273 protein-coding genes, 3 tRNA genes and 2 pseudogenes (2 of these 278 only partly in view) are annotated in these 461,373 nt (G+C 53.6%); 129 read left to right on the top strand and 149 right to left on the bottom strand.

Annotated features, from left to right (window positions below):
• From SH573x_RS16660 to SH573x_RS16645, 4 genes are all read left to right on the top strand, one after another.
• Positions 1-273 carry the final stretch of a PVC-type heme-binding CxxCH protein gene (locus SH573x_RS16660; protein ID WP_479348752.1) on the top strand. Its footprint begins 3,279 nt before the window's first position, so the window shows 273 of its 3,552 coding nt (coding positions 3,280-3,552); its start codon lies off the left edge, out of view; the stop codon is at positions 271-273.
• Positions 274-373: 100 nt separating this feature from the next.
• Positions 374-3,298, top strand: coding sequence for a PVC-type heme-binding CxxCH protein (locus SH573x_RS16655; protein ID WP_479348750.1), 2,925 nt, complete (start codon positions 374-376; stop codon positions 3,296-3,298).
• A gap of 69 nt (positions 3,299-3,367) precedes the next feature.
• On the top strand, positions 3,368-4,870 hold the full coding sequence (pepD, locus tag SH573x_RS16650; RefSeq protein ID WP_479348748.1) for a beta-Ala-His dipeptidase: 1,503 nt from the start codon (positions 3,368-3,370) through the stop codon (positions 4,868-4,870).
• Positions 4,871-5,137: 267 nt separating this feature from the next.
• Entirely contained in the window at positions 5,138-6,511 is a 1,374-nt protein-coding gene (locus SH573x_RS16645; protein WP_479348747.1) for a transposase, read from the top strand.
• A gap of 150 nt (positions 6,512-6,661) precedes the next feature.
• Here SH573x_RS16645 and SH573x_RS16640 read toward each other — a convergent pair whose 3' ends face one another.
• The 7 genes from SH573x_RS16640 to SH573x_RS16610 form a co-directional block, all read right to left on the bottom strand.
• Positions 6,662-7,822 carry a DegT/DnrJ/EryC1/StrS family aminotransferase gene (locus tag SH573x_RS16640; protein ID WP_479348746.1) on the bottom strand — a complete coding sequence of 387 codons (1,161 nt, stop codon included), beginning with the start codon at positions 7,820-7,822 and terminating at the stop codon, positions 6,662-6,664.
• Positions 7,823-8,056: 234 nt separating this feature from the next.
• A complete protein-coding gene (pyrF, locus tag SH573x_RS16635; RefSeq protein WP_479348745.1) occupies positions 8,057-8,959 on the bottom strand; it encodes an orotidine-5'-phosphate decarboxylase in 903 nt (300 codons plus the stop codon).
• A 48-nt stretch (positions 8,960-9,007) separates the two neighbouring features.
• The gene (locus SH573x_RS16630; RefSeq protein ID WP_479348744.1) at positions 9,008-9,205 is read right to left on the bottom strand and encodes a hypothetical protein; all 198 of its coding nucleotides are present in this window, start codon (positions 9,203-9,205) and stop codon (positions 9,008-9,010) included.
• A 39-nt stretch (positions 9,206-9,244) separates the two neighbouring features.
• Complete coding sequence (locus SH573x_RS16625) at positions 9,245-9,865, bottom strand: thioredoxin family protein (RefSeq protein ID WP_479348743.1); 621 nt, start codon at positions 9,863-9,865, stop codon at positions 9,245-9,247.
• Positions 9,866-10,174: 309 nt separating this feature from the next.
• Positions 10,175-11,374, bottom strand: a complete 1,200-nt coding sequence (locus SH573x_RS16620) for an FtsX-like permease family protein (RefSeq protein ID WP_479348742.1) — start codon at positions 11,372-11,374, stop codon at positions 10,175-10,177.
• Positions 11,374-12,024 carry an ABC transporter ATP-binding protein gene (locus SH573x_RS16615; protein WP_479348741.1) on the bottom strand — a complete coding sequence of 217 codons (651 nt, stop codon included), beginning with the start codon at positions 12,022-12,024 and terminating at the stop codon, positions 11,374-11,376. The genes SH573x_RS16620 and SH573x_RS16615 overlap by 1 nt, the downstream gene beginning before the upstream one ends.
• Positions 12,008-13,597: a hypothetical protein gene (locus SH573x_RS16610; RefSeq protein WP_479348739.1), complete on the bottom strand. Its 1,590-nt coding sequence runs from the start codon at positions 13,595-13,597 to the stop codon at positions 12,008-12,010. Before SH573x_RS16610 ends, SH573x_RS16615 begins: the two co-directional genes overlap by 17 nt.
• Positions 13,598-14,556: 959 nt before the next feature.
• On the opposite strand from SH573x_RS16610, the gene SH573x_RS16605 reads away from it, so the two are divergent.
• Both SH573x_RS16605 and SH573x_RS16600 read left to right on the top strand, forming a co-directional pair.
• The gene (locus tag SH573x_RS16605; protein ID WP_479348738.1) at positions 14,557-15,918 is read left to right on the top strand and encodes a DUF1501 domain-containing protein; all 1,362 of its coding nucleotides are present in this window, start codon (positions 14,557-14,559) and stop codon (positions 15,916-15,918) included.
• A gap of 137 nt (positions 15,919-16,055) precedes the next feature.
• The gene (locus SH573x_RS16600) at positions 16,056-17,012 is read left to right on the top strand and encodes a mannonate dehydratase (protein ID WP_479348737.1); all 957 of its coding nucleotides are present in this window, start codon (positions 16,056-16,058) and stop codon (positions 17,010-17,012) included.
• A gap of 143 nt (positions 17,013-17,155) precedes the next feature.
• On the opposite strand, the gene SH573x_RS16595 is transcribed toward SH573x_RS16600, so the two are convergent.
• Positions 17,156-17,683, bottom strand: a complete 528-nt coding sequence (locus tag SH573x_RS16595; protein WP_479348736.1) for a MarR family winged helix-turn-helix transcriptional regulator — start codon at positions 17,681-17,683, stop codon at positions 17,156-17,158.
• 213 nt (positions 17,684-17,896) lie between these two features.
• A complete protein-coding gene (locus SH573x_RS16590) occupies positions 17,897-19,255 on the bottom strand; it encodes a serine hydrolase domain-containing protein (protein ID WP_479348735.1) in 1,359 nt (452 codons plus the stop codon).
• A 156-nt stretch (positions 19,256-19,411) separates the two neighbouring features.
• Here SH573x_RS16590 and SH573x_RS16585 point away from each other — a divergent pair, with 156 nt between their 5' ends.
• From SH573x_RS16585 to SH573x_RS16570, 4 genes are all read left to right on the top strand, one after another.
• Positions 19,412-20,974: a transposase gene (locus SH573x_RS16585; RefSeq protein ID WP_479348734.1), complete on the top strand. Its 1,563-nt coding sequence runs from the start codon at positions 19,412-19,414 to the stop codon at positions 20,972-20,974.
• A gap of 724 nt (positions 20,975-21,698) precedes the next feature.
• Positions 21,699-21,772 (top strand) — tRNA-Arg (locus SH573x_RS16580).
• Between the two features lie 480 nt (positions 21,773-22,252).
• On the top strand, positions 22,253-22,504 hold the full coding sequence (locus SH573x_RS16575) for a hypothetical protein (RefSeq protein ID WP_479348733.1): 252 nt from the start codon (positions 22,253-22,255) through the stop codon (positions 22,502-22,504).
• A gap of 6 nt (positions 22,505-22,510) precedes the next feature.
• Positions 22,511-22,927, top strand: a complete 417-nt coding sequence (locus tag SH573x_RS16570) for an HNH endonuclease (RefSeq protein WP_479348731.1) — start codon at positions 22,511-22,513, stop codon at positions 22,925-22,927.
• On the opposite strand, the gene SH573x_RS16565 is transcribed toward SH573x_RS16570, so the two are convergent.
• The 3 genes from SH573x_RS16565 to SH573x_RS16555 all read right to left on the bottom strand — a co-directional run bounded on the left by SH573x_RS16565 (position 22,856) and on the right by SH573x_RS16555 (position 24,136).
• Positions 22,856-23,287, bottom strand: coding sequence for a hypothetical protein (locus tag SH573x_RS16565; RefSeq protein ID WP_479356864.1), 432 nt, complete (start codon positions 23,285-23,287; stop codon positions 22,856-22,858). The two genes, SH573x_RS16570 and SH573x_RS16565, sit on opposite strands and share 72 nt — an antisense overlap.
• A 175-nt stretch (positions 23,288-23,462) precedes the next feature.
• Complete coding sequence (locus tag SH573x_RS16560) at positions 23,463-23,717, bottom strand: DUF3565 domain-containing protein (RefSeq protein ID WP_479348730.1); 255 nt, start codon at positions 23,715-23,717, stop codon at positions 23,463-23,465.
• Positions 23,714-24,136 (bottom strand): RrF2 family transcriptional regulator, encoded by a 423-nt coding sequence (locus SH573x_RS16555; RefSeq protein ID WP_479348729.1) that lies wholly within the window; start codon positions 24,134-24,136, stop codon positions 23,714-23,716. The genes SH573x_RS16560 and SH573x_RS16555 overlap by 4 nt, the downstream gene beginning before the upstream one ends.
• Before the next feature lie 160 nt (positions 24,137-24,296).
• On the opposite strand from SH573x_RS16555, the gene SH573x_RS16550 reads away from it, so the two are divergent.
• Positions 24,297-26,519, top strand: a complete 2,223-nt coding sequence (locus SH573x_RS16550; RefSeq protein ID WP_479348727.1) for a nitric-oxide reductase large subunit — start codon at positions 24,297-24,299, stop codon at positions 26,517-26,519.
• 128 nt (positions 26,520-26,647) lie between these two features.
• Here the strand turns inward: SH573x_RS16550 and SH573x_RS16545 are convergent, their stop codons facing one another.
• A complete protein-coding gene (locus tag SH573x_RS16545; RefSeq protein ID WP_479348725.1) occupies positions 26,648-27,001 on the bottom strand; it encodes a winged helix-turn-helix transcriptional regulator in 354 nt (117 codons plus the stop codon).
• Positions 27,002-27,166: 165 nt separating this feature from the next.
• Between SH573x_RS16545 and SH573x_RS16540 the strand changes: the two genes are divergently transcribed.
• A complete protein-coding gene (locus SH573x_RS16540) occupies positions 27,167-27,406 on the top strand; it encodes a thioredoxin family protein (protein WP_479348724.1) in 240 nt (79 codons plus the stop codon).
• 124 nt (positions 27,407-27,530) lie between these two features.
• Here SH573x_RS16540 and SH573x_RS16535 read toward each other — a convergent pair whose 3' ends face one another.
• Both SH573x_RS16535 and ric read right to left on the bottom strand, forming a co-directional pair.
• The gene (locus SH573x_RS16535; RefSeq protein ID WP_479356749.1) at positions 27,531-28,274 is read right to left on the bottom strand and encodes a YwiC-like family protein; all 744 of its coding nucleotides are present in this window, start codon (positions 28,272-28,274) and stop codon (positions 27,531-27,533) included.
• Positions 28,275-28,346: 72 nt separating this feature from the next.
• Positions 28,347-29,087 (bottom strand): iron-sulfur cluster repair di-iron protein, encoded by a 741-nt coding sequence (gene ric, locus SH573x_RS16530; RefSeq protein WP_479348723.1) that lies wholly within the window; start codon positions 29,085-29,087, stop codon positions 28,347-28,349.
• Positions 29,088-29,830: 743 nt separating this feature from the next.
• Between ric and SH573x_RS16525 the strand changes: the two genes are divergently transcribed.
• The 4 genes from SH573x_RS16525 to SH573x_RS16510 all read left to right on the top strand — a co-directional run bounded on the left by SH573x_RS16525 (position 29,831) and on the right by SH573x_RS16510 (position 37,742).
• Entirely contained in the window at positions 29,831-31,138 is a 1,308-nt protein-coding gene (locus SH573x_RS16525; RefSeq protein ID WP_479348721.1) for a hypothetical protein, read from the top strand.
• A gap of 486 nt (positions 31,139-31,624) precedes the next feature.
• On the top strand, positions 31,625-32,644 hold the full coding sequence (locus SH573x_RS16520) for an ornithine cyclodeaminase family protein (RefSeq protein WP_479348720.1): 1,020 nt from the start codon (positions 31,625-31,627) through the stop codon (positions 32,642-32,644).
• A gap of 228 nt (positions 32,645-32,872) precedes the next feature.
• Positions 32,873-33,133, top strand: a complete 261-nt coding sequence (locus SH573x_RS16515) for a CBS domain-containing protein (protein ID WP_479348718.1) — start codon at positions 32,873-32,875, stop codon at positions 33,131-33,133.
• A 319-nt stretch (positions 33,134-33,452) separates the two neighbouring features.
• Positions 33,453-37,742: an ELWxxDGT repeat protein gene (locus SH573x_RS16510; RefSeq protein ID WP_479348717.1), complete on the top strand. Its 4,290-nt coding sequence runs from the start codon at positions 33,453-33,455 to the stop codon at positions 37,740-37,742.
• A 454-nt stretch (positions 37,743-38,196) separates the two neighbouring features.
• On the opposite strand, the gene SH573x_RS16505 is transcribed toward SH573x_RS16510, so the two are convergent.
• A complete protein-coding gene (locus SH573x_RS16505) occupies positions 38,197-39,396 on the bottom strand; it encodes a ligand-binding sensor domain-containing protein (protein ID WP_479348716.1) in 1,200 nt (399 codons plus the stop codon).
• Between the two features lie 248 nt (positions 39,397-39,644).
• Positions 39,645-40,775 (bottom strand): ligand-binding sensor domain-containing protein, encoded by a 1,131-nt coding sequence (locus tag SH573x_RS16500; protein WP_479348715.1) that lies wholly within the window; start codon positions 40,773-40,775, stop codon positions 39,645-39,647.
• 228 nt (positions 40,776-41,003) lie between these two features.
• Here SH573x_RS16500 and SH573x_RS16495 point away from each other — a divergent pair, with 228 nt between their 5' ends.
• The 9 genes from SH573x_RS16495 to SH573x_RS16455 all read left to right on the top strand — a co-directional run bounded on the left by SH573x_RS16495 (position 41,004) and on the right by SH573x_RS16455 (position 54,686).
• The gene (locus tag SH573x_RS16495) at positions 41,004-42,992 is read left to right on the top strand and encodes a protein kinase domain-containing protein (protein WP_479348714.1); all 1,989 of its coding nucleotides are present in this window, start codon (positions 41,004-41,006) and stop codon (positions 42,990-42,992) included.
• Positions 42,993-42,995: 3 nt separating this feature from the next.
• Positions 42,996-43,724, top strand: coding sequence for an RNA polymerase sigma factor (locus tag SH573x_RS16490; protein WP_479348712.1), 729 nt, complete (start codon positions 42,996-42,998; stop codon positions 43,722-43,724).
• 259 nt (positions 43,725-43,983) lie between these two features.
• Positions 43,984-45,849, top strand: a complete 1,866-nt coding sequence (locus tag SH573x_RS16485) for a sialate O-acetylesterase (protein ID WP_479348711.1) — start codon at positions 43,984-43,986, stop codon at positions 45,847-45,849.
• Between the two features lie 50 nt (positions 45,850-45,899).
• Positions 45,900-46,367: a GNAT family N-acetyltransferase gene (locus SH573x_RS16480; protein WP_479348710.1), complete on the top strand. Its 468-nt coding sequence runs from the start codon at positions 45,900-45,902 to the stop codon at positions 46,365-46,367.
• Between the two features lie 233 nt (positions 46,368-46,600).
• A complete protein-coding gene (locus SH573x_RS16475; protein WP_479348709.1) occupies positions 46,601-46,804 on the top strand; it encodes an ATP-binding protein in 204 nt (67 codons plus the stop codon).
• A 387-nt stretch (positions 46,805-47,191) separates the two neighbouring features.
• Complete coding sequence (locus tag SH573x_RS16470) at positions 47,192-49,525, top strand: hypothetical protein (protein ID WP_479348708.1); 2,334 nt, start codon at positions 47,192-47,194, stop codon at positions 49,523-49,525.
• Between the two features lie 368 nt (positions 49,526-49,893).
• Positions 49,894-50,886 carry a homocysteine S-methyltransferase gene (mmuM, locus tag SH573x_RS16465; protein WP_479348706.1) on the top strand — a complete coding sequence of 331 codons (993 nt, stop codon included), beginning with the start codon at positions 49,894-49,896 and terminating at the stop codon, positions 50,884-50,886.
• A gap of 104 nt (positions 50,887-50,990) precedes the next feature.
• A complete protein-coding gene (locus tag SH573x_RS16460; RefSeq protein WP_479348705.1) occupies positions 50,991-52,037 on the top strand; it encodes a hypothetical protein in 1,047 nt (348 codons plus the stop codon).
• A 126-nt stretch (positions 52,038-52,163) separates the two neighbouring features.
• Positions 52,164-54,686, top strand: a complete 2,523-nt coding sequence (locus tag SH573x_RS16455; RefSeq protein ID WP_479348704.1) for an alpha/beta hydrolase fold domain-containing protein — start codon at positions 52,164-52,166, stop codon at positions 54,684-54,686.
• A 99-nt stretch (positions 54,687-54,785) separates the two neighbouring features.
• Here the strand turns inward: SH573x_RS16455 and SH573x_RS16450 are convergent, their stop codons facing one another.
• The 7 genes from SH573x_RS16450 to SH573x_RS16420 all read right to left on the bottom strand — a co-directional run bounded on the left by SH573x_RS16450 (position 54,786) and on the right by SH573x_RS16420 (position 73,133).
• A complete protein-coding gene (locus SH573x_RS16450; protein ID WP_479348702.1) occupies positions 54,786-58,730 on the bottom strand; it encodes a DUF6797 domain-containing protein in 3,945 nt (1,314 codons plus the stop codon).
• A gap of 119 nt (positions 58,731-58,849) precedes the next feature.
• Entirely contained in the window at positions 58,850-60,103 is a 1,254-nt protein-coding gene (locus tag SH573x_RS16445) for a hypothetical protein (RefSeq protein WP_479348700.1), read from the bottom strand.
• Positions 60,104-60,356: 253 nt separating this feature from the next.
• Positions 60,357-61,265: a tetratricopeptide repeat protein gene (locus SH573x_RS16440; RefSeq protein ID WP_479348699.1), complete on the bottom strand. Its 909-nt coding sequence runs from the start codon at positions 61,263-61,265 to the stop codon at positions 60,357-60,359.
• Between the two features lie 368 nt (positions 61,266-61,633).
• On the bottom strand, positions 61,634-65,200 hold the full coding sequence (locus SH573x_RS16435) for a protein kinase domain-containing protein (protein WP_479348698.1): 3,567 nt from the start codon (positions 65,198-65,200) through the stop codon (positions 61,634-61,636).
• Between the two features lie 78 nt (positions 65,201-65,278).
• Positions 65,279-66,730 carry a DUF1501 domain-containing protein gene (locus SH573x_RS16430; protein WP_479348697.1) on the bottom strand — a complete coding sequence of 484 codons (1,452 nt, stop codon included), beginning with the start codon at positions 66,728-66,730 and terminating at the stop codon, positions 65,279-65,281.
• The gene (locus tag SH573x_RS16425; RefSeq protein WP_479348696.1) at positions 66,727-69,804 is read right to left on the bottom strand and encodes a DUF1553 domain-containing protein; all 3,078 of its coding nucleotides are present in this window, start codon (positions 69,802-69,804) and stop codon (positions 66,727-66,729) included. The genes SH573x_RS16430 and SH573x_RS16425 overlap by 4 nt, the downstream gene beginning before the upstream one ends.
• Before the next feature lie 167 nt (positions 69,805-69,971).
• Positions 69,972-73,133, bottom strand: coding sequence for a sialate O-acetylesterase (locus SH573x_RS16420; RefSeq protein WP_479348695.1), 3,162 nt, complete (start codon positions 73,131-73,133; stop codon positions 69,972-69,974).
• A gap of 886 nt (positions 73,134-74,019) precedes the next feature.
• Here SH573x_RS16420 and SH573x_RS16415 point away from each other — a divergent pair.
• From SH573x_RS16415 to SH573x_RS16400, 4 genes are all read left to right on the top strand, one after another.
• Positions 74,020-76,680, top strand: coding sequence for a DUF6288 domain-containing protein (locus tag SH573x_RS16415; RefSeq protein WP_479348694.1), 2,661 nt, complete (start codon positions 74,020-74,022; stop codon positions 76,678-76,680).
• A gap of 101 nt (positions 76,681-76,781) precedes the next feature.
• Complete coding sequence (locus SH573x_RS16410) at positions 76,782-77,186, top strand: hypothetical protein (protein WP_479348693.1); 405 nt, start codon at positions 76,782-76,784, stop codon at positions 77,184-77,186.
• Between the two features lie 25 nt (positions 77,187-77,211).
• On the top strand, positions 77,212-79,491 hold the full coding sequence (locus SH573x_RS16405; protein WP_479348691.1) for a S9 family peptidase: 2,280 nt from the start codon (positions 77,212-77,214) through the stop codon (positions 79,489-79,491).
• Complete coding sequence (locus SH573x_RS16400) at positions 79,488-81,713, top strand: outer membrane protein assembly factor BamB family protein (protein ID WP_479348690.1); 2,226 nt, start codon at positions 79,488-79,490, stop codon at positions 81,711-81,713. The genes SH573x_RS16405 and SH573x_RS16400 overlap by 4 nt, the downstream gene beginning before the upstream one ends.
• A 704-nt stretch (positions 81,714-82,417) precedes the next feature.
• Here SH573x_RS16400 and SH573x_RS16395 read toward each other — a convergent pair.
• The 6 genes from SH573x_RS16395 to SH573x_RS16370 form a co-directional block, all read right to left on the bottom strand.
• Complete coding sequence (locus SH573x_RS16395; RefSeq protein ID WP_479348689.1) at positions 82,418-82,789, bottom strand: hypothetical protein; 372 nt, start codon at positions 82,787-82,789, stop codon at positions 82,418-82,420.
• Positions 82,790-82,946: 157 nt separating this feature from the next.
• Complete coding sequence (locus SH573x_RS16390; RefSeq protein WP_479348688.1) at positions 82,947-83,972, bottom strand: tetratricopeptide repeat protein; 1,026 nt, start codon at positions 83,970-83,972, stop codon at positions 82,947-82,949.
• Positions 83,973-84,312: 340 nt separating this feature from the next.
• Positions 84,313-84,834 carry a thioredoxin family protein gene (locus tag SH573x_RS16385; protein WP_479348686.1) on the bottom strand — a complete coding sequence of 174 codons (522 nt, stop codon included), beginning with the start codon at positions 84,832-84,834 and terminating at the stop codon, positions 84,313-84,315.
• Between the two features lie 163 nt (positions 84,835-84,997).
• Positions 84,998-86,182 carry a LolA family protein gene (locus SH573x_RS16380; protein WP_479348684.1) on the bottom strand — a complete coding sequence of 395 codons (1,185 nt, stop codon included), beginning with the start codon at positions 86,180-86,182 and terminating at the stop codon, positions 84,998-85,000.
• Position 86,183: 1 nt separating this feature from the next.
• The gene (locus SH573x_RS16375; protein ID WP_479348683.1) at positions 86,184-86,687 is read right to left on the bottom strand and encodes an RNA polymerase sigma factor; all 504 of its coding nucleotides are present in this window, start codon (positions 86,685-86,687) and stop codon (positions 86,184-86,186) included.
• A 299-nt stretch (positions 86,688-86,986) separates the two neighbouring features.
• Positions 86,987-88,162 carry a hypothetical protein gene (locus tag SH573x_RS16370; protein WP_479348681.1) on the bottom strand — a complete coding sequence of 392 codons (1,176 nt, stop codon included), beginning with the start codon at positions 88,160-88,162 and terminating at the stop codon, positions 86,987-86,989.
• Positions 88,163-88,412: 250 nt separating this feature from the next.
• On the opposite strand from SH573x_RS16370, the gene SH573x_RS16365 reads away from it, so the two are divergent.
• The 4 genes from SH573x_RS16365 to SH573x_RS16350 all read left to right on the top strand — a co-directional run bounded on the left by SH573x_RS16365 (position 88,413) and on the right by SH573x_RS16350 (position 92,989).
• Positions 88,413-89,285 carry an alpha/beta hydrolase gene (locus SH573x_RS16365; protein ID WP_479348680.1) on the top strand — a complete coding sequence of 291 codons (873 nt, stop codon included), beginning with the start codon at positions 88,413-88,415 and terminating at the stop codon, positions 89,283-89,285.
• Positions 89,286-89,497: 212 nt separating this feature from the next.
• Positions 89,498-90,361: an alpha/beta hydrolase gene (locus tag SH573x_RS16360; RefSeq protein ID WP_479348679.1), complete on the top strand. Its 864-nt coding sequence runs from the start codon at positions 89,498-89,500 to the stop codon at positions 90,359-90,361.
• Positions 90,362-90,423: 62 nt separating this feature from the next.
• Positions 90,424-91,788, top strand: coding sequence for a flavin monoamine oxidase family protein (locus SH573x_RS16355; RefSeq protein WP_479348678.1), 1,365 nt, complete (start codon positions 90,424-90,426; stop codon positions 91,786-91,788).
• Positions 91,789-91,918: 130 nt separating this feature from the next.
• Complete coding sequence (locus tag SH573x_RS16350; protein ID WP_479348677.1) at positions 91,919-92,989, top strand: AI-2E family transporter; 1,071 nt, start codon at positions 91,919-91,921, stop codon at positions 92,987-92,989.
• A 5-nt stretch (positions 92,990-92,994) separates the two neighbouring features.
• On the opposite strand, the gene SH573x_RS16345 is transcribed toward SH573x_RS16350, so the two are convergent.
• Together SH573x_RS16345 and SH573x_RS16340 are read right to left on the bottom strand one after the other, a co-directional pair.
• Positions 92,995-94,410 (bottom strand): mechanosensitive ion channel domain-containing protein, encoded by a 1,416-nt coding sequence (locus tag SH573x_RS16345; protein WP_479348676.1) that lies wholly within the window; start codon positions 94,408-94,410, stop codon positions 92,995-92,997.
• Between the two features lie 297 nt (positions 94,411-94,707).
• Positions 94,708-94,929: a hypothetical protein gene (locus SH573x_RS16340; RefSeq protein ID WP_479348675.1), complete on the bottom strand. Its 222-nt coding sequence runs from the start codon at positions 94,927-94,929 to the stop codon at positions 94,708-94,710.
• Between the two features lie 604 nt (positions 94,930-95,533).
• Here SH573x_RS16340 and SH573x_RS16335 point away from each other — a divergent pair.
• The 5 genes from SH573x_RS16335 (at position 95,534) to SH573x_RS16315 (ending at position 102,464) form a co-directional block, all read left to right on the top strand.
• Positions 95,534-96,820 (top strand): hypothetical protein, encoded by a 1,287-nt coding sequence (locus SH573x_RS16335; RefSeq protein ID WP_479348673.1) that lies wholly within the window; start codon positions 95,534-95,536, stop codon positions 96,818-96,820.
• A gap of 773 nt (positions 96,821-97,593) precedes the next feature.
• Positions 97,594-97,965 (top strand): hypothetical protein, encoded by a 372-nt coding sequence (locus SH573x_RS16330; RefSeq protein WP_479348671.1) that lies wholly within the window; start codon positions 97,594-97,596, stop codon positions 97,963-97,965.
• 306 nt (positions 97,966-98,271) lie between these two features.
• A complete protein-coding gene (locus SH573x_RS16325) occupies positions 98,272-99,621 on the top strand; it encodes a cytochrome P450 (RefSeq protein WP_479348670.1) in 1,350 nt (449 codons plus the stop codon).
• 571 nt (positions 99,622-100,192) lie between these two features.
• Complete coding sequence (locus tag SH573x_RS16320) at positions 100,193-101,866, top strand: tyrosinase family protein (RefSeq protein ID WP_479348669.1); 1,674 nt, start codon at positions 100,193-100,195, stop codon at positions 101,864-101,866.
• Positions 101,867-101,948: 82 nt separating this feature from the next.
• Positions 101,949-102,464, top strand: a complete 516-nt coding sequence (locus SH573x_RS16315; protein WP_479348668.1) for a hypothetical protein — start codon at positions 101,949-101,951, stop codon at positions 102,462-102,464.
• Between the two features lie 697 nt (positions 102,465-103,161).
• Here the strand turns inward: SH573x_RS16315 and SH573x_RS16310 are convergent.
• Together SH573x_RS16310 and SH573x_RS16305 are read right to left on the bottom strand one after the other, a co-directional pair.
• Positions 103,162-103,869: an SGNH/GDSL hydrolase family protein gene (locus tag SH573x_RS16310; RefSeq protein WP_479348667.1), complete on the bottom strand. Its 708-nt coding sequence runs from the start codon at positions 103,867-103,869 to the stop codon at positions 103,162-103,164.
• Between the two features lie 318 nt (positions 103,870-104,187).
• On the bottom strand, positions 104,188-104,649 hold the full coding sequence (locus SH573x_RS16305; RefSeq protein ID WP_479356748.1) for a response regulator: 462 nt from the start codon (positions 104,647-104,649) through the stop codon (positions 104,188-104,190).
• A gap of 520 nt (positions 104,650-105,169) precedes the next feature.
• Here SH573x_RS16305 and SH573x_RS16300 point away from each other — a divergent pair.
• From SH573x_RS16300 to SH573x_RS16290, 3 genes are all read left to right on the top strand, one after another.
• On the top strand, positions 105,170-106,513 hold the full coding sequence (locus SH573x_RS16300; protein WP_479348665.1) for an SWIM zinc finger family protein: 1,344 nt from the start codon (positions 105,170-105,172) through the stop codon (positions 106,511-106,513).
• Positions 106,514-106,567: 54 nt separating this feature from the next.
• Positions 106,568-110,104 (top strand): WGR domain-containing protein, encoded by a 3,537-nt coding sequence (locus SH573x_RS16295; RefSeq protein ID WP_479348663.1) that lies wholly within the window; start codon positions 106,568-106,570, stop codon positions 110,102-110,104.
• Between the two features lie 521 nt (positions 110,105-110,625).
• Positions 110,626-110,973, top strand: a complete 348-nt coding sequence (locus SH573x_RS16290) for a hypothetical protein (protein WP_479348662.1) — start codon at positions 110,626-110,628, stop codon at positions 110,971-110,973.
• 270 nt (positions 110,974-111,243) lie between these two features.
• Here SH573x_RS16290 and SH573x_RS16285 read toward each other — a convergent pair whose 3' ends face one another.
• The 3 genes from SH573x_RS16285 to SH573x_RS16275 all read right to left on the bottom strand — a co-directional run bounded on the left by SH573x_RS16285 (position 111,244) and on the right by SH573x_RS16275 (position 114,251).
• Complete coding sequence (locus tag SH573x_RS16285) at positions 111,244-112,944, bottom strand: C2 family cysteine protease (RefSeq protein WP_479348660.1); 1,701 nt, start codon at positions 112,942-112,944, stop codon at positions 111,244-111,246.
• Between the two features lie 166 nt (positions 112,945-113,110).
• On the bottom strand, positions 113,111-113,452 hold the full coding sequence (locus tag SH573x_RS16280) for a helix-turn-helix domain-containing protein (protein ID WP_479348658.1): 342 nt from the start codon (positions 113,450-113,452) through the stop codon (positions 113,111-113,113).
• A gap of 187 nt (positions 113,453-113,639) precedes the next feature.
• Positions 113,640-114,251, bottom strand: a complete 612-nt coding sequence (locus SH573x_RS16275; protein WP_479348657.1) for an ECF-type sigma factor — start codon at positions 114,249-114,251, stop codon at positions 113,640-113,642.
• 658 nt (positions 114,252-114,909) lie between these two features.
• Here SH573x_RS16275 and SH573x_RS16270 point away from each other — a divergent pair.
• Both SH573x_RS16270 and SH573x_RS16265 read left to right on the top strand, forming a co-directional pair.
• Complete coding sequence (locus SH573x_RS16270) at positions 114,910-115,161, top strand: hypothetical protein (RefSeq protein WP_479348655.1); 252 nt, start codon at positions 114,910-114,912, stop codon at positions 115,159-115,161.
• A 12-nt stretch (positions 115,162-115,173) separates the two neighbouring features.
• Complete coding sequence (locus tag SH573x_RS16265; RefSeq protein ID WP_479348653.1) at positions 115,174-115,884, top strand: histidine phosphatase family protein; 711 nt, start codon at positions 115,174-115,176, stop codon at positions 115,882-115,884.
• 123 nt (positions 115,885-116,007) lie between these two features.
• On the opposite strand, the gene SH573x_RS16260 is transcribed toward SH573x_RS16265, so the two are convergent.
• From SH573x_RS16260 to SH573x_RS16235, 6 genes are all read right to left on the bottom strand, one after another.
• Positions 116,008-118,392 carry a phosphoketolase family protein gene (locus tag SH573x_RS16260; RefSeq protein WP_479348652.1) on the bottom strand — a complete coding sequence of 795 codons (2,385 nt, stop codon included), beginning with the start codon at positions 118,390-118,392 and terminating at the stop codon, positions 116,008-116,010.
• 151 nt (positions 118,393-118,543) lie between these two features.
• A complete protein-coding gene (locus tag SH573x_RS16255) occupies positions 118,544-120,448 on the bottom strand; it encodes a heavy metal translocating P-type ATPase (protein WP_479348651.1) in 1,905 nt (634 codons plus the stop codon).
• Positions 120,441-121,667 carry an acetate/propionate family kinase gene (locus SH573x_RS16250; protein ID WP_479348650.1) on the bottom strand — a complete coding sequence of 409 codons (1,227 nt, stop codon included), beginning with the start codon at positions 121,665-121,667 and terminating at the stop codon, positions 120,441-120,443. Before SH573x_RS16250 ends, SH573x_RS16255 begins: the two co-directional genes overlap by 8 nt.
• 38 nt (positions 121,668-121,705) lie before the next feature.
• Positions 121,706-121,969, bottom strand: a complete 264-nt coding sequence (locus SH573x_RS16245; protein WP_479348649.1) for a hypothetical protein — start codon at positions 121,967-121,969, stop codon at positions 121,706-121,708.
• A 65-nt stretch (positions 121,970-122,034) separates the two neighbouring features.
• Positions 122,035-122,382, bottom strand: a complete 348-nt coding sequence (locus SH573x_RS16240) for a hypothetical protein (RefSeq protein ID WP_479348648.1) — start codon at positions 122,380-122,382, stop codon at positions 122,035-122,037.
• A gap of 101 nt (positions 122,383-122,483) precedes the next feature.
• On the bottom strand, positions 122,484-122,984 hold the full coding sequence (locus tag SH573x_RS16235) for a DUF1648 domain-containing protein (protein WP_479348647.1): 501 nt from the start codon (positions 122,982-122,984) through the stop codon (positions 122,484-122,486).
• Positions 122,985-123,149: 165 nt separating this feature from the next.
• Between SH573x_RS16235 and SH573x_RS16230 the strand changes: the two genes are divergently transcribed.
• Entirely contained in the window at positions 123,150-123,620 is a 471-nt protein-coding gene (locus tag SH573x_RS16230; RefSeq protein ID WP_479348646.1) for a hypothetical protein, read from the top strand.
• A 38-nt stretch (positions 123,621-123,658) separates the two neighbouring features.
• Here the strand turns inward: SH573x_RS16230 and SH573x_RS16225 are convergent, their stop codons facing one another.
• Together SH573x_RS16225 and SH573x_RS16220 are read right to left on the bottom strand one after the other, a co-directional pair.
• A complete protein-coding gene (locus tag SH573x_RS16225) occupies positions 123,659-124,630 on the bottom strand; it encodes an IS3 family transposase (protein WP_479348645.1) in 972 nt (323 codons plus the stop codon).
• Positions 124,631-124,686: 56 nt separating this feature from the next.
• On the bottom strand, positions 124,687-124,983 hold the full coding sequence (locus tag SH573x_RS16220) for a transposase (protein ID WP_479348644.1): 297 nt from the start codon (positions 124,981-124,983) through the stop codon (positions 124,687-124,689).
• Between the two features lie 44 nt (positions 124,984-125,027).
• On the opposite strand from SH573x_RS16220, the gene SH573x_RS16215 reads away from it, so the two are divergent.
• Positions 125,028-125,870, top strand: a complete 843-nt coding sequence (locus SH573x_RS16215; RefSeq protein ID WP_479348643.1) for a hypothetical protein — start codon at positions 125,028-125,030, stop codon at positions 125,868-125,870.
• Positions 125,871-125,995: 125 nt separating this feature from the next.
• Here the strand turns inward: SH573x_RS16215 and lepA are convergent, their stop codons facing one another.
• Both lepA and SH573x_RS16205 read right to left on the bottom strand, forming a co-directional pair.
• A complete protein-coding gene (gene lepA / locus SH573x_RS16210; protein WP_479348642.1) occupies positions 125,996-127,792 on the bottom strand; it encodes a translation elongation factor 4 in 1,797 nt (598 codons plus the stop codon).
• Positions 127,793-128,065: 273 nt separating this feature from the next.
• The gene (locus SH573x_RS16205) at positions 128,066-129,460 is read right to left on the bottom strand and encodes a DUF4832 domain-containing protein (protein ID WP_479348640.1); all 1,395 of its coding nucleotides are present in this window, start codon (positions 129,458-129,460) and stop codon (positions 128,066-128,068) included.
• Between the two features lie 190 nt (positions 129,461-129,650).
• Between SH573x_RS16205 and SH573x_RS16200 the strand changes: the two genes are divergently transcribed.
• Both SH573x_RS16200 and SH573x_RS16195 read left to right on the top strand, forming a co-directional pair.
• Positions 129,651-130,991, top strand: a complete 1,341-nt coding sequence (locus SH573x_RS16200; RefSeq protein WP_479348638.1) for an outer membrane protein assembly factor BamB family protein — start codon at positions 129,651-129,653, stop codon at positions 130,989-130,991.
• A gap of 221 nt (positions 130,992-131,212) precedes the next feature.
• On the top strand, positions 131,213-131,701 hold the full coding sequence (locus tag SH573x_RS16195; protein WP_479348637.1) for a hypothetical protein: 489 nt from the start codon (positions 131,213-131,215) through the stop codon (positions 131,699-131,701).
• 106 nt (positions 131,702-131,807) lie between these two features.
• Here the strand turns inward: SH573x_RS16195 and SH573x_RS16190 are convergent, their stop codons facing one another.
• The 3 genes from SH573x_RS16190 to SH573x_RS16180 all read right to left on the bottom strand — a co-directional run bounded on the left by SH573x_RS16190 (position 131,808) and on the right by SH573x_RS16180 (position 137,887).
• Positions 131,808-134,138 carry an ankyrin repeat domain-containing protein gene (locus tag SH573x_RS16190; RefSeq protein ID WP_479348636.1) on the bottom strand — a complete coding sequence of 777 codons (2,331 nt, stop codon included), beginning with the start codon at positions 134,136-134,138 and terminating at the stop codon, positions 131,808-131,810.
• 69 nt (positions 134,139-134,207) lie between these two features.
• On the bottom strand, positions 134,208-135,554 hold the full coding sequence (locus SH573x_RS16185) for a DUF1552 domain-containing protein (protein ID WP_479348634.1): 1,347 nt from the start codon (positions 135,552-135,554) through the stop codon (positions 134,208-134,210).
• The gene (locus SH573x_RS16180; protein WP_479348633.1) at positions 135,551-137,887 is read right to left on the bottom strand and encodes a DUF1592 domain-containing protein; all 2,337 of its coding nucleotides are present in this window, start codon (positions 137,885-137,887) and stop codon (positions 135,551-135,553) included. Before SH573x_RS16180 ends, SH573x_RS16185 begins: the two co-directional genes overlap by 4 nt.
• Before the next feature lie 420 nt (positions 137,888-138,307).
• Between SH573x_RS16180 and SH573x_RS16175 the strand changes: the two genes are divergently transcribed.
• Positions 138,308-138,886 carry a transposase gene (locus tag SH573x_RS16175; RefSeq protein WP_479348632.1) on the top strand — a complete coding sequence of 193 codons (579 nt, stop codon included), beginning with the start codon at positions 138,308-138,310 and terminating at the stop codon, positions 138,884-138,886.
• Between the two features lie 160 nt (positions 138,887-139,046).
• Here SH573x_RS16175 and SH573x_RS16170 read toward each other — a convergent pair whose 3' ends face one another.
• The 4 genes from SH573x_RS16170 to SH573x_RS16155 form a co-directional block, all read right to left on the bottom strand.
• The gene (locus SH573x_RS16170; RefSeq protein ID WP_479356862.1) at positions 139,047-139,421 is read right to left on the bottom strand and encodes an ankyrin repeat domain-containing protein; all 375 of its coding nucleotides are present in this window, start codon (positions 139,419-139,421) and stop codon (positions 139,047-139,049) included.
• Positions 139,351-139,854, bottom strand: coding sequence for an ankyrin repeat domain-containing protein (locus tag SH573x_RS16165; RefSeq protein ID WP_479348631.1), 504 nt, complete (start codon positions 139,852-139,854; stop codon positions 139,351-139,353). Before SH573x_RS16165 ends, SH573x_RS16170 begins: the two co-directional genes overlap by 71 nt.
• Before the next feature lie 790 nt (positions 139,855-140,644).
• A complete protein-coding gene (locus SH573x_RS16160; protein WP_479348630.1) occupies positions 140,645-143,101 on the bottom strand; it encodes a DUF1559 family PulG-like putative transporter in 2,457 nt (818 codons plus the stop codon).
• Positions 143,102-143,221: 120 nt separating this feature from the next.
• A complete protein-coding gene (locus SH573x_RS16155; protein ID WP_479348629.1) occupies positions 143,222-146,698 on the bottom strand; it encodes a hypothetical protein in 3,477 nt (1,158 codons plus the stop codon).
• Between the two features lie 425 nt (positions 146,699-147,123).
• On the opposite strand from SH573x_RS16155, the gene msrA reads away from it, so the two are divergent.
• From msrA to SH573x_RS16135, 4 genes are all read left to right on the top strand, one after another.
• Positions 147,124-147,792 (top strand): peptide-methionine (S)-S-oxide reductase MsrA, encoded by a 669-nt coding sequence (gene msrA / locus SH573x_RS16150; protein WP_479348628.1) that lies wholly within the window; start codon positions 147,124-147,126, stop codon positions 147,790-147,792.
• Positions 147,793-147,794: 2 nt separating this feature from the next.
• Positions 147,795-148,385: a Uma2 family endonuclease gene (locus SH573x_RS16145; RefSeq protein ID WP_479348627.1), complete on the top strand. Its 591-nt coding sequence runs from the start codon at positions 147,795-147,797 to the stop codon at positions 148,383-148,385.
• A gap of 323 nt (positions 148,386-148,708) precedes the next feature.
• Positions 148,709-150,250, top strand: a complete 1,542-nt coding sequence (locus tag SH573x_RS16140; protein WP_479348626.1) for a family 43 glycosylhydrolase — start codon at positions 148,709-148,711, stop codon at positions 150,248-150,250.
• Between the two features lie 55 nt (positions 150,251-150,305).
• Positions 150,306-151,388, top strand: coding sequence for a formylglycine-generating enzyme family protein (locus SH573x_RS16135; RefSeq protein ID WP_479348625.1), 1,083 nt, complete (start codon positions 150,306-150,308; stop codon positions 151,386-151,388).
• Positions 151,389-151,469: 81 nt separating this feature from the next.
• On the opposite strand, the gene SH573x_RS16130 is transcribed toward SH573x_RS16135, so the two are convergent.
• Together SH573x_RS16130 and SH573x_RS16125 are read right to left on the bottom strand one after the other, a co-directional pair.
• Positions 151,470-172,361 carry a cadherin-like domain-containing protein gene (locus SH573x_RS16130; RefSeq protein WP_479348624.1) on the bottom strand — a complete coding sequence of 6,964 codons (20,892 nt, stop codon included), beginning with the start codon at positions 172,359-172,361 and terminating at the stop codon, positions 151,470-151,472.
• Positions 172,362-173,294: 933 nt separating this feature from the next.
• Positions 173,295-174,293 carry an IS110 family RNA-guided transposase gene (locus tag SH573x_RS16125; RefSeq protein ID WP_479348623.1) on the bottom strand — a complete coding sequence of 333 codons (999 nt, stop codon included), beginning with the start codon at positions 174,291-174,293 and terminating at the stop codon, positions 173,295-173,297.
• A gap of 494 nt (positions 174,294-174,787) precedes the next feature.
• On the opposite strand from SH573x_RS16125, the gene SH573x_RS16120 reads away from it, so the two are divergent.
• The 3 genes from SH573x_RS16120 to SH573x_RS16110 all read left to right on the top strand — a co-directional run bounded on the left by SH573x_RS16120 (position 174,788) and on the right by SH573x_RS16110 (position 181,534).
• A complete protein-coding gene (locus tag SH573x_RS16120; RefSeq protein WP_479348622.1) occupies positions 174,788-176,764 on the top strand; it encodes an acyltransferase family protein in 1,977 nt (658 codons plus the stop codon).
• Between the two features lie 273 nt (positions 176,765-177,037).
• On the top strand, positions 177,038-180,061 hold the full coding sequence (locus SH573x_RS16115) for an alpha-amylase family glycosyl hydrolase (protein ID WP_479348621.1): 3,024 nt from the start codon (positions 177,038-177,040) through the stop codon (positions 180,059-180,061).
• A gap of 174 nt (positions 180,062-180,235) precedes the next feature.
• The gene (locus SH573x_RS16110; protein WP_479348620.1) at positions 180,236-181,534 is read left to right on the top strand and encodes a cation:proton antiporter domain-containing protein; all 1,299 of its coding nucleotides are present in this window, start codon (positions 180,236-180,238) and stop codon (positions 181,532-181,534) included.
• A 61-nt stretch (positions 181,535-181,595) separates the two neighbouring features.
• Here SH573x_RS16110 and SH573x_RS16105 read toward each other — a convergent pair whose 3' ends face one another.
• Both SH573x_RS16105 and SH573x_RS16100 read right to left on the bottom strand, forming a co-directional pair.
• Complete coding sequence (locus tag SH573x_RS16105) at positions 181,596-182,162, bottom strand: type 1 glutamine amidotransferase domain-containing protein (RefSeq protein WP_479348618.1); 567 nt, start codon at positions 182,160-182,162, stop codon at positions 181,596-181,598.
• A gap of 124 nt (positions 182,163-182,286) precedes the next feature.
• The gene (locus SH573x_RS16100) at positions 182,287-183,198 is read right to left on the bottom strand and encodes an acyl-CoA desaturase (protein ID WP_479348617.1); all 912 of its coding nucleotides are present in this window, start codon (positions 183,196-183,198) and stop codon (positions 182,287-182,289) included.
• A gap of 168 nt (positions 183,199-183,366) precedes the next feature.
• Between SH573x_RS16100 and SH573x_RS16095 the strand changes: the two genes are divergently transcribed.
• From SH573x_RS16095 to SH573x_RS16070, 6 genes are all read left to right on the top strand, one after another.
• Positions 183,367-183,723 (top strand): hypothetical protein, encoded by a 357-nt coding sequence (locus tag SH573x_RS16095; RefSeq protein ID WP_479348615.1) that lies wholly within the window; start codon positions 183,367-183,369, stop codon positions 183,721-183,723.
• A gap of 62 nt (positions 183,724-183,785) precedes the next feature.
• The gene (locus SH573x_RS16090; protein WP_479348614.1) at positions 183,786-184,949 is read left to right on the top strand and encodes a Gfo/Idh/MocA family protein; all 1,164 of its coding nucleotides are present in this window, start codon (positions 183,786-183,788) and stop codon (positions 184,947-184,949) included.
• Between the two features lie 248 nt (positions 184,950-185,197).
• Positions 185,198-186,280, top strand: a complete 1,083-nt coding sequence (locus tag SH573x_RS16085) for an SMP-30/gluconolactonase/LRE family protein (RefSeq protein ID WP_479348613.1) — start codon at positions 185,198-185,200, stop codon at positions 186,278-186,280.
• Positions 186,277-187,587: an MFS transporter gene (locus tag SH573x_RS16080; RefSeq protein ID WP_479348612.1), complete on the top strand. Its 1,311-nt coding sequence runs from the start codon at positions 186,277-186,279 to the stop codon at positions 187,585-187,587. Before SH573x_RS16085 ends, SH573x_RS16080 begins: the two co-directional genes overlap by 4 nt.
• 109 nt (positions 187,588-187,696) lie before the next feature.
• On the top strand, positions 187,697-188,719 hold the full coding sequence (locus tag SH573x_RS16075; RefSeq protein WP_479348611.1) for a peptidyl-alpha-hydroxyglycine alpha-amidating lyase family protein: 1,023 nt from the start codon (positions 187,697-187,699) through the stop codon (positions 188,717-188,719).
• A 72-nt stretch (positions 188,720-188,791) separates the two neighbouring features.
• Positions 188,792-189,898, top strand: a complete 1,107-nt coding sequence (locus SH573x_RS16070; RefSeq protein ID WP_479348610.1) for a zinc-dependent alcohol dehydrogenase — start codon at positions 188,792-188,794, stop codon at positions 189,896-189,898.
• A 107-nt stretch (positions 189,899-190,005) separates the two neighbouring features.
• Here the strand turns inward: SH573x_RS16070 and SH573x_RS16065 are convergent, their stop codons facing one another.
• From SH573x_RS16065 to SH573x_RS16020, 10 genes are all read right to left on the bottom strand, one after another.
• Positions 190,006-191,964: a right-handed parallel beta-helix repeat-containing protein gene (locus SH573x_RS16065; RefSeq protein ID WP_479348609.1), complete on the bottom strand. Its 1,959-nt coding sequence runs from the start codon at positions 191,962-191,964 to the stop codon at positions 190,006-190,008.
• Between the two features lie 173 nt (positions 191,965-192,137).
• Positions 192,138-192,446 carry a ubiquitin family protein gene (locus SH573x_RS16060; RefSeq protein WP_479348608.1) on the bottom strand — a complete coding sequence of 103 codons (309 nt, stop codon included), beginning with the start codon at positions 192,444-192,446 and terminating at the stop codon, positions 192,138-192,140.
• The gene (locus SH573x_RS16055; protein WP_479348607.1) at positions 192,443-193,600 is read right to left on the bottom strand and encodes a WD40/YVTN/BNR-like repeat-containing protein; all 1,158 of its coding nucleotides are present in this window, start codon (positions 193,598-193,600) and stop codon (positions 192,443-192,445) included. Before SH573x_RS16055 ends, SH573x_RS16060 begins: the two co-directional genes overlap by 4 nt.
• 849 nt (positions 193,601-194,449) lie before the next feature.
• On the bottom strand, positions 194,450-196,483 hold the full coding sequence (locus SH573x_RS16050; RefSeq protein WP_479348606.1) for a tetratricopeptide repeat protein: 2,034 nt from the start codon (positions 196,481-196,483) through the stop codon (positions 194,450-194,452).
• A 176-nt stretch (positions 196,484-196,659) separates the two neighbouring features.
• On the bottom strand, positions 196,660-197,916 hold the full coding sequence (locus SH573x_RS16045; protein WP_479348605.1) for a Gfo/Idh/MocA family protein: 1,257 nt from the start codon (positions 197,914-197,916) through the stop codon (positions 196,660-196,662).
• Between the two features lie 758 nt (positions 197,917-198,674).
• A tRNA-Arg gene (locus SH573x_RS16040) sits at positions 198,675-198,748 on the bottom strand.
• 109 nt (positions 198,749-198,857) lie between these two features.
• The gene (locus tag SH573x_RS16035) at positions 198,858-200,624 is read right to left on the bottom strand and encodes a cytochrome c peroxidase (protein WP_479348604.1); all 1,767 of its coding nucleotides are present in this window, start codon (positions 200,622-200,624) and stop codon (positions 198,858-198,860) included.
• Entirely contained in the window at positions 200,621-201,811 is a 1,191-nt protein-coding gene (locus tag SH573x_RS16030) for a S41 family peptidase (protein WP_479348603.1), read from the bottom strand. Before SH573x_RS16030 ends, SH573x_RS16035 begins: the two co-directional genes overlap by 4 nt.
• Before the next feature lie 215 nt (positions 201,812-202,026).
• The gene (locus SH573x_RS16025; protein ID WP_479348602.1) at positions 202,027-203,340 is read right to left on the bottom strand and encodes a hypothetical protein; all 1,314 of its coding nucleotides are present in this window, start codon (positions 203,338-203,340) and stop codon (positions 202,027-202,029) included.
• Between the two features lie 278 nt (positions 203,341-203,618).
• Entirely contained in the window at positions 203,619-205,331 is a 1,713-nt protein-coding gene (locus SH573x_RS16020) for a TolC family protein (RefSeq protein ID WP_479348601.1), read from the bottom strand.
• Between the two features lie 551 nt (positions 205,332-205,882).
• Between SH573x_RS16020 and SH573x_RS16015 the strand changes: the two genes are divergently transcribed.
• The 6 genes from SH573x_RS16015 (at position 205,883) to SH573x_RS15990 (ending at position 217,262) form a co-directional block, all read left to right on the top strand.
• A complete protein-coding gene (locus SH573x_RS16015; RefSeq protein ID WP_479348600.1) occupies positions 205,883-207,034 on the top strand; it encodes a helix-turn-helix domain-containing protein in 1,152 nt (383 codons plus the stop codon).
• Positions 207,035-208,237: 1,203 nt separating this feature from the next.
• Complete coding sequence (locus SH573x_RS16010) at positions 208,238-210,136, top strand: hypothetical protein (RefSeq protein WP_479348598.1); 1,899 nt, start codon at positions 208,238-208,240, stop codon at positions 210,134-210,136.
• A gap of 216 nt (positions 210,137-210,352) precedes the next feature.
• A complete protein-coding gene (locus SH573x_RS16005) occupies positions 210,353-211,417 on the top strand; it encodes a ComEC/Rec2 family competence protein (protein WP_479348597.1) in 1,065 nt (354 codons plus the stop codon).
• Positions 211,418-211,501: 84 nt separating this feature from the next.
• Complete coding sequence (locus SH573x_RS16000) at positions 211,502-214,336, top strand: DUF1553 domain-containing protein (protein WP_479348596.1); 2,835 nt, start codon at positions 211,502-211,504, stop codon at positions 214,334-214,336.
• 4 nt (positions 214,337-214,340) lie between these two features.
• Positions 214,341-215,801: a DUF1501 domain-containing protein gene (locus tag SH573x_RS15995; protein ID WP_479348595.1), complete on the top strand. Its 1,461-nt coding sequence runs from the start codon at positions 214,341-214,343 to the stop codon at positions 215,799-215,801.
• 285 nt (positions 215,802-216,086) lie between these two features.
• Positions 216,087-217,262, top strand: coding sequence for an HD-GYP domain-containing protein (locus SH573x_RS15990; RefSeq protein ID WP_479348594.1), 1,176 nt, complete (start codon positions 216,087-216,089; stop codon positions 217,260-217,262).
• A gap of 457 nt (positions 217,263-217,719) precedes the next feature.
• Here SH573x_RS15990 and SH573x_RS15985 read toward each other — a convergent pair whose 3' ends face one another.
• The gene (locus tag SH573x_RS15985) at positions 217,720-218,679 is read right to left on the bottom strand and encodes an SRPBCC domain-containing protein (protein ID WP_479348593.1); all 960 of its coding nucleotides are present in this window, start codon (positions 218,677-218,679) and stop codon (positions 217,720-217,722) included.
• On the bottom strand, positions 218,663-219,034 hold the full coding sequence (locus tag SH573x_RS15980; RefSeq protein WP_479348592.1) for an ArsR/SmtB family transcription factor: 372 nt from the start codon (positions 219,032-219,034) through the stop codon (positions 218,663-218,665). The genes SH573x_RS15985 and SH573x_RS15980 overlap by 17 nt, the downstream gene beginning before the upstream one ends.
• Positions 219,035-219,288: 254 nt before the next feature.
• Here SH573x_RS15980 and SH573x_RS15975 point away from each other — a divergent pair, with 254 nt between their 5' ends.
• On the top strand, positions 219,289-219,936 hold the full coding sequence (locus SH573x_RS15975; protein ID WP_479348591.1) for a PEP-CTERM sorting domain-containing protein: 648 nt from the start codon (positions 219,289-219,291) through the stop codon (positions 219,934-219,936).
• A gap of 32 nt (positions 219,937-219,968) precedes the next feature.
• Positions 219,969-251,438, top strand: a complete 31,470-nt coding sequence (locus SH573x_RS15970) for a right-handed parallel beta-helix repeat-containing protein (RefSeq protein ID WP_479356636.1) — start codon at positions 219,969-219,971, stop codon at positions 251,436-251,438.
• 464 nt (positions 251,439-251,902) lie between these two features.
• On the opposite strand, the gene SH573x_RS15965 is transcribed toward SH573x_RS15970, so the two are convergent.
• Positions 251,903-252,526, bottom strand: coding sequence for an RNA polymerase sigma factor (locus tag SH573x_RS15965; RefSeq protein WP_479356634.1), 624 nt, complete (start codon positions 252,524-252,526; stop codon positions 251,903-251,905).
• Positions 252,527-252,692: 166 nt separating this feature from the next.
• Here SH573x_RS15965 and SH573x_RS15960 point away from each other — a divergent pair, with 166 nt between their 5' ends.
• Positions 252,693-257,036, top strand: coding sequence for a protein kinase domain-containing protein (locus tag SH573x_RS15960; RefSeq protein WP_479356632.1), 4,344 nt, complete (start codon positions 252,693-252,695; stop codon positions 257,034-257,036).
• 836 nt (positions 257,037-257,872) lie between these two features.
• Here SH573x_RS15960 and SH573x_RS15955 read toward each other — a convergent pair.
• The 3 genes from SH573x_RS15955 to SH573x_RS15945 all read right to left on the bottom strand — a co-directional run bounded on the left by SH573x_RS15955 (position 257,873) and on the right by SH573x_RS15945 (position 260,526).
• On the bottom strand, positions 257,873-258,271 hold the full coding sequence (locus SH573x_RS15955) for a DUF6768 family protein (RefSeq protein ID WP_479356630.1): 399 nt from the start codon (positions 258,269-258,271) through the stop codon (positions 257,873-257,875).
• Positions 258,207-258,827, bottom strand: coding sequence for an RNA polymerase sigma factor (locus SH573x_RS15950; RefSeq protein WP_479356628.1), 621 nt, complete (start codon positions 258,825-258,827; stop codon positions 258,207-258,209). The genes SH573x_RS15955 and SH573x_RS15950 overlap by 65 nt, the downstream gene beginning before the upstream one ends.
• 169 nt (positions 258,828-258,996) lie before the next feature.
• Complete coding sequence (locus SH573x_RS15945) at positions 258,997-260,526, bottom strand: OprO/OprP family phosphate-selective porin (protein WP_479356627.1); 1,530 nt, start codon at positions 260,524-260,526, stop codon at positions 258,997-258,999.
• Between the two features lie 413 nt (positions 260,527-260,939).
• On the opposite strand from SH573x_RS15945, the gene SH573x_RS15940 reads away from it, so the two are divergent.
• The 3 genes from SH573x_RS15940 (at position 260,940) to SH573x_RS15930 (ending at position 266,490) form a co-directional block, all read left to right on the top strand.
• The gene (locus SH573x_RS15940; RefSeq protein ID WP_479356625.1) at positions 260,940-262,535 is read left to right on the top strand and encodes an efflux RND transporter periplasmic adaptor subunit; all 1,596 of its coding nucleotides are present in this window, start codon (positions 260,940-260,942) and stop codon (positions 262,533-262,535) included.
• Complete coding sequence (locus tag SH573x_RS15935; RefSeq protein WP_479356623.1) at positions 262,532-265,846, top strand: efflux RND transporter permease subunit; 3,315 nt, start codon at positions 262,532-262,534, stop codon at positions 265,844-265,846. Before SH573x_RS15940 ends, SH573x_RS15935 begins: the two co-directional genes overlap by 4 nt.
• Before the next feature lie 143 nt (positions 265,847-265,989).
• The gene (locus tag SH573x_RS15930) at positions 265,990-266,490 is read left to right on the top strand and encodes a DUF1648 domain-containing protein (RefSeq protein WP_479356621.1); all 501 of its coding nucleotides are present in this window, start codon (positions 265,990-265,992) and stop codon (positions 266,488-266,490) included.
• A gap of 215 nt (positions 266,491-266,705) precedes the next feature.
• Here SH573x_RS15930 and SH573x_RS15925 read toward each other — a convergent pair whose 3' ends face one another.
• From SH573x_RS15925 to SH573x_RS15840, 18 genes are all read right to left on the bottom strand, one after another.
• Positions 266,706-267,380 (bottom strand): PEP-CTERM sorting domain-containing protein, encoded by a 675-nt coding sequence (locus SH573x_RS15925; RefSeq protein ID WP_479356620.1) that lies wholly within the window; start codon positions 267,378-267,380, stop codon positions 266,706-266,708.
• Between the two features lie 92 nt (positions 267,381-267,472).
• Positions 267,473-273,373 (bottom strand): choice-of-anchor M domain-containing protein, encoded by a 5,901-nt coding sequence (locus SH573x_RS15920; RefSeq protein ID WP_479356618.1) that lies wholly within the window; start codon positions 273,371-273,373, stop codon positions 267,473-267,475.
• An 810-nt stretch (positions 273,374-274,183) separates the two neighbouring features.
• A complete protein-coding gene (locus tag SH573x_RS15915) occupies positions 274,184-275,389 on the bottom strand; it encodes a GTP-binding protein (protein ID WP_479356616.1) in 1,206 nt (401 codons plus the stop codon).
• Positions 275,390-275,448: 59 nt separating this feature from the next.
• Complete coding sequence (locus SH573x_RS15910) at positions 275,449-275,952, bottom strand: hypothetical protein (RefSeq protein WP_479356614.1); 504 nt, start codon at positions 275,950-275,952, stop codon at positions 275,449-275,451.
• 77 nt (positions 275,953-276,029) lie between these two features.
• Positions 276,030-277,328 (bottom strand): GTP-binding protein, encoded by a 1,299-nt coding sequence (locus tag SH573x_RS15905; protein ID WP_479356612.1) that lies wholly within the window; start codon positions 277,326-277,328, stop codon positions 276,030-276,032.
• A gap of 159 nt (positions 277,329-277,487) precedes the next feature.
• Complete coding sequence (locus tag SH573x_RS15900; RefSeq protein WP_479356610.1) at positions 277,488-279,308, bottom strand: prepilin peptidase; 1,821 nt, start codon at positions 279,306-279,308, stop codon at positions 277,488-277,490.
• Positions 279,309-279,334: 26 nt separating this feature from the next.
• Positions 279,335-279,745: a hypothetical protein gene (locus SH573x_RS15895; RefSeq protein ID WP_479356608.1), complete on the bottom strand. Its 411-nt coding sequence runs from the start codon at positions 279,743-279,745 to the stop codon at positions 279,335-279,337.
• A gap of 133 nt (positions 279,746-279,878) precedes the next feature.
• Positions 279,879-282,362, bottom strand: a complete 2,484-nt coding sequence (locus SH573x_RS15890; protein ID WP_479356606.1) for a transglutaminase-like domain-containing protein — start codon at positions 282,360-282,362, stop codon at positions 279,879-279,881.
• Positions 282,355-283,623 carry a DUF58 domain-containing protein gene (locus SH573x_RS15885; protein ID WP_479356604.1) on the bottom strand — a complete coding sequence of 423 codons (1,269 nt, stop codon included), beginning with the start codon at positions 283,621-283,623 and terminating at the stop codon, positions 282,355-282,357. The genes SH573x_RS15890 and SH573x_RS15885 overlap by 8 nt, the downstream gene beginning before the upstream one ends.
• Before the next feature lie 391 nt (positions 283,624-284,014).
• Entirely contained in the window at positions 284,015-284,680 is a 666-nt protein-coding gene (locus SH573x_RS15880; RefSeq protein WP_479356602.1) for a MerC domain-containing protein, read from the bottom strand.
• Positions 284,681-284,872: 192 nt separating this feature from the next.
• Positions 284,873-285,718: an urease accessory protein UreH domain-containing protein gene (locus SH573x_RS15875; RefSeq protein ID WP_479356600.1), complete on the bottom strand. Its 846-nt coding sequence runs from the start codon at positions 285,716-285,718 to the stop codon at positions 284,873-284,875.
• 66 nt (positions 285,719-285,784) lie between these two features.
• Positions 285,785-290,359 carry a cobaltochelatase subunit CobN gene (locus SH573x_RS15870; RefSeq protein ID WP_479356598.1) on the bottom strand — a complete coding sequence of 1,525 codons (4,575 nt, stop codon included), beginning with the start codon at positions 290,357-290,359 and terminating at the stop codon, positions 285,785-285,787.
• Positions 290,360-290,406: 47 nt separating this feature from the next.
• The gene (locus tag SH573x_RS15865; RefSeq protein WP_479356596.1) at positions 290,407-290,817 is read right to left on the bottom strand and encodes a DUF2149 domain-containing protein; all 411 of its coding nucleotides are present in this window, start codon (positions 290,815-290,817) and stop codon (positions 290,407-290,409) included.
• Positions 290,810-291,499, bottom strand: a complete 690-nt coding sequence (locus SH573x_RS15860; protein ID WP_479356594.1) for a MotA/TolQ/ExbB proton channel family protein — start codon at positions 291,497-291,499, stop codon at positions 290,810-290,812. The genes SH573x_RS15865 and SH573x_RS15860 overlap by 8 nt, the downstream gene beginning before the upstream one ends.
• A 47-nt stretch (positions 291,500-291,546) precedes the next feature.
• Entirely contained in the window at positions 291,547-292,305 is a 759-nt protein-coding gene (locus SH573x_RS15855) for a hypothetical protein (RefSeq protein ID WP_479356593.1), read from the bottom strand.
• 116 nt (positions 292,306-292,421) lie between these two features.
• Complete coding sequence (locus SH573x_RS15850; protein ID WP_479356591.1) at positions 292,422-293,492, bottom strand: DUF1559 family PulG-like putative transporter; 1,071 nt, start codon at positions 293,490-293,492, stop codon at positions 292,422-292,424.
• Between the two features lie 417 nt (positions 293,493-293,909).
• Positions 293,910-294,305: a Fur family transcriptional regulator gene (locus tag SH573x_RS15845; protein ID WP_479356589.1), complete on the bottom strand. Its 396-nt coding sequence runs from the start codon at positions 294,303-294,305 to the stop codon at positions 293,910-293,912.
• 62 nt (positions 294,306-294,367) lie between these two features.
• Complete coding sequence (locus SH573x_RS15840; protein WP_479356587.1) at positions 294,368-294,724, bottom strand: ArsR/SmtB family transcription factor; 357 nt, start codon at positions 294,722-294,724, stop codon at positions 294,368-294,370.
• Between the two features lie 1,007 nt (positions 294,725-295,731).
• Between SH573x_RS15840 and SH573x_RS15835 the strand changes: the two genes are divergently transcribed.
• On the top strand, positions 295,732-296,187 hold the full coding sequence (locus tag SH573x_RS15835; RefSeq protein ID WP_479356585.1) for a ferritin-like domain-containing protein: 456 nt from the start codon (positions 295,732-295,734) through the stop codon (positions 296,185-296,187).
• Positions 296,188-296,209: 22 nt separating this feature from the next.
• Here the strand turns inward: SH573x_RS15835 and SH573x_RS15830 are convergent, their stop codons facing one another.
• Positions 296,210-296,482, bottom strand: a complete 273-nt coding sequence (locus SH573x_RS15830; protein ID WP_479356583.1) for a hypothetical protein — start codon at positions 296,480-296,482, stop codon at positions 296,210-296,212.
• Positions 296,483-296,809: 327 nt separating this feature from the next.
• Between SH573x_RS15830 and SH573x_RS15825 the strand changes: the two genes are divergently transcribed.
• On the top strand, positions 296,810-297,847 hold the full coding sequence (locus SH573x_RS15825) for a DUF1559 family PulG-like putative transporter (RefSeq protein ID WP_479356581.1): 1,038 nt from the start codon (positions 296,810-296,812) through the stop codon (positions 297,845-297,847).
• A gap of 239 nt (positions 297,848-298,086) precedes the next feature.
• On the opposite strand, the gene SH573x_RS15820 is transcribed toward SH573x_RS15825, so the two are convergent.
• Entirely contained in the window at positions 298,087-299,544 is a 1,458-nt protein-coding gene (locus SH573x_RS15820; RefSeq protein WP_479356579.1) for a right-handed parallel beta-helix repeat-containing protein, read from the bottom strand.
• A 157-nt stretch (positions 299,545-299,701) separates the two neighbouring features.
• Between SH573x_RS15820 and SH573x_RS15815 the strand changes: the two genes are divergently transcribed.
• A complete protein-coding gene (locus SH573x_RS15815; RefSeq protein ID WP_479356578.1) occupies positions 299,702-300,172 on the top strand; it encodes a DUF1572 family protein in 471 nt (156 codons plus the stop codon).
• Between the two features lie 11 nt (positions 300,173-300,183).
• On the opposite strand, the gene SH573x_RS15810 is transcribed toward SH573x_RS15815, so the two are convergent.
• The 9 genes from SH573x_RS15810 to SH573x_RS15770 all read right to left on the bottom strand — a co-directional run bounded on the left by SH573x_RS15810 (position 300,184) and on the right by SH573x_RS15770 (position 310,480).
• The gene (locus SH573x_RS15810; RefSeq protein ID WP_479356576.1) at positions 300,184-300,570 is read right to left on the bottom strand and encodes a hypothetical protein; all 387 of its coding nucleotides are present in this window, start codon (positions 300,568-300,570) and stop codon (positions 300,184-300,186) included.
• 193 nt (positions 300,571-300,763) lie between these two features.
• Complete coding sequence (locus tag SH573x_RS15805; protein WP_479356574.1) at positions 300,764-301,630, bottom strand: zinc-binding metallopeptidase; 867 nt, start codon at positions 301,628-301,630, stop codon at positions 300,764-300,766.
• A 1-nt stretch (position 301,631) separates the two neighbouring features.
• The gene (locus SH573x_RS15800) at positions 301,632-302,699 is read right to left on the bottom strand and encodes an alpha/beta hydrolase family protein (protein ID WP_479356572.1); all 1,068 of its coding nucleotides are present in this window, start codon (positions 302,697-302,699) and stop codon (positions 301,632-301,634) included.
• Between the two features lie 343 nt (positions 302,700-303,042).
• Complete coding sequence (locus tag SH573x_RS15795) at positions 303,043-303,894, bottom strand: peptidoglycan-binding protein (RefSeq protein WP_479356570.1); 852 nt, start codon at positions 303,892-303,894, stop codon at positions 303,043-303,045.
• A gap of 184 nt (positions 303,895-304,078) precedes the next feature.
• Positions 304,079-304,945, bottom strand: a complete 867-nt coding sequence (locus tag SH573x_RS15790) for a class I SAM-dependent methyltransferase (protein WP_479356569.1) — start codon at positions 304,943-304,945, stop codon at positions 304,079-304,081.
• A 343-nt stretch (positions 304,946-305,288) separates the two neighbouring features.
• Entirely contained in the window at positions 305,289-306,251 is a 963-nt protein-coding gene (locus tag SH573x_RS15785; protein ID WP_479356567.1) for a hypothetical protein, read from the bottom strand.
• Between the two features lie 75 nt (positions 306,252-306,326).
• Positions 306,327-307,451: a hypothetical protein gene (locus SH573x_RS15780; RefSeq protein WP_479356565.1), complete on the bottom strand. Its 1,125-nt coding sequence runs from the start codon at positions 307,449-307,451 to the stop codon at positions 306,327-306,329.
• An 8-nt stretch (positions 307,452-307,459) separates the two neighbouring features.
• Positions 307,460-308,875, bottom strand: a complete 1,416-nt coding sequence (locus SH573x_RS15775) for a hypothetical protein (RefSeq protein ID WP_479356563.1) — start codon at positions 308,873-308,875, stop codon at positions 307,460-307,462.
• Positions 308,876-308,962: 87 nt separating this feature from the next.
• Complete coding sequence (locus SH573x_RS15770) at positions 308,963-310,480, bottom strand: carboxypeptidase M32 (RefSeq protein ID WP_479356561.1); 1,518 nt, start codon at positions 310,478-310,480, stop codon at positions 308,963-308,965.
• Positions 310,481-310,720: 240 nt separating this feature from the next.
• On the opposite strand from SH573x_RS15770, the gene SH573x_RS15765 reads away from it, so the two are divergent.
• The 3 genes from SH573x_RS15765 (at position 310,721) to SH573x_RS15755 (ending at position 315,496) form a co-directional block, all read left to right on the top strand.
• Positions 310,721-311,794: a hypothetical protein gene (locus SH573x_RS15765; protein ID WP_479356559.1), complete on the top strand. Its 1,074-nt coding sequence runs from the start codon at positions 310,721-310,723 to the stop codon at positions 311,792-311,794.
• A 108-nt stretch (positions 311,795-311,902) separates the two neighbouring features.
• Positions 311,903-314,041, top strand: a complete 2,139-nt coding sequence (locus SH573x_RS15760) for a Tex family protein (RefSeq protein ID WP_479356746.1) — start codon at positions 311,903-311,905, stop codon at positions 314,039-314,041.
• A gap of 54 nt (positions 314,042-314,095) precedes the next feature.
• Positions 314,096-315,496: an ATP-binding protein gene (locus SH573x_RS15755; protein ID WP_479356557.1), complete on the top strand. Its 1,401-nt coding sequence runs from the start codon at positions 314,096-314,098 to the stop codon at positions 315,494-315,496.
• Between the two features lie 112 nt (positions 315,497-315,608).
• Here the strand turns inward: SH573x_RS15755 and SH573x_RS15750 are convergent, their stop codons facing one another.
• Entirely contained in the window at positions 315,609-317,609 is a 2,001-nt protein-coding gene (locus SH573x_RS15750; protein ID WP_479356555.1) for a glycoside hydrolase family 127 protein, read from the bottom strand.
• On the opposite strand from SH573x_RS15750, the gene SH573x_RS15745 reads away from it, so the two are divergent.
• The gene (locus SH573x_RS15745; protein ID WP_479356553.1) at positions 317,608-317,778 is read left to right on the top strand and encodes a hypothetical protein; all 171 of its coding nucleotides are present in this window, start codon (positions 317,608-317,610) and stop codon (positions 317,776-317,778) included. The two genes, SH573x_RS15750 and SH573x_RS15745, sit on opposite strands and share 2 nt — an antisense overlap.
• Here SH573x_RS15745 and SH573x_RS15740 read toward each other — a convergent pair.
• On the bottom strand, positions 317,771-319,507 hold the full coding sequence (locus tag SH573x_RS15740; protein ID WP_479356551.1) for a cation:proton antiporter: 1,737 nt from the start codon (positions 319,505-319,507) through the stop codon (positions 317,771-317,773). The two genes, SH573x_RS15745 and SH573x_RS15740, sit on opposite strands and share 8 nt — an antisense overlap.
• 93 nt (positions 319,508-319,600) lie before the next feature.
• Here SH573x_RS15740 and SH573x_RS15735 point away from each other — a divergent pair, with 93 nt between their 5' ends.
• Positions 319,601-320,038: a RidA family protein gene (locus SH573x_RS15735; RefSeq protein ID WP_479356549.1), complete on the top strand. Its 438-nt coding sequence runs from the start codon at positions 319,601-319,603 to the stop codon at positions 320,036-320,038.
• Between the two features lie 179 nt (positions 320,039-320,217).
• On the opposite strand, the gene SH573x_RS15730 is transcribed toward SH573x_RS15735, so the two are convergent.
• Positions 320,218-321,204 carry an aminotransferase class IV gene (locus tag SH573x_RS15730; protein ID WP_479356548.1) on the bottom strand — a complete coding sequence of 329 codons (987 nt, stop codon included), beginning with the start codon at positions 321,202-321,204 and terminating at the stop codon, positions 320,218-320,220.
• A gap of 36 nt (positions 321,205-321,240) precedes the next feature.
• A complete protein-coding gene (locus SH573x_RS15725; protein ID WP_479356546.1) occupies positions 321,241-322,287 on the bottom strand; it encodes an alpha/beta hydrolase family protein in 1,047 nt (348 codons plus the stop codon).
• A gap of 215 nt (positions 322,288-322,502) precedes the next feature.
• On the opposite strand from SH573x_RS15725, the gene SH573x_RS15720 reads away from it, so the two are divergent.
• The 13 genes from SH573x_RS15720 to SH573x_RS15660 all read left to right on the top strand — a co-directional run bounded on the left by SH573x_RS15720 (position 322,503) and on the right by SH573x_RS15660 (position 356,772).
• On the top strand, positions 322,503-322,811 hold the full coding sequence (locus SH573x_RS15720) for a hypothetical protein (RefSeq protein ID WP_479356544.1): 309 nt from the start codon (positions 322,503-322,505) through the stop codon (positions 322,809-322,811).
• A 121-nt stretch (positions 322,812-322,932) separates the two neighbouring features.
• On the top strand, positions 322,933-324,993 hold the full coding sequence (locus SH573x_RS15715) for an EF-hand domain-containing protein (protein WP_479356542.1): 2,061 nt from the start codon (positions 322,933-322,935) through the stop codon (positions 324,991-324,993).
• Between the two features lie 313 nt (positions 324,994-325,306).
• The gene (locus tag SH573x_RS15710) at positions 325,307-325,939 is read left to right on the top strand and encodes a response regulator (protein WP_479356540.1); all 633 of its coding nucleotides are present in this window, start codon (positions 325,307-325,309) and stop codon (positions 325,937-325,939) included.
• A 244-nt stretch (positions 325,940-326,183) separates the two neighbouring features.
• A complete protein-coding gene (locus tag SH573x_RS15705; RefSeq protein WP_479356538.1) occupies positions 326,184-327,545 on the top strand; it encodes an enolase C-terminal domain-like protein in 1,362 nt (453 codons plus the stop codon).
• Between the two features lie 42 nt (positions 327,546-327,587).
• Positions 327,588-328,805 carry an MFS transporter gene (locus SH573x_RS15700; RefSeq protein WP_479356536.1) on the top strand — a complete coding sequence of 406 codons (1,218 nt, stop codon included), beginning with the start codon at positions 327,588-327,590 and terminating at the stop codon, positions 328,803-328,805.
• A gap of 172 nt (positions 328,806-328,977) precedes the next feature.
• On the top strand, positions 328,978-329,937 hold the full coding sequence (locus tag SH573x_RS15695) for a glycosylasparaginase (protein ID WP_479356535.1): 960 nt from the start codon (positions 328,978-328,980) through the stop codon (positions 329,935-329,937).
• 507 nt (positions 329,938-330,444) lie between these two features.
• On the top strand, positions 330,445-352,629 hold the full coding sequence (locus SH573x_RS15690) for a cadherin domain-containing protein (protein ID WP_479356533.1): 22,185 nt from the start codon (positions 330,445-330,447) through the stop codon (positions 352,627-352,629).
• 161 nt (positions 352,630-352,790) lie between these two features.
• Complete coding sequence (locus tag SH573x_RS15685; protein ID WP_479356531.1) at positions 352,791-353,390, top strand: hypothetical protein; 600 nt, start codon at positions 352,791-352,793, stop codon at positions 353,388-353,390.
• A 57-nt stretch (positions 353,391-353,447) separates the two neighbouring features.
• Positions 353,448-353,756, top strand: coding sequence for a hypothetical protein (locus SH573x_RS15680; protein ID WP_479356530.1), 309 nt, complete (start codon positions 353,448-353,450; stop codon positions 353,754-353,756).
• A 70-nt stretch (positions 353,757-353,826) separates the two neighbouring features.
• A complete protein-coding gene (locus tag SH573x_RS15675; RefSeq protein WP_479356528.1) occupies positions 353,827-354,429 on the top strand; it encodes a DUF1559 family PulG-like putative transporter in 603 nt (200 codons plus the stop codon).
• A gap of 5 nt (positions 354,430-354,434) precedes the next feature.
• Positions 354,435-354,971 (top strand): hypothetical protein, encoded by a 537-nt coding sequence (locus tag SH573x_RS15670; protein ID WP_479356526.1) that lies wholly within the window; start codon positions 354,435-354,437, stop codon positions 354,969-354,971.
• A 27-nt stretch (positions 354,972-354,998) separates the two neighbouring features.
• Complete coding sequence (locus tag SH573x_RS15665; RefSeq protein ID WP_479356524.1) at positions 354,999-355,493, top strand: GNAT family N-acetyltransferase; 495 nt, start codon at positions 354,999-355,001, stop codon at positions 355,491-355,493.
• Positions 355,494-355,686: 193 nt separating this feature from the next.
• Positions 355,687-356,772: a DUF6688 family protein gene (locus SH573x_RS15660; RefSeq protein WP_479356522.1), complete on the top strand. Its 1,086-nt coding sequence runs from the start codon at positions 355,687-355,689 to the stop codon at positions 356,770-356,772.
• Between the two features lie 525 nt (positions 356,773-357,297).
• Here SH573x_RS15660 and SH573x_RS15655 read toward each other — a convergent pair.
• Together SH573x_RS15655 and SH573x_RS15650 are read right to left on the bottom strand one after the other, a co-directional pair.
• Entirely contained in the window at positions 357,298-358,494 is a 1,197-nt protein-coding gene (locus SH573x_RS15655; protein ID WP_479356521.1) for a serine hydrolase domain-containing protein, read from the bottom strand.
• Between the two features lie 509 nt (positions 358,495-359,003).
• Positions 359,004-359,483: an SRPBCC domain-containing protein gene (locus SH573x_RS15650; protein WP_479356519.1), complete on the bottom strand. Its 480-nt coding sequence runs from the start codon at positions 359,481-359,483 to the stop codon at positions 359,004-359,006.
• 375 nt (positions 359,484-359,858) lie between these two features.
• Here SH573x_RS15650 and SH573x_RS15645 point away from each other — a divergent pair, with 375 nt between their 5' ends.
• The 9 genes from SH573x_RS15645 (at position 359,859) to SH573x_RS15605 (ending at position 375,145) form a co-directional block, all read left to right on the top strand.
• A complete protein-coding gene (locus SH573x_RS15645) occupies positions 359,859-360,881 on the top strand; it encodes an AAA family ATPase (protein ID WP_479356518.1) in 1,023 nt (340 codons plus the stop codon).
• Positions 360,874-361,785 carry a DUF58 domain-containing protein gene (locus tag SH573x_RS15640; protein ID WP_479356517.1) on the top strand — a complete coding sequence of 304 codons (912 nt, stop codon included), beginning with the start codon at positions 360,874-360,876 and terminating at the stop codon, positions 361,783-361,785. Before SH573x_RS15645 ends, SH573x_RS15640 begins: the two co-directional genes overlap by 8 nt.
• Positions 361,782-364,007, top strand: coding sequence for a BatA domain-containing protein (locus tag SH573x_RS15635; RefSeq protein WP_479356516.1), 2,226 nt, complete (start codon positions 361,782-361,784; stop codon positions 364,005-364,007). The genes SH573x_RS15640 and SH573x_RS15635 overlap by 4 nt, the downstream gene beginning before the upstream one ends.
• Before the next feature lie 34 nt (positions 364,008-364,041).
• A complete protein-coding gene (locus SH573x_RS15630) occupies positions 364,042-366,225 on the top strand; it encodes a hypothetical protein (protein WP_479356514.1) in 2,184 nt (727 codons plus the stop codon).
• Positions 366,226-366,319: 94 nt separating this feature from the next.
• Positions 366,320-369,613, top strand: coding sequence for a hypothetical protein (locus SH573x_RS15625; protein WP_479356512.1), 3,294 nt, complete (start codon positions 366,320-366,322; stop codon positions 369,611-369,613).
• Positions 369,614-369,642: 29 nt separating this feature from the next.
• Complete coding sequence (locus SH573x_RS15620) at positions 369,643-370,377, top strand: hypothetical protein (RefSeq protein WP_479356510.1); 735 nt, start codon at positions 369,643-369,645, stop codon at positions 370,375-370,377.
• A complete protein-coding gene (locus SH573x_RS15615; RefSeq protein ID WP_479356508.1) occupies positions 370,367-371,158 on the top strand; it encodes a hypothetical protein in 792 nt (263 codons plus the stop codon). The genes SH573x_RS15620 and SH573x_RS15615 overlap by 11 nt, the downstream gene beginning before the upstream one ends.
• Positions 371,155-372,231, top strand: a complete 1,077-nt coding sequence (locus tag SH573x_RS15610) for a prenyltransferase/squalene oxidase repeat-containing protein (RefSeq protein ID WP_479356506.1) — start codon at positions 371,155-371,157, stop codon at positions 372,229-372,231. The genes SH573x_RS15615 and SH573x_RS15610 overlap by 4 nt, the downstream gene beginning before the upstream one ends.
• A gap of 4 nt (positions 372,232-372,235) precedes the next feature.
• Positions 372,236-375,145, top strand: a complete 2,910-nt coding sequence (locus tag SH573x_RS15605; protein ID WP_479356505.1) for a TlpA family protein disulfide reductase — start codon at positions 372,236-372,238, stop codon at positions 375,143-375,145.
• Between the two features lie 558 nt (positions 375,146-375,703).
• Here SH573x_RS15605 and SH573x_RS15600 read toward each other — a convergent pair.
• Genes SH573x_RS15600 through SH573x_RS15585 form a run of 4 tightly spaced genes read right to left on the bottom strand, consistent with a single transcriptional unit; the run spans position 375,704 to position 383,347 of the window.
• Positions 375,704-376,339 carry a DNA-3-methyladenine glycosylase gene (locus SH573x_RS15600; RefSeq protein WP_479356503.1) on the bottom strand — a complete coding sequence of 212 codons (636 nt, stop codon included), beginning with the start codon at positions 376,337-376,339 and terminating at the stop codon, positions 375,704-375,706.
• Positions 376,339-377,634 (bottom strand): MFS transporter, encoded by a 1,296-nt coding sequence (locus tag SH573x_RS15595; protein ID WP_479356502.1) that lies wholly within the window; start codon positions 377,632-377,634, stop codon positions 376,339-376,341. Before SH573x_RS15595 ends, SH573x_RS15600 begins: the two co-directional genes overlap by 1 nt.
• A gap of 49 nt (positions 377,635-377,683) precedes the next feature.
• Complete coding sequence (locus tag SH573x_RS15590; protein WP_479356500.1) at positions 377,684-379,120, bottom strand: DUF1501 domain-containing protein; 1,437 nt, start codon at positions 379,118-379,120, stop codon at positions 377,684-377,686.
• A 24-nt stretch (positions 379,121-379,144) separates the two neighbouring features.
• Entirely contained in the window at positions 379,145-383,347 is a 4,203-nt protein-coding gene (locus SH573x_RS15585) for a DUF1553 domain-containing protein (protein WP_479356498.1), read from the bottom strand.
• A gap of 124 nt (positions 383,348-383,471) precedes the next feature.
• Between SH573x_RS15585 and SH573x_RS15580 the strand changes: the two genes are divergently transcribed.
• Both SH573x_RS15580 and SH573x_RS15575 read left to right on the top strand, forming a co-directional pair.
• Entirely contained in the window at positions 383,472-385,988 is a 2,517-nt protein-coding gene (locus SH573x_RS15580) for an alpha/beta fold hydrolase (protein WP_479356497.1), read from the top strand.
• A gap of 98 nt (positions 385,989-386,086) precedes the next feature.
• Positions 386,087-386,665, top strand: coding sequence for an ECF-type sigma factor (locus SH573x_RS15575; RefSeq protein WP_479356496.1), 579 nt, complete (start codon positions 386,087-386,089; stop codon positions 386,663-386,665).
• A 158-nt stretch (positions 386,666-386,823) separates the two neighbouring features.
• Here the strand turns inward: SH573x_RS15575 and SH573x_RS15570 are convergent, their stop codons facing one another.
• On the bottom strand, positions 386,824-388,539 hold the full coding sequence (locus SH573x_RS15570; RefSeq protein WP_479356495.1) for a CocE/NonD family hydrolase: 1,716 nt from the start codon (positions 388,537-388,539) through the stop codon (positions 386,824-386,826).
• Positions 388,540-388,749: 210 nt separating this feature from the next.
• Between SH573x_RS15570 and SH573x_RS15565 the strand changes: the two genes are divergently transcribed.
• The 4 genes from SH573x_RS15565 (at position 388,750) to SH573x_RS15550 (ending at position 391,716) form a co-directional block, all read left to right on the top strand.
• On the top strand, positions 388,750-388,971 hold the full coding sequence (locus SH573x_RS15565; protein WP_479356493.1) for a hypothetical protein: 222 nt from the start codon (positions 388,750-388,752) through the stop codon (positions 388,969-388,971).
• A 53-nt stretch (positions 388,972-389,024) separates the two neighbouring features.
• Positions 389,025-390,593 (top strand): hypothetical protein, encoded by a 1,569-nt coding sequence (locus SH573x_RS15560; RefSeq protein WP_479356491.1) that lies wholly within the window; start codon positions 389,025-389,027, stop codon positions 390,591-390,593.
• A gap of 299 nt (positions 390,594-390,892) precedes the next feature.
• A tRNA-Asn gene (locus SH573x_RS15555) sits at positions 390,893-390,965 on the top strand.
• A gap of 217 nt (positions 390,966-391,182) precedes the next feature.
• The gene (locus SH573x_RS15550) at positions 391,183-391,716 is read left to right on the top strand and encodes a hypothetical protein (protein WP_479356490.1); all 534 of its coding nucleotides are present in this window, start codon (positions 391,183-391,185) and stop codon (positions 391,714-391,716) included.
• On the opposite strand, the pseudogene SH573x_RS15545 reads toward SH573x_RS15550, so the two are convergent.
• From SH573x_RS15545 to SH573x_RS15490, 12 genes and pseudogenes are all read right to left on the bottom strand, one after another.
• A pseudogene (locus tag SH573x_RS15545) lies at positions 391,645-392,682 on the bottom strand (recombinase family protein); the annotation flags it as partial. The gene SH573x_RS15550 and the pseudogene SH573x_RS15545 overlap by 72 nt on opposite strands.
• Positions 392,683-393,362: 680 nt before the next feature.
• Positions 393,363-393,860, bottom strand: coding sequence for an MT-A70 family methyltransferase (locus tag SH573x_RS15540; RefSeq protein ID WP_479356488.1), 498 nt, complete (start codon positions 393,858-393,860; stop codon positions 393,363-393,365).
• A gap of 483 nt (positions 393,861-394,343) precedes the next feature.
• Positions 394,344-394,751 carry a hypothetical protein gene (locus tag SH573x_RS15535; protein WP_479356486.1) on the bottom strand — a complete coding sequence of 136 codons (408 nt, stop codon included), beginning with the start codon at positions 394,749-394,751 and terminating at the stop codon, positions 394,344-394,346.
• 27 nt (positions 394,752-394,778) lie between these two features.
• Positions 394,779-395,051 carry a type I restriction endonuclease subunit M gene (locus SH573x_RS15530; RefSeq protein ID WP_479356484.1) on the bottom strand — a complete coding sequence of 91 codons (273 nt, stop codon included), beginning with the start codon at positions 395,049-395,051 and terminating at the stop codon, positions 394,779-394,781.
• Positions 395,052-395,127: 76 nt separating this feature from the next.
• Positions 395,128-395,379: a hypothetical protein gene (locus SH573x_RS15525; protein WP_479356483.1), complete on the bottom strand. Its 252-nt coding sequence runs from the start codon at positions 395,377-395,379 to the stop codon at positions 395,128-395,130.
• 127 nt (positions 395,380-395,506) lie between these two features.
• Positions 395,507-395,881: a hypothetical protein gene (locus tag SH573x_RS15520; RefSeq protein ID WP_479356481.1), complete on the bottom strand. Its 375-nt coding sequence runs from the start codon at positions 395,879-395,881 to the stop codon at positions 395,507-395,509.
• 245 nt (positions 395,882-396,126) lie between these two features.
• On the bottom strand, positions 396,127-398,511 hold the full coding sequence (locus SH573x_RS15515) for a helicase HerA-like domain-containing protein (RefSeq protein WP_479356480.1): 2,385 nt from the start codon (positions 398,509-398,511) through the stop codon (positions 396,127-396,129).
• A 13-nt stretch (positions 398,512-398,524) separates the two neighbouring features.
• Positions 398,525-399,211, bottom strand: a complete 687-nt coding sequence (locus SH573x_RS15510) for a hypothetical protein (RefSeq protein ID WP_479356478.1) — start codon at positions 399,209-399,211, stop codon at positions 398,525-398,527.
• A gap of 3 nt (positions 399,212-399,214) precedes the next feature.
• The gene (locus SH573x_RS15505) at positions 399,215-399,748 is read right to left on the bottom strand and encodes a hypothetical protein (protein ID WP_479356476.1); all 534 of its coding nucleotides are present in this window, start codon (positions 399,746-399,748) and stop codon (positions 399,215-399,217) included.
• Between the two features lie 76 nt (positions 399,749-399,824).
• Complete coding sequence (locus SH573x_RS15500) at positions 399,825-400,499, bottom strand: hypothetical protein (protein WP_479356474.1); 675 nt, start codon at positions 400,497-400,499, stop codon at positions 399,825-399,827.
• A 15-nt stretch (positions 400,500-400,514) separates the two neighbouring features.
• Entirely contained in the window at positions 400,515-402,629 is a 2,115-nt protein-coding gene (locus tag SH573x_RS15495) for an Hsp70 family protein (protein WP_479356472.1), read from the bottom strand.
• 92 nt (positions 402,630-402,721) lie between these two features.
• Positions 402,722-403,090, bottom strand: a complete 369-nt coding sequence (locus SH573x_RS15490; protein ID WP_479356470.1) for a hypothetical protein — start codon at positions 403,088-403,090, stop codon at positions 402,722-402,724.
• Between the two features lie 856 nt (positions 403,091-403,946).
• On the opposite strand from SH573x_RS15490, the gene SH573x_RS15485 reads away from it, so the two are divergent.
• Complete coding sequence (locus SH573x_RS15485; protein ID WP_479356469.1) at positions 403,947-404,963, top strand: tyrosine-type recombinase/integrase; 1,017 nt, start codon at positions 403,947-403,949, stop codon at positions 404,961-404,963.
• Between the two features lie 603 nt (positions 404,964-405,566).
• Here the strand turns inward: SH573x_RS15485 and SH573x_RS15480 are convergent.
• A complete protein-coding gene (locus SH573x_RS15480; RefSeq protein ID WP_479356467.1) occupies positions 405,567-405,899 on the bottom strand; it encodes a helix-turn-helix domain-containing protein in 333 nt (110 codons plus the stop codon).
• 140 nt (positions 405,900-406,039) lie between these two features.
• On the opposite strand from SH573x_RS15480, the pseudogene SH573x_RS15475 reads away from it, so the two are divergent.
• The 4 genes and pseudogenes from SH573x_RS15475 to SH573x_RS15460 form a co-directional block, all read left to right on the top strand.
• Positions 406,040-406,312: pseudogene (locus SH573x_RS15475) on the top strand (S16 family serine protease); the annotation flags it as partial.
• 65 nt (positions 406,313-406,377) lie between these two features.
• Entirely contained in the window at positions 406,378-408,252 is a 1,875-nt protein-coding gene (locus SH573x_RS15470; protein WP_479356466.1) for an AAA family ATPase, read from the top strand.
• A complete protein-coding gene (locus tag SH573x_RS15465; RefSeq protein WP_479356464.1) occupies positions 408,239-409,255 on the top strand; it encodes an ATP-binding protein in 1,017 nt (338 codons plus the stop codon). The genes SH573x_RS15470 and SH573x_RS15465 overlap by 14 nt, the downstream gene beginning before the upstream one ends.
• Positions 409,252-410,820, top strand: coding sequence for a hypothetical protein (locus SH573x_RS15460; protein WP_479356463.1), 1,569 nt, complete (start codon positions 409,252-409,254; stop codon positions 410,818-410,820). The genes SH573x_RS15465 and SH573x_RS15460 overlap by 4 nt, the downstream gene beginning before the upstream one ends.
• Before the next feature lie 77 nt (positions 410,821-410,897).
• On the opposite strand, the gene SH573x_RS15455 is transcribed toward SH573x_RS15460, so the two are convergent.
• Entirely contained in the window at positions 410,898-411,569 is a 672-nt protein-coding gene (locus tag SH573x_RS15455) for a hypothetical protein (RefSeq protein ID WP_479356461.1), read from the bottom strand.
• 1,852 nt (positions 411,570-413,421) lie between these two features.
• Here SH573x_RS15455 and SH573x_RS15450 point away from each other — a divergent pair.
• Complete coding sequence (locus SH573x_RS15450) at positions 413,422-414,048, top strand: 3'-5' exonuclease (protein WP_479356459.1); 627 nt, start codon at positions 413,422-413,424, stop codon at positions 414,046-414,048.
• Between the two features lie 8 nt (positions 414,049-414,056).
• Here SH573x_RS15450 and SH573x_RS15445 read toward each other — a convergent pair whose 3' ends face one another.
• Positions 414,057-415,166, bottom strand: coding sequence for a replication initiation protein (locus SH573x_RS15445; RefSeq protein WP_479356457.1), 1,110 nt, complete (start codon positions 415,164-415,166; stop codon positions 414,057-414,059).
• Positions 415,167-415,653: 487 nt separating this feature from the next.
• On the opposite strand from SH573x_RS15445, the gene SH573x_RS15440 reads away from it, so the two are divergent.
• The 8 genes from SH573x_RS15440 (at position 415,654) to SH573x_RS15405 (ending at position 424,281) form a co-directional block, all read left to right on the top strand.
• Complete coding sequence (locus tag SH573x_RS15440; RefSeq protein WP_479356455.1) at positions 415,654-416,463, top strand: ParA family protein; 810 nt, start codon at positions 415,654-415,656, stop codon at positions 416,461-416,463.
• A gap of 2 nt (positions 416,464-416,465) precedes the next feature.
• The gene (locus SH573x_RS15435) at positions 416,466-417,380 is read left to right on the top strand and encodes a ParB/RepB/Spo0J family partition protein (protein ID WP_479356453.1); all 915 of its coding nucleotides are present in this window, start codon (positions 416,466-416,468) and stop codon (positions 417,378-417,380) included.
• 384 nt (positions 417,381-417,764) lie between these two features.
• Complete coding sequence (locus tag SH573x_RS15430; protein WP_479356451.1) at positions 417,765-418,649, top strand: hypothetical protein; 885 nt, start codon at positions 417,765-417,767, stop codon at positions 418,647-418,649.
• Positions 418,650-418,742: 93 nt separating this feature from the next.
• Positions 418,743-419,894: an aminotransferase class V-fold PLP-dependent enzyme gene (locus tag SH573x_RS15425; protein WP_479356744.1), complete on the top strand. Its 1,152-nt coding sequence runs from the start codon at positions 418,743-418,745 to the stop codon at positions 419,892-419,894.
• A 333-nt stretch (positions 419,895-420,227) separates the two neighbouring features.
• Positions 420,228-421,022 (top strand): ArdC-like ssDNA-binding domain-containing protein, encoded by a 795-nt coding sequence (locus SH573x_RS15420; protein WP_479356450.1) that lies wholly within the window; start codon positions 420,228-420,230, stop codon positions 421,020-421,022.
• A gap of 1,919 nt (positions 421,023-422,941) precedes the next feature.
• Positions 422,942-423,499 carry a hypothetical protein gene (locus tag SH573x_RS15415; protein WP_479356449.1) on the top strand — a complete coding sequence of 186 codons (558 nt, stop codon included), beginning with the start codon at positions 422,942-422,944 and terminating at the stop codon, positions 423,497-423,499.
• A gap of 111 nt (positions 423,500-423,610) precedes the next feature.
• The gene (locus SH573x_RS15410) at positions 423,611-423,910 is read left to right on the top strand and encodes a type II toxin-antitoxin system ParD family antitoxin (protein WP_479356448.1); all 300 of its coding nucleotides are present in this window, start codon (positions 423,611-423,613) and stop codon (positions 423,908-423,910) included.
• Positions 423,911-423,915: 5 nt separating this feature from the next.
• Complete coding sequence (locus SH573x_RS15405; RefSeq protein WP_479356447.1) at positions 423,916-424,281, top strand: type II toxin-antitoxin system RelE/ParE family toxin; 366 nt, start codon at positions 423,916-423,918, stop codon at positions 424,279-424,281.
• A 498-nt stretch (positions 424,282-424,779) separates the two neighbouring features.
• Here SH573x_RS15405 and SH573x_RS15400 read toward each other — a convergent pair whose 3' ends face one another.
• The 3 genes from SH573x_RS15400 to SH573x_RS15390 are packed head-to-tail and all read right to left on the bottom strand — an operon-like array spanning position 424,780 to position 426,524.
• Positions 424,780-425,049, bottom strand: coding sequence for a hypothetical protein (locus SH573x_RS15400; RefSeq protein WP_479356446.1), 270 nt, complete (start codon positions 425,047-425,049; stop codon positions 424,780-424,782).
• A 51-nt stretch (positions 425,050-425,100) separates the two neighbouring features.
• Positions 425,101-425,502, bottom strand: a complete 402-nt coding sequence (locus SH573x_RS15395; protein ID WP_479356445.1) for a hypothetical protein — start codon at positions 425,500-425,502, stop codon at positions 425,101-425,103.
• Between the two features lie 2 nt (positions 425,503-425,504).
• Positions 425,505-426,524: a DUF932 domain-containing protein gene (locus SH573x_RS15390; protein WP_479356443.1), complete on the bottom strand. Its 1,020-nt coding sequence runs from the start codon at positions 426,522-426,524 to the stop codon at positions 425,505-425,507.
• A 370-nt stretch (positions 426,525-426,894) separates the two neighbouring features.
• Here SH573x_RS15390 and SH573x_RS15385 point away from each other — a divergent pair, with 370 nt between their 5' ends.
• Genes SH573x_RS15385 through SH573x_RS15375 form a run of 3 tightly spaced genes read left to right on the top strand, consistent with a single transcriptional unit; the run spans position 426,895 to position 429,345 of the window.
• Entirely contained in the window at positions 426,895-427,281 is a 387-nt protein-coding gene (locus SH573x_RS15385; protein WP_479356441.1) for a hypothetical protein, read from the top strand.
• 1 nt (position 427,282) lies between these two features.
• Positions 427,283-428,011, top strand: coding sequence for a DUF5131 family protein (locus SH573x_RS15380; protein WP_479356440.1), 729 nt, complete (start codon positions 427,283-427,285; stop codon positions 428,009-428,011).
• A complete protein-coding gene (locus tag SH573x_RS15375) occupies positions 428,008-429,345 on the top strand; it encodes a three-Cys-motif partner protein TcmP (protein WP_479356438.1) in 1,338 nt (445 codons plus the stop codon). The genes SH573x_RS15380 and SH573x_RS15375 overlap by 4 nt, the downstream gene beginning before the upstream one ends.
• 719 nt (positions 429,346-430,064) lie before the next feature.
• On the opposite strand, the gene SH573x_RS15370 is transcribed toward SH573x_RS15375, so the two are convergent.
• The 13 genes from SH573x_RS15370 to SH573x_RS15310 all read right to left on the bottom strand — a co-directional run bounded on the left by SH573x_RS15370 (position 430,065) and on the right by SH573x_RS15310 (position 447,914).
• Positions 430,065-430,589: a hypothetical protein gene (locus SH573x_RS15370; protein WP_479356437.1), complete on the bottom strand. Its 525-nt coding sequence runs from the start codon at positions 430,587-430,589 to the stop codon at positions 430,065-430,067.
• Positions 430,590-430,623: 34 nt separating this feature from the next.
• A complete protein-coding gene (locus SH573x_RS15365; RefSeq protein WP_479356435.1) occupies positions 430,624-431,319 on the bottom strand; it encodes a hypothetical protein in 696 nt (231 codons plus the stop codon).
• A gap of 55 nt (positions 431,320-431,374) precedes the next feature.
• Positions 431,375-434,605: an efflux RND transporter permease subunit gene (locus SH573x_RS15360; RefSeq protein WP_479356434.1), complete on the bottom strand. Its 3,231-nt coding sequence runs from the start codon at positions 434,603-434,605 to the stop codon at positions 431,375-431,377.
• A 14-nt stretch (positions 434,606-434,619) separates the two neighbouring features.
• Positions 434,620-436,125, bottom strand: coding sequence for an efflux RND transporter periplasmic adaptor subunit (locus SH573x_RS15355; RefSeq protein ID WP_479356432.1), 1,506 nt, complete (start codon positions 436,123-436,125; stop codon positions 434,620-434,622).
• 883 nt (positions 436,126-437,008) lie between these two features.
• Positions 437,009-437,362, bottom strand: coding sequence for a hypothetical protein (locus SH573x_RS15350; protein ID WP_479356431.1), 354 nt, complete (start codon positions 437,360-437,362; stop codon positions 437,009-437,011).
• Between the two features lie 259 nt (positions 437,363-437,621).
• Positions 437,622-439,130 carry a TolC family protein gene (locus tag SH573x_RS15345; protein WP_479356429.1) on the bottom strand — a complete coding sequence of 503 codons (1,509 nt, stop codon included), beginning with the start codon at positions 439,128-439,130 and terminating at the stop codon, positions 437,622-437,624.
• 69 nt (positions 439,131-439,199) lie between these two features.
• A complete protein-coding gene (locus tag SH573x_RS15340; RefSeq protein ID WP_479356428.1) occupies positions 439,200-439,613 on the bottom strand; it encodes a hypothetical protein in 414 nt (137 codons plus the stop codon).
• 248 nt (positions 439,614-439,861) lie between these two features.
• Entirely contained in the window at positions 439,862-441,982 is a 2,121-nt protein-coding gene (locus SH573x_RS15335) for a heavy metal translocating P-type ATPase (protein WP_479356426.1), read from the bottom strand.
• Between the two features lie 39 nt (positions 441,983-442,021).
• A complete protein-coding gene (locus tag SH573x_RS15330; RefSeq protein ID WP_479356425.1) occupies positions 442,022-442,519 on the bottom strand; it encodes a thioredoxin family protein in 498 nt (165 codons plus the stop codon).
• An 83-nt stretch (positions 442,520-442,602) separates the two neighbouring features.
• Positions 442,603-442,944, bottom strand: coding sequence for a heavy-metal-associated domain-containing protein (locus SH573x_RS15325; protein WP_479356423.1), 342 nt, complete (start codon positions 442,942-442,944; stop codon positions 442,603-442,605).
• A gap of 115 nt (positions 442,945-443,059) precedes the next feature.
• On the bottom strand, positions 443,060-443,437 hold the full coding sequence (locus SH573x_RS15320; protein WP_479356421.1) for an RND transporter: 378 nt from the start codon (positions 443,435-443,437) through the stop codon (positions 443,060-443,062).
• A 21-nt stretch (positions 443,438-443,458) separates the two neighbouring features.
• A complete protein-coding gene (locus SH573x_RS15315; protein ID WP_479356420.1) occupies positions 443,459-446,695 on the bottom strand; it encodes an efflux RND transporter permease subunit in 3,237 nt (1,078 codons plus the stop codon).
• Positions 446,696-446,708: 13 nt separating this feature from the next.
• On the bottom strand, positions 446,709-447,914 hold the full coding sequence (locus SH573x_RS15310) for an efflux RND transporter periplasmic adaptor subunit (protein WP_479356418.1): 1,206 nt from the start codon (positions 447,912-447,914) through the stop codon (positions 446,709-446,711).
• 1,186 nt (positions 447,915-449,100) lie between these two features.
• On the opposite strand from SH573x_RS15310, the gene SH573x_RS15305 reads away from it, so the two are divergent.
• The gene (locus SH573x_RS15305) at positions 449,101-449,463 is read left to right on the top strand and encodes a hypothetical protein (RefSeq protein WP_479356416.1); all 363 of its coding nucleotides are present in this window, start codon (positions 449,101-449,103) and stop codon (positions 449,461-449,463) included.
• 227 nt (positions 449,464-449,690) lie between these two features.
• Here the strand turns inward: SH573x_RS15305 and SH573x_RS15300 are convergent, their stop codons facing one another.
• The 4 genes from SH573x_RS15300 to SH573x_RS15285 all read right to left on the bottom strand — a co-directional run bounded on the left by SH573x_RS15300 (position 449,691) and on the right by SH573x_RS15285 (position 459,253).
• Positions 449,691-451,286: a TolC family protein gene (locus SH573x_RS15300; RefSeq protein WP_479356415.1), complete on the bottom strand. Its 1,596-nt coding sequence runs from the start codon at positions 451,284-451,286 to the stop codon at positions 449,691-449,693.
• A gap of 158 nt (positions 451,287-451,444) precedes the next feature.
• Positions 451,445-454,984 carry an efflux RND transporter permease subunit gene (locus SH573x_RS15295; RefSeq protein ID WP_479356414.1) on the bottom strand — a complete coding sequence of 1,180 codons (3,540 nt, stop codon included), beginning with the start codon at positions 454,982-454,984 and terminating at the stop codon, positions 451,445-451,447.
• Between the two features lie 19 nt (positions 454,985-455,003).
• A complete protein-coding gene (locus SH573x_RS15290; protein ID WP_479356412.1) occupies positions 455,004-456,557 on the bottom strand; it encodes a heavy metal-binding domain-containing protein in 1,554 nt (517 codons plus the stop codon).
• On the bottom strand, positions 456,554-459,253 hold the full coding sequence (locus tag SH573x_RS15285) for a calcium-translocating P-type ATPase, SERCA-type (RefSeq protein ID WP_479356410.1): 2,700 nt from the start codon (positions 459,251-459,253) through the stop codon (positions 456,554-456,556). Before SH573x_RS15285 ends, SH573x_RS15290 begins: the two co-directional genes overlap by 4 nt.
• Positions 459,254-460,164: 911 nt before the next feature.
• Between SH573x_RS15285 and SH573x_RS15280 the strand changes: the two genes are divergently transcribed.
• Positions 460,165-460,350, top strand: coding sequence for a DUF2934 domain-containing protein (locus tag SH573x_RS15280; RefSeq protein ID WP_479356408.1), 186 nt, complete (start codon positions 460,165-460,167; stop codon positions 460,348-460,350).
• A 49-nt stretch (positions 460,351-460,399) separates the two neighbouring features.
• Positions 460,400-461,373 carry the start of a glycogen debranching protein gene (locus SH573x_RS15275; protein WP_479356406.1) on the top strand. It continues 1,360 nt past the right edge of the window, so only the first 974 of its 2,334 coding nucleotides appear in the window; it begins with the start codon at positions 460,400-460,402; its stop codon lies off the right edge, out of view.

Raw genomic sequence — 461,373 nt, 5'->3', positions numbered from 1 at the left:
GAGGACATTCTGTTGCCCAATCGCAACGTTGACAAAGCCTTCCGCATGACCTCGCTGCTCATGGACGACGATCGCGTGGTGGTGGGACTGGTGCGCGAAACCGCCACTGGCGAAATGCAACTGGTAGGAACCGATGGCAAAACGCAGAACATCGACAAAGATCAAATCGCCACGCGCAAAGACACCACGCGCTCGTTAATGCCGGACAACTTTGCCGAGTTGATCAACGATCAAGATCTGAGCCACCTGTTGCAATTCATTACGCAACACTAGGCGGAAGATTTACGATTTTCGATTTTACGATTTACGATTGAAGATTGAAGATTGAAGATTGAAGTTTGAAGTTTGAAGTTTGAAACTGAAGTGTGAAAATATGTGTCTTCGCCTGGCCGCTCTTCTTCTCATGTGTTCGTCCGTTTGCGCAGCTGACGATTTCCCCAAAGTTTTCAATACCGAAGCGGCGGGGCAGCATCCACCGACACCCGAAGAGATGGTCAAGCTGATTGACCTGCCCGAAGGTTTTCAAGCAACGCTTTTCGCCGGCGAGCCCGATGTTCAGCAGCCGATCTGCATGGACTTTGACGATCGCGGCCGTTTGTGGATTGCGGAAAACTACACCTACAGCGGTGGTCCGTATGAAACCAAACTTCGTGATCGCATCATCATCCTGGAAGACTCCGATGGTGATGGGCGACACGACTCACGCAAAGTGTTTTGGGATCGCGGCTTTATGTTGACCAGCCTCACTTGGGGTTTCGGTGGGCTGTGGATTCTACATGACGGTACGTTGTCGTTCATTGCCGATCGCAATGGCGATGATGTACCCGATGGCGAACCCGAGATTGTGCTGGACGGCTGGAGCAAAGATTGTGGTCACAACTTCGTCAGCGGGCTAACGTGGGGACCCGATGGCTGGCTGTATGGTCGGCATGGAATTGTGGATACCTCTTATCCGGGTGTACCGGGCACGCCGCTCGAAGCTCGCGTCAAGATGAACTGTGGCATTTGGCGGTATCATCCTACGCGCAAACTTGTCGAAGTTGTGTGCAATGGTACGACCAACCCATGGGGACTGGACTACAACGCAGCGGGCCAGTTCTTTATGACCAACAATGTGCAAGGGCATCTCTGGCACGTGATCCCTGGTGCGCATTATCAACGCATGTACGGTCAAGACTTCAATCCACACGCGTATGAGTTGATGGATATGACGGCCGACCATTATCACTGGGACACCAAGACGAAGTGGATGGAGAGTCGCGATGGCGTAGCCAACGACTTAGGTGGCGGTCACTCGCACGTCGGTGGCATGATCTACCAAGGCGATAACTTTCCCGCCAAGTACCATGATCAGATCTTCATGTGCAATACACACGGTCGCCGGGTTAACATCAACCGGCTCGATCGCGAGGGCAGTGGCTACGTTGGTCGCCGCGAACCGGATTTCCTGATCGTCAAGAACAATTGGTTTCGCGGCGTCGATATTAAACTCGGTCCCGAAGGGGCCATGTATATCTCGGATTGGTCTGATAACGGTGAGTGCCACGATCACGATGGCATCCATCGCACTAGCGGCCGCATCTATCGCATTGCCTACGGTCAACCCAAAAAGACCTCAGATTTTGCCGCGCGAATGAAGAGCACGGATACGTCGAAGTTTGATTGGTGGGGTCGGCACGCTCGACGCTTGCAACAAGAAGCGGTGGCTGCAGGCAGTCCAGCCAATGTGGCCTCAGTAGGTACCGACGGCTCACTAAAGTCCTTGTTATTGCGCGAGACCCTGGGGCTGAACACGCCTGAGTTGATTACGGCCGCGCTCAGTGGATCGGAGTCGATGGCGGTGGCTTATGCCGTGCAATTGGCCACGGCGGACCAAGCCGGTCGAGAACATCACCTGGCAACACTGAAGCTCTTGGCGACGAAGCCACAACCAGCCAACGTGTTGCTGTCGATGGTGTCGTCCTTACAAAAATACGAGGCCGCTGGTCGGTGGCAATTGACGGCTGCGATCTTCAGTTGTCGGGAGAATGCCACTGCAATCGCGAAAGAGAATCAGCTAACGTTGATGACCTGGTACGGCATTGAACCCGTGGTTATCGAGTCCGCGGCCCTCGATACCGTGGCTGGTAATCCGAAGCTACTTCAGTTTGTCGTGCGTCGCCGCGCGCATGAAGTGGATTCGCGACCTGAACTGATTGCCGCCACGCTAGCTTGGATCGCCGAGCGGGCCACCCAGACCAAGAACAGCAGCGAAGCCATCGGCCTGGTCGAATCGTTTAAGTGGGGCCTGGCGGGTCGTGCACAGGTCAAAGCACCAGCTCAATGGTCGTCGATCGAAAAGCAACTCAAGGCACTGAACGATCCGCAGCTGACCAATGCCGTCGGAGGACTGGCCGTGCTCTTCGGCGATGGTGCAGCTATGAAGGACCTGCGCAAGTTGGCAGCTGCTGGCGATGCTGATCCGGTGGCGCGCGAGAACGCCGTCCGCGCCTTGGCCCAGGCCAAGGATATGGATTCAGTGCCCATGCTCTTCAACCTGCTGGGTGATCGCGCGATCGTTGATGCGGCCATCGATGCCCTGCGCGCCTTTGATCACCCGGCTACTGCCAAGGAACTGATCAATCGCTTCAGCGGTTTCAGAGATGGCAACAAGCAGCGGGCGTTAGATACTTTGGCCAGCCGCACAACGTATGCCACGGAACTGGTCGGCGCGATCGAAGCCGGAGACATTGATGCCCACGAACTGAGCGCCACTCAAGTTCGACAACTGCTGGCCCTGGGCGATGCGCATATTAAGAGTGTGCTCGATGCCAAGTGGGGCATCGTGCAAGATACTCCGCAAGCGCGTTTGGATGCGATCGAAAAATGGAAGAAACAATTGACGGCTGACTACGTCCAGCAAGGCGACAAGGCTGCCGGTGCCGAACTATTCAAGAAGAACTGCGCCAACTGCCACAAGCTGTACGGCGAAGGCAAGACGGTTGGCCCGGATTTGACCGGCTCCAATCGCAGCAGCTTAGAATATTTGCTCATCAATATGGTTGATCCCAGTGCTGTCGTACCCAAGCAGTTTACGACTTCGGTGATCTTGCTGGATGATAACCGAGTCATTACGGGGGTCGTTGTCTCGCAGACCGATCAAACAATCGCGGTCCAAACTGATAAGGAATTAGTCACCCTGGCCAAAGCGGATGTTCAAACCGTGAAAGATACCGGCAAGTCGCTGATGCCCGAAGGAATTCTTGATACACTCAAGCCGCAAGAAGTCCGTGACCTGATGCGCTTCATCATGCCATAGGAGCTGTGAAAGCATCTGCGTTATATTGCCCACGTATGAGTCTCTTAACTACCTGATGCCGAACCAACGATGAAACCCACCTATCCATTGCCGGAGCCCAAGCTAGTCTGGACGCGATTCTTTGAACTGGTCTGCGTACCGCGACCATCAAAAGAAGAGACGCCGGCCATAGAGTGGTTAAACAAATGGGCCGATGGGTTGGGCTTTACTGCCCAGCGCGATGCGACAGGTAATCTCGTGGTGCATGTCCCGGCCACGGGGCAGTCGGCCAAGCAGCCAGTCATCTTGCAATGCCATGTCGATATCGTTTCGGTGACGGCCAGCGGTGACAATGATGGCGCCGATGCAGCACGCGGGTTGATTCCCACAGTGCGTGGTGATCTCGATCCCAGCCACAGCAAGCGGCTCAAGCCAAACGACGCCGGTGATTGGATCATCGCTCCCTACTCAACACTGGGCGCCGACAATGGATTGGGCGTAGCCATGATGATGGCGCTAGCCGAATCGTCAGATCGTCCCGTGCCCATGCAGTTGCTTTTCACCATCGACGAAGAAGCTGGCATGACAGGCGCGATTGGGCTCGACCCAGTCGCGCTAGGGCTGACCGGCAAACAGCTGATCAATATTGATACCGAAGATGACGACGAGATCACCATCGGCGCAGCCGGTGGACGCGATGCGGTACTGACCTGGCAGGGCCAGTGGGAATCAACCGGAGCCGATGAGTGTTTCAAGATCTCGATCGATGGACTCAAAGGTGGTCACTCGGGCGTCGAGATCAATCAAGGTCGCGCTAACGCCAATCGATTGATGGCTCGCACGCTGCGCGCCATCGTGGCTGACACTGGAGCTCGGCTGGTCGCCCTGCATGGCGGCTCGCGGCGCAATGCGATTCCGGATACTTGCCAAGCGACCATCGCTCTACCCTCCGGTCAAGTCGACAAGCTTGCCAAGTTACTCAGCGCCGCAGCTGCGCAATTCGATCAGTTGTATGATGCTCGCGATAACAAAGTCGCGATTGAGTGTGCTAAAGCCGATTCGTCATCCAGCTGTTTCAACGCTCAGAGCACTAGTGACTTTGTTGGCTTGCTGATGGCCATACCGACTGGCATCTGCGAGATGACTCCGGAAATACCGGTACTGGTCGAATCTTCTTGCAACATGGCTATCATCTCGCTCGACAATCAAGCCAATGCGGAAATCATCTGCAGCGTGCGTGGCACCACTAAAGACGCGCTGGAAGATGTCTCCGATTCATTGCGTGGCATCGTGCAGTTGAGCGGCGCTGAAGTCAAGTTTGCTGATGGCTATCCCGGCTGGAAGCCGCATCTCGATTCTCAGTTGCTGAAGATCGCCATCGAAGAGTATCGACGTTTGTTCCAGAGCGAACCCAAAGTGCATGCCGTTCACGCTGGACTGGAATGTGGTCTGCTAATCGAAAAGCTGCCGGGCCTCAGCGCAATCTCGATTGGTCCCACCATCAAAGGCAACCACGCCGTCGGCGAACGAGTCCAAATCAGCTCCGCCGCCAAATCGTACCAATACCTGCAAGCAATCTTGCATTCTTTGTAGCGCTCGTTTAACCCGTAGCCGCAGGTTAGGCAAACGAAGGAGTTCACGTGCCGTGGCGAATCTCTGTCTTAAGCACGCAGACGCTCAGGTAAACGCAGCGTTGGGTTAGAGGGTGCACCTCGCCTGGCGGCAAATCGTTTAACCCGTAGCCGCAGGTTTTGAAGTTGCGCCTTTTTCATGCTAGCAAAAAAACTGCTATTGCAAAAAAAGCGGGTCCATTCCATGAAAAGTTTGTTGAATATCACCAAACATGGAGGAGGACCCGCAATGATTATCGTCGCCGAATCTGCCAAGTCGCTCAAGGGGTATTTGGCTCAATGTAATCTCAAAGAACGCGCATTGATGATGTTCATGCGAATGGTGCTCGCCTTTATTCTGCATCGCGGCCGAATGAGTTGCTCGGCTGCTGCTGGTAGTATTTGCTCCGAGGCAGTTCATCGCGGGGAGGTAACTCGTTTCTTGGCGCAGGCACGTTGGCGGAAATTCGATTTCAATAAAGGTCTGGCCAAGGCACTGCTCGCGAAAGAGTCGAAGCGCGGCAAATTCTTTTTCATTGTGGATGCAACGCAGAAGACGCAGTCTGGTAAGACATCTCAAAACACATACATATGTAGCGCTGGCAATCGCCAACGCAAGAAGAACGGGAATAGTAAAAACAGGAAGCGCGTGAAGACGGATGCTAAATCGATCCACAGCTTCACGTGCGGTGTGCTGATCACTCCCAGTGGCATCCGTGTGCCAAGGCAAATGCCCCACTACACGGAAGAATACAGCGAGCATCGAAAAGTTCCGATGCTGACAACGGCAGAGTGTGCTGCGGAAATGATCCGCACGCTCCCATTGCCAGATGATGCGGAAGTAGTGGTGATAGGCGATACGGCCTATGAATCTCAGGTTGTACGCGAAGCTTGTGAGGAAAAAGGATACACATGGATCTTTCCGGCTAATTCGGAAAGAGTTTATCAAGGCACCAAGGGCAACCGCCCCAAATTGCGGTCTCGTTTAAAGGATTGGACGAGTTTGTCGCTCAAGCGAACCAGGCTTCACGCGAGTACGGGCAAGTACGCCTCTTACCGGCGGCTTTCCAAGTATCGTATTGGGCCGAAAACGAAACATCGCGATTACTATACGCACAAGGAAAAAGCAGAGGTACGGAACGTCGGTTCAGTGCTACTGATTTTTTCGACAACGAAATCCAATCTAGTGAAGGCGACTTCCGACGACGTCAAAATCCTGATGACGAATGCTGTTGATTTGAGTGTGCTTGAAGTGATCGAGATGTACTCGCTCCGCTGGCAAATCGAACTATTCTTCAAAGAACTAAAGTCTACGCTCGGTTTCGATCAGTACTCGTTCAAAGACTTCCGAGCTGTGGAGACTTGGACTGAGTTGGCGATTACTACGGTATTGTTCTTGGAAGATATGCGTATCACAAGAATGAATGACCGTAGGCTCGACGAGGAGAGGCGACGATGGTGGGCCATGCAGCGACTGCATGGACTGTGCTTAGCCTACCGCCAAGAAAGTATGGGCCAAGAACTAAAGTACATCAACGACCGCCTAAAAACTTCTGGAGGCATCAACAAACTCAAACGATTGATGGCTGCAGCACTTCCAACAGAATACAGGATAGCCGTATGATTTAAGCAAAAAAGGCGCAACTTCAAAAGCCGCAGGCGAGGCGCACCCAGTGTAGTGACTCCGGCTACGCAGGGCAGAGTTTGGTTAGAGGGTTCGCCTCGCCTGCGGCTACGGGTTAAACGATTTACCGCAGGCTGGGTGAAGCGATGATTAAGCAGCGCGGCGCGAGTAGGCCTGCTGATAATAAGTCTTAATCGTGTCAACCACGCGCAGTTGTTCTTCGATCTGCAACTCGGGATAAACTGGCAAGTGCAGGATCTCGCGCGAGGCGGACTCGGTGTTTGGCAAGCTGCCTTCGGGATAACCACGTCCGCTGAAACACTTTTGCTGGTGCAGCGGTACAGGATAATAGACTTCGCAGCCAATGCCGTTCTGCTGCAAGTAACTCTTTAGCTGGTCGCGGCCACCATCCAGGACGCGGACGCCGTATTGATTCCAGACGTGATACGCAGCCGGATCGTGATAGGGCAAGCTGAGGCGATCCATTAGTCCAGCGTCGCTGACCAACTCGGTGTAACGCGCGGCGTTTGCCTGGCGTGCGCGAGTATAGCTGTCCAGTTTCTTCAACTTCACACCCAGCACAGCTGCTTGAATTGTGTCCAACCGACTGTTGATACCGACGACCTGATGATAATAGCGCGGCCGCATACCGTGAGCTGCGAACAGACGCAGGCGATCAGCCATGCTCTCGGTGCGAGCTGTCAGCATGCCGCCGTCACCATAGCCCCCCAAATTCTTGGTGGGATAGAAGCTCAAACATCCAATACTTCCCCAGCTACATGCCGGTCGTCCATGATAAGCCGCGCCGATTGCTTGGGCCGCATCTTCGATGATCGGAATATCGTGACGATCAGCTATGCGACACAGCTCATCCATGGCCGCGCATTGCCCAAACAAGTGAACAGGAATGATCGCTCGAGTGCGGCTGGTGATCGCTGCCTCGACTGCTTCGGGCAACATGTTGTATGTCAATGGATCGATATCAACGAAGACCAACTTGCAACCCAGTCGATCAGCGCAACTGGCTGTCGCGAAAAAGGTGAAGCTCGGCACGATCACTTCGTCGCTGGAAGTCAGCTCCAGGGCCATCAAGGCCAGTAGCAAAGCGTCGCTACCTGAGGCGCAGCCAATCGCATGCGGCACGGCACATAGTTTGGCCATGTCTTGCTCGAGTGCGGTAACTTCGGGGCCATGCAAGAATCGGCCGCTATCGACGACCGCTGTGATGGCCGACAGAATCTCATCGCGCAGCTCGCGATTGCCACGATTCACATCCAATAAAGGCACAGGCGCGGGATTGCCTTGGTTCATTTCGATCGTCCTTGATCGGCAAATGTTTCAATCTATGAATTTTCACCCAGTTCGTAGCGGAAGCCGTCAAGGCTTTCGTCCAAGCTTCGTAGCGGAAGCCGTCAAGGCTTTCGTGCTAGCTTGGCAACGCAAGCCATCCAGGCTTTCGCCCTAGCAACCAAAACTGGGCAAATTCTCAATAACTAACTGGCTGGGTACAATAATTAATGCGAGCAATGAACGTCAAGAGAAGTCTCATGCTGGAAATTGCAGGTCATTCCGCATGGTCTCCGCGGCCGCGCGGACGGCTGCTTGCCAATTCAGGCCCGCATTCTCTGGTTTACCATATGCGAATATGATGCCGCGTGAGCTATTGACGATCGCTCCAAGCCCTCGCTGATCAAATCCACCGCGAACTTCCGCCGCACCTCCGCCCTGAGCACCATATCCGGGAATCAGCAACCAAGAGGCTGGCATTTTAGACCGCAGATCGCTCAACTCTTGGGGGTACGTCGCCCCGGTAACTGCCCCAACTATGCCGTAGCCAGATTGACCACTGGTCTCCAACGACAATGACTGGACTACATTAGCCACTCGATCGTAAACGCGACCCTCAACGCACGGCAGATCCTGCAAGAAGCTGCTGCCGGGGTTGGATGTTTTTACTAGTACGAAAATGCCAGTGCCCGTTGATCGCGCTCGTTCAAAGAACGGCTGCAGCGTGTCATCGCCCAAATAGGGATTGACGGTCAGTGCATCACATTGCCAAGGACTGTCCGGCCCCAGCCAGGCTTCGGCATAGCCTTCCGCTGTCGAACCGATGTCGCCGCGCTTGGCATCCATTAAGACCAGCAACCCGAGTTGTCGAGCTTTGGCGATCACTTCTGCCAGGCAATGCATGCCGTGCGGACCAAGCTGTTCGAAGAAAGCCACTTGCGGCTTGACGACTGGTGCCAAGTCAGCAATCGCATCCAGGACTTCGCAGCAGTAGACCTTGGTTTGCTCCGCTACCGCTGGCCAATCGTTGGCGGCTATCGAGCCGCGGAGGACCATTGGTAAACTCTGCCAACGTGGGTCCAGCCCCACGCAGACCGCTGATCGCTTCCGGGTAACGGCTTCGGCCAATCGATCGCCGAAGCATGAAGATGTTGAACTCATAGATGCGCGTTTAATCCATTCACGTGATCAGTGGCTTGCCAGAGCCCATCAGGCGACGCTGGCTTTCTTTTTGAAATTCATAGCCACCACGATGATCGCTACCAGCACGACTGCACCAATGGTAACGATGCCCCACATCGGAAACGAGGATTGCACTGGCGCCGGTGGCGGCTCCTGAGCTGCTGTTGACGCCATGCCGATGCCGACGAATTTACCTGGAGGAAGTTGTTGCGATTGCTCGTTCATAACAAATGCTTTCTAAGGCCCAAAATAATAAAAAAACAACTACTGTCTTTTGCGTTCTTTGACGTATCGAATACCACAACCCACCGGCGGAGTTTCTGTAACTTCGATCGCCGCGCCTTGCAGCGTGGCATCGATGGCCGCTTGCAGGTAACGCTGTTGGACTTGATCTTCTTTGGTGTTATCGTCCATCGCGCCCATGTACACCACGCGTCGCTCCTTGTTCAGCACGAAGAACTCGGGCGTGCGAACCGCGCCGAATGCTTTGGCGATCTGCTGAGTCTCGTCGTACAAATAAGGAAAAGCGAATTTGCGATCTTCCGCGCGCTTCTTCATGGCTGGCATCAGGTCGGCTTCGACTTTGTTTACATTAATTGCCACCACCGCAACTTGCGAATCAGGGCCCGCATACTTCTGAGCTAATTGATTGATGCGGTTTTCGTAGTCAACGGCATAAGGACAACTGTTGCAAGTAAACACGACGACCACGACCGCATACTTATCCAAGTCGCTCAGCGAATGCGGTTTATCGTCGACACCTGGCAACTGACGCCATGGCGGCATCTGATCGCCGATGTTAACGGTGGGATTATATTTGCCAGCAATGGCCCAGCCACTCAGCAGGCAACTAACCAAGGCGATTGTAAGTAGCCACTTCGTCATGTTTCTCTCTGGACTCGTTTAACCCGTAGCCGCGCAGGCGAGGCGCACCCAGTGTAGATATTTTCGATTTATGATTTTCGATTTCCGATTTCCGATTTGATGTGACCAGCGCTCGTTTAACCCGTAGCCGCAGGCGAGGCGCACCCAGTGTAGCGACTCTACATCCCCGTAGCCGAAGTCGCCAGACTTTGGACGCACTACCATCAACGCCATCCCCGTAGCCGAAGTCGCCAGACTTTGGACGCACTCCGATCAACGCCTCCAAACTCTGGCGAGTTCGGCTACGGTTCCAATCTCTGGCGAGATCGGCTACGTGATGAACCAGTACACGATCCAACTGGAACTATAAGCGATGCTGCCGGCCAGCAACAGGGCCAGAATCCCGCTGGCTACCGACACAAAGGCGATTTCCAGGCAAACCACGGACATCACCTTGCCTCGGCTGGCTCCCAGCAAAACCAGCGTATCAATCTCCTTCTGACGGAGCTTAAGCGAGAGCCACAACACCAGCACCACCAGTAGCCCTGTGGCTAACGACAAGATCACCGCCAGTACTTCGATCAAACGGCGAACTTGAGCGACCATCTGCAGGATTTCCGCGATGATATCGATCGGTCGCAGCGCCTGAAGCTGTTGGTTGGGGTCTAGAAATTTACCCAGTAACAACGTGCCAGCGCGCTCATTGGCGGGCACCGCGATGATTTCGGTCAACGGAAAATTTGCTTCTGAGCCATGGAAATGAAAACTGCTGACATTTTCGTCGGTGACTTCGGAGTATTGTGGCAAGTTCTCACGACTGGCGGCGTGAAGATGAACTGCGTCATTCGATTCGGTCTGCTCCTGTTCACCACCTGTGGGACTAGTGGGTTGACGTACAACATCATGTCCATGTCCGAGTCCGGCAGTGATCCAACACGTTTGGATGTGGCAATGAATCACATCATCATCCGCAGTACCGGTGCGCTGCAAGACGCCGCGAATACGCAGGCTCAATGGTGCTGGTCCTGACAAGTCGAACATGTTTGCCGGTTCGGTAACGATGCGCTGATCAACGCCCAGCCCCAACTCCTGGGCAACGTTTGCCCCGAGCAAGCAATCGCCCAAACGCTGCATCGCTTGCCCGCTGGCCAGGTTCAATTGACGCAGCCGCAAATAGTCATCATTGCTACCTACCACCGCATAACCTTGCGCCTTGTAGCCCGCGTGAATCGGAATTGCGAGTAGGTCAGCGACTGACCGCAGTTGTGTTAACTCAGCTTGTGGGATAACTTCGGGCGCGTCACCGCGAAAATAAAGCGCGTGCATCACCAAGCCAAACGGGCTGCCCTTGGCACCAATGACGATCGGCGTAGCGGCCGCGCGAGCATTGGCATCTTGCTCGAAACTTTCGACAATCCAGCGCGTCGCCAGCGGTAGACTCAGACTGAGCGTCAGAGCGGCCATCAAGATGCAGGTCCGCGCCCAATAAAACGTGATGTAACGAATGGCCAGAATCCAACAACCGAGCATCACGCCTCCAATGACATAGGCAGTTGAAGTGTGCGGTCGAAGCGATCGAGCAGACTACGATCGTGCGTGACTACCACCAAGATACTGCCCAGCCGGTTAACCTGCTCGACCAGCAGTTGCATAGCCGTTTGAGCCGCCAGCGGATCTAGACTGCCGGTCGGTTCATCAGCCAGCACGATAGTAGGACGCGCGAATAGCGCGCGGCACAAGGCGACGCGTTGACGTTCGCCGTGCGACAGCTGAGCTGGTCGCCTGTTCAGTTTATTATCGATGCCCAGCGATGCTGCCAGGCTGAGCATGTGCAGTTTCGGGTCAGCAACTTTGGTCAGTCCCAAGGTGTTCGGCAGCAAGATATTTTCGGCAGCCGTCAGGTATTCGAGCAGTTCAAACTCTTGAAACACAAAACCGATCTCGGTGGCTCGCCGCTTGCGCAATTCGGCAGGCGACATGCCTTGTAATGGTTTACCGTCCGATTCAATTGAGCCGTGATCCGGCTGTAGCACACCGGCGATTAGCTTGAGCAACGTCGACTTGCCCGATCCACTTGGGCCGACGATGGCCACTTTCTCTCGCGGTTGTATATCCAGCTGATCGATGCGCAGCTCAAAACCGCTGGCATAACTCAGCCTCAAATCACGGATTCGAATCATAGCCGCGGATGCTCGTTTCAAACTTGACCCGCTTCTCATCTAGCAACTGGAACTTGGCCAGCTTCCAATTCCCCTCGACCTGAGAAAGCGATAATCGACCGCGGTATTGGCTGGTTCGCGTGTGCACATGTCCCCAATGTTCAGTCACCCCTGTGGCCTGCCAGGTCACTTCAAACGCGTGGGCATCACTGCCGCTGGCCGGTTTCAGTTCGTCGACCACGACCGCTTGCACGTGTGCGATCGAACCACCTTGTTCAGCGACAATCAAGCTGCGTTTGATGCGCAAGTAGACATCACGCAAAAGTGGACCATCAACCGACTGTGCTAACGCATCGTAGACTTGTTCGTCTTGGCGGAGATCAAAGGCTCGGTAGATATTGGTGAGCAGTTGTTCAAGGTCTTGCTTGCCTTGAGCATCATTGCTCAGCTGACCAATGACCGGCACCGGTTTGAACGTTACGTCAACTAAGTTGCCAGACCACTGGTAAGTGTTATCGAGTGATTGAAAGGCGTGATGGGCGGGTGGCTGGTCGCCAATGAACACCACCGAGTTGAACAACGTCGCATTTTCACTGTAAGCACTCCATTTCACGGTGGCCTCTCTTGGAGTCGCAGGGGCCGGAAATGATACGATGACTCCTACTCGAGCTTGAACTACGTTCACTCGACGCGGCTCGGCGTTTAGAGCAAAGTCATTGATATCGAGTCCAAAAAAGCTCACGCGCACCAGTTTGGGCTGAATAACGTCGCCGTTGATGGTGACTTGTTGTTTCTGCGCGAGAAACTTTTCGATCGCGCTGGCTGCCGCCGTTTGTTCTTCAACTTCGATAAAGTCTTTATCGCGGCGTTCAATCGGGAGCCATTGATCGAGCGTAAGGAGCGGGATCAGGATCTCGTGGCGAACTTCAAATCGATTGATATACAAGAATGAAAACAGTCCACTGTAACTGGCGATGCCCAATCGCTCTTGCAGTTGGGCTTTGCGTTGTTGACGGAGTTCCGCCAGCGACAGTCGTTTGCCGGTCGCTTTCTCACTCCAGTCAAGTTGAACAGTATGCGGACGCCCGTGGGGCATTTGTGTCCCGGGTTCACCAAAGCTACCATCGCGCAAGATATGCAGATCCATCACCGCTGGTAGCACCGCTTTCGGTCCGCCAAAGGTTTGCATGAAAGTCAAGAACTTGGGCTTGTTTGCCAGCGGATAGACCAATTTGAAGTTGATAGTGCGTCGCATCAACTCGGTTTGCCCTATCGATGGAGCATCAATCTGTTCGGTGGAAACCGAAGCCACACTGCCTGCCAGTGGTTGCCCATCGCCGTCGAGAATCGAAAAGTAATCCAGCAAGAATTTGCGATGCTTCTCGACCGCCGCTTTCAGATCGGCCGCCGCATACTTGTTGTCGGCATCGGCCGAGAGTCCATGGTAGAGCACCAGGTCTTCCAGCATAACCTCGATGTCCACATCGATGCGGTCTGATCGGACATCAACGATCGTCGAAGTGATCGACACCGGATGCGCAGCGGCCGGCAACGAAAACGCCAGCGTCACAACTAATAGCAATATCCATTTCATAGTCAGCCATTATAGCTCAATCACCATCCCAGGTGAGCACAGACTTAATCGTTTAACCCGTAGCCGCCAGGCGAGGCGCACGTAGTGTAGCGACTGTGCCTAACCACCGTAGCCGAAGTCGCCAGACTTTGGATGAACCACGTTTGACACATCCAATCTCTGGCGAGATCGGCTACGTGTGGCAGCGTTGGGTTAGAGGGTGCGCCTCGCCTTCGGCTACGGGTTAAACGATTGAGCCGCCAGGCGAGGCGCACGTAGTGTAGCGACTTTTGATTTTTGATTTTCGATTTCCGATTTGATGTGACCAGCGCTCGTTTAACCCGTAGCCGCCAGGCGAGGCGCACCCGGTGTAGCGACTGTGCCTAACCACCGTAGCCGAAGTCGCCAGACTTTGGATGAACCACGTTTGACACATCCAATCTCTGGCGAGATCGGCTACGTGGGGCAGCGTTGGGTTAGAGGGTGCGCCTCGCCTTCGGCTACGGGTTAAACGATTGAGCCGCCAGGCGAGGCGCACCCGGTGTAGCGACTGTGCCTAACCACTGTAGCCGAAGTCGCCAGACTTTGGATGAACCACGTTTGACACATCCAATCTCTGGCGAGATCGGCTACGTGGGGCAGCGTTGGGTTAGAGGGTGCGCCTCGCCTTCGGCTACGGGTTAAACGATTGAGCCGCCAGGCGAGGCGCACCCGGTGTAGCGACTGTGCCTAACCACCGTAGCCGAAGTCGCCAGACTTTGGATGAACCACGTTTGACACATCCAATCTCTGGCGAGATCGGCTACGTGGGGCAGCGTTGGGTTAGAGGGTGCGCCTCGCCTGGCGGCTACGGGTTAAACGATTGACCCGCCAGGAGAGGCGCACGTAGCCGAAGTTGCCGCTTCTACTTTAAGCCTCTAACCACGGGGCTGGCGATCGATTACAATACCACCCCACACGCACTAAAACAGGAGCCGCGTATGTTTCGAATCGAAGCAGGTGGGACAAACAAATATTGCGACGGGATGTCGCGTCGTAGCTTTGTGCAATTGGGTGTGGCCGGAATGTCATCGGTGGCACTAGCCGATGTACTGCGAGCCAAAGAGGGTTCCAGTAAGGATACCTCGGTCATCTTAATCTGGCTCGACGGTGGTCCAGGTCATATGGATATGTATGACATGAAGCCGGAGGCTCCGGTTGAATATCGCGGGCTGTGGCGTCCGATTCGCACCAACGTCCCGGGCATCGAGATCACCGAACTCTTTCCCAAGCAGGCCAAGGTCGCCGACAAGTTCTCGATCATTCGTTCGCTACATCATGACTCAGGCGATCACTTCACCGCCGGTCATTACATGCTGACCAGTCGTGGTGGAGCCAGCGGTGCTGAGACCTCGGGCAAGTATCCATCGCTAGGCTCAATCGCATCCAAACTGTGCGGCTCGCGCCGAGCTGGAATGCCAGCTCATGTAGCGGTGCCTTATGCAAGCAGCATTGGACTTCGACCTGGTTACTTCGGCGCCAACTACTTGGGCTTGGAGCATAACCCGTTTGAAACCGATGGCGATCCCAATGCAGCCAACTTTCAAGTCAACAATCTCAACCTGGCAACTGGCTTGACTGTCGATCGACTGGAAGATCGCCGCCATCTGCTGAACTCCTTTGATACCATGCGTCGAGTCGTTGACAATTCTCGCGGAGTTGAAGCGCTGGATCGTTTTCATCAGCGAGCATTTGATCTAGTGGTGGGCACCGAAGGTCGCAAGGCGTTCGATATTGCGCAAGAGCCTGCAGAGCTGCGCGATCGTTATGGACGCCATACTTGGGGACAGAGCGTTTTGCTGGCGCGAAGGTTGGTCGAAGCGGGTTCGACGTTTGTGACTGTCCACTTCGGCGGCTGGGATCATCATTGGGATTTGAAGACCGGCTACGAGAACTACTTGCCGATCGTCGACTCGGCCGTGGCAACGTTGTTCGAAGACCTTCATCAGCGCGGACTGGACAAACGTGTATTAGTCGTTTTGTGTGGCGAATTTAGTCGCACACCTAAGATGAACGATGGCGGTAATGGTGGAGCACCGATGAGCATGGGGACGCCCGGTCGCGATCACTGGGGCCAAGCCATGTTCTGCTTGATGGGTGGCGGCGGTATCCAAGGTGGAAGAATCGTGGGCTCGACCACTGCCAAAGGCGAAACGCCCAAGGACCGTCCGGTTACTCCCAGTGACATTCACTCTACCATCTACCATGTGTTGGGCGTCGACCAAACCGTTCAGTTCCTCAACCACACCGGACGCCCAGTCGCCGCCCTAGACCACGGCCAGGTCATCCAAGAACTGTTGTAGAGCGGCTGTCCTCAGCCGCTCAGCACCCTCAAATCAAAGCCTCTTCAAACCATCCGCTCCGAACCCTCTAACCCAATCTTCTTCAAACCATCCGTCGAGCGATCGTCTTCACTCAAACAGCTCAGTTTAGCTTACAAATGAAACTCGCTTCAGTGCTCACACCACCTTCGGTAACCAATCTGCGACTAGCAGCGCAGTGTGGTGTTGAGGGTATTGTGATTCGCTATCCGGGCCGCGATCTGGAGACCTTGCGTTCACTAAAGAAACAGATCGAAGATCACGGCATGCGTGTCTGTGCGATCGAAGGATATTTGCCAATCGACCGCATCAAGCTTGGCCGAGCCGATGCTGATTTGGATATGCTCGAGTTGCGAGAGCTGCTGCGGAATATGCGTCAGCTGGAGCTTGATGTGCTCTGTTACAACTTTATGGCCGGGACCGATTGGGTGCGAACTCAAGTTGATGCACCGGAACGCGGTGGGGCCAAGGTCACCGCATTCCGCTTAGCCGATGCCGAGCGGGCAGTCTCGCTCAATCATCAAGCGACCGATTTGCAATCGACCATTGACCAGGCCGCTCTGTGGCAGAACCTCACTCGCTTTCTCGAAGAGATCTTGCCGCTGGCCGAAGAGTGCGGGGTAAGCATGTGCATGCATCCCGACGATCCACCACTACCCAGCTTCATGGGCAAGTCGCGCATCATGAACTGTGTTGATAATTTTGAGAGACTGGTTCAGCTTGTCGATAGCCCGCGCAACCAGATTTGTTTTTGTTTAGGAACATTCGCGACTATGGGTGTCGATATCCCGCACACGATTCGGCGACTCGGGCCGCACATCGGTTACGTTCACTTTCGCGACGTTCGCGGCCATTGCGAAGACTTCGCCGAGACCTTTCACGACAACGGTCCGACCGATATGGCCGAAGCCCTTCGCGCCTTAAGAGATGTGGGCTTCACCGGCTACATGCGTCCCGACCACGTCCCGCAACTAGAGGGCGAAGACGATGGCGAGCCAGGCTATACGATGCTCGGCAGATTGTTCGCCTTCGGATACATGCGCGGACTAATGCACGGCACCTCCCCAAGGCTTTGAGATCGAACAGTGATTAACTGTTGAACTGCCAAAGGTTTACTCCTACTCCTACTCCTACTCCTACTCCTACTCCTACTCCTACTCCTACTCGCCGATTTTTCGAGTACGAGTAGGAACAAACATGCACCGCTAACGCCAACGGCCTACATGGCTTGTCGAATGACTTTTAGCAATTGCTCCAACTGTGTCATTTGTTTACCGTTCAGGCAACGAAAATGTTTGCGATGAAGATCGCGCACCGGCCGATGCAGGTCGTTCAGAATGCCAGCGCCTTTGGTGGTAATCTTTACCAAACGACAGCGAGCGTCTTGGCGACTGGTTGTGCGCGTCACATAAGCCAGCGCCTCCAAGCGATCGACTAGGCGCGTCGTATCGGGTTGCCGACACACCATGCGTTTGGCAATAGTTCCTACAGTCACTCCGTCGGGCGAGAACTTCTGTTCACCGCCCACGATGCGCAGGGCGTTATAGAGTGGACCAGATAGTGAATAGTTTTCAAAAAGCTCACGCAGTTGTGTGGACATCATGTCGGTCGCGCGTAGCAAACTTACATACAGCTCTTCTTCGATTAAATCAAACGGCTGACGTTTACCTAGCTCTTCAGCTAGTTCAGTGATCGGTCGCTGTTTGAGTTCGCGCTGTCCCGCATCATGGTTAGGCTTCGTGACCATTGGTCCCTAGCTTGGCAGATAATACTAAAACAAACTGTTTTGTGACCAGACCGCAACTGGTCAACTTCAGTTAGGCGTTGCCCAGCATTATCAACATGCATCAGCACTTGTCGACCACCTCTCAGATATGGTTCACGTAGCTACCGCTGCCAAGCGGTGGCTACATACCAATCGCGGAGAACTTGACCAAAAGTTGCTCAAAAAATGAAATGGCTATTTGCGTTCAAACAAAATATGGCCAAGCTGAATCCGACCAATCAACTTAGAATCATCAGCTGGCTTCGCAACGAGTTCTGTGTTTTCCCTCGGTTCATAGATGACCAGATTGCCCGCCACGTTTTGGCCGAGTGTTGCCTGGGTACCCGGCCCGTTGGGAGGCGCCCATTGAATTTCGATGCGCGTCGCCGGACCATCGATTCGCACTGTGCATATTCGTCCATCCGAAGTTTCATAACGACCAGCTAAAGCCTTGGCCAATGCCGCATCTAGCGCTGCCGGCGGCCGCGTGCGAACGGGTGGTTTATCATTCAAGAGTGCATCCACGTCTGCGGCCATCGCATAAACATCGGCGGCATCCTGATTGCAAAAGATCGCGATGAACGACTTGGTTTCGGGGTAGCGCATCACCAACGCTGAAAAGCCTTGCACAACGCCGGTATGCATTTGCAGTTGTCGGCCTTGACGATCCTTCAGTACATACCAGCCGAGCGCATAGTCACCCAGTTCCGGCGTCAATAGCGTTTCGCGCGATGTCGCATTTAGTAGCGTCCCGCTATCGAGGGCTTCGTTCAGCCGCCACCAATCCCATACGTTACTGACTGCCCCGCCCATACCGCGGTAGCGCATATCGTAAGCTCCGTAGGGATGTTCTAGCGCCGACCGCGGCTCGTCGAATAGCGAACGACCAACCGCCACGCTCGACACTTCCGGTGCGCGATCGCCAGTGAAGCAACTACCTTTCATCGCGGCTGGTTCGAATACCAGTTCGCGACATAGTTCGGTATACGGCTTACCACCTGCGCGAGCCAAGACTTCGCTGGCTAGTGCATAACCTTGGTTCCAGTATTCAAACTTCGAACCGGGTGGATTGCTGGGGCCATTCAGCAAATAAGCGGCAATGGACTTTTCAACATCTTCACCACCGCCTTCTACGTTATCAGCCGAAACTCCCAAGGTATGTTGCAGCAAGTGCCTGACGGTGATTGCCTGGCAGTTCTCAGGTACCGCTGGCAGATACTCAGCGATCGAGCTATCCAGCGATAGCTTGCCTTGTTCGACCAGTCGCAAAGCAGCGATGGCCGTCAATGACTTGGTTACTGAAGCGACTTCAAACAAAGTAGCTGGTGTGTTAGGAACTTGGTGTTGCAGATCGGCCGAGCCGGCCCCGACGGCCGCCACCACGTGTCCATCTTTAGCCACCAGCACGCTGCCGGTAAACCCATGCGGCTCAAAGCTCTTGACCCAAGCCACAATTGTTTCCCCGCGCTGCCCTGCCGAAAAATCCTTGCTTTCGTCCGGCGCAGGAGGTGCTTGGCACAAACTGATCATCAACATCAGAAACACAATCATCATGCACCGCGTAACCAGAGTAACAAACTCGATTCGCCATTCATTCTACTGCGCCTCCGTCACCTCTCCCAGCTTCGGAGAGTGCTGATTTAATTCCAATTTGCTCTGGCATGGGTATTATGGTTGAAGAGGCCGACGTTCCAACTCGGTGCAATCATTATGCTAACGAACCATCGCGATTTTTTGTTTGAGATTCGTGCGTCGGATCTGGCGATCTATAAGCGTGTGCTGCCGCTCAAGTCGCCCCTTTTAGATGCGTTGGAGATAGTCCCCTGGGAAAGTTTCCGGCCTGAGCTGGAGAAGTATTATTGTCGTGAGGGAGGTAGGCCCACCCTGCCAGTAATCCTCCTCCTGAAGGTGTTGTACCTGCAATATCTCTATCATCTATCAGACAGCAAAGTCCTAGAAAGAGCCAGTTCGGATTTATTGTTCCGCTGGTTTCTGCAAGTGCCGATTACTTGTAAGTTGCCGGACGGAAGTACTTTGAGTCGCTTTCGGGGTCGCATCGGAGAAGAGGGGATGCAGAAAGTTTTCGACCGACTGATCAGCTTCGCGCGCAGCAAGGGCCTTGTCAGCGATCGGTTGCGACTTAAAGATGCCACACACGTCTATGCCAATATTGCTGTGCCCACCACGTTGAAACTGCTGGCGCAGCTGCGAGAAAAGATGCTCGCTGCTATCGAGCCCATTGATGCTGAGGTCGCTCAAGGATTCCGTATCCGAGCCGATCGAAGCCGCGTCGAAACCGAGAAAGAATCCGAGGAGATTCGCCTTGATGCTCGTCTGGATTTAGTCGGCGACATCCTGACGTGGATGCTCGAGCAGCCCGATCCATCCCAAGAGAGTGATTGCCAAGAGTCTTGGAAACGATTCATCGAAGTACGTGCGCTCGCTCAAAAGATCGTGAGCGATTGCTTGAACCCAGGTCAGGGTGATCGCACGCTGAGCGTGGTTGATAGCGATGCCCGCCGCGGAATGCATGGCGAGTTTTACGACGGCTATTTGGTCGATGTGTTGATGGACGCCGATAGCCAGCTGATCACTCAACTTGAGGTGCTTCCGGCAAACGGTGCTGAGGCCCAAGACGCGGTTCATCTGATTGAACGCGAACAGCAAGCTCATGGCAACAAGATCGAACAGCTATCCCTTGACGGCGCGGGATTTAACGGGCCAATGCTGCGCGCGTTGGAAGGCCCTGGCGGGATGGAAGTTGATGTGATCACACCGCCGCGTGACTTCGGCAACGATGAAGGCTTTGCTTCGACGGCGTTTGCATTGACCTCAGACGGCGAGCATGTGACATGTCCAGCTGGCCACACATCCAATAAAGGATTTCAAGATGCCACGAAGCCTAACCGCACGACGTTCGACTTTCCGGCTAAGAAATGTTGGGGCTGTCCGTTGCTCGCGCAGTGCAACCCCAAGATGAAAGAGACCAGCCGTCGAGGTCGACGAGTGAATAAGAATGAGTATGAAGAAGAATACAAACGTGCTCGTCAGAAGTCCAAGACAGAGCAATACCAACAAGTCCGGCGTGAGCATCCGGCCATCGAACGGAAGTTAGGGGAAGTGGCTCGGCACGGGCGCGGTCGTTGTGCAAGATACTGCGGTCTGGCAAAAGTGAAGATCCAACAACTGATGACATGCTTCACAGTGAACGTCAAACGACTGGCAAAACTGCTTGCCGTGGAGCGCTGCGCACCGACTGTCGCAATCGGGTGAAAAAAGCCGTTCAAATCGCCGCTTTGGGCAGTCTGGGCTAAATTTCGCCTCGAGACGAACCAGGATTCGTAAATAACAACCTCCCCAGCGCGTTGAGTCAGCAAAAAAACAACCGCCCCACATCAATAAGAGACTACGCTTTGCTATTATCGCATCGCTCTCCTTCGCTGGGGGAGGTCGCAGACGAGGCGTTAAGCCGAAGTCTGCGGGAGGGGGCCCTTCACGTAGCAGCGGCTGTCCCCAGCCGCTGAGCACCCTCTAACTCAATCTTCGACCGACCAATCGTCCGGGAGGGCGAATGCTCCTGCTGAGCCCAACACCGCCCTGAAGCACGGACATAGTACCCGGGACGAGAGATGATGGCAGTATCAGCGGTCACCTCCCCCAGCGCAGAGAGATCGTACATCTGTTAGCCATGAAAATGCAAAGGTCTTAGGGTGGCACTGGCTATGCGCAGCATTGCCAGTGCCACTCAGAACGAACAACTTAAAAGCAGTACGATCTCCAGAGAGCTGAGAGAGCTGCGGGAGGGGGCACAGCGCAAAGCAAGACTGCTGCGCTACGGCTCGATTCGACCTCCCAAGTCAAAAGCCTTGGAGAGGTGATCGTCACCTCGTAAGCGCCTGCAGGGCGAGGTTGGAGTCAAGACGCTTGAACCGAAGACGCGGCGTTCCTTGCGACCTCCTTGCAACCTCCTTAAAAAACTCTAAAATGCGACCACTACGCGTCCGTGGCGCAACTGGATAGCGCATCGGTCTTCGGAACCGAGGGTTGAAGGTTCGAATCCTTCCGGGCGTACTCGTCTTATCCTGCGAACTTTAGGCAACACGCCAGTTCGCAGAGTGAGAGGTTTTCTTACGCGACGCATCGATCGCTCAAATCCGCAGTGTTTTTGATTTTCTGGCCCTCGTTTGCCGCGCTCTCGCCGTTCTTACCGCGAGCAGATGTTCCGAATGTTGCGTCCGTCTGAACGGTGTTTTCTCTCGGGAACTTTGGCGCTCTCGAGTTGATAAGGGTTGCTTGTCACAACGCCGATTGCCCCCGACCGACCGACTCGGACCTCAAACTAGCCGACCGCCGGGTTAACAGGGGGGCCAGCATCGGAGCCCAACGTCCAGTCTGGAAACGACCCCTCTGGTTGAGCTCGAATCATTTAGCCACGGCTGGTACAATGAAACGGTTTAACGCCAGCAAACGGGGACAACGGGGCTGCCAATCGAGCTGGTTGCCGTACTGCCACGTAGTTAACGTCCGAAGACTCTCAATTGAAGGTCGAGCATGTCGACAACACAAGCCGCATCGAAGGTCTTCGAAGAGATCGCTCAACTGTTTGGTTCAGGCCCGACCGACGAACAGATTTTGAATTTTCGGCCGTCTGCCGACGTCGTCCAACGAGCCTCGCAGCTTCTTTCGCTGAACCGAACCGGCCAATTGGATGACGACCTTAAGCACGAACTAGATCAATACGAGCAAGCCGAGCTTTTGATGCGCATGGTGAAAGCCCAGATACGTGCGCGACAAGGAAGCTAGGAGCGAATGAGCGAATATGTGCCAGCAGAACTTCGCCGGCTGATTCGTGAACGCGCCGGTCACAGATGTGAATATTGCCTTCTTCATGAAGACGATGCCTTCTTGCCACATGAGCCAGACCACATCATCGCCGTAAAGCATCGCGGCGAAACGACGGAAGGAAATTTGGCTTGGACCTGCTTCGTTTGCAATCGCGGTAAAGGGAGCGACCTTGCTTCGGTCGACGAGACAACGGGAGAGATCGTAAGACTCTTTCATCCCAGGACCGATTTATGGGACGAGCACTTGGAGTTGATGAAAGATGGATCCCTTTTGGCCAAGACGGCCATCGGACGAGTTACAATCTCACTACTAAAGTTGAACCGTCCTGAGCTGCTTACATTCAGAGCCTTGCTTGCAAAATCGATTCGGAAACCGCGTTAGTGCGGCTTCGGCCACATCAATTGAAGTCATGCCATCTATAATTAATGCGATGCGAGAAGAGTCAATGACGCCTTGACGCAGCCTATTCCACATTAGTCGTTGTTTGTTCCAGTCGAGTGTCTTGGCGATGGGACGAATGTCGGCTTCTTTGATCGTGTCGCGGCCTTTGTTGGTTTTGGGCAGAAAGAGGATCTCTTCTTGGATGTCGGGGGCGAGGTTGTCGAGCCACATGATCTGCGTCATCCGTGTCGTCGAGATCTGGCCGAAGTGGGCGAGTTCTGATTGGTTGATGATTGCGCCGGTTCTAACCAGTTGAAAGCAGTGGTGAGCCAGGGCGAGCAAACGGCTGATGCGGGGCACGCGGCTAGCAGGGATAACGGGCTTCGCTCCACTTTCAATCTGCCTGGTTCCACTGCGCTTGGTGGCGACGTGGAACGGGGGGTTGATGGTTAGGCGTTCGGGTATTTTGCGTGCTGTTTAACTGCTCGTTGCGTGCCTGCTAGGACTGCTGGAATACGAGATGAACTGCAAAAGGCTAGGAATTGGGTCGGTCGTCGCTCGGGGCACCTTCTTCGCATTTTTTACAATAAAGCCGATAGCCAATCATGGCATCGCGTCCAGTTATCGTTGTCACCCATTGACGAATCATCCAAGGTGGATCATGCCGAACATGCTGGTTGTGGCCGCATGCGAGCTGTGCAACCCAATGTCCATGTTCATCCGAATGGTAGCCGACAATGGCTTGTGCAAAATCACCGTCGATTTTGCTTGATGGCAAGTTCGAATTCATTCTCCTGATCGCAATGGTATGATCGGATCAGCGGATTCCAGCAACTGTTGAACTGTAACTCCGGCAAACGCTGCTTCCGCAGCTGCGTAGACTCGGTCGAGCTCTGCATGCAAAGGGCATAACTTCTTATGCGATTTAATTCCAAGCGGACAGGATCGGATTCTTTCCATCGGTGAGACTGTATCGACTATATCCAGTATGGCAATTTCACTTGGTTCCTTAGCCACTTCGTAACCGCCACCAGGACCACTCCGCGAGCGGACGAGCCCAGCCGCAGCAAGGTCTTGCAGTACTCGATGCAAATAGCGCCTAGGAACTTGGGTTGCAGCAGCTAGTTCTTCAGCCGATGTAGGCTCTCCCATACGACTGGCCATGCAGGTGACCGCGCGTAAAGCATACTCGGCAGTTTTCGAAAGCATGAATTGGAACTTTCCGTTCAAATTTCTTGTGCGAACTTGGTCAGTCTATTCTACACGTTGACGTGCACAATGCAATTCTATACCATAGGGTGCACAATGTGACCGTATTTCTTCCGCACGATTCTATCAAGCCTCTTGCATCCTTGAAGACGAGAAAAACATGTCGCGACTCTGGTTGGCTTTCGGCGGCGTAATGGTGGTTTCATTCCTAGTATTGGGTTGGGTCGGCACACGAATCTACCAGGAAATGCCCCCCATTCCTGACAAGTTTGTAACTACGGATGGCGTGACGTTGATTGAAAGCGGCGAGGTCATGGCGGGCCAAAATGTATGGCAGGCCCTTGGTGGGATGCAAGTTGGATCGGTGTGGGGACACGGTAGCTACGTAGCCCCCGACTGGACGGCAGATTGGCTGCACCGCGAAGCGGTTTTCATTGTCAATGCCTGGGCGGCAAGGGAATTCAATTCAACGTTTGACGACCTGGACGCTGAGCGCAAGGGGCAACTGACAGCGCGGCTGAGTCAGCAGCTGCGCGAGAATTCGTACGACAGTTTGTCAGGTGTTGTCACGATTTCACCCTTGAGAGCGGAAGCCTTCGCAGCAAATCTCGAGCACTATCGATCCGTTTTTATCGCTGGCAATGCCGATTATGCGATTCCGCCGAACACAGTTTCCAGCGAAGATCGCTTGCGCAAACTGGCCGCGTTCTATTTTTGGAGCTCGTGGGCGGCCGTTACAACGCGCCCCGGAGATATTGCCAGCTACACCAACAATTGGCCGCACGAGCCGCTAGTTGGCAATCGTCCAACCGGGGACAACATTGTGTGGACTGGCGTGAGCATCATCGTCTTGTTGGCAGGCATTTCCGCGATGGCATGGTGGCATGCTACGCGGAAGGAGGAAGAGGAAGATAGTGACCCGCAAACATCGGATCCATTGGCTAGATGGGAAGCGACACCATCGCAACGGGCAACGATCAAATATTTTTGGGTCGTGGCAGCCCTTATCCTGGTTCAAATGGGATTGGGAGTTGTCACAGCACATTATGGTGTCGAAGGGGATGGCTTCTATGGTATTCCGCTGGCAGAGTACTTGCCCTACAGCGTGGCCAGAACTTGGCACGTTCAAATTGGTCTGTTTTGGATCGCGACGGCATGGTTGGCTGCTGGATTGTTCATTGGCCCTTTAGTCAGTGATCGGGAACCGAAGTACCAACGACTGGGAGTGAATGTACTATTCGCAGCCTTGTTGCTGGTGGTCGTGGGTTCATTGGCCGGAGAATGGTTGAGCATCAAGAACCACATGACCGATACGGTCTCGTTTTACTTTGGTCATCAAGGATACGAATATGTCGATTTGGGACGGTTCTGGCAAATCTTGTTAATGGTCGGCCTGTTACTGTGGCTAGCCTTAATGATTCGAGTACTGCTACCCGCACTCAGGCAAACAGGGCATCAACGGCAACTCGTCACTTTGCTCACAGTCGCCACCGCAGCGATCGCTCTGTTTTATGGTGCCGGTTTAACGTGGGGGCATCATTCGCATTTAACCATGGTCGAATATTGGCGCTGGTGGGTTGTGCATCTCTGGGTCGAAGGCTTCTTCGAGGTCTTTGCCACCACGGTGATCGCATTTGTTTTCATGAGATTGAATCTTGTGAAACCAGGTGCAGCTGCAGCAGCGGCACTATTGTCGGCCACGGTATTTTTGTCGGGTGGCATCATTGGCACGCTGCATCATCTGTATTTTAGTGGAACGCCCACGGTAGCTTTAGTTTGGGGCTCGGTATTCAGCGCGCTGGAAGTAGTTCCGCTGACTCTGATAAGTTTTGATGCATTGGAGGACCTGCGTCGATCCAGAAAGTCTCCCTGGGTTCAAAGATACAAGTGGCCCATCTACTACTTCGTCGCCGTTGCATTTTGGAATATGATAGGTGCCGGTCTATTCGGCTTTATGATCAACCCACCCATCGCTCTGTATTACATGCAAGGGTTGAATACGACCCCGCTACACGGCCACGCGGCATTGTTTGGCGTTTACGGGATGCTAGGCATCGGACTGATGTTAATGTGCTTGCGAGTCTTGATTCCAGCTCGCGAGTGGAAGGACGGATTGCTGCGGATGGGTTTCTGGGGATTGAATGTTGGACTGTTTGCCATGTGCATGCTCTCCCTATTACCAGTTGGACTTCTGCAAACCAAAGCTTCCGTCGAACATGGCTATTGGTATGCCCGCAGCAGCGAATTCATGCAAACTGATCTGATGCAAACATTGCGTTGGATGCGAGTTCCCGGGGATACGATTTTCTTCTTCGGAGCGTTGGCCTTGGTCCTATTCGTTGCGGGTTTGAAGACAGGAAGTTCCTTTAAGAAGACTGCCTGAACCGGCGTCAAGCGAGTAGCTTGAAAATAAGAGATTGGTTGGATAGAAATTTGCTGGAGTGATTTAATGAAACTGATGTGTAGAATTTGGATCGCCACTCTTTCTTTTGATGTTTCGCGTCTCACCGACTAGGAGCCGCTATCACCGTGCACCTCGTCCAAATCTCGGATGCTCTCGATGATTGCACAAAGCTTTGCGCCGGTTTCCGTTAGAGAATATTCCGTGTGTGGGACATTACCTTCGATATCCGTTCGAGTAATCAATCGATAGTCGACCAATTTCCGCAGTCTTTCATTCAAAACTTTGGTCGAGATACCAGGAATAAAGCGTTGCAACTGGCCGGGGCGAGTGACTCCTCTGCCGATGGCGGCCAACACTGCCGCTGACCATTTGCAGCCTACAACATCCTCCAGGCGTCGATACGCAGAGCGTTCGCTGGTTGTCAGTGATTCTTTTCGCGTAGGTCGTTTGGATGGGGACATACTTTAATATTAGCTCTTCAAGGCGTCATTACTACCGGGCACCAAAAAGTGACTGGGCACCGAATGGTGCTTTCTTGCTCAATTCATTGTCCAGGTAATGATAGTTGTGAAGATGTAACGATCGCAGTTCGCGGTCAATTCAAAACTTTTAACGGAGACCTTTCTATGAAAGCCAAAGCTACTTTCTACCACGCAGGCTGTCCAGTTTGCGTCGCAGCAGAAAAAAATGTTGCCCTGGCTCTAGATCCAGCCAAGTACCACGTCGATATTGTCCATCTCGGTACCGAACGTGGCCGAGTTAGCGAAGCCGAATCGATTGGCATTAATTCCGTACCAGCACTCGTGATCGATGGTCAGGTGTTTCACATCAATCACGGTGCAGATCTAACCGCCCTGAAAGGCTAAAGCAGATACGTCAGGGCAACGGTGCGCGGACGTATCGACCGGATTTATTGAATGACGGGGAACGTTCGCGCATCGAATAGCTCTTAATTCAGGATCACAAACGTCGCGTACTAACCGAAAATGCTTAGCTTCGCGTAACAGCGAGTACTTGCAGAATCGCAGTAAACAACGTAACGCCCACAAGCGTCCAGCCAACGCGTCGGATTTGTCGAACAGGTGGCGGGCAGAAGTGCAGGTACCAACCAGCAAGCACCATTGGAAGGCACGACAAAGGCGAGAGTTTAAGCGGTAGCTGCAACAAGATAGCAGCCGTCGTCAGTACCACCATTGCAGCAAGATACGCAAATCGTGGTTTCTGTTTCTGAGCTGCAATGACACTACGTACTCCCGATGTCGTAGCCGCAAAACCCAGCAACCAAGTGCACCACGTTGAAACGCTTGTCTCCCAAGCTGCACCAGCAAGTAGGCTTATAGCCAGACTCGGTGCGGAAAGCGATGCAACTCCCAGCAATTGGCCAGCATAGGTTCTGTGTTTTCCTCGTACGGCAATGACAAAGCCGACCACCGCCAACAACAGACATGCCACCAATCCCATCCTTGCAGGGCCATTTGCTTGGACCAAGGCGTACGATCCTAGTAAGAGGGCGACGACTACTAGCAAGGAACAGCGTTCCCAGGCACTTGGTGCATTTCGTTTCGCTCGGGCGCCTCGATTGCCGATCATGACGAGCAGCGGTTCGTGAGCCATAAAACCAGCGAATGCAGCCAACGCCACACAGACTCCCGATGTCGTAATACCCCAGCTTAGGAAGCTAGTCACCATGGGTATTAATAGGATCGCATAAGCACCATGCTCCTTAGGCTTCATGCTGGCCGCTGGGGCTGAGTTTTGCTCCTGGTGATTGGCGGACTGAATAAGTGACGTTCGCACGGTTCACCACTACAAATTTGTAACCGGCGATGATATCGGCAAAGTCGACTCCAACTCGGAAGCCTTGACAAACAACACGTTGTTTTCTTTGTGAACGTGCTGGTGCATATTTCCTTCTAGCTCCTTGAGACCATCGAGCATCGCTCGGTAAGTGTTGCAAGCCCAGTCTGGAGGTACGAAATCATTTGTTAGTTCACGAATACGCTTCAAGGCATCGCCGGCATGTTCGTGTTCATGTTCCATTTGGTGAATTGGGTTATTCACCGAACCACAATGGAACGCAGGTCGAATAGAACTCACTTCTAACTGACGAATGATTGGAAACAAAACATGTTCCTCTTTCATCAGGTGCGGCATCAATTCCGCTTGGAATTCGAGGAATAACGCTCGAATCTCCCGCAACTTGGGCTCCTTGTCACCGTGAACTCGGGCTACCTTCTCAGTCATCTGGTCAAGACGCGGCAACTCCTGTCGTAAATATGCGTGGTGCGTTCCTTCAATGTGGTCACACAACTCGCTCAGTGACATCTTGTCAACGTTAATCTGAGTGCCTGCTACTACTCGCAAATCGTCCATATCGATCGCCGCAACCATTTGGTCTAACGGCACGCCACGATTATCGCACGCTTGCTCTAGCGACACTTTCCCTCCACAACAGAAGTCAATTCCGTAACTATCAAACACCCGCGAACGACTCGGCTTTTCGCGAACTAAGGCCCCTACGGATTGGTTGGTGTCAATGCGAGTCATGAGAAACTCCCTTTACTTCAGACCTCTCTGCAAGCCCGCCATTGAAACGGACAAATTCGATGCGATCCTTGCGATTCTACATAGGAAGGTATAGAATGGCAAGCGGCGTTTCAGAGTGAAGACGTAGTGGCATAGCATGTGTACTCACGTGCACTTAGGTTTGTTGAGAAGGTCTCGCAATGTATAGTTTCAAAAGAGCGATAGGCTTGGTCGCGGTTCTTATCACGCTTCACACGCTCTCCATTTCATTGGCGACGAGAATTGGCCAAGCTTTCGGAACAATGGAACGAGCCTCGTTAGGACGAGGAGCGTTCCACTGAAATGGTCTCCGCAGGATGGCATAGCATGGACTGCCACCGTCCCAGGCTATGGTCAATCATCTCCTGTAGTATGGCAAGATCGAGTATTCGTCATATCCAGCGACGAGCCGTTTCAAGACGATGGATTCGTCCATGCGATGGATCTGAACTCGGGGAAACTAATGTGGAGCACCAAAGTTCCAGCAACTACAAAAGTTGCGGTTCTACAGCGGACCCTGGAAAAATTGCGGGGTCGAATCGCCGAATTCAACTTTTGCACAAGGAGGGCAAGCCAAGTTATGAAGTTCTGTGGGGTGCGGAGCACGCCAATTCGTACTACTCGTCACCACTAGCGTTTGCTGGCTATGTTTACTACGTGAACGTCGATGGGCGCATCTTGATCCGAACAGGCCAACATCTCTACTGCATTACGGGAAGCGCACAATGAATCGAGAATTATGGCTGCGACACACATTTCGGATTGGACTCCTACTTTGGCTCTTGTTTTTGAGCAGCCAAGTGCGAGGCCAGTTTCAAGTTGACCTCGATAAATCCCCATTCAATTATTTGGAAACTGAAGCCGACAATCGAGTCAGCCGCCTCGTTGCGAAACTCGAATCGAAAGAGCTAGAACTGCGTTACACGCGAGAGCATGGGTATTTACGATCGCTGCTTGCAGCACTTGATATCTCTGAGTCATCGCAGACGTTGGTTTTCTCTAAGACTAGTATGCAAGTACAACACATTTCTCGTAAAAATCCGCGTGCGATCTACTTCAATGACGACACGTATGTAGGTTGGATTAACGGCAGCCCTCTCATCGAGGTCTCAACCGCGGACCCGAAACTCGGCACAGCGTTCTACACCTTCGAGATGTCACCGCGCAAACCAGCGATCAAAAGAGCGGGTTACGACTGTTTGGGGTGTCATGCTACTTCGCTCACCCAGGGCGTTCCGGGGCATGTTGTTCGCAGCATCTTTCCAACGTATGACGGAAACATTAGCGTGCAAAAGGAGGCGTTCGTTACCGGTCACACCAGTCCGTTTGCTAAGCGCTGGGGTGGCTGGTTCGTAACGGGGCAGCATGGCGAAATGCAACATATGGGTAACTCATATGTTCGCGGCGAACAACTGGACACCCTCAAGAACGGCAATCGGTCGGACCTCAACCTTGAGTTTAATACGAATCATTACCTGTCACCCTACAGCGATATCGTAGCGCTAATGGTTCTCGAACATCAGACGCAAATGCATAACACGCTTACGCGTACAGAGTTTTCCATACGGCACCTGATGCATGAGCGATCGAAACAGGAAGCAACCGCTGAAGAAGATAGGGAATTACAAGTTCATGTTCGAAGACTCGCAAAATCGGTCGTTGATTGCCTGCTGTTTTCGAACGAGTTCCAACTGACCAGCGACGTGAGCGGCATCGAAGATTTCGTAGTACAGTTTGAAAACCGTGGGCCAAAGGACTCTCAAGGTCGCTCATTGCGAGATTTCGACTTGAAGACACGTATGTTCAAGTATCCCTGTAGCTACCTGATTTACTCGGATGCATTTGATACGCTCGAACCGTTACTCCGTAGCGAAATTTACCGGCAGTTGCTTCTAGTGTTGTCGAGTGAAAATCGGTCGGATGACTACAAGCATTTGGATGAATCCACTCGAAAAAACATCTTGGCGATATTGGTCGAAACGAAGTCGGGATTGCCGGAAGAATGGAAGCACGTTCAGGCAACTCGAAATTAGGTTGTCATTCATTTCTTGGTTCGTCGGGATTTTGAAACTGGTTAGCATAAGAGTAGGCTGCAATGGACGTAAGCAACTTTGATGTCCGGCATCTGTGATAACTCAGCCAGTTCCGCCGGGAGATGACTTTCATGCAGGCCGTCCCGATGGTGGATTCCACCAGAACGCAATGGTTCGCAGTGTCGATTTCTATTTGCTTCTCGAAATCCGATAATCGTTGCGAGCTAGTGAGCGCATGCTCGTGGTCGCGGCGGCTCAGTCAAACAAGTGCCCGATTGTCTAAACGATTGGAAGGAAGTAAAGGTTCTTCGCACCAGCGATTGTAGCATCTTAAGGGTGAAGCCAGACGATTTTGAATCTCCCGTCCATCCTGCCACACGGTCATTACACCCCAATCCCAATGGCAAGGGCAATGAGTGACGCATTTCAGAATCGGAAGTAGCAATTAAAGATCAGTCGTACATTTTTACAAAAAAGGAAAGACTTTTGAAACCAATAAATGTGCTTTTGCTCTCGCGAGCCGACATCGTCGGACTCGAGTTAGCGCCTCATCAGGTTGTTGACGTGATTAAGCAAGCGTTGGTAGAACACGCCGCTGGTACAGTGGAAATGCATCCCAAAATCGGTGTCCATCCAACAGAAACGGATCCTGCGAATTTCATTCATGCCATGCCGGCCTATTTGCATGGCCTCGGTGCCTGTGGGCTCAAATGGGTCGGCGGATTTGTCAAGAACCGGCAATTCGATCTTCCCAATGTCACCGGAGTTCAAATCGTCAATGATACGAAGACGGGTATTCCACTGGCAATCATGGATTGTAGCTATTTGACGGGACTCAGGACGGCTGCGGTGAGCGCCATTGCTGCCCAATACTGCAGTCGAGCCGACGTTGAATCGTTAGCGTTGGTCGGTTGCGGCTTCGAGGGAACGATGCATTTGAGATTTCTTACGAACTTGGTCCCAACTATTCGAGAGGTCAGATTATACGACATCTTCCAACCCGCTAGTGTTGCCCTTCGTGAAGCAGCTAGTCAGTATTTCACTGGCAGTATTCGTGTTTGCAACGATCCACAATCTTGTCTGAAGGGAGCAGATGTAATCTCTACTTGTACCAACGGAGATGTTCATATCATTCAGCCCGAGTGGTTCCATGAAGGGAGCTTTGGCGTAGGGATTGAGGGTGGCTGTGCCTATACCGCAGAAGCGCTGCATCTCGCGGATAAATTTTTGGTCGACGACATTCCGTTGGCTAAATACTTCGATGATATCGGTAGAGATAGATTGACGGAGGACGGACAGCCTGATCCCGAGTTTCCGGGCGGGATGCCTCATGTCTACGCTACCATTGGAGAGGTCGTGGCTGGAAAGAAGAAAGGGAGGGAGAGTGACCGAGAGAGAATCGTAGCGGTTCCCATTGGGATGTCGATCTGTGATATTGCCTTAGCTCAATTGACCTTTCGTACCGCTCAAGAGCGAGGAGTCGGACAAGAATTTCGATTGGCGTAAGACCCTCGCTTGCTCCAATTCCGAGTTCGCGAAACAAGATCGTGGAGGAAATGCGATCAGCAATCCTGGAAAGTCACGCTATTGCGATCGTTTGCTGGAGCGGTTCGGAATCATGCGAGCACCCGTCACTAGCAATGATCAGGTCGTGGGCATTGTTAGCTTTCAGGACTTGGTGCTTCAGGGACTCACTTTGTTCGAAACGATTCTGACCAAACGATTGGCCAGTTGATGCGGCCGACTTTGTTTGTACCGGAGAGTTGGGGCGGCCATCAACTGTTGGATCGCTTGATGGCCGAACGGCAGCATCTCGCGGTCGTCCATGACGCGAATCGGTATGTTGTCGGCGTAGTAACCCTCGAAGACGTCATAGAGTATTTACTTGGTAAGCCAATCGTCGGCGAACATGATGCGCATCCCGAAATGCAACGAATGGCCCGCGAGCGATCGCGATTTCGTGCTCCAACATCCGAAAGATCCCCGAAAGAATAGAAGGCCACGGTCGTTCCGGAGGTGAGTTGGCTAACTGCTGCGGTGGAGACTTGGCGAACTAGCTGATGTCAAAGCGGAATACGCAAGTGAGTGGGTTCAGGAATTGGATAAGTTCCTAATAGGTTTTGATTTAGCGGATGTTTGTTGATCGTCTTCGGTAGCAACCTTGAGAATTGGGGGCAGGTCTAGATCTGCCCCAGATCTGCCCCCATTTTTCAAAGTTCATGTAACAAAGTTGTGCCGATCGGGCATCAGTAAAACGGAAAAGGTACCAGAGTCTTCTCAATCCATACGAAGTCCTAATTGGCATTGCACCAAAATGAAAATGCGCTGGCCACACTATGCTTGCCCCAAAGTCACGAACAATGGTCGCAGGCGAAAGCTGGGGTTTGAAACTTGTGAATCACGCAGGTTATTGGCGATCGACTTCGACCTGGTCGAAGACATCAACGCAATGCCCACTCTTTTGACGGCTAATCCCAGTCGCGTGACCATGGTGGGGTCGACTGGTTATTTTGTGGCTGACAACGGCCAGCATGGCGATGAACTATGGAAAACGGATGGCACGCCGGCCGGTACGACCATGGTCAAAGACATTCGCTTTGGTACCGCCTCATCGAACATTAGCCAGCTGACTAACGTCGCTGGAACTTTGTTTTTCAGTGCCAATGACGGTACCTACGGCAACGAGCTCTGGAGGAGCGATGGTACGGCCGCAGGCACGATCATGGTTCGCGATATTCAGGCCGTATCACTCTATACCGGGGGTAACTATATCAGTTCGGCTCCGACCAATTTGACCAACGTCAACGGAACCCTGTTTTTTGCTGCCACTAAGGACGGCAGTGGTGGCGGGCGCGAGCTTTGGAAAAGCGATGGGACGACGGCCGGTACGGTGCTCGTGCGCGATATTTACACTGGGGTCACCAGCTCGAATCCAGAGTATCTGACCAATCTTAATGGCACGCTCATTTTTGCTGCCACCAATGGCACATGGAGTCGTGAGATATGGAGGAGCAATGGCACGGCCGCAGGTACTGTTCTACTCAGAAACATTCACGCCACGGGCAGTTCCGACCCGAGCGATTTGACACGTCTTGGTTCCAATGTCTTCTTTGGAGCAGTGACCAGCACACAAGGTCGCGAGCTGTGGAAAACAGACGGCACGACTGCCGGTACAGTGCTGGTGAAAGAGATTCGCCCCGGTGCCAACCCTTCCAGTCCGTTTAATCTTACGGCCGGACAGTCTGTACTGTACTTCACAGCCAACGATGGCACGAACGGCTTTGAACTTTGGAAGAGCAATGGTACGGCGGCAGGAACCGTTATGGTCCGTAACATTCGCGCTGGTGGGTTGGACTCGATGCCCAGTCATTTGGCGACGATCGGCAATGCGGTTTACTTTGCGGCCAACGATGGTACAAACGGCGTCGAACTCTGGCGGAGCTTGGGGACCTCTGCCTCAACCACTCTGCACGCCGACATCAGGGGCGGTGCGGTCGGCTCGAATCCGGCTGAGCTGATCTTCGTGAACTCAACCCTGTTTCTCACGGCAACCAGTACTAATAGTGGAGCCGAGGTGTGGGTCGTTAATCCTATTGGAGGTGCGAACGTTGTGCGCGAGATCGCGCCGCGAGGTAACGGTTCCAATCCGCGCAACCTGGCGGACTTCAATGGTACGTTAATGTTTACTGCCAATGATATGGTCCATGGCGCCGAACTGTGGAAGAGCACTGGTTTGCCGGAGACCACGACACGTGTTAAGCCCACGATCGCCAACAGCTCATCACCGTTGCAGCTGACCAATGTTAGTGGCACCTTGTTCTTTACCGCCAACGATGGTTCCAGCGGTATCGAACTATGGAAGAGCGATGGATCGGCAGCAGGCACGAGCCGGGTTCTAGATCTTGTACCGGGCATCACCAGCAGCAACATCTCCGGCCTGACCAATGTGAATGGTACCCTGTATTTCGCCGCCAGCACAATTTTAGGCGGCATTGAATTATGGAAGTCAGATGGCACTAGCGCTGGTACTCAAGTGGCAGCAGGCATCGCACCGGGCAGTGCCAGTTCGTCACCCGGCAACTTGATCAATGTCAACGGGACTTTGTTCTTCACGGCTGACGATGGCTCGCGCGGTCGTGAGCTGTGGAAACTGGTTGGCAACACCGCACAGATTGTCCGCGACATCCGTACAGGGGCCGCCAGCTCTAACCCCAGTAACTTGACCGTAGTCGACGGTCGGTTGTACTTCACAGCCAATGATGGCACCAATGGTGTCGAACTCTGGACGAGCAATGGTACGCTCGCAGGTACCTTTATGGTTATGAATATTCGCTCCGGTGGTGATTCGACTCCAGTAAACTTGACGAACGTCAATGGCGATTTGTATTTCACGGCTGATGATGGACTGAGCGGACGCGAACTATGGACCAGCCAAGGCTTGATAGTGAGTCGAGTACTCGACATTGCGCCGGGAATTGCCGGTTCGAATCCTAGCAATTTAACCAACGTCAACGGTGCGTTGTTTTTTTCAGCCAACGACGGAGTCAATGGAACGGAACTGTGGCGTGCTTCCGCGGCGATGGCATCGCGCATCGCTGACATTAACCCCGGTGCAGGCTCATCCTCTCCGAGCGCGTTCGCCGAGCTGAATGGGGTCACCTATTTTCAAGCCAACGATGGAACGAACGGATTCGAGTTGTGGCGTACAGATGGTACGGCAGCCGGCACCAATATGCTGAGGGACATACGCGCAGGGGCTATTGGTTCGTTACCTTCATCCATAATCAATGTCGCTGGTCGGCTCTACTTCCGCGCTAACAATGGTACCAACGGAAATGAGCTCTGGACGAGTGATGGAACGTCGGCAGGAACTGTCCTCACGGAAGACTTCTTCCTCGGCACCGGCAGCGGCAATCCGGGGCAGTTGACCATGGTGGGTCATAAGCTTTTCGTGGTGGCGACAACCGATTTTGAAGGAACCGAACTGTTCTTCCACGATCTGTTGGCCGGCACCACCGGCAATGACGAGTTTGTACTGCGTTACTCCACCGCCATCGAAGGCAAGGTCACGGTAACACGGGCATCCGGTGTCGCAGCCGCCGAGACTCTGGGCGTTTTTCCGTATTCGTTGCCTTTAAAAATCGATGGACTGAGTGGCACTGATACGCTGCGTATCGAAACCAGTGCGGCCGCGGACGTGATTGAAATCTCTAGCTTGAGCAAGCGGATTAATGGTGCAAACTTGCAGCACCAGAACTTGGAAGTCCAAACGATCGCCGGTGGAGCCGGTGACGACGTTTACTCCTTCATGGAGAACTTCGGCGGTGTGCTTACGCTAGAAGAACATCATGACACAGCCGTGGGTGGTACCGACTGGATTAGCTTTGCAGGAAACACGAACCCTGTGTCGTTGAACCTGGCCAGCGAGACCCTTCAGTTAGTGATAACACAAGACCTGGCATTCGTTAAGCTCAACACTGCTACCAGCTTCGAGAACGCCGAAGGTGGAGACAACAATGATACCTTGCAAGGCAACGCGCTGAGCAACCGTCTCGATGGTGGTCCGGGAGATGACAACTTATTGGGTCAAGATGGTAACGATACGCTGTTGGGATTCTCAGGTGATGACAGCCTGACTGGCGGCGCTGGCAATGATGTTCTCAATGGTGGGCAAGACGATGATCGCTACATTTTCGCATCCACGACCAGCGCCGATTTCGATTCGCTATTGGAAAGCAGTGACGAGGGATTCGATACGTTGGACTTCTCGTCGATCGTACAAAATCTGACAGTCGATTTGGGCACAAGTCTTGTTCAGAATGTGCATTCCGACCGCACCATCATGCTCAGTTCTTCTGATAGCTTCGAGGGACTAATTGGCGGAATGGGAAATGATTTGTTGACCGGGAACAGTCAACATAATCTACTCAATGGTCGATCAGGTAGCGACACGTTGGCTGGGCTGACGGGCAATGACGCCTATGTTTTCGACCAGCCCATCGCCGCAGAAAACGATGTGATCAATGAGATCGGCGGACAGGGAGTGGATACCTTGGACTTCGGATCGATCACCAGCGACTTGACTCTGAACTTGGGTCTGGCCACCGTTCAAAACGTCCAGGTAAATCGGACGCTGCGGCTAAGCTCTGGTGGGGCCATCGAGAATGCAATCGGTGGCAGTGGCAGCGATACACTCACCGGCAATGCGGGCCACAACGTGCTTGCGGGTAACGACGGCAATGACACCCTGTTGGGCTTAACCGGCTTTGACACACTGCTGGGGGGCAATGGCTTGGATACGCTCAGTGGTGGTGATGGTGATGATCTATTGGTCGCAGGGCGCACTGACCACGACAAAGCAGTAGACAGCTTGATTGCAATCCGCGGAAAATGGAGTGCGGCATCTCCGTTTTCGACGCGCGTGACTAACCTGCGCACTGGTACGGGTCCCAGTTCGATATCACTAGTAGCCAATTCGAATGTTCTGGATGACGGCGGTTCGCTCGACACTTTGACCGGCGACGCTGGAGTGGACTGGTACTTCCGTGCGCTGAGCGATGTAGTTACCGATTTAGGTGGCGAGCTAGTGGATCTGCTCACGTAAGACCTACGCGAAAAGTGGGGTCAGGTCTCTAAAGTGTTACCTATGTCCTGAACCCGTAGCAATTACTTTATATGTAAAGTAAAGCGACTGAAGAAATGCGGTAAAGAGTGGGGTGAGGTCTGGGGCACCTGTATGACAGAATGTCAAATGGGTGCCAAAATGAACGACGGGAACTTGGGCACGAAATGAGCAGCGTGTGGTTTTCGTGCCTGCACTACCTGGAAGTTTGCGGGCACGAAATCAACATGAGAACCGTAAAATTCACAAGTCAATTCCAAGGGCAGACCTGACCCCACCTATCACTCTTCGTGTCAGGGCGTACTAAGCCTTGTTGGTTATGGTGTGTGCCTACCGCTATCCTCGATTCCTGTTTGTGCCCTAATCCCGAATTGGACGTGTCCACGTGCTTATTTGCACATCATCGATTCGCTCTTCGCGACGAAAGTCATTCTGGTCATGGTTGGTTGCGGTCCTGTGAAGCTTTCGCGTTTCGGAGACTGTCCTCGGTGACGTTAGTAAACGATTTGCCATTGAAGCGAAAGAGCCCGCCTGAGAAGCCGCACCAAAGTGTTCCGTGGCGGTCTTCCAGCATTGCCTGAAGTCCAAAGTAGCGGGTCCAGTGCGGCCGGTCGGTCTCATCGAATAGAGTGAATTCTTCTCCGTCAAGGCGATACGCTCCAACGTGCGTCGCGCCAATCCAAAGTTCACCAGCCCTGGTTTCATAAATTGTGTAGATATCGTTTTGGCTCAGTCCTTTGATGTCCGCAAATGAGGTGAATTTGTTTCCATCGAAACGGCAGATGCCACCGTCTCCAGTCATGTTGGGCTGGTACGATTGCATACAGGCGAACCAAATATTCCCCTGCCGGTCTTGCAGGATTCCGTTAACAGTGTTGCTGCACAGGCCATCTTCCTTGCCGAAATGTGTAAAGGTCTTTCCATCAAATTTGAAAGCACCGTAGCCGTCGGTGCCAAACCACAGGTTGCCATCCCGGTCGTGAAGTTTCATCGCCGGCCTACCGTTGAAGATGGCATAAGACGCCGTTTCCTTTTTGACAAACGGGACTTTGAATTCAACAAACTTGTTGCCGTCGAGACGATAAACGCCATGATTCATGTTGGCCCAGATGTTTCCGTCCCTGTCTGCCCGAACTCCGCCACCGCCAGCAGGCAAGGCGCTGCGTTCACCGGGTTCAACTGCTGGCAAACCCTCGGCGCTTCCCAATCGAGTAATCGTCTGGCCATCGAATTTGCAGATCCCTTCGTGCGTGCCCATCCACAGATTTCCGTCCTTGTCTTCCGCAAAACTCGTGACGACGGTACTGGGCAATCCATCTTTGGTCGAAAACCAGGTTAGCATTTTTCCATCGAAACGAACGGCTCCCTTTGCAATCGTACCAAACCAAAGGTTTCCTTTTTTGTCCTCGTGCGCTGCGACTACGTACTGAGCGATTCGGTCGGTATCGGTCTTTTTCAGATCAAGAGTTTTCCTGATCCATTCCGTCATCCTTGTTCGTTCCGATTGAGATGGTTGTTCGTCGTTTGCTGGTGGCATCATGCGAGTTTCTAACTGCTCGACAACGGCGGCGTAAACGCCCCGAAGTTTCGCCAGATCCGATTCGCTGTTGGCCTCAAGGAAATCGAGCCCTTCCATCGCTTTGGGCGCGTGACACTCAGCGCAGTACTTCACCAGCAGCGGCCGAATCGACTTCGCAAACTCGCCTGCAAATTCGCTACGTGGAAAAGCATTTAGACGCAACGGTTCTTGCGCGCCCAGCCACACAGTGGTTGCGGCAACAAGAATGGTGGAAACAACGATAGATCTGTACACAAGTAATCCTTCTGGAGTGTATGGAAGTGCAAAGCCCTAGTGAACCTCAATGGAGCCGTAGAATTCACGAATCAATTCCACGGGCCTTTCTTAGTCACTGGGAAAATCGATTTCCCGTCGTATCGAAAGAGTCCGAACACTCCGCCAATCCAGAAACGACCTTGCCGGTCTTCCATAAAACACTGAATCGCACCGCTGTTGAGTCCGTCCTTCCGATTGAAATTGGTGAAGGACTTGCCGTCATAGCGATATATTCCAGAGTGCTCAATTGGAAACCAGACGTTGCCTGATCGATCCAAGTGCAGTTTCCACGCCTCTGTGCCGATGACGCCATCAGCCTCGGTGAAGTGCTTGAATGATTTGCCATCCCAGCGGCAAACGCCATTATGATGAGTCGCAAACCAAAAATTGCCGTTCTTGTCTTCCAGGATATCGTTCAAGGAATTGTGACAGAGGCCGTCTTTCTCGGAGATGTTAGACAGGGACTCCCCATCGTAAATGTATGCACCGCCATTGGTTGCAAACCACATTTTGCCGCGGCTGTCTTGTAAGATGGCGTGAACAATCTTCGCACTGGTGACGCCTCGTGAGGGATCTGGTTCGGAAGCGGGAAGTTCAAATGGCTTAAACGATGTTCCATCGAATCGGCTGACTCCGTCCAACGTTCCAATCCAAACTAAGCCCTTGTTGTCGACTGTGATGCTCCACACATCGCTACCGACAAGGCCATCTTTTTCGGTGTAGTTCGTAAATGCTTTTCCGTTATATCTGGTGACCCCTTGTTCGGTTCCGAATAGCAGGTCGCCGTTCTGATCTTCAACGATCCCTCTAACCGCAACGCCCCCAAAGCCCTGTTTGATCGAAAAGTACTCCAGCGACTTTCCATCGTACCGACACACTCCGTCGCCATTGGTACCGAACCATAGATGCCCATTTTTATCCTGGAAGATCCTGCGGATGTAATCGCTGATCCGTTGCGGATCAGGTTGTTGAGATGGATCGCCTTCATTCAGTGGTGTTCGTTGCGAGCTTATGTTGCCTGGCGCCGACAATGTTGGCGCTTCTTGCGCCTGGCAATCCAGCAACATTACACACGAAAACGATACAAATAGGACTTGGATTTGAAGCAGACGGATCGGATGGAACATAGCGGGAGTATTCAGTAACACCCCTCGCTTCTCGGGTTTTTTCGGGATTCGCATGTGTTTCTCTAACTTAAGTGGCATTACCGGCAAACATTGATCAACGTTTCGCCGTAGGTACGATTGCTGGACAATCATCCTAACGATGCTGCGTTACAGTTAGCTGGAAATTCGTGGCTTGGGCAGCAACTCGAGGGGAATGCCAGCCTGTAACGGGGCTGCGTTAGTATGTTTGGCACTGCGCCGTTACCAACAATGGTCTGAGCAGACACTTGGAATTCGAATAAGATGCCGAATCAAGAAACGTCCTGTCCCGAAGTGGCCGAATTGACCGCGTTCGCCAATGGCGACCTCACCGATGCGAGACTAGAGCACTTGGCAAAACACATTGACCAATGCGAGTCGTGCGGAATGATCGTCGACGCGACTACGAAACTGGACGATTCCGAGCTGGTTGCCGAGCTTCGCGCTTTGAAGGTTCAGGCTTCTGACTTGAACACGACGAATGAACGTCACTCCAACTTGGTTCCCATACAGTTATTGAAAGCTGCTCGCCAGGCCATTGATCCTCTATCGCTTCCAGTCTCCTTGGATGCGGGTAGACGACTTGCAAATAGATTGAAGAGCGGCCCAGTTCGACTCGGACGTTTTGAATTGCTCTCCGAACTCGGCGTCGGTTCGTTTGGGTATGTCTTCAAGGCACATGATACGCAGCTCGATAGGTTCGTCGCCCTAAAAATACAGCGCGCAGGCACGTTTGCGACAAATGAGGAAGTCGAGCGGTTTGTTCGCGAAGCCCAAAGCATCGCTCGACTCAAGCATCCAGGAATCGTGACTGTTTACGATACGATACGTTCTGAAGAAGATATCTGTTATCTCGTGACCGAATACGTCGACGGGGAGTCTCTTGAAGAAAGACTGAAGTCCAAAGAATGGAGTTTTGAAGAAAGTGCCCACTTGATTGCTGCGATTGGTGATTCGCTGCAATACGCTCACGAAAACGGAATCGTCCATCGTGACGTCAAACCTTCCAACGTTTTAGTTGACCAACTTGGTACGCCGCATTTGATGGATTTTGGTTTGGCGAAAAGCGATCTCGACTTTGACGAGACTATGACATCCCTAGGTCGAATCATGGGAACGCCGGCCTACATGTCACCCGAACAAGCCTCCGGGGACTCTCGCAATGTCGATGCTCGAAGCGATGTTTATAGTTTGGGCGTGATGCTTTACCAAATGCTAACTGGTGAACTTCCTTTTCAGGGCAATCACCGCATGTTGTTACTTCAAGTGATGGAAGACGAGCCGCGATCGCCGCGAAAACTCAAAGCCGCCATTCCGCTCGATTTGGAAACAATTTGTCTTAAATCACTTTCGAAATCTATAACGCAGCGTTACCAATCAGCTGCGGAAATGTCGGAAGACTTGAGAAGGTTTACTCATCGCCAGCCGATCAAGGCGCGGCCATTGGGTAGGTCTGAGAAGCTCTGGCGCTGGTGTCGCGCCTTTCCATTGGCCGCAAGTCTGTTGGTTGCGGCTCCACTGGTTTCAATCGGTGGATTTGCATACCTGTCTTGGCTAACGACTCATTTCGTTCAAAGTACGGCTTTGGAAAGTACTCGCATGGAGGCCAATATGCTGGAGGATATCAACGACTACTACAGTGAAAGTGTGATTGGCCGAATCGATCAGAATCATATCCCTGTTACTCACAAGTACGCCTCGACACAAAATGCGCTACCGCTTCCTTTCACCTTCATGATTGACGCCGGGCGGCGTATCACGGAAAACGAATCGGGCATGCAAGTCAAAATTTACAGCGATTATCCATGGCGAAATGACTGCGGGCCTCAAAACGATTTTGAAGCTACAGCGATTCAAGCTCTAGGTCTCGGCTGTCGAACAGAGATCTCCAAAAGAAGCGATGTAGTGACAAGTCAAGTGATCGAGGAAAATCTTGATGGTCGTTCTTACTATGAATTTGGCGAAGTCGATGGCAAGCCAATGCTACGATACGCCCGAGCTCAAATCATGAAGCAGAGCTGTGTCGAATGCCATAACAGGGAACCGACCAGCCCCAAACGCGACTGGGTTGAAGGAGACGTAGCAGGTGTGCTTTCGATAACCAGGCCGTTAGCGCGAGACATCGAATCCACGCGATTGGGACTCCGGAGTGCGTTCAATCTGATTGCTGGCATCGCAGTGATGTTGACGGGTTTGACGCTGGTTGTTTTCTGGACGGCAAAACGCCGTTCGAACGACACGCTGGGAGCGTAGATAATGACAACGACTAGCGACAACGAACAACGCAATGCTACGACGAGCCTAACGCGCAATTACGTAAACTCACCTATGACCACATCAGGTCACAACGAAAATCGCGATGCCATAGACCCGAATCGAACTTCGCTTAGCCTGATCTCGCAAGCCACCAGACAAGACCCTGCAGCTTGGGAGCGATTGGTGAGCATCTACTCACCATTGGTCTACTTTTGGTGTCAGGAGTCTGGCCTGTCCCGCGCGGATTTGCAGGATGTGTTTCAAGAGGTATTTCATGCCCTGGCTCGCAATCTCAATAAATTCCGCCCGATTGAAAACGGTACCTTTCGCGGCTGGCTAAGGACTTTAACAAGAAACAAAGTGAACGACCATTTTCGCCATGCTGGGCTCGAACCTAAACCTATAGGTGGAACGGACGCTTTGAATTTCCTGAAGACAATTCCAGCCGCAACTCAGCGACGGTCAGCTTCGAATCACTCTTCCGCCATACACGTCGCAGACCCGTCAAACGAACGGGCCATCGTTGATTCAACACTCTGCCATGCGCTTTCCAATGTCCGCGTAAACTTCTCAGAACAGTCGTGGAAGGCATTTTGGATGGTAGTGGTAGATGGGCGTGAAACGGCTGATGTCGCGAATGATCTCGGAATGCTGCCCGGAGCCGTTCGAGTTGCTAAGTCTCGTGTTCTCAAACGCCTTCGTCTGGAACTCGGCGATTCCATTGACTAGTGCGAGCAGTGGTCAGAATCTTCTTTCAGCCATTCCTAGCGTTTACTGATTGCTCAAGTACATGATCGGTTTCGGCGACGTCAACAGCGTCGCTGAATAGTCGATGGCACGATTGGCAGCTACAGCTACAATTGGTAGCTGTCTGTTATGCCCCCGACCCGCACAAAGCCGACGGTGGGCTCAACTTCATGGCTCATCACCGTTGCAATCTGATGGACGGAAGGAGGAGGCAACGCAGCACCAAACTCCTTCGGTCATTATGTCAAACTACAAATTCAACGAAGACTATTTCATGAGAACAATGATTGGTACGGTTTTATTGCTGGTGATTGCCTGGACGATGAAAACGAAACCAAAGTTCTTCCTCGCCGCGGCGCTGTGCTTCCATTCGCCGAACTGCTTCGCCCAGCCACTGAAGGTATTTATCCTCGCTGGCCAATCGAACATGGAGGGACATGCGGAGATCCGCACCTTTGACTACATCGGCAAAGATCCGGCCACCGCACACTTGCTCAAGGAGATGCGCAATCCCGATGGAACGCTTCGCGTATGTGACAAGGTCTGGATGTCCTATTTGACCGGGCCTTATGATGGTAGTTCGAATGGCGAAGGCTTGGGGAAATTGACCGCAGGCTTTGGCGCACGCGGCGACCAACCCACCAAGGATGGTGGAAAGATTGGGCCTGAGTTCACCTTCGGTATCACTATGGAGAAAGAGCTGAAGGAACCCATCTTGATCATCAAGACCGCTTGGGGCGGCAGGTCGCTCAACACCGAATTTCGTCCCCCGAGTGCCGGGCGATATAAGCTGCCCAAGCAGACTCAAGATCAGTGGGACAAACATCCGCAGGGTGCCCACGGCATTCCCAAACTTGTGGATCGAAAGAAATGGCAAGAAGATAAGGACGCCGCCTCAGGTGTGTTTTACCGCATGATGGTTGAGCACGTGAAAAAAGTGCTGGCAGATCCCGCTCGGGTCTGCCCCGCTTATGATCCCAAAGTCGGCTACGAAATTGCCGGTTTTGTGTGGCTCCAGGGTTTCAACGATCTCGTTGATGGCCAGACCTATCCCAATGGCGAGTATGGTGAATACTCGCGCCTCTTGGCGCACTTCATCCGCGACGTGCGCAAAGACCTTTCCGCCCCGAAGATGCCATTCGTTATCGGCGTGCTCGGTGTTGATGGCGAGAGAAACATCAACTTCCGCACAGCCATGGCCGCTCCGGCTGCCATGCCCGAGTTCAAGGGCAATGTGGTGGCTGTAGACACCGCGCCTTTTTGGGATCGTGTCATCGAAGCCGCAGAACCTAAGCAGGGCGAGTATAACGACATCGTCGGCACGGCTCGCACATTAAAAGCAGATGGCACGCTCGATACGGAGCGGAAGTGGGATAAGTTCTGGAAGCCAATTGGCAAGCCTCTACCAGAGGAGCGAAATTGGCATTTTTTCACGGTCGATGCCACCGAAACGCAGGACAAACTGGACGAATTCACCGACAGGCGATTCCGTGACATCACACTGCCCGCCGGAATGGAGAATTGGTATAAGCCTGACTTCGACGACAGCCAATGGACAGCAGGCAAAGCACCTATCGGCAAGGGCGTATGGAACCACAGCGGAATCACGTTGGACAATTATTTATCCATATGGGGCAAAGAAGAATTCCTGCTCATGCGTTCCAGTTTCGAAGTAGATAACCTCGACTACGCTGCCTACCGCATCGCGATTTTGGCGCGACAAGGGTTTCATGTTTATTTGAATGGCCACAAAATTCACACCTACATTTGGTGGCAGGATAAACCGCAATACAGATCCATCGTCCTCGATAAAGAACAGACTCAATATTTGAAGAAAGGGAAGAACGTCTTGGCGGTTTATGCCAATGACCAATACTCCCCCGACTCCCCAGAACATTATGCCGCGCTCGATGCATGGATTGAGGGAATCACCAAAGCGGATCAGGAAAAGCTCGACCTCGCATTGGAGGAAGTCCTGTCACCCAAAGACAGGGAGGCACTTCAAGGCGCATCCAATGGCGGCTACCACTACTTCGGCAGCGCCAAAATCTTTGCGCAGATGGGCAAAGCGTTTGCCGAAGCGAACCTAAAACTCATCAAACAATAAGCAAGCAGAAGTAGAAGTTTCAGGTGCAAGTATGCGTTGGGAAATGAACCATGATTGAGATCAGACAGGCCGTTTGCTCCGACGTGGAAATCATCACCCACTTCAACATCGCGCTCTGCCGTGAAACTGAAGGACGGGAACTCGACCTGGTGACGGTTACCAACGGAGTCAGACGCTTCGTTTCCGAACCCAGCAGGGGACGGTATTTCGTGGCTGAGACCGACGGTGAAGTCGTAGGGCAAACCGCGCACACTTTCGAATGGAGCGATTGGAGAAACGGCGAGATCTGGTGGATTCAGAGTGTCTATGTGCATCCCCATTTTCGCAGCCAGGGCGTGTTCCGCGCTCTCTTCATGCACATTAAAGAACTCGGTGAAGCGGATGTAGATTGCTGCGGCATCCGCCTCTACATGGAGCGGGAAAACGATACCGCTCGAGAAAGCTACGGGCGCCTCGGTTTTAGCGAAACGGGGTATGTGGTTTTCGAGCGTTTGTTTTCCCGAATAGATGAAACCTGAACGGCTTGCCGTTGTGTTCGCGCTTTGGCAAAAAAATGTGAGGGCAGAAAGATGAAATCCAAAATAGGAATCAAGACTGAATCGAGTGTTTCCAAACCTAAGGTATCTTTCTGCCCATGCATCTTTTTGTCCTTACCGTCCAATTCGTTGCAGGCGCACACTTCCTGAGTTGATGTTTACCCACAATATGCTCAACTTGAAACTGTCGACGCTGATCAGGCGTCTCATGACAATTGACAAAGCGATGTTCAACACGTTCGGCCCCAAAGTTGATTAGCTTTCCGTGCGACAGGCCAGCTTCCACTGCCATCCTCGATCGCTTTCTGCACCGAGCTGAAATCATTCAGATCAACGGCAAAAGCTTCCGCTTAGAAAACTCGCAAAAAGCTTCAAAGGGTACCAAAGCGCCCACCGGCTCGACTGCCGATAAAGAATAGACCAAAGGATACCACGTTACCGGGATGTTCGATCTGTGAACCAAATTGGTACCCTTTGAGGCGCCTTTCGCTGGTACCCTTTGAGGCGCCCACTGACAACGGAACCGCAGTTGTCCTGATTGTGCCCTAATCTTGAATTGGACGTGTCCACGTGCTTAGCTCGGGCATAATACCCGTAGATCTGGGGCCAAGGGGTTGTAATTGCCTGACATGAAAAATCGAGCAATGGAACTCGGCATTGAGATAGAGTATCCTGGTTCATACACCGGCTTCGCAAAGAGCTTCGAAAAGCTCAGGAAGAACTGAAACGCCTTCGATCGGATCGCGACCAGTAGTAATGGCTTCATGACGAAAGCTTCCAATTCGCTTCATCCGAGAGTTTCATCAATGCCATACTTGGGTCGGGCTTGGTTCCGTTGCATTGTCTATTTCGCGTGGGTGTTGGTCGGTCAAGGTCTTCTCAGAGCCGAAACGATTGGCTATTGGGAGTTCAGTCAAGGAATGAATAGCTGGACCGCGAACGCACACATTCGCAACCTGCAGCATGGTGCAAATGGCGTGTCGATGGAGTTGCAAGCCCCAGATCCGTTCCTGACGAGTCCACAGATGGCTTGCCCAGCAGGAAAGGTGGTTTGCGTTTCTGTTCGAATGCTTTCAAAGGCCGGCTCTGTAGGGCAAATCTATTTTCGCCAACCCTTTTCGGAAGAACGCAGTCGCACGTTTGTGATTCAGAACGATGGTCAGTGGCATGAGTATCGCATTTGGCTTTCCACACTCGCTCCTGGTGCGCGAATCCGACTCGACCCCAGCTTCGATGAGGGCTTGATCGAGTTGGCCTGGATTCGCATCGAAGCGTTTGACGCAATGCCAGGTGAACTTTGGGCACAGCCACGCGAACTGCGAAGCAAAAAGTGCATCGGTGGAGGACTCTATACGGTCAATGGCGCAGAGACAGCAATTACTCCGCGATTCATCGCCGAGCATCCTGAGTTCAACGCGCACTATCCTTTCGATGGAATTGTTCTTCCAGCCGAATTGTCGCACGAGTGGGTCGATTCACTCGGCCTGACGAAACTGGGAATGCCACTGCGACCCGCCTTCCTTCACGAGTTGTTATGGAATAGCGTCAAAATTCCCGACGAGGCGGTCGCACAAACTCTGGCCGATCTGCAGAGGATGCGTCGCGGCAATCTAACCGACAACTTCCTGATCTTTGGAATGGTGGATGGTGCGCGTGGACTGCATACACCCAACCTGACGGATGATCACGATTGGGAAGCAATTCAGCACAATGCCGTTCTAGCAGCGCGTCTCTGTCGGCTTGGCAAGTTGAAAGGTCTTTGGCTGGATACCGAGCAGTACGGTCAGTATCGCTGGAGAACACAATCCGGAACACCTGAGTTCGAACCGGACCAGCCACAGGGGCTTCCTTTTCCTCTGGGGAAAGATTCACCCGAGGTGCTGCGCCGCCGTGGCCAGCAGTGGATTCAGGCAATCCAAGCGGAGTTTCCCGAAGTCAAAATCATGACGACATTTGCTTGGTCTCCCGATTCCAACAGCTACGGACCACTGAGCGGAGTCATTCCTTTCCTCGATGGTGTTCTAGAAGGCATTCAAGCACCCGCGGAGATCATTCATGGACATGAAAACACGTTCTATTTCGGTCATGCCCCTGGAACGACGCACACGTATGCAACGAAAGACGGCTTTCCGGGCGATCGAAACCGATACTCGACTGCGCGAGCTGAAATTCGAAACTGGCGCTCGCTGAGCAATAACCCAGCCAAGTATGACGCGTTTGTCAAAGTAGGAATGGCTGCATGGGTCGAAGACCACCCATGGAATACGCCTCCGGGCTGGCCCAACGGAACCAAGGCATCCCTGTGGTCCAACTTGCCGTTAGCGCTTGTTGCCAGCGACGAGTATGTTTGGGTGTGGAGCGAACATACCAAATATGGCCAACCTGATAGGAACGAAGTGAATCCATTTCTCGCTTCGCTAAATAACCAAACTCGAAACATACCGATGTCGCCGGTATCGACGTTTGACGAGCAATTCGATTCTGATCCGCTGGCGCGCGCTTGGTACTTCGACTTTGACATGTTAAGCATCGGCCGCAAGGCAACTCCCGTGGATGAAGCAGCCGTCATGGATCCATCGACTGTTCCCTACGGCTGGGACAAGCGGACGAAGTGCCTGAAGATTGCGGGCGAAAGCTCAAAGAAGCTGGTCCATCAACGCCGTCGTTACGTACGAACCGTCGATCCAGCGGACATTTGCAAAGCCTTCACCTTCGCAGTGGACTTCCGCATCCAATCCTTCGGCGACAACCAGCGAAACCCAATGATCATCGGTTTTTCCCAAAGTGAATTACTATTAGACGAACACTCGTTGACTCTTCGAATCTCAAGTCCAGAGAAGGTAGAGTTGGTGCTGGCTGCGCAAGGAAAAATCCTCAGATTACCTGTCGTGCAGCATGACTCCCTACGCCCCGACACTCCCTATCGATTTGAATTAACTTGCAACCCAGTGAAGAAGCAAATTCAAGCCGATCTAAGGACCCAGTCCTCACCTCAACAGCGGTTTGCAATCGAAAGTTCCGTCACGGAAGCGATGCTCCCATGGACGCTCGATGAATTGGGGATTGCCATCGACGAACATGGAGAGACTTCCGAGCATTTCTATCGTTTCCAAGTCGATGCCATGCAATTCAATTTTTAACTGATGGCTTTTCATATGGGTGATCTCATCGAGTTCATGCCCAGCCACAACACTTCAAAGCCGCTGCTTCGCAGTCAAGAGCATTGAGATTGGAAGCGGCGACTCGAATTCACCAGCTTCAGTCAAGTCATTAGTCAACGGGAAAAAATTTAAGATTACAGAAACTTGTGACGAATCGGACCTCAAACTATCCGACCTCCGCGTTAATTTGAACATGGGCCTTGGATGGCTCGAGAAACTGTCTTAGTACTTCCTCGTCTGACTTGTTCGGTTTAAATGGCTAGTTCAAGTGTGTAGCTTCCAGAGCTCAATGACGATGTGTCGATGGCAAAGGTACCCAGTATGAAAAGCGGCGCTGTGGAGCTAAAGTGCAGTTACGCAAGAAGATCGCAAATTTTCCCGAGGCCGCTTTGTTAACATTGTCACATCTCCATTCGCTCTTCGAGAGGATCAGCTCTGTCGTTCTGGACGGTGGATTGGCAACCGAACTTGAGCGGCAAGGCCATGATCTCAATCACGCGCTTTGGTCGGCTCGATTACTACTTACCGATCCGGGTGCCATCCGTAATGCTCACCGCGCTTATTTGGAAGCGGGCGCGATGTGCATCACAACTGCCAGTTACCAGGCCAGTATTCCTGGACTGGCTGCCGCCGGAATACCAGAAGCGCAGGCCAGGAAACTGCTAAGGGATTCCGTGTCTATCGCGCAGCAAGCGGTCGCTGACTTCCTTGGCAGCCCATCGAGACGTGGTGAAATCGATCGACCGCTCGTGGCCGCGAGTATCGGCCCCTACGGCGCGTTCCTGGCAGATGGATCCGAGTACCGAGGAAACTATGGAATCTCCGTTGATGAACTAAGCAACTTTCATGCGGAACGACTCGACGTGATTTGCCAGATGCAACCGGATCTGTTGGCGTGCGAAACGATCCCCTGTGCGCAAGAAGCCGAGGTACTGCGCGACTTGCTAACGGAATCGAGCGACACGATGGCTTGGATCAGCTTTTCATGCGTCGATGGTGAACGCATTTGCGATGGTACTCCTATACAAGAATGTGCGGCCCTATTCGAGAATTGCCCACAAGTATTTGCGATCGGTTTGAACTGCACTGCCCCGCAGTATGTCCGTTCGCTGATTGAAAAGATCCGAATTGCCGCCCCGAGCAAACGCGTGGTTGTCTATCCAAATTCGGGACAGGTTTACAATCCGCTTGGCCGAGTATGGACGGGTACGACGAGCGCAGCAGATTTTGGTGAACTGGCCAAACAATGGCTCGATGCAGGAGCAACTCTTATCGGCGGATGTTGCCAAACGGGGCCAGAGCACATTCGCGCGATTCGGGAAGCGATACATCCCGCTTAAAACCCTTCATAGCCGCAACATCGCGCATTCGAATCCAAATTAGGTTATGATCTTCTCGCAAGTCACGAGGCGGAGAGTTTTGGCAAGAAAATGGGGGCAAGAAAATGAAGACTCAACAACATCTTCTTGCCCCTATCTTCATGCCAATTGTTAGACGTCGCGAGCTATGGGTTTCTGTAAGCGGTTGTGAAGGTGGCGGTGCGCTTGTCAAATTGACGGAAACGATCAATACCGCTTCACAAGCCGGAGAGTTTTGGCAAGAAAATGGGGGCAAGAAAATGAAGACTCAACAACATCTTCTCGCCCCTATCTTCTTGCCAATTGTCAGACGTCGCGAGCTATCGGTTTCTGTATGCAGTTTTGAAGGTGGCGGTGCGCTTGTCAAATCGACGGAAACGATCAATACCGGTTCAGAAGTCGGAGAGTTTTGGCAAGAAAATGGGGGCAAGAAAATGAAGACTCAACTACATCTTCTTGCCCCTATCTTCTTGCCAATTGTCAGACGTCGCGAGCTATCGGTTTCTGTATGCAGTTTTGAAGGTGGCGGTGCGCTTGTCAAATCGACGGAAACGATCAATACCGGTTCACAAGCCGGAGAGTTTTGGCAAGAAAATGGGGGCAAGAAAATGAAGACTCAACAACATCTTCTTGCCCCTATCTTCTTGCCAATTGTTAGACGTCGCGAGCTATGGGTTTCTGTAAGCGGTTGTGAAGGTGGCGGTGCGCTTGTCAAATTGACGGAAACGATCAATACCGCTTCACAAGCCGGAGAGTTTTGGCAAGAAAATGGGGGCAAGAAAATGAAGACTCAACAACATCTTCTTGCCCCTATCTTCATGCCAATTGTTAGACGTCGCGAGCTATGGGTTTCTGTAAGCGGTTGTGAAGGTGGCGGTGCGCTTGTCAAATTGACGGAAACGAACAATACCGGTTCACAAGCCGGAGAGTTTTGGCAAGAAAATGGGGGCAAGAAAATGAAGACTAGACAACATCTTCTTGCCCCTATCTTCTTGCCAATTGTCAGACGTCGCGAGCTATCGGTTTCTGTAAGCGGTTGTGAAGGTGGCGGTGCGCTTGTCAAATTGACGGAAACGACCAATACCGCTTCAGAAGGCGGAGAGTTTTGGCAAGAAAATGGGGCAGGAAAATGAAGACTCAACTACATCTTCTTGCCAATCCAAATTAAGCCGTAACATCGCGCGCTCGAATCCAGATTAGGTTATGATCTTCTCGCAAGTCAGAAACCTGGCTGTTTGGACTTTGTGGGGAAACATCTGATGAAGCCTGCATTCCGTATGTTAGTGCTCTTAGCGTGTTCATTGGCTTGGATCGAATGTCCGCAAGTTGGACTCGCCCAAGAGCAGAAACCAGGCTTGGTAGCCAAGCTGGTATGTCCAGTGAATCCTATCTTGATTCGCAACCAACATGGCCCATTGTTGTCGGCCATCATCGACGTTCCCTCTGGCAAAGCCACGCGTTTAATTTCCATGGTATTCTCCTTCGACGGAACTGATGAGCTCGAGGACATCCAGGCTGTACAACTTTTTGGGACCGGTGATGAACTGGCATTTTCGCCGACATCACCTATCGGAGATTCGGTTGCCCCTGCCCGCACGTTGAAGATCGCCGTTGATCGTCCATTGACTGAGGGGCGAAACGTGTACTGGCTGTCGTGCCGCTTGAACGACTCGGCCAGACTTGGACAGCGCGTGGCGGCGACTTGCACTTCAATAACAACCTCCGCAGGCGGCATCCTTCCCCAGTCAGACGTTGCTAATGCGTATCAACAGATCGGAGTCGCCTTACGCAAGCATCAAGAAGATGGTGTCCACACGTATCGGATACCGGCTCTTACCCGATCCAAAACGGGGACGCTGCTGGCAGTCTTCGACATGCGCCGTCGCGCCGGTCGCGACTTGCAGGAGGACATTGATATTGGGCTCAGCCGAAGCACCGATGGCGGACAGACCTGGGAATCGCCGCGCGTCATCATGGATATGGGCACTTATGGGGGACTGCCACAGTCGCAGAATGGTTGTAGCGATCCTGGCATCATTGTCGACCAACAAACAGGCGAGATATTCTGTTTCGCAGTGTGGATGAACGGCAAACCGGGGCATCACCAAAGGACTGAAGATGGATCGGAACCTGGTTTCGAAATTGGTAAATCCGCGCAGTTTATGATGGTCCGTTCCACCGACGACGGCCTCACATGGTCGCAACCGGAGAACTTGACGCGACAACTGAAACAGGAATCGTGGTGGTTGCTCGCACCCTCGCCACAAGCTGGCATTTGCCTGCCTGATGGCACGCTCGTCATGCCCGTTGAAGGCCGAACAGGTCGTGACACCTTGGCCACGTTCGCGACGATTATGATCAGTCGCGATCATGGTCGGAGTTGGACAGTCGGCACGCCCGCCTACAGCGGCGGAAATGAATGCCAGGCGGCGCTGCTGGGCGATGGTTCGATCATGCTGAATATCCGCAATGATCGCGAGCGCTTTCGGGCGGTGGCGGTGACAACAGACCTCGGCCAAACTTGGCAACCGCATGTCACGTCGCGTAACACGCTGATCGAACCGAATTGCAACGGTAGTCTGTTGCGGGTCGACTATGAGCGTGACGGCCAGCACCAACACCTACTTCTGTTTGCCAATCCACATTCACAACAAGGCCGCACGCATCAAACTGTGCAAGTCAGCTTCGACGACGGACTGACATGGCCGGATTCGCATCACGTTTTGATGGATGAAGGGCAAGGTGCTGGCTATCCGAGTCTGACAAGTATTGATCGTGATCATGTGGGTATCGTGTATGAAGGCAGCCAAGCGCATCTCGTGTTTCAAAAGCTGGCCATCGTCGATCTCGTTGAACCGGCTCGCCGTCATGCTTCTCGAGATGTTTGGCAACGGAAGGTGTCGAAAGAAGGAGCAGAACTTCTAGAACAGCGCAGAAAATCACCGCCGTTCGGCGATCAAGGCTTTGATCTTGAGCAACTGCGAGCGGGCATGAATGCTAGACAACAACCAACTGTTCCGGGATTGGTACTGACCAAGGTCAACGTGGGCGCAATACCCTGTGAATGGGTCGTAACGCCAGGCGCGGATCCCGACCTCCGACTGTTGTACCTTCATGGCGGAGGATGGGTCTCGGGCTCCGGTGGCAACTATCTGCCGCTGGCTGCGGAAATCTCACTCGCCGCCAAGTGCGTCGTTCTGCTGCCCGACTATCGACTGGCACCGGAGCATCCTTTTCCTGCAGGGCTCGATGACTGCGTCGCAGCTCACGAGTGGTTGACGGCGAACGGTCCTGCGGGTCCCAGTGTCGCCACGGCAACTTTTATCGCAGGCGACTCAGCTGGCGGCAATTTGACATTGGCCACGTTGCTGGCTCTCAAACAACGGCAGAAGAAGATTCCAGCTGGTGCTATTTCCATTTCACCCGCCACGGATTTTACTTTGGCGAGCCAATCGTTGAAATCGGTTTATGATCCAATCATCAGCTCAAGGACGATGCCCGAATTTCGCGACCGCTATTTGCTAAAGTCGGACCGCCGCGATCCACTCGCATCGCCGCTGTTTGGCGACTATCGCGGGCTGCCACCGATCCTGATTCAGACCGGTGAGCACGAAATGTTGAGAGATGACAGTATTCGCGTGGCCAAGAAGGCTCGAGGCGACGGCACTCCAGTTTCTCTAGAAATCTGGCCAGGCATGATGCACGTCTTTCAGATCCGAGGGCTTCCTGAATCATCTGCAGCGATAAAAAGAATTGGTGAGTTCATCATTAGCCTTAAATGAGCAAATCAAAGGGGGGCAAAAAAGCGCCTGAGTTCTACTCTTGTCGGAGAATAGGAGCTCATCAATTTTAGATCGGTATTGCGTGAGGTTGCGTGAAGCCTACTTCAATTCGTGAATCGTATTGTGAATCGTGGCCTGTGTGGGCACTCCTGCTTGCGTTCTCAGCGAGTACTGTATTTCCATGCACCAGGTTGGGCGCAAACCCGCAATATCCAGTACAAGTGTTTTTCCGTCGGGCGATAACTTGGCGTCACGCACCGTTAGCGACTGTTCATCATAGTGCTTTGAACCGTAATTCGCGGTACGTTTTAGCGACCAGGTTCGAATGCTAAACTGTTTTGCATCCACAGAGCTTGGATCGAGGGTTTCGGTAAATGTCAATTGCAAGCCAGACTTCATGGCTTTCAATTCGACCGGCAAACACACCGGCTTGCCAGTAGCTCGCACGCGATACAGGCCGCCGGGTTGCGTTGCATTGCCTGCCCAAGCAAACATGCCGCACACATACAGTTGACCATCCGTGGGATGGAAGCGGCCGCGCATGACGCCGGTTGGAAAGGCTGGTACGGGCAACTCAACCATGCCACCTTGCATTTTTGCCCCCACCTTCTCATGCGGCACCAAAAATACTTTGCCATACCCATAAGACAGATTCAGCAGGGAGCCATTGAGAGATCCCCAGCGCTGGCTGTCTACCCACAGTAACTCTGCTGGTGAACGATCAAATTCATTCGTAATCCAGCATAGCGGTGGCTCCATCGCCGCATCCGATGGATCAGTTACGTCATGATAGCCCAGCATGTTGCCATAGAATTTTGGCTGGCCGCTTTCGGCAAGTGTGACCCAGTTGATGCGGTTCTTAGGATTCCAAAAGCCTTCTTGATCTGTCACAAAGAAAGAGCCGTCCGGGTTCAGACATACTCCATTGGCCGCACGGAACCCGTTGGCCAGTATCTCGGTTTTCGATCCATCAGGCGAAACCTTCAACAGGGTACCATGATGCGGCACAACGGCCGCTTTGCCATGGCAGCCTGACTTGGCGTAATAAAAATTGCCTGCATTATCGGTTTGCAGCCCCATCGCGAATTCATGGAAGTGTTCGGTGACTTGATGGTCATTGTTCAGACACTCATAAAAATCAGTTTCACCATCGCCGTTGAGATCATGTAATACGGTCAACTGATCGCGACAGGTCACGTGTATCTTGCCGTTAACAATCTTTAGTCCTAGCGGCTGAAAAAGACCGGAAGCAATGCGCTGCCATTTGAGTTCGGTGTTGGCTGAGGCGGTTCCATTGGCTGGCGTCGCTGATGGAGATACGATCCAGACATCTCCGTCCCAACTGCAAACGGCCAGGCGACCATCGGCAAAGAAATCCAGCCCTGCGAAGCGAACTTGGGCAAGCCATGGATTGGACTCGGGAGCCGTCAAGATGTCGACGGCGAATGGACCCGTGTCCGCGCCTAGAACGAGATTGGTAGTAAGAACCTGCGGCCAACGCGCCGGTCCACCTGCAATCAGCGAGCTCAAATCCAAATCAGGATCTTTGATCACTGGATTGCTGCCCAACTCGTGCATAGCTATTTGGCCGACAGCTGTTTGGTTATGGACATCTAGGGCAGTCGGATGCCAAATCGAAAAACGCAGCGGTTCATCTCCAGCAGGCAGATGCAGCCTCAGTTTCCCTTGTTCATAAGTCCACCTGGCGCGTAGATCTGTGGGCGCGAAGCCAGCCAGCATCGGGCCCATTACCTCAGCAGATGCCCGGTGGACCCTTGCGTCATGGTTGTGCTTCGACGTGTCGCTGACGCTATCGTCCGCGGCGCTATCCAATTGCCAACGACCGACCAAAAATTCATCGTCGAGTTTAATTTGTTCCATGCTCTCCAAACCCACTGTCAGCTGTTGCTGGTAGAACCGCAATTCCGACATCTCGCCCTTGAAGTGTGATTGGCTTGGGAAATCCGGTGCGGTGAAGCCAATGCGTAGGATGCTCTTGGGCAAACGCTTCTTAGCCTTTAGCGCACTCTCGCCGTCCAGTTTGCCGTCGACAATCAGTCGCGCCTGGCCAGTGGACTGCTGCCAGGTGAGCGCCACCGTATGCCACTTTTCATCGGTCACGCGCGACTTTCCTGATACCGCACCCACCCAACCTATGTCGAAGCAGAGTCGACCATCGCGAATGAAGAACGCCTGGCCGTTGGGAGTCCAATTCTTCGCGCCTTCGCTCTTTGACCAGATCGTTCCGTCTTCACGCGTCTTGATTCGCGCTACGACGGTGAAGTCCCGATCATTGGTCTCGAAGTCAGCGGCTTCGGCTATCTCCAGATAGGTTTCACCATCGAAAGAGACTCTGCGTTGATGCGTTTGACCTGAAAGCGGTTGCTGTGGACTAACGATAACTTGTGACCTGAGTGGCCCATGCATGAACGCTGCAGAACTGTCCGGATGTTCGGCCACCTGCAGAACAAGTTCCTGCTCGCGTGGTCCAACGTGGAACGTGCGAAGCATGAGCGGCAGGTAGTTGGCATCGCGTGCCTGCCAACGAGGGCTTTCGAGAATATCCGTGTTTCCAATAGTGTAGGCAAAGATCGCCTGTTGTCCGTGATGGTACAAGCCCTTGTACTTTCCCCACTCGCGCGGCAGTGGACCATAGCGTTTGCCATCTCGACCGATCACGCGTTGATCGTCTGTGAACTGGCTGTTGCCGGGATTGGCCCAGCCTGGGCCAGGTGTATTGCTGAACGCAGTTTGTCCAACAATGCGTGGGTGGATGCCGTGCTGGCCGTTGAATTGAATGCCTTTCCAGTCGATAAAATTATCGGCCGACCCGGCGCTCCAACCGGCTGCGGTACGCAACGTATCGGTATCAAAAACCGTCCAGACTGCGCCCCGTGCAACTCCGCCGGCGCCAGGATCTAGCCGCACGGCAATGCCTTTGTAGGCAAAATTCTCTTTCTGTCCGGGAATCTCGTAGGTGTGCGCCAAAGTTGGTCCGTAGTCCATCGCCGACCAGGCTTCGATACTGCTCGGCGCCGGTCCTCGGTTGTCACCTATTGGAAGCCTGGCCAGATACGCCCCATCAAGAGTGACGTATTGGGAGGGATTCCGCGACTTGAGATAGGCCTCGCGAATGTAATGAATAACGTCGTACTTTTGAGAAGGCACCATCCATGACTGCGGAGCCATCAATCCAAAGCCATAGGTCAACGTGCGATACATCGAGAGCGGATCGCTGCCGTTCTTGAATTTGCCCTCAGCAAACCGCAGAGAGTTCGGCAAAGAACCTGGCTGGTCATGGTTGCCGTGACAGTTGGCACACACTCGTTTGTAGATCGTCTCGCCACGTGCGAACGCATCATCGTCCCAATCCTTGATCAACCCAGTGTGATCGAGGTGACTTTCGTATTCAGGTACCTTAAAAGCCAACAGGGCCGCCGACGGCTGTAACTCCTGGGCACGCTTTTGACCACCATCGCGAATCTCAAATAAATAGCGCATCAAGTCGAGGAACTGTTGTCGACTGTTGAGCTGATTGATTTGGCCAGCGGGCATGATCGACAGTTCATTGACCTTCATCTGTTCGATATCCGACTTGGCAATTGTCAGCGGCTCGCCACCTTTGGTAATATCCCGAACGACCACTTTGTCGTCGGTTTGCTCGACCAGAAGTCCTGTCAGCGTGTTGCCATCTGCCTGCTCAAGCGTGACGGATACAAAGCCTTTGCGAATGACCTTTGAGGGCCACAACACCGACTCAATCAGCGACTGGTCGCTAGTTTGCTTGTCCAACTGGGATAAGTCGGGTCCCAGTTGACCGTCAGCTTTAGCGCCTGCGAGGTGACATCTTGAACAAGCCATGCTCGGTTGATGAAAGACGACTGCCCCGCGCACGGCGTCACCCGACTGACGTACATCACGGACCAATTGCTGTACCGCAATTTGTTGTAACTCTGCCTCGAGCGTTTGAGCCATGACCGACTCGGGTAAGCCACAAAGCATTGACAACAACACCGGTAGCACCAAAGCATAGAACTGTTTCACAAATTCACTTTCTCTCAGGTAGTACTAGGCTTTGACTCCAAGGACGTATCCACGTAGCAGCGTTTCTCCGAAACGCTGACGATTTGCGTCTCGGAGAGACGCAACTACGTGTCTCCTTGTCAACGACGGCGCGCAGATTCGGAGATCATCTTGCTGACTTCGTGCAGGCGGCGAGGAAATTCAAACTTAGGGGCTTTGCTAGGATCGTAGCCCTGCAGATGTCCCGTCAATCGAGTGGCAGGTTTGGTATAGCGGAACTCGGTGTCACCGAAAACTTCCCGGCACAGGTCTGCCAACTTCGAATCGTACTCGGACAATTCCGTCCGAGTATTGACATGATTGTGGTCGTGGTCATTTTCGCGATTGTCATCGAACCAGGATTGGACGCCTTCGGCAAAATACTCATGATGATTGACGGATGCGTATTTGCCTTTCCACAGTCCCCGGGACATAGCCGAGTTGTACGTAGCTTTGACACGCGCATCGAAGGTCGGATCGACGTTGTTCATGCCACGCAAGTGAATATTGTGGGCAAGTTCGTGAATGAGGATGTTCTCAGTGCTATAGGGATCACCTGGATAGGCCAACAGATTTTCTTCGGCGCACGAACAGTAAGGATCAGTTTCGCTACCGCCCATCCCACGGGCTCGTGCATCTCGAAAGTCGCGCGGGGAAATGCCAGGGAATTCCGCAACAGGTTCTCGAGCCAACCACTCCCATTCGGGCAGATCGCATGTAAATTCGTTGTAGGCCATGATGCACAGCCGCGCTCCGCTTTTGATCATCGCATTACGTACATCCGGACGTTTGGCCAACATCAAGTCGACGATGTGCACCGCCTCACGCACAGCGTAGGGACTAACATTGGCGGAGGCCACGACAGGAAAACCCTGCGCACTGTCGCGTTGCGTATAAATTTCAGGCACACCACCGAATCGATATGCCTGTATCGGCACTTCGCTACTAATGATCGCTTCGATTGCTTGGGTACGATCGACAATTGCAAACTGATGCCCGATGGTGGTGGTTATTACCAGGTCCTTGCCTGGCTCGACAGTTCCATTAGCTACACGATCCTGGGCTGATTTCAACCAATACACATCAATAGGGTTCGGCGAGCCATTGATGATCTGCAGTTTAGGGCGCCGAGTTGGAGCGGAACTCACCAGAGTTTTTGCAATCGGCGGAAACTGTGCGTATGCAAGTGAACTCTGACTAGTGGCTGGCGTTGACACCAAAATCAGCCAACTGCTAAGCGTGCCTACCGCAATGGCGAGCAACATGGAAAATCCCCAGCGATCGACCGGCGGCACGAAGCGGAATCTGCCCAAGCTGCCCCCAAGATCTGTTGACGTCGAAGTGTAGTCGTTCACTAGCCGGGTCCTTGTTGCCAGATTACCGAAGCTGATCCATGATAGTCAATCTAATTAGAGCCTAAGACAACTTGGAAGTATACGTCGAGCGTAAGTCTCGCAGTTTCACCGTCTGGATGGTGCGGTTACCGCTTGATAGTACTCGTTCGTGGCCAGAGTTACCTCAAGCCCGCGTCGGTGTAATTCGGGCGCCAAGTCAAGCATCGGAAACACGTCACCTGAGGCTGCTCCACGCATGCCGGCTATTGCCGCATTATGGTTGCTCTTCTGTTGGCGGAAACTTGTAGGGTTTCTTTTGCTTGTAACGCTCTAGTTGAAGTACCATTAAAAAGTGACGGCCACCTGTGGTTAGATCGACAACCTTGGATTGGGTCTTGACGGCGTCGGCAAAGCGACCGGCTTCAGCGTACGCTGCGGCTAGCACTTCCAGGTCCTCCCAATCTTCGTAGTTCGACATCTCGCTAGCTCTTTGAGCGTCTTGAATGGCGAGTTTGCCATCGCGACAGGTCGCATCAGGGCACGTGGCTCGAATTCGCGCGCGTCGTACCAAAGCCACATCATCATGTGGATCCAAGCTGAGCGACTTGTCAAAGTCGGCAAGGGCGTCTTTCCACTTTTCGTTGCGATCGCAGAGTGCGCCGCGCGCTGTGTATGCAAGGCTATACTCGGGACAAATCTTTAGCACTGCGTTGTAATCAGCCGTCGCGCCTTCTTCATCGTCTGATTCTGCCTTGTAAAGTCCCCGCAAATAGTAAGCGAGAGCATAGTCAGGCTGAATCCGAATAGCCTCGTCAAGTTTCTTGATCGCTAGTTCATATTCTTCGTCGCCGCTGCAGAGCATCCCGTGTGCCGTCAAGGCGGCCACATTCTTGGCGTCCAGTTGAAGCGCTTTATCGAGATACGGTCGCGCCTTTTCATTGTCGTCTTCACTAGTGTAATACCAACCCAACATCGCCATGGCCCACGAGTTTTTCGGGTTAGCTTTCAATAGAGCTTGGTAATAGGCCGCGGCCTGTTCAGCGGGCACCACGTCCTTCTTGAGTACCTTGCCACCCAAAACATACAGCCACTCACCATCCTCGGCCATTACGTCCAGCGACAGCGGCGGCAACTGAGTCGTTTCACGCCCACCCATCCAACACTTAGTGTTTTCGCGCGGCATAGCGCATTTTCCAACCCACGCGCTAGCGGTTTTACCCGCTTGCTCACTCGCGAGGCCCACAGTGGAAAGGGAAACACCCACAATAAACGTCAACCAAACACGCATCATTTCGCAGAAACCTCTACCCCAATGTTGAATGCAATGAAGGCAAGCATGCTCTTTCCTCCTGCAACCATTTCACTAATACCATTCGGGCGTGGAAACGAAACAATCTTTTAGAAAAATGCTGTATGCAGAAAGTATGAGTTTATCGCAGGCGTCCCCCTTCTCTCCATTGACCTCAAAGGGGAGAACCTTCGGGCCGTGTCATAGGAGCTGACTTCGGGAGCTCGCGGGAAAAACAGAACTGAGAAAAGGAGAACCTTGGGTTAGATCCTCGCATCCGACGTCAGCGATTCTTTGAGCGGGTTGGAATCACGGGTTAGATTCAGTAGGGCGTACCGGTCGTGTGGCACCGAGCTGATCTGCATCGCATGTGTGTCGCACCATTGGTTGAAGTCGATGGAGCTGAGCGTTTGGGCGGTGGAGAGGATGCAGTTTGGCTGGCATAAGTCGAGCAGCGCGAGCGATTCATGGACAACTTTGCCGAAGTAGTCCAGGCGGTCGTCCAAGGTCGCTACGACCGCTGGTCCTGAATGCACGACCGCGCCCATTCGCAGCTCGTCTTCAGCTGGTGCCACACATAACTGGTGAGCCGACTTGAGGGCTGCGCTCAAGGAAGGCAATGTGGCTACGACTGTCTCGCCAATGACTTTGATCACTGCGCCTTGCTCATGTTTGACCGACTCCGTGATCGTGGAGAGTAGTCGGCGAATGCGTGAGAAGGCCGGCGCATCACCTTGAGATTCATAAAGCTGTCCAGTGCCAAAAAGCCGGATCAACAAGTAGGTGACATGGGCGATACTGATTAGTTGTCCACCCGCTAATACCTGGTCGCCGTACAATTCGCGAAACAGCGCCGAAGACGATGCGGCGGCGGCTGTGACTGCGTCGTGACGGGCGGCCATGCGCTCGATGCGTATCTGCAAGTCGCGCGATGAATCATTCCATAGCCAAATGGTTTGCTGACCGGCGCGCAGGTGCATTGGTTCACCCTCCGGCGGCGCATGGCTCAGCGGCGCCTCCCAGCGCGATTGCGTGCCGATCTGACTGACTCGGAACGGAACCGAGAAGGGCAACTGCGGGCCACGAATTGTGTAACTGCCCGGTTGCAATTCAACTTCACACACAAATCGTTCGCCGCGGGCCAAGCGTACTTGAGCGACCACGTGTCGCGACCAGCCAGGACCGCCAACGCAATAGGTCCGAGTTTCCGCTTGTCTTATCTCCGGGTGCACGCGAAAAATCATTTCGATGGAACGACTAAAGTCAAGCTCAAACTCAATGTTGCAAGCCTCACAGTGCCCATGACTGGTAAGGGCTGATAAGGTCTCGACGACATCGCTCGGGATGCGGCACGAAGGACATAGAATATCCCACAAGAGAATCAGCAAGCCTTCGCGGGCGGCGCGGAGACAAGTCTCCATGAATTCGGTTCTGTTCAAATCAAAGCGATCAGCCACTTCGTACGGGCGGATGCGCGCGATCTCCAGTTCCGAACCGTGCTCGATCAACTCACCCAATATTATAGTGCTGGGGGAGAGACCAAGACTGTTCATTCGAGTGGTCAACCGCGTGCGCTCTGCGGTCGTCAACTGAGGCCGAACACCCCACGGATCCGTGGCGACGCGCTGGCGGGTCGAGGCAGCCGCTTCAGCTTGAACAAATCTATCGATATCGGTGTAAACTCGGCCGAACGACTTGCGGCTCTTGTTACCAAGCTGCATTTTCGCGAGCAGCTTACCTAACCAATTGCGAGGTTTCACTCGCAAAGTCTGACGTACAGTCGATCCACCTTCGCGGCGACCTTGTAGCTCGACGATGTTGACGAACCACTCAAAGGGACCTGCGGTAAACTCGCGCAGGACGCTCAGTCGTTTGCCTTCAATCCATTCATAAGGATGTTCACGCCATTGTAAACGTTGACCAAACACAGTCGTGCTGGCGATGCGTGATACGCCCATCACCGGATCGGATTGAATAACGTAATCCACCGACGTCAATCCCATCGCGTGATTTACCCGATCGGTGTGCGATGTATAGGGCCAAAGTTTTTCGGGTGGAGACTGCAACTCCCAAGAATGTTCAAAGGTCAATGCAAGCTCGACATCTTGATCAATCATGGTTGGATGCAAGCCGATGGCGGTCGGTTGACCTCTCAGCAGATTTTCCAAGTCGATCAATAGTTCGCGGGCGTGGCTGTAGCGCGCGTTGGGATTCTTCGCCAGGCATTTGTCGATGACTTGTACAATGGCCTCGGGGACGTCAGGTGCAAACTGCCGCATCGCAGGTGGCGCGTCGTTGGCGTGCATGCTCATCAGTTGAAGATTCGATTCTGCCTGGAACGGTACACGACCGGCTAACAAACGATAAAGCGTGATGCCCAGCGAATACACATCAGCTCGGGGATCGACTTGCGAGCCCATGCATTGTTCAGGCGCCATATACTGCGGTGTCCCGAGCAACGAATGTTCCGCTGTCATCGCCAATGACTCGGTCTGATGCTCTGTTCGAGCGATACCAAAATCAGCCAGCTTGGCTATGACCGTAGTAGCCGGCGGAAGAGCGCTGGTCGCCGAGCGATGACTGCGCCAGTTGTCGAGCAGTTCCCGTCCGCTGCCGGTTAGCAGAATATTGTCAGGCTTGATATCTCGATGCACGATGCCTCGATCGTGCGCTAGCGATAAGCCTCGCGCCGCATCGCTCAGCAGGGCTAGCGACAGATCAACTGGTAACGGCTGGTCTGGCTGCAGCCAATCGCCCAGACTTCCGCCTTCGACGCACTCGGATACGAAGTAACACGTTTCACCATCCAAGTGCGCTTCGACAAGGTTAGCCACGTAAGGACTGCGGGCCAGCGCGAGCAGACGAGCTTCCTTGGCGAAACGACGCAGAGCGCGAGGGTTCTTGGCCAGCGTCTCGCTGAGCACCTTCACTGCGACAAGCTGACCACCCGCCAAGTCACGTGCTTGATAAACCGCGCCCATGCCGCCCTGCCCCAATTTCCTCTCAATGAGAAACCGACCGAGCCTGGATGCGACTGCCAGCTGCTGGACGGGTTCAACATCGAATGCCATGGTTCCACCACTAGCATCCATTGAATAGTCCGATCCAGGCTCGATGGCCCGCGTCGCGCCTGTGGCGGCTTCTACTTGGTGGAATTCCGCAAAGCAATTCAGCAGATCCTGCAGCGAGGCGCGCTGCGCGGCATCGTCCAAACAAAGTTGATCAACGACTCCTCCAAGTTCGTTGGGTAGCTGTGCGTTGGCAGATGCTTTTGACTCCAAGACCATTTTCAAAAACAGGCCCCAAGAGCAAACATCACTGATCAAATCGACACAGCCAGCCTCGACCGATTCGGGCGCGGCAAACTGAAACTGTGCCCAATTTCCTTCGGGACCAATACTCAAATGCGTCAGCAGGCCGGTTGCATCGAGTTGGCACTGACCATCAGCATTCAAATTGAATACTTGCCAACTGAATGGCCCAACACAAAGTCCAAGGTCATGAGCAGCTTGAATAGCCAAGGTGGCTTCAAGTAGAAATCGACGCAGTTGGAATTGGGGCTGACGAAGCGGCTGAAGAAGAGCGGCATTGAGAACTACATACGGAGTTTCGTCGTCAAGCTGGTAGGACAGCAGCTTTTGAACCAAAGGCGACGAGCCCCAGCCCAAACGTCGCCACTGATTCTCGGCAGCCTGGCGCGCGCTGTTTATCTCCGCCGTCAGCATTCTGACTTCGACGGTTGCATTAGAAACAGCATGCGTCGCTTGGTAACGCGTGAAGAGGCGATGACTGCTCAGCACCTCCTGCAACTTGTACTCACCGACTTGCATGCGCGACTCCAATGCCAGTCCTAAAAGAGCGACAAACCGTCATCGTCACTATGCATGAGCCGCTTGTCAATGCAAGCACTATTTGACAATCTCCCGAACAACGTGACCATGCACGTCGGTCAGACGATGTTGGCGCCCTTGGAACTTGAATGTCAGCTTGGTGTGATCGATCCCCAAGCAATGCAGCAGCGTAGCGTGCAAGTCATGTACGTGGACCGGATTGCGAACGATGTTGTAGCCGTAGTCGTCCGTCTCGCCGAAGGTCATGCCAGGACGAATTCCTCCGCCTGCCAACCACATACTGAAACAGCGGGGATGATGGTCGCGGCCATAGTCTTCGGCAGTGAGATGCCCTTGGCAATAGACGGTTCGTCCGAACTCTCCACCCCAGATCACTAATGTGTCTTTGAGCAAATCACGTTGTTTCAAGTCTTGGATCAACCCCGCGCTGGGTTGGTCTGTGTCACGACACTGTCCTGCGATTTGCGCAGGAAGTTTGGCATGCTGATCCCAGCCGCGATGAAACAACTGTATGAACCGCACCCCGCGCTCGGCCAAGCGTCTAGCCAGCAAGCAATTCGCTGCAAACGTTCCGGGGGTGCGTGCTTCGGGACCGTACAGATCGACAGTGCTGTTTGATTCCTTTGAAATGTCCATCAGCTCCGGGACACTGGTCTGCATGCGATAGGCCAGTTCGTACTGACTGATGCGCGTGTTAATCTCCGGATCGCCCTGCTCGGCTAGCTGGATCTCATTCAGCTTGGCCAGATCGTTGAGCATGCGGCGACGGTCGGAGGCGTCGACTCCTGCAGGATTTGATAAGAACAGTACCGGGTCGCCTCCAGAACGGAACTTGATGCCTTGATGGTTGGTCGGCAGGAACCCGCTCCCCCATAGGCGATCATATAATGGCTGATCCATGGGATTGCCACTGCCATTGGAGAGCAAAGCGACAAAGGCTGGCAGATCCTGATTCTCGCTTCCCAATCCGTAGCTCAACCACGAGCCGATGCTCGGTCGTCCAGCCAACTGCGCCCCGGTCTGAAAAAACGTAATGGCTGGATCATGATTGATCGCCTCCGTATGCATGGACTTGATGAAACACAAGTCGTCCGCCACTCGCGCAGTATGTGGCAGCAACTCGCTCAGCCATGCCCCGCTCTGACCATGCTGCGCAAACTTGAAGCGCGTAGGAGCGATGGGGAATCGATCTTGCGTGGCCGTCATGCCAGTGAGTCGCTGACCCTGTCGAATCGAATCCGGTAGATCATCTCCGAAGCTGGCCGCAAGTTGAGGCTTGTAGTCGAATAGGTCGTGTTGGGATGGAGCTCCAGACTGGAACAAATAGATCACACGTTTCGCACTCGCGGCGAAATGCGGTAGTCCCGGTAGTCCAACCGGTGACGTAGCGAGCGGAGTGGCCGCTGGCGATGCGGTTGATAAGGCAGACAGTGCCGCCGCGCCGAGGCCCAGGCGACCGAAAAAGTACCGACGGTTGATCAGTAGACGTCGAAGGAGCAAAGGGTTCATGGTTTGGTAATTGCCTCGTCGAGGTTCAAGATCAGACCAGCGATGGCCGTGTAGGCAGCCAGCTCTGTGTCAATGATACGTTTGTCCCGTGGAGATTCTCCCTGACTAATCAATGCCTTCGCCGCATCAGGATCGCTGCGGTACCGGGCCAGGTTGGCATTGAGGTTGTCGAGCAACAATGTCAGCTCTTGCGGGCGCGGGGGACGGGCAAGTACGGTGCGAAAAGCGAGCGAGACTCTGCCCGACGAGCTTTCGCCACCTTCGCTGATCACGCGCTGGGCCAAACAACGAGCAGCTTCCACGAAGGTAACATCGTTCATCAGGGCCAGTGCTTGCAGCGGCGTGCTGGTGCGAGCAGGACGCACGCGACACATCTCACGACCTGATGCATCAAACGACATCATCGTCGGCTGCGGACTTGTGCGCTTCCAAAACGTGTACAAGCTGCGACGCCACAGGTTGTCTCCATGCTCAGGCTCATAGTCGGTACCAGAGAGATCCTTCCAGAGCCCCTGGGGTTGATAGGGTTTTACCGAAGGCCCTCCGACTTGATCGACCAGGAGACCGCCAACAGCCAGCGCCTGGTCGCGGATCATCTCCGCCGAAAGCCGTACGCGTGAGGCCCGCGCGAGCCAACGGTTCTCCGGGTCTCGCTCCAAAAGATCCGGCGTAACGCGTGATGCTTGCCGATAGGTGGCGCTAGTGACAAATGTCTTTAGCAGGGCTTTGATGTCCCAACCGCTTAGCATAAACTCGCAGGCCAACCAGTCCAGCAATTCCGGATGACTGGGCGGTTCCCCTTGAGATCCAAAGTCCTCGGCCGTCTTCACCAGCCCCGTACCAAAGATCAACTGCCATTGATAGTTCACCGCGACTCGGGCAGTCAGCGGATTCGCGGGGCTCACCAACCACTTGGCAAAGTCCAGTCGATTGGGCCGCGCTCCAGCGGAAAAAGGCGCGATACTAGCTGGCGCACCAGGGCTTACTTGTTCACCCAGGCGATCATAAGCGCCTCGAATCAAAACAAAGGTCTCGCGAGGGACTGGCAGTTCTTCCATGACCATTACTGTGGGCATCGCGCCCAGCAGTGCCGTGCGTTCATCTTGCAAACGCTGGACATTCGCTTTGGCTTCACGCAACGGCAATTCTGCGTGCTCGGCCAGGAAGCACTCGCGAAGCTTGCGCGCCTGAAATGGTGTACGCTCAGTTGCGGCAATAGCGGCCAACTTCCCGAGACTTTCTTCAGTGGCCACGATACCGATTTCTTCGCTGGCCAGAGCCCGGCCATAGACTCTGACGTCACTGATGAATCCTTGGAAACGGTCTTGCGGTCCGCCTCCTGCGCCAAGGCGCAGTGGTTGCTTAGTCTGAAACGACTGATTGAGTTGATCGAGTAGGACGCGCAACTTCTGCGGCTGGCCATTGATATAGATCTTCACGCCAGACGCCAATCGTGAGCCATCGTAGACCACTGCCACATGATGCCATTGTTCAGCGGGGAACGGTGCGTCGGTTTCCACACGCAGCGCATCATCCAGCCAACGCTTCGTCAAATGCAACTGCACGCGTCCCGCTTTCCAATAAACGCGATACCCTTCAGAGTCAGAGGCAAACCCAGATTCTGCCGATTGATCGACCATCCGTGACAAAATGGCACCATCGTGACTTGCCGGTTTGATCCAAGCCGCCAAAGTAAACTTGTCATAAAACCCGAAGTCTCCGACATCACCTGCGTTTACGTAGCGTGCGCCATTGAGCGCAGCCACTTGCGTGTTTCGATCGGTTACATAAGTTGGATCGCCGTTTTCAAACGTCAGCGAAGTGCCGGTTGGCTCGCCTGCCAAGTTGAATCGGGCCAGGAGTGTGCGCGTGATCGACCAATCCGCTGATGAAGTGGGATTTAAAGTCCGCTCCCATGCTGCTTGACCGGCTTGCAAGCTGGGTTCGAGTTCGAGCATGCGTGATTCAGCGGCTTTCAATTGTCTTTCGATTTCTTCTAGCTGGCTTTTCTGACTGTCCGTTGGTGCGATCATCACTGGAGGCGAATTGCCGAACTTAAACGCTCGGCCACTCTCCGGCACATTGTTGAAGAACGCGAACATCCGATAAAAATCCTGCTGGGTCAACGGATCGTATTTGTGATCATGACACCGCGCGCAGCCGATCGTCAGTCCCATCCAGACCGTGGCAGTGGTATCAACTCGATCGACCACATATTCCACCGCGTACTCTTCAGGCACGATCCCGCCTTCGCCGTTGCCTCGGTGGTTTCGGTTGAAACCCGTTGCCAGTCGTTGCTGCTGTGTGGCTTCTGGCAGTAGGTCGCCAGCGAGTTGCTCGATCGTGAATTGATCAAACGGCAGGTTGCGATTGTAGGCATCAATCACCCAATCGCGCCAGCGCCACATGGAACGTTCGCCGTCGTTCTGATAGCCGTTTGTGTCGGCATAACGTGCCGCATCCAGCCAGGGTTGCGCCATCCTCTCGCCATAATGCTTTGAGTTCAGCAAGCGATCGACGACTTTCTCGTAGGCATCGCTAGATTGATCGGCCAGGAATGCATCTACCTCCTGCACCGTTGGAGGCAGTCCGGTGAGGTCCAGTGAAAGTCTGCGAATCAAGGTGATGCGGTCAGCTTCGGGAGCAGGTGCCAGGTTGAGTGACTCCAGTTTGGCGAGGACAAAACTATCCACTGGATTCCGTACCCATTCCGACTGCTGGACTTTCGGTTCAGGCGGAAGGACGGGCACGACGAACGACCAGTGCGATTGATACTCTGCGCCCGCTTGAATCCAGCGTGCCAACAGCTGCACCTGTTCAGGAGTCAGTTGTCGGTTGGAATGCGGCGGCGGCATCCGCTGATCGGGATCATCCGAACGAATCCTGGCCAGCAGCGAGCTTTCCGTTGGAGCCTCAAGGTTAATTGCCCCAGTAGTCACCGCGCTTGGCCGCAGATCCAAACGCAGATCAGACTTTCGCGATTGAGAATCCTGTCCATGACAAGGAAAACAGTTCTCCGACAAGATGGGACGTATGTCGCGATTGAATTGCGGCAGTGTATCATCTGCCGACACGTTAGTACCGAGCAGACAGAGGAGGACGAAACAGCAACCCAAGCATCGCATGCTGTGTTTACTCCGGTCTGACTTGCGTGATAATCTCGTCGATCGCTCGTCCATGTTTCCCAAGAGATCCGACCAAAAAGTGGGTAACGATAAATGAATTCGTTCAGCGAGAACTCCTAAAAGTTCTTGACCTCAATCGTCCACCTAGCGTCCTGTTTTAACAAACTGTCATCGCCAAGGAACATCTTTGAGGCTTCTGGCGTGCCTTTTAGTTGCCAGTTGAGCCACGCGAGCGCTACGGGCGTGTACTCGCCGCCGTGGGGACGGCGGTAGGTTCCACCATGTCCGACATCCAAGTTGGTCATGACAACCGGGACGTGTTCCAGGCGTGAAAAGTCATCCATTGCATTTTTGTAGGCAATATCCGATGGGCCACCCATAATATACAGCACTGGTCCATGCAGCTTTTTGAGATCATCTTTCGTGAGGCTGGGCATGGCCGGCATGGGCGAGCGATTGGGAAGTACGCCGCTGTTGCATACAACGGTCGTCGTTATTCTGGGGTCTGGGGAGATTTCGATGGCTTGCAGACCACCACACGACATGCCCATCGCGGCAACTTTATTGGTATCGATCTTGCCTGCATATTCGCTCTCTTGCTTGGCATTCTCTGCGATGATCCAGTCCAGGGCCGATATCAATTGAGACGATTTCGTTCGTTCGCGCGACGCATCGCTACGCTTTTCAATTTCGTCCAACAATCCGATTCCCAAAACGATATAGCCGTGGGAGGCAATCTCGTTGAGAAAGTTCTTGTGCTCTTCGGTGGTATTGGCGCAAGCGCCATTGCCCCACAGCAGGACAGGTAGCTTTCGCTCGCTGCCAAACGGCGTGAGGTCCAGCGGTCGGTAGATGGTCATGCGTGAGAGCGTCGGTGACTCAGTCGCGATCGCAGGATAAGGGCCCTGGCCACCGTCTTCTACTTTGATTTGCTTGGGTGACTCTGAAACAGGAGCAGATGCCGACTGTGGCTGTAGCCAGGTAAGCATGGATGCAGCGTAGCGTTTCCCGAACTCACGAGATCCCGCAGAGTTGAAATGGAGTTTGTCGTCGGTCGCGCAGCCTGCTGACGAGATAATGTGAGCAGTCGGGATTGTCTGCGGTAACGTGGCGATGATCTCGTTGTGGCTGGCACAGCGGCCGCCTTGGTCAGCATTGACCATCTCGCCGACCAACAGTGGAACACGCTGCGCATCCAGCCCGAGATCTCGAATCATATCGTCGTAAACCGATTTAACCTTAGCAGGCCAATCTTTGTCTCCAGTATTCGATTCGCCCTGGTGCAGAAGGATGCCTTTGATGACGCCATGCTTCTGAGCCTCTTTAGCCATAGTGATCAGGTATTGGTACGGATTGCCTTCGTATCCGCGTACGATGTTCTTCATCCAATCGCGCTGACCATCGATGTATGCCTGAAATGATTCTTTCTGAAAGAGTTCGATCTTACAGCCAGGCACACAGACTTTGACGATGCCAATACGCGCCTCGTCGGGCAACGAATTCGCCATCGTCTTGGCAAATGCGTCCACCATGCAAATGCCTCGACCGCGGGCAGCAAGTGGAGGGACGGCATGGTACCAACTCTGCTTATTCCAGCCTCGGTCGGCATTATCAAAATCGGCCATCACCAAGACTCGCTCGGGGACATCGCGGTCGGCATCCTCCATTCGGCCGCCGCTCTCCATGTTGGATTGCCCAAAGCACAGGTAAATGTGAAAGTTGGGATCGACAGCATCGCTCATGACGATGGCCTGTTGTCGACTGTTGCCGGAAGCGCCGAGCGATGCTTGCTGCGCGTTCTCGGTCATCAATTCGTTTACCGAGTTCGCGCGTATGGCCGTGGCTTGTTCGTTGGCAACATCGCCGACTTTGCGTGAAAAGCGGATGGTGTCTCCATCCAGTTGCCCTGCGTATTCGATCCGAATTTCGTTGCCTCCGAAGTTCAACAGTTCAACGAATGAAACTACATCCCCTTCGGTCTTCAACTCCTTGAACTCAACTTTCCTCGAACGCCCGTTGAGCACTGCGCTGGCAGTTGCCTGGAGAATGCCGTCAGCGCGCTGGAACGTCATCACGTAGTTCTGAACGCCGATCTGCGTATCAAAGTCGACTTTCCAGTTGCCCGAGAGCTTGTCCTTGTCTTGGAACAACAGCGGCGCAAATTCCTTCAGACTGCGACGCCATGTCTGCCACTCATGCGCAGTTTCAGGCGAGAGGTAATAGTGCGCATTAATACCGAGTTCCTTGAGTTGCTTCACAGAGTCAGCAGGATTGCCGCCTTGGCGCGGTCTGCCTTCGCCAACTTCCTTGCTCCCATAGCTGACAAATACGAGCTTGACCTTTTCTTTAAATCCGTCGGTCTTCTCGACGTCCTCTTGAGTAATGGTGGCTCCGCTGAACAGTCCGATGTGCGAGAACTTATCAAGATGGCGGAGGGTGATCAACTTAGTTTCCATACTCCCCATCGACAAACCGGCCATGGCGCGGTTCGGCTGATCCGTCAGCGTGCGGAAGTTCGTATCTATGAACGGTACCAATTCGTTAACCAACACTTTTTCGAAGTGACTGATATCAAAGTTGCGTCGTCCACCCATGCGCGTGTCGTTGGTCATGCCATAGGTCATCACAATAATCGACGGCTTGGCCTTGCCCTCTGCGATCAGGTTGTCCATGATCCGACCGGCATGACCTTGGACGCTCCAGCCGTATTCGTTTTCACCCCAACCGTGCTGCAGGTATAAAACTGGGTAGCGAACACTTTGGTCGCCGTCGTACCCAGGCGGTGTGTAGACGAACGCACGACGTTCCGAACTGGTACTATCCGAATGGAAGTAGATTTCGCGCACCTGTCCGTGTGGTACATGCTTCAGCGCGTAGAAGTCGGCATCGGGAGCGGGGATCTCAATCCCACTGCCCCAGCGCATTGCCCCAAAGTAGAAGGTGCTATTTGGATCAGGCACATGCGCGCCGTCGATCACGAGCTCGTAGTAGTGGAAGCCCACATCCAGTGGCCGCGAATACCCAGTCCAGACGCCATCATCGCCCTTGACGAACTCTGTGCTGTCCCTAAAAGTCGTTGACACGCTCTTGGCCTCGGGTGCAGCCACGCGGAACTTGATTCGGCCTTGCGAATTTACTTGGGGATATTCTTTCCCTGCTTGATTGGTAATAGCCGGCTTGAAGTCGTCGTTGATCCCTGCGGGGATACCCGACTCCTGTGCCCACACCACCGCGAATTGCCACATGCACAGAGTGCAAAGGAGTAGAAGTACTCTCATGAAAAGATTCTCGACATAGAAGAGTGGGGGAGATAGCGGGCGATGCAGCTAGCGACAGCGGGTGCAATCGAGTTGGGGTTCATATCGCACACGATGCTCCAACTCGCTAAATATCAGACTTCAGAGGTAGAAAAGCAATATGGCCTGGAGGCCGTATGGTACTAGATTACATATAAAGCACTTGTACGTGGGAAGATAAGGAAACGCAAAGTCCGCAGAGGACCGCAGAGAAAACACTGAAGATGAGTTGACCCGGCCATTGGTCTTCTCTGCGATCCTCCGCGTCTCTGCGTTTTTAAACGGGATGTTTGCCAATTCCGGGCGGGGGAAGACATGATCCTAAAGCCTTGGATTATCAACACTTAAAAGCTGGACGATCTCAGGACATTGAAGGAAAAGGGGAGACGCGGTGGCGTCGATGTAGTTTACATGTAAAGTAATCGCAAAGTGAAGGGATCGATATTGCTTTATGCATAAAGTAAATGCTTACCGCACTATTCCTCCGTCTCCCCAAATGAGTAGAGATCGTACAGCATTGAACTCGTTGCAGCGAAACAATTTGTGTGGTGCATTCTACTGCAAACACTTAAACTTCGGTAACGAGTCACCTCCCGGAGCCTAGCTTAACGCTGGCTCCGACCTCCACCAAGCAAAGCTTGGGAGAGGTGACATTAAGCCCTCCGTACAACTGACTTAAAAGCTGTACGATCTCAGTACATTGGGGGGAAAGGGGAGACGCGTCTGGAGTCGCGCTAGGCTAACATATAGCGGAACCAAAACATTGGTCAGCTACCTCTCGTCAAAACTTATGGCCGATACGATCATGATCAACCCTCTGGTGCGAATTTCAACGCTTCTAGTGATCGCGGCATTGACGCGTACCACAATGTCCATCGCGCAAGACCCGGTCGTCGTTCCAGACTTCACCCAGGGTGCAAGAATCCCAAAGGACTCGAAACACGATTGGAACCTCGGCCCGACCGGCCTTCGCGGTTGGATCTTTTGCGACAAGCTGGTGACGACAGATGCGCGCCAGATTTTGATTACGAAAGTCGACCAGGGTTCGCCGGCCGCGGCCACCTTCCAAGTTGGTGATGTGATCCTGGGTGTCGGGGGCATGCCCTTCGCCTTCGACCCGCGCACGGAACTCGGCATGGCAATCACGAGGGCCGAATCGAAAGCAGGCGGTGGCAAACTTGCCCTCACTCGCTGGCGAGCCGGTAAGGCAGACGAGGTTGTGCTCAAGTTGCGCGTGCTCGGTAGCTACGCCGCGACAGCCCCCTTCGACTGTGACAAGTCGAAACTCTTGCTCGAACAAGGTTGCAAGGCGCTAGCCGCGCGGATGTCCGATCCGGATTACGCGCACATGGACGCCATCCCTCGGTCGCTGAATGCACTTGCCTTGTTGGCCAGTGGGAATCCCGAGTACATGCCGCTGGTGAAGAGCGAAGCCCAGTGGGCCGCCGGTTATTCCGACAAGTCCATGCAGACCTGGTACTACGGCTACTGCATGTTGTTCCTCTCTGAGTATGCACTGGCAACCGGCGATCAGTCGGTGCTGCCGGGCCTCAAGCGTCTCGCGCTCGAAGCGGGCAAGGGGCAAAGCCGGGTTGGCTCTTGGGGCCATGGCTTCGCTATCCCTGACGGACGACTTGGCGGTTACGGCATGATGAACTCACCCGGAGTGGTGTTGACGATTGGCTTGGTGCTGGCACGAGAGGCGGGAGTGAAGGATGTTGTGGTAGATGAAGCGATCGAACGCAGCGCCAAGCTGCTGCGGTTCTATATCGGCAAGGGCTCTATCCCGTATGGCGATCACGCTCCTTGGATGGAGGGCCACGAAGATAACGGCAAGTGTGGCATGGCGGCGGTCCTTTTCAACGCGCTGGGTGAAGCGAAGGGAGCCGAGTTCTTCTCGCGGATGAGTGTGGCCGCGCACGGGCCAGAGCGAGACTGCGGGCACTGTGGCAACTATTTCAACATGCTCTGGGCCATGCCGAGCGTTGCACTGTCGGGCTCGAAAGCCACCGGTGCGTGGATGAAGGAGTTCGGTACGTGGTACTTCGACCTGGCACGTCACTGGGACGGCAGCTACCCACATCAAGGCCCTCCGGAAAACGAGGAAGACAGCTTCGCGGGTTTTGATGCCACGGGCACTTACCTTTTGGCCTACGCCATGCCGCTGAAGAAGATTCGACTGACCGGCTCCGGCAAATCCGTCGTCCAGAGCCTGGACACGATGGCTGCGGAATCACTGATCGCCGATGGCCGCGGGTGGGATAACAAAGATCGCTACAGCGCGTATGACAAACTCAGTCAAGATCAACTCGTCGAACGCCTCGGCAGTTGGTCACCGATTGTCCGAGAGCGGTCCGCAATGTCGCTCAGCCGTCGCCAAGATGCGCCGATTCCAACGCTAGTCAAACTGCTCGACGCTTCCAGCCTCGACGCTCGCTACGGTGCCTGCCAGGCGCTAAGCGCACTTGGCCAACAGGCCGAGCCCGCGGTGCAAGCGTTGCAGAATTGCCTTAACGACCAAGACCTCTGGCTACGCGTTAGGGCTGCAGATGCGCTGGCCAAGATTGGACCAGCCGCCAAATCCGCAGTCCCGAAGTTGTTGGAATTGCTGGCCGAAGTAGACAAGGTCAATGATCCCCGCGGCATGCAACAGCGTTATCTCACCTTCGCCCTGTTCGATGGCGACGGCATGCTGGGCGGGTCTCTTGAGGGCGTCGACCGCGAGGCGCTATACAAAGCGGTGCGATCCGGCTTACAGAACGATGACGGCCGTGCTCGAGGAAGTCTCAGTTCGGTCTACCAGAACCTTTCCGCCACAGAGATCAAGCCGCTGTTGCCCGCCATTTATCAGGCAATCACCGAACCGGCCCCGAGCGGTGAGATGTTTGCCGACGGAATTCGAATGGAAGGTCTTCGCCTCTTTGCCAACCATCGCATCGCAGAAGGTATTCAGGCATGCGTCCGTTATGCGCGAGAGCAGAACCCATGGGAGAGCCAGCTGCGAACGCCAGAACTGATGAAGATCCTGCTTAGCTATGGCACCCATGCCAAGGCGGTTGTGCCGGAACTGAAGCAACTCGCCAACTACTTCGAGAACGACGAGCCCGACTTCCCCGAGGAACTGATGAAGCAGAAAGCCAAGTCCGTTCGGGATACGATTCGAGCTATCGAGGTGACAACAGAGACACCAGAACTCATCCGGCTCAACCAAGAGCCGCAAGCAAAGAGACCCGGCGATCATTCCGCGATTGCGCCGTTGAAAGTATTTATCCTGGCTGGCCAGTCGAATATGCAGGGGCACGCCAGTATCTCGACTTTTGATTCGCTGGCTGACGACCCAAAGACGGCTCCGCTCTTGCAAGAAATGCGGGGACGCGATGGTGAACCTCGCGTGTGTGAGAAAGTGTGGATTTCGTCGATCGGTTCCTTGGGTGATGCCTACTCCGATTTGACTGAAGCCAAGGGAAAGTTAACAACTGGATTCGGTGCTCCAGAGACAAGATTGGACCAGAGTTCACTTTTGGCCTGACGATAGAAAAGATTCTCAATGAGCCGATCCTCATCATCAAGACCTCCTGGGGTGGTCGAAGTCTGCACACCGATTTCCGCCCGCCGAGCGGTGGAGCATTTGTGTTCAGTGAGACCGAACTGGCTGAGAAGAAAAAGCAGGGTGAGGACATCGAGAAAATCAAAGCTGAAAAAGTGGCGGCGTTATTCGATGAGTTCAAGGGGAACGTGTTTGTAGTAGAGACGGCACTTTTCTGGGACGACGATCTCGAGAAGCTCTCGGAGCGTATGGAGAGTTATTGGCCAAAGGTGGACGCAGAGGTCGAGGAGCAGAAAAAGAAGAATCCACAGGCAGATTCGTGGGAGAACAAAATGAAGCTCATGGCGGAGAATTTTACACCTGCGGAATGGAAACGTCTCTCGGGCGCGTCCAACGGTGGCTACCATTACCTGGGAGCAGCCAAGATCATCGCTCCCATCGGAAAAGCCTTCGCCGAGGCGCTCGTCGGAAGCCAAGCGGTAAAATAGCCTGACACCTCCTGGACTGAAACGCATGAACCTGTTGCCAATTAGATTTGTGGCCCTGATTGTCGTCGTGGCTGTTGCGCACATGGTGTCCTTGGGGGATGTGACGCGGGGCCAGGAAAGTCGTCTTCGTCACGGCTCGAGCCTCACGGTTGACTCCATATTCGGCAGCCAGGACTTCCACGGCGAGACGTTCGTGGGGCAATGGCAGAGCGACAGCCAAGGCTTTGAACGCGTCAAGCGAGTCGCCGAAAAGGGCAATTCATCGATCATTCGAATTGACCTTAACGACCCTGCGGTTGAACATGTGCTGGTATCTACCCAGATGTTGACGCCGGCCGGTGCCGATAAGCCTCTGAGCATCGATGCGTATCAATGGTCGCATGATAAAACCAAGCTGCTTGTCTTTACTGACACCGAGCGCGTGTGGCGCTATAACACTCGCGGCAGTTATTGGGTGCTTGATATCCGGTCCCAATCCTTGATGCAGATTGGTGGTGACGCAGCTGCATCGTCCCTCATGTTTGCCAAGTTTTCTCCGGATGCCCAGGAGGTTGCTTACGTATATCAGAACGATCTGTACATTCAGAAGTTGAGTGATCGTTCAATCACTCGACTGACCGATACAGGCTCGGCAACTAAGATCAATGGTACCTTTGACTGGGCCTATGAAGAAGAGTTCTCGATTCGGGACGGCTTTCGTTTTAGCCCCGACGGCAAGCGCATTGCATATTGGGAGATCGATGCATCTGGGATTGAATCATTTCCACTGGTCAACAACACCGCCACGCTCTATCCCAAGATTCAGTCCATTCCCTATCCCAAAGTTGGAACCATCAACCCCGCTGCGCGCATCGGAGTGATTGACCTTGCTAGTTGCAAAACCAGCTGGATGCCGATTCCCGGCGACCAACGCGATAACTACTTGCCGCGCATGGAGTGGGTCGACGACACACGTTTGGTGATCCAGCAGCTCAATCGGCTGCAAAACCGACTGGTCGTTTATGTGGCTGACGCCATCAGTGCACAAGCCGAGGTTGTACTGACGGAACGGGATGATGCTTGGATCGATGTTCATGACACGCTTCACTGGCTGGCCAATCGGTCGCAATTCGCTTGGTTGAGCGAGCGAGATGGTTGGCAGCATATCTATCTAGCATCAGTCGATGGCAAATCGATCAAGCAGGTGACCTCCGGTAAGTTTGATGTAATGGAAATCCTTGGCATTGATGACGTCGCTCAGTGGATCTATTTCTACGCCTCGCCATCCAACGCCACCCAGTTGTATCTGTATCGCGTGCACTTCGACGGCAGCGACTTGCAACGTGTGACACCCGAGAGCAAAACCGGCACGCATCGATATGTCCTATCGCCTGATCGCAAGATGGCACTGGTTACATCGTCCAGTTTCACCTCACCACCCACGACAGAGGTGGTTCACCTGAGCGATCACGCCACGCAGTTTGTCGCCGAAGCCAATACAAAACTTCACGCTCAAATCAAGACGGCGCAGCTACCTCCCAGCGAATTCTTTCGCGTCGATATTGGCGAAGGCGTTGAGCTTGATGCTTGGTGCATTCTGCCGCCCGATCATGATCCCCTGAAGAAGTATCCGCTGGTCGTTTATGTCTACGGCGAGCCCGCGGGGCAAACCGTGGTGGATAAGTGGGGCGGAGATCAGATGTTGTGGCACAGCATGCTGGCGCATAAAGGATATGTGGTGATGAGCTTTGACAACCGAGGCACACCCGCACCGCGCGGTCGTCAATGGCGAAAAAGCGTTTATCGACAGATTGGAATTCTCGCATCGGCCGACCAGGCTGCCGCAGTAAAGTCAGTACTCAAGGAGCGTACTTATCTAGATCCAGAGCGAGTTGGTGTGTGGGGTTGGAGCGGCGGCGGATCGATGACGCTTAACGCCTTGTTCCGTTACCCTGAAATCTATACTGCCGGGGTTTCGGTTGCCCCGGTCCCGAATCAACTCTACTATGACACCATCTATCAAGAGCGATACATGGGCTTGCCCGGCGACAACGAAGAAGGCTATCGCTTGGGTTCGCCGATCACATTTGCCAGCCAGCTCCAGGGTGACCTTCTGTTGATCCACGGTACTGGCGATGACAATTGCCACTACCAGACAACGGAGTTGTTGATCAACGAGTTGATCAAGCACAACAAGCCCTTCTCCATGTTTGCCTATCCGAATCGCACTCATGCGATCCGCGAGGGCGACAATACAACGCGCCACCTCTTTCAGATGATCACCAACCATTTCCTTCGCACACTTCCCGCGGGGCCAAAGCAGTGAGTATTCGAGAGCACACGGCAATTGCCAGGGCATTCGTGGTGGCCTGTACGCTGGCTTGGGCACCTGTTTTTGTGCAGGCGCAACCGGTAGACAACCCAGCGACTATTTCCCGCATTGAAAACTGGATACAGTGGCGAGGCCCCACGGCTGATGGTCGGGCGGGTGACAAGGCCAAACCTCCAATTCAATGGGACAAGGCAACGAATATCGCCTGGTCGGTCGATTTGCCGGGCGAAGGCTCGGCAACACCGATTGTATTTGGCAAGCAGATCTTCTTGTTATCGGCTGTTAAGACTGAACGAAAGAGCCCGCAGCCGGTGGTCGGTGACGAGCGAGCTAAAACGACTCCGGATGAGTTCTTCTATCAGTTTATTGTGTCGAGCTACGATCGAGATTCAGGCAAGAATTTATGGCAGCAAGTTGTTGTCGAGGAGGTCCCGCACGAAGGCAGGCATGACACGAACACCTATGCGGCTGGATCTCCGGTAACTGACGGTGAGCGACTTTACTTCTCGTTCGGCTCGCGCGGTGTCTTTTGCTACTCGATGGAAGGATCGCCGATTTGGAAGATCGACCTAGGCGATATGCGCACTCGTAGTGGTTGGGGCGAATCGGTGAATCCTGCGCTGACCGATGATGCCGTAATCATCAATTGGGATCAAGAGGAAGGTTCGTTCCTAGTGGCTATCGACAAACAGTCTGGACAGATACGTTGGAAGAAAGATCGCGCTGGCGAAGTTACCTCATGGAATACTCCGTTTGTGACACGCTTTGAAGGCAACCAACAAATCGTGGTCAATGGAACGGGATCAGCTAAAGGTTACGATGCAAAAGACGGGTCCGTACTTTGGGAATGCGCGGGCCAAACCGTCAACGCGATTCCCTCGCCAATCCGCTTTCGTGACTCGGTGATCTGCATGAGCGGCTATCGCGGTTCGTTGGCTTGTTCCATACCATTGGACTCGCGAGGCAATATCACCAACAGTTCCGCAGTCGATTGGAAGATTACTCAGGGGACGCCCTACGTTCCATCGCCGATACTCAGTGGAACTCGTTTGCTGTTCACCGCAGGCAATACTAATGCACTAAGTTGCGTGGATGCCAACACGGGAAAGCCACTGCTGGAAAAAATGCGCTTGAGTGCAATTCGCAGCATGTACGCCTCTCCGATACTGGCAGGCGGGCATTTTTACTTTACAAGCCGCGAAGGAACAACGGTGGTAGTAAAGGATAATGAGAAGTTGGAGGTAGTCGCCGTCAATGATTTAGATGATGTTATCGATGCCTCACCGGTAGCTGTCGACGATCAACTGTTCTTGCGCAGTTGGAAGAAACTCTACTGTATTCGGAATGCTCGAGCCGCCAACCCAAATGCGACGAGTCAGATGAGCCAGCCGCAGACGAGCAGTCCGTTTTCAATGAAGCAAGTCAATCTCGAAGAGACCGGCGAAACATCGGCCAATGCAAGTGTGGGTGACTTAGATGGCGATGATTTCTATGACATCGTACAGGCTCGCAGTGACGCGCCCAATGCGGTATTTTTCTGCGCGGAGACCAAATCGGAACGGGTGGTCCGAGAGACTCGTGGCATTGCGGGTTGGCAAGTTCACATCGCCAAAAAGCTCCTGGAGACCGAGGCTGACGATACGGCTAAAGCGCTGGACGGTTTGAAGAAGATGTTGGATGAGATTGTGCGCGATGTACCAGCGACCGCCGTGGGGGAAATGAAGAAAGTTCCGCTCTACTTTTCGCCGTCTTATCAGCCGGGTCAAAGCGGCGCCGAGTTCCATCCTGGGGCCGGCTGGCTGCGAGAAAACGGTCGCGACCCGGCGATGGCGCAAGGAGTGGAGTTTTCTGGAGTTCATGATTTCGAAGCCGAGATGCGAAGAATGCCTAACTTTGCTCTTCACGAACTGGCGCATGCCTATCATTTTCGTGCGCTACCAGACGGCTTTGACAATGCCGAAATCCAAGCCGCCTATCAGCGAGCCAAGCAAAGTGGCTTATACAATCGCGTCGAGCGCACGTTTGGCAATGGTAAGCCGAATACAAGCGAAGAAGCTTATGCCATGACCAACGCCATGGAGTACTTCGCCGAGACTTCCGAAGCCTACTTCTTTCGCAATGATTTCTTCCCTTTTACCCGCGAGGAACTTCTTAGGCATGATCCTGAGATGCATGCCTTGTTAGAAAAACTCTGGGGCGTGCCGGGGGCAAAATGAGAGAGAGTGTGTGAATCAAATCTAAGGGCTTCATGTCACCTCTCCCAAGCTTTGCTTGGGGGAGGTCGGAGCCAGCGTTAAGCTAGGCTCCGGGAGGGGGCTCGTTACCGAAGTGGAAGTGCTTGCAGCGGAATGCACCTCACAAATTGTTTCGCTGCAACGAGTTAAAAGCTGTACGATCTCTACTCATTGAGGGAGAAGGGGGGCACCTGCGGTTTGCGATTGCTTTATGTGTAAAGTAAGTGGACTTAAAACCAGGAACGAACCACTCATGGATACGCCTCACTTGACGTTGGCACTGATCGCGAACAAAAATGTAAGTGCCGAGTCTAATTCCTATCTGCTTTGCAAGTCTCGACCTTGGAGCCTCAGGAGTGTCGATTATTCACTGTGACCTGTGCCGAAGAGAGCAGCCACTAACTTTTCATCACTTGATCCCGCGCGCAGTGCATCGCACGAAGCGTTTTGTAGCGCGCTACGGAAAGGAAGAAATGCGCACACGTGGGCTGTACCTCTGCAAACTATGCCATCATGGTATCCACGATTTGATTCCCAACGAAAAAGACCTGGCCGAGAAGTTCAATACGAAAGATTCGCTGTTGCAACACCCAGGAATTGTAAAACACGTCAGTTGGGTTAAGAGACAAAAATGACAAAGAATTGCCAGTGCCACCCAAAACTTTAAACACAATGCAAGTGCTCGACTAAAAAGCTGGACGATGTGTGCCACCTTGTTTCACCTCCAGCCAGTACTGCTCTGTCGACATTGTCGAGCACCGGCCCGGGTGAATTTGAATTAGCCGTCGCCACTTGGAGACTTCCTGGTCGTCGAGCATTACATCAGGCTTGGGAAGAAAAGCCACGAAACACTCATCGAGTCCCAGTTCAATTGCGACTTCGCGGGCATACTCAGCTCCGCCAGAACTCCAGCAGTACAGCAAAGCACCCTCAGCATGTAATCGACGCACATGATCCGCGACTCCGCTTACCGGAATGCGTTTACTGCCGGCACTGCGTATGAGCGTATCGTCGACGTCTACGTAAATCACGAGTTGCCTGGCATCCTGTGGGCTCACGGTTGGTCTCTGATAGGAATAGGTGTGTTGCATTCAATCGCCGTCCTTCTTGATTACAAGCCAGTATATCAACTGCATCTGCTGAGCACGTCGACACGTCCATCTACAGCACAACAGAGTAAAAATTCTGTGAGCCGTCGAAAACGATATATCCCGCTTACCGTGCGCCGGGCTTCATTGGGATCAACAGTAGGCTATTGCTCGCTAAGCTCGCTTTCACTTTCAAGTCGGTCGTTGTTTCATACACTTGCTCGATCCAACCTGGGTTTCGGAGACCAACAACGGCTCCGAACAAGGGTGCTGCCACACTTGTTGCGCTCGGGACTTTCAGAAGATCCTCCAGAATCTTCCTAAGTTCTTCCTCTGGAAAACACACCGCCACAATCTTGGCATCCGAATCCGGTCCCGTGCCAAAGAGGAGCTGGTTAAAGTCGAATGGATTAACATCCGTATCCTGAACGTAGTTTCGCAACACGACTTCGTACAATTGCCTCGAATCATCCTTCCGTCCGGCTTTGTACATCAGGCGACCGAGCAGTAGTAAAGCTCCGTCATTGGTTGGCGAAGTTTCTGCTAGCTTTCGTGCAGCTTGCGATTCTTGGTCGAATAGATCATTGTCTTTGACTTCCAGGGCTACAACAGCCTGATAGTAGTGGTTCAGAAACTCCAACTCGGAATCTGACGCGCCTCCAAATGGCCGAGTGCGGGCTGCCTCAAGCTCGTACTCGACATAGCCCGTGCCCGTAATCAATGGCCGTTTCTTTTTTCTTTCGATCTCTTCAGTGACTTTGGTGAGCGTTTCATGGTCGGAGATTTGCGTCGATAGCCGTTTCGCGGCGTCGTAATTTCTTGCTTCTATATACTCACTGCAGATCTGCTTAGCCGCTCGGTCGCGATACCGCGGAGTGTCAATGCGACCCAGCAGTGCTTCGGATGTTTCAAAATCGCCGCGTTGCGACGGCCGTATTGCAACCATACTGAAAGCAGTACCGCGCATGTACTCATTGTCAATGGCGTTAACAATCTTCAGCGCATCATCTATGTGACCTCCAGAAGACAAACCATCAGCCAGAGCCAGCAAACCTTGCTGACGATACTTCGACTTTTCCTCGAGCCCGGATTTTGCGAACAGTTCCAAGGCCTCATTCATGCGTCCCTGTTGTCCCAGGGCAAGGCTTGCCATTCCTATACTGAACGACTTGTCATATTCTGGGACGTTCGGATCGAGCATTAGCGTGCAAGTCGTCTCAACAGTACGGCGAGTCCATAGGCTAACTTGTTCCTCGTGACCCTGCGCTCTCAAATCACCAAGTACTCCGAAAACGACCAAGAGGCTGGCGCGTAAAATAAAGTTCTGTGAAGGCATACGCTACTCGAAGTTACGAATTGATTGTAGCAATGGGAATCCAGGGCCTACTGCGAGTCGAAGATTACATGGAGTTTGAAATCTCGCTGGAGCGACTAGTCGCCACTTCGCATTTCTCCAAGTTCCGACGACCCCAGCAACGAATCCCCGCTTGCCCCTATAAGTCCATGGTAGCAGATGGATTCGACACGTTGAGCAATTTAAGAAACTCCGACTTGCCAATTCCCCCAACTCGCCATCGCAATGCATTTCCTCGTGGGTCGGTGATGATCGTGACGGGCGGCCCCTGGACTTGGTAGCGGGCCAAGATCGCAGCGTTGGCGGGGTCATCCACATCAATTGCCACAGGGATGAAATGCGTGTTGACTAAGGTCTTCACCTCATCGTTTGCCCAAACTTGACGCTTCATCACTCTGCAAGGCGAACACCACTGGCCGGTAAAGTAGAGGATAATCGGTTTGCCCGAATCGGCGGCTTGTTGCTGAGCCGAGTTGAAATTCTCAGCCCAAGCGATGTTATTGGTCGGGACATAGAAGCAGTACCACGCGTACCAGAGTGAGACAACCAGGAATGTCAGCCAGAAGCATCGCCAGAAATGGAATACCTTCTTTGGTGCCGGCGGTGCGTCGGAGTTGCCAGACGATGGCATTTCGGATGGTGATTCGTTAATTGTGGCCATGCACGCATTGTAGCATCAGCGTTTGTCTCACGTAGCAGCGTCTCTCCGAGACGCTGGTGAGTGCGAGTCTCGGAGAGACTCGGCTACGTGGTTTCACGTAGCAGCGCCTGTCCGAAACGCTGAGTGGATCGAGTCTCGGAGAGACTCGGCTACGTGGGAGTCGCTATTTCTTAGGCAAGTCAGTTTCCGCAATTGTGGCTACTGTGAAATCGCTGTAGACGGCTCGGAGTTGCTTTTCAGGATTTCGGTACCAGAAGACGATCGATCGCTTTTCAGCGACTGTCTTTCCAGCACCTATGTAGTCGTAATCATCTTCCGACATACCTGTAAGATAGGGAGTCAACGCGCCTAGCCGTGCGGCCAGTGTGGTCCTGGGAATACCGTCTTTAGAAAGTAGGATCACCCATTCGGCCCAATCCGTAATGCTCTTGGGGAACTTGCCATCACTCAGTTCGGTATAGCCCTTGAGTGCTTCGACCAAGCTCTCTTCCAGCGGCAAGAGCTCTGGCAAGTTCGCGGCATTTGAAGATTGATAGCCTTGAGGAGCATCGAAGCTAAACAACATCGGATCGAGAGTGACGTTGAACTCAAAATCCTTCATCACTGACTTGGTAACAGATGATCCTTTAGGCATCCCCATAAATTCAACTTGAACCAAATCGCTGGTTTTTGCGTCAATCCAAACTACGTAGTTGGCCGACGGAACAGGTTTTATTTCGAAACCCAGGCAGTCACGGCCGTCGATTTTCATCGAACCAAGTTCCTTGTCGGGCTTCTTGCCGTAGGATTTAAGCTGTTCCAACCACTTGATCTGTCGGTCCGGCTCAGCGAGCAGGCCTTCCATTGGCGGATGTACTGTTGCCGACTTTGTTTCTTCGTACATTGACAATCGCAGCTGCCCAGTCGAATCATGTATCGCGATCCTTCCAAACATTGATCTCCGCTCACGACCATCCTCTGAGACTGATACTTGGACTTCTACTGGTGTGTTCTGCGTTGTCACATACACCATTTCTTTGTACCGGAACGCTCCGGCCTTGTTCAGTTTTTCGATCGCTTGCGCGAAGGCACTGGAGGACGAAGGTAACATCATCGTTGCCCCGAGCACCAAGAAAATACAAGCGGCCAATGAAGCAACTTGCATCCAAGGACTACGACTCCAAGACACGGTGCGAGACGAAGGAAGATGTTTTGGATCTGGTCTTCCTTCCAATGTCAGAGCGTTCGATTTGACGCGTCGGATGGCGTCGGCTGGCAGTGGTTCGCTCAGTACTGCCCAGACGGCCGATTCAAGCTGCGGTTCCAGGTCATCGTGGTTTTCGGTGAAGGTTGAATTTGTATCGTTCATATTATCGGACTCCGTTGAAGGATTTGAGTTGTTCTTGCAGTCGCCCGCGCGCCTTGTAGAGGGCTGTCGAAACCGATTCGACTGAGATCGTTAAGATGGCGGCCACTTCGTTTCGATCGAGTTGTTCAAAGTGACTCAACGAGAAGACAGCAGCCTGCTGTTCGGGCAGTTTTGCCACTGCGCTGCGCAACCAAGTGGCAAGTTCGGCACCGACCACGTGATGATGTGGCTGCAGGTTCGAAACGTGTTGATTCTCGTCAATCTCAATGCTCTGGCGTCGTCGACGCAGCAAATCGATGGCTCGAGTCGTCGCCAAACGTGCGAAGAGCCCCGACCAACTTTGGATCGGTCCTGCTTCCTGAACACGCTTGGCATCGATAAAGACCAATTGCGAAACATCTTCGGCGTCATGAACCGAGCCGAGGATGCGGTAAGCGATACGGAAAACACGTTCCGCATGACGCTCGACAATCTTAGGCCAATCAGGTGGATGTTCTTCGGCCATGGTGGCTCCTTGGGAGTGGATGAGTGTCGGACTATAAAGAAGTCGCACCAACTCGCCCGCCATGACTGCATAATTCGAGATTTAATCAAAAAAGCCCACGTAGCCGAGTCTCTCCGAGACTCGCCTCTGCGTTACTCGGATTAGCGCCTCGGAGAGACGCGGCTACGTGGGGCGCGATAAAGGGGTCAGGTCTGGGTCAGGTCTTTTTCTCGGAATATAAACGTACCCTTTTGCGGAGACCACCAGATAAAGAGACCTGACCCAGACCTGACCCCTTTTCCTTGCTCAACCTAACGAACTCAGGGTACGGGCCGAAGGGTGGTTTGAACGATCAGCAATTCGCTGAACTCTGCCGGCGCTTGCCAGACAAAGACTGTGGCGTATTTCGTGCCCGCGGGGACTGTAAAGCGACGAGTATCTTGGGCCGCGGAGTAGCCGTTGAATTCAACCTTGACGATCCCATCTAGCGGTTCAGATACTTTTCCAACTGGCTTCCAGTTCGCGTCATAAAAGTCGATGCCTGCAACGGCCACACTCGTGTTATTGTAAGCGATCGTCAGATCATAAGTGCGATTGGGCTCGAGATCAACCAACTGCCAGTATGCGGCCTCTTGGTACAGCAATCCGCCACGGACATCACCCGAACCTTCCCAGTGAAATTCGGCGTTACTATAGATGGTTCGGCCGGGTTCATCGAATTCGTCGTTCACATCGTTATCATCAAAAGAGATGAGGCTGTTGAAGTAGTTGTTGACGATCACACTTGTCTCGGCAGGATTCTGTCTGAGTCGCGATCCGTGGGGCTGGGCGCGATCTTCTAACGGTACGCCGATGAATTCATTTAACAGTATCAGGTCGTCAGCCCAGAGCTCGGTATTGGCTCCATCGTTGGCCAACCACAGAATAGAGTGCTGAGCGTTGGGCGGAATTGAAGTGGCCACTGAGTTCTGCGAGAAACTCTCCGGCAGATCAAATAGATCGAGCTTGAATTCAAAGATCTGTTGTTCAATGCGGGCAACTTCCTGCCAGGCCGCATCAAAGTAGACAACTCCGAATCCTGCCCAGCCCATGGCGCCGCTTTGGCCGGGTATCAATCGCTTACGAGCGTTACAGCAAGCGACTTGAAAGCGAGCAGCTGCGGTGACCGGCGCGTACTGCCAAATGCCCTGGCGACCGGAGATCTTCACCACCTGACCACGACGACCATCATCAGGACTGGTGAGAAGCTTGCGATTGATAGATGAAATGTTGAGCACATCATCTGGCATGCTCTCCCAATCCTCGATCGTAATGCCTTGGCTAGAAGCATTCTTGGATTGCCAGTTGGCTAAGCCCTGTTCGAATCCCTCATTGAAGGTCTGTCTCTCGTAGTAGTCTTGCAAAAACGGAGTGCTGGTTAACTGTTGTGCACGGCCAATCGTCGCGCTGCTAGTCAGGATTGCTAGAGCAGCCGACACAAGTGTGAAGATGCGCATGGTACCTTTCCTCGGGCAATTTCGGTATACATTCGTCAATCTCTGCTTGTCACGGCGCTCGTTGGCCGCGACCAAGCCGTCATAGTATAATCTTTCGCCATGAGTTGCTTCAGGACCCAAGGACCGTCAGTCCGTATTCTTTTGTAACCTATTGTTCGTTGACGAATGGTACTGTACGCCGTTAACCTTATCCGCTGACTGTCTGCTAACCGAAGCGACCCCACAGATTGAAAGCGAACGGAAATACTTTATGCGAAACCTATCCATATTCATCAGCCAGCTTGTTGCCGCAATCAAGTTTAGTTCGGCTGGTTTAGCTGTGGGGCTGATTGCCCTCTTGGGAGGCGCGAAGTTGGCTCAGGCGCAGGAAGCGGCGATAGAGATTCCATTGTATGCAGGCGCAGCGCCAGGGTCGGAGTCATGGGATTGGCAGGAGAAGTCGATCACGACCTCGAGTGGACTGCCGATTGTTACCGATGTCGTGCGGCCCGTTTTGTTGCATTACCCCGCTGCGCGTGACCAAGCCGTGGGTACGGCCATGATCGTGTTGCCGGGCGGCGGGTTCCGCGCATTGATGATGAGCTACGAAGGGGTGGATATTGCCAAGGCTCTTAATGCGGTAGGTGTGGATGCCTTCGTGCTCAAGTATCGCCTGGTGCATGAGAGTCCCCAAGCTCCGCCTCAGCCCGAAGTTGTGAGAATGGCCGGTGAAGATGGCAGGCGCGCTATGCAACTGGTTCGCCAGCGCGCCTCTGACTTCGGATACAAACCGACGCGGATCGGCATGATTGGCTTTTCCGCTGGTGGCGTCGTCGCAGCCGATGCGCTCTTTGGAACAGCCGAGACGCGGCCGGATTTCTGCGCGATCATTTATGGAGCGCGTGAGATCAAAGAAATACCCCGCCCCACACCCCCACTGTTCCTGGCAGTCGCAGCCGATGACGCAGGTTCAGTGGACCGCACGCTCGAACTCTTTAAAGCTTACCGTCAAGCAGAAGGACCAGCGGAACTCCACATCTTCCAGACCGGTGCCCATGGTTTCGTCAAGAAAGGTGGAGGCGCCGATCACTTTATGGATCGACTGGCCGAATGGCTTGCGGTCAATAACTTGCTGATGAAGTAAAATCAGCTTTTGACCCATTGAAACAATTTGTGTGGTGCATTCTGCTGCAGACACTTCCACTTCGGCAACGAGCCCCCTCCCGGAGCCTAGCTTAACGCTGGCTCCGACCTCCCCCAAGCAAAGCTTGGGAGAGGTGACATAAAGCCCTCCGTACAACAAACTCGAAAGCTGTACGATCTCTCTTAGAGAAAAGAGACCTGACACCTTTGCCTATGTTACGCTTACTGGTCTTTGCCTTGGTCGGTCTTATCGCCGCCTGCGTAAATGCTCAAGAGGATAACCTCAACCAACTGCCTAATCGGATCACCGTACCGGCAGTTGTCGATGGTCAGCCGGCTGCGGGAATTCGCGTTTGGCAGAAGCTCGACGGTGCCGACCATGAGGAGCTGGCGCACGCCCTTTACTTGCCTGAAGATTGGGAGCCAGGTAAGACATACCCAGTAATTTTTGAATACCCCGGCAACGGTGGCTTCAAGAACGCGCTCGGCGACACTAGCGATGGCACGGTCGAAGGTTGTCGTATGGGCTTCGGCCTTACCGAAGGTCGGCAGGCTATTTGGGTTTGTTTGCCTTTTGTCGATAAACAACCGCGTAGACATGCGCTCACCTGGTGGGGCGATGCAGATGAAACGGTCAAGTATTGCAAGCAAACGGTTGCGCTAATCTGCGAGAAGTGGGGGGGCGATCGTCGGAGACTGGTCCTGTGCGGTTTTTCACGCGGAGCGATGGCGACCAGCTATATCGGCTTAAGAGATGACGAGATCGCGCAACTGTGGCTAGGCATTGTAGCGCATAGTCACTATGACGGTGCTCGCCGCTGGCCTTATGCTGACAGCGATCGCGATTCAGCAGTGCGGCGCATACAGCGGTTCGCTGGCAAGCCCCAATGGATCTCGCACGAAGCTAGCGTAGGTGATACGGCTGAGTTCTTGCGGAATGCGGGTTTGATACATGGTCGACTGCAGTTGGTCAGCCTGCCCTATCCCAATCATTCAGCCGACTGGTTGCTGAAAGATCTCGAAGTAGCCCGCCAGGCTCGCCAGTGGTGGCAACATTTGATCGCGGGAGCGCACTGACGCCGCAACATCCACTGGTCGCCTCCCGCCTGGATGAAACCATTACACTCATGAACCTGCCAATGAATCGAAGATCGGTGGTTGCTCTGCTCGCGGTTGTGCTGGCCCAGCGGGCGAGAGCCCAAGTGCAAGCAACCGAATGGGCCAGTGGTTTGAAGCGGCCACGAGTTATTGTGGTTGGAGCGGGATTGGCTGGATTGGCTGCGGCTCGTGCGCTGCAAGATGAGGGTATCGAAGTCGTAGTGCTGGAGGCCAGAGATAGATCCGGCGGACGACTTTGGACTAGTCGTAAGTGGGCAGATATGCCTTTAGATCTGGGAGCGACCTGGATTCACGGCATCCAGGCGAATCCTCTCACCGAACTGGCCGATCAAGCCCATGCAGCTAGACTCGAAACCAGTTACGATCGGAGCATGATCTACGACAGCGATGGCAGAGAACTTGGGGAAGCCCAAGAAAGACGACTTGAACTTTTGAGGTCAGGTCTTCGAAAAGCGTTACGTGCCGCTCAGCAGAGTGACGAAGACATGAGTATTCGCAGCTTTGTTACATCGTGGGCAGTTAAGACTGCTGCCGATAAAGAAACGATTCGGCTGATAGACTTCATCGTCAGCAGCGAGATCGAACAAGAGTATGCAGGTAGCGCCGAGCGGCTCTCGACGCACTGGTACGATAGCGCCCAAGAGTATGACGGGGCAGATACATTGTTTACACAGGGCTTTCAAGTTATCGCTGACTATCTTGCGAAGGACTTGAACATCCAACACAACCAAGTGGTTAAGCGTATCACATGGGGCGACGGCTCTGTAGAAGTTCTCACCAACCAAGGAACGCATGCATCGGAAAAGGTATTAGTCACGTTGCCTTTGGGTGTTTTGAAGGCTGGAAACGTCGAGTTCGTGCCTGCACTGCCAAAATCTACGAGCGACGCGATTGCTCAATTGGAAATGGGAGTGCTCAACAAGTGCTACCTGCGTTTCACTAGGGTTTTCTGGCCAGAGGACGTGGATTGGCTGGAGTCTATTCCTGACATACACGGCGAGTGGACCGAGTGGGTGAGCTTTGCGCGTGTGGCTGGCAAACCAATTCTGCTGGGGTTCAATGCTGGTGCTCGCGGTCGCGAAATCGAAGCCTGGAGCGATATGCAGATAGTTGCAGACGCAATGAAAACGCTTCGACGGATTTTTGGGGCCAGTATTCCAGAACCTGTCGACTACCAGATAACGCATTGGGGTTCTGATCCCTATGCGTTAGGAGCTTATTCATTTAATCCCGTGGGCGTGCATCCCAAGTTGCGTCGACAGTTGGCGACTCCGCTGGCTGACACGCTGTACTTCGCCGGGGAAGCGACGGAACAAAATTATTTTGGAACAGCTCATGGAGCGTATCTATCGGGAATCCGAGCCGCTGACGAGATCCGTAGTTGATTGTGCCCTAATCCCGAATTGGACGTGTCCACGTGCTCAGCACGACTTGTCACTGTTCCGGTGCGCATTTTGCACCTGGGCTGCTCGAACTCAATCAATTGTATGTATCACCTGAGTGAACGCAGAGCGAATGGAACAGCCCACTAACCCACAGAATAACCCACTGGCCAGGTTACTGACTGTTCGATGTGACCTAAGGACCATTGCTTTAATTGCGTTGCTGGTTGTTTTGGGTATTGTGGTGTGGCTAACGGTTGACGTGCTGTTGCTTATCTTTATGGGGATCCTGGTCTCAATTCTGCTTAGCTCCATAAGTAACTTTGCCCGCACGCACACTCCGCTCAATTATGGCTGGTCGCTGGCGGCGGTCTTGGTGGTACTGCTCGTTTTAGTCGGGGCGATTCTCGGCCTGGCAGGAGCACGCATTTCGGCAGAGACCGATAACCTAAGAAGCAACTTGCAAGATACGTGGGCACAGTTAAAGCAGGGGGCCGGAGAATACGAGTGGGGGAAGCAACTCGTATCGCAAGCTGAAGAGTTTTCACTGTCGAAAATTCCAGATGGATGGCTTGGGCAGATTGCTGGCGTTTTTGGTTCGACACTCGGTGTACTCAGTAGTTGTCTGCTTGTCGTTTTCGTGGCGATCTTTGTGGCTGCTGATCCCAAGTTATATCGTCGTGGCTTAGTCTTGCTGGTACCTTTGGACTATCGAGAGCGGGCTGACAAGATTTTACTTGAGCTCAATGAGAAACTCTGCTGGTGGTTCATTGGCCAGATATTCTCAATGACCATAGTGGGTACGTCGACGGCCGTTGGATTGTGGCTGCTCGGCATCCCGTTTTATGTGACCCTGGGTTTTCTGGCCAGTGTACTCACCTTCATCCCGAACTTTGGCCCTATCATCTCTGCCGTTCCGGCCGTACTGTTGGGTTTGGGTAGTGGCCCATTGAACGCGCTATACGTAGTATCGCTCTACATGGGCGTGCAGGCAGTCGAGAGCAACTTTTTGACTCCGTTGATTCAGCAGCGCAATGTTCGATTGCCACCTGTTCTGGGCGTGGGTATGCAGGTGCTCTTGGGAGTACTGGCCGGCCTTCCTGGCCTGATAGCCGCAGCGCCTTTAGCCGTAGTCTTCAAAGTTTTGGTACGACGAGTTTACATCGAAGACACTTTGGGTGATCGACTTGATGAACCCGATTAATCGTTCTACTCTCTCAACAAGTCTTGACCTTGTTCTGGCAGTCGGGATTCTTGAGCTTGGCTTTCTATAGTCTTAGCCTCGGTTGATAAACCTCCTTCGGCCGATGTTGATGGGTCGGGTCGCTCGTATCCTCGTACATGTCCATTATGCTTGTCCGACGGATCATTCTGACTTTGTCGGACTCGGGAGATCTGGACCGGTAATCCTCGTGGAAAGACAACTTCACGCGCCTCGTCGGGCATGGAGATACCGCCATCTTGAAACGCGCGTTTGATCAAGCGAATTGCTGAGGAGCGCGTCTTGAGCCAACTGTGTTCGGCTCCGTTGAGCCAGAAGTAAATTTTCAAATTCACTGTCGAGCTGCCCAGGCTGTCAACCAGCACCCATGGCTCTGGCTTGTTAAGCACCGCAGGATGCGAACGAAGTATTTGCAGGGCCAACTCCTGTGCTTCGGGGATCACATCGTCGTAGCCAATGCCAACCGTGAAAGTTTCGCGTCGATTGGGATTGCTAGTGAAATTCTGTATCGAACTCTTATAAATGGTGGTGTTAGGAATTTGCACATGATTCCCATCGAGCGTCATCAGGATTGTCGTTCGCGTCGTCAAGCGTTGCACGTAACCCAAGATACCGTTGATCTCGATCAGATCGCCTGGCTCGAAGGGGCGCTGCATACTCAGAAAAATGCTTGCCAGAAAGTTCTCGGTAATGTCCCGAAAGGCAATACCGATGACCAAACCAATCAGCCCAGTGCCTCCCAAAACGGTAACCGCCAGGCGCGTCAATCCCGACACTCGTAGCACAAGATACAAACCGAGTAGAAAAACCAGGAAACCAACAACGCGTGACAGTACCTCCCTCAACAGGGGCGCACTGAGCCGTCGCGCCGTTACCCGGCGGCTAACGCGAGTAACCAGCTTGGCGATCCACCAGGCGACAGCCAGCACCAGCAAGCTAAACACGATGTTCGGAAGAGCAAGAATAAGACCGCGCCAGAGATCATCGATCTCGAGCCAAACGGGTCCCAAATTCCAAATCGAACTGCGGCGGATATCAATCTTGTTGACGACAGCTGCCACATCTTGAGTCCTGCGCGCCAAGTCACCAGCCCACGTTTTATACTGCTCACTTGACGTGCTGCCATGCAAAAACACAACACCATCCCGAACCTCGGCGGTGGGCGACGTGAACCACTCGGTTGCGGACAGAATGCGTTCAAGTCGCTGCGCAATTTGCGAGTCACGCGCCAGCGGCTGAACATCTACCTTGGCCGTCGGCTGCAATTCACCTTTGTCTTCACCGGCCATACCGGCTTGAGTGGTATTCGCTTCTGACGGATCTTGTGACCATCCACAGTTGGCTGTGTATACGGACGGGAGCAGGCACAGCGAGAGAGCTAGGAGTCGTGTAATGAGTCTCACTGTATTCGTCCTTCCATTAAGACTCTGTCGGAGTACTGAAGCGAATGGAATCCATTCCCAAAAGCGAGCATGGGATATCGATATGAAATGGCAAGTCGACGTAGCGAATTCTGTACCGAAGTGCCGATTCAAAACGTAGCCACCATGCTTGGCTCGCTTGCTCTGAAAGAAGATGTGCGATCAGCTGGACCGCTGGGCGCAAGGTAGCTAGTACGTTGTCGCGGCGAGGTTCGTAGGTTTTACTGAAATGGACGAAATACCAAAACTAATCCGCCTGGATCGAGCGTGTGGCTCGGCTCAATGGCGGGCAGAGTTGCGTTTCGCAGCCATCTGGCCTACTTTCATACCTGTTAACATACAAACACCCATGTAAGCAGTCAGCAGGACAAGGCCACCGACAAACCCGACGCCTCGAAACTGAAGTGACAAAATCTGCCAAACAGTTATACCAATCGTTCCACCCACTGCCGCTCCGACAATGCCTAGACTTGCAGATGAGTCTTCTGCTGGCTGGTTCATAGAGCTGTATCCTCGAAAGTTGTGAAACCGGTAACCCACCCAACACTGGTTCATACACCACAGTTGATGTGTCGGCAACCAGCGGAATCGGAACTTGAGCTGGCGAGCCGAAATACTTCGAGAAGAAAGAATCGCAGGCTCGGACTCCTGCGACTAGCCATCGTTAGCTCATCCTCGGGGAAAATGAGCTGCAGGCGTAACGGCCTCCCGCGTACCGATCAACGACGACTATAGAATCTTGAGGTAATTTGTCCATCGACGCAACGCCTGTGGGACAAAAAAGGCGCCGCTAGCGATCCTGTTCAATTACGCATCATGTGGCTAATTGACATGAAGTTCCTTATGGTGCCGAAACTACTTGAACGCGTCGGGGCACGAAAGCGCACGTATGTCATTATAGCGCCCGTTCTTCGCAACCTTTCTCGGGCAAAGTATCAAAATGAACTCAGTTCCCACGCGATGTACGAGTACGTGCGGCATGAGGCTCCAAAAAGCCTTTTGAGCACCTCAGCCTATCGCTGCGAAAGGCTATAATCGGCGGTGCAGCACGAATTGGTACACAGGCTAATGTTGCTTGAATAAGTCTTAGATCGGAGCTTGAAATTTGCACACTCGAAGACGCTTTCTGACAAAGATGGGCACCTTGACGACCATGGGCAGTGTAATGGCTTGGCCGTTAACCTTGCCAGCGGATTTTCAGGCTACGGAGCGTAAGCGTTTGGCGGTCGTTACTACCGAATGGAGAGCCATGTCGCACGCCTGGCATATGGCCGAGCGATTTCTGCATGGCTATCCGATCAATGGGCAATGGCATCGTCCTCCTGTGGATGTAGTGGCAGCCTATGTTGATCAGAAGCCTGAGAACGATCTGAGTGTGAAGCGGTCTGAAGAATTTGGCTTCGCCATTTATCCATCGATCGCCGAGACATTGCGGTGCGGCGGTGACACGCTGGCCGTGGATGGCGTATTGATCATCGGTGAGCACGGCAACTATCCCAAAAGCGAATACGAGCAGACGAAGTATCCGCGCTACGAATTCTTCAAGCAGGTCACTGACGTTTTCCGTAGCGACCATCGCACCGTGCCTGTCTTTAATGACAAACATCTATCCTGGAAATGGGAATGGGCCAAAGAGATGGTCGACATCTCGCGAGAATTGAATTTTGCCTTTACGGCCGGTTCATCTCTGCCAGTAACCTGGCGGATGCCGGCGATCGATATGCCTTACGGCGCCGAGGTCGAAGAACTCCTGGCTGTTTCGATCGGGAGCATCGATAGCTACGACTTTCACGCTCTGGAAGTAATCCAATGCATGGCCGAGCGGCGCCGCGGCGGTGAGACTGGCGTGGTGGCGATGCAAGCGCTGCGCGGAGAGGCGGTATGGAAAGCCATGGAGGCAGGCGGCTGGTCCGATGGTGGATGGGATGCAAAGCTGTTCGAAGCTTGCTTGTCGCGCAGTCAGACTTTGGCTCAACCCGAGTCGTTCAGTCATCGCTATCCGAGCGCTGCCCAAATGCGCCAGTGGGTAAAAGATCCTGTGGCTTACCGCTACGAATATGCCGACGGTGTGAAAGCGACGATGCTGATGATGAATGGCCTGGTCGGTGATTTCACCTTCGCCGCGCGGCTGAAGGGACAAGCCGAGCCGCTCTCTACGCTCTTCTACTTGCCGCCAACACCCAACGTAACTTACTCGGCATCCTTGATGTCGAAAGCCGAAGAGACGTTCCTGACTGGCAAGTCGCCCTATCCAATCGAACGAACATTATTGACCACGGGTCTTGTCGAAGCTGGAGTCCGTTCGTTAGCCACTGGTCAGAAGCGACTGGAAACTCCACATCTGTCGATCCGCTACCAATCAGCTCGCGAATCGACATTCGCTCGGTCTTGATTGCCCAACGCCATCTTCCTCGGCGAGAGATCGTACAGCTTTTAACTGTCGAGGTATAAAGGCGTTTGGGTGGCACTGGCTATGCGCAGCACTGCCAGTGCCGACCTAAGGCCCTTCGCCGGTGAGGTGTGCCGCAGGACTCCTGCGAATTGCCAGCGTAGAATCTTGAGGTTATTTGCCTATCGACGCAACGAATTATACAAAAACGCGCCGCCAACGATCATTCCCAGTTACGCCCGAGTTACTGAAAACAACCGTGGCGGCGCGAGAATAGTATTTTGCAAAAAAGCAACAATTGCAATCCCTCTAAGGCGGGGATCGCAGTGCTCGGCAGCTGGCAGCAGACCATATAGAGTGCTTTTTGTAGTCGATTTGCTGTACTTCAACGCAGCGGGGCCTGAGCTTGGCGGAACATTTTAACGGTAAAACGCGATCGCTTCATACCACGGCAGCCTTCGCTTTGGAGTTTTATGAGCTCCTTTGAGAGTCTGTCGAATTGGACCTGCCCGCGATATCACTCCGCTGTCCGGAGTCTGAGGACTGGTCCATCTTGAGCATTCATCGTCTAAGGCTCAGACTCACGGATGCTCGTAAACGCGATGATTGAAATTCGGTGACAACGCGGGGGCAAACGAGTCGTTGCGCGAAGGAGCGAGCGAAGACGATTGGATGGTCACAGAATTTGGGCAACGGTGAAGTGGATGGGAATAATCCCAAGCGAAATAAGATTCCGTGCTTGCTACGATTGAGGTGTGCAGTCGAAGGGAGGGCTCATGCCCATAGTATACCAGCTCGACCAGGCGCTGAACTTGTTGGAGGTTCGGGCGACTGGTTACGTTACAGTTGCTGATCGAGATCAATTCGTTACCATGGCTTCGGCCGACGGTAATCTACCAAATGAAACACCAATACTCATCGATGTCTCCGGCGTACTCAATGCGCCGGCGATTAACGACGTACCTCGACTGGCTCGACTTGTCGAGCGTTTAGCGAGCCGATTCAAGTTGCGTGTTGCATACTACGTCACGCAAGTGGGCATCGTAACGCCGTACATGCTTGCTTCGACCCAAGTTGACGTGAGCCTTGCACAATCGCGAGCCTTCACCGACCGTCGACAAGCGATCGAGTGGTTGCACGGAGATTGAATAAGTCCTGCGTTTCTCGATTACTTTATACGTAAAGTAAGTCTGCTCAATGCGTACGCTGGCGTTCTCCCCTTCTTCAATCGCCGACGCGCGGACTTGGGAAATTGAACTCAGACCCAATCAACCTGGGCTCGACGGCTCGACCCCGATTCCGATTTTCACCTGCGCGGTGTACACTTGCTGCCACAGGAATCAGTGCTGGAGTCATACTAGCTAGCAGGAAGCTGAGAGGGTGTCAGAACTGCTTGTTCGTCTGCAGTTGCACGCTGAGCGGTCTGTAAAGTGAGTTCTACCAGAGACCTATACATGAACGCCAATGATGATGCCCTCCGAGCAAAGACATCCAACAATCTGCCCCCGGGGCCACGCGGTTCGCTGCTTCCCACCTTGCAGCTCATTCGCGACCCTCGCAAGGCTCTGGAGGGTTGGGCTCGAAAGTATGGCGACCCATTTTTGTTGCGTGCGCTGAACGGGCCGGTGGTTGTCACAGGGCGTGAAGATTTGATTCGAGTGATTCATGGACAGGATCCCAACATCTATGCACCGTTTGCGACGGCTACGATTGACCCACTGATGGGAATTGGGTCCATGCTCACGCTGGAAGGTGAGGCTCACCGTCGCGAGCGCCGCCTGATTATGCCGATGTTTCATGGCGACAGGATGAAGGCGTATGGCGCAAACATGCAACAATGCGCGTTGGACCGGTTCGAGGCATGCCGTGGACGCCAAGAGCTACTCACATTGAATTTGATGACCGACATTTCACTGGAGATCATTGTTCGGACCATTTTCGGCGGTAGCGATCCAGAAGCAGTAAATCATTTAATGCTCGCCAGCCAGAGGATCGTAGCTAGCGCTTCGCCGTTACTGTTCTTTTCGCGCAAAGCTCACTTTTCACTGCTGGGACTTTCACCTTGGGATCGCTGGAACAAGGCCAGGCACGAACTGCAGCACTATCTCGATCAGGTTATCGATCGACAACAAGGTGGCGGCAACACTGGAGAAGACATCCTGGCTTTGCTCTGCTCGGCCACCTATGAGGATGGACAGCCGATCACACGCGAGCACATCCATTCCGAACTTCTTACCTTTCTGTTTGCTGGTCATGAGACAACTGCTCTGACGCTCACTTGGGCCATGTACCACCTTCACAGCCATCCTGCTGCCTATGCTTCGTTAATACATGAACTGGATTCCCTCGAGGACAACTCCCCTGAGAGACTGGCTGCGGCTCCCTACTTAAAGGCAACTGTACAGGAGACGCTTCGCATCCATCCAATCGTTACTGAGACGTTGCGTAAATTGAAAGCGCCCTTGGACCTAGGCGAGTATAGATTGCCTGTGGGTATGGCAGTGGCTCCAGCTACCGTGCTGGCTCACTACAACCCTGAGACATACGAGGAGCCAGAACAGTTTCGTCCGGAGCGGTTTTTGAATCGCAGCTACTCGCCATTCCAGTACATGCCTTTTGGTGGCGGTCACCGAAGATGCATTGGTGCGGCTTTCGCTTCTTTTGAGACAGCGATTGTACTCGGATCCTTGCTGAAGCGATTTCGATTTGAGCTCATCGACAAAGCGCCGGTCGTACCCAAACGCAGGAATGTAACCATCGGCCCCTCAACGGCTGTCCCACTCCGTATGCTTGGTCCGCGTTAGGAACCGCAATATGTCTCATCGGGAAGCAGAGGGCTGCGCATAGCCAGTGCCACCCTAACGCCTTGGTATTGCGTTAGTTTACAAGCTGGACAATCTCTTGAGTACAAGTGGAGAGGGTCACCCTTCGGCTGGCGATTACTTTATATGTAAAGTAAAGCGGCATAACAGGCGCGTTGGTTCTTTCCTTCTCTTCTGTATAGAGATCGTACAGCTTTTAAGTCGACGACCCGAAACGATTTGTGTGGTGCAGTCCACTGCGAAGGACTTTCGCTTCGGTAACGAGCCCCCTCCCGCAGACATCGGCTGAACGCCTCGTCTGCGACCTCCCTCAGCTTCGCCCGGGGAGTTGACTTAAAGCCCTTCACACAACTTACTTAAAAGCTGTTCGATCTCTATATTCATAGGGGTGAAGAGGGCGCAGCAGTCGGTCTGAACGCTCAATCCGGACTTTTTTTGGCAATTTGCGTCGACTAACATCCATTTCAACGTCTTTATCAATAAGCGACTCGCATCGCATCAACTGGTGCTTATCGATTTGTAGCTCAGATCAATTCACAGAATGGGACCGGACATGACACGTGCATTCGATCCAGTTACCCGGCGTAGATTCCTCCAGCACTCAACCTCCGCGGCGACGGCGGTGGCGTTGGCCGTCGCCATAAACGCCTCCGCCAGCGGCAGTGCGGCGATTGCTGTCCGCAAGCGTAAGAGTATCACAGCTCTGAATGCGGCTGAAGTCAACGCCTGGCGCGCGGGGGTGAAAGTGATGAAGCAACGCAGCGCGGCGGATGCGAACAATCCGCGAGGCTGGACGTTTCAAGCCGGCATGCATGGTTCAAATATTTCCAAACCCATGTTCAACCTTTGTCAACACGGTCATTGGTGGTTCCTGGCCTGGCATCGCATGTACATTTTTTATTTCGAACAAATTCTATTGCAGGCGATCGGCGAATCGGGGGTGGCGATGCCAGCTGATTTCGGACTTCCCTACTGGGATTACACGATGCCTGCGAGCGGTGGATCGTCGTCGCCGCCGGCCATGGCCAAACGGACCATTCCGCAGGCCTTGCGAGATCGTATGTATGTGCCCACCGTGGGGATGCCGCCGGTTGCCAATCCGCTTTTCAATACCAATCGCATCAACTCACGAAACCGTGAGACCAATGCCACGCCTCTGGATGCTTCGGCCGTTACACTCACAACTGCATTCAGTTACAACAATTTCATCAATAGCTCGTCGGCGGTCGTGAGTGGCTTTGGTGGACGCAATCGCACTTCACCAGCCTATTCCGATCCGAATGGTGCGGGCGCGTTCGAGCAGACACCTCATGGAGCTGTCCACAACGGCGTGGGCGGCGATATGGCCAGCTTCCGCACGGCCGCGCTGGATCCAATTTTTTGGACGCATCACTGCAATTTAGATCGCTTATGGAACTTATGGCTGGCGCGGCCCGTGACCGAGAATCCGCCATCGACCGGCCCGTGGGCCACACAGAACTTCAAGTTCATCGATACAGCTGGGAACGAGATTCAGCAGCCCGTCGCTTTATTTTTGAATAACGTTCAAGGCAATTTGATCGACTACATCTACGATGATGGTAGCGCACCGTTGGTTGGGCCCATGGTAGCGTTCAGTTTCAAGTCTTCTAGCGAAAGCGAGCCAGGCGCAGAGGACCACCTTCAGGAGGAAACGATGGTAGAGGCAAATGAATTGGCAACCTTCCCGCCTCGAATGGCGCTGGACGCGAACTCCAAAAGCCTCAAGATGCAGTTGGCTGATTCAGCCGGACGTCGAGTCTCGGCCATGCTAAACAATACCGCAGCACCCAGTGGCTTGCTGTTGGAACTTTCAGGCGTGCGCGTAGATGGGCCTCTGGATGGGCACTACGAAGTGTACCTCAATCTTCCGGAAGGAACACCGCCGGATTTTGAGGGTCCATACTACGTTGGCAATCTCGTACCGTTTGCTGTAACTGCCCACGTGCATCCTGAGGCCACAGCTGCGGATCACGATCATGCTCATGATGCTGCCGCGAACAGTGGCCCATCGCCCGAAGTCAGTGTCCGTTGGGATATCACTAAAGTGGCTCAGCAGCTCCAGGCCAAGGAACTCTGGCAAGCAACCGGACCTACCATCACGTTCGTTCCCAAAGGCGTCGAAGATGTAGAGCAAAAGAGCGCGCCTCGCATCACATTCACCGGCCTCCGCTTACTGGACTATGCCACCCAAGCCGAAAAGCACTGATGCCTGGTTTGGTATCGAATTCTAAGCAAGTGTCCTGCGAGTTCCTTTCGTTTTAGTTCTTGCCCGCGTTGAAAGCAACCAAATGGTTACTGCCAAAATTTTCATTCGAGATGAAAGTGAATTTGCTGGTTACTGTCTCTCGAACCAATTCGATATTGCTGAACCCCTAGATTCAAGTGTCCAACGGTTTCGTAGCTTGAAGTTTACACCTCCGGACGGGCCAGCGACCCTCTGGCAGTTCGCTGAGCTGGGCGCATCCAATGCGTTTCGCATCCATGATCAAACGTCGTCGATCATGTACACTCACAGCCCACGAACGCCCGTGAGGTTAGCACCCGGAACGGACCAGAGCGACATCCATAGTCAATGGATCATAGCCAGCGTTCAACACGATGCTTGGCTGATTACGCAACTTGAGCGATCTACGATGCCGTTTCCTGCTCGCACGTCATCTTGGTGTGCTCTAAAGTGTCAAAACGGGCTGTTCTTGTTTCTGACCAACCTAACCTTTGACTCGCGTTTTGAACCCTCTCGATTTGCTTTTGAAGTGGCTGATGAGGCGTTGCGCAAAGAACATCGGCAGCTAGAAGAATTCTGAGGCCGGTCGCAGAAAGTCAATGTTGATAAGGTGGTTAGCTGTCCACTACGAGTCGATCACTTGGCGAAATTGGCAAGCTGGGCCGTGCTTGCCAAACGCTTGTTTGATGGCGATTACGCCTAACACGAGCACGAGTATGAAGACTAAGCAGCCAGAACACGAGCGCGGAGTTTGCCTATACAACGATTTTCTCTCTTAACGGAAGTGCATCGGCCACTGGTCCGGAATTGATCGCAGTTCGAATTCAAACTGCGTCGCAACAAGCTCAATCTTACGACTCTGTGCGTGTCTGAGAAATGAAAAATTGTTCATCATCCCTTGGTGATACTGCGGAGGTATCTCCATGCAAGCTCAGTCACGTGGCTCGACGCCGGCGCAGCTCAGTCGGTCGCTCCTCGAACTGACACGACCTATGTCTGAGAGCTCTTTTAGACTGGCCATCGTCTTACTGTTGGGACTGTTCGTATGCTCATTCAGCGTAATTGCTTGGAGCATGGCGAAAAGCACGCGGTAACGCCAATTCGATCTTCAGAAGTCGAGCGCGCCTGATGGCTTCCGGTATAAAGAGCCACCAGGTTACATCTTCGATTCGTGGACGGGCAAGCGAATTCCGATGATCGACGACTTGCCGTGAGAGGCTTTAAGACCTGGGAAACGTTGTGATAGCGCAGGGGATGTTAATCGGCGTCGACATCGATCACAGACGCGACTTAGACCGCGTTTCAATGGCGGCCCACAGGGCATCTGCCAGGGCTTGCATGCCTTTATTGCCGGGGTGACCGGCTACGCCCTCGTGTTCGATCTTCTGTTCGGACCTGGCGTAATTGGCCTCTGTGGCCCCAAGGGGGCTGATGTCGACAAAGATACCTTTGGCTTCTTCGCAGCTGTTCTTCATCAACGGATCTTTTTCGGCGTCTTGCCAAAACTGACTGCGGACGAAGATCACTGGTTTCCCATGGGCATTCAGCTCCGCCAGGAGATTTTTGAACGCCGATTTGAACTGCGCTTTGGCTTCGTCGGTCTTAGGGGATGCAGCGTTCTCACCTATCGCCAGTATGACGATGTCCGCTTCGAAGGCGAGTGCAGCTTTTAGTTCTTCTTGGATGTTGTAACTGGTAAGCTTCCGTTCGAAATCAGCGATGTTCTTGACCATAAACTCCGGTTGGTCGCCGCAGGCTCGGGCAAGTTGATTCAACAACAGGTGGACGTAGTCCTTGTCCTGCGAAGTAGCCGCCATGCCCCAGTTTCCGTTCCAGCCGATCTCGGGCGCCGGGCCGTGCAGCGTGATGCTGTTGCCGAGAAACAGTATCTTTCCAGCTCGCAAACTGCCTATGCGCAGATCATTGCTCATGGCAGGCGTGGACAGAGCCCAGAGTAATGCGCAACCATGCATTAGTTGTCTCATAGCGGTCATCCCTATTGTCTCCTTTTGCTCCGCAAAAGGGAACTGCCTTTCGCGGAGCGCTATTGTCTCCTATTGCTCCGCAAAAGGAAACTGCCTTTCGCGGAGCGCTATTGTCTCCTATTGCTCTGCAAAAGGAAACTGCCTTTCGCGGAGCGCTATTGTCTCCTATTGCTCCGCAAAAGGAAACTGCCTTTCGCGGAGCGAAAGGAGACGATACTCGTTCAAGAGGAACGGTAAAAGCAAAAGCTCCGGCACGCTGGCTCATCCGGTGGAGAGCGGCAGCGTGCCGGTGGCGCGAGGGGCGCTACTCATTAAAACTCAACCAAACTCGCGATGGCCTAATAGAATTCTCGGGTCGTTCATCAGGCGCTCAAGCGATTCCATGTTAAATGGCTTGGCCAAATGTGCATCGAAGCCAACGGCTAGCGAAGTTTCTTCGCTGGCGCTAGCGCCATTGGCAGTCATGGCCACCACGAATCGCAGCCGAGTGTCTGGGCGACGTCGCAGTTGCTGTACCAATTCATAGCCATTCATTTCTGGCATGGAGATGTCGGATATGATCACGTCGGCAGGGTAATCATTCAGACAATGAAGCGCCTGAGCTCCTGATTCCACGGACCGGACCTGGTGTCCCATTCTCTCTAACAGCAGCGAGAGGAGAAGCCGAATCGTCGAAACGTCGTCGACTATCAGCACTTGATGGCTTATGTTACCGCAGATCAATCGAGTACCAATTCTTCCTGTCCTCGCGACTGGTTTCTGGTGCGGCCCTGCAGACATTAACATCGCATTTGATTGACGGAGCTGCATCGCGAGAAGTACTAATCACGACTGGCGGATTCCACCAGGGCGGCCTCGACTCTCGCTTCCGATTTGCAATCGGCTTGCGCAGTTGTCGGGGGCCAGGTTCTACCTCCCAGGGGTGGCCCTTCCCCAGTCTTCAAGGCTGGTTGAAAGTCCAGTCCACCTGACGATAGTATCTTCCAAGCACCGTTCAACATTGAATCCGGCTCGCCTTGGATTGGCTAAACTTGCACCCAGTCGCGCGCTTCTGATAAAGTTTGAGGCTATTGGATTCCAAGTTATTCCCTAGTCTCGAATTGGGCGGGCTGGAAGTGCTTGGAATCAATTACAGTACGCTTGAGAGTAACAACTGCAGGTCTTCCAAACAGCGACAATATCCCGCTCAACGTGTTAGGTTTGCAGAAACATTGGTTAGTAGGTTCAAGCGGCTGAGGACAGCCGCTCTACAATCGAGCAACTGTCGTCATTAAGCGTGTTCAGTTCAAAAGCGAATCAAATGTCCACCGGCCAATCGGGAACCGTTCAAGAGTACGATTTCTTATATGAATCGTTCGTTGATGATCATGGACTCACCTGCGCTAGCTCGACCAAACCGCAATCAGGGAATCACTTTTTCCAAGCCAAACTTTGGCAGCCCAGGCTGATTGGCCAGCTGCTTATGGGACTTCAGCGCGTGGTGCAGTCGCAGTTCCATCAACATCGACCACCAATGCGTGACCCGGTGGTTACCAGCCAGTGCAATCTCTTGCGCTGGGAAGCCTTCAGTGGCTGTGGTGGCGTTTATTGCCGAGTGGACTTGGACGAACGAGCCTTTCACGAGTTGTCTCAATCGCCAGGAACAACTAATGTCGATTTCAATGCCGAGATGATTGGACAGCTGGCGAGGCTTGGTCAGCAAGAGGATGCGCAGCTAAGTGTTTCGCGCGAAGGAATCGAACTGGCTACTTCGCAAGGCAAGTTCATCGAGCGCAAAGTTACGTTGCCTGATCGATGGATACGTGGCTTTGGAGAGGTGCAAATCTATCAGGCGCGCATGCAGCATCTGTGGACGATGGCACCGATCGTGCTCACCAAGCTCTTTCAATCGATCAGCAAGACTGGCTATGGAAAGCAACATTTCGAGTTCGCTGCCAATACTCTCCGCCCGATATTTAAACCCAGTCGCAATTCGATTGCGATTTCCGGTATCGAACGCTTGAAGTTGCTCGGCCCCCTACTGTTGCTGGCTGAAAAGGTTGATGTGTGGCGCGATGAAGAAGAGAGCGACGTGACTGCCTGGCAGGTGACTACCAAAGCCGGATCGTTTTGGCTGGTGCTCAGTCCTGAACTGCAACGCGGCTTTTCCGGTGAAGGGCAGGCATCGGAGCTTTTGTCAGCTACCGATTGGCGGAGCGATTTTGATCGCGTGCGCGCTTGGATCGCGACCAGGGAGAACTTGGATCCGCGAGAAGCGGCATCGCAGTTAGGACTGAGAGTCAGCGATGTTACATCGGTCTTTGCGGCACTGGCTGCAGTTGGATTGGCGGGTTTCGATGCGGCCAGCGGCTATTACTTCCAGCGGACGTTGCCCTTTGTGGCTGGCCAAATCGAGAAGTTTCAGCCGCGATTTAAGAACGCGCAGCGATTGCTCGACAACCAGCGCGTCCAACTCATCAAGCCGCCTTCTCCGGAAGACAAAATCATCGAAGCCAAAGTAATTGGAGACCATTGCGAGTACTATGTAAAGCTGCACCCCGATGGCGATACGTGCACCTGCCCTTGGTACAGTCGATACCAGGGTAATCGTGGTACCTGCAAGCATGTTTTGGCGGTCCGCATCTTCTCGCGCCGGAGCTGCTGATGCGAATGAAAGCTCGCCATAAGTCGATACCCAATCTTCTCTGGAATAGATCGAATGACGCCCGCGAATTCCAATCGCACCCTGCGACTAGTCTTTACAGATGGGAGTTCGAATAAGTTTTGGGAAATCTCGCTCAGTGATTGCGAAGTGAACGTCCGCTTCGGCAGGATCGGAACTCAAGGGCAACTTCAAACCAAGACATTCGACTCACCGGTCGCAGCTCTGTCGCATCAAAACAAACTGATCGCCGAGAAGCGGAAGAAAGGTTACGTCGATGACGGATCCAGCAGCAGCGCGATATGCGATCAACAGCCACCTGCCCCAGTACGACCTGCCCCAGTACGACCTGCCCCAGTGCCAATTAACACGGCTGCGGAAGCTTGTACCACGCAGCCAGTCGTCAATCCGACAAATGGGCTGCTTGGATCTAGTGTAACTGAGAACGAAATTCCATTACCCATTACTTCCGAGCAGAGTAGCGATGCCTCGGAGGCTAAGGCACTCTTTGACCAGTGGTTGAGCATGTCGACCTCTGGAAATTCTCAAAACATATCAGTAGATGATACGGCTGCGGCTGCGGAGCCTGAGGCGACAGTTGATCGACCTTTGACTCTTGAGAACCTGGTGGCAGCCTCGCAGAAGGGCTGGGCAAGTACACTTGCGTCCATGTTTACCGGAGTATCGGAACCAAAACGGTCCACGATGCGCAAGCAGTTTTTGCTGGAGCATCAACTTTACGGCACCGTCTACACTTCCGACACGGCACGCCATTGGAAGAACGCATCTCAGGCGACCAAGCTTATCGATATTGCCCTAGGTAACAAACAAGAACTCCTGTACGCCCTCACGCCTGCCGTACGCGACTTTCCCAAAGAAGCCATAAAGATTCTCCAGGAACGATCGGCTGATTGGATTCCCAGCGCGGTTGAGCGCCATTTGCTTGCCAATTCATTTGACTCATTTGTTACTTGGGCCGAGTTGGTAGGCGCCGGGATCTTAACTACCCAGTGGGATGATCGTACGATTTGCCTGATCGGTGACTCGAACTTCAGAGGAAGCGTTTCATCGCATCTGGAAAAGTACGGCGTTCGATTACCCGAATTACCCAACCAGTTGCATCGGCTGCTGGTTGTCGACAGTTGGGGCACATCGGATCCGAGCGTGATGCTTGAAATCATCAAGTTCTTGCGCGACAGAGGATTGCTCAATCGAATACTTTGGATTCGAACAGCGCTCCATGGTCACTATCAAGTGAACAATCAAAATCATGTGCGATGCTGCATGGCAATTCTGGAACACTTAGATCCAAGCGCGGAAGAACTAGAACAATGCCAGGGAGAGCTGGCGGCGGTGCTCGATCAAGCCAAACCCTTGGTGTTTGAATCTGTGATCCGCCTGTTGAATCGTCTGTCGCAGGCCAACCAGCTCAACTGGAGCACGATCGGACCGTCTTTATCTGGCATCTTTTCACGAGCCGGCATTGCGCAGTCAAAGCTCGCTATTCAGCTCTGCGCAGCAGGAGCCCAGGCTGCGACCAGAGTCTATCCATTGCAGGCTCTCTGCGCTGCTTTGCTGCATAGCAAACGGGAGATAGCCGAACTGGCCTGGAATAAGCTCGCACAATTACTAACCTCCAGCGACGCAGCCACGCTGCAACATCTTGAAACGATTCTGCCCCATGTCAGCGAGAGCGTTCGTAGGCAGATCGAACGGAGCGCAATATTTGCAGCGCCAGGTTCTTCCTCAGCCAATTCAGCCGGTCATGAGACTTCGCACAACGCGCGCAGTCCGTTGGCAGCACCACCATCGCTTGACCTGCCTGCCTTGGAAACGTTTCCGACTGAGGTGGTCGAATCGCTACAGCTTCGAGATGCGATCTCGGCGCTAGAGACGCAAAAGTACCTTCCGTGTGCTGCCTGGCCAATCATGCAAGCTCCAGTACTGGACGTGCAAAGCAGATTGGTGCCGATCGAATCGTTGGATGAGTTGATCTTGCGGTTGGGAGCGGCGTTGGCCAAAGGGGCCACTGTGGACGAACGAGAACTGCTGCTGGATGGTCTCTGTCGTTTTTCTCGCCTCAACGATGATTCGTTTGCAATCAAGGTGGCGGCCACCAGGAAGGCAATGGATGCCGATGACGGTTTCAGTAACGCGCGGTGGAATGCCGACTTTGCCATGCTAATCCGCGCTTGGCTGGGCTGGGATCGTCCGGAAAGGCCGGAGGGCGGAGTTCGATTCTGCATGGCCGAAATCGCCCAACATCGGAGTGTGGCAGTTGAAGAGGCGGTGCGGAGAGGCGAAGCGATCCACTTGGTTTCGATCTCAACTCACATTGGTGGTTGGATTGATCCGCACATTTTTCTTGATCGCATTGAACAAGCGGAGCAGTGGAGCAAGCCGCTGTATCTGCCAGACCTCGAACTCGGCATCTTGCGTCTAGCCCCCGACGGACGAACGACGCCTCGGCGTCATGCAGGTTTGGTCGAACGAGCCAAGCGTTTGAAGGGCCCCTATGCGCTGATGATTCGTTATGCGATGGGAGAAGATGTCGCCGAGGGGCAAATGACAGGTTCCCAGCGCCTGTGGGTCGCAGCCATTAAGTCGCGCGATCCGGACCGGACCATTTCCGATCAACTGCCCTTCAGCGAAGTTCGCATGGAAAGCGGTGAACTATGTAAGTTGCCTCTGACGGCCGTTCGTGAACCTCCCAGATGGCACTACGCCTATGCCACGGAAAGTAAACGCCTCGAAGGTGGCCGAGGATACGCTGTGAATCTGGTGGAAGGTGATCTCAATCGTGAATCGGTTTACAAGCCGAATATAGTTTCAATCGGCGATGGCGTGCCGCCAGCGGCTGACAACTACTTCATGACGCGATTCTTGGTCGCGCGGATTTCTGAAGGACGATTCTTTCAATATTTTCGACGATCGTACTGGCCAGCGCAGCTTGATTGGTACTGGTACTGCTTGACCGCTGCCTACGTGGCTCACGCCTCGAACAAAACCGACTTCGATGTATTCGACGATATTGAACCGATGCTAGAGGCGGAGCGTCCTTTGACCAAAGGTGCCGCGCGTATCCTCTGGATCTCTTCGATGACACGCGCGGAGAAACACCGGCTGTGGACCACGGAGGCCTGGGCACAGTTGGTAGAAGACGATCGACTTAACATTCCATTACTACTGGAGGTCCTCATTGAATTCAAGAATCAAATGTGGATCGTGCCCAAACGCTGGTCGGAGGTTCTGACGCCTGTTGTCGGTCGATCTCCGTTGCACGCGTGGGACATGGCAAATCTTGTCGTGGGCATGTTACAGACTTTTCCATTTGATGCCAAAGACGTAGCACCTTTACTTGAGATCGTGCTCGAGGCCTACACTTGGTTAGGATTGTCCGCCGGTCCCACGGAAACCGAGGCCATGCGGCGATTCGCGACAGGCAAGAGCAAGAAGGTCTTCGAGGCCATCACCAAACTTGCCTATGTCGAAAGTGGCGAGGCAGCCATAGCCCGTCAAGTCGCGATTCAAGCTCGCGCCGCCAAACGATTCGAGCGAGCCCACCGCTTCTCATTTCCCCAACTTCCCCCATAGTCTCCTTTCGCTCCGCGAAAGGCACGCGCGCCACCATCTCACCACCATCTCACCACCATCTCACCACCATCTCACCACCATCTCACCACCATCTCACCACCATCTCACCACCATCTCGCCACTATCTCGCCACTATCTCGCCACCATCTCGCCACCATCTCGCCGCCCACGAACCCCCGAACCTTTTGCCTTGACGCGTGTCGCTGATAGCAACACGTTTTCGTTGGCGGTATGGCTGGCGTGTCCTCTGAAGCAAGCTTCGATGACTCAAAGTTCGAATTGCGATTTGGGTCAACTGCCGTTTAGGAGTCCATCTAAATTGAAGCAGTCGGGTATGTGGATTCGTGCCGGCCCCTGCCTCCCGTAGCGGAGGCTTCATCTGACCAAACGCGCTCGGGAGTTAAAATCATGCGTGCTTACCTTCGATCCAAGATGAGTATTACTTGCGGCATCCAGTAGTGGATCGCCGCATCGACCTGTCTTACTAACGAAAGAATACTCATGATTTAGAAGGTGAACTCATGGAATCCACAGCTCAAGGAACGTATCAAACCACGGTTGTTACTCGCATTGCCGGTGAGGACATAGAACCTGGCGATTTCATCACGTTGACATCAGAAGTAATTGAACTGCCATCTTATCTCTGGTGCAGCGACTTTGCGGCCGCCAAAGATGAACTGGTCCGTTTACGATACTTGCCTCGCGAAGCCGGCGAGCCGTTCAAGGTGATCACGGTGTGCTTGCCCTTTGTTTACGCCGGGCGCGCCAGCGGCAAGCTGGCAACGTTTGACACGCGCCGACACCAGCTAGTCAAACTCGACCAAGCTTGCGGCAAGAAGATCTGGAAGAGAATGCAAGCCAACAAATGATTTCGACCAAAGGGGTCGCAGAGTTCGACATCATTTCCGGTGCTGCGTCTGCGTCTTTCGGATAGAAACAACTGTAGTATCCACTTGGGATCTTTGGTTTGGATTGAGAGCAATTAAGTAGCAGTAAACGGCTGGCGTATGCCACCTGTCGTAAGATGCGGCGAGGTCGACCCAGTGGCGCTCGCCGCTTTCATACCAACGCAGAATACTCAGCCGATGCAATTGAATTGACCCATGAGACTGAAGACCAACCCGGCGTGTTCGTACTCCTTACAATCGCCCGTAAGCAATTGTCGCGGTAAATTGCAGTAGTTGGGCAGGTGTCAATATGACCAGGCCGTCTTGGCTGTTTCCATCAAACTGATCACCTCCGTCGTGGGCCCAGGGATTGCGGAGTTCGATGCCGGTAATAGCTCCGTTTGAGTTTTTGAGCACGCGCGTCACCGTGTAAGCATGGTTGCGCACGAGAGGACTGGCGATTGGCCTGGTTCGTGTGTCGCCGGAAAAGACGTCTAGCGTTCCGATCATCACATGATTTCCGGCGCGCAGTAGGGCATCAACCCGATTGGCGAGCCTGGTGGCGTTGTTTCCAAACGAGCTAACCCATTGCTCACCTACTCCGGCAAATTTCAAGTCATTGAGCACCTCTGTCAGTGACAGGTTTGCAATTCCCGCATAGGAGTTCAGGCCGTTATTGGCGATGGCGTAGGCTTTTTCAAAGATCGCCACCCAGATCGAATCACTGACGCCCAGCTGGGCATAGGCTAGTAATTCGGTACCGCGAAACACGGGCAAGTCATTATCCACGCGGATGTAATCGCTACCAATCAGCACACCGTAGGTTCCATCGCGAAAATCAACCATGCGTTCGATGATCTCGCGAGGTGAACGCAGCGCGATCGATGCTAGTGTCGACAGCAGCGAGCAATCACCCAAAGTTGCCTGGTCGACGTCCGCAGCCAGTGGACCGGCAGCACTGAAGAGGGGACTGCCGTCAATCCGCTGGTAGCTGATTCGATTGACAGGGACCGCTGGATCGGCAATGCGGTCGCTGTTAATCGTGCGATCGGCTCCATTGGCAAAGCTGCTAACTCGATGCAGACGATCCACAGATTCAAGCCCGGCGACGTCATCGCGGCGCGAAGTGCTTATGTAATCGGTCCACAGCGTGTCGGCACCTGTGCCGCCGTTGAGATCATCGCTGTAAGCCGCGTCGAGGCTGACAAGAACATCATTGCCCGCTTCGCCATACAGAAAGTCAGGATCGTATTGGCCATCCAGGTGATCATTGCCCTCGCCTCCGTAGAGACGATCAGTACCATATCCACCCACCAAGACATCGGCGCCGATTTCACCGTAGAGGTAGTCCGCACCGTCTTGACCGTTGAGCCAATCGTCACCACCACCGCCATAGAGCTTGTCGTTACCCAAGCCACCAACCAACTTATCGTTCGCGACTCCACCTTTTAAAGTATCATTCCCGTTGTCGCCATAGATATAGTCATTGCCTCCGTTTCCCTCTAGCCAATCGTCTCCATTACCACCGTGAAGCGTATCGTTTCCTCCCCACCCGTAAAGTTTATCTTGGCCATCGCCGCCGAAGATCGTGTCACGCAGGCCCGAGCCATGAAGAACATCGTCGCCCTCGTTACCGTAGGCGATGACTTCCTGAAGCGTTGGAATGAACGCACGAAAGTAGTCGTTGCTTCTGCCACCTACGAACTGGACTCGGGACAGCCCGGGAGCCGGAATTTCGCGCACGATTGGCCCTTCGGCAATTCGCACCATCGAACCGACCTGTGAGAGCTCGACATGCGTGGGAGCATTGTTGGATCGCAAGATCAGCAAGCCGTCTCCATAGATGATCGTATCGACCGCCATCAACTGGCGATTCTCTAGCGATTCAGCCAGCAGGCGTCTTGACTGGCGAATGTTGTTGGTCTTCGTTGGCTTTTGAATGCGGCTGGTCATGACTTGACTCCCCTGTTCTTCTTTGGTCTGAACGCACTGGGCAGTCGAATGGACGGCCCGACATTCAGGTAAATGGAAAATCGGGGTCGCCAGGGATAGTCATTTCCCGAAGTATTCTTCAAAAATTTTGCTGGCTGGGAAAAGTCTGGTGAGTGCGCGCGTGTGCTTAGTGTCCAGGAGCATCCTGCGCGACGGGCTCCCACTCAAACCGGCCACTCGGAGGCGCGTCGATCCACAATGCCATCAGTTGAGCGCGAGTGGTAGTGCCAAAGTGCCGATAGACGTCATGCACGTATTTGTGAACTGTCCCCAGTGCCACGCCCAGGGACTGGCTGATTTCGCTTTCGCTATGTCCGCGCAGCATCTGCGCCAAAACTTGCCGCTGACGAACCGTCAGCCCATCAACTTTGGGGGGCATACGATACCTTACGCACGCGTGACTGAGCGTTAACGAAGATGGCTTGCAGACGGGCAGCATGTTGACGCGACGCTCTACAGTTAATGTCACGTAAAGTCTGGTCGACCCGAAGAAATTTTTTCGCAGAAGTTGGCACTGCCGGGCTACTGTTCTTTGCGAACCTCGGCAGCTCGGTGTTTTCGAAAGTGGTACCCTCTGACCGCTGGCAGTCAAGGCTGCAGCGTACCTATAGGTCCACACTATTGGAGAAGATGTCCAAGCAGAGCGCGTGATTGACTCAGGGCTCTTCCAGCTGGCCCCAGATTTCGCGAATTCTTTGGAGCCGTTGTTTGGTACGGGCTACTGAACACTGCAACTCATCAGAAATTTCCTGATTGCTATAACCTTCCATACGCATAACCGCCGTGCGGCGGTGTTTGTCGTCAGGCAACCGTCGTAACAGGTCTTCGCAGGTTGACATGATCTGTTCTGAACATTCGGGCAGCAGGTGGTGGTCGGCGACTCCGGCTATGCCCATCTGGCCCGAACTTTGATTCTCGTTCTGAAATGCGGATTCACCTGCAACTTTTCCATCGGGTTTCGATGGAGCCGCTCGTTGGCGATACACCGCGATGACTTTGCGTGTCGTTATGCGGGCCAGCAATCGCCAGAGTTCATCTCGACCATCAACGTGGGCTAGACGCCCTTGTTCTCGTGCGCGGAAGTAGCTCTTCATAGCACTGAGAGCCACGTCTTCTTCATCATAGACTCGCTTGGGCAAGCTACCCAATTTAGCTCGGGCCAGTCCGATGAGTCTTGGAAAGAATTCATGCCAAATGCGTTCCGCATTCTCACGGCTGGTGTCGAAGAGTTTTGAAAGCACGATTGATTCATCGTTCGGAAGATTCATCGGCGCTGACCAGGGCTAGAGTAGGAGCATGCAACAAGCGACCGGGGTTGGCTCCGGACGGATGTGGCAGCGGGATTGGCTACGGTGATAGAATTTGGCAGAGTATAGTTTGTTTAGTACTCCGAGGAGCCTGGAAATTCATGTCGGACCTGAGAAGCATACCTGATCAGCACTTCTTAGGCCTCGTTCAGGGCTTAATTCGCCCTGACACGAAGAGTGCGCTAATCGCGAATTGGACTGTCGCGGAACTTCTACGTTGACACGGGGCGAAACGGTAGCGGAAGCCGTCAAGGCTTTCGAACCGTACAGTGCGATGGTCTCTAGGAACCTATCACACCTGCCACTAAAGGCAGCTTGAGGTCTTTCATCAATCGAGAGACAAGCCATCCTGTGAATGGCGACTTCGACCAGCGATGCCCTTTCACGTGCCATCGTCTTTTTTGGCTCCGCCAATGGATCTTGCCCGTCCTTAGTCCGAAGTCGGACGCGTCGACGTGCGTATGGCCATTTCCGCCATCCCGTTTTCCTGTTTGGCTTGATGTTCCTGATTGCAATCCTGACTAACAATGTGAATTGATTACCTGGCATTCAAGTTTCGAACGCTTTTAAAGAGGATCATGATGACCAATTCAGAATCAAACACCCAGTTGCTGGACCAATGGTCGCCTCAATCATAGGAGTTCTCGAAAGTGCAGTTGTAGTCGGCGGCGTAAGTGCGCTAAGGGCCGCTCTGGCTAGCGTGGGGATACCCAATAACAGCGTGCTGCAGTACGAAACAGAAATCAAGAACGGCAAACTGTCACTCGTTGTTCATGGTTCAGCCGACGAAATAGAGCGCGCCAAAGGCGTTCTGCAGTCAGCAAATGTGTCCACTACAGTTCATGTAGAACCGGCCCTGGCCGCTTTTTAGTCGGAGTATTCCATGAGCGTTCGTTTATACCTTATGCGACATGGTGAAACGGAATGGTCGAAGTCGGGCCATTACTCTGGCCAGGTCGATATCCCGTTGACCAAACCTGGGGACGCACAAGCTCGACACTTGGGTAAACGCCTGCGAACAATTGAATTTACTCAAGTGTTTTGCAGCCCACTGCTGCGCGCGCAAAGAACTTGCGATTTGGCTGGCCTGGGGAAAGACGCGGTGATCGACCATGACCTGACGGAATGGGACAATGGTGACTATGCAGGTAAGACCCATGCTGAAGTTTTGGCCATGAGACCCAATTGGAATCTCTTCCGCGACGGTTGTCCCAACGGAGAAATGCCGGCAGACATGGCAGCGCGGGCCGATCGACTGGTGGCCAGTTTTTGCCTTCTGGATGGCAACGTGGCGGTGTTTGCCCACAGCCACCTCGGGCGCGTACTCGCAGCGCGTTGGCTGGGACTGGCTGTCGGACATGCAGAGTGCTTCTTGCTAGATACGGCTTCTGTGAGCATCCTTAGTTTGGATAGAGGCGTGCGAAAACCTCGATCGCTCTTGTTATGGAATTCGACGCCTCAGAACTCGCTTTTCCAACCGTCGTGGCGAGACAGGCATCCGGCGGAATCAACTAAGCAGGGTGCACTGGAGCGCTGGGAAAACGAAGGTGGTGAAATCGTAGCCCCTTGGCTGCCAAGCTCGCTGGACGCTTAATCGCCTCAGTTTCTCTGTGTGTACTGAGGCGATCGTTGTTCAGATGCGGTAAAGCAAATGGACAACGTTGCTGTGGGCTTGAGCAGATATTGAACCAAGGCGACAGACCAACCACACCTTAGTTCATCGAGTGTGAAGGGGCCATTTCCAGTGACGAATCTCAGGCATGTCTTGGCCTTCGTCGCGAATGTACTGCGTGTGCTCGGCCAGTTTGCGCAACAACTTCTGTTTCAGAGCGCTGCCAGCTTCTGTGGTTTGAGGCAGGCGATCCAGGACATCAATTACCAAGTGGAATCGATCCAAGTCATTAAGCACGGTCATATCAAACGTGGTGGTGATTGTGCCTTCCTCCTTGTACCCACGGACATGCAGATTGCCGTGATTGGTTCTTCGGTAGGTGAGTTGATGCACCAGTGATGGATATCCGTGGAAGGCAAAGATGATCGGCTTGTCAGTGGTGAACAAGGCATCAAAGTCAACGTTGCTTAATCCGTGAGGATGTTCCGACGCCGACTGCAGTTTCATGAGATCCACAACGTTAACGACTCGGATTTTCAGTTGAGGAAGGTGTTCGCGCAGAATTGAGACTGCGGCCAGTGTCTCCAGTGTCGGTACGTCGCCGCAGCAAGCCATGACGACGTCGGGGGCTGCATCGCCATCATTGCTGGCCCACTCCCACTTGCCAATGCCGGCTGAACAGTGTTTGACCGCTTCGTCCATGGACAGCCACTGCGGTGATTTGTACTTGCCGGCAATCACGACGTTGACATAGTGTCGACTGCGCAAACAATGATCCCAGACTGACAACAAACAATTTGTATCCGGTGGCAGATACACGCGGACAATCGACGCCTTTTTATTGACGACGTGGTCGATAAATCCTGGGTCTTGATGCGTGAATCCATTGTGTGCTTGCTGCCAAACATGCGAGGCGAGCAGATAGTTCAGCGAGGCAATTTTCTTGCGCCATGGAATACCGGCAGTTACCTTCAGCCATTTGGCATGTTGATTGAACATGGAGTCGATGATGTGGATGAACGCTTCGTAGCTGTTGAAGACTCCATGTCGTCCAGTCAACAAGTAGCCCTCGAGCCAGCCCTGGCACTGATGCTCGCTAAGCGTTTCTAGGACCTGGCCTTCGCTGGCAAGAAACTCGTCGTTGTCTTGCGTGCGGGCTTCCCACTGACGATTGGTAGTTTCAAAGACGGCGTTCAGTCGATTAGACAGAGTTTCGTCTGGCCCAAAGATGCGGAAGTTGCGTTGATCGTGGTTCAGTTTGGCGATGTCTCGGAAGAACTCACCTAGGACATGAGTATCTGCTGCCTCCACCGCGCCTGGTGCCGGTACGCTAACGGCGTACTTCCGAAAGTCGGGCATGACTAAGTCTTTCAGAAGTAGTCCGCCATTGGTGTGCGGATTGGCTCCCATCCGACGCTCGCCCTCGGGTGCCAGCTCCGCCAGGTCCGCATTTAATTTGCCCTGCTCATCAAACAGCTCCTCGGGCCGATAGCTCTGCAGCCAATTATTAAGTTGTTCGAAATGGCCCGGATGCCCGGCATCTATCTGCAGAGGTACTTGGTGGGCTCGGAAGGTACCTTCGATTGGTAGTCCATCGACAATTTTCGGTCCTGTCCAGCCCTTCGGTGAATTGAGCACGATCATGGGCCATCGAGGACGCGAGTCGTCGTGATCGCGTGCGTGTTCTTGTATGCGCTGAATATCGTTGATCGCTCGATCCAGTGCTTGAGCCATGCGTTTATGCATCGCTGCGTGGGACTTACCTTCGACAAAGTAGGGCTTCCAACCACAGCCCTTGAGGAACTGCTTGAGCTCACTACGCGGGATGCGAGCAAAGATGGATGGGCTGGCAATCTTGTATCCATTCAAATGCAGTATGGGCAGAACGGCTCCATCGGTGATGGGGTTTAGAAATTTGTTGGAATGCCAAGAGGCGGCCAATGGTCCGGTTTCGGCTTCACCATCGCCGATCACGCAGGCTGCGATCAAATCAGGATTGTCAAAGACCGCGCCGAACGCATGGCTAAGCGAATATCCCAATTCGCCACCCTCATGTATCGACCCGGGACATTCTGGTGATACATGACTGGGGATACCACCAGGAAACGAGAACTGCTTGAATAGCAATTTCAATCCCGCTTCGTCCTGCGTTATGGCAGGGTAGTATTCACTATAGGTGCCTTCCAGATACACATTGGCGACGATTGCCGGCCCACCATGCCCGGGACCAGAGATGTACAACATGTTCAAGTCGAATGACTTGATGACGCGGTTCAGGTGGACGTAGATGAAATTCTGTCCCGGGGTCGTGCCCCAATGTCCTAACAGGATGGGTTTGATATGCGATTTGTCTAATGGTTCTCGCAGCAATGGATTATCGAGCAAGTAAATTTGTCCGACAGAGAGATAATTGGCGGCGCGCCAGTAGGCGTCGGTCTTTTGCAAGATACTCTTGGTCAGTTTGTGCGAATGTGTCTTCGTAGTGTTCATCGTTGACAGGTGTTTCGTTTTGAGATTCTGGGCAGTTGGCGACGAAATTCAACTGAGATCAGTCGCATTGGTAGGTCACCAGCACTTAGTTTCAGGGGCCGAGCCGGACGAGCACATTGAGCTATCCACTAAAGCAGGCTGGCGGATACCGCTAGAGATCGTGAATAACCTTGGGCGGAAATGAGGCTCGCAAGGCATTGAGAACCGCTGCGACATCGATCACCTCTTGTGCGATCGAGCCCATCACTGGACTTAGAAGACCAGCAGCTGCGAAGCCCATACCAATCACACTGAGTGCCATTCCGCCTACCGCGCTTTGCAATGCAATCGTGCGCATCCGGCGACTGATGTGCATAAACTCGTCGACTTTAAACAGCGAGTTATCCATAATTACTACGCCTGCAGCTGCGGCGGTAACATCGCTGTTTTGACCGATCGCCATGCCGACCGTAGCGGCTAACATGGCCGGTGCGTCATTGATTCCGTCGCCTACATATAAGCTCTTGGACTGGGCTGTTGCCTGCCTGACAATGGCTAGCTTTTCTTCAGGACTCTGCTGGGCGTAGATCTCGCTGATCCCAACTTGCTGAGCCAGGTATTCAACTTCAGATGATCGATCACCTGAAACGATCATCACGCGTTGGAACTGGTGCTTCGGCCCCAGATGTTGGATGAAGGAATGGCTTTCAGCTCGCGGGGCATCACGAAACCGAATTGTAGCTGCCAGAGAATCGTCCACCACGACGATACATTCCAGTCCGCCTGTCAGGGGCGGAAGCATGTCCAGCCCACGGACTTGCATCGCTAGCGCCTTGTTGCGACTAGTAACCAGCAGACTGTGACCAGATACGGTCCCGCGTAGGCCTTCACCCGGAACTTCTGCGACGCCAGTGGCTTGCAGCAGCGAGATCTTGGCCTCGTTGGCTGCCTGGATAATGGCGGCGGCCAAAGGATGCTTGGAATAGCGTTCAAGGCTGGCAATAAGTCCTAAAGTCTCACGCTCATCGAAGCCGCTCGCGTTAAGTAGCTCGGTGAGTTTGGGTTTACCGTAGGTTAGCGTACCGGTTTTGTCGAAGATGGCGGTTCGGCACCGAGTGATCTGCTCTAGTACGACGGGGCTCTTAACGATGATGGCTCGACGGGCACACAGGGATATCGATCCGATGATGGCAATGGGAATCGCTAATAGCAGCGGGCATGGTGTGGCAATAACCAAGACGGCCAAGAAGCGGATGGCCTCACCGCTTAGCAACCAGGCCGCCGCAGCCACGGCCAGAGCTATGGGGGTATAGATGGCACCCAGCCAGTCGCCGAGACGTTGGATTTGAGGACGTTGGCTTTCCGATTCTCGCATCACTTCCATTATCTTGGCGTAACGTGAGTCGGCCGCAAGTTGCGCAGCGCGAATGGTGAGTACCGATTCTCCATTGATGGCACCGGAGATCACTAGAGAGCCTACTGTCTTGGTTATCTGAAATGGTTCACCTGTCAAATAGGACTCATCCATCATGCCGTGCCCTTCGGTCACCACGCCGTCCACTGGACAGAGCTCATATGGGTAAATGACAAGCGTGTCTCCAATAGCGACTTGATTTAAGGCTACATCGGTGATTTCCAAATTGCTTCTCCGATGCGCGATCGACGGCATACGTTTGGCCAGCGCGGCTAGAACGGAAGACGCACTTCGAAGAGCATAACTCTCCAGAGCGGCACCACCGGAGAGCATTAGCACCACAAATGAACCAGCCAGAAGCTCGCCCAGGAGCACGGACGTTATGATTGCGATACCACCCAGCAAGTCCGACCCGAATTCCCGTTTCCAGACTTTTAACCAAAGGTCGGCCAGCATCGGCATGCCACCCAGCACCAGCGTGGCCCACAGCGGAATCTGATTCCAGACGGGCGCAAGCTGAAGGCCAATACGCAGCACTAAATGCAACGCGATAGCTATCGCCGTCAAGATTGAGATCCACAACGTGCGGCCCTGCCAAAGACTGATCAGTCGTTGCGAAACGGATCTAGTTTTGGCTGCGTCCACTGTATTTGCTTTAAGCACAGTTCTTCCCCAGCAATTGACTCACCGCGCGAGCGATCATTTGTTCCTCGTCCGTACTCATCGCTCTCACAGTTACAGAACTGTCGGCGGACGAGATGACCGGTGCGTTCTGAGCGTTGCGCGTCGGATCTAGTTGCAGGCCGAGACAGTTCAATCCATCACAGATTCGCCACCTCACCGTCGGCGCGTTTTCGCCGATTCCTCCGGCAAAAACCAGCGTTTGCAGACCTCCGAGCGTTGCAACCAGCGCTCCGATCCCTTTCTTGGCTTGATAACAAAACAGGTTCACTGCTTCTGCAGCACGCACGTCATCGCGTTCTTTATCCGTGAGATCACGCATGTCTGAACTCAATTCAGAAACTCCCAATAAGCCAGATTCATGGTTGACCATCTGATCGAACTGGGACACCGTCATCTGCTCGGTGCGCGCCAGATATCCGAACAGGCCTGGATCCAGATCGCCAGATCGAGTGCCCATCGGCAGACCGGCCGCTGGCGTAAAACCCATAGTCGTTTCGATGCTCTTTCCATCACGCAGAGCACAAAGGCTCGCGCCATTGCCAAGGTGCGCTAGAATCACAGAGCCATGGTTGGCGGCTGGGTCGCCAATGTGTAGCAGCTCCTGCACCAGATAAGCATACGACAAGCCATGAAACCCATATCGCTGAATGCCTTGGCGATCGAATCGCCGCGGAATCGCGAGTAGTTTGGCGACGCGCGGCATCGTCGTGTGAAAGTCGGTATCGAAGCATGCAAACTGGGGAAGGTTCGGTGCATGGGAAGCAAACGCGTCGATAAGCGCTAGCTCACCCGGCAAATGTTGTGGATCACAAGGCGTTATTCCACGAAGATCGACCAGCAGATCCTGGGTTATGCGTTGCGATTTGGTATGCTGCATACCATGCACCACTCGATGCCCAACAGCAACCAGCGATTGCAGCTTAACTCGCTCATCCAGCCATCGGATCAAGATTGCTACGGCTGCTGAGTAGTCCGCCACGTTAATGGGGCGACGACCTTCATCGTGTTGGCCAACACCAGTGAATTTCAACGCGGCATGCGGCGAGCCGATTCGGTCGAGCTTACCGCTCAAGGTCCGCCTGAGCGAATCGGTGGATTCAAAGATGGCAAATTTGATACTTGAAGATCCGCCATTGATCGTCAATATCGATGTCTTACGCGAGTCCGAATCTTGTTGAAATGAACTCACGTTGGCCATCGGTTCCATTCAATGAAGATTAAGTTGTCCGCTGATTGTTATGTATCTGGCCAAGTGATGAAATCAGCAGAACTCGTAGATTCACCATAGCGGATTCCGCCACTACTGGTGCGATCACCCACACAGTCCCGGCGCAGCAGGTGAAATATAGCCAGACTGATCGCTGGCGTTCTTAGTTCGAGAGCGGTCAGTCCCGTCTCTTTGTCAAAGTAATAGCTCGTTTCATCCCCGGATTCACTTTCGCCGACTGGCCCTTCAAACGCCGTCTCCAGTTCACTCCAATCGATTCGAAGTTGTTTCATGGTTGAGTTGTTTCTTGAAAAATCAGGGATCGAGAGTTCTTGATTGACAACCAAGTGGCACTCGCTCAATCGATCAGCACGAGCACATCTTCGAGTTCGTTGAGGTCCCCTGCGTCTCGTGGAAATAACGCCGAAAGTTGTCTGCCGGCTTCGGCGATTACGCTGCACAGCGCTTCGGTTGAGTCGCCTTGGCGGAGGCCTTGCGTCAGCTGCTGACAAAGCTGATCGAGGGAATTTTGACCCAACTTATTCAGGACTTCTTGATCACCGAGCACGACCGCCATGTGTTCGAACAGCCCAGGTCGCGAACGAACTCGCGATCCCCTGGCCGATCCAAGCTGATGCGCTGGGCCGAAACAAAGCCGGCCATGGCACTCCAGACGCTCGCGGCGATGCACAAGGCGATTGCCCACCAACTTGATCCACGAGCCGTATACGCGATGTTTCCTATAACGAGATCATTGTCTCCTTTTGCTCCGCAAAAGGATCTGCCATTCGCGGAGCGAAAGGAGAGTTATTGGGTTACCATTCGTTGGGTGCCAAAGCGGCGGTAGGAAGCCACCACCACGCCTGTCACCGTAACCAAGAACAGTCCCAAAGCGATTGAAAAGCCAAGTGTGTTCAGGGGCTGCGCGTGTCGATTGGCTTCAAACGACAGGTGGTTCAAGGCCGCAATCAAAAGCGACTCAGCGACGGCCACGATTGCAAGCAGCCCACCAACATAGCTGAGTGTCGCAGCGCGACGGTCCGGTTGCAACCAGTACTCACGATTGGGAATATTGATTGCCGAAGCCGGCAAATATCGGATACCATAGGCGATGCCTATCATCAGCCAGGGCAATCCTACTTGCAGCAACAGCATCAGCCCAGTGGCATTGCCCTTGTCCAGCCAGCTATCGGGTTGGCCGTTGACATCGAAGTGGATAGCTACTTTCTCAGGCAGATTGTTCCAATAGAACAGGTTCTGACCGATAGCTAACACGCTCAGCAGTCCCAATATCAGTAAGTGTATCATTGGTAAAACCTCCTATTCTTCTAGGCACATAAAGCCCATGGAGTGGGCGCGCTTACCACCATATTTTTTTATGGCCTACAGTCTGGCTGTCCTCGCCGACGGGTGCAACAATGTTTCGGCTGCAGAGCAAATAACTGAGATTCTCTATCCTGACGGGAATTTACGATGATTGATCGTCGCTGGTGGCCGGCGCTTATAATTTGGTGGATCATCACACTACCGTTTACCTGTATGTCGTGGCAAGTTTGTCGTGCAGACGAACCCGCACTACGTGAGATTCAGATTACATGTATCGATGACGCAGTTATTCACTCGGCGACCTTTCAGAGCAATACGCAGCACGTCGTATTCAATCGCCAGGGTGTCTTTGCGGCCTACGTCAAGTCTCGAAACGAAGATTATACAGCTCAGACTTGGAGGCTAGTCCGCAGTACCGATGGCGGACACAATTTTTCAGTTGTGGCAGAGGGAGTCGCCGCCACCAACCCGCCAGTCATCGAGACAGACGCTAGCGACAATGTGTATGTATGTCGCGTTGATTGGAAGCAGAACAACTCTGCGATAGATTGCTATTCACCGACCGATGACTACAAAACTGCCCGCACTCTTCAGCTCCCAGGCGTAGCTGGTGGCTGATTTGTTTCAGCGGCAAGTGGCACAGGTTTGGGCGTCGGCTAAGCGACATCTTCGGTTGCTGAAAATGGAAAGTTTCGTTGCCTCAATTTGAGGTTCTCTTCCTTGCGTCGATGCCTGGCTTCTCTCAGCTTTTGTCTACGAGCTTGATCGAGTGCATCTGGGTTGCCGCGGTAATAAGTTGCTGGCGTCTTAAATCCCAAGCTGCTGTGCAAGCGTTCGTTGTTGTAATTGCTGATGATTGCTTTGAGAGCCTCTTCTGCCTCTTTTCGGCTAGTGACTTCATGCTCGTCGAGTTTTTCTCGAATAGTTCGATTGGCTCGCTCCATGACGCCGTTCTCTTCTGGACAATGCGGGCGAATGCGATGGTGCACCAGGCCGTGATGCTCTAGCAGTTCGCCGAACTCTCGCGATACGTAGCCACTGCCATTGTCGCTGCGAATGATCGGTTGAATGGTCACTCGATCTTCTGCGTCCATTGGCAGCGTTTGCAGGGCCGTCTGAGCGGCTGTGCTGAGCGTTATTGCATCCATGCTCTTGGTCACCTCGTGATGAACCAAGTAACGCGAGTACTCATCGATAAAAGCGACTATGAAGTATTGCTCCTGGCCAATCTTCAAGTACATAAGATCCGTCGCCCATATCTGATCGGGCCGACTAGCTTTCTCATGCTCCTGTCGATAACGCTTCGGGCGACCTCTGTGTCGTTTTATCAGGCTTTCTTCGAGTAAAATGCGATACACCGTCGATGGACTTAAGCTCGCCACATCCTCGTCCAGCATCCGCCAAGCTAGTTCTCGGTGCCGAATTTCGGCATGCTCCAACGCATAACTTTTGACGGCCTGCTTCTCTTCGGGCAATGCCTCATAGACTTGAACAGGCTTGATGGGTTCCGCCTTGATGGCGTTCCAAGCCTCTTCTTTCTTCCAGCGGTAGTAGCTTCTGTAAGCCACTCCAAGAATCTTCAATGAGGTCTTCACAGGCATACCACTACGAGTCTTGGCCTGTTCCACTTCAAGGATGACTTGCTGCTGCAACTCCGCTGGAAGCTGTCCGTGATCCTCAAGCCCTAAAGAGTTTTTTTTAACTCCAGGTTCTCGGCTGTGATCTCAGCCACCACGCCTTTCATGCGCGCTAGCTCCGCTTCCAACTCGGCCTCACGACTGTTAGCTCGACCCTCGGCCGTCGCCTGACTGAACACCGACTCTGCGCTCGACAATAGCTGCTTCTTCCACGCGTAGTACTGCGTCGGGCTTATGCCTTCTTGGCGACATACCGTCGATACTTCCACGCCCGATTCAATGCCTTTCATCACGATCCGCAGCTTCTCATTCGGACTGCGACGTTTCTTCTTACCCTTGCTCATGCGATCTTACTCCTCATTGGATCGCTTATGCTAACATACCCAATGTGCCATTGCCGCTGATGCAATACAGTGGCAAGTTTGCTATGGCGCTGGATCGATCGCGAGAACAGCTTTGCTTTATCACTTTGGATGGTGTGTTGCATCGTCTCGACACAGCAGGTCAGTTGTTGTCGCCGGTAAAACTGCTAGTGGCGGGTGACCGGGCGATACTTCAGTATCCTGCGTTGCATTTCGATGAACGAGATGATCTGTACTTTTGCTGGACAACGGTTGCGCATGGAAAGTATCTGTACTACGATATTCACGTCGCGCGCTCGAAAGATGGTGGTGACCGGTGGGAAACGCTCGACGGTGAACCGTTGACGATTCCGTTTGCGGCCGATGATGGTGGGCCAGCGGATCTGATTTCTCTGAAGAGCGAGTTCGAAGTCACCACCTGGCTGGCCAACGCACTACCTCGTTTTGGCAAGTTACATGCGATCTACGAAACCCAATCCAAGCCGCGTCGATACAACTACGTGCGGATGGACACAGTTAGTGGTCAAGAGGATTTGCGTATAGCACCCCGATTCGGTGGTGCAACCCTTAGTCTCCAGGGACTGGATGGTGGTTTGGCTTCACAGGCGCATAATTCAAATGCGCCAATATTCTGTGTCGTCAGAGATGCCCATCGACCTAGATTGGCTTGCTTGCGCAGCGACGATCAAGGCAACAGTTGGCAAGACTGGGCGGTGAGCCCCGACGTTATCAGTCCATATGCCATTGGCACTTGCCGTGAAATTGCGACCAGCGGCGCGGTCTTTGGCACGTTTACGGACGCCATAGAACCAAGCAACGACAATTTCGGCAAGTCGAAGATCTACTTCTTTAGCATACCGACCGAGTAGCGACCTGGTTACCAGGCTCTGCCTGGTAACCCACTGCCTTGCAGGCTCCGCCTGCTGATGTCGATGGGTTGGCGAACGTTGGTAGTTGGTGCAACCGAGGCTTACGCCTTCGGCTTAGTTACGAGTTACTCCTTCTCCGAACGCAGCACGGAGATGAAAGCTTTCTGGGGAATGTTGACGCTGCCGAATTGTTTCATCTTGGCCTTCCCCTTCTTTTGCTTTTCGAGCAGTTTATTCTTTCGCGTTACGTCGCCCCCATACAATTTCGCAGTAACGTCTTTGCGAAAGGGTTGGATGGTCGCACGCGCGATGATGTCACCGCCTATGGCGCCTTGAATGGGGATCTTAAATTGGTGGCGGGGAATCGCTTCAGCCAGTTGTTCGCAGTAATGCAAGGCGCGTGCACGCGACTTTTCGCGGTGCACCAAGTACGATAGCGCATCGACCGGTTCCTTGTTAACCAGGATGTCGACTTTGACAATGTCGGTTTTGCGATATTCGATTGGTTCATAATCAAACGAGCCGTAGCCACGCGTGATCATCTTGAGCTTGCCGTAGAAGTCGAACAGCACCTCACCCAGCGGCATTTCGCTTTTTACTTCCACGCGTCCGGCCGATAGATAACTCATCGTTTGACTCTCGGAACGATGCTCACGGCAGAGTTCCATCACTGGGCCGACATACGTTTCTGGTATCAGGATCGCGGCTCGTATGAATGGTTCGGTCGTCGATTCGATCGTCGATGGGTCGGGCCAATAAGTCGGATTGTCGACATCGACACTGCGGCCATCTTTGAGTTGTACTTTATACTTCACAGAAGGAGCCGAGATGACCAGACCCAAATCGAACTCGCGCTGCAAACGCTCTTGAATGACGTCCAAGTGCAGCAAGCCTAAGAAGCCGCAGCGAAAGCCGAAGCCCAGAGCCGCCGAACTATCCTTTTCGAACGTCAAGGCGGCATCGTTAATGGCCAGCTTTTCGAGCGCCTTGGTCAGATCCTGGTACTCGTCGGTGCTCATCGGATAGATCGACGAGAAGACGACTTGTTTGGCTTGCTTGTAACCAGGTATCGGCTCTGCTGCTCGCCGCTCTTCGTGCGTGATCGTATCGCCGATCTCGATGTCCTTGACGCTCTTAACGCCCGCAACAATGTAACCAACTTCGCCGACGCTGAGTTTGGCCTGCGGAATTAAACGCAGTTGGTTGTAGCCAAGCTCATCGATCTTGTAATCTCGGCCGGAGTGCATGAAGTGGATTTTTTCGCCAGGCTTGAGCGTGCCTTCGATAACCCGCACTTGCAGGATAACTCCGCGATACGTATCGAAGTGGGCGTCGAACACTAGGGCTTTCAGAGGAGCGTCGGGCTGGCCCTTGGGGCACGGCAAGTAATTGACGATTCCCTCGAGCACTTGATCAATGCCGACGCCGGTCTTAGCCGAAACAGGAATCGCTGCAAACGGGTCCAAGCCCAAATCCGAGTCGATTTCTTCGCGTACGCGCTCGACGTCAGCCGCGGGCAGGTCGATCTTGTTGATGACCGGCAACAATTTCAGGTCGTATTCCAACGCCAGGAACAGATTGGCCACGGTCTGAGCTTCCACGCCTTGCGAGGCATCGACGACGATCAAAGCCCCATCGCAAGCCATCAAGGATCGCCGCACTTCGTGCGAAAAATCGACATGCCCAGGGGTGTCGATCAGGTTCAACAAGTAATCCCGACCGTTGGCCGCGCGATATGTCAGCGTGATGGAGTTGCTTTTGATCGTGATACCGCGTTCGCGCTCGATTTCCATCGAATCGAGAATTTGATCGTGAAATTCCCGCTGAGAAACACCTCCGCAAGCTTGGATCAACCGGTCTGCCAGCGTCGACTTGCCGTGGTCGATATGAGCGATTATGCAGAAGTTACGTATATTTTCCATCAATCCCGTTCCTGGTCGTACTTGCGTCTAACACCTGTGTTGGCAACACCTGTATAGCCTATCCGAAGTTTCAAAAATTTGGAAACGTAGAAGTGAATTCTCACCCGTAGCCGAAGTCGCCAGACTTTGGAAGCCTCACCCGTAGCCGAAGTCGCCAGACTTTGGAAGCGAAATGGTCGTTCATCCAATCTCCGGCCGTGTGGCCGAAGTCGCCAGACTTTGGATGCGTAACGGGTAGTTCATCCAATCTCTGGCGAGATCGGCTACAGCAGGCTACTTCTTCGAAGGCGATTTATTCGGCAGGGCTCCTAAAGTCAGCCAGCCCGCGACGTCGGCGTCTTGGCTGGCATTGGCGAACTTCAGAGGCTTGCCATTGGGCAAAGGATGAATGGCCCTCAAGGCCAGCTTTTGAGACTGCTCGGGAATGTCCTTCTCTGCTAGCGATGTTTGCCAGGTATGGGGTGCGGTGGCTGGCTGGATGGAGGTCAGCTTCCAATCTACTGGGAACGTTTTTAAGACGGTGCCCTTGGCAGACAGTGCAGCCACTTCCAAAGGCCAGTCGTAATAGAAAGGAGCGACTCCTTGGTTGAGTACTGCCAACTCCAATTCGATTTGTGTCGCGTTCGCACGGTCTATTCGAGCTGAACGGACATGAAAGTCGTAGCCCATGCGCTGGACGTGGACGGTGGCGCGTTGGATTCGCTCGGCAGTTGACTGTTTGTTGAACATGCCAGAATCCATCAGCCACGAAGCGTGCGTCTGGCGCACACATTCTGCGAAGTCCTGGGCCTGCTTATGCTTGGGATGGGCATCGAAAATCTGTCCCCAGATCTCGGGCCGAATTTCGCCACCGATGGGATGTGTCTTCCATTTATCGAGTGCAACGTCACCGGCGTTGGTCAACAAACTCATGTAGAACCACGAATCATCTGGGTTCACAGTTTTAAGCGTACCCCAGGCGAACGAGTCATCGTGATAACCAAAAGGCAGTTGATCGTTGGCGGCATAGTTGGCATTGTTCTGGCCGGCTGGATAGCGTAGTAAGACGGGTGTCTTGGTGAAGGCTTTGGCATAGGCCGCAAGCACCCGATTCTGCGTCGCTTTGGAAGCGAACAGCTCGCTGCGAGGCCAACTGTGCCATTCGCCCCAAGCACCCAGTAAACCGGCCGTCAGAAATCCAAGTCGTTTATCGCCGTCGTATCGTCTTCCGAACTCTGCGATAAAGCGCTCCAGAGCGAGTACCAGCCGTTCATCTTCATAATCGGGAGTGATATTCTGCGAAGGAGGTTTCTCTTGCGCGTTGGTCCAGGTGGTGATTCTGACTCCATCCTCTATCAGGAACTTGGGCACTCCCGAAGGTTGATTGGGGTATTCGACCCAGATTCGAAAAACGGCCTGGCAACCGCGCGAAGCGATTAGATCGAGGCGCGACTCTAGCGGTTGCCAATTGAATGTATCGTGTCCCACCATGAGATCGCTGAGCTTCAAGTAGTCGAACTCGAGGCTGTGAGGAAACCGTTCGACATTTGCACTGGCATACGGAACCAACCCTTTCAGCGGATTATCCGCAGGCGTGGGCGCAGGTGCCAGCTGATATGTCTCGCCTTTGACAGTAACGGACAAACAAGCTGCGAAAAATCCTAGCAAGACGAGGAGATTGGACTTCATGATAACTCGCTTGTTGTTTGAAGCATCAGCCTGCTGTGCGTAGCTGTTGTTCACAAGGTGATAAGCGGACCCGAGCTGATATTATAGCCAGTGCAGGTATTGTCATTTGTTCTAAGCGGGACTTGCCTTTCGCGGAGCGAAAGGAGACACTCGTTAACGAGGATGAACTCAAAACACTTTGGAGCAACTGATGAAATCGTCGTTTATTGTGGGCCTCTTGGTTTTCGTACTCTGCTTTATGACCCAGCGGGCCGCTGCGCAATCGCAGTGGTCGCAGTTCCGAGGGCCGGGCGCGCGTGGTGTGGCGGAAACAAGTCGTACGCCCGACCGCTGGTCAGCTACCGAGAACGTGGCTTGGAAGCGGGATATTCCGGGACGCGGTTGGTCGTCGCCAGTTGTGTGGAACGATCATGTGTTTTTAACGACGGTGACGAATGCTGGAACGTCCGAAGAAGCCAAGAAGGGGCTGTACTTCGGTGGCAATCGACCCGCTCCGCCTGACTCCATTCATCAATGGAAGGTCTTGTGCCTCGATCTTCAAACCGGTGAAGTACGCTGGGAACGTCAAGTTCACGAAGGCAAGCCACAATCCGCCATCCACATCAAAAGCAGTTTCGCTTCCGAAACACCTGTGACCGATGGTGAACGCGTCTACTGTTGCTTCGGCAGTATCGGCATTTTCTGTTTTGACTTCGATGGCAATGAGCTTTGGCAACACAAGCTCGAACCACTACCGACGCGTTACGGCTGGGGAAATGCCGCTTCGCCGGTCTTGCATGATGGCAAGTTGTACTACTGTCATGATAACGACCAGGCGTCGTATCTACTGGCGCTCGATGCCCAGTCTGGCAAAGAACTCTGGCGGACGTCGCGAGACGAAAAGAGTAATTGGGCGACTCCGTTTGTTTGGCAAAACGATATTAGAACAGAGATTGTGACGCCTGGCAGCGGCGCTGTACGCGCGTACGACCTCGACGGTCAGCTGCTATGGTCGCTGCGTGGCATGTCGAGCATCACCATTGCTACACCCTACGCGGCCAATGGGTTGCTGTATGTAACGTCAGGATATGTGGGTGATAAAGCTCGGCCGATCTACGCCATCAAACCCGGGGCAAGCGGAGATATCACACTACAAGATGATGCCCAGTCGAACGAGTTCATCGCCTGGTCACTACCGCAGGCAGGTCCCTATAACCCTAGTACCCTCGTCTTAGGGGAACGTTTGTTTGTACTCTACGACCGCGGCCTGCTCGCATGTTACAACGCACTAACAGGCGACGAGCTATTTGCCCAGCAGCGCTTGCCCAACGGACGAGCCTTCACCGCCTCACCATGGTCTGCCGCTGGCAAAATCTTCTGTCTGAATGAAGACGGCGTAACCTACGTACTAAAAAACAGCGATCAATTCGAACTCCTGTATACCAATGAGCTGGCAGAAGATGATATGGGCATGGCAACGCCAGCCATCGTTGAAGACCGCCTGCTGATTCGTACCTCAGCGAGGATTTACTGTATTAAACAAACCCCGTAGCCGAAGTCGCCAGACTTTGGAAGCCCTGTAGCCGAAGTCGCCAGACTTTGGAAGCGTTAACGTTAGATCATCCAATCTCTGGCGAGATCGGCTACGAAGAGATCCAATCTCTGGCGAGATCGGCTACGAATATTCCGTCGCCGAAGTCTTATGTTGGGCACCGAACTTGCACGGCGTTACCTCGGGTTCGCATCAGGTGACTCGCAAGTAGAGGAATTATTATGCCCAAGCCCTATGAAGTAGTGGTGGCGGAGTACGCCAATTATGCGAAGGCGGAGATTGGGTTGAAGGTGTTGCAAATGAGAGGGTTCGGAGAGGACCGAGTCTCGCTTGTAACTAAGAACGATCCAGAGCTGGTGGAGTTGGAAAAATCTCGTCGCGAGCAACTACGAAAGCCCGGGCCCGGTGAAAGTGGTGCTGCCGGCGCTGCCATTGCAGCCGGCGCAGCCGCGCCACTGGCCATTGGAACCATGGTCATGCCGTTCTTCTTGATTGGACCAATTGTCGCCGGCGCGGCAGGTGCAGCGGTCGGCACGCTTTTTGGTGAAGATCGAAAATTGAATATGGACGAAGCACTCGCCCATAGCTACCAAGAGCGTGTAAGCCAAGGCTCAATACTCGTAATCGTTCACGCCACACCCAGACAATTGCAAGAGGCCTATGGAGGGCTGAAAACAACCGATACGTTGACCTTGGAACGCTTTGAGTGAGCGATTTCTGATGAGCGATTCTTGGCTGCGGTTCGAAAGCCTTGACGGCTTCCGCTACGGGTCCTGAAGGATCGAAAGCCTTGACGGCTTCCGCTACGTTGCTTTGTTAGCGAGAACTGTGCGGTTCATTCGCTCCTAGATGTGCGTCCAAGAACTTCAGCATCAAGTCATGACGTTGCTGATCATAAAAGACCTCGCCGCCATGCGCACCGCCATGGATGACTTCGAATTGGACGGGAAGGTTCAATGTCTGGTACTTGCCCATTAGCTCGTGCGCTTGGTTGATTGGAACTTGTGGGTCTTGATCGCCATGGATCAACAACAGCGGTGGGTCGGTGGCGTCAACGTGCTCGACGGGACTGGCTAGCTTGGCCAGGTTAGGGACATTCTCTGGCTGCGAGCCCAACAGGAGATCGAGCGCTGGTTTGCGAACGCTGAGCCCATGCGGTGTCGATTGGTCAAGAATCGACATCAAATTCGTTGGGCCGTATAGAGCGATGATCGCGTGAACTTCGGAAGATGTATTCAGACATGCTCCAACCTCGCCCTCCAACTCCTGGTGCTTGTTGGTCGTGCCAACCAGGGCGGCTAAGTGACCGCCTGCTGACGCGCCGGCGACGGCGATTCGATCGCTGCGAAAACCGTAACGCGGCGCAAGCTGACGAAGAAACCGTATCGCCGCTTTGATGTCATGTACCTGCGCGGGGAATCGTGCCTCAGTGGATAACCGATAGTTGACGCTGGCCACGCTGTATCCGGCTTTGACCAGTAGATCCAGAGGCATGTCATCCTTGGACCCACTGCGCCAGGCACCGCCGTGAACCCAGACGACCAAGGGCGATCCAGCTAATGTGTCAGGAAAATGCAGATCCAGCAGTAGTCGCAGATCTCCAACCTGTGCGTATTCGACATCTTTGATTACCCATGGCTTATCTTCATTGCGGCTGGTCGACCAGCTGCGCAAGAGTTCTCCACGCACTGAAGTATCGGGCGCTGATACTCCGGCTTGTTGCATGATGCCTTCTAGCACTGCAATCGTATCGGGTGATGGCCGAAAGTTTCCTGGACGATATCCAGCCGCAATGAACAAGGGCGTCCAACCGGCGCGGTTCTCGCGATTCCAGATGCCAATTTCGGCTCCGCGGCTGTTTAATACCTCAGCCAATTTTGGCAGGCTTTGATAGGCGGCCCCGTGCATGGCAGTTTCACCGTTGTAGTCGACCGCGTTAATGTCGGCGCCTAATGTCAACAAGTATTCTACCGTCGCAATGGTCTCATCTTCTGTGCCGGCCGATTCGTCGCCATCGCCGAGGGCTCCTACTCCACTGGCCGCTAACAGCGGGCTGGTACCATCGGAGTTGGCGATGGTTGGGTCCGCGCCCAGCTCTACGAGCAGCTTCACCAAAGTCAAATCCGATGCTTGGGCTGCCAGTAGCAGCGGTGTGGAGCCAGTGTAAGAGAAGCGACCAAGTTCCGACTTGCCGTTCTGCATGCGCGCGTCCAGATCAGCACCAGAGGCTGCCAGCATGCGAACCATGTCTAAACTACTTAAGCTGCCGGAACCACGAGGCGGTGGATCGCCGTCACCGCGAATAGGCTTTCGAACCCAGGTGAGCGCATGTAAAGCGGTGTAGCCCGAAGGTTGAGCATTGGGATCTGCGCCCGAGCTGATCAACAACTTGCCCAGTTCGAAGTGACCATTTTCGACAGCCAAGATGAGCGGCGTCAGGCTTAATCGCCCGCGGCCAAACCTCACTCCTGATTGAGTGTGCATCACCGAGTTCACATCCCAGCCCGCCTTGAGCAGTCTTTGTACAACTGCCGCGTGACCTTCGCGAACTGCGAAAAACAACGGTGTAAAGCCCGATCGCAGCGTAGCCTTGATGTCCGCCTTCGATTCGATCAGCACGTCAACGACTTCGACATTTCCCTCGGCCGAGGCCCACATGAGAGCCGTCTGTTTATTGTGATCTTGCGCGTTGACGTTGGCACCTGCCGCGATGAGTGCCTTCACAGGTGCCACTCGACCGGTACGAGCAGCAGTCATCAACACGGTTTCGCCATTAGATAAAGCAGTATTTGCATCCGCTCCCGCTGCCAGCAGCACTCCAACCAGTTCTTCGCTGCCGTTCTGACATGCCAACCACAGTGGCGTTATGCCGTAGCGATTCTGTACCTCGACTCGTGCTCCTCGCTCGACTAGCAGGCGAGCCAACTGAATTTCATCATGATGCGCTGCCCAGTGCAGTGCGGTCATGCCGTCGGGCTGGGCGGCATTAACATCGACATCGGAGTTCAGCAATCCAGCGGCGGTGCTGAACTCCTTGGCTTCGACGGCATTAACAAGGACAATATCACCGGCGACGACCAAGCCGCCTAAAAACAAACATGCGATGCTGGCCGCAATTTGAATAATGACTTGTACCCGTTTATTCATCTGCCGTACCTGACCGGGTTAAACCGTTCCAATTGTTAGCTATCGCGCAGTAATAAATAGAGATCAGTCCTAAACAGGCAGAGGCGCGAATAACTCGTCGACTTTGCCACTACTATCTGCGAAGCGCTCCACTTGTACGCCAACCTTTTCAAGCAAGCTCAAGTGCAGATTGGCCAACGGCGTGGGCTGCTTGAAACGAATGTGGCGGCCACCGCGAATTTGTCCAGCTGCTCCGCCTGCAACAATGATGGGCAAATTTGTATGGTCGTGCACGTTAGGATTTCCCATGCCACTGCCGTATAGGTACAGCACGTTATCCAATAGCGTACCGTCACCTTCCGGAGTGGCCTGCAGCTTTTGCAGAAACTCCGCGAAGAGTGAAACGTGAAAGTGGTTGATCTTGGCCATCTTGGCGATCTTCTCAGGATTGTTGCCATGATGGGTCAGCGGATGATGTGCATCGGGTACGCCAATTTCGGGATAGGTTCGATTGCTGGTTTCGCGAGCCATTTGGAAGGTCGTCACCTTAGTAACATTGCCTTGTAGTGCCAATAATTGCAAGTCGAACATGAGTCTGGCGTGATCAGCGTAAGCCGCTGGAACTCCGCTGGGTCGATCGACATCAGGCAACGGATTCTCTGCTGAGAGTGCTTCCGCTCGCTGAATGCGTTGCTCGATTTCACGAACTGAGTTGAGATATTCATCGATGCGACGTTGATCGGTAGGGCCGAGCGTACTTTTTAATCGCTTCAGTTCCTGAGTCATCGAATCCAACAGGCTGGCCTGCTCGCGCAGTGCTTCGCGGCGTCGCGCTTTGTCGGTACCTTCGCCAAAGATTCTCTCAAAGACGAGACGAGGATGAGCTTCCGCCGGCAGTGGAGTGGTGGGTGAGGACCACGACAGATTGTTTTGATACACACACGCGTAGCCATTATCGCATTGTCCAACGACCGAGAGTAAATCCATTGCCAGTTCAAGCGATGGCAACTGCGTGTCTTGGCCTAGTTGCTGTGCAGCCAACTGGTCGACGGTCGTACCCAGATAATAGTCAGTGCTCTCCGTGCGCTTGGCCGTCGCTGCGCTTAGAAACGATGAATTGGAAGTTGCATGTGTGCCAGGATAGGCGTTCTTCAATTCCATATTCGAGATGATTACCACTTTGTTTTTAACAGGCTCCAGTGGCATCAGTGTGGGCGATAGCACGTTCAAGTCATCACCTGGGGGAGTCCAGCGCGTGACATCGCAGCCCATCGGCATATAAACAAACCCCAGCCGTTGGAGTCGGGCGGGACTGGCCGGCGTGTTGGCCAACGCTGTCATCGCTGGAATCATGGCGTCCAACAATGGCAGCGACAATGTGGCACCGACACCTCGCAGGAACGTTCTACGAGGTAGCGATTTCTTCATGACGATCATTGTGAACTCCTCATTTGAAACGGAACACTCTTCGTGACGCCCAGGACGATCTCAGCCAACGGATAGCCATCTTTCTTTGCCTCTCGCACAATCTGTCGCACGGCGGGCGCATCAGCTGGTTCCAGGCCTCGCCCCAGGGCGAAGGTCATTAGCTTTTCAGTCAATGTCTGGGCAAACTGGTCGGGATGAGCCAGGATGGACTGTTCGAGATCTTCAACTCCTTTCAGCTCCGTACCGTCCCACAACGCGCCATCGGGATCGATCGCTTCGCCATTTTCACTTTCACGCCAACGACCGATGGCGTCGAAATTCTCAAGCGCAAAGCCAACGGGATCCAACAAGTTGTGGCAGCTGGCGCATGCCGCATGGGCACGATGTTGTTCTAAGCGCTCGCGCAGCGACAGCGACGCAGAGACGGTATTGTCGGCCAGGGCCGGTACATCTGGCGGAGGCGGGGGAGGCGGATTGCCCAAGATGTTTTTCAAGACCCAGTGACCACGCACAACTGGAGAGGTGCGCGTAGCATAGGAAGTGACTGTCAAGACGCTGCCCTGTCGCAGCAAGCCGCCTCGATGGTTGGCTTTATCAAGTTGAACACGACGGAAATGCGTGCCGTAGACCGCGGGAATCCCATAATGTTTGGCTAGACGTTCGTTCAGAAAAGTGTAGTCCGCTCGAATCAGGTCCAGGACGCTGCGGTTCTCACGGACGATACTCTCAAAGAACAATTCCGTCTCACGCTTCATGGCTTGACGTAAGTTGTCGTCAAAGTCAGGGTACAAACGCATGTCGGGGATAAACGAATCGAGGTTGCGCAAGTACAACCACTGCCCGGCAAAATTGTAGGTCAGAGACGCGGCTTTTGGGTCCGACAACATGCGTCTGACTTGCGCATCGAACGTGGCCGGCTGACGTAGCTTGTCTGCTTTGGCCAGGTCGAGCAGTTCATCATCGGGCAGGCTGCTCCACAGAAAAAACGCTAACCTGGTCGCCAATTCGGCATCGCTGATCGGGTAAGCTGTCTCGGGCTTGAGTTCGCTGGGCTCGCGTTCAATGCGAAAGAGGAAGTGAGGGCTGACTAGCATGGCCCGGATGGCACTTTCGATGCCAGCGTCGAAGCCGCCCAGCTTGGCCGCTGGCTGAAAGAATCTTAGAAGGGCTTCAGTATCTTCCGGTGTAAGTTCGCGACGATAAGCGCGTCGTGCCAGGGTAGTGATGATCGACTCGGCACATGGTTGTTGATCGGTTTCGGTCTGTGGATAGACAGAAAAGATCTTGCGTCGGCTTGGCGAATCGACCGGTGGTGTGCCGGCATACGGGCCGCGAAGGCTGATCTGATAAATTGCAGGTCCGATCCGGGGATGGCGATAGAAGTTGTAGTGGACATTCAGCGGCTGGCGGACCGTCTCTATCAGTGCCGATGTTCGCTCGGGAAAAACGACGGCCACATCGTGCGGTCCTGCAGTCAATTTTACTTTTACAGTTAGATTGGCATCGACCAGTTTGTCGCTACCGCTGCGTGGACGTTCAAACTCCAGTGTGTCCTTCAGTTGGCGGTCCACCAATACGTCGATCGCGTGTTTGCCGCGGAGACTTTCAATTTCATCATTGCGATCGCGCATCAAGCGTATTTGGATTTCATATTCACCGTCTTGAGGAAAATTATGCTGGACGACCGCGCCTCCGCGCGTACCAAGGGGAGCGCCAGGAATGTGAACATCTTGAGTGACATCGGGACGAATCCGATAAACTTCTTCTGCGCCGGGTTCGGCGCGTACACCAACAGCCAGGCGACTGATTTTGCGAGCTGCCGATACATAACGCTCCAACAACATGGGTGAGAGATTTGTCACGGTGACATTGTCGAAACCGTGGCTGGATTCATCGCTGGGTAACAAGTCACTAACATCGATCTCTAGATCGAGCAGGTCGCGGATTGAATTCTGGAATTCAGTCCTCGTCAATCGGCGGAATGACTCGACGTGACCAGGCGATGGATGAAGCAGCGCCCGAGCGTCCAGCTCTGCCGTTAAGCTGCCGATGGCACTTTGGTATTCGGACGCACTGGGCCGGAGCTCTCCCGGCGGAGGCATCTGACGCGAACTGAGTTTTCGAACTACATTTTCCCACTGAGCAGGATTATCGACGGTGGAAGTTTGCAGCAACGTGTCGAGAGCAAGTCCGGAATCTGGGTTGTCTTGTTGGTGACAATCAAGACAATACTTTTGCACGAACTGATCCACCGCCAGCTCACTGCGGCCCTGCCCAAAAGCCATGTGGCTCTGGCAGCAAGCCAGCAGTGCAAGACAGAGTCCAATCCAGTGATACGCCATGATGGCCGCCAAACATGCATGTATGGGATAATGCGGAGTAGTGCCTCCTATTCTAACACGAAAAAAGTAGCCAAAGTCGCCTATCCCGTAGCCGAAGTCGCCAGACGGTGGATGCGTAGCCGTGAGATCATCCAATCTCTGGCGAGATCGGCTACAAATATTCCGTAGCCGAAGTCGCCAGACTTTGGAATGCGTAACCGTGAGATCATCCAATCTCTGGCGAGATCGGCTACAAATATTCCGTAGCCGAAGTCGCCAGACTTTGGACGCGTAACCGTTAGATCATCCAATCTCTGGCGAGATCGGCTACAAATATTCCGTAGCCGAAGTCGCCAGACTTTGGACGCGTAACCGTGAGATCATCCAATCTCTGGCGAGATCGGCTACCGCTTAACTTCACTACAGGAGGACGCAGGAACCATGCACGAAGAGCATAGCCACCTTCCGCGGCTAGAGGACGAGTACTACCAGGGTTTCGCATATGTTCACTGGACGCTGACTATCGAAGACCGCAGGACTGGTTGGCTGGTTCCAGTTTTCTACTATAGGTTTCGGGAACTGCTGACACATGCCATGTTTCGCTATGCGCTGACCTGTCCGATTTACGTGTGCATGCCTGACCATTTCCATTTGCTTTGGTTAGGGTTATCGGAAGACTGCAATCAACAGACAGCTATGAAGTACTTTCGTAAGCACTTAAACGATGCACTTCAAAAGATGGGAGCCTTGCTTCAGCGACAGTCCTACGATCACGTGCTGCGAGAAGAAGAACGCGAAAGAAGTGCGTTTGAAGCTGTGGCTGATTACATAGCTCGGAATCCGGAACGCAAAGGTCTTGTGCCTCTCGACGGTTACGCTTCCTATCCATTTACAGGTTGCTTGATTCCAGGTTATCCAGAATTAAAGCCATTTCAGACCGACTATTGGGATCGCTTTTGGAGGACTTATTCGTTTCTTCGACAGAATGGATGCGTTCGCAGCCCTCGCGACAAGTCGTAGCCGAAGTCGCCAGACTTTGGAAGCGTAACTGTAAGTTCATCCAATCTCTGGCCCGTAGCCGAAGTCGCCAGACTTTGGAAGCGTAACCGTAAGTTCATCCAATCTCTGGCGAGATCGGCTACGAGAAGATCCAATCTCTGGCGAGATCGGCTACGATTCTTCACTTGGTTAGCAACTGTCTAAGCTTAGCGTTCGAGCATTCTCGCGCTTTGTCTCGAATGCTTTGGCCCTCGGCGTACAAGTCGTTAATATCTGCGCCAGCACTCAACAGCAGTTGAGCAATTTTGTAACATTCGTCTGCAAGTAATTCGTCCTCTTGGTTTGAGCGATCGATGACACATGCCAAAATCGGTCGACGACCAGTAGTACGAATAGTTGCACCTGCGTCAAGCAGTGCTTGAATCGTGGCCGCTGATGACATGATGCCATACTCGAGCGGAGTATCACCTGATACGTCACCTGCGTCAGCCGATAGGCCGAGCCGCTGCAATCGTGGGATGAGCGTATGGCAATCGCCGACGGCAGCTAAGTGCACTGCAGTACAGTTGTGAACTTCGCGCATCTCCAATGAAGCATTGCACCTCTGCTTTCGAAGACTGAAACACCTGAGCTAAAGGCGACGTTCTAAAGCCCCGGAAATTCAAGTTTGCCCCGGCTTCGAGCAGCTTTTGGACGATACCTACGTTTCCATTTCGGATGGCAATTTCGATAGCGAAGCCTTCCCTACTGCTGCTATCTGGGCTGACACCAGCTCGGAGGAGCTCATCAAGAAGCAGCACATCGCCGCGCTCACAAGCTAGTAGTAGTTGCGATTGTTGAGCAAGCGTTCGCACCACCGAGCGATTGTACGCCTGCTGGGCGGCGGTACGAAGGGTCACTTCCCAGTTGACGAAAAACGTAATGACGATAGCAACCAGCAACGTCAACAGTAGTACGTGCCAAATTTTAAACCGAATACCCGTACGCATGGTTTAGAAAAATCCATCGCAAAGCGGTATGGCCCGATGGTTAGTGTAAATTGCAATCGCTATTCAGCACAACTAAATTTTTCTGTAGCCGAAGTCGCCAGACTTTGGACGCGTAACCGTTAGATCCTCCAATCTCTGGCGAGATCGGCTACGAGTGACCCGTAGCCGAAGTCGCCAGACTTTGGACGCGTAACCGTTGAATCCTCCAATCTCTGGCGAGATCGGCTACGAGTGACCCGTAGCTGAAGTCGACAGACTTTGGACGCTTTTGCGTTTAATGTAATCTAAGTAGTTACACATAAAGTAGTTAGTAACCGCAGGAGCCGGGGGATGAGAGGGCGTGTTTGAGCTTGCAGCACACTACCGCGTTGATGTAACTCGATCTTGCTCTGCGCCAAGTCAAAAACGGATCCCTTTTCTTCATGCTGAACCATTCGCATCGATCCGGTCCTGTTGCTTCAGGCTGATGCGCGCCACTCATCCCCCGGCCCATTCTCCCCCAATGAGTAGAGATCGTACAACTTTTAACCCGTTGCAGCGAAACAATTTGTGTGGTGCATTCTGCTGCAGACACTTCCACTTCGGTAACCAGCCCCCTCCCGGAGCCTAGCTTAACGCTGGCTCCGACCTCCCCCAAGCAAAGCTTGGGAGAGGTGACATAAAGCCCTCCGTACAACTTACTTAAAAGCTGTACGATCTCAGTACATTGGGAGAGAAGGGGAGACTCGGTTCTGTCGCATTATTTTACACATAAAGTAACAGCCAACCGCAGGGGACACAGCGAGTTCGGCTACCACTGGCCACCGTAGTCGCTCATCCAGTCGGGTAGCGTTTCTTGACCGTTGGCTGAGAAGATGGCTTTGAGTTGCTCGTTGGGCATGGATGTCTTGAGGACGCTAACGCGGCCATCGGCCATGGCGCAGTAAAAGAATTCGCCGGGCTGTTTGCCGATGGCAGCTTTAATGTTGGCTAAGTCGATTTCATAGTCATCGGGTTTGGTCCACGGCACTTGCTGGTCGGAGCTGGTTTTATAGAGCAGGACAGTCAGGCCACCATCGGGGATTTTAAAGATCGATGGGCCCACAATGTCGGGATAGAGGGTGCCAGGTCCTGAGACTTTGATGATTCCAGTCTTGCTCTTCTCGCTCGAACCGGGCTCTTTGAAGGCGGAGGGCATTTTGTTGAGCAGCTCTTTATTGTGAGGGCTGTCCCAGGGCTCATCGAGCTTGAACTTGTCGTACAATGTCTGCTCTTGCATAAAGGGTAAGATGTGCACCCGCCAGCTCAGCAGCGGCTTGCCGTCGGGAGGCAAAGATTGTTTGGCGGGCGGTAGTCCGCGGTAAGATGACTCGTAGTTCTGCATGGCCAGAACAATGTCCTTCATGCGCTTCGTCTGCTCAGTCGATTGCTTAACGAGGTTGCCTACTTGGCCCATCAATTGATCGTTTATCGATACATCCATCCTTAAGTCGTTCCGCAGCCTTTCAGGTTCGATCAGCTCGCCTCCATTGATTGTTAGCATACTCTTCAAAATGGGGCGTGCGGCTCGATCGAACTTGAGTCCCTGTCCCGTGCAAGTCACGCCGTAGATAATTTCATTCGGACCGCTAGCGGTCAGCAACTGCAATGACTTGTCGTTAACTGCCAAGTCGTCAGGCTTGGTCCATTCAATGGCCATCGACGCTGGAACGGTCAGCGTCAACAAAGTGTACAACGCTGAGTCGGGTAGATCTCGCGGACTGCGATTGCCTGCCGGCCCGACCAGAGCCCCATTGCCGAGAATGCGCGTCTTGTTACCAGTGTTGGTTTTAAAGCAGTCGGGGATGCGGTTCAATAACGTTGAGTTCGTGGGGCCATCCCATGGTTCATCCATTCTGAATTGCCGATACAACTCGATTTCGCCCACAAATGGCAGGATATGGACTCTCCATGACAAACCACCACCCGGACGATTGGAACTGCGGGGAACATAGGCGTTGAAGATCGCGTCGTGGGCAATTAGACCGTATGCACCTATTTGAGCCTGCGCGGCAAGGTCATTGGTGCCGATCGGAATCTTCTTGGCTAATTCACCAGCGCTGCCCGAGAAGTTACGGACGCTGCCAGCCAGAAATTCCGTCGGCGACATGTTCAACGTGCTTTCCATCAGCTCGACGGGATCGACAACTTCGCCGCCGCTAGGCGAGACCAAGCCGATGAAGTCCATGGGATTAACTTGCGAGCCCACTCCCATCACCTTATCTCCAATCGCCATTACAATCACGTTGCCATCAAGCTTGCCAAGGGATGCTATTGCCTGGTTGCGATCCCACTGGAAATCATCCGGCTCAGTCCAGTGAGTAGCCTTGTCGGCACCCGTTACCACGATTAACAAAGTCTTCTCGATGCCGTCGGTAATGTTTGCCAGGGATGGCGCCTTGACCCGACCGAACAGCAAGTCCACACCTCGAATTACTTGAAATCGCGTCTTGAGCGAATCATCTTTACCAAGTTTGAATACATCGGGCATCTTCTTGGCCAGCTCCGCGTTGGTCGGGCTATCCCAGGACTCGTCGAATTTGAACTGATTAAACAGTTCGGCATGGTCCAAGTACGGCAGGAGATGCACGCGCCACGATAGCTGCGATACTTTGGAGGACCCGCCCGGGAATCGGCGTTTAGCGTCTTCGTAGTTGAACATTGCCAGCATGATTTTGCGCAGCTTGTCGACCGATTCTCGCACTTCGGGATTCAAGGGATTAGGTGCGTTCGGATCAATGGTGACTGCGCTGGCGGTAGTGCCAGCGGCTGTAGCTGGATTTCCGCCGGCTACCTCGCCGCTGCGAAAAAAGCTGATCGCCGCCAGCAGCATCAGGGCCAGCATGGTGCCCAGTGCCAGTCCGCCACCAACCGAACTGGCTTTGCCAGCGGTGGTCTCAAAAAAGTGAGGCTTGGGTACGCGCTTGGGCGCCGGCCGCATGGCTGCGGGCTGATAGTTGGCAGCAGCCATATTGCCGAATGTGGGATCACCGAAAGCATGGCCCAGAGGATCCGACAGAGGATCTGCCAATGGGTCAGAATGTGGATGCGACGTTGATTCAAACGAGGATAAATCCACCAAGCCTTCGTGCTCTCCAGGAATCGTCAATTCGACAGGTGCTTCGACCAAGAGCGTCGCCTGGCAACGGGGGCAGCGGATTGATTTGCCTACGTATTGATCTGGCACATTGAGGGAATGGCCATTGGGACAAGCGGCGGAAACGGGCATGGGATCAGCTATTGAGAAGATGAAAGATAAAGACAGAGCGAGACACAAAAAATGTATGGACTGTGTTACAGGCGTACCGACTGGAGGGGGCAGTATCTAAAACGCCGAAACGGAGTAAAGTTAGCGACTGGGCTGAGCCATTTTTAGAAGCGCATTGGGTGAAACTTCGACCAAGAAAACATGGGGCAAGATGCAGCGTTGTTGACCATCTTTGTGTGTAGCCGAAACCAATGCATGCAGCGGCACTACTACTCCGCTGACCTTGCGATCCGCGATGCGGTCCACTTCATCCTTGCACTCTTTTTGGTACCGTTTGATCTCATTGGGACCAACCTTGGAAACGTCGAAGGCTCGCCGAATATTCATTTCGGCCATCTTCGTGAATTGCTCACTATCTAGCTCGATGTTGAATCTTCCATCTCTAGAATCCAAGGTCAACATTTCCATGGCCCCTCCGTACTGATTCGCGTGGAATAGTTCCAACCGAAAGCTCTCAGCCTGGTTAGCTCTGTAAGACACCGAAGTTGCCTTGTGAGCGTTAAGGATGAATTTGTCCTGGACTTGCGCGAACTGGAAGAATTCGACGGTTGGCAATATGCTTGCGAGCGGAGCAATCCACAGTCGGTCATAGGCTGCGAAAACTGCTGACTGGCTGGAAGTGGCGATTGGGTAGGTTGCTTGTCGTCGCAACGCCTCGTCGCCCATCTCAAAGACCGGCTTGCGCCACGCGAGATACAAATCGTTTCCATTGCGGTAGGTGGTGCGCGGCCACAGTCGCAGCTCCAGCATGCCGTTCACCACTTTCAAGAATCCCGGAAAATTCGACAGTGGCGCGCCGACATTTTGGTCGTCCATGGGATTCGGATACCACAATTGATAGATGGGACCGCCAACTTTTCTTCGACAATGGCCTGTGGAGCCATCGAGTCCTCGTCTTTCGAACACGATATGGTCTTTGATTCCCAGCTTGGGAACTTCCGTACAGAGGAGCGGCTTGCGCAGGTCTTTGTCGAACAGCACGCCGTCGATCAGCCAGCCATTGCCGACGCGTCCGAGTTCGCGCGGCGCGTTGAAGTTGGCGGTTTCTTCGGCAGTGAATTTCGGGAGACTGAGGGGTTGCTTGTAGTCGAGAATCAACTCCTGGCCGTTGATGCTCTCCATGTGATTGGCGTGCTGTTTCAGCGGAGCTTTGCTGCCCTCTTTCAGCGTGGCCAGATCGTAGCTCCGTACCTGGATGGCATCCGAACTGGGATGAGGTTGCGGATGCAGGCTGGCATATGCAGGGACTGGATTATCCCACCGATTGCCAGTTTCGACGCACAGGTAAAAGTTCGTCTTGTCCAAACAGCCTGACAGAATGCGGGCCGAAATGTCGACTGTTTCAATTGGTTTCTTCCGCGTCAAATCGACGATCGCTACCTGCCATTTGCCCTTGTTGCCTTCATCGGGCGCGTATCCCCAGACCAAGGCGGTTTCTTGGTCTCGATCGCAGCTCAATCCATAGACTTGGAAGGGTAACGTGACGCTTGGAAACGTTACTTGGATGCGATGAAAGAGATCACGCGTGACATTGTCCGCGGATGCTTCCAAGCGCAGCACGTGACTGCCGAGTGTTCCGTTACCAGGTTTCCACGCGACCTTGTCATCTTTCGTGAGCGGCAACGGTGCGCTTGAGGCCTTATCCGGCTTGATGATCGAGAGACCTTCGTCGACGGGCGTTTCGGGTAGAGTAACACCGACAATGTTGGTCGTGTTCACTTCATCTTCCTTCGGCTGGATACCATCCAACGACGGCACATACTTGAGCGTAACTCCGGTGGGCAGGCCGAAGCTGCCAACCATTTGTTGTCCGATGTCGATCATTGCCGGCGGACTGCTGCCTGGTCTTAAATCAGGTTCCTTGGGAAACTCCAGGTTGGCATAGTTGAGCACGAACAATTTGTTGCGATTGCGTCCAATAACAACTTGCAACTTCTCATCGAAGACCAGTTTCTTTTCGTGCTGCTTGAATTCGAAGATGCTCATTGACTTGTTATCTACTGGCACCTCGGTCCAGGCGGTGGGCAGTGCCACGCTTTTTAGAGTTCGATAGTCGTTGGTCGAGGCAAAGAACAGGTCGGTGTCAGTCCAGCATACTCCCAGCGGTCGCTGCCGCGCATCGACGAAGTTGTATCCCTCTAACTGCTTGAGCACATAAGAGCCATCGATCGTTCTGACGTTGACCGACTCGACAAAGCGGTCGCTGGCAAAGGTTCCATTTTGATCGATGGTCAGCAACTGCTTGACCTGGGTCGCGCGTTGTCCATCCCACTCAAACATATGTACTTTGTTGCCATCATGCAGAGCTATAAACCGACCATTGGGTGATATGGTCATGCCTTTAGTGGCGACAGGGGCTTGCCTGGTAGTTTTGCCAGTGATGAAATCGTAGGTTGCCAGAGCAGCCGCATGACCATGATCGACCATATACGCCGCCATAAAGAGTGTTGGACTATTGGCAATTGGGCTGGACTCCATATGCGTAATAGCACCCACCAAAGGAATTTCCAGGCGCGGCAGCGCCGTCCAGTCTGAGGTCTTGAATACATGTAGTAGTCCATTCTCATGCGTGCTGACTAACAAGAACTGCTCTTTGTCGACGGTGCGCAAACAGAGGGCTAAGGGCTTGTCACCACCAAGAGGCAATATTCGCTCAGGGGCAAGTTTGCCGGCGATCACATCGGCCATGTTGAAAACGAGGATGCCATCTTCGTCGCGGCCTATGAAGTACCGACTGTTTTCTGGATCGTAAGCACTAGCCAGAATAGGGTTGGGTGCGAGCAGCCCTTGTCCCGTATCATCTTTAAAGATCTGTGTCAGATCGGTTGGGGCCGCAGACGCTTTAGGCTTCTCCCCTTGGCTGTTTGCTTTTGAGTCGGCTGGTTGGTTGGTCCTAGCATCTGCATTCGAATCGGCAACTACGGTACTGGGATCTGGGGGCGCGGGCGTCTGACCGGGTGCCTTGGTGTTGGTTATCTCGGTCGAGGATGGAGCTACTTGGCTTGGCGAAGTGTCTGAGGTTGAAGGATTATTCTGCGCAACAGCCGCCGGCGAGTTGGTGTTGGACTTGGCCGGCCCTCCAAAGAACAGTAGTCCCGATATTGCCACGATAGCGAAGCTGGCTATAGCACTACTGCCGCCGAAGAGTAACAAGCTTTTAATGGCGGCGGGTCCGAACTCACTGGGTAGATCAGCTACTGTGGCTGCCGGAGCTTGTGGCATGTACGCGCTAGACGGAGGTTGAGTACCCATCGCAGGCATGGGACCTGGGGTAAACTGTGGAGCGGCCGGTAGATCGAAGTCTAGCGGGGTCGAGGTTGTCTCTAACGGCTTGACGGGCGCACTAGTAATTTTCTTGGTTGGTGCGATCAGAACTGGTTCGATTAACACCGGCTCGATGAGTTCAGGTTCGATCAGGGCCGCTTCGACCATCGGTTCAACTTCGACAGCTGGCACCTGCACCACCGTTTGGCACTTCGGGCACTTGATCTTCTTGCCAGCTAGCTCGTCTTTGACCTGTAGAGGATGGCCATTGAGGCACTTGAGAGCAATCGACACGGTACACACCTAGAGGGTTAGGTAGTCGGGCGCAAAAACCATGGGTAAATCTGAAAAGAAAGTGCGCCCGAGTCAAGTACTAAAGTGAATTCCCAAGCCATTTTGCGACACCAGCGGTTCGCTAGCGGCCCATAAGCAGCCGTATTGGTGCCTTAGGGTTGCATTGGGTTCTGGATCGCGTCTAATTGATTGGACAGCGCCAGTCGGTAGCCACCGTCGCCGGTTGGTAGCCACCGTCGCCAGACGGTGGACTTAGTTGGCGAAGAAATCCACAGGTGGCAACGGATTGGTAAGAAGGCTCAGGAATTCGGTAAGACTTTGACGCGACAAGTCGTCTTAGAATTGAAGTTGGCGCACGCTTGGCTTGCACGAGTGGTTCTGGCGAGGCGTGAAGAGATCAGAATCATTGCGGGGATAAGAGAACGATGAATCTACAAACTACATCTTGGCGGTCAGCTCTGGCGGTCATTTCAATTCTTGGCGTAGCCATTGCCGCCGTACTGGCGACCGCTCAGCCTCCCGGGCCGACAGCGGATAAAACTAAACCGGCCACCACACCAGCAACGAAAGCGAAGACAAACGTGAAGACTGAAAAAGCAATTTTGGCAGGCGGATGCTTTTGGGGTATGGAAGATCTTTTTCGCAAGCAACCTGGGGTCGTCTCGACTCGAGTGGGATACTCAGGCGGCGATGTGAAGAATGCGACCTACCGCAATCACGGTACGCACGCCGAAGCCATTGAAGTTGTGTTTGATCCCAGCCAGACAGACTTCCGACAGGTGCTGGAGTTCTTCTTTCAAGTCCATGATCCTACGACCAAGAATCGTCAAGGAAACGACCGTGGCACTTCCTACCGTTCGGCGATCTACTACACCAACGACGAGCAAAAGCGGGTGGCTGTGGACACGATTGCGGATGTTGATGCATCCGGACTGTGGCCCGGTAAAGTGGTAACAGAGGTCGAACCAGCCGGCGACTTCTGGGAAGCGGAGCCCGAGCATCAGGATTACCTGGTACGAAATCCAGGTGGATACACTTGCCACTATCCTCGTAAAGACTGGGTCTTGCCCAAACGTGCGACTGTAACCAAGTGACCATGTCTACACTACCTAAACACTTCATTACTCCCGACGAGTATCTACGCTTGGAACGAAAGGCCGAGTACCGGTCCGAGTACTTTCGTGGCGAGATGTTTGCCATGGCAGGTGCATCGGCCAACCATAACTTGATCGTACTCAACACTGGCGCTACCCTGCGGGAGCAACTCAAAAAGAGACCTTGTCGAGTTTATCCCAGCGATCTCAAGTTGCGAATTGAAGCGACCGGTTTGTACACATACCCAGATCTTTCGGTCGTTTGTGGTGAACCAGAGCTGGAGTCAGATGGCGGCGATGTGCTGTTGAACCCGGTGGTTCTGGTTGAAGTCCTGTCGGATTCTACTGAAGCGTATGACCGGGGCAAGAAGTTCGAGCATTACCGTACCATTCCCAGTTTCAAGCACTATGTCTTGATTGCCCAGGATCGACACTCCATCGATTGCTTTTCGCGCCTGCCCGATGGAAGCTGGATGTTGTCCAGCTGCCAAGGACTAAATGACTCGGTCAAGCTCGACGCCATCGATTGCCATTTGTCCTTGGCAGAAGTCTACGACAAAGTGGTCTTTCAAGACATCCCGGCTACCCCGTAGACATAAGCGCGTAGCGGAACGCGTCAAGCGTTTCGGGCACTACTGCTGGCTAGCCACATGCTGTGCGTCGAAGAGTCATCTCTCTAGCTGACGAATCGTGCCTCCCTTGACGCGAGAGATCGTTCGGCTTTTTACTATCGAAATACCACGGCCACCCCAAACTTTAAAACACCATGTAACTGCTCGACTTAAAAGCTGGACGACCTCGCGAGTTCAGTGGAGGCGCATGGCTACTTGTTCGCGTGTAGTTTGCAGCACGCACAGCCAGTTGCTAACCTATACGGCACTTGGCAAGTGCTCACCCATCTAAACAGGCCCCACCTATGCGCGCTCCTTCTCTGCTGGCTGTCATCGCCTGCGCATTCAGTACGTTGGTGTTGTTGGCTTTGGATCGCCGGTCAGACAACAATCTGCAAGCGGATGAACCACGTCCAGCGACGACTTACTGCAATCCGCTTTCGCTGCCGAACTATCCGATTGGTCGGTTCGCTCGCGATCTGACCAACGGCGACGTGGGACCGGAATGGATGTGGCGTTTGGGATACAAGCAGCAATTTCGCGAACTGGCCGATGTCAGTGCGTTATGGTTTGATGGCAAGTTCTATTTGTATCCATCGGTCGATATGGCTTGGGTCAGTGAGGATCTAGGGGCAACGTGGACGCATCATCCGCTGAACGTGCGCGACCTGGGCTATGCGCCAACGATAGTTCATCATCGCGATCGATTTTTGTTGATGGCTAGCAACTCGGCCATCTATGCTTCCAAGTCCCCGCTCGGACCGTTCGAAGAGCTTGGCAAGATTGCCATCAAGCGCACTGGTCGCGCACCCGACTTCATTGATCCGATGTTGTTCTCCGACTCAGACCAGCGGCTGTATTACTATTGGGGCTGCAGTCCAGTTGGCGGGATATGGGGAGTGGAACTGGATACGAACGATGTCACGCAAGTAATTGGCACACCTCAAGAATTGATCCCATTCGACCCAGACAAATTTCCCTGGGAAGCGGTTGGCCAGTGGAATCAAAACCCGCGTGTCGGTTGGATGGAAGGCGCATGGATGCTCGAGCGGGCAGGCAAATACTACTTGACCTTTAATGCTGGGGGCACAGAGAATCGCACTTATGCGATGGGTGCCTATGTCGGCAACTCACCGCTGGGTCCTTTTCAGCCTCAGCAACGCAATCCGATACTCCGCACCGTTGATGGACTGATTACGGGTACGGCGCATGGGTCGATCATTGCAGGGCCCAAGGATGAGTTATGGGCTTTCTATAGCGTGCGCGCTAGCGTAGTTCACGCGTTTGAACGGCGGCTGGGCATGGACCGGGCTGTGGTCGACGCCAATGGTGAATTGCAAGTTCTAGGCGCCACTTCCTTGCCACAGAAATTACCGGGGCACGGAAATGACAACAGCGGTAGTAACGATGCAGGCTGGTTACCCATCAATGGCGAGATGCGCAGCCTTGGTTCCTCTCATGCGCCAAATCTGGAAGGACGTTTTGCCGTCGACAACGATCTAAAGACATGGTGGCAACCGGCCGAAGGAGACAACAGCCCCACGCTAACCACTGAATTCATGTTGCCTTCAACCATTTACGCCGTGCGCATAATATGGCGCGATGTTGGACTGGACACAAGTAAGGCTGCAAAGCCCGGCCCGATACGTTATCGTATTGAGCTGGAGACCAGTCGCGATCAGTGGACCACGCTTGTAGATCGCAGCCAAAACACCCAGGACTTGCTGATTGATTATCGCGAGTGTCCGCCCAGTGTGGGCACGCGGGCAAGATTAGTCATCCTCCAGTGGCCCACAGGCATTACACCTGGGGTAACCGAGTTCAACTTGTTTGGTAAAACCAATTAAGCCATTGACTTGCTGATTAAGAATTGGTCGTAAGACTACTTTGAAAGTACACCCGATGCGCAAGCTACTGAAATTTGTCGTGACTGCAATTCTGTTGGTACCCGTGTGCGGGCTGCATGCCGCTGAACCGAAGGTAGGCGACGCCAAGCAAGTCGACTTGGGAAATGGTGTAACGCTGGAGGTCATGTATTTGCCGCCAGGTGAGTTCATGATGGGCAGCACGCCAGCAGAGAAGTTATGGGCCACGGGCATCGAAGGTGGTGCTCAAGCGGGCACGGACCGCGAATCTTATGAAGGCGAAAAGCCTCGACTGACTCGCGTCAAGCACGGCTGCTGGATGGGCCGCACGGAAGTCAGTGTTGGTCAGTTTCGAAGATTTACGACCGAGAGCAACTACGTCACCGATGCCGAGAAACCTGATGGGAAAACTCAAGTCTTTGACACAGACTGGGACGGCTATCATCTGACTACCAACGTAGTTCATCCATGGGAGTCGGTGGCAGGCAAGAGTTGGCGAGATCCGAATTGGGGTTTTCCAAACCGCGATGACTTTCCGGTTGTGTGCGTCAGCTACAACGACATGAACGCCTTCTGCCATTGGCTGACCGAGCGTGAACGCAAAGCGGGCCGACTACCCGATGGATTGGAGTACCGTTTACCCACAGAAGCGGAATGGGAATATGGTTGTCGCGGTGGTAGCAAGGAGAGTCTCTATTTTTGGTGGGGAAATGATCTGGAAGAAGGCCAAGGTCGGCTGAACATCTCGGCAATTGATTTTCTCCCTGACCGCCAAAAGACGTGGCCGCTGGGCAAGGCGCCGTGGAGTGACGGTTTTCCCTTTGTCTCGCCGGTAGACCATTACGGTGAAAAAGGTCGCAACGGTTTCGGTTTGGCAGATATGTGCGGAGGCGTATGGGAGTTCGTCATCGACCACTTCGATCCCAAGGGTGGTCACGAAGAGATTTACTATGAAGACCCAACCAAACGTAGCGTCACTCGTCCGGTATGTCGTGGTGGGAACTACTTCGATGTGCCCGGGAATGCTCGCTGCGCAGTTCGACTGGGAATTCACAGCGTGACTTATTCCGACTCGCGAGACGGCTTCCGCATTTGCCTGGGACCGATAGTACCGCGGTAATATTCCGAATTGGACACCGTAGCCACCACTGCCAAGCGGTGGATGTCGCTGTCAACCGAGTCCACCGTCTGGCGACGGTGGCTACCTGGGACGCTTTTGTTTGGTATTGAATATGGCGTCGGCGATGTGGTCATCTTTGCTCGACGTTTCTTTGACCGCTTGAATGACCGTTAGCGGATCGAAGTATACCCACGCTGAAGCCGTCGAGGCAAACGTGGTAATTATATGACCGAGACGAAATGCCCAGATGACGACGCCCGTACTGATCACCGTCCACTTGGCGGGTTCGACGATCGATGAATAATCCTGCTGCTCGAACTGATACGGTGCCGAGAGCTCTCGTTGTTCGGTCGTAACGGTGCTATCCATGCGACGAGAGCCAGCGCGGCCGCTTTCGTCCACTCCAGCTTCTCGCGGCTGAAACGCAGTAACAACTAAGGGGTTCCAGTTTAGGCCACCAAGTTGAATGCTGGCTGCATTCTGGCTGCCCAACGAGGCCATCACTACTCTATCTAGCGCCGCAGTGCCGCTGGGGCCGCTGGTGCCAGTTTCTGCCGATTGCTGAGCCACCATGGAGCGTTCGGCAATTCTTGAATTGTCTTGATCGACATTTGAGATGCTCGCTAGCAAACGGGCACTGTCGCTCGGTTGGTTCGTACTGGAAGTGTTGCTGCTGGAGGAAGTTGATGAGTTGGTTGTCGTGTTACTGGCTGCTGCGGAACTCGGGTCACTACCGGTGGAGTTGGTTGGCCCACTGTCGAAGTTCACAGGCGGCAAGGTGACAAGGATCGTCACGGTCACCGGAGAGGAACTTAGCTCGCCATCGAATGCGCGCATCGTAAAACTGTCTTGGCCCACGAATCCAGTATTCGCAGAGTATTGAAACGTTCCGTCCGACGCAAAGCTCAACACGCCATGACTTGGACCATTGGCTAGCATGAATGCGACTTGATCGCCATCGGGATCGCTTGCGCCGCTAGTTAACAGATCACCATGGACGCTCAGCGTCTGCACGTTGTTGGTGGTGAATGAAAAGCCTGTGGCTATGGGCGCTTCGTTAACATTCACGATCGCAATTGCCCGGGTTTGTTCACTGTATGAGCCGTCGGCCGAGGTCGCTCGCACCGTGATCGTTCGCCAGGCACCATCAGCCTCGTAGTCGATCGCACCGGCTACGGTTACGACTCCAGTTGATACACCAATGGCAAATCGTCCGGCGTCACTGTTGGAGAGCGAGTAGGTTATAACATTGTTGGTTGCATCGCTGTCTGCGGCAACTGCCACAATTCCGACGGTTGTACCCACAGCAGCATTCTCAACAACCGAATTGACGCTGGCATCCGCATCGGTGACAGCGCTTACATCAAATTCATCGACATCCCCAATGACAATTGTGAAGAGTTGTGTAGAGGTAGAATTGTCACTGCTTGTCGCGCGAACGGTGATGTTATAGTTGGCAGCGACCTCGCGGTCGACGTAACCACTTAAAGTCACGATACCGCTGGTGGCGTCGATAGCGAACAGTCCACCCGCGTCGTCGTCGAGCGAATAAGAAACAGAGTCGGTACCGTCATTGTCAGTTGCCAGCGCCGTAATACCGACTCCAGCACCGGGGCTTGAATTTTCTAGGATGAAATTCGGACTGGCATCAACGTCCCCGATTGAACCAATACCCGACTCGTTCACATCGGCCAGGCTAACAGTAAGTACTTGAGTGCTATGCGAACCATCGGCAGAAGTGGCTCGAATCGTAATCGCATGACTCGTGGACGATTCGTAATCCAAAAGAGTTCCGTCAGCTACAGTGACCACTCCCGTAACGCTATCGATTGCAAAGCGACCTGCTGCGTCATCGTCTAACGTGTAGCTGACAGCATTGGTCGTCGCATCAGCATCGTACGCAGTGACGGTGATACCCACGCTCGTTCCACTGACAGCATTTTCGGCTACAAGATTGTTGGCAAGTTCGCTATCCATGGGAATGGTGACGTCGAATTCGTTAACATCGTTGACGGCGATGGTGAAGGTCTGTGTGGAAGTGGAACCATCACTCGAGGTGGCCTGTACTATTACGCTGCGCGATGCTCCATGGATTTCTCGGTCGATAGCCGCAGCGGTGGTTATCACTCCGGAGGTAGCATCGACCTGAAACAATCCGTCGGGATTGCTGGTCAGGCTATAGGTGATGGTGTTGTGGGTAGCGTCCAGGTCGAAGGCGGTGGCAGTGATTCCCACGTTTGCCCCGATGGCCACATTCTCAGCAACAGCGTCAGAGGACGTGTCAACGTCCGTAGATGCGGTAACGTTATATTCGTCCAGATCGTTGATCGTAATATTGAATGATTGGGTGGCCGAAGAGCCATCGCTGGAAGTGGCTTGAACCGTGACGCTGCGCGTTGGGCCATGAATTTCGCGGTCGATCGCCGAGGCCGTCGTGATCACTCCCGTAGTAGCATCGATCTGGAACAAGCCGTCTGGGTTATTGGTCAGGCTATAGGTGATGGTGTTATGAGTAGCGTCCAAGTCAAAGGCACTGGCGGTAATACCCACACTTGTACCGCTGGCAACGTTCTCATCGATCTCATTGGCGAATGCGTCAGCATCGGTCGGCGTCGAAACGTTGTACTCATCGATGTCATTGATCGCGATGTTGAAGCTCAGGGTTGAAGTAGAGCCATCGCTTGAGGTGGCTTGTACGGTGATACTGCGCGTCCCCCCGTGAACTTCGCGATTGATGGTGGCAGCTGTAGTTACGACACCAGTGTTCGCATCGATCTGGAACAGTCCGTCCGGGTTGTTGGTCAGGCTGAAGGTGGTCGTGTTATTGGTGGCATCCAAGTCTAAGGCGCTGGCGGTGATGCCGACATTTGTTCCAATGGTGACATTCTCATCTACTGCGTCAGTGGAGGTATCAGTATCTGTGGGTACCGTTACGTTGTATTCGTCGACGTCGTTGATGGTGATATTGAACGTTTGCGTGGCGGTGGATCCATCGCTGGAAGTGGCTTGAACTATGACACTGCGGGCCGCGCCATGAATTTCGCGGTCAATTGTGGCGGCCGTTGTTATCACACCGGTATGCGTGTCGATCTGGAACAGCCCGTCGGGGTTACCAGTCAGGCTGTAGGTGATTGTGTGGTTGGTCGCGTCCAAGTCAAATGCGTTGGCGGTGACGCCAACACTCGTACCGACAGCCACGTTTTCATCGATTTCGTTGGCGCCTGAGTCTGCGTCGGTAGGTGTGCTCACGTTGTACTCGTCGACATCGCTGACTTGTACGACAAAGTTCTTGTCAAAGAAGGCGCCACTTGCATCGGTCACGCGTACGGTTACGGCATGCGAGGCCGCCGATTCGCGGTCGAGCAGCAGTCCGTTAGCCACGCTGATTTGCCCTGAGTTGTCGATGGCGAAGCGACCATTGGCCGAATCCACCAGGCTGTAGGTAAACGACTCGCCTGCGTCGACGTCTTGTCCTGTGAGGGTACCAACGATGGTACCATCGACTGCGTTCTCATTCACCTGCAGTGCTGCACCAGTGATATCGTGCGGCGTGTCATTGACGCCTTGAATGGTGACGGTTAATTGAGTCGAGCTGGACAGGCCGCCACTGTCCTGCATCGTATAGGTAAAGACATCTTGCAACCAGTCGCCGCTGGTTCGGAGTGCTTGAACGGCGATATTATTGTTGTCGACTGAGTACGTGTAAGATCCGTTGGCCTGAACCTGGATGGCACCGTAGAGGCCATTGACGGCGGAGGCAACCGAGCCCGCTGAAGAGCCGACAATTCCTGCCGCCACGCCAATTACGGTTTGGGTATCGCCAGAGTCTATATCCGTATCGTTGCTCAACAGATTGCCGGACGGACTGGTGCCTGGAGTGACATTGTTACTTCCACCGGCTTCCACCGCGGTCGCAGAATCTGCGTTGGAATTCGGCGCGTCGTTCACATCAATTACCGTCAATGAACCTGTGGCTGAAGCGGTGCTGAATGCAGTCGTGCCCCCGCCTGTGCCAGGGTCGGCGTACGCAGGAACTCCAGCGGAGGATGTCGCGCCAGTTGTCTGATCCCAGGCGCGGAAAGTAACGGTTGCGACCTCGCCAGCGATCGCATCAGGCACGTAGCGAATCTGCGTGCTCCCATCTAGCAGCAAAGCCTGGTTGTTACCGACAGTACCAAAGTCGGTCCAGTTGGTTCCATCCAACGAATATTCCCAATTTCCGTTGCCAGTCGTTCCAGTAATCGCGACGCCGCTGGCAGCGCCGGCGTCCACATCCAGAGCACTAGAGGCAGTCAACAGGAGGTTGGCAGCAAATGGCACCGATGGTGTGTCTTCGTCCGTTGTCCCAACTGAGAACGAAACAGCATCCATAGTGGGCGCGTCGTTTACAGCGCTGACCAGAATAGATGCGGATTCCGTCGCAGTACTAAAAGCCGTTGTGCCACCGTTGATAGTGGTGTCGACTTTCATGCCCTCCGTACCAGTGGTACGATCCCAAGCGCGGAAACCAAAGCTGGCGGTCACTCCGTTGGCTTCGTCGGGCAGAAAGCGAATTCGATCGGTGTCACGCAGGAGCAGCGCAGAATCGGTGGCAACCGCTCCTATGGCAATCCAAGTGCTCCCACCATCGATTGAGTATTCCCAAATACCGTTGCCGCCGGTCAGCGACGTGACTGCGATCCCTTCCATGGCACCACTATCAAGGTCTGTCACGCGATCTCCGCCGGCCGACGAGATAATCGCAGCGATTGTGTTTCCGCTATTGAACACGTCGTCTTCGCTGATGGCAGTCAAGTTCATCGCACCCGTGTTATCCAGCACGGGGGCATCGTTGACATTCACAACTGCAATGTCGCGGAGCTGAGTATTGGAGTTCGCGTTACCGTCGTTGACAGTGAAACTGACGGTGCGTAAATCCGTCGAAGGGCTGGAGCTAGTATTTTCGTAAGTGACACTGCGAAGAGCTGCCTGGTACTGGGCCAAAGTTGCAGTACCGGTCAACGTTAGCTCACCGGTGGTTGCGTTCCACGACCCAGTGATGCCATTTTGATTAGTAAAGGCCAGGTGATCTTGACCAACAACATAGTTGGACGTTATTGCGACCACTGCTGATTCAAGAGATGAGTCGTCCACATCACTTACAACAAGGGACGAAGTCACGGCCATAGGGCCATTGCCTTGAGCATATCCCAGCGTACCAGCTTCGATGGAAACTTGTACTGGAGCATCATTTACTGCGGCGATAATAATGTCACGGCTGGTCGCCGTGGAATTCAAATTCCCGTCGTTTACATTAAAGGTGACCGTGCGGGCCAGCGTGCTTGGATTATCGCTACTGTTGGTGTAGGTAACGCTGCGCAGGGCCGCTTCATATTGGGCGGTGGTAGCGGACCCGGATAGCGTCAAAGTGCCCGAACCGCTATTCCAGACTCCGCTTATACCAAACTGGTTCGTAAAGTTGAGAATGTCTTGGCCAACGGCATAGTTGCCAGTGATTTGGATCACGGCAGAGCTGATATGGGCATCGTCGAGGTCGGTGACCGCCAACGTGGATGTAATTGCGACTGGACCATCGTTTTCGGTATAGGCCAGTGGCGAGCCCTCGATGCCAGACTGCGTCGGTGCATCGTTGGCGCCTTGAATGGTAATCGTCAGCTGCGTCGAGCTCGCCAGCCCGAGGTTATCTTCCATGGTGTAGGTAAAAACATCTTGTAGCGTATCACCGGTTGAGCGGAGTGCTTGAACTGCGGCATTACTATTGTCGACGACAAAAACATACGAACCATCGGCGTTGACAGTGATCGAGCCAAAACTGCCTAGGATGCTCGACCCGACGTTGCCGGTAGCATTCGCAAAAGATCCAGACGCGACACCGACAACTATCTTAGTCTCACCGTGACCAACGCTGTCCGGATCTGTGTCATTATCGAGCACGTTACCGACAGCGTTGCTGCCGGAAGTGCCATTGCTAACTCCACCAGCTTCGATGGCCAGTCCGTTGTCTGCGACGGCGGTAGGAGCATCGTTGGCACCTTGAATAGTGATAGTTACAGTAGCGGTACTGGTTAAGCCTGCCGCGTCTGCGACCGTGTAAGTAAAGACTTCGCTGAGTGTCTGCCCACTCAATCGCAACGCTTGAACCGCAACATTGTTGTCATCGACGATATATGTGTATGTACCATCCGCGTCGATAGTCAATGAACCGTAAGTGCCCGTGACCCCAGCGCCTGCCGGTCCGGAACCAGTGGATGCAGCACCTGCCGTTACTCCCACCACGGTTTTCGTATCGCCCAAGTCCACGTCATCATCGTTAGCCAGAACGTTTCCAGTTCCCTGACTGCCTGTCACAGTATTATTTGCTCCGCCGGCTTCAATGGCAGTCGCGGTGTCGTTGCTGGCAACCGGAGCATCGTTTTGACCCGTGATGTGAACAGTGATCGTCGCCAGACTGCTCAGTCCACCCGCGTCAGTTACTTGATATGTAAAGTATTCCGTGACAGTGTCGCTGACAGTTCGCAGGGCTTGGACGGCAGCGTTACTATTATCGACAATAAAGTTGTAGCTGCCGTTGGACTGGATGGTGATCGAGCCGTAGGTTCCAAGCACGGCTGAGCCGACATGTCCGCTGGCAGAGGCCTGGGTGCCCGCGACGACGCCGCTGACCGTTTTGGTATCGCCAGAGTCCACGTCGGTATCGTTGGTTAAGACATTGCCCGATCCACTGGAACCTGCCGTGCCATTGCCGTAGCCTCCGGCCTCGATAGCAGTGGTGGTGTCGTTGACCCCTACGGGAGCATCGTTGGCGCCTTGAAGTGTAACCGTAACCTGGGTTGTGCTCGACAACCCACCGGCATCGGTCATGGTGTAGGTGAATACATCGACAAGCGTGTCCGTCGCCAGACGCAGGGCCTGCACGGAGGCATTGTTATTGTCAATGACGTAACTGTAAGACCCGTCTGCGTTGAGGGTGATCGCTCCATACACTCCTGCAACACTGGCGGCCACATTCCCAGAAGCGTTGGCTTGAACCCCGGCTACAACACCGGTGACTGTTTGCGTTTCACCGTTAGCCAGGGAGTCGACGTCGGTGTCATTCGTCAGAACGTTGCCGGTGCCGACGCTGCCCGCAGTGCCGTTAGCAGTTCCGCCTGCTTCGGCCGCTAGGGCGCTATGATCGGCCACAGCCGTGGGTGTGTCGTTAGCGCCTTGGATAGTGATGGTAACTTGCGTGGTCGAACTCAGGCCCCCATTGTCGACGACGGTGTAACTGAACACATCGTGCAAGTTTTGGCCGGACGTGCGCAGAGCTTGGACAGAGCTATTGTTTTCATCAATTACGTATGTGTACGTGCCATTGATACCGATGGTGATCGATCCGAAACTGCCCGCAACGGATGCTCCAACAGAGCCCGAGGTGCTCGATTGCACACCGGCGGCGACTCCGCTGACTACTTGAGTGTCTCCGGCATCGACATCCGTGTCATTGGTCAAAACATTTCCTGTAGCATTGGTACCTGTCGTGGCATTTGCCAGTCCGCCGGCTTCTACGGCCGTATTGTTATCGACTACAGCTACCGGCGCGTCGTTGGCACCATGAATTGTTAATGTTAGCTGAGTGGTCGAAGTGAGACCTGCTGCATCGACGACGGTATAGCTGAAGACATCGTTAAGAGTTTGAGTTGTCAGTCGCAGTGCTTGAACAGCCGTGTTGTTCTCGTCGATGGCGTAACTGTAGCTGCCATCGCTATTCAAGGTGATCTGTCCATAACTGCCAGCTATCGACGCACCAACCGAACCACTGGTTGATGCCTGCACCCCAGCGGCTACACCGCTGACGGTCGTAGTATCGCCCGTGTCATATTCCAGGTCATTGGCGATGACGTTGCCAGTCGCGCCACTTCCAACCATGCCATTGCTAGTTCCCCCGGATTCATAAGCATCGTTACTGTCCGAGAAAGCGACCGGAGCATCATTACGCCCGCGGATGGTGAGTGTTACTTGTGTGGTGGCGGTGGCACCTGCGCTGTCTTGGGTTGTGTAGGTAAAGACATCGGTTAGAGTGTCACTGTTGGTTCTCAGGGCCTGGACTGCCAGGTTGTTGTTATCAACGACATACGTGTATGAGCCGTTCGAAGCGATACTGAGTGAACCGTAGGCTCCCGCCACTGCCGAGCCAACCGAACCGGACGCACTGGCGGCAGTACCCGCGGAAACTCCACTGATCGAGAGGATATCGCCACTATCAACGTCGCTATCGTTAGTGAGTACGTTGCCGGTAGGGTTCGTACCCGCATTGCCATTGGCTGTTCCCCCCGCTTCGATGGCCTCGGCGAAATCGGCAACGACGGTAGGGGTATCATTGCTGCCTTGGATCGTAACCGTAACCTGTGTAGAAGACGACAATCCTCCAGCATCCGTGACTGTATAGGTGAAGACATCTACCAGCGTGTTGCCCGAAGTTCGCAACGCTTGGACCGCCGCATGGTTGTTGTCGACGGTGTAACTGAAAGTTCCATTGGCGTCGATCTGCACGGAGCCATAGTTGCCGGAGACAGAAGTCGCTACATTCCCATTGGCACTTGCTTGCGTACCAGCGGCGACGCCTGTGACGGTTTTGGTTTCACCATTGGCAAGCGAGTCAACATCCGTGTCATTGGTCAATACGTTGCCGGTGGGATTTGTTCCCGATGTTCCATTGTTGATGCCGCCGGCTTCGACTGCCGCAAATTGATCGGCGACAGCCAGTGGATTGTCGTTGGCCCCTTGAATCGAGATCGTCAGGGTTGCGGTAGACATCGCTCCGGCGGTGTCTTCTATGCTGTAGGTGAAAATGTCGGCTAGCGACTGACCGCTCGTTCGCAGCGCCTGGACGAAAGGATTGCTCTCGTCGACAGTGTACGTGTAGGAACCGTCAGCGCTGAGCACGATGGCGCCGTAGTTGCCATCGGTCGAGGCACCTACATTGCCCGTGGCACTGGCGGATGGACCTGCCACGATACCAATGACATGCTTGGTGTCATCTGCGTCAACGTCGGGATCGTTATCTAGAACATTGCCAGTCGCATCACTACCCGCTGACGCATTGTTTAAGCCACCGGATTCAACCGCGATTGCCTGGTCGTCGTCCGCGACAGGCGCATCGTTGGCACCGTCAATCGAAATCGTTACCTGAGTTGAAGCGAAATAGCCGAGTGCATCTTGAAATGTGTAAGTGAAAATATCAGTTAAGTGATCGCCACTAGTACGCAAGGCTTCGACAGCGGCGGACGAATTGTCTAATGTGTAGACATAGTCTCCGACGGCAGTAATCGTAAGCGAACCGTACAAGCCGCTGACGGGAGTGTTGACATTTCCAGAGGCTGACGCCTGAAAACCGGCTTCCACTCCAGTTAACGTATTACCATTGGGAGCGGAATCGTTGGCAAACACGTTACCGGAGGGAGTAGTTCCAGGTGACGAGTTATTGAATCCTCCTGCTTCATCGCTGACTGCGAAGTCGACGTTGGCGAAAGGCAGGTCGTCTGCGCCATCAATCGTAATGAGAATTGTCGTCGTCGACGTCGCTCCCGCTAAGTCCTGTATCGTATAGGTGAACGATTCGCTGAGCGACTGTCCAGCGTTAAGCGCTTCGACGGTGGCGTTATTGTTGTCCAGCGAATAGGTATAGCTGCCATTGGCGTTGATGACAATCGATCCAAAGGTCCCGACAACAGATGTGCCAACCGCTCCAGCGGCAGCCACCTGTACTCCTGCCGCTACACCGATGACGGTTTTGGTATCCCCTGCGTCCACATCAGTATCGTTGGTTAGAACATTGCCAGTTGGATCATAGCCCGAGACGCCATTGCTTATGCCACCGGCTTCCACGGCAGTGGCTGCGTTGGCTATTGCAGTTGGGGCATCGTTGGCGCCTTGGATGGTAATGCTCAAAGTCGCAGTAGCATTCAGCCCTCCTGCGTCGGTCATGGTGTAAGTGAAACGTTCGGTGAGAGTATTGGTGGAATGCCGTAGGGCTTGCACCGCCGCGTTGCTGTTATCTACAACGTAGCTATAGCTACCGTCTGCGGCTAGGACAATAGAGCCATAGGCACCGGACAAGCTGACTCCCACAGATCCACTTGCATTGGCCGCCGAACCAGCCACAACTCCAATTACTGTCTGGCTATCTCCAACATCCAAGTCGGTGTCGTTGGCAAGCACATTGCCAGTGGGGTTGGTACCCGCCGTGCCGTTGGCAAGGCCGCCCGCTTCGACTGCCACGACAGTATCATCGGCAGCAGTTGGTGCGTCATTGGCTCCCTGTATCGTGACTGTGATTTGTGTAGTCGACGCTAACCCGGCTGCGTCCTGCATTGTGTAAGTGAAAACATCGCTCAGCGTATCGGAACTGGTACGGAGTGATTGCACAGCCAGGTTGCTGTTGTCGACTGTGTAAGTGTAGTTACCAACGGAGTTGATCGAGATCGTTCCGTAGGCACCTGCAATGGTCGAGCCAACACTGCCAGCAACCGACGCGTGAACGCCGGCTTCAACTCCCACGACCGTCTTGGTATCACCTCCGTCCACGTCGATGTCGTTGCTCAGCACGTTACCGGTGGGATTTGTTCCGGCGATACCGTTCGCAAATCCACTGGCTTCGATCGCAGTTGCATTATCAACAGCAGAATCAGGTGCGTCGTTCGCGCCACGGATCGTCACTACGATTTGCGTTGATGAAAAGGCGCCGCCGGTGTCTTCGATAGTGTACGTGAACGTATCTGTTAGCGCCTGACCGCTGGTCCGCAGCGCTTGAACGATCGCGTTATCGTTGTCGACGGTATACACATAACTGCCATCAGCGTTTATTTGTATCGATCCGTAAGTACCAGTTACGGCACTTGCTACGTTGCCTGCGGCCGAAGAGACGACTCCTGCAGCGACACCAGTGACATCGAAGGTGTCTCCAATATCAACATCCGTATCATTGGTTAGCACGTTTCCGACGGGATCACTGCCTGCCGAACCATTCGCGTAACCGCCTGCTTCGTTGGCGTCGGCCGTATCCATTACAGCTACGGCGGCGTCGTTTACTGAGCTCACCACTATTTGAGCCAAAGCAGACTGCGATGAAAACGCAGAAGTGCCACCATGGCTGGTAGAGTCAGCCAGCTGAGGATTGCCGCTGGTCGAAGCTGTCCCGCTGGTCGTATCCCAGGCACGGAAGCTGAAGGTAGCGGTTTCGCCGTTTAGCCCATCGGGTTGATAACGTACCAGGGTCGAACTACTCAGGAGCAAACTACCGACCGGCGTTGGTGCACCAAAGTTTGTCCAAGTTCCTCCCGAGAAATACTGCCAGTTTCCATGTCCCGCAACTCCTGTAACGGCGATGCCCTGGATGGCTCCCACATCAACATCTGCCCAGCCGGAGTCGGCTAGCAGGGAGGTGACAGTCCGGCTTGGAGATGGCGTATCCTCATCTGTTCCGATCAGAACGGCGACCGCAGAATCAGTGATCGTAGGCGCATCATTGACCGCCGTGACTGTAATGGACGCGATCTCTGTGGCTGAGCTGAAAGCCGTGGTGCCACCATGGCTGGACGAATCCACTTTGTTGCCAGCACTGCCGGTTGTCTGGTCCCAAGCACGAAAGGTGAAGTTGCCTGAGGTGGCGTTCTGCTGGTTGGGCATGAAACGAACATAATCGCTACTGCGCAACAATAAGGCCGAGTTGTCTGCTACGACCCCCACGTCGAACCAGTCTGTTCCATCCAGCGAATACTGCCAGATACCATTTCCACTGTTGAGCGATGTTACAGCGATGCCTTCGAGTGCAGCGTTGTCCACATCGGTAATTCGGTCACCACCGGCTGACGCCATGATCGAGGCGACTGTCTGTCCCGAGTTTGCTGTCTGATCTTCGTTGATCGCAGTCAACGTCATACTGCCGCTGTTGTCCAATTCAGGCGCGTCGTTGACTGAGGTGACTGTGATCGAAGCCGTCTCTACGCCTGTGCTGTAGGCGGTCGTACCACCATTATTTGACGCATCTACTTTATTGCCGGCACTGCCTGTGGTTTGATCCCATGCGCGAAAGGATATATCACCTGCCGTAGCATTCTGTTCATTGGGGACAAAGCGAATGAAGTCGCTGTCGCGAAGTAGCAGAGCCGAGCTGTCCGCAACGGCTCCAATATCGATCCAGTTGCTACCATCGAGTGAGTATTGCCAGGTTCCGTTGCCACTGCTAAGCGATGTTACAGCTATGCCTTCCAGTGCGCCACTGTCGACATCAGTGATGCGGTTGCCGCCGGACGAGGCCAGCATCGAGGCAACCGTTTGACCCGGATTAGTGGTCTGATCTTCGTTAACCGTGGCCAAGACCATATCGCCACTGTTGTCTAGCTCGGGTGCATCGTTGACCGCAGTTACGGTTATCGAGGCAAACTCTGTAGCCGTGCTGAACGCTGTTGTTCCACCGTGGACGGTTGAGTCCACTTTGCTTCCCACGCTGCCTGCAGTTTGATCCCAAGCCCGGAAGGTGAAGTCTGCGGTGGTGCTGTTCTGACCGTTTGGTACAAAACGCACATAGTCGCTGCTACGTAGAAGCAGAGCAGAGTTATCGGCTACCGTGCCGACGTCGAGCCAGTTGGTGCCATCGAGCGAATATTGCCAAGAACCGTTGCCGCTGTTGAGCGAAGTAATTGCGATGCCTTCAACTGCGCTGACATCGACATCCGTTATACGGTCAGCACCCGAGGAGGCGATGATGGATGCCACCGTCTGGCCCAAGTTACTTGTTTGGTCTTCTGTGATAGCGCTGAGCGTGGTGACACCCGAAGAGTCGAGGACTGGCGCGTCGTTCACAGGCGTGATGTGAACTTCTACTGCACCCAAGGAAACATCGCCACTCCCTCCGCTACCCGTGTTACCGTTATCATTGACGATCACATACAGTATGTCAGCAGTCGTTCCATTCAAGTTGAGCGTTGGATGTTGGTAGCGCAAATTGCTGGCGACATTCAGATACGCATTTAAGTCATTCAACGTCCCGGTTAGTTCGATGTAGTCCGAACCACTGCCCGAAATGGATACTCCTACGGCACTCGCAGCCGTTAGATGTCCCCCGATGTCGGAGGAGAGCTTGAGAGTCAGTAGTCCTCCGTTGGCGTCGATATCGCTCAGGTCAATCGACGATAAGTCGACATTGCTTAACACGTCTTCCAAGACTGTGACGCTGGCTGGCAGGCTACCGGAATTGAAGGGAGCATCATTGACAGCGGACACCGAAATTGACGCGGTTTCAGATTCAATGCTAAAGGCGGTCACACCACCGCCTGCGGACGAGTCTACTTTGTTACCTGCACTGCCGGAGCTTTGGTCCCAAGCGCGAAAGGTAAACTCACCAGTAGTGGCGTTCTGTTCGTTGGGCACAAATCGCACATAGTCGGTACTGCGTAACAGCAAAGACGAACTATCGGCCACCGCCCCAATGTCGAGCCAGTTGGTACCATCCAGCGAGTATTGCCAGGTTCCATTGCCACTGCTAAGCGACGTGATGGCGATGCCTTCAACTGCTCCGCTGTCCACATCGGTAAGGTGATCACCACCGGCCGAAGCCAGGATCGAGGCGACCGTTTGGCCCGCATTGGTCGTTTGATCCTCCGTGATCGTCGTCAGAGTCATATTGCCGCTATTGTCTAGCTCTGGCGCGTCATTTACGGCAGATACAGTTATCGAAGCGACTTCGGTGGCCGTACTGAAGGCTGTGGTACCACCGCTGGCGGACGAATCAACTTTGCTACCGACACTCCCCGCGGATTGATCCCAGGCGCGAAACGTGAAGTCACCCGACGTTGCATTTTGCCCGTTAGGCACAAAACGCACGTAATCGCTGCTTCGCAGAAGCAGGGCGGAGTTATTTGCTACTGTCCCGAAGTTGATCCAGGTCGAGCCATCGAGTGAGTATTGCCAGGTTCCATTACCACCATTGAGTGACGTGATGGCGATACCTTCGACCGCACCACTATCGATATCGGTAATGCGATCGCCACCCGACGAAGCGATGATGGAGGCCACAGTTTGCCCTGAGTTACCTGTTTGATCCTCGGTTATCGTGGCCAAGGTCAAATTGCCGCTGTTATCCAGTTCCGGGGCATCGTTCTGACCGGTGATATGGATGACGACGGAAGCTGTGTCGGTGTTGCCGGCGCCATCTGAAACGGTGTAGGTAAAAGTATCAGTCGCAGTTTGTCCACTGGCTAGCGATTCAAATGCCGTGCTACCGTCATAAGTGTAGCTGCCATCGGCCTGTAAGGTAATGATCGCGCCTGAGGGAAGCGTAAACGCAGCGCCAATCGCTGCGCTATTACCATTAACATGTGTAATCGTCACCGAGTCGTTGTCGAGATCGCGGTCGTTTGCCAGTAAGCCATCGCCTGCGGCGACAGTTAGCATGTCGTCTTCGTTGGTTGAGTAGCCCACGCGGCCGGGTTCTTGGCTGGCAACTCCTCCGCCCAGCAATCCGTGATTGCCATAGCCACTTAAGTCGGTGACTGTTGCCCCGCTGCCGCTGAACGAATAGTAGGCGACCAGACCCGTACTAGGTCCCGACGGTGGATTGCGCAGCGTGTCGTTAATTTCAGTCTGCGTGCGCACGGTGTTCCAGATACGGACCTCATCAATGGCGCCGTCAAAGTATTTGCCCGATGGCAGGTTCATGCGACCGCCGATGTACAAGTCGTTCATTCCGACATAGGCATCACCAATCAGGCCTGAGCCAGCGAACACGTCAACGATCTCGCCATTGACATAGGTCGTGACCGTGCCATTGTCATAGGTAACAGCGACGTGCGTCCACTGTCCCGTCGCGATGGTATAGCCGGTGTTGTGCCAGTTCCAGCCTGGTGAACTGTTGGCGAACGCCCATCGCAGGGTGCCATCAGGATGAATGGCTAGTTCGTATTCGCCTTCTTTATTGATGATCATCTGATTGACGTTGGCCGACGGGTCGGCCCGAAACCACGCTTCCATGGTCATCGTGTCGGACATCGTCAGACTAGCGCTGTTGGCAATCGTAACTTGATCATTCAGGCCGTCAAATTCGACGTACCCATCGTCGTTCTGAGCCAGCACAGGACCATTGACGGCTAGTTGCGTGGCAAATTCGGAGGTCTCGTTGGTCGTCGTATCGGTAGCCGTGGCAGTAATCAGATGATCAGCATCTACATGATTGGCTAACGTCGAGTCGATGGTTGCATTGCCGTTGGCATCTGTCGTTATAGTAGCTGAGCCCAGATAGACCTGGCCCTGCCCTGCTCCGCTGGCATACGAGAAACTCGACGAGAAGAACTCAATGCGATACGTTCGATTGGCAGCCGAATTGAAACTGCCAGTGACACGTATTTGGCTGCCGTCGCTTACCGCTGTGCTGAGCACGGGGAAGTTTTGCAACGAATTGCCACCAACGTCGATATCGTCGGCATCATTGGCTGTGACATACGGAGCGGTGCCGAAGGATGTATTCTCTCCCGAGGCCAGCAGGTCGATGCCCAGGCTGCCACTGGCCGCTGCGCCCTGTCTGGAGAGGATTGTGCCATTGCCGTAGATCGAGTTCTGAGAGAATTCGATAGACTGTGCGCCGTCGTTAACTGTTATGCCTGCTCCATAGTTATTGGCAATAATATTTTGACTGATGGTGACTGCATATGTGCCACTTCGAATAGCGATGGCATCATACTGCACGTGCGGTCCAGTAATTGGGCCGACACCATTGCCTACGATCGTATTGTCGAGAATGGAGATATTGTTGGCTGAACCCGAGAGAATGATCGCCTGGGTGGATGAACCCGAGATGAAATTCCCTTGGATCGTAATGCCAGTGGATCCGTTCAATGCAATGGCATCGCCATTGCTGTAGTTGTAGCCACTATCGATGAAGTGATTGCCAGCAATGAGCCAACCATCCGTATTCAATGAGCCGTAGAACCCCGTGGCTTGTGAGTACGCGAGGATGTTGTTAGTCAGCACACCATTGTCTGCTCCCAGCGATTGAACATTTTGAAGGTTGTTCAATGACGCACCGGGGTCGACAATTGATGTTGGACCAGTTCCAAATACGTTATGTTGAATCAGAGCATTTTCGAATCCACCGTTGAGCAAGATCGCTGACGTGCTTGAGAAACCGACCATGGAGAAGCCTTGAATTGTCACATCGTCGGCCGAAACGGTTAGTCCTGTAAATCCACTGCTCCCAACGATGGCAATCTCCGGTCGCTCCACCAATGTCAGCGATTGTGAGTTAGTGCCGACATATTCGATGTCGCCCAGCATTCCTGGATTGACGTTTCCACCAAACGCAGTTTGGCTCATACCATCCAAGATGACCGCTTCTGTGATGGCAGGCAGAGAAGCGGTTAGTGAGATTTGCCAGTAGGCATCGACGCCGGCCGTGCCAGTGAAGCCTGCTTCGGTGTTGAGCAGCTGAAAGGTGATGGTGTCCGTGCCGAGAGAATTGTTGGCAGCGATTATGGCTTCACGGAGCGATATCTTACCGTCAGTGCCGCCTTGAACTGCATATAACTGTTCAATCGTGTAGGCAACTCCCAAACCCGAATCGTCCGTGTCGGAGGTGGTCGTCACCGCCAAGAGAGTGCTCTGGATATCCACCACGGTGATGGTGAGTGTTTGCGTATCCGTATGAACGCCATCGTTCACTTGGACCAGCACTTCATAGATATTGTCGGAGTTGGCGTCAGCTGGCAACTCGTAGTCCGGTGGAGTTACAAAACTTACAACACCTGCGATATCAATTTGGAAGAGGGCTGCGTCGGCGCCGCCGGCGATGCTGTACGTGAACGTGTCGCCTGGCAGATCACCATCGGTTATGGTCAGGTTAGTTACATGCGTGAGAGTCTCGCTGATGCTGACCGCTGCTGTGGGCCCGCCGCCATCACTGGTGATTACCACTGCCTGGTCGTTGACAGGCGTGACCGAGATATTGAACGTACCTGTGGAAGTCGTCCCCGACCCGTCATCGACCGTAAAGGCAAAACTTTCGATGAAGGACTCAGCGCCGTTATGATCGTAAACGATAAGGCCGGCGTTTAAGTCGGCTTGAGTAAACGTACCGGAGGCCCCTAGCGCAACGCCGCTGCGGCGCAGTGTGCCAGTGGTGGTCGCCGATGTCAGAGTATACGTTAGCTGCGACGCAGAGTGATCCACATCTGTCGTCAGTAACATAGCGCTGGTAATGACGTTGCTCGTCGAATTTTCAGCGACTGTGATGCCAAGGTTCGTCGCCAAGACTTGTTCGTCGTTTACTTCTGTGACGGTTATGGAAGCTGTCTCGGTGGCCGTACTAAAAGCGGTGGATCCGCCACCGGATGCGGTGTCTTGCTTGGTACCGGCGGTGCCTGACGTTTGATCCCAAGCTCGGAAAGTGAAATCGGCGGAGGTGCCCGAGTTGGCGTTGGGCACAAAGCGAACTAAGTCACTACTTCGCAACAACAGAGCTGACGAAGTCGACACACTACCTACATCATTCCAGTTGGTGCCAGCGTTGGTTGAATACTGCCAGGTGCCGTTTCCACTGTTGAGCGATGTGATGGCGATACCCTCTTGTGCGCCGCTATCCACGTCGGTGATGCGGTTTCCACCGGCACTTGCGATAACAGAAGCAATCGATTGGCCTGAGTTATTGGTCGCGTCTTCGGTAATGGTAGTGAGGGTCATCGATCCGGAATTATCCAATACCGGCGCGTCGTTAACCGAAAAAATTGAGGTGGACGCAGTGGCTGTACTGGTGCTGAAAGCCGTAGTACCGCCCCCGACGCCTGGGTTGACATACGACGGGCTTCCGGTGGATGAGGCACTGCCCGTGGATTGGTCCCAAGCGCGAAATTGGATGGTGGGCGACTCACCATTCATGTTGTCGCCCACATAACGTAACCACGATGTGCTGCTCAGCAGCAAAGCACTACTGCTGTTGACCGTGCCGAGATCAGTCCAGTTGGAGAGGTCGGTTGAGAATTGCCAGGTACCGTTACCGGTGGTACCGACAATTGCCATCCCTCGTACGGCACTCGTGTCAACGTCGTTCCAGCCGACAGAGTTAACTACGCCGCTGACACCAAATCCAGCCGATGCACCATCCTCGGAGTACGATGCACCCATACCGACCGTAGCGCCTCCTGTAATCGTCGGCGCATCATTCACTGAGCTCACGTCGACCGTAATGGTGTTGCTAACTGTACTGAAGGCAGAGCTGCCGCCTGTGGAGGTAGCGTCGACTTTAGTACCAGCTGAGCCGGCGCTCTGATCCCAAGCTCTGTAGTTTACAAACGTCACCCCGCCGTTGGCGTTATCGGGGGTGAATCGCAATTGGTCGGAATCTCGTAGTAGCAAGGCGCTGCTGGACGAGACTGATCCAACGGCGGTCCACGTGGAACCTCCGTTCGTACTATATTCAAGCAATCCCCCAGCACCACTTAGACCAACAATGGCGATACCTTCAACGGCGCCCGCGTCGACATCGGTAACGCTGCTGCTGAGCAAAGCAGACACCACTGCAGTATAGGGCGCTGCATCTTCCGACATTGACATTGTTGGGGTTGCAGTAGTCATCACCGGCGCATCGTTAACGGCGTTGACCTGCAAGTTTGCGGTGTCGGTGGCAGTGGAAAAGGCGGTAGTTCCACCATTGGTAGTCGTGTTGGCTAGTGCACCGTTGCTGCCCGTAGCGCGATCCCAAGCGCGAAAGGTGATCGCATTGGTGATCGTACCGTTGTAGTTTGAATTTGATTGAAAATAGAGGCGAGTGTTTCCATCGGCAGCGAGAAGTCGCGCGCTGGTAGTACTGACAGCACCCAGCGAGATCCAGTTCGACCCTCCGTCGATACTGTACCACCAGGTGCCGTTGCTCGTGTCAGCGGCGGTGATGGCTACGCCTACTTGCGAACCGCTGCTATCTGTGACGTTGTCGAGCTGACCGGCTGGCGTGGAAAGATCTACCAAGCTGGAGATCAGCGTGCCTACGGCGCCAGCTGGTGCTCCGCTGTCTTCGTTTTGAGTTGTTAAGACGGGGCTCTTAGAATTGTCTAAAACGGGAGCAACGTTGAGCTCGAATGACCCAATGTCTGGCGCCCCATCGCGGATGACACCGCGGATATCGGTGGATGGAGCCCCGCTTGGATTGCCGCCCCCTTGAGCTAACCCGCCGCCGCTTATTACATACACGTAGTGGCCAGAATCAGCGTCCAGGGTTAGTGCAGGTATAGTTAGTGTGCCCGAATAGTCGCTGCCAGCCAGCGAGAAGCCGGAGTAAGACTCGATGATGTTGTAACCGCCTGACGTGATGGCCCCGTGGACATCGTCTCCTCCATACAGACTCGAGTTGTCAGCCACGACTGAGCTACCAAGAGTTACTGTGCCACCGGATCGGTAGATGCCGCCGCCATTGCCCCAATCGCTGGTGTTGTCGCCGATAGTACTGAAATTGATATTGACGGTACCGCCGGTAACTCGAATCGCACCGCCATCGTAAGTGGCAGAATTGTTGGAAATCGTAGCATTTACAATCGTCGTCGTTCCTCCCACGACATTGATTGCGCCACCACTGTTGGCATTGCTATTGAGGATGGAAACACGACTGAGCGAAGTTGTACCTGACGAGTAAATCGTGCCGCCTTCATTGCTACCCACAGCGTTGGAGTCAAAAACAACGTTCGTAGCTGTCAGCGATCCAAGATTGTAAACAGCGCCACCTGGATAGTTACCACCGCTGCCGCCTGTCAGGGTGAGTGTGTCGAGAGCTAGAGTTCCGCCTGCGGTTACTTCGAATACGCGGTCAGACATGCCACTAGCTTGAATAATGGTCAATCCGACTCCACTACCGCTGATGGTGATATTGGTTGTAATGTCGAGATCGCCGGTTGCTGCTGCCCCTTCACCATCGCCTGAGATAGAAAGATTGTAAGTCCCAGCGCCCAGGATGATTGTGTCTGACCCAGCCGTGTTATTGGCTGCGATGATTGCTTCACGCAACGAGATACCGGTCCCACCGGGACTCGATTGCAGGTTCGAAATACTGCTAGTGTTGCCGTTGTTCTCATCTGACGTAGTCGTCACCGTGATTGTCGCTAGTGTGCTGTTCCAGGACTCCTGTAAAGAATCGGATGCAAAAATTTCAGTTTCGATTGACCCCGATGCATATTCGAGTTGCCAGTCGCCACCCAACGCAGCGGCGCCAGTGAGATTGTCACTGGCAGCGACATCCGCGCCGGTTGTGAGCGCCAATAACTCGATCAGCTGCTGACCTTGCTGGGATGAAGCTACATCGCAACCGTAAATGAGGATGTCAGCATCGGCGCCCAGAGCCATGCCCCAACGACGCAAGGTCTCTGTATTCTGCCACAGACTGGTTTCGTCCAGCCAACCGTTGCCAAGTTGGATCGCTGCATCAGATCCGTGCGAAACCAGGTGGATTGCATCCAGATCCGCATACTGTAACAAAAGCTCGTCGAGTTGCTCAAAGCCGCTGCGACTATTGTCAAGTACCACATACTCGTAGTTGATCCCTGGGTTGGATTCTAGACTGTTGAGTATGCTATCGAAATCATCTAGCCCACTTTGAAGGACGACCAGTTCGCGACGCTCAGGGGGCGTGTTTTGGTCCGTGTCATCGCTTTGGTCAACTTCATCGAGTGGCTGCTGGATCGGCGAGTTGCTGATCGATGGCGACAGGTCAAGTGGGGCTGAGAGCGTGTCCTGATTTAACTCCGCTTCCACCAGAGCCAGAAGCGAATCGACTTCGGCCTGCGAGATTTGTATATCCGCAAAGCCTGCCGTGCCATCAAGATCAATGGGCATGGCGGTCGCGGAATAGAGCAGACGATCTTCGAGCCAACAGGCTTCGATTTGAATGGTACTCGGTGTCGCTGATCGTCCCAACACCTTTTGGGTTAAGTCGCGCAGACCTTCAAAGTACTTTCTAATCATCCGACCCCTCAACTCAACACATATGCATCCGGGCAGTGTCTGCGCCTGGTAGTCGGGCTGCGGCAGGACCACCAGTGATTGGCTGGCGCAGTATGTCGGGCTGAGGGAATCCCGGTCGAGTGATGCTGTATTCGCTTGGCAGCAATAATTCAGCAGTGCGCACACGTCGACGCAAAAAGATAGACGACGAATAGAGAACTAGCAAATTGATCGTATATCGAAATATCTGACGACTTGGACGAGCTGACCAATTAGTCAACTTGTAACATTTGTGTCACCTCCACCGGCGAAGCTGGGGGAGGTCGCAGACGAGGCGTTAGCCTTCGTCTGCGGGAGGGGGCACTGCGCTAGGCAAGACTTCTGCGCTACTAATTACCTCCACTGCCAAGACCCCTCCCGAATCTCGCAAAGCCTCGATTCGACCTCCCCATGCTGCGCATGGAGAGGTGACCGTCACCTCCACCGGCGAAGCTGGGGGAGGTCGCAGACGAGGCGTTCAGCCTTCGTCTGCGTGAGTGGGCACTGCGCTAGGCAAGACTTCTGCTGTAGCCGAAGTCGCCAGACTTTGGACGCATCACCACTCAACGTCCAATCTCTGGCGAGATCGGCTACACGCCCAGACCCCTCCCGAATCTCGCAAAGCCTCGATTCGACCTCCCCATGCTGCGCTTGGAGAGGTGACCGTCACCTCCACCGGCGAAGCTGGGGGAGCGACCGTCTAGTTGGTAGTCAAGGAAGAATCTTAAATTTCTTCCTTCGCTTGGGCATCTTGGGGGCCAGCCCCCAAACCCCCGGGATTTTTCAAGGCATGGCGCCGGTAACTCAATGTTTGATTTCCTACAGGCGCAGCATTACTATGAACTGTGCTAAGTGAAACATAGCAAAGCTCTGCGGGGACGCAACTTTGTAAGGGATAACTTAGTCGCCGGTGAGTCAATGACCCGCCGAGCACGTAGCGCCCGTGGCCAGGCTGGCGACAGCTTGGTCACGTGCCTTCTTCTCGGGGTCCCACATCGTTTGCGTACGTACCATCTCGTGAAGGATCAGGAGCAGCTTTCGCATGCTCGCGATCAACGCCAGCTTCTTCGGTTTTCCTCGGCTTAATAACCTCGAATAGAATTTCTCGACCACTGGATTCTTTTTGGTTGCCACTAAGGCCGCCATGTATAGTGTACGACGCACCGTTGATCGACCTCCGCGAATGCGTCTCTTGCCATCGCTCTGACCGGTTTGGTTGGCCATCGGAGCTACACCAACAAGCTTGGAAATTTCCGTACGAGAGATTTTTCCAAGTTCAGGAAGTTCAGCACACAGAGTGACTGTCGTGATGAGACCCACGCCTGGCGCGCTGGAGATGATCCTTACGTTAGGTGTCTCTTTGCTCATCTCCTTGGCTTGCTCCTTGAGCTGCTCGTTCAGAGCTTTTAGCTGGTTTTTCAGCATTTTCAAGCTCTCTTCAACGAATTGCTTGACCGTCTCATCCTCAAAACGCAAGCGATTCTTCTCTTGGTTGATCATCGTCATGACCTGTACTCGACGACGCGTAAGCGACCGAAGCTTCTTCTCTCGCTCGGTAAGCGGCTTGGTCAAATGGACTTTGACCTGCTCACCAAAATGCCGAATTACTTTGGCATCAATGGTATCCGTCTTTTCTAGATACCCGTGTGCCTTGGCGTAGTAGTGAGTCTTGCGCGGGTTGACCACTGACACGTTGACCTTCGCCTCGTGTAGCAGGTCAACCATGATATTCTCATAACCACCGCTGCTCTCGCAAACCACAAGTGTCTTTTCAGGCTCTTGGATGCGCTCGATCAACTTGCCAATGGACGAGACCGTGTTGCTAATCGTTGAAGGCAGCTTGCCCTGGGAATCGGAAATGTCTAGCTTCTTGGAAGCTACATCAATGCCGATCACGCGATCATATGTTGTCATTGTAAACTCCTACCTAGTAAATTCAGGCTTCCTCGCACTTGGCGAAGAGCACTCAGCGACCGTTCGGATAGAAAACAATCAGCTGCCCGACTTCGCTCCCCCACGAGCTACAAATGTGTACATTCGTTCGGGGTCGATAAACTGTCTGGGTAGCTGAGTCCGACACCGTTGCAACGACGTCGAACATGAACATCTTAGTTGGCCGCTATATACTAGGTCGCAGACGCGGCGTTCAGCCTTCGTCTGCGGGAGGGGGCACTGCGCTAGGCAAGACTTCTGCTGTAGCCGAAGTCGCCAGACTTTGGACGCATCACCACTCAACGTCCAATCTCTGGCGAGATCGGCTACACGCCCAGACCCCTCCCGAATCTCGCTGCGGCTCGATTCGACCTCCCCAAGGCGAATCCTTGGAGAGGTGACCGTCACCTATAATGCCAAGACCCTTTCCGAGTTTTGTTACACTCGATTCGACCGCCTATGGTGCGCCCGGAGAAATGCAAATTACCAATACCAGCGGCACTTGTTATCGACCAGACATTGACGGGCTACGTGGTCTGGCGGTGATAAGTGTTATGGTTTACCACGCCGGATTTGGACTGCGAGGTGGGTTTGTTGGTGTCGATATTTTCTTCGTGATCTCGGGTTACCTCATCACACAAATCATCGCTCAGGATTTGTTAACCGGCCGATTTAGTTTAAGCCATTTTTGGGAGCGACGCCTGCGGCGCATCTTACCTGCCGTGCTGGTAATGATGACGATCGTACTGGGGGCAGGCCACTATCTGTTGCTGCCTGATGACTATCGCGAGCTAGCGCAAGCGACACTGGCTCAGCTCCTTTGCAGTGGCAACATCTTCTATTGGTTACAGACGGGGTACTTTGCAGCTCCGGCTGACGTCAAACCGCTGCTGCATGTCTGGTCGTTGGCCGTGGAAGAACAATTCTACTTGCTCCTTCCGTTGCTTATGCAATTTGTTTTTTGCCGCGCTCGCAGATATCTAGTTCCTGTAGTGGCGATTCTTGCAGCTTGTTCGTTTATTGCTTGTGCCTTCGTTACACCGCGCTATCCGAGTGCCGCGTTTTACTTATTGCCAACGCGTGCCTGGGAATTGCTGGTTGGTAGCTTAATTGCATTGACGCCGGCACCATCAATCAGAGCGAGGCTACATTGCTCTGTCCCGCAACTGTTGGCACTGCTTGGTATGACTGGGCTGGTAAGTTCTCTACTATTATTCAAAGCCGATAGCTCGTTTCCAGGCGTAAAGGCGACTATACCGGTATGCAGCACAGCTCTGCTGATCCACCTGCATCGAACCTATGATACCTGGCCGCGAAGTTGGTTGGCGCATCGGTGGCTGGTGGCTATTGGGTTGGTTTCTTATTCGCTGTACTTATGGCACTGGCCGCTGATGGCCATGACGCGTTACCTGTTGGCTCCGACTCCGCCGATCGTGATGGTAATTCCTTTCGTTGCCAGTTTTCCCATCGCTTTCATATCGTGGAAATTTGTGGAGCAGCCTGTGCGGCGGCGCACGAACTGGATGGGCAGCGTGCTTTATCGCAGAGCGGCTGCAGCAGCGATGTTACCGTGCATGGTTTCGCTATGTGTTTGGTCGGGCCAAGGCTGGCCATCGCGTCTGGCCAGAGCAATGCCTCTACCCGAATTACCGCAAACGCTGGCCGATCGCTACTTTACCAGCGAAGTGGATTTTGTAGTGGAACAGTTGCCACACTTGGGTGCATCCCAAGCGGAGCCATCGTTTTTGTTATGGGGCGACAGTCATGCTCAAGCGCTCGCACCACTGATTGACGAAGTCGCGCGCGAGATGGGCCTGGCGGGCCGAATGGTTTCACGAGGAGGAACGCCGTCACTAATCAACACCTGGCGACAAAACTCAACGGACCAGGAAAAAGCAGACGCCCTGCGTTGGAATAGGAATGTGCTCTCTGAAATCAACTCACGTCCATGGCGGGCGATCCTTGTTGTCGTTGCCTGGCAGACTTATATAGGCGAGGCTGGTTTAGCGGACGCAGAGAGCCAGTCGAATTCCCTAGCGGTGCTTACGCGGCAGCTGACCCAGACGGCCCGTTCGATTCAGCTCAAGGCGCCCGTTTTTTGGATCCGTCCGCCACCTTGCCAAAATAGTGATCTAGCTGCGGCTATTCGCAAACACGCGCTGCACACTTGGATGGCTGAGCCTGGCAATGGACTCAATCGCCAGGATTTCGAGACACAAACCTCTGGGTTCACCCGTATATTCAAAGAGTTACATAGCACTCAGCACATCTGGGTCGATCCCAGTTCCGAGTTCTTTGACGTTGAAGGTCAGCCACGATTATTCAATGGCCGTGACTTTTGTTACGTTGATGATAATCATGTCTCAATGGCTGGTGCGCGTCTATATTATGGTCAAGCTATTAGACAGATTCTCGAATCGCTAGCCTCGAGCCAAACAACTGACATAAAATGAACTCTAAGCACGTGTCCACGTGCTTATAAGCGAGCTAAAGGAGTAGCCATAAAGATTGAAGCTTACAAACTGTGGATCAATTCAAAAGTACAATGCAGGTACAAGCAAGTCATGCACTCTGATTTTTAGTAAACGCATGGTTAAGTAGCTTTTTCAGGGTTGTAGTACGCTAGAATACTACTTCAGCTTTGGCTACTCCGCTGTTCAAACCAGTAGGCGACGATGAACTGGTGCGGCATCTCGTGCTCCCAAATTTCTGTGCAGGAGAATCGTATGCATCGCATATTCGTCTACACCAACTTGGCGCGACCTGGCCTGCATGTATGGCGTGAAGGCACAGCCATCAAACTGTTTCTGCAACCGGTCAGTAGCACTGTGGGCGGGGGCTGGGTGGAGTTTCAATGTCAACTCAGTTCCTCAGTGACGCAACCGGTGCGATTCATGTTGTTCTCGTTCAACGAACGAGGCACGCCGGGAGATTTTGAGAATGACGCCTTCCAGCGAGAAATGCCGCGGTTGACCTCGGGCGAATTTCCGGCGACGGTGTGGTGTGCTGCGGGCAACTCACGCGTGGTATTGAACGATCCGCGCGAGGCAACCCAAACCAAACTGCGCGTGCATTTGATTTCGCAATCGCGTTTTCGACCAAGCAAGATGTTCGTGTGGGATCCGGTTACCGGAGTGGGCCGTCGCATAGAACTATCCAGCCTGGATGAGTTGGGACCAGTATTCGATATCGATCTGGCGGCCCATGAAAAGTCATACTTCAACTTTAAATTCATCGGGCATGACCAAGATAAAAACTTCACGGTCTTCGAGGCAGACCAAGCCAATCGCTGGTTCGTCGCTGACGATGGCCAGGAAATCTGGACTCATAGCGGCACATCGACGGTCGTGCGCAACGTCCCAGCCTCTGCGACACTGACGATTCACTATCGTCAAGAATTCGCGAATAAGGCCCAGCTTCATCTCTGGGCCGATAACGGCGACTATAAAACTGATGTAGACAGCGTCGCTGCGGACGATGGTTGGTTGTCCTTCGAAAGCGAGCTCTTCACACAGTTTCCCTATAGTTGCTTGTTCCGCAATCCAGGTCTGGCGGACGAGTGGGAGAATCGGGAAGCCACGCGTTCCGGCATCGCCATAACAGCCGATACAGAATATTGGACGCTGGAAGGTGACAGTCAGTTGTTCGACACGCGGCCGGAGCCGGATCGAAGGCTCACGCTGACCGTGGCCAACCGGGCGCTCAGCCGACTGGAAGGCGATTTGTTTGCGCATGTGTGGGTGAACCGTGCGCGCGGCCCGCAGGACACGAACGTGGCCGTCTCGGCCAGTGGTGAGGTGACCTTATACGTTTATCCCAACGTGACGACATCTATTAAGTTTCACGACAGCCACGGCCGCTGGGAACGCTTTCGACACGCCATAGAATTGGGTGCTGCTGATGCTGACGTGAAAAAGTATGTAGTTCTGGATCGACCGCCGCTGCTTGCCAGGCTGCCTGCAGCGGACCTGGTGACTGATCCGCCATTTCGCATGCAGCGGCCTGGCGCGTATGTAGAAGGGGACCAAATTCACTTCGTGGTGCATACGCCACATGCTGCCGATGTGAACGTGATCGGAGAGTGGACTGGCTGGCTCCAACAGCCTGTACAGATGCACTCCACGCATGACGGCACATACTGGTGGGGCACAGTCAAGATCTCCGATGTGTTAGACGGATTAAGTGATGGGCGCAGCGACTATCACGGTGTTAAGTACCAGTTTCTATTCAACCAGGTAGAGCGACTGCAGGATCCTGCAGCTGGTTGGGTGGAAGCCTCGCGCACCAACGCTGCGTCACGCCTGGTCAATCACAGTCGGTTTGATTGGCACAATCAGTCTTGGGACCGGCCCACACCCGATTATTACATCATCTATCAACTGCACCCCAGTCGGTTTACCAATCGATTTGACGGCGAGCGACCGCTGCGACGCTTGGCTAGAGAAATTTCTGACAGAGCCGGTTACCTGCGTGACCTGGGCGTAACCGCGATTCAACTGTTGCCGGTTAACGAAGTCAGCAGCAATAACTCGTGGGGCTATGACCCGGCCTACTTTTACGCAGTCGAGAACAATTATTGTGGTCCGGATGGCCCCGATGATTTGAAGCATCTGGTTTACACCTGCCATCAGCACGGTCTGGCTGTAATCTTGGATGTCGTATTCAATCATGCAGGCGGTGACAATATTCTTTGGGATGTGGCACGCGACAGCTTCTTTGATGGAGACACGCAGTGGGGCGCACTGATCAACTTTGATCATCCGCAGTGCGTTCATTTCTTTGCGCAGAATCTGGTCTATTTGGCCAATGAATTTCGCATCGATGCCTTCAGGCTCGATCATACGGCAACGATTGTGCATTCGTCGGCCTGGGATGCGTGGAGCGGATCGGTGCGTCACTTGGGTTCGGGCGGTGGCTGGGAGTTTCTACACGGGCTGCGCCGCGCGGTGCAATCTCAAGTCAGCGGCCATTGCCTACTGATGGCTGAGCATCTGCCCAACGAATGGAGCATGACAAATCATGGCGGACCGATGGACACTCAATGGGGCGACGATTTTCATGATCGCTTGATTGACGCTTGCCGCCGACAGTTTGGCATGTCGCGATTGGCAGATGCATTGAAGCTGACTCACACCGTGTGCGACGATTGGTACAAGCTAGTCAATTATCCGGAGAGCCACGATGAAGTGGGCAACGTGCGCGATCGAGTGGCCTACGTAGCTGGATATGGTCAAGGATGGCGCATGTCCAAGGTGGCAGCGGCTGCAACGCTACTCTCACGCGGTATACCGCTGTTCTTTATGGGCGCAGAGTCGGGTGAGGACAAGCAGTTTCAATTTGGGAGCGCCGAGACTCTGAACATTGATGAATACTTGGCCAACGAAGATCGAAGTCGAATTCGCAACTGGTGGCGAGAATTAGCCCGTTTGCATCGCGACCCCAACATTCAAGGCCCCTCCCCGCTGGATGTGCGGTTTGCTGGTGACCAACTTTTGGCCTTTGCGCGTGGACAACACAACGAATACTTTGTCGTATTGAACTTTGGTGGTTGGTCGGGCCACATGAATTTGGCTCAGATGAAACTACCGTGGGGCGATTATCGCGAGCTGTGGAATTCAACCTGGCCTGCCTTTTCAATCGCAGCGGAAGATGAAGGTGAACATACCAACGGCGGCCGCGACTCACGGCTCAATGGCGGCGACTGGTTGCACATACCGGACTATGGAGTCGTTGTGCTACAACGCGTATAGATCACTGTGAGTGTGCCTTAAATTAGTGCATAATCCCGCGGACAGCTGGACTGGCATAACTTTAGCGGCGACGGAAAGCGACATTGAAACCTACTTGCCGAAAATCATCTGTCCCAAGAGTAATTTCAAGGGCAAGAGTAGATCGATTCAGCTTCTTGGAAATGGGAATTTGTAGTGCTGAGCGACTCCATCCAGTGGTACATGTTGATTGGTGTACTGCTCGTCTTTGTAAGTGCGTTGGAACCGCTCCTGAAGAATTCATGGCTAGCGCCTGTGCATCTGCAGTTGTTGGGCGGGCTCGTGGCTGGTCCATGGTGCTTGGATTTGGTCGATATCGATTTAATTGCGCACGCGCCCGTGTTGGAGATTGCCAGCGAAATTGCGGTGATCATCTCGCTATATGCGACTGGTATAAAGATGCGGATCCCATTGCGCAGCGGACGCTGGAAGGCACCCATCGTACTGGCAACTGTTACTATGGCGCTAACGATTGGAAGCGTAGCCCTGTTTGCCAGTCAGCTGCTAGGCCTGCCACTGCCGCTGGCCCTACTGCTCGGTGCCGTTCTGGCGCCCACGGATCCGGTTTTGGCAGATAAGATTCAGGTCCACGATGCCAGTGATGGCGATCGTTTGCGTCAGAGCTTGACTGGTGAAGCGGGCTTGAACGATGGAACTGCCTTCCCGTTTGTGCTGCTAGCGATTGGCCTGATCAGTCCTGTTGCACACGAACTTGGATATGCCCTGTGGAAATGGATACTGGTTGACTTGATCTGGAAGATTTGTGGGGGCGTACTGATCGGAGTGGTCGGCGGTCACTTGCTTGGCCGCTGCATGTTATGGTTTCGAAAACTGGGCGAAGGCAAAGGGTCAAGTGAGGAATTGTTGACGATCGGAATGATCGCCATCATCTATGGAAGCGCACTGGTCTTCCATACGTATGCATTTCTGGCAGTTTTTGGAGCGGCCATTAGTCTTCGACGCATCGAGATGAACGCAGATGAATCTTCCGTCGACGCTTCCACCGATTCCCAGATTGACAATCCACCCGCCGCGCTGGTGCAAGAGCAAACAGAAGTTGGTGCGGCCCTCGAGCAGATCGCCAAAGTGTTTTTGGTCTTCGTGATCGGGGCGCTGATACATCGCACCAACCTGGCCGACTGGCGGATCTGGGTATTCGCTTGCGTGCTGATCACGGCGATCCGACCTATTTGCGTTTTAACATCCTTGCACGTTCGATCGGTTAGCCTAACGCAGCGAGCGCTGATCGCCTGGTTTGGCATCCGTGGCATTGGTACGCTATATTACCTGTCTCACGCTGTTAATTTGGGCGTTGCTGACGAACATTCGGCGGACCTGGCGATAATTGCCGATTGCTGTGTAATCACAATTGTGCTGAGTATTCTTCTTCATGGAACCACGGACAAGCCAATGATGAAAAGGTATCACCATCATCAGGGGCGCCAACATGTCTAAGCACGTGGACGCGTCCACGTGCTCAGTTGCTTCCATTTCACGCCCGCTTTAAGTGATCGGCTTATGCATGCTGGTCGGCATGTCGGCCTTCGGCGAATTCCTCGATCGCTTTATCGCAAAACGCTGGCAGGTCGTCCGGGCTGCGACTGGTGACTAAACCGTTATCGCAGACGCATTCTTCGTCGACCCACTGAGCGCCAGCGTTCGTCAGGTCGGTTTTGACACTGGGCCAGCTGGTTAACTGGCGGCCCTGCACTACACCGGCTTCGACCAGCATCCATGGACCATGGCAAATGGCGGCGACTGGCTTTTGTTGTTTGAAGAAGTCACGCACAAAGTCGACCGCTTCTTCATTTACACGAAGGGCGTCCGGATTGAAAACACCGCCCGGTAACACCAGGCCATCATAATCTTCTGCTGATACTTGGCTGACCAGTTTGTCCACTCGGAATTCATCGCCAGGCTTGTCGTGATGAACCCCTTGTATCTTGCCTGACTTGACCGATACGAGATGCACTTGCGCACCGGCCGCCTTGATGGCTTCCCACGGTTTGGTCAATTCAACTTGCTCAAAGCCATCGGTCGCGAGAAATGCAATCGTTTTCTCAGATAGGGGTAGCTTGTTCACTTTGATGTCTCCAAACGTTACTTCGATATCGAAAGAGTACGGTGGAAGTACAGCTGAGCTATTTCTGTGCCATGCTTTTGAATGCACTGAAATGTGAACGTGTTGGCAAGAGTTTCCCCGCCAATCAACGGCGGCTTCGATCGCCTTGAAGCTCTCTGCTAGGCAGTTTAATGTTCCAAGCCAGGCCGAGCAGCTCCAAGAGACGAATAACCCAGTAACTCACGTCGATTTGCCACCAACGCAGGCCATGCCGCGCGGAAGTCGGAAACGCATGGTGAGTGTTGTGCCAGCCTTCACCAAGAGCCAGAATGCCGAACAGAAAGTTGTTGCGACTTTGATCGTTGCTCTTATACGGTCGCTGACCCCACAGATGGCACGCCGAGTTGACGCTCCACGTGACATGGTGCACCAGGAAAATGCGTACCAAGCCACCCCAGACAAATCCGGTTATGAATCCAGTCCAAGTGCCTGAAATGAGCCCACCCAAAGTTGCCGGCAAGAGGAGGCTAAGCGTAACCCACAGCGGAAAAAGCCGACTGGCGACCACCAGTGCACGACTAGCTTTTAGGTCTTTGATGTAACGCTCCAGGTCGACCGGTTCGCGGGCAAAGAGCCAACCGACGTGGGCATGCCAGAAGCCTTTTAGCACGCCCAGGATACCGCTACCCTCGTGGTGAGGTGAGTGGGGATCGTTCGGCGTATCTGCGTGAAGGTGGTGCGTCCTATGCCTGGCCACCCAGCGAAAGAGTGGACCCTGAACCGCCATCGAGCCCAGCACTACCCACACAAACTTCATCCAAGTAAAGGTCTCAAAAGACTTATGCACGAACAGTCGATGAAAGCCGACTGTGATCCCCAGGACCGTAATAACATACATACCCAACAGCAGCCACAGATCTGTCCAATGGAATCCCCAACCCCAAACAACGAAGGGCGCAATCAGCACGCCCAGCAACGGCAATAAGATGCCGATAAAGGTGACGATTCGCACAGCTAGCTTGCGAGATTGAAGTCGAGGATTTGGAACCTGCTGCATTGCGTTCACTAATCGGTAGCATTTCGACATAGTCTTCGTTTACGTTTGGAACTCAATCACGCGGATATAGCAATTGCTGCGCCTGCTGCCAACGTTGCCGGAGAATCGAGTGCTATAACACGGCGTTCGTGACAGGCGGATCGCCACCTAGGTAGCTTGGCATCCGACTTGCTTCTAACTGCCGCGGATGGGTTTGCGATTCCGAAGCTATCGGAGTCGGCACTCAGCGATGTCTGTAATTCCTCTGAACACTTAGCAAAGGTAACGCTCATCGGAGTTGGTATTCTGAGTTTGGTTCAGTGGCCAGCCATGCTAGTTACGCTAGCGGCTGCCTGGCTGGTCACCTCGCCTCGCCCTGCGCCGCGGCGTTGGGGCTTTCGCTTATTCATTCTGAGTAATCTGCTGTGGATCGTCTGGGGAATGTTCAGCCAAGCCTACGCCCTCGTGTTCTTACAGGTTGGTTTGTTCCTGATCAATTGGCATGGCACGGAAAATCAGCCGCGTAGCAGTAGTGAGTCGGAATAAGTTGTGCATATTGGCAATCGCACCATTCCTACCTAAGACTTTGTCGGAGTTTGGCCACGATCATGTCACAGTTTTCACTTCAAACTAGTCGTCGACATTTCCTGGCAACCTCGGGCGTAGTGGGGACCGGGTTGGTTTCGGGAGTGCTCAGTCACGCAGCCGACGATCCTCCTCTTGCGCCGCCCGACAAGCAACCGCCTAACCTGGAGTTACCCAAAGTGATCCAACGCAAGGTGGGATGGGCTATCGTGGCTCTGGGCAAGCTGGCTCTTGAAGAAGTGATGCCTGCGTTCGCTCTGGCGAAGTATTCCACACCCGTGGCTTTGGTCAGCGGCCACCCGGATAAGGCCACTCGTGTCGCAGAAGCGTATGGTATTGATCAGAAGAATATCTTCAACTACGACAACTATGAACGCCTGGCAGAGGTCGAAAAAGTAGAGGTGGTCTATATCATCTTGCCCAACAGCATGCATGCCGAATTCACAATTCGCGCACTCAACGTGGGCAAGCACGTTTTGTGCGAAAAGCCCATGGCGGCTTCAATCGAAGAATGCGAGCAGATGATCAGCGCAGCGCAAGCCGCCGATCGCAAGTTGATGATCGCTTACCGCTTGCGTTACGAGCCCTTCAATCAACGTGTCATCGAGCTTTGCCAGAATAAGAAGTTCGGCAAGATTCGGAGCATCATCGCCACCAATGCCCAAGTAGTCAATCCGCCCAACATCCGACTGAGCGCAGAGTTGGCAGGAGGCCCACTGGGCGACATTGGCATCTATTGTCTCAATGCGACCCGTTATATCACGGGTCAGGAACCCATCGAGGTCGAAGCCGACAGTTTCCAACCAGCAGATGATCCGCGCTTCCGAGAAGTACCCGAGAGCGTTTCGTTCAGCCTGCGATATCCGGATGGCGTGTTGGCCCACTGCGGCTGTTGTTTTGGGGCGGCCGAAAGTCGCTACTATCGAATTGAGTGCATCGATGGAGTGATAGAACTGGAGGATGCATTTGCCTATCGCGGCCAGCGTTTGAAAATTCATACCAGCTCCGGTACGCTCGAAGAAGACATCATCCCCGAGAATCACTTCGCTGCTGAAATGGATCACTTCTCGCGCTGCATCCTCGATTCGCGAGAGCCCCGGACACCCGGACAAGAGGGTCTGCAAGACGTCCGACTGATGGTCGCGATCGAAGAGGCAGCACGCAGCGGTCGGCGAGTCCGCGTCTAATATTCTTGCTAAGATAGTTTACATGTAAAGTATCTCCCGTGGTTTCCCGGCCATGCGGGTGAGGCTGTGCGCAGCCACAAAATCCCAAGAGATCTCTCCTGCCTTTTTCCACGAACATGCAGGGGGATTGGGTTAAGGCTGTTGCTTTTCCCTTCTGAACGCCGTTATGCTGATCGTCCCACCGCAGAGTACAGAGCTACTCAACGAGCCACCGGGCTTTCCACTTCCCCTGCGATTTGGACTTCAGCATGAATTCAATAGAGATTGGTCGTGTGTTATGCATCCCACTGGCGGTCGCGTTTTGTCTCATAGAGCTGAGCGTCTGCGATGCTACGCAGCCGCTGGATAATCCGATTTTCGCTGAGGGGGCCAAGCTGGAACGCGTCCATGCGCGGCAGGCCAAACTGAACAGTGGTCTAACAGAGGGACCGGCCGTCGCTCCCGATGGGAGCATCTATTTCACGGACATGCCCTTTGGAGCGGACCAAGGCATGATCTTGCGATACGAACCAAAGTCCCATCAAGTTTCGGTCTTCACCGATCGCTCGGGCAAGTCCAATGGTCTGGCTTTCTTGGCGGATGGATCGATGGTGTCGTGCGATGGAGCCGATGGTGGCGGAAGACGCTTAGTGCGGTGGGACATAAAGACTGGCAAGGATGAAACATTGGCCGACCGCATTGACGGGCGACGATTCAATTCGCCGAACGATCTCTGTGTAGATTTGCAGGGCAACATCTACTTTACTGATCCGCGGTACGGCGGTAATGAGCCACGTGAATTGGAACGAGAGGCCGTTTATCGACTCAGTCCGGCTGGCAAAGTGATCGAGATAACCAGGGAGGTCGAGAAACCAAACGGAATCGTGTTGAGCCCTGATCAGCGAACGTTGTATGTGGGCGACCATAACAATGGTGGCAATCGCTTGAAGCCCACCGATCCTGAACCACGCCGCGGAGCCATGAAAGTCTATGCGTTCCCGCTGAACTCAGATGGACTCGTGGACGGGCCACGCCGCGATTTGGTTGACTTTGGAAAGGAAAACGGTTGCGACGGTATGACTGTCGATTCGCAGGGTAATGTCTATCTCGCGTGCCGCAGTCTTGCCCGCCCAGGTATTATGGTCGTCGATCCGACGGGGCGCGAACTAGCGTTTCTCGAGACAGGACCATCTCATCAAAGCGGTCTCTTTGATGATTGGCGAGGAATTCCAAGTAATGTCGAGTTTGGCACGGGTGCCGACTCACACTCGCTGTATGTCACTATCGACAAGGACTTGTACCGTATTGCGGTGAAGACTCAGGGCTTCCATCCGCACCTGGTGAAGCCATGACGCAAGTCGCCGGCCCACCGATGGGCGAAGGGCTCGATTCACAGACCAAAGAGAACGCCGCGCCGAGACTCCGCGATTTATCATCGCAACAGTGGAAGTCAGGCATTGCTGCTTGGCTTGGGTGGTTATTCGATGGCCTGGACATGCACTTGTACGTCTTGGTCGCTACGCCTTTCGTGGCCGAACTGATTCATGCGACGCGTCCCAATGATCCAGCTGTCGGGTATTACGGATCATGGATTCAGGCATCGTTTTTATTCGGCTGGGCACTGGGTGGCAGTGTGTTTGGGCGCATCGCTGATCGTCTGGGGCGAAGTCGCGCGTTGATGCTCACGATTTTGACGTACGCCATGTTCACGGGGTTGTCGTATTTCGCCCAGACGTGGTGGCAGTTGCTGATCTTTCGGTTTTTGGCCGCCTTGGGCATTGGTGGCGAGTGGGCGGTGGGGGCAGCCTTGATTTCGGAAACGTGGCCTCGAACGTGGCGACCTTGGATGGCAGCCGTGCTCCAGACGGGTGTGAACCTCGGTGTTATGCTGGCAGGCTTGGCTAATTTTCTGTTGGCCGACTATCCCAAACGCACCGTGTTCTTAGTCGGTATCTTGCCCGCGCTGTTGGTACTGTGGATTCGACGCGCAGTGCCGGAACCGGAGGAATGGCACACAGCTCGACGGAACGCCTTTGGATTGCAACCTCAGTTCTTCGATTTGTTTCGCGGCGCAGTCCTGCGGACGACTTTGCTGACGCTGACCGTCTGTACGTTAGCGCTAACGGGACACTGGGCCTTTATGTTCTGGCACTTGCAGCACATCCGCAATCTCGGAGTAACGTTGGGCTGGGACGAAGTCAAGCTGAGTCAGTATGTCAGCCAGATTGTTTGGCTAGTCATGTTATCTTCGATCACTGGGAATTTCGTCGCCGGTTGGCTCGCCCAGTATCTGCGATATCGTCGAACGATCGCGCTGCTGTGTGGATTCTATTTCGTAGCCATGTTCTTGACGTACTTCAACGCACGTGATCCAAATGCGATGTGGTATGGGTTGGCGGCCATTGGCATGTGTCACGGCGTATTCGCTTTATTCACGATGTATTTGCCGCCACTGTTTCCGACCTTGCTGCGAACGACCGGTGCTGGGTTTTGCTATAACATTGGTCGCATTGTAGCTGGGCTGGGGACCGTAGCATTTGGGCTGCTGACAAAGGTCGGCGACTATCGAGTAGCCCTTTTATATGCGGGCTGTCTGTTTGTGCCGGCCGCGATTGTGGCTTGTTATCTACCTGAGCCAGCAGATGAATCGCTGGGGTGAGACGCTACCTTTGTAGAGCTGGCCCTGCCGCGTGGCAAATAACGAACAATCTTTGTAGTAACTACCTGTTGATTCAAGATCTCTCTTCAAGCGAAATGGACCGTTCGGCGTGCTTAGCAATTCACCATCATTGACGCAGGCGGAAACGGTTTGCCGCCAGGCAGGTTATACACCCGACGATCATTGGGCAAAGTTGCCCATCGGCTATACGTGGACCGAAGTCACCGCCATTGCCGTCGATTCACAAGATCGGGTCTTTGTGTTTAATCGCGGCGACCATCCCGTGATTGTCTTTGACTGCCAAGGCAACTTCCTGCGTTCATGGGGAGAAGGCGTTTTTGCTCGACCGCACGGGATTACGATTGGGCCAGACGATATGGTCTACTGCACCGATGACCTCGATCATACGGTCCGAAAATTTACGCCCGACGGTCAGTTGATTATGACCATGGGCACCAGTGGCCAACCATCGAAAACTGGAGCTACGAGTATTGACTTCCGTACTATTGAACGTGCAGGCCCGCCGTTTTACTTCCCCACCAATGTAGCTTTGGGGCCCGAGGGCGACATCTATGTATCCGACGGCTACGGCAACGCGCGGATCCACCGCTTTTCACCGACGGGGCAATTGTTGCAGTCATGGGGGTCGCCTGGCACGGCTCCCGGCGAATTTCGCGTGCCACATGGACTGGCCATCGATGATGATGGAACAGTGATCGTGGCTGATCGCGAGAACAGTCGCTTGCAGTTCTTTTCGCCCACGGGTGAATTTCTGCGACAGTGGCAGGATATCGCTCGTCCATGCCAGGTTGTCCTGGATAAAGCTGGGCGGATCCTTGTCGCTGAGCTGGGATATCGAGCGGGTATGTGGCCGGGGACCTCGCCGCCACGTGCAGATGCAACGGGCGGCCGCATCAGTATCTATAGTTCCGATGGCCAACTGCTCAGTCGATGGGGAGGTGGCGACACACCTTGCGCTGCTGGCGATTTTTTTGCGCCTCACGATCTATGTCTGGATAGTCACGGTGACTTGTACGTTGCCGAAGTCGTGATGTCAGCCGGGGGGAATCGCGGTCTCGTAGCGCCAGATTGCCATACGTTACAGAAATTTCGTTGTATGCATCGAGCGTAATGCAGACGCGTGCGATGATTGCGCAGTCAGCCTTGAATCAGGCGCAGACCAATAGCAACTGAGGGACGATCGATGAAAGCTTGGCGATTCTATGATTTTGGCGACTTTCGCCTGGATGATATTCCCGTACCCGCTGTGCAACCGCGGCATGTATTAGTTGAGCCGTTGTGCGTCCAGCCCAGTGTAACTGAGGCCCAATTGGCTTTTGGTATTCCCACGTTAGCGTACGACCGAGTGAAACGCCGATTACAGGAGGAAGCTCCGATTCAATTGTTTGGTCACGAGTTCTGTGCGCGCATCATCGAAGTCGGGCCAGGCGTGGAACGGTTTCGAGTAGGTGACCGCATAGCAGCCCGGGCCAAGCTGCCTTGCGAAAGCTGCCCGCTGTGTTTGTCGGAGAGAAGTTTTCTCTGTCGACGCGGTCCGGTAATCGGTTTTGATCAACCCGGGTGCTTCAGCGAAATTGCACTGTTGCCGGAAATCGCGCTGGTCGCTGTTGACGATTGCATCTCGGATAGTCAGGCTGCTTGTCTGCAATCGCTCAGCGATAGTATCGCGGCTGTGGAAACTGCCGGCATTCAAATGGGTGACTCGGTGGTTATCTTTGGACAAGGCACGATGGGGCTGGAGTGCTTGCAAGTTGCCCGCATAAGCGGGGCCGGGCGAATCATCACTGTCGACGTGCGTGAAGAATCCTGCCGGATCTCCAAGGAACTAGGAGCAGATCACGCATTAAACGCCAAGAACTGCGATGTGGTAGCGGCGATTCGAGATTTGACCGAAGGTAACGGCGCCGATATCGCTTTCGAATGCGCAGGGGGGAGTCCCAAGCAGGGCCTGGCCGGTACCACTTCGCTGCGCCAAGCGATCGATGCCGTACGCTCTGGAGGCAAGCTGATCGGCGTATCCTGGTTCGGCGCGCCATTGGAGATGAACATCGACTTGCTGCGTGAACGTAGTCTGCGTTACTTATTCCCCGATATAAGCACCAGGGCCCATCTGGAACATACTGTACGTTTAGTTGCGTCGGGCCGAATACAGCTGGAGTCGACAATCACGCATGTGCTGCAGGGTATCGAATCGGTGCCTCAGGCGTTTGAGATTACCGCCAATAAAGGTAAGTACCAAGCCATCAATCCCGCTCAGGTTGTCATGAAGCAGAGTTCCGCCAGCCAATAGCCTAACCGCAGAAGTCTTGCCTGGTGCAGTGCCCCCTCCCGCAGACGAAGGCTGAACGCCTCGTCTGCGACCTCCCCCGCTGCGCGGTGGAGGTGACAGTGAAGCGACTATCGATAGAAGGGTTGCGCCTTTAGCCAGCGAGCTCCCCACACCGGTAGTGGCTTGCCCTGTTCCAGCGCGCCCAGGTCAGGTGCCTGGCCAGCATAGTCTTCGTTAACTGTGGGAATAACTTCGCCGGCATCGATGGCAGCTGCGCCTGAAGCCAGCTGAAAATCGAGATCCACGGCATGATAGACAGCGTGCCGCTCTTTAGGATTGGGTGGCTGCAGATTGGAAGCGAATACATCGAAGTCGACTTCGATGCCGTGCTGTTCTTGATTGGTCCCTTGGCTAAACTCTTTCAAAGTACCAAAGATCTGCCAGTCACTATTCGTAGGTTCGTAAAACGTTTGACCTGGTTTAGGGCCGAGCCAGGTGTATTGCGCCTGGACACCTTGGTTGGGGCGATAACCGTTGTAGTCGCTGCTATAGGCGTCTGTGGCGTTGGCCCAAGTCATAATGCCTCGATCTGGCGTGTCGCGACCGAGAAAGAGGTTATTGCGGTAATGCATATTGGACGTCGGGTCTTTGGCGACTTGTTCACAGATGAGCGTATTGTGATACGCAAACACGCCGGCAGCCTTGGCAGAAAATTTGAACGCTACTCCGCTGGGAACATGGTAAGCGATGTTGCCAATAAAGTAAGCCGGGCCACCAAACACAGGCTGTGAACTGTAACCACCATGAGCCGCATTGACACCGCGATTGTTCAGCACGCGAATATTGTGGACTCCGCCATCGGTTTCCACAAAGTCATCGTTCAGCATGTGCATATCGTTGTTGTAGATATCAATCGCGGAAGCTCGATGGTGCGGATCACCAGGTGGTGTGCCGTAGGTCGACACTCCAATTGCATCATGAAAGTAAGCGATCGAGTTGTGAGCGATCACATGACCGGTACCATAAACTTTCACGGCGTAGTAACTGGTGACCCGATGGGATCCATACGGACCGGCGCTGGCCCACAGCGGTCCCGTCCAGCCGATCAAGCGAAAGCGATCATCGCGCCCCAGGAAGATATTGTCCGCAATGTAAAAGTCACTCGAGCCCGCGAACTCAGTCCACACGCCAAAACCCACGTTTTCAAAGCGACAGTTCTTGACTGTCAAGCCGATCGCGCCCAGCACTTCCTTCTGACCAGCGAAGATGCCTACATCGGTATTGCGGATCGTGATTCCATCAAAGATGTGGTACTGCGAAGCCATGACATCAAAAACGCGATGATTGCCATCGCCATCGAACACGACATCGCCGTCCCCCGCGCTCTTGATCGTTATCGGCTTGTCGGGTGTAGCTTTGATCGTAAGCGGCATGGTGCCATCAAAGGGTGTCATCATGGGGTCGACATAGTTGGTGCGTTCCGATCGATACATACCGGCATGCATTACAATCGTATCGCCTGGTTGAACACGTCGTTCCCAAACCATATTCCAGTCACCCAGTCCCGCTCCATAGTAGGCTTCCATAAGACAGGAATAGTTGGGCTCTTGCTTGGGGCCAACATGATCGATCGGATAGACGTGCAGGGTACGGCCACCACTAAAGGGTTGAGGCTCGGTTCGGGTTTCGACGATAGTTGTGTGTGAGGCTTGTCCTTGGACGCCGTCGGGATCGGTCAGGTTGAAATCGCATTCATACCGCGTACCCGGTTTCAAGTTCAGGATGCTGCCCGCGAACCCATGGGGCACCGTGTATTCAAGATTTTCTCGGCGGCGATATATTTTCTCGCCTCCCATACGAACTAGCGGCAGGGCCTGCCGCCAATCTGTGGCACCCACTTCACGGAACTTGACATCGACCTTCGAATTGCGATTGTCATCTCCTTGGATAGACCATTCGAATCCTAGATGATGCAACGTGGGATGCTCGACGGTAAAAGTGCCCGCAGTTGTCGCGTTCTCGGCCGCTATTGCGGCCAGTGGAGAGATGGCCAAGCTGAAAAAGAGAGAGGCAAGTAATAATCGCATGCGATGTCCGCCTTAAACAAAGCTATTAGATTTGGGGAGCGCTAGTATAGACTCTCCAGGCGGCAGAGTGTCTCCTTTTGCTCCGCAAAAGGTAAGCGGCCTTTCGCGGAGCGTAGGGACGAAGAAGAGAGTACTTGCGTGGTGCCGCTGGCCTTTCGCGGAGCGAAAGGAGACTATCCGCCGGCGATGGCGCCCCAGATGATGAACGGTTCAACTCCGGTTAACACCGCTTTGGGCAGCGGCGTGTCGACTGGTTCATGCGACACGTCTTTGGAACATACAAAGTACCGCAGCAGCGGCCGGCGCTGCTTGGTGACGTGATCGCGTATGGTACCGCGCAGAGTTGGGTAAGCTAACTCAAGGGCATCGATGACCGAAGCATGCGTGGCGGGGGCGTCGATCTGCAACGCAATCTCGCTACCGACCTTCGCTAGTGTCTGCAGATGAAATGGCATGACGACCCGGATGGAGTACCGCGTCATGGCAATGTCTGGACCTCAACGGAAAGTACACGCGGTAAGTCATGGACGATGGCTTTCCAGTGATCGCCGCCGTCGGGCGAGACGTAAACTTGTCCGCCCGTTGTTCCAAAGTAGATGCCGCACTCGTCCAAAGTATCAGTTGCCATGGCATCTCTGAGGATATTTACGTAGCAATTCTCTTGTGGCAAGCCGTTGGTCAGTGGTTCCCAGACCGTGCCACCAGTGCGGCTGCGATACACGCGCAGCTTGCCTTCATGGACATAGTGTTCCGAATCGCTCTTGATCGGCACCACGAAAATTGTTTCGGGTTCACGCGGATGTACTTCGATCGGGAAGCCGAAATCGGTCGGCAAGTTTCCGCTGATGTTTGTCCACAAGTCGCCTGCGTTATCGGTTCGCATAACGTTCCAATGCAACTGCATGAAGACCACGTCGGGGCGCGAAGGGTGCAGGGCCAGCCGATGGACGCAGTGGCCGATTTCCGCTTCCTGGTCGGGAATATACCTTGATTTCAATCCGCGATTGATCGGCTTCCATGTTGTTCCGCCGTCATCGGTTCGAAAGGCTCCGGCAGCCGAGATAGCCACATAAATCCTGTTGGGATTAGTCGGATCTAGCAGAATCGTATGCAGACCCAACCCTCCCGCACCTGGCTGCCACTCCGAGCCGCGTTGAGCGCGGAGACCGGGCAGCTCTTGCCAAGTCTGCGCGCCGTCATCCGAACGAAACAAAGCTGCGTCTTCAACACCCGCATACACGACATCGATATCTGTTAGCGACGGCTCAAGATGCCAAACTCGTTTGAATTCCCAGGGATGCGGTGTACCGTCGTACCACATATGCGTCCCGACATCACCTTCGTACACAAACTTGTTGCTCGCTCCTGGAGGTTGGCCGGTGAATTCCGGTTGTGGCTCACCGCCGGGCTGCTCCCAAGTCTTGCCGCCGTCATTGGATCGCTGAATGACCTGGCCAAACCAATCGCTGCTCTGCGAAGCATAGATCCGGCCTGAGTCAACCGGCGAGCCTTTCATATGGTAAATCGTCCAGCCGGCAAATAGCGGTCCTTCGATGTTCCATTTCTCGCGCTTGCCATCGGCCGACAAAATAAATGCACCCTTGGCCGTGCCAACCAATACCCGTACGCCACTCATCGGATCGCTCCAGTTTTCGAGGTTTACTCACGCTTCAGATTGCTACACAGTGCCAGTGAGTAGTTGTCGATTGACCGGCCAGCAAATCGACAGACAAGTTTTGCATGAATTAGCCGAAAATGGTAGGCGGATTCTTGGGAGTGTTGTGGCTACCTGCCGGCAAGTCGTTTAACCCGTAGCCGCAGGCTAGGCGACCGCAGGCGTGCATCTGGCGGTGGCAAGTGATCGCTTTAAGCACGCAGACGTTCGACGCTAGCAGTGTTGGGTTAGCAGGTGCACCTCGCCTGGCGGCAAATCGTTTAACCCGTAGCCGCAGGCTAGGCGAACGAAGGCGTGCATCTGGCGCTGGCAAGTGATCGTCTTAAGCCAGCAGACGTCCGACGCAAGCAGTGTTTGGTTAGCAGGTGCACCTCGCCTGCCGGCAAGTCGTTTAACCCGTAGCCGCAGGCCGCAGGCTAGGCGAACGAAGGCGTGCATCTGGCGCTGGCAAGTGACCGTCTTAAGCCAGCAGACGTCCGACGCTAGAAGTGTTTGGTTAGCGGGTGCACCTCGCCTGCCGGCAAGTCGTTTAACCCTTGGCCGCAGGCTAGGCGAACGAAGGCGTGCATCTGGCGCTGGCAAGTGATCGTCTTAAGCCAGCAGACGTCCGACGCAAGCAGTGTTTGGTTAGCAGGTGCACCTCGCCTGCCGGCAAGTCGTTTAACCCGTAGCCGCAGGCTAGGCGAACGAAGGCGTGCATCTGGCGCTGGCAAGTGATCGTCTTAAGCCAGCAGAAGTCCGACGCTAGCAGTGTTGGGTTAGCGGGTGCACCTCGCCTGACGGCTACGGGTTAAACGATGACTTCGTGAATCACGTCGATATGTTCGCGAGTGCCCGCTTGAAGAAGGCGCCTAGGCTCTCTTGGGCTGAGATGAGTTGCTCGAGTTCCGGGATCTCTGGATGGTTCGGTTGATATTGCTTGAGCAAGTCGATCCAGTAGTAGGCTTGGGCGATCTGTCTTTTACCTACACAGGTGTAGACCGAAGCTCTTGCCAAAGCCAAAAATTCGGTGGCGTGTAGCTTCTTCCGCTGTCGCAACTGGACCAGTATGGCTTCCGCTTCGTCGAATCGCTTGAGTTTGATTTCGCGATTCGCTGCCACGATTTTGCCAAAGAAATAATCGGGGAATTTCTCAACGATTTTATCGATCAGCACGTCCGCTTCATGTGCTTTACCTTGCATACTTAATGCAGCAGCCAAATTGTTCAGGACGTCAGGTTCTTCACTTTGCGGCGGTTGGACCTTTCGCAGCATGTGCTCGGCCTTGGCTCCATCTTCTGCCGTTAGCGCCATAAACGCATCGCTGAGCAGCCGATCGGTCTCGTCATCTCGACCTTCGACTTCGCTCGCCTCATATGTAATCTCGAAATCAAACGGTTCGATATGCTGCAATTGGCCGCGCGTGTAAAAGGGAATGAGCGGTTCAAAAGCAACTCCATTTCCCAGAAACGTCATCAAGACTATCCGACGTACCTCATCGGTTCCGCGTGGTCCTTGGACGTAATTGATCAAACTGGCTTTTGTTTGGCTCAGCTGACTTTCGTCGGCGAGCAGAGCGGCAACCCGCTGGCTAGCGGAATCACCTCGCTCTAACATTGCGGGGATCATCCGCTCGACTTCTGGGTATTTGGCTAAGAAATCCCGTGTCATCTTCGTGATGGCCGCGAATGCTTGCTTCCGATCATTGTCAGTCGTTGGCATGCCGCTTAGGATCTCTCGAATCTGTGTTTGTTGAGATCGTGAAAACCATTCTTGCAAATGAAAATACGCTGGTCCCCATTGTTCTTGTGGAGGCTTTTTCAAGTCGTCGAGATTTGATTTGGCCGTTAACTTGTCGCTGGTGAGCTTGACCGCTTCCTTCCAGAGCGGAATCGCGGATTGAATGTCACCTGCGCGAGCCAGGCTGGTCGCGTAATAGTTGGTTAACATGGCCACATCCGTGGGCCACTCTTCCAACCAATTCTGCCGCTTGGCCTCCTCGTAGGCCCAGCCGATTCGATCATCCAGACCGACGAATGCAAATGACTGAGCCGCTTTGCTTAAGTCGCTGATCTGCCGCGGTGGCAGTGTCATCAGCACAACGGCATCGGCCCGGCTCTGATCGGGCTGGCCGTTAAAGTATGCCAAGCGACACCGAACGGCCCGCGCAAAGAAATTGTTCGGAGCCAGATCTAGAGTTTCGTTGATGACTCTCAATGCCTGCTGGCTATTAGAGTTCAGCGCCCAAGCTTCGGCCAGGTTATTGCGAATTCTCACATCGGCTGGATAGTTTTTCAGATGCTCTTCGGCTCGCTTGATCACCTCATCAAAGCGTCCGATCTCAAAGATGTGCAAAATCTTTTCCGCAGATGCCAACCTCGGCAAGTCTTTGGGCAAATCGTCGATCAAGGACTCGAGATACTCAGGCAACAACTTCCTCAAGGAAGCCAGCCCTTCCACGGCAATTGTTGCGGCAGGATGATTAGGAGCACGTTGCAAGAACCGTTCGTAATATTCAATGGCCGATACCGGTTGCATGGTGGCAAACGCCCCAATGGCGGCCATCATGATTGCATCAGGATCGTCAGGAGTGCGTTCAACCAGTAACATCGCAGCCCGAGCGTATTCACCGAGGTCCTGGAGCTCATTTAGTACGCTCACGTAGAGTCTTAACGCGTCGAGACTCAGTGGCCCATGTGATTCCATTTCTTGCAACAAACGCCTGGCTTGTGCCGGATCTTTGTTATCAATGTACGCCGTGCGTACGCGGTCCAAAGCCCGCTGCGTGCTGACGTGTGGTATTAGGGAACCAACTCGTGTGCGTCGCTGAAGTTTGGCTTTTTTATTTCCCCGTTTCGTCGCCATCGCTGATTTCCTCCGTGTCTACTACGAGCAAATGTTGCGGAGTGTCCGCGTGCTCGAAATTATATAGCTAGGGTCGTCGTGAGAGTACTACGGTATGGCAAAAACCAACAGTGTCTCCTTTCGCTCCGCGAAGGGCAACTTGCCTTTGTAGAGCCAAAGAAGACACAGCTGTCAATCTAACAATCTGGGGCGTTTCGACTGACGATGTGACAGGGTAAGCCGCTGAGGTCATAGTGTATCTCTTGGACCAACCCCGAATCCAAACTTCTTCTACCCGCTTCCAGAATGGCAGTAACAAGCGATGTCTGATCGGCAGTTGCCAGAATGTCTCCGAACTCGTGCACTTGAGAGTGGCCATTGCCAATAGCGATCACCGCATCGACAAAGAGGTCAATACTCCGATAGCCATAAGCCAACTGACCTGCGAATTGACCATCTAGGCCCGGAGTGTATTTCATGAACAATGGGTTAGCCGAGGCAAACCGCTGGCCGTCGATCGCCACTGTGTAACCGCGGTGCGCTTGATCGACCGTTACCTCGCCGCCTTGGCCCATGTAAAAGAATCGTTGCTGAGAATGCACGTCGCTGGGTGGAGCGACCCACGAGGCTGTATAGGTTGCCGTTCCCAAGTTGCCGGAAGCTAAGTTTTCCCAAGTGACATGCAGCGAAATTGTATCCTCGGTTTTAAGGCCTTTCGAACTGGCGATGCCAGTAGCTGCGGTTGCGTAGACTGAACGCGGCAGGGCTTTGCCCGCCAGCGCCCAAGCGTGAAAATCGACATGGTGAGCGTTCAGGTAGTAGCTGATGTCGCTGTCGCTGGCCCAGCCCTTAAACGTCTCCAATTGTGTCTTGGGTTGACTCATGTAGGCCGCAAAGCTGCTGAAGTCGCCGAGGGTGCGAATGCGATCACGAGCATCTGCATAAATAGGATCCCAGCGTTTGTGCACTTCCATGGCCACCAACACGTTGTGTTGGCGAGCCGCTTCGATGAGCCGCCGATGCTCCGCCAAGAGTTTGACCAGCGGCTTAGCTACCAACACATGCAGCCGTCGCTGGGTGGCAGCCATCGCGATCGGGAAGTGCGTATTGTCAGGAGTGAAGATGGTCACAAAGTCGCCCGGTCTCATCGCATCCATGGCTGTCAGATAAGCATCGGGATCGCGGGCGACGTCGTCTGCCGGAAACGTGCGGCAGGATATGTCCAGGTCGCAATACTTGTCGGCAAGGGCCCGCTGCATATGCTCGCGGATACCAGGAAACTTGGTACCCGTAGTACCAGCCATCGAAAGTTCCGCAACTTTCCCTCGTCGCCTCAGGTCAAACATGGTCAGCGCTACCACACCTGCACTCTTATCTGATTGGCTGGCACCGTCATGGACATAACCCGTTGTGTATTCGCCGGTACCAATCATCAAGCCATTAGGAATGATCATTACCTGTTCACCTGCCCGCCACCAGAATGAAGTGTGCCCCACGTCGATCCGGCCAATATAGGCCGAGCCAATATTGACGAACAGAGGACACCTTGGAGTGCGGTGCCCGCGCCTGACGTCAAATCGTTTAACCCGTAGCCGAAGGCTAGGCGAACGCAGCGGTTGATTCTCAGTGACAAGTTCCTGGCCAACGCATTTGGATGCACAGATAAACGCAGACTGGGTTAGCAAGTGCACCTCCTGACGGCAAATCGTTTAACCCGTAGCCGAGGGCTAGGCGAACGCGACTCTGACGCTGCAAGTCACTGACCAACGCACGTGGATGCTCAGGTAACCGCAGAGTGGGTTAGCAGGTGCACCTCGCCTGACGTCAAATCGTTTAACCCGTAGCCGAAGGCTAGGCGAACGCAGCGACTGACTTTGAGGCTGCAAGTCACTGACCAACGCACATGGATGCTCAGGTAGCCGCAGAGTTGGTTAGCAGGTGCACCTCGCCTGACGGCAAATCGTTTAACCCGTAGCCGAAGGCTAGGCAACCGCAGCGATTGATTCTGAGGTGGCAAATCACTGACCAATGCACATGGATGCACAGGTAAACGCAGAGTTGGTTAGCAGGTTCGCCTCGCCTGACGGCTACGGGTTAAACGATGGAGCAATAACCAATGCACATGGATGCACAGGTAACCGCAGAGTGGGTTAGCAGGTGCACCTCGCCTGACGGCTACGGGTTAAACGATGAAGCAATCAAGCTTAATAAATATCCCCGAGAGGATTTGAACCTCTAACCTTCGGCTTCGGAGGCCAACGTTCTATCCAGTTGAACTACGGGGACTTCGATCACAGAACGTCATTGTAGCGGTTCGAATTGCGTTGGCAACGGAGTGCTGCCGAGTTGACCGTTGCCGAGAGAATTCATTTAGTTGATGTGTAAAGGAATATTGCTACAGCTTGAGCAAAAACTCTATCAGCTCGCGAACCTCTTGGTCTGTCGCCTTCTCCGGGTGCTCTCGCAGCAGTTGCTCCAGCGTTTCATAACGCGCGTCGTGCATTAAACGATGGCGGTGGCGGACACCCTCTAGCGTCGGGGGATTAAATTGACGATGGCCTGCTTCGTCGGACAAGCCGATATCATAAGTGGCGGCACTGGTGTAGCGCTGGTCCGGATTGTGGCAACGGGCGCAGCGCGTTTGGAAAAGCGGTGGCGGACCAATAGCCCCAGATTCCCCCGCAGCAACTGGTGACGATTCCAGCGAGGCGGATAGGCCTTGTTTCAAGTACTCAGCCAAGTCCGCGGTGTTTGGCGAGCCAGGGGAATGCATCGTAGTGGCCAAGGTGTTTGCGATCTGGTCCTCAAGCGTAAGATGTTTGCCGGTCCAAGACCAAGGAGCAGTATGACCTACTTGCATCAAACTCGGGATACGCTTGGGACTTTCATAGCTGCTGTCGCCCTGCGTATCAACCAACAAGTCGGGTGAACGGCCCTCGATGTGACAGCTGTTGCATGACATCCAACCATCATGTGATAACAGTCCAGAATAAAAAGCACGCTCTCCTCGCTCTTGAGGAGTGCTGGGCTGCACAGGCATGCCGAACCGTTTCAGTTCCTGCGGTGGTTCGTGTCGATGATCGATCAGCGAAACACTCTGCTCCAAGCGATTGATGCACAGCAGATAACGCTCGCCCAGCGGAAAGAGCTGGCTAGGGCCGGCTCCGACTTTGGTAAAGTTCGGAGATTGATTACCGGGGCCGAAGAATGCGACCTCATCGCTGCTGTGCACCGCGACGGCTCGGCGGTCACCTAACACTACCAAGCCTGCCGGATCGGCCGCTCCTTTGCCGACTCGGCCAAGTCGATAGGTTTTGCCTGGCACTCGCGGCTGTGCGCCGTTGAGTAATGACTCCAGGGTGATGCTCGACACGCTACTCTTGATCAGCAGTCCCCAATGAATATCGTCTCGAGTCGTATGCGCAATGCGACTGAGCTGCTGATGACTGACCAAAAGCTGCTGGCGATCGCGATCCAATGCTAGACCACCGATGTGATAACCATCGATCGTGGCGGCCGACTGTATGTTGGAATCACTCGCGCTCACCACGGCCAGCGCATTCCGGAAGGCATCAGCCACGACGAAGTGGTGGCTGTCGAGCTCAGTGGCGTCTTTTGGCATAAAGGCCAAGTTCAGGCGATCGGCTTGGACAAGCTGGTCCTTGTCTGGAGAAGTCCACTGCAGTAAATAAACTGCTCGGTCCCAAGTCATGGTGACACAGGCAAAATGCTGCCCAGCGCCATCGTCAGCCAGCGCGATCCGCGTTGGCTGTCCTACGAGCGGGATGATCTGCGGCGATTGCAGCAGATCACTCATACGCCACAGCATCACGCTGGACGGTTGTGAGCAAATCGCAGCTAGAAATTGGCCGTCGCGGCTGACTTGCATATCAACGATTGGGCGACTGGCGCTCACTAGCGGACGAGCTAACTCGACTGCCACCAACTCCAGCGAGTCAACGCTCAAGCGCCGCAGCTGACCATCTCGAGCCCCTGAAATAAAAGCGGCTTGCTGGTCCGGCGAAACTGCGATGGCGATCGTGCGATCAAATTGGAGCTCTTGCGCCCAAACAGAAGAACTCAGCCCCAGGCCTACGCACAAGGCGAGGATCAGCCCGGTCAGAAGTCCCCAGGTCAACCCACGGCACGCAGCGTTCATCATTGGGCTCCGCTGTCGCTGGACTCTGGAATCGCAATTACTTGCCGAGTGGCGATGCGAACGCTATGAACATCGTCTCCCAGCGGGAAGGAATCGTAGACGTGCCCAACGTGACCGTTGGGCGGAATCTGTACGATATAGCTTTCCAAGTTCTTCCACCTCAGTCCCGCCCGCAATCCAAACTGAATCGTCATGTCACTCGGGAAGGCGCCACCACCTTCGAGCAGGAATACCACGCGCCTGCTACCCAGAATGTTACCGTCTTGAGTCTTGATCGGGCTCTTACCACCGCGCGAGACTAGCTGACCCAAGGTGGCCTCGTCGACCAAAGCATCGAACAGTAAGTGATTCAAGTGCAAGTCATCGCTACGCGGAACGTGCAATTGAATTGCAGTTACTGAGTCGGGTAGCTCGTCCAAAATTTCTTCGAGCTCACTAACGGTGCTCGCCTTGATCGAATCAATCCGAATGGTAGCCAAAGTTTTAAGGTTGCTCGTTTCTTTGAAAACCGACTTCATGCGGACCACGCTTCGCGTTAATTCCAGCGTCCGAGGTTCCTCGTCGCCTGTTTGCACCACGACTTTCAGCTTGGAACCTTCCGGGCCGCGAAGCAGGTCGATGATGTCTGCAAGAGATTCACCTTCGAGCGTGTGATCATCGACCGCCAAGAGAATATCGTTGGGCAGAATTCCGGCGGCTTCAGCTGGACCACCTTCGATGATCTTGAGAAAAACAAACTTGCCCTTGTCCATGGAGGATTGAACGCCGATGCCGACATATCGATTGGCTGCCAACTGTTCGTTAACGGCCAAGACCTTCGAATCATCGATGGCGAAACCACCTGGTATCACGCGGTTGGTTTCGACGTGTTTATCCAAATCTCGGCAGTACATTGCCGCCGCAGCTTGTTTGTCGGTCAACTGCGCGCGCATTAGCGCGTAGAGTTCGTCGCGGCTACTCAGCTCCGAGATCTGCCGACTCAGGTCTGCCGGCGTATGCTCGGGATCGATATCGCGCAAGATCGCCAACACCATTTCTTGACGAGTCGGCGGCGCGTAATGATGACTAAGCACAAGTTCGATGACTGTTTCCAGTGCCTGGCACGGATTTTCCTCGAGCTGCTTCTGGGGATCCGCAGACCAGACGGGCAAAGCTAACCAGAACAGCAGCAGCGTGGTAAGCGTTTTCATTTTGTCGTTAACCTTTGCTCAATCAAAAGTCAGTAGCGCAAAAGTCGGTAGCGGAATGCGTCAAGCATTTCGAAAAAGTCAGTAGCGGAATGCGTCAAGCATTTCGAGGGATCGTCGTTTGGTCGGAATAGTTTCACTTACGAAAGCCTTGACGGCTTCCGCTACGAATACACGAAAGCCTTGACGGCTTCCGCTACGGTGGGGTGTAAGGGGGATCAATCTAGTTTCATCAGTTCTTTAGCATAGTCGATCAGCAGCGTACCGGTCTTCTCACCGAGCGAAGTGCGCGAGACGTATTCGTAGCGTTTGAAGCTGGCAAAGTCGACTTCGGTCAGTATATAACCAAAGGCATCGTTGGTTAAACCGAACAGCAAGTTGTGTTCGCCTTTCATCTTACGCTTTAGATAAAAGCCGATGTTCGGTAAAGCTTCGCCGGGGATCGTAAAAATATGGGCGTTACCTAGTTGAATGAAGTTGAGCGTGGTGGTGATCGAGTGATCGGCGTTATGGGGATACTTGAGCGGCGAGTTCTGGATGACTTGCCATAAGGTGTCATTCTCCACCGGGAATTTGGCGGACAGGCTTTGGCACTTCAGTTGCGGGGCGTCCTGTGCTTTGGCAGCTTGAATAAATCGCAACGATTCGTCGGCGAGGGTATGACCGATGCGTTGGCACTCTGGCCAATCACTTTTGCCTTTCCAATAGCCGCGAGCCGGATCGGATGGTTGCGTTAGCTCGCGGTTATCAGCCGTGATCATGCCACCTTGGGCGCCGTTAAAGAAGATGGCTATTCCGCCGGTTCGCTCTTCGATCCGCTCGCACAGCGGTCCGATCATATCGGGACTGACGATACCTTGCGCGGCGCCTAAGACTTCGGGATGCACCGCATAGTTCACTACAGTTGTGATCGGTTTATCGTCCTGGCTGAGCAACTGAATCACCGAGACACGGCGGTCATATAGATCGGGCGCATAGTAATTGAAAGCGATGCGGCCTTCGGCTTCCCCAGTGGCAACTTTCAGCTTGGCAGGTTGCAAGCTGGCTTCAGCTTCTTTGATTGCTTCGGCGGCTTGCTGAACGACGAAGTCGATGTACTTCAGATCGCCCGTATGACCGCCTTGGCCGTCAGGAAAGGCGTAGCAGTCCGGCGCGCTGTGCGTGTGGGTGGCGCCGATGATGATGTTGTGGGCAGGAATCGACTTGACTTGCGCGCGCACTCGGTCCGCCAAGACCGATGGAAAGCCGAGGGCATCTATCGCGACCATGGCGACGCTTGTTTCGCCCTGTCGGATCACCACAGCTCGAGCGGTCAGTTCGCCTTGCTTCGACTTGGGCGGTGCGGGCGGCCCCAGTCCCCCTGAGATCGGCAGCAGCGGATCAGGCGTGATGATCTTGACCGCAGCTCCAGCTCGAAGATCTTGAGCCGCAACATCAGCAGCGATCAACAATGTTAGAAGTAGAGCGGCAAACTTGTGCAGCAATGTCATGGTGGGCCATTTGAAGTTAGATGTGACAATCTTCGGACGCATTTAGTGTAGCGTCCTTTGGAGTGCTGTGGCTCCAGCCACGGCTTTGATGTGCTAACCCAACTGTAGCGCAGCCTTTATGACCCGTGCACGTCAAACGTGCGTACAGGCTGCGGAACAGTCAACGCTGACATCAAAGCGGTGCCTCGGGCACCGCACTCCAAGGTGCAGCCTGCACGCACCAATGGTCATTCCGATCGGACCGGTTGTTTGCAGATGCAATGGTTAGAGGGTGCTGAGCGCCTGGGGACAGCCGCTCTACATCAACACTCCAAGGAGGTTTACTGGCCGCTGAGTGATTGGTCGCGCAGGGCGGCATCGAGCGATGTGTCGACGTCACTGTCGAGGCTGCCCGAGAGTAACAGCTCTTCGATGTTCGCACCGGCTTGTGCCAGCTGAGTTTGCGCAGAAAGATATTCGAACATCGAATCAAAGTACGTTCGGCGAATTGTTAAGACTTGCAAGAAGTCGATCTCACCGGCTTTGAAGGTGATCTCAGCCAACTGGAGCATTTTCTCGGCTTTAGGTATGACGGCCGAGCGATACAGGGTCACCGAGGCAGCTGCCGAATCGTAGGTTTGCGAAACAGTCGCCAGGCGTGACTTGAGAGACAGCTGAATGCGTTGAACTTCATGTAACGCTCTACAATACTCAGCCTGGGCCGCCGATTGATTGCCTTGATTCTGATTGTTAATCGGTAGTGGTATGCCGATTTGAGTGTTGATCAGTTGACTGTCGGTAGCATTGTCGAACCCTGCGCCGAGCGACCAGTCGATATTGGGATGAGCTTGTACACGTTGACGATCAAGGTTGGCTCGAGCCCTGGCTACTCGCGTGTGAGCCGCCATGAGTTCGGGGCTCTCGTTGCAGATGCGCGCAAACTCGGCATCCCATTGGTAGTCACGCGGCTGTTCAGGCAGTTCACCACTTACGACCAGGTCGATCGCGTTGGGTTCATTGACCGTCGCCGATAAACGGCTACGCGCGCCAGTGAGATTCGCCAGGGCTTGTCGGTTGGAGATCATTACTTGTTGCAATTGAACTTCGGACTGCAACACATCGACTTCGGTGCCTTCACCGGCCTTCTTACGCTGGCTCACGACTTCAACTGCCTTCTCGGCCATTTGAACAAACTGTTGCGAAAGCACTAGTTTCTGCTGCGCGCCGAGCACATCGTAGTACGATTGTTTGACGTCGTTGGTGACGGCTCGCCGTTGTTGTTCGGCTTGCCACTTCAAGTTTTCAACTTCGTAGTTCAAAACGGATGTATTGCGATCGAGTTTTTGAGCGGTGACGATACTTTGTTGCACGACGACAGTATGTTGATCCGTACCGCGGTCGGCCAGTTGTGTTCCGTTATAGCCCACCCAAGGATTGGGACGCAGACTGACTTGATAGCGAAAGCCGGCCGCTTTAGAAACAGCTGCTTCAGCCTGACGGATAGACGGGTTGGCACCTAAGGCTGTCGCGACCAATTGTGCGAGTGAATAGCCGCTGGAGAAGGTGGCTTGAAAGAGATCTTCGTTGACTGGACTCGTATTGGCATCGTGCTTGTCAGCAACTGAATTGGTGGCACCGGTCGGAGAGTCTTTAGTTGATGAATCAACTTTCTCTGGCTGATCGTTTTTGGAATTTGTGCCGTCAGAGGGCGCTCGGCTCTGCTGGTCTTGACTGAAGTAGGTTACTTCGGTGGCGCGGATTAGCGGTGGCGTTTGGTCGGCGGTCGTATTGGGCGCGGAGGATGAATCGAGGTTGAGTGGGATGTTGTCGCGTTGATGTGCGTCCCTGCGATGGGAATCTTCGGGCAGGCTGTGAGCAGCCAACTGGATTTCAGAATTGGATTCGGACTCAACTCCCCTAGGTTGTTGAACCAGTCGCGCTGGGACCTTGCCAGTGGACGGAGCGCGACGACTGGGGCCGTGATGGCAGCCGCTAAGCGGTAGCCCGAGGGCCGTTGCCAGAAGCATCAATTTGAAGCTGTACCGATTCCGCATGCTCAGACATCCTTGTCAATGCTATCAATGCAATCATCGCATTGAGACTGTTCCTAAAGGTCGACATGGCGCAGTTGACGTCTCAAGCAGGAGTTGACCTTGGAGTGAGTCGGAGCTGTTCGTCGACGGGCTGACCTCTACTTGTAGAAATGTCAGCCTAGTCGGCAGCTGCGGTAGGACTTCGAGTGCTTCCTAGAACACGCGGTAGTGTTTCCTCAACGTTTTCTCTGCGGGCTCTGCGGACTCTGCGTTTTGAAGAAACCTGCCAATTGGATCCGCGGCGTAGGTTGCGCACCAGTGCCACCCAGAACCCTAAACGCCATGCAATGGAACGACTTAAAAGCTGTGCGATCTCTACGGGTGAAAGGGGGGGAATGGGGGCTTTGCGAAAACTGGTGGCTCCAGCTGCGTTGGTGGTAGCGAAAAACTTCCGTAATTCTGTATTTGCTAGTGTCAACTTTGGGGCAGTTGGCACCATTTTTAAGGGTGGTCATGGGCGGAATTCTAACCCGGGATCCCAAGACCTGTCGCCCGATTGAGAAGCAGAGCGAATGCCGAATATTGCAATCCTGATGAGTCGTTGGACTCCTCAGAACTATGAAGTCGTGCGCGGAATTTATGATTTCGCGCATTCGCTTCAGGACTGGAACCTGCAGACTTTTGAAGAAACGCGATCCAATGCGATCCGGGCTGCGCTCGCCTGGCAGGCTCATGCGTTGGTTTGCGTCATCGAGCCGGATGGGGCACCGAATGTGGAGGACTTTGCCCAGCTCAGCGTGCCGGTTGTTTTGGTGGGCAACAATCTTCCCAGAGCTTGTGCACTACCAGGGGCGACTACAAACGTCGCAAGTTTGGGACAGCTCATTCTTCAACACTTACAGAGTATCGCTTACCAACAGGTGATGTGGGTTTCTCAAACGGAAGACTTGAAGATAGCCGCGAATCTGACGAGCGTATTTGAGTCGCGGTTGACCCAGCACACATTGCGGTTGACGCCCGCGCAGTTGAGAGCCACTCAGCCTGAGCCGACCGAAGAATTGGTGCGTTGGATCGGCAATCGCGAAACTTCGTCGGTGATCATTGCCAGCGACGAAGATGTGGCAGTGTACATGAAGCGAGTGGCGGTTCGTTTAGGATGCCAAATTCCACAACAGCTGGCCATCATCAGTTTGCGAGACGGGTTGTCATTGAGCTTGCCAGGGTTGTCGATTACCAGTGTAGTGCAACCCAATCATGAGTTGGGCTACCAGTCCGCTCGCCTGGTTCATCGCTTGATCGCGGGCCAACCGGTGCCCTCGGAGCCGGTGCTGGTGGATGCCTTGCATTTAACCTGCCGGGCTTCGAGCGTTGAGTCGGGGCAAGATTTGGCCATTGAACGGGCGGTGAAGTTCATTAACGAAAACGCGACGCGGGGCATTACCGTATCGGAAGTTATGGCCTTTCAACAAACTTCCCGGGTTACCTTTGAACGTCAGTTTCAGGCCACCATGCATTGCACGCCCGGTGAATACATCCGGCGCATCAAAGTTCAGAAAGCTTGTGAACTGCTCGGTCAAACGACTCAAAGCGTCGAATCGATCGGCAAAGCGTGCGGTTATCATTCGCCAGCCAAATTCTCGTCATTCTTCAAACGCGCCATGGGAGTTAGCCCAGCCGCCTACCGCCGCAAAGGCCAAGCCAGTCCAACCTCGTTTAACCCGTAACCGCCAGGCGAGGCGCACCCTCTAACCCAAGTTAACTGTAGGTTTGCACAGCGCTATCGGGCATTCGCAGGCTTAGCTCGTTTAACCCGTAGCCGCCAGGCGAGGCGCACCCTCTAACCCAAGTTAACTGTAGGTTTGAACAGCGCTATCGGGCATTCGCAGGCTTAGCTCGTTAAACCCGTAGCCGCGAAGGCGAGGCGCACCCTCTAACCCAAGTTAGCTGCAGGTTTGCACAGCGCTATCGGGCATTCGCAGGCTTAGCTCGCTTAACCCGTAGCCGCCAGGCGAGGCGCACCCTCTAACCCAAGTTAACTGTAGGTTTGCACCGCGCTATCGGGCATTCGCAGGCTTAGCTCGTTTAACCCGTAACCGCCAGGCGAGGCGCACCCTCTAACCCAAGTTAACTGTAGGTTTGCACATCGCTATCGGGCATTCGCAGGCTTAGCTCGTTTAACCCGTAGCCGCCAGGCGAGGCGCACTCTCTAACCCAAGTTAGCTGTAGGTTTGCACAGCGCTATCGGGCATTCGCAGGCTTAGCTCGTTTAACCCGTAGCCGCCAGGCGAGGCGCACCCTCTAACCCAAGTTAACTGGAGGATGGCGCAGAGTTGGTTAGAGGGTGCACCTCGCCTGTCGGCTACGGGTTAAACGATGACGCCAAACTCAGGCGGTGCGGCGCATCAGCAATTCTCTGGAAAAACCCCCAAGTTCCTCAGAATGTGGTCCAGAATGCCGCATCCGACATGTGTAGGGTCATCGTTAAAGAACACAGCTTGGGCTGCGACAATAATTTACTTGTTCTTTTGCTTAGAGCTCTAGCTGTTTTACCAAAAAATTGTTAATCTGGGTTGCCCGGGCAATCCTGGCAATTAAAGTTTCGTGGTAAGTGAAACTTTTAGGCGCGGGATTCATAGATTCCGGTGGCCATTCACCCAAGCAATTTGATCGTTGGCGATGTCCCAAACAGAGTCAACGTTCGCCCGAACTAGTCAACGTGGAGCAACTCTCTGCGCGAAGGATCGTTGGCTAGGACATCAAAGCTTCGCTTATCAGCCGGCACAAGCGGAAAGTCGGCGGTCCAACCGAAGCTCTTTCGTTGGAGAATTCCGCGTTTGTTCCGATGGTGTGCGAATGCACTCCTGATCAAGTTTGGCGTTTTTTTGTGACCGCAGACGGTCACTATAGATAACCTCGAGGAGTTTGCTATGAGAGTTCGTTTGTTCATGTTCGGTCTGATGACCACGCTAGCGGTTATCAGCCCGGTGTCGGCTGGCTTCGGCCATCGACGTCATCAGAAGAGCAGTTGTGATGCTGGTTGCTCGTCGGCACCAGCTACCAGCTGCAGCAGTGGATGCGGCGAAGCTGCACCAAGCTGTGGTGGTGGATGTGGCGAAGCCGCACCAGCCGCTTCGGCTTGTGGTGGCGGATGTGGCGCTGCTGAATCGTCCTGCGGCGGCGGCTGCGGTGCTGGTTCGGGTTGCGGTGGCGGTTCGGCTTGCGGTGGCGGCGACGCCAGCGGTGGCTGCGGATCGCAAACCACCTACGTCGAAAAGACTGTGATGGTTCCCCAACAAGTCCAAGAGATGCGTACTGTTACCAAGACGCTGAGCCGTCAAGAACAACGCACTCGCACCTACACGGTCAACAAGCGCGTTGCACGCACTGAGACCAAGACGCAAGACTACACGGTTCAAGTGCCTGTTCAACAGACCCGCACCGAAACCTACACCGTCTGTGTGCCTAAGCAAGAAACGCAAACCTACACCGTTCGCGTTCCTTCGACCGTTATGGAAGAACAGGCTTATACCGTTACGGTTCCTGTTTACACCGAAGTCGAAGTTCCTTACACCGTTACCGTGCCTGTAACCACTCAAGAAGCACAAACCTACACCGTCACAGTTCCTGTTTCGGTTGATGTGGTTCAAGACTACACGGTTACCGTTCCTGTAACCACGATGGTTGAAGAAGCTTACACCGTCAGCGTTCCAGTTACGACCATGGTCGACGAAAGCTACACCGTTAGCGTTCCAGTCACCACCCAAGAAGAACAAACCTACACCGTCAATGTTCCTTACACTGAAATGCGTACGGCAACTCGCACTGTATGCACCAAGGTTCCTGTTACCCGGACTCGCACCGTAACCAAGGACATGGGATCGTATCAAACTGTTCAGGAAGAAATTCCTGTTAGCGGTGGATGCGGCAGCAGCGCTCCAGCTTCCAGCTGTGGCGGTTGCGGAAGCAGCAATGGCGGTTGCGGCAGCAGCTGTGGCGGTTGCGGCAGCAGCTGCGGTGGTTGCGGCGCTGCTGACAGCGGCTGCGGTGGCGGTTGCGGCGGTGGCTGTGCACCAGCTACCACGACTGTCTGCAAGAAGGTTTGGGTTCCTAACGTTGTAACCGAAGAAGTTCCTTACACCGTTTACGAAAGCCAAAGCAGCGAAGTTCCTTATCAGTACTCGGTCAGCCTGTGCCGTCAAGAAACGCGTACTCGTACCGTTCCTAAGACGACCTACACGACCGAAACCAAGGTTCGTCAAGTTCCTCGCACCAGCTACACCACCGAGACCAAGACTCGCTCGGTTCCCAAGACCTCGATGACCACCGAAACTCGTCAACGTACTGTTAAGCAGTGCTCGACGAAGACCGAAGAGCGTACTCGTATGGTCAGCAAGACCAGCTACACCACCGAAACGCGCACCCGCAAGGAAAAGCGCTGCTCGATGAACACCGAAACTCGCACTCGTCAAGTTGCGAAGACTGTTTACAGCGACGAAGCACGTACTCGTACCGTCACCGTCAACAGCTCCGAAACTCGCACCCGCGAAGTTCCATACACCACCTACACGACCGAAACCCGTCAACGTACTTACAACGTGACTGTCTATGACAACGTCGCCGAAGAAAAGACCGACACCTACACGGTTTGTGTACCTTACACGGTGGAAGAGCAAGTTCCTGTGACCGTGACCAAGATGGTTCCACAAACCATTTCGGTACCTGTTACGACTAGCTGCGGTGGTTGCGGCGCTCCAGCTGCTAGCAGCTGTGGCGGTTGTGGCTCAGCAGCGCCTGCCAGCACCGGATGCAGCAGCTGCGGAGGCTAATAACCTTCGAGTTTGTTCTGAACGGTTGCCTTAGCCGAACAGCACAAGCACACTAAAAGTAGAACGGCCGGTAGCTTTTTTGCTGCCGGCCGTTTCTTTTTTTATGTGTTGGAAATCGGAAGTTTGAATTCTCTCTCCGCAGAACATACAATGCGGTCTGCCTTGACCTGCCCCGCCCCGCCCTTCCCCTACACATATATCTGCGGTCCCCCAACTATGCGATCCTGGTTTGCCTGCCTGGCCTTGTCCGTGACACTCTCACTTGCCTGTATGCTGACCACAGCCGTACCGGGTGCTGACATTCAGCCCGGGCAACTGAACATCCTGTGGATCGATACCGAAGGCGGCGCCGCTACGCTGATCGTCACTCCGGCTGGTGAGTCAATTCTGATCGATTCAGGAAACCCCGGCGTTCGCGACGCCGATCGCATCGCCAAAGTCGCTACCCGCACCGCGGGCCTGACACGCATCGATCACTTGATCACGACCCACTATCACATCGACCATTACGGCGGCGCAGCCACGTTATCGAAAATGATTCCCATCGGAACGGTGCATGACAACGGCGAGTTCGCCGGCATGCCCGAACATCCCGATAAAGCGTATCGCGAGTTCCAGTGCGAAAAACGATCGGTGCTCAACCCTGGTGGCACTGTTGAACTGAAACAACACACCGGTGCGCCTGAGGTCAAACTGCTGTGTCTAGGAACACGCAAGCAGTTTATCGATCCCAAACTGGTTGGCATGCGCGACAATCGCGAGATTGGCTCGCAACACCGCCCCAAAGATCGCGACGGCTCCGATAACGCCAACTCGGTAGTCATGTTGCTCTCGTGTGGCGACTTCCGCTTCTTCGATGCCGGCGATCTAACTTGGAATCAAGAAGTTTCGTTAGTTAATCCCTATGACCTGGTCGGTTCAGTGGATGTGTATCAAGTCACTCATCATGGACTCGATGCCAGCAACAACCCCGTCGTGATACGGACCGTCAAGCCAACGGTGGCCATTATGAATAATGGTCATGAGAAAGGCTGCGCACCCGACGTGTTTGCCGATTTGAGAGAAACCAAGTCTGTCAAAGCCATCTATCAAGTCCACAAGAATTTGCGGGCCGATGGTCAAATGGCCAATGCCCCAGATGAATTTATCGCCAACCATGAACATGCTGGCAAGTGTAATGGTCACCCTATTCTTCTATCAGTATCCTCCGACGCGTCTAACTATACTGTAAAGGTTCCCTCTCAAAGCCATCAGGCGACCTATCAGACCACTAAGAAATAGGTTGCACTCATAACATAGGTTGCAAGTGTGCGGATGGAATCGAGCAAGCGTCGCCGAGTAACTTATTGGCTTATCGGGCTAACATTGATTAGCCTCTTAGCAACGCGTCCGGCCAAGTGCCAGGAACCGGTTGATTACCAGCGCGATATAAAGCCGCTGCTGACGACGCATTGTTATGCGTGCCACGGGGCGCTCAAGCAGTCTGGTGGGCTGCGTCTGGATACCGCCGCACTGGCTAGACAAGGTGGCGATAGCGGACCCGCCATCGCCTTGAATTCAAACGAGTCTAACTTGCTGCTGGCACGCATTACCAGTAGCCAGGCGGATGTGCGCATGCCACCGGAAGGCCAAATGCTAACCGACGCGCAAGTCGCGTTACTGCAACGTTGGATTGAAAGCGGAGCGGCAGCGCCCGAGGACGAACAACCGCAAGCTGACCCGCTAGCGCATTGGGCTTTTGTAGAACCGCGACAACAATTGCCGCGCGACCTGCCTGCTTCAGCCGGGTCCCGCCCGATCGACTTGTGGTTGCAAGCGGCACAGGCGAACCTGGGCGCGGAGCCGCTACCGAGTGCCACTGGGCACGAGCTGCTGCGACGCGTGACCTTGGATTTAATCGGCGTGCCGCCTACCCCGCAAGAGATGGCTGCCTTTCTGCAAGACCCATCACCGGAGGCTTATGACAAAGTTGTCGATCGGTTATTAGCGCGTCCCGAATACGGCCAGCGCTGGGGGCGGCACTGGATGGATGTGTGGCGCTATAGCGATTGGTACGGTCGACGCGCGGTACCGGACGTTATGAACAGTTACCCGCAAATCTGGCGCTGGCGCGATTGGATCGTACGTTCGCTCAATGAAGACAAGGGCTATGACCAAATGGTCATGCAGATGATTGCAGCCGACGAACTCATGCCCAATGATCCATCTAATGTCGTGGCCACTGGTTTCATCGTTCGCAATTGGTACAAGTGGAACTATGAAACCTGGATGAAAGACAACGTCGAGCATACGGGTAAAGCGTTCTTGGGTTTGACGTTGAACTGCGCTATGTGTCATGACCACAAATATGACCCGATATCGCAGGAAGACTATTTTCGCTTCCGCGCCTTCTTCGAGCCGCTGGAAATGCGACATGATCGCGTCGCCGGCGAAGCAGATCCAGGGCCATTTAAAAAGTATGTCTATGCCGAGAGCTATGGTCCCATCAACTCCGGCGCCATTCGTATCTTTGATGAAAAACTCGATGCCCAGACGTTCATGTTTCGCGGTGGCGATGCCCGCAATCGAATCGAAGGTCAACCGGCAGTGGAGTGTGGTCCCCCGCGGCAACTGACCAGGGGCGAGTTCAAGATCGAACCGATTGAGTTGCCTGTCGAAGCAGCTTACCCTGGACTGCAAGCTTTCCTTCGCGAAGAAGAGTTGACCAAACTGCAGCGGCAGCGAGACGAGCAGCAAGTTCAATTCGATACTGCACAGTCAAACGCCAAGAACTTGGCAGCTGAATTTCACAAATTGCAAGCTGCCGCGGAAGGTCCGAAAACCGCTGCCAACTATCCGCATCCTGGGGCGCTGAGCGCTGCCCAGCGCGCTAGCGACGATGCGCGCCTGGCTAACCAAATTCAGCAATCAGCTCTAGAGCTAGCCGATGCGCGACTGGAGAATTTGAAACTGCGCATCGCCGCCGACGATGCGCAGTACCGCGGTCAAGGTGAGGCGGGCGAACTGATAAAGCTGGCGGAGGCCTCAGAGAGGCAAGTCGACTACCTGAACCTGCGGCATGCAAACATGGTTGCCGAACAAACGCTGCTGCAGGCGGAACGAGCTGCGGCCGAAGCACCGCAGGATAAGCCCGAGCAGCTTGAGGCGACCAAGAAAGCTGTCAAAACAGCCAGTGATGCGTTAGGCAGTAGTCGCATCGCCCTCGATGCAGCTCGTAGCCAACTGATTAACCATGACGGTCAATATCGTGCGCTTTCACCCAAGTATCCCAACCAATCCACTGGTCGCCGCACGGCGCTAGCCAAATGGTTGACCAGTCCTGAAAACACACTTACTGCCCGCGTAGCCGTCAACCATATGTGGATGCGTCACTTTGGTGCGCCTCTGGTCGAAAGCGTGGATAACTTTGGCATCCAAGGCAAACGGCCAACGCATCCTGAGCTACTGGATTGGCTGGCTGTTGAACTGATGCGTCAGAACTGGAGTATGAAGGCGATCCATCGCTTGATCGTCACCAGCCAAGCGTACCAGCGCAGTTCGCATGTCACTTTGACTGATCATCCGAGCTATGCCAGGGATCGCGATAATCGTTCACTGTGGCATTTTCCTGCGCGACGCATGGAAGCCGAAGTGGTGCGCGACAGCGTGCTGGCCTGTGCCGGGGCTCTCGATCGCACGCATGGAGGACCAGAAATTCACACCGACCAGGCGACCAAGACTCCACGCCGCAGCATGTACTTTGTACAGCACGGCGAAGCACAGATGCTCTTCTTGAGTACCTTTGATGGAGCCAATGTCTGCGACTGTTATCGTCGTACGAGCACCGTCTTGCCATCGCAGGCGTTGGCGCTGACCAATAGTGAAATGCTGATCCATTACGCGCGGCTGTGCGCTGCCAAAATCAATGCAAATCTAGATCCACAGAAGATAGTTGATGGATCAAGTAATGCTGCGTTTGTGTCGTCGGCCTTTGAGAACTGTCTCAACCGGCCCGCTAGCCCAGGAGAACTGCATGCCAGTCTTGAGTTCCTCGAGCAGTTGCAGTCGCTGGAGTTTGATCCGGTCAAGGATGCTCCAGCTGCCAAGGCGGACGCCAATGCTTGGGCGATTCAAGCCCCTGCAGAGGATCGACACCTGCGGGCACGCGAGAATTTCATCATGGCCCTTTTTAATCACAACGACTTTGTGACCATCAGGTGAATACATGGCCAGAACTACTTCACCATTTTGTGGTCGCATCAATCGCCGGGGATTTCTCAGCGGGCTGGGGATGGGCATCGGCACGTTGGCTGCCGGGCAACTGTTGGCTGAAGACGAGGCCGCCGGTGTAATTCAACGAGGCGCGCGAGCGGCTCGAGCGAAGAATGTGATCTGGGTGTTCCTCTCGGGTGGCGTTAGTCATCTGGAGACCTTTGATCCCAAGCCGATGCTCAATAGGTTTGCGGGCAAGACGTTTGATGAGACAGGCTTGGGCAATCCCCAAAAGTTACCCATCTATCTTGAGCGTTCACGTTCAGTCGTCGGCATGGATCGCGAAGTCATCTCCAAGATCATGCCGCTGCAGGTTGGCTTTCGAAAGCGCGGGCAAAACGGCATCGAGGTCAGTGATTGGTTGCCGCACTTGGGTGGCGTGGTAGACGATCTGTGTATCGTGCGGTCAATGTACACCACTGATAACGATCACAACGCCGAGTTCCAGTTTCATACCGGGCGTCATTCGCTGGATGAGCAGCAGCCGACCATTGGCTCTTGGATCTCGTATGGGTTAGGTAGCCTGAACGAAAATTTGCCGCGGTTTGTATTTCTAGGTCGATACACCGACACGCGCGTCAAGCGCAACTTTGATGCGAACTACTTGGGGCCAGCCCATGCGGGCATCGAGCTCTCGCTCGATCCAGCCAATCCCCTACCCTTTGGTAAACGCACGGGCGGAGTTACGGCTGAAGAGCAACGCCGACAGTTTGAGTTGATTCACCAATGGAATCGCCTAACGGCCCAGCAGCATCCGGAGGATGCCGAGCTCAAGGCGCGCATGAAAGCGTACGAGTTGGCGTTTCGCATGCAGATGTCAGCGCCCGAAGCACTCGATCTGGCTAGTGAATCGGCTGAGACGCAAGCTCTGTATGGTCTGAACAATCCGACGACCGAACTCTACGGGCGGAGACTGTTAACCGCGCGTCGCCTGGCAGAACGTGGTGTGCGATTTACGCTGGTCTATTTGAGCGACTACGGCGAGTGGGACTCACATAGCAATATCAAAGAGTTGCATGCCAAGAGTTGCGCGCGAGTGGATCAGCCTCTGGCAGCGCTGGTCAGCGATCTTAAACGTCGTGGCATGTTGGATGATACAATAGTCGTGTGTGCAACAGAATTTGGACGCACACCAGCCTTGGAGTTTACGGCACTCAACAAAGCGGGCACTGGTCGCGATCACCATCCTCACGGTTTTACGATTTGGATGGCCGGTGGTGGAACCAAGGCTGGCTATGTCCATGGCAATACTGACGAGTTGGGCTTTCATGCGATCGAACAACCGCATTACGTGACCGACATTCACGCAACCACGCTGAAACTGCTGGGACTGGATGGCCGAGACTTGGCCTTACCTGAAAGAAAGCGGCTGGAACTGGATTATGGTCAGCCGATCGACGACATTTTGGTTTGAGAATTCCAAACCAACTCTGGCTCACAACTCCATGTGAAAAGTCGTCCGCAGCCAGACTGCCGGCTCAGAGCCTTCGGGCGCTGGAGCCTCTGGGCGGCAGTTGGCGTCACGGCGAACTCACAAGGTGAGAGGGGCATCACTGGGATGCGAGCCACCAGGGGTAAATATCGTCAAACTCAGCGGAGATTCCGTAGACAATTCGACAAAATTCAAACCGATAATATAAGAGGTCAGGTCAATTTTCTAGCCTGGCCCGGGTTCTGCTCCCACTACAGGCGTTCCTCCATGAGTTCGGCGCTGCGCGAGATAGCAATTAGCGAGTTGGTCGTTGGCCAGCCGCTATTTGCTGACATTATCGATCCCTCTGGACGTGTCCTGCTCAAGCAAGGGCATGTGCTCTTGAAGAGTGTCGTGGATCGCTGGCTGAGCCACGGTTTTCACAAAGTCTTAGTGCCCCTTGACGATCAGCCGCAGCTTCCCCAGCTTTCTTCTGAGGATGCCCGCCTGGTTCGGCCGTACGATCCGGGCTTGGTTCGCGAAGTTGAGTCTGCAGTCAGGCAATCCAAAGCAGCCATTGAGCAGATGATCGTCGATCTGGCTGTGCGCGATGAGCCCCAGTTGGGAGCCCTCGAATCCATACTCGATCAAATTGCAGAAGCCTTGCAGACCGACAGCGATGTGGTCTTGGCTAACGCTCATCGAGAAATCGATACTCCCTGCCAGACAGAAAATGAACGCAGGATCAAACGCGGAGTTATCCTCTCGGCCTTAGGCTCAGCCGTAGCAGCACAGTTAGAGTTGAGCACCGCAGATTGCCTGACGATCGCGTTGGCCGGTGCGCTGCATGACATCGCGTTGTTCGAAGAAACCAAAGCTATGTACTTGGGCGATCGTCCAATGCCGGCAGAGATCGAAGAGGCCTATCGCAAGCACGGCGACTTTAGTGCAGAACTGTTGGGCAATTGTCGACACGTCTCGATTCAGGTCCGCGTGATCATCTCGCAGGTACACGAGCAGATAGATGGTTCCGGCTTTCCCAAAGGACTGCGCGGCAATTTGCTAAGCACGCATAGCCGCATTTTGAATCTCGTTGACGCCTATTTGACTTTAATCGATCCTAATGCTCGGCAGTCGTTTGTACCAGCGGATGCCTTAGCCTACCTGGTTCGTCAAACCACGCGCGGAGCATTCGACTATCAATGTATGCGGGCGCTATTGAAAGCTATCTCGATTTATCCCATTGGATCGAGTGTGTTGCTTAACGATAACACCGCAGCCGTGGTCGTCCGCAGTTCGCGCTCCGATCCGATGCGCCCCATCGTGCGCGTCGATGGAGCAGACGAGTCGATGGTAGATCTGCGTCGCTCTGAGCTATTCATCAAAGAACCAGCCCTCGATGGGCAGCATCCCACTCGCAGGCGCTTGCGTCGTTCTGAACTGGATCGCGTTCTCTGGCAGTGACGGTCACCTCTCCCGCGCAGCGGGGGAGGTCGCAGACGAGGCTTTAGCCGAAGTCTGCGGGAGGGGGCACAGCACCAGGCAAGACTCCTGCGGTAACAACTGTAGCCGAAGTCGCCAGACTTTGGACGCGTCACCAATCGATCCCCCAATCTCTGGCGAGATCGGCTACGTACCAAGACCCGATCCCGAATCTCGCTACGGCTCGATTCGACCTCCCCAAGACGAAGCCTTGGAGAGGTGACGGTCACCTCTCCCGCGCAGCGGGGGAGGTCGCAGACGAGGCGTTAGCCGAAGTCTGCGGGAGGGGGCACAGCACCAGGCAAGACTCCTGCGGTAACAACTGTAGCCGAAGTCGCCAGACTTTGGACGCGTCACCAATCGATCCCCCAATCTCTGGCGAGATCGGCTACGTACCAAGACCCGATCCCGAATCTCGCTACGGCTCGATTCGACCTCATCAAGACGAAGCCTTGGAGAGGTGACGCTGCTCGAGCTGGTCGAACGATTGAGTCCAGCCTTGCGTCAAGCTAGTGCGCTGTTCAGCGAAGGCGTTCCGCTGCTGATCGGTTGCCAGGCCGCACGGTTCCATGATGAGCGTTACGCGCGTCGACGCTTTATATTCGGTGGTGAATTCAACTGAGACCGACAGGGCCTCAGGAAACTCTGGCCAGTAAGGATGAGCGGTTAACTTCGCGTCTGCGTCACAGAAGCGTTGGATGTACACAATGCTATCCACACCCACTCGTACAAACTCCAATTGACCGTAGAAGGATTGGGCGTGTTGGTCGGTCATTTTATAAAGCAGTTTGTCGCCTGCGCGAATTTCTCCGCTGATGACGGACATTTGGAGTCCTTCAGGTGGCAACCAATCAGCCAATGTCTGGGCTTCGAACCACATACCAGCCACAAACTCCGGTGGGGCTGCGAAACTGCGATTGATCACAAATGAAGTTTTATCACGTTGTGTTTGGTCAAGATATTCCGCCAGGCGATCCCAAGTTGCATTGCCGCCAGCGGCTTTGACGAACTTGCGCGCAGCCGCAGCTTCTTCGGCTGTCGGGAGACTCATCGTCATATCCATCGTGGTCTGGCCATCGGCTTCAGTAAAGATCACCGTGACACGAAACATGGGCGGGCGATCATCGCTGCCGCCGTGATCGTATACCAGTTTCTTGTACGGCTCGACTTCCAAATAGATAGTCTTGTTGATGTAGTCGGTACCATCAGGGCCATGCATGGTATAAGACCAATGTCCGCCGGGGCGTAGATCTTTGCTGTGGGTAGTGAGCGTAAAGCCGCGCGGCCCCCACCACTTGGCCGCTTGCGTGTGATCGTTCCAGGCATCCCACACGATGTGCAGCGGCGCGTTGTAGATTCGTTCGATATGAATTTCATTGGGTTTAGGGTTGGCGACCATCGCGCTTCGCGCTCCGTTTCTTCGTTTTCTTTGAGGTTAGTGTCTCGAGGTAATTTCCAAAACGATCCAGAGTCTCTTCCATCTGCTGCCGGTATTGCTCCAAGTAGTCGACGGCCTCTCGTAGCCCAGCGGGATTTAAGTCACACAGTCGCCGCTGAGCGTCAGTCGTCTTGGTGACCAGCCCGGCGCGTTCCAAGACCTGCAAGTGCTTGGTTACCGCCGGCAGCGACATGTCTTCCAAAAACGGCTGCGCAAGCTCACTCACCGAAGCTTGACCCTTAGCCAGCCGAGCCAACATGGCTCGCCTGGTCGGATCAGCCAACGCCGCAAATTTCTGACTCAACAAATCGGCCATCACGATTCCTTGTAAACCATACGGTTAATTAACCGAGGGGTTAAATATAAGCCTGCCGCTTGGTCTGTCAAGCGTTTCTCGAGTGACTTCTCCATTCACTCAGAGACGTTCAGCGACCGCCAGTGTGAGGGCGCGCCAGGAGACTATTTGGAAAAATTTTTCATTTTGATGAAACAATTGGCCGCCTAAGTGGAATCGGTTCTCTGAGCCAGAGTGGCTCGTTGGCTGTCGCCCCAGTGAATCGAGTTCCCCACATGTTTGCCGCCGCTAATCTACGCGTGATCGCCGTATCTGCGATGTTCGCACTTTGGGTTACGCCCGCGCGGGCCGATATGATTCTCAACTTGATTGGCACCATTGAGTGGGACACGGCAGCCCAGCCAGGTGGACCGCAGCCGATTACCATTTCGGTCTCGTCCAACTCCACTCCTCCTACGGAGAACCTCCTCAACGCCTTCAGCGTCGGTATTCGTTTGGTGCCGGAAGCTGGCAGTTCCGGATCGCTGATGCTCTCTTCGGTAGCGCAGCCGACAGTCGATCGCGTCTTCGATAATTACAGTCCATTGGTTATCGCCCTACAGGATTCGGTCTACAGCGTCAGTGGCGATAACGCGGAATTTGTCAATGTGCCGATTCCTGCCAGCGGTCGCAGGTTGTTCGAAATGTTCTTGAACCGTCAAGGCGGAGATGTTTCCGGGTCTTTCTTGATTGTTGCCGATGGTCCCAAGAGCAATTACTTCACTACCAGTGAATTTGATGGTCTGAAGTTTGGCAATGTCGGTAACAGCGATCTCATCCTTGGTCGCCTGAACATCAACGTCTCCACTGTTCCCGAACCCTCAGCAGTTCTTCTATTCTCGCTCGTTAGCGCATGCAGTATCTGGCGTCTTCGACGACGCTAACGGCAATTCTCGTTTTTTGAAAATGGTTTATCATGTCGCGCAAGTCACGCAGACGCACAGCGCGTCTCCGCTGGTTGTCCTCCACCAGACGCCGTAGAGCCTTTTTCGAACAACTCGAGCAGCGACAGCTGCTGGCTGTCGACTTGGTCTATCCGAATGACCTCGACACACTGCCCTCGGCCGACTTGCGTCTGCAAGGCTTCCTCGATGGCTCAACGCCCTCAGTAAGATTGGTCGCGGGCAGTTCGACAATCGTCTCGGCAGCTCTACCGGCTGACGCCACCGTCAATATTCGCCGCGATGATGGCGATATCGAGCAGTTGTCCAACGCCAGCGATACGATTCGTGTCGACCTGGATTCACTTTCCACTCTGCAAAGTTTCATCGCAGCCAACGCAGCCAGTAACAGTGGACGACTGAGCATCAACTTCAATGGTGGCGATCCGCTGCCGCTGGTCAATACGTTGCTGGGCGACGATAGCCTGGTATTGGAAGCCGCCGGTTCGGTAGCTAACCCTACGGTAGTCAGTTTTGGGCTAAGCGTCATAACCACGGCCGACATCTTGGCCGCTAATGTCAACGCCAACATTGCTGGTGATCTGCTGTTGCGTTCCAATCCGACCAGCAACACATCAGGCGATGCGACTGATCCGAGCGCCTTCTTGGAAACCATGTCGGCTGAAGTGCGCATTGAGAACAGTCGATTGAACGCGACCAATTTAACGATCGATGCCGCGGCCACTAAGACGATGGTGGTCACGCCCGACTCGGCCTTCGGTGGCGATCTGACTTTTGCTGAAGCGATTCTCGCGGGCAGTTCTGAAGTCACCATCATCGGCGGATTGATCGCGGCCACGAACAATCTGTCGATTAGCGCGCAGTCCACCATCAATACTAACGTTGGGCGCAATCCCGCCGACGATGGCAACACCAACGACAACGACCAACAACAGGATGCCGCTGTTGTATTGACGGTGATCGACAATCAAGTATTGGTGGACATCAACACCGGCGCGGTCTTGACGGCAGGCGGTGTGGCTTCGGTCCTGGCGAACAATTCCATCACGGCGATTGCCAACGCAGATGGTACCGCCGGGTCATCCGATGCTGGGGGGACGGTCGTAGTAACGACGATAACCGGTCCCACCGAGATCATCGTTTCAGGCAATTCGTCGATCACATCGGTCGGCAATCTATTGTTAACAGCTAATAGCAATCGCACTGCCAACTCATCGGCCAATGCGACTCCGCGCGCAGTCACAGGTGGCGGTGGTAACACGGCTGGCAGCAATGCTCTGGGCAATAATGCGAGCACACCTAGCGGCAATATGAACCTGGCAGCCGCGATCGCCGTGAGCAATCTCGGTGGTGACACCTTGGTGGATGTGAATAATGCAACGCTCAGATCAACAGGGGGCAACTTAACTCAACTGGCCGACGCCAAGTATACGCTGACAACGCTGGCTGATGGATCGACCGCCAATGGCAGCAGTAGTTCCGGCATCGGCGCGGCGGTGGCCCTGCAGAATGTCAGCGGTGATGCCATTTCGAGAGTGCGTGGTATCTCAACACTCGATGGAAACCAGATTAACATCAATGCGCGAATTGGTGACTCCGGTCTTGGTACCGTGACTCTCGATGCGAAATCTGGTCCAACTGGTAGCTCTTCTAGCAGCGATCTCAACCTGGCTGGTGCCGTAGCTATTAATATCAACACGGCCGACGCACGCGCATACATCGGCGAGCGCGACGCCAATGGCGCGGCGGTTGCAGCCAACGTCAATGCCAGTTCATCCAACGTGAATCTGGCCGCGACCATGAACACCACCGACACGATTCGCGCAATTCCAAATCAACCTGCCAGCGCGGGCGGAAGTGGAACAGGCGTGGGAGCTTCGTTTGCGCTGAACGTTGTCGATCATGTCACCGAAGCTAGATTGCTAGATCAAGGGCAACTAAGTGGCGCCACGAGCCTAACCCTGAATGCGACCGCCGATAATACCAAGAACACGACCGCGCAAGCCGGAGCCAAAGGCGGAACGGCGATCGCCGGTGCGCTAGCCATGGCCATTGTCACAGAAGATACGCTGGCCTCGATCGGTACAGGATCGCCACTGGCACTCACGGGCACAGGGAACCTTACAGCAACAGCCGATCACACCAGTGTGGTCAACACCACCGGTCAAGGTGATGCGACCACGGGTACCGACTCCAACATTGCTGCCGTGATGACGCTGTCTTACGTCAATGAAACCACCGAGACGACGATCAATCGCAACTTGAACGCCCCAGGAAATCTAACCTTCCTGTCCACCAATGCTTCGCGGACAACGGGTAATACCACCGCCAATGCCCAAGGCGCCTCCAGTTCGGCGGCAGGAAGTTCAAATACGAACAGCGCATCGGGCACAGCCACTAACAGCGCGGGCACAACGGCCAGCAATGGTGGAGCACGCGGACCATCCAGTACTGGTACTCAAAGTCGACCAACCGCAGCCACTTCGCGCAATTCGATCGATGTATCGGCGGCTGTTACAGTCAACGTCGTCGAGTCTTTCACGCGTAGTTATCTGCCTCAGAATCGATCGATTACTGCGTCCGGGTTATCGAGTATTCGCAGTTTATCCAACGTCGATGTCTCGGGAGTTGCGAACGCTTCGACAACTCAAGCTGGTGATTGGGGCGTAGGCGTAGGTGTCGCCCTGAACTATGCGAACATCAACAACGAAGCCTATATTGATGCAGGCACCACGCTTACAACCGATGGCCTGACGCTCGAAGCCAACATGCGTTCGCTCGGTAGCGGAGCAACTCTCGACAATCGCCACGTCGTGACGACCACGGCTAACTCTGGTGCTGGCGGTGGTGATAATGGTTTTGCGGGCTCGGTATCGATCAACATCGTTGACTCGCTGACTCGCGCCCAATTGGTTAGTGGTTCGAGCCTGACGGGTCTCACGGCTCAGCCGGTCGTCATTCGTTCTAACTCGCGAACCACCAGTCGCGCTGATGCCTTGCCCGTAGAGGACATGGCTGGTGGCAGTGGTCAAGATTTCGGTTTCGGTGGCTCCTATGCGCTTACGCGAACCACGCATGACTCGTTTGCTAGAATAGACAACTCGGTTGCACTGACACCTGCGGCTGTGAACACTCCTTTTCAGTCGCTGACAGTGGAAGCCATCGCCGATCATTCATCAACTGCTAATGCGGTCAACGGGGCCAGCAACACACAGAAGCAAGGAGACCCTGCTACCGATTCCACCGGCATCGGCGCCGGTGTGGCCATGGTGCTAACTGCTAACGATACGAAGGCCAGTATTGGTACTGGTGCAACGATTACCACTTCGGGCAATATCGTCCTGCGCGCCGAACATCGCCATGCGGTCAGAGGCGAGTCCGATGGCAATGCCAGCGACGGCGAAGAGGGTATCGGCATTTCATTCGCGCTCAATCAAATTGACGATGACGTCGAAGCCAAGCTTGAGCGCAGTTTGACGGTGACCGCTGGTGGCTTGACAGTCGAGACCGTGACCAACGTCACAAGTAACATGGAGGCTACCGCCAGCAGTCGCGGTGCTCAAGGCGGTAGCGATCCCGATCAAGAGGCGAACGCTCAACGCAATCCCAACTCCGCCGGCGGCGCAGCCAACACGGGCACAGCCACCAGCACGACGGTCCAACCCGCCGGTACTCAGGTCAACCAGGCTAACGCCTCTGCCAATACGGAAACAGGCAGTCAGTCAGAAGGGCTGGGCGTCGCCGCAGCCGTTGGCATAAGCATCTTGGATGTTGCCAGCCAGGCTCTGGTCACTGGCAACATTGATGTGCGCGTCGCAGGCCCCGTGCGCATCGGCAACTTAGCTGATCACGGCGCCGACATCAAAGTCCTCAGCGACTCCGTATCGCTGGAAACGGGTGAGAACGACGATGCCGATCACTACGCAGCCTCGATCGCGTTTAGTTATGTAAATACAGAAAGCCTGGCCACGGTGGCCAACAACGCCACGATCGAAGGCACATCGGTCACGATTGAAGCCGTTACAGGAACCACCGCCAACAATGCTTCGCCCAACGATTTTATTGTGTGGGCAGCCGCTGCTTCGGGCGGTCAAGGCGATATGTCAGCCGCTGGTTCGATCGCGATCAACGTAGTCGACATGGAGTACATCGCCGTCGCGGACGCAACCACGCGACTACGCTCGACTGGCAACCTGACGGTGCGAGCCGAGAACGTGATGAACCCGCAAACCCTGGCTGCTAGCGCTGGCTTTGCGGCGCAAGAAGATGGCAGCGATGAAGAAGTCTACGGCGGTGCGTTGACTTATTCCAACGTCGACTTGATCACCAAGGCACATATCGATGGCAGGGCTGACGCAAGTAACGCGATCACCATCGATGCGGATACCATCATCGATCCACTGATCACGATTGTGCCCGGTATTGAATTGGAGATTCCGTTTACCTCCGTAGCAGTCGCCGGGTCGGTCAGCGGTGGTGATACGGCGGTGGCTGGGGCGGTGGCCATCAATGACTTTGATTTGATCACCACAGCGTACGTGGGCAACAATGCCAAGATCAATCGCGACAACCCAGATCCAGTTGTTGATCCGCTCTACCCGACGCCGATCGCCGACTTGCCAACACAAACCGTCTCGATCGATGCTACCGATAGCACGAACACTACATCGCTGGCCGGTTCGCTTGGCGTGGCCATCGAAGGCACCGGCGTAGGGGCTGGATTGGAACTGGGCATCATCCAGAAAGACACGCAGGCTTACATAGGTTCCAGTGCTTTTGTCGATGCGCAGGGCAACGTCACGGTCATCACCAATTCCGATGAAGATATCACCTCAGCCGCGGCCAACGCCGGTGTCGGTGAATCGGAAGGCATCGCCGCTTCGATATCTTTCTATGTCGTGCTAACGACGACGCTGTCGCATATCGGTACTAGTGCCAACGTGCGCAGTTTAACCAATAGCGTCGAAGTGAAAGCCACTGGCAATCTTGAACTGATCAGCGTGGCTGGCTCGGTCGGTGTCGGACTGAACGAAGTGGGATTCGGGGCATCGATCACCACGCTCATTCATACCGATACTGTTGAAGCCTTCGTTAGTTCATCGGCGGTTATTACAGTAGGCGGCATTCTCGGACTGATCGTGGATGCCAACTCGCTCGAGAATCTTATTGGCGTGGCGGCAGCGGGCGGATTCAGCGGACAAACCGGTGCGGCGGGATCGGTCAGCGTTTCGATCCTCAACGAAACAACCCGAGCCTATATTCAGCACAACGTCACGATCAACACGCTGGTCACTTCCATCACGGGCAAACCCGATGTGAAACTGACGGCTGATGCCCACACTACACTCGTCGCGGTCTCGGGGTTGATTGCGGTCGGCGGTGATGGAGCTGGCGGCGTGGGTGCAGATGCTGCATCGATCATTAAAGTTACCGATGCGTTTATCGGTTCGAATGTAACGGCCACGGTGGCGGGCGACATTTTGGTACTGGCCACGTCAATTGAAGATGTGACTTCGGTGGCAGCCGGCCTGACGGCCAGCGGCGGCAATTCGGGAACAATCGACCTGGGCGTCCACGTCTTCGATATTGTTTCGCGAGCCTTCATCGGTGACGATCCCACCGATACCTTTCCAACGCAAGGGCCAGGCAATATCGTCGCCGATGGCAACATCATCATCGATGCCGATGATCGACTGGAGATTGATAAAGTCATCGTGGCGGCGGCCGTTGGTTCGTCCTTCGGGGGAGCGGGAGCCATAGGGGTATCGACGATCGACAAAGTAGTCGAGGCCTTTATCGGTGCCGGCGCGCAGGTGACAGCTCGCGGCAACGGTAACAGCTACGACGCGAAAAACGGTCTGTGGATCGAAACCTATGAATCGTCAGGCAGAGGCGCCAGTGGCATACAGGCTGGCGGTGTTACCAAACCCAACGATCCCGATAACCCCAACGATGATCAAGTCGTCGCCGGCGATGTCTCGGACTCTTCCAACGTTCAGCAACTGGCCCTCAAAGGCGAAGTGGGTACGCCTGACTTTGATCCCGAAGACATTAAAGATGACCGCGCCGGGGAAACCAACGTTGATCCATCGGTAACCCAGCAACGCAAGCTCGAGCCTGCAACGGCCAGCCTACGTGGATTGTCCATTAGCGCCATGAATCGCGATGAAGTGGAAGTTTTCACGGTCAGCATCGGTGTGGCCGGTACGGTGGCCGTGGCCATCTCGGCCGGGATCAGCGTGATTGACACGACGACGCGTGCGTATGTAGGTGATGCAGCGAACATCAACAGCAATCTCGCTGGCGCGCATGATGACCAAACTGTACGCATCGCCGCGGCCAGCGACTTCTCGCAAATCGCCTTCGATGGATCGCTCTCGATTGGTGTCGAAGGCGCAGCCGCCCCGGCCCTGGGCGTGGCAATCCTCGATAGCCTGGTAGAAGCCAAGATCAACTCCAGCGCCCAGGTGAAAGCCAACAAAGACGTCAAGATTGAAGCCCAGCAAAGCAACGATATTCTCTTGGCCAGCTTCGGCCTGGCGGGATCCGGTGGCGTGGCCTTCGGCGGCAGCGTCAATGTTATGGACATCACCACTACCGTCCGCGCGGCCATTGGCGATAACGCTGTTGTCTTTGCAGGCAACAACGTGATCGTCTTGGCCAACGATCATAACGACGTGGATGTCATAACCGGTGGCCTCGGAATTGGCCTGACCGCTGGTATAGGAGCTGGTGTGGGCGTGGTGATGCTGGACACGCACGCTATCGCTGAAATTGGTGATGCCACAGTTGACGCGTTGGCTAACATTGGCGATACAACAGTTCTGGCTGGGACCGATGCGACGGGGATGTTAACGACAACCACCGGCCGCGGCGTCATCGTGCAGGCCCGCTCACGACAAGACTTTACGCACCTCGCCTTGGCTGGCGGTGGCGGTTTCATTGGTGTGGCTGGTGCCGTGGGTATCTCCATTCTCGACTCGGATACCACGGCTGCTATTCGTGGCGGTGCGACCATCAACCAGGCAACCAATGCCGACGCGGCCAACTCGCTGCAGAGTGTTTACGTCAACGCCGGGAATGAATACTTGGGCTTCTCGTTTGCCGGTGCCCTAGGGTTTGGTCTGGGTTCGCTAGCTGGTGCCATCGACATTGGTACGCTCAAGAACGATACGTTAGCGATCATTGAAAGTAACGCCACGGTGCGCGCCAAGAACGATGTGATCGTCAATTCGTTGGCGTTTAAAGACATCGATGGCTATGCGTTTAGCGGAGCAGGTGGCCTGATCGCCTTGGCTGCATCGGTATCGGTCTGGTCGGTCGGTACACAGATCGAGCGCAGCTATACCGATCGCGACGGCAATAGCGCAGACGCACAGGCCGTTGGCAGCGATCGCGCCGATGAGGACTCGGCCGAAGAGGTCGATGAGATGGGCAGCGAAACGTCGGGCCTGTTGAACAACTACCAAACTGGTGGATCAAATCGCATTGGAAGTATCTCCAGTTCAGCCCGCGCGCGATTCAACCGCCACCGCCCAACGCAGAATCCCACTGAACCAACTCAGACGTCGATCCTCGCTCTGCTCAACTTAGGTAATCCCAATGTCGAACCGGGTACGACCGCGATGATTGCCACTGGGGCCACCGTGGTGGCTGGCTTTGACATTGTGGTCAACTCGCAAGAAACCGTCGACTTCAACTCGGCTGTGGGTACTGTGGCTGGAGGCATAGGTGCACTAGGGGCCGCAGTGGCAGTGAATTCACTGGCCACGAATGCAACAGCCAAAGCAGGCGGCACACTCACCGCTGGTGGTGATGTGTCAATAACTTCCAACCTGGACACTGTTGGTTATACAGTGGCGTTCGCAGGCACAGGTGGCTTCGTTTCGCTAGGCGCTGCAGTTGTAGTATTCGATGATAGTTCCGTAGTGAGCGCTTACCTGGATAACGGCGCGTCGGTCACCGATGCACAGAGCCTCAACATCACTGCTAGTGACACGCGCAACTTCTATGGCTTCTCAGGCCAAGCAGGTGTTGGCCTGTTGGCTGGCGGCGCATCCTTTGTGGTCGTCAACGTGGACAACGATAACACCGGCATTGTTGAAACCGCAGCCTTCATCGGCAACAACGCGACGATTGGTTTTGGAAACAATGGTGGTGTAGGCGCGATCAACGTCAAGTCGAATCCTGACATTACCGCTACGTCTCAAGCGCTGGGAATCAACGTTGGCGCGGCTGCCGTTTCGATCAACTTCTCCGAACTGAACCTGGCCCCAGAGTCGCGAGCGACGATCGGGTACGGCGGCAATATTCTGGTCTCCGGCAATGTCGTCCTAGAGTCCAATCAGAAGGTCGAAGGCACTGCTAAGGGCGTTGGGTTTGCCGCGGGAATCGTGGGTTTCGGCGGCATGTTCGCCGACCTCGAACTCGGTCGTGGCGATGGCATCGACGAGGTGGAAGTCGGTATCCTGGGTGACGAAGGACAAGCCGGCACGGTGCTGGTAGCCGATAACTTGCGCATTAGAGCCAACACGGTTGATACACTGGATGTCGTCAGCGTCGCGGCCAGTGGCGGTGCCCTGGCTGTGGCTGGTGCGACTGCTGAATTGCACAGCGATCAATCCTCGCGAGCTACCATCGGTCGCAATGCGCTGATCAATGTCGATACTTTATATGTCGACATTATTCGTAAAGCCGACATCGATTCGAGTCTGGATGCCGTCAGCGCGGGCATTATCGCCGGTACCGGTGCATTCATCGACAATGAACTTACCAGTAAAGCGCGCATCTTTGTTAGCCCAGGCGCGACGGTCAACGCGCACTCTATCACGCTCGATTCGCGCAACACCGTCCAGAAAGATCGCTACGGCACAGGCGATGGCGTGAACCTGGCCACCGTCTCGCTCTCGATTGTGGGTGGTGCAGCCGGTCAGACCAGCGATACCAACATCGGCACCGCCACTCAACCATTGACTTCGTCGGTCATCATTCAACCTGGCGCGACGCTGCGGGCCACGGGCACGTATAAGAAACCAGGCATTCTTGGCATCAGCACGTTAACTGATGTGGAAGCGATCGATCGCACCAGCGTGCTGCAGGTCTCAGGCGCCAACGGTGCGGTAGTGGCCAACAGCCTGGTGCGATCGGACACGCGCTCGCGTATCGAAGTCGATGGGGCGGTGCTCGAGAATGAATATGGCTCTATTGAAATGGGGACCAAAGGCAATGCCTATTCGGCCAACACATCCGACGTGGAAATGGTCTCGGGCATCTCAGCCGCTATGGGCTCAACTTCGAACGCCACCAATATCAACGAACAAGAGATCGAACTGAACGATGCCCAACTGGAAGCCAACAGCATTCTGATCATGGCTGGCCGCGATCTAAACCGCGTTTCCAACGTCATCAATAGCGTCTCGGTGGCTGAAGCCTTTCTGGCATCGCTGTTCCCAAGTTTCCCTGACCCCAATGCGATTTCGCAAGTCTTTGAATCCAACACTATCAATGTGGCTGGCAATTCGAAGTTAACCGCTTTTGCTGACATTGATATGATTGCTCGTCAAGGCATCACCTTGCCCGAAGGTCGGGCCACCGCCGCGGGTGATCTTCTGTCGTTGTCGCTGATTCCGTTTGCGGCCGATGCCGACTTGAGCCGAGTCGACAATAGCACGAATTCGGTATTGATTGCCAACACGGCTAAACTGCTGGCTGGTGCTGCGAGTAGCTCCGTGGTGCAAATCATACCGATGATCTTAAACGGAGGGGCTGTCACACTGGCTGGCCAACCCATCGTCATAGGCCAACCACTCAGTCCGGAGCAGTTGGACGCGATCGACGCTCCAGCCAGTGCCAACTATCACTTTGCTCCGCTGGATGTGGAAACGATAACGCTCGATTTCTACCAAGGCTTCGTTGCCAAGGCAGTGACTGGGGCCATGCAGGGTGGCACAGCCGGTCACTACTATCGCTTCAAAGTCAACACGGCTGAGGGACCGAGGCGTATTGCACTACACAACGAGAACTTTGCCAACACCGCTCGCTGGGAAGATCTAGGTACCGTCGCTCCCACGCAAAATGTGCTTGCTCTCTACGACAGCAATATCTCGCAGGTATTCGCTGGCCAAATCGCAGGCAAATTTGCGGTGGCCCAGCCTGTCGAGATGGACCCGGTAAAACTCTCGTACCGCAACATGGGCAACCTGCTGTTCGCACGCCGTGAAACCATCTTGGGTTGGATGGCTGACCATGCCGATGATGCGGAAGCCATCGCGCGTTACCAGGTGCAACTGGACGAAGTCAATGCTCTGTTGGAAGAGTTTGGTTTGACCGGAACTGTTGCTGGTCCGGACGATACCGAGCTGATCACCTTCAAACAGGAGCTGGATCTGCTGTTTATCGAAGTACCCAGTATGATCGCGTCGCCAGGCTCGATCTTCATCGAAGGTACGCCACCGCCGCTGATGCCTGATCAAACGTATGCATTGCTCTTCCAAAATCTAGTCAACACCGGTGTCATCGAAGCTCGCGCCGGCGCGGCGATCAATCTGACCAACGAATCCCCCTTCACCATGATCGTCAACGGTGCAGTGGTGAAAGACAACCGCCGAGTTACCACTGACGAAGACGGTCAGTATCTCTCGTTGGATCCGGGAAATGTCTACATCAACCAAGTCCCGCTAACCAACGTCGACGATAACTCGGCCAAGGTCATCAACATCACGCAAAACTCCGCGGGGGCCTACAGCCAGTTCGATTTGGCTGGCCTGCCGATCACCCCAGCCGAAATCGATCAAGACCTCTACATCGAAGCCGACATCGTTAATGAAGATGGCAATGTTCGTATCGACAATGTCGAAGGCAGTATCTTTGTCAACGCCGAGATCCGGGCGCAGAGCGTCGAGATATTGGCAGGCAAAGACTTCAACCTCAACTCGGAAACCTGGTTCCACACCAATCGCGATCCGCGGCAATATCTAAAATACGACACCTTCCGTGGCGAGTTGTTCGATGCCGCAGAGTTACTACGAGATCTGATTCCTTGGGTCAATCTTCCAGCCGGAACGAATCGCTTGGTGGAAGCTGATGGAAGCTTCGAAGACTCCGAAGGTGTTTCACTGGCCGAAGCGATCGCAGCGGACACGTCCCGCATCCTTGCCCAAGGCTCCATCACCATCACAGCTCGCTTCCTGAACGTGAACGGGCTCATTCAAAGCGGTGCTGAGACCATTGAACTGGGCATATCCTCTGACTTTGAGCCGCCCGAATATACCACCAACTTCATCGACGAAGACGGCGTCAACCTGATCGAAGGCATTTCGTACGGTGTGGCAGGTGTACCGGTGGATGGATACTGGGATGCAGCCAATAAAACGTTTGTTATCGACGATATTAAACCTGAAGGCGGAAAGATTACGATCGCTGGCCAATTGCTCAGCACCGGCAACGGCCGCTTGAAAGTGGCTAGTGGCTATCCGAGCATCAACATCGACAACGATAGTCCGTATATGTTGGTTATGAACGAAGTCGACATTACCGACTTCCGCGAAGGCATCATCACAGTTATCGACTCCGGTTTGCTAACCAAGGCCGAATACAAATTCTTGCCCGCGACGAACCAGATCCAGGAGCGACGCTTTACAGGTCAACTGGTCGCTGGTGGAAACGACAACGACGGTACCGATGATGGCCAGGTTTCATCGATCCAATACACCTTGCAGTCAACGGATCTGCACGCCTTTGGTGCTTCGCTGGAATATGCAGTTCCCACTGGCTTGCAATATGTGTGGACGGAAGGTCAACGTTTGAATCGTCAGACGGTCACGCGCTACGTTCGCGACGATAGCTGGTACACCAGCTTTTTGCCATTCATTGATTTCGATGAAACGACCTCCACAAGTGAAGAGAGTTTTCTCAATCCGCGCCCCATACTCGAGTCTGAATTGCGTTTGCTTACTGGCGCCAATGGTGTCGATGCTAACGGCTTTGATATCGATGGCATTCCCGACTATGCAGTCGGATCGGCTTACTCCATCGCTTACTTGCGTTTCGGAGATCCACGCACTGCCCTGCCCGCCGGTGCCCTGGTACGCAACCCGCCGCTGTTCGTCAGCTTGCAGCAGTTTCCGCCGATCGTCGATGTACCGGATGATTCGCAAGTCTATGAGTACATCGGCACACCGGGCGAGTTGATCGATTTGACCGAGGCCAATTATGCAGACACAGCACTTTGGACTCTGCGCGACGATATCGATGCCCAGACTTTTGTGCTCGACAACATCACGCAGTTCGATAGCTCGTTCAGAAATCGGCGATCTTCCACAACATCGCCTGTGGAGATCGATGACGACATCTACGAGACTATCCGCACGGTGGTCGAAGGCCAAAAAGATCTGTACACACATACGCTGAAAGCTGACTATCCAATCGGAATTGTATTCGGCAATAGTGCCGCTACGCCTAGCGTTAATATCAGCTCGCACGGGGGCATTCGCTTCCTGACCAACGTGTTTACGCCCGAGACGGCAACCATGGCGTTGACGTCGACTGGCGGGTCCATTGTGGCTGAGGATTCCGCTGTCATCTTCGGTACCAACCCAGTCGTGATCGCCGCCGGTGATGTCGACTTGCAGATCGAAGGTGACATCGGAGCGCTCAATATCTTTGCCGGCGGCGATATCGATGTCACTGCGGTGTCTACCGACAATATCTCCAGCCGCTTTGAAGTTGCATTGGTCTCGTCGACGGGTGGAGATGTGTTCATTCACGCGCCCGATGGTTTGACGAACGAATCTTCGACTTCCAAAGTGAAGGGCGATCGCGTTGAATTGGAAGTTGTGCGTGGGGCCATCGGTACCTCGGTTTCGCCCCTGCGCATTGAAGCCAATTTCTTGGGCACAGGTGGCCTGGCCGCCCTCGCCAATGACAACATTTACATCGTCCAAACGGCGGGCGATTTGCCACTGCTGCGGGCCCAGAGTTTTACCTCTTCAGCTTCGATTGAATCGCTGACAGAAGATGTCAATCTGACTACTCTGTCCGGCTCGATCCTAGATGGAGATCGCGAGAACTTTCTAGCGCGCCAACCCCAACCGGTTAATTTTGTCCAGCAGCGTTTCATCGACCAAGGAGTCGCCAGCGGACTCTTTTCGGCCCAGTCGTTCACTCAACCGCTCTCATCAGGCTTGATGAAATTCCTCAATCCAGGACAGGCCATACCCAACGTCCCAGTAACGCTCGCCGAAAGACTGAATATCAAAGGTGGCGACGTCAGGCTCAGCGCTCAGTCCCCAGGCTCGAGCATCGGTTTGATTGGCGAGTCGATCCTGATCAGCAACCCACGCAATTACGCGGCGCTGTCAGCCTCTCAAGCCGCGCTCCTATCATCGGCCAAGGCTGAAGATGTATTGGGAGTGCACTATGGAGTGTACCGATTCTTGGGCACGGGCCAGGCTAACGTCAACCTGGCGCTGGAAGACTTCAGCAATCCACTCCGCTGGCTTAAGTTGAATCCGCATTTCGCCACTGGGGCAGACAGTAGTGTGGCCGTGCTGCGCGTGGTATCGCTAAATCAGCGCGTGCAAGTCAATCACGATCGAGATCAGATCGGGATGTATGAGTACATTGGTGCATCAGGTCAATTGAATCTGACCGCCGAAAACTATCGCGATGTGGCGCGTTGGCGCAAAGTCGAAGGTGCGGCAGCTACGGATGGACCAGCCGTCGATTTGAGCAATGGACTGCTGGTCACCAACAAAGGGGTGATCGATGCCATGGTCATCCGCTCCACCGAAGATGTGAATATAGCGGCGACCACGAGCCTCATGGCCCAGGCTCACCAACATGTGAATATCGAAGCCCCCGACACCCTGCGAGTTAACCTGGTGGTGGCTGGTGAGGATGTGATTCTGCGAGCAGCAGATGACATCCAAGACAATGGCATCAACGTGGCGGCACTGGTGGCCGGGGGTGATGTGCACTTCATATCCGGCGCTGGAGTTTCGCTGTTCAACAATGTCGGGCCATTCAAGACTCAAATCGCTCCTACTGGTTCACTGCGTGCAAATAGCGGTGCACAGATCAATGTTCAGCAGATCTCGGCTGACGCCATCATCAATGGTGCTTCCCAGCCGATCAACGATTTGTTCGTAGTCTGGGTGGATGCGGCGAGCAATGTGGATATCGTAGTTCAAGAGGGCTCGATGCAGCTCGGATATGTTACATCGATGGGCGATGTCGACTTGCGAGCCCCAGTGGCTATCCTGGATGCTTATCCATCAATACCGGGCACGTTTGTTAACATCTACACGCCTGCCGGCGCGGTGCCGGGCCACGTCTACTTGCAAGCTGCCACGATTGGTAGCAGTACAGCCCCGATTACGGTCGACCTTCGCGCTGGGGAGCTAACAACGTCCAGTTCGCAACATCAGTGGTTGCACGCCGCCACGGATCTTGTCGCGCGATCGATGGTTTCAACGGGTGGTAATATCACGGTAACTGGAGCCGACGATATCGCGATCGGTTTGATTCAAGCTACAGCGGGACATGTACTCGTATCGACCATCGGTTCGATTACTGACGTCGACGGGGACGCCGCTGCAGACATAGAAGCGATCACGATCACGCTAGTATCCAGTCAGTCATCTATCGGTACTGCTACCGATGACTTGGAGATCAATACAGCCGACAGCTCTGCGGGCCTGTTATCCGCCGCCGCGGCTGGCAATGTCTACCTCACCGAGAAGAGTGGGCGATTGAATGTGCAACACGCCCAGTCAGTCGTGGCTGGGGATGTGCGACTGGCTACCACGGAAACATCGGCCGGTGGAGAGGACATCATCGGTTTGAGTGGCGGTTTGATCGCGGCACTGCATGGAAACATTTTGCTCTTGAGTGCGGACAACGTCACGATCTCTAGCACGCTGAGCGCAGAAAATCTGCGCGTTGTCGGCGACTACCGCGATCGCGATGCACAGGGCTCGATCGTGACCATTAGCGGGCCAGTTGCTGGTCAATACGCAGAAATTGAAACTGGAGACGGCGCGGATACGATTCTAATTGCGGCCTCTGTCATGCTGGGCTTCGTGGTAAAAACTGCCAAAGGTGATGACGATATCACCACCGGCCCTGGCAATGACCAAATCTATGCCGGCGATGGTCGAGACATCCTGCGTGGTGGTGATGGCGATGACTACCTCAATGCCGGTTCAGGTGTGGGTGATGAGCTGTTCGGTGGCGAAGGCGATGATACGCTGATCGGTTCGACTGATGGCAGTGAATTTGATCCGGACTTTGCCGACTCCACGCGTTTCGGTGACTTCATCGACGCTGGGCCAGGTAACGACACCGTCTGGTCACTAGGTGGTGCAGACATGATCGTGGGCGGTTCAGGCGATGATGTGATCGATGCCGGCGAAGGTAGTGATTTCGTCTTGGCCGGAGCTGATAACGACACCGTGTATGTTGGCAGTGGACTAAGTGATGTGGCCCATGGCGAAGCGGGTGATGACGTACTGATTGGCTCCAACACCGGCAATGATCAGTTGCTGGGTGGCATCGGCAACGATCGGCTGCGGGGCCAGGCGGGCAATGATCTGCTCGACGGCGGCGAGGGCGATGATGTGCTTGACGGCGGCGCCGGGACTGACGAGTTGTTAGGTGGACTCGGCAATGATGAACTGCTCGCCGGCGGCGGTACGGGTGACACGCTGCGCGGTGGCGCTGGCGACGATACGTTGACCGGTTCCGACGACGGTGCGGACTTACTCTTCGGGGACGCAGGTCGAGATCGTATCTCAGGTCGCGGTGGCAATGACCAAATCTCGGGCGGCGACGATGATGATATTCTCGACGGTGGGGCGGGCGATGATGTGATCAGCGGTGACGCAGGCAGCGATTTGATCATTGGCGGTGGTGATCATGATGTGTTGTATGCTTACAGTCTTACTAATTCGACGCTCGATGTTTCCGTGAACTATTTGTATGGCGATTTTGGTACTGGCAACAACGAACCTGGTTCAGGCCGCGATCAACTATATGGCGCCAGCGGCCGCGATCTGTTGTACGGTGAAGGTGATGACGATCTCATCGACGACGATATTTCGATTGCTGGCATACCGTTGCCGGCGGCATCGCTAGACTTCATTGACTATGGCACAGGTGACGGCGCGAATCCCACAACGTTCACCGCTGCGCCGCCGACGGCCAATCCGCCTGTGCAACCGGCCGGACCGGCCTACCTGGCACCTCGCAATTCTTATCCCACTGGCAGCCCCGATCTTGGACGCTGGAGTGAGCTAGGGGGATCGGCGACTGGCACTGGGTTAAATCGCAGCGGCATCATGTCCGCGCCTTCGATCGCAAGTACAACCAGCGGTGTGGTCGTCGCCTGGTCCGAAGCTGCCAGCGGTGTCTCGCGAGTTTATGTGGCCGAACATAACGGCACGAACTGGAACGAGCTATCCAATCCAAGCGGCGCAGGCGTGCTCAGTTCCGCCAAGCACTCGACCGATCCCAGCTTGATCGTCACCGCCACCGGTCGTCCGACCGTCGCTTGGACCGAACATTCATCGACCGGCAGCGATATTCAGGTCGCCCAGTACGACGCTTCTGCCAACGGTGGTCTCGGTGGGTGGATCGCGCTCGGCACCTCGCTCGGTGCTTCGGGAATCTCGAACACTGGGACCGCCGAACATCCACAACTGATCGAAACCAGCTTCGGTTTGGTAGTTGTCTGGCGAAACGTAGTCGCTGGTGTGGCGCAGGTCTATGCTCGTGTATTCAGCGGTGGTAGTTGGCAGAGCTTCGCAGTAGGCAGCGATACTGCCGGAGGTGTCTCCTCCGCAGGCGTTGGGTCAGACATCCAAGACATCGCGGTTAGCACACGCGCTGGTCGCGTGGCAGTGGCTTGGACTCAACTAGACGTCGACACCGGCGTTCGCCAGGTATACCTTCGCGAAACCACCGGTGCGAGTTGGAACGAGATCGCTGGCTCTGCAACTGGTAATGGCGTCAGCGGAGTCACGAACAATGTGATAGGCGGCGTGCCCACCAGCAATACGAGCCCCTCACTTGCGTACCTGGGCAATGATCTGTTCGTCGCCTGGAGTGCCTATGTCGACGAAAGCTCGTCCGTTGTCACTACCCGTTATGCGTCATCTGCCGGTGCACCCGAGGTGGTTAGTCAAATTGAAACCGTCAATCGATCCGCGATGCCAAAGCTGGTGTCTAACTCGACCGTGTTACAGTTGATATGGCAAGGAGCCCGCGATCAGCTCTATGCGATGCGATGGAATGGATCGACGATGGTCGAAGAGATCCCCGGCGATGCTTCGAATATCGGAGTTTCCTTGACAGGCCGTATGATCGATTCGTCGTCGGCTTCGGTCGACGCCAGTGGTCGCGCTGCCATCGCCTGGATCGATCTCAGTCAGGGCGAGCCATCGCTGATGGTCCGCCGCAATAATTTCTTGGTCACCGGTTCTGTCTATCATGCATCACCGACCGGCAATTCTATTCAACAGATCCTCGACAGTAATGCTCTCGGCGCGGGCGATGTGATAGTGGTCAATGGACAACTGACTGGCAGCGTGAGTATCACGGCGGCGGATGCGGGCGTGACTATCGTCGGTGCGCCGGGTTCGGTTATCACTGGTAACTTTGCCATCGCTGCGAACGACGTCAAGTTGCAACGATTGAATATCATTGGCAGTGTAACGACCACGGCATCGAATAACTTTTCGCTGCGAGAGAGTTCTATCGCGCGTGGCGTTGTCCTCAATGGCGGCAGCGGTGCCCAGCTTTCCCATAATCAGCTTACCGATGCCAGCAATGCTTTGCTGATCGTCGGCAATGCGGCGAGCACTGTCGTGCGCAGCAACACGATCACTGGCGCGGTCAACGGCGTCTCGGTGGGTGATCCCAATGGCGTGCTGGTCGGTGGCGCATCGAGTCTAAGTCTGCTGAACAATAGGTTTGTTGGAAGTGCGACAGGCTTGCGTATTCGCGTGGCCTCGTCCGGTGAAATCACAGGCAACGATGTGGTCGCGACGAACACTGGCCTGGATCTCGATGCCGCGTTTGCCGGATTGATTCGGCAGAATAACTTCCGCGACGCTATAGTCGGCGTACGTTACGAGTTCGCAGCCAGCCTGAGCGACAATGACATTTTTGGTAACCAAATAGGCATCATTTCAACCGTCGACTCCGCGACAGACGGATTGGGCTATCAGCCAGGTGTACAACCCAATCGCATCTATGAGAATATCACCGGCGTTCAGCTGACCGGTCGCATGCAGCATCAACACATCACCAACAATAGTATGGGCGTGTTAGGGAGTGGCCAACTGGTTAGTGTCGATCCCGAACATGCCAACGTGATTGAATCCAACTCGGTTGGAGTGGACTTCAGCGGAAGCATCAGTGGCAATCGCATTGGACGCAACGTCACAGGAATTGTCGCCCCCGCCGGTCAGACGATCAGTGGCAATACGCTGTACCGCAACACGACCAGCATTCAGATTGTTAGTCAGACTGACGTGCGGATTGTAGGCAATACCTTCTACACGCCGGTCGGTGACCACGTGCGTATCACCGGTGGTTCGCGTCAAGTCGAACTGATGAATAACATCTTCTGGACCGAAGATGGTTACAACATATTCGTGGCCAACGACAGTACTGTAGGCTTCCACAGCGATTACAACGTGCTGCACACCAGTGGCAACGGCAAGATCGGCTACTGGACTAAAGATTTCGATGATATCCTCGATTGGCAAGAAGACATCTATCAGTTTGACCTAAACTCGATCGGCCGCACCGCGGTCAATCCAACCTGGTCAGAGCCACGGTTTATCAACAAAGCGGCTGATGACTATCGAATCTATGACCAGGTTGCCCGCGGGCGCTTTACCAGCCCGACAGTAGATGCGGGCAACCCGCTGGTGGATATCGCTCTTCCAACAAGCACGGTTAACCTACTGAGCAATCCAAGCTTCGAAGCCGGCCTGAGCAGTTGGACAGCCAACCCTAGCGGTGTCATTCAAGCCACCAATCCCGCGCCCCACGATGGCAGCAGCTATTTTGCCAGCGCCGCTAATCCCACCACCACGCTGGTACAGACGATTGATCTTTTGGCCTCAGGGTACACAGCTACAGCACTGGATACGCAAGATCTGTCGGTAATCTTTGGTGGTCGAGTCCGATCGGCCAACGAAGCGGTACGTGATTCCGGACGCATTACGATTACGTTGCTCGACGGCAGCGATGTCTCCGTCGGTACCGCGTTAGTCGCCGAATCATCGCGGACTTCAGATCGCTGGGAATTGATTGGCGGCAAGCAGTATCTGCCTTCGGGCGTGCGCAAAATACGCTTCGAGTTTCAAGCCATTCGACAGTCGGGCTCGACCAACGATTCTTATCTCGATCGTGCGTTTGTCTATATCCAACCAAGTACCGCATCGCCTGACCTTGGGGCCGGTAGCCTGACCAATCAAGACGTCGCTCAGAATGCGCACCTGGTTCTCCGCAGTCCCGATCTGTACAAAGACTGGGAACGTGACAAACCGCTACCGATACGCTGGGATTCATTCGGCAATACGACGGATTCGCCCGTTCGCATCGATCTGTATCAAGATACGGCCAATGGTCCGGTTCTGGTAACAACCATCGCAGCCTTGACGCCTGATGACGGTCAATTCACTTGGATTGCCGCCAGTAGCGGTGTCAACTACGGCACGTATGGACTGCGGATTCAAGTTTCGCTGGCCGATAACACGACGGTGCTCGATCGCAGCACTGAAACGTTTACCGTACCTGAAAACACGAATACCTTCTTTGTAAATGACTCTTCGACAATTGGTGATCAGTATGTGACCTCGGTAGGTAGCAACCGTAACACAGGCAAGCTGGCTGCGACGCCCAAGCCATACCCGAACAACGTGCTTCGCATCTATGAAGTTGGCGCTAGTCAATCGCTGTCGATCGATCGCGGGACCTATCCGCTGCTCTATCCGCTAGTTGTTAGCAATTCGGCGAGCTTTGGTAACGACGAAGGTTTCCTGATGCGAGGAGCCAATGGTGGTACGACGCAGCTGCATCACGCCAACTCGCTCACTGTAGCCCCAGTCCTACAATTGATCGACGCCGACTTAATGACGATCACCGACCTCAGTTTGGTGGGAGGCACAAAGGGTATATGGGTGAGCGGCAATAGTCTCGATCTAGAGCTAGCCCGGGTACATCTGAACAGTAACACACAAGAAGGTCTGCTGATCGATGCGGGTTCGAGTGCTTTGACCTTGGATGAAATCTCCGCCAGCGGCAATGCCGGAGGTGGGATTCGCGTGCTGGGTGCGGTGAACGTGGTGCGTAACAGCGATATCAGCGGCAACCTGGCAACGGGTCTGACATTGTTAGGTACTGGTGCTACGCAAGTCTATGGCAATACGATTTCCAATAATGCCGGCATCAATGCTCACGGCATTCAGATTACCAAGTCTCCTGGAGACCCACTGACGATTGTCGGTCAGTCCGATCTGTCACTGTCGCAAGGCAATCGCATCTTCAACAACGGTGGTTCGGGAATCTTAGCCAGCGGCAATGTGCTGATTGTGGGCAACACTGTGTATGGTCACGTGGGTAACAACACAGCTGGATTGTCGATGAGTGGTTCGGTAGTGGCCGAACACAACGTCATCTTCGGGAACAACTCTGGGGCCGTTATTTCTGGAATTGGTACATTTTCGCAGAACCGCGTCTACAACAACCTCAACGTGGGACTCAACCTGTTCGGTACCGGCGCTGTGGTCGAAAAGAACGTGATCTACTCCAATGCCGTGGGGATGCAAGTCGCCTCCAGTATCGTCCGTAACAACCTCATCTACGACAATACGCTGCGTGGAATTTCGATTGATGGTGGTTCAGCCACAGTTGTGAACAACACAATTCATCAAACAGCCGCTGAAGCCGTTCGGGTACAAGCCCTATTTGGTCTGACCTTGACCAATAACATCCTGTGGTCCGATGGTGTCCTGGGGAATACAGCCTTGCTAGTCACCGCGCCACCGACGGTGAGCGCGGTGATGGATTACAACGCCTTTTATGTCACCAATTCGGCCGGCTATGGCCAGTGGGGTGGCGTGCGATACTTTTCCCTCGAAGCATTCCAAGCCGCTTCGCAAAGCAACTTCAATAGTCTGGCCCATAATCCGCAGTTTGTCAGTCCATTAGGTGCCGATGGCATTTTGGGCTATGCGAGTCCCACGCAAGATGGCCGCGACGATGATTTCCATTTGAAGAGTTTGTACGAAAGTTTTCATGGCGGTTCGTTCGCGCCGGTAGCCAGCGGTAACGGAACCGGGTTGCCGACAACTTTAACCGGAACTTGGGCCATTGATGCGGTGCAATCTCCATCGATTGATGCGGGCAATCCTCTCAGCAGCTTTGTTAGTGAACCTACGCCCAATGGAAACATTGTTAACCTGGGAGCGTTCGGCAATACTGATCAAGCCTCCAAGAGTCCGGTGGCTTTTTTGGAAGTAAAGAACCCGGATGGTGGTGACCTGTGGCTGGTCAATCAGACGTTTAACATTCGTTGGACCAGTCACAATCTGAACGCACCTGGAATTACTTATGCGATCGATCTGCTGCGCGTGGGCAATCCTGTGCCTGTGCTGAACATCGCGGCGGCAGCGGCGGGCACGGGCTTGTATGCCTGGACGATTCCCGGCAGTTTGGCTCCAGCCAATGACTATCTGATACGTATCACGCAGAGCGGATCTGGGTTGGTTGATGAAAGCAACGCGCCATTCACGATCGAAGAGCAAGTTACGATTTATTATGTCAACGATAGCCTCGTCGAAGCTGGCGATCTAACGACGGCAGCTGGTGACGATCTGAATAACGGCCTCAGCCCCAATGCTCCGAAAGCTTCCATTCAAGCCATTTTGGCTGCCTACGATCTGGGACCTGGCGATCGCATTCGCATCGACGCGGGTAGTTATACGCTCAACACGGACATCCTGATCACCGCGGGCGACGCGGGCATTACCCTCGAGGGTTATCACGATGCCGCTTTCCCTGATCGGAAGACCATCCTAAACCGCGTGGCCAGCGGCCGACCGATCTTTGAATTGCAAAATGCGGACAATGTCACGCTAGAGCACATGGAACTATCTGGTGCGTCCGTAGGCATCTTGGCCAGTGCCACCTCGGACAGCGACGACCTGGTCTTGCGCAATTTGCGCTTTATCGATGTGAATATGGGTGTGTCATTGGATGTAACCAACGACCGCACCTTGATCACAGGTTCGTCGTTTGATGGTAGCAACTTTACGCGACAACATTTCCATATCGCAGGTACCGACACCACGATCGAATTTAGTCAGTTCCTGCGCGGAGGTGGCGGCGGTGGTGGATCGAGCAGCAAGACGCTGATTGGCGCTCGTGGGCTGTTTCAGAATAACGAAGTCATCAACGACGGCGTGTTATCTGTATTCGCGAACTTCTCAAACGCGGCGGATACAACCATCGTTCGCGATAACGTATTCCGCGATTCACTGCGAGGCGGGATTGTAGCTAGTGGGCTGCACTCGCTGATCGAAGGAAACACGTTCAGCAACTTGATCAATCCTGCGGCAATCAATCCCGTCGAGACGATCAACAGCGGCGGCACTGTCCGAAACAACGTCGTCTCGGGCGGCCAATATGCAATTGCGGGTACCGGGCTGATCGAAGGCAATCGCATTTATAACAACTTGCGCGGCGTGCTGGGATCTACTGGCAGTCGCATTCTGGGCAACGAAATATATGACAATCAGATCGGTGTCTTCACCGCTTCGGCTTCTACGCTCGTCCAGAACAATAACATCTATCGCAATGATCTGGGGATTCAGTTGGGAACTGCCGGCGGTGGCGGCACAATTACGATCGCCAATAATACGATCTACCAAACCAGCGGCCATGCGATCGAAATCTTAGGCAATAGTCTGCTGACTTCACAAAACAATATCTTCGTAGTCACCGACGGCAATGTGATCCAGGCGCTTTCGGGAGCCACCTTCACCAGCAGTGACTACAACCACTACACATTCCTGGGCAGCGGCAACGTCGCCAACTTCAATGGCCAGATCCTGCAGTCGGTCTCGGATTGGCATTTCCAGTTTGGCTTCGACGCGAACAGCATCACTGGCGATGCGCAGTTCATCGATATCGACGGGACTGATAACAAGCTCGGCTTCGATCGTGGTAACGGGTTGCAAGTCAGTTACTATAACAACACGGATTTCAGTGGCTTACCGGTCCTGCAACGCATCGAAACCGCCATCGACTTTGGCACATTTGGACAATCCGGATCGCCCGCGCCGGGAGTCAACGCCGACAACTTTACCGCGCGCTGGGAAGGCTTTATTCATATTCCCACCACTGGCGATTACACCTTCTACGCTCTGAATAATGACGGTGTAAGGTTTACACTCGATAACGTGCTGCGAATCGATCAATGGATCAGCAGCAGCGTTGAATACAGTTACACTGCTACGGGCCTGGCTGCTGGCTGGTATCCAATCAAGTACGAGATGCGCGAACTAACGGGCACTGCCAATACAAGATTCAGTTGGCAAGGGCCTGACATCGCCAAACAAACTGTGCCGCGCAACGCCATGGGCACCTTCTCCGGTTTTGACAACACTGACCGAGGCGCAGACGACAGCTTCGTGGTTCAAGCCACATCGCCGACGATCGACGAAGGCAATCCTAGCAGCGTTTACTTGTGGGAGCCGCTTCCCAATGGAGACCGAATCAATATTGGTTCGACCGGCAATACCGTGTTGGCCGCCAGCCAGGCAACTCCGCAGCTCTACATGCTCAATCCAAATGGTCTTGAGAAGTTGCCGGTTGGTACAACGACCAATGTTCAGTGGTTGGCCTCGGGCCTAACCGCCAATCGCCCCGTTTCTTTGATCAACCTTGGCAGCACAACGACAGTCGATAACTTCTTGCCCGATACGGTGCTCAGTTCCGGCTTCGCTTACAGTACCTCTACAGCGACCGATGTTTCTGGTGTACCTCAGCCTGCCCCGCAAGATGTTTACAAGTCAGGTGTTTGGACGGGCGGCTCCATCGGAGCCCGATCGATTTTCCAGATCCCAGTGCCCGATGGTAGTTATGAACTGCGATTGCATTTTACTGCCCTATCAACCCTCAATGCCAATATGGACATCGTCGTGGGCGGTGTGACGTTGGCAACTGGTTACGATGTGGCCACGGCTGCAGGCGGTGTGGCTTTTAAAGCCACGATGCTTCCGCTGAGCGTCAGCGCCACCGGCGGCACTGGGCTCAGGTTGGAACTGGTTGCCAACACGATTCAAGGCGCCCGGATTGCAGGGGTGGAACTGGTGGCTGTTAATGCCGGTGGGGTGGTCAACCCAACGTTTGATCTCCAATGGTCCAATGACGGTTCGACTTGGACGAACCTGGCAACAGGTCAGTCGGTCGATCGCTTTGGTCGTGGCCAATTCGATTGGACCGTACCAGTTTCGATGGTGCCAGGTAATAACTACTTAGTGCGAGTTATCTCCAGTGGCAGCACACCAGCAGCCCAGGATGTTTCGAATCAGCCATTTGAGATCGTCAATGGCGGTACGAACTATTACGTCAATGACGGCTCTCTGCTAGGCGACAGCGTTACCTTGGCAATAGGCAGCGATGCGAACTCCGGTAAATCACCGTCGCAGCCGATGCGGTCACTAGAAGCCGTCTTCCGCAACTATGACCTCAATCCAGGCGATACGATTTATGTCGATTCAGGTTTGTACTCACTGACGCGCGATTTGGTGATTGGCAACGCGGATTCGGGAGTGCGTCTGGTGGGCCCCGTAGATCGATCGGCTGTACTGGAACGAGCCGGTGTGGCCACTAGCAGTAACTATGTTGCCCGTTTAGAAAACGCCGACAACATCACTTTCGAGAACTTTACAATTCGCGGCAATGGTTCCGCCGGTATCGCTGCATTGACATCGCCGGGCAGCGACAATCTGACGATTCGCAACAGCCTGTTCACTGCCAATAGCATGGGCCTGCGAGTCGAATCGGGCAATTTCACTTCGGTGATCGATTCCACTTTCGATGGCGGACCAACTCGCAATCAAACCAGCCATCTTCGACTGGTCGGCAGCGGTGCTGTGCTTCAAAACAACCTGTTTACGAAGTCGAGCACCCTGGCTGTGTTCGTAGCGGGTGCAAGTGGCCTGATTGAGAACAATGAATTTGTCGATAACCAAAGTTCCAATTTGGAAGTAAACGCCCAATCAGTTCCTCACACCATCGTCCGCAGCAATACGATTCGCGACTCGGTAGCCAACGGTGTTACATCCGGTGGATTCGTAATCGTCGAGGACAATCACATCTTCAACATGGGCGTCTTTGGTGGCTCCAATGACACAGCCGGCATCCGCGGTACCGGCACCTTCCGAAACAACACGATCCATGGCGTTGAAGTTGGCATCATGCACGCGTCCGGTGTGTCACAGGGCAATACCATTTATGACGCTTACCTGGCCGGTGCCTGGATCGGTAGCACTACGACGTTTAGTGAGAATCGAATCTACTCGTCGCTGCAAGGTATCGACGTTCGCGATCAGTTTGGCGTAGGAAACGCGAACACGAATCCCACCCTTTCGAATAACCTCATCTACGCCAATCAATCGGGCATTCAAGTCAACAACGGTGCGTCGGCTCAGATCCTGGGCAACACCATTTATCAAGTCACGGGCAACGCGATCTCTTCGGTAAATGGTTTGGGTTCACTACGCATCGAGAATAACATTATCTCGGTAGATACCGGTACGGCGATCGCGCTTGCAAACCAAACCGGCACGGTGCAGAGCGATTACAACTTGTTCCAACTGCGTGGGGCTGGCAAGATCGGGACTCAGTTCAACTTCGACATGGCGGACTTGACTACTTGGATGTTCGCGATGAACGCTGACCGCAATAGTCTCTCAGCCAATCCGCAGTTCGTGGATATCGATGGCGCTGACAACGTACTAGGGTTTACATCGACCAACTTCGGGGCGGATGATGATTTCCGGGTACTCGCTGGTTCGGTGACTATCGATGCTGGAAATCCTGTGTCGCTTTACGCACGGGAACCTCTACCCAATGGTAACCGCGTCAACATGGGGGCTTATGGCAATACTAGCCTCGCCACAACCAGCATCACAGAAACAGTCCAGGTACTGTCGCCTAATGGCTTTGAGAAGCTGGAAGCCGGTTCGTCGACGACGATCCGTTTCCAAACATCGGGCCTGACACCTATACGCCCAGTTGCTCAACTGGCCACCAGCGATGTCTCTGCGGACCGTTGGAGCTCTGCCAGTGCCTTACATCAAACAACAGTCTTTCAGCCAACGACGACTGCCACAATTGACGTGAGCCAGGTCACTGAGCCCGCGCCGCAGTCGGTATATCGCAAAGCCTCCCGCATTGATGGCATTGGTGCTCAGCAACGATTGGTGATTCCCATTGCGGACGGTGTCTACACGATACGACTGCACTTTGTCGAGTTCGATAATTTGGGAGGCGTAGGTGCGCGTCGCTTCGATGTTAGTATCGATGGCACAACCGTGCTGGGTAACTTTGATGTTCTGGCTACCGCTGGTTCGGTTAACCGCGCGGTAACTCGGACGTTCAGTGGCATCCAAGCTACCGGTGGTACACTCGAAGTCTCCCTGATGAACCTGACCAGTTTAGGCAGTATCATCAGCGCCATCGAGATTACCGCCGATGAAGCGGTCGCTGACCCGACACCGACGGTGACTCTGCAATACTCCAGCAATAATGGAGCCGCCTGGTCCACGATCGCTACGAATGTACCGGTTGATGTCTTCGGTCGCGGGCAGTTCGCTTGGACTCCGGCGGCTCCCACCAACACGCGGACCAGTTTGATTCGGGTGATTTCCGAACAAGGAATCTCGGCCAGTGATCAATCGCAAAGCGCCTTTGAAGTAGTTAACGCTGGCGTTGACTTTTACGTCAGCCCAACTGGCAATGACTTAAACGGTGGCAAAACTCCGGATCGCCCGATGCGCACGCTAAGTGCTGTGCTCGAGAGTTTCAATCTCGATGCGGGGGACACAATTCATGTGGCCAGTGGTGCCTATCCGCTGATTCGCGAAGTTCAGATTAACAGTGATGACTCCGGCGTGCTAATACAAGGCCCAGCGGATGCGTCGGCTGTCTTTGATCGACAGATTCAATCTCTGGGCTTCATTCCGCATGGCTTTGTGCTCAACAATGCCGACGGAGTGACTCTGGATTCGATCAGTATAACCGGCGCATGGTCTGGGATTCACGCGCCACAAACGTCCGACAGCGACGATCTGACAGTGATCAATAGCCGGTTGTACGGCAACTACAACAGTGGTCTGGATATGGGAGCCACTAACGATCGACTGGTGTTTCGGAACAACGAAGTCTTCGGATTGCCAGGTGGCAGCTTTCTCGATAACCAGATCTATGGCGTGGCGCTCGAACTAGGTATTAACGTCGGTGGTTTGGGCGGAGGCGTTGATCACCTGGTTGAAGAGAACGACATCTTCGATAACGGAACCGGACTAGCGCTGCGCGGACTGCGGGCTGTGGCTAGAAATAACCAAGTGCATGGTAACACGCTGGGCATTCAAGCCGCAATTGGCACAAACAATGATTCGGACAGGCAGCGAATAGTCGGAAACGAGATCTTCGCCAACCTCGATGGTGTGACAGCCTTCGGTCCCATCACGATACAAGGCAACCGGATCTACGGTCATACGGGCACCAACCGCGCCGGATTGACCGTCGGTTCTAATGCGCCGGTCGGTGATCCCACCAACGCCAAGGTCCTCGATAACGAGGCCTTCGACAACTTCATCGGCATCAACAACACCGGCGGCGGTAGTACGTTGATTCGGGGCAATGCCATTTACAACAATTCCAGTGTGGGCCTGATCGTCAATGGTCAGAGTTTAGTCTACGAGAACAGAGTCTACTCGAATTCCATCGGTATTCGTGGTTCTGCGTTCTTCGGCGGGACCCTCGCCAGCAACGTGATTTATGCCAACACCAACACCGGACTGCAGCTCGAGAATACTACTACCGTGACTGCTTATGTCACTAACAACACGATCTATCAGCAAGTCGGCGATGCTATTCACCTGCGCAATTCAGCCCGCAATATTACGCTGGCCAACAATATCGTGTGGATTCTGTCCGGCTATGCGATCAACGTCGATAACACCAGCCAAACGGGATTTGTTAGCAACTACAACTTATTACACAAAGGTTCCGATAGCAACGCCCGCATCGGATTCTGGAATGGCGATCGCGGCAACCTGTTTGATTGGCAAACGGCATCGGGTCGCGATGGCAACAGCCTGTCGGCCGATCCCTTGTTTGTCGATATCGACGGCGCTGATAATGTCCTGGGTTATTCCAGCGCCGGGAACATCAATGGCGGAGCGGATGACAACTTTTACCGCTTGCAGAATTCACCAGCCACCGATCGTGGTGACAATTGGGCAGCGCGCTATGACGACATCGATGGCTTTAAAGCCGTCGATGATACAGGAGTTGCCAATGCCGGCCGGTCAACGCTCACGCCAACTGTTCTCGGCAGCAACCTCTTCACCCCTACGGGCACCGCACAGAACTGGCGCAGCAACAATGTTCAATTTGCCTACACGTTCATAGGTGGATTCACGTTCCCGTTCTTCGGCACGACTTACACGTCAGTCAGCGTTTCGACCGAAGGCATGTTGCAGTTCGGCAATTTTGGTAACGTCAATGGCAACAACAGCCCCGCAGCGTTAGTGAGCGCACCGCGCATTGCCGCCATGTGGGATAACATTCGCACCAATGGCTTAGGTGACGATATCTTTGTCGATACCAGTGTGGCCGGCCAGGTTAAGTTCCGCTGGAACGCATTGAACGAAGCAGACAACTCGGATGTGCAGTTTGCGATCGTACTCTTTTCCAACGGCGAAGTTCGCTTCGACTACGGGCCAGGCAATACTGGTCTGACACCGACGGTGGCCATTACCAACGGCAATGGTTACATGATTGAACTGGTACCTGGTTATGACAATGCTACGGCGCTAACCAACGCCAACTCAGTCAGTTGGACCTTGTCGCCAGGTGCTCGTGATATCGGTGCATATGAGTATCGAGGTAATAGCAATGACCTGACGGCCCCCCGTATTATCGGCAGTTCGCCACTGGTCGTGCATAACGCGGGTTTATCGGCGGCGTCAATAGGCGAAATCAATTTGACGTTCGACGAAGATCTGTTGCCTCTGTCAACCATCACGGCCAGCCAATATGAATTGCGAGGCGCAGGTGGTAACAACCAGTTTGGTGATGGCGATGACGTGGTCTATGCTCTCACGCCACTGTTTATTCAGACGCTCGATACGTTAAGCTTGAGCATTGCAGGCAGCCCACTGGGGGCAGGCAGTTATCGCTTAACCGTCTTCGATTCCGGCTTGATCGATCTGGCTGGCAATCGTATTGATGGCGATGCCAATGGCACAGCCGGTGGCAGCTATGTACGCACTTTCCGAGTGACCAGCAACGTAGCGCCTGTGCTCAGTGGCAGCTACAATTTCGCCAATGTCAACGAAGATGTTTCGAGTGCAAGTAACGCAGGAGCCTTGGTATCGACCATCATCGCAGGACGCGTCGTCGATGCCGATGGTCCGGGGCTGGGCATGGCGGTCGCTTCCGTCGACGACAGCAACGGACAATGGCAATACAGCCTCGACGGAATCAACTTTGTGCCAGTAGCTCCGATGTTGAGCGGCGGTCAAGTGCTGCTGTTGGCTGCTGATGCAACCACGCGGATTCGCTTTCAGCCGACTGCCAATTACTTCGGGTCTGGCTCGGCTATCGTCTATCGAGCTTGGGATCGGACGGACGAAACCTTGCCCGGTACCGCCGTGGCGCTCAGCAGTTTGCAAGTCAATTCGCTGAGTAACAATGTAGCCACCTCCACTATCTCGGTGACTGCGATTAACGATGCCCCCAACGATATTCTGCTGAGCAATAGTGAGGTACGCGAGAAGCTGCCGGTAGGTACGGTGGTGGGAGTACTGAGTGCCGTCGATATCGATTCGCCGGCTCCCGTGTCTTTCACGCTGGTCGATGGACTTGGATCAGCCGACAATCATCGCTTTAGCATTGTTGGAAACGAGCTGCGGTTGGCCGAGGTTCTGGACTTTGAGAGCCTGCCGCAGCCGACGGTACGCGTGCGAACGACCGACAGCTTAGGCGCAGTTTATGAAGAAGCCTTTACGATCTCGGTAACCAACGCACCGATTCGTGCCACTGGCATTTATGTGCGAGGCAGCGGCTGGAACAGTAGCTACCTGGCTATGTTGCAATCGAGCGGCTTAGGCTCGGTGGCTGGGGGCATTCGCCTGGTAGACGGGCCGAGTCAGTTGGCTCTATCCAGCACGTTAACCTGGCAGACGATTAATCAGATTACGGTCACCTTCGATGAAGGAGCATTGATTGATCCCAACGCGCTGCGAGTGCTCAGCGGCAGCAACGTTGATTTGGCGCTCGCGCCAGGAGGATACGTATACGATGGTGCCACGCGCACAGCGACCTGGACCCTGGCCAATCCGCTAACGACTGGTCGGTTCTTGATCTCCTTGGAAGCGGCCATGATTACCGACGGTGGCCTGGCCGCGCTGGATGGCGAGTACACAACCTCCAGCGATACCTGGGCAAGTGCTGGCGACGATATCGCTGGCGGCGATTTGAATTTCTTGTTCAACTACTTGCCGGGCGATGTTAGTCGCAATGGACAGACCAACCCGGGCGATGTGAACTTGTTGCGCAGTCTCGGCACAATTACTCCGGATGCTACCAACTACTGGCGGGATGTGACTGGCAATAATCAGATCAATCCTGGTGACGTCAACTACGTACGCTCGATCGGCACAATTGCGTTACCGGCTGCTACACCCACCATTCCACCACCGCCGCGGGGCGGCAGCCCGCTCACCGCTGCCAGTGGATTCTCGATCGCCACGCTTGATCAGGCCAGCTCTTATGTGCTGGCGACCGATGCACAACTGGGGGAAGTAGTGCAGCAAGCGATCACGATTTGGGCGAGTGCAGGATTGGATGCCGATTCGATCCAGCGCTTGCGTGAGGTACCGATCATTGTTGGTGATCTAGGCGCCAGTCCGTACTTGGGTATGAGCTACTCCGATCGGATCGTTATCGATGATGACGCTGCCGGTTGGGGTTGGTCTATCGGTGAAGTATCGGATGAGAGATTTGATCTGCTGACGGTCGTGTTGCACGAGTTGGGCCACCAGTTAGGGCGGAGCGATCTGTTCGAAGATGGTCTGGAAGATGAATTGATGTTTTGGGAATTGAAACAAGGAGAACGGAAGTCACCACTGCGTAGTGAAGCGGTGGATGAGTTTTTTGACGGTCACCTGTAGCCGAAGTCGCCAGACTTTGGACGCGTCACCGATGCGTTAAAGGTACTGGGTGGCACTGGCTATGCGCAGCATTGCCAGTGCATGGAACGAAGTGGGGCGGTTGGCGAGCCTGCTCGGCAGCCAATGTAAGCGAAGTTGTGCTCGCACCTCTGAGGGGACGCTACTGTGACCGGTTTGCCATTGGGGAATGAACCACCGTTGGTTGCTCACAAACTTCGATTTCCTTAGTTGATACAACCGCAGACTGAATATCAAGTGCTTCGTTTTGAGCACTGGCAATGCTGCGCATAGCCCGTGCCACCCAAGGGCACGGCATGATCTCGCCAGAGGTTGGAAATCGATCGGTGACGCATCCAAAGTCTGGCGACTTCGGCTACAGGTCACCTATATGCAGGCCAAAAGCCTGCGCCACGCCTGGACTCCTACTCCTCCTCCTCGAAACGGTTGCGAGTACGAGTAGGTGTCTACAACCAATCCGATACTACCCCGGCGGCTTGGAGGCGTTGTTTGAGGCGCATCCAGCGAACACGGATGGCCACGGGATGGATGTTCAGTTCGGTGGCAACTTCGCCAGTAGTAAAACCTTCCATACGACGCTGGACCATAACGCGCTCGATCTCCGATAGCCCTTCGCACAGCGACTGGATCGACTCGACCAGTGCGGCTCGTTCCATGGGTGTTGTTCCGCCGGAAGATAGCGTATGCAGCGTAGCTTCTAGCGTATCGTGGGTCGTTGCGTGGCTATCGAGCATGACTTGTCGACGATGCGTGCGCCACTTGCGTGCCACTTTGCGGCGTACAATAGTGCACGCTAACGCGATCAGCTTTTCGGGGCTGGATATGTCGAAGCGTTTGTCGCGCAGTCCCATCAGCAGGCTTTTGTGGACCGACTGCATCAAGTCCATCGAGTCCAAGTGGGGTCGAAGTGCCGAACCCAGCAGCACGCGGGCTACGATGCGAACCTGACGTTCGTATTGTTCGCAGATGTTGGTTTGGGCATCCAAATCGCCCGAGGTGGCGCGGGCCATGAGATGTGCAAATTGCTCATCGCTGGTTTCAACGGTTTCACTGGAGGAGGGGCGATCCATGAAAGCTATACCGATTGTCGACGGGATTCATCATTAAAGACTAGGGTTGGCCGCGAACTGGCAAAAGTTTGTAGGTTGAATTCAGTCGACCTGATCCAAGATTTTGACTACCATGCGCGTGTGTGTCTAGGGTCGATCTTCGCACAACGTTTCCGCTGTATTCTACATGCCTGCGCCCACTTTCCAAAATCCCAATGATCCCAATCGGGCTGATTTACCAGCAGCTTGTGAAGAACTTCAGCGTTTGATCAAGCAAGGGCAGACGCTGGCGGTCGAGACGGTTCTGCAACTTTACCCCAAGTTGGCCAGCGATCGCGATGCGCAGTTGGAGCTAATTTACCTCGAATTCGTGCTGCGTTACGAGGCGTCACAGCCAGTCGATGGCGATTCGCTGTGCCAGCGATTTCCGGAGCTGGCAGAAGACATTCGTATGTTGATGGAGGTCGACGCAGCTGTCCACTGGTCGCGGGGAAGTGCCAGGAACGAGATCACAGTTGTAAATGCCTCGGCCGATACCCCGCGGTGGCAGTCCGTACAGGATGGGGATCTCTCTAGCCGCGCTACGCAGCCCAATCGGGAGATACGCAGGCCCGCCCTGTTGCCTGTGGATGAGGGATTTGATGATTTTCAGATCCTGGAGAAGATTGGCCAAGGCGGCATGGGCTTGGTTTATCGCGCTCTGCAACGCTCGCTAAATCGATTGGTCGCCATCAAGACCATCAATATCGCATCCAGCTTTCATCCGTCGCTGAGAGCACGCTTTCAAGCCGAGGCCGCCCTGTCGGCTCAACTGCAGCATCCGAACATCGTACAAATCTACAGCATCGGTGAGAACGATGGCGTGCCGTACTTTTCGATGGAGCTGGTGCCGGGTCCCAACCTGGCTGAGGCGATCGCTGAGCGGCCGTTGGAGCCACATGTGGCCGCCAGGTTGGTGTCGACCTTAGCGCGGGCAATACACTACGCGCATACGCAAGGCATAATTCATCGCGACTTGAAGCCCACCAATATTCTCTTGGCACCGAGCAACCATCCCGAGCCTGCGGGCGATTTGTGTTCTCAGTATGAGCCCAAGATCGCAGACTTTGGATTGGCGAGGTTCTCGCAAGCGACAACACAGCAGACGCAATCGGGTGCCATGTTAGGTACTCCCAGCTACATGGCTCCGGAACAAATCACCGATCAAGAACGGGTCGGGCCGGTCAGCGATGTTTACTCGCTGGGCGCGATTCTTTATACGCTGCTCATCGGCAGGCCTCCGTTTCACGCGGCCAGTGCTCTGGAAACGCTGCGTCAGGTTCGCCAAGAGGACCCAACCCCACTGCGGCGACTCGATAGCCGCCTGCCGAGAGACTTAGAAACCATTTGCCTGAAGTGTTTGCGCAAAGAAGCGCACGCGCGCTATGAGACTGCCGAACATTTGTCAGCTGATCTCCAGTGTTACTTGCTGAACAAACCAATCGCGGCTCGACCGACGGGCGCGATGGAACGCACATGGAAATGGACTCGCAGGCATCCCAGCCTGGCGACGTTGATTCTAGCCTTGTTGTGTTCGTCGATCAGCATGACGGGGCTGTGGTGGCGAGCCAGCGCTAGTCAGCTGGCTGAATCTCGACAGCGTGCACGAGCTGAGCGTTTGAGCGCGGATCGAGAGCTGCAACACGCCCAACGCGAGTACGAAGCCTTTAACGTCGATGGCTGCAAGCAGTTGCTGGACGCCTGCGATCCGGCCTTTCGTCACTGGGAATGGCACTATCTGAACGGACTATGTGATCAGGCTCTCTGGCAGTCACCGCGCTACGCGCAAGCGGCTCAAACGACCGACCTCTCCCGCGACGGTCGTTTCGTAGCCACCGGATATGGACGTTGGGGTTTTGATGCGCCACAGGAAATTCATGTGTGGGATCTCCAGGATCAGACTCTCAAGTACACGCTGCGAGGTCATCCCAATTGTGGCGTGCATGACGTCAGTTTCAGCCCCGATGGCCGGCTGCTACTATCGGCGGCCATGGCTTGGAACAGTCAGGAAGATGCAGAATATGGAGGCGTAATCCTGTGGGACTTGGAGACCGGCAAACCTCGATATCGCTTCGCCAAAGTGAATGCCTTGATCGCCAGGTTTCATCAAGATGGTCAATCGTTTTTCATCGGTTCCAGTCAAGGTTCCGTGTCAGAGCACTCGGTGGCTGACGGCAAGTTACTCAGAACGTATCGAGGCCGCGATCGAAGTCAGTTAAGTCAAATGATTCTGGATTTGAACTTTGACTTTACTGCGGGGCGGATGGCCGCAACCTCACGTGGCGGGGATTTGGCCATTTGGAATTTAGGTGAGCCCGAACCGACCTACTTCAAGAGTGAATTGGGCGATCTTCGTCAAGTGAAGTTACTGCCCGATGGCCAACACGTAATGGTGGGCAGCTACCTGGGAAACCGCGAATGGTTTCAACTCGGAAGTGGTCAATTGCAATCGCTGCACCGCGATTCCGTGGGTGCGGTTCCTTATACCGTGTACTCACCTGATGGACTACTGCAAGTATCAACCATCTTTGGGAAGGGAGTGGAAATTCGCGATGCCACCTCCGGCAGGTTAATACGTCAACTGCGATGTCATCTGGGGCATGTGCGCGATATGGCCTTTGATGGCTCGGGTACTCGTCTGCTGACCTGCGGACATGATGGTCGAGCCATGCTGTGGGATATTACGGAAAGCGATCACTATCCGACGAGAATCGCGCTTCCAGGTCGAGTGGGGGCTATGGTCTGGAGTCCCACAAAAGATGAATTCTCCTTGATCGTCCAAGAGAACCCCGCACGTGGTTCGCGAAGTTTAGGCGATCCGCGCATTGAGATTCGGCAGCCCGCGTCCCTGAAATCGATTCGCACGATCAAGCTACCCAGTGTGGCCACCTGCCTGGATTACACAGCTGACGGGAAATCGCTGCTCGTGGGCTTATCGGACAACGCTGCTCAAGTGTGGCGGAAAGACGGCAAGAAACCAGCTTGCACTTTCAACCAGCATGGCGCCCAGATATTGGACATAACCGCGGCCGCCAACTCGACCAACGCCATCTCGATTGATGCCGCCGGTAATATCTGCCAGTGGGATACCGATGACGGAAAGCTCATCCGACAAACTTCGTTGACTCGCAACTTGTCGATGGCGGACTTCCATCCGCACCAGCCGCTAGTTGCGACCAGTGGTGGAGATCAGCAATTGCGGCTGTGGAATTACCAGACTAGTCAAGCCGTAGTCAGCTTGACGCCTATGACGAACATACGCCATGTGCGTTTCAGCCATGATGGAGAACTTTTGGGCGTAGCCTTTGATGATGAACTGGACGGTCAATACAAGCCCACAATTCATCTATTTCAGACAGCTGACCTGATCAAGGGGCAGGCGGTTCAGCCGGTCTCGCGGATGACAGGGCACTTGGCCAGCATCAGTGGATTCTCGTTCAGTCCCGACAATCAACGCGTCGTATCGATTAGTGATGATGAAACTGTTCGACTGTTTGATGTCGCGTTAGGTTGTGAAGTTCATTTGCTCAATACCGAAAAGGGCAACGATGGCGTGGTCCTCTTTGGTCGCGATGGCAAACACATTTTGCGCTCGCGCAGCAATGAGCTTGCCAGTTGGGGCAACGATCGAGTGAGCGCCAAACTGGGGCAAAAGACGCCGGAAGAACGGGCTACCGAGCTAAAGAAGTGGCACCAGACGCAAGTTGCCGTGGCCGTACGGCAGCAGCAGTGGCGGGCGGCGCGTTTCCACGCCACGGCTTTGTCAGAACTCGGCGAGCGCGCGTACCTTTATCGACGCGGCCTGTACAACCTCAACGACAATCGCTGGCCAGAAGCCGAGGCAGACATCCAAAGCTACCTGGCAGAATCGGACGGCATCTCGGAACGCTGTACGCTAACGCGCGTTAAGTTGAAGCTCCAGAAGATTGACGAGTATGTGCAGCAGTGCAAGTTGTTATGCGCGAAGTTGGATGAGGCTTCGACGACCGATGACCATATCAACTCCATTGCATGGACAGTGTGTCTAAGTACGCACTTCGATGCGCCCTGGGAACGCTTGACCGAACGGCTGAGCCAGGCGATTGAGCGACAAAAGAAACCCATGTACCGCAACACGTTAGCCCTGGTGCACTATCGAGCAGGCAAATATGACGAGGCGATTCAGGCAGCCAGCGAGTCATTGAAACAAGACCGGGCAGCCAGTGCACCGTTTGATTGGCTGCTGCTGGAGTTGAGTCGCGCTCGACTGCGCCAGCGCGATGCAGCGTCGGCGCTAACTCAAGCGGCCATGCAAGAATTCAAAGATGTAACCCGTGTCATCCAAGGCAAGAAACCAACCGTCACAGATGCCGCCCAGGCCACTGCCTGGCTGCAGCGCGAAGAGCGCAAGTCAGCCGAGAAGAAAGTTCTAAATGCCAACTACGCCCAAACCAGGTATCTCGAGATTCCGCTGTTTATGGACGAATTGAAACAGTGTATGGCTTCAGAGTAGAGCGGCTGTCCCCAGCCGCTCAGCACCCGGCAAGTCGTTCACCTGTAACGCTAGTCTATTGGTCGGACGAAACGTAGAGCGACTGTCCCCAGCCGCTCAGCACCCGGCAAGTCGTTCACCTGTAACGCTAGTCTATTGGTCGGACGAAACGTAGAGCGACTGTCCCCAGCCGCTCAGCACCCGTCAAGTCGTTCACCTGTAACGCTAGTCTATTGGTCGGAAGAAACGTAGAGCGGCTGTCCTCAGCCGCTCAGCACCCGGCAAGTCGTTCACCTGTAACGCTAGTCTATTGGTCGGAAGAAACATTGGTTAGAGGGTTCTGAGCAGCTGAGGACAGCTGCTCTACGAAGTCGTTCACCTGTAACGCTAGTCTATTGGTCGGAAGAAACATTGGTTAGAGGGTTCTGAGCAGCTGAGGACAGCTGCTCTACGAAGTCGTTCACCTGTAATGCTAGTCTATTGGTCGGAAGAAACATTGGTTAGAGGGTTCTGAGCAGCTGAGGACAGCTGCTCTACGAAGTCGTTCATCTGTAATGCTAGTCTATTGGTCGGAAGAAACATTGGTTAGAGGGTTCTGAGCAGCTGAGGACAGCTGCTCTACGAAGTCGTTCATCTGTAACGCTAGTCTATTGGTCGGAAGAAATATTGGTCAGAGGGTTCTGAGCAGCTGAGGACAGCTGCTCTACAAAGTCGTTCACATGTAATGCTAGTCTAATGGTCGGAAGAAACATTGGTTAGAGGGTTCTGAGCAGCTGAGGACAGCTGCTCTACAATGTCGTTTGCCTGTAACGTTAGTCTATTGGTTGGTTTTGGACGAAGCCGGAAACACAGTCAACTTACACTCGACTTTCCGTCAATTGCGCACGCAGTGTAGCCACTTGTAATTCCAATCGCTTGATTTCGCGGATGGTGGTGTACTTCTCCATCTCCAGCCACGCCCAGATCTTCATGATGGACACGGCCAGTACTCCAACCACGAAGGCGACCGACCAGGCGATCAATTCTTTGGTATCGACCGACCAATAGAATTGGTACGCGGCGAAACCACAGAACCCGACGCACGCCAGGCTGCATATGACCATAATCGAGTTGAACACTCGATTTCGACCACGAAAGATCTGCATCGCTTGCGCGAACAATGATTGTTCGTGGAAGTTTAAAACGTCAAGTTCAGGTGCTTCGATCTTCAGAGCCGCCTGGATTTTCGCGTCGATCTCGTGTTGATCTGTCATCATTCATCTCTTTCATGCTGGAAAGTTTTTGTTTGAGCTTTTGTCGAACGTGATAAAGCTTTGATTTTGTGGCCATCTCGGATGTACCTGTGATGGATGATATCTCGCGGATCGAAAGGTTGTGTTCGTAATACAGGCTCAAGGCAATCTGGTCTGCTTGTGGTAACGTGACAATCAAGTTACGTAGCGTTTCTAATTCTTCGTGCTGTTCAGGATCGTCAGTAGTGTCAACAGCTACTATGGTTTGCCGGAAGCACTCAAGTTCACGGCGATCTCGGACGATCGTTCGCAAGCGATCCATTGACTTGTTGTGGACGATTCGGAATGCCCATGCGCGGAAGGTTGCAGGATCCTCCAGTCGTCCGATGCCGCGTATGACGCTCAGCCAGGCATCCTGGACAACGTCCGCCGCAGCGTGCCAATCCAAAACGAACCGAAATGCAAAGGCCACCAGTTCTTTTTGAAGAATCGCCGCTAGGCTGCCTATGGCATGCGGATCGCCGGCTTGTGCTTGAATCACAAGTAATTCAACCAAGACTTGTCGCTGATTTCTGCCCATTTCAGTCCCATGCAATTTGCGTTCTATACAAGTAGGTCGCTGAAGACCCAACTTGGTTGCATGCAAACGGACGAATTTCAGAAAATTCTGGCCGATACTTTTCGCCCAAGCCTTAGGCACGCTACCGGATTCTCGTCGAATCGTTTGTCGAACTCTTCGAAGCCTGGAGTTAGAAATGAACGTCTAGGCGAGTGTGAAAGATATTGGCATCAGAACGTCCATCAACTGGGTCATGCAGGTCGACGTATTCGTAGTTGAACATCGTTCGCACATATGGATTCAAATACCAGTTGACACCGAAGGTGGTAGCATCCAAGTAACCAGCGTCCAGGGCTGGGTCACTCAGGTCTAGATAGTTCCAGCGCAGGGCCAATTCCAGCGCTCCGTATTGACACTTCTTGAAGGAGAACGGACGGTTCACTTCGGCGCGATCAAACGTGCCAATTTTTCGATTCCAACGACGACTCTCACCGGTCACAAACCAACTGGCCTGTGCATAGGTGCCATGATAGTAGACATCTTGCGACAAGCGGTTTACCGAAGAACCAATGTACTCGCCTTGCAGGTTGATCGAGCCGATATTCATTGAAGTTTCGACACCGTAGAGTCGCACGCTTGACGCATCACCTATGTTGCCAGAATCGATAAAGGCGGGCACAGAGCCCACACCATCTTCGTTTAAGTTGTCGTTGGGTCTGCCGGTATAGCGCACTATGGAGGTCTCTGCACTGCCGGGGCCGGCAGCAAATCGATTGTCAGGGTCTCGGTAGCTGAACGAACTGCCCAATTCCCAGAAGTAGCGACCATTGGTGCTCTCATCGAAGTACGGGAGCCAAGTGGAGCGCGTGGTTACGGCTCGTTCCCCCGAGTCACCGATGTCATCAGCGAAGTTATCGCTGCCTTCACGAAAAGCACCGATGGCCCAGGTGAAGGTTTCGCTCTCATTGTGATTGCCAGACATGATGCCCCAGTTACGACTGGGATCAAATGTATTGTTCATTGCTCTTTCAAGAAAGGTGTACCAGTTCGAGCTGGTTTGAGCTTCTAGCGAAAACGGTTCACGGAAGTGCCCGACTTGCACGAAGCCGATTAGCGGTATTTCGGTTAGCTTGCCGTAGGCATCAAAGATGCTAGGCCGCCCGCCGCCAGAGGCCATTTCGTAGTCCAGGCGGTATTCGGTGATCTCAAATGCTTTGGCATCAAAGCCCAACCTGGCTCGACGCATGAAAGTACCATCTTGGATGTCGCCTACACTTTGCCGATTCTTATCAGACTGGTCGAACCAGTTGGCGTCCGTGTGCAGTCGCACTCTTGGCTTGACCGACGGCTTGCTGGCGTCTTCTTTTTTCTTCTTCGACTCAGCATCGCGCATCTTCTTAAGTTCGTCTTCTAAGTCCTTCAAGCGGTCCTCGGTCTTTGACTGGAACTCGGAGGCCTTATCGCTCTTGTCCTCAAGCACCAGAGTGCTGCTAGAGGTCAACATTCCCGAAATCGGTTCAGCAGAAAGCTGTGCTATTCCCTGATCGGGACCCGCGAGGTTGTTCCTAAGCTCGCTGCCGTCAACACGATTTGTGGCAGGATAATCTGCAGGGGCAAACTGGGAGGGGCCGTGCGGTACTACGGATTGGGCTGAAGTGGTTTGCTGGTGAACAGTGCTGGCCAATAGCCCGACAGAAATCAAAATAGCCGAGTATTTCATGCGACCAATTCCCTGGTGTGCGATCCGCGCCATTCCCTTAGCGGGTTCCTGTCTATCGGCTGCAGTCGAACGCGGGAAAGACTGAATCCTCTTGGCTCACAGTGGCTTATATGACGCACATAAGGCTTTTGTGGCTTGCGCAAACCTTGACGCACCGAAGATTGGTAGGCCAAGGGAGAAACCTAGCGGCGCTCATAGCGGGTCGCATGCGGTTGCCAATACGCCAATTGGCAGGTGACCATTCGGTCGCAGGGGTGAATTATCTAGGGTTTTTCGAACTTGCCGCCCATCAGAAGGCTAACCGGTCTGCACACCATCGGCCGCTGGCGATTAAGATGGGGTAAATTCGTAGCTATGGAGATTTTCGTGCGCCATACGCGGCTACGGGGGCCATTGGGGAAAAGTAAGTGTTCATGCAAAAGCTGTTTTTTGGGCTGATCGTTCCAGTGGGTTTGTTGGCAACTGGAATTTGGTCGTTTGTGGCTCTGGGAAAAGCGGAACCAAAAAAGGTCGCTGCACCCGGCTCGGACGAAGCGTCGCGACTGGCTCTCTTGCCAGAAGCCAATGTGGCGACGGTGAAACTGCTGGGCGACTATTCCAGTACGCTCGACATCACAGTCTCCGGCACTGTGGTGCCCTTTCGACAAATCAACATCGCTTCTGAAGTGGATGGCAAGGTCCTGTTCAAAGCCGCGGAAGCCCGCGCGGGCAACTTCGTTCGCAAAGGCCAGGCGCTGTATCGCATCGATCCACGTGACTACGAACTGACTGTCGAACGTCTGGAACGCATGCTTGATCAAGAACGGGCCACCATCAAGGAATTGGAGCAAGAAGTCGCTAACACGCGGCGCATGATCAAAGTCAACAAAGAAGAACTGGACTTGTACGACGCAAATCTAGCTCGATTGCAATCGCTCCGCGATGGAGTGGCCAGTCGCGCTGAAGTTGATGATGTCAAACGTGCTCGACTTGTAGCTGTCAATGCCGAGACCACGCTCTCTAACCAACTGCAAATGTTCGATACGCGCCGCACGCGCATGGACCTGGCTACCAAACTAGCCAGCAACCAACTCGAGCAAGCGCGTTTGAACTTGTCTCGTTGCGAGATCACCGCACCCGTCGACGGAATTCTCGCAAGTGAAAATGCCCAAGCCGATTCGTATATTCGCAAGGGCGATACATTGGCCGTGCTGGAAGACTTGGGCTCAGTCGAAGTCCAGTGTAACTTGCGGGTCGATCAATTGATGTGGGTACTCGATCAACAACCCAATCCAAGTACCGGTCAAGTTGCGCCACCCGATGTAGGTCTGGCCTATGCGCTGCCACGCACTCCGGTCACCATCGAATACAAAGTCAGCGGCCGCGAAGATCTCGTCTATCGCTGGCAGGGGCACTTGGATCGCTATGATGGCAGCGGCATGGACCCGCAAAGTCGAACAGTGCCGTGTCGCGTGGTCGTGGACAAACCCACCGAATACACCGTCAACGGTCAGCCGATCGATCTGTCGCGTGGCAGCGGATTGCCCGCGCTGGTTCGCGGAATGTTTGTCGATGTAGTTATCGCCGCCAAACCTTCGAGAGTGCTCTTGCTAGTGCCCAAGCTGGCCGTCAAACCAGGCAATATCATCTGGAAGTTCGATCCTGATTCAGCGGCCCTGCCGCCGATTCAGCCGAACAGCGATAAAGTTGCGGCTAGTGATGCGCCGGTCGAGAGCAGTGGACCCAGCGGTGCTGGACCGCTGGCCAAGGCTCCGCTAAAGCCTGAAGAATGGGAAGTAGGTTATTTGAAGATCTTGTCAAAGATCAACGTGCTGCATCCTCTAACGGTCGACCAACCCATCACCGCCGACCCGTCGCAATCGAGCCCAGCGGCGCCCACCAGCTACTGGATTTGCGAAGTTAACAATGGAGCGTTGCAGGCGGGTGACAAAGTTATCGTGTCGCCGCTGTCAAGCATCGTAGGCAATGGTACGGACGGATTGCGAGTTCGCAAGGAGCAAACGCCATGAGAGGTTGGATCCAGTGGTGCGTACGCAATAGCCCCGGCATCAACGTTATCGTAGTGGCCGTCATGGTTACTGGCATCGCTTGTTTTGCGATGATGCGACGGGAAGTGTTTCCTGAATTCGAACTGGAATATGTGCTAATCAACATTCCGTATCCCGGTGCCTCACCGGCGGATGCTGAAAAAGGCGTCTGTCAACCGGTTGAAGAAGCGGTACGCTCGTTGGCCGGCATCAAACGCCTGCGCAGTATTGCTCGCGAAGGTGGTGGCTACGTCATTGTTGAACTAGATGCCGATGTCCCGGACGCTCAAAAAGTTGTCAACGAATGCCGTTCGCGCGTGGAACGCATCACCAACTTTCCGGAGCTGGCCGAAAGTGCGCAAGTCGAGCAGCTGACGTTTCGTCAGCCCGCGATCCGACTGGCTGTGATTGGGCCCGAGGCAACCGATGACCCGGACGCTGAAATGCGCTTGCGCGATGTGGCCGAGAAGGTGCGCGATTCTTTGCTCGAACTTCCCGAAGTCACCCAAGCCAACATTCTGGGCGCAAAGCCCTACCAGATCGATGTCGAGCTGTCCGAAGATACGCTACGCAAATACGGATTGACGCTGTCGCAAGTGGCCCAACTGCTGCGCCGAGAGAATATCGAATTGCCTGGCGGACAACTGAAAGCCGACGGTCAAGAGATCCTGCTGCGCGGCAAGAATCGCCGTGAGATTGGCGAGGACATCAAGCAATTGCCTCTGATCAAGCAACCCAATGGGGTCGTATTGTCAGTTGGCGAAATTGCCAGTGTGCGCGATGAGTTTGATGATCAGACAACCGTCAACGAAGTCAACGGTCGACCGTCGATGGTCATTAGCGTCGATCGCACCAGCGAAGAGGATCTGCTAAGCATCGCCGATGCAGTCAACAAGTTTGCGGATCCGAAGAATCCTGATGGCATGAAAATGCCCGCCGGTTATGTGCTGCGCACCTGGTTTGATACCAGTACCGATGTCCGCGATCGCATGCGACTGTTGCGAGATAACGGCATTCAAGGATTGTTGCTGGTGTTTTTGTTGTTATCGATGTTTCTCGATTTCCGCCTGGCATTCTGGGTGGCACTGGGGATCCCGATTAGCGTGCTGGGTGCGGGGATCATTCTGCTGCTGACGGGACAAACACTAAACATGCTGAGCATGTTTGCGTTTCTGATGGCTCTCGGAATCGTGGTCGATGATGCGATCGTCATTGGCGAAAACATTTATGCGCATCGACATATGGGCAAGACCCCCTTCAGGGCAGCCGTCGATGGCGCGGTCGAAGTATTGCCCTCGGTATTCTCGTCGGTGGCCACCACCGTGATCGCCTTTTTGCCGATGTTGTTTGTCACTGGGGTAATGGGCAAATTCATTTCCGTCATGCCGGCGGCCATTATTGCCATGTTGTGCATTTCACTGGTTGAGGCTTCGTTTGCTCTTCCAAGTCACCTCGCGCATTTGAAGCCCGACCGCCCAGATCAGGCCGGCTGGTTACACTCCTTGCGCAGGTTTAGCCAGCTGCCCGGTCGAGCACTGGACTGGGTCGGTGACAACATTTACCAACCAGCGTTTAACTTCCTGCTCTCCTATCCCATGATTGCAATCTGTGGTGCCCTCATGGTACTGCTCGTTACCGCCGGCGCGGTGCGCAGCGGTATAGTGCCCTTCGATCCCTTCCCGAAAAATGATGGCAATCAGATTCTGGCTCAGATCATCTATCCCGATGGTACGCCGGCGAACATGACGGACGCCAGCACAAAACGCTTAGAAGAAGCGATACGCAAAGTAAGTGAGGATATCTACCAGCGCGATCTGGAAAAACTGGGTGCCGAGGCTGTGGCAGCGACTGCCGCTGACCCGCTCGAACCCAAAGGACCAGCTCGGCTGACGTTTCGTCAAGTCGGACAGGCATCCGGTCAAGGCGCGCTGGGCTCGGCCCAGTCATCCAGCGGCAGCCATGTGGGCCAAGTCTTTGTCGAACTCCATGACGCCAGCAAGCGCAATGTGACCAGTACGCAGTTGATCAATCTGTGGCGCCAAGCCGCCGGAGATTTTCCCGGCGCCGAACGCGTGACATTTGATGCGGCTTCGGCCGGACCAGGTGGCAATCCAATCGAATTCAAGCTCTTGGCCAACACCGAGCATCAAGATCAACTGGATGCAGCGGTTGAGACAGCTAAAACCACCTTGGCGACGTTCAGTGGCGTCTATGATATTCGCGATGACATATCCGATGGCAAGCTGGAATTTCAAATCAAGATCAAAGACAGGGCGATCGCGACTGGTGTCACCACTGCAGACCTGGCAGAGACCATTCGCAATAGCTACTATGGCGCCGAAGTCATGCGACTACAACGTGGCCGGCACGAAGTCAAATTGATGGTCCGTTACCCGAAAGACGAACGTCGATCATTGGCCGACTTCAAAGAGATTCGTGTGCGCGGTGACGATGGTATCGAACGACCAATCACCGAACTAGCCGATATCGTCGTGGCTCGTGGATTCTCCGAAATCAATCGGCTCGACCAACAACGATCGATTACTGTGTTGGCTAATTTGGATGCAGCCGAGGCGAATACGACCGATGTGATTAACGGCCTTAAAGCTTCGTTCTTGGACAAACTGGCTAGCGACTATCCCGCGGTGTCGGTCAGTTGGGAAGGCCAACAACAGCAAACGCGCGAATCCATGTCCAGTCTGTTTGTTGGTTCGGCCCTGGCGCTGCTGGCCATGTATGTGTTACTGGTGCTCGAGTTTCGATCGTACCTTCAACCGCTCTTGATTCTGGCGATCATTCCCTTCGGCGTGATCGGAGCGGTCTGGGGACACAGCTTGATGGGCTTGCCTATGACGCTGTTTAGCTTCTTTGGATTGGTGGCTCTTACGGGCGTGGTGGTCAATGACTCCATTGTCTTAATGGACTTTATCAATTCCAGCGTCCGCAGCGGTGTCCCGCTGGAGCAAGCCTTGCGTCAAGCCGGTCGCAGACGTTTGCGCCCCGTTTTCTTGACGAGTGTCACCACGATCGGCGGACTAGCGCCGATGCTGATGGAGCGTTCGTTCCAGGCCCAGTTCTTAGTACCGATGGCCACCAGTCTCGCGTTTGGACTAAGCATGTCGACGGTCGTGGTTCTGTTCCAGATACCGATCTTCTACAAGCTGTACGCCAAGTTCATAAGCGTCTTCGGATTTGAGCTGATCGAAAGCGAGTACGAAGAGCAGCCACAGACGTCCCCAATTCAAGGTGAACTGACACCAGCCGGTTTAGCTCTCGAAAAGAACGAAGTCTAAAACTTCCGTAGCGGAAGCCGTCAAGGCTTTCGAATTCCGACGTAGCGGAAGCCGTCAAGGCTTTCGAACGTGCCGCCAAGATTAACCTCACTGCCTCGTGATACTGCAATAGCGGGCGATCGCCAGAAAGGATTTCGAGGACCATGTATCAACTAGCTCTACTAGTTTTGTTGTCAGTTTGGGCGGTGATTCAGAACTTGATCTACTTGAGCTATCTGCCTGAGCGCGTGGCGACACACTTTGGAGGCGACGGCCAGCCGAATGATTGGATGAGCCGCGGCAGTGCGGTTGGTATGATGATCTTCATCCAGATTCTGCTGCCGTGGTTCCTGGTGGGCATCGCCTATGCGCTGCGTGCGATACCTGCGTCGCTGGTCAACATTCCGCATCGCGAGTATTGGCTACACGCCGACCGGCGCGAACCGACGCTGGCCTACATACGCTCGATGATCACCTCGATCGCGTTGTTCGAGTCGGTGCTGATGTCTGTTCTCAATCACTTGACATTTACAGCCAATCGAACGGGTGAGCCCCTAAACAACACCATATTCTTCACCGTATTGGGACTATTTTCAGCCGCCACGCTCTGGGTGGTCATCAGCATGTTGCGCCGGTTTCATGTCCCCAAAGGCGCGGCTGCGTAAAAACTAAGCCGTAGACGTTAGCCTCGGCCTTGGAGTGCGGTGCCATCTGGCACCGCTTTGAAATAAATAGAGTCCTATGCCACAGCCTGAGTCGCTCTGCCAGTCCGAAGTCACCTAGTTCGTGCAGGCTGCGGTAGCGTTGGGTTATTACATCAAAGCTACGGCTACGCCGCAGCACTCCAAGGAGTCGCTCTGAATGCGCCGCTTCGATAACCTCATGCTTTCGATTTCGCTGGCGATAGTCGCCCATTTCTACAAATTCGCTTCCGCAGTAAAGCAGCGCCAACTCCGATGCTCAGTAGTGCCAGGCTACTCGGTTCGGGTACCGCGGCGACGGTGAAGTTGGCGGTGTTGGCTGTGTAAGCGAAGGTGTTAAAGCCTACGTCGCTAAAGGAAGAGCTGGGGTCGATCGCGAGCGAGTAGTTGCCAGCGGCGCCAACATTGAAAGAGAACTGTCCCAGGAGAAGTGGGGCAGTTGAATCGGGAATAGTTCTGGGTAGCGGTTGTCCTAACGTAGCCGGCGTGAAATCGTAACTGACATCGGCTGCGGTTAGCGTCGCTCCAGCATTGGAGGGACTGGTGGCGTTCAAGCTGAAGGCGACGTTAGCGCTGCGGTCGGCAAAGACATAATTGACGTCCGTCAGGTAGGTTTCCGGTTGCGGCGCGACGAATGTAACGCCCGGGCCACCGGTCAGATTGAGATCGAACAAGAACGAGTCGAGCTGGTCATTTGGCGAGTTGTCGCTGTGGATCAACACATTGACAGTCCCGACATCACCGATGTTGTAAGTGTTGGATGAGGGTATCACTGTCAGCACCAGCGCGGCCTGGGAAAGTTGCGCCGGCGCCAGTAGAAGAGCAGTCATCAAGCAGCAGTAGTAGCGAATCACGGTTCGATTTATCCAGTATTAGTAAAGTAAGTTAAGGTACGAGTAAACCCGGGCGTTAATTGGGGCGCGAGGGGAGCATAAGCGGATCGAAATCAATCGTCGACCCAAATGCCATTCTTAAGCCTCTTGCCGATGGCTCTGCTCACGATGGCCAGGTCAACAGCATTGACAACGCCATCACCGTTGGCATCCACCGATGGAGCGCCAGGTGAGTTACCGCGCATGACCAGGAGTCGATCCAGGGCATTGACAGACCCGTCTCCGTTGACATCGCCCAGCATGCGATAGAAGTACTTGACGGTGTCGGCAGTCCCATCGCCGTCGATATCGATACCGATGCCGTAGTACCCGTCACCTGCATCGGTGTTTCGGTTGCCACCGATGCCTTGCGCGCCGAAGTCCAATCGAAGGCCTGAACCTGAGATGGCTGCGGAGAACGCGGAAGCCGGTAGCAAGCTGGGGTTGGCACCATTAAAGTCGTACTTGGTAACTTGAATGCGTCCGGCGGCGAGCAGGTCATCGAGGCTATCGTCTTGATCGAAGACGAGATCCACGTTTCGCACAAAGGAGCGTTGTACCTGGCCATTCTGAACATCGATCGCCTTGACGTTATTGCCTACTTGGAAGAAGTAGGTCACATCATCGCTTTCGATCACATCGCCATCGGCCAGCGTGCCAATCGCTTGGAAGGTGACTTGATAGACGCCCATCTCGGTGAAGCCGAGGTTGTAGTGGGCATGCCCATTTTCCAGCAGGGTCAGCACGTCTTCCTCGGTGATTCCATCGAACGTGGCCATCGCCGCATCTGGCCCGCTCAACGTCGAACTCCAAACCGAGAAGTGGCCAGGGCCGCTGACCGACTTTAGTTTCAAGTTCAGTGAGCCACCTAGCAAGGTTCCTGCATCAATCTCCTCTGTTCCGAATCCCAGGAACAGCAGATTGGGACTTTCTACCGGCGGGAGAACGAAGAGCGATTCACCTGCATTGGCTCCGGTAAAGTCAAAGGCGGCATCGGCCGGTCGGGTTGTGAGGGCATCCATGCCGACGTACAGCAACGCTTCGTCGGGATGGTACTCAATGTCATTCTCGCCGTCATGCACATGCAAATCCCACTCGGGATCGTCGTGGTCGCCTTCGTCGCCATGAGCACCCAGGGCAACTCCGATATCGGCATGCCCTTCGGCCAGTACAGTTGCAAACTCAGGCAGAGCCGCTCCAGTGATGGTCACCGTTCCGGTCGTAAAACCACCGCGCTCGTTGGTCAGGCGATAGACGAAGCTGTCCGTACCATCGAAGGCTGCTGATGGCACATAGGTATAAGCACCATTGGGCTCAAGCGTCAGCGCGCCTTTGGTCGTGGTGCTGTCGAGGGATAGTACATAGTCACCAAAGCCATCGTGCCACTGGTCGTTTAGCGTGACGTTACCATGGAGCGGAGTGGAACCATAGATCGTCACGGCATCATCAACGGCCCCCAGCGTGTCGACATTGAAGACCATGGTCTTGATGCCGCTCTCGACGTAGGTGTCGATGATCGGATCCAAGGCTCCATTAGCGTTGCTATCGAGGTAGCCGCTAATAACGACATCGATCTCATAGATGCCTGGCTGGCTAAACGCCAGGAAGCGATGGAAGTGAGTGCGATACAACCAGAAATTGTCGGTATCGGAAATTCCATCGCTGGATGCCATCCACACAGTCGGCGCCGTACCTGAGTAGAGCGAGAAATCACCATCGCTGCTGCTACGCATGCCAACCATCTGCACCTTCACGTACTCGCGAAGGGTGGACGATGTGATACGAGGATCGGATGGGCGATAGGCAGCAAAAGTACCTGCCACCAAACTATCGCCGCTCAGACCCAAGTAAGGTTGCCCTGGGACATTCGTTGCCGGCAGTACGTAGAGTTGATCTCCTGCAGGAACTCCTAAGAAGTCGTAGTTCGCTCCTGCAGCGCGGGTCACCAACGTGGACGAGTCGGCATAAGTATAAACTTCGTCGCTGTTGTAAGTTGTTTCTGGAAGAACGCCGGGATCAGCATGCAGAAGGTATTGGAACTCACCATTGTTGTAGACCGGGCGGTAGTCCGCATGGCCATCGGTGTAGTAGACATCAATTTCACCCAGCAGCTGCTTGCGTACCGTGTAGACTTCGCCGCCGGTGTATCCTTTGCCGAGCACATCTCCGTTGAGATCATGGATGCTCGCTGAGCCAAGCACATTCAATCCCAGCGTACCGCTGCCATTACCGGTGGATACGGTAACTTCATAGAGGTTGCCCGATCCGGCCACTGAGTCAATCGTCAAACCACTCAAGTCGCCCGCGCTGGTTACCAGGTCCAAGTCACTGACATCGACGCCCGTGACATCTTCAGTAAATTGTATCTGGAAACGAACTGTCGCTGCGTCTGTTGACCGGGCATCCAGTCGCGTGATACCAGCCACCAGCGGACCAGCTCCGTTGACGATCACACCATCAAACGTTTCATTCGGGAATTCAAGAACAGCTTCGCCGCCGACGGGATCGGTCAGTGTGCCGCCGCTGAGATCAATAATGTTACTTGCCAACTGAACACCATCCAGATCTACATCGGTGTTGGTCACCAAGTATCGGAACTTGAGAGTTGGCGTGCCTGAACCACTGAGGTAGTTCGCGTAGACCGTGTTGGAACCGACTTGTAGTGCAATCCGAGGCGAACCGGTTACCGCGATGGGGAAACCGAAGTAGACTTCCAGATCGATGGGGTCACCAGTAACGCGGGTGCGTGCCGCCGGCGCGATCAACACCATCGGGTTTTCGCCGGTCTTGTTGATATAAACTTTGACAGCTGAGGGAACGGTAGTGCTTGGGCTCCCTGTCGTCAGGATGTCTGGATGATTATCCGCATCCAGATCTGCGAGGTGGATGCTCCATGCGTTGCCTTCGTTGGGATGAATGAGGATCGATGCCCCGAACGTTCCGGCCCCGAGACCGGGACTCCATACCGCTGAGAATCTGCCACCCACGATGGCTCCCGCCACAATATCTGGGATTCCGTCCCCGTTGATGTCTCCGACTGTGATCGAGTTTAGTTGCGTGTTAGTCGGCAGAACGACCACACGAGAACCGAATGTGCCATCGGCCAACTGAGGATAATACCCTGCGCGACTGCCGACGACGGATTCGCCAGTGACGACGTCCAACCGACCGTCATCGTTCAGGTCGGCAAGCGCGTGTACTTCAGGGAAAATGCCTGTCGTCGTATTCTGAGGTGCATCAAAGATGGCGTTACCATCGTTAGAAAACACCGAGAAGTAAGCATTAGGATTGTTAGCGCGGTTGCCCACGACAATGTCCAAGTCGCCATCGTTGTTCAAGTCGCCGAGCTGAATGCCTGATATGCTGTTCAATGTCGCGGGCAGGACCATCTCAGCCCCGAGTTCTCCGCTGGGCTGTTGCAATGCATAGGCTACGGACGTGTCTTGGTTGTAAACCAGATCGGGACGACCGTCTCCGTTGAGGTCACCCGAATCCACTTCATATCCCGCTGAAAGCCCGCTTTTCAGTACGACCCGTGTGAATGAGGCGGTTCCGCTATTGCGGAAGAGTGTCACTGCTCCGGAGCCTGCCACAGTGGTTGCCCCAGACTGAATATATTCCAGAGCGACAAAGTCCATGTCGCCGTCAAGATCATAGTCAACTGCCACAATACCCTGAGCACTCAAGCCGGTTCCTGCATTCACGCTCTGCTCTGGCAGGAAAGTGCCATCGCCAACCCCTTGGCGATACCCAAGTGCGTCGGCTCCGGAACCGGCAACGATCAGGTCTAGGTTGCCATCACCATTGAAATCAGCCAGTTGGGACTGAAATCCAGGTACTCCCAAACCGACATCGAGAAAATTCGGCATCGAGAACGGCACAAGTCCATCGCTGACGTTGAAGTAATACGTCACGTGCCCGCTATCGGTCGCATTGCCATCAGCATCGACGGCCATTGCGACGAAGGTCACTTCATAGAAGCCTTGTTTGGTAAAGGCATAGTTAGCATGAGCATGGCTGCCTGCCCCGACATCAAAGGCGTCTGATGCATCAATGCCATCGGAGGTGGCCATGATTAGCTTGGGAGTCGTGGCTGTCAGGCCAGCTTGCCAAATTGAAAATTCACCAGGCCCTGAAACGGATGCCAGGCGCAGCGTGGCCACATCTCCTTCGAGCAGACCTTCGGCGAGTTCCTCACCTCCGATACCCAGGAACAGCAGATTCGGGTTCTCAACTTCAGGGAGAACGAACAACGTACTTCCCACGGCAGCTCCTAAGAAATCGTAAGCTGCATCGGCCGAATCGCCGCTGCGCGTCTGCATCGCATCCCGGCCGACGTAAATCAACGCTTCGTCTGGTTCGTACTCCGTGTCCGGCTCGTGTTGGTGGATATGTAGATCCCAGGCATCGTCTTCGAAGTTGACACCGATATCGGCATGGCCAGCTTTCAGCACCGCATCAAAATCTGGCCGCGTTGAACCAATGATTGAAACCGTTGCCAGTCTGAATTCGCCACCAGGATTGGTAAGCCGATAAGTAAAAGAATCGATGCCAGCGAACGAAGTGGATGGTTGATAGGTGAACGATCCATTAGGCTTTAGCGAAAGATTACCTTTGGTGGTTGTCGTCTGTACCGAGGTTGTAGGCGCCCCAGCGCCGTTGTCCCAGAGATCATTTAGCGTCACCGATCCATGTAGCGTTGCTTGGTTCGAAATTGCAAACGCATCATCCCTGGCCTCCAAGGTGTCGACATTCTCTACAATCGTAATCGTCGTAATGGTTATCGCACCCAGCAAACCATCGGAAACGCATTCGACATCACGGATGTACTCGTGAATGTTGGTCGGTTGCGGCGCGGACAACTGGACAGTGAACGTCTCGTTGCCTTCGGAGACTAAGTCGTCGATGATCGGAATCGTAATGGTCTTGCGTTTCTCGCCATCCAAGAACTCGAGCGTGGCGGAGGTAAGCGTATAGTCGCTAGGTGAAGTAGCTGTGCCATTGGCAGTGGTGAAGTCGACAGTGATCCGACCGTCGCTGCCGCCTTCGCGAATCACATCCAACGAGACGGTCCCGGCACTTTCGTCAACCGCATAACTCGACTGCTCAATCTGCAATTGTCCGACACTCATCACTGAGAAATACAGTGTGATGGCCTGGCTTTGATTAGAGCCCGCCGTATTGGGTGTGGTCAGTCCGTCATCACCAATAAAGGCCGAGGCGATGACATCTATTTCGTAGCGACCCGGGGCAGTGAAGCCGAAGTTATAGTGCGCGTGCCCGCCTACCAGGTTCCAAATGGCATCATCGCTCGAGATACCATCGGTTGTATCCAGTCCATTTGAATTGGGGTTGGCAACTCCATCGTTGTAGGATGACATAAAGACATTGGCTTCGCCAAAGGAGCCTGTTTGCCATAAAGAGAACTGTCCAGTGCCGGGCGTTCCATCGGGAGCGAAATGCCGAACATCGTCCAGAGTCAGTTTGCCCCAGCGCGTGTACCCAGAGGCTCGTCCTTTTGATTCTGAGGATGGATTATATCGGTCGAGTGAATTGTCCAATCCGTAGCCAGCGAATCCTAGGTAGAGCACCTCTGGGTTTTGCGATTGCGGCAGTAAATAGAAGGGCTGGCCGGCCGGTACTCCAATAAAATCGTAAGCAGCGCCAGCCGGCCGCGACAACTGCGAGGGCGAACCAACAACCATCAGCGCTTCATCGTTGGCATACTGAATGGGCGGAACTGCATCGGAATTACGTGGACCAACTGACCACTCCGAACCTGCAAAACCTACGTTGATGTCAACGTGCTCGGCAGTCAGAAAGTTGACCAAATCGCTAACCATCAAGCGGCGATTCTCCAGCCGCTCCAAAGTCCGGATACCGTGAGCACTCCGTTGACGCCGACTGCTATTGGTCAATCGTCGTGCTTGACGGAGTTGCGAGCTGATTTGCTTCAATACTGCGAGTGGTTGCATGGCAAGTATATCCAAAGATTGTGGTAATTTGTTTTTTGAACGAGGGCGTGGCTGATGCAAAGGCCATCACAACACTGGTGAGAGCCCCTGATGTTGGAGATCAATACTGCTGCTGCCTGCTAGAGAGCGCTGCTCGAAATTGGTGGAACCAATCAGGCGGACGATGCTGCTCACCAATGGCTGTGACGTTGTGAGTATCGCAGCCTGCTTTTTAGTGAAGCGGTGGCCCGCGAGCCAGCGGTAAGCTAGTTACCAGAAGACGCAAGCTTTCACCGCGCTGAAGATCGCATGGCCAGACCGCCATCGCCTGGTCAGCCAACAATACTACGTGCTTCAGAGGTGCTTGCGCGTAAAACGCGCAGATCGCACAGTCACCATCACATGCAGGATTGGAGTCCGGCTGATTGGTGAGAACGGCTTCCGTTTTTTTACTCGAGGCACGCTCTCGGTGGTTGCTTGAGTGCGTCCGACCACAGCTGCACGCGGTGCTTGATGCTACAGAATCTGCCCCGTCCACCAAGCCGTTGCAGGCATGATGGCAGTGGACGTGCCAATACGGTCCGAGTGCTACGGGGACTCCGTAGCACAGAAGTAGCAGGTAGGATACGAGGCGTGTGAAAAACATTCAGGACTTCGCACAAAGGACGCGTGCGGTCCGACCAGACCTAAAAGCTTCATCCATCCGACCAGAATAGTCAATCCTCAATCGATGAATTCTCAAAGAAACTCGCATTCAAATGTCTCTCCACAGAAAACCACTACGGCTATGCAGACGCATACAGTATGCGGCCGCAGCCCATACGCAAGAGCTTAATCTTCCCACGAATGGAAGGGGTCATCCCATGCATCCCACACGGCTGGGCCAGCTGCTAGTTCTTCATCGGTCAACAGACACTGATTGAGCTGGGCTGTTAGCTCTTGGCGATCAAAGTCCTGCCCGATTAAAACCAATTCGATGCGTCGGTCACCAAAGGGCTCTTGCCAAACTTCTTCAATCTCGGCATGAAAGGCTTCGTCCTCGGGCCATTCGTCTGAACTGGTGGAGGCGGCCCACATGCCGGCTGGTTCGAGCGTAAAGACACGGCCGGCTTGCGACCATTCACCCGCCCGGTCATGCCGTGTCGCCAGCCACACGACGCCTTTGGCACGCACAATTTCCTCGAACAGACCCTCTTCTATGGCGGCCATCAGTCGAGCCGAGTGGAAGGGGCGGCGGGCAGCATAGACGAATGATTTGAATCCGTATTCTTCGGTCTCGGATACTTCTTCGCCGCGTTTGACAACCAGCCAATTGCGATTCTCGGCGGCCCAGGATTCGCTGAAGCGATGGGTGTTGACGATTTCATGCAAGTCGATTTCGCCGCGCACACTCCTGAGAATTTTGGCCGTGGGATTGAGGTGGTGGATCAGGTGCTCGATGCGCGTCACTTCGTCGTCGTCCACCAAGTCGCACTTGTTGATGATCAGCACATTGGCAAACTCGATCTGATCGACCAACAATTGAACAACGTCGCGTTGATCTTCTTCACCTAGTCCGATGCGACGTTCAGCCAGATTCTCGATGGAGTCGAAGTCGTCCTGAAAGTTTAAAGCGTCGATGACGGTCACTAAAGTATCCAGCCGAGAGATATCGCTGAGCACTAGCCCCTGTTCGTCAGCGAAGGTAAACGTTTCGGCAACCGGTAGCGGTTCAGAGATGCCGGTAGATTCGACGAGCAAATAGTCGAAGCGTCCCTCTTGTGCTAGCCGACGGACCTCGACCAGCAGGTCTTCGCGCAGGGTACAGCAAATGCAGCCGTTACTCATCTCGACGAGTTGTTCGTCAACGCGACTGAGCTGTGCATCGCCGTGCTTTACCAGCCGCGCATCGACATTCACCTCGCTCATATCATTGACAATGACTGCCACCCGCAAGCCTTGGCGATTCCTGAGGATTTGATTCAAGAGCGTGGTCTTACCCGCACCCAAGAACCCCGATAGTACGGTGACGGGCAAAAGCTGTTGCACAGCGGTCATCAATTTACTCCTGAATCTCTATGGGACCTATACAAAGTTTTTAAGGCATCTCAATGGTTTTAAGGTGTCAGCCAGTTACGCAGACGCAGCCAGGCTCGGGGCAAATCTGTGTGAATCACTAGCGGGTTGACACGTCGAAAATGCAGCAATTGACCTAGTCGGTATCTATGGCCAAGTTGTTGCTTGATGTTGGTTTCGTATTGATAGAACCAGTCGCACATGATGCGCATAAGGCGCACGATGCGCTCTTGATCGACTAGTGAGCGTGGCGCTTTGCCTGAAGGTAGGTCTCGCAGTAACCAGAGGTCGCGAGGCATCGTGGTCCAGGGCATCCACCTAGGCTTGAATTCGAAGCGGCGAACAAAGGCTCCGCCAAGCGATTTGTCGCCGACAAATACTCCAAACCCACGCAATCCGATCTCGATACCTCGCTGCGGACGGTGAATATAGATGCTGGGGATCGTGGGGATGGAGGAAGCAAACTTTTGGCAACCGTAACTCAGTAGCAGGTTGCCACCGCGAGCCACGATGTCCCGGCCGAGCATATACAATTGTTGATGCATCAAGCATTCTGCAAACTGCCGATGCTCGTCGGTGAGACGCAAGGGATTGGCTGATGAGCTTCTGGTCACGGCCGAGATCATAAGCGATCCTCGTGTTCGAGGGCCAGCTCGGGGGCTGCGGATGTGGCGTCCTCTGCGGATTGTGCCCGCGATACCTGTGGCCACGCAGGCAAGGGATCATCGAAGTCAAGCCAGGCGCGTGGACCAAGTGCCAGTTCTTGATCAGTTAAGAGGCAAGATTCCAACTGGGCAAGCAACCGTTCGCAGGGCATGTCGACACCGATGAATACCAGCTCTTGCCGACAGTCACCCACATTGGCGTCCCAGATGCTCTCCAGGCGGGCATGGAACTCGGGTGCTTGTGGCCAGGTATCCGGCGGCATTGCGGCCCACCAGAAGTTCCCGCCTTGAAGTCGGCAGACCGGACCGGCTTGACTCCATTGGCCCATGCGATCCAAACGCGTAGCCAGCCAGAACCAGCCTTTGACGCGCAGCAGGCCTGGCCAGTCGCCGTGCAGTGCCTCCCAAAATCTTGCAGGATGAAATGGTCGCCGCCGACGGAATACGAAAGATGCAATCCCGTATTCATCGACTTCGCTACGCTGACTCTCGCGCAAGTGTACACGCCAACCCGGCGACTGAACGGCCCTTTCCAAATCGAACCTGCCGGTATTGAGAATGCTGGACGGATCGACCTTTCCGTGCATGGTCGCAATACAGCGTGCATAAGGGTTGATGCGCTGAAGCAGCGATTGCACCTGCTCCAATTCGTCGCTGTCGATCAGATCCATCTTGTTGATCAGCAGCACATCGGCAAACTCAATCTGCTGCAGCATCAACTCAGCGATGGTGCGTCGGTCCTCTGGGCCAGCAGCCTGGTGGCGATCAGCCAGCCTGTCAATCGAAGTCATTTCCTGCAGTAACGTTCGACCGTCGACGACGGTGACCAGTGTGTCCAAGCGCGCAACTTCTCCAAGCGACAGATTGTCCGCAATCGCAAACGTAAAGGTCTCGGCGACCGGCTGAGGTTCGGAGATGCCTGTCGATTCGATGAGCAGATAGTCAAAGCGTTGTTCTTGCACCAGACGACAGATCTCCACGGCCAGATCCTCTCGCAATGTGCAGCAGATACAGCCGTTGGTCATTTCTACCAGCTTCTCTTGAGTGCGACTGAAAGTGGTCTCACTGCGCACAAGGTCGGCGTCAATGTTGATCTCGCTCATGTCATTGACAATTACGGCCACCTTCAACCCTTGCCGATTGTTCAACACATGGTTGAGCAACGTCGTCTTGCCCGCCCCCAGGAAACCACTGAGGACGGTCACTGGAAGTGGATGCTGACGGAGTTGCTGGGCGGTCAAGGGTTGCTTAGTCACAAACTTTCTCCCGCTCTCCAATATCCACTGCATTCTCAACCTCGATTCTCAAGACAAGACGCAGTATATGCACATGCACACCGTATGCAAGACGGATTACGTGCGGATGGGCTTCGAAGTTCACTGGATTTTCAGTCCAGGGGGAAGAGTGAGTGTTCGTTAGCGCGCCAGGCGAGCCACGAAGGAATTGGTGAGACCATGAGCCGAGTTCCAGAAGGCGAGGTAAATCACGGCGATGGCGAAGATGGTCAATGTGATTGGAATTGTGCGCAGCCCACGTCCGAAACGCCAGCGGCTTGCATAGGTGGACAGCCCAACGATTCCTACACTCGACAGTCCAGCCAGCAGTCCTATACCCAGTGCAGATTGATATCCCAAGGCGGCCCCCAACAACGCCAGCGCACCGGCCGCATCGGTCGTCACTTGGGGAGTCGCTGAACGGCTTCCATAAACGTCAGCGCTCGGTTGCATCGCTGAATTCGGCGAAGCAATCGGCGAAAGCTCTGGGGGTTCTGAGGTCGGCCCAGAGGCGTCTGCCAACGCAGCGATTGGCTGTGCATGGACCTCATCGCTTGCATGGACCTCATCGCTGGCGTCGGCCACCGCTGGCGGCTCAGTTACCGATGCTGCTTGAGCGATCGGGCTGAGTCGAAAGATACTACCGAGGCAGAGTCCCAAAAGTCCACCCGTAGCGCAGCCGACCAGACTCGGTATCAGACCATTGGTCATCGAGCCATTGTGAACTGCTATGGCGTTGATTGGATTCAAGTAAGGCGCGACACTGACCAAAGCAACCACTAACGCTACACTAAACGCAAGTCTTAGCTTAGGCACACGGAAGCGATCAAAGTTGATCATCCCCCAACCCAACAGCATCGTTAGAACAAACATGTGCAAGAGGTAGATGGTCAGCAAATCCCACTTGGTGTAGAAGAGAATCCAGACAATTCCGTTGTAGAGATTGGGGGTTCGTACTGGCAGGTTCTGGCCACCGGAGAGCAGTTCTCGATAGAAGAACATCACGAAGACCACTGCGACGATGGCTTCGATAAGCGGATAGCGAGCGGATATGGTCGCACGGCAATGACGACATGCTCCCGATAGATTCAACCAGGCGAGGATCGGAATGTTATCACGCCCGGCGATCGGCTGAGCACACGAGGCGCATGCTGAGGGCGGCCACAGCAAAGCACGCCCTCGTGGAAGTCGAAAGATCACGACGTTCAAGAAACTACCCACGCTGGCACCAACGGCCAGGAACAGGAACATGATGACGCCCGAGACAGTATGCAGCCGAAAATACTCGGCTGTAGACATTGCGGTTAGTTCGCGACGGATCATCGCGCGGGGTGTCCACATCTCGACTAGCATGCCAATGGCTGGCACCAAGACCATGTAGACCAGAAATGCGGCCAAGAGAACGGCTCCTACCATCCAGCGTTGCCACACCGGTCGAGGTGTTTCGATCAGATGTTGATCAGATAGGAGTGGCTCAGTGGTCGGTACCTCCTCTGTCTGAACGGAGTTGATCAGAGTCGCTTCGGTCTGGACATCGTCTGGCTGAGCCGTTCTATCATCGCCGTCTAACCCACCTTCTCCAGCAGGCAGGCGACCGGTACACGCCGCCAAGAGGCTGATGGCGGATGTGCAGGTTAAGGTCACCAGCAGCCCCTGGTGTACTTCGCAGGCATTAGCCGTGGAAAAGTTGATCACCAGGGCGCCGACCAGGATCGCATTGATGCTCAACCATGCAACAATCTGCGGAGTTCGCCAGTAACCAACCAGCATAGATGAACTAATGGCGATAATTAGAACGGCTGTGCCCCAATGAATGCTCTCGCTGGAGAGTTGGCAATAAAAGCCATGCAGTAGCGCAGCCAGGGCGACACTGACGACGGTGGATGACCCCAGCAGGCGGGCGTATTCGAACCAGAGACCTCGCGAGTGGGCAGTGGCCTGTTGCACTGGTATCGAACTCATGGACGTGGCTGTCATCAGTGCCTCTACTATTGCGCTGGCGCGCCTCTGTGCAATGAACCTTCCAAGAGCGAAACTAAGTGAGGCCCAGTTGCCGCCAGATCGACTTTGGCATGGCGCCGCTTAAGCTGCGGGCGTACATCGATCGCGACGATGCCTTGAGTTTGTAAACGCTCGCGATACATGCCAGCCAATGTAGAGTCTGGTCCGCTCTGATAGACAAAGTGGGTGGCGTGCCGCATAGCCAAGGCCCGGGCATTAATCGTGTCGTACGCCTCTCGCTCGTCGTGAACTAAAACTCCGATCACCACCTGTGGCGGCAGCAGTTTGGCAGTATCGTGATCAAAAGCGATGACTTGATGCTTGACGCGCTCCTGGCCATAAGCAGCAAAACTACCGCAGCAGCTCAACAGCAAAGTTAGGGTACAGATTCGAGCCATCGTGCTTTCCTCCTAAATTGCTGACGAACTCAGCCAAGACCATTACCCTCGTATTATGAATGCACATGCAATACGTATGCAAGTAGGCTTGGGTTCGGTCGTATTAGGAACTGCAAAATAATTTTAGCGGTGGTCAGCCTGCCATCTGCTGCTGGGCGATAAGTCGTTGGCTGCGCTGGAGGGTTTGGGTCGTGAGACCTCGCCATACCTTGGCAATGGCCGTGTGATCGCTTGGGGATAGTCGTTGCATCCCACCAAACCACATGCGGTCGGCAGATTCCAAATAGATGTGAATCTGTTGGCCGAGATCGCTGGGCAAGTGCGCGCGAAACTGAGCGAGATGGGCGCGTAACACCGTCCCTTTGCTTCTGGGAACGCCAGCCAATCGGCAACGAAGTTCGAGCGACCATGTCAGCCAAGAGATGCGTAAACGGTCACTTAGCAACAGTAAAGCTGGAAAAGCTAGCCACATGGTGCACTCTACCAGCCAGTGCCTTAGCACGTAAACGCATAAAGATAGAGCCAACAGCAACAGCATCCAGATGGTAATTGCCAGTCGTTGCTGTTTGATGTGATACCACAGGCTGGCTGAATACTGGGGCGCACGGTAACCTGGCGATGGCTCAAGCGGTATCCAATATCCGTGACCAACATCGATTTCTAGCCAGGCATGGGCATCACGCGGCAAGATCGAAATTTCTCTTTCGCGAGCCAAGTAGTGTTGGGGGTTGGCGTAAAAGCCTAAGACCAATTGCGTGCGATAGCCCAGGTGATCAAGCATCAAGGCAGCCGCGGTGGCGAACAAGTAGTCTGGGCCACGGCGCTGTTGGAGGAATTGAGTTAAGGCTGGTGACTCTGGTGGTGTAGCTGTTTCTTCGCCAGTGATTGCATTATTTCGATCCAGTTCGAAATGCGTGCGCAGTCCATGGATGATGGCTTGTACTTGTTCCCAACCGCGCGGCAATTCAGCGGCATACTCATGCGCCAAGCTATTGAGTGCAGTCTGGCACTCATCGTGCAGTTCCTGGTGCAATTTGCCTGGTGAGCAGTTGCGTACCATCGCTTCCAGGCGCTCCAGGTTGATGCGACTATTGATCATCCGCACCACGGTGTAGTCAGGCACGTGTTCGCGACCTGGCATCTGTAAACATCCGTTTGGGGCGAAGCCAAAGAAGTCTGCTTGATCAATGTCGTCGATGCACCACAACTGCATGCCTTGGCGAGTCGGAATAGTTGGCGAGCGGTATCGAGTAAACTTCAGCGCTTCTGGGAGAGCATCCACGAAGGGGCTGGCTGAATGTTGCAGAGCAGAAGGGCTGGGACCAAACCAAGTTTGTTGACCAATTAACGTACCTTGGATTTTGGGCGCGGAGGCGTGCGCGTTCTGGCCGCTATGGGACCAATGTGTGCCGTCGAAGTGATCGTAGCGCTGAGCCGCCAGGTGCGCGCCACTTTCTCCCTGCCAGAACATCAAAGACTCGGATACCAAGTCGTTGACCGGTTTCCGCTCTTGAGGCAGCTCGCGCTCAATGCTGAACTGAGAACTGCTGGCCGAACGATTGCCCTCGGTAGATTTGCCACCTTCGTTTGGCTGTTGGTTGGGCATCAAAGCCTGAGCCCGTTCAACGCGTTGCAGCTTCTTCTTGGGTTCACCAAATTCATCGCTGAAGACATCGAACAGACTGGGTTTTTCCGAGTCGAGAAAGATATCGGTGTCAACCGCACCAAAGGAGGTTGCATGTTTCTTGGCAGCAATCAGCGCATCTCCATTGCCTACTCCACGCCGGGCGGCTCGATCTTGACCGCTGGTACCGCCACTGGTTGGAACCAGTTCCGCTTGCAACTTCCTGAGTACGGGAATTCGATCTGCGACTGAAAATGCAGCGGCTAGGAATACAGTACATCCGAAGATTGTGAAAACGATGTGCTGCAGTCGAGCGGTTTGAACTCCAATGGCTGCGGTGGTCTCCACTTGGGACCAGTGGTTATTGACTAACCACCAGAGGCAAAGAATTCCCCAAGCCAATGAGAACCAGAGTGCCAGCGGCGAATCGGAGATGAACGATGCAAAGAGAGTAAGGAACCCGCTGCAGACCACCGACAAGCTGAGCGTTCGCAATTGCTTCGACAAGATTGCAAAGGCCAAGCTGCCCCAACCCAAGCTGACGAGCATCACTATTTCGGCGCCATTTCCGTTTCCGAGTTGCTTGGCGACGATGTTGACGATCCACGGCATGGCGAGGCTCGCAACAATGCACAGCACACTTCCAAAGCCGGGCGTAGGCACTTGCGCAACATGAGTGTTACCCGACGAAGAATCATCGGCGCTCTTGCCTGCCGACTGGCGTCTGGCGAGGCGTTCCGCCAACAGCAGAAAAGCCAGACAGGCCAGGCTCTCGACGGCAATGATGGTCGGGCTATCGTAATTGATTCGCCGATGCACGAGCAACAGAATGGCGATGACTGCCATGGCGATCGTTCCAGGTCGCCGACGCTTGAGCTCCTTGTTCGCTTGCAAGCGGCCAGTGAATTCGCGCCTGCGTACAAGCTTGGGAGCAGCCAGAACGGCATTATTATCGATTGGCACTGGGGCAGGCTGTACTTGCGCGTCAGGCATGTACGGTCTCCGATAGCCATTGATTGAGTTGACCGGTGATGTCATGATCGAGATCGATCAGTCGCCCTGCACTTCGTGGCTGTCGCAGATCCTTGGAACGCAGGCCAATGGCGACGCTGACATAAGCGGATGGATGCAGCGTCTGGCCCTGGGTGGTCGGCGCAATTGTTATCCAACAGACTTCGCCACGTCGAGGAGGCTCGATTTCAGCCTCGGTATGTTCCGGTGTAGATGGCGAACTGTCTAAGGGTATAGCCGACAATAACTTTAAAGCGACCCGCTGACCCGAGGCGTTATCGCTGACCTCTGAGAGTTGCCCGTCGATAATCAAGCGATACGGTAAATGTCGTGCCGAGAGTAAAGTGGTTAGACTGGCAACGATGCGTACCCGCCAAGCCAGATTCTCGCGACTCTCTGCATCGGTTCCCAGGCAGCGGGCGGTCGATAGATGCAATTCGATCGCCTGGTTTTGAGGGCCACCGCGTTCGCAGACCACTAATTGGTCTTGCCGTGCCGACTGGATCCAGTGAATATTCTTGAGCGAATCACCGCGGCGAAAATCGCGTACGCCTAAGAAGTCGCCATGGGTTGAGGCTCGGTGGCCAGTCCCAATATCCGCAAGTTGCTCACCAGCAAACTCCAGCTCACCCGATAGTGGAATCAACAAAGGCAGTACGGTTACAGGCTGCAGATCATGGATGTCGCGTTTGGCGGTCCAGATTCCAAATGGAAAAGCACACGTGATCTTCGGAGTTTGCTTGGGATATTGTCCGCGATACTCCGCCGAGATGGGCAAGCGATAAGTGGCTATAGAGAAAGCCGGAATGCGCTCCAGGGCAGCTTCCGGTACACCAGGCTGACTAGTGTTCGCCGCCTCGCTAGCGTTGGCTGTCAGGTAGCCTTCAATCATGAGCCCCATAATGGGCAGCGGCAAATAATTGCGAACTCGCAACTGCAAATGCGATGATTCTCGCTCGTGCAATTCATCGCACACTGGCTGGAGTTTGCAGCTCACGCAACGCGTCGCTAGCCAGGGAAAGCCCATGCCGAAGGCCAGCACGGCCGTCAGACCAGCAGCCAAGGTCCAACCCAAGGGACTCAGGAAAGCGCCGACCAGTACACTGGCCGAAGTGGCGATAACAAACCAACCGATTGGCTCTTTCAGCCAATAAACAAATCGATTTGCCCAAGGACAAAAGTCGGTTGTCAGCAGCCGCGACAACCGGCTATTCGTCTTGGGAGCTGCAGGGTTGATCGCCATTCGCCCACGACTCCAAGTCGACTATCGAACCATTACATGCACATGCATCTAATATGCATGTCAACAGCATGCGCATCAATGGCCCAGTCAAAATAAGTCTCCTTTCGCTCCGCGAAAGGCCAACAGTCAATCATTTCGTCAAGTGTGTCGAAGGGGCCTTGGAGTGCTGCGGCGCAGCCGTAGCTTTGATGTAATAACCAAGCGTTGCCGCAGCCTGCACGAACCAGGTGACTCCAAACTTTCAGAGCGACTCAGGCTGCGGCTGGAGACTTCACTTACATCAAAGCGGTGCCGGATGGCACCGCACTCCAAAGGCAGGCTGCGTTTAAGGGCTTTACGTACATCAACGCGGTGCCAGATGGCACCGCGCTCCACAAACTTAAGCCTCGTTTTATATATGTCGTCGACGCAAACAACCGCACGATTGCAGGCGAATATTGACCAGGTGCCCGAGAATGAGCATGAGGCCACCGATGGGCGAGAGAAACGGTTGCCAATCGATCAAGCGTTGAGCTGCGGACGGACCGAAGCGACTTTGCAGATCATCGACAGTAAACAGTGGACGGCTATAGGTTGGTTCATGCGCGTGGCTGCGACGACAAAAAACGCAGTCATCGTCGCAGGTGGCACCAGCACCTGAGTTGGCTTCGGGACTACGTGCGTAAGAAGCCAACTGGGTGCGCACGGCCGGACTAGCTTTGGTGCTGGCCACCACCGAACGATTCATCTCAGTAGTCACGTCCTGGCCATCATGGTCGATGGAACAACATTGATCCGGCAAAACAAAGGCCGCCACGAACAGTAGACCGATTCCCGTTCCCGCAAGACTCGCCACCGCATGGCTGCGATGTTTGCGCCACGCGGGCAGAATGGCCATGATGACGAGGGCCGCACACACAACTGCGACTACTTGATGAAACAATGGATCAGCCATCCAGCGAACGGCCGTCAAGCTTGGCAGGATGCTGAGCAAAACTGGCATGGCAGCACAATGAATTGCACAGCCCACCGAGCAGGCAACACCGAGCCAATCCTTACCCAGTTTTCGTATAGACATTGCCTCAACGACTTTCATCGTGCTCTCTCTACCTCCCGCTGAACCTTCGGCCTACCGACCGCGCCATAATTTACCAAGGCAGTTCTGCAGATGCAATGCATGTGCATCAGCGAGGTAAATATATCTGGAGGGGGATACAGAGGGATACAAACGAGAGACAGCAATATTCAGCACTTGGACGTGTCCACGTGCTTAGTGACCTGCGTGACCACTGTAGAGTTGCGTAAGGTGGAACAGGCCTATTAGCAAGATCACCACGGCTTGAGTATACGCCAAACGCCGGGCCGACTTTTCGCCAGGCAGCCACCGACTGAGCCGCTGGCCGACCCATTGCAACACAAATCCGCACATGGCCAGCGAGACGGCAATGCCAGCCGAGAACACTACGATAACTCGGTATCCCTCAAGTGGATTGCCAGAGGAGAGACCCGCAAAATAGGCCGCCAGGGCAGTTGGACAGGGTAATAGTCCAATTGCAAAACCGAGCAATAAAGTCAGTCGCAATTGCGATGCAGGTGCTTGTGAATCGGACGTCAATTCTTCTGGCGGCTTGAGTGTTTGCCGCTGCAACGTCGGAGAAATCGAGATGTCAGAGATTAAGCTGGAATCATGCTGGCACTTTCCCCCTGCCGTTACACTCTCATTTATCGCACTTCCAATGCTCGCGTTTCCGTTACAGCATCGGCACTTTCTCGGTTCAGTCGCGGGTGACTTGGCCAGGTAGAACAATCGCAAGCCAATGCCGATCAGCAGCAATGAACTAATCCACTGGAGGCAAACGCTAACTGACTCTTCTCCTGCATGGGTGTCGCCGGCCAACCAGTGGGCTCCGAAGTGAACCACCGAGGCGATGATAGCCAACGAAAAGGCATGGCTCACTGCGGTGGTCAATCCCATGATTACGGGATGCCAGAACGCATTGCGTTGACGCAGCATGTAGACGAACATGGCCGTCTTGCCGTGGCCAGGCTCGATGGCGTGAAGCATACCGAGCACAAAGCCCAGGCCCACGGAGAATTCGATTGGATGATTATGCATATGACCATCAAGATAGTTCTTGAAAGGTCCGACCAATCCCGAGTCTATTCCTTAATCTCGAACAAGTCAAGTTTCGCTCGTGGCCTGCGCCGGCAGCGCACGCTTTGAAGTATGGGCTGTGCGCAGGCTACCAAGCGTCACCACGCCGCCGATCAAGACTGTGCTAACCAGGACCAGCCAGGCTGGCGAGGTTTGTGGATCCAGCGGATCGTTTTCGGCCAACTCATCTTGAACTTCGTTCATTTCGATACCCTGAACATCCGGCAGAGTTTGGCTGGGCTGCAAGGCGGAGGACACAGCCAATTGGTAGTCCGACATCGTTTGCGGATTGGGCTCGTACCCCGGAGCGGTCAATTGTTGTTGCAGAAATTCACGGAAGGCGGCGTTACCGCAGGTCTCATAGGAGCAAGCCGCCCCGTGCTCGGCCACCAGCTCTGTATGGACTTCCGCCAAGCGCTGCAGCACTTCTGCATCGGGTTGCCAGTAGCCCTTTCTTGCGGTCTCGAGCATGACAGCCGTCATGTCCTGGAGCGCGTACGGATTCTTTTCTTCAAAGTACTCGCGCATCTTCAGATCGTGTTTGTCTTCAATGTACACGCGATAGGTTTCATCCCACATGTCGCGACTGATGGCCGCTGGTTGCATCACGTTCCAACCATACATGTTGCGAACGGTCTCGGTCATAGAGGCAGCTGCGCTGGGGCCTTCGCGCTGTAGTCCCTGAATGTATTTCGGGTTCCACAGCGACGTGCGGGCTTCTTCGCGGATTGCGCCTATGGATGTGGTTACTTTGGCTCGACCGGGTTGGCGTTGGTCGCTGAAGTAGCCAGTCGGATCGCGACCGGTCGTTTCGCGAACAGCTAAGGTTATGCCGCCCATGAATTCGTAAACGTGATCTAGCGACAAAGGGCCCCATGTGTTCGAACTGCGGGGATGAACCACGGCATCGACACCTTGCATCTGAGCTTCCAGCAACCCGGGTAGAACTGTTCCCCAACGCTGGCCATCACGATAGACCCCAGACATGTTTTGTATGTAACGCTGCGCTACGTCACCAGCCGCCTCCCATGTATCTCCTTTCTCAACCATACCCATGATCTGCGTCCCGTAACTGCTGTTGGCTGCGGATCCGAAGATACGGGCTGTGGCGAAATCGCGCGCCTCTTTGGCCGACACCCCGTGGGCCTTCAATGCTTGTTCGGTCTGCTCTGTGCCTTCCCGCACAAAGTTGGCATGCTCCTCTGGTTCAAGACCACTGGCAATCTGCACAGCTTTGTCCAACAACGCAATGCGCGACGCAGCCGCATCGCGAAACTGGCCCGATGTCTGAACAAGTACGTCGATGCGCGGCCGACCCAACTCGCTCTCTGGTATCACTTCCACGTCGTACACGACTCCACGCGAATTCCAAACGGGACGCATGCCCATTAAATACAGGATCTGTGCCAGATCCGTTCCTTTGCTGCGAATAAACTCGCCGCCCCATAAAGAGATGGCTACCTGTCGCGGATACTGGCCGCCATGCGCGGCGCGATGGGCAACCAACATTTGTTCAGTCAGCTTGACCCCAACACGCCACGCCTCAGTCGACGGAGTTTGCTCAGCATTGATCGAGTACAGATTGCGTCCGGTGGGCAGCGCACTGGGATTGACCAGCGGATCACCTCCACTGGAAGGTGCTATGTACTCTGCATCGAGTGCTGCAACGATCTCTTGCAATTCGAGAGCCGGCGACTGCCGCAGTTGATCGGCATTCTGCTGAACGGCATCCATCAAATCGAGAACCGTCTGCTGCTGGCTGGGCTGTGAGACAATCCACCGTTTGAATTCAGCCAGCGACTGCCACACCTGCGAATCACTTGGCCGCTCTGGCTCAACCGCTGGCTCTACTGCGTCAGCTTGGGTCACTTCTTTTTCGATCGCAGAAGATTGATCGCTGTCACCGGCTGACTGGTCAGCCTGGACAGCTGCCGGAGACGGACTCGGTTCCTGAATGTTCTCAAGATGCCACACGAATCGCAAGTTATTCGATGGCCAGTTTACCTGGGGCCGGCTCGATACTTCTGTACTTGCTGCAGCGGGCTTGACATCCATTAAAGGTTTGCCGGCAGGGTCAGCCGGAGTGATTGACGGTTTCGAGGGAGGATGGCCAACTTCCGTACCGTTCTTTTCGCTGCCGGGACGTCCGGCTGGATGACCGGCTGGATGACCGGCTGGATGACCACCGGGACGTCCACCGGGATGACTACCGGGATGACTACCGGGATGACCACCGGGATGACCACCGGGATGACTTCGGCCAGTGGGCTGCGAGCCACGCTGGGCTTCCGCGGCCTGACGAATCGCAGTTTGCTCTTCAGCCGTAAACAGCTTGGAGGAGTCCAATTCTTTGGAAAGCACCTCGCGCACGAACTGGTTGGCCAATTGCTGTCGATACTCCATTGCATTTGGATCATTTGATTTTGCCAGTGCTTCCAGCAGTTGGTCGATCCCTTGTTCGCCTAACATGGCAGTGGTGGTTTGGTGAACTTGTTCCTCCGAGAGCTCGCGTCCGATAACATGCAAGCCATCGGTAACGCTCTGGTCCTTTAGCTGGTGGATATAGTTGTGGATCTCGGTCAGCTCCTTCTCGGTCAAGGTGCGTTGGCTGAGTTGTTGAGCATCCATTCCCAAATCGGCAGCCAGGTTTAGTTGATTAACCAGCTCGGTGACTGATTTCAGCGTCTCTTCCTTTAACAACGGATCGTCCACTTGTTCCCAATCGTGAATCTTGTCGTGCAGCAACGAAAGTTCACCGTACAGTCCCGCTTCCATAAAGGGCGGGGTCAAATGCGAGACGATGACGGCGTTGGATCGACGTTTGGCAACTAGTGCTTCGCCCACATTGTTGATCACGTAAGGATAAACGTGCGGAACATCACCGATCAGTATTTGTGGCCAACAGTCGCGGCTCAAGCAATTCGACTTGCCGTAGGTAAACTCCAGCGAACCGTGGGTCCCGAAGTGCACAATGGCATCCGCTTGAAAACCATAGCGGGCCCACAAGTAAGCGCCCAAGTAGAAATGGGGAGCCGCTTGATCGGTACCATGAATTGAACTGATCTCATTTTCGTCTTCACCACCACCACCGACGGTCGGTTGAGGCATGATAATTACTTTGCCCAGGCGAATGCGGCTGATCACCAAGTGTGGATTACCGTCGACATTGGTTACCATTTTGTTGCCAGGCAAGTCACCCCAGAGATCGATGGTCTCCTGTTGGCGTTTTGGCGAGAGGGCTTTGGTGAACCACTTGGCATACGTTTCGGCGGGCACTAATTCAGGCTCAGCTTCCCTTAAAAATGTTTCAAAGCTTCCTAGAGCCCATTGGCCCAACGTCTTGCCTTTGGCTTGAATCAACTCAAAGAGTGCATCGGGCGACTGCGGCAGTTGGCCACCTAGATCGTAACCTTCCGCTTCCAGTCGCTTGAGAGTGTTAAAGAGTGCCGGGGCAACTTCCAGACCACCGGCGGACAGGGCAGCCATACCCGGAGATTTATAGTACACAATAACAAGGCGTTTTTCGGAGTTCGGCTTCTTGCGAAGCTTGAGCCAATTCATGGCCAGGTTGACTCGGGCGGTCAATTGATCTTTCATGCTTGTGCGCACATTCAAGCGACGCTCGTTGGGTTCCATCGAAGCTACGACGATGGGCTCCACGATGCCATCGAGTTCGGGTGAGGTAATGGATTGACCTAAGAATCCACCTTCCATACCCCGCTCGTCCTCAAGCCACTTCTCTCGACTGGACAGCAGCGGCAGCGCGCTGACGATCGGGCAATCCAACTGGCGCAGTAGTGCTTCACCGCGATTGTCTTGAGCCAGCCTTCCATGGGGGAAGGTCAAAATCAAATCCGGTCGAATGTTGCGCAACATGTCGAAGACTTCGTCGCGACCAAAGAGTGGGTAAACCTTGGCACCGGCATTCTCCAAAGCTTCCAGGAGCTCGTCTACCGGTTGACGATTCATGGTGTCTTGAGGATCCATGAAGCTGCCGATCAGTGCCACTCGCGGGCGGTTGGCATCGTCGGCATTACCGCGACCAGCCTGAAAGAGTTCGTATTTCTCCAAGTTGTCGAAGACCCGACCGTCTAAGTGAAACAAGCCTGACATTGGACGTTCAATCAAATCTGGTACTGGCACTTCACGACCGCCGAGATGGTGGGCAGCGTAGTGCACCATCCCAATCAAGTTCTCTGCACCGCCGTGTCGCATGTAGTCGGCCATGCGTTGGCGATGATCTTGCGGCACGGACGTCTGTTGTTCCGAGAGTGCGTTGGTAGCGGTGCGCACATAGAAGTGCGTGCCGTGTGCCCGGGCCTTTGAAATGCGGTCCACTTGCTGTGGAGTCAGATTCAGTCCTTGCCCTCGAATGAATACCAGGTTGTAGTTGTCGAGCTGTGCTTTATCGATGCCCGTGTCATCGAAACGGTGGAGAGAATAAGGTGTCTGGCGAATGGCATCTTCCCAACTCGCCCAATCGGTATCCGAAAACCCGATCGTAGCGATTCGAAACGGGCGCAAGAATTCATAATAGGCCCACAATCCGCTTGCGAAGACCACGGCCAATAGACCGATGGAAAGGAGCATTTTCCTAAACATGCGCGATATTCCCTCAGCACAAACAGCGATAAACTTCAGGGTCAGTACTATTGCTCTGCCGGTACATAGATCACACGGCCATCGGGCAAGCGGTAGGCCTGGCCCAACAATTGTCCTTGGCCGGCACCTTGCGAGTCCGAGGCTTCGTAGTGCTTGATCTCTTGCCCCTCTTTGACAACGATCTCCATATCGGGCGAGCCGGGGTTGGTGATGATGGTGTAATCTTTGTTAGCTAAAAGCGCAGGCACTTGCAGATAGGAAACCAGGGCGACCATCAAGGCGACGGCGAAAACGATGGCCGCATCAAAAAGATTGGCCAGACCGGACAATGGATCTTCCTCGGAGTCGTCCTCGAGAAAGCCCGCCCGCTGACTTCGTTTTAATCGCAGTTGCAAGAGTGCGTTGGTCTGCGATGGCATCGTCGCCAGGTTCAGCGAGGTATCCAATTCGTTAGACATGGGACACCTCGGCAACACGGCCTGGCATCGAAATATGCTGGTTGTTCTGCGAGCTCGAACACCGCTCCGACACATCTGTGCGCACAGGTGCTTCATCGCTTGGCCGGTCCAGGCAGAGGCGTTCCGCGACATAGTTGAGCAGAGCTGCATCAGCCTGGTACCAGTGCTTCTTGGTCGAAACCAGGTAGCCGGCCAGCATTCCGACAAACAGCCCGATGACCGTGGTCGAGAAGGCAATCACCAGGTTGTTGCTCATCGTCTGGATATCGCCCACCGCTAAACCAACTAAGGCAGGGCCCAACGGAATCAAGGTGCCCATCAGTCCGAGGGCCGGACCTAGCTTGACCAACCCCTTGAGGCGATCGATCTCGCGCTGCCAATGCAGCTCGGCTTGCGCCAAAGTGTAGGCGATGCGCGGAACGTCACCACGCGCCGCTGCCACCTCACGCAACGTCGTCGACAGGAAATCGCTGCCTTCGATCAGCAGGCGATCGTGGTCCGTGCTACTGAGGGCCGCTTCTAGTGTTCGTCGCGACTGGTCTTGTTGTCCGCGCGATAGAAACTCTTGCATCGTTCGGCCACTATCGATCAACACGCGTACAAAACAGATCACCAACAGCAACATTACGGGGATGAGCATTGAGTTGGAGAGCACGAACAGGAGTTGAGTCAACTGTGCCATCGAAAACCATATACTTTCAAGTAAGTGTCAAAGCTTCCATCCGCAACTCAGCTGGCGTTGACGTGCGGTTGGGCTGCTTTCGATTTTCCAAGCCATTGGAGTGATCGTTCCCAGCCGAAACCAATGGTAACCAGTAATGCAGCTAGACCTCCGCCCAGCAGAAGTTCACCAATTACCGTCGCGCCGCCTTGAGGCGACGAAGCCGTAGGCAAACTGGTATCAATCGTGGTCAACAGCGCGGCAGTGGCCCCTACCCACAGGCTGCTGGTCATATAGCACTTGTACCCGAGTATTGTTGGAAAGAGTGCAAACGCGCCCACCAGCAGCAGTAAGACGGTCGCTAGCGCGCTGCCAACCATCGCGCCAACCCACTCGGGACGTGCACCAACCTGATGGGCGAGCCACCACTGCTGGATCATTAATCCACCGATCAGTACCGTGGCGACTGGCAGGCAGTGCAGGCACCCCAACAGCAGCGACCAACTTTCCGACTTGTCGCTCACCTTGCGAAGCCCTAACCAAATCGATGCACCGCTTCCAAGCAACTGCACCATGCAGACAGCCATCAACCCACGACCACGGAGCACTTCGTTCTGGAGGTCGAGGGCCGATGTCGAATCAGCCGCTGGATTGAGCAGAAAGGCGCCAAGCCCGAGCAAGCCCGCCGCCACCGGAATCAAAAACCACTGACGCGATATGACCAGTCCCCAGCCTTGCCAAATCAGACCAAGTACCAGGCTGAGCGATACCAAGGCCGACTCGGACGTTGCAAAAGCCAATGCAACCGAATCGATCAAATTACTCATGGCCTACCTTCGACAGAGATTGATAAACGATTCACGCGGCAGGGCGATTGCTTGCCTGTGCACCTAAGGCACGATCTGCAGTGCCTGTACCATGGGAATACTATGTGTCCAACGGCTTAGAAGGCATTGACCACTTGGCCGTCATTGCGCGCGTGCAAATTGCGCCAGACAATCAGGTCGACTGCATCGGTCACGAATTGAACGCTGCCATCGGCCAAAGCCGTGTTTACACCACCGGGGTGCCGACTGCGGGCTGGTGAAAGACATTCACCATGGTGGGCTACGTCGGGATCCTTGGAATTGGGTGGGAAGAATGCATTGGAAAATGTCTGGTAAGTGATATTGCGAATCCACTGTCCAGCTCGCCGTCCTTCGTGAATTGTGGCTGATCGCGTTACCAGCACTTCGGCCGCTGCAGAACAAGGGCCTCCTCCACCAACCCGCTTGATTTGCGTACGGTAATCGCGCAGGTCGGGTGTATCAGCCCGCATGCCCAACAGCGTCTCAGCAAACAGAACCGTGTTGCTGGTACCATCAATGACGTCCCCGAAACGCACCCTGGACCCACGCCAGAACATGCCCGTGGTATCCGAGCGGCTGCAATATGTCATGCCGGTACCAGGGCCGGCATTGACCATGTAGTTCAGACCAGCCCAACGCTGACCGTTCTCTACGTAGTACAGTTCGCCAGAATCGCTGGGGCAGATCAGCACGTCCAACTTCTTATCCACGACAGGAATGAGAGGTGGATTAATGGTTGGATTGTTGGCTGGCGGCAAGAGCAACGGGAACCGGTAGTCAATCAACGCGTGCAGGTTGCTTTGTTCTATAAACGGCAACAGCTTGGCTTGGGCCGAGTAGGCATACAGCGAATCGTCGGCTGGACCGGGAAAGCGTTTGTAGGCCGACTCATAGTTATGGCAAGCCAAGGCCAACTGCTTCAGATTGTTGGAACACTGCATGCGACGGGCAGCCTCGCGCGCAGCTTGCACCGCCGGCAATAGCAATCCAACCAATATCCCAATGATGGCGATTACCACCAGCAGTTCTACCAAGGTAAAAGCATAGCGTCTCGGATGCATAGCAACTCCATGCACTAACAGATGAACAAGTATGAGTACACCGACAACTGCTGTCAGTGCGGCTTCGTTGCTGCTGGCGGCATCACCGCGGTTCAACACGACCATGCCTCAGGTCCGACGCAGCCAGCATGTTAGCTTAGGTGCATACGGTATGCAAGAGGGAAGGGTGTGCATCTGGATATTTGTGCCGTGTGGAAGAAACGCGGAGTCGCGAAATTGTGGGGTCCGCGCAGCAGAACCAACGTCTATGGTCTGTGGCCTTTTCAACCGAAAGCGGTAGCCAAGCCAATGAGCCCTGGAAGAACGATGGCGCAAGGGCTGACTGGCTGGCCAATGTAGAGCCTGGCAAAATCAACGGCACCGCGACCAGGACCGCGCGCGTGAGAGACATTCGCCAGTAGAGCTTTGGATTCTGGATTACGTGCTGTTGGGACTTGTCAGACGGACCGGACGTCAGTCGACAAGTCTAAAAATGCATCTAGAAAACGGCGAGCGCAGAAACGGATTGGAGGTGCCCGGTGCTTAGCGGCACTCTTTGCAATGGCCTTTGATTAGGATGTCTTCAATCGGTCCGAGCGACCTGGCGGTCTTCAGCTCGACTTGACCATCGTTGAGGCATTGCACGCTGCCGCAGTCAACGCACAACATATGCGGGTGACTGGACGGGTCCTTCGACTGAACGACTTCGAATCGCCACACATGGTCGCCAAGTTCCAGCTTGCGCAGGAGGCTGGCTTCGGTCATGTCACCCAGAGCGCGAAAGAGCGTGGACTTTTCGAGTCCTTTTTCTTCCAGACCCTCGGTGACCTCCAAATGCGACAGCGGGCGATTGGATTGGACCAAGTATGCCAATACTGCGATGCGCGCCGGCGTGGCTCTGAGGCCATGCTCACGCAACAGGGTTTTCAAATCATTCATGCTAGTCTTCGTCTTGCTCATCGTCCGACCACGTAGAGTAAGAGGTTGAAACGGGAAAAGTATTATTCGCTATGCGGCTCGCTGCCATGAGCCAAGCCGTTGCTGATCAACTGCGCAATGTGCTCGTCAGCCAGCCGGTAATAAACATGTTTGCCTTGCCGCCTGGTGCGGACCAGGCGCTCGCTGCGCAGGAGCTTGAGACGTTGAGAGATGGCGGGCAAATTGTCAGCCAGCGTTTCGGTAAGTTCAGTTACACACATTTCGTGTCGGCTGAGCACCGACAAGAGTCGCAAGCGATTTACGTCCCCCATCGCTCGAAAGATATTGGCTGTGCGCTCGCACAGATGCAGTTCGGCAGGTTTGATGTTCGGTTTGCTCCCATGAGCCTCCGAACCGCAATCTTCGCCATCCTCTAGCATCTGCTACTTCCCCCCGCGCGACGGGCTGAACCGAAGCACACTTGGCCTGCCAACAATCAATCAGATATACGAATAATGAATCCTTTGAGTGTTCGCGTCAAGTCAGATAGTGCATTCTGCTCGCAAGATGAAAAGGAGTTCCTCGATCAGCATCACTTCATCGTTGAACGCATTTTTGGAAGAGGCTGCCGCACAGCAACCGCGATTCCTGTTGAAACGCAGAGTCCGCGGAGGCCGCAGAGAAGACGCTGAGGTTAGCAACAGTTGGCATTCTCCGGTTGCAGGTAGCCTTTCAAGTTATTACTCGAGCGGTCTTCTCTGCGATCCTCTGCGTCTCTGTGTTTAGACTCCGTGGTCAATAATCAAAAAGCTGACCACAAAGACACAGAGAAGCACCGCGTTGCTGTTGAGCAGCTATCCTCAGCTGCTCAGCACCCACTACACATCGAGGCCATCTTCGGTGAAAAGTCAGCCGTTCATGATGGTGGTTTGATCAGATTGCGGCTGTCCTCAGCTACTCTGCGTCTCCGTGTCTCTGTGGTTGACAATCAAATAGCTAACCACAGAGACCCAGAGGCACAGAGAAGCACCGCGTTGCTGTAGAGCAGCTATCCTCAGCTGCTCAGCACCCACTACACATCGAGACCATCTTCGGTGAAAAGTCAGCCGTTCGTGACGGTGGTTTGATCAGATTGCGGCTGTCCTCAGTTACTCTGTGTCTCCGTGTCTCTGTGGTTGACAATCAACTAGCTGACCACAGAGACACAGAGGCACAGAGAAGCACCGCGTTGCTGTAGAGCAGCTGTCCTGTGCTGCTCAGCATCCTCTAACCAAATTCTCTTCCGAACGAGCGACCAGTGTTACAGGCGAGCGACTTGCCGGGTGCTGAGCGGCTGGGGACAGCCGCTCTACGACTGACAGCCCGCTCTACGTTTGGGGAGCATTTGGTATAATTTGCGTGTGGAGTTTCGAACTGTTCAACTTTAGGCGCGTCAAGCAAAGAGCAAATGATGGAAAAACTACTAGAGCATCTCAACGAGATTTTAAAGCACGAGTGGACTGGGGTGGCCCAATATTCGCAAGCGGCCTTTATCGTCGAAGGAGTCTGGAGAGAAGTGTTTGTCGATAAGTTCTTCGACGATGCCAAAGAGTCGTTTGGACATGCCAAACTCGTTGGCAACAAGATTGTGGCTTTGGGTGGTGTACCGGTCGCGACTCGCAATGAAGTCAAGCAGTCACGCGACTTGGAAGAGGTACTGAAGTTCAGCCTGGCTTTCGAAGCCAAAGCCGTCGAGATGTACCAACAAGCCATAGCGCTGGCCGAAGAAGCCAAAGATCGGCCACTGGTGATCTTCCTGGAAGACATCCTCAAGGACGAGCAGGAAGGCGTTGACGAATACACCAAACTGCTGCGTAGCACGCCTGCTCAAATCTCTCAAGTGTCAGCCAGCAAGCGGGCTTAAGTTTGCAGAAGTCAGGCTAAAGTCAGCCAGCCCGATAAACGGACAACTCAGCTTGCGATGCCAGCTTGGCATCGCGAGCCTTCGGCGAAGTTCTATTGGCCTGAGCGCCCAACAGCGTGCGCAGGGCGGCTACTTGTTCGGGATCCAAATCGATACTCGACTGCGTGAACCAGCCCACATCCCGGCTAAAGGTTTCATCGGATAACTGCAAGCCCCCGCCAGTATCCGCCTTCAAACTAACTCGCACGCGACGGTCCGGAGTGTTGGAGTTGAATACCGCGATTGTGGGGTTCATACGCTATTTCTCGAAATCCAATGGCGTGAGTGTTGAGATTTGATCTCAATTCCTGATTGTGGTGAGTTAACACCGTTTGTCAAGCGAATCCACGGTGTTGTTCCCGTTTTCACTCACAAATCCGCCTCCCGTCGACCATGTTTGAAAAGTTTTGCACAGCAGCTATTGCGTCAATTATGTCGCCTGATACATTGGTGAGACTGAATCTCAATTAGAGAAAGCCAAGCCAGCAGCGAAACGCTTAGCAGCGTTTCTAGAGCCAGCCAGGGAATGACAAGCTCGGTGAATAAGCGAACGAGAGTCGGTCATCGTTTGAAAGAATGTGCAATGACACGTCAGTCCAAAACCGGATTCACGTTAGTAGAACTGTTGGTTGTGATCGCCATCATCGGCATACTGGTGGGCTTGTTGTTGCCTGCAGTGCAGGCCGCGCGAGAAGCGGCTCGGCGGATGAGTTGCCAGAACAATCTCAAGCAGTTGGGATTGGCCATGCACAACTTCGAATCGGCCATGAAGCGATATCCGCCCAGCATGAATGCGCCCGTCGGAGCCATCTTTCCCACATCGAATGGTTCATGGGGCGTCCATGGTCGTATTCTGGGCTACATCGAGCAACAGAACGCGCTCAACAAGGTCGATTTGGAAGTTGGCTACGATCAACCACCCAACAGTACCAACGGCGTGCCGCAAATGCGGATACCCACGTTTATGTGTCCAAGCGAAAAGAACGACATGGTGCGCGTTAATGCTTCGGGCGCGCCCACTTCCTATCCTCTGAACTATGGATTCAATTTCGGTGTGTGGTTTATCTGGAATCCTGCGACGGGCCAGGGCGGAGAGGGCGTATTTCATCCCAATTCAAAAACTCGGCCGGGCTCGATTATTGATGGCTTGAGCAATACGTTGATGGCTGCGGAAGTAAAAGCGTTTACGCCCTATGGTCGCAACATGTCCGGAGCGTCCGCCACGGTGCCCGATACGGCCGCCGCAGTTGCGAGCTACGTTTCGGCCGCGCCGGAAAAGAAACTTGGCCCCAGCACCAATGAAAACACGGGACACACGGAATGGCCTGACGGTGCAATTCACCACTCCGGCTTTACAACAACCATGGCCCCGAATGCTCAAGTGTTGGCGACCATCGGTGGATTGGTTTACGATGTGGACTTCAACTCGCAGCGTGAAGGTCGTAGCGCTACCAACCCCACCTACGCAGCCATCACAGCACGCAGCTATCACTCTGGCAAGATCGTGAACGTGGTATTGATGGATGGTTCAGTGCGTTCGGTAAGCAATTCGATCGACCTGTTGATCTGGCGCGCCCTGTCGACGCGCGATCGGGGTGAAGTTGCCCAGCTAGAGAATTAAATCAACAAAATCGTAGTCTGGCCGATGGACTCGGAGCCACCGCTGCCAAGCTGCCAAGCGGTGGTCCAATGTATTGAACGCATCCACCGTCTGGCGACGGTGGCTACAGATCAGTCCGGCGCTTGACTGAGTATGCACAGGACTTCAACTCGCGACAAACCCTTAAGAGCCACCCCGGGGAGTCGAGGTTCGGCAGGTGTACGGCCTCCGAACGCGCAGCGGCCGCTGGTTGAGGAGACCTACTTCAGCGGTCCGAAGTGAGTGACCATGAGTGCTTCCATCCAGGCGCGATGCTTGGCGAGATACTCGGGAAAATTGTCAGGTTGAGCCGGATCGAATTGCGGACCGTTCCAGTCGCTGATCGTTACGCTTTTGGCATGTTCATCGTTGTTTTCCAGTTTCACGTTCTTAGCCGGTCCCCATCCCTCAGCCAGGTCGTATGCGCCGCTTTCGTGACGCTTGTTGGCATAGCCCAACTTGATACTGCCTTCGATCACGTAGCGATTGTTGCGCAAGAGCAGGCCATCGGTCCAGCCGTCCCAGTCGCTCAGCAGCAGTAGCTGTACATCCAGTCCACGACCTACGTAGATGTAGTTCTCTTCGACCAGCGTGTTTTCGGCCGCGCTAACATGGAAGATGCGCTCGCGGTCATTGCGGCTGATGTTGCGTCGGACGACGGTATCTTGATTGCCAATGTTTTCCTGAGGATCGCGTTTTCCGGGCGAACAGATCAGCATGAATCCGCCTTCGTTGTCGTGACTGTAGTTGTATTCGAAACGCGTGCCTTGCGAATTGTAGTCGCTGTCAAAGCCTTGACCGTCCAGCAAAGTCTTCACTTCCGAAGCTCGATTCAAACGGAACAGCGTGCGATCGGCGCTCCAGGGCCAGATGCCAGCGTTGTAACTAGCGGCCCGTTCATTGGCGCCGCGCACAATATTGTGTTCCACCAGCGCGTCCTCCGTAGCCCACGGCACGATGCCATCGCCGCCGACATCGGCGACAAAATTGTCGCGGATGACTACCTTCAAGGAAGGAAACCACTTGTCGCGCGGCCAATGGAAGCTCTGCGCGGCAATACCGCTGCGGTCAACGCGCCAGATGATGTTGCGCTCAATCGTCAGTCCATCGAAGCGGCTGGGTTGGCGGCGACCGTTTGTGCGAAAGATGATGCCGCCATTATCCTTGGCTTGGTTGGTACCCTGGACATCATGGATGTACAGGTCGCGAATGACCACACCAGCCATGGTGCCGAAATCGGCTGCCACGATGTGGACGCCGCGCCGCGGTGCTGCGCCATTGCCGCGGTTAGTGAGTTCGAGTCCTTCCAGCACGATGTGGGAGAAGTTCTCGATTCTCACCGCGTCAGCCTCGGTACCATCGATTCGCGGTCGTGCGCCTGTACCAAAGACGCTGATCACTACTGGTTTATCTGCTGCGCCGGCGCCGTGGGGAACCAAACCGCCGCTCCAAACGCTGCCTGCTTTCAGGCGGACTGCATCCCCCGGCGCGAGCTCGAGCTTGTTAACGCGCTCCAGCGTTTTCCAGGCTAGCTCCGCCGAAGTGCCACTGCGCGTATCATCACCTCCCGCCGAGTCAACGTAGTAGGTCTCAGCCGTAGCGAGATGCGACCAGGCAAGCGTAAAGCCTAGGGCGATGATGGATCGCCACAACACAAAGAAACTGGAGTCGGAATACATGGCGTGGTCCAAAGGGGAGACAACTTATCCGAAGCGACAGACGTAAAGTGAGTTTAACAGATATAGCCGCTCTGATTCCAACTGCAACCCATCTTGAGAGCATAATGGATGCGCACGAGGGATAGCAGCAAACTACTGACGATTGAAAGTGAAGAGGATGAGTCTCGAAACTACCTTACAGGCAGGATTCTCGAAGGCGTTTGCGGATTTTGGTAGCCGCGTCCATGCCATGTCACGGCAACTGACGGATGAGCAGTTTTGGACCAGACCGTTCAATTACGGGAATAGCTTCGGCAATCTGGTGCTGCACATCGATGGCAATTTAAGCTATTACATTGGTGCTCAAATCCAAGGGAATGGTTATATACGAGACCGCGAGCTTGAATTCGCGCCCGTCAAGTCGTTAAACAGGTCCGCGGCCCTCTCTAGTCTTGACGCGACCGTCGAGATGGTTATCCAGTCGCTCGGTTTGCAAACGGCAGACAGCTGGGAATTGCCCTATAGTGCGATGGGCGTGGAAGACGTTGCCAATCGCTTTGAGATGATGCTGCGATGCGCGGCCCACTTTCACCATCACATCGGCCAGATGACCTACATCGTCAAACAATGGCACAGCCAACTAAAGTGATATCGCAGATCTCAACGCAGTCGGACGAACAGGTAGAAGGTGGCCAGCGCGGCGGATAGCACTAAACCTGCCACAAACAGCAGGCGGCTCATAATAGGGTTCCACAGCCGAAGGTAACGTCCGTATCCTTCGACGGTGGGGCCTAAGCTGAAAAAGATATTGGCGAGCGTGCCTAGCAATACCAACTGCATCCAGAACAACGAGTCGAGCAGAGCCTCTGGTCCCAATTGCACCGTCCAAACCAGTACGTAAATGGCCAAAATCGCGTTGTACCACAGGCGATAAAGTTCCCAACGTTTGATGACAGGAGCAAAATCTACCCGGGTGTTCCCATCGTTCTGGTCGGGGCCGTCTAGGGAAATAGGAGAGTACGGATTGGATGGATGATCGCGGGACATGAAGTCATTCTAAGTACGTGGACGCGTCCAATTCGGAATTAGGGCAGCTTTGGTATCAGGACCTGCGGTATTAACCACCCGCACTGACCTCCCCATGCTGCGCATGGAGAGGTGACGGTGCGACTAAAACCCAGAATGTGTCTATGCAGCTCTCGAAGTACGCATCTAATCCAAGATGAGTCGGAGAACCAATTTACCTGTCACTGCGCTTGGTTTGTTGCATGTCATGCCAGAACTGGTCGTCTAGTTCAGGACAAAAGTCGGCTAACAATTTCTTCAGCGCGATAACTTTGGCAGCGATCACACTATCTTGCTTGACTCGAGCATCGACATAAGCGGCTTGCACTATCAAGTTGGCGAACAGCTCGGCTTTGTCTTCTTCGACGCCTGTGGTCGAGTAGTGGTTGAGAAACCCTGGGAACTTGTCCGTTAGTACCGAAGTCGTGCTCATGGCCTGCGCATATCGGCCACCGCTGCCGTATTGGAATCCGGGGGTGTTCAGTCCCAGCCATTGCTCGTCTTGATAGACACGTCCATCATCACGATAGTCGATAATGTGAAAGAACTCGTGATGAATAACTTTGCGCAGGTAGTCTGGTTTGTCTTGGCCGCGAGCGATGTCCAGATACAGCGTATCATGTTCGAAGTCAGGAACCGCGTTGCGTCGCTGACCAGCAAAAGAGAGTTCTTCGCATAGCACAACACGCTTCAAGTTGGCTCGTTGCACCAGCTGTCGCGGGTAGAGCGAGAACTCAGCAGTGAAGAGTGCAACGTAGTCTGGTAAGCTGGCCGCCATTGCCGGCCGTCCGTCAATTTTGCCGTGTACTGAATTGACCGGGAATGGATGACCGCTCGCTACGACTTCGATCTGGTAACGAATCGCCAGCCCATCGAGAGAAGCTGTGACCGTTGAGGTGGCTGGGTACGTTGCTATGCCTTGGCCGATAGCGGTGCGGACTTGGTTCGTCCATACAAATGGTAGCGTAAATGCCATGGCCCATGGCAGCCAATTCAATCGGCCGATGGTGGAAGTCGTAGATGGGTTCAGCTGAAGATGCACTTTACTTTGTCTGCCATTGATCTTTGGGAGCCAGGATGCTCTTGGGTCCATTGTTGTCGAGCCAATGATGAGCGCTTGCATCACCTAACAAATAGGTATCCCAAAAGGCGGTCGAGAGGGCTACGGTAGCGCGGGCATGCGAGGATTGCTCGCCCCCGAAGGAAGTTATACCATCGCGTTCGCCCAAAAAGGCGTGTGTACCACCATCAAAGACTACTTGATACTTGTGGCCCGCAGGCAAAGCTGGAAAGACGCGCATGCGAGATTCGGGGGATTGATCCCCGATAGGTGAACTGTCTTTGGTGCCGGTCATCAACATCCAAGGAATGGCTACTTGACCAAATGCCCGCTCCACTTGACCAGCTTTGGGCTGACTGGGGCTTAGTACCAAAGCAGCTTTGATACGAGGGTCCGTTGGCTTTTGCATGGGCATGACTGGGCTTTGGCCCGAGACCATTTGCGTGGTCATGGCTCCGAAACTGTGGCCGGACATACCGATGTGTTTCAAGTCCATGCGAGTTTGCAACCGTTTGGCTTCACCGGTTATCTGTTGGTCGCCGCGCTCAATCAGATCCAGGTGGTCTAGGACAGCTTTTACATCTTCAATACGCAGCAATAGGTTTTGCGCGCTGGCCGCATCGCGCATGGACCCCAAGCGTTGGCCGATACCTTTGGAGCGCCAGACTGTTTCGTCGCTACCCGGGTGTTGTAAAAAGATGGCGACATAGCCGCGGCGCGCCCAGTGATCACCACCATGTTGGAAGCCCTCCCGTGAACCACCCAAGCCGTGGCTAAAGAGGATTACCGGAGCGGCTGTGGGGCTGGTGGGTAGATAGGCTTTCACCGGTACGCGGCGGATTTCGGTCGAGGCGTTGCGGCCTCGAAGTTGTTTCAGCTGTGGAAGATACTCGACGTCAAAGAGCACTGTATCGATTTGGGCAGTTGCATCGACAGACAGTGGGTCATAGGGGCCGGACTGCGCCCATACTGCGGAGGGCAGTAAGCACGTCCACAGCACTAATACGCTGGTAACGACTGGAGCACGTACTCTGAAAAATCGGCTTGCCATAATTCCCATTCTTCACAGCCCTCAATGAAAATTTGGTTCTGGGTCGGACAGCGGATACGGTGATTATTGCCGAGTAAGAGCTGATCGAGGACAGCGAAGTCTACGGAGTCCTAAAGAATGTTTTGGCAGTAGACTGCAATTTTTGAAACGCAGAGAAGTAGAGAAGCTTTAAAACGCAGAGACGCAGAGGATCGCAGAGATGACCGGTCGGATGAGAACTGAACTCATAACAAGCGGTGATAGAGAGTCTCTTCCCAAATGTCTTGTCTGCGAACTCTGCGATCCTCTGCGTTTCAATCTTGGGGATCTGCTTACTAACGCTATTCCAGTGACCAGAGGCCGCTTAACCTCCATAAGGAAAGAAGCGAATCTGAGGGTAGCCAGGGGCGCTGGCCTCTTCGAATGCAGCGGTGAAGTCTTCGAAGTCGATATCCCAATTGCGAGCGCCATCTGGATTGATCATGCGAACGTGCTGATTGCCCTTGAGGCCTTCGGTCAAACCGTACATGATAAATGAGTGACCAAACGAGCCTGACCCCAGACCGCTCATCGCGCCAATCCACAACATTCCATGTCGCCTCAGCATGACTTCCCAGTCGCGTGCCGTCATGCTCCACAACTGAAATGAATCCATGCCCGCATCCCGTATTAGGGAGTGCCAGAGCGTGCTTGGCATCATCGAGTTGGTTTCAAATAGCAATCGATATTTGAAGCCGATATCATCCAGCAGGTCACGGGTGTTGTATTCGATCTGATCACGCCACTGGTACATCATGGTCAGGCAGGCGGCCCAGCACAGGGAATCGCCCGACCACCAATGTCTCTGATTAACTCGCCGGATCGTGCCATGGATCTGGTAGTCGATCATGCCAATCGGGGGCAACTTGGGTGGCTCATGCTCGTGTTCGAATTTGGCATCCAAGGCACCGATGGTGTTCATACCGACTTTGCCATCCGGGTCCAAGCTGGATGCTTTCTGGAACTCAATAACCGCGGACTTGGTCTCGCTGCCAAAGACTCCATCGGGAGCTCCGTAAGAAGCGAACGATTTTGGAAGCGAGTACTTCAAATCCGAGAGGGCTTGTTGAAGTGCGCGCACTCCATCGCCAAATGAGCCGCGTTTCATGGGCGGCTTGTTGATCAGGGCCTTGTCCAGTTGCTCAATGCCGACAAAACGAAGTGATTTCAGTGACATAGTATCGGGGCTCCTGCCGCGAGTGGCTTGTGTTGGTGGTTAAGCAAGTTATCGCCGGCTGGCTCGATAAGTTGCTCATAAACACAACGCTTAGCACCGAATACATTGTCCTGGTGAAATTACCATGGACTGGAATGGACGATTCCACTCCGAAATATCAAATGTCATGGATGTTTTGGGAGCATCACTCCGGTTTGACTAAGGAGATCTGAACTACGTCCAATTGACCATTGCGAAAGTAGTCCGCGCAACCTCGCAAGTAATACATGTACATGTCGTAGGTCTCCAGCGAAGTTAACTCAATGGCTGACTCGCGGGCAGCCTCGAGGTTGTCGCCCCAACTGGTGAGGGTGCGAACATAATGAGGCTGTAAAGATTGAATGCGAGCGACTTCGAAACCCGCTCCCTGGGCGTAGCGACAAATCACCGAAGCCGTTCGCAGTTGCCCGCCGGGAAAGATCTTTTTGGCGATGAACTTGGCGAACAGTACGCCTTCGTGAGTTGGATTGAAGCACATCTGCCGTAGAACTTCTGGTTCGGGAAAGACGATGGCTTGAACAATCATCGGTGCTCGCGGCGGTAGCAAGCGGTAACACTTTTCAAAGAACGCGGCATAACGTTCTTCCTTGAAGTGCTCCATGGCACAAATGACGGAGATACGATCGACGGGCTCGTCAAACTCTTCCCAACCTTGCAAACGAAACTCGGCCTTGTCGGCCAGTCCTCGAGTGTCGGCCAGATTCCGCGAATACTCGCACTGTACGCCGCTGAGAGTGAGCCCAATCCCGGTGACGGGGTGCTTTTCAACTGCCCGTAAGACCAGCGAGCCCCAGCCGCAGCCGACATCCAAATGACGCTGGCCCGGTTGCAGATCAATCTTGCTCAGTGCCAGATCGATCTTGGCGTTTTGCGCTTCTTCCAACGACATATCGTCGCGCTCATAGTAAGCGCAGGTATACATCATCGTGGGACCAAGAAAGAGCGCAAAGAACTCGTTGCTTAGATCGTAGTGCGCACGCACATTTTCATAGGGTGGCTTCAGCAGGGTCATCGTGGTTCATTCCATATTTAGCAACCAAAATAACCGGCCCGCTGGCCATCGTATTACAGATCGACTCCCAGTGGAAGACGCAGTGTCTGCTTTCGCTCCCCGAAAGGCTGCCTTTCGCGGAGCGAAAACAGGCTAATTGGGAATGATAGCGAACTGGGCGGAATGTTCTTCTCGGGCATTCAGGTCAATCGTCTTATTAATCCAGATGACGAGATCTTGCCCAGCGCCATTGCGCTCGAGTCGAACTTCATGAATGCTACTCGTCTGCGAATATTGCCGGGCGCGGCTTCGTCGAAACTCGCTCCTGTTTGAACGGCTGTTTTTCACAGCAGGGATACAGCCCTTACTTAGGAGCACTGATCCGGTGAAAAAGAATATCTTCGCGTTCAAAGCTGCCTGTGGCTTGCGGCCTGGCGGTGTTCTGATGGCGCGGTGATTCAGAAGTCGCATGCTCGGTGGTGTACGAGATGTAGTCGACAATTTCGCCGGCGCTCAATTGGCCATCCTTATTTAGGGACGCAGCGGGGAGGCCATCGCTAATCGCAAATCCATCGGCTTGGCCCTCGAACGCCTTGGTGATCGCATAGGTGAATGGATTGACCACCTGCCCATCCTTCAGAATGGGTTCTGAAACCAACTGAGCATTTTGTGACGTGATGACGATTAGGTTGCGACCTGCCTGTCGTCTTCGATCCTGCCAACGCGTACGAACTGGTTCTGAATTTAGGTATTCGACAAAGCCTCCCGAGAAACAGGACATGGTGAGTACCACCACGTTCTTAGCCGGGATCTCTAGAATCAAATCGGTATATTCATCCCATAGTAGCGCTCCACTATGGGCGAGTTGCTTTGCCGGTAGATCAATGGCGATACCACCGAGAGGTTGAGAAGCTTCGAAACCGCCTTTGTAGCCGTGGCTGTGGGTATAGATGACTACGGTATCATGTGGCGTGCATTTTTTGGCCAATTGTCGAAGCCGGTCTTTGAAGATTCTACCCGTGACCGTTTCTTGAACGATGCCTCGACGATACTGCGGTACAGTCATGATGTTTTCCGCCAGCGTTTGCATCAGGGCCTGATCATGGGTGACATGACTCCCGGCTGCTGCAACTTTCTGAACGGCGTCGATGGCCCGTTGTTGTAATTGAGGTGGATCAGCAATTCTGCTCTTACCTACAATCAAAAATTGTGTATTACCATCGGGTTGGTCGCCACTCACGCTATCGCCCAAGCCAAGTGTCACCAAGGCTACCATGACTGGCGCTAAGAAGATGTCCCTTATTGGCTTAGTTCGCAATCGTCCCATGGCTTCACTTTACAAACAATGTACGCAAGATAAGCACCGCTGCGAGGCCCCAGTGCGTCGAGACAGCGTGTGGACTCAAACCGATCCGCGCATGAGTTTGGGCCAACTGATTTGGCTCCAACCCCACTTGATGAGATCACCGCTGAGAAGTTGTTCGGTCCAAGTTTTGCGATCGACTGCGAAGTTAGTCCATACGGCTTCTAAGTAAGGCGTACTGGCTTTGGAGAGTGTGGGAATCAGTCCTTGCCGCTCGATGGCACGCAAGCCTTCCCAGTAGTGCTGCATGATGTGCTCGTGGAACAGGTTGCCGGCAACTTCCAGTCCTACCATCGTGCCTTGGCCAACCTTGTGAATGTTGTTCAGGGCGACCAATGAAATAGTGGCTGACACATCCCAGATCGATGCGTTTTGTTCTTTCGCAGCCATGTCGATTTGACGCCAGAGTTGATCGATCTCGGCCGCAGGTAATAGCTTGGCTGGATCGACATCCAAAATCGCGTTTCGAGTTTCTTCGATCGTTTTGCGCAAGCCGTCCAACGAAATTGGTGGTTTGTCAAAGACGCCCACAGCGCTAGCCGAAGCTCGTTCCAAGGCGCCCAGTAGATCACTGGCGTTGTCAATGGTCGTATTCTGATCGATGATATTTTGCGACTTGAGCCGCTGGCTCAATTGATCCAAGTAATGCCGCGAGCCGTAGGCCACATCGCTGAAGATGGCCAGTACCGTAAGCGGCGAAACGTGAAAGGTGGCCAGGGCACTCATGTCCAACAGGTTGCCGACGGTCTTGCGCGCCAGGAAAGCTTGATCCTGTGCAGCCTTTTCTTCTTCGCTCAAATCGCTGGCGGGATCTGCAGGTGTGGCACCCCATAGTTTGCGTACGCCGCCGATATCATTGCATACAAAGTCCAGCATCTGCTGGATAAAGATTGAATAGGATCGCGAGTTGCGGAAGGTCGACGGCAAAAGCCAGTTGGCCGACTCACGCATGAAACCGCCGGCCAGCGCGCTTGCGCTGCGCAATGTGCGCTCGGGCAAGCTGGCCGAATAGTGAAACAGACGCAGCAGATGGCTGGTCGCTTCGCTGACGGTCGATTTCTCCATGTCGATGGAGTCATGCAGTTCAGCTACGGGCAGCGCAGAAGGAGTGACTGGCTCATCCGGTTTCTTAGCTGCATTCTTTTTCCGATTGTTTTTTTTCATGGCTCACTTTAGAGGTTCTGCAGAAAAGTGGCCTTAATCCGCACCGCTTTAGGCGCGCTACTTTCGGTTTCTGCATTATCTTCAACCAAATTGCCGAGCACGAATACGCGACTGCCTTGTTCAAGTTTTTCGGCCACCGCCTTGGGAACGGTGGCTTGCAAATTGTAGCCAGGCGTATTGCCAGCGGGTTCCTGAAGGTGCCCTACTTGCCACGAATCGTCGCTCTCGACCAATGCGGTTACAGTGCCCAAGTATACCCGGCCGGCACCTGAGCGTTTCATGGCGCCGTTAAATTGGGCGCGCACACCCGACTTAAAAGCGGCTTCCAGCTTGGGGTCAGCCGTCAGCGATCGTCCGATGTCTCGCAAGTCATTGCGCAGCAGTTTTACCGCGCCACCATCGGCAGGCACGTTGGCCAACCGCTCGGAAATCGCGGCCAGGTCATCCATGATGGCGGTCAGTCGGGCGACAATGGTGGCCGTGTTGGTTTCACTGGTGTCGTACTGGGCAATCTTCTTCTTGGCACCGTCCACGGCAGCAAATAGCTCCGTCATGTTGGTATCGGTTTCTACCGGCGTTGTCTCCGGTTGCGCCGTCTCAGTGCTGTCGCTCGATGGCAAGTCTGTGGGGCTGGCTAGTTTATCGCCATCCATTGGCAGCACATCGTCAAAGTTCCTAAAGCCGCTCTGCCCCGGCGCGGGTGGATTCTGTGGGGTTCGATCGGGCCGCGCTGGCAGGTCCGGCATCGAAGGATGATGAAACTTACTGGGTACGATCCAGGGTGCAAACTGGGCCACCTTGGGACCGGCGTTTAGAACATCTTTGCCAACGACATGCCACAACAGCAACAGTGTCACCGGAATTGCAGCTGCGCCTCCGAACATCACATGAACCACCGTCCATATCGAGGGGCCTTGGGCAGTGCGCGCTCGTGACTTGATCGAGGGAGTACGCGTACCTGGTGAACTTTCAGATGGCTGCGAGGGCGTGGAAGGCGTATCCTCATGCAGGCTTAACGACTGCGGCGCAGGCTCGTCGGCGCCCCCACCAACTTCATACTCGAGTTCTCCAAGTTCATCGAGCTCCAGCGGCTCAGCTTGATCGCGCTCGGTCAGCGTAATGTCGAGCGCATCATCGATCGTTCTATCCGCTTCGAAGAAACTTCCCCGCGCGGTGGCGCTGGTGTCGGCATTCTCAACCAGCGGCTGCGCGGTTAAAAGTTGATCGTCGTCGGCTTGCGAAATATCAGTGTCAGCTGATCCACCGGGAGGAACGACTTGCCAGGGAGCATAAAATGCGTCCAGCGCGTCGCCCAACCGAAACTGGTTCCCGCAGTTTGGACACTTGAGGAACGCGTCGACCGAGACGTCTTCGCGAAGTGAAAACGTCCGCTGACAATTGGAACATGGCAACAGCTGAAACACATGCAGTCTCCAGATGAGCACGTGAAGCAACCCGCTGAACCAACCCATTGGCGGCGTTCACGCAATACATTTTCGGCTCATGCTATTCTAGACCATGCCGTATGCGACTTCGAGTTTCTGCCGCAAGTAGCTGACAAGTGGCTCGGCAGACAATTCGCGTCCGGTTGTGCGGCGAATCAGCTCTGCCGGGGGATAACAGCGTCCATGGACATGGATTTTATCGCGCAGCCACTGCAAAATTCCACGGAACTCGCCACGCTCGAGCAACGGTTGAACATTGCCCAAATCGTTGGCCAAAGCCTCCATCAGTTGAGCGGCGTACAGATTTCCCAGGGTATAAGTAGGGAAATAGCCGATCAGGCCAGCGCTCCAGTGCACGTCCTGCAAGATGCCCTCACGGGCCGTGAGCGGATTGATTCCGAGATAGCGATTATAGCGATCGTTCCAAGCTTGAGGCGCATCGGACACTTGCAACTGGCCGTTCATTAATTCTTGTTCGAGTTCAAATCGAATCAAAATGTGCAAGTTGTAAGTCACTTCATCGGCTTCGACGCGAATCAGCGATGGCTCGACCAGGTTGGCATCGCGGAACAATTGGTCAGCATTTAGGTCTTGCCAGGACGAGCCGAAGCTCTTTTGCAGTTGCGGCAAACACCAGCGCCAGAAGGCAGCGCTGCGACCGATAAAATTCTCCCATAACCGCGACTGCGATTCGTGTACGCCCAGACTGGCTGCGGATCCTGGTGGCAGGCCGTACCAATGATCCGGCAGGCCTTGTTCGTACATTCCGTGGCCAGCTTCATGCAGCGTGCTATAGAAGCCACTGGCAAAGTTGTTTTCAAAGTATCGAGTGAGTATGCGACAGTCCGACGGTCCGAGCGTGGTACAGAATGGATGTGCTGTCTCATCCAAGCGACCGCGCTCGAAACAGTAACCAATCGAACTGGCGATCCAACGACTGGCTTGGCGCTGCTGATCGAGACTAATGGTACGCTTCCAACTGTTTCCTGTGGGCGGTTTGGGGGCCGCTTTCACATCATTCAATAGCTTGACCAGTTCGTTGCGAAGCTGGCCGAACATAGTCGTCAGGTCGCTCGTCTTGGCGCCTTCTTCGTACTGATCCAGCAGGGCGTCGTACAGTTGTTCATCGTCGGCCAGCAGCTGAGCTTCTTGCCTGCGCAGATTTACGATCTCGGTTAAGTGCGGCTGGAAATCAGTCCAGCGATCCGCACTGCGGGCGGCAACCCAGGCTTGCTGTCCCAGGCTGGTAGCCTTGGCAAGGGCCTCAACTAAAGATTGTGGCAGCTGCACTTGACGGTCATAGTCGCGGCGCATGCCTGCGATGGCTGCGCCGTGCGGCTCGTGGCGATTTTCGGCCAGTGGTGATTGCGCTAGTTCGCTCAGCCATTGCCCTAGCTGGGGCGTGGTGCGACGCTGATGAATCAGGCCACTGAGGAAGCTGACCTGTTCCGCCCGATATGCGCCGGCCTGCGAAGGAATGTAGGTGTGCTCGTCCCATTCCAATAAAGCCAGCGCAGATTCCAGTTTGGCTGTGTCCCGCATATGAGCGGCCACGCGATCAAAGAGTGCTTGTGAATCAGGCATTTCCATTCTCCAAATCAGTCGCACCCGCAGGGGACGCCAGGGTAACGTCAGGTTCAAATCAGCGGTTGTCGGCCAGGGTGATCACCAGCCGCCATGAGTTCCGCTCTTGGGTCCGCCCTAAGGTCGGTAGTTCCGTGATGAAATTCGACTCTGTATGCTTCGAAGTGGCAACCCCATTAGGTACACTCTACATCACCCTCCAAAATAACCGCTTACCCAGAACCCTTGTGGAGCTTCATCATGATCCTAACTTTGGCGCAGCGCTGGCTGCGAACTTGTAGCACTCTGTTGGTATTGGTCAGCTGCGTTGCGATCGGTAGTGCACAAGAATCAGATGCATCAGCCAAGTGGCTATCGATTCCGGGCAATTCAAATCATGACTTGCCTGGTAAGGGTAAGCAGGTCGTCTTGATTTCCGGCGATGAAGAGTATCGCTCCGAAGAAGCGCTACCGCAACTGGCAAAGATCTTGGCCAAGCATCATGGATTTGATACGACCGTGCTGTTTGCCATCAACCCCGAATCGGGTTTGATCGATCCGAATTACTCGTTCAATATTCCCGGGTTGGAGAAGTTGAAGGATGCCGAGTTGATGATCATCGCCACGCGCTTTCGCGAGTTGCCTGACGATCAAATGCAACACATTGTTGATTACTTTCGGCAAGGCAAACCAGTCATTGGACTGCGCACCGCCACACATGCCTTCAACTACAGCCAGAATCGCGATAGCAAGTTTGTGGATTGGGGATACAACAGCGGCAAATGGAAGGGTGGTTTTGGCCAGCAAGTTTTGGGCGACACTTGGGTTAGCCATCACGGCAAACACGGCAGCGAGAGCACGCGAGGTGTCATTCATCCGGGCGCCGCGGCGCATGCGATACTAAAAGGCGTCAAAGATGTCTGGGGACCCACGGACGTTTATGGTATTAACAAACTCGGTGATAACGAATTTGCTGCGACCATTTTGCTCGATGGTCAAGTGTTGACCGGTATGAAGCCGGAAGACAAACCTGTCGATGGCAAGATTAATGACCCGATGCAACCGCTGGCTTGGATCAAAGACTATAAAACACCTGAAGGGAAACAAGGCCAAGCCTTCTGTACCACGATGGGAGCCGCCACGGATTTAAGCAATGAAGACCTGCGCCGGCTGCTGGTCAACGCTGCCTACTACTTGACCGGCCTGGAATCCAAGATCCCTGACAAAGCTGAGGTTGCGATTGTGGGCACCTACGAACCCTCGATGTTTGGATTCAAGCGCGAGCCCAACTACTGGGCGGAAAAGAAACTCACGCCCCAGACGTTTGCCGACTGAATAAGGGGCAGGTCTCTTTTCCGTCCTTCAAATCACGGTGTCTCGTCGTATCCCCACTTGTTTAGATGACTGATGGATCAACCGATGCAAAAGGAACTGCAAGCTGCGATGGTGGCTCTGGCCGCCGAATTGAATGTCAAGATTGAACAGATCACCAAAGCGGTGGAACTGTTGGACGCTGGCAATACAATTCCCTTTATCGCGCGCTACCGCAAAGAAGTCACGCAAGGCCTGGATGAACAGGCCCTGCGTGCGATTGAGGATGGCATCGAGCGGGCGCGTGAGTTGGCTGCGCGCAAAGAGACAGTCCTTAAAACAATCGACGGTCAAGGGCTACTGACCGATAGCTTGCGGCGACAAATTGAGTCTTGTGCCGATCTGGCTACGCTGGAAGCACTTTATCAACCGTATAAGCCCAAACGCCGAACACGCGCTACGGTGGCCCGCGAACGAGGCTTGCAACCCTTGGCCGACTTGCTGCTAAGCCAACAGCGACTCGGTAAGTCGAAGCAAGAGCTGTTGAAGTCATTCGTTAGTCCCGATAAAGAAGTGCCTGATTCCGCCACGGCCCTAGCCGGTGCGCTCGACATTATTGCGGAACAGTGGAGTGATGACCCACCCACGCGATTGTGGATGGCCGAACAAGCCCGCTCACGCGGGCGCGTCGTCTCTCAAATAAAACGTGGTAAGAAGGACGAAGCCAACAAGTTCGAAGCCTACCTGGACCATCGCGAGTCGGCAGCCAAAATCCCATCGCATCGATTGTTGGCCATGCTGCGCGGTGAAGCCGAAGGACTATTGCGCGTGGGCGTCGAGTTCGAGGAAGACGAAACCCAAACGCAAATGAACCAACTCAAACAGCGGCTGGTGAAAAACCGCGATTTCGAGTTCCATCAAGAATTGCTGGGCGCGGTCGAAGACTGTTTTGAAAGGTTGTTAATGCCGGCCACTGAGACCAGTGTGCTGCACGAACTGAAAGCCAAGGCGGACGAAGAAGCCATCTCCGTGTTTGGCAAAAACCTGCGCGAATTGTTGATGGCCCCGCCGGCGGGTCCCAAGGTCACACTGGGTATCGATCCAGGCTTCCGCACGGGCTGCAAATTGGCGGTGGTAGATCATACAGGCAAATATGTAGCGCACACGACCGTCTACCCCACGCCTCCCCACGAAGACATCCAGGGTGCTTCAAAAGCGATCCTGGAGCTGATCAAGAAATACAAAATTGAATTGATCGCTATCGGCAACGGTACCGCTTCGCGTGAGACCGACCACTTCATGAGTCAATTGCTGAAAGAGAACGGATTAAAATTGACGAAGGTTATCGTCAGTGAAGCTGGAGCTTCGATTTACTCAGCCAGTGAGCTGGCGGTGCGCGAATATCCGGACCTGGATGTGACAGTCCGCGGTGCTATCAGCATCGCACATCGATTGCAAGATCCGCTGGCTGAACTCGTTAAGTCCGATCCCAAAAGCATCGGAGTAGGTCAATACCAACACGACGTCGACCAAAAACTACTGCGCAAGAGACTGGAGCGCGAAGTGGAGTCTTGCGTCAACAGTGTGGGAGTCGATCTGAATCTGGCCAGCGCGCCGTTGCTATCCTACGTGGCGGGCATCGGTCCCAAACTGGCAGAGAACATTGTCGAATATCGCGATCAGCATGGGCGTTTTGAATGCCGAGCCGACTTGCTACGCGTGCCCAAGCTAGGTGCCAAGGCCTTCGAGCAAGCTGCGGGTTTCTTACGCATTCGCGAAGGTAGTGAACCACTAGACAATTCAGCCGTACATCCGGAAAGCTATCCGGTCGTCAAGAAAATGGCGGCCCGACTAATGGTGGATACTCACAGCCTGGTCGGCAATGCAACTTTGTCGCAGAAGTTGAATGCGCAGGACTTTGTCGATAACATGTGCGGCTTGCCCACCGTGCGAGACATAATTGCCGAGCTGGGCAAACCGGGACGAGATCCGCGCAGCGAATTTCGCGCTGTTCAGTTCGACGACAGCGTTCAGACGATGGAAGATTTAAAGCCTGGCATGATCTTGGAAGGCGTGGTCACCAACGTCACGCATTTTGGTGCGTTTGTGGATATTGGCGTGCATCAGGATGCGCTTGTCCACATTTCGCAACTCTCGAACACCTTTGTGAAAGATCCCAACGAAGTAGTTGCGGTTGGTGATATTGTGAAAGTTAAGGTGATGGAGATCGACGTCGCTCGCAAACGGATTTCGATAACCCGAAAATTCTGACGGTTCCCATTTTTTTTACGGCTCCTAAATCTAACAAATAGAGCTCTTCGGCCGATGAGTCCTATTGATTGTGTCTTTGAACACTTGCCATTTCCGTCCTGGGTATTCAATCCCAACAACTTGAGATTTCTAGCCGTCAACCATCGCGCGCTAGAGGTTTATGGATACGCGCGCGACGAATTCTTGACAATGACGGTTGCTGACATCCGACCACCTGAGGATCTGGATCGCATAGTAGCACTGGTGCGTGAGCCTGGCCTGCATCGGCCTTCAGGAGTTTGGCGTCACCGAAAAAAGAATGGAGAACTGATTGAAGTTGAAGTGGCCACGTCAGATATCCAATTCGAGGGCTGCCCGGCCCGCCTGGCAGTTGTAGTTGATGTATCCGGCAGGTCCTATCAAGAGGAGCGTCTAGCGATCGCGCTAGGCGGGGCCAAGCTGGGCATTTGGGAGTATGACATCAACTCAGGTCTGATAAGTTGGGATTCAGTCTACTCGGGCATCTATGGCTACGGTGATCGTGTGCTGCCGAAAACGCCTGACGAGTTTTTGGAGCTGGTCGATCTCGAGCAGCGCACGGACGTTCGCGCACGGTTCTTCAACTGCGTGAAAACGGGTGTGGATTACGAAGCGGAGTTTCAGGTGCTCTTGCCGGATCGAACAACGCGTTGGCGGTATTCCTATGGCAAGCGGGTAATGGATCTGGCAGGCACACCGGTTAAAGTTATCGGTATTGGTATGGACACGACCGAACGCAAGCGACTTGAGCACGAGATTGCGCAGAATCAGAAGTTTGAGGCCGTAGGTCGCTTGGCCGGCGGCATTGCCCATGACTTCAATAACTTATTGACTGTGGTAATGGGACATGCAGATTTGTTGGCGGGTGAAGCGGACTTGACGGCGATTCACGAATCGGCAGAGCAGATTCAATTGGCTGCGGCTCGGGCTACCACGCTGGTTCGCCAACTGCTCGAATTCAGCCGGACTCGACCTCAACGCCCAATGCCGATCTGTTTGAATAAAGTCGTATCCGAAACCATCGCGCTGGTACGCAAGTTGTTGCCCAGCTCAATGTCGATCTCTATGCATCTTGATCCCGGTCTTCCCTCTCTACTGGCTGATCCAGGACAAATCGAACAGGTCGTAATGAATCTTTGCCTGAACGCTCGCGATGCGATTTGCGAAATCGGGAACATTGACATTCGCACCTACAGTGAAAACGACTCCAGTCAACTACAGCAAATAGTGTTAGAAGTTTCGGACAATGGGACGGGCATCGATGAAAGGAGCGTCAATTTGATCTTCGATCCGTTCTTTACGACGAAACCAGTCGACAAAGGTACTGGCCTGGGCTTGAGCATCGTACAAAGCATAGTCAAACAACTGCGTGGAACTATCGAGATAGAAACCCAGGCCACTGTAGGCTCGAAGTTTCGCATTAGGCTGCCTGTGTGACAGTGTCTCCTTTTGCTCCGCAAAAGGCAGTTTCGTTCACAGAGCCAACGGAGAACCAGGCAGCTGCCTTTCGCGGAGCGAAAGGAGACTCTGGCTTTCGCGGAGAGGAGACTTAGTTGGCCACGGGCAACCATACCGACATTTCTTGAGCTTGGCGATTGCTCCAAGCGTAGTATGGGATCAGTTGCGCTTCAATCGATTGCCAGCGGGGTGGAACGAAGGGCTGGTAAAGTGCTGAAGTGGTTGATTCATCCGCGACCGTTGGGCTATTGATGAGCAGTTGCCCTCGCAGAATTGAGACGCTGCCGAGCTCTTGCCGACCGACGTCCGGTACCCACGGTTGATCAGCTCGTAAAGCTACATCCTGAACCGATCGTCCGACTGGCAAATCACACGATTCGAGGCAGTAAACCAAAGGGCCGCGTACCACGGCCACTTGGCCGCGGCACTCTTCGACTAGTGGATGGGCTGACATCAGCCGCACGGGCATATCGAGGTTCAGCGATACGCGATCTCCGGGTTGCCACACGCGATCGATTGCTGCAAAGCCGGCGACAGGTTTGATATCCTGCAGCCCGCCATTGAGACTCAACTGGAAATTTTGGCACCAACCGGGTATTCGAAATGCAAGTGCATGTGACTGGCTGGGCGCTGACTCAACCGTAATCTCGACGTGGCCATCGGCTGGGTAATTGGAAGTCTGGCAAAGGGCCAGCGACTGCTGGTTGGCTCGGGCTGATTTAAAATGATTGCTGCCGTATAGCAGAATGGCTGTGCGTCCAGCTTGGGATGCATAGGCATAGCGATTGACGCTCGCGACAGTCCTCGCCACATTCGGTGGACAACAATAGCAACTGATCCAACTCTCACGTTGCCGCGACCAGCGCAGAGCGGTTGGCATCTGCTCGAGCTGTCGCAGAGTATTGGTGTAAAAGAATTTCTCGCCATCTAAGCTCACCCCAGCCAGGACCGCATTGAGTAGTGAGTTTTCCAGTGCATCGATATGCTGACCATCGCCGGTCAGTTGCCACATGCGATAGCTCCAAAGAACATAACCTATCGCTGCGCACGTTTCATTGTGGGCAGTGGAGTTGGGCAACTGATAGTTGCGTCCATAAGCTTGATGAACGCGGGCGATGTGCGTTTGATCTTTCGAGCCATCGGGCGAAGCACCATCGAACAGTGCACCACATCCACCTGTGATGTAGATCTTGTGGTTTTGAACGCTTTGCCAACAACTGGTGATAGCCGACTGCAGCGGGGCGTCGGGTTGCTCGCGCAAGAGATCGGCGACGCCCGCGTACAAGTAGTTGGCGCGGACCGCATGCCCAACTGCTTCCCGCTGCTGGCGCAGCGGCACACGATCTTGATTGTCATCGCCTCCACCCACGACCAAGTCGCGCATCCGCAGCCAACGCTCAGCCAGCTGGAGATAGCGCTTTTCACCGGTGGTGCGATAGAGTTGAATGATACCCATGTAGTGCGCCGGACACATAGCGTGCCGAGCGTGTGTAGCATTAGGCCGAGAGAATTCGCGATCGAGAAAATCCGCTGCCTTGATGGCTACCTCCAGCAGCTGGCGCTGGCCCGTAACTTCATGATGCAAGCATGCAGCGGTCATCAGATGGCCAAAGTTGTACATTTCGAAGTTGTTGGGGTTGCCAAACGGTGGCGTGAGTGGTTCGCCACGCTTCCGCTGGTGAATATTGGCGATTAACACCGGAGTATGCAGATAACCATCCTCACGCTGAGCTTGAGCGATCAGTTCGATTGTCTGTTCGATCGTTTCAGTTAATTGTGGATCGGGCATCTGCGCCGACAGGGCGATAAGCGCTTCCAGCCATTTGTACGTGTCGCCATCGTTCCAGCTTGGACCACGATGTTCACCTTCGGCCAGTTCAGCCGCGATGCGAAAGTTCTCCACAAAGTGGGAATGCTGAGTGCCTTGCATGATGTTGCTTAGCACCGGCAATGTCCCAGTGCGACAGGCTTGCAGGCGACGTCCCCAGAAAGAGTCAACATCCCACTCTACGTCATGTAGTGACTGTGCATGCAGCGGAGTGCCATGCATCCATAACACTACGCAAACAACGATTTGGAAGGCTCGAACCATGAGTTGGATTGTCTCCTTTCGCTCCGCGAAAGGCTCGCGCGCCAGTTCTTGGTGGAATATAGAATTCGTCGCGGCCGTTCGTGGAGCGCGCACGGATATTTTGACTGCCTTTCGCGGAGCGAAAGGAGACAACGTCGATCATAGCTTGGGATCTCAGGCGGTCAAGTAAACAGGTCGGAGCGCAAACGGTCGCGTTCGCGGTCGATCTGCTCAGGAGTTGCACCTAAGTCGCGGAGCATATATTCGGCCAGCGCCATAGCTACTTCGCCTTCGCCGGCAAAGACAGTGTCGGCCCCGTTCTGGATCAGTGGCAGGCGATCGCGGAGATAGGCTGAGCGGACGATGATCTTGATCTTCGGATTCAATTCACGTGCCAGGCGAATGATCTCGGTGGCACCGCGGATGGTCGAAGCGCTTAAGATCAAGCTCAGGCTGCTAGCCACCCCCGCATGTTTGAGGGTCTCCACATGATTCGCATCGCCCAGCACCGCTCGAAAGCCATCGCTACGAATGGTGCTCAGGTTGCTGTGGTTCATCTCAATCACCGTCGGTTCAACTCCGTTCTCTTTGAGCAGTCGAGCTACGGTTTTGCCAACTGGTCCATAACCCACGATCACAGTCCGAAATTCGTTGGGGTTTTCATCATCCTGCGCATCCTGCGTGGCCGCCGGCATCAATGAGAAGGGACGTCGCATTGTAATCACTGGATGCATCCATTTGGATCGATTGCACAGTCGAGTGATGGGATCGACCAGGTACTGAGCCAGGGGCGCGACCGAGATCGAGAAAATCGAACAAGCCACCAGCACATGCATGGCTTCCTTGGGCAGCAACCCTTCTTGCATGGCCAGGTTGGCCACAATAAACGTGAATTCGCCGATCTGGCCCAGGCACAACGCTACGCGCAGCGCCGAACGCAACGGATAGCCCAGCGTCAGTACTGCCCCAAAACTGACCATGGGCGTGCCGATCAAGATGATCAATAGCGTCAGGATCAATAGTTGGCTGGACTCCCAGAATACAATCGGGTCAAACAACATGCCAACCGAAACGAAGAACAACACGGCAAACGCATCGCGCATCGGCAACGCTTCAGAGGCAGCGCGCAAACTGAAGTCGGATTGACCGACAACAATCCCAGCCAGAAATGCCCCCAACGCCATCGAGACTCCGAACATGCGCGCCGACAACATCGCGATTCCTAACACGATCACCAGCACGGTTAACGTGAATAGCTCACGTGATCGCGTTTCCGCCACATAGCGCAGCACACCAGGTATAAAGCGGCCACCAACCAAGGTGATCAGCGCAATGACGATCGCCATCTTGGCGGCGGCGATCAACAGGATTTGCAGGATCCCGTTAACGGTAAACGCTTGATCATCCGACATGGCTGGCAATAAAACGAGCACCAGCACAGCCAATAAGTCCTGGACAATCAACCAGCCAATCGCGACGTTGCCCGTCTGAGTTTGCAGCTCGTTTACGTCCGCCAGCAACCGCGTGACGACGACCGTACTGGCGAAGGCGATTGAGACTCCGAAGATCAGGGCCGGAATCCAGCTCCAGTTCAAATAGGTTGCAACGCAAAAGCCCATCGCAATCGACAGCGTACATTGCAGCAGAGCACCCGGCACAGCGATGCGCCGCACTCGCGACAATTCGTCTAGATCAAAATGCAGTCCCACACCGAACATCAACAGAACAACGCCGACTTCGGCAAACTGATTGGCAATATCTGAATCGGCCACGAAGCCCGGAGAATTCGGGCCTATGACGACGCCGGCTAACAAGTAACCTACAATCGGCGACAGGCCCAGCCGCTGCGTGGCATAGCCAAACAACAACGCAGCGCCTAAACCTCCGACCAGCGTAGGGATAATATCTAGTTCATGCATGCGTCCAATCTATCGCAAACCTGGAACTTGTACGACGGGACTATTTGCTACAATGCTTGGCCCATTTCCACTTACTACAACAGGAGCCAATTCGTGACACCACAAGAAACTGCCGAGTCGCTCGGCATCAAGTTCACCAAGCAAGAACCAGGCTATTTGGCGATGGTTGTCAAGACCGGCAATCTACTGATTACTTCCGGCCATGTCAGCGACTTGAAAGGCAAGTTGGGTGACGGGCTGAGTGTTGAACAGGGTCAAGTAGCTGCCCGACAATGCGCCGAAAAGATCCTCAACTCGGTATGGAACTTTCAAGGCTCGATCAATGGCCTGCGCGTTTTGAAACTCTTGGGCTGTGTAAATTCGACGCTCGAGTTCCATGAGCAGCACCTGGTCATCAACGGTTGCAGTGACTTGCTGCATCAAATCTACGGCAAGACCACCAATGGCTTCCACGCCCGCAGCGCCTTAGGCTTCGCTCAAATACCTACCGGGTCGGCCGTCGAAGTCGAAGCTATTTTCGAGATCCTGTAGCGGAACGCGTCAAGCGTTTCGAAATTCCTGTAGCGGAACGTGTCAAGCGTTTCGAAATTCCTGTAGCGGAACGCGTCAAGCGTTTCGACCAGGCTGAGATCAATCCACATACGAAAGCCTTGACGGCTTCCGCTACATACGAAAGCCTTGACTACATACGAAAGCCTTGACGGCTTCCGCTACAGAGTGGCGAATTTTATCGCTTGCTCGACGTAGTCGACTCCCAAGTCTTGGCACCATGCGTCGCGGAGCCGTAAGAAGGTTGAATGCTGTGTTGGGTTTGAGAATTCGACGCCATCCAACTGCGAAGCCGGCCACAAGCAGCCGGAGGTGCCAGTCAAGAGGACTCCTTCGGCTTGCTGAGCTTCGCTGACCGAGAAAGAACGAAAGGCAACGGGGATTCCCAAGTTCTCGGCCAAACGCAGTGTGCGTTGCAGACTTAGTCCCTGCAGCACACTGTCGGGTGGCGGAACAATCAGGGTTCCGTGGCGAACAAGCATTAGATTGGCAACCGAAGATTCTGTTAGGTGGTCATCCAGCGACAACATGGCCGCACCGGCATAAGGCAAGCCACTGGCGGCGGCTTGGGAGTCAGCCAAATAGTAATGCAATCTGCTGCGGGTCTTAATGTGAGGCGTCCAACACTGGGCGGGCACATTGCGCGTGGCACCAGTGACCAGGGGCTGGCCATATTGATACCAATATGCCAGGTGCGACCAGTGGAGCGCGGCTGCGTGGACGATTACCGTGGGTTTCTGTCCAGCGGGACGGTCGCCAGTGTGTCCTGGCGTTAGCAGAATCACGATGCCAAAGTCGGCTTGCCCAAAACCGTCGCGATTGCGTTGCACGCACTCGTCAATTAGTTTACATGTCAAGTATTGTGGCATGTCGATGCCCAGTACCTGGGCGCTCGCCTGCAATCGATCCAGGTGTGCTTGTGCATCCAACGGAATGCCGTTTACTGTTCGCAGTCTTTCGACCAGCGTAGCACCTTGCAATGTTCCCCAGTCGTCCAAGGATAGTCGGGCAGTGGACAACTCTTCCCAGTAGTTGTCGGCTGACCAGTCCAACTGGGCTTGGCTTGAAACGCGCTCAGCCACAAATGCCGTGGGCTGGGAAGCGGTTGCCTGAAGGGCAGGTTGGGGATCGTTTGGGTCAGACGGCATGAATTCCCAGCATTATCTTCTGCGGGCAGCTGTCGTTTACTTGCCCAGCACGTTATCGATTGCATTGTTGTAAGCGGCACACTTGCGGTAGTAGTTCATCTCATCGTGAGTCGAACCGACAGCCGACTGGCAATCATATTGTGTGATCCGTTGATCATCTTGCAAAGGCTGGGTGGCGCGAGGATCGGCCAGCCCCGAAAAGCCGGCCGCAATGGGAGTGGTCACGCGATTGATAAATCGGAAGCGTCGCAGCACTGGATCGCGCGAATTATAAATGTTGACGAGCTTGTCGACTTGTTGGATGGCCAACCCGTACTCACGACCAGCCGCCAACCACGTGCGATCAAAGGCTGGGGCAATTAGGCCGACTCGCACCTGACGAGGCGTGGACCACACAGGGCTGCGGCGTCCATCTAATTCGCCACCACTGACCATATGCAAGGCACCGATAACGACGCGTCCGCCGAAGCTGAAACCCAACAGGCCAAGCGGTGCGGATTCAGGTATCCGTCCGAGGAGCACGCCAAAGTAGTAGTCGTCGATATTGGAGCGGTCGGCCTTTTCGTACAGATCTCGCAGTGGTCGACCTTCGCGCTGGCTTGGCCAACTGTACATGATGAACCGTATGGGTTCAGCGGCCCGGCAGGCTACGCGATTGTAGACGTATCCGCCGCGCCCCCGCGCATTGTCGACCTCCATCCAATTGCCATGCGCGTAGATGATGGTGCGCATAGTTGGTTGTTGCGTGAAACTGGCTTGCAGCGCTTCTTCGGAACTGGCCTTCCAGGCCGACTGGCAAGTGTATTGTGAGACCTTGAAATCCACCGGGTGTAGAGTCACACATTGTTCCAGGTCCGGCAAACAACGGCTACTGACCTCCCAGACTTCGTCACCCACACGCACGCGAGGAGATTCATTGGCCAGGCACATGCCACTTCCGACGAACCACGAAAGCGTCAATGCCAAGCCTAACAGGCTCAGTGCACGACGCGGATTGGGCGATCCGGTGAAGTGACAAAGTTGCATAAGAAATCCAGTGAACATGGCAAGCGGCACAAAGGTTAGGCCTGACGCGACCCGCATAATCGTTATCGAGACTTCAATTGTAATCGGCTGATGGCTCGGGCATCGATCGATTTGTGTACATGTTAGTGAATCGGCGAGTGAACAAGCCGACATGCGAGACGTTGAAAAAATTCATCATGTTTCGTTTGCACATCAGCAGACACAACGTAGATTTGTGCGGCCCAAAAGAGAGCCTAACGTTTGTATAGAATCTGCACTCGGGGAAACGAATCATGAGAAAGCTAATTGTCCTGGCAGTATTGTTGACAATGACCACTGGTTGCGGCCGTGGTTGGTTCCCGCATCTATTCCGAGGTGCTCCTTGTAACGGCCTGTGCAGTGCACCGGCTGCTCCACAAGCTCAAGAATGCGAAAATTGCGCTGGTTACGGCGCCTACGAAGGCGGCATCAGCACGGGCACCGAATACGTCGATGGCGGCTACATCGGGACTGGCGTACAAGGAACCTACGAATCGATTCCTTCGATGACCAACATCCCGAATTCCGGTGTCATTCAAGGTCCGATTGTTCCCAAGCAATAGCCTTTAGCGCGGCCTGGGCACGCTGTGCAGCTGAAAAAACTCATTTGGGCCAACAGGTTGCATTTACCGCGAACAACGTCGAAAATGAAACGTTCAGTTTCACGTTTGGCTGGAGGCGGTTATGCACATTCGAGTTGGCCTGATTATCGCCTTGCTGTTAACGCAAGCCGTCGCCTGCAAGCCTCGCGGGACTCCGCCTGTCGCGCAGAGTGACCCACGCGAGCCAGCGGTGAAATCGCTGCACACGGCTGCACCACCAGCGGACCCTGAACAAGCATCAGCCAGTTCTCAGGCCAGCGAACAAGCTTCTCCAACTGGTGCTGAACAAACCTCCGCTACGGCTGGCGCCGCTACGACAAACAGCGCCAAACCCAGTGACCCGCCCGCGCCACTTCCGGCGTCAGCAACGTCGAACGCGGGTGCGCAGCCTGCCAGTCCCGCGAATAGCCCGCCGGACCTAACCAAACCAACCGAACCAGCCGAACCCAAACCAGCCAGCGTTTCGACGCTGCGTTTAGCCGTGCTAGCCCCTGGTGGACCACGGCTAGTGAGGCTGGATATCCACGTCTCAGGCATGGATCTAACTACAGGCATGGAACGCTCGGCCATTGAGTTGGCTAAGCAGTTGGGCATTGACTTTGACCATCCAATAACTTGGGGCGAACTGCTAGACAAACCGCTGGTGGGATCCGGATGGTTGGGCAATCTGGTGCCCACCGCCGAGCAGCGCGAACAACTTGTCAGCTTGTACGATATCAACAAAGATGATCGGGTCGAGGCCGCGGAGTTTCGAGCCTTTCTGACGCGTGGTTTATCGCGTGGACCACAACTAAAACTCACCGCGTCGACCAACGTTACTCCCATCGTGAACCTTGATTCGCCATGGGGACCGTTAGACACTGACCAAGATGAGCAGCTTTCAATGGCAGAAGTCGAAGCTGTGCCGCGCTCTATTTTAAAGTATGACTTCGATGCCGATGGCATCATTACAGCGGGCGAATTGCGAACCAGCTTTGAAGCTCCCCCAGCCATGATGGCCACGGCGCGACGAAGTTTGATTGATATCAAGCCCATCGCCAGCTGGGATTTGAACAAGCCCGAGACGTTTGCGCGTTCCTTGATGGATTACTACACCTTCTCCGATGGCATTACTCGGGAGCTATTCGAAGCCTGGGACGACTCGCGATTTAATAAAATCGACACCGATCAAGATGGCAAACTAGCTCAGACAGAACTGCTCGCGATGAAAGACGATGCAGTCGAGATTGCTTCGGTTGTAGCTTTTCCAAGTACGTTTAGCAAAGGCCCTGCGAACGACGGTCAGTCGGATGGGCAATCGCCCGTGATATCATTCGTGCTACCGCCCGTTGCTGCAGTGGTCAATGAACAATCCAGCAGCGCCGTGCTTACTTGGGTCAAGAATGCCGAGGGCGGTCGCATTGAACTAAATAACTGCATCATCACGCTGAATGTGCGCGATGATTATTCGGCGAGTTCGAAAGCGCGTTTTGGTGAGTTTTTGAAGCAGGCCTTGAACGATCCCCAATTTGAAAGCGGCTTCACGGCCACGTTCGACCTCAAGGGTGGAGCATTTGACTTAGTGCGCGCAGCGGCATCCTCTGAGATGTCAACTGCTCCGGCGGAGGTCGCGGATGCTAACGAGGCGACAAGTGCGCCTGAAAGCGCATCGACGCCACCGTTGATGGCGGCGGCAGGTCCACCCGAGGAGGCACCCGAAGACCGAGCTTGGTCATGGGTAGTTGGACCACGACAGCACCAAGTTCAAGTCTCCTGGGCGGTCAGCCCCTCGCCTTGGTACGAACTACTGGATGCAAACGGGGATGGTAGATTAGTAAATGGCGAGCTTGAGCAGTTTAGGCAGTCTGCAAAACGCCTCGATAAGGATGGGGACCAAGTCCTGACACGGGAGGAAATGCCACTTTCGATTGTTTTGACGGTCGGACGTAGCGATTCGAGGGGGGCTGCTTCGCGGTTGGGGGGTACGGCTCAGGAAAAAAGGGGCACAAACGCTCTCTCGGCCCCTACTTGGTTTGCAGGCATGGACTATAATTCTGACGGTGAGCTCAGCCAGAGCGAGTTTTTCGGTGAAGCGTCTGACTTTGAAAAGTTGGATCGAAACCGAGACGGAGTAATTGAGGTGAGGGAGATTAACGCACCCTAAAAAGTTATGACAACTTAAGATGTGACTCGGGCAATCCTGGAACTCATGCTCGCCCCGTTCTGTGTTCCCGTGGATGCCTTGCGACAAGGCTTCTCCCCTCAGGCCAACGAGTCCATAGACCATTGCGGTCAGGTGCGATTATTGAGTTTCGGTAAACCTTGGTTTGCTCGAACACTCCTCTCCAGCGCAGTTTCTCCTTGTCTTTGGCTACGCCTGTAGTTCCAAGTCCTGGATACCGTGGGCAAGTTCGATTGGATCTTTTCCCTTCCCTTGTTTCAACACGCATCCATCACTTTTCAGTTAAGGGTCGCATATGGCTATATCTGTGTTGATTGCAGATGACCATGAAGTAGTCCGTTTGGGCTTGAAGAATCTCTTGCAGGGTACCGAGTGCGAAGTAGTTGCGGAGGCAATGACGGGCGAGCAAGCACTCGAATTGGTGGCGACCAAGAAACCCGACTTGATGATTCTGGACGTCAGAATGTCTGGGGGCGATGGATTGTACGTGCTTGGCCGAGTGAAACTGGATCGTCCCGAGTTGCCCGTGATTTTGTTGTCGACTTACGACAACCCAACCTACGTGGCTCGAGCCGTTGCGCTGGGCGCTTCGGGTTATGTGCTCAAGAGCGATTCACGCGAGCGGCTTCTGGAGTCGATTGGTATCGCGATGCGCGGTGACACCGCTTGGACGCGTGATGAGCTGCGACGCGTGACCGGCGCCTTGGCCACACCGCGCTTGCAAACCGACGTAGAAGTACCGTTGACCCAGCGCGAGAGCGAAGTGCTCAAGCAATTGGCCAACGGTCTGACCAACAAAGAGATTGCTTTGGCGCTGAGCATCAGTTACGAGACGGTCAAGGAACACGTTCAGCATATTTTGCGAAAGATCGGTGTGTCCGACCGAACCCAAGCTGCTGTTTGGGCAGTTCGCAAAGGCTTAGTCTAACTAATAATTTTCCGAAGCACCGTTGCCTGTTGAAGTAAACCGAGGGCGTTAGCCCCGGTTCTACTAAACCGAGGGCACTGGTTCCTTTTAACGCAGAGGTTGCCGCAGAAACCCGTCGGGTTCCAGTGGTGAACTCTGCGTTTAACATTTTCGGCCGCCTAGCCACCCTGACATCGGCCTGCAGTTTTTGCTAGGTTAAGGCATCTGTTACCCGAGAGCCATGTAAATAGAAAGTGGGACCTGGATGGGCAAGGCCACCGATATCGCCATCAAGGACATAACTTCTGAATCGCGCGCGTTTCTGTACCGATCGCCGATGAAATTCGGCGGTCGTGTCGTAGAAGACTGCACCGTGCTGCGCTGTGACGTCACAGTTACTGTTAGCGGCTCGCGAAAGAAAATTGTTGGCACTGGCGAAATGACGATGGGCAACGCTTGGGCCTGGCCCAGCAAGATTCCAGCTCCATTGACTTTGAGGTTGCTGCTGGAACTGGCCGAGCGCCTGTTTGACCATGCGCGAGCTCTAGGACCCAGTGGCGATCCACTTCAGATTACGCACTTGCTGGCCAAAGAACGTGATGCGATCGCTGCCGACTTTGCCAAGGAACGCAACCTGGCCGAGCCGATACCCAAGCTGGCTGTAATGCTCGCCGCCAGTCCCCTGGAAGCAGCCATCCATGACGCTTATGGTCGCGCTCACGGCAAGAACTCATTCGACTTGATGAACAGCGAGTATCTCAACCAGGATCTGAGCGCATATCTGGGCGAAGAGTATGTTGGCATGTATCCCGACAAGTTTTTATCGGCCAAGCCCAAGCCGACCATGCCGCTCTACCACTTAGTGGGTGCCTTGGATCCGCTCAGCGATGATGACTTGCGGAATCGAGTCGGAGATGGTTTACCAGAAACGCTCGAGCAATGGCTGACCACGGACGGCATTAGCCACTTGAAAATCAAATTGGCCGGTAACGATCTGGATTGGGATGTCGGCCGGATTATTGAAGTCAATCGCGTGGCTGAAAAAGTTGCCCCAGAGCGCAAGTGGCGAGTGTCGTTGGACTTCAATGAGCAGTGTCCCAACGAAGACTACGTGTTGGACTTGATCGAGCGCATTGAGCGTTTAAGTCGACCCGCGCTCGATCGCGTGCAGTACATCGAACAGCCGACGCCGCGCGATTTGACTCAGCGAACGGAAATGACGGTACACCGCATTGCTCGTCTGAGACCGATTGTCATCGACGAATCGTTAACCGATCTGGAAAGCTTGCGGTTAGCCCGACAGCGCGGGTATAGCGGAATAGCGCTCAAGGCCTGCAAGGGTCAGTCCGAGTGTTTGCTCATGGCCGCCGCTGCAGCTCATCAGCAAATGTTTGTTTGTGTGCAGGACCTAACCTGTATTGGCGGTTCCTTTTTGCATTCGGCCAGCTTGGCCAGCCGTTTGCCAACAGTTGGCGCGATCGAAGGCAATGGTCGCCAGTATTGTCCGGCAGGCAATGAACCTTATATGGCCAGCTATGCTCCTATGTTTCGTGTGCGCTATGGTACGATCCCAACACAACTGCTCGATGGAGTGGGTTTAGGCTTTCAGTGGCAACCGCTTCAGTGAGACGTGCGTTGATAAAGCTAACAGAACCGTCGAGTTTCTAACTTGAATCAACCAATCGCCGATAGGCTGTCCTGGAGTCAGTGGCAGCTGGTGTTGCTACTGGCCGCGATTAATTTCACGCACATTCTCGACTTTGTCATCGTCATGCCGCTGGGCGATCGCTTGCGCGAAGAACTCGCCATCTCGCCTCAACAGTTCGGTTTTATCGTCTCGGCTTACGGCATCGCGGCGATGATTGCCGGTATTTCAGCTGCCACGGTGATCGATCGCTTTGATCGTAAGACCGTGTTGCTGGCTAGTTTTGCGGGCTTCACCTTAACCACACTCTACTGCGGACTGGCTCCCAATTATACGCACTTGTTGCTGGCGCGCTGTTTAGCCGGCGCATGTGGTGGCGTGGTTGCTTCGGGGATCATGGCCTTTATCGGCGATACGATTCCACATCATCTGCGGGGCCGCGCCCTGGGCGCGGTCACTTCGTCTTTTGCAGTGGCGTCGGTGTTGGGACTACCGATTGGTTTGTGGCTGGCCGAAGGTTTTCATCATTTTAGTGCACCTTTTGTGGGAATTGCAGGCTTGGCAGTCGTGGTCTGGGTTGTAGCTGCCTGTTTCCTGCCATCGCTGCGCGGGCACATGGATCGCACTGATCGTCCGCATCCGGTCACTGAGTTCTTGGCTGTGCTGCGCGATCGCAATCATCAGGTCTCGTTTGCTTTTATGCTCAGCATGGTTCTGGCCACCTTCATGATTGCGCCATACATTGCCACGTACTTGGAAGCCAATTGCGGATTCAGTCGCTCCGCCCTACCCTGGATGTATGCTGTGGGCGGAGTTAGCTCACTGATCTTTATGAATCTCAGCGGGTGGATGACCGACCGCATTGGGGCGTGGCCGGTATTCTTGTTTTGCGCCGGCACCGCCGTAATCATGAGCGTAGTGATTACCAACTTGCCCGTGGTCTCGGCGATGACAGCCATCTTCGCCGCCACGTTGTTCATGACCTTTGCGTCCAGTCGAGTTGTGCCAGCCCAGACCATGATGATTCGGGCGGCACATCCGCAAATGCGCGGCGCGTTTATGAGCGTCAACACAGCCGTCTCGCATTTGGCCACTGGCGTTGGGCCCATTATCTCCGGTTCGATTATCGGCGAGCGCTTTCGTGGTGGTCCTCTAACGCACTACTGGATGGTCGGCCTGATCGCCGCCGGCTTTGGTATCGCCGCCATGACACTCTCGGTGAAGCTCCAGCGCATCAAGTAGCGGAAGCCGTCAAGGCTTTCGGTCTTTATTACGCGTAGCGGAAGCCGTCAAGGCTTTCGGTCTTTGCAAACTCTGGACGGAGCCCGAAACGCTTGACGCGTTCCGCTACGTTGAACGACCGACTATATTCAGATGGTCGTAAATGGAACGAGGTCATCCAGAGGACGAGATCATGAGTATGCAGCGTCGAAGTTTCGGTCAAGCATTGGCGGCGATGGGATGTTCATTGGTAGCGGCCCCGCGCGGGGCGTGGGCCATGCCTGCCCAGGGGCGGCCACTGTTTATTGCGACTTGGAAGTTTGGCTTGCCGGCGTGTCAACAATCGCTGAAGACTTTGCTAGCCGGTGGATCGATGTTGGATGCTATCGAGCAAGGTATCAACGTCACTGAAGCGGATACTTCGGTTGATTCAGTCGGCGCAGGCGGCGCGCCCAACGCCGAGGGCGTCGTGCAACTGGACGCCTGTATCATGGATGGGCAAACACAAAAAGCCGGCTCAGTGGCGGCACTGGAAAACTATACTCACCCCATCTCAGTAGCTCGTCGCGTCATGGAGAAGACGAAACATGTCATGATGGTCGGAGCAGGTGCAGCCAGGTTCGCCAAAGAACAGGGATTCAAAACTGCCGAATTGCTGACGCCTGAGCAGAAGATTAAGTGGCAAGCCTGGCAAGCGGCTCAAAAGCCAGGTGGCCGGCCACCCAATCACGACACGATCGCTTTAGTAGGCGTTAACAGCGATGGTCATATTGCTGGTGGTTGTTCGACTAGCGGCCTGGCCTACAAATTACCAGGCCGAGTCGGCGATAGTCCAATTCTAGGCAGCGGTCTGTATGTCGATGGCGAAATTGGCGCGGCCGGCGCGACTGGCATCGGCGAAAACGTCATGCGCTACTGTGGTTCATTCTTGATCGTGGAGTTCATGCGGTCCGGTATGGACCCCACCGCCGCTTGCCGCGCGGCCATCGAGCGGATTGCCAAACTGGAACGCAAGCCGGCTAGCGAACTGCACATCAACTTCTTAGCCATCGACAAACAAGGTCGTTACGGCGCTGCGGGTACCGATGCTGAATACCGCGTGGCGTTAGTTACAGCCGACAAAGCCGAGTTGATAGAACCAGAGATCATTTAGGCACGTGGATACGTCCAATTCGGGATCAGGGCAAACGTAGGACGGGTCTCCAGGCCCGTCCAAGATTGTCTTTGCACGCGTTTAGGCAAGCAAGAATCAACGGACGTTGAAGCGGACACGGCAAGCATGCCTCATGCCAAGACACGAGCGGACGGGCCTGGAGACCCGGCCTACATTACGATGGGTAGGACGGGTCTCCAGGCCCGTCCAAGATTGTGCTTGTACCCAGCAAAAGAGGAACAATCGCTAATTTCCACGTAGAGCGCTAAGTCAACGAGTTTGCTACGGCTTTTCTGTCACCAAAGTTTGCAATCTTTAAGTTATCACGTAAGCTTCGGTGCCGCGGTGTGCGCACTACTGGAAGGGAGCCTTTTGTTCGTTTTTCAGTGCACTCGGCTGGGCTCCCCCTCTGCCCTTTGACCAAGTGTTGCCCTTAGTGGTCGTTCAGCAAGTTGCAGGTCGAACGAAGACACTGCGGGACGTATCTGTCGTGAGTCGAGGGGTGGGATGATTAGGAAATATCTCGCTTGGGTGCGCGAACTGACTCAAAGCATGTTAGGGCCAGGCTCGACTTCCAACTCATTGGAAATTGATGCTTGCTGGCTGGAAGACCGTTTGCTCTATTCTGCTACGGCTTTGCCTATCGACTTCGATGGCTCGACGGAATTCGTCAATCCCCAAGTATCTCAGGGCGAGATTGATTCGCTGCTAGCGCTTGTAAACGCAGAACTGAATGCGGACGATATTGCTCCGTCAAACGCTGCGACAACCGATCTTGCTCCTGCAATTAGTCACTCCGACGATCCGCACAAGAATCAAGTAGCGTTTGTTGACGCTGGACTGGACAACCTTGAGCAGTTGCTAGATCAACTGCAGACGACGTTCGACTCAAATGACAGTTCGCTCGAAGTCGTCTTGATTGACCGCAACGCTAGCGGCATTGAACAGGTCAGTAACTTCTTTGCCGGTGCCGAGCATGATTATTCGGCGGTACACCTGGTCACCCACGGTGGAAGCGGGCAATTCCAACTGGGTAGCGACTGGATCAACATCTACTCGCTGGATGAACATCGCCAGCAGATTGCCGCCTGGCAAGACGCACTGACCGCTGACGCGGACCTGTTGATATATGGCTGCCAGGTCGCAAGTACGGCTGATGGCCAAGCACTAGGACATGAACTAGCAACGCTCCTCAATGTCGATGTAGCGCTCAGCGATGATGCCACAGGGTCGAGCGCATTGGGCGCCGACTGGGACTTAGAATTTCAGGTTGGCCTGATCGAAACGCAGCATGCAGTCGTACTGAACAGCGATGATCGATGGGATGGGTTGTTGGCAACCTATACGGTGACCAACATCAACGACAGCGGTGCTGGTTCGCTACGACAAGCCGTGTTGGATGCCAATGCGAACGCGGGGGCTGATACGATCAATTTTAATATTGCCGGCGCTGGCACGCACACCATCAACCTGACGTCGCTGCTGCCGACGATCACCGGCCAAACAACCATCAACGCCACGACCGAATCCGATTTTTCGAGCACACCACTAATCGTGCTCAGTGGAGGTGGAACGCTGTCGGACGGGTTCATGCTCGGCAGTACCAGTAGCGGCAGCACGATTCGTGGCTTCATTATCCATGGCTTCTCCAATGGCATTTCGATTTCTGATTCTGGTTCGCATGTGATTGCTGGTAACTGGATCGGTACTTCGGTGACAGGTAATACATCCGCTGGTAACGTAGTCCACGGTCTGAACTTGTGGAACGCAACCAACAACACGATTGGCGGAACGACCGCTTTGGATCGGAACGTAATCTCCGGCGCTACCAATATTGGTATCAACTTAACCGGAGCCAGCACAGGCAATCAAATTCGTGGCAACTACATCGGCATTGGTGCTGATGGTACGAGCGACGTGGGCAATCGCTGGTTTGGTATTTATTCATCCGCTGCCAATAACATGATCGGTGGTAGCGATGCGGGGGCGGGAAATGTCATAAGCGGCACTGGCACCAGTGGCGGCGGTGCCATAGGCATTCATTTATCCGCGACCGCTTCAGGCACGACTCTCCAAGGCAATATCATTGGCTTGAATGCAGCTGGTACATCCGCGGTGGCCAACGATGGCGACGGACTCAATATTCACTCCAGCAACAACACGATTGGTGGTAGTACGGCCGCGATGCGAAATGTTATTTCGGGTAACAATGCTTCTGGCGTCTCGGTGGATGGCAGTAGTAATGTGATTCGCGGAAACTATATTGGCTTGGCTAACGACGGAACTACTAGTATTGGAAATGCATGGGACGGAATAACCATTGCAGGCAGCAACAATACAGTTGGCGGAACTGGCGTTTCAGGTGGTAACACCATCGCTAACAACGGAGACGACGGTATCGAAGTGATCGGATCTGGTACTGGCAACTCGTTCCTCGGAAACAGTATCTACAATAACTCGAGCATGGCTATCGACTTGGGTGGCAATAATTCAACGCCAACCTTCAACGATTTCAATGACAATGATTCAGGTACCAACGGACTTCAAAACTTTCCAGTGCTAAAGACGGCGACGACCATCAATGGCAATACAACGATCACCGGCAAGCTAAACTCGACTGCTAACACAACTTATCGCATCGAGTTCTACTCCAACCCTTACGGTACAGCCGAGTCCACGGGTTACGGGGAAGCGAGAATTTATCTAGGCTCGACATCAGTTACGACCGATGCCAATGGTAACGTATCGATCAGCGCGACGTTGAACGGAGTATCTTTGACTACAGGGAGTACTGTGACGGCTACGGCGACGGTCGATCTGTCGGGCGGCATCTTTGGATCGACCTCGGAGTTCGGAGGGAACATCGTCGCCAACGAAGCCAACTTGCTGATCTCAGGCAGCTACACAGGCAACGGGAGTGACAATCGCATAATCGCTGGTCTCGGCTTTCGTGCGGAAGTGATCATCGTGATGAGCAGCAATGGCACCATCATTCGCACATCGACGATGGCTGGCGATATATCGAAAATCGGCGGGGCTTACACCGCGGTTATTTCGGATGCAATTCAATCGATCACGAGCGATGGCTTCACCGTGGGCACGAACTCGTACGCCAACACCAGCGGTATCACTTATCATTGGGTCGCTTTCGGTGCTGGTGACAACTTGGATGTTGGCCAGTACACAGGTAACGGCACGTCTCAAACCATCAGCAACGTTGGCTTTCAAGCCGAAACGGCCTTCGTCTTGGGAGAATCCAGCAGTCAAACAGTCTTCCGCACCAATCAATCCACCAGTACATTCGACCTTTCCAATAACGGCGCTTATGCGGGAGGCATTACATCTTTCAGCAGCGACAGTTTCGCGCTGGGTAATTCCTTGGCAACCAATCAAAGCGCGATCAACTATCACTATTTTGCATTCAATGACAATTCCAACTACTTTCGGACAGGGGCTTACACGGGCAACGGTGTAGACGACCGCAACATTACGGGTGTTGGGTTTGAATCGGAATTCATCATTGTCAAAGCGACGTCAGCCAATAACTATGCCATTGGTAAGACCGAATCAACCGGCTACAACGTCAACGCCAACGTGGCGGGTGCAACGAACCAGACGCAAGCCCTTCAGTCTGATGGATTTCAAGTTGGCAGTGACGCAACTGTCAATCAGAATGGCGTCAATTTTATGTACCTCGCATGGAAGCAAAATGATGTGCCAATGTTCGTAACCACCACAGGCGACACAACTGGCGGCACGACGACATCCACGCTGGCCCTGCGGGCCAACCAAGGCGGCGACAATGCCATTTCGTTACGAGAAGCCATTTTGGCTGCCAACGCGACTCGCAACGTAAATGGTATCGTCGATGAAATCAATTTTGCCATCAGCGGATCAGGCATCCAAACGATTACCATTGGAACGATAGGCCTAGCCGACATCACTGATGCTGTAAAGATCGACGCGTGGACACAGTCAGGTTACAGTTCGACACCAGTGATCGAACTCAACGGTGGTAACACAGGCACCACCAAAGATGGATTTCGCTTGGCATCGGGCAGCAGCGGCAGCACGATTCGCGGCTTTATCATCAATCGATTCACCGGCGACGGAATCGAGATCAACTCATCTAACAACAACGTTATTGAGGGGAACTGGATCGGTTTGAGCAACACGGGTAACAGCGCATCTGCCAATTCGCTGCGGGGCTTGTACGCGATCAATAGCACTGGACTTACCATCGGTGGGACCAGCACCTCCAGCCGCAATGTGATCTCGGGAAATACGCAACAAGGAATCTATTTCGACAACGTTGACAACAGCTATGTCTACGGGAACTACGTCGGTACCAATTCCGCAGGTACAACGGATATCAATGGATGGACGTCCAATACGGCGCAATCAGGCTTCGTTCTGCTCAATGGCTCCAGCGGCAATCAGATTGGCGACTCTACACTGGCCGGTGCGCGAAATGTCTTTTCCGGTAACAATCACTATGGAGTTGAAATCCAGAGCTTGACGTCGACAAACAACACAGTATCCGGCAACTATATCGGCACCGATGCAACTGGTTTGACCGGTCTGGGCAACGTGAATGGTGGCTTCTCGTTCTGGGGATCTGGAACCGGCAATCTACTCGCGAACAATGTTGTTTCAGCCAACGGTTCGTTGGGAGTTTTGGTTGGTAGCGGGGCTACTTCGGCTCAGATTCAGGGCAACATTATTGGGCTGGGGTCCGATGGCTCCACGATACTAGGCAATGCGCTGCACGGCATCTTAGTAACCGGAGCTTCGACCAGCACGCTGATCGGAACGAATGCCGACGGAAGCAACGATGCTACCGAAGCGAATACCATTAGTGGCAATGCCAACGGGATCATCGTCGACACCGCTGGCACGACAGGCACGATGATCTATGGCAACTTGATCGGTACGACTACATCGGGAAATGCTGCTCGTGGTAATACGTTTGACGGGATACGTGTTGAAGCCAGCGCGACGGGAACCCTGATCGGAGGATCCGGCGCAGCGCGTCGAAACATCATCGCCGGGAATGGACAGGACGGCGTTCATATTGACGGCGAAACAACCGACGGCAACACCATTCAAAATAACTGGATAGGTCTGGCCGCGGACGGTGTCACGGTTCTCGGCAACGGAGGGGATGGAATCTATATCAGCGGCGGTGCTGACAATACGGTCATCGGAGGCATCAGTCTGGGCAACGTGATTCTTGGCTCGCGTTATGTTGGCATTGAGATCGATGGCGCATCCACAGGCACATCGATTCTTGGTAACTTTATCGGTATCAATATCGCTGGGACAGTTATCCAGGGATCGGGAGAGAGTGGTATTCTCCTTGAAAATGGGGCGGCGAGCACCACGATCGGTGGCACAACGGCCGGACAGGGAAACACCGTTGTCGATAGTGGTCGCCTCAACGCAACCTGGCAAAGTGGAGTGAGCATATCTTCGACCGCAGGAGCCAGCAACAGCATCATCGGCAACTCCATCTATGACAACCGAGGTCTTGGGATTGATCTTGGGACATCCGGTGTCACGGCCAACGATAACCTGGATGCCGATTCCGGGCCAAACACGCTGCAGAACACTCCTGTTCTAACGTCTGCCGCGACCAACGGTTCGACCGTTACGATCAGCGGTACGCTCAACACACTCGCCAGCACGGCAGGCGTACTGATTCACTTCTACGCGACTCCGTCAACAGGCACGGTCAATACACGCCAGGGCCGGCGCTATATCGGTTCGACAACTGTGAGTACCAATGGAAGCGGCGATGCAACGTTCACAAATGTTTCGCTGTCTGCCACAGTAGCTGCCGGTGAGCTGGTCACAGCCACCACCACGCGGTCATCCAACACGTCAGAGTTCTCTCAATCAATCGTCGCGACGGCTTCTGCAGGCAATTCGGATCCGTCGAACAGCGCTTTGACTTCGACAATGGATGGCGGAGTTACCATCAACAGCGGTTCGGGAAACAGCACGTATCTTGAAGCCGCCAACGGCAGTTCGATCCTCGGCGGCCTGACTCAGTTCTCCATGGAGTTCGACTTCCAGGCAGAGACAATTGTCGATGGCCGACAGTACACATTCGCGTCGTACGCGACGCCCACTGATGGCGACGTATTGTACTTTGGAGCCTTCAAATCCGGGGCAACGGAGCTCATTACCCTGCAGATCAATGGGGTAGTTACTAGCATCTCAACTGCGGACGTGGACGCCATCTTTGATGGTAATCGCCACTCCATGACTGCGACCTGGAGTCAGACCAGCGGTGCCTGGTCCATTTATCTCGATGGTACCCTGCTGGGTGCTGGTACGGGTCTGGCTACTGGCCAAACATTGGCATCGGGTGGTTCCCTTGTCATCGGTCAGGATATGGATGCCGGAGGCGACTCATGGCAGGTCAATCCGGGCAGCGTGTTCAAAGGTACGTTCTACGACGTCCGATTCTTCAACGACGTTCGAACTGCGAATGAGATTGCAGCCAACTATCGAAGCACGCTTCCGTTCAACGAAAGCGGGATGGTTGCCAACTGGCGAATGAATGATCTGTCGACCGCCGGAGTGATCACCGATGCTGTCAGTGGCAATAGCCTGACCGCTCGTCAGATGACATCGCCATCGTTTACTGCATCCACACCAACCCTTTCTCTCGAGGCTAATGAGAACTCTACGACAGGAACGATCTTGGGAACCGTCAATGGCACGGACCTCAATCGTGAAGTGAGAATTGCTGCCCTGTTGTCTGCCGATACAAGCCTACGGTACAGCGCTGAAACTCAACAGTTCTATAAAGTCATATCGAGCTCTGGTACCTGGTCCGGAGCTCAGACTGGCGCCACTTCCACCGCGCTCAATGGGGTTGGTGGCCAGTTGGCTACGATCACATCTGCAACAGAGAATTCCCTCATCACCAGTATGCTAACGGGAACTGCTTGGCTGGGCGGCAGCGACTCGCTCAATGAGGGCGTTTGGCTCTGGTACTCGGGAACCACCGCTGGCAATCAATTCTGGCAGGGTTCGAATTCTGGCTACGCTGTGAACGACAGCTATACCAACTTCCAATCCGCCGAGCCAAATGATTGGGGTGGTAACGAAGACTTCCTGGAAATCAATACCGCTGGTCAGTGGAATGATAGTTCGTCTTCGGCGACCCAAGGTTTCTACGTCGTCGAATGGAATGCCGATGATGTCCTCGACGCAACAAACGCCGTTACGTATTCGATCACGTCCCAGACCGTCGCTGGCGCCTTTGCCATCAACAGTGACTCCGGTGTCATCACGGTCGCGAATGGTTCGCTGCTGGACTTCGAATCACAGACCAGTCACACGCTGACCGTTCGAGTAACCGATGGCAGCGGTGCGACGTTCGACAGAGCGTTCACAGTTTCGTTAAGTGACCTAACAGAACAATCCAACGCGCCGACGAGTCTTTCGAGCGGTATCGAGCTGAACACCGACGGCGGAAATGATGCCTATTTGAGTGCCGCCAATGGTGGCGCCGTGATGGGTGGATTGACATCAATGACATTCGAAACCACGTTTCGGATTGAGAGCGGTCCGCGAGCCACATTTGCCTCCTATGCATCTGCTTCGCAATCGAATGAATTCAATCTCTACGTGAATTCCAGTGGAAACCTGGCATTTCACATCAATGGGAGCTCTGTTGCCACGGCAGTGAATCAGAGTGCCTTTAATGACGGGGATATCCATAGCCTGGCGTTTAGCTGGGACAACACGGCCGGTTCATGGCACATCTATTTGGACGGCGACCTGGCAGCTACTGGCACGGGGCATGCCGTTGGTGCGACGATTGACGCGGGCGGCACGTTGATCATTGGCCAGGAACAGGATGCCCTGGGCGGCGGGTTCGAAAGTGCCGAAGCCTTCAAGGGCACTCTGTACGACGTCCGCATATGGAACCAGGTCCGCAGCGAAGCGGAAATTGCTCTGAACTATCAAAACAAGTTTGCGGCAGGCAGTCTTCCATCCGGTCTGATTGCCAATTGGCAGATGGATGGTCTTAACGGATCGAGTCAAGTCGTTGATGCTGTCAGCGGCAACAACTTGAACATTGGACATGCAACCGGAGCGGGCTTTACCGCCAGCACACCGGTGGGCGATTTGTATGTCAGCGAAAATGCCACCAACGGAACCAGTGTTGGGTTTGTCCTGCCAAGCGATCCGAATGTCAGCAACGATATTGTCAATGATGGACTGTTCCTCGAGGGCCCCAACCCGGGTACGTACGTGGACTATTCCGTCGGTCAGTCATTCGGAAACTGGACGGTTCGATTGGGCAACGTCAGTTACCACGGCACTGAAACCCAAGCATCGCCACTGGGAGGCCGCACGGTCGATCTGAACGGATCGACGGCAGGCGGGATTTATCAGACGCTCGACACCGTGGCCGGTCGGCAATATCAAGTTGTTTTTGCGATGTCAGGGCACTGGGGAGGTGGTGATGCGGTCAAGGATTTGCGTGTCAGTGCGGACGGCACCAGTCAAGACTTTTCGATGACGCAACCGGCAGGTTGGTCAACCAGTAACATGCTGTTTGCCAATCGGTCGTTTACCTTTACTGCAACCGACGCTTCGACCGAGCTCGATTTTGCCTCGCTCGATACGGCTGGCGGAAATACTGGACCTGTCATCGGCGACATCCGCGTCATCGAAATCCCCGCCGCCGTCACCACGATCCTCAACAACGATGCAACGCTCAGCTACGATGCTGCCACGGGCAAGTTCTATCGTTCCGTTGGAACCTACGCGACCTGGGCCACAGCACGCACCGCCGCGACTACCGCGACGGTCAATGGAGTCAGCGGTCAATTGGTCACGATTGGCTCGCAGTACGAAAACAGTCTGGTGCAATCGTTTGCGCAATCCCTTGGCGAGAACGTCTTCATCGGAGCAACCGATTCGACCACCGAAGGCACCTGGCGATGGCAAACCGGAAGTGCCAGTGGCTCAACGTTCTGGATCGGAGGTGCCGCGGGTACCCAACAAGCCAACCAGTGGTCCAACTGGACGGCCGGCGAGCCAAGCGATTCCGGCGGAGCTGAAGACTTTGCGATGCTCACACGCTCCACTGGGTCCTGGAATGACGTCGGGAGTGCGACCAGTTCGTTCTACGTCATCGAATGGGACGCCAGCGAAGTAATTAGCAACTTCACCTACAGCCTGACCAGCAATCCTGGCGGTGCGTTTGCGATCAACAGCAACACCGGTGAAATCACCGTTACCAACAGCGCTCAACTCGACGCGGACTCCGCGCCGACTCGAACGATTGTTGTTCAGGTCTCCGATGCATCCGGAAACAGCTATTCGGAAGCCATCACAGTCAGCCTTAGCAGCAGCAACGAAGCACCGACTTTCTCGGTTGGCAATGGCCGCAACTACACAACGCAGGCCGGCATGGAGTTCGGCAACGCTGTGGCGCAACAGACGGATGGCAAGTACGTCATGGCGGGTTGGAGCGATGTCAACGGAACTCGCGACTTCGCCGTGGCTCGCTACAACTACGATGGCTCGCTGGACACAACCTTCGGCAGCGGAAATGGCTATGTCATCACCACGGTCGGAACAGGTGCCGATGAAGCTCAAGACATCCGCGTGCTCTCCAACGGAAAGATCCTGGTGCAAGGCTACGCGATCAACGGGGGTAGCAACGATATTGCGTTCGTTCAGTACAACTCCGATGGCTCGCTCGACACCAGCTTCGGTGGCGGGACGGGTAAAGCCATGTCGGGTAGCGCGGGTGAAGATACCGGCTACAGCATGGCCATCCAAAGCGATGGCAAGATCCTCGTCGGTGGAACCAATGGCGGCGATTTCCTGGTCGCCCGATTCAACAGCAACGGATCGCTCGACACCTCGTTTGGAACGTCGGGGCGAGTCACAACCGATTTCGCGGGCAGTAGCGACACCGGTCGAAGCATTGTGCTGCAGACGGATGGCAAGTTCCTCCTCGCTGGGCAGTCCTACAACAACACAACGTTCACCGACTATGCGGTTGCTCGTTACAACAGCGATGGTTCGCTGGATACTACTTTCAACTCGACTGGTCGGGTCAACATCGATTTCGGCGGCGGCAGCACCGATATTGGTTACGGTGTGGCCGTTCAGGCAGATGGCAGAATTCTGGTGACAGGCTTTACCAACCTGCTTGGAACATCCGACGTTGGCCTCATTCGCTTAACCTCGACCGGTTCGCTCGACGCAACCTTCGGTAGCGGCGGCGGAGTCATGACCCAAATCGGCTCTTCGAGCGACTTTGGTAATGACGTGAAAGTCCAAGCCGATGGTAAGATCTTGGTCAGCGGCTATGCCAGTGTCGCTGGTAATGATTTCACCGTAGTTCGCTACAATTCCGACGGTAGCCTCGATACTACGTTCAATAGTACAGGTATCGCCGCGACCAACTTTAATGCGACTACCGACGACCGCGGGACTCGGATGTTCGTTCAAGCCGACGGGAAGATTGTTCTCGCAGGTTCGACAACCCAAGCTGGCACCTATGACTTGGCCATCGCTCGCTACAACTCAGATGGCTCAGCTGACACCACCTTCAACCCATCCGACACGCTTGGCGGAACCGTTAGCTACACGGAAAATGGCACAGCAGTCGTTCTGGATAGCAATGTTCAGATACTGGATGCCGAGCTATCGAGCACGAATAACTTCAGCGGGGCCACGTTAACGCTCGTTCGCAACGGTGGCGCGAATTCACAGGATGTCTTCTCTGCATCGGGTACGCTGAGCGCGCTTACCCAAGGGGGCAATCTTGTCGTTGGCGGTACGACTATCGGTACAGTGACTACCAACAGCAGCGGGTCGTTGGTTTTGACATTCAACAGCAGCGCCACGCAAACGCTCGTCAACTCGGCCATGCGTCAGATTGCCTACAGTAACAGTAGCGACGCACCACCAGCGAGCATGCAAGTGAACTGGACATTCAACGACGGCAACTCGAGTTCTCAAGGAACCGGTGGAGCCTTAACTGCGACCGGCAACGTCACTGTTAGCATTACTGCAGTCAATGATGCACCTGTCCTGGACAATACGGGCACAATAACTCTGACGACGATCACCGAAGATCAAACAACCAACGGAGGGCAAACAGTCGCTTCAATCATTTCCAGTGCGGGTGGCGATCGAATCACTGATGCCGACACGAGTGCAATTGAAGGAATCGCTATCACGGCGACCACCAATGGCAATGGATCGTGGCAATACTCAACAGACAGCGGAAGTAATTGGACATCGATCGGTACCGTATCTGGTAGTTCGGCGTTGCTACTGCGTAGCACCGACATGTTGCGCTTCGTCCCTAATGGTGAGAACGCTACTACAGCCTCATTTGACTTCCGAGCCTGGGACCAAACCAGCGGCACAGTCGGCTCGAAAGTGGATGTCAGTGCGAATGGGACTACGACTGCGTTCAGTACAGCGACCGAAACGGCCCTGATCACCGTTACGGCCGTTAACGATAACATCGGTCCACTCAGCGATACCAATGCGAGTGCTAATACCGTCGCAGAGGATGCGACCATTGGCACGACCGTAGGCATAACCGCTCTAGCAACGGATGTCGACTCAGGCGATACCGTTACCTACTCGTTGGACTTCAGCGCGGGCGGACGTTATGCGATCGATGGGTCAACTGGGGTTGTCACGGTTGCGGGAGCATTGAACGCAGAGAATCAGTTCTTCGAAACGATCGTCGTTCGCGCAACCAGCAGCGACGGTAGTTCCGCCACCCAAGCTTATTTCATCACCGTAACTAGTGTGAATGAGGCTCCGAGTGATATACGCATTCCAGTAACTGTGGCGTCCGAAAACTTTGAAAGTGGAGCGAGCGGCTGGAGTAACAATCAAACAGTGTCCGGAGGCGGTACGCTCACGAACTATCTCGGCGGCTGGGGCAATGAAAACGGTGCGACGCAGATCTTCAAGGACTTCAGCCTGTCCGGATCACAATCGAGCGTCACGATCACCTTTGATATGTACGAACTCGATACTTGGGATGGCGAAGCGTTCAAGGTCTGGATCGATGGCGTGGAGTACTGCTCGCAGGACCTGTGGCTGGACGTTTACGGGAATATGTACGTTGGTCGTGAGGGCGAATTTGCCATCACACAACAACTCACCACGGGTGCTACCAATCTCGGCGGCGATGGAGGTTTCGAGGACGAGATCAGGCGATACTCATTCACGGTCAACACGACTGCCTCAAACATTCGTTTGGGTTTCTCCAGCAACCTGGACAGCCCCGCAGCCAATGAGAGTTGGGGCGTCGACAATCTTTCTATCGTCGAAAACCGACCTGCACTCTCGGTCGCCGAGAACTCCGCAAACACGACCGTGGTAGGGACCGTTGGAGGGTACGACGTCGATGCTGGCGCAACGCTGACTTACAGTTTGACCGACGATGCAGGCGGACGTTTTGCGATCGACGCATCCACTGGTCAGATCACGGTCACCGACGGTTCGCTCTTGAACTTTGAGGCAGCAAACTCTCATAACGTTACCGTCCAAATCAGCGATGGCAGTCTGACCTACAGCGAAGCGGTCACGATCAATTTAACCAATGTCAATGAAGCACCTGTTCTCGACATGAGCAACAGTGTTTTCAACTACGATGAAAACGCTTCGCATGTCCGTATTGGTAGCGGGTCTACTATCAGTGATGTGGATGCGGGTGATTTTGCTGGTGGTGTTTTGACAGCGACCATTTCAACCAACGGCACAGTCGATGACCGACTGTTCCTGGTAAGCCAAGGAACTGGTCCAGGACAAGTCGAAGTTGTCGGTTCGCAAGCGTTTATCAACGGTTTACTCGTCGCCACGATCGGCGGTGGCAACGGAGCTGCAGATCCCTTGGTGGTCACCTTCACGGCCAATGCGGATGTCGCGGCTGTCCAGGCTGTCGCCAACCGCGTTAGCTTCCGCAATGTCAGCGACAGTCCGAGTTCGCTGCAACGTACGGTGGAAATGAGTGTGACCGACGGAGACGGTGGAACGAGCAACGTCGATTCCGTGTTGATTAACGTTAATCCCATTAACGATGCACCAGTACTCGACAACTCGGGCAACATGACGCTGACGACAATCACGGAAGACGATATTAGCAACATTGGAAACACTGTCGCAGATATTATCATGTCGGCTGGTGGCAATCGAATCACCGATGTTGACTCGGGTGCGATCGAGGGCGTCGCCATTACCAGTTTGAATACAGGTTACGGAAAGTGGCAGTACTCGATCGACGGCGGCTCGAACTGGCTGGACATTGGTACCGTTTCCACCTCGTCGGCTCTACTATTACGAAGCACCGACTCCATTCGTTTCCTTCCACTGTATGAGAACGGATCGAATCCAGATTTCACCTTCCGCGCCTGGGATCAGACAAGCGGCACAACAGGTACCAAGATTGACACTTCCAGCAACGGTGGCACCACTGCCTTCAGTTCGGCCACCGAAACGGCTTCGATCGTCGTCACCGATATCAACGATGCACCAGTGCTGGATTCCGGCCGAACTCCAGCCTTCAACTCGATGAACGAAGACGCTGGGTTGGTGCAATCGGTCGCAACTTTGATTGACTTCCAGTTGCCTGGGGGCCAGATCGACAATGCCGCCGATGATGATATTGGTGCCCAACTGGGTATTGCCATTACTGGTGCAAACTCCAGCTTTGGAACTTGGTCGTACTCGATCAACAATGGAGCCAACTGGTTTGCCCTAGGCGCAGTTAGCGATACAAATGCTCGGTTGCTGACGGCAGATAGCACGACGCTGCTGTACTTCGCACCCAGTGCAAACTATCACGGCACCATTAGCGATGCGATTACTTTCCGAGCTTGGGATCGATCAAGCGGCACTAACGGTGGTTTGGCAGATACTTCAACCAACGGTGGAATAACAGCGTTTTCAACGACGTCCGATGTGGCTGCCCTCACTGTTAATTCGGTGAATGATGCGCCTGCTTCAATTGCCGACACTGCCAATGCAACGGAGGCCAGTGGCATCGCCAATGGCACCGCCGGAAATAATCCAGCTGGCAACGTTCTCGACAACGATACCGATGTCGACACAAGTGAAACCAAGACGGTGATCGGGGTCATGGCTGGAGTTCAGGCTTCTGCTAGTGGATCCGTTGATGTATCCGTCAGTGGTTTTTACGGCTCGATCAGCATTGCCGCCGATGGTTCTTACACCTACCTTGTTGAAAATAGCAACGCTGCTGTTCAAGCACTTCGAACGGCGGGTGACACGCTGCAAGACATTTTCACCTACACCATGCGTGATACCGGTGGTTTGACTAGCACCACGCAGATTACCGTTACCATTCAAGGTGCCAACGATGCGCCGACACAGACGACAATCGAAGCAGCGGCGCTGGCCTACACGGAAAACGCAGCGCCAGTTGCAATCACTTCCACACTTGACGTTACCGATGTGGACGATGCAACCTTTACTTCAGCCACTGTGCAGATCACGAGTAACTACGCAACTGGTGAAGATCTACTGGACTTTGTCGATCAAAATGGAATCATTGGCTCTTGGAATGCAGGCACGGGTACGCTAACACTCACGGGTTCGGCCAGCCAAGCGGATTACGTGACGGCGCTACGCTCGGTGACCTATACAAACAGCAGTGAAAGCCCATCAACCGCCACCCGGAGTGTCAGCTTTACCATCAGCGACGGCGACGAAACCAGTACAACTGTTAGTCGTGATATCTTGGTAACGTCCATCAACGATGCCCCACTGCTCAGCATGCCTGGCTCACAAGTCATTCCGGTTAACGGCACTCTGACACTTAGCGGGGCTCATGCGATTCAAATTGCCGATGTCGATGCCAGTGCCAATATCATCCAAGTTACTCTGTCCGTAGCCCATGGTACCGCCACGCTCGCAACCACCACGGGCCTGACTCTCTTGACAGGTGATGGAACATCCGACAGTTATATGGAGATTCGCGGAGCACTATCGGCGATTAATACCGCTCTGGATGGTTTGATCTACACGCCCAACGCCGGTTTCAGCGGTACAGCCGCGATTACTGTGGCTGTGGACGACTTAGGCAATACCGGCAGCGGAGGCAATTTGACGGAAAGCGATATAGTCTACGTACAAGTTGGCGGCGTTCAATTCCAACAAGGTGCCAACAGCTACACGGGTACACAAGACACCTTCGTACGACAATACGCGGTCAACAGCTCTTTCGGCAACAACACGGAAGTCGAACTGAATAACTGGGGCGGCTTTGCCGAACAAGGATTGATTCGCTTTGATTCTCTGTTCGGAACAGGACCAGGACAGATCCTTTCGGGATCCACCATCTTGGACGCGTCTTTGTCGGTCTATGTCTATCATCCTAACGATACCGAATCAGGTTCCGTCGTCGATCTGCATCGCATGTTGGCAAGTTGGTCTGAAGCATCGACATGGAATACGCTTACAGGTGGAGTTACGGCCAACGGAACGGAAGCTGTCGCCGCTGCGACTGCTACTATTTCTGCCACACAGGGTGGGTGGGTTACCTTCACGAACCTCACCGCCGATGTTCAACTGTGGGCCAATGGTCAAACCAATTTGGGCTGGACGCTCCTGACCAATGATTCTGACGCTTGGAACTTCTATTCATCTGAGTACGGCAATGTCACGCTTCGTCCTTACCTGACCATTTCCTATGTCGGACCTCAAGCCCCGTCAGTTGACTTGGACGCCAACAATAGTTCAGGAGTCACAGGCAGCGGATTCGCGAACACTTGGATTGAAAACGGCGGCCCAGTGGCCATCGGCGATATCGATGCCAGCTTGACCGATACTGACAGTGCACAACTGCAGTCGATGACAGTTTCGATTACCGACCTATTGGACGGCACGCTGGAGACACTAACAGCGAACACGGCAGGCACATCGATCACCGCCTCGTACAACAGTGGCAGTGGGGTGCTGACGCTGACTGGTAACGACACACCAGCCCACTATCAACAAGTGTTGCGCTCGATAACCTACGACAACTCCAGTGAAGCCCCCACGACGACCACTCGTTTGATCACAGTTCAAGTGACGGATGCGTTTGCCGTCAGCAACCTGGCGACAGCTACTATCGCGATGACCGCCGTTAACGATGCGCCCGAGTTGGATACTGCCTCAGTCTTTACGATGACGACCATCACTGAAGACGCCGTCAACAACAGTGGTCAGACGGTCGCTTCCATCATTGCTTCCGTAGCGGGTGATGCAATTACTGACGTCGATGGTGCCGGATCAATGGAAGGCATGGCCATTCGCAGCGCGGATGGTGGCGGAGGTACCTGGCAGTACTCGCTCGATGACGGCGCGTCCTGGTTGAACATCGGAGTGGTTTCAAACAACCAGGCCTTGCTGCTGCGTGACACAGATCGCGTTCGCTTGTTACCCGATAGCCAAAACGGAACGGCTGCCAGCTTCACCTTCCGTGCTTGGGATCAGACGAGCGGAGCGGTGGGGACCAAGGTATCGGTCGGTAGTGGCTTCAATGGTGGCACGACGCCGATCAGCAACGCCTTCGGCACGGTCAGCCTGACTGTTACATCGCTCAATGACGACCCTGTTGCCAATAGTGATACGGACATAGCCGTGGAGGCCGGTGGTGCAGCCAATGCTGCGCCCGGTACCAACCCAACTGGAAATGTGCTGAACAACGATACCGATGTAGATACGGGCGACACCCAGACTGTCACAGGCGTGGTCGCTGGCTCGCTCTCCAGCGCCTCGGCCAACGTTGGCCAAGGCGTTAGCGGCACCTATGGTGACTTAACGATCAATGCAGACGGAACGTATAGTTACACGGTCAATAACAACCACACCGCCGTCCAGGCTTTGCGCTCGCTGAGCGACACGCTACTAGATGTGTTCACTTACACAATGCAAGACGGCCATGGCCTTGCCAGCACAACGCAGATCACGATAACCATTCAAGGTGCCAACGATTCTCCGCATGATATCACTGCGGCTGCTTTAAATGTCGACGAGAATGCGAGCGATGGAACTGGAGTCGGTTCAGTCGGCGGACAGGACGTTGATTCAGGCGAAAGCTTTACCTATAGCCTCATAGACTCCGCCGGAGGACGCTTCACAATCGACAATTCTGGCTTGATCAGCGTCGCCAATGGCAGTTTGCTCAACCGCGAGTCGGCCGCTTCACACAGCCTAACGGTTCGCGTGACCGACACAGCCGGAGCGTATTATGACAAGCAATTCCTGGTTGGCATTAATGATCTGAACGAGTTCTCCGTTACGGCGCCTGTCGATGTCAACGGCGCGAGCAACACAATTGCTGAAGATGCGGCCGATGGCACGTTGGTCGGTATCACAGCCTCGTCCAGCGATGCTGATGCGACTGGCAATGTTGTGACGTATAGCTTGGACGATAGCGCTGGCGGCCGCTTTGCCATCAACACGACAACTGGTGTCGTGACCGTGGCCAATGTTTCACTTTTGGATTATGAAACGGCGGCTTTTCACTTGATTACCGTCCGCTCAACATCCCAGGACGGTTCCTCTGCCACTCAGGATTTCACGATTAGTCTGACCGACGTTAATGAGTCGGCCGTCTCAGCCGTCAGCGATAGCGACGCGGCCAACAACTACGTCATCGAGAACGCCACAGTAGGTTCCGTTGTGGGTTTGACTGGCCTGGCTACAGACGCAGATGGAACGGATACGGTAACTTACAGCCTTGACAACAATGCGGGCGGTCGATTCGGTATCAACGCCAGCAGCGGTGTGGTTACTGTAGCTGCCGCTATCGATCGCGAAATGGCTGCGAGTTATAACGTCATCGTCCGCGCCACTAGTTCAGATAACTCCACCTCGACTCAAAGCTTTACCATTCAGATAGGTGACGTCGACGAGTTCGACGTCACCGCTCCAACTGACACCGACTCAGCCGCAGACGCAGTCGATGAGAACGTGACGATTGGCACAACGGTTGGCATCACCGCCAATGCGTTTGATCTGGACGCGACGACCAACACGATCACCTATACACTTACCAGCAACCCGGACAACCTTTTCCAGATCGACATCAACACCGGCGTGATCACTACAGCCGCGGCCATCAATCGCGAAGTGCACGGCGCCAGCCGGTCCATCACCCTCCAAGGAGCATCAAGCGATGGGTCGACAGCTACGCAGTCGTTCACTATCACCATCAACGATCTCGACGAGTTCAACGTCACGACTCCGACTGATACCGACAGCGCTACAGACGAAGTTGATGAAAACGTGGCAATTGGTACAGCGGTCGGCATCACCGCCAATGCGTTTGATCTGGACGCGACGACCAACACGATCACCTATACACTTACCAGCAACCCGGACAACCTGTTCCAGATCGACTCCAACACCGGCGTGATCACCACGGCCGCGGCCATCAATCGCGAAGTGCATGGCACCAGCCGGTCCATCACCGTCCAAGCAGCATCAAGCGATGGGTCGACGGCTACTCAGTCGTTCAACATCACCATCAACGACCTGGACGAGTTCAACGTCACCGCACCAACCGACACCGATATCGCAACCGACGAGGTCGATGAAAACGTCGCGATTGGCACCGCGGTCGGCGTCACCGCCAATGCGTTCGATCTGGATGCGACGACCAACGCGATCACCTATACACTTACCAGCAACCCGGACAATCTGTTCCAGATCGACACCAACACTGGTGTGATCACTACGGCCGCGGCCATCAATGGCGAAGTGCATGGCGCCAGCCGCTCGATCACTGTCCAGGCCGCTTCCAGCGACGGCTCGACCGCTACGCAGTCGTTCAACATCACCATCAACGACCTCGACGAGTTCAACGTCACCGCACCAACTGACACCGATATCGCAACCGACGAAGTTGATGAAAACGTCGCGATTGGCACCGCGGTCGGCGTCACCGCCAATGCGTTTGATCTGGATGCGACGACCAACGCGATCACCTATACGCTTACCAGCAACCCGGACAACCTGTTCCAGATCGATACCAACACCGGCGTGATCACCACGGCCGCGACCATCAATCGCGAAGTGCATGGCGCCAGCCGCTCCATCACCGTCCAAGCAGCATCAAGCGACGGCTCGACAGCTACGCAGTCGTTCACTATCACCATCAACGACCTGGACGAGTTCAACGTCACAGCACCAACCGACACCGATATCGCAACCGACGAGGTCGATGAAAACGTCGCGATTGGCACCGCGGTCGGCGTCACCGCCAATGCGTTTGATCTGGACGCGACGACCAACACAATCACCTATACACTTACCAGCAACCCGGACAACCTGTTCCAGATTGACTCCAATACCGGTGTGATCACCACGGCTGTTGCCATCAATCGCGAAGTGCACGGCACCAGCCGGTCCATCACCGTCCAAGGAGCATCAAGCGATGGGTCGACAGCTACGCAGTCGTTCACTATCACCATCAACGATCTCGACGAGTTCAACGTCACGACTCCGACTGATACCGACAGCGCTACAGACGAAGTTGATGAAAACGTGGCAATTGGTACAGCGGTCGGCATCACTGCCAATGCGTTTGATCTGGACGCGACGACCAACACGATCACCTATACACTCACCAGCAACCCGGACAACCTGTTCCAGATCGACTCCAACACCGGCGTGATCACCACGGCTGTTGCCATCAATCGCGAAGTGCACGGCGCCAGCCGGTCCATCACCCTCCAAGCAGCATCAAGCGATGGGTCGACAGCTACGCAGTCGTTCACTATCACCATCAACGATCTCGACGAGTTCAACGTCACGACTCCGACTGATACCGACAGCGCTACAGACGAAGTTGATGAAAACGTGGCAATTGGTACAGCGGTCGGCATCACTGCCAATGCGTTTGATCTGGACGCGACGACCAACGCGATCACCTATACGCTTACCAGCAACCCGGACAACCTGTTCCAGATCGATACCAACACCGGCGTGATCACCACGGCCGCAGCCATCAATCGCGAAGTGCATGGCGCCAGCCGCTCAATCACTGTCCAGGCCGCTTCCAGCGACGGCTCGACCGCTACGCAGTCGTTCAACATCACCATCAACGACCTGGACGAGTTCAACGTCACAGCACCAACCGACACCGATATCGCAACCGACGAAGTTGATGAAAACGTCGCGATTGGCACCGCGGTCGGCGTCACCGCCAATGCGTTTGATCTGGATGCGACGACCAGCACGATCACCTATACGCTTACCAGCAACCCGGACAACCTGTTCCAGATCGATACCAACACCGGCGTGATCACCACGGCCGCGGCCATCAATCGCGAAGTGCATGGTGCCAGCCGCTCCATCACTGTCCAGGCCGCTTCCAGCGACGGCTCGACCGCTACGCAGTCGTTCAACATCACCATCAACGACCTGGACGAGTTCAACGTCACCGCACCAACCGACACCGATATCGCAACCGACGAGGTCGATGAAAACGTCGCGATTGGCACCGCGGTCGGCGTCACCGCCAATGCGTTCGATCTGGATGCGACGACCAGCACGATCACCTATACACTTACCAGCAACCCGGACAATCTGTTCCAGATCGACACCAACACTGGTGTGATCACTACGGCCGCGGCCATCAATCGCGAAGTGCATGGTGCCAGCCGCTCGATCACCGTACAGGCAGCTTCGAGCGACGGGTCGACGGCTACGCAATCGTTCACTATCACCATCAATGATCTCGATGAGTTTAGTGTCACGAATCCGGTCGATATGGATGCGGCTGTGAACGCAGTGTATGAGAATGCGGTCAATGGTACTGCCGTAGGTATAACAGCGTATGCGTATGATCTGGATGCTACCGCCAATACAATAACCTACGCGCTGGACAGCAATGCTGGCGGTCGGTTTGCGATCGACGCCAGCACTGGGCAAGTCACGGTTGCCAACGGCAGCTTGTTGGATTACGAGGCGGCTGTTAGCCATGTGATTACGGTGCGGGCGACTTCCGCAGATGGGTCGATTGCGACGCAGGATTGGTCAATCTTCTTGCTGGATGTCAGCGAAGCGACTGTCTCGCCGATCAGCGATTCCGACTCGGCTGCCAATTTCACGCTTGAGAATGCAGTGATTGGATCCAGCGTAGGACTAACAGCGTTCGCTTTCGATCCCGACGGTACCGATAGTGTTTTCTATTCGTTAGACGACGATGCAGGTGGTCGTTTTGCGATTAACAGTGCATCTGGTTTGGTCACGGTTGCGGGCTATGTTGATCGCGAAGACGCCGCCAGCTACAGCCTTACGATGCGGGCCACCAGTTCTGACGGTTCGTTCACTACGCAAACAACGGTAATCGCGATAGGGGATATCGACGAATTTGATGTGTCAGCGTTGCTTGATAACGATGCCAGCCCCAATACAGTCGCTGAGAACAGTGTGGCTGGTACCAGTGTAGGTATCGATGTTCATGCCAGCGATGCTGATGCCACGCTGAGCAGTGTAACGTTCGCTTTGCTGGATAACGCCGGCGGCCGCTTTGCGATCAATAGTCAGACTGGGTTGGTATCGGTAGCAGCAGGCGCTAGCCTCAATTTTGAAGTCACTAACCAGTTTACAATCTTGATCCAAGCGTCTTCACAGGACGGTTCTGGGGTGCAGCAGAGCTTTACCATTCAGGTCACTAACGTGAACGAGACGCCAACGGCTAGCGATTTCAGCTTCAGTACATCCAATGTACAAAGCTTGAGTGTCAACGCCTCCACCATTCAAGCTGGTATCAGCGATCCTGATGGGGATGGGACGCTCGTTAGTATTGCGCAAGGACCTGGAAATGGTACTGTGGTTATCGCAGTCGACGGGGCCATTGTGTATTCTGCCGCTGCCGGATTTGTGGGGCGGGATTACTTTACGTATCAAGTATCTGATGGCTCGCTCAGTTCGCTGGCAACCATCACAGTCGATGTCACTCTTCCGCCGGCCATAATTGGAGGCGACATGACCGGTGGTAATTCTGGGGCCAGCAGTTCAAACAACACAGGTTCATCCAGCACGGGTTCATCCGGCACCAGCAGCAGTGACGCGAACTCAACGTCCACAACATCCTCTACGCCTTCTAGTGTCAAGGAAGATCCATCCCAGCCGACTACCGGACCCGTGGGAAACATGCAAGGAAGCGAAGCGGCTCGGCAACAAAATAGTCCGCATACCGAGTCTCACGGAATGACCGACAGTCTTGGGGTCAGCGCTCAGGCGGAGGTAGCCAGGAGTCACGATGCAGGCGTCGTACAAGCGGCGCTGAACTTGAGCGGTCTCAGCTGGAGTCCGGTGACCGTCTCGGGGTTCGAAGGCCGTTATCATGATGACGACCAGGCTATGCGTCTAGCTTCGCGTAGATTGGGAGACGGCTTCTTGTTACCGAGCGAAGATATTGTGTCAGCCGACCAAGAGATCAATCAGAACAGTTTTTCGTTTTCCGAACCTGCCAAGTGGACGGTAATTAGCACCGGTGTGGTTGTCTGGGCATTTCGCTTGGGTCACATCATCACCACCTTCGCCTCAACCGCGTCAGCCTGGATTCAGTTCGATCCGCTAATCATTATTCAAAACTCGAATAAAACGGACGAAGATGAAGCCGAAGGCAAGATCTTTGATGTGGACCGGAAACGGTAAGCACGTCGACACATCCAATACGGGAGATTGCAGCCAGTGTCACCGCTATAATGATTGGAGTGTCGTGTGTTAAGAGTTGAACGACAGTGTCCAGGAACCAGTGTGTTGAGTCTCGCTGATGATTGTTTACGGTGGTGCTGGGTCTTAGTGCGGATTTGCACATGAGACGCCTGTCGATGGTGCCCTTGTTGTTTGTCCTGGCTTGCGTGCTCTGTGGCGGGTATGGAGCGTTACATAATCAACTCTCCTATTCGCTGTCGCCCGAGTACTTCACTAAGCTCAAGTTTGCTCAGTTCGGAATTGATCCGTCTTTACCCAGTCGATTGGGCGTAGCCGTGGTCGGTTGGCAGGCATCTTGGTGGATGGGCATTGCCATCGGCATGTTTTTAATTCCCTTTGGCCTGATTGTTCGCGACACGCAGCAATTCGTCCTCACAACCCTGCGCGCTTTTGTTGTCGTGCTCCTGACGACGGTCCTGTTTGGGCTCGTGGGACTAGGCGCATCGTTTATGTTGATTTCGACCATTGGAACCGAGGAATTGTGGGTTCGAGGTCAGAGGATTGGCGATCCAGCAGCTTTTCTGCGCGCGGGCGCCATGCATAATTGCAGTTATGCCGGAGCCACGATCGGAGTTTTCGCAGGTATGCTGAGCATCTTGCGTAGATTTTTGCTGCTGGAGACCGGTTCGGCTAGTCTGCTAGGCGTGGGCCGCAGCGCAAGTTTACCGTCCCGCGAAGTTCCGCGAAGTTCCGCGATGTGAATGATGACGCGGCTGTTTGCCGCGCTGGATTTATCTAAGGGGTGAAAGGGGCGGGTCATGAAAAAGCTTTTGGCCATGTCGCTGTTCTTGCCCGCCACTGCGCTGATCGTCCTGGCGATTTTTGGATTCTACTGCGTCTACCAAATGGCTCATCTTTCAGGGACAGGTACTTTCATGGGAGCCTCAATGGTTCCTATACTCCTGTACGGTGCATTCGGAGGCCAAGCCAACCTGGACCTGGCCGGTGTAGCGAGCGTGCTCGAGAATCGCTCATTATTAGCTGCCGCGCTTGGTGGCGTACTGATTGGGCTGGCATGGATTTCGATTCAACGCGCAAGTGCCCCGTCGGCTCGCGACGAAGATTGAGGTCATTCCCATCACAGTTGCCCAAGGGCATTGCGTTCTTAACTTAGCTTTTATCGACAAGAAGTGGTGTATGTCCAAGCAGCCAGGTGTCTCCTTGGTAGAGTTATTGGTCGTACTAGGCATCATCGGCGTCGTGCTGGCTTTGCTGGTTCCAGCAGTTCAGTCAGTACGCGAACGTGCGCGGGAAACGGTATGCAAGAACAATATTCATCAATTGAACCTGGCAGTGGCTAATTTTCTGGAGACCACCAAGAAGCGCCCACGCATGTACCGACCTGGTAAGGTTGGTGGATGGATCGTAGACATTTTGCCATTCGTCGAACAACAAAATCTGCATGCAACTGTTTCCGTTGGTTCCGACTTGAGCGACACTGGGCGGGAACTTTTTACTCCACCGGCGATTTTCCGTTGCCCAAGATCGACGGCCCTAGAGTCTACCGACCCGGACAATATCTCACGTGGACACTATACGTTAGTTACATTCAACAGATCGAAAGATATAGCTGGTATCGCTGATTCTCCGATTGATCAGGCAGTACCTTGGCTTGCGGGTCCCGAATTGGAACACAAGACCATTTTCAGCAGAAAGGGGCCGCACCATGGTGGCTTTTTCTATTCGCAAGGATTCCAACAAGGCATAGGCTTGATGATTGACGGACAAGATATTCGCTGAACACGATGAACCCCTATGAGTCACCACATGCCGATTTGAAATCGCTCGACTGCCCTCACATACCGCGCGAGACGGCGCAGCGCGATATTCGACGTTTGCTGTTGATTCTTGCGGGGCCAGCCATATTCAACCTCGTCCACTTCAATGCTCGCGTAGGTATGAGCGGGTTGCCCGCGGATATCGTGATCGTTTTTCAGATCCTCAATGGATTGGCACTGATCGGAGGCTTGCTAGCCATTTGGTACTGGGGGTTGGTACTGTGCGAGAGCGTTGTACGCGTGATCCACGCAATGTTAGGACGACGTGCTCCGCTCCAGCGCTGGCAACACAATTTGTATCGGAGTTTAGAACGCGCGCTACCTCAGGCATGTATTGGGGCGATGCTGTGGATAGTTTGGACAATTGCATTCTACCAGTGGCGAGTCGACTTCATGATCTTGTCTTTACCCATTGGAGCCTTGGGGCATTTGGTGGCAGCCACGGTCTATGTACCAATGATTTTTCGCTGGTATAAAATGGAACGCGAAGCGGCACATCGTTGATACGGGACTCATCATAGTGATTGGTTCATGAACCATCTTGAAATTACACGAGCTGATTTAAGTGATTTCCAGCATCAACTGCATGTCGTCGCTATGCTCGACGAATATGCTGCGGATCCGATGGGAGATGCGCAGCCGCTTTCTAGTTTCGCCAGGCAGAACTTAATCGCCGGACTGCAGTCGCATCCCACGACCCTCATCTTCCTGGCTCTAGTTCGGGGCCAGGCATGTGGTATCGCCGTGTGTTTTCGAGGCTTTTCCACCTTCGCTGCTCGACCGCTAATTAATATTAGCGACTATTATGTAGTGCCCAAGTTTCGCGGCTGCGGTATTGGACGAGAGTTGTTTGACGCGGTCGCTTCACATGCCAGGGCCACCGGTTGTTGCCGGATAACTCTGGAAGTCCAACAAAGCAACGTGCAAGCTCGGGCGATTTACGAGCGGTTCGGGTTTAGGCAAGCTGTCTATCCCGCGGATGCCGCAGGCGGCGGATCGCTTTATATGACTATGCCCATCGATTGAAATTGCTCATGATTCGGACACAATGACAAAAGTTTTTTGCACAAGATTCGCGAGTAGCTTTCTATCGTGAGCAACCTCGCCGTCGGTTTCCCCCGCGCGAGCGTGGTTGTTACAGGGAGTTGTAACGGTGGAAAGTACTGCTCACAGTCCAACTGCACTTGAAGAAGTTTCCAGACGACCAAGTGGACCTTCTATGTCCATGCGCGTGACGGTCGTGGTGCATGGAGTGCTGCTGCCTTCGATTCTGCTAGGCATGTCGCTTAATGGCCTTACGCCGGTGCCCGACCAACCTTGGCAGTCGGGGCGCGTGCAAGATTACGTGGCATTGTTGTTGATGCCCAGAAACTGGTTGGTCTTCGCCGTGGGGATAGTCTATGCCATGACCTGTGTGACCACCTGGGCGATCGCCCCGCGAACTGGTGAAAAACTCTTGATTCGAGTTGGCGTGTACACCGGCGTGGTGTTGTCTATTCAGTACTTTGTATGGCTACTGATCATTTATCATTTTGCCATGTTGTTAATGACGGTGATCGTATGGCCCGCATGGCGTTTCGCTTTGTGGATCGCCAGCCCTTTTTTTCGCTTGCGGCGTCAGTTCCATATTTGGCATGTATTGCTTTTGATGACCATTGTAGCCACTGTCGTCGTCGTGGTCCGGTTGTTTGGTAGCCCTATATTGGAATCGCTATTTGGGTTGACGATTCCAATCATGCTGGCCACTCCGGGCATGAACGTAATTGCGTATGTATACGCTGCCGTCAAAATCTCTCGCACTCCATCACCCGACGCCAATCCTCGGATGTTCAGCTGGCTGGCGATATTGATCGGTTGGCTAGGACTTTGGATTGCAGGCTTACGTTATTCCATATTGATGATGCTGGACGACTACACCAAGCTACCCACGACCGATCCCAATTGTTACCTGGCCAACGCAGCAGCTTACGCGCATCCTATTTTGACGGGTGCCCGTGAGCGCGGCCAAATCACGATGTGCATCCGTCGCTTGAAGTTCTGTGAATTAGTATTGCGAGCCGCGGCGCCGCGTATCCATTATCAGATTCGTTCGCGCTATGATCATTATTGCCCACCGTTGGCAGAGTACTGTCGACGTCGAACTGGACTGGCAACTTTGACATGCTTGGCGCTCAAGCCAATCGAGATGCTGGCAGAATTGTTGCGATGGCTGTTGAGAATTGATCGAAGTGCAATGGAAAGCATTTATGGTCACCTCCCAGTCTGCTGTAGCCGATCTCGCCAGAGATTGGAAGTAGATTGGTGACACGTCCAACTGGTAAGTTGTGCAATTGCATGGCATTAGAGGTTCTGGGTGGCACTGGCCATGCGCAGCATTGCCAGTGCCACCCTATGGCCTTATGTAACCTGTAGCCGAAGTCGCCAGACTTTGGACGCGCCACCGATCAATTTCCAATCTCTGGCGAGATCGGCTACATGCAGTTCTGGGTGGCACTGGCTATGCGCAGCATTGCCAGTGCTCAAAACGAAGCGTTTGATATTCGCTCTTTCGGTTGCTTAGACCAAGGCTAAGCCGTAGGCGTTAGCCGGCGTTAGCCTCGTTTGCTGAACTGGTGAGCATCCAGCGGTGGTTCATTCACAAAAGACCAATTCGGGTCACAGTAGTGTCCTGCAGAGGTGCGAGCACAACTTCGCTCACATTGGCTGCTCAAGCTGGCTGGCCAAGCGCACCACTTCGTTCCATGCACTGGCAATGCTGCGCACAGCCAGTGCCACCCCAAGGTTATCGTGAAGCGTCCAAAGTCTGGCGACTTCGGCTACTGTGACAGCGCTACTTGGCCGCAGCTTGAAAGGCGGCGCGGACTGGTGAGGCGTCGGCGTTCGGGAAGTTGGCGCGTTGGACCATCAAGATGTAGGCACGCTTGCGAACGGGATCGATCCAAGCTTGCGTGCCGTATGCTCCGCCGTGTCCGTAGCTGCCTGCCGAGAGATGTTCGGTAACGCCCTGCGGTTCACGAATGATACAGCAACCCACGCCCCAACCGTTGCCCGGCGTAAACCCAGTCTTCAGTTCACCGCTGTGTACGGAGGAAAATCGTTTGACGGTCTCCGGCTTGAGCAGTCGCTGGCCTTTGAATGAGCCATCACCCAATAACATTTGGCAAAACTTGGCATAGTCACCGGCTGTTGAAAACAATCCACCGTTAGCCAAGGGGACGCGATCGGTGGTAGTGGGCGACTTGCCGCCCAAAATAATGTTGGCCGCTACTTCCAACTCACCCGCGTCGGTTCGGCGGTATGATGTGGCTAGTCGCGGCAGTTGTTCTTCGGTCAGGTAGAAAGTCGTGTCGATCATTCCCAGTGGCGCAAAGATGCGCTCGCTGATGAACTCCGGAAACGACTTGCCAGATACGACTTCAACGACGCGAGCAGCGGTATTGATGGCTGTTTGCGAGTACTGCCATTTGGAACCAGCCGGAAACTGTACCGGTTTCTTGGCAACGATCGCGGTTAATTCCGCGAGAGTCTTTAACGGTCCTGCCTCTCGACCGTTAAGTTCGCTCAGGCCAGCCGAATGCGTCAGCAGTTGTTTGAGCGTCACCTCGACGCTCTGACCATCGGCGTTCTTCAGTTCCTTGAACTCCGGCAAGAACTTGGCGACCGAATCGTCCAAGTTTAGCTTGCCTTCCTCTTCGAGCATCATAACGGCGACGCCCGTAATGGGCTTGGTCATGGAGGCAATCCAGAAAATACTGTCGGGTTTCATCGCCAATTTGCTAGCAATGTCCTGATGGCCAACGAAGGAAGTATCCAACACGGCGTCTGGCGTCACAACGATCGTGACCGCGCCGGCGATCTCTTTTGAGTCGACGAATGCTTGCATTGCCTGAGTGATAGCAGAATGCGTTGCGTCGGATGTGGCAGCTGCGGCTTCCTGTGCACGGATAGTATTGAGTTGAAGGGGCGACAGTAAGGCAGTTGAGGTGATCAGGGTCGCCAGTAGGTGGTGCTTAAGTGCGCGCAGCATGATCTAGTGCTTTCTGTGGGAGGCGTGGGGCGAGGCGTCAGCATAACCGACTGGCGCGCCTGGAATCATTGGTCTATCCAGGCGCTTATTGTAAATTCTGGCGAGGTTTCGCCAAAAGCGTTGGAGACGTTTCAGTGAAACTGTAGGGGCGTCGATAACCATAGTAGCGTGCAATTGCTGAGGGGCTTAATTTGCACGCGAACGCCAATGATAGCGTCCGACCGCAATCGTTGGCGTTTTTTTTTTGTTACCACAGTTTTGGGCTTCCATTGTCGATATACTTAGTACCACCGCCAAGCGGTGCCCCTCCCGATGGGCGGTGAATCGATAGGGCCGTTTGCGCAGTTAAGCCCCGTGCAAACGGCCCTTATTTTTTTCTACGCAGCCAATCTGGCTCAGCCGTAGCCACCGTTGCCAGACGGTGGACGCGTTACCCCGACAGCCTCGAAGTCATTGCCAACAAAATGCTTGATGTCCACCGCTTGGCAGCGTTGGCTACGAACTCAAATTCAGACGCCCTTAGGAACATGATCTAGAAATCGCTGTAGTCCATCTGTGAACTGCTCAATCCAGCCCGACTTCAGCGAACGCGCCAGCCCGTCAGTGACTCGACCAAACAAACAATCCGAAACTTTGATCTCGGTCAGTTCGCTCTCGAGCGAGTTCAGCTCGAGCGATAACAGGGTCGAAGCTGCGCCGCCATATTTAACGCTGCAATGACCGGCCAGTTCGAGTGAATTGTTGGGCGTGATCGAAATCACCGTATACCACAGCAACTCGGTTCCCGCGGAACATTCAAACAAGCGGCCACCCGCTCTGGGTTCGAAGTGAATCGTAGAAGCTTCGCCGAGCATACGAAAGCTTGGCAACCACCATTGATCCACCTGTTCGGTTAAGGCCTGCCACGTGCGCTCCCGTGAGGCCGCGATCTCTACGTCAAACTCATAATGCGCATAGCGAGCTTCGGACCAGGCCACGCCTTCTGTCATGATCCACCTCCTTCGACACCAAAACACTCAAAATAGTATTAAGAAATGGTAACATATTTGCCTGTCGGATTCCAGGCGAGCCCTTGCGCGTTCCCGGGAGGGCGAAGGTCCTCCTGAGCCCAACACCGCAAAGAACCACGGACAAAGTCCCGGAGCCCCTCTCGGCTGGCACCATCCACCGCGGGTCCTGCCACCACCACGTACCCCCGGAACTATGTCCGTAATCCCAGGCGGTGTTTGGCTCAGCAGGCGCATTCGCCCTCCCCTGCGTTGGCCTCGAAAGGACGAAAAGGCAGAGTCTGTGCACGAGGTTTGGAGCAAGATACAATAAAGCCTTCGCACAGCCCCTCTGTCGAATTCTTCTTAGGACACAGCATGAGTCAAACCGTTAGCAATCCGGTGGCGCGTTTGAATGATGATGATGTGCAAGCCATCGATCGACTCAGGGATGCCTATCAACGGCTGACTCAAGAACTTGGACGCGTTATTGTTGGTCAACGCGAAGTTATAGAACAGTTGGCTATATGCTTATTCGCCCGACGCCATGCGCTGTTGATGGGTGTGCCGGGACTGGCTAAGACATTGCTGGTTAGCAAGTTGGCGGAAACTTTATCACTGAAGTTTAGTCGTATACAATTCACGCCCGACTTGATGCCTATGGATATAACAGGCACCGATATCTTGCAGGAAAATGATATTGGTCGGCGCGAGTTTCAGTTTGCCCACGGGCCTGTCTTTGCCAACATCATTCTGGCTGATGAAATCAATCGCGCTCCACCTAAGACGCAAGCCGCCATGTTGGAAGCCATGCAGGAACAGCGAGTAACGGTACTCGGTAAGTCCTTTAAACTGGAAGCGCCTTTTATGGTCTTGGCAACGCAAAATCCAGTTGAGCAGGAAGGTACTTATCCCTTACCCGAAGCGCAGCTCGATCGCTTTATGTCGCTGATAGAACTGGATTATCCCAGCGAAGCTGAAGAGATTCAGATTGCGCGAACCACTACCGGTGATGACCTGCACGAGCTGAACGCACTGATGACGGCCGAGCAGATCATTGATCATCAAAACCTCGTTCGCCGCGTGCCGGTACCGGATCATATCTATGAGTATGCGGCGCGACTGGTACGCAAGACGCGACCTAGCGGCAGTACGACACCTGAGTGGCTCAAGCCACTGGTGGCCTGGGGAGCCGGGCCACGCGCGGTACAGAATCTCATTCTTGGTGCCAAAGCGCGGGCCGCTTTGCAAGGTAGCTATATGGTCCGCATCGAAGATATCAAACATGTCGCTGCGCCAGTCTTGACGCACCGTATCATTACAACTTTCGCGGCGCAAGCCGAACAGGTTACGGCCAAGGACATCATCAAGCGGCTGATCAGCGAATACGCAGATGCATAATGAACGTCCGCCACGCAGCTTTCTCGATCCTAAAGTAGTCGCACGCTTGAGCGCCCTGCCGCTAGCGGCGCGTCGAGCCATGCTGGGCAATGTCTCGGGCCGGCATGCCAGCCCGCATCGCGGCGCGAGTGTCGAGTTTGCCGAGTATCGCAAGTATGTTCCAGGCGACGATCTGCGGCGTTTGGATTGGCGGGTCTATGGCCGAACCGATCGCTTCTATGTAAAAGAGTTCGAAGCGGATACGAACTTGCGCATGGTGCTGGTCGTCGATACCAGTGGCTCGATGGATTTTGGCTCAGTAGGCACAACCAAGCTCGAGTATGCGCAGCGTATCGCAGCCACGCTGGGCTACCTGGGTATTCAACAAGGCGACGCGGTCGGACTGGCATGTGTGGCTGAGCGCATCGTCCATAACATACCGCCCAAACGCAATCCTGCGCATTTGACGACGCTGTTCGATACGCTGGAAAAAACGACGGCTCGCGGCGATACACAGCTTGCCAAGATCTTGCACGAACTGGCCGAAACCGTGCGTCAGCGCGCGCTGATCATCATTTTATCAGACTTATTTATAGACCCGGTGATTCTGCGCGATTGCTTTGAGCATCTGCGGTTTCGCAAGCATGATGTTTCCGCGTTTCATCTGCTTGATCCAGAAGAGCTTAATTTTGCCTTCCAGCGTCCCACCCGTTTTCTCGACATGGAAGGCGGAACGGCCCTCTTTGCTGAGCCCACTGAAATCGCTGGTCGCTATCACGATGCACTAAAGAACTACTTAACGATTCTCAAGAAGATTGTCTTGGAGACGTCGGTCGACTACCGGCGTATCTCGATCCAGCGTCCTTATGAACTCGAGTTGTCGGATTTTCTGGTTGAGCGAGCTAGGGGGCGGACGGCGCGATGAGTTTCCTACAACCTTGGATGTTATGGGCCATTCCGCTAGTCGCGCTGCCGATCATTATTCACTTGCTCAATCAATGGCGATATCAGACCAAGCGTTGGGGCGCCATGATGTTCTTGCTGGCTGCCAACCGCATGAACCGCGGTTACGCGCGGCTGCGGCAATGGTTGATCTTGGCCATGCGCACGTTGGCGGTAGCCGGTTTAATCTTGGCCGTCAGTCGACCGCTGGCCAGCGGCTTTTTCGGCCTGGTCGGTGGTAGCAAAACCGATACGACTTTGATCTTGCTCGATCGATCGCCCAGCATGCAAGAGCAAGGTAGCTCGGGACCATCGAAACTGGAAACCGGTCGTCAACAACTCACGCAAGCTCTGCAGACATTGGGCGGATCCCAATGGGTTTTGATCGACAGCCATCAAACCGAGCCGCAAACCTTTGCTTCGCTCGAAACCTTGGTCGATTCGCCAAGCATGCGCGGTTCCAGTGCAACAGCGGATCAATCGCAGATGCTGCAAGCAGTAGTTGACTACTTGAATTCGAATAAACCTGGACCAACTGATGTATGGATCTGTTCGGATCTGCGAAGTTCGGATTGGCAACCCGATAGCAGCCACTGGAATGTTGTGCGCGAAGCCCTGCTGAGCTTTCCGCAGTCCGTGCGTATCCATTTGTTGGCGTATCCCCAAGTATCGGCGAACAATTTATCGATTCGTGTCTCAGAAGTGCATCGTGAATCAAGCGCCGCAGGTGAGACCGTCGCAATTTCGATGAAAGTTTCGCAAGCTGTGGCCGATGCAGAGTCTGCGTCCAAGCGCGCGGTTCCCATTCAAATTGAAATCGATGGCGCTCGCAGTGAATTAACCGTCGAGCTCACTGGTCGCGAAGTCGAAATTCGCAATCATCGCGTGCCCGTCTCTCCTCAACAACAGAAGGGTTGGGGCAAAGTCTCGTTGCCCGCCGATCAAAACGCCGCGGATAACGATTTCTATTTTGTGTACAACCAAGACGACGTTCGCAAGATTGTGCTCGTTACTGACGACCGCGAAGCGACCCGCCCTCTAGAGATCGCCGCCTCGATAGCCCCGGATGGATCGACTACAGCCAAGGTGGATGTCATTGAACCGGACCAGCTGCAGTCACTGGCGCTGGACGATGCTGCCCTCGTGATTTGGCAAACGCCTTTGCCGCAATCCGAGTTGGCAGCGGCGCTGATGGAGTATGTGGGCCGAGGTGGTCAAGTCTTGTTCTTTCCACCGACCGAAGTCACCAGTGGCCTCGGAGGCAGCGATACTCAGTTTCAAGGCGTGCGCTGGAGCGGCTGGACCTCTGCCTCAGAACCCAGTAGCCGAACTCGCCAGAGTTTGGAAGATCCAACCAACACCGACCCCAGTAGCCGAACTCGCCAGAGTTTGGAAGAACCAACCAACACCGACGCCGGTAGCCGAACTCGCCAGAGTTTGGAAGAACCAACTCCAGACGCTGAAGCCGCGCAGCGCAGTGCCTTGGTTGAAAACTGGCGCGGTGATCAAGATTTGTTGGCAGTTACACGCAGTGGCGGTGGCTTGCCAGTTGGACAACTCGAGATCCGCAGTTTTGCAACGCTCGAAGGCGAATACTCCCAGTTGGCTACGCTCAGCGGCGGCAAGCCGCTGCTGGCTCGAGTGCCGACAACGAAAGGTGGAGTCTATTTCTGCTGCGTGTCACCAGTCAGCGATTCTTCGTCTTTGGCCAGTAACGGCATAGTGCTATACGCCGTTATTCAACGCGCGATCGAACAAGGGTTGCTGGCACTGGGCAATGCCACTCAGCGCGTAGCCGGCAAGATCGAACAACGATCAGAGAACTGGCGACTACTGGCCACCAGCAATAACAAAGATGCCCCGCTATCGAGCGAATATGCGTATGTGGCCGGCGTTTATGAGGATGAAGGTCGCTTGTTCGCCGTCAATCGCTCGATCATCGAAGATCAACGCGAAATCGTCGAAGACGAACAATTGGAACGCATATTTGCTGGCCTGGATTTTTCGCGTGTCGATGACCAGGCGGGCAGCCTGGCGGGCATCGTCAGTGAAATTTGGCGATTCTTTCTGCTCGCCATGATCGTTGCCTTGCTGGCCGAAGCAGCCCTGTGTATGCCACGCAAGACAGTTGGCTCTGCACCAAATAACTCTGTACCAACCAGCGTACCGAGTAGCCTGACGAACTTTGCTGGACGGACTTCTTAATAATTCATTTGTAGCTTTCGTAACCACCTTCCACATGACGCATAGTTTGACCTTTCAATGGACAACCTTCACTCTGCTGCTATCGCTGCTCAGCATAGCGGTTGTGTGCGTCATTAGTTGGATTGCCTGGCGGCGTAGCGGGTATCGCAAATCGGTACTTGGTCTTGAGTCCTTGCGTATTGCGATCGTCCTGTTTGCGGTGGCACTGCTAAATCAGCCTGAATCGGTCGCTAAATTCTTGCCGACTCAACAACCGGCGATTGTCATCTTGGGTGATCAGTCCAAGAGCATGACCACCCGCGATGTGGGACTGCTGCAAGACAGTCAAGCCAGGCAGAGTCGCTCCGAGGCGATCTCGCAGCTCATGCAAGAAAACACCTGGCAATCGCTGGCTGAAGAAGTCAAGGTTGTCATTCGCCCCTTTGCAGTCAACGAGGATAGCAGTGATCTCCACGCGGCTCTTAATCAAGCCCGCGAAGAACATCCCAACCTGCGAGCCGTCGTGTTAGCTTCCGATGGCGATTGGAATGGTGGTCTGCCACCGGTCGAAGCTGCCATGCGCTTTCGCTTGGAACAAATTCCAATCTTTACGGTACCGGTTGGCAGCCAGTCTCGCTTGCCCGATGTTGAACTGCTGAGTTTTGATGTGCCGACCTTCGGCATAGTCAACAAGAGCGTTCGCATTCCGTTTACAGTCGAAAGTTCGTTGCCCCGCGATCACCTGGCCCAGGTGGTGCTGACCAGTTCCGATGGAACCAGGCTGACTCACGAAGTGAAAGTTGCTGCGATGGGACGTACGAGCGACACACTGCTCTGGAAGCCCGAAAAAGTGGGTGACTTTACTTTGTCACTTCAGATACCGACGCATCCGGAAGAAAGTCTAACGGATAACAATGCGCGCACCTCGCCTATCGCCGTGCGTGAAGAAAAGCTGCGCGTGTTGGTAATCGAATCGGTGCCGCGTTGGGAGTATCGCTACCTTCGCAACGCCTTGTCGCGCGATCCTGGGGTCGAAGTATCATGCTTGTTGTTTCATCCACAACTCAGCAAAGTTGGCGGCGGAAATCGTGATTACATCCAAGCCTTCCCGCAGGCGCTCGAAGAGCTGTCGCAGTTTGATGTAATCTTCTTGGGTGATGTCGGCATTGGACCTAAGCAACTTACGGAAGAACAATGTCGGCTGCTGAAAGGTTTGGTAGAACAGCAGGCGAGTGGTCTAGTCTTTCTACCGGGCTCGCAAGGCAACTGGCAAACTCTGCTCGATTCGCCGCTGGAGCCACTGCTGCCGGTAACCATGGACTTGGCTCAACCGACTGGTTGGGGTTCGCGCACTCCCAACCATTTCGGTTTGACGGAACTTGGGCGGCGCAGTCTGCTGACAAAGTTGGCGGACACCCAGGATGAGAACATGGAGGTGTGGGAAAATCTGCCTGGATTCCAATGGCATGCTCCCGTAGTTCGCGCCAAAGCTGGCACAGATGTTCTATGCGTGCATCAAGAATCTGCCAATGAGTACGGACGGATTCCTTTGCTGGTAACACGGACCTACGGAGCGGGCAAGGTACTCTTCATGGGCACCGACGGCGCATGGCGTTGGCGGCGTGGAGTCGAAGATCTCTACCACTATCGTTTCTGGGGACAAGTCGTGCGCTGGATGGCTTATCAGCGCAACATGGCCAAAGGCGAATCGATGCGTTTCTATTTCTCGCCCGAGCAGCCACAAGTTCGTCAGACAATATCGCTCAGCGTCAATGCTATGGAGAAGAGCGGCGAACCGCTGAGTCGTGGAGAGGTTGTGGCTCGTATTGCTGCACCATCAGGCCGCATTGAAACCGTCACGCTCGTTCACCGCAACGACGAATGGGGAGCCTTTGCCGGTACGTTTCGTCCGACTGAACCCGGCCAACACCAGGTCTTGCTCAGTTGCAAAGAGAACGGATCGCAGTTGGAGTCACGGATTTTTGTACAAGGGGCGACGATGGAGCAGATAGGTAAACCAGCGCGTCCTGAAGTTATGGATGAAATTGCCCGCGTGTCGCGAGCCATGAGCATCAAAAACGCTGATTCGCAGGCAATTCTGCGTGCTATCAAAGATTTACCGGGCGTCGAGCCCAAAATTCGACGTGTTCAACTCTGGAGTCACCCGCTGGTAGCCGTTACGCTAATAGCAATGTTAGGTACATTTTGGGTTCTACGCAAAGTCATCGGTCTAATCTAAACCACAGGCGTTAGCCTCGGTTGCCCAGCGTTTGACACTGCTAACGAGTTTTGGATTGTCGATTCATTGACATTCGTATGAAGGAGTAGGTGCGATGAGTGCTGTCCCGAATCGCCACAGGCTGAATGTTCCTGAATCGCTGAAGCAACAACTCTTAGATTTTCAGCGGCGCGTGTGGTCGACGCAGATGCTGGCATCGGCTGCTTTCGCCATCGCGGGAGTGCTGACAGCGTTTCTGGTTGTGTACGCCCTGGATCGATTCTGGGATACGCCCAAAATCATTCGCCTGGCTATCTTCTGCGGAACCTTAGCTGCATGGATCGCCATTCCCTGGGCGCTATATCGCTGGGTGTGGTGTCATCGACGACTTGATCAGTTGGCACGCTTGTTGCGAGTGCGCGAATCGATCGGCGACCAACTGTTGAGCGTTATAGAACTCGCGGACAACGATGCCGAGCAAGCTCGATCGCGTTCGCTATGCGCGGCTGCCATCGAGCAAGTGGCCGAGGCCGCTCGGCAACGCAACTTGAATCTGGCTGCTCCGCGCTCGCGTGCGCGATTGTGGACAGCAGCGGTTGTTGTTAGCTGTGTCAGCGCTGTAGTGTTGGCCTTCATAACACCCGAAGCGACTCAGAACGCTTGGACTCGTTTGTCAGCCCCGTGGCGTGATACGCCGCGCTACACCTTCACGTCCATCGAACCTCTACGCGAGCTGCACGTTGTGCCGCACGGCGAGAGCTGGCCGATGCAGGTTCGGCTCGACCAGGCGAGCCGCTGGACTCCTACCACGGCGAAACTGGAAATCGCCGGTCAAGCAACGATCGAGGCCCAGCTAAATAGCGAGCGTCAATATAAGTTTGAATTGCCACCGCAGATGGAGCCTGTCCAAGCGCGGGTGCTGGTTGGCGACTATGCGCAAACGTTTCGTATTGAACCCAAACTACGACCTGAGTTGGTGGCGGCCAACGCTCAGGTGAAACTGCCGGACTATTTGCAACTGCCCGAAGAGATTCGTCGCGACATCCGCGGGGGAACATTGAGTGCAGTTGATGGTAGCGTGGCGCGTGTCGCAGCCGAAGCTTCTCGTGCTTTGGAGGACGCAGCCATTAACGCAGTTCCAGTTCCAGTTCAGGATGCATCTTTTCAATCCGAAACAATTGCGATCGCCGAACCGGCTAGCGCGATGCAGTTGACTTGGCGCGATAAGGATGGATTGTCTGGTCGCGAGCCATTCGACCTATTGCTCCGCTCGGTTCAAGATGAACGACCATCGGTTGCTTCCCAAGAATTGCCGCGTCAAGCTGTGTTGTTGGAAACAGAGCAGGTGAACTTTACGGCTTTGGCCGCAGATGACTTCGGTGTCAAACGCGTCGGTATTGTATGGCGTGGGCTCGATACCAGGTTGGCCAACCCGGCTGAGGGCGAGAAACTGCTGTCGTTGGGTGGACCCGACAAGAGTTCATTGCAATGCGCGGCCACGTTTTCGGCTAAAGCCTTAGGTATCGAAGCTCAGCCGATTGAAGTGCGCTTGTGGACCGAGGATTACTTGCCCGATCGCCAACGTGTTTACTCGCCACCGCACATCTTCTATGTCCTCACCGCCGACGAACATGCGATCTGGATTACCGATCAACTGAGCAAATGGCACCGAGCTTCGCTGGATGTTCGCGATCGCGAAATGCAATTGCATGAAACCAATAAGCGCCTGCGGGAGATGAGCCCCGAAGAACTGGCCGATGAAGAACTGCGCAAACAACTGCGAGCTCAATCGGCTGCCGAAGCCAGCAACGGTCGAAAGCTGTCAACGCTAACCAAGCTGGGCGAGCAGTTGTTGCGTCAAGCCTCACGCAATCCTGAAATTGGTGTAGGCCACCTGGATCGTTGGGCCGAGATGCAACAAGTTCTCAATGATATCTCGGCCAATCGCATGCCCAGTGTCTCGGACCTGTTGGGCAAAGCGTCGGCAGATAGCAAGTTGGCCCGCGCCGGTAGCGGTGAATCGAAGCCCAGTGGTCGTAGCGTCGGCCAGAAGCGCGGTGCCGCTGGCGGTGCAGGCAAACCACCTGAGAAGGTTGCCAATATCAACAAGGCTCCGCTGCCTACAATCAGCGATACCGAGTCCTCGTTACAACCTCCAGATAACAAGGCCAATGAAGGCGAGGCGCCTAAGAAGAAGAATGGTGGCAGCCGATTGACCTTGCCCAAGACAACCCTGGCCGGGCCAGCCAAGCCTGGCGACAAACAAGATGAACCCGAAGAAGCGGCCACGGAAGAGGACTCTTCCAATATGGACAAGGCCCTCTATGAGCAAGAGGATCTGTTGGCCGAGTTCGATAAGATCGCCGAAGAAATGAACACGATTTTGGCTAACCTGGAAGGCAGTACATTGGTCAAACGTTTGAAGGCCGCTTCACGCCAGCAGAACCAGGTGGCTGAGCGCATCAGCGACCGTATCGATGCCATGTTTGGCAAAGATTCAGCTACTGGCGAAGCGGCTGAGATACTGCAAAACGTTTCCGACGTTGAACAAGCCAGCAGTCAGAAAGTCGCCTACATCATGGACGACCTGCAAAGCTACTTTGAACGTCGTCGGATGAATCAGTTCAAACTGGTATTGGATGACATGCGGCAGTCGGATGTCACCAACTCCTTGCGGCAAATGGCCGACGATGTTCATAGCCAGCAAGGCATGACCATCGCGCAGGCTGAATACTGGGCAGACAACTTGGATCGTTGGGCTGAAGACCTGGTTGATCCCGCCTGCAGCGGAAGTTGCCCTGGCTGTAAGACCTCCGACGCCTTGCCGCCTTCGGTGATCTTGGAAGTACTTCGCATTCTCGAAGGCGAAGTAAACCTCCGCGAAGCCACGCGCGTCGCGGAGCAAGCTAAAGCGGGAGTCAGCCCGGAGCAACACAGCCAAGAAGGTTCCCGGTTGAGTGAGACGCAAGGCGAACTGTCCGAACGCACGACCAAAGTGGTCACTACCATACAAGAACTACCCGATGGCGACAAACGTTTCGGTAAAGAGATCAAACTTCTCAGCGACGTCTCGCAGGTGATGGATCAATCAACGCTCACGTTGGCTAAGCCGGAGACCGGTCCAGAAGCCATCGCTATTGAAACCGAAGCCATCGAGTTGTTACTTCAATGTAAAAGGATCAATCCCAAAGGTGGTGGCGGCGGCGGCACCAGCCCTGGCGGTGGCGGAACTGGTACCACCCAAGATTCCGCCTTGGCCCTGCTGGGAACTGGCGTAAACAAAAACGAGAAACGCGAAATGCGCGAAGTCTCACAAGCCACCGGTGAAACGGGACGTGTGCTACCAGAAGAATTTCGAGCTGGACTGGATCAATACTTCAATCGGCTCGAAGCCAGCACCGGTCAATAATCTCCAAATCAAATTAACTAACAAGCAGCATGTTAACTCGTCGCCTCACGTCATTCGCCAGTTCATTCTTTCTGACCATCTTGGGCCTCGGTCTGGCGGCCACGCAATGTCCGCTGCCAATCGCTTGGGGACAGCAAGCGGAGGAAGATCCGGTTCGCGCAGCCAACAACAAAATGTTGGAGCGCGTTCGGGACACCGAAATTGCCTTTCTGAAAAGAGCTTGCTCACTTACCGATGAACAGGTGAACGAGGTTTCCGGCTTAGGTGTGGATCTCACGGCCGATGCACTTAAAACGAACCGTCGCCAGGCCCGCAATCAAGTTATGGCAATCCAGGTTCAGGGTGGACCTGCTATGGGCAACCTGAGTCGTTCGACCGTTGAAAGATTCAAAAGCAAGTTGCAAGAAAAATACAAAGTAGTTCTGACGCCCGAGCAGCAAAAAGTGTACGAAGCCGAATTGACTGATCGAAAGGAGTTCGTCAAGCGGGCCAACGGCGAATGTCTGGTCGTCATACTCGATCAACGCGTCATGCTCGAGCCCGATCAAGTGGAGCCGTTGAAGGCAGCCTTGGCTGGCTGGGAGGAGGCCAACGATATCCAGTTGAGCTTCTTCCTACAAGATTCGTCGCAAACCTATCGGCCGCCGATTCCCGAGGAGTTCTATGAGAAGATCCTGACCAAGGATCAGCTGCAAATCATCCACGGCTGCCAAGAGGTCAGCGTGCAACGGGAGCAATTTATCGATGGTCAAGATGAGTTCTAACGCTATGAATCCAACTCTGCCCAGACATCGAATTCAACGGGCCGCCTCGGCCCTGGTGTTCCTATTTGTTTTGGTTACTTGGCACATTGCCACTGGCTTTGCACAGGACCGCCAACAACCGGTGCAGATGTGGATTCTGCAAGGCCAGACAGAAGCTGCCTACCAACAAAATATCGTCACCATGGGCCTTCAAAAATGCAACGAGATAAAAGGTGTATTGGAAAGGAAATCGCAGCCCGTGTCGCCCGAGCAAGCGGCGAAACTGGAGTTAGCTGTGCGGGGTGTGGCCAGCCGATTCATGCTCGAGCTTACCCAACTGCAGGCGCTCACCGATGATATTGACATGAACAATGCCCAAGACCAGCAGAAGGCCATCCAAATCTTGATGCCGGTCATGCAGCAGTCGCGAAGCAATCGCTTTGGAAAGCAGTCGCTGTTCTATCAACTGGTTCGCGGTACGCTCAGCGAAGATCAGCTAAAGACCATTGTGGATTACCAGCAAGATGTATTGAAGCGTCAACGACATGCCACCACGCTGCGTTTTGTGGCAGAACTGGACGAGCGACTTTGTATGGTCAAAGCACAACGTGAGAAGCTGGTCGAGTTGATTGATAAACAGCCAGTCAAGGAACTGCCTGACAACTACGAATCAATTGTTGCCTACCTAAAAGTCGTTCGCGTGTCCGATGAAGAACTCAAAGAGTTTTTGGATGACAAGCAGTTCCAATTGTTGAGAGCCGCTACTAACCGTTACGAGAACGTTGAGGCGGCACTTCGATGAGTCGGATGCTAACACTATACAACCTGGCTGCCTGCTTCGCATTTGTCGCTTTCAGCTGCGGCTCTGCCGGGGCGCAAGAGGATGAATTGGGGCTGAGTGCAGGCGTCATCGCCTCTCATGGTGATGTCGTACCGCGCGAAGTCCGTGAGATGACCGAGCGTGGTCTGCAGTACCTGATGCGATCGCAAACAGACAACGGAAGTTGGACCGGTGACGGCCAGCAGGGACCCGGTACGACCGGTTTGGGCATGTTGGCATTCTTGGCCTCCGGAGAAGATCCCAACTACGGTCTGTACAGTTTGCCCATCCGCAAGGCACTGCGGAGCATTATCAGCGCGCAGGATGTAGAGACGGGATACATTGGTGACAGTATGTACCACCACGGATTTGCGATGTTAGCCTTAGCGGAAGCTTATGGCTGCGTCGATGAAGTGGATCTTTGGGAAGGCAAAGTGGCGAGCACTAAGAGCCGCAGCATTGCCGAGGCGCTCGAACTTAGTGTTCGCTGCGCTATCACTTCTCAATCGCAGAATCCATTTGGCGCATGGCGATACTCCCCCAACGCTCGCGATGCGGACACCTCAGTCAGTGGAGCCGTGCTGGTCGGACTCTTAGCTGCTCGCAATGCCGGTATCGAAGTGCCCGACGAGGCTATCGACAAAGCGATCAAGTACTTTACCTCTTGCACTGGTGACAACGGAATCGTCGGCTATTCAGGCGGCATGGAGGGTTTTGGTGAATCGTCCGCTCGCAGTTCGATCGCCTGCCTGGTCTATAGCATCGCTAAACGAAAAGACATGAAGCAGTTCGAAGCCGTGAAAAAGTATATTACCGAGAACATGACTGAATCGGGTTCCTATCCAGAGTACTGCCGCTACTACCAGGCACAAGCTCTGTTTCAAGCGGACGTGGCGGCCTGGCAAAAGTGGAACCGCACCACCGTACGGCAACTGCGGGCAGCCCAAAACGATGACGGTAGTTTCGATGGAACCTTTGGCAAGCAGCTCTCGACTTCGATGGCTCTGTTGGCCATGGCCTTGAACTACAAATTCTTACCGATATACGAGCGTTAAACCTATGCTGTCTCGTAGTGCGAATGGTTACCTGGTTTTGATTCTCCTGTCGGTGTTATGGCCGACACTTCTTGCATTAAACGCACCGGTCACGCAAGCCGCTGAGTCCGATATGCGGTTGCGGCTAAAGAACGGCGACTTCATTCTCGGCGCACTTGTGCCAGCCAGAGAACCAGGGAACATTGCCGTTAAGTGCGATGAGTTTGATGCGCCGCTGGAATATCCCATTCATGCTGTTAACTCAATAGAACTTGATGACGACCCGGCTGTTAAGGCAGGTGATCAGTGGTTGTTTGTTCTGCGCAACAACTCGAGTATCGTTGGCCAACTCCAATCACTTTCTGAGCAATCTCTGACGGTGCAGTCGCCTAGCTTAGGCGAGGTCAGCTTTCCACGTTCTTTGCTTAGCGAACTGATCGCCAGTGGCGGTTCAGGCAGACTTCTGTTCGTAGGACCGCGACAAGGGCAGAAGTGGGAGTCCGCGCCGCTAGCGACTGCGTGGACCATGGAGGCGGGCTCACTGATTACCAGCGAGGCCGGCAGTCCGACGCGATGCGATGCCGAGTTGACAGATATGTGTGAAGTGCGACTGTTGATGTCTTGGTCCAAGCGGCCCCAGTTTCAACTGCAATTGGCCACAGGCAACAAGCGGCCGGAGCCTGGGGATCTGAACGAGTCGCCCTTGGTGCGACTGGAAACGTGGGACAGAACTTTGACGATGATTCGCGAGGTGGATAACAAGGCGGACTTTGTATCCTTGGGCGAATTGTCTAGTGATAGCCGGCTGAATTTGACTCTTTATCTTGATCAGCGCGAGGGCAAGATCTCCGCTTGCACGCCTACTGGCAAGCTGATTGGTAGCCTGTCCCTCAAGGGTCTGAAGGCATCGACCAATCGTACGGTCAGCCTGCTGAATGCCAACACCGAAGATGGGACTCTGCGACTGGAGCGTATCGATGTGCGGGAATGGAGCGGGCGATTACCAAACCAAGCCAGCATCGATCAAGGCGGCCTTGTCAAGAATGATGGTGAGGTAATCGTCGGGTCGATCCAAGCGTTTGATTCATCGACTTCGATGCTCCGCCTGCAGCGCGAAGACAATTCCAATACCGACGTAGCTTTGAACACAGTTGCTCGCGCTACGTTGGGCAATGCTCCGTCGGAGCCGGTGACCGATGACTGTGTCGAAGTCTCATTCGCCGACAAAAGTAGTTGTGTGGGAATCTGGAAGAATGCCCGAGATAATAAACTGGAGTTCCAGGTCCTTGGAATTGCAACTCCTCTGGTCATTAACATGGACCAAATCGTTGGCGTGTCGGGTAGTGCCATTGAGGCCGATGCAGTTGAGGCCAAGGGCCCTGAGTTGAAGGCACGTCGCGGACTGTTAGAGAGTGAACGCCTGAAACTGACGGGCTGCCTGAGTGAATCATTGAACCCAGGTGAAGTCATTTGGCAGGCCTCCGAGGCGCTCAGCCCAGTGAGGTTGCTGACCGGCTTCGAAGGCAAAGTAGTTTACCAGGCGTTGCCTCGCAACACAGCAGCGAAGGGTGACGAGCGTGCCAGAGCGCGCGCGCGCCGCGTCAATGTGAACGGGGGAATCGTTGCTGCCGGAGTACAATTTCTATTTGGGGGTGCCCAACCTCGGGCTGAAGTCGTAGAGGATCAGAAGGTTCTCGAAGCATCAAAGGTTGTAGAATCAGGTCTCAATTTTCGTAGCGGCGATTCTGTCCGCGGCGATGTAGAACAGATCGACGAACGCGGTGTGACCTTCACTCTCAACGAGGAAAAGAAGCTTGTGCCCCATGAAAAGATGGATTCCGTAACGCTAGTCGCCCGAGCGCGCATTACCGAGTTACCTCCGGAGAAACTGAAGCAGCTGTTGACCGTTCCCCGCGCATCCAAAGCCGATCCTCCCACGCACTTGTTCGTCGCTGCCAATGGTGACTACCTGCGTGGTCGTCTGGTCAAATATAGCGACGGCAAAGTAACAGCCGAGATCCGATTATCGAACGTCGAATTTCCGCCCGATGCCATCGCCCAAATCTACTGGTTACATACGCGCGATTGGGATGAAAAGAAAACGGAGGCCGATAAGCCAGAGAACAACAAACCGGCTAGCGATCCACCGGACACGCAGGTGGCGAAAGCCGATGAATCAACTGAAAACGCGCAAGCAGAACCTGTTGCAGCCCTTTCAAACGTACTGCAGGTGCACGCCATCCAACGCACTGGCAAAGCGATCACCTTCACGCCGACCAAGATAGAGATCACCAATACTGATTCCAGGGTGGATCAATTGGTTAAGGGTAATAATGAACTGCTCGGCGATTGCGAAGTTAATGTCAGCGAACTTAGCACGTTGTTGATTGGTCGAGATGTAGGTAGTCTGGCGCGAAAGTTACAAAATGATGTGTGGAAGTTATCGGTAGCCACTCTGCCCAAGGTCTATCAAGAAGGCGAAACGGCCGGCGAATCCGGCTCACCTTTGATTGGCAAGCCCGCCCCTGATTTTTCATTGACCACAGCCACAGACAGCAATATCACGCTTAGCAAGTTGAAAGGCCGAGTGGTCGTGCTGGACTTCTGGGCCAGTTGGTGTGGCCCTTGCATGCAGACTATGCCCGAAGTCGATCGCATTGTCGGAGAGCTCGGCGATGGTCAAGTCGACTTGGTGGCAGTGAATTTGCAGGAGTCCAAAGATCGCGCCTTGGCCGCACTTAAACGGCTTGAGCTTTCGACGACAGTCGCGCTGGACAATGACGGTGAAGTGGCCCAGCAATATCAAGCTTCCGCCATTCCGCAGACTGTCATCATCGATCGTCAAGGCGAAGTCACCCACGTCTTCGTCGGCGGCGGCTCACGTTTCCTGGAACAGTTTAAAGCCGCCTTGATCGACACGCTCGAAAAAGAATAGCTCGTAGAGCGGCTCTCCAGCCGCTCAGCACCCGGCAAGTCGTACTCCTGTTGCATCTGGTTACCAGGCTCTGCCTGGTAACCCACTGCCACGCAGGCTCCGCCTGAGCGTGAGCGCGAAGGTCCGCCTGAGCCAACCACCGCTCTGAAGCACGGACAAAGTCCCGGGAATGCCGTTTATTGAAACGCAGAGTGCGCTGAGACCGCAGAGAAAACGCTGAGGATCTTCTCTGCGATCCTCTGCGTTTCTGTGGTTAGGAAATCCTTGTTGACAGAGTGGATCACGGTTCCTGAGCGCGTAACAATTGTTTTCTAGCTAACCACAAAGGCACAGAGACACAGAGGTGTGGCGTTGAATCGTAACGAGAAGTGAGAATATTTGGAGATCGTGATGATTGGCAATGAATTGCCAACATTTTCGGTCCGTGGTTGCCAGACCAGTCCAAATAGATCCGGTCTTCTCTGCGATCCTCTGCGTCTCTGCGTTTACATATGGGAACCCGTTAACCAAATTCTCGACCGACCGTTGGCCCGGGCGGGCGAAGGCCCCTCTGCTCTACTAAAACAACCACTCGCGTTTCTGTCGATGCAATCTAGCCAACCCACTAACACAGCGATGGCCGTCGATGAAAAATCGATAGGGAAGTTCTTGAGCGGTTGAAATACCGATGCGCGGAGACTCAGTAATCTGCCACTGTTGAGCCATGACTTCTGGCGGGGGCGGGTCAATCCAAATCTCTTCTGAAGTTAGCAAGTTAGTGCGGTCGGATTGTATGTCGATCGCCAGTGCCTGGCACATCCTGGCGGGACCTGTGCACAGGTCGCGGACCTTCGTCATCCCGCGGCGCTCGCGCATAATGTCGATACCTTGCCAAGGTTGCAACGCACGAATCAAGACTGCGGCTCCGACGCCCGCCGGTTCGGTCACGATGTTCAAGCAATACTTGGCATGAATGGCATACACATACAGAGTACCAGCAGGCATGAACATAGCCGCATTGCGTTTGGTCAGCCCACGATAACTGTGGCTGGCTGAATCGTCCTGGGGCAAATACGCTTCGACTTCGACGATGATGCCACTGGCTGGCTGGCCGTCAACCTGTCTCACTAACTCGGTCCCCAACAACCTTCTGGCAACCTCCAGCGTACTTCCGGAAAAGGGGTCAGGTCTATTTATTGCCAAGGCCGGGCCCATCAATCGTGCAATCGGTCATCCGAATTCACCTGAGTCCAACAGATGGCTCCGCAGAAGTACGCGATAGCGAACATCCACATGTTGATGCTCCAATTGTTGTTTGTCCACAACAACACGTAAGGCGTGATCATAGGAGCCAGCGCGCCGGATATTTGACCCGACATGTTCATGCTGCCCGAAAGTGCACCCGTGTAGCGACCTCCCACATCCATACATGCGCCCCACGCACCCGGCATGGCCAAATCGTTGAACATGCTAGCCATTCCGATGGCCAAGACGGACATCCAAGGATTCTGAATCTGCATCGATATAATCAACATCACGCCAGCCAGTCCCATGCCTGCGATGCCCAGAATGCGACGCGTCTTGGCAACTCCACCAAAGGCAATATCCAGTCGAGCCGAAATGACGCCGGCAAATATCGATCCAAAGCCGCCCATGAACAGGGGCACACCACCCAGCAACGCGCGTTGCATTTCGGTCAAGCCGACAAAGTTCTCCTTGAGATAAGTCGGAAACCAAGTGATGTAGAAGTACCAGGCATACGACATAAAGAAGTACTGGGCCCACAGGGCCAGTACGGTTCGCGAGTGGAACAGTTTGGCCCATGGCATCACATGGTCTAGCCCATGACCGTGATCGCCAATTTCAGCTGCTTCTTCGGGGCTAACCGCTGGATGATCTTGAGGGCGATCACGAAACCAATTGAAGAAGAGTAGCGCCCATACGATGCCCAGTGATCCGAAGATCATAAAGACCCATTTATAGTGCAGCCCCAAACCAACCTGGCTATCCGAGCCTGGGCCGCCCGCTAACATCCAACCGACCAGTAGCGGTGTAAACGCGCCGCCCCATCGCGCGCTGAGCCATAACACGCCTTGGGCTTTTACGCGTTCGCGCTGTGGAAACCAGAGCGTAAATGCTTTCGTGATGTTCGGAAAACATCCGGCTTCGCCCACTCCGAAAAGAAATCGGCTGACAACCAGCGATCCCAGATTCCACGCCCAGCCCGTAGCGATCGTGAATGTAGACCACATCAGCACTACACGCGTTAGCACGCGGCGGGGACCGATGCGATCACCTAACCAACCGCCAGGTATCTCGAACAGCGCGTATGCCCAACCGAAGGCCGCAAACGCATAGCCCATCTGAATTTTCGAGAGGCCCAGTTCTTTTTGCATCATCGGCGAAGCTTGCGATATGCAAACCCGGTCGATGTAAGTGATGATCGCCAATGTCACTGCAAACCACAAGACGACATTTCGAACACGAGCGCGTTTGGGATTTTCTAGCATTGAATACTGATTCGAGATTGGAGATGAGATTCGAAACTTCAATTAATGACTAGGTCAGCACGTCTTGGATCACCGTTCCATGGACGTCGGTCAAACGATGATCGCGACCGCCGTATCGATACGTCAACCGCGTATGGTCCAACCCGAGCTGATGCAGCATGGTAGCATGCAAGTCGTGGACTGTAACCGGATTGATGACGGCACTATTGCCAAATTCATCGGTTTCGCCGTATGCCATGCCAGGTTTGAATCCACCACCGGCCAAGAATAGGCTAAACCCGCTGACATGATGATCGCGGCCGGCGCTGTCGTTGATCGCGGGCGTGTGCGGGGTACGCCCCATTTCACCGGCCCACAACACGATAGTCTCGTCCAGCAAACCGCGCTGTGCCAGGTCGACGATCAACGCGGCCACTGCCTGCTCCGTAACCCGGGCATTCTTCTCGTGGTTCTGTTTCAGCAGGCTATGCTGATCCCAAGGCGAATTGTTACCGTCGAAGCTAGGGCATGTAATCTCAACAAAACGTACGCCCGCTTCAATCAAACGCCGCGCTCGTAACGCCTGGCTGGCATAGTAACGCTGATGTTCGTCGGCAGCATCGGTGCCATATAAACGGTGTATATGTTCGGGCTCGCGCGAGATGTCGGCTACTTCGGGTACAGTTGATTGCATACGAAAGGCCGTCTCGTAGTTAGCAATGGCCGCTTCGATGGGAGCGGCACTGGAGGCCTGCTGTGCAAAGCTGTGATCAGCTCGGCTGAGCAGCTCCAGCTTGCGAAGTTGTGTGACTCGATCTTCATTGGGCGCGATATTGTCGACCGGGTTGTCCTTGGCTCGCATCACGGTCGCTTGATGACTAGCCGGCAAGAACGAACTGCCAAAGTTCTCCAGACCGCCATTGGGAACCCAATCGTTGTTCAGCAGCACATAAGCCGGCAAGTTTTGGTTGTCGGTACCCAGACCATACGAAACCCAAGCGCCCAAGCTGGGAGCCTGGCCAAGGATGCGACCCGTATGCAACAGCAAATTGGATTGCCCGTGTAGCGGTAACTCGCCGACCATCGATCGTATTACACAAAGCTGATCAGCAATTTTGGCGATGTTGGGAAACAGGTCGCTGACCCACAGACCACTGTCACCACGGCGCGCAAACTTCCAGGGACACCCCAGCCACAGGCGACCGGCATCCGATTGCGAGCGTTTGGTAACAAAGCGCGGTCCAATGGGCACACCTTGATGCTTCTTCAGCATGGGTTTGTAGTCAAACGTATCAACGTGACTTGGGCCGCCATCCATAAAACAGAAAATTACACGCTTGGCTCGCGGCTGAAAATGCGCCTCGCCAGATTGGCCAACTGACTGGCGAGCCGTCATGGCACTCAAGGCCAACATGCCAAAACCGAGGCTCGATTGCCGCAAAAAGTCGCGGCGCGAGGCAGTGCGGGGTAACGCACCCGGGCAACAAGTATGTCGAAGTTTGCTCATCGGTTCACCACCTGGTTATTCCTATCAGCGGTAGTAGATGAATTCTTTTGTATTGAAAATCGCATGCGCCACCTGAGCCCAAGCCGATTCATTATTCACAACATCATCGCCATCAGATACTTGATGTATAAAGTTTATCCACCAGGCGTACTCGTCAGAATTCGGCGACCGCGCGTAAGCCGCTAGAAACATCTGGTTCAGTCTGTCAGAAGCGTCGCGAGCTGGCAGGGTCAGCAACAATCGCGACCACTGCTGGGCGAGCTGCATGACCAGCGGATCATTCAGCAGTTGCAGAGCTTGGGTTGGTACATTAGTACTGTTGCGACGGCCGCTGGGAAGTTTCAAGTCAGGCAAATCAAAAGTCGTTAAGAACTTGGGCGGAGCCATTATGGACATGGTCAGGTAGAGTGAACGCCTGCCATGGCCATCAAGAGGTCCGGAAAACAGGCGTTTCGTTTCATCTTCGACGGTACGAGGTGGATTGATCGGGCGACCATATAGTTGACGATCGAGTTGACCGGACACCGCTAATAGCGCATCACGAATTTCTTCAGCTTGCATCCGCCGCGTGGCAAAGTGATGCAGCAGGCGATTGGCCGGGTCAACTTGCATGGCCAGTTGATCAACTTGCCCAGACTGACGAAATGTCTGGCTAAGTACCATCATCCGTACCAGGCGTTTGGTCGACCAACCATCTTCAATGAAGTGTCGCGCTAACCAGTCCAGCAACTCTGGATGCGACGGTTGTTCGCCCAGGCGGCCAAAATCATCGGGAGTGCCAACCAGTCCATGACCGAACACCCACTGCCAAACGCGATTGACATACACGCGAGCGGTGAGCGGATGTTCGTGAGTCAGCAGCGACTCGGCTAACTGCAGTCGACCACTGCCCTGCTCTTCCGCGATGCGATTGCGTGAGAGAAACATTTGCAGACCATCGGGATATACCAGCTCACCCATGGCATCGACATTGCCGCGCACATTGAAGTAGACGCCAGCTTTAGAAACCAGCCGCTCGTCCATGCTATTCACGGTTCGCGGAAATTCGATTGTGCTTTCCAGTTGCCGATATTCTTCGACCAAGTGGTATAGTTCGGTAGTTGGTCCGCAGTCTTGCGGCAGTAGACGCTGATCGAGCAAAAAATTCAGGCGATCGACATCGCCGGCCAGAGTCTCTCCTTGGCACCAACGTCGCACGGCAGAGTCAAACCACGCCACCACCCGCGATTCGATCTCGGCTTTGGTGAGGTGGCTCTGTGCATCCGGATAGAGGTCTAAGTAAACGTCGAGCACATTCTGCGGTGCAGTCGAGGTGTCGTGTGTGGCGATTCCGCAGATGCTCAACCAACTGCGCTTGTCAAATCCCATATCCTTGGCTGGCAGTCCAGCAGCCAATCCGATGCGTGGCGGAAAATTTGCGTTCAAAGCGGAGGTCGCAAAATCGATGGTCACACGCGTGACCCCATTCTTCAGAGCGGCATCAGCATAACTGCGCCACACAGGCTGGGCGTCTTTGAAGAAAGTCACGGTTTCGTTTTGAAACGAGTTCTCATCAAAGACCAGCGAACCACTATACTGCCCTCCTGCTAATTGCAGACTCGCAAACTGACCAGGCACAGTATGTTCAGGAGGCATACGCAGGACACCGGGCAGCTTGGATGATAGCGCGTGCGTATGCAAACCTTGTCGCAAGAACTGAGCGATGATGCCATCGCCCTCTAGCGCAATCAACGGTGTGCCATGCCCGACCCAGCCTGATTGAATGCCTTCGCCTTCCATCACCCAACCTTCGGGCAGCGTTGCCTGGGAAAAGTCGGTTAACACATGGATCGACTGGTTCTGCTGAATTCGCGTGGCACGCGTAGTTACAAATTCACTTTGCAGCTCTTGCCATGTCGAGGACCACTGGGCGTCATCGGCACTGGCACCCAGTTTCCACAACGGATAAAGCACATCGCCCAAGGCAGGCATGGGCGGTTTCTCGGCTTGCTTGAGCTTAACCACAACTTCGGTCAGCTGCTGCATCGACAATCCATAGTTTGACCACTGGCCAGCCAGCAGCTTGGCTATCCGGTCGCGCAGCTCACCTAAGCGTTGGATCACCGTAGCATTTTTGTCCGGAGCATCAGCCGGGCGACTAACCCAACGCGGTGTCATGAAAACTGCACCAAGCGCGTAATAGTCGCGCTGCGAAACCGCTTCGCGTTTATGATCGTGACAGCGGGCACAGGCTACCGTCGTTGCCAAAAAAACTTTGGAAAAGGCATCGATCTTATTGTTCATCATCTCTTGATGAATGCCGTTGAAGGCCAGGCTGCTGCCATGTCGATGTTCACCCAAGTGGTAAAACATGGGCCCAATAATACTTTCATTGATGCCCTGAGCCTGGTTGATGCGCGGTTCGCTTAGGAGATCTCCGGCCAACTGTTCGCGAAGAAAGTCAGCGTAGGGCAAATCATCATTGAAGGCTCGTATCAAATAGTCGCGATACTCGTGCGAGCCCTTGGCAGGATTGTCCCACTCATAACCGTAAGTATCTGTGTAGCGAACGGCATCCATCCAGTGCCTGGCCAGGCGTTCGCCGTAATGCGGTGATTCAAGCAAGTGATCTACCAACCACTGGTACGCTGCTTCGGCATCGACCTGACAGCGATGTAGATATTCAGCTCGCGTCTCACCCGTCAGGGGCAAACCGGTCAGGACCTGCGACAAGCGGCGTGCGATGACTTCGGGGCTGGCAGGTGGGGCGGGAGCCAGCGATGCAGATTGCAGCTTTTCGAATACAAATCGATCGATGGGTTGCGTGGACCAATTGTCTTTAATTAACAAAGGTGGAGACACAGCTCGCATTGGTTTGAGGCTCCACCAGTCGAGCCGCTTTTGAAATTCTTCAGCCCAACTATCGGTACTCGGATCTTCTGCTTTTGTTTGGTCACGGCGCGGATCGATGGCTCCACTGCGAACCCAATGAGTAAGTACGTCGACATCTTCGAGTGAGAGTTTCTCGCCGGGCGGCATCTTGAGGTCTTTATCCAAGTGCAGAACAGCTTGAATCAGCAAACTGGACTCGGGTTTGCCAGGCACAACAGCTGGTCCCGATCGACCGCCCACTTCCCAGCCGACTCGCGAATCCAACCGCAACTTGGCTTCTTGCACATTCTGGTCATGGCACTCTAAACAGTGTTGATGCAAGAGCGGTCGAACTTTGTTTTCGAAGAAGGCCAGTTTCTCATCGGTTTCGGCTAGCGCATCAACCGTTGGCGCATGAAACTCGGGGCGGCGCGGGGCAGTTCCGATGACCATGCTGGCTGGACCTTGAACCTCGGGCCCTGCGATCAATCGCAAAGGTTTATCCAATGGTTCATCCACGCTCCACACGCTAACTGCGCCCCCTAGGCTAGCGCAGTACAACGTCTTGTCCGGTCCAATGGTCAAACTAAAGGGCGTCGATAGGCCTGAGTTGGCTTTGACCCAAACAGTTGATTCAACTTCACCGGCTGAATTAGTTGTGGATCGAAAGATCTGGCCACTGGCCGTCGACCAAAAGACTCGTCCGTCGCCGTCGACCGCGACGCCCCAAGGTGACTCTGGCGGGTTCTGGGCCGAGTTCTGGGCCCAGGGCTGGCTGGTAATGGCTGTTTCAGGCAAGCCCTTTAACATTGCGCGACGTATCGCGTGACCGCCGTAATCCGTGATCAGTAGATGGTCGCGGTCGATCGCAATTTGTGTTGTACCACCTGGCGAGGCGGTTACGATATCGCCTAACCATTGTCCACTGGGGTATTCGTAGGCTTTGACTTTGCCATCGATTTGACTGGCCACTAGCAAACGGTTTTCCCACCAGGTCATGCCTGTCGGGCGAAACAGGCGACCACCGTAACCTTCTGGGATATCGATGAAGGGTGTTAGACTACCACTACCACGTGGATCGAAACGTAATAGGTTGCCCACTTCGCCGGGCTTGCCGGTTGAGATGAGCCAACAACCATCCGGGGCCAACAGAATTGCATTGGCCGGAGGTAAAGCACTAATGAAAGTCCCGGTATGCTCTCCAGTGGCCAAGTCGTACCGCTGCACCGTACCCGAGTTATGCATCAGCACAAATAGCTCGTGCCGAGAGTTACGCTCATCGTCGGCCAAGCACCAAGTGGGAGCATGACCCAACATCGAAGCGATTAGGATCAGACCCAGGCGAACGAGCCAAATGGTTGAGGAGCCTGAGGGCATGGTCAGTAGCGGCGATGGTAGGAGGGTGCGCGAGGTGGGATGGTTTCGGTTATTGTAGTATGAATACTGTCGCGAGAGCTGCCCACCAGCCAATCAAAATCCAAGTTTTTGGAATCCCGACGCAATGACTGAGGCCGAGATTTTCCTTGCAGCCAGCCAAATGGATAGCAGTGCGCTGCGCGCAGCCTTTTTGGACTCGGTGTGTCGTGATGATCTTGCCCTGCGCAGCCGCATCGAATCGAAGTTGGCCCAATTCCAGAAGTTCGGCGACGCGCTGGACGAGTTTCCAGGCCAACTGGTGCGACGCGTGGCCCAGCTGCGAAGCGAGGATGCGACTGGTGAACTGCGAAGTAAGAGTGAATTCGATAAAGAGTTTGCCGATGGCTTATCGTCAGACCTGCGCGCTTTCGCCGCTGTACAAGAGTTCCAGCACTATCGCATTGTGAAGTGTTTGGGCGTCGGCGGCATGGGCGAGGTCTACCTGGCTGAAGACACGCGCCTCAATCGACCAGTGGCTATCAAAATTCTCCCGCGTCATCGAACGACCGATCAGTCGTGGATCCGACGTTTCAGCGTGGAAGCCAAAGCGGTCAGCCAACTGAATCATCCGAACATATTGACGATCTACGAAGTTGGAATTCACGAAAACCTTCACTATATGGCGACCGAGTTCGTTGACGGTCACACCTTGCGCGCGCTTCTATCAGGCTCTACCTGGCAGCCAACCAATTTAGTCCAACACGCCATCGCCATCGCCCGTGCACTCGAAGCGGCGCATGCGGCTGGCATCATCCATCGGGATCTCAAGCCCGAGAATATCATGATTCGCCGGGATGGACTGCTGAAGGTCTTGGACTTTGGATTGGCCAAGCAGTTCGAGCAAAAAGGTCAAACCTCGGAGCTCAGCACCGTTGAGCGACACACGCCGGTCACCGACGCTCATGTGGTGTTGGGTACGGTGCGGTATATGTCGCCCGAACAAGTCAGACGTCAACCTCTGGACTATCGATCGGATATGTTCAGCTTGGGCACGCTGCTGTATGAAATGTTCTGTGGACGCTTGCCCTTTTCGGGCGATGCGGACATCGATGTCATGGCCAGCATCTTGCAGAGTGAGCCATTGCCGATGCCTACAACTCTGCCTGACGAGTTGAAACATTTGATTGGTGCCCTCTTGCGCAAAGATCGCCAGCGTCGACTCTTTACAGCTCGTGAAGTTGTCGTTGAGCTGGAGTTGATCGACGAGCTGTTTCGCTCTTATAGTGTTGCGACCTCCGCCGCCACATCGCCCAGCAATCAATTGACCGATGCCGCACGCAGCGATGACACCGCGGAGATGTTGCTGTCCAGTCCCGAGGTTCGCTATACGCTCAGTGGTGATGTAAACATCGCGTATCAAGTACTAGGCGCTGGCGAAATCGATATTGTCTTTGTGATGGGTTGGGTGTCCCACTTGGATTGGTTCTGGAAGCATCCGACCTTTGCTTCGTTTCTAAGACGCCTGGCCAAATTTTCACGCTTGATCCTGTTTGACAAACGCGGTACAGGTCTGTCGGACCGTGTGCCTACACAACAATTGCCAACGCTTGAACAACGTATGGATGATGTCCGCGCGGTGATGGAAGCAGTTGGTTCCGAGCGCGCAGTGCTGTGCGGGGTCTCGGAAGGCGGCCCCATGTCGGCTCTGTTTGCAGCCACTTATCCAGAGAAGACGACAGCCCTGATCATGATCGGCTGTTATGCTCGGAGATTAAAAGCCGAAGACTATCCGTGGGGACCCGACGAAGGTCAGCATGCAAAGTTCTTAGAAGACATTCGACTCAATTGGGGCGGGCCGGTAGGTATTGAGGCTCGCGCACCCAGTCTGGCTAACGACGCTGAGTTCCGTGCCTGGTGGGCGACTTACTTGCGCATGGGAGCCAGTCCAGGGGCAGTGCTGGCCTTGACGAAAATGAATGCGCAAATCGACGTGCGGCCTGTTTTACCGACCATCTGTGTTCCGACGTTGGTCATTCACCGCCAAGGCGACCAATGCCTGAAAGTCGAAGAAGGCCAATACCTGGCTGACAACATCCCGGGCGCCAAGTTTGTGGAGCTGCCAGGTAAAGATCATTTGCCCTTTGTGGGAAGGCAGGAAGAGATTCTCGAACCCATCGAAGAATTCTTGACGGGAGTAACGCACGATAGCCAAATCAAACATGTGCTGGCCACGGTGCTGACTGCAGAGTTCATGCAGTCTGAACCCTTGGAGGCTGTCAAGATTGCCCAGGCGCATGCCATTCGCGAAGTAGAGTTGTTCCGGGGCAAACGCTTTCCGCCTTTAGTTCGACGCGTGCAGGCTGCGTTTGATGGTCCAGCGCGAGCCGTGCGCGCGGCGATGGCCATGCGTTCATCCGCCCAGCGTTTGGGTACGGCCATGCGAATCGCCGTGCATACAGGCGAATGCGAAGTTCGCGATGATCAGCTGAGCGGTCCAGCCGCCGAGTCGGCCGATTGGTTACTGCAGCGCGCCACTATAGGACAGATCCTTGTCTCCAATACCGTCAAGGATCTCGTAGCCGGTTCAGAATTAAATTTCCACGTGCATGAAGAGGTTGTCAGTCCGGGCGCGATGCCTCGACTGATCTTCCAAGTTGGTTAATTGGTAGCCACCGCTGCCAAGCGGTGGAATTCGTCGCCAGAGGAGTCCACCGTCTGGCGACGGTGGCTACCTTGTGTGAAAGTTGGTTAGGTTTAACGATGAGTACTGGCCCCGATGACATAACGAAGATCCTGCAATCGCTTAGCGGTACAGATATCGCTTCGTCTGGCCAAAGTTCGGAGCGGTTGTTTGAAATCGTATACGACGAGTTGTACAAGCTGGCCTGCCATCGCATGCGTCAGGAGCAAATTGGACACACGTTGCAGCCGACCGCTTTGATCAACGAAGTCTACTTACGTTTGGTCTCGCCCGATGGCAACAAGCGCTGGGACAATACCGGTCACTTCTTCGCCGCCGCTGCACGGGCCATGCGTCAGATTTTGATAGACAACGCGCGCAGAAAGCTGGCCAAGAAACGCTCGGTGGAAGGGCATCGTGTCGACGTAGAATTCGATTTGGCTGCCCCAGAGATCGATGATCAAACACTAATCAGTCTGCACGAAGCACTTACTGAACTCGATAAGTACGATCCTCATCAAGCGCGTTTGGTCGAACTGCGCTTCTTTGGCGGCCTGAGCATGGAACAACTCTGCGAAACACTGAAAATCTCCAGAGCCACCGCGCACCGACATTGGAAACAAGCACAAGCCTGGCTATTCCTGCGCATGACCAACTAAGCCGAGGGCATTAGCCCCAGTTCCTTTGGAGTGCGGTGGCCTTAGCCACCGCTTTGATGTAACAACCAATCGTTCAAGGCGTTCGGTGTATTGGCCCAGGCAGCGCTAAGTTGGAGTAGGAACCGGGGCTAACGCCCACGGCTTAGTTAGAACCGGGGCTAATGCGCGCCACGTAGTGGCAACACAATATGCGATGCCGCATTGGGGCGATGAAAAACCTGTTCGGTGGCTATGGCCGTTTGGCTGCCGAAGATACCCTCAGCGGTATTGGGGTTGCGATCATACAACGGAAACAGAGCGCCGCAGATGTCGACGCGCATCCGATGCCCCTGCTTAATCGTCGCGGCGCACGGACCCAAGTCGATTGTTAGCTCGTAAGTCTGTCCTGCTACCAGCAACTCGGGCTCGAGGAGCGAGTTGCGATAACGTCCGCGCAAGATTCCTGTAGCCAGGTTCTGCGCAAAGCCGTCGGGATGAACATCGACCAGCTTGACCACCCAATCGGCATCCGGTGTATCCGCGCTGACGAACAGTTTGGCCTGAATGTTGCCTGCAAGCGTAACGGATTCCGTTAAAGGTTCCGTGTTATAGACCAGAATGTCATCGCGATCTTCCAGCGAACTTTGATCGATGGGTCCCCACTCAGCGGCTTTAAGTGGTCGCGTAGCTGTGACTGGGCAAGCCGGTATGGGATGGTTGGGATCCGCACGAAACGTATCATTGGGTTCTTCCTTGACTGGAGCTTCTCGTGAGAGCTGGCCGTCGCCGCGGCGTGAGTTAGCATGACCAGCTGAATGCAGATAGAACGGCGTGGCCTGAAAGCCCTCAGGTGGCCAAGTGCTGGCTTCTTGCCATTGATTATCGCCCATGGAAAAATATCGTACTGCGGGTTGTGGCTGTGACAGCGCAGCCGCATCCTGCTTGAGGTGGCGATTAAACCAATTCAGATGCAACTCGGTCATGTCGAGTGTCGCGGCTGGTCCGAAGTCGACTTCGGCGACTTTCGAGCGACCGATCGTACCATGATCCCAAGGACCGAGGACCAGCTGTTGCTGACTGGCCGTCTGGGGGTCGCTACTTTTAGTCTGCATGACTACAAAGTTGTCGACACTTTCGCGCGAGAAGAAATCGTAGTAACCCACTACATGCAACACAGGCAGTTTCACGTCGGGCAATTGCTCAGTCAGTTCCACTCGCTTCCAAAAGCCGCTGGGTTGTGGATGATTCAAATAGGCGTCTAGCCACGGCATCGACCAACCGATCGCTGTATCGACGTCGCTCAGAGGCAGCTTCATAAACGCCTCATCGAAGTCAGCTTGCACAGCCCCCGGCGGCTTAGGTGCATTGCCGGCCAGCCAACTGGCAATCAGCGACAATCGCACGGCCCCACCTAGGTACAGATTGCGATAGAAACTGCTCCAGGTTGCTTGCGGCGCGATCGTAACCAGGCCTGGCGGATGTTCAACCGCAGCTTGCCACTGCACGGCGCCTACATAAGAGCCGCCCATCATTCCGACTCGACCATTGCACCACGGTTGAGCGACCAGCCACTCAATCGTGTCGTAACCGTCTTGGCCCTCATTGTTATACGGAGCCAAGACGCCTTCGGAATCACGAGTGCCTCGACAGTCCTGGACGACAAACACATAGCCTGCCTGCGCGAAGCGTTCGGCGGTGGCTTTTTGCCTGGTGCGATCGTAAGGTGTCCGAATCAAGATGACCGGCGCGCGAGGAATGGTCGCGTCGCGATAAACGTCCGTAGCCAACTTAACACCGTCGCGCATAGCGATTGATTGCGTCTCAATCTGAATGTCGGCCCGCAGGAATGACGGCAGAGCCATCACGGCCAGTAGCAATGCAAGAGAGAATTTCATAACAGGGGCATCAAAAAGAGGAGGTGGGAAGTAGGGGACTTAACAGTAGCCAACGCCGCCACACGGTGCAAGCGTTGCATTCAATTGACAACTGCTTGGCTGCAGCGGCTAAGTACTTTCGTGTCATGTTGTTACCAGTAGATTACCACACTATAACTAGGTTTAACTATTGTCGACTGATTATGTTCACAGCGCTGTTCGCGTGCTTGGATGGGCGTTACACTAGTTTCCGTTAACGAACTTGGCATCATCTCAGTATTGCGCCTTGGGGATCGTTTTCGACCAACCGGTGTAATCTTTGAATCAACAATCGCGCCGCGAAGAAAAATCCTCGCGGATCGCCAGGTCAATATCGTCGACCAGGCCCCGCCCCAACGCGTGCGATCCTTGTTGCCATACCAGCATGATACCGACCAGGCACTTCGCGATTAGCTCGAAGTACGATATAGCGGCGGCGAAAGGCTACGACTTTTCGGGAAGTCCTCATGCAGTCAGCGGACAATCACCAACCTACGTTCTCGGAGCGAGCCGCTACGTTGGTTCTGCTGGTCATGGGTGTCACCTTTGGAACTTTTGCTGCCCTGGCGGGCCTCGGGTTGTTGAGGGGCCTGTTCATCGGTGGGATGACAATCTTAAGTGTGGTCTGGTCCGCGACCATCTTAGGCACTTTTGGCCCCACATCCGCGTTACTCTTCGGACTCTGTTGGCATGTGTGGCGTAAAGAGCGAATTGAACGGCAAGTGCGAACCACTTATCCAAAGCAGGCGTGGCGCCATCGGCTCGATTGGGTAGATCATCAAAGTCATCACGTGCTGACTCCGCGGGCTATCACCTGCTTGGGGCTGGCTCTGGCGATGAGCTCGATGACCATTGGTTGCCTGCTAATCTATTTGCTAGATCCCACAGGCGCCCAGGCCGATCCATCGGCAGTGGCGATGGTGATTCTCCTTTCAGGTTTTATTGTCATCGCGGCTGCGGGCATGGTCTATGCCCTATGGGTTGCTCGTGATGCTTATCGCTGGCGACATACTGTTTGCGAATTGATCGATGCTCCCTTCCGACGTGGCGGAGCTGTTCGATGTCAGATTCGCTGGCCAGCGTCGCTCCCTTTTCCGCGCTGGATCCATGTTTCGCTGCGCTGCACGTCGACGCGCATGACCAGGGCCGCGCAGTCGAGTAGGCATGTGGATGAGCGAGACTCGTATCAGGTCGATCACTTCGAGAACCAATATGTAGTCGACGGCAGTTTGATTGTGCGACGCGACGCGGACGCGTGGTTGCCTGTTCGTTTTAAGTTGCCAAGCACTGCTGCCGAGACTAACCGCAAAGAATCCACTAACTGGGAGGTTGCTTTGAGTTGGAGCGGAACGTGGGGACTGGTTCACAGTATAGAGTTTGATATACCGGTTTTCTCCACTGGCGATTCACTTCCGCGGGCTGATCAAGCGCAGGAGTTTGACGAAGCTTGTAAGTTTGATACCAGGTCGGGCTTTCCGCATGCAGCGCGAGCGCCCAGCTTATTGGAGTTGGCGGCTTGTTATGGTGGCCAGTTAAAGGAGCGTGGCCGATGCAACTGGGAATTGCGTTTGTCGCGACGCACTCATCGCCCGCTGCTGAGTGCGGTGACATCGGTGGCAGCGATCTTAGTATTTGGTGGAGGCGGACTGGCCGTGGGCTCGTGGGTCGGGGTGGCCATCGCCGCGCTACCCTGGGCCGCGCTGTGGATCACCCGGGGATCGCAGCGCCTTACGTGCGACGGCCATAGTTTGAAATATCAGCAGCCAACCTTTTGGGGTTGGAACACGCGGAGCCTGGCGTTGAGTGAAGTAAGCAGTTTTCAGTTTTCGCAGAGCGAAAATTCAGCCGCAGGTCTCGGCCTGCACCAGGTAACCGCACAGCTACACTCGGGAGAGCTCATTTCGGTTCTCAGCAATGCTCACAGTTTGCTATTGGCCAGTCGAGTAACCAAACTTCTGCAAGCCACCTTGTCCAAGGACGAGGCTCGGGAGACCGTCAGCGCCGAAGAAACCGAGGGCGCTGCGGGGGTGGGCTGATTCGAGCGAGGGTCTCGAGAAAAATTTTTGTCCAGGTGAACTTGTCACCGGCTGCCAATATCCTATAAAAGACGGCCTCAGTGGACGACCAGTTCGCGCGCCGGAGGTGGTGTTGCTAGAGCAGCAAGCGGCTTGTGCCGTTTATACCGCCCCAGAGCGCGAAAAAGAGTCCCGAGCGTCAGTAACCACCCCTGTGCCAGCCACAGGTGTCGGGTATACTCAAGCACACGTGCGTCCCACCGCTTCCAGCCAGCCATTCAGGCCTCCGCTGCGGGGCTCAAGTCGCACTCCAATCACCTTCCTCTGTAGCTCAGTTGGTAGAGCAGGCGGCTGTTAACCGCCGGGTCGTAGGTTCGAGTCCTACCGGAGGAGCTTTTCCGTCAGGTATACACACCAGACGGGATTCAGTTAACGAAACGGGAACGTCATCCTCTTGGATGGCGGTCCCGTTTTTCGTTTCAGGGCATGGATTTCCGTTGATCGGAAGCGTCTCCGGGCCCGCAGCACCCCAGTCGAAACCGCGATCAGGACAGACTTCCGGGAAAAGACGCATCGCGTACGTGCCGGTCTTTCCTTTGGCGTCCGTTGCATGCAACTCGACGACTTCGACGTAGTGGCGAATAAGCTGCGTTTTTTCCTCATCAGTAGCGGCGTCCAGAAGCTCGCCCACGTCTCCCCAATTGCGGATGAACGCCTTGGCGTCATCGCTGACTCGCTCCAATGGCTTCTGTCTTTTTTCAAGTTCCGAAAACTGCTTTTTGAGACCGCGTTCCTCGGTTTCGAGTTGGCTAAGTTCCGTTTCGATACTCGAGAGTGCATTCACACCTCGTTTTTTGAGGATTTCGACAAGTCGACCAATATCAGCTTTAGTCTTCTGATGCTGCCTTCGAAGGATATCCTCAGTTTGCCGCAATTTCTCGGATTCGGAATCCAAGCATGCGAGCGCTCGCTCGACGATTTTTTCACGTGCCTCGGCTCTACGACTGATTTCGCGAATACGTCCCAATACTGCTGGCTCCAAGGCTTCAGCCGGAATTCTCGGAGCACTGCAAGAGTACTTGCCCCCTTCATGGAGTTGGCGTGTGCAGGAGTAGTAGTAATGCGTGCGACTCCGGCCCGGTGACGAGTATCCGACCATGTGGGCACCGCACGAACAACGAAGCACGCCAGTGAGAAGATAGTGTCTCCCCTTGGGTTTGACTTTCAGACCTGTTCGCCGACGAGCCGTTTCTGCAATCTTGATCTGGACTCTGTCAAACTGCTCCTTTGCAATGATCGGTGAGTGATTGCCGTCGTGGACCGCGTCTCCCCAGCGAATCTGTCCGATGTACACGGGATTGCGCAATATCCCAGTGACCTTCTGCTTTGCAAATAAGTTACCGCCACGTTGTTTGCCCGACCGAGTTGTGTAGCTTGGATAACGTATGCCATTATCGCTGAGCCGACGGGTAACAGCTCCCGATGAACCGAGCTCTTCGAATCCATCAAAGATTTGTCGAACGAGCACAGCAGCACCTTCGTCGATTTCCAATTCACCCGGCTCATTCGGTTTCGATCTATAGCCGAGAATGTGTCCACCGTTCCAGAGCCCTCGTTCCACCCTATCTCGCATGATTGAAAAAGTCCGCTCGGCAGTCATGCTCCGTTCGAGTTGGGCGAAGACCATAATGATTTGGAGCATGGCCATACCCGCTGGAGACGAGGAGTCAAATTTCTCCCGAAGAGAAATGACATCCACGCTGTGCTCTGCAAAAAGCGCCCAAAGGTCCACAAAGTCTTTTAGACTTCGTGTGATGCGGTCGAGCTTAAAGCAGATAACGACATCAATGTTGCCTGCCGCAATATCGCGTTTCAATCTCTGCAACTGTGGCCGGTTCTGGTCCTTCGCCGACTTTCCTGCGTCGATGTAGAACTCTAGTGAGCCGACATCCCAATTTTCACGACGCGTTCTAAACTCAACTTCCTGTTCGATCTCGTTTTGTTGGGCGGTTAGGCTGTCGCCTTCATTGACTTGACGCTGTGACGATACTCGCACATAGCCTGCGATGCGAAGCGGTCGGATTTGCTTCGATTTTCCCTTCGACTTCATCTTCACACCTCGAAACCTTAGGACGTGGATTGGTCTTCCGCTTTGTTCATTGTATCGACTGGTTGTTTTTCGGAAATTGATCCGCCAGCAAGTCTCGCGAGAATCGAAGCAATCAGTTTCTGCCGCTCACCGTTTCGCGTCGACGGATCTAAGCTTGCGAGAGGGTGGTTCTCGTTTGCTGCAAGATCCGTATGTAAACGAAGAATCACACCGGTCGGCGAACGCGATCGCCGTCGCGGCTCTTCCGCGCGAGGCGTCAATTTCGAAGGTGATTTGCGTGATGCCATGGTTTGGATGACCTAACGGCACACTAAAGTTTATGGCCGTCATTCAAAAAACTCAGTAATTGCCCAGCGCTCAGTGGTTGGTTCTTGGTGTCAGAACGACTTCGACCAACGTATAGAACGCCAACTTCCAGTCCACGAAATGCTCAGCTTTGGCGCTTCTGAGCGTGAAACCGAAAGAACTTGATTGCAGGCAAGGTCTTCGTGATAGCCAGTGACATTCCCGTAATTAGCTTCGCCGTTGCGTAGGCGAAAGATGCTTAGAGGCCCTGGTATGGCGTGTGTATCAAGCGGGTAAGTCTTAGGTAAACCAGTAAAAGTGTTTCTCTACGGATGGGACCAATGGAGTCGGTACCCAAAAATTTTCGGCAAAACGATTCAGGAGCAAGTGGCCTGTCAGTCTCCGATCAGGCCACCAACGACTGTCCAACCCATCGCTGGGTAGCGTCCGAAAAGTTCCAAGTACGGACCGGGGCTAGCTCGTTCGATGAGGTCCCGAATACGCGGAGACGGGCAACCATTAGGTTCGCGATTACAGTGAATCCAACTTTGCAGACTCGACTCCATCAGCGGTAAATCTCCTCGCGTGCCCAGCAGCAAGAACTCATGTGAGTCGAGCCAATAGCGACTAGGCCGACCGTCGGAATTAATGCAAACCAGGCATCCACTGAATCGAAAGCCCCAATTCTCCATGACTTGTACTGCAGCAAGTAAGGAATCATTGGAAGCCCACATATGCAGATGGCAGTGGTCTTCAATCAAAGACGTAATCGGCAACTGGCTGAACGCGTTTACGAACAGCTCGTTGCCTTCACCAATCATCCAAGGTGGGTCTGCATAAACACATGCGAATTTTCGTCCCCCCTGCTGCAATAGTTCACCTACGCTTCGCAAGACAATACAGTTCCGCTCAACTACAATTGGTTGGGAACTTGGTGATACGCCTTGAGCAGTGAATTCACCCGCGAATGCAACGCTACCAACTTCTCTTGTTTCCGTCGTAGTGGGACTGGAAGTATCCGTAGAGCGAGTATCACTGAACGGTAGGCTTCTCGGTTGTGTAGGCTTATCGTGCATTGGACGGCCTCTGGTTCATCCTTCGGTTTTATTGAGTTGCGGACTATCTCTGCTCGTTGTTTGTATTGCGTGAGCGACTAGTCACTTTTGGTTGATTTATGATCCAGTTGTGCGCTTCATCGAGCACATGTCTCATAACTGGAATGTCTTCTGCATTGAAACGAGTCGACTCAACCCACCTGTCGTCATTCCGAACCAGTCTGCACACTGAAACAACATGCTGAATTGCTGTCCCCTTGCGAATACTTCGGATGGTTGCGACGATTTGGCCAGCCCTAATTTCGTGTGTTCGGTGGCGGTTCATTTGAGCTTCCTACGAGTGCGATTCTCGCTCTTAGTAATTTCATCAAGCTTGTTGACCAAACTCTGCAACGTGTTGCGTTGTTGCGAGTCAATGCAGCCGTCGGCGAGTATCTCAAAGCCAATGACTTGAATGAGTTTTGCAACGTTCAACAGATCGCTGGGGTGTAGCCAATTGGACACCGATCCTGTTGCAAAATCGGTTCGATGGATGTTGAAGCTGTATTGCCAACCGATCAACTCATCGCCCGTTTTGTAAAGTGCAGATGAAAGCGGTCCAGCTCCTATCATGGCATAGGGCTTTGGCTCAATCGTTATGTCTTCCAAGGTGTCAATTACCTCAAATGTTTGCATGTGTTCGAGAAAGAGTACGACTGGAAAACCAGTCGCACTCAAGAAAACCGTCATCTAAAACCAGCTAATTCGAAGAACGATTCAATACTCCGTTGTAAGAAGTACGGTCGTCATTGAGCGATCATGCTCTGTGATAACGTAGAAAGCCGTGCCGTTGGCCGAATGGTATCGAGATACCAATCGGAAGCCATGCTGTAGGCCGAACTGATTTTCTTGTTTATCTTCATTACACAGATCCCCCCAATCACCTTGCGAATGTCGAACAAATGCTGACAGCACTTCTGCTTGAGTCAGCTCTGCCATTGCGCCTCGAGTTACGACCATTTCCCCCAATGGAAACAGCGAACGTTTCATTGGTCCTTTGTATTGCATATGACCTCCATGTCACCTGGCAGATTGCATCTGCCAGTTTTCTGCTCTTTGCCAAAGGCTATTCCTGATTGTTCTTGCGATTTGCGTCACCGTTGACGATGCACCAACCAAAAGCCATATCAGCCGCCTTCGAAACAAACAGAAGATCATCCCGCCGAAACGAAGTTGTCTCCTTATATGCTTCGTCGTCTTTGTATTTGCGGTATATCTTGACAGTGAACCAAGACCCACCTTTGTCTGATTCGTTCTTCCAAATCGCTGCATGGATTCCATTTCCTACAGAAATTTTTTTCACTGGTTCATTTGCCATGTTTCCTCCTTGTGCGACTTGCGCACCTTGCTCGTCGTTCGCTTGCAGGCCTTCCTGCTCTGTTCACGACGAATTACTTTCATAAAGGAGCAGCTAGAGCCAAAGAAATGGGGCTCTAGCTGCTTTACTACTCTTCCATAGCTACTACCGCTGTATTCATCGAATTCGTCCAGTTGGACACAACGATGAATCGTAAGTAGTCGCGAGGACACCATCGTGAGAAAATACAGCCGACATAGGTCTCCTGACCCCGGCTGACCTTCTCGAGCCTGCGCACGTTTTCGAAGTTGTTTTGAATTTCGTAAAGCTCGAGCTTTCCAAATACTCCGCAACTGTGCAGTTCAAGTGCTCGCAGCAGGATACCGGAGGGAATGGCTTCCCAAGTTCCTGGCTCGAACACCACCTTTCCTAGCTTGAACAATGGCCCACCTGCAAAAACGCTATGCGGCAATTGTTCCAAGTTTTGACATCGAATGTGAGTTGATAATGCTTGTAGGTCCATACTCCTCATTACTAGTGTTGTGTTGATAAACGCCTGGAAACCAGGCCGCGATAGGAATGCTCGAATGGCCACTCCTGAGCGTGGAGCCTCTTCAATTGCTTGCGGGCAATCGATTAGTGCGGACCGAGATCAGAGTCGCTTGTGTCGTTGCCGTTGCTGCGGCGAACAAGCGCGTAGAGGCCCTGGTATGGCTTACACACTTAGCGAACTGAAAAGGGAAACCAGTAAAACTATTTTTGAGTGAGCTAAGGATTTCGGGGACCGAGAGTCCCGCTACCAATCACGCGACGCTGCGTTCGCCCCACCATAGGGACAGAAAGCGGTAACGGGACTGATTTCGCGATTGGTGCGGCTGAGACCGATGCTGTTGGGAGCGAAGTCGTCTGAGCCGCTTGTCCAACGATAACTGATTGAGCTGATTGGGCAGGCCAGGCAGTGGAGCAGCGCCGCAGGTACTCGGTGCGCGTCAAATGAAAATCGGCTTGTGCAACGAACGGAATGCCGTTGTATTGAGCGTAGCCATCATTGTTGGTTATCCTAACGATGAACTGGCCGCGCTCACTGGATACCCTCGATATCGTTGTCGCATCATATCTATCCACCAATACCTCTTGCTTGCTGACGCGCCGGTTACCTTGCGCGTCAAACGCTTCTGCGTAAAGATGATCGATGTACTTACCACCCAGCCGTTGGATTTGATCAATCGCATCGCGTCCAGATGCATTTAGCCACATCTGAATGGCCGTATTGCCCTCGACAGTCGGGACAAAGTTGTTTTTGGCCGTCTTTAAATCGTCGACCGTTTGATTTAGAAGTAACACGGTGATACCCAGAGATCTTGCTTGCCTAAGCGCCAACTGCAACACTCCAGGCGCAACCATCTGCTGAAACTCATCAATTACGAGTAACAGATTGCGTTTGCGAAGTTTCGCAGAGGTTGCGGCCGCTAGGATTGTTCCCAATACCACTCGACTGATCTCGGATGCTGCGATTGGCGAAATAAGGGGATTGAGGCCCCAATACGCCATCCCTTGCTTGACAAATAATTCGCCAATGTCCAAGGCTGCGTTGCGGGAAGTTTGCGAATGATGCGATGTGGGATTGAACATGTCCACCGCTTTCAATCTCCGGATAATCAGAGCTGCTTGCTCACCATCTTTTTTGACGCTCTTGCTTAAATCATGGGGAAGGGCCTGTGCTAACTCGTAGGAAATACGATCGTGCAGCTCCTGATAGCCCGCGATATTAGGGTACTTACTATTTACATAGTCTAGGACCGCGTAGGTTGCGTCGTTGAACCAGGACTCCCCATAGTCGCGACTGAAGCCAATTCCCATTGCCGAAAGATGAACATTAGTTTTCTCTGCAGGAGCCAAAAGCTTCCAGAAATTATGCTCAAAAGGAGAACAGAATTGGGTCGCCCAACCACTTCGATTTGTGAAGTACCAGGTTGGGATAGTTGTCCCCGCAACTCTTGTAGATCCGGCAACCTTTGTCGTTGACCCCGCAACTATTGTAGATGACGCTAACAGGGTATAGTAAAGCTCAAACGAATCCGCCTTCAGATCCATGCAAGCAACGCTATAGCCGCGATGGATGTACTGTTCGAGTAAGCACATCAGCATCGCCGTTTTACCTGAGCCAGTTGCACCAGCAATCCAGGAATGAGAATTTGCAGTTTTGAGTGTCGCTAGTACTGGTGACGAATCGGCTACAACTTGACCGAGCAAAAGGCTATCGCGCTCGATAGTGTTTGTTGAATTCGAAACGTCGTTCTGATAGTCGGCCCAATAATTCTCAAGGCTGGCAGATCTTGCTAGTCCTCCTGCTTTTCCCAGAATTGGAAAGCACCATATGAATAGACCTAATCCTGGGATGAGGATTGGTGTGCAATGAGCAAATACAATACCCAGTAGCAGTTCGATGGGTCCAAGGTTGCTGATCTGAGCCAACTGCAACAAAATGAAGTGCGGCAACGTGATTGTAATGAGCGTTACCAGCGCAGCCGAGCTGATCAGTCGCACCCAATGGTATCCGGCAGGGCTTTGAAAAATCCCTGGGAGGCGATGGTCATCAATGTTGTATTCGAACCAGCATTCGATGGAATTCCAAAAATCTGCGATCTTAGGTATGGGGGGCACATTAACTGGTATGGCACCAGATCGGCGGAAATTTGCTGCCACCGACACCGGAATCGGTGCTGTTAGACAATACTCCATATAGTGTTTGCGGAAAGCAGGGATCAGCCACGTAAAGAGTCCGGCAGCCATAAGAATTGCGACGAGCGTGGGGGAGCTTTGCCAGAAAAAAGCAACAACAAAACAACCCAAAAAAGTCCAATGAACACGCTTGAAAGATGCAAGCAACTGAATCACCATCGCAATTGCGAACATGACAACGAACGGCAGGTACCCATGCAGCGGTGATACGGATGTTGAGCCAAAGAATATTGCAAGCAGCTTCGTGGCTAGCGGAAGCAGAGCAATTCCGACCAAAGTCGCTACGGCGTACCAAGCGTAGCCTCGACGATGGTTGCTCTTCACTCGCCAATTACGAGACAATGGCTCCGCTGGTAATTTGCTCGGATCGACAGGATTGCCGAACTCGGTTCGTGGACCTATCAATGACACAATCGCACCTCGTCTAAAGTAAATTGCAAAGGTCTGGGTAATCGAGTACGAAAAAACTTGGATACCAGGGGTTCTCAGTAAAAGCTGCAACCAAGCTATCACGGCGTTCAGCAGTAGTTGTGACCGTCACCAGCATGAATTGATCGTCATCGATCAATTTCGCAAACTCCTGACAGTCCCGAAGCGAGTGAACCTGCCGTAAATGTTTGCGAATAACTTGCTCAGGAAACTCCGACATTTCGACATGGACCATTGCCAAGCGTTTTACAGCACCCTCCATTACCCAGCAGAATGGATGGCCAAGAAAGGGCTTAGGAAACCACGGATATTGACTGATGATCTCGGCCGGTAGTAGCCTTCGACGTACGACATCACCCAGACAGCAGAACGCAAGCGTGCCTAGGTCGATGGGCAATACCTGTTCGCCGCGTGGCATCGCCTTGCTTCGCGGTGCACCAAAGTGTCGTACACTCCGCATTCCGAGTGTGTAATAAAAAGTTCGGTGCGCAAGCCGATGTCGCGCCAGGTAACCTGCATTGACCAATCGCGTGGTAACTTGACTGACTGCGTTGATAGACTTGGTGGGCATAAAAAGCCGGTGCAGCACAGGCGGAGTAGTGGCATTCATGCGATAGGTATGGCGCAAAAAGTCGTTGTCGCGACTGATTGGCAATGTGGGATTAAAGGTCTCAACTAACATGGGCTACATAATCCAGTAGGGTTTTTGTTTTAATGCTTCGTGTAACGCTTCGAAGCGAGACTTGGGATAAGTTCCGGCGAACTCGACTGCGATGATTACTTCTCCACTGCGAGGATGTACAAAATGCGCATCTTCGACTTTTTCACCAAAACCTCGTTCATTGGAAAACAGGCTTTCTCCAATCCAGCACCGCTGCGTAAACAGCGGCCAGCGGCGAACAGCAAATAGAAAGGCCTCAGTCACTCCTAAATCGTGAGTAGATTGAGAGCGTTTCAGTCTCACACTGCGGCAGTTGGTAAACTGTGCATGCGTTAAATTGGTTGCTATAAAAGCTGTGCTTATCACTGGTGGAGTTTCCCGAAATCGTCGCTTTGCGATGTAAGAAAGTTTTCCAAAATTCGGGGTTGCCTGTCCTGGTGACCAACAACACAGCGGCTTCTCAATTGGAGGTAACCTTCTGGCCAGAACCCGGGTTTCTACGAGAAACCCGGAGTTTGTCAGCATCTTGAGTGAACGTAATGCATTGGTTGTTGGCACGTCCCACCAACTAGCAAGTTGGTGGGGTGTAATGAGTCGAATCGACTGCGACATCGCCCGTAAGAGATGCCAGTTCCTAGTGCTGAAGATCACGGTGACTGACTTCATTCGGCACTGTGGAAATCGAAGTAGGACGAGCTGGCGTCGGCTCTCGTGCAAAGACAATGACATCTGCTGTACGAAATTGAAGGACGTTGTTTGCGTCCAGCCAACTCATGTACGGCGTAATCGCTTCCGCAACGGTATCCACGTCTTGCGAAGCAGTTGCTCGCCGTTTTCCAATGACTCTATGGAGATCGGGATCAATGGCTGTACCCGCATGAATCTCTACCAATTGCACGCTCAACGCTTCGAGATCCTGGCGATGGTATACCAGATAGCGATTGAGAATCTTGGTTAAGATCCTGGCAACTTCTTCATGCTCTCGCACTAACGATCGCAGTTGTTGCTGGTCTCGAATAACGTCCAAGTACCTACGAATTGCTAGACTGATTGCTGCATCGCACCGTTCGCGGCTTAGCAACAGCGCCCGACACAATTCGTTGTAGTCCCTCGGCTCTTCAGAATGCGTTAGGCCCAACGTCGACTTGCTCTGCAACAAGCGATCGACTAGCTCCAGTAGCAAGCCATTGCGATCATCGCGAATCTTTCGCACATCGCCTTGTAACGAGCTCGCGAACTGGAAGAGCTCTTCCACTCGCGTTTCCAAGTCAGCAAGCGTTGCCTTTTTTACAACAGAAGATTTCAACATTTGATTCACCCTTTTCTAGTTGATAAACAATTCAATGATCGAATCGAAGAGAGCCGGTATGCGGCTTGGATCATCAGTAAAGAAGTAATGTTCTTGAGTCGTCGCGAGTCGGGTTAGGTAACCTTCATCAACGCCTTTACCGATACCGAAGCAGATGAGTTCGGTATCCGCTTTCAGATCTTGAGCGGCTTGCTCGGCAGAAACACCGTGATCTGGGAATCCATCAGTTACCAAGATTGCGAGCTTGTGAGCATTAGTCGTTTCTGCACGTAGTACTTGTGCCGCCGTTGAAATTGCTTCGGTTAGCGGTGTTCCATTGCCCACTTTCAGATTTTCTACCGTAGTGAGAATGTCGGCCTGAAGCATTCCAAATGGACAAAGCAATCCCGTTTGTGATCCGAAAACGACGATCGCCAAACGGACCTCTGTGTCTACAGTTTGCAGAACTACGTTTTCAATCGCTTTACGAGCATTCGCTATCTTAGAGCCGCCCATGCTCGACGAGATGTCGAGTAAGACGACCAAATTAATCTCTTGCTTCTCCGGGACAGTCGCGGAATCTTGGCTGGATTCGAGCCTCCCCGATACGCCCTCAATTGTTGGGTCCTGGAAACAAACCTGGTAATGTGTTGAACCAGCGCTAATGGAGAAGCCGACTCGTACTTCATGCTCGCCAGGAGGTACCGTCAGTTCATGTACCACTTCCTGAAGTCGATTTACCTCTGAGTCATCTAGTAGCGAAGCAATGCCTAGTTCAGGTTTGGGTACGTGTACTGCCGCTCTCGCTTCAACGAATTGAAGTCGCAGTTTCGTCTTGGAGCCTTTGGCCACAAGCCTCTGGCCTGTGTCTTGATAAATCTCTCCAGTTGATTTGATGATCGTATTCGTCGGCACAAGCATCTTGTTGGTGTACTGCTTAGTTCCGTTCACCGACGCTACCATACGAAGTCCAAGTCCGCGACCGATGTGCGCGTCTGCTGAATCCTTCGTATAACACGAGATTGCAGCACCACTCGCCACGACATGAGATGCACTGCTGGAAACAAGAATCTCGTTGACTCGCTTGCCAGTAACATCTGCAGTGTGCTGCAGCGCTCCTCGCGCCATGGCTGAGCCTCCGGCCAGTGCGACATGCTGGAGATCACTGAACGCAAGCTTTGAATCACTGAGCATTCCCGCTATCGCTTTCCGGTACGACTCCCACAGTGTGGCGGTCAGTTGGTCGTAGACAGTAGCCGTTAACACCAACTCCTCTGGCCCAGTGGGACCAGAGATGAAAACAGATGCGCTTTCACAAGTCGAAATTTGCTGTTTCGCATCCGCCGCAGCTTGCCAAAGTTCAATCGCGACTCGACGTTTTTTCTCCGTGTTCAACGATGGATGCGCTAGGTTCAGCCCGCGCGTTGGATCAAAACAATCCTCTATTTTGAGCTTTAGCAATTGGACGAAGTATTTGAAGATCTCCCCGGTGATGTTGTCGCCGCCAAGTAGACCGTCCCCTGTCGCGCCAACCACCGTATTGAGAAGCCCCTGCTTCCATTGATGGACAGTACAATCGGTGGTACCACCTCCCATATCGATAATGCCGATCAAGTCGTTCTGACTGACACGGTGCTGCTTTTCTTCGAGCAATCGATAGGCGGCTGCGGCCGGCTCCGGAATGAAAGCATCGATTTCAATTCCAGCCAATTTGCCAGCTTCACGAATACCATCGGTCTGATGTACGCCCCACGAAGCAGGATGGGTAACCCCAATTACCAGACCATCACGTGGCCTTTGCCCCGAGAGATAGAGCTCAATTTCTGGATCAGACTTGCATACAACTTGAATAATCTCTCGAATCAATATGGACGTCAGTTCAACCGCAGAGTGCCCTCCGTAGACTTGACTGTACGCATCGTCGTACATCCGCCGCTTGAAATGCGCGTACAAAAATTCAGGATGCTTGTACGCCGCTCGAATCGCTTTCTGGCCGACTAAAGGCGCCTCGCCATCAGGCCAGTAGACGACACTAGCCAACTGAGCCCCTTCTCCCGGAAAACTGAACTCCGTAATCCGACCGTTGGACTTTATTGAAGCGGTGCTATTCGTTGTTCCTAAATCAATTCCCAATGCAATAGTGCTAGACATGTTATTGAACTTTCAGGTTAGAATATGTACGTAGGCCCCCAACCCGGAAATCGGGTACGTTAAATCTTGGGGCCATCAAAAAGAGAGAGGTGTTAGCTCAGCGACTTACGGCCGCGTGGCTTTCGAACGGGTTGACCGTTGAGCAAATCTTCGAGCGATGCATCATCGTCGGTGGTGGATTTACTGGACGAATCATCGATGTAGTGATCCGACAACAGCTCATTGACGAAGCTCACCCCTTGGCTTCCGCCCCTCCATCCACCAGTATCAAGCTCGTCTTCTAAGAACGATGCGGCAAAAGATGCACCGGAGTCGCGATAATGCTTTGCGCGAACTTCCATATCGGCCTGTATCGAAGCAATCTCAAGCGCTTGTTGCGCCTCAAATCGCCGGAACATGCCGGAGACAATCACCCCGGCAAGCCGGTTCTGAATTGCCAAAAGAAAATTGGAGAAGTTCATGAAGTGTTCCTTTCGAAATGAAAAAGGAACGCTCGACTTGCTGAGCTTCTGCACGTAAAATCGAGTTTGAAGAGTTCGTCTCGATTCCGTGCGCCCACAATTTGAGCGTTTCGGAAAGTGATGAAACAAAGAGGCTCGTCGGCGTCTGATACACGCTGGCGGGCTTTTTTCGTTTCGCAGAAAATGCCGATTGGAAAACGAGTCCATCAGCTAAACGACGGTTGAAGCGATCTCGCAATGTAGAAGTTGCCGAACGGCGGCTTCGGTCGTACTGTGAATGCGAGAATCGAGAATTCATTGCAATTAGCTCTGCCATCAAGGCACGAAAAAACGACGTTCAAGTGAAGTACCAAGGGATACCGTACGTGACGTCGTCAAATGCAATGAACTATATTTTTGGGCGGCCAAGCCTCGTGCGATTTTACCCGCACAATCAAAATCATAAGCGCCCATGGACCTAAGTCAACAACTTTTCAAAAGAATTTCTATAATCCTCCGCGAAGCCTTTTTCATCTGAGACCTCATCTGAGATCAAGGCGTTGCGAGCTCATCGATTCGCTGATTTGTCAACCGAGAACTTGCTCGACAATTGCAGCTGCCGAATTCCGCTAGTGCATTTGTTAGTCAATCCCAGGGATTCATCGATAAGGCAATGACGCTCATCAACTATCCAACTTGCTGTTGAGCTTTGCGATCATGTTCAATCGACGTGAAACCGAAGGCGAACTTCAGTGCTGGACAAAGGACGTTATTCAGCGTTACGGTAGAGTCAGATAAAAACTCACCGGATCGACTTTCGGATGAGCCGTATGCGTGAATCAGATGCAGCGGACCAATGAGCTTAGATGAGTGCGCGATGAAAGATGTGATAAGGCATAGAGCAGCCTGTCCTGCCAACGACGAATTACCGACTAATCTACAGTCGATTGCGGAAACCTCCGAAAGCAGCGGTACCTTGCCATCAATTGTCGCATATGCTGGCGCCGCCGCTCAGTTCGCTTGGGATGAATTCATTTACGGAAAGATTCGCAACGCCCATACTCGCGTTGCGTATGAGCGTGCAATTCGACAGTTCATGAGCCATTGCGAAGCACGGAACATGCAGTTGCACCAAATCACTCCTCGCGATGTTGGCAACTATCTGGACAGTCGAACTTACGCTGTTTCGACTAAGAAGCTGATCCTGTCCGCACTGCGACACTTCTTTGACGCATTGGTAACTAGACACGTGATCATACTCAATCCGGCTGCAACGGTTCGAGGCGAGCGTCTGCAGGTCGTTGAAGGTAAGACTCCCGAGATTTCAATCGAGCAAGCGCGATTGCTTTTGCGAAGCATCGATGCATCCCATGCGGTTGGACTTCGCGACCGAGCCGTCATTGGCATACTGATTTATACAGCTGCTCGGGTGGGCGCTGTTGCAAGGCTGCGATGCGTTGACTTTTACAAAATTGGTGAGCAGCACTGTCTGCGATTCCATGAGAAAGGTGGCAAATCGCGTGAAATCCCCGTACGCCAAGACTTGCAGCAAATGATTCAAGAGTACCTGCAATCTGCAAAGCTGACATCTGCTGAAAAGGCGGTACCGCTATTCCAAACTACTCTGCGTAGAAGCCGAATGCTGACTGGCAATGCGCTAACGAGCGATGATATCGGACGAATGCTCAAGCGACGGCTATATGACGTTGGGTTATCGCAACGGCTTTCGCCACACTCGTTTCGAGTTACTACCATCACCGACTTGCTCAGCCAAGGCGTTCCGCTTGAAGATGTGCAAAACCTGGCCGGACACGCAGATCCAAGGACAACCAGACTCTATGACCGAAGGCAGCGTAAAGTAACCCGCAATATCGTCGAGCGTATTTCAATTTGAGATTGGATTTTCTGGAGGCATGGCTCGCATCAAAGTGATGGGCAGCAACAATCGTCTGAGCAACATCTCTGACCTCCCATCCGCCAAAACTAGCTGCGTACCAATTGGAAGCGGAGTTATTCGCAAGATGGTTGCTGAGTATGAGTTTGGCAGAAATATAGATCATTGGGAGGCGACCAATTGAATGCCGGGTCGCAGCGGCAAAACCTTGACTAGCGCAGCTAGTTGCAACTGTTCAAAGAAAAGGAAGCGGCGCGACGTCGGCCAAAAATGGCTCGTCGCGCCGCCCCAGTACGTCACTCCGACGCTTCGGCAAGAGTATCCCTAGCAAGTTGCGTCCCCGCAGAGCCTGCGTCCGTTTCCTCTCGCTATATGATAGTGCCAGAACAAACTAAATAAGTCACGACACATTGAAATCGATTGGTAGGACTTAGCGTCGGCATCCAGAATGCCACGGACCTAATATTCATTGTTGTCATACGTCCCTTCACCAAATCATCTTGAATAGAAATCTTTGAAGGTTTTTTTCAGCCGTGACCATAGGTGTCACGTGCTCCATCGAAAACGTACTCCGAATTCTTGTTGGAATGCCTTTACAGTAACTTACGAGTCTTGCTTCAGGAGTCCTGCATGAAGAACATCGATCGCAGAGTCATCCAGTTCGGCAATCGCACGGAAAAATTCGGGCCTTTGCCGAATTCGCTGACGAATGAAATCGGGAACTTTATCGGCAAGCAAAAGAAGCTCGCTTTCATCGCCGTCAAGAACACGCGCGAGCTTGTGAATGAACTTCTCGCTGGGAAAGTCGCCAAAGTGTAGCTTTTCGTTCTCGACCTTTGAAATGTAGGTAAAGCTGACGCCGAGCAACGTCGCAAGTTGCCTTTGAGTAAGACTCTTGCTTTTCCGAAGCGATTTGACTCTTGCACCGAAATGCATGTGCCTGTTGTCCACAACTGAGGGACCGGTGATTGAAAAAATGACTTCCTTATCCTAGACTGTGTGAACTTTTTGGTCAACAAACCTTGCTCTAGTCCGCAAAACAATCCTTTTCGCAGAAAGTAAGATGCCCATCTGCTGGAATCACAATCGTAACGGGAATCGTTTCTGCGTTAACTGGCCGACCGGTGCGAAATAACATTGCCATGACTGGCGAGATAACGATCATGGGCAAGGTACTGGCCATCGGTGGCGTGCTCCCCAAACTCCAAGCGCCGATCGACGCAAGATGCAAAGAAGTGATCATGCCGAGGGAAAACGAACGAGACGTCCAAATGACCCCAGACTACGTAAAGTACAAAATCCAGTCCACTTCGTCTCGCCTATCGACGAAGTACTTTGGGCAGCACTAACAGGGGTAGATTTCAAACACATGACTAATAATCCGCAACCAATGCAAAAAAAGTTGAGTTGAGCCGTGACAGATTGGGTACTGAAGAAAATAGAGTTGTCTGGTGGATTTCTTGCAGGCTTGGAATTAGAACTCCATGATGGATTAACTTGTATCATAGGTCCACGTGGAAGTGGAAAGTCAACCTTGGCCGAAGCAATTCGCTTTGGGCTCTTGGGGGCAGTGAACGCAGGGAAGCAAAGAACCGACCTACTTCAAGCCAATATCCGTGGCTCTATGTTGACGGTCCATGCAACCAAAGGGCTGGATCAATTCATCCTTCGTCGACAGTATCCCCAAGCAGCAACGATAACCAATTTGCACGGCAAGCCTTTGTTAGACGTTGATGCTGATCGAGGCACATTCCTTCCGCTGGACGCATATGGCAGCTCAGATATTGAGCTAATTGCTGATGAGACTTTAGGTGAGCGAAGGCGATCGCTACTTGACGACCTGATTGAGAGTGAGCTCCGGGAAATACAGCTAGAGCTGAATGATCTGAGGCGAAGTCTTGAAGCAAATGCCGATCAGCAGAAGTCAGTACTCAGGGAACTGGCCGAGCATATCGAGCAAATTGAGGAAATTGGAGACGCAAGAGGAAGACTTGCAGAATTGCCAAAACTGGATCCGAGTGAAGAAACCGGCGCGTTGCTACAAGTTGGAAGTCAACAACAGTTCAATTCGAGGGAGACGCGAGCACTTACGAAATCTACCGACTTAGTACGGGAGTTTGAAAGGTCGGCAAAGTTATCAGTGGAAAGACTATCCCAACAAATATTGGAAGTCGAAATTCCAGATCAATCAAAAAACGACAAACTCACGAGTGGAGTTCCCTCGTTGCTCAGTGGCCTTCAAGAGACAGCCAAAAAGCAGCTTTCTGCCCTACTCAGCGAAATCGACGAAACGTTGAGTGGTTTGCAAGCGATTTCGTTGAAGTTGATTGACTCGCACGCTGCACAGCAAGTGGAATACAACCAACTTCAAGCGAAGCACCAACTTGCAAGTGAAGCTGTACGAGAACGAACGACCCGGGAACAATCTGTTTTGCAACTATCGCAGCTTGAAGTCGCACGTAAAGGGCTCGATGGTAAGGTTGTAGATCTTCAGGGGAAAAGAGATCTATTAAAGGCCGAGTTTTTGCTGAAGCGGGAACAAGTGTCGCGTTCGCGATCCGAAGTCGCAAAGACACTTCAATCGCTAGCTGGTGAAAAGGTTCGCGTTCGCGTACTTCAAAACGCTGATGACCTGAATTATCGCCAATTATTGACAGAAGGACTACGCGGCGCGGGAGTTCGCAATCATGAGGACATACTTTCCCAACTGATGCATATGCGACCCGAACACTTGAGTCAGTTGGTTCGTCAAAACGACTTTGCAGAGTTTGATGGTCACACTTCCTTAGGAATTGAGAGATCAGGGAAAATCATCGATGCATTCCGCCGAAATCTCGACATGTTCGAACTGGAATTAACGGCAATCGACGATCAGGTAAAACTTGAGTTAAACGTTAGTACCACAAAGGAGGAGTTGTTTAAGGACGCAGCTGAGCTTTCCAAAGGTCAAAAGTGTACAGCCATATTACCTCTCTTGCTCGCTAGACGATCAACTCCCTTAATAATCGATCAGCCCGAGGACAACCTGGACAATCATTTCATCTACGAAACAGTCGTTGATGCAATTAGTCGGCTTAAACAAAGACGGCAAATGTTTTTCATCACGCACAACGCAAATATTCCAGTTCTGGGGGGGGCAGATTTGGTTGTCGTGATGAACTCCGATGGAAAGAGGGGTTTTATTGAAAAGACGGGAACGCTCGATGAATGCAGAGCTGAAATCATTGACTTACTCGAAGGCGGCGAAGAAGCGTTTGAACTGAGAAGGAAAAGGTATGCAGGCGAGTAACGATTTTGACGAGATCTACGCAGAATTGAAGCAACTTGTAATTGCGGACCCAAGGGCGGCTCGAATTCGTTTCACAGAGCTTTGGATCTCGAAAAAGGATCTACTGATGAAACTTTTGGACCAACTAGGCAATCCAGGCGAAGGTCGCTTGAGACATTTTGTTGCAAACTTTGCCAGGTCAATTGATGATCGAAGTACGATTGAACCGCATTTGGTCCGTTGGCTCGAAACAGAGACTGATGAGTTTGCGCGACGTTCAATACAACAAGTTTTGGAAGCTCGATTGCAAACCGTACGTCCGGCTATAAATCAGCAATTGGTTCCGAAGCAGCTGGTTGATGTCTACAGATATGTCTCGGAAAGAATGCGTCATGAGTTGCAGAATGCACTGTTGGGACCAAAGACTCGAATCTTGCAAATTCGGTCGCTTTTGGACGGAGTGGAAGAGGGGCTCACTCGCTCAGAGCTTGAAGCTCTCGTACTAAAACTTCGAGATGAATTCCATTCGCTCGGTAGAATGGCGGAATCCGAGCCAGATGATGTTTTCTTTCAAGTCCGTCCCGTTGCATTAAGGGAATGGCTGCATAGGATGAACATGGAGTATTCAGGCCGATTCAATAGAGTCGAACTAGAGTTCAATGCGAACCCTCAATGCCTGGAAACTAAGGTGATGGCGAGTGATTATTTGTTACGTTTGATTTTCTGGAATCTCTGGATCAATGCGCACCAAGCGGTAGGCGATCCATGCGAAGTACGAATTAGCCTCGATCACGTCGATGATCGATTTCTAAAAGTAACGATAACCGACAACGGTGCTGGATTCGAGTCGGGAATGCGAGAAATCGCGTTTGAAGACCGCTTCTCCAAAAATGGCCCCCATCGTGGACGTGGACTTCTCGAAATACAAGACGCGATCCTTCAGCTGCGCGGCAACGCAATGCTTGCGGAAGTAAACCAAGGGGAACTGAGAGTCCAACTGACGTTCATGCGTGCCCAAAAATGAGTTATCCATTCGAGATCCAGCCACTTGTGATCGAAGATGAGCAAACGGCAAAGGAACACTATGAAGCAGCATTCGAATTGCTCAAGTCGAAATACTCGATAGCTCCGCCAATATGGGCATTCTCATACGACGATGGATTGGCTGCAGCAACCTGCGAACGTATCTACCACTTGGCAATTGTCGATTTGCGACTGCCAGAGACTCACGGCAGGCCACATTCGGATAACCTTGAATTTGGTTTAGCACTTGTTAGATCCCTCGCGAATCGCAACTCGTTTCCAATTCCAGCCTTACTGGTGATTTCTGGGCACCTTGGACTAGCAAAACAGATGGAGTTAGACGAACTCGTTCAAGCGTCATTTGCCTACGGGCGTGTACTTGCAAAATCCGACCATCTAGAGGAAGAAATTGAAAGTGCCTTATCGGCAGTTCAACGCTATAGCCGTATTGGAATCCATATTCGAGATTCTGGAGAAAAACTTTTCCCTTCGGTTACTCCTCGCGACGAAGAGTTGCTTCGTAGATGCGTACTCAAAAACGAGGAAGCAATCGGACTCGATCTGTCTTGGTGGGCTGCTAAAACGACCTTGGATAGCGGTTGGTCAAAAGTGTTGATGGGACGTTTCGCTTTTTCCGCAGGTCGAGGCCACTCACTCAACACTTTTTTCAAACTTGAGTCTTCCAAGAACGCTGTTTTCGTTTTTAAAAGCGCAAGTTTATGTGCGCAGAAACTGAAGCACATCAAGGTTGTTTACTCAGAAATCGCTGGCGACACAGGGCTTCTCGTTACTCAGGCGGCTGGAAGCGGAGATGTTGAAACGTATTCGTTTGAAAAGTTCGTTCGACGAAATACAGGGACAATTGAGCAACAACACTCGTTAATCGCAAAACAAATTGCTTACCAGATCGGCCTTTTAGGCGATCGCACCCCCGACCAAACTCTGGTACGAAATCTATTCTGGAAATATCACGATGTTGACAGGGTCAAGACGCAATGGCTGAAGTATGGCGGCCCGAAATTGCTCACGGAATTGCAAGACCAATTGGACTGTCCGATCAGTCGGTATTCGAAACTTCTAGTTTCGCAAGACATCGTCCGATTCAGCAAACAATCGGTTCTGCATGGTGATCTTAACTACACAAATGTTGCACTGGAAGATTCAAGTGAGGGGGTTAAAGCATTCGTTTTCGACGCTTATGGTTTCGGATCTGGGCCAAGCGTCTCTGACCTTGCAACGCTTGAAGTTTCCCTGTTGCTTCATCTTGAATCGGAAGAATCACTTGTAAGTGGACTACGAATTATTTTCGGGCAAGGTTGGGCGACGGATACATTGCCACCGTCAGCCACTGATATGCAACAAAATGTCCTTCGCCTAGTTCGGGAGATTAGAAATCAAGCCATTCAAACGGATACGTTACGTGTCTATGCGCTTTGCGTTTTCGACCAATGCCTAGTCCAGCTTGGCGGTTTGGCATTTCGGTCGTCATGCAACCGAATAAATTTCCCAAGCGATGCCGCGCAACTTTCCGCGTTAGCGGCAAAATGGCTTGATACTTCGGTGTGAACTGCGAATCCTCTTGAACCATGATTCGAGCTGTGACTTTTCCATTTAACAGATCGCCCAATTGTCGGTTGGCGAGACTATGAAAACGGAGAGACGATTGCTCTTCGCAGGATGAGACTGCTCAAGGGAATTGGCTCGTAGCCTGCGCTTTGGCGGGCCTTGTTGACAACGCGATGGATTGTAAGCAATTGGCGGCGGATTGGAGCATAGCGAGCAAACGGAACCCGTGCAAAATCGGCAGATAGATTCTCAACGCTTCGATGCGTAGCACGTGCCAGAAAAAAAGCCTTCAGCTCTCGGTAGGTGGCATTGTCAATGCGAACGCACGCATGCCACTTGGGATCGCCACCTCCCTTGGGAGTCAATCCGCTACGCCGATAGCTGATACTATATCCCTCGAACTTAATCGGATGTCTTCGGCAATCTCGAATTTGATTCTTTTCGTCCTGCTTGAATGAGTGGTGTCCATCTGTCGCCATTAACAGGAACCAGCGACCGTATCGGATATATTGCATGTTCGCGAAACCTCGCTTCTTGCGATAGGCACGCTGACGTTCCGTCAAATCGATTTCGTACTTGGCAATGAGTTTTTGATCAACTGTATCTAAATCCTTGCCCGCTGGAATTCGTCCGGTCACATAGTACCAGTATCCGTGCCGCAGATAACACACTGCTACTTGCTGCACCAAACCTTCCGGAGTTGTTGCGACGCGATTGCGCTTACCAGGAACTACTTTGGCAGAATCCATTTATCGATTTCGGAGGAACAGCAGAACCACATATCCCCATGCTAGCCAACTGGCTTGATGTGGATATTGGGTGATCAAACATGTGGCAACACCGAAGAAGAAGATAAGCATTGGTCCCATACAGCGAACACTCCCATGCCTTGCGAGTCGAGTTTAGTCAGAAAAGAAGGGGTTGTTTGCGGCCAACCCCAAGCCGTTTTGTCCCGTTTGTAACCACTGGCTAGAGCAATCAAAAACTCTGACTGCGTCGACCGAACAAAGGTCGTCTGCAATCACAGAACACTTGCTCACCTGTTTTGTGAGCACTGACGCAATGTCGTGTATGCACTGTTTTCCTCAGTGCATACGACCAATCCATAGTGCCCACAAAAAAGAACCTCAGCCGTACACACCGCCTGTTGCGAGACGCAACTCGGGTGTACGTCGTCAGTCCGCCGCCAGAGGAAGCCGCTCTTCCAAGCAGCCACCTCTAGCCGCATCGCTGCCAGCCAAGGACAAAGGGAGTGTGCAGCGTCGCTTCCGACGCTCCGGCAACAAATGCCAATCGCACACCGCCCAACGTACCATCTCCTGACGGGGTATCGGATGCACAAGCACCACAAAGCCCCTCGGCTCTTTCGTTCCTGCTGATCGGGTCATCACTCCCGAGTAATCGCAGACGGGTCGCGACTGCCTTGCCGCGCATGACCGATTGATTGCCGTTCGACAATCGCACAATCATGTTCGAACTTTCGCCCGAAACACCGCTGGCGCTTCCGCACCAGTTCTAATCAAGCCACACTCCCCCTCTACGGCTTTTCACGCAGTTGAATGCGTTACTTCCACCCTGTTGACTAATCAGGGCACCGAGTTGCCAAACCCGGAGGCCGCAGAGGTTCCCGCGTTATTGTCGACCTTCGATTCTGAAGTCACGTCGCTAGAGCGCGTTACCGCTCGGTCCGCATGGGTATGTGCCACCTTCCGGCCAGCCATACTCTCCTCGATAAAACGAGATTTCCCCCTACGAAAACAGAAGCTTGGGGTATCGTTCCCACACGGATATTCACTGTTCAGCACCGTCTCTTCAAAATCTTACTGGCAAGCCCTTCCTTACCTATTCGGTCGGGCCTTTCATGGTTGAGCTTTTCACCGCCATCGGATTTGCCGATAGTCGCCGAAGTCGTCACACTTCGATGCATCCTGTCACCAGGTAGCAGCTCCCCACGCCAGCCGCGTTGAACGAACTCGCCGAAGCAAGCCCGAACCCCACGGACGGGATTCTTCATAAGAATATGAACCACCCGCTTTGCCTGTCGAAAAATCGACAGTGAAACAATCCAGATTCAGATCGTTTCGTCGACACGGCCTTGCTCAATATTGAGAAAGGCATTTCCGCGTCGCCCGCACTTCGTAAACCAGTCCTATTGAAAACCATTGGATAGAACGCCGGGATTACTTCGGTACCGCATGCTTCAGAACAAATGAAACACGCAGCAACGGGATTACTCCGACGAGCCTCCATTGAGCTGAGCAAGCCTGTCTCCAGGCACTCAGCTCGAAGGGCCAGCACAGTGACTTAACGACACTGGGAAGTTGGCAAACTTCCGGCTCTTATGCTCGGCTGATGAGACCAAGTTTCCTGAACCTGCTGTCCCCGTCAGGAGACATCAGCTTTTCGCCCTTATTCGCAGCTTTATGAATCGCTGCATTTCAGGCGAACACGTTTCGCGTAAGCTTGACGACCGGCGAGAAGAGTCTCTCGCCTGAATCAAGAGGAATATCAGTACCACAAAAAAAGTCACGCAAATGTCATCTGTCTGACACCAAATTGTAACATTTGAATGCTTCGGGTTTCCGTGCTATTCAGTCGTGAATGAACACCCATCAACCCGATGAGCGACTAGTTTTCGTTGACATTGAAACAGGAGGCGTTGAACCCTGGCGTCCAATTTTTGAAATTGCAGCGATCGCGGTGGATGCAAATTTGAACGAGCTTGAATCCTTTGAAGCTCAATTGAAGTTCTGTCGGAGCTTGGCGAATCCTAAAGTGCTACTCGGATCACGGTACAACTCGCAGGCCTGGAGGAGACGAGCGATCGACGCCGATGACGCTGCTGAGGAGTTTGCGGATTTCCTCGGCCGCCACGGGACCGTTGATCAATCCAGCCAGAGTGGTCGAGTTTTCCAGGTGGCCCAAATGGTCGCACATAATGCTGCTTTCGACGGACAGTTCCTTTGCAATTGGTTTAACCGCGTTGGCAGGTTTCTTCCGGCATCGCGACGTATGCTCTGCACGATGCAGCGTGCAATATGGTTGTTTCACGAAAACAAATCGTTGACTCCCCCCGAAGATTTCAAATTACCTACCCTCTGCCAGTATTTTGGGATTCCCTTTGCCGCAGAAACTAGGCATCACGCGAAATACGATGTACGCGCGACCGTCGAGCTGTATCGTGCAATGAACCAAGCGTTCGGACAAACCCGGGAACCAAGTTCCTAGTCGAGAGACTATTTCCGTCGGAAAATCTTGCGGTCTGGCCGCATCACCGAGGCTGTATACTCTGGCGATGGCTGGAAACCGTCATTCAATGCTTTGTTCAGCCACATGTCGGGAGAACGAATATTGATCCCGCGTTGACGTTGTTCATCCATTGCACGCATTGCCCGCACCAATACTTCGTCGTCAACGCGTTCGATCACCTGGATTGCCAGCGACAAGGATATTCCCCGGCGCGATAGCGATTGCAAACGGCCAGTGATTCGACTTGAGCGAGCATCGGCGTTTTCGGAATTTGCTGGCTTAATGTTGTAGACAAAGGCTACAGTCCACTGCCCCCGACAGATTTTTTGGAACCGCTGGTCAGTTGCCATCGGTTCCAAGTAGCCTACCGATTCAAGCTCCTCCGCGGCTGGAGCAATGTATCGCTTTCTAACCTTGTCGAGTTCGATTCCAGGACTCACCCCAATGTGCTGATATGCCAATCGAGCCAGATCGATCGAAATTTTGCGACGGTGAGGTGGATGAAAGTGCTTATCGAGATAGCGGTACAATCTTCGAGCTGTCGTGGTCAATTCCCGTTGCAAACCGAAGTCTATGCGTTTCAGATAACCGCTGTCAAAACTCTGAAACAGGACGTGACTCCATCGAAAAAGGGATGCGCTCTCTGAATAGATGCCATTGGCCTGCAGTTGGTCGCGGAAATGAAACGAATCGAGAATTCCAAAAGCGCCTTGGTCGCGAAACTGTTTATCGCGATTATCGCGCCACAGATTCTGGTAATTCAACCGCACTCCGACAAGCCGCTGCATTCCCAAGGTAAGCCGGGCGTACGCCCAGTCTGATTTGGGCCATCCCATAAGCTCGAACAGTCGAGCGCGTTGCAGCGGTACTTTAGCATCGGCGAATCCATGGTAGTCGCTGGTATATTTCATGAGGCCAAGATAGATCTCTTCATCCTTCGCAGTTGGCAATCCAAATTCTGGGTCACCTTTGACGGTCAGAGTGCGAGTGATACTTTGCCGAGTGTCACGGTCAAAATCTTCAATCTCGAATTTCAGATGCTTGCGAGTTCCATTTCGTTCCGAAAGGAGTGCGAAGGGAAGTTCACAAAGATTCATTTCATCTTTGCCGTAAGCGAGGTTCGCAAGTCGCTCGGTGAATGTCTCTGGGTTCCTGCTTCTTTTAACTTTTTCCTTCGTCATCTAACTCACCGTTGTTACATGTACTTCAGGTACATTAGTAAAGGCCAGAATTCGCCAATCGTTTCGCATCCTTGCACCGCATTGGCGGTCTCATTTTGCGTCCGTTTCGGCCCCGTTCGGCGTTCGAATCGGTTTGGTTTTGCGTATCCAATCGGTTTCATTTCGCGAGCAAGCCGGTCTCGTTTGGCGCAACCACCCGTAAGATTCAGCCAATTGCAGGTTCAGCACAAATAAAGCACTACCAGAACAAAATGAGACCGGAAACAAGTCTTTTGAAGTTGGTCTGACTGAATTTAAACGTTGACGACCTTCGATTGCCCGTGCCACTCTAAGGCAAGTGAATTCAAAGACTTGGACGGAATTGCAACATGCAATCGTCCACGCCCTCAGCTCGGAATCCGTCATGCCTAGGTCCATTTGCATGCTCAATCAAAAAGGAGGTGTGGGCAAGAGTTCGACAGTATTCCATCTCGCAGGTGGAATGGTCGAAGCCGGTAAGCGAGTTTTACTTGTTGACCTTGACCCTCAAGGTTCGTTAAGCCAAGGGTTCTTCGGTTCATCCTGTGTGGAAATGATCGAAGCCGAGAATACGGTTGCTCGTCTGTTTACGGACCGCGCATTCTTTTCAATCCTCGATCAGCTAGTCGTCCCGACAAGATTCGAAAGCATATCCATCGTTGTCGCGAATCAGCATTTAGCTCGATTCAATACGCCGGAGCCTGAGTCAACTGGAATGTTGCAGTACGCTTTGCGTGAGCTATTGCGTGAGGCTATAGAGTTCGACGTCGTCTTAATCGATTGCCCTCCGAATTTGTACCGTTGCAGTTGGCTGGCTTTGGTTGCAGCGGATTATGTTTTGATTCCCGTCCCACCCGAGGATTTTGGTACACAGGGTTTGCGAGCCGTGCATCAGACCATTGAGCACGCGAGACAATTGAACCCCAAGCTTCGGCGCTTGGGACATTTGATCTCTCGCAGTGACAGAAGGCTGCTGATTCACCGAGCCTACGAACAGCGAGTGCGGGAGCTCTATCAAAGTAACGTATTAGAAACCGTTATTCCGGAAGCATCCGCATTTAAGGTCTCTCTGGCAAGTCGCTCGCCCGTCGAGTTCGATATGCCCAACTCCCTGGCCGCTAAGTTGACTAGAGAACTAACCCGTGAGATTCTCGACCGCATCGATGAGAAAAACACGTCACTAAAGGTCGCGTAACCATGGCCAATATGAAACGCAAGCTGGCTGAACTGGAAGACAATTTGGATGAATCGATGGGGCGGCGAACAGCGTCGAGCATTAGCGTTGTACCTCAGTTCAGCCCCATTCCGTCGCGTAAGGACGTGGGGCGATCTCCAGTTCGTGGGTACGGCGAAGTCCAGATTGAGCAGGTGATCGTTGACCCAGCGCAGCCCCGTATAAAATTCGATGACGCGGAAATTGAGCGTTTGGCACTCAGCATTCGTGAAAAAGGCCAGCTTCAACCAATTCGTGTTCGCTGGAATGAGCAATTGGAAAAATGGATCATCATTGTCGGGGAGCGTCGCTTTCGAGCGACCCAGGTCGCGGGATTGAGTTCCATTCAGTGTTTCTTTCACGAGGGCGCGATCTCCGAATCGGAAGTACGCGAGCAACAATTGATTGAGAACCTACTTCGGGAAGACCTTCGACCAATGGAAGAGGCGCGAGCATTTGCTGCGTTAATGGACCTTAATCACTGGAATGGCAAACAGGTCGCAGAATCACTGCGGCTGTCTCCATCACGGGTTAGCCGAAGCTTGGCGCTTCTCGACCTTCCTGAAGCAATACAACAACAGATTGATAGTGGTGGACTCGGCAAGACCGCAGCCTACGAATTGAGCAAATTGCGGGACGAGCCAACGCTAAACAAACTTGCAGCCGATGCGAAGCTTGAGGAGGTAACGGCACGCCAGGCCGCAAGCCTCGTCAACCAACGTCGGGGCAAACCAAAACGCTCAAACGGTAAGGCGACGCAGTCCTTCCTGTCAGAGACTGGAGTACGCGTCACAGTTCATTATGGCACCGACCAGAATTACCACGACATTTTGATAGCGCTACGAGAAGCGCAGGACGAGGTCGAACTGAGAATCGACAACAACGTTCATCTGAGCTGACTCGAAAGAAAGTCCAGATGTCGATGTCAAGCTGCTTTACTTTCTGCATTACGCTATGGTACATCTGAGGAATGCTAAAATCATTCATCGGAACATACAACGAGAGAGGCCTGCAAACGCTGCGGAACGAAGACGAGTTGTGCCAAGTCGTCGTTCCGCGTGCAGACATGGTTCCATTTTGGGCTGCTTTGGATTCTGAGATTCTGCCATCCATCGAAAATGCCATTCGATTTGGTGATCGAAGAGCCGCCTTCGCGATTCTAGCCAACCACGCACTTCATGGCGGACGGATACTTCGTTAGGCAGAATTCCGCTTGCGCAAGTGGTACCATCAGAGGATATTTGACTGCCTTGGTAATCTCCTAACTCTCTGACTGGAATCGAATGGGACCGTTCGAGCGACTTCTCCATCCCAAAGTCTACTTGCCGTTTGGCGTGACAATCACGGCACTGGTTTTCGGTATATGGTGGTTGCTGCCGTTGGCCGCCCAGATTTCGATTGTAATTGGACTGCTCATCACGCTACTTGTCGTGGCTGGCCTGACGCTCCAAAGGGTGCGTTCACGAGATGTCGAAAACGAAGCGATGTCCACTTTGATTGCATTGGCTTCAGATCCCGAGATTTTTGAACGACACACATTGATTGCAGATTCGCTCAGGTCCATTTCCACGCGAAAGGATACGATCTACCGCAAGCTCGTCCTGCAGCAATTGAGCATCTTAGCTGACCATTCGCGTCGATTGGCAAATGGTTCGATTGACTATCCCTCGACGGAGGCCTGGAGGATTGTCTACGAAGAGTTGTTGCGCAGCCCTGGACTACATCTCTACCGAAGCGTCTCGCACATCGAGTCAGCACATTACTGGCAGGATGGTCCCGGCCAACAGAGCACTATGCTGAATCTCGAGTTGCACGATGCTGGAATTGTGAATATCGAGCGAACGGCGATTATTGCGGATCATCTTTGGCCGCAGGATGAATTGTTTCCCGTCGAGCCTCTCCATGCATGGCTGAAGCAACAATACATGCATGGAATTTGGATTAAGCTAGTTCGAGAATCTCAGCTAGATGGTGAGAGAGAGCTAGTTTCTGATTTTGGGATTTATGGGTCGCGCGCGGTTGGAATGCAAATGGCAGATGCCGCAGGACGAACCATTCGATTTGAATTGAGCTTCGACTTCGAACGAGTCAAGCAAGCCGAAAGCATCTGGGAACGCTTGCAAGTTTTTGCAACTTCGTATCGCGATCTACTGGATCGCTCCACTTGATAACACTATGATCCAAAGTGTTGACGAGTTTCTTTACAAAGGTCTAATACCTTGCGAGACGTGTTGTACTTTGATACGGCACGGCTTGGCCGAATGTCACCTCGAGCATGCCGTGCCTCGATCGATTTTGCTCGACTTTCTTTCGAGCACGGTTCGACCCTGTACTCAGATGACTTTCTACGCTTTGGCAGCCAATGTCTTTCAGATTCGCAACTAGGATGCTATCCAGGACTCGATGATTGGCAAGGCCCAGAGCAACTCAGGCAACGCCTCAGCTCACTGGCAAAACTGCCAATCGGGTTGCAAACCATCTTTGCTTCGCGTTCAGCTAATCTAATGAAACTCGCAGCAAAGTTTTTGTTTCGCCGATGCCGTCGCGTCATGATTACGGACCTGACTTGGCCTGCGTACGAAAATATCTTGCTCAACGAAATGCACCGATCAGGCTGCGGTGTCCATAAGGTCGCTGTACGCAGCAGATTGCTTCGAGGAGAGGTTTCTGCTGCTGAGCTACTCGATCTTTTGGGGAACGAGTTCACTGGCTATAACTGTGATGGACTGTTTCTCCCGTTAGTCGACAACTTAGGCATCCGACTGCCAGTTTCCGAAATCACGCATCATTTGAGAAATCTCGCAGAACTTAGATTCTGCGTTGTCGATGGAGCGCAGGCATTTGAGAATGTTCCGCTTGAACTCGAAGCTGATTACTGTGACTTCATGATAGCGGGATGTCATAAGTGGCTTTGTGCTCATACTCCAATGGGGGTCGGGTTTCTTGGACGTCGTTCGTCGCAACAGTCTTTATCTGAGGCGTTGTCTCGCTGGCTACATAGCGGTGCCGTTGACGATCCACTGATTGTCTTCTCGAATGAACTTGTAACGGGCGGAGTAAATCCATTCGGAGAGACAGCTCCCATACTACCGATGCTCACAGCCAATGCCGCAGCAGTCGATGCGATCGCCAGAGTTCACAAATCGGCAAAGGATACTCGCCAGGCGGTTCAAGCTGTCGTTTTGGAGGCTGGCTGGGAAGTCGTTTCACCGCAACTCGTGTTCGAGAGTCAAATCATTCTCATCCGCAAGAGGTTTACAAGTTGCGTGAAAAACCTACGACGTCGGCTCCTGGAGAACAGCATTGCAGCTACTGTGTACGACGATGGCCTCGTAAGACTGGCAATTCCGTTTGGCGATTTCCCTGAATATGCCCGACGACAACTTCATTCGGCATTAGTTGCCGTTGTATAGTCATTAGTCGATCGACCAATTCCAGACCAACAAAAATGGAATGGTCTCTCTTTTGTATTAGCCTACATCTGAGCAAGCGACGCTGCTCAGTTTCCAACTACGCCACGAAGTTGATGCAAATTTGAACGACTGTGTTGGGGTTCTCCGTCGGCTTCTCTGATCGTACCACGGCGTTCAAGGTCCGTTCCGGCCTTGGGGCCGTCTCTGCTGCTTTTGCTGCGCAAAAGGCTCCACCTTGACCTGCCGTGTTCCGTTCATTTCAGACCGCCGGTTGGTCAGATGAACAATGAATTGCTTGCAGGAACCGGATGCAACAGCAAAAGGATGAAGCACATGACTACAGATCAAGCTAAAACACATACCGAAAACGCACTGCTGGAACTTTCTGAAACGCTTTCAGCCGGTAGGAGCGAACGCCTCATTTCATACCTCAGGTGTATGGGGCAGTTCTACCACTACTCATTTCGAAATCTCCTTTTGATTTCGAGCCAATCACCTAATGCAACACAAATAGCTGGCTTTCACGCCTGGCGAAAACTGAATCGATCTGTTCGCAAAGGTGAAAAGGGGATCGCCATTTTAGCCCCGTTGGCATGCAAGAAGCGAAAGGACGACGGGTGTGAGAAAGACTCAGATGAACCGGCGGCTCTTTTTGGATTTCGCGTAGTACATGTCTTCGACATTTCTCAAACCGATGGTCCGGAGCTTAGTCGATTGGCGACAGCCTCAGGTGACCCTGGGCAAATGCTTGCGAAACTGGAGGCACTCATCGAACGTAGTGGTATTCGTTTGACCTTTGATGAACTCAGGCCAGGCCTGGAAGGCTACTCTGCTGGAGGGAGAATTGCCATCAATCGAGAATTGGATGCAGCAAATCGATTCAGTGTAATGGCACACGAACTCGCCCATGAATGGCTTGACCATCGAACCCAGGAGACATCCATCACGATCAAGGAGACCGAAGCGGAAGCGGTGGCGTTTGTCGTCTGTTCGGCACATGGAATTGAATGTCATCAGAGTTCGACCGACTACATACAACTCTATCGAGGGGATTCGGCGACACTGATGACTTCATTGAATGTGATTCAAGCTGTCGCCGTACGAATCTTGAATGGCTTGTCGGCGTAGCTCGCTTAACCAAAATGGCCGCTTCGATGTGGAGCGGCCGTTCAAAAAAATTTGACTGCAAACGTACATGCGGGAAGTTACTTGACTGCCAAATGAGGCGACATGTGAATTGAAGCATCGATTAATCCTCGGCTGGCCGTGTGCTAGTTCACCATGGATTTGATCGGCAATTCAATTTCCTCGCCATTCTTCGGCGGCTGTTTCGCTCGGGGCGAATGCAGCCTGTTGCGAGCAGCTGCTCGCACTTTTGCGGCTAACCTGCTGGGGCAGGTTGAGCCTGCGTCGTGACGTGACCGCGAACCTCATTCAGCTAGGGCCGAATGAGATTACGCAATCACTACGTCGCCGCTCGTGCCTTCTGGGGAAGCCAGCTCGCATCACGCTCACTAGGCCGTTCGCGGGACAGTTGGGAAATGAAAATCAACTGGTTCTGCAAAGGAGACGCACTCTACTTTGGGCCCTCAGGCGAGATGATTTGTTGAATGAGGATTCGAACTATAGCTAACGCTTGGCATTGGAAGGGCTTAAGTTCGATTTGCAACTGCCATGGATTGTCCTCGTTCCGACCGGTTTGACGATCCAAAGTGCGTTACAGAGGTTGAAGAATGTGTGGCCAAGAAAAAAATCTTACCAAAAACTTGTACCGCTCACTTCAATTGTCTATGATGTGGCAGTGCTGAATTTTGAGCTCACTTGCTTTCAATTCTGAGTAACACGCAGTCATTCGCGACTTTGGGCAAAGTACTCCGCCAGAAAGTCGCTGCTGAAGTGGAGCAAATTGTTGGCGAGTTTATAATGATGGCACCGTAAGGGTTCGCTTTAATCAGGCCAACCTTCTCGAAAAATAAAAGTGAGTAGTCCGCTTAGCATTTATTGTTCGAGCGGTAAGCGTCGAGCGGTTTTTACCGTCTCCTGAAAGGTTTGGCGCCTTAGCCAAGTGTGCTGACTTCCACGTCAGCTGTAAAGACATACCAGTACAAACGCGCAATCGTTTGCTGCTGCTGTGTAATTCGTTTTACACCGGTTACCGAAGTATTCGTTCGGGGGCTTTGGTGTATCTGTCTCGCGGTACATTCCGCAATCAGTTCTCGATTATCCACACTAAGGGGTTTTCGTTTTCTGTTTGGGAAGCGTTACCGATTCTGAAACGTCGTGGGTGCTTCGGGCAGCCAGAGCACCTGTAACTCGCTTTCATCGCATGCGGTTGACCGGTTCGTTGAGCGGTTTGCAGTGTGCTCCCCCGAAGGCGTCACGGTCCCCCTCTATCAAATCGCTTTGAGAATCTGCGCGTGACATTTGTCGTGCATGAACTTTTAGCCGGCCAAGCCAACTGTTCGGGAACTCAGAATTGAATTGGTGGAGGGGAACCCCAGCGCCTTCGAATTGGCGGTCGCGTTGGTGCCAGGACTCGTTCCCTTTAGTTGCGGTGCAAAGCTGTCGTGGCGTTACGTCATGCAATGAACTTGGGCGGCCAAATTCCTAGTTCGGGCAATGCTCTGTTTCCATTGGGAATGAGTCCCAGCACCAACGTATTTCGAAGTCACAACTTTTACTTTTCGGCAGGTGGATCTGCCAGTTCCAAACCAAGGAGTAAACCTAGGACCAGAACTTTAGACTCGGGTTCGCTCGAGGCCAAAAAGGAGCCACACTGACGACTATACCGATGGAGACTCAGTTGAGCCACCAGCCCCTCAGGGCAGGCCATTACGTACATCGGCATAGACCAAAGCAAACGAACTTAGAGTCCGCTGCGTATGAGTCCTTTCGAGAAAACCTTTGCCGCTTAAGCAAAATCCACCTGCGCCGTCGAACTCTCGCACAACACGAGAGTCGAAAGCAAGAAAGCATACCGACGATTGATCACATTAACGCAACGTAAACAGAGTTTCTTAAATCCCTTTTGATTCCGAGGTACTAACATGAAGCCGCCAAAGCGACGCGCTATTCCGCTGGGGACCGATCCTGATTTTTGCTATGTCAATGCCAATCGCCTTTACGTTCCGTTGAGGGCTTTCGACTTGTCGGAATTTCCGGCAACGAGACAAGATTTGTGCTTTGATTATGCCGACGACTCGCTGGCCGAAAAGGCAATTGAGGTGATTCAATGGCGATTGACGAAGGGCAATGACCATGCGAGCGTTACTCTACGGAACACGTACTCTAACCACAACGTGCTCAAGTTTCTTAGTATATATTTGAATGGTGAAGGGCTCCGATTTCTGCAATGGACAGGTCGGGTTCGTCTCACAAGTTCAAGTCTTGATTGTCTCCAACCGAATGGGAAATGGGGAGGCATGCATGTCGAAGATCTCGTCCATGGAACGATCGACTGGCAACCTCTTGGCTCCGACCCTGAGCAGGGAAATGGAGCGTACACTTTGCCGCACCGGCTGTACGGCTTGTCGACGCAGACGGCTTGGGAGGCAGTAACAGGCATCTCGCGTCCAGTTTCGGAAACAGAACTGTTTTACCGGTAAGTGGATATTTGCCTGGCCCCCGTCGCAAAGACATTATTGGCAATTTTTGCCAATAATGCTAAAATGGGTCTGGGTTGATCGATTCATCGCAAGCCTTCGGGAACGCCAAAAATGACAACAAAGAACATTAGTTTGACTGAACACTACTCGGAGTTGGTTGATACCCTTGTCGCTTCCGGCAGGTACAAGAATGCTAGTGAAGTGGTGCGTGAGGGCTTGCGTTTGCTCGAACAACGAACCACCGAAGATGACCGTCGACTTGAACTGCTTCAACAGTTAGCCGCTGAGGGATTTCGACAGCTCGATCAAGGTGAGGGAGTTGGACTTAAGACCAGCAGTCAGATTGCTGATCATATTTCCAAGTTGGGCCGCCAGGGGGCAAAGCTCGCTAAAAATGGAAAGAGTGGTTGATCCCAATGCAGCGTGTAGTACTCGCCCCGGCCGCGGAAGAGGACATTGTCGAAATCTTAGCCTGGAGCCACGAGCATTTTGGCGAGCCAGCAAGATTGCGTTACGAAGCCTTGTTGACCCAGGCTATCGTCGACATAGCAGAGAATCCAGAAAGAGCAGGTAGTATATTGCGCGAGGAACTAGCGGTCGGTGCTCGCACGTATCATCTGTGGCATAGTCGTCAGCGAACCGAAAAGGCCGTTGGAATGGTCGCGAAACCCAGGCACTTCTTATTGTTTCGAGTTAATACTAAGGGCGAAATTGAAATCGGCCGTGTCTTGCACGACAGCATGGATCTTGCGTCAAATTTGCCGGAGGGGTATTTGGCGTAGGATGCCCTCGGCGTTTGAGTTTAGTGACCAGAAGCGAGACGAGTACACCAACCCAAGGTAGGTGGCTGCAACCGCTCGCGACTGGCCAAGCAGTTTCAACCACGTTCATTATTTTTACAGTGGGGGGAACGGCTCACACCGCTAGGAATGCCAAAAGCCCACTATTCCCCGGCGATCGTCCGGGCCTTGCTATCGCAGACTTCGACGGTAAGGTGCGCACGATCGGGAGTTCAATGCATGCCCAATTCACAAATCTGAATGAGGCGAATCGTCTCTAGTAGCGTTAGCCACAAGGTACGATTTGAAAAACCAAAATAACGTCAACGCTTCCGTGGACCACATCGCAAATGGACCAAGCAAACATGCACGTGAGCAAACTCAATTCATAGTTGAGGAGCCAATTGAGAAGAGGCAATCGGTGGTCAAAGAACCGTCCAAAAACCTCAGTAACAGATTCAAGACTGAATCTTTAGACTTTGAGTTGAGAGTGTAGCTGTACTAACCCTGCAATTTCTCGGGATCGAAACTCGATGAACCGTTCGAGTTCTCGAAGATCCAGCTATGGGCTTGGTCGACGACTTTTGCCACGAGTGGCAAATCATCGCGCCCGAAGGAACCCGAATCTTTCCATTGTTCACCGTCACGATACAGGCGGCTGATCGTTACGTTGTGACGAGCACCGTTTTGGGTATCGTTTTCCCAAATCGCTGCCTTGATACGACCCATGCGTACTTCGTGCACCGGACGAACCTTTGTACTACTTGACATTTTACTACTCCGAAAAAAATGAAACAGAAACTAAATTTGGAAGAACGCCAGCTAACGCTTTTTAGCTCGGCAATTCGGACAGATCCCCAAGAAGTTCTCGATCGCAGCATTTGGCACGTATTCAATACGCGACCAGCCGTTACGAACTGACTGAGACCATGACGAGGGACCTTCGTTAAGACACCCTCTACAGCTTAGGGTGAATGGAACATCCTGCGGAATGCGCTCAGGATTACGCATGACGCTGGAAGCCCGCTGATAGACAAACTCACATGCTGCACGGACAGTTGCTCGATTGAAATCCTTACCGAGATCCAACGGATAGCTAAATTCAGGTGGAAAGCCGTCCTTATCAAGCCATTGGATTAGCGCTTCACAGTATTCCATTACCGCTTCCCAATCCCTGCGAACCCAAGCGGCGAGCAAATCATTCCACGCTTGTTGTGGATCCATGATTAAGCTGCCAACATCAGCAACGCACCGATTTTGGCATCGAGTTCAGCGCGATCTCCAGCAAGGCGAACGTTTTGCGAAAGTCGCGTCAGCGCATCGACGATCGAAAAAATCGTGAAGCCACCTTGCTCCCGTGCTAGTTCCATTGCGTCCTTCACTAAAGTTCGAGGAATTCCATGCTGAGTCAATTGCTTGACAACGTCGTCAGCATCGCTTCCAAGTCGCTCACTCATCGCTTTGCGAATGCATTCGACGAATCCGTCGCGGCGCGAATCGCGTTTGGCGACTAGATTCTCGATGATTCGGCGAATGTCGTTAAGGCCATCGCGAACATTGGCAGTGTGCTTTCGCGTGAACTCAACAACGTCAATTGCGTCCCAGACAATGTGATTCTGGCAGACTCGCTGAAACCAGAAAGTTTGAATGCCCAGCGTGCGACGTCCAACTTCGGAGTTCCAGATGAAGAATCCCGGCGCGAATGCTTCGCCCTCGATCTCCGTCCAGCCAGTAGGATCAATCAGAAACGCGAACATGTCTTGCTCGCCGCAGTACAGTCCCGTGCTGTTTCCATCCATCGCCACTTGTGGTGGTTGAAAATCAGATGCGTACTCCTTGACCATATCTAGGAGTTCGACGTTCCACAGACGGGTGTAAGATGCCCCGTGAATCGACCGAATATGTTCTCCGGTCGTCAACAGTTGCAATGGTTTATCCGAGTGCGGAAGCGTTTCCTCAAACGCCTGACTCGCCGTCTTGGCCGACAGACGATTGATCGTATCGCGGCTAACACCCGCCATACGACACAATTGTGAGAACGACCAGTCGGTTAGATTGAACGCAGTTGAACCATCGATACACAATGTCAGGTCGTGCGAGATCTCCACATCCTGCGGACGACTCCATAAGTCATCTGAAGCGATATGGTCGTCCGCGCACTTCTTGTACAACGAATCGAACGAAGGAAAACATTCATCGGGGGTTCTACGAAACAGCTCTTGATGAGCTCGGGTCAATGTCGCCATGGCAGAAACTCCTGCAGTAAAGGGCAACTAGAAACAAATACCCTTCCACGTCGGACGGGCTGCGCACTGGCCAGGTATAGTGCCAGTCCACAACCCGCCGAAGTCGTTGCAAGTTTTCCCGTTTCAGCGAAGTACCCAAAACCACAGACCACCGGCCCCATGCGCCGCGTTGGGACGCGCATGATGCCGTGTAAAAGTAGCTTCTACTCGAATGTCGGACTTGTAAGTAACAACCCCATTCCATACCACCCTTGGCGGTATGTGTCCATCAAATGGCCTTCCGGTGATTTGAATACGGTCCCAAGTTGGTACACATCCTACCTCTAATTTTGTTATTGCGTTTAATTGGAGATTCGATACAATCACTGGGATGACTGCCAAGATTGGGGACAAAGTTAGGCATAAAGCGGCAAATGAACGTGGCATCGTAGTGAGCGTCAACGGCGACAAACTCTCCGTCCGTTTACAACGCGGCGAAGTGCTTGCGCTCGTTGCGAAGGATGTTACCAATTTCAGTCTCGCCGCGCGCAAAGCATGGCAGAACATGCCTGTCCGTAGCGTTGGTCGACCTGCCGGAACTACAAAAACAGATCGAGTTTCAGTTACATTGCGGATCGATCGGGACCTGTGGGAACGATTCAAAGCTGCCGAAGCGAGCGGTCAAATCAGCGACCGAACCACAGTTATCAACGAATGGATTGGTAGCAAACTAAGCAAGCTCGCCTCATCCGTCGTATCGCCACCCGAAAGGAGTTGAGATGGCTCAGAATTCATCAATTGAATGGACAGAAGCAACATGGAATCCAACAACAGGTTGCACCAAAGTTAGTCCTGGTTGCAAACATTGTTACGCAGAACGCATGGCTGCCAGACTTAAAGCAATGGGCCAGCCAAGGTACGAAAACGGATTTCAATTGACGCTACAGGATGACATCGTTGAGTTGCCTCTTCAATGGAAGATGCCAAGGTTGATTTTCGTCAATTCAATGAGCGATCTATTTCATCGCGACGTTCCGATTGAATTCATCCAGCGGTGCTTTCTAGTGATGCAACAAGCGAACCAACACACATTTCAGGTACTAACAAAACGTCCGGACCGAGTGGCGGAAATTGCTGGTCAATTAGAGTGGGCAGACAATATTTGGATGGGTACAAGCGTTGAGAGCGCAAAATTCATCGAGCGAATTCGCATTCTAAAGTCGGTTCCAGCTAAGGTTCGCTTTCTGTCGATCGAACCGCTTCTGGGGCCTGTGCTAAGAATGCCGCTAAATGGAATACATTGGGTGATTGTAGGTGGCGAATCCGGCCCAGGGTCACGACCCATGGACATTACTTGGGTTAGGAAAATTCGCGAGCAATGTGTCGCGTCAGGAGTGCCGTTCTTTTTCAAGCAATGGGGCTCCCACGGACCCGATGGAATGCGAAGATCAAAGAAAGCAAATGGTCGCGAACTAGATGGACGAATTTGGAGTGAGATGCCGACATGAGTTTATCGCCATTATTACCAGGCTTGGAAGCTATCGTTGCAACAAAGCCCGAAAAGCAAAAGGTGAAGAAGGACCAATCGCAGTATCTATGGTTACCTGGGGAAGTGCCACCGGAGCTGGGTGAACACAGCCTTGCAAAGCATCGCATAGTCCAGTCCTATCTGGAAACCTACGTTGCGATACTCGCAACCAATCCAGTTGTCGAAAAGCTTAATCTGTCGTTAGTCGATGGATTTTGCGGCGGAGGAGCTTATCGACATCCGCGAACGGGAGAAAAAATTGCTGGGTCGCCGTTGCTGATGATGGAGTCAATGCAAACAGCGGAAGTCAAAGCAAACGAGGGAAAAACGAAGCAGTTTAAGCTGGATGCAGATTTCTATTTCATAGATCGAAAGAAGCTTACGATCGAGTACCTCAAAAGGGAAATCAGTCTTTGCGAAGCTGCGCATAGCAAAACAGACAAGATCAACCTACTTTGCGGACGATTCAGCAAGCATTTGGACGCTGTGATAAATCGAATTAAGTTGAAAGGTAGAGCAAACAGGGCAATCTTTCTGCTTGATCAGTATGGTTACGCCGACGTTACTTTTGCCAATATGCGAAAAATATTTAGCCAACTACCCAATGCGGAAGTAATCTTGACGTTTGCGGTAGATTGGCTCGCTGATTTCGTAAACGAAACTGAGAAGTTCGAAACTGCTCTGCGGAACCTAGAGCTAATATCAAAAAAGGATCTACTGGTACAGATTCGTAAGGACCATGGCTCAGATTGGCGTCCGAAGATTCAACATGTGCTTCATCAGCATTTCTTCGAGAAAAGTGGTGCAGACTGTTACACGCCTTTTTTCATTAACTCGACGGAGTCACACCGAGCTTATTGGTTGCTGCACTTTTCCAGGCACGCGACAGCACGAAACGCGATGGTCGACTTGCATTGGAAAATGCAAAACCACTTTCAGCACTTTGGAAAAGCCGGGTTCGAGATGCTTCTTGGCTACGATCCCAACAAGTCAACGGAAACACCAATGTTGCCTTTCGATTTTGACGCAAATGCTTCATCGCTAACTCACGAGTCTTTGCTTACGGAAGCCCCGAAGCGTCTTTCGCAGTTTGGACAAACCATTTCGTTTCGTCACTTTTTCCAGAGTGTGGTTAATGAGACGCCTGCCACGAAACAGATGATCGCGACGGCGTTGAGGCAACTTTCTAAGGATGGAGAAATTGAAGTCTTTTCCAAGAGTCGAACCGAACGCAAAAGAGGCGCCATCCTTCAAGACGACAACTTGTTGCGTTTGCCAGCAACGCGTACGTTCTTGCCACTTAGGGATTTTTGAGCAATCGGATTCTCCGAATAAGACATCTTATATCTCGCAGATTCACCCTGGAATTTGTAACACTCGGCTGCCGCCTATGTCTATCGCTTTCGACTAGGGCCGACGACGAACTCGTGCAGTATGCGTCCGATTGACTTCCAAATGTCATCTTCGGATTGAACGCCGAATTGTTTCTTGACTATGGCCAATACATTGCCGATTGACATCTGGAACGAATCAGATTGCCAACGCAATTCGGTTCGAGCAACTCATTACCTAGTATGAGCGAAACGATTGGCCTGGCAAAATAGAAGAATTTCTTCGAGACCCAAGTCACTGAAACCAGTCTGCGGATAGCTTAAATTGGGATCAGTGGAAGCGTAATACCAAGCCGGTTCCTACGAAGTAGTCGTCGGCGGCATCGTTAAGTCCTTTGCCGCCGCGGTTGAAACAATAGATGGATCAAAGTGAATACAAACCGACTCAGCCTCTCCGGTCTCTGATACGACGAGGTGTGCCGATTCGATTCCGCTCTTCGTTTGCAACATCGAAATCAAGCGAAGGACACACGCATCCTTCGACTCTACGCTGCTACCAAATAGCAAGCGGTACTCAACTTTGAGCTTTTCCACGACATCTTCCAATCCAAACGCGAAAGCAACAGTCAGAAAGTGGAAACAGCCTCAGTGACGACCGCGCAATGACGGTCGTTCGACGGAATCCCATAGCATTGGTACATACTAATGTGCGTGATCGTGTCCGGCATGGTCGTGCTTTATATCGCCACGATAGGATTTGCCACCTATCAAAACGCTGAGTTTCGCGGCCGCATGATCATGCTCGAGTTCGTCAATCAATTCAGCGTCTTGCAATGCAAATCGAGAGGACTTGCCAGCTGGGTCACCAGCATCGGGGCTAGCCGCGAGTTTGAACTGTTCAGGCTTGCCATCATGCACGAGATTGATTACCAACTCCTGCGCGTCGATCGGCACAGCCGTTTTAGCGGCGCTGTCGAGGATGTAAATCGTCACCGTTTTATCATCATGTACAAGCTCAGCGTGGTACTCCTCCTTGCCTAGTTCGATCAAACTGCCATGGTGAGGACCTTCGGTAGGATGCGAGTGAATCTCAACAGTCGCAGGCGGCGGCATGTCCAGCGTAAGACTAGCAGACGAACCAGACTCCGAACCTGAGTCTTTTGGATTGCATCCTAAAAAGCCGCACATACTGAGTAACGCAGCTATAAGATATTGGTGTCTCGACATGTTTGTTTCCTTGTGAAATTGATAAGTAGGGGTATTAGTGTTTATGTGGGGCAACTTCAAAGCCATTCTTCTTTAGCCATGCGCCGAGTTCGTCGGCGACAGCGTGTTCAGCAACATGGACGTCTCGCCAAGTTGGTGCTCGGAATTTGACGTCAGAGTGTCCGGCGTGGTCGGAGACAACGACTTCGCAACCAAGTTTGCCGAGTAAATCGATGAACTGCTTTGCTTCGGCCGTCCCCTTGCCGTGAAACGACTTCCAATTCACCAATCGAAATTCGACGACTTCCTTGCCTTCGGCATAGCTGGCGTCGGGATGTGCATGGGATACATCGAATCCGGAGCCTTTCAGCCATCCACTCCACTGTTCGGCCAAGGCGTGAGTATCAACAGACATCGATTTCCATTCAGTGCAACGATAGGTCAGATCGATGTGGCCGGCGTGTTGTCCTTGCTTTACCTCACATCCCAGCTTCTTAACCAAATCCGCATGTTGCTTCGCTTTGGCAGCATCATCAAAGTGCATCGTTTTCCATTGAGCCAATTGAAACGCGATGGTCTCTTTGCCATGATCGTGCTCGTGATCATGGCCTTCGTGTGAATGGGCTGGCTGTGACTTCTGGGAGCGACTCGCTGTCTGAGCCTGAACTTGGGCCGACACCGACCCGGCGTTCATTCCAACCGCTAAGAGCGAAACCAGATATAGCGAGCAATTGGCAATTCGAATCTTCATTCTTTCAATCCTTTACGAGGCTAACAAAACACAACAAAACACCCAATTGAAACACTCAATGGGATTGGAGGCTTACCTTCGCCTCAGACTCTTCATTCAATTCGATTCGTTCCTTGGAACTGCGGACAACGCGTTCAGCTGAACGCAGTCCAAACAACCAAAACAATGCCGGATGAACAAAGAAGTCCAACATCGTTGAGCTAATCACTCCGCCCAGAATGACCGTGGCCACGGGGTAGAGGATTTCTTTACCAGGCTCGCCCGCAGCAAGTACGAGCGGAACCAATGCAATGCCAGCAGTAAGCGCTGTCATCAACACCGGAGCCAATCGTTCGATGCCAGCGCGAACAATCATCTCCTTCGTAAAACTTTCACCTTCGTATTCCACAAGATGCAAGTAATGCTGAAGGAGCAACACACCGTTTCGCGAAGCGATACCAGCAAGAGAAATGAAACCGACCATCGCCGCGATCGTTACAGTCTGACCAGTCCAAACCAACGCAGCGACCGATCCAATGAACGCCATCGGTAAGGCCGCCATCACCTGGAGCGCAAGATTGATGGATCGAAACAGTGTGTACAGAACCAGAAACACCCCCAACAGCGCAACGGCAAATAAAATTGCGATCATCTGACTGGCTGACTGCTGGCTTCGGAATTGGCCTTCGTACGTGGGGTAATATCCGGGTGGCAGCGAAGCAACGACTGGCTCAATTGCTTCTTGGATGTCCTTGACGACATCGACAACTCCACGGTCTTTCACGTTGCATTGTATGACTACGCGCCGTCGAACGTTCTCGCGATTCACCGTATTGGGACCACCAGACTCATAGATGTTGGCGACGGTTCCCAGTGGCACGGTACCACCGCCAGGCAAATGAATCGCGAGCCGCTTCAAGCCTGCTATATCTTCACGATACTCATCTTTCATGCGAACGACCAAATCGAAGGTCCGCATGCCATCCAAGACTTCAGACACAATAGCACCATTCATGGCCGTTTGAACGTAGTCATTCACGTCACTGGCGTTCAACCCATATTGCGTTAGTGCGGCTCGATTGAGCTCGATTCGAAGCTGCGGGATAATCACCTGCGGCTCGATCAGTAAGTCCGTTACGCCGGCGACACCCTGCATCTTGGACTTTATTGCTTCAGCCTTTTGACGAAGGAGATCGAGATCATCTCCGTAGACTTTGATGCCGACCTGCGCCTTAACACCAGATAGCATGTGAGAAATCAAGTGAGCGATGGGCTGTTCGACGGCAGTAACGATGCCAGGAATGTTTTCCATAGCAACGCGAATCTCGTCCAGCTGTTGCTCACGTGAGCGGGACGATTCCGGATCAAGTTCGATCAGAAATTCGCTCATGTTCACACCTTCAGCATGTTCGTCTAACTCAGCTCGTCCCGTTCGTCGAACGAATCGTTGAACGTCATCAATCTCCTTCAGCGAGTTTTCAACTGTTCTGCTAATCTCATTGGAGGCCGACAACGACGTGCCTGGCGGAAGAACAACATTGAGCTGTATGGTTCCTTCGTTGAACGGTGGAAGGAAGTCTCGCTCGAGCCTTGAAAGAAATATCGCAGCAATGCCAACAAATAGAAGTGTTACTGATAGATTTAGGTAGGGCATCGCAAGGCTGAATCGAATGATTCGCTGCCCCAGCCATTTCAGTCCTCGCAAGACAATCCCATCGGTCTCGTGCCCCTTCGACTTGCTTCCCCCTAGAAGCCAATAGGATAGCACTGGGGTTACCGTGAGGGAGACGATCAACGACGAGAGAATGGAGACGATGTAAGCGACTCCCAACGGTGCGAAGAGCTTTCCTTCCATCCCTGAGAGTGCGAATAGCGGAAGGAAGACGAGGATCACAATCATGGTGCTGAAGACAATCGATCTCCGTACTTCCGCACTTGCCCGAAAGACAACTAGCAATGGATTGACTGGATTACCTGCAATTCGGTTCTCCTTCAGTCGTCTAAAGATATTCTCAACATCGACGATAGCATCATCGACCAGTTCGCCCATCGCTACGGCGATCCCGCCGAGGGTCATGGTGTTGATCGACAATCCGAAGACGGCAAAAACGATCGCCGTCATAAACAAGGACAGCGGTATCGCTGTCAGCGTAATGAATGTTGTGCGGATATTCATTAAGAACAGAAACAAGATGATCACAACCAAGATCACACCGTCTCGCAATGCTTCCTCGACATTCTTGATCGCTCGTTCGATAAACGATTTCTGTGAATAGGTTGCTTCAATTCGGACGCCAGGCGGAAGCGACGGTCGAAGTTCTTCGATTGCACGTAAAACTTCGTCGGTCACTTTGCGAGTGTCTGCACCTGGTTGCTTGTTGACCGTGAGAACAACAGAGGGGCCACCTGAGAAGTTTTGCGAGTTGGCAGCCGGCTTCTTACTGGCCGCGTTCTCACTCTCGACTCTTACAAAGCAAGAACTATCGCCGCGTTTGATTTGAGCTCCCTCGCGAACACTTGCAACTTGGGAAAGCAGCACAGGCCTTCCGTCCCGAATGGTCACGGGTAGCATTTCAAGCTCAGCGAGCGAAGTGATTCTGCCTAATGAGCGAACCAATAATTCGCTTGGTCCCTGGCGATCCAAATAGCCGCCAGTTCCATTTTCGTTGCTCTTTCGCACGGCCTGTTCAACTTGTTCCAGCGTGACTCCCAATCGAGTCATTGCTTCAGGATCAACGAGAACTTGAAATTGCTTTCTCTCGCCTCCCATGGTGAAAACCTGCGACACTCCGGGAATCGTGAGCAAACGTTGTCGCACAACCCAGTCCGCAGAAGTACGCAATTCCAATGGGCTAATTTTCGAGTCATCGCTCCACATGCCCAGCATAAGTATTTGGCCCATGATGGACGAAATCGGTGCCAGTTGGGGCTGGATTCCTTGAGGCAGACGATCTTGTACCATTTGCATTCGTTCGGCGACGATTTGGCGATCGGTGTAGATATCGGTTCCATAAGCGAATTCAACGTAAACAACCGAAATGCCAACTCCAGAGGAACTGCGTACGGCTTCGACGCCGTTCGCACCATTCATCGTTGTTTCAATTGGGAATGTGATTAGCGATTCGACTTCTTCAGGAGCCATCCCGAGCGCTTCCGTCATAATGACCACGCGTGGACGGTTCAGATCCGGAAAAACATCGATCGGCATGCGCATTGTTTGCCAAGCGCCAAAAGCGACTAGGAATACGGATATTGCGATCACCAGCAGTCGCTGCTGTAGCGCAAAACGGATTACTGCATTGAGCATCTTCAGGTACCTTCCTAGTGGTTGTGACCGGCGTGAGGGTCAACACCACCGCCTGATTTGTTTTTGAGCGCCATTTGAAGCTGGTGTGCAGCTCGACGTGCAACAACATCACCTGGAAAAAGCACCCCATCATTGTCAATGACAACGTTGGTTTGATCGCGATGTTTCACATGCACTGCGATCCTGTCGAAATGGTCGCCGTTTTGCTGGAATGCGAACCAATCTGCTCCGTCCTTAACAACAGCATCGACCGGCAAAACCAACTGGTCTTTCCAGACCTCAACGGGAACCTGAAGTTGGAGTCGTTGGCCAACGCGAAACTTCCAAGTTAGAAAACGCTGGCCCTGATCATTTTTTTCATCTCGAAGAATCTGATTGGGAAGTTCCACAAAGAATGACAAAGTGCGAGACGTTGGATCAACTGAGGAGCCGACAAATGCCAGCTTCAATCCATTGATCACTTCTGGATCTGTCGTCGTCTGGATCATTGCATCGATCATCCAACCGATCTGTGCAGCCTTGGTAACAGTTGGTGCGTCTTGTTCGAACGCTTGGCCCTCGATATACAAGCTTGAAAAGTCGGAGAGCGAACAAAGCATCTCGCCTGAAGTGACGCCTTGTCCTTTCTGAATTTTCAAGTCTTCAACAATGAGCGGTCGCTTGCTGGCGATTGGTTCTTCCAAAACATTCGCGGTGAAAGACGCCGGCTTGAACGGCAAGCGTGTGAGTCGCAGTTCTTCATTCTTGCTATGCGAATCGATATCAGGAGTCTCGATAGAAAGATCTCGAAGAAGCTTTCGCTCCGTCTCAATGGTTGCAATCTGCGAGGAAGAAAGTCCATGTAATTTCAGCGCCTCTCGCATGGAGCCAAGATAGGCTTCAATCTTCTCTTTGGAGTAACGGCGTTCGAGCAAAGATTTGGCCGAGATGGCACCGGATTGCGTGATCTCTTCCAGTCTTGCGATTTCTCGCTTTTCGACTTCTAGTTCACTCAACGTTTTGAGAAATTGAGTTTGTGTATCAACTAAGTCTTCGTAGGTGAGTCGAACCTCGAAAAGCAATTCCCCTGCCGTCACTGCTTCGCCCGTCACTGCATGCACGTGTGTGACTACACCGCTAAGTGGAGAGGAAACGCGAATTTGAGTGCGCCCAGGTTTAGCAGCGATAATCGCCGGTACGGTAATGGTACGTTTGTAGTCACGGAGAACGATCGGTTGTAAGTAATCATGTGTTAGCCCGAGATTCTTTAAAGCTTGCGCATTGAGTTCCAATGACGTGCCTTCGTCGTGGCCTTCATGATCGTGCCCAGCGTGGTCGTCGTGCTCTCCCTCCGCGTGATCGTGGCCAGCATGAGCATCAGCAGACGCGTTGACCGACCGTCGCTGTTGCAGCGTAGTGTCAATCCATGCAGACAACGTTGGCCACCAGAAGCTATAGCTTGCTGCAGCGCAGATCGCGAACAACAGGCCACTTCCAGCCAGCAATTTCTTCCTATGATTGCTAATCAATTTCCAGCTCATGGCCTCACCTCGACCTGTGGTCAACGAATAAGAAGTTTCTATATGTGCATGAATGCGGCTCGATGACCGGAATTCAGCTAACAAGTTCAGTCAGAACAAACCGAAAGCGTCAGATCACATTCGTGCAAAGACGTACAAAGCGAAATTGGCTTTGTGAAATCAAGCTACAAATTGCGATAGATCTGATCACTCAAGATGGGCAAGAGGCCAAAGGCGAATCCACGCGGATCGCAGTGGCCCAAGCTGAGACGATCGCTAGGGCAATCAGATTTGCCAAGATTGCGCAAGCGCGCAGCGCAAAGACAAAGATGCGGGGGGGCCCGCTAATTCAAAGTGCCTAGAGGCCTTGGCGTACGAGACGCAGGCCAACGGTGCTAGGGTAATCGTATCACCAAAACATATAACGATGGGTGACAAGACCCTAATGTCGGTGAGACTATTTGATGACGCAGCTATGAAACTGCAACTCGGCTCATTGCAATCGTGCGAGCCATCACATGGAACTTCTGGCGAGTCGGCTGAACGGTTCTCATCCTTGTCCGAACAATCCTTATGCTCCGCTTCAACATCATGTGATTCAGACGCATGATCGTGGCACCACAATTTCGGAGCATCTACGGCAACACACGCGTATTCAAAGGCGTGGTGGTGATGATGCACGCAGCAGCCAAATACCGCATGAACGATAAAGGCAATTAGTGCGAGTAAATTGGATGCTGCTTCAAACACGATATTTCCGAGGGTTACGTTGTATCCAAGTCGACGATTGTAGCAAATTTACGTAGCCGCTACCACGTTGATCGGCTACCCATCGATCGCAAATGAAGGAGAAACATCGAGAATCCACCCCTTCTTTGCTTGCATTGAGCTGGCCTCATGCCATTTAGTGGTGCCCAAGGAGGTAGTGCCCTGGGTGCCAGCTATGGTGCGAATGAACCGGCCGACCGTAATAGTTGTTCGAATAGTACGATGAAACCTGGGGAATCCCGGTTTGCGGGTAGCCGTAGTTGCTGCTGTACGGTTGCGAAAATTGGGAGTTGTAGCCGTACGATGGAATCCCGCCCCCATAGCCTTGAACAAAGCTTTGCTGCGGTGCAACGTAATGATGGTCGTGGTGCGAGTGGTGTCTGCTATAGCCTTGACCATACCCTCCATAGGACGGATGCTGGGCGATCGCCTCATTTGCCGTGAATAAAAATGCCAAGCCAATGACTGCTAAACCGTAGACCATTTTCATTCGATTGCTCCTAAAAGCACAACATGGAGATGTTGGAAGCAAGGATTCGCTTCCGATGCTTCGAGGTATACGCAAGAGTCGTACCGAGCGTTGTGTAATAGGGAATGAGGAATGGGAAATGAGGAAAAGTCGGGCATTTTCGCTAACGTTGCTTTTTGACGAGTTGTTGTTCATCCAATTGTTGTCATCAATTCGACTCGGACGACATCGAATTGACTTCCATTCCCTATTCCTCAATCCTTATTCCCTTTATTCCTCATTATTGCTGGCTAAACGTCAGACCGCGAAGCGAATCGCTACCGCTGCGATCTATAACCGCTTCGAGCGAACCCGAAAGGGCAAAGCCATCAACCTTGGCTTTGGCTGCGGCCAATTGTGCTTGGGCAGTCACGTATTGCAGGTTCGAATCAAAGTAGGTTCTTCGCGCAACAAGCAATTGGATGAAATCCATCTCTCCAGCCTTGTAAGCTGTTTCCGCCAGTGTTAAAGCTTCCTTGGCTCCTGGCAAAATTTCGTTGCCGTAGACGTTCACCGCTTCCAGCGAAGTCTCGAAATCGTTTGAGATAATTGCAAGCCGAGCACGAATCGCGTTCTCGATGCGTTTCGCTTCCATCAAGGCTCGGCAGTATTCCGCCCGGGCGGCCGCGATGTTCCCCTGGTTCTTGTTGAACACAGGAATAGGTAAGCCGACCTGTAGATTGATCAAGCCCGAATCGGTACCGTTGTCAAAACCGGCACCTAACTGTGTCGTAATATTTGGCACGGCCTGCACACCATGTCGTTCCAGTTCTGCTCGTGCTTGGCTGATTCGAGCTTGAGACGCCGCGTACTCGGGACTGGAAGCAACGATCGTTGACGCAACGCTATCCCACGTCATCGTTTCGGAAGGCAAAGGGAACTCGCTAACTAAGATCGTTGGCGGGAGTCCTTGTATTCCTGCGACGGCCGCGATCTCGCGCCATGATGCATCGTATCGAGCTTGAGTTTGTCGATAGGCAAGATCGATCTCGTTGCGTTGTACTCTGGTTTGCAACACATCAATCTTCGACCCTTCGGCAGCTTTCAATCTCAGTTGAGCCAGCTCGTATCCCTTGTCCATCAAGCCGCGAAACTCTTTGATCAAGATGAGTTGCTTCTGATAGCCAAGTGCGGTGTAGTACAGAGTTTGGATGTCGGTTGCCACTCGTAGCTTCTGTGCTTCCAGCTCTTGCAGTTGAGCACGCAACGCTTCGTTTTGCACGCGACGATTGAGTTCGAGTTTACCAGCGGTCGCGAATTCTTGCTCTGCGAATAGAAGGTGCTGGTCGGTTCCACGATCAGCGAGTTGCTGTGCTTGATATCCAACGGTCGGATTGGCATAGAGACCGACCTGCGTTCGATACCCAGCAGCTTTTTGAGTGGTTGCTGCCAGCTCTTTCACAGCGGGGTTGTTGTTGAGCGCAAGAGAAACTAATTCCTCGAGTGTCATACCATTGGGTGAAGCCAACGGCGTTTCGATTAGCTGATTTTGTGGGATTGAGTCGACGGCTGCGATGACAACGTTCGTATCGCCAGAGTCTCTCTCGTCAAGCGAACCGCTGGCCGGAATGACTGCGGAATCGACAATTAATTGATTGTCTGTGGCCTTTCCCACAGACTCAATCGCTACGGGCTTGCCATTCGAAGCATGATTTGAAAATCGATCCACTGAACGTCGACCGGATTTGACAGCACATCCGCAGGAGCAAGCCATCAAGGCGGCTACCAGACAAAGGAAGTTGTTTTTCATTGTGTTCACCCAGCCAAGAATCGAGAAAATCGCTCAAGCCATCAGAAGTTCGATGAAATGACGATTGGCTCAAATGCGCAGGTGAAAAACTTCAGTGAGACCAGCGGGCGGACGCAGCATGGAATCAACTTGGCTACGACGGTTCGCCACTACTTCGAATTCCAGCTCGCATGTGAACAGACTGACGGTGTCGATTTGGCGGTAAATCTCGACCGCAGAAGGCGGAACTACGCCGATATCTTTCATGATGCAATTAGGGCACTGCGAATCATCAGGTGGATTTCTAAGCGGCAATTCGTGATCGTATTGGGAGTTATCCGAGCCAGCAACATTGACACAGCTGTCACAAGACATTTCTGTACTGCGATCGACGGACAGCATGCGCGTAACCAAGCAAGACAGACAAACGTCCTGGGGCGCGAGAAAGCAAAACAGCATCCAAGCCGTCAGCCATCGCGATAATCTCTGTGACTTGTGTAACACAATGAATTCCTTACAAGTTGCTCGCTTTCCAACGCAAAGCGTTCCACTAGTACACCTTCGTCACTATCGGCATTGCAAACAATTCCTTCCAACCAATTCTTACGAATCCATCGATCGACCCAATTGCCGTTCGTCGTATTCTTTGCAATTTCTCCAGAGTGACAGAGTCAGTGATCTGCTAGCAAAAGCTCTTGGTTGACTGGGCAACCTTACGATGCATTTAATCCAACATTGAATGTTTGACTGACTTACGATTTGAGCAGTCGAAGACCGTTGGCAACGACCAACAGCGATGCGCCTGTGTCAGCAGCGATGGCTCCCCATAGCGAAGAAATTCCCATCAATGTCAGAACAACAAAAACCGCTTTTACGGCGAGTGAAAACACGATGTTTTGACGGATGATTTGCATGGTTCGCCTCGAATGACGAATCAGCCAGGGCACTTTGGCCAGTTCGTCGGACATCAGCGCGATGTCGGCAGTTTCAATCGCGGCGTCGCTGCCAACGGCTCCCATCGCAATTCCGAGCGTTGCCCTGGCAAGAGCGGGTGCATCGTTGACTCCGTCGCCGATCATCGCCACTTGCCCAAAGCGAGCGACAAGATCTGCGACCGAATTTACCTTATCCTCGGGCAACAATTCGGCCTTTACTTCGTCGATACCTACGGCCTTCGAGACAACTTGTGCCGTTCCTGCATTATCACCCGTCAGCATCACGATTTTTTCGATGCCGAGTCGGTGAAGCTCCTTGATCGCGTCAATGCTCTCCTTGCGAATCGTATCTCCCATCGCAATGAAGCCGCAAACATGCTCGTCGTTGCCTACCACGACGATCGAACGACCTGCATTTTGCAACACTTCCAATTGCTCGTGAACCTCTGGTGTTTCTTGACCGCGTTCTTCGAGGTAGCGATGCGATCCGAGCCAATAGAGCTTGCCGCCGATTGTCCCGCGTGCTCCTTTGCCTTGGATGATTTCGAACTTCTCTGACGACGGAAGCGTGAGTCCACGTTTTTTGACTTCATCGAGGATGGCTTGGGCCAGAGGATGCGAGCTGCTTTGCTCGAGAGCACCCGCTCGCGTGAGAAGTTCCGTTTCATCATGCCCATTCATCGGGACGATTTCTACGACAGTCGGTTTACCTTGGGTGATGGTTCCAGTTTTATCGAGTGCAATCGCTTTTAGTCGTGCCGGGATTTCGACAAACAATCCACCCTTGATGAGTACACCATGTTTTGCCGCAGACGTAAGCGCCGCGACGATGCTAACGGGAGTAGATATAACCAGTGCGCATGGACAAGCGATTACCAAAAGCACCAGCGATCGATAAAACCAATCCGACCACAAACCGCCAAAAAGCGTTGGTGGAATTATACAGACAAGTAGCGCCGCAATCATGACCGCCGGCGTGTAGATCGCGGCGAACTTCTCGACCCACATTTCCGAAGGAGCCCGTTTGGACTGGGCATCGCCGACCATGTTGATTATTTGAGCTAGCATCGTATCTTCGGCAAGTTTGGTCGTTTCAACTTCGAGCAATCCATCACCGTTGACCGTACCTGCAAAGACCAAGTCACCTACTTTCTTCTCGACGGGAACACTTTCACCTGTGATCGATGCTTGATTGATACTGCTCGCACCGGAAACGACTTTTCCATCTAACGGCAATTTGTCTCCAGGGCGAATGACCACAATGGAACCAACTGCGACTTCGTCGGGGGCCACTTCTTTCGATCGACCGTCTGGCTGTTTGACATTGGCCATCGAAGGGCTAAGGTCCATTAACTTGCCGATCGCATTGCGAGCACGTCCAACGCTCCACGATTCCAGCAACAGCGAAAGGGAAAATAGAAACGCGACAGTTGCTCCCTCGGACCATTCACCTATCAGAGCCGCACCGACGACAGCGACCGTCATCAGAAGGTTCATATCCGGTCGCAGCGATACCAAGGATCGCCATGCTTTGGGAAACACCATCCCGCAACCAGCCACGATCCCAATCGCGTAAAAACCCTTCGCAATCCACTCCATCGCACCGCTGGATGATCCGCTCCCAAGCCACTCGATCAAGAATCCGATCAGTCCAGCTAGTCCACTGGCAGCAGTCAACAACGATCGTCTGTTTCGTGTCCAATACGAATCGACAATCATGTCAAGGCTCGCTTTCCAGCGCGTAGCCTTTAGCCCACTCCTCGCGATGGCGTCTTCAATCTCGGTTTGCCCTATCGAAGAGTCACTCGTATTCACGGTAAGCTTTGCGTTGAGCAAGTCAAAGCTCAACGACTCTTCACCTACCAACGGAACAAGTTCCCTTTTCAACAACGCAACTTCTTCGGCGCAGTCCATTCCATGGATACGGTATTGCAACACAGTTGACCTTCTATCTTTCTTGGAATCCATCGCATTCGCTCAGTACTTTTCCTCACCAGCCATACCCACATTAGCGAACACTGCTGCCTCTAACGCGTCGATTAAGTCGCTTTTCGATTGCGCACCAACTAATCGTTTAACCTCGATCCCGCGATCAAAAATCAAGACAGTCGGATACCGCTGGATTTGATACTTCTCCTTGATGAATGGGTTTTGATCGATATTCAGTTCAGCAACGATGACTTTGTCCTTCATCTGTTGAGCAAGTTCCTGAATCGTCGGCTTCATCCCGATACACGGTTGACACCATGGTGCCCACATGTCGACCAACACAAGCTGGTTGCTGCCGATGAGCGTATCTTGAAACGTCCGGTCCGTAAGTTGAAGAGGAGCGACACTAACCGAAGAGTTTTGTTCAATATTTATCGATTCGTGACGAGTCATACATCCAGACTGGCAAATAAACAGCGTCAATGCCAAAACGGTACTCGGAACTGCGAGTCGCGAAAAGTCTCCTTGCATGGTTGTGGCTTTCAAATGTACATTCCTCCAGATTCCTCCTGCCGGACGCCCTTCACCCTGCGAAGCACAGGATGAAGGGAGTAAGAGCGTTACGCCATCTACTTCTTCGGTTTTGATGTGAAAGTTCCACCAGGTCCCACCAGCTTCACTGGCTCCTTGCCTGCTTTCTCGATCGCTTCCCAGAGCAGTAACGGCGATAATGATGAACTCTTCTTTGGAGTCACGACAGCCACCTTCGACTTGACATCCGTTTTGACCGAATCAACACCTTCCAATTCAGACAGCGTTGCACCAACCTTCTTGGCGCAACTCTCACAGTCGAGCGTTTTCAAGGTAATGGTTGTTGCGTTTTTTGAATTCGCAGGTGATGCCTCGGATCGCTGGATCGCGACAGCAGTCATCGCCAGGACAACCAATAGACACAGGGAAATACGGTACATTTTCAGATTCCTTTCATTGGATCGAAAAAACTTAAGTGCAGTTCTCGAATCAAGCCAAACGCGGACACATGAGATTCCTCACTTAGTCCGCGTTTTTCAATGTTTCGCAATGGATCTATTCAGTTGGTTTTGGTGGCTTGTGTCCGGTCTTTGCTTCGTAAGTCGCAGCAAATTTCTCGAAGCGTTTTGGACCGCAGAGGAAACACTGCGACTCAGGGCGATCGTGTTCCTTGCACCAGTCTCCCGCCGCTTTAAATTTGGCGACTAACGAAGAATCGCAACGTGCGCATTCGCTTTCAGGCACACCGTGCTCGACGCACCACCAGCCACCATGACTGTGATCCACGCCAGACGAAATCGTCGCTTTTGCGGCATCATCCGAAGTGGTTTTGCTGTTGCATCCACTCAGTCCAATCGCGCTCATGATGAGCAATCCGATCATTCCGATTGCCAAGCAGCGTGTTCTAGTAATCAAATGCATTTGAATCTCCATCGGCTTTGCCGAAACAAGGGGTTAGACTGTTGATCGCTCTCGCTTGAATTGTTGGGCAGACAAAGCGTCTGAACTCCATTCCTGCGAGACCTCAGGCTCAGTCGGGGTAACAGGTTGGAAACGGTGAACATCATCGTTTCCATCATCTTCGTCGTGGCTCGTACTCGGAAGATTAAAGACTACGTACAGAACTCGTAAAACAAGTAAGCTCATGACCATCGCACTGCACACACCTCCAATGACTACGGTTGCAAGCGGCCTTTGTACTTCGGAGCCCATGCCATCGCTAAACGCCATTGGAACGAAACCGAGACTAGCCACCAACGTGGTCATGAGAATCGGGCGCAAACGCGTCATGGCCGCTTCTTCGACTGCCTCATCCAACGAACGCCCCCGTCGACGAAGTTGTCGGATCGTCGATACCAACAGCATGTCATCTAACACTGCTACGCCTGAGAGCGCGATGAAACCTACGGCAGCCGAGATTGAGAATGGCATGTCACGAATCCAAAGCGCGAGCACACCGCCGATCCAAGCGAACGGTACGCCCGTGAATACTCGAAACGAATCCACCCAATTGCGATAGGTCATATACAGCAGCGACAAGATCATCAATAGTGCGATTGGTACGACGATCATCAATCGCGTTTGGGCACGCTGGAGATTCTCAAACTGCCCGCCCCATTCGATTCGGTAACGGCCAGCGGGTAGTTGTACTTTATGAGAAATGGTTTGCTGTGCTTCAGCCACAAAGCTGCCAAGATCACGCCCACGAACATTGGCTTCGATTGTAATTCGGCGCTGATACCAATCACGCTTGATGGTGTTTGGACCCGTGACCTTTTCGATGGTGGCGAGTCGCGACAATGGAATGCGTTCACCGCTCGGTGTGGCGACGAGAATTTGACGTATCGCATCGGGATCTGCTCTCGCCTTATCGGGAAGTCGAATAATTAGCGGAAATCGTAGCTGCCCTTCGTACACCTCACCTACGTTGTGAGTTCCCAAAGCTCGAACAATATTCATGACCGTACTTGCAGAAATCCCATACCGCGCGATCTCATCTTGTTTAATGCGAATCTGAAGCAGCGGCTGACCTGATACCTGTTCAACTTTGACATCGTCTGCACCAGGAATTGAATTGAGAACGCGTTCGACTTCGGTTGCTTTTGCGACCATCAAATCCAGATCGTCACCGTACAGAATTGCAGCAACATCCGAACGCACCCCAGAAATCATTTCGTTCATCCGCATTTCAATCGGCTGCGACATGGCTAGTCGCGGACCGGGTAAATCACGGAGTTCCTCCTGAACAAGCACTGTCAATTCTTCCTGCGTTCTTGCCCTCGTCCAACCTTCGCGAGGGTGAAGGGTAATGAACAGATCAGTCAACTCCGTTCCCATCGGATCGGTTGCAACCTCTGCCGTTCCGATACGACTCCAAATCTGAGCAATCTCCTTCGGAAACTTCTCAAGCAGCACTTGCTCCATTTTGGTGTTATAGCGAATCGACTCCTCCATAGTTGTTCCTGCCAGTCGAACGACGTTGAGTGTGATTGCCCCCTCGGATAGTCGCGGCACAAACTCTGATCCAAGGTTGGGTGCGACCAATGAAAAAACGGAAACGAGTAGCAGTAACGCCATGCCAATCACGAATGCTTTGTGGTGCATTGTGTAACGAAGCACTGGAGCATAAAGTCGCTTCAGAATTCGCAGTAGCAAAGGGTCTCGTTCTTCGATTTTCTTAGGAAGGAACAGACTGGCGAGAACCGGCATCAACGTTAACGACAGCACCATGGAACCGGCCAAAGCTAAGATAACTGTCATAGCCATTGGCCGAAAAAGTTTTCCTTCGACACCTTCCAGTGTTAGGATTGGCAAGTAGACAATCATAATGATAAGCTCACCAAACATGGTCGGTTTGCGAACTTCAATGGCCGCGTCGCGAATGACTTCGAGACGGCTTTTGCCTTCTCGATTGTGAGCTAAGTGGCGAACGCAGTTTTCGACCATCACAACCGAACTATCAACCACAAGCCCAAAATCAATGGCTCCCAAACTCATCAGGCTTGCCGCAATTCCGTATTGCAGCATACCAGAAAAAGCGAACAACATGGAGAGAGGAATCGCGAGCGCCACAATGATCCCGGCTCGCAGATTTCCCAAGAAGACGAATAGTACCGCTACAACGAGCAACCCGCCTTCGAACAGATTCTTTTGCACTGTGTGAATGACATGATCGATTAACTCCGTTCGATCATAGACCGTTTGAAGTTTGATTCCTGGCGGTAAGGTCTCTCGAATCGCCCTGATTTTCTCCTTGATCGCCCATGTAACTTGATGACTGTTTTCGCCCATCAACATGAAGCCCAGGCCCAAAACCGCCTCGCCGCGACCATTGGCCGTCACCGCGCCACGGCGTATTTCATGACCGAGCTGAACATCTGCAACATCTCGAATGCGTACCGGACTGCCGGCTTCGGATTTGATTACAATGTCTGCGATCTCGTTGAGGTTCACGGTCCTGCCGACACCGTGAACCAATAACATTTCGCTACCGTCGTCAACCGTACCCCCACCCACATTTTCGTTGTTAGATTTTAACGCATCCGACACTTGTTCGAACGTAAGGCCGAACTTGAATAAACGCTCGGGGTCAAGTCGAATTTGATACTGCTTCTCGTAGCCGCCCCAACTATTGACCTCCGCTACGCCACGAACCGAACGCAATTGAGGCTTGACCACCCAATCATGAATCGTCCGCAATTCAGTGATCCGCTTGATGCGTTCTTCTTGTCGAATCTGAGAGAAATCGACTCCGTCATAGACCAATACATAGTGAAAGACTTCGCCCAATCCCGTTGAGACCGGTCCCATCTGCGGTCGTTGAATTCCATCAGGCAAGTTCACTGTCGAAAGGCGTTCGTTGATTAGTTGCCTAGCAAAGTAAATATCGACTCCGTCGTCGAAGATGACGGTGACCTGAGAAAGACCAAATTTAGAGATCGATCGAAGCTGGTTCAACCTCGGCAATCCGCTGATCGCTTGCTCGACAGGAAACGTAATTTGCCGCTCGATTTCCTCGGATGCAAGTGACGGTGCTACCGTGTTGATCTGAATCATGACCGGGGTTGTGTCCGGAAACGCATCGATGTCGAGTTGCTGAAGCGAGTACACTCCCAAAGCAGCGAATAGAAGCGTTGCCACAATGACAAGGGCACGGTGTTTCAAGCAAGCGTCGATAATCCAATTGAGCATCTCAGTTTCCTTTCTATTTAGCGCAGCAGTCGCAACCAGCACCAAGGTTGTTCTTGAGGAGTTGCGCCTTCAACACGTCGCTACCAGCCGTCGCGATAACCTCCCCTGGTAAGACACCGGATAAAATTTCAGAATACTTGCCATCGTTTGCGCCGATCCGAACAGTACGAACATGAAAGACCTTGGGGCTTTCTGGGCTATCGAAATAGCCTTTGTCACGAACGAATACCACTTGGCAGCAACCTTCCCAATGCGAAGCAGTGGACGGTATTACGATCGCATCGGATTCCGATCTCAGAAGAACCTCCACCGAACCAAAAGTTTCGTTTCGAAGCAGTTTATTTTGGTTGTCTAAGCTGGCGCGAGCTTGAACCATCCGCGTCGTCTTGTCTGCTGACGTACTGATCCAGTCGATCGCACCCATCGTAACTTTGCTATTACCGTCGGTATGAAAGCGAACAGATTGGCCGGGAGCGATTTGATTCATCGATTCAAGTGGGACATTGATCGTTAGCCACATGCGACTGACATCGGCAACTTGAAAAAGAATTCGAGCCGGATCGACAACCTCACCTGCGGAAGCGGTGCGATCAATCACAACTCCATCGAGTGGCGACAGAATTGGCATCAGATTGGAAGACGACGTTTCCAGATTGAGTCGCGAGCGAATGGAGTCCGGTATGGCGAACAAACGGAGTTCAGCGAGTATTTGCTGTTCGGAGAGTCGCTGCAGTTCGTTGGCCTGCACGGGTAGACCAAGATTTTTGAGTGACTGTTCCGCGCTCAGTAAGTCCGCTTGGGCTTTTGACAATGCAGCTTCGGCCTCGATAATTCGGGCCCCGGGAACAGCGTCTCGGGCCAGCGTGAGCCGTGAGACATTCTGTTGCTGAAGCTTTCGTTCTGCAAGCGAACGCATCAGCGCTGTTTTGAGTGCGCCCACCTCTGCAGCATCGATAATTGCAAGCAGTTCGCCTTTTGAAACTATGTCTCCAACATTTTTTTCAACACTCCAGATGCTTCCGGCAACGCGTGAAGCGAGGCTCGACTTGCGGGTTGGATCGTAAATGATCGAACCGCTGCAACGAATCGATTCCACGATGGGTCGGCGATCAACGATTTCTACATCGACTCCCGCTTGCTTCGCCGATTCGACTGATGCGAACTGAATACGAGATTGATAGATCTTGCACTCGCTGTTGTTGGCCTTGCGCGGCGACATGCTGAGGGCTCGAGCAACTCGTACTAGATCGGCTTGCAATGTGGTTGCTGGCACCTTGAGTTGCGCTATTTCTGGATGATGCAAAGTGCAGTTATGAACACCATGCACTTCACACCAACCAAAATCTGGGCCCTTTGGTAATAACCCTGGGTCGCACTCGACGCAAATTGACTCCGGTACGCTGTGCTCGTCACACCAGTCATCCACAACCTTAGTCGAAGTCCCGGTCAGCGAACCAAACTTGGGGATTCTCCAATCGTTCTTGTGGCCAAAGTAGAATAATGCCGCAAAACTGACCAGAACCAACGTCGGCCCTAAGGCGACAACGAACTTTGCCAGCGTTTGCTTTAAATAGCTCGGCCGCGTCGATCGGAGCGTCTCGCTAGGTAGCGAAAACGATGCCTCATCACCTGTTCGGTTTTTAAGAGCATTGTTCGGCTCATTCAAAACGGAACCAGAAGTATAGCGAATCATAGCTAATTCCAGAAGTTTGATTGTTTGGTCGAGGTAGATTGGCCAGCCAGAGTTCCGCAGCGCTTTCGTCAAAAAAAGACGAACAGAACGGTAGACGAGCTACACGAATTGGACATTCCCAAACACAAGCGTGCGATCGGGCCGCGAAGGTAGAAATTCGCTAGATTTGCAGGATGGAATAGGCGCGCAGAATCGCCCGCCCAAACACCAAAGCCCGATCTGTCAAATGATCAGCAGGCTTGGCGCAGTCCGCTTGCCCCATCGAAGAAGTATATGATTCGTTAACCGCAAAATCTAAGACCACGAAGTCATGCAGATCGCAGATCGAATCGGTCTCTGAAACGAGAGCACCGCCACAGAAACAATTACAGCATTCGGACGATGGATCGCAGGGGGCATCAGACCCGCCCCCTTCGCTCGTGCCAGAATCGCAACAGTGACACGCTGGCGGAACTTCCAACTGTGAAGGAGCACTGCCAAACTGTTCGTGGAAATCGCAGAAATCGTTGCATAGCACTGGGCAGACCAGTACTTGAAGACACATCAAAATCGCAATTATTCTTGGGACCAACATCAAATCTCCTACGTGGAAGAATATTCGACCGCAGATCGCAAGTCAATCTCAGTAGCTTGGTACATATCGAATGATCGAATGACGCACATCGCGGTTTACGCCTCGAGTGGCGGTTGAACGTCAAAATCCACTTACTTCTTGCAGCATCCCTTGGTGCAGGTCGCGGTTTTGGCCTCGACCGTGCTTGCCGCCTTGTCGGCACAGCAGCCAGCCGAGCAGCCCGTTGCTCCCCCGTCGCAGCAATCGCATTTGCACTCTTCGCAGGAGCAGACGCCAGTTTCACAGCAGCATCCGCCATCAGGACAGCAAGTTTCACAAGCACAAACCTTTGGTTCGGCAGTCAAATTCGATTTGTTTGCGAAATTTGCTCCCATCACCACTCCAAGGCCGATCAAACACAACAACACCAACGATGCAATGATCTTCATTTCATTTTTCCGTGTAAAAGCACTCGAACTTCAACTTGTTTCTTTGGCAGCGACTGGCTTCACATTAGTTTGATGCCAAAGCCAAGCGGAACCTTCACGAAATCGAACAATTTTTTGTCAACGTCCTACGAGCAAGACTGATTGCCTTTCAACCAGCCTAACGTGGGTACAGACTTTGGGCGTTAGACTTCAGATGCGGCGCTTGTGCTAAAATCCACCGCGAAAGAAGAGAAAAAAAACTCTAACGTTCAATTCTTCCATTCTTCTGGCAGGCAATGCCAACATTCGTCTAAAATGAGGTCATTCGAAACCTGTCGAAATTTCGCATCCGACCGTTCGTTCGAGCTGTGCTAGTATTCCGGCCAAGGTCGCTTCAATACGAGCAACCTCGACTCGAAAAACCAAGACCTCCGAAAAGTTGTCGATCAACTGAACAAATGAGATCTTTCCAACAGTGTATTCAGACTGAGAGATTTCAAAGGCCTGCTCTGCCCTCGGGATAATTTTTTCCACATAAAGCGAGCGTTGCTTATCAAGCGATTGAGCTTGTTGAGCGAGCCTCCGCAAGCGACCTGCGATTGAGTTCCATTCGGATTGGTGAAGCTGAGTTGAGCTATTTCTTTCGGAGACTGCCTGGCAGATTCCAGCTTGGATCTTATTCTTCCAAATTGGAAGAGTTGTGCCAACAGAAAAGCTGATGTTGTCGATACCATCGGCGAGTGGACTAATTGCTTCGCTTGTACTCATCATGCCATATTGAACACCGTAGGTCAGGTCTGGATATTTTTGTAGGGAAGCGACTCGTTGCTTTTGCAGATCACGTTGAATCTGCCAAGCGAAGCTTTGAAGGGTAGGATTACATTGTTGGGCAGTTGCTAACAGCGAATCGAGTTGAATGGCCACTTCATTTATGGGCAAGCTTTCGGTAGTAACAACGAAGAGTTCAAGTGGTTGCTGAACGAGCGTCGCGAGGTCTGCTTGAGCAACTTGAAGTTGCTGGTTGAGTTCTAAGAGTTGCTGATCACGTTTTTCGACTTCTAACTCAGCACGGATGACATCCTGTTGCGATCCGCCTGAACGAAATCGATTTTGTGCAATTTTGACGATTTGCTCGGCTAGTTTTCGATTCTCATTGACAATCCGATACGCTTGGGTCGAAAACCACACTTCATAGTAAGCCAAACGAACTGATTCAGCGATCTCGCGCTCGATCTGCCGCATTTCAGCTTGAGCCATTCCGACTTCTCTGATGGCGACTTCTGCTTGGGCACGCAACTTCTCCGGCCATGGAACGGTTTGAGATAGTGAAAGCTGATTCGTCATGCGGCCGCTGGCCAGTTGCTGGGCGTTGTTCGCAATTGGCCAGAACAAGGTTTCTGCCATTGGATCTGGAAGAGCACGAGCTTGTGGAATGCGAAACTGTGCTGCCGCAATCCTCGAGCGGGCTGACTGGATTTTAGGATGAATGGCGATTGCCTCTTGAATTAGCTCTTCCACACTTGTAAGTGTCTTCTGTTCGTCTTCCCCACTTTGATCGCTCTTCCCCTCATCGTTAACAATTTTGTCCTTGTCTTCGTCTATATCGCCTATTTCGTTCTTCTCATTCTTCTGCTCACTCCGTTCTTTCTCGCCCGCCTCATTAGCAAACACATTGGCAGAGGCTAATATTATGGGACCGTTTGTTGGGCTGCGAGTTTTGTTTATTTTGACATCCCGATCTCGTGATGGCTTTTCCTCGCTTGAGTTCTTTTGGGGGAAGTTCGAGGTAGATGTCAGGCGAATCCGGGAATCTGCGCGAGGTTGGGCACTCGTGCACCCCGCAATCGGTACAACCAGTAGAATCACCACAACCAGAATTTGTCGATTGAGAGATTTTTGATTCAATGATTGAGTCATTCGGGATTTCCTTCCTTAAGAGCCCCTCCACGGGCATTGATCTCTGTCGAAGCGACAGCTAACGTGGTAGGAAGCCGCGCATACCCTTTTATCGGAATCGCAACGCGACAAATCTAATACATGCCGTTTTGACGGCATAACCCGTAGAATCGATTTACTTAGTTGGGTTCCGTCGGCTTATTGAAAGGGAGATGCCATTCCTTAACTAAGCAGTAGATGCAAGGAATCACGAAAAGTGTGATGAGAGCCACACTCATTCCTCCGACGCTCGGGATGGCCATAGGTTGCATCACGTCCGAACCACGCCCACTGTCGAGAAAGATCGGCGCAAGACCAAGGATCGTTGTGACGGACGTCATGAGGCATGGGCGGATGCGCTTCATGCCTGCTTCAACGACAAGATTCCGCATATCTTCTTTGGTTCGGGGTGGCTTATCGCGAGATAGATCTTCGAGGTAAGTGAGCATAACGATACTATCATCGTCGGCGACGCCAAATAGCGCAATGAATCCAACCCACACGGCGACACTTAGATTGCTGCCCCAGAAAAACAGACCGATAAACCCTCCTGAAAACGATACCGCGATATCCACAAAGACCAATATCACCAGCCACCACTTGCCGAAGCCAATGTACATTGAAAAAAACATTGACAAGAGAACAATAGGAACCAACATTGATAGCCTCGCCATGGCGCGCTGTTGGTTTTCAAACTGGCCAGACCAGGTCCAGTAGTAACCCGTAGGGACGACCAACGAGGCTTCGGATTCGCGCCCTGCAGCAATCAACTCGTCGCTCTTTTTCTTCTCGGATTGTAACAGTCGTTCTGCTTCTTCTACGACACTAATTTCGTCTCGGTCACGAGTGTTTAAAGTGACGTAGCCAACCAGCAAACCATTTTCGCTTTTGATCTCTTGTGGACCAACGCTGAATGTGAGTTTTGCCACCTGTGCGATAGGAATGTGCTCTCCCGTTGATGTCGGTACCAAAATGTGTTCGAGATCGTCGAATCGTTCGCGTAGTTCGCGTGGATAGCGAACACGAATCTGGTAACGCTCTCGTTTTTCAACAGTTGTTGTCAGTGGCTCTCCGCCGATAGCAACCTCGATGATATCCTGAATATCGCGGATGCTGACACCATAGCGTGCTGCTGCCACACGATCGATCTCGTATTCAAGGTATGGCTTTCCTACGAGTCGGTCAGACACAACATCGACCGCACCGGGCACTTTTTTCAAGAGCTGCTCCATTTGCAGCGCTACGCGTTCGATTTCGTGAAGATCGTTGCCAAAAACCTTCACGCCCATCATAGCGCGGAATCCTGATTGCAACATCACAATGCGGGTTTGGATCGGCTGAAGCCATGTTGGAAGCACACCGGGAATCGCGACCTTCTGATTCAATTCCGCCAGGATTTCGTCTTTGCTGATTGAACGTTCTTCAGGCCAAATCTTCCGCAGTACCGGACGACACCAATTCAGCCAAGCAAGTTCACTATACCAACGTTTTTCAATAATCCTTCGCCATTTCTCAGGAGCCTTAAGTGTGACGATCGTCTCAATCATGCTGATCGGAGCAGGATCGATGGCCGATTCGGCCCGACCGGCTTTACCGACGACATGCTCGACTTCAGGGACTGATTTAAGCGACATATTTTGTTGGGCGATTACCTCTTGCACTTGAGTCAACGAAGTCGAAGGTAATAAGGACGGCATGTATAGAAACGATCCCTCGTCGAGTGGAGGCATGAACTCGCGACCGATTCCAGGGAAAGTGCGATCGAGACGTTGCCACGCGGGCCACGTTTTCGGTTCGACGCCAACCGCCTTCATCGTGACGGTTAGTGGCATCGTCATGCGGTCAAAGCCCAGCCAAATGGTGAGTCCGATCATAAGGACCGCAGTGGGAAGCATTAAAAACGTGCCTTTGTGAGCCAACACCCAGCGCAGTGCTGGTTTATAGACGACGAAGATCGCTCGCGAGACTCTGTTTTCTTCTAGGGGCAGCAAACGTTCGCGGGCCATTCGGTAAACGAGGGCAGTCACAAGCAAACCAGTACCGATCGCGGTAGGCCAGCCAGTCGAGACGCCGCTCATTCCGAGGCCCCATATGAAGGCGAATCGCATTGTGATGAGCGTAAGCAAGCCAGCTACACAAGCAACGAGCAACGACCGTCTCTTCGACCAAACGACAGGTTTAAGCAAGTAATAACACAGCACGGGAACGACCGTGATCGCAAGGATTACTGAGGCGGCAACGGCGAAGGTTTTGGTGTACGCAAGAGGCTGAAACATCTTTCCTTCTGAGCCAGTCAAAGCAAAAACCGGAATGAAGGAAATGACCGTATTGGAAACTGCACTCACGATGGCTCCACCGACTTCACACGCGGCCTCGTAAACAACTTCGGCGTAAGGGCGTTCAGGTTCGGCGGCCACACGGCGATAGATGTTTTCGGTCATGATGATGCCCATGTCGCTCACATCACCGATAGCGATGGCAATCCCGGCTAGCGACATGATGTTGCTGTCCACACCGAACCAATACATCGCGGCGAAAGTCATTGCCAGTGCCAACGGTAGAGTTGGCAGCACGGCCAGCGAGCTCCGAAGGTGCAACAGAAACAAGATAACGATAAGACCAACGACAATGGACTCTTCGATCAAATTGTCTTTCAGCGTAGCCATCGTTTCATGAATGATCTCGGTCCGGTCATAATATGGCACGAGTTTCACAGGTGAGACTTTGCCGGAGGCAAGCAGAACTTGTAAGCCTGGTTCAATCTCAGCGATGCGAGCCTTTAATCGACGGATGACCTCACGCGGATTCTCGCCGTAACGCATCAGCACTACCGCCCCAACTGCTTCATGCCCGGCGTTATCGAGCGTACCACGCCGAAACTCCGGGCCAAGTTGCACGGTAGCGACGTTCTTAACGGAGATCGGCGTACCTGCCTCTTGCCGAATGACGATATTTTCGATGTCAGCTATGTTCTTGACAAAGCCTTTGCCGCGAATGAAGAATTCGAAGCGATTGTTTTCGACAACTTGTGCACCAACGTCGACGTTGCTGCGACGTACGGCTTCGTAGAGTTCCGGTAACGTCACACGATGTGCACGAAGCTTATCCGGCATGACGTCAATTTGGTACTGTTTCACAAAGCCGCCGAGCGTCGCTACTTCAGTGACCCCTTCGACCGCTTGCAACTGATAGCGAATATACCAGTCCTGAAGTGACCGTAGCTGCTGGAGATCGGCTCCATCGGCTTCGAGTGTGTAATAAAAGATCTGCCCGAGTGCTGTCGCGTCCGGTCCAAGCGTCGGCACGACTCCTTGTGGCAATTTGGATAACGCTACATTCATCCGTTCGAGCACTCGCGACCGCGCCCAGTAATAATCGACTTCATCTTTGAAAATGATGTAAACCATTGAGAAGCCGAAGCCGGAAAAGGAACGAATTGACTTCACTCCTGGCGTACCTGACAAGCTAACCGTGAGTGGATAAGTGACTTGATCTTCAACATCTTGTGGAGACCGTCCCGGCCAATCGGCGATAACGATTACCTGCTTCTCGCCGATGTCTGGGATTGCATCAATCGTCGCATGCGTCAGAGAGTAATAACCAACTCCGAGAACGGCGAATGCAATCAGAATCACCAAAAACCGATTTTTTAGACACCATCGGATAATAAAGTTCGTCATGATTTACTCCGAGGTACGATCAGTGCTGGTGGCCAGCAGGCATGGTAGGTGTTGGCGGCGGAGTTGGACTGGAGCTACCGGAGTTTGTGGACATTCCACCATGCCCCGCGTGACCCGACATGCTCGCAGATTGGCCAGTCGGATAGAGCAAGCTAGGCATCCCTTCGATCTGACGCTGGCTATCGAGTAAGAATCCGCTCTGCACAACCACCTGATCGTTTTCTTTGAGGCCGTCGAGTACAAGATAATATTCACGTCGTTGTCCGTTATCATCTACCGCTTGCGCTCGCGAAGCAAGCTTCAATTCGACCAACTCGTAGGCGCCTTCAGGCGTTAATCGATAGGCAATTTGGCGACGCCCGGTGTCGAGGACGGCTGACACCGGAATAGCCAATTCAAGATTGTCGTTCATCGGTGGCATTGAAGGGACCGCGGCGAGTGCAGATTGATCAGTTTGTGAAGGACTCTGCTGAGTCACTGGCACGCGTTCAAGCGCCATTCCACAGATGGAACATTTCCCTGAGGTGGCTTGGATAACTTCCGGATGCATTGGGCAGATGTACTTGCCTTCTACTCCTGTTGGTTCCGCAGTTCCGTCTGCCCGAAGTGGAACGCGGATGGTTGCTTGGGCATACATCTGCGGTTTTAGGCGCCGATCGGGATTCTTGAGATTCACACGCACTCGGAGCGTACGCGTTGCATCGTCGAGAAAGGGATCAATAAACGTCACCATACCGCGAATCGACTGACCCGCGAATGCTTCAAGCGTTACCTCCACCGGCTGACCGAATCTCACCCAGGCTATGTCGTACTCGTAGATATTGAGGTAGAGCCAAATCGGATCAAGATTAGCGATTCGGTAGAGCGGGTCTCCCTCTTTGACGTATTGCCCAACTCGAATACTCTTTTCGATGACCGTACCATGAAGTGGCGCATAAATCGTAATATGCGTTTGCTCCTTTCGGGTGCGTTCGATTTCTGCAATTTGCTCCGGTCGCAATCCCCACAATCGCAGCTTCTCACGGGCGGACGAAAGATTCGATTCAGCGAATCGATCTAGCGTTCGTTCGTTTCCCGTACCGCGTCCTCCAAAGGCGTCCAAGGATCGAAGCAATTCGGCCTGAGCTGAATACAAATCAGGACTGTAGATATCGACAAGGTGGTCGTTCTCTTTGACTTCAATTCCAGTAAAGTCGACAAACAAACGATCGATGCGTCCCGCGATACGGGCCGTGATCAGTTCCACTTGCCGTTCGCTATAGTCGAGTTTTCCTACAGAGCGAATCTCCTTGAACAGTTCGCGGCGGAGGATTTTTTCTGTTTCGAGTCCCGCGCGTCTTTCGAGGTCGTCTTTCGCGTTGGGTAATTGTGAGACCGGAATCAGCTTCATTCCACAAATCGGGCAAGCACCGGGATTCGTCAAGCGAATCTGCGGATGCATTGAGCACGTCCATATCTCGCCTGTGGCTTCACCTTGCTTTGCGTTTTTCGGCCACCATGCAATCAATGCCACGAGCAGAGCGATCACTCCAAATGCTATTCCGATTCTAATAGCGAGATGATTCCAATTCATGGCAAATCTCCTGACGTAACGACTTCACGATTTATTCTGAAGCGTTGGCTGACCAGCTTGTATACTTCAATGACCGTCACCGGGGTGAGAGCTAATATTACGATAGTACTCCATTCGCCAATTGAGTGCGCTGACACGTCAAAAACACTCTGAGTGAATGGGAACACGGCTATGCTCACCTGGAGCAATCCGGAGACAACTATCGCGAGCAGAAGATGCGGATTAGTCCAGAACCCAAGTTGGCCTAATGTGAGTGTCGAACTGCGAGCGGCGAGAGCTCGAAAAAGTTCGGCGTAGACGACCACGCAAAAAGTCATGGCGCGGGCTCGTTCTACATTGTCAGGTGCGTGTTGCATACTCATCGCAAAGGCGATGATGCCAACGAGTCCAACCAGAAATCCTTGCATGAGAATCACGAAACCCAATCGCCAGGAAAGAATGGACTCGCCGGACCGACGTGGCGGACGATTCATGACGCCGGGCTCTGGCGGTTCCAGCGACAATGCGAGCGCCGGCAGGCCGTCAGTTACGAGATTGATCCACAGCAATTGGATTGGCAACATAGGTGCCGGCCATCCTAATAGACTCGCTACTAACATCAACAGAATCTCACCGAAGTTGCACGATAGCAAAAACTGCAAAACCTTCTGAATATTGTCGAAGATGCCTCGTCCTTCTTCAACAGCACTGACAATTGAAGCGAAGTTGTCGTCCGTGAGCACCATGTCCGAAGCTTCTTTGGTTACGTCGGTGCCCGTGATACCCATTGCGATGCCGATGTCCGCAGCCTTTATGGCTGGAGCATCGTTGACACCGTCACCCGTCATCGCTACGACATGCCCCCGGGACTTCCACGCCTGAACGATTCGCAGCTTGTGTTCGGCAGTAGCGCGAGCGTATACCGCAATGCTCTCGACTTGCTCGCCGAGTTGCACATCAGTCAGTTGTTCGAGTTCGGTACCGGACAATACGCGCTCATCGCCGCTGGTAAGGCCTATTTTTTTTGCAACGGCGAAGGCGGTTGCCGGATGGTCGCCGGTAATCATCACCGGCCGAATTCCGGCACCTCGGCACTTGGCCACCGCAACCTTCGCTTCTTCGCGCGGTGGATCGATCATTCCCACTAAGGCCACGAACACTAGTTGCGATTCTAGATCGGACCCCACCTGGTCGTTGATATTGCGTCGATATGCCAAGGCCAAGACCCTCAATGCCTGCGATGCCATTTCTGCGTTGGCATCCAAGAGTCGTTGTCGAAGCGCGTCTGTAAGCGGTTCAATCTTTCCTTCGCTATGAACTTGATTACATTTCGCGAGTAGAATTTCTGGTGCACCTTTGGAATACAGCAGCTTACCGTCGCGCGCACGCACCACGACGGACATCAATTTTCGAGTAGAGTCGAATGGAATTTCGTATAAAATCTCAGCTCTTCTCGCAGAGAGCTCGAGTCGTGCTTTCATCGCGGCGACGACGAGTGCACCTTCCGTCGGATCTCCGATAACCTTCCATGTTTGATCACCGTTCGGATTGGGCGCGACTTCGGCGCTGTTGCACCATGCTCCGATTTTTAATGCAAGAAAGACGTCATCTTTCTCGGTAATTTGGATGGCCGTGTCATTTCGCATAAACTCGCCGCGAGGCGCGTACCCGATGCCAGTAACGCGAAACCGTTCAGACGATGTAGCTATCTCCTGCACTGTCATTTCATTGCGAGTCAAAGTACCGGTTTTGTCTGAGCAGATCACGGATACCGAGCCTAACGTCTCGACACTCGGCAACTTGCGAACCAGGGCATTGCGTTTGGCCATGCGTTGCACACCGAGGGCGAGAGCAATCGTTACTACCGCCGGAAGTCCTTCGGGAACGGCAGCCACTGCGAGGCTAACTGAAACGAGAAATGCTTCAATCACATTGCCGCCACGCCATACCTGTAACCCAAAAATCACTCCAACAATTACTAGACAAATGACAATCAAAACGCGACCAAGTTCCGCAAGTCGTCGTTGCAACGGTGTCGGCTCCGGTTCATGCCGAGCGAGCATGCCAGCGATGTTTCCCAGTTCCGTCTGCATTCCAATTTGGGTTACCATTCCCCAGGCTTTGCCGGAGGCGGCGACTGTTCCCATATAGATCATGTTACGGCGATCGCCTAACGGCGTGTCGGCCGCGAGTACGACGTCAGCATTCTTTTCGACCGGAACGGACTCGCCGGTAAGTGCCGCTTCTTGGATAGACAGGCTAAAAGACTGAACAAGCCTCGCATCAGCCGGAATATTGTCTCCCGCTTCGACTTGGATAATATCTCCCGGCACCAAAGTGGCGGCGGGAATCGTTTGATGCGTTCCATTTCGGATAACTTTAGCCGACGGCGCCGACATTCTTAGTAGCGCCGACATCGCCTGTTCCGCGTGCTGCTCCTGCACAAAGCCAATCACACCGTTGAGCACGACGATAGCCAAAATCGCGAGCGCGTCCACCCATTCGCCGAGAACACCGGAAAGGACCGCCGCGAAAATCAGAATCAAAATTACCAAGTCTTTGAACTGTGCAACCAATTTTTTCCAGGTCGGCGTAGGCAATGCCTCAATCAACAGGTTTTCGCCGAACTGTTGTTGACGCTTTTGTACGTCGGTGGTGGCTAACCCCAATGCAACGCTCACCCCTCCTGCCGCCAACAACATTTCGTCAGGCGTCATTTCGCATGCAGCTTTGGTCAGGAAGGTTTTTTTTCGCGATTGTTGTAGATCACCTTGGTGTCTAATCATGTGCGTGAACGGCCTTTTGGGAAAAGAAGATTGCTGTGCCGGGCGATCATAAGCTCTTCATTGCTTGAAAACATTTCCACGGCACAGTTGCTTCGCGCCGTGGCCGCTCCCTATTCTCAGACGAGTTGCTGATACGCGTACGGCGTCCGCTGCAGGTGATCTTCGGTTTGTTGGTACTCCTCACGCCAAATGCTCACGGATCCCAGCAGTTTGAGAGTTTGCGTGTAAAGCTTGCCACTTACCTCCGAGGCTGTCCTTGAAGATCGCCAGTGCCTTCCGCTGTAGCAATTGACCCAACTCTGGCTTTCAGAGCGTCAACCGGCCGCTTGCGAGTGAGTAACCAAGCCTTTTGATGCAGCCCGTTGACCATTTCTTCGAGGGAACTCCGGAATTTTCAAAAAGAGTGCGAATTCGCACTATCGAATCGTCGAGTAATAGCGCGACTGGTACGCTGGCAACCAATTCGTCCTGATGGACAGATAACATCCAATATGCAAGTCAATTCGACGTTCAGAATCAGAGGCAAATTCAGGCCTGCAAAAATTTGAAGCGAAATCGACAGAGTATTGCCATGAAGGATTTGCTATTTCATTGCATCTAACATCGTAAATGCGATCTGCATTTTGCGGGATCAAAATGAACGAAACTTGGCTTTTTTGCGAGGAAAGATAACGGTGGGCATTCTTACTTTTTTGCTCCTCGAAATGCGCAGAACGTTTTAACGCCAATCCCGCGAGCTTTCAGCAAACGACAACCAATTCCAATCGAGATACCTTACCTAATATCGTGAAATGAGAATTCAAATGACTAACGCGAAATCGGCCCCAATCCCATCAAAGAAAATGTCAGGCCAAACCTCTAAAGAGAATCGATCGATTGGCGAAATCGTCCTCTGCGATGATGAAATTCGCAAAGCAGCCTATTACAAGTGGGAAGCCTACGGCTGTCCTTGTTGTGATGGCGTCGATTTCTGGCTCGAGGCCGAAGCGGAGCTAATTGCTTCAACAGAACGTCTTCCGTCCGAGTAACGTTCTTCTGTTTTTGAGACAACCTGGCACAGGCATTTAGGGCATTACTGTGGCCATTACAGGTTCCTATGTGCAAATCAAAACCTGCGGAATCAAAATAGGCTCCCCTGTTTTTTGTGTCACGCAAAACTTATTGAAGAAAATTCCGCCATCGCGCCACAAGCGACAACCGATTCCAATCGTAAGTCGCTACAACGACTCGTCGTGGATAGGTTATATGAGAATGCCGTTCAACTTGAAAGGATCAGCTAGCGGATTATCGCGAGAGTACTCTTGCCGCCATTGTAAGATTCCCTTGCGAAAATCAAGTAAGGAGGAGTCGAGTCGTTCCTGGGCCACGGCTGACGGGCAGCCACTTCCTCTTGGCGTCTCGTGGTTGCCGTCAGAGCAAGCCTACAATTTTTCGATCTTTTCTCGACATGCTAGTCGCGTGGAGTTGCTGCTATTCCGTGACAACGCCCGCGATGAACCCATCGAAGTGTTCCAATTCGACCCACTACGCAACAAAACCGGACCAATCTGGCATTGTCGTTTGACTGTTGCATCGGTAATGGATGCAAGGTTTTACGGCTATCGCATCGACGGACCAAATATCGATGTTCTTGATGGCTTTCATGTGTTCGATTCGAAAAGGATACTCCTTGATCCCTATGCTCGAACAGTCTATTTTCCTTCTGAAAACGATCTGTCTGTATCGCCCACGTCTGGTTTGAAAGTGTTTCCGGCACCGCTTGCGCTATTAGATGAGTGTCAATGCCGTTTTGAGTGGGATTCGGCTGACCATATTCATCACGAAGCGGATCTTATTATTTACGAGATGCATGTGCGAGGATTCACTCAGAACACAAATTCGGAAGTTTCTCCCAAACATCGCGGAACGTTCCAGGGCGTTATCGACAAGGTACCTTACCTGTCTGAATTAGGAGTGACGGCTGTTGAGCTTATGCCAGTGTTCCAGTTCGACCCGATTGAAGGCAATTACTGGGGCTACATGCCTTTGAATTTCTTCTCGCCACATCACGG

It is taken from the genome of Rania fehmarnensis (assembly GCF_056494185.1).
The sequence above is the reverse complement of the archived record's forward strand: the minus strand, read 5'-3'. Positions and strand labels throughout refer to the sequence as shown.

What these genes read in the sequence shown, in the direction of transcription:
- SH573x_RS15385 (WP_479356441.1), top strand. Translation starts at nt 426,895, where the DNA reads ATGACTGCCAAGATTGGGGACAAAGTTAGGCATAAAGCGGCAAATGAA.
- SH573x_RS15495 (WP_479356472.1), bottom strand. Translation starts at nt 402,629, where the DNA reads ATGTCTAGCACTATTGCATTGGGAATTGATTTAGGAACAACGAATAGC.
- SH573x_RS15685 (WP_479356531.1), top strand. Translation starts at nt 352,791, where the DNA reads ATGAGACGCCTGTCGATGGTGCCCTTGTTGTTTGTCCTGGCTTGCGTG.
- SH573x_RS16100 (WP_479348617.1), bottom strand. Translation starts at nt 183,198, where the DNA reads ATGCAGCAGGTTCCAAATCCTCGACTTCAATCTCGCAAGCTAGCTGTG.
- SH573x_RS16020 (WP_479348601.1), bottom strand. Translation starts at nt 205,331, where the DNA reads ATGCGGAATCGGTACAGCTTCAAATTGATGCTTCTGGCAACGGCCCTC.
- SH573x_RS15325 (WP_479356423.1), bottom strand. Translation starts at nt 442,944, where the DNA reads ATGTACCGTATTTCCCTGTGTCTATTGGTTGTCCTGGCGATGACTGCT.
- SH573x_RS15830 (WP_479356583.1), bottom strand. Translation starts at nt 296,482, where the DNA reads ATGAACCCCACAATCGCGGTATTCAACTCCAACACTCCGGACCGTCGC.
- SH573x_RS16010 (WP_479348598.1), top strand. Translation starts at nt 208,238, where the DNA reads ATGAGAGTTCGTTTGTTCATGTTCGGTCTGATGACCACGCTAGCGGTT.
- SH573x_RS15295 (WP_479356414.1), bottom strand. Translation starts at nt 454,984, where the DNA reads ATGACGAACTTTATTATCCGATGGTGTCTAAAAAATCGGTTTTTGGTG.
- SH573x_RS15485 (WP_479356469.1), top strand. Translation starts at nt 403,947, where the DNA reads ATGAAAGATGTGATAAGGCATAGAGCAGCCTGTCCTGCCAACGACGAA.
- pepD (WP_479348748.1), top strand. Translation starts at nt 3,368, where the DNA reads ATGAAACCCACCTATCCATTGCCGGAGCCCAAGCTAGTCTGGACGCGA.
- SH573x_RS15355 (WP_479356432.1), bottom strand. Translation starts at nt 436,125, where the DNA reads ATGAGCTGGAAATTGATTAGCAATCATAGGAAGAAATTGCTGGCTGGA.
- SH573x_RS15525 (WP_479356483.1), bottom strand. Translation starts at nt 395,379, where the DNA reads ATGGCAAATGAACCAGTGAAAAAAATTTCTGTAGGAAATGGAATCCAT.
- SH573x_RS16420 (WP_479348695.1), bottom strand. Translation starts at nt 73,133, where the DNA reads ATGAGAGTACTTCTACTCCTTTGCACTCTGTGCATGTGGCAATTCGCG.
- SH573x_RS15460 (WP_479356463.1), top strand. Translation starts at nt 409,252, where the DNA reads ATGAGTTATCCATTCGAGATCCAGCCACTTGTGATCGAAGATGAGCAA.
- SH573x_RS16550 (WP_479348727.1), top strand. Translation starts at nt 24,297, where the DNA reads ATGTCGCGACTCTGGTTGGCTTTCGGCGGCGTAATGGTGGTTTCATTC.
- SH573x_RS16115 (WP_479348621.1), top strand. Translation starts at nt 177,038, where the DNA reads ATGCATCGCATATTCGTCTACACCAACTTGGCGCGACCTGGCCTGCAT.
- SH573x_RS15680 (WP_479356530.1), top strand. Translation starts at nt 353,448, where the DNA reads ATGAAAAAGCTTTTGGCCATGTCGCTGTTCTTGCCCGCCACTGCGCTG.
- SH573x_RS15745 (WP_479356553.1), top strand. Translation starts at nt 317,608, where the DNA reads ATGAGTTGGATTGTCTCCTTTCGCTCCGCGAAAGGCTCGCGCGCCAGT.
- SH573x_RS15725 (WP_479356546.1), bottom strand. Translation starts at nt 322,287, where the DNA reads ATGCGGGTCGCGTCAGGCCTAACCTTTGTGCCGCTTGCCATGTTCACT.
- SH573x_RS15795 (WP_479356570.1), bottom strand. Translation starts at nt 303,894, where the DNA reads ATGTCACTGAAATCACTTCGTTTTGTCGGCATTGAGCAACTGGACAAG.
- SH573x_RS16290 (WP_479348662.1), top strand. Translation starts at nt 110,626, where the DNA reads ATGGAATCCACAGCTCAAGGAACGTATCAAACCACGGTTGTTACTCGC.
- SH573x_RS15690 (WP_479356533.1), top strand. Translation starts at nt 330,445, where the DNA reads ATGATTAGGAAATATCTCGCTTGGGTGCGCGAACTGACTCAAAGCATG.
- SH573x_RS15605 (WP_479356505.1), top strand. Translation starts at nt 372,236, where the DNA reads ATGCTGTCTCGTAGTGCGAATGGTTACCTGGTTTTGATTCTCCTGTCG.
- SH573x_RS16610 (WP_479348739.1), bottom strand. Translation starts at nt 13,597, where the DNA reads ATGAAATGGATATTGCTATTAGTTGTGACGCTGGCGTTTTCGTTGCCG.
- SH573x_RS15535 (WP_479356486.1), bottom strand. Translation starts at nt 394,751, where the DNA reads ATGACGGTTTTCTTGAGTGCGACTGGTTTTCCAGTCGTACTCTTTCTC.
- SH573x_RS15910 (WP_479356614.1), bottom strand. Translation starts at nt 275,952, where the DNA reads ATGCATCAACAATTGTATATGCTCGGCCGGGACATCGTGGCTCGCGGT.
- SH573x_RS16135 (WP_479348625.1), top strand. Translation starts at nt 150,306, where the DNA reads ATGCGCAAGCTACTGAAATTTGTCGTGACTGCAATTCTGTTGGTACCC.
- SH573x_RS15675 (WP_479356528.1), top strand. Translation starts at nt 353,827, where the DNA reads ATGTCCAAGCAGCCAGGTGTCTCCTTGGTAGAGTTATTGGTCGTACTA.
- SH573x_RS15865 (WP_479356596.1), bottom strand. Translation starts at nt 290,817, where the DNA reads ATGTCTAACGAATTGGATACCTCGCTGAACCTGGCGACGATGCCATCG.
- SH573x_RS15630 (WP_479356514.1), top strand. Translation starts at nt 364,042, where the DNA reads ATGACGCATAGTTTGACCTTTCAATGGACAACCTTCACTCTGCTGCTA.
- SH573x_RS16185 (WP_479348634.1), bottom strand. Translation starts at nt 135,554, where the DNA reads ATGATCGTCATGAAGAAATCGCTACCTCGTAGAACGTTCCTGCGAGGT.
- SH573x_RS15450 (WP_479356459.1), top strand. Translation starts at nt 413,422, where the DNA reads ATGAACACCCATCAACCCGATGAGCGACTAGTTTTCGTTGACATTGAA.
- SH573x_RS15315 (WP_479356420.1), bottom strand. Translation starts at nt 446,695, where the DNA reads ATGCTCAATTGGATTATCGACGCTTGCTTGAAACACCGTGCCCTTGTC.
- SH573x_RS15955 (WP_479356630.1), bottom strand. Translation starts at nt 258,271, where the DNA reads ATGATGACAGATCAACACGAGATCGACGCGAAAATCCAGGCGGCTCTG.
- SH573x_RS16275 (WP_479348657.1), bottom strand. Translation starts at nt 114,251, where the DNA reads ATGAATCTTCCGAACGATGAATCAATCGTGCTTTCAAAACTCTTCGAC.
- SH573x_RS16195 (WP_479348637.1), top strand. Translation starts at nt 131,213, where the DNA reads ATGCCCAAGCCCTATGAAGTAGTGGTGGCGGAGTACGCCAATTATGCG.
- SH573x_RS16080 (WP_479348612.1), top strand. Translation starts at nt 186,277, where the DNA reads ATGACGCAAGTCGCCGGCCCACCGATGGGCGAAGGGCTCGATTCACAG.
- SH573x_RS15435 (WP_479356453.1), top strand. Translation starts at nt 416,466, where the DNA reads ATGGCCAATATGAAACGCAAGCTGGCTGAACTGGAAGACAATTTGGAT.
- SH573x_RS15875 (WP_479356600.1), bottom strand. Translation starts at nt 285,718, where the DNA reads ATGCATAATCATCCAATCGAATTCTCCGTGGGCCTGGGCTTTGTGCTC.
- SH573x_RS15920 (WP_479356618.1), bottom strand. Translation starts at nt 273,373, where the DNA reads ATGCAACCACTCGCAGTATTGAAGCAAATCAGCTCGCAACTCCGTCAA.
- SH573x_RS15635 (WP_479356516.1), top strand. Translation starts at nt 361,782, where the DNA reads ATGAGTTTCCTACAACCTTGGATGTTATGGGCCATTCCGCTAGTCGCG.
- SH573x_RS15590 (WP_479356500.1), bottom strand. Translation starts at nt 379,120, where the DNA reads ATGAGCAAACTTCGACATACTTGTTGCCCGGGTGCGTTACCCCGCACT.
- SH573x_RS15645 (WP_479356518.1), top strand. Translation starts at nt 359,859, where the DNA reads ATGAGTCAAACCGTTAGCAATCCGGTGGCGCGTTTGAATGATGATGAT.
- SH573x_RS16440 (WP_479348699.1), bottom strand. Translation starts at nt 61,265, where the DNA reads ATGCCGCGCGAAAACACTAAGTGTTGGATGGGTGGGCGTGAAACGACT.
- SH573x_RS15915 (WP_479356616.1), bottom strand. Translation starts at nt 275,389, where the DNA reads ATGACCGCTGTGCAACAGCTTTTGCCCGTCACCGTACTATCGGGGTTC.
- SH573x_RS16265 (WP_479348653.1), top strand. Translation starts at nt 115,174, where the DNA reads ATGAGCGTTCGTTTATACCTTATGCGACATGGTGAAACGGAATGGTCG.
- SH573x_RS15375 (WP_479356438.1), top strand. Translation starts at nt 428,008, where the DNA reads ATGAGTTTATCGCCATTATTACCAGGCTTGGAAGCTATCGTTGCAACA.
- SH573x_RS15880 (WP_479356602.1), bottom strand. Translation starts at nt 284,680, where the DNA reads ATGTCTATACGAAAACTGGGTAAGGATTGGCTCGGTGTTGCCTGCTCG.
- SH573x_RS15980 (WP_479348592.1), bottom strand. Translation starts at nt 219,034, where the DNA reads ATGGCCGATTTGTTGAGTCAGAAATTTGCGGCGTTGGCTGATCCGACC.
- SH573x_RS15490 (WP_479356470.1), bottom strand. Translation starts at nt 403,090, where the DNA reads ATGAACTTCTCCAATTTTCTTTTGGCAATTCAGAACCGGCTTGCCGGG.
- SH573x_RS15445 (WP_479356457.1), bottom strand. Translation starts at nt 415,166, where the DNA reads ATGAATCTTTGTGAACTTCCCTTCGCACTCCTTTCGGAACGAAATGGA.
- SH573x_RS15415 (WP_479356449.1), top strand. Translation starts at nt 422,942, where the DNA reads ATGAAGCCGCCAAAGCGACGCGCTATTCCGCTGGGGACCGATCCTGAT.
- SH573x_RS16065 (WP_479348609.1), bottom strand. Translation starts at nt 191,964, where the DNA reads ATGCGATTATTACTTGCCTCTCTCTTTTTCAGCTTGGCCATCTCTCCA.
- SH573x_RS16165 (WP_479348631.1), bottom strand. Translation starts at nt 139,854, where the DNA reads ATGCGTACGGGTATTCGGTTTAAAATTTGGCACGTACTACTGTTGACG.
- SH573x_RS16085 (WP_479348613.1), top strand. Translation starts at nt 185,198, where the DNA reads ATGAATTCAATAGAGATTGGTCGTGTGTTATGCATCCCACTGGCGGTC.
- SH573x_RS15765 (WP_479356559.1), top strand. Translation starts at nt 310,721, where the DNA reads ATGATCCTAACTTTGGCGCAGCGCTGGCTGCGAACTTGTAGCACTCTG.
- SH573x_RS16260 (WP_479348652.1), bottom strand. Translation starts at nt 118,392, where the DNA reads ATGAACACTACGAAGACACATTCGCACAAACTGACCAAGAGTATCTTG.
- SH573x_RS15670 (WP_479356526.1), top strand. Translation starts at nt 354,435, where the DNA reads ATGAACCCCTATGAGTCACCACATGCCGATTTGAAATCGCTCGACTGC.
- SH573x_RS15935 (WP_479356623.1), top strand. Translation starts at nt 262,532, where the DNA reads ATGAGAGGTTGGATCCAGTGGTGCGTACGCAATAGCCCCGGCATCAAC.
- SH573x_RS16050 (WP_479348606.1), bottom strand. Translation starts at nt 196,483, where the DNA reads ATGGCGACGAAACGGGGAAATAAAAAAGCCAAACTTCAGCGACGCACA.
- SH573x_RS15500 (WP_479356474.1), bottom strand. Translation starts at nt 400,499, where the DNA reads ATGTTGAAATCTTCTGTTGTAAAAAAGGCAACGCTTGCTGACTTGGAA.
- SH573x_RS16385 (WP_479348686.1), bottom strand. Translation starts at nt 84,834, where the DNA reads ATGGCCACAATTAACGAATCACCATCCGAAATGCCATCGTCTGGCAAC.
- SH573x_RS16525 (WP_479348721.1), top strand. Translation starts at nt 29,831, where the DNA reads ATGAATCGAGAATTATGGCTGCGACACACATTTCGGATTGGACTCCTA.
- SH573x_RS16490 (WP_479348712.1), top strand. Translation starts at nt 42,996, where the DNA reads ATGACAACGACTAGCGACAACGAACAACGCAATGCTACGACGAGCCTA.
- SH573x_RS16295 (WP_479348663.1), top strand. Translation starts at nt 106,568, where the DNA reads ATGACGCCCGCGAATTCCAATCGCACCCTGCGACTAGTCTTTACAGAT.
- SH573x_RS15850 (WP_479356591.1), bottom strand. Translation starts at nt 293,492, where the DNA reads ATGGTCGTGTTGAACCGCGGTGATGCCGCCAGCAGCAACGAAGCCGCA.
- SH573x_RS15695 (WP_479356535.1), top strand. Translation starts at nt 328,978, where the DNA reads ATGAGTATGCAGCGTCGAAGTTTCGGTCAAGCATTGGCGGCGATGGGA.
- SH573x_RS15885 (WP_479356604.1), bottom strand. Translation starts at nt 283,623, where the DNA reads ATGGCGATCAACCCTGCAGCTCCCAAGACGAATAGCCGGTTGTCGCGG.
- SH573x_RS15730 (WP_479356548.1), bottom strand. Translation starts at nt 321,204, where the DNA reads ATGCCGTCTGACCCAAACGATCCCCAACCTGCCCTTCAGGCAACCGCT.
- SH573x_RS15760 (WP_479356746.1), top strand. Translation starts at nt 311,903, where the DNA reads ATGGTGGCTCTGGCCGCCGAATTGAATGTCAAGATTGAACAGATCACC.
- SH573x_RS16120 (WP_479348622.1), top strand. Translation starts at nt 174,788, where the DNA reads ATGCAAATTACCAATACCAGCGGCACTTGTTATCGACCAGACATTGAC.
- SH573x_RS16620 (WP_479348742.1), bottom strand. Translation starts at nt 11,374, where the DNA reads ATGCTCGGTTGTTGGATTCTGGCCATTCGTTACATCACGTTTTATTGG.
- SH573x_RS16485 (WP_479348711.1), top strand. Translation starts at nt 43,984, where the DNA reads ATGTCAAACTACAAATTCAACGAAGACTATTTCATGAGAACAATGATT.
- SH573x_RS15625 (WP_479356512.1), top strand. Translation starts at nt 366,320, where the DNA reads ATGAGTGCTGTCCCGAATCGCCACAGGCTGAATGTTCCTGAATCGCTG.
- SH573x_RS15285 (WP_479356410.1), bottom strand. Translation starts at nt 459,253, where the DNA reads ATGACGCCTGACGAAATGTTGTTGGCGGCAGGAGGGGTGAGCGTTGCA.
- SH573x_RS15425 (WP_479356744.1), top strand. Translation starts at nt 418,743, where the DNA reads ATGTCACCTCGAGCATGCCGTGCCTCGATCGATTTTGCTCGACTTTCT.
- SH573x_RS15575 (WP_479356496.1), top strand. Translation starts at nt 386,087, where the DNA reads ATGAGTACTGGCCCCGATGACATAACGAAGATCCTGCAATCGCTTAGC.
- SH573x_RS15890 (WP_479356606.1), bottom strand. Translation starts at nt 282,362, where the DNA reads ATGCCTGACGCGCAAGTACAGCCTGCCCCAGTGCCAATCGATAATAAT.
- SH573x_RS15665 (WP_479356524.1), top strand. Translation starts at nt 354,999, where the DNA reads ATGAACCATCTTGAAATTACACGAGCTGATTTAAGTGATTTCCAGCAT.
- SH573x_RS16090 (WP_479348614.1), top strand. Translation starts at nt 183,786, where the DNA reads ATGTCACAGTTTTCACTTCAAACTAGTCGTCGACATTTCCTGGCAACC.
- SH573x_RS16235 (WP_479348647.1), bottom strand. Translation starts at nt 122,984, where the DNA reads ATGATACACTTACTGATATTGGGACTGCTGAGCGTGTTAGCTATCGGT.
- SH573x_RS16430 (WP_479348697.1), bottom strand. Translation starts at nt 66,730, where the DNA reads ATGAACCCTTTGCTCCTTCGACGTCTACTGATCAACCGTCGGTACTTT.
- SH573x_RS16590 (WP_479348735.1), bottom strand. Translation starts at nt 19,255, where the DNA reads ATGATGATTGTGTTTCTGATGTTGATGATCAGTTTGTGCCAAGCACCT.
- SH573x_RS16630 (WP_479348744.1), bottom strand. Translation starts at nt 9,205, where the DNA reads ATGAACGAGCAATCGCAACAACTTCCTCCAGGTAAATTCGTCGGCATC.
- SH573x_RS15995 (WP_479348595.1), top strand. Translation starts at nt 214,341, where the DNA reads ATGGCCAGAACTACTTCACCATTTTGTGGTCGCATCAATCGCCGGGGA.
- SH573x_RS15620 (WP_479356510.1), top strand. Translation starts at nt 369,643, where the DNA reads ATGTTAACTCGTCGCCTCACGTCATTCGCCAGTTCATTCTTTCTGACC.
- SH573x_RS15845 (WP_479356589.1), bottom strand. Translation starts at nt 294,305, where the DNA reads ATGAATGATTTGAAAACCCTGTTGCGTGAGCATGGCCTCAGAGCCACG.
- SH573x_RS16140 (WP_479348626.1), top strand. Translation starts at nt 148,709, where the DNA reads ATGCGCGCTCCTTCTCTGCTGGCTGTCATCGCCTGCGCATTCAGTACG.
- SH573x_RS16315 (WP_479348668.1), top strand. Translation starts at nt 101,949, where the DNA reads ATGGTTACTGCCAAAATTTTCATTCGAGATGAAAGTGAATTTGCTGGT.
- msrA (WP_479348628.1), top strand. Translation starts at nt 147,124, where the DNA reads ATGAATCTACAAACTACATCTTGGCGGTCAGCTCTGGCGGTCATTTCA.
- SH573x_RS16250 (WP_479348650.1), bottom strand. Translation starts at nt 121,667, where the DNA reads ATGGCCAACGTGAGTTCATTTCAACAAGATTCGGACTCGCGTAAGACA.
- SH573x_RS15480 (WP_479356467.1), bottom strand. Translation starts at nt 405,899, where the DNA reads ATGCATTTCGGTGCAAGAGTCAAATCGCTTCGGAAAAGCAAGAGTCTT.
- SH573x_RS15430 (WP_479356451.1), top strand. Translation starts at nt 417,765, where the DNA reads ATGGGACCGTTCGAGCGACTTCTCCATCCCAAAGTCTACTTGCCGTTT.
- SH573x_RS15940 (WP_479356625.1), top strand. Translation starts at nt 260,940, where the DNA reads ATGCAAAAGCTGTTTTTTGGGCTGATCGTTCCAGTGGGTTTGTTGGCA.
- SH573x_RS16505 (WP_479348716.1), bottom strand. Translation starts at nt 39,396, where the DNA reads ATGGAAGGGCTCGATTTCCTTGAGGCCAACAGCGAATCGGATCTGGCG.
- SH573x_RS15870 (WP_479356598.1), bottom strand. Translation starts at nt 290,359, where the DNA reads ATGTTTAGGAAAATGCTCCTTTCCATCGGTCTATTGGCCGTGGTCTTC.
- SH573x_RS16340 (WP_479348675.1), bottom strand. Translation starts at nt 94,929, where the DNA reads ATGAACCAGCCAGCAGAAGACTCATCTGCAAGTCTAGGCATTGTCGGA.
- SH573x_RS15975 (WP_479348591.1), top strand. Translation starts at nt 219,289, where the DNA reads ATGTTTGCCGCCGCTAATCTACGCGTGATCGCCGTATCTGCGATGTTC.
- SH573x_RS16460 (WP_479348705.1), top strand. Translation starts at nt 50,991, where the DNA reads ATGAAGACTCAACAACATCTTCTTGCCCCTATCTTCATGCCAATTGTT.
- SH573x_RS15740 (WP_479356551.1), bottom strand. Translation starts at nt 319,507, where the DNA reads ATGCATGAACTAGATATTATCCCTACGCTGGTCGGAGGTTTAGGCGCT.
- SH573x_RS16320 (WP_479348669.1), top strand. Translation starts at nt 100,193, where the DNA reads ATGACACGTGCATTCGATCCAGTTACCCGGCGTAGATTCCTCCAGCAC.
- SH573x_RS15410 (WP_479356448.1), top strand. Translation starts at nt 423,611, where the DNA reads ATGACAACAAAGAACATTAGTTTGACTGAACACTACTCGGAGTTGGTT.
- SH573x_RS15815 (WP_479356578.1), top strand. Translation starts at nt 299,702, where the DNA reads ATGAGTCTCGAAACTACCTTACAGGCAGGATTCTCGAAGGCGTTTGCG.
- SH573x_RS16545 (WP_479348725.1), bottom strand. Translation starts at nt 27,001, where the DNA reads ATGTCCCCATCCAAACGACCTACGCGAAAAGAATCACTGACAACCAGC.
- SH573x_RS16555 (WP_479348729.1), bottom strand. Translation starts at nt 24,136, where the DNA reads ATGCTTTCGAAAACTGCCGAGTATGCTTTACGCGCGGTCACCTGCATG.
- SH573x_RS15320 (WP_479356421.1), bottom strand. Translation starts at nt 443,437, where the DNA reads ATGGAGATTCAAATGCATTTGATTACTAGAACACGCTGCTTGGCAATC.
- SH573x_RS16615 (WP_479348741.1), bottom strand. Translation starts at nt 12,024, where the DNA reads ATGATTCGAATCCGTGATTTGAGGCTGAGTTATGCCAGCGGTTTTGAG.
- SH573x_RS15380 (WP_479356440.1), top strand. Translation starts at nt 427,283, where the DNA reads ATGGCTCAGAATTCATCAATTGAATGGACAGAAGCAACATGGAATCCA.
- SH573x_RS16030 (WP_479348603.1), bottom strand. Translation starts at nt 201,811, where the DNA reads ATGAAAACGCTTACCACGCTGCTGCTGTTCTGGTTAGCTTTGCCCGTC.
- SH573x_RS15800 (WP_479356572.1), bottom strand. Translation starts at nt 302,699, where the DNA reads ATGGCAAGCCGATTTTTCAGAGTACGTGCTCCAGTCGTTACCAGCGTA.
- SH573x_RS16495 (WP_479348714.1), top strand. Translation starts at nt 41,004, where the DNA reads ATGCCGAATCAAGAAACGTCCTGTCCCGAAGTGGCCGAATTGACCGCG.
- pyrF (WP_479348745.1), bottom strand. Translation starts at nt 8,959, where the DNA reads ATGAGTTCAACATCTTCATGCTTCGGCGATCGATTGGCCGAAGCCGTT.
- SH573x_RS16285 (WP_479348660.1), bottom strand. Translation starts at nt 112,944, where the DNA reads ATGACCAGCCGCATTCAAAAGCCAACGAAGACCAACAACATTCGCCAG.
- SH573x_RS15945 (WP_479356627.1), bottom strand. Translation starts at nt 260,526, where the DNA reads ATGAAATACTCGGCTATTTTGATTTCTGTCGGGCTATTGGCCAGCACT.
- SH573x_RS15615 (WP_479356508.1), top strand. Translation starts at nt 370,367, where the DNA reads ATGAGTTCTAACGCTATGAATCCAACTCTGCCCAGACATCGAATTCAA.
- SH573x_RS15290 (WP_479356412.1), bottom strand. Translation starts at nt 456,557, where the DNA reads ATGAATTGGAATCATCTCGCTATTAGAATCGGAATAGCATTTGGAGTG.
- SH573x_RS16585 (WP_479348734.1), top strand. Translation starts at nt 19,412, where the DNA reads ATGCTAACGAACCATCGCGATTTTTTGTTTGAGATTCGTGCGTCGGAT.
- SH573x_RS15860 (WP_479356594.1), bottom strand. Translation starts at nt 291,499, where the DNA reads ATGGCACAGTTGACTCAACTCCTGTTCGTGCTCTCCAACTCAATGCTC.
- SH573x_RS16470 (WP_479348708.1), top strand. Translation starts at nt 47,192, where the DNA reads ATGCCATACTTGGGTCGGGCTTGGTTCCGTTGCATTGTCTATTTCGCG.
- SH573x_RS15655 (WP_479356521.1), bottom strand. Translation starts at nt 358,494, where the DNA reads ATGCTGCGCGCACTTAAGCACCACCTACTGGCGACCCTGATCACCTCA.
- SH573x_RS15345 (WP_479356429.1), bottom strand. Translation starts at nt 439,130, where the DNA reads ATGAAAAACAACTTCCTTTGTCTGGTAGCCGCCTTGATGGCTTGCTCC.
- SH573x_RS15455 (WP_479356461.1), bottom strand. Translation starts at nt 411,569, where the DNA reads ATGGATTCTGCCAAAGTAGTTCCTGGTAAGCGCAATCGCGTCGCAACA.
- SH573x_RS15755 (WP_479356557.1), top strand. Translation starts at nt 314,096, where the DNA reads ATGAGTCCTATTGATTGTGTCTTTGAACACTTGCCATTTCCGTCCTGG.
- SH573x_RS16435 (WP_479348698.1), bottom strand. Translation starts at nt 65,200, where the DNA reads ATGCAAGTCGGTGAGTACAAGTTGCAGGAGGTGCTGAGCAGTCATCGC.
- SH573x_RS16625 (WP_479348743.1), bottom strand. Translation starts at nt 9,865, where the DNA reads ATGACGAAGTGGCTACTTACAATCGCCTTGGTTAGTTGCCTGCTGAGT.
- SH573x_RS15370 (WP_479356437.1), bottom strand. Translation starts at nt 430,589, where the DNA reads ATGTCGAGACACCAATATCTTATAGCTGCGTTACTCAGTATGTGCGGC.
- SH573x_RS16595 (WP_479348736.1), bottom strand. Translation starts at nt 17,683, where the DNA reads ATGGTCACGAAGCCTAACCATGATGCGGGACAGCGCGAACTCAAACAG.
- SH573x_RS16355 (WP_479348678.1), top strand. Translation starts at nt 90,424, where the DNA reads ATGAATCGAAGATCGGTGGTTGCTCTGCTCGCGGTTGTGCTGGCCCAG.
- SH573x_RS15550 (WP_479356490.1), top strand. Translation starts at nt 391,183, where the DNA reads ATGCAACTCGACGACTTCGACGTAGTGGCGAATAAGCTGCGTTTTTTC.
- SH573x_RS16480 (WP_479348710.1), top strand. Translation starts at nt 45,900, where the DNA reads ATGATTGAGATCAGACAGGCCGTTTGCTCCGACGTGGAAATCATCACC.
- SH573x_RS15420 (WP_479356450.1), top strand. Translation starts at nt 420,228, where the DNA reads ATGACTACAGATCAAGCTAAAACACATACCGAAAACGCACTGCTGGAA.
- SH573x_RS15715 (WP_479356542.1), top strand. Translation starts at nt 322,933, where the DNA reads ATGCACATTCGAGTTGGCCTGATTATCGCCTTGCTGTTAACGCAAGCC.
- SH573x_RS15570 (WP_479356495.1), bottom strand. Translation starts at nt 388,539, where the DNA reads ATGAAATTCTCTCTTGCATTGCTACTGGCCGTGATGGCTCTGCCGTCA.
- SH573x_RS15280 (WP_479356408.1), top strand. Translation starts at nt 460,165, where the DNA reads ATGTCAGGCCAAACCTCTAAAGAGAATCGATCGATTGGCGAAATCGTC.
- SH573x_RS16015 (WP_479348600.1), top strand. Translation starts at nt 205,883, where the DNA reads ATGCCGAATATTGCAATCCTGATGAGTCGTTGGACTCCTCAGAACTAT.
- SH573x_RS16360 (WP_479348679.1), top strand. Translation starts at nt 89,498, where the DNA reads ATGTTACGCTTACTGGTCTTTGCCTTGGTCGGTCTTATCGCCGCCTGC.
- SH573x_RS16130 (WP_479348624.1), bottom strand. Translation starts at nt 172,361, where the DNA reads ATGATTAGAAAGTACTTTGAAGGTCTGCGCGACTTAACCCAAAAGGTG.
- SH573x_RS15855 (WP_479356593.1), bottom strand. Translation starts at nt 292,305, where the DNA reads ATGAGTAATTTGATCGATTCGGTTGCATTGGCTTTTGCAACGTCCGAG.
- SH573x_RS16390 (WP_479348688.1), bottom strand. Translation starts at nt 83,972, where the DNA reads ATGGCAAGCCTTGCCCTGGGACAACAGGGACGCATGAATGAGGCCTTG.
- SH573x_RS15750 (WP_479356555.1), bottom strand. Translation starts at nt 317,609, where the DNA reads ATGGTTCGAGCCTTCCAAATCGTTGTTTGCGTAGTGTTATGGATGCAT.
- SH573x_RS15770 (WP_479356561.1), bottom strand. Translation starts at nt 310,480, where the DNA reads ATGCCTGATTCACAAGCACTCTTTGATCGCGTGGCCGCTCATATGCGG.
- SH573x_RS16655 (WP_479348750.1), top strand. Translation starts at nt 374, where the DNA reads ATGTGTCTTCGCCTGGCCGCTCTTCTTCTCATGTGTTCGTCCGTTTGC.
- SH573x_RS16310 (WP_479348667.1), bottom strand. Translation starts at nt 103,869, where the DNA reads ATGAGACAACTAATGCATGGTTGCGCATTACTCTGGGCTCTGTCCACG.
- SH573x_RS15350 (WP_479356431.1), bottom strand. Translation starts at nt 437,362, where the DNA reads ATGAAAATGGTCTACGGTTTAGCAGTCATTGGCTTGGCATTTTTATTC.
- SH573x_RS16350 (WP_479348677.1), top strand. Translation starts at nt 91,919, where the DNA reads ATGGAACAGCCCACTAACCCACAGAATAACCCACTGGCCAGGTTACTG.
- SH573x_RS16600 (WP_479348737.1), top strand. Translation starts at nt 16,056, where the DNA reads ATGAAACTCGCTTCAGTGCTCACACCACCTTCGGTAACCAATCTGCGA.
- SH573x_RS16145 (WP_479348627.1), top strand. Translation starts at nt 147,795, where the DNA reads ATGTCTACACTACCTAAACACTTCATTACTCCCGACGAGTATCTACGC.
- SH573x_RS16025 (WP_479348602.1), bottom strand. Translation starts at nt 203,340, where the DNA reads ATGCGTCCGAAGATTGTCACATCTAACTTCAAATGGCCCACCATGACA.
- SH573x_RS16645 (WP_479348747.1), top strand. Translation starts at nt 5,138, where the DNA reads ATGATTATCGTCGCCGAATCTGCCAAGTCGCTCAAGGGGTATTTGGCT.
- SH573x_RS16200 (WP_479348638.1), top strand. Translation starts at nt 129,651, where the DNA reads ATGAAATCGTCGTTTATTGTGGGCCTCTTGGTTTTCGTACTCTGCTTT.
- SH573x_RS16125 (WP_479348623.1), bottom strand. Translation starts at nt 174,293, where the DNA reads ATGACAACATATGATCGCGTGATCGGCATTGATGTAGCTTCCAAGAAG.
- SH573x_RS15985 (WP_479348593.1), bottom strand. Translation starts at nt 218,679, where the DNA reads ATGGTCGCCAACCCTAAACCCAATGAAATTCATATCGAACGAATCTAC.
- SH573x_RS16180 (WP_479348633.1), bottom strand. Translation starts at nt 137,887, where the DNA reads ATGGCGTATCACTGGATTGGACTCTGTCTTGCACTGCTGGCTTGCTGC.
- SH573x_RS16305 (WP_479356748.1), bottom strand. Translation starts at nt 104,649, where the DNA reads ATGTCTGCAGGGCCGCACCAGAAACCAGTCGCGAGGACAGGAAGAATT.
- ric (WP_479348723.1), bottom strand. Translation starts at nt 29,087, where the DNA reads ATGACTCGCATTGACACCAACCAATCCGTAGGGGCCTTAGTTCGCGAA.
- SH573x_RS15790 (WP_479356569.1), bottom strand. Translation starts at nt 304,945, where the DNA reads ATGACCCTGCTGAAGCCACCCTATGAAAATGTGCGTGCGCACTACGAT.
- SH573x_RS15720 (WP_479356544.1), top strand. Translation starts at nt 322,503, where the DNA reads ATGAGAAAGCTAATTGTCCTGGCAGTATTGTTGACAATGACCACTGGT.
- SH573x_RS16405 (WP_479348691.1), top strand. Translation starts at nt 77,212, where the DNA reads ATGAACCTGTTGCCAATTAGATTTGTGGCCCTGATTGTCGTCGTGGCT.
- SH573x_RS15390 (WP_479356443.1), bottom strand. Translation starts at nt 426,524, where the DNA reads ATGGCGACATTGACCCGAGCTCATCAAGAGCTGTTTCGTAGAACCCCC.
- SH573x_RS15780 (WP_479356565.1), bottom strand. Translation starts at nt 307,451, where the DNA reads ATGAAAAAAAACAATCGGAAAAAGAATGCAGCTAAGAAACCGGATGAG.
- SH573x_RS16060 (WP_479348608.1), bottom strand. Translation starts at nt 192,446, where the DNA reads ATGACGCGGTACTCCATCCGGGTCGTCATGCCATTTCATCTGCAGACA.
- SH573x_RS15710 (WP_479356540.1), top strand. Translation starts at nt 325,307, where the DNA reads ATGGCTATATCTGTGTTGATTGCAGATGACCATGAAGTAGTCCGTTTG.
- SH573x_RS15600 (WP_479356503.1), bottom strand. Translation starts at nt 376,339, where the DNA reads ATGGGCCCGGCCTTGGCAATAAATAGACCTGACCCCTTTTCCGGAAGT.
- SH573x_RS15930 (WP_479356621.1), top strand. Translation starts at nt 265,990, where the DNA reads ATGTATCAACTAGCTCTACTAGTTTTGTTGTCAGTTTGGGCGGTGATT.
- SH573x_RS16365 (WP_479348680.1), top strand. Translation starts at nt 88,413, where the DNA reads ATGCGAAACCTATCCATATTCATCAGCCAGCTTGTTGCCGCAATCAAG.
- SH573x_RS15585 (WP_479356498.1), bottom strand. Translation starts at nt 383,347, where the DNA reads ATGCCCTCAGGCTCCTCAACCATTTGGCTCGTTCGCCTGGGTCTGATC.
- SH573x_RS16035 (WP_479348604.1), bottom strand. Translation starts at nt 200,624, where the DNA reads ATGATGAACGCTGCGTGCCGTGGGTTGACCTGGGGACTTCTGACCGGG.
- SH573x_RS15365 (WP_479356435.1), bottom strand. Translation starts at nt 431,319, where the DNA reads ATGAAGATTCGAATTGCCAATTGCTCGCTATATCTGGTTTCGCTCTTA.
- SH573x_RS16245 (WP_479348649.1), bottom strand. Translation starts at nt 121,969, where the DNA reads ATGAAACAACTTCGAATCGATTGGAGTGAACTGGAGACGGCGTTTGAA.
- SH573x_RS16640 (WP_479348746.1), bottom strand. Translation starts at nt 7,822, where the DNA reads ATGAACCAAGGCAATCCCGCGCCTGTGCCTTTATTGGATGTGAATCGT.
- SH573x_RS16570 (WP_479348731.1), top strand. Translation starts at nt 22,511, where the DNA reads ATGAGCGAATATGTGCCAGCAGAACTTCGCCGGCTGATTCGTGAACGC.
- lepA (WP_479348642.1), bottom strand. Translation starts at nt 127,792, where the DNA reads ATGGAAAATATACGTAACTTCTGCATAATCGCTCATATCGACCACGGC.
- SH573x_RS15595 (WP_479356502.1), bottom strand. Translation starts at nt 377,634, where the DNA reads ATGCTAGAAAATCCCAAACGCGCTCGTGTTCGAAATGTCGTCTTGTGG.
- SH573x_RS16500 (WP_479348715.1), bottom strand. Translation starts at nt 40,775, where the DNA reads ATGCGAATCCCGAAAAAACCCGAGAAGCGAGGGGTGTTACTGAATACT.
- SH573x_RS15785 (WP_479356567.1), bottom strand. Translation starts at nt 306,251, where the DNA reads ATGGGACGATTGCGAACTAAGCCAATAAGGGACATCTTCTTAGCGCCA.
- SH573x_RS16055 (WP_479348607.1), bottom strand. Translation starts at nt 193,600, where the DNA reads ATGAGTGGCGTACGGGTATTGGTTGGCACGGCCAAGGGTGCATTTATT.
- SH573x_RS16070 (WP_479348610.1), top strand. Translation starts at nt 188,792, where the DNA reads ATGAAAGCTTGGCGATTCTATGATTTTGGCGACTTTCGCCTGGATGAT.
- SH573x_RS15840 (WP_479356587.1), bottom strand. Translation starts at nt 294,724, where the DNA reads ATGCTAGAGGATGGCGAAGATTGCGGTTCGGAGGCTCATGGGAGCAAA.
- SH573x_RS16370 (WP_479348681.1), bottom strand. Translation starts at nt 88,162, where the DNA reads ATGCGCATCTTCACACTTGTGTCGGCTGCTCTAGCAATCCTGACTAGC.
- SH573x_RS15705 (WP_479356538.1), top strand. Translation starts at nt 326,184, where the DNA reads ATGGGCAAGGCCACCGATATCGCCATCAAGGACATAACTTCTGAATCG.
- SH573x_RS15520 (WP_479356481.1), bottom strand. Translation starts at nt 395,881, where the DNA reads ATGGACCTACAAGCATTATCAACTCACATTCGATGTCAAAACTTGGAA.
- SH573x_RS16300 (WP_479348665.1), top strand. Translation starts at nt 105,170, where the DNA reads ATGTCCACCGGCCAATCGGGAACCGTTCAAGAGTACGATTTCTTATAT.
- SH573x_RS15360 (WP_479356434.1), bottom strand. Translation starts at nt 434,605, where the DNA reads ATGCTCAATGCAGTAATCCGTTTTGCGCTACAGCAGCGACTGCTGGTG.
- SH573x_RS15560 (WP_479356491.1), top strand. Translation starts at nt 389,025, where the DNA reads ATGCAGTCAGCGGACAATCACCAACCTACGTTCTCGGAGCGAGCCGCT.
- SH573x_RS16205 (WP_479348640.1), bottom strand. Translation starts at nt 129,460, where the DNA reads ATGAAGTCCAATCTCCTCGTCTTGCTAGGATTTTTCGCAGCTTGTTTG.
- SH573x_RS15610 (WP_479356506.1), top strand. Translation starts at nt 371,155, where the DNA reads ATGAGTCGGATGCTAACACTATACAACCTGGCTGCCTGCTTCGCATTT.
- SH573x_RS16190 (WP_479348636.1), bottom strand. Translation starts at nt 134,138, where the DNA reads ATGAATAAACGGGTACAAGTCATTATTCAAATTGCGGCCAGCATCGCA.
- SH573x_RS16220 (WP_479348644.1), bottom strand. Translation starts at nt 124,983, where the DNA reads ATGAGCAAGGGTAAGAAGAAACGTCGCAGTCCGAATGAGAAGCTGCGG.
- SH573x_RS15310 (WP_479356418.1), bottom strand. Translation starts at nt 447,914, where the DNA reads ATGTCGCCGCGCAAGGCCAACAACAGCGAGTGCAAGATCTATCAATCT.
- SH573x_RS16330 (WP_479348671.1), top strand. Translation starts at nt 97,594, where the DNA reads ATGCCCATAGTATACCAGCTCGACCAGGCGCTGAACTTGTTGGAGGTT.
- SH573x_RS15965 (WP_479356634.1), bottom strand. Translation starts at nt 252,526, where the DNA reads ATGGATCGCCCCTCCTCCAGTGAAACCGTTGAAACCAGCGATGAGCAA.
- SH573x_RS15820 (WP_479356579.1), bottom strand. Translation starts at nt 299,544, where the DNA reads ATGTATTCCGACTCCAGTTTCTTTGTGTTGTGGCGATCCATCATCGCC.
- SH573x_RS15405 (WP_479356447.1), top strand. Translation starts at nt 423,916, where the DNA reads ATGCAGCGTGTAGTACTCGCCCCGGCCGCGGAAGAGGACATTGTCGAA.
- SH573x_RS15580 (WP_479356497.1), top strand. Translation starts at nt 383,472, where the DNA reads ATGACTGAGGCCGAGATTTTCCTTGCAGCCAGCCAAATGGATAGCAGT.
- SH573x_RS16005 (WP_479348597.1), top strand. Translation starts at nt 210,353, where the DNA reads ATGCGATCCTGGTTTGCCTGCCTGGCCTTGTCCGTGACACTCTCACTT.
- SH573x_RS16045 (WP_479348605.1), bottom strand. Translation starts at nt 197,916, where the DNA reads ATGATCATTCCTAATGGCTTGATGATTGGTACCGGCGAATACACAACG.
- SH573x_RS15950 (WP_479356628.1), bottom strand. Translation starts at nt 258,827, where the DNA reads ATGGGCAGAAATCAGCGACAAGTCTTGGTTGAATTACTTGTGATTCAA.
- SH573x_RS16160 (WP_479348630.1), bottom strand. Translation starts at nt 143,101, where the DNA reads ATGCCCGTTTCCGCCGCTTGTCCCAATGGCCATTCCCTCAATGTGCCA.
- SH573x_RS16230 (WP_479348646.1), top strand. Translation starts at nt 123,150, where the DNA reads ATGATTGATCGTCGCTGGTGGCCGGCGCTTATAATTTGGTGGATCATC.
- SH573x_RS15810 (WP_479356576.1), bottom strand. Translation starts at nt 300,570, where the DNA reads ATGTCCCGCGATCATCCATCCAATCCGTACTCTCCTATTTCCCTAGAC.
- SH573x_RS16455 (WP_479348704.1), top strand. Translation starts at nt 52,164, where the DNA reads ATGAAGCCTGCATTCCGTATGTTAGTGCTCTTAGCGTGTTCATTGGCT.
- SH573x_RS15990 (WP_479348594.1), top strand. Translation starts at nt 216,087, where the DNA reads ATGAGTTCGGCGCTGCGCGAGATAGCAATTAGCGAGTTGGTCGTTGGC.
- SH573x_RS16325 (WP_479348670.1), top strand. Translation starts at nt 98,272, where the DNA reads ATGAACGCCAATGATGATGCCCTCCGAGCAAAGACATCCAACAATCTG.
- SH573x_RS15395 (WP_479356445.1), bottom strand. Translation starts at nt 425,502, where the DNA reads ATGGATCCACAACAAGCGTGGAATGATTTGCTCGCCGCTTGGGTTCGC.
- SH573x_RS15900 (WP_479356610.1), bottom strand. Translation starts at nt 279,308, where the DNA reads ATGAGTTCGATACCAGTGCAACAGGCCACTGCCCACTCGCGAGGTCTC.
- SH573x_RS15960 (WP_479356632.1), top strand. Translation starts at nt 252,693, where the DNA reads ATGCCTGCGCCCACTTTCCAAAATCCCAATGATCCCAATCGGGCTGAT.
- SH573x_RS16380 (WP_479348684.1), bottom strand. Translation starts at nt 86,182, where the DNA reads ATGAACGATACAAATTCAACCTTCACCGAAAACCACGATGACCTGGAA.
- SH573x_RS15510 (WP_479356478.1), bottom strand. Translation starts at nt 399,211, where the DNA reads ATGTTAGTTGAGACCTTTAATCCCACATTGCCAATCAGTCGCGACAAC.
- SH573x_RS16575 (WP_479348733.1), top strand. Translation starts at nt 22,253, where the DNA reads ATGTCGACAACACAAGCCGCATCGAAGGTCTTCGAAGAGATCGCTCAA.
- SH573x_RS15640 (WP_479356517.1), top strand. Translation starts at nt 360,874, where the DNA reads ATGCATAATGAACGTCCGCCACGCAGCTTTCTCGATCCTAAAGTAGTC.
- SH573x_RS16540 (WP_479348724.1), top strand. Translation starts at nt 27,167, where the DNA reads ATGAAAGCCAAAGCTACTTTCTACCACGCAGGCTGTCCAGTTTGCGTC.
- SH573x_RS15465 (WP_479356464.1), top strand. Translation starts at nt 408,239, where the DNA reads ATGCAGGCGAGTAACGATTTTGACGAGATCTACGCAGAATTGAAGCAA.
- SH573x_RS15530 (WP_479356484.1), bottom strand. Translation starts at nt 395,051, where the DNA reads ATGAAACGTTCGCTGTTTCCATTGGGGGAAATGGTCGTAACTCGAGGC.
- SH573x_RS16270 (WP_479348655.1), top strand. Translation starts at nt 114,910, where the DNA reads ATGGTCGCCTCAATCATAGGAGTTCTCGAAAGTGCAGTTGTAGTCGGC.
- SH573x_RS16375 (WP_479348683.1), bottom strand. Translation starts at nt 86,687, where the DNA reads ATGGCCGAAGAACATCCACCTGATTGGCCTAAGATTGTCGAGCGTCAT.
- SH573x_RS16560 (WP_479348730.1), bottom strand. Translation starts at nt 23,717, where the DNA reads ATGAATTCGAACTTGCCATCAAGCAAAATCGACGGTGATTTTGCACAA.
- SH573x_RS15440 (WP_479356455.1), top strand. Translation starts at nt 415,654, where the DNA reads ATGCCTAGGTCCATTTGCATGCTCAATCAAAAAGGAGGTGTGGGCAAG.
- SH573x_RS15895 (WP_479356608.1), bottom strand. Translation starts at nt 279,745, where the DNA reads ATGGCTCGAATCTGTACCCTAACTTTGCTGTTGAGCTGCTGCGGTAGT.
- SH573x_RS15565 (WP_479356493.1), top strand. Translation starts at nt 388,750, where the DNA reads ATGGGCGTTACACTAGTTTCCGTTAACGAACTTGGCATCATCTCAGTA.
- SH573x_RS15970 (WP_479356636.1), top strand. Translation starts at nt 219,969, where the DNA reads ATGTCGCGCAAGTCACGCAGACGCACAGCGCGTCTCCGCTGGTTGTCC.
- SH573x_RS15825 (WP_479356581.1), top strand. Translation starts at nt 296,810, where the DNA reads ATGACACGTCAGTCCAAAACCGGATTCACGTTAGTAGAACTGTTGGTT.
- SH573x_RS15400 (WP_479356446.1), bottom strand. Translation starts at nt 425,049, where the DNA reads ATGTCAAGTAGTACAAAGGTTCGTCCGGTGCACGAAGTACGCATGGGT.
- SH573x_RS16605 (WP_479348738.1), top strand. Translation starts at nt 14,557, where the DNA reads ATGTTTCGAATCGAAGCAGGTGGGACAAACAAATATTGCGACGGGATG.
- SH573x_RS15650 (WP_479356519.1), bottom strand. Translation starts at nt 359,483, where the DNA reads ATGACAGAAGGCGTGGCCTGGTCCGAAGCTCGCTATGCGCATTATGAG.
- SH573x_RS15660 (WP_479356522.1), top strand. Translation starts at nt 355,687, where the DNA reads ATGTCCATGCGCGTGACGGTCGTGGTGCATGGAGTGCTGCTGCCTTCG.
- SH573x_RS16510 (WP_479348717.1), top strand. Translation starts at nt 33,453, where the DNA reads ATGAAAATGCGCTGGCCACACTATGCTTGCCCCAAAGTCACGAACAAT.
- SH573x_RS16515 (WP_479348718.1), top strand. Translation starts at nt 32,873, where the DNA reads ATGCGGCCGACTTTGTTTGTACCGGAGAGTTGGGGCGGCCATCAACTG.
- SH573x_RS16535 (WP_479356749.1), bottom strand. Translation starts at nt 28,274, where the DNA reads ATGAAGCCTAAGGAGCATGGTGCTTATGCGATCCTATTAATACCCATG.
- SH573x_RS16415 (WP_479348694.1), top strand. Translation starts at nt 74,020, where the DNA reads ATGTCCATCGCGCAAGACCCGGTCGTCGTTCCAGACTTCACCCAGGGT.
- SH573x_RS15835 (WP_479356585.1), top strand. Translation starts at nt 295,732, where the DNA reads ATGATGGAAAAACTACTAGAGCATCTCAACGAGATTTTAAAGCACGAG.
- SH573x_RS15300 (WP_479356415.1), bottom strand. Translation starts at nt 451,286, where the DNA reads ATGACTCAATCATTGAATCAAAAATCTCTCAATCGACAAATTCTGGTT.
- SH573x_RS16175 (WP_479348632.1), top strand. Translation starts at nt 138,308, where the DNA reads ATGCACGAAGAGCATAGCCACCTTCCGCGGCTAGAGGACGAGTACTAC.